General features: G+C 72.5%; 400 protein-coding genes and 10 pseudogenes (1 of these 410 only partly in view). 201 read left to right on the plus strand and 209 right to left on the minus strand.

The window, feature by feature from the left end; all coding sequences use genetic code 11:
* Nucleotides 1-38: 38 nt before the first annotated feature.
* Together OG509_RS03340 and OG509_RS03345 are read right to left on the minus strand one after the other, a co-directional pair.
* Nucleotides 39-983 (minus strand): RNA polymerase sigma-70 factor, encoded by a 945-nt coding sequence (locus OG509_RS03340; RefSeq protein ID WP_406179953.1) that lies wholly within the window; start codon nt 981-983, stop codon nt 39-41.
* A 69-nt stretch (nt 984-1052) separates the two neighbouring features.
* Entirely contained in the window at nt 1053-2162 is a 1110-nt protein-coding gene (locus tag OG509_RS03345) for an FAD-dependent monooxygenase (RefSeq protein ID WP_406179955.1), read from the minus strand.
* Nucleotides 2163-2375: 213 nt separating this feature from the next.
* Here OG509_RS03345 and OG509_RS03350 point away from each other — a divergent pair, with 213 nt between their 5' ends.
* From OG509_RS03350 to OG509_RS03375, 6 genes are all read left to right on the plus strand, one after another.
* On the plus strand, nt 2376-3368 hold the full coding sequence (locus tag OG509_RS03350; protein ID WP_406179957.1) for a TetR/AcrR family transcriptional regulator C-terminal domain-containing protein: 993 nt from the start codon (nt 2376-2378) through the stop codon (nt 3366-3368).
* 205 nt (nt 3369-3573) lie between these two features.
* Nucleotides 3574-4695, plus strand: coding sequence for a nucleotide disphospho-sugar-binding domain-containing protein (locus OG509_RS03355; protein ID WP_406179959.1), 1122 nt, complete (start codon nt 3574-3576; stop codon nt 4693-4695).
* Nucleotides 4696-4775: 80 nt separating this feature from the next.
* Nucleotides 4776-5729, plus strand: a complete 954-nt coding sequence (locus OG509_RS03360) for a MerR family transcriptional regulator (protein ID WP_406179961.1) — start codon at nt 4776-4778, stop codon at nt 5727-5729.
* Nucleotides 5730-6035: 306 nt separating this feature from the next.
* Complete coding sequence (locus OG509_RS03365; protein WP_406179963.1) at nt 6036-6629, plus strand: TetR/AcrR family transcriptional regulator; 594 nt, start codon at nt 6036-6038, stop codon at nt 6627-6629.
* Nucleotides 6626-7471: an alpha/beta fold hydrolase gene (locus OG509_RS03370; RefSeq protein ID WP_406179965.1), complete on the plus strand. Its 846-nt coding sequence runs from the start codon at nt 6626-6628 to the stop codon at nt 7469-7471. The genes OG509_RS03365 and OG509_RS03370 overlap by 4 nt, the downstream gene beginning before the upstream one ends.
* A gap of 253 nt (nt 7472-7724) precedes the next feature.
* The gene (locus OG509_RS03375; protein ID WP_406179967.1) at nt 7725-8387 is read left to right on the plus strand and encodes a DUF4232 domain-containing protein; all 663 of its coding nucleotides are present in this window, start codon (nt 7725-7727) and stop codon (nt 8385-8387) included.
* Nucleotides 8388-8406: 19 nt separating this feature from the next.
* On the opposite strand, the gene OG509_RS03380 is transcribed toward OG509_RS03375, so the two are convergent.
* From OG509_RS03380 to OG509_RS03415, 8 genes are all read right to left on the minus strand, one after another.
* Nucleotides 8407-9435, minus strand: coding sequence for a 2OG-Fe(II) oxygenase family protein (locus OG509_RS03380; protein ID WP_406179968.1), 1029 nt, complete (start codon nt 9433-9435; stop codon nt 8407-8409).
* 235 nt (nt 9436-9670) lie between these two features.
* Nucleotides 9671-10342, minus strand: coding sequence for a HEAT repeat domain-containing protein (locus OG509_RS03385; RefSeq protein WP_406179970.1), 672 nt, complete (start codon nt 10340-10342; stop codon nt 9671-9673).
* A 102-nt stretch (nt 10343-10444) separates the two neighbouring features.
* Nucleotides 10445-13543, minus strand: a complete 3099-nt coding sequence (locus OG509_RS03390; protein WP_406179972.1) for a glycoside hydrolase family 3 protein — start codon at nt 13541-13543, stop codon at nt 10445-10447.
* A gap of 278 nt (nt 13544-13821) precedes the next feature.
* Nucleotides 13822-15057 carry an RNA polymerase sigma factor gene (locus OG509_RS03395; protein WP_406179973.1) on the minus strand — a complete coding sequence of 412 codons (1236 nt, stop codon included), beginning with the start codon at nt 15055-15057 and terminating at the stop codon, nt 13822-13824.
* 2 nt (nt 15058-15059) lie between these two features.
* The gene (locus tag OG509_RS03400; RefSeq protein ID WP_406179974.1) at nt 15060-15485 is read right to left on the minus strand and encodes a YciI family protein; all 426 of its coding nucleotides are present in this window, start codon (nt 15483-15485) and stop codon (nt 15060-15062) included.
* Nucleotides 15486-15676: 191 nt separating this feature from the next.
* Nucleotides 15677-16054 (minus strand): hypothetical protein, encoded by a 378-nt coding sequence (locus OG509_RS03405; RefSeq protein WP_406179976.1) that lies wholly within the window; start codon nt 16052-16054, stop codon nt 15677-15679.
* Nucleotides 16055-16217: 163 nt separating this feature from the next.
* A complete protein-coding gene (locus OG509_RS03410) occupies nt 16218-16661 on the minus strand; it encodes a transglycosylase SLT domain-containing protein (protein ID WP_406179978.1) in 444 nt (147 codons plus the stop codon).
* A 345-nt stretch (nt 16662-17006) separates the two neighbouring features.
* Complete coding sequence (locus OG509_RS03415; RefSeq protein WP_406179980.1) at nt 17007-17279, minus strand: hypothetical protein; 273 nt, start codon at nt 17277-17279, stop codon at nt 17007-17009.
* A gap of 305 nt (nt 17280-17584) precedes the next feature.
* Between OG509_RS03415 and OG509_RS03420 the strand changes: the two genes are divergently transcribed.
* From OG509_RS03420 to OG509_RS03430, 3 genes and pseudogenes are all read left to right on the plus strand, one after another.
* On the plus strand, nt 17585-18169 hold the full coding sequence (locus tag OG509_RS03420) for a hypothetical protein (protein ID WP_406179982.1): 585 nt from the start codon (nt 17585-17587) through the stop codon (nt 18167-18169).
* Between the two features lie 158 nt (nt 18170-18327).
* Nucleotides 18328-19869 (plus strand): FAD-dependent monooxygenase, encoded by a 1542-nt coding sequence (locus OG509_RS03425; RefSeq protein WP_406179984.1) that lies wholly within the window; start codon nt 18328-18330, stop codon nt 19867-19869.
* A 150-nt stretch (nt 19870-20019) separates the two neighbouring features.
* A pseudogene (locus OG509_RS03430) lies at nt 20020-20607 on the plus strand (phosphatase PAP2 family protein); the annotation flags it as partial.
* Nucleotides 20608-20649: 42 nt separating this feature from the next.
* Here the strand turns inward: OG509_RS03430 and OG509_RS03435 are convergent.
* The 4 genes from OG509_RS03435 to OG509_RS03450 form a co-directional block, all read right to left on the minus strand.
* Nucleotides 20650-21363: a response regulator gene (locus OG509_RS03435; protein ID WP_406179986.1), complete on the minus strand. Its 714-nt coding sequence runs from the start codon at nt 21361-21363 to the stop codon at nt 20650-20652.
* Entirely contained in the window at nt 21360-22103 is a 744-nt protein-coding gene (locus OG509_RS03440) for an ATP-binding protein (protein ID WP_406179987.1), read from the minus strand. Before OG509_RS03440 ends, OG509_RS03435 begins: the two co-directional genes overlap by 4 nt.
* Nucleotides 22064-22465: a hypothetical protein gene (locus OG509_RS03445; RefSeq protein ID WP_406179989.1), complete on the minus strand. Its 402-nt coding sequence runs from the start codon at nt 22463-22465 to the stop codon at nt 22064-22066. The genes OG509_RS03440 and OG509_RS03445 overlap by 40 nt, the downstream gene beginning before the upstream one ends.
* A gap of 85 nt (nt 22466-22550) precedes the next feature.
* Nucleotides 22551-24101: a hypothetical protein gene (locus OG509_RS03450; protein ID WP_406179990.1), complete on the minus strand. Its 1551-nt coding sequence runs from the start codon at nt 24099-24101 to the stop codon at nt 22551-22553.
* A 166-nt stretch (nt 24102-24267) separates the two neighbouring features.
* Between OG509_RS03450 and OG509_RS03455 the strand changes: the two genes are divergently transcribed.
* Nucleotides 24268-25752: a hypothetical protein gene (locus OG509_RS03455; RefSeq protein WP_406179991.1), complete on the plus strand. Its 1485-nt coding sequence runs from the start codon at nt 24268-24270 to the stop codon at nt 25750-25752.
* Here the strand turns inward: OG509_RS03455 and OG509_RS03460 are convergent.
* The 3 genes from OG509_RS03460 to OG509_RS03470 all read right to left on the minus strand — a co-directional run bounded on the left by OG509_RS03460 (nt 25749) and on the right by OG509_RS03470 (nt 30447).
* On the minus strand, nt 25749-27866 hold the full coding sequence (locus OG509_RS03460) for a PIG-L family deacetylase (RefSeq protein WP_406179993.1): 2118 nt from the start codon (nt 27864-27866) through the stop codon (nt 25749-25751). The genes OG509_RS03455 and OG509_RS03460 overlap by 4 nt on opposite strands.
* Nucleotides 27867-28085: 219 nt before the next feature.
* On the minus strand, nt 28086-29927 hold the full coding sequence (locus tag OG509_RS03465; protein WP_406179995.1) for a serine/threonine-protein kinase: 1842 nt from the start codon (nt 29925-29927) through the stop codon (nt 28086-28088).
* Between the two features lie 277 nt (nt 29928-30204).
* The gene (locus OG509_RS03470) at nt 30205-30447 is read right to left on the minus strand and encodes a hypothetical protein (protein WP_406179997.1); all 243 of its coding nucleotides are present in this window, start codon (nt 30445-30447) and stop codon (nt 30205-30207) included.
* Nucleotides 30448-30761: 314 nt separating this feature from the next.
* Here OG509_RS03470 and OG509_RS03475 point away from each other — a divergent pair, with 314 nt between their 5' ends.
* The 5 genes from OG509_RS03475 (at nt 30762) to OG509_RS03495 (ending at nt 33854) form a co-directional block, all read left to right on the plus strand.
* On the plus strand, nt 30762-31418 hold the full coding sequence (locus OG509_RS03475; RefSeq protein ID WP_406179999.1) for a GNAT family N-acetyltransferase: 657 nt from the start codon (nt 30762-30764) through the stop codon (nt 31416-31418).
* A gap of 138 nt (nt 31419-31556) precedes the next feature.
* Entirely contained in the window at nt 31557-32210 is a 654-nt protein-coding gene (locus tag OG509_RS03480) for a hypothetical protein (RefSeq protein ID WP_406180000.1), read from the plus strand.
* Between the two features lie 116 nt (nt 32211-32326).
* A complete protein-coding gene (locus tag OG509_RS03485; protein ID WP_406180002.1) occupies nt 32327-32935 on the plus strand; it encodes a hypothetical protein in 609 nt (202 codons plus the stop codon).
* A gap of 98 nt (nt 32936-33033) precedes the next feature.
* The gene (locus OG509_RS03490) at nt 33034-33366 is read left to right on the plus strand and encodes a MazG-like family protein (protein WP_406180004.1); all 333 of its coding nucleotides are present in this window, start codon (nt 33034-33036) and stop codon (nt 33364-33366) included.
* Complete coding sequence (locus OG509_RS03495) at nt 33363-33854, plus strand: NUDIX hydrolase (RefSeq protein ID WP_406180006.1); 492 nt, start codon at nt 33363-33365, stop codon at nt 33852-33854. The genes OG509_RS03490 and OG509_RS03495 overlap by 4 nt, the downstream gene beginning before the upstream one ends.
* A 287-nt stretch (nt 33855-34141) precedes the next feature.
* On the opposite strand, the gene OG509_RS03500 is transcribed toward OG509_RS03495, so the two are convergent.
* Nucleotides 34142-36211 carry a phosphocholine-specific phospholipase C gene (locus OG509_RS03500; RefSeq protein ID WP_406180008.1) on the minus strand — a complete coding sequence of 690 codons (2070 nt, stop codon included), beginning with the start codon at nt 36209-36211 and terminating at the stop codon, nt 34142-34144.
* A gap of 287 nt (nt 36212-36498) precedes the next feature.
* Here OG509_RS03500 and OG509_RS03505 point away from each other — a divergent pair, with 287 nt between their 5' ends.
* The 3 genes from OG509_RS03505 (at nt 36499) to OG509_RS03515 (ending at nt 38337) form a co-directional block, all read left to right on the plus strand.
* Nucleotides 36499-37179, plus strand: coding sequence for a DNA alkylation repair protein (locus OG509_RS03505; RefSeq protein WP_406187449.1), 681 nt, complete (start codon nt 36499-36501; stop codon nt 37177-37179).
* Between the two features lie 214 nt (nt 37180-37393).
* A complete protein-coding gene (locus tag OG509_RS03510; RefSeq protein ID WP_406180010.1) occupies nt 37394-38014 on the plus strand; it encodes a GNAT family N-acetyltransferase in 621 nt (206 codons plus the stop codon).
* Nucleotides 38015-38028: 14 nt separating this feature from the next.
* The gene (locus OG509_RS03515; RefSeq protein ID WP_406180011.1) at nt 38029-38337 is read left to right on the plus strand and encodes a hypothetical protein; all 309 of its coding nucleotides are present in this window, start codon (nt 38029-38031) and stop codon (nt 38335-38337) included.
* A gap of 215 nt (nt 38338-38552) precedes the next feature.
* Here the strand turns inward: OG509_RS03515 and OG509_RS03520 are convergent, their stop codons facing one another.
* Nucleotides 38553-39440, minus strand: a complete 888-nt coding sequence (locus OG509_RS03520) for a helix-turn-helix domain-containing protein (RefSeq protein ID WP_406180013.1) — start codon at nt 39438-39440, stop codon at nt 38553-38555.
* A 95-nt stretch (nt 39441-39535) separates the two neighbouring features.
* On the opposite strand from OG509_RS03520, the gene OG509_RS03525 reads away from it, so the two are divergent.
* Nucleotides 39536-40285: a dienelactone hydrolase family protein gene (locus OG509_RS03525; RefSeq protein ID WP_406180014.1), complete on the plus strand. Its 750-nt coding sequence runs from the start codon at nt 39536-39538 to the stop codon at nt 40283-40285.
* A 40-nt stretch (nt 40286-40325) separates the two neighbouring features.
* Here OG509_RS03525 and OG509_RS03530 read toward each other — a convergent pair whose 3' ends face one another.
* From OG509_RS03530 to OG509_RS03540, 3 genes are all read right to left on the minus strand, one after another.
* Nucleotides 40326-40523, minus strand: coding sequence for an antitoxin (locus OG509_RS03530; protein ID WP_406180015.1), 198 nt, complete (start codon nt 40521-40523; stop codon nt 40326-40328).
* Nucleotides 40524-40852: 329 nt separating this feature from the next.
* On the minus strand, nt 40853-41215 hold the full coding sequence (locus OG509_RS03535; RefSeq protein ID WP_406180016.1) for a peptidoglycan-binding protein: 363 nt from the start codon (nt 41213-41215) through the stop codon (nt 40853-40855).
* A 78-nt stretch (nt 41216-41293) separates the two neighbouring features.
* The gene (locus OG509_RS03540) at nt 41294-42865 is read right to left on the minus strand and encodes an AMP-binding protein (protein WP_406180018.1); all 1572 of its coding nucleotides are present in this window, start codon (nt 42863-42865) and stop codon (nt 41294-41296) included.
* 227 nt (nt 42866-43092) lie between these two features.
* Here OG509_RS03540 and OG509_RS03545 point away from each other — a divergent pair, with 227 nt between their 5' ends.
* Nucleotides 43093-44184 (plus strand): hypothetical protein, encoded by a 1092-nt coding sequence (locus OG509_RS03545; RefSeq protein WP_406187450.1) that lies wholly within the window; start codon nt 43093-43095, stop codon nt 44182-44184.
* 15 nt (nt 44185-44199) lie between these two features.
* Here the strand turns inward: OG509_RS03545 and OG509_RS03550 are convergent, their stop codons facing one another.
* Nucleotides 44200-44436 carry a hypothetical protein gene (locus OG509_RS03550; protein WP_406180019.1) on the minus strand — a complete coding sequence of 79 codons (237 nt, stop codon included), beginning with the start codon at nt 44434-44436 and terminating at the stop codon, nt 44200-44202.
* A gap of 120 nt (nt 44437-44556) precedes the next feature.
* Complete coding sequence (locus tag OG509_RS03555) at nt 44557-45183, minus strand: TetR/AcrR family transcriptional regulator (protein ID WP_406180021.1); 627 nt, start codon at nt 45181-45183, stop codon at nt 44557-44559.
* A gap of 1224 nt (nt 45184-46407) precedes the next feature.
* Here OG509_RS03555 and OG509_RS03560 point away from each other — a divergent pair.
* Nucleotides 46408-48255: a multicopper oxidase family protein gene (locus OG509_RS03560; protein WP_406180023.1), complete on the plus strand. Its 1848-nt coding sequence runs from the start codon at nt 46408-46410 to the stop codon at nt 48253-48255.
* 55 nt (nt 48256-48310) lie between these two features.
* Here the strand turns inward: OG509_RS03560 and OG509_RS03565 are convergent, their stop codons facing one another.
* Nucleotides 48311-48910: a WhiB family transcriptional regulator gene (locus OG509_RS03565; RefSeq protein WP_406180025.1), complete on the minus strand. Its 600-nt coding sequence runs from the start codon at nt 48908-48910 to the stop codon at nt 48311-48313.
* A gap of 43 nt (nt 48911-48953) precedes the next feature.
* Complete coding sequence (locus OG509_RS03570) at nt 48954-50189, minus strand: MFS transporter (protein ID WP_406180027.1); 1236 nt, start codon at nt 50187-50189, stop codon at nt 48954-48956.
* Nucleotides 50190-50392: 203 nt separating this feature from the next.
* Here OG509_RS03570 and OG509_RS03575 point away from each other — a divergent pair, with 203 nt between their 5' ends.
* Both OG509_RS03575 and OG509_RS03580 read left to right on the plus strand, forming a co-directional pair.
* A complete protein-coding gene (locus OG509_RS03575) occupies nt 50393-51160 on the plus strand; it encodes a maleylpyruvate isomerase family mycothiol-dependent enzyme (protein WP_406180029.1) in 768 nt (255 codons plus the stop codon).
* Between the two features lie 74 nt (nt 51161-51234).
* On the plus strand, nt 51235-51813 hold the full coding sequence (locus tag OG509_RS03580; protein WP_406180030.1) for a hypothetical protein: 579 nt from the start codon (nt 51235-51237) through the stop codon (nt 51811-51813).
* Between the two features lie 41 nt (nt 51814-51854).
* Here the strand turns inward: OG509_RS03580 and OG509_RS03585 are convergent.
* Together OG509_RS03585 and OG509_RS03590 are read right to left on the minus strand one after the other, a co-directional pair.
* Nucleotides 51855-52241: pseudogene (locus tag OG509_RS03585) on the minus strand (GNAT family N-acetyltransferase); the annotation flags it as partial.
* Between the two features lie 17 nt (nt 52242-52258).
* On the minus strand, nt 52259-53422 hold the full coding sequence (locus OG509_RS03590; protein ID WP_406180032.1) for an FAD-dependent oxidoreductase: 1164 nt from the start codon (nt 53420-53422) through the stop codon (nt 52259-52261).
* Nucleotides 53423-53702: 280 nt separating this feature from the next.
* Between OG509_RS03590 and OG509_RS03595 the strand changes: the two genes are divergently transcribed.
* From OG509_RS03595 to helR, 4 genes are all read left to right on the plus strand, one after another.
* Nucleotides 53703-54620, plus strand: a complete 918-nt coding sequence (locus OG509_RS03595) for a hypothetical protein (protein WP_406180033.1) — start codon at nt 53703-53705, stop codon at nt 54618-54620.
* A 126-nt stretch (nt 54621-54746) separates the two neighbouring features.
* Complete coding sequence (locus OG509_RS03600) at nt 54747-55985, plus strand: serine hydrolase domain-containing protein (RefSeq protein ID WP_406180035.1); 1239 nt, start codon at nt 54747-54749, stop codon at nt 55983-55985.
* Nucleotides 55986-56325: 340 nt separating this feature from the next.
* A complete protein-coding gene (locus OG509_RS03605; protein WP_406180037.1) occupies nt 56326-56901 on the plus strand; it encodes a zinc-dependent metalloprotease in 576 nt (191 codons plus the stop codon).
* A 239-nt stretch (nt 56902-57140) separates the two neighbouring features.
* Entirely contained in the window at nt 57141-59312 is a 2172-nt protein-coding gene (helR, locus tag OG509_RS03610) for an RNA polymerase recycling motor ATPase HelR (protein ID WP_406180038.1), read from the plus strand.
* A 70-nt stretch (nt 59313-59382) separates the two neighbouring features.
* On the opposite strand, the gene OG509_RS03615 is transcribed toward helR, so the two are convergent.
* The 5 genes and pseudogenes from OG509_RS03615 to OG509_RS03635 all read right to left on the minus strand — a co-directional run bounded on the left by OG509_RS03615 (nt 59383) and on the right by OG509_RS03635 (nt 64161).
* Nucleotides 59383-61047 (minus strand): PKD domain-containing protein, encoded by a 1665-nt coding sequence (locus tag OG509_RS03615; RefSeq protein WP_406180039.1) that lies wholly within the window; start codon nt 61045-61047, stop codon nt 59383-59385.
* A 76-nt stretch (nt 61048-61123) separates the two neighbouring features.
* Nucleotides 61124-61555 (minus strand): GNAT family N-acetyltransferase, encoded by a 432-nt coding sequence (locus tag OG509_RS03620; RefSeq protein ID WP_406187451.1) that lies wholly within the window; start codon nt 61553-61555, stop codon nt 61124-61126.
* A gap of 123 nt (nt 61556-61678) precedes the next feature.
* Nucleotides 61679-62356 (minus strand): annotated as a pseudogene (locus OG509_RS03625) (ATP-grasp domain-containing protein); the annotation flags it as partial.
* Between the two features lie 54 nt (nt 62357-62410).
* Nucleotides 62411-63520, minus strand: a complete 1110-nt coding sequence (locus OG509_RS03630; protein WP_406180041.1) for a CU044_5270 family protein — start codon at nt 63518-63520, stop codon at nt 62411-62413.
* Entirely contained in the window at nt 63517-64161 is a 645-nt protein-coding gene (locus tag OG509_RS03635; protein WP_406180043.1) for an RNA polymerase sigma factor, read from the minus strand. Before OG509_RS03635 ends, OG509_RS03630 begins: the two co-directional genes overlap by 4 nt.
* A 209-nt stretch (nt 64162-64370) precedes the next feature.
* On the opposite strand from OG509_RS03635, the gene OG509_RS03640 reads away from it, so the two are divergent.
* From OG509_RS03640 to OG509_RS03655, 4 genes are all read left to right on the plus strand, one after another.
* Complete coding sequence (locus OG509_RS03640; protein WP_406180045.1) at nt 64371-64766, plus strand: hypothetical protein; 396 nt, start codon at nt 64371-64373, stop codon at nt 64764-64766.
* A 97-nt stretch (nt 64767-64863) separates the two neighbouring features.
* Nucleotides 64864-65217: a VOC family protein gene (locus tag OG509_RS03645; protein WP_406180046.1), complete on the plus strand. Its 354-nt coding sequence runs from the start codon at nt 64864-64866 to the stop codon at nt 65215-65217.
* 67 nt (nt 65218-65284) lie between these two features.
* Nucleotides 65285-66772 carry an MFS transporter gene (locus OG509_RS03650; RefSeq protein ID WP_406180048.1) on the plus strand — a complete coding sequence of 496 codons (1488 nt, stop codon included), beginning with the start codon at nt 65285-65287 and terminating at the stop codon, nt 66770-66772.
* Nucleotides 66773-67110: 338 nt separating this feature from the next.
* The gene (locus tag OG509_RS03655) at nt 67111-67596 is read left to right on the plus strand and encodes a lamin tail domain-containing protein (RefSeq protein WP_406180050.1); all 486 of its coding nucleotides are present in this window, start codon (nt 67111-67113) and stop codon (nt 67594-67596) included.
* 110 nt (nt 67597-67706) lie between these two features.
* Here OG509_RS03655 and OG509_RS03660 read toward each other — a convergent pair whose 3' ends face one another.
* Nucleotides 67707-68291: a hypothetical protein gene (locus OG509_RS03660; RefSeq protein ID WP_406180052.1), complete on the minus strand. Its 585-nt coding sequence runs from the start codon at nt 68289-68291 to the stop codon at nt 67707-67709.
* Nucleotides 68292-68553: 262 nt separating this feature from the next.
* Between OG509_RS03660 and OG509_RS03665 the strand changes: the two genes are divergently transcribed.
* From OG509_RS03665 to OG509_RS03690, 6 genes are read left to right on the plus strand one after another with little or no spacing between them, the layout of a single operon-like run.
* Entirely contained in the window at nt 68554-69894 is a 1341-nt protein-coding gene (locus tag OG509_RS03665) for an efflux RND transporter periplasmic adaptor subunit (RefSeq protein WP_406180054.1), read from the plus strand.
* Nucleotides 69891-70676 (plus strand): ABC transporter ATP-binding protein, encoded by a 786-nt coding sequence (locus OG509_RS03670; RefSeq protein ID WP_406180055.1) that lies wholly within the window; start codon nt 69891-69893, stop codon nt 70674-70676. The genes OG509_RS03665 and OG509_RS03670 overlap by 4 nt, the downstream gene beginning before the upstream one ends.
* Nucleotides 70673-71896, plus strand: coding sequence for an ABC transporter permease (locus OG509_RS03675; protein ID WP_406180057.1), 1224 nt, complete (start codon nt 70673-70675; stop codon nt 71894-71896). The genes OG509_RS03670 and OG509_RS03675 overlap by 4 nt, the downstream gene beginning before the upstream one ends.
* Before the next feature lie 32 nt (nt 71897-71928).
* Nucleotides 71929-72768: a hypothetical protein gene (locus OG509_RS03680; protein ID WP_406180059.1), complete on the plus strand. Its 840-nt coding sequence runs from the start codon at nt 71929-71931 to the stop codon at nt 72766-72768.
* Nucleotides 72769-72792: 24 nt separating this feature from the next.
* Nucleotides 72793-73524, plus strand: a complete 732-nt coding sequence (locus tag OG509_RS03685; protein ID WP_406180061.1) for a response regulator transcription factor — start codon at nt 72793-72795, stop codon at nt 73522-73524.
* Between the two features lies 1 nt (nt 73525).
* Nucleotides 73526-74995: a sensor histidine kinase gene (locus OG509_RS03690; protein WP_406180063.1), complete on the plus strand. Its 1470-nt coding sequence runs from the start codon at nt 73526-73528 to the stop codon at nt 74993-74995.
* A gap of 22 nt (nt 74996-75017) precedes the next feature.
* On the opposite strand, the gene OG509_RS03695 is transcribed toward OG509_RS03690, so the two are convergent.
* From OG509_RS03695 to OG509_RS03710, 4 genes are all read right to left on the minus strand, one after another.
* Nucleotides 75018-76118: a substrate-binding domain-containing protein gene (locus OG509_RS03695; RefSeq protein WP_406180065.1), complete on the minus strand. Its 1101-nt coding sequence runs from the start codon at nt 76116-76118 to the stop codon at nt 75018-75020.
* 272 nt (nt 76119-76390) lie between these two features.
* Nucleotides 76391-77011, minus strand: coding sequence for a GNAT family N-acetyltransferase (locus tag OG509_RS03700; protein ID WP_406180067.1), 621 nt, complete (start codon nt 77009-77011; stop codon nt 76391-76393).
* Between the two features lie 80 nt (nt 77012-77091).
* A complete protein-coding gene (locus tag OG509_RS03705; RefSeq protein ID WP_406180068.1) occupies nt 77092-78660 on the minus strand; it encodes a serine/threonine-protein kinase in 1569 nt (522 codons plus the stop codon).
* 148 nt (nt 78661-78808) lie between these two features.
* On the minus strand, nt 78809-81376 hold the full coding sequence (locus tag OG509_RS03710) for a discoidin domain-containing protein (protein WP_406180070.1): 2568 nt from the start codon (nt 81374-81376) through the stop codon (nt 78809-78811).
* Nucleotides 81377-81573: 197 nt separating this feature from the next.
* Between OG509_RS03710 and OG509_RS03715 the strand changes: the two genes are divergently transcribed.
* The 4 genes from OG509_RS03715 to OG509_RS03730 all read left to right on the plus strand — a co-directional run bounded on the left by OG509_RS03715 (nt 81574) and on the right by OG509_RS03730 (nt 84804).
* Nucleotides 81574-82188, plus strand: a complete 615-nt coding sequence (locus OG509_RS03715; RefSeq protein ID WP_406180072.1) for a hypothetical protein — start codon at nt 81574-81576, stop codon at nt 82186-82188.
* Between the two features lie 157 nt (nt 82189-82345).
* Nucleotides 82346-83179 carry a hypothetical protein gene (locus OG509_RS03720; RefSeq protein ID WP_406180073.1) on the plus strand — a complete coding sequence of 278 codons (834 nt, stop codon included), beginning with the start codon at nt 82346-82348 and terminating at the stop codon, nt 83177-83179.
* Nucleotides 83176-83847: a class F sortase gene (locus OG509_RS03725; RefSeq protein ID WP_406180074.1), complete on the plus strand. Its 672-nt coding sequence runs from the start codon at nt 83176-83178 to the stop codon at nt 83845-83847. Before OG509_RS03720 ends, OG509_RS03725 begins: the two co-directional genes overlap by 4 nt.
* 159 nt (nt 83848-84006) lie before the next feature.
* Complete coding sequence (locus OG509_RS03730) at nt 84007-84804, plus strand: hypothetical protein (RefSeq protein WP_406180076.1); 798 nt, start codon at nt 84007-84009, stop codon at nt 84802-84804.
* Nucleotides 84805-84826: 22 nt separating this feature from the next.
* Here OG509_RS03730 and OG509_RS03735 read toward each other — a convergent pair.
* Nucleotides 84827-84946: pseudogene (locus tag OG509_RS03735) on the minus strand (SAM-dependent methyltransferase); the annotation flags it as partial.
* A 52-nt stretch (nt 84947-84998) separates the two neighbouring features.
* On the opposite strand from OG509_RS03735, the gene thpR reads away from it, so the two are divergent.
* Both thpR and OG509_RS03745 read left to right on the plus strand, forming a co-directional pair.
* Nucleotides 84999-85595, plus strand: coding sequence for an RNA 2',3'-cyclic phosphodiesterase (gene thpR / locus OG509_RS03740; protein ID WP_406180078.1), 597 nt, complete (start codon nt 84999-85001; stop codon nt 85593-85595).
* Between the two features lie 309 nt (nt 85596-85904).
* On the plus strand, nt 85905-86336 hold the full coding sequence (locus tag OG509_RS03745; RefSeq protein WP_406187452.1) for a C40 family peptidase: 432 nt from the start codon (nt 85905-85907) through the stop codon (nt 86334-86336).
* Nucleotides 86337-86346: 10 nt separating this feature from the next.
* Here the strand turns inward: OG509_RS03745 and OG509_RS03750 are convergent.
* Nucleotides 86347-87049 (minus strand): annotated as a pseudogene (locus tag OG509_RS03750) (DUF3626 domain-containing protein).
* A 115-nt stretch (nt 87050-87164) separates the two neighbouring features.
* Here OG509_RS03750 and OG509_RS03755 point away from each other — a divergent pair.
* Nucleotides 87165-87710, plus strand: a complete 546-nt coding sequence (locus tag OG509_RS03755; RefSeq protein ID WP_406180079.1) for a DinB family protein — start codon at nt 87165-87167, stop codon at nt 87708-87710.
* A 77-nt stretch (nt 87711-87787) separates the two neighbouring features.
* Here the strand turns inward: OG509_RS03755 and OG509_RS03760 are convergent, their stop codons facing one another.
* Nucleotides 87788-88648: an NmrA family NAD(P)-binding protein gene (locus tag OG509_RS03760; RefSeq protein ID WP_406180081.1), complete on the minus strand. Its 861-nt coding sequence runs from the start codon at nt 88646-88648 to the stop codon at nt 87788-87790.
* A 114-nt stretch (nt 88649-88762) separates the two neighbouring features.
* On the opposite strand from OG509_RS03760, the gene OG509_RS03765 reads away from it, so the two are divergent.
* Together OG509_RS03765 and OG509_RS03770 are read left to right on the plus strand one after the other, a co-directional pair.
* A complete protein-coding gene (locus OG509_RS03765; RefSeq protein WP_406180083.1) occupies nt 88763-89740 on the plus strand; it encodes an AraC family transcriptional regulator in 978 nt (325 codons plus the stop codon).
* Nucleotides 89697-90020 (plus strand): hypothetical protein, encoded by a 324-nt coding sequence (locus tag OG509_RS03770; protein ID WP_406180084.1) that lies wholly within the window; start codon nt 89697-89699, stop codon nt 90018-90020. The genes OG509_RS03765 and OG509_RS03770 overlap by 44 nt, the downstream gene beginning before the upstream one ends.
* On the opposite strand, the gene OG509_RS03775 is transcribed toward OG509_RS03770, so the two are convergent.
* Nucleotides 89938-91329 carry a M14 family metallocarboxypeptidase gene (locus OG509_RS03775; protein WP_406180086.1) on the minus strand — a complete coding sequence of 464 codons (1392 nt, stop codon included), beginning with the start codon at nt 91327-91329 and terminating at the stop codon, nt 89938-89940. The two genes, OG509_RS03770 and OG509_RS03775, sit on opposite strands and share 83 nt — an antisense overlap.
* 194 nt (nt 91330-91523) lie before the next feature.
* Here OG509_RS03775 and OG509_RS03780 point away from each other — a divergent pair, with 194 nt between their 5' ends.
* The 3 genes from OG509_RS03780 (at nt 91524) to OG509_RS03790 (ending at nt 98719) form a co-directional block, all read left to right on the plus strand.
* A complete protein-coding gene (locus OG509_RS03780) occupies nt 91524-93158 on the plus strand; it encodes an FAD-dependent monooxygenase (RefSeq protein ID WP_406180088.1) in 1635 nt (544 codons plus the stop codon).
* 202 nt (nt 93159-93360) lie between these two features.
* Nucleotides 93361-97269 carry a Pls/PosA family non-ribosomal peptide synthetase gene (locus tag OG509_RS03785; protein WP_406180090.1) on the plus strand — a complete coding sequence of 1303 codons (3909 nt, stop codon included), beginning with the start codon at nt 93361-93363 and terminating at the stop codon, nt 97267-97269.
* A gap of 37 nt (nt 97270-97306) precedes the next feature.
* On the plus strand, nt 97307-98719 hold the full coding sequence (locus tag OG509_RS03790; protein ID WP_406180091.1) for a M1 family metallopeptidase: 1413 nt from the start codon (nt 97307-97309) through the stop codon (nt 98717-98719).
* Nucleotides 98720-98742: 23 nt separating this feature from the next.
* Here the strand turns inward: OG509_RS03790 and OG509_RS03795 are convergent, their stop codons facing one another.
* The gene (locus OG509_RS03795; RefSeq protein ID WP_406180093.1) at nt 98743-99801 is read right to left on the minus strand and encodes a saccharopine dehydrogenase family protein; all 1059 of its coding nucleotides are present in this window, start codon (nt 99799-99801) and stop codon (nt 98743-98745) included.
* A gap of 97 nt (nt 99802-99898) precedes the next feature.
* Between OG509_RS03795 and OG509_RS03800 the strand changes: the two genes are divergently transcribed.
* Nucleotides 99899-100846: a helix-turn-helix domain-containing protein gene (locus tag OG509_RS03800; protein WP_406180094.1), complete on the plus strand. Its 948-nt coding sequence runs from the start codon at nt 99899-99901 to the stop codon at nt 100844-100846.
* Here the strand turns inward: OG509_RS03800 and OG509_RS03805 are convergent.
* From OG509_RS03805 to argG, 3 genes are all read right to left on the minus strand, one after another.
* Nucleotides 100813-102009 (minus strand): epoxide hydrolase family protein, encoded by a 1197-nt coding sequence (locus OG509_RS03805; protein WP_406180096.1) that lies wholly within the window; start codon nt 102007-102009, stop codon nt 100813-100815. The two genes, OG509_RS03800 and OG509_RS03805, sit on opposite strands and share 34 nt — an antisense overlap.
* A 27-nt stretch (nt 102010-102036) precedes the next feature.
* On the minus strand, nt 102037-103719 hold the full coding sequence (locus OG509_RS03810; protein WP_406187453.1) for a serine/threonine-protein kinase: 1683 nt from the start codon (nt 103717-103719) through the stop codon (nt 102037-102039).
* Between the two features lie 157 nt (nt 103720-103876).
* Nucleotides 103877-105325: an argininosuccinate synthase gene (argG, locus tag OG509_RS03815; RefSeq protein WP_406180098.1), complete on the minus strand. Its 1449-nt coding sequence runs from the start codon at nt 105323-105325 to the stop codon at nt 103877-103879.
* A 473-nt stretch (nt 105326-105798) separates the two neighbouring features.
* Between argG and OG509_RS03820 the strand changes: the two genes are divergently transcribed.
* Nucleotides 105799-106266, plus strand: a complete 468-nt coding sequence (locus tag OG509_RS03820) for a helix-turn-helix domain-containing protein (protein ID WP_406180099.1) — start codon at nt 105799-105801, stop codon at nt 106264-106266.
* 35 nt (nt 106267-106301) lie between these two features.
* Here the strand turns inward: OG509_RS03820 and OG509_RS03825 are convergent, their stop codons facing one another.
* Nucleotides 106302-107243 (minus strand): NAD-dependent epimerase/dehydratase family protein, encoded by a 942-nt coding sequence (locus tag OG509_RS03825; protein WP_406180100.1) that lies wholly within the window; start codon nt 107241-107243, stop codon nt 106302-106304.
* A gap of 59 nt (nt 107244-107302) precedes the next feature.
* Here OG509_RS03825 and OG509_RS03830 point away from each other — a divergent pair, with 59 nt between their 5' ends.
* Both OG509_RS03830 and OG509_RS03835 read left to right on the plus strand, forming a co-directional pair.
* Nucleotides 107303-107887 (plus strand): TetR/AcrR family transcriptional regulator, encoded by a 585-nt coding sequence (locus tag OG509_RS03830; protein ID WP_406180101.1) that lies wholly within the window; start codon nt 107303-107305, stop codon nt 107885-107887.
* Between the two features lie 84 nt (nt 107888-107971).
* On the plus strand, nt 107972-108763 hold the full coding sequence (locus OG509_RS03835; protein WP_387286976.1) for an SDR family NAD(P)-dependent oxidoreductase: 792 nt from the start codon (nt 107972-107974) through the stop codon (nt 108761-108763).
* 76 nt (nt 108764-108839) lie between these two features.
* Here the strand turns inward: OG509_RS03835 and OG509_RS03840 are convergent, their stop codons facing one another.
* The gene (locus OG509_RS03840) at nt 108840-109559 is read right to left on the minus strand and encodes a DUF2993 domain-containing protein (protein WP_406180104.1); all 720 of its coding nucleotides are present in this window, start codon (nt 109557-109559) and stop codon (nt 108840-108842) included.
* Nucleotides 109556-111799 (minus strand): MMPL family transporter, encoded by a 2244-nt coding sequence (locus OG509_RS03845; RefSeq protein WP_406180106.1) that lies wholly within the window; start codon nt 111797-111799, stop codon nt 109556-109558. The genes OG509_RS03840 and OG509_RS03845 overlap by 4 nt, the downstream gene beginning before the upstream one ends.
* Nucleotides 111800-111857: 58 nt before the next feature.
* Between OG509_RS03845 and OG509_RS03850 the strand changes: the two genes are divergently transcribed.
* Entirely contained in the window at nt 111858-112517 is a 660-nt protein-coding gene (locus tag OG509_RS03850) for a TetR/AcrR family transcriptional regulator (RefSeq protein ID WP_406180107.1), read from the plus strand.
* 12 nt (nt 112518-112529) lie between these two features.
* On the opposite strand, the gene OG509_RS03855 is transcribed toward OG509_RS03850, so the two are convergent.
* The gene (locus tag OG509_RS03855) at nt 112530-112967 is read right to left on the minus strand and encodes a hypothetical protein (RefSeq protein WP_406180109.1); all 438 of its coding nucleotides are present in this window, start codon (nt 112965-112967) and stop codon (nt 112530-112532) included.
* 172 nt (nt 112968-113139) lie between these two features.
* On the opposite strand from OG509_RS03855, the gene nadE reads away from it, so the two are divergent.
* Both nadE and OG509_RS03865 read left to right on the plus strand, forming a co-directional pair.
* Entirely contained in the window at nt 113140-113970 is an 831-nt protein-coding gene (gene nadE / locus OG509_RS03860) for an ammonia-dependent NAD(+) synthetase (protein WP_387286966.1), read from the plus strand.
* A 50-nt stretch (nt 113971-114020) separates the two neighbouring features.
* Nucleotides 114021-114242 carry a hypothetical protein gene (locus OG509_RS03865; RefSeq protein WP_406180111.1) on the plus strand — a complete coding sequence of 74 codons (222 nt, stop codon included), beginning with the start codon at nt 114021-114023 and terminating at the stop codon, nt 114240-114242.
* Nucleotides 114243-114359: 117 nt separating this feature from the next.
* Here OG509_RS03865 and OG509_RS03870 read toward each other — a convergent pair whose 3' ends face one another.
* On the minus strand, nt 114360-115568 hold the full coding sequence (locus OG509_RS03870; protein WP_406180113.1) for an IS701 family transposase: 1209 nt from the start codon (nt 115566-115568) through the stop codon (nt 114360-114362).
* A gap of 242 nt (nt 115569-115810) precedes the next feature.
* Between OG509_RS03870 and OG509_RS03875 the strand changes: the two genes are divergently transcribed.
* The 3 genes from OG509_RS03875 to OG509_RS03885 all read left to right on the plus strand — a co-directional run bounded on the left by OG509_RS03875 (nt 115811) and on the right by OG509_RS03885 (nt 118350).
* The gene (locus tag OG509_RS03875) at nt 115811-116932 is read left to right on the plus strand and encodes a serine hydrolase domain-containing protein (RefSeq protein ID WP_406180114.1); all 1122 of its coding nucleotides are present in this window, start codon (nt 115811-115813) and stop codon (nt 116930-116932) included.
* Nucleotides 116933-116981: 49 nt separating this feature from the next.
* A complete protein-coding gene (locus OG509_RS03880; RefSeq protein WP_406180116.1) occupies nt 116982-117701 on the plus strand; it encodes a hypothetical protein in 720 nt (239 codons plus the stop codon).
* 157 nt (nt 117702-117858) lie between these two features.
* Complete coding sequence (locus OG509_RS03885) at nt 117859-118350, plus strand: hypothetical protein (protein WP_406180118.1); 492 nt, start codon at nt 117859-117861, stop codon at nt 118348-118350.
* A 64-nt stretch (nt 118351-118414) separates the two neighbouring features.
* On the opposite strand, the gene OG509_RS03890 is transcribed toward OG509_RS03885, so the two are convergent.
* A complete protein-coding gene (locus tag OG509_RS03890) occupies nt 118415-118861 on the minus strand; it encodes a MarR family winged helix-turn-helix transcriptional regulator (protein WP_406180120.1) in 447 nt (148 codons plus the stop codon).
* Between the two features lie 125 nt (nt 118862-118986).
* On the opposite strand from OG509_RS03890, the gene OG509_RS03895 reads away from it, so the two are divergent.
* Nucleotides 118987-120549 carry an MFS transporter gene (locus OG509_RS03895; RefSeq protein WP_406180121.1) on the plus strand — a complete coding sequence of 521 codons (1563 nt, stop codon included), beginning with the start codon at nt 118987-118989 and terminating at the stop codon, nt 120547-120549.
* Between the two features lie 68 nt (nt 120550-120617).
* Here the strand turns inward: OG509_RS03895 and OG509_RS03900 are convergent, their stop codons facing one another.
* The 7 genes from OG509_RS03900 to OG509_RS03930 all read right to left on the minus strand — a co-directional run bounded on the left by OG509_RS03900 (nt 120618) and on the right by OG509_RS03930 (nt 126607).
* Nucleotides 120618-121151: a hypothetical protein gene (locus OG509_RS03900; RefSeq protein WP_406180123.1), complete on the minus strand. Its 534-nt coding sequence runs from the start codon at nt 121149-121151 to the stop codon at nt 120618-120620.
* Between the two features lie 101 nt (nt 121152-121252).
* Entirely contained in the window at nt 121253-121795 is a 543-nt protein-coding gene (locus OG509_RS03905; protein WP_406180124.1) for a DUF4232 domain-containing protein, read from the minus strand.
* A 64-nt stretch (nt 121796-121859) separates the two neighbouring features.
* A complete protein-coding gene (locus tag OG509_RS03910) occupies nt 121860-121994 on the minus strand; it encodes a hypothetical protein (protein ID WP_406180125.1) in 135 nt (44 codons plus the stop codon).
* Nucleotides 121995-122003: 9 nt separating this feature from the next.
* Complete coding sequence (locus tag OG509_RS03915) at nt 122004-122939, minus strand: tetratricopeptide repeat protein (protein ID WP_406180127.1); 936 nt, start codon at nt 122937-122939, stop codon at nt 122004-122006.
* Between the two features lie 253 nt (nt 122940-123192).
* On the minus strand, nt 123193-124209 hold the full coding sequence (locus OG509_RS03920; RefSeq protein ID WP_406180129.1) for a zinc-binding alcohol dehydrogenase family protein: 1017 nt from the start codon (nt 124207-124209) through the stop codon (nt 123193-123195).
* 110 nt (nt 124210-124319) lie between these two features.
* Nucleotides 124320-125300, minus strand: coding sequence for a hypothetical protein (locus tag OG509_RS03925; RefSeq protein ID WP_406180130.1), 981 nt, complete (start codon nt 125298-125300; stop codon nt 124320-124322).
* Nucleotides 125297-126607: a flavin-dependent oxidoreductase gene (locus OG509_RS03930; protein ID WP_406180132.1), complete on the minus strand. Its 1311-nt coding sequence runs from the start codon at nt 126605-126607 to the stop codon at nt 125297-125299. The genes OG509_RS03925 and OG509_RS03930 overlap by 4 nt, the downstream gene beginning before the upstream one ends.
* 381 nt (nt 126608-126988) lie before the next feature.
* Here OG509_RS03930 and OG509_RS03935 point away from each other — a divergent pair, with 381 nt between their 5' ends.
* The 3 genes from OG509_RS03935 (at nt 126989) to OG509_RS03945 (ending at nt 128985) form a co-directional block, all read left to right on the plus strand.
* The gene (locus OG509_RS03935) at nt 126989-127582 is read left to right on the plus strand and encodes a hypothetical protein (protein ID WP_406180133.1); all 594 of its coding nucleotides are present in this window, start codon (nt 126989-126991) and stop codon (nt 127580-127582) included.
* A 150-nt stretch (nt 127583-127732) separates the two neighbouring features.
* Nucleotides 127733-128161, plus strand: a complete 429-nt coding sequence (locus OG509_RS03940; protein WP_406180134.1) for a tyrosinase family oxidase copper chaperone — start codon at nt 127733-127735, stop codon at nt 128159-128161.
* A complete protein-coding gene (locus tag OG509_RS03945; protein ID WP_406180136.1) occupies nt 128158-128985 on the plus strand; it encodes a tyrosinase family protein in 828 nt (275 codons plus the stop codon). The genes OG509_RS03940 and OG509_RS03945 overlap by 4 nt, the downstream gene beginning before the upstream one ends.
* A gap of 91 nt (nt 128986-129076) precedes the next feature.
* On the opposite strand, the gene OG509_RS03950 is transcribed toward OG509_RS03945, so the two are convergent.
* A complete protein-coding gene (locus OG509_RS03950; RefSeq protein WP_406180138.1) occupies nt 129077-130909 on the minus strand; it encodes a protein kinase domain-containing protein in 1833 nt (610 codons plus the stop codon).
* A 111-nt stretch (nt 130910-131020) separates the two neighbouring features.
* Nucleotides 131021-131653 carry a TetR family transcriptional regulator gene (locus OG509_RS03955; RefSeq protein ID WP_406180140.1) on the minus strand — a complete coding sequence of 211 codons (633 nt, stop codon included), beginning with the start codon at nt 131651-131653 and terminating at the stop codon, nt 131021-131023.
* Nucleotides 131654-131747: 94 nt separating this feature from the next.
* On the opposite strand from OG509_RS03955, the gene OG509_RS03960 reads away from it, so the two are divergent.
* Complete coding sequence (locus OG509_RS03960) at nt 131748-131924, plus strand: hypothetical protein (protein WP_385583619.1); 177 nt, start codon at nt 131748-131750, stop codon at nt 131922-131924.
* A 2-nt stretch (nt 131925-131926) separates the two neighbouring features.
* On the plus strand, nt 131927-132232 hold the full coding sequence (locus OG509_RS03965) for a DUF4190 domain-containing protein (protein ID WP_406180142.1): 306 nt from the start codon (nt 131927-131929) through the stop codon (nt 132230-132232).
* Between the two features lie 21 nt (nt 132233-132253).
* Here the strand turns inward: OG509_RS03965 and OG509_RS03970 are convergent, their stop codons facing one another.
* The 3 genes from OG509_RS03970 to OG509_RS03980 form a co-directional block, all read right to left on the minus strand.
* Nucleotides 132254-133213 carry an aldo/keto reductase family oxidoreductase gene (locus tag OG509_RS03970; RefSeq protein WP_406180144.1) on the minus strand — a complete coding sequence of 320 codons (960 nt, stop codon included), beginning with the start codon at nt 133211-133213 and terminating at the stop codon, nt 132254-132256.
* A gap of 290 nt (nt 133214-133503) precedes the next feature.
* On the minus strand, nt 133504-135225 hold the full coding sequence (locus OG509_RS03975; protein WP_406180146.1) for an acyl-CoA dehydrogenase family protein: 1722 nt from the start codon (nt 135223-135225) through the stop codon (nt 133504-133506).
* A gap of 115 nt (nt 135226-135340) precedes the next feature.
* A complete protein-coding gene (locus tag OG509_RS03980) occupies nt 135341-135907 on the minus strand; it encodes a PadR family transcriptional regulator (protein WP_406180148.1) in 567 nt (188 codons plus the stop codon).
* 237 nt (nt 135908-136144) lie between these two features.
* Between OG509_RS03980 and OG509_RS03985 the strand changes: the two genes are divergently transcribed.
* Both OG509_RS03985 and OG509_RS03990 read left to right on the plus strand, forming a co-directional pair.
* Complete coding sequence (locus OG509_RS03985; protein ID WP_406180150.1) at nt 136145-138007, plus strand: M1 family aminopeptidase; 1863 nt, start codon at nt 136145-136147, stop codon at nt 138005-138007.
* A gap of 164 nt (nt 138008-138171) precedes the next feature.
* Nucleotides 138172-140478: an immune inhibitor A domain-containing protein gene (locus OG509_RS03990; protein ID WP_406180152.1), complete on the plus strand. Its 2307-nt coding sequence runs from the start codon at nt 138172-138174 to the stop codon at nt 140476-140478.
* 170 nt (nt 140479-140648) lie between these two features.
* Here the strand turns inward: OG509_RS03990 and OG509_RS03995 are convergent, their stop codons facing one another.
* Genes OG509_RS03995 through OG509_RS04010 form a run of 4 tightly spaced genes read right to left on the minus strand, consistent with a single transcriptional unit; the run spans nt 140649 to nt 145825 of the window.
* Entirely contained in the window at nt 140649-141869 is a 1221-nt protein-coding gene (locus OG509_RS03995; RefSeq protein WP_406180154.1) for a GDSL-type esterase/lipase family protein, read from the minus strand.
* Nucleotides 141870-141923: 54 nt separating this feature from the next.
* A complete protein-coding gene (locus OG509_RS04000) occupies nt 141924-143153 on the minus strand; it encodes a DUF2201 family putative metallopeptidase (RefSeq protein WP_406180155.1) in 1230 nt (409 codons plus the stop codon).
* A complete protein-coding gene (locus tag OG509_RS04005) occupies nt 143150-144412 on the minus strand; it encodes an AAA family ATPase (protein WP_406180157.1) in 1263 nt (420 codons plus the stop codon). Before OG509_RS04005 ends, OG509_RS04000 begins: the two co-directional genes overlap by 4 nt.
* Before the next feature lie 36 nt (nt 144413-144448).
* Complete coding sequence (locus tag OG509_RS04010) at nt 144449-145825, minus strand: hypothetical protein (RefSeq protein WP_406180159.1); 1377 nt, start codon at nt 145823-145825, stop codon at nt 144449-144451.
* Nucleotides 145826-146031: 206 nt separating this feature from the next.
* Here OG509_RS04010 and OG509_RS04015 point away from each other — a divergent pair, with 206 nt between their 5' ends.
* The 10 genes from OG509_RS04015 (at nt 146032) to OG509_RS04060 (ending at nt 157307) form a co-directional block, all read left to right on the plus strand.
* Nucleotides 146032-147459: an alpha/beta hydrolase family protein gene (locus OG509_RS04015; RefSeq protein ID WP_406187454.1), complete on the plus strand. Its 1428-nt coding sequence runs from the start codon at nt 146032-146034 to the stop codon at nt 147457-147459.
* A gap of 117 nt (nt 147460-147576) precedes the next feature.
* Nucleotides 147577-148176 (plus strand): acyltransferase, encoded by a 600-nt coding sequence (locus tag OG509_RS04020; protein ID WP_406180161.1) that lies wholly within the window; start codon nt 147577-147579, stop codon nt 148174-148176.
* 429 nt (nt 148177-148605) lie between these two features.
* Nucleotides 148606-149784 carry a hypothetical protein gene (locus tag OG509_RS04025; RefSeq protein ID WP_406180163.1) on the plus strand — a complete coding sequence of 393 codons (1179 nt, stop codon included), beginning with the start codon at nt 148606-148608 and terminating at the stop codon, nt 149782-149784.
* Complete coding sequence (locus OG509_RS04030; protein WP_406180164.1) at nt 149781-150602, plus strand: WecB/TagA/CpsF family glycosyltransferase; 822 nt, start codon at nt 149781-149783, stop codon at nt 150600-150602. The genes OG509_RS04025 and OG509_RS04030 overlap by 4 nt, the downstream gene beginning before the upstream one ends.
* A complete protein-coding gene (locus OG509_RS04035; RefSeq protein WP_406180166.1) occupies nt 150602-151858 on the plus strand; it encodes a nucleotide sugar dehydrogenase in 1257 nt (418 codons plus the stop codon). The genes OG509_RS04030 and OG509_RS04035 overlap by 1 nt, the downstream gene beginning before the upstream one ends.
* 4 nt (nt 151859-151862) lie before the next feature.
* A complete protein-coding gene (gene wecB, locus OG509_RS04040) occupies nt 151863-152972 on the plus strand; it encodes a non-hydrolyzing UDP-N-acetylglucosamine 2-epimerase (protein WP_406180168.1) in 1110 nt (369 codons plus the stop codon).
* 138 nt (nt 152973-153110) lie between these two features.
* On the plus strand, nt 153111-153845 hold the full coding sequence (locus tag OG509_RS04045; RefSeq protein WP_406180170.1) for a chain length determinant protein: 735 nt from the start codon (nt 153111-153113) through the stop codon (nt 153843-153845).
* Nucleotides 153842-155320, plus strand: a complete 1479-nt coding sequence (locus tag OG509_RS04050) for an oligosaccharide flippase family protein (protein WP_406180172.1) — start codon at nt 153842-153844, stop codon at nt 155318-155320. The genes OG509_RS04045 and OG509_RS04050 overlap by 4 nt, the downstream gene beginning before the upstream one ends.
* A 5-nt stretch (nt 155321-155325) precedes the next feature.
* Nucleotides 155326-156444, plus strand: coding sequence for a hypothetical protein (locus tag OG509_RS04055; protein WP_406180173.1), 1119 nt, complete (start codon nt 155326-155328; stop codon nt 156442-156444).
* Between the two features lie 56 nt (nt 156445-156500).
* Complete coding sequence (locus tag OG509_RS04060; protein WP_406180175.1) at nt 156501-157307, plus strand: glycosyltransferase family 2 protein; 807 nt, start codon at nt 156501-156503, stop codon at nt 157305-157307.
* A gap of 13 nt (nt 157308-157320) precedes the next feature.
* On the opposite strand, the gene OG509_RS04065 is transcribed toward OG509_RS04060, so the two are convergent.
* Both OG509_RS04065 and OG509_RS04070 read right to left on the minus strand, forming a co-directional pair.
* Nucleotides 157321-158283, minus strand: a complete 963-nt coding sequence (locus OG509_RS04065; protein ID WP_406180176.1) for a glycosyltransferase — start codon at nt 158281-158283, stop codon at nt 157321-157323.
* Nucleotides 158235-160253, minus strand: coding sequence for an O-antigen ligase family protein (locus tag OG509_RS04070; protein ID WP_406180177.1), 2019 nt, complete (start codon nt 160251-160253; stop codon nt 158235-158237). The genes OG509_RS04065 and OG509_RS04070 overlap by 49 nt, the downstream gene beginning before the upstream one ends.
* A 95-nt stretch (nt 160254-160348) precedes the next feature.
* Here OG509_RS04070 and OG509_RS04075 point away from each other — a divergent pair, with 95 nt between their 5' ends.
* Entirely contained in the window at nt 160349-161038 is a 690-nt protein-coding gene (locus OG509_RS04075) for a hypothetical protein (RefSeq protein WP_406180178.1), read from the plus strand.
* Nucleotides 161039-161052: 14 nt separating this feature from the next.
* Here the strand turns inward: OG509_RS04075 and OG509_RS04080 are convergent, their stop codons facing one another.
* From OG509_RS04080 to OG509_RS04110, 7 genes are all read right to left on the minus strand, one after another.
* Nucleotides 161053-162099, minus strand: coding sequence for a glycosyltransferase (locus tag OG509_RS04080; RefSeq protein ID WP_406180180.1), 1047 nt, complete (start codon nt 162097-162099; stop codon nt 161053-161055).
* Nucleotides 162096-165395 (minus strand): DUF4082 domain-containing protein, encoded by a 3300-nt coding sequence (locus tag OG509_RS04085; protein WP_406180182.1) that lies wholly within the window; start codon nt 165393-165395, stop codon nt 162096-162098. Before OG509_RS04085 ends, OG509_RS04080 begins: the two co-directional genes overlap by 4 nt.
* 38 nt (nt 165396-165433) lie before the next feature.
* A complete protein-coding gene (locus OG509_RS04090) occupies nt 165434-166549 on the minus strand; it encodes a DegT/DnrJ/EryC1/StrS family aminotransferase (RefSeq protein ID WP_406180184.1) in 1116 nt (371 codons plus the stop codon).
* Nucleotides 166546-167361, minus strand: a complete 816-nt coding sequence (locus tag OG509_RS04095; protein ID WP_406180186.1) for a NeuD/PglB/VioB family sugar acetyltransferase — start codon at nt 167359-167361, stop codon at nt 166546-166548. The genes OG509_RS04090 and OG509_RS04095 overlap by 4 nt, the downstream gene beginning before the upstream one ends.
* On the minus strand, nt 167358-168527 hold the full coding sequence (locus tag OG509_RS04100; protein WP_406180188.1) for a DegT/DnrJ/EryC1/StrS family aminotransferase: 1170 nt from the start codon (nt 168525-168527) through the stop codon (nt 167358-167360). The genes OG509_RS04095 and OG509_RS04100 overlap by 4 nt, the downstream gene beginning before the upstream one ends.
* Nucleotides 168524-169531 carry an SDR family NAD(P)-dependent oxidoreductase gene (locus OG509_RS04105; protein ID WP_406180190.1) on the minus strand — a complete coding sequence of 336 codons (1008 nt, stop codon included), beginning with the start codon at nt 169529-169531 and terminating at the stop codon, nt 168524-168526. Before OG509_RS04105 ends, OG509_RS04100 begins: the two co-directional genes overlap by 4 nt.
* Nucleotides 169532-169632: 101 nt before the next feature.
* On the minus strand, nt 169633-170757 hold the full coding sequence (locus OG509_RS04110; protein ID WP_406180192.1) for a Gfo/Idh/MocA family protein: 1125 nt from the start codon (nt 170755-170757) through the stop codon (nt 169633-169635).
* 410 nt (nt 170758-171167) lie between these two features.
* Here OG509_RS04110 and OG509_RS04115 point away from each other — a divergent pair, with 410 nt between their 5' ends.
* From OG509_RS04115 to OG509_RS04130, 4 genes are all read left to right on the plus strand, one after another.
* Nucleotides 171168-172043: a glycosyltransferase gene (locus OG509_RS04115; RefSeq protein ID WP_406180194.1), complete on the plus strand. Its 876-nt coding sequence runs from the start codon at nt 171168-171170 to the stop codon at nt 172041-172043.
* A 133-nt stretch (nt 172044-172176) separates the two neighbouring features.
* Nucleotides 172177-173499, plus strand: a complete 1323-nt coding sequence (locus OG509_RS04120) for an MFS transporter (protein ID WP_406180196.1) — start codon at nt 172177-172179, stop codon at nt 173497-173499.
* Nucleotides 173496-174509, plus strand: a complete 1014-nt coding sequence (locus tag OG509_RS04125) for a TolB-like translocation protein (RefSeq protein ID WP_406180198.1) — start codon at nt 173496-173498, stop codon at nt 174507-174509. The genes OG509_RS04120 and OG509_RS04125 overlap by 4 nt, the downstream gene beginning before the upstream one ends.
* 74 nt (nt 174510-174583) lie before the next feature.
* Nucleotides 174584-175372, plus strand: a complete 789-nt coding sequence (locus OG509_RS04130; RefSeq protein WP_387290066.1) for an SDR family NAD(P)-dependent oxidoreductase — start codon at nt 174584-174586, stop codon at nt 175370-175372.
* Between the two features lie 79 nt (nt 175373-175451).
* Here OG509_RS04130 and OG509_RS04135 read toward each other — a convergent pair whose 3' ends face one another.
* Nucleotides 175452-175625, minus strand: a complete 174-nt coding sequence (locus OG509_RS04135; RefSeq protein ID WP_406180200.1) for a hypothetical protein — start codon at nt 175623-175625, stop codon at nt 175452-175454.
* Between the two features lie 142 nt (nt 175626-175767).
* Here OG509_RS04135 and OG509_RS04140 point away from each other — a divergent pair, with 142 nt between their 5' ends.
* Nucleotides 175768-176604 (plus strand): hypothetical protein, encoded by an 837-nt coding sequence (locus OG509_RS04140; RefSeq protein ID WP_406180202.1) that lies wholly within the window; start codon nt 175768-175770, stop codon nt 176602-176604.
* A gap of 22 nt (nt 176605-176626) precedes the next feature.
* Here the strand turns inward: OG509_RS04140 and OG509_RS04145 are convergent, their stop codons facing one another.
* From OG509_RS04145 to OG509_RS04155, 3 genes are all read right to left on the minus strand, one after another.
* Entirely contained in the window at nt 176627-177025 is a 399-nt protein-coding gene (locus tag OG509_RS04145) for an SHOCT domain-containing protein (protein ID WP_406180203.1), read from the minus strand.
* Between the two features lie 191 nt (nt 177026-177216).
* Nucleotides 177217-178638 carry a DUF2252 domain-containing protein gene (locus tag OG509_RS04150; protein ID WP_406180204.1) on the minus strand — a complete coding sequence of 474 codons (1422 nt, stop codon included), beginning with the start codon at nt 178636-178638 and terminating at the stop codon, nt 177217-177219.
* 139 nt (nt 178639-178777) lie between these two features.
* Entirely contained in the window at nt 178778-179764 is a 987-nt protein-coding gene (locus tag OG509_RS04155) for a YhjD/YihY/BrkB family envelope integrity protein (protein WP_406180205.1), read from the minus strand.
* 156 nt (nt 179765-179920) lie between these two features.
* On the opposite strand from OG509_RS04155, the gene OG509_RS04160 reads away from it, so the two are divergent.
* Entirely contained in the window at nt 179921-181297 is a 1377-nt protein-coding gene (locus OG509_RS04160; protein ID WP_406180206.1) for a chloride channel protein, read from the plus strand.
* Here the strand turns inward: OG509_RS04160 and OG509_RS04165 are convergent.
* From OG509_RS04165 to OG509_RS04190, 6 genes are all read right to left on the minus strand, one after another.
* Nucleotides 181291-181626 carry a winged helix-turn-helix domain-containing protein gene (locus OG509_RS04165; protein ID WP_406180207.1) on the minus strand — a complete coding sequence of 112 codons (336 nt, stop codon included), beginning with the start codon at nt 181624-181626 and terminating at the stop codon, nt 181291-181293. The two genes, OG509_RS04160 and OG509_RS04165, sit on opposite strands and share 7 nt — an antisense overlap.
* The gene (locus OG509_RS04170) at nt 181623-182042 is read right to left on the minus strand and encodes a hypothetical protein (RefSeq protein WP_406180208.1); all 420 of its coding nucleotides are present in this window, start codon (nt 182040-182042) and stop codon (nt 181623-181625) included. The genes OG509_RS04165 and OG509_RS04170 overlap by 4 nt, the downstream gene beginning before the upstream one ends.
* Nucleotides 182043-182135: 93 nt before the next feature.
* Nucleotides 182136-182924: a GNAT family N-acetyltransferase gene (locus OG509_RS04175; RefSeq protein WP_406180210.1), complete on the minus strand. Its 789-nt coding sequence runs from the start codon at nt 182922-182924 to the stop codon at nt 182136-182138.
* Nucleotides 182925-183137: 213 nt separating this feature from the next.
* Complete coding sequence (kdpB, locus tag OG509_RS04180; RefSeq protein ID WP_406187455.1) at nt 183138-185189, minus strand: potassium-transporting ATPase subunit KdpB; 2052 nt, start codon at nt 185187-185189, stop codon at nt 183138-183140.
* A gap of 41 nt (nt 185190-185230) precedes the next feature.
* The gene (locus OG509_RS04185) at nt 185231-187159 is read right to left on the minus strand and encodes an amino acid permease (protein ID WP_406180212.1); all 1929 of its coding nucleotides are present in this window, start codon (nt 187157-187159) and stop codon (nt 185231-185233) included.
* A 107-nt stretch (nt 187160-187266) separates the two neighbouring features.
* Entirely contained in the window at nt 187267-189795 is a 2529-nt protein-coding gene (locus OG509_RS04190; RefSeq protein WP_406180214.1) for an ATP-binding protein, read from the minus strand.
* Between the two features lie 118 nt (nt 189796-189913).
* On the opposite strand from OG509_RS04190, the gene OG509_RS04195 reads away from it, so the two are divergent.
* Entirely contained in the window at nt 189914-190708 is a 795-nt protein-coding gene (locus OG509_RS04195) for an aminotransferase class IV (protein WP_406180216.1), read from the plus strand.
* 46 nt (nt 190709-190754) lie between these two features.
* Here the strand turns inward: OG509_RS04195 and OG509_RS04200 are convergent, their stop codons facing one another.
* On the minus strand, nt 190755-191270 hold the full coding sequence (locus OG509_RS04200) for a hypothetical protein (protein ID WP_406180218.1): 516 nt from the start codon (nt 191268-191270) through the stop codon (nt 190755-190757).
* A 216-nt stretch (nt 191271-191486) separates the two neighbouring features.
* On the opposite strand from OG509_RS04200, the gene kdpF (OG509_RS04205) reads away from it, so the two are divergent.
* The 9 genes from kdpF (OG509_RS04205) (at nt 191487) to OG509_RS04245 (ending at nt 200601) form a co-directional block, all read left to right on the plus strand.
* Complete coding sequence (gene kdpF / locus OG509_RS04205) at nt 191487-191576, plus strand: K(+)-transporting ATPase subunit F (protein ID WP_063783927.1); 90 nt, start codon at nt 191487-191489, stop codon at nt 191574-191576.
* A gap of 91 nt (nt 191577-191667) precedes the next feature.
* Nucleotides 191668-192429 (plus strand): DUF4118 domain-containing protein, encoded by a 762-nt coding sequence (locus OG509_RS04210; protein ID WP_406180220.1) that lies wholly within the window; start codon nt 191668-191670, stop codon nt 192427-192429.
* 105 nt (nt 192430-192534) lie between these two features.
* The gene (locus OG509_RS04215) at nt 192535-192678 is read left to right on the plus strand and encodes a hypothetical protein (RefSeq protein WP_158708523.1); all 144 of its coding nucleotides are present in this window, start codon (nt 192535-192537) and stop codon (nt 192676-192678) included.
* Nucleotides 192675-192764: a K(+)-transporting ATPase subunit F gene (gene kdpF, locus OG509_RS04220; RefSeq protein WP_063785181.1), complete on the plus strand. Its 90-nt coding sequence runs from the start codon at nt 192675-192677 to the stop codon at nt 192762-192764. The genes OG509_RS04215 and kdpF (OG509_RS04220) overlap by 4 nt, the downstream gene beginning before the upstream one ends.
* Nucleotides 192765-192772: 8 nt before the next feature.
* Complete coding sequence (gene kdpA, locus OG509_RS04225; protein ID WP_406180222.1) at nt 192773-194437, plus strand: potassium-transporting ATPase subunit KdpA; 1665 nt, start codon at nt 192773-192775, stop codon at nt 194435-194437.
* Nucleotides 194434-196533: a potassium-transporting ATPase subunit KdpB gene (kdpB, locus tag OG509_RS04230; RefSeq protein ID WP_406180224.1), complete on the plus strand. Its 2100-nt coding sequence runs from the start codon at nt 194434-194436 to the stop codon at nt 196531-196533. The genes kdpA and kdpB (OG509_RS04230) overlap by 4 nt, the downstream gene beginning before the upstream one ends.
* Before the next feature lie 6 nt (nt 196534-196539).
* Nucleotides 196540-197217 (plus strand): potassium-transporting ATPase subunit C, encoded by a 678-nt coding sequence (locus tag OG509_RS04235; RefSeq protein ID WP_406180226.1) that lies wholly within the window; start codon nt 196540-196542, stop codon nt 197215-197217.
* A gap of 100 nt (nt 197218-197317) precedes the next feature.
* On the plus strand, nt 197318-198001 hold the full coding sequence (locus tag OG509_RS04240) for a response regulator (protein WP_406180228.1): 684 nt from the start codon (nt 197318-197320) through the stop codon (nt 197999-198001).
* A gap of 53 nt (nt 198002-198054) precedes the next feature.
* Nucleotides 198055-200601: an ATP-binding protein gene (locus OG509_RS04245; RefSeq protein WP_406180230.1), complete on the plus strand. Its 2547-nt coding sequence runs from the start codon at nt 198055-198057 to the stop codon at nt 200599-200601.
* On the opposite strand, the gene OG509_RS04250 is transcribed toward OG509_RS04245, so the two are convergent.
* Complete coding sequence (locus tag OG509_RS04250; protein ID WP_406180231.1) at nt 200594-201787, minus strand: cytochrome P450; 1194 nt, start codon at nt 201785-201787, stop codon at nt 200594-200596. The two genes, OG509_RS04245 and OG509_RS04250, sit on opposite strands and share 8 nt — an antisense overlap.
* A gap of 115 nt (nt 201788-201902) precedes the next feature.
* Between OG509_RS04250 and OG509_RS04255 the strand changes: the two genes are divergently transcribed.
* A complete protein-coding gene (locus tag OG509_RS04255) occupies nt 201903-202592 on the plus strand; it encodes a TetR/AcrR family transcriptional regulator C-terminal domain-containing protein (RefSeq protein ID WP_406180233.1) in 690 nt (229 codons plus the stop codon).
* A 326-nt stretch (nt 202593-202918) separates the two neighbouring features.
* Here OG509_RS04255 and OG509_RS04260 read toward each other — a convergent pair whose 3' ends face one another.
* Nucleotides 202919-204130 (minus strand): PP2C family protein-serine/threonine phosphatase, encoded by a 1212-nt coding sequence (locus OG509_RS04260; protein ID WP_406187456.1) that lies wholly within the window; start codon nt 204128-204130, stop codon nt 202919-202921.
* Nucleotides 204131-204295: 165 nt separating this feature from the next.
* Between OG509_RS04260 and OG509_RS04265 the strand changes: the two genes are divergently transcribed.
* Nucleotides 204296-204856, plus strand: a complete 561-nt coding sequence (locus tag OG509_RS04265) for a hypothetical protein (RefSeq protein ID WP_406180234.1) — start codon at nt 204296-204298, stop codon at nt 204854-204856.
* Here OG509_RS04265 and OG509_RS04270 read toward each other — a convergent pair.
* The 10 genes and pseudogenes from OG509_RS04270 to abc-f form a co-directional block, all read right to left on the minus strand.
* Complete coding sequence (locus OG509_RS04270) at nt 204847-207642, minus strand: hypothetical protein (protein WP_406180236.1); 2796 nt, start codon at nt 207640-207642, stop codon at nt 204847-204849. The two genes, OG509_RS04265 and OG509_RS04270, sit on opposite strands and share 10 nt — an antisense overlap.
* Nucleotides 207639-208751, minus strand: coding sequence for an AAA family ATPase (locus tag OG509_RS04275; RefSeq protein WP_406180238.1), 1113 nt, complete (start codon nt 208749-208751; stop codon nt 207639-207641). The genes OG509_RS04270 and OG509_RS04275 overlap by 4 nt, the downstream gene beginning before the upstream one ends.
* Nucleotides 208752-208788: 37 nt before the next feature.
* Nucleotides 208789-210171, minus strand: a complete 1383-nt coding sequence (locus OG509_RS04280) for a VWA domain-containing protein (protein WP_406180240.1) — start codon at nt 210169-210171, stop codon at nt 208789-208791.
* A pseudogene (locus tag OG509_RS04285) lies at nt 210168-211526 on the minus strand (hypothetical protein); the annotation flags it as partial. The gene OG509_RS04280 and the pseudogene OG509_RS04285, both read right to left, overlap by 4 nt.
* A 45-nt stretch (nt 211527-211571) precedes the next feature.
* Nucleotides 211572-212081, minus strand: a pseudogene (locus tag OG509_RS04290) (hypothetical protein); the annotation flags it as partial.
* A gap of 90 nt (nt 212082-212171) precedes the next feature.
* Nucleotides 212172-212456, minus strand: a complete 285-nt coding sequence (locus tag OG509_RS04295; RefSeq protein WP_387292899.1) for a hypothetical protein — start codon at nt 212454-212456, stop codon at nt 212172-212174.
* Nucleotides 212457-212555: 99 nt separating this feature from the next.
* Entirely contained in the window at nt 212556-212945 is a 390-nt protein-coding gene (locus OG509_RS04300) for an ArsR/SmtB family transcription factor (protein ID WP_406180242.1), read from the minus strand.
* Nucleotides 212946-213125: 180 nt separating this feature from the next.
* Nucleotides 213126-213500 carry a hypothetical protein gene (locus OG509_RS04305; RefSeq protein WP_406180244.1) on the minus strand — a complete coding sequence of 125 codons (375 nt, stop codon included), beginning with the start codon at nt 213498-213500 and terminating at the stop codon, nt 213126-213128.
* A 207-nt stretch (nt 213501-213707) separates the two neighbouring features.
* Nucleotides 213708-214646: a virginiamycin B lyase gene (locus OG509_RS04310; protein WP_406180246.1), complete on the minus strand. Its 939-nt coding sequence runs from the start codon at nt 214644-214646 to the stop codon at nt 213708-213710.
* 45 nt (nt 214647-214691) lie between these two features.
* Nucleotides 214692-216368, minus strand: a complete 1677-nt coding sequence (gene abc-f / locus OG509_RS04315; protein WP_406180248.1) for a ribosomal protection-like ABC-F family protein — start codon at nt 216366-216368, stop codon at nt 214692-214694.
* 118 nt (nt 216369-216486) lie between these two features.
* Between abc-f and OG509_RS04320 the strand changes: the two genes are divergently transcribed.
* Nucleotides 216487-217158 (plus strand): TetR/AcrR family transcriptional regulator C-terminal ligand-binding domain-containing protein, encoded by a 672-nt coding sequence (locus OG509_RS04320; RefSeq protein WP_406180249.1) that lies wholly within the window; start codon nt 216487-216489, stop codon nt 217156-217158.
* Between the two features lie 12 nt (nt 217159-217170).
* On the opposite strand, the gene OG509_RS04325 is transcribed toward OG509_RS04320, so the two are convergent.
* Genes OG509_RS04325 through OG509_RS04345 form a run of 5 tightly spaced genes read right to left on the minus strand, consistent with a single transcriptional unit; the run spans nt 217171 to nt 224603 of the window.
* Nucleotides 217171-219699, minus strand: coding sequence for an aldehyde dehydrogenase family protein (locus tag OG509_RS04325; RefSeq protein ID WP_406180251.1), 2529 nt, complete (start codon nt 219697-219699; stop codon nt 217171-217173).
* Nucleotides 219696-220892, minus strand: coding sequence for an acyl-protein synthase (locus OG509_RS04330; protein ID WP_406180252.1), 1197 nt, complete (start codon nt 220890-220892; stop codon nt 219696-219698). The genes OG509_RS04325 and OG509_RS04330 overlap by 4 nt, the downstream gene beginning before the upstream one ends.
* Nucleotides 220889-222025 carry a GNAT family N-acetyltransferase gene (locus OG509_RS04335; RefSeq protein ID WP_406180254.1) on the minus strand — a complete coding sequence of 379 codons (1137 nt, stop codon included), beginning with the start codon at nt 222023-222025 and terminating at the stop codon, nt 220889-220891. The genes OG509_RS04330 and OG509_RS04335 overlap by 4 nt, the downstream gene beginning before the upstream one ends.
* A complete protein-coding gene (locus OG509_RS04340; protein ID WP_406180256.1) occupies nt 222022-223314 on the minus strand; it encodes an MFS transporter in 1293 nt (430 codons plus the stop codon). Before OG509_RS04340 ends, OG509_RS04335 begins: the two co-directional genes overlap by 4 nt.
* Nucleotides 223311-224603, minus strand: coding sequence for a phenylacetate--CoA ligase family protein (locus tag OG509_RS04345; protein ID WP_406180258.1), 1293 nt, complete (start codon nt 224601-224603; stop codon nt 223311-223313). The genes OG509_RS04340 and OG509_RS04345 overlap by 4 nt, the downstream gene beginning before the upstream one ends.
* 312 nt (nt 224604-224915) lie before the next feature.
* Here OG509_RS04345 and OG509_RS04350 point away from each other — a divergent pair, with 312 nt between their 5' ends.
* Complete coding sequence (locus tag OG509_RS04350) at nt 224916-225536, plus strand: molybdopterin-dependent oxidoreductase (RefSeq protein WP_406180260.1); 621 nt, start codon at nt 224916-224918, stop codon at nt 225534-225536.
* Between the two features lie 75 nt (nt 225537-225611).
* Nucleotides 225612-225944: a hypothetical protein gene (locus tag OG509_RS04355; RefSeq protein ID WP_406180262.1), complete on the plus strand. Its 333-nt coding sequence runs from the start codon at nt 225612-225614 to the stop codon at nt 225942-225944.
* 29 nt (nt 225945-225973) lie between these two features.
* Here the strand turns inward: OG509_RS04355 and OG509_RS04360 are convergent, their stop codons facing one another.
* The gene (locus OG509_RS04360) at nt 225974-226960 is read right to left on the minus strand and encodes an alpha/beta fold hydrolase (protein ID WP_406180264.1); all 987 of its coding nucleotides are present in this window, start codon (nt 226958-226960) and stop codon (nt 225974-225976) included.
* Nucleotides 226961-227071: 111 nt separating this feature from the next.
* Nucleotides 227072-228508 (minus strand): MFS transporter, encoded by a 1437-nt coding sequence (locus tag OG509_RS04365; protein WP_406180265.1) that lies wholly within the window; start codon nt 228506-228508, stop codon nt 227072-227074.
* A gap of 139 nt (nt 228509-228647) precedes the next feature.
* Between OG509_RS04365 and OG509_RS04370 the strand changes: the two genes are divergently transcribed.
* Entirely contained in the window at nt 228648-229469 is an 822-nt protein-coding gene (locus OG509_RS04370; protein WP_406187457.1) for a helix-turn-helix transcriptional regulator, read from the plus strand.
* A 62-nt stretch (nt 229470-229531) separates the two neighbouring features.
* Here OG509_RS04370 and OG509_RS04375 read toward each other — a convergent pair whose 3' ends face one another.
* On the minus strand, nt 229532-229918 hold the full coding sequence (locus tag OG509_RS04375) for a hypothetical protein (protein ID WP_406180267.1): 387 nt from the start codon (nt 229916-229918) through the stop codon (nt 229532-229534).
* A gap of 335 nt (nt 229919-230253) precedes the next feature.
* On the opposite strand from OG509_RS04375, the gene OG509_RS04380 reads away from it, so the two are divergent.
* Nucleotides 230254-231699, plus strand: a complete 1446-nt coding sequence (locus tag OG509_RS04380; protein WP_030159005.1) for a glyceraldehyde-3-phosphate dehydrogenase — start codon at nt 230254-230256, stop codon at nt 231697-231699.
* A gap of 142 nt (nt 231700-231841) precedes the next feature.
* A complete protein-coding gene (locus OG509_RS04385; protein WP_406180268.1) occupies nt 231842-232573 on the plus strand; it encodes a hypothetical protein in 732 nt (243 codons plus the stop codon).
* A gap of 407 nt (nt 232574-232980) precedes the next feature.
* Here OG509_RS04385 and OG509_RS04390 read toward each other — a convergent pair whose 3' ends face one another.
* Both OG509_RS04390 and OG509_RS04395 read right to left on the minus strand, forming a co-directional pair.
* Nucleotides 232981-233784 (minus strand): NPP1 family protein, encoded by an 804-nt coding sequence (locus tag OG509_RS04390; RefSeq protein WP_406187458.1) that lies wholly within the window; start codon nt 233782-233784, stop codon nt 232981-232983.
* 167 nt (nt 233785-233951) lie between these two features.
* Entirely contained in the window at nt 233952-234836 is an 885-nt protein-coding gene (locus tag OG509_RS04395) for a methylenetetrahydrofolate reductase (protein WP_406180270.1), read from the minus strand.
* Between the two features lie 113 nt (nt 234837-234949).
* Here OG509_RS04395 and OG509_RS04400 point away from each other — a divergent pair, with 113 nt between their 5' ends.
* From OG509_RS04400 to OG509_RS04420, 5 genes are all read left to right on the plus strand, one after another.
* The gene (locus OG509_RS04400; protein ID WP_406180271.1) at nt 234950-235885 is read left to right on the plus strand and encodes a hypothetical protein; all 936 of its coding nucleotides are present in this window, start codon (nt 234950-234952) and stop codon (nt 235883-235885) included.
* Between the two features lies 1 nt (nt 235886).
* On the plus strand, nt 235887-236660 hold the full coding sequence (locus OG509_RS04405) for a response regulator transcription factor (protein WP_406180273.1): 774 nt from the start codon (nt 235887-235889) through the stop codon (nt 236658-236660).
* A complete protein-coding gene (locus tag OG509_RS04410) occupies nt 236657-238102 on the plus strand; it encodes a sensor histidine kinase (protein ID WP_406180275.1) in 1446 nt (481 codons plus the stop codon). Before OG509_RS04405 ends, OG509_RS04410 begins: the two co-directional genes overlap by 4 nt.
* A gap of 116 nt (nt 238103-238218) precedes the next feature.
* A complete protein-coding gene (locus OG509_RS04415) occupies nt 238219-238635 on the plus strand; it encodes a hypothetical protein (RefSeq protein ID WP_406180277.1) in 417 nt (138 codons plus the stop codon).
* Nucleotides 238632-238859 carry a hypothetical protein gene (locus OG509_RS04420; RefSeq protein WP_406180279.1) on the plus strand — a complete coding sequence of 76 codons (228 nt, stop codon included), beginning with the start codon at nt 238632-238634 and terminating at the stop codon, nt 238857-238859. The genes OG509_RS04415 and OG509_RS04420 overlap by 4 nt, the downstream gene beginning before the upstream one ends.
* A 58-nt stretch (nt 238860-238917) precedes the next feature.
* Here OG509_RS04420 and OG509_RS04425 read toward each other — a convergent pair whose 3' ends face one another.
* Nucleotides 238918-239622: a TetR/AcrR family transcriptional regulator gene (locus OG509_RS04425; RefSeq protein WP_406180281.1), complete on the minus strand. Its 705-nt coding sequence runs from the start codon at nt 239620-239622 to the stop codon at nt 238918-238920.
* 75 nt (nt 239623-239697) lie between these two features.
* Here OG509_RS04425 and OG509_RS04430 point away from each other — a divergent pair, with 75 nt between their 5' ends.
* Nucleotides 239698-241191 carry a monooxygenase gene (locus OG509_RS04430; RefSeq protein WP_406180283.1) on the plus strand — a complete coding sequence of 498 codons (1494 nt, stop codon included), beginning with the start codon at nt 239698-239700 and terminating at the stop codon, nt 241189-241191.
* A gap of 20 nt (nt 241192-241211) precedes the next feature.
* Here OG509_RS04430 and polX read toward each other — a convergent pair whose 3' ends face one another.
* Nucleotides 241212-242936, minus strand: a complete 1725-nt coding sequence (gene polX / locus OG509_RS04435; protein WP_406180285.1) for a DNA polymerase/3'-5' exonuclease PolX — start codon at nt 242934-242936, stop codon at nt 241212-241214.
* 147 nt (nt 242937-243083) lie between these two features.
* Between polX and OG509_RS04440 the strand changes: the two genes are divergently transcribed.
* Together OG509_RS04440 and OG509_RS04445 are read left to right on the plus strand one after the other, a co-directional pair.
* On the plus strand, nt 243084-244457 hold the full coding sequence (locus OG509_RS04440) for a GH1 family beta-glucosidase (RefSeq protein ID WP_406180287.1): 1374 nt from the start codon (nt 243084-243086) through the stop codon (nt 244455-244457).
* Nucleotides 244454-245710 (plus strand): MFS transporter, encoded by a 1257-nt coding sequence (locus OG509_RS04445; RefSeq protein ID WP_406180288.1) that lies wholly within the window; start codon nt 244454-244456, stop codon nt 245708-245710. The genes OG509_RS04440 and OG509_RS04445 overlap by 4 nt, the downstream gene beginning before the upstream one ends.
* Before the next feature lie 59 nt (nt 245711-245769).
* Here OG509_RS04445 and OG509_RS04450 read toward each other — a convergent pair whose 3' ends face one another.
* Nucleotides 245770-246003 carry a chaplin gene (locus tag OG509_RS04450; protein ID WP_406180290.1) on the minus strand — a complete coding sequence of 78 codons (234 nt, stop codon included), beginning with the start codon at nt 246001-246003 and terminating at the stop codon, nt 245770-245772.
* A gap of 410 nt (nt 246004-246413) precedes the next feature.
* Here OG509_RS04450 and OG509_RS04455 point away from each other — a divergent pair, with 410 nt between their 5' ends.
* From OG509_RS04455 to OG509_RS04465, 3 genes are all read left to right on the plus strand, one after another.
* Nucleotides 246414-248309: an ABC transporter ATP-binding protein gene (locus OG509_RS04455; protein ID WP_406180291.1), complete on the plus strand. Its 1896-nt coding sequence runs from the start codon at nt 246414-246416 to the stop codon at nt 248307-248309.
* Nucleotides 248306-249208, plus strand: a complete 903-nt coding sequence (locus tag OG509_RS04460; protein ID WP_406180293.1) for a serine/threonine-protein kinase — start codon at nt 248306-248308, stop codon at nt 249206-249208. The genes OG509_RS04455 and OG509_RS04460 overlap by 4 nt, the downstream gene beginning before the upstream one ends.
* Nucleotides 249209-249277: 69 nt before the next feature.
* A complete protein-coding gene (locus OG509_RS04465; protein ID WP_406180294.1) occupies nt 249278-250549 on the plus strand; it encodes a pyroglutamyl peptidase in 1272 nt (423 codons plus the stop codon).
* Between the two features lie 5 nt (nt 250550-250554).
* Here the strand turns inward: OG509_RS04465 and OG509_RS04470 are convergent, their stop codons facing one another.
* Nucleotides 250555-252288, minus strand: a complete 1734-nt coding sequence (locus tag OG509_RS04470) for a DUF885 domain-containing protein (RefSeq protein ID WP_406180296.1) — start codon at nt 252286-252288, stop codon at nt 250555-250557.
* Nucleotides 252289-252499: 211 nt separating this feature from the next.
* On the opposite strand from OG509_RS04470, the gene OG509_RS04475 reads away from it, so the two are divergent.
* From OG509_RS04475 to OG509_RS04485, 3 genes are all read left to right on the plus strand, one after another.
* Nucleotides 252500-252934 carry a hypothetical protein gene (locus OG509_RS04475; RefSeq protein WP_406180297.1) on the plus strand — a complete coding sequence of 145 codons (435 nt, stop codon included), beginning with the start codon at nt 252500-252502 and terminating at the stop codon, nt 252932-252934.
* A gap of 82 nt (nt 252935-253016) precedes the next feature.
* Nucleotides 253017-253667: a hypothetical protein gene (locus OG509_RS04480; RefSeq protein ID WP_406180299.1), complete on the plus strand. Its 651-nt coding sequence runs from the start codon at nt 253017-253019 to the stop codon at nt 253665-253667.
* Nucleotides 253668-253726: 59 nt separating this feature from the next.
* Nucleotides 253727-253927 (plus strand): hypothetical protein, encoded by a 201-nt coding sequence (locus OG509_RS04485; RefSeq protein WP_406180301.1) that lies wholly within the window; start codon nt 253727-253729, stop codon nt 253925-253927.
* Between the two features lie 37 nt (nt 253928-253964).
* Here OG509_RS04485 and OG509_RS04490 read toward each other — a convergent pair whose 3' ends face one another.
* The 7 genes from OG509_RS04490 to OG509_RS04520 form a co-directional block, all read right to left on the minus strand.
* The gene (locus tag OG509_RS04490; protein ID WP_406180303.1) at nt 253965-254384 is read right to left on the minus strand and encodes a hypothetical protein; all 420 of its coding nucleotides are present in this window, start codon (nt 254382-254384) and stop codon (nt 253965-253967) included.
* A gap of 91 nt (nt 254385-254475) precedes the next feature.
* On the minus strand, nt 254476-255831 hold the full coding sequence (locus tag OG509_RS04495; protein WP_406180304.1) for an MFS transporter: 1356 nt from the start codon (nt 255829-255831) through the stop codon (nt 254476-254478).
* A 74-nt stretch (nt 255832-255905) separates the two neighbouring features.
* Nucleotides 255906-257930 carry a prolyl oligopeptidase family protein gene (locus OG509_RS04500; protein ID WP_406180306.1) on the minus strand — a complete coding sequence of 675 codons (2025 nt, stop codon included), beginning with the start codon at nt 257928-257930 and terminating at the stop codon, nt 255906-255908.
* A gap of 83 nt (nt 257931-258013) precedes the next feature.
* Nucleotides 258014-259654 carry a glutamate synthase subunit beta gene (locus OG509_RS04505; protein ID WP_406180307.1) on the minus strand — a complete coding sequence of 547 codons (1641 nt, stop codon included), beginning with the start codon at nt 259652-259654 and terminating at the stop codon, nt 258014-258016.
* Nucleotides 259655-259698: 44 nt separating this feature from the next.
* Nucleotides 259699-260565, minus strand: coding sequence for an alpha/beta fold hydrolase (locus tag OG509_RS04510; RefSeq protein WP_406180309.1), 867 nt, complete (start codon nt 260563-260565; stop codon nt 259699-259701).
* 51 nt (nt 260566-260616) lie between these two features.
* Nucleotides 260617-261393: a nucleotidyltransferase domain-containing protein gene (locus tag OG509_RS04515; RefSeq protein ID WP_406187459.1), complete on the minus strand. Its 777-nt coding sequence runs from the start codon at nt 261391-261393 to the stop codon at nt 260617-260619.
* 78 nt (nt 261394-261471) lie between these two features.
* Nucleotides 261472-261909, minus strand: a complete 438-nt coding sequence (locus tag OG509_RS04520; RefSeq protein WP_406187460.1) for a MarR family transcriptional regulator — start codon at nt 261907-261909, stop codon at nt 261472-261474.
* An 84-nt stretch (nt 261910-261993) separates the two neighbouring features.
* Here OG509_RS04520 and OG509_RS04525 point away from each other — a divergent pair, with 84 nt between their 5' ends.
* A complete protein-coding gene (locus OG509_RS04525) occupies nt 261994-262884 on the plus strand; it encodes an alpha/beta fold hydrolase (RefSeq protein WP_406180310.1) in 891 nt (296 codons plus the stop codon).
* On the opposite strand, the gene OG509_RS04530 is transcribed toward OG509_RS04525, so the two are convergent.
* Nucleotides 262863-263144 (minus strand): DUF6225 family protein, encoded by a 282-nt coding sequence (locus OG509_RS04530; protein ID WP_387291862.1) that lies wholly within the window; start codon nt 263142-263144, stop codon nt 262863-262865. The two genes, OG509_RS04525 and OG509_RS04530, sit on opposite strands and share 22 nt — an antisense overlap.
* Before the next feature lie 74 nt (nt 263145-263218).
* Nucleotides 263219-263639, minus strand: a pseudogene (locus OG509_RS04535) (TetR family transcriptional regulator C-terminal domain-containing protein); the annotation flags it as partial.
* On the opposite strand from OG509_RS04535, the pseudogene OG509_RS04540 reads away from it, so the two are divergent.
* A pseudogene (locus OG509_RS04540) lies at nt 263583-264509 on the plus strand (amidase family protein); the annotation flags it as partial. The pseudogenes OG509_RS04535 and OG509_RS04540 sit on opposite strands and share 57 nt — an antisense overlap.
* A gap of 64 nt (nt 264510-264573) precedes the next feature.
* On the opposite strand, the gene OG509_RS04545 reads toward OG509_RS04540, so the two are convergent.
* Nucleotides 264574-265557, minus strand: coding sequence for an aldo/keto reductase (locus OG509_RS04545; protein WP_406180311.1), 984 nt, complete (start codon nt 265555-265557; stop codon nt 264574-264576).
* A gap of 102 nt (nt 265558-265659) precedes the next feature.
* Between OG509_RS04545 and OG509_RS04550 the strand changes: the two genes are divergently transcribed.
* Complete coding sequence (locus OG509_RS04550; RefSeq protein WP_406180313.1) at nt 265660-266247, plus strand: TetR family transcriptional regulator; 588 nt, start codon at nt 265660-265662, stop codon at nt 266245-266247.
* A 172-nt stretch (nt 266248-266419) separates the two neighbouring features.
* Here OG509_RS04550 and OG509_RS04555 read toward each other — a convergent pair whose 3' ends face one another.
* From OG509_RS04555 to OG509_RS04570, 4 genes are all read right to left on the minus strand, one after another.
* Nucleotides 266420-268063 (minus strand): isovaleryl-CoA dehydrogenase, encoded by a 1644-nt coding sequence (locus OG509_RS04555; protein WP_406180315.1) that lies wholly within the window; start codon nt 268061-268063, stop codon nt 266420-266422.
* A complete protein-coding gene (locus OG509_RS04560; protein WP_406180317.1) occupies nt 268047-268661 on the minus strand; it encodes a TetR/AcrR family transcriptional regulator in 615 nt (204 codons plus the stop codon). The genes OG509_RS04555 and OG509_RS04560 overlap by 17 nt, the downstream gene beginning before the upstream one ends.
* Before the next feature lie 156 nt (nt 268662-268817).
* Nucleotides 268818-270140 carry a cytochrome P450 gene (locus tag OG509_RS04565; protein WP_406180319.1) on the minus strand — a complete coding sequence of 441 codons (1323 nt, stop codon included), beginning with the start codon at nt 270138-270140 and terminating at the stop codon, nt 268818-268820.
* A 149-nt stretch (nt 270141-270289) separates the two neighbouring features.
* Entirely contained in the window at nt 270290-271666 is a 1377-nt protein-coding gene (locus tag OG509_RS04570; RefSeq protein WP_406187461.1) for an MFS transporter, read from the minus strand.
* A gap of 181 nt (nt 271667-271847) precedes the next feature.
* On the opposite strand from OG509_RS04570, the gene OG509_RS04575 reads away from it, so the two are divergent.
* Nucleotides 271848-272765, plus strand: coding sequence for a helix-turn-helix domain-containing protein (locus OG509_RS04575; protein WP_406180320.1), 918 nt, complete (start codon nt 271848-271850; stop codon nt 272763-272765).
* Between the two features lie 28 nt (nt 272766-272793).
* On the opposite strand, the gene OG509_RS04580 is transcribed toward OG509_RS04575, so the two are convergent.
* Nucleotides 272794-275070: a HelD family protein gene (locus tag OG509_RS04580; protein ID WP_406180322.1), complete on the minus strand. Its 2277-nt coding sequence runs from the start codon at nt 275068-275070 to the stop codon at nt 272794-272796.
* A 780-nt stretch (nt 275071-275850) separates the two neighbouring features.
* Here OG509_RS04580 and OG509_RS04585 point away from each other — a divergent pair.
* The 9 genes from OG509_RS04585 to OG509_RS04625 all read left to right on the plus strand — a co-directional run bounded on the left by OG509_RS04585 (nt 275851) and on the right by OG509_RS04625 (nt 287040).
* Entirely contained in the window at nt 275851-280146 is a 4296-nt protein-coding gene (locus OG509_RS04585; RefSeq protein WP_406180324.1) for an FG-GAP-like repeat-containing protein, read from the plus strand.
* Between the two features lie 135 nt (nt 280147-280281).
* On the plus strand, nt 280282-280989 hold the full coding sequence (locus OG509_RS04590; protein ID WP_406180325.1) for an aspartate/glutamate racemase family protein: 708 nt from the start codon (nt 280282-280284) through the stop codon (nt 280987-280989).
* A 78-nt stretch (nt 280990-281067) separates the two neighbouring features.
* Nucleotides 281068-281430 carry a hypothetical protein gene (locus OG509_RS04595; protein ID WP_406180326.1) on the plus strand — a complete coding sequence of 121 codons (363 nt, stop codon included), beginning with the start codon at nt 281068-281070 and terminating at the stop codon, nt 281428-281430.
* Nucleotides 281431-281472: 42 nt separating this feature from the next.
* Entirely contained in the window at nt 281473-282243 is a 771-nt protein-coding gene (locus OG509_RS04600) for a hypothetical protein (RefSeq protein WP_406180328.1), read from the plus strand.
* Between the two features lie 90 nt (nt 282244-282333).
* On the plus strand, nt 282334-284352 hold the full coding sequence (locus OG509_RS04605) for a hypothetical protein (protein WP_406180330.1): 2019 nt from the start codon (nt 282334-282336) through the stop codon (nt 284350-284352).
* Nucleotides 284353-284416: 64 nt separating this feature from the next.
* Nucleotides 284417-285607 carry a low temperature requirement protein A gene (locus tag OG509_RS04610; protein WP_406180331.1) on the plus strand — a complete coding sequence of 397 codons (1191 nt, stop codon included), beginning with the start codon at nt 284417-284419 and terminating at the stop codon, nt 285605-285607.
* Between the two features lie 38 nt (nt 285608-285645).
* Complete coding sequence (locus tag OG509_RS04615) at nt 285646-286065, plus strand: hypothetical protein (RefSeq protein ID WP_406180333.1); 420 nt, start codon at nt 285646-285648, stop codon at nt 286063-286065.
* 42 nt (nt 286066-286107) lie between these two features.
* On the plus strand, nt 286108-286761 hold the full coding sequence (locus OG509_RS04620) for a toxin glutamine deamidase domain-containing protein (protein ID WP_406180335.1): 654 nt from the start codon (nt 286108-286110) through the stop codon (nt 286759-286761).
* Nucleotides 286762-286800: 39 nt separating this feature from the next.
* Nucleotides 286801-287040, plus strand: coding sequence for a YrhB domain-containing protein (locus tag OG509_RS04625; RefSeq protein ID WP_406180337.1), 240 nt, complete (start codon nt 286801-286803; stop codon nt 287038-287040).
* Here OG509_RS04625 and OG509_RS04630 read toward each other — a convergent pair.
* Nucleotides 287010-287918, minus strand: a complete 909-nt coding sequence (locus tag OG509_RS04630; RefSeq protein WP_406187462.1) for a GlxA family transcriptional regulator — start codon at nt 287916-287918, stop codon at nt 287010-287012. The two genes, OG509_RS04625 and OG509_RS04630, sit on opposite strands and share 31 nt — an antisense overlap.
* Before the next feature lie 141 nt (nt 287919-288059).
* On the opposite strand from OG509_RS04630, the gene OG509_RS04635 reads away from it, so the two are divergent.
* Nucleotides 288060-288653 carry an MBL fold metallo-hydrolase gene (locus OG509_RS04635; RefSeq protein WP_406180338.1) on the plus strand — a complete coding sequence of 198 codons (594 nt, stop codon included), beginning with the start codon at nt 288060-288062 and terminating at the stop codon, nt 288651-288653.
* A 30-nt stretch (nt 288654-288683) separates the two neighbouring features.
* Here the strand turns inward: OG509_RS04635 and OG509_RS04640 are convergent, their stop codons facing one another.
* Entirely contained in the window at nt 288684-289460 is a 777-nt protein-coding gene (locus tag OG509_RS04640; RefSeq protein WP_406180340.1) for an SGNH/GDSL hydrolase family protein, read from the minus strand.
* The gene (locus OG509_RS04645) at nt 289447-290016 is read right to left on the minus strand and encodes a PadR family transcriptional regulator (RefSeq protein ID WP_406180342.1); all 570 of its coding nucleotides are present in this window, start codon (nt 290014-290016) and stop codon (nt 289447-289449) included. Before OG509_RS04645 ends, OG509_RS04640 begins: the two co-directional genes overlap by 14 nt.
* Before the next feature lie 119 nt (nt 290017-290135).
* Between OG509_RS04645 and OG509_RS04650 the strand changes: the two genes are divergently transcribed.
* From OG509_RS04650 to OG509_RS04660, 3 genes are read left to right on the plus strand one after another with little or no spacing between them, the layout of a single operon-like run.
* Entirely contained in the window at nt 290136-290585 is a 450-nt protein-coding gene (locus OG509_RS04650) for a nuclear transport factor 2 family protein (RefSeq protein WP_406180344.1), read from the plus strand.
* A gap of 44 nt (nt 290586-290629) precedes the next feature.
* Nucleotides 290630-290944 (plus strand): MazG-like family protein, encoded by a 315-nt coding sequence (locus tag OG509_RS04655; protein ID WP_406180346.1) that lies wholly within the window; start codon nt 290630-290632, stop codon nt 290942-290944.
* On the plus strand, nt 290944-291813 hold the full coding sequence (locus tag OG509_RS04660; RefSeq protein ID WP_406180348.1) for a RimK family alpha-L-glutamate ligase: 870 nt from the start codon (nt 290944-290946) through the stop codon (nt 291811-291813). Before OG509_RS04655 ends, OG509_RS04660 begins: the two co-directional genes overlap by 1 nt.
* Here OG509_RS04660 and OG509_RS04665 read toward each other — a convergent pair.
* Together OG509_RS04665 and OG509_RS04670 are read right to left on the minus strand one after the other, a co-directional pair.
* Complete coding sequence (locus tag OG509_RS04665) at nt 291782-292792, minus strand: endonuclease/exonuclease/phosphatase family protein (RefSeq protein ID WP_406180350.1); 1011 nt, start codon at nt 292790-292792, stop codon at nt 291782-291784. The genes OG509_RS04660 and OG509_RS04665 overlap by 32 nt on opposite strands.
* A 40-nt stretch (nt 292793-292832) precedes the next feature.
* Complete coding sequence (locus OG509_RS04670; RefSeq protein ID WP_406180352.1) at nt 292833-294884, minus strand: SpoIIE family protein phosphatase; 2052 nt, start codon at nt 294882-294884, stop codon at nt 292833-292835.
* A gap of 383 nt (nt 294885-295267) precedes the next feature.
* On the opposite strand from OG509_RS04670, the gene OG509_RS04675 reads away from it, so the two are divergent.
* The 3 genes from OG509_RS04675 (at nt 295268) to OG509_RS04685 (ending at nt 301169) form a co-directional block, all read left to right on the plus strand.
* Nucleotides 295268-295636 carry a hypothetical protein gene (locus tag OG509_RS04675; protein WP_406180354.1) on the plus strand — a complete coding sequence of 123 codons (369 nt, stop codon included), beginning with the start codon at nt 295268-295270 and terminating at the stop codon, nt 295634-295636.
* 174 nt (nt 295637-295810) lie between these two features.
* Nucleotides 295811-299737 carry a helix-turn-helix domain-containing protein gene (locus tag OG509_RS04680; RefSeq protein ID WP_406180356.1) on the plus strand — a complete coding sequence of 1309 codons (3927 nt, stop codon included), beginning with the start codon at nt 295811-295813 and terminating at the stop codon, nt 299735-299737.
* A gap of 130 nt (nt 299738-299867) precedes the next feature.
* Nucleotides 299868-301169 carry a serine hydrolase domain-containing protein gene (locus OG509_RS04685; RefSeq protein WP_406180358.1) on the plus strand — a complete coding sequence of 434 codons (1302 nt, stop codon included), beginning with the start codon at nt 299868-299870 and terminating at the stop codon, nt 301167-301169.
* A 66-nt stretch (nt 301170-301235) separates the two neighbouring features.
* Here OG509_RS04685 and OG509_RS04690 read toward each other — a convergent pair whose 3' ends face one another.
* The 9 genes from OG509_RS04690 to OG509_RS04730 form a co-directional block, all read right to left on the minus strand.
* Nucleotides 301236-302009: a class I SAM-dependent methyltransferase gene (locus tag OG509_RS04690; protein WP_406180360.1), complete on the minus strand. Its 774-nt coding sequence runs from the start codon at nt 302007-302009 to the stop codon at nt 301236-301238.
* Between the two features lie 54 nt (nt 302010-302063).
* The gene (locus OG509_RS04695) at nt 302064-303011 is read right to left on the minus strand and encodes an ABC transporter permease subunit (RefSeq protein ID WP_406180362.1); all 948 of its coding nucleotides are present in this window, start codon (nt 303009-303011) and stop codon (nt 302064-302066) included.
* Nucleotides 303008-303946 (minus strand): ABC transporter ATP-binding protein, encoded by a 939-nt coding sequence (locus OG509_RS04700; RefSeq protein ID WP_406180364.1) that lies wholly within the window; start codon nt 303944-303946, stop codon nt 303008-303010. The genes OG509_RS04695 and OG509_RS04700 overlap by 4 nt, the downstream gene beginning before the upstream one ends.
* On the minus strand, nt 303943-304389 hold the full coding sequence (locus tag OG509_RS04705; RefSeq protein ID WP_406180366.1) for a GntR family transcriptional regulator: 447 nt from the start codon (nt 304387-304389) through the stop codon (nt 303943-303945). Before OG509_RS04705 ends, OG509_RS04700 begins: the two co-directional genes overlap by 4 nt.
* Nucleotides 304390-304475: 86 nt before the next feature.
* A complete protein-coding gene (locus OG509_RS04710) occupies nt 304476-305300 on the minus strand; it encodes a hypothetical protein (protein ID WP_406180368.1) in 825 nt (274 codons plus the stop codon).
* Nucleotides 305284-306210, minus strand: a complete 927-nt coding sequence (locus tag OG509_RS04715) for a sigma-70 family RNA polymerase sigma factor (protein WP_406180369.1) — start codon at nt 306208-306210, stop codon at nt 305284-305286. The genes OG509_RS04710 and OG509_RS04715 overlap by 17 nt, the downstream gene beginning before the upstream one ends.
* Nucleotides 306207-306434, minus strand: a complete 228-nt coding sequence (locus tag OG509_RS04720; RefSeq protein WP_030161020.1) for a hypothetical protein — start codon at nt 306432-306434, stop codon at nt 306207-306209. The genes OG509_RS04715 and OG509_RS04720 overlap by 4 nt, the downstream gene beginning before the upstream one ends.
* 145 nt (nt 306435-306579) lie before the next feature.
* A complete protein-coding gene (locus OG509_RS04725) occupies nt 306580-307953 on the minus strand; it encodes a sensor histidine kinase (protein WP_406187463.1) in 1374 nt (457 codons plus the stop codon).
* Between the two features lie 121 nt (nt 307954-308074).
* Nucleotides 308075-308752 carry a response regulator transcription factor gene (locus OG509_RS04730; RefSeq protein ID WP_385589853.1) on the minus strand — a complete coding sequence of 226 codons (678 nt, stop codon included), beginning with the start codon at nt 308750-308752 and terminating at the stop codon, nt 308075-308077.
* Nucleotides 308753-308884: 132 nt separating this feature from the next.
* On the opposite strand from OG509_RS04730, the gene OG509_RS04735 reads away from it, so the two are divergent.
* On the plus strand, nt 308885-309526 hold the full coding sequence (locus tag OG509_RS04735) for a hypothetical protein (protein ID WP_406180371.1): 642 nt from the start codon (nt 308885-308887) through the stop codon (nt 309524-309526).
* Nucleotides 309527-309562: 36 nt separating this feature from the next.
* Here the strand turns inward: OG509_RS04735 and OG509_RS04740 are convergent, their stop codons facing one another.
* Nucleotides 309563-310468, minus strand: a complete 906-nt coding sequence (locus OG509_RS04740) for an aldo/keto reductase (RefSeq protein WP_406187464.1) — start codon at nt 310466-310468, stop codon at nt 309563-309565.
* Nucleotides 310469-310597: 129 nt separating this feature from the next.
* On the opposite strand from OG509_RS04740, the gene OG509_RS04745 reads away from it, so the two are divergent.
* Nucleotides 310598-311548 (plus strand): DUF5937 family protein, encoded by a 951-nt coding sequence (locus tag OG509_RS04745; protein ID WP_406187465.1) that lies wholly within the window; start codon nt 310598-310600, stop codon nt 311546-311548.
* An 18-nt stretch (nt 311549-311566) separates the two neighbouring features.
* Here the strand turns inward: OG509_RS04745 and cynS are convergent, their stop codons facing one another.
* Both cynS and OG509_RS04755 read right to left on the minus strand, forming a co-directional pair.
* Complete coding sequence (gene cynS / locus OG509_RS04750) at nt 311567-312037, minus strand: cyanase (protein ID WP_406180372.1); 471 nt, start codon at nt 312035-312037, stop codon at nt 311567-311569.
* A gap of 49 nt (nt 312038-312086) precedes the next feature.
* Nucleotides 312087-312716 carry a carbonic anhydrase gene (locus tag OG509_RS04755; RefSeq protein WP_406180373.1) on the minus strand — a complete coding sequence of 210 codons (630 nt, stop codon included), beginning with the start codon at nt 312714-312716 and terminating at the stop codon, nt 312087-312089.
* A 124-nt stretch (nt 312717-312840) separates the two neighbouring features.
* Here OG509_RS04755 and cynR point away from each other — a divergent pair, with 124 nt between their 5' ends.
* Nucleotides 312841-313728: a transcriptional regulator CynR gene (gene cynR, locus OG509_RS04760; protein WP_406180375.1), complete on the plus strand. Its 888-nt coding sequence runs from the start codon at nt 312841-312843 to the stop codon at nt 313726-313728.
* Between the two features lie 9 nt (nt 313729-313737).
* On the opposite strand, the gene OG509_RS04765 is transcribed toward cynR, so the two are convergent.
* Nucleotides 313738-314217: a hypothetical protein gene (locus OG509_RS04765; protein WP_406180376.1), complete on the minus strand. Its 480-nt coding sequence runs from the start codon at nt 314215-314217 to the stop codon at nt 313738-313740.
* Between the two features lie 117 nt (nt 314218-314334).
* On the opposite strand from OG509_RS04765, the gene OG509_RS04770 reads away from it, so the two are divergent.
* Both OG509_RS04770 and OG509_RS04775 read left to right on the plus strand, forming a co-directional pair.
* Nucleotides 314335-315078 carry an IclR family transcriptional regulator gene (locus OG509_RS04770; RefSeq protein WP_406180377.1) on the plus strand — a complete coding sequence of 248 codons (744 nt, stop codon included), beginning with the start codon at nt 314335-314337 and terminating at the stop codon, nt 315076-315078.
* 88 nt (nt 315079-315166) lie between these two features.
* The gene (locus OG509_RS04775) at nt 315167-315493 is read left to right on the plus strand and encodes a putative quinol monooxygenase (RefSeq protein ID WP_054221754.1); all 327 of its coding nucleotides are present in this window, start codon (nt 315167-315169) and stop codon (nt 315491-315493) included.
* A 40-nt stretch (nt 315494-315533) separates the two neighbouring features.
* On the opposite strand, the gene OG509_RS04780 is transcribed toward OG509_RS04775, so the two are convergent.
* On the minus strand, nt 315534-317207 hold the full coding sequence (locus tag OG509_RS04780; RefSeq protein WP_406180378.1) for an AMP-binding protein: 1674 nt from the start codon (nt 317205-317207) through the stop codon (nt 315534-315536).
* Between the two features lie 73 nt (nt 317208-317280).
* Nucleotides 317281-319122, minus strand: coding sequence for a hypothetical protein (locus OG509_RS04785; protein ID WP_406180380.1), 1842 nt, complete (start codon nt 319120-319122; stop codon nt 317281-317283).
* Nucleotides 319123-319384: 262 nt separating this feature from the next.
* On the opposite strand from OG509_RS04785, the gene OG509_RS04790 reads away from it, so the two are divergent.
* The gene (locus OG509_RS04790; RefSeq protein WP_406180382.1) at nt 319385-320965 is read left to right on the plus strand and encodes an alpha/beta hydrolase; all 1581 of its coding nucleotides are present in this window, start codon (nt 319385-319387) and stop codon (nt 320963-320965) included.
* Nucleotides 320966-321034: 69 nt separating this feature from the next.
* Here the strand turns inward: OG509_RS04790 and OG509_RS04795 are convergent, their stop codons facing one another.
* The 3 genes from OG509_RS04795 to OG509_RS04805 form a co-directional block, all read right to left on the minus strand.
* Nucleotides 321035-321727, minus strand: a complete 693-nt coding sequence (locus tag OG509_RS04795) for an RraA family protein (protein ID WP_406180384.1) — start codon at nt 321725-321727, stop codon at nt 321035-321037.
* Between the two features lie 99 nt (nt 321728-321826).
* Nucleotides 321827-322075 carry a hypothetical protein gene (locus tag OG509_RS04800; RefSeq protein WP_406180386.1) on the minus strand — a complete coding sequence of 83 codons (249 nt, stop codon included), beginning with the start codon at nt 322073-322075 and terminating at the stop codon, nt 321827-321829.
* A gap of 74 nt (nt 322076-322149) precedes the next feature.
* Nucleotides 322150-323262 (minus strand): alpha/beta hydrolase, encoded by a 1113-nt coding sequence (locus OG509_RS04805; protein ID WP_406180388.1) that lies wholly within the window; start codon nt 323260-323262, stop codon nt 322150-322152.
* A 365-nt stretch (nt 323263-323627) separates the two neighbouring features.
* On the opposite strand from OG509_RS04805, the gene OG509_RS04810 reads away from it, so the two are divergent.
* On the plus strand, nt 323628-324128 hold the full coding sequence (locus OG509_RS04810; protein WP_406180389.1) for a hypothetical protein: 501 nt from the start codon (nt 323628-323630) through the stop codon (nt 324126-324128).
* A 74-nt stretch (nt 324129-324202) separates the two neighbouring features.
* Here OG509_RS04810 and ddaH read toward each other — a convergent pair whose 3' ends face one another.
* The 3 genes from ddaH to OG509_RS04825 all read right to left on the minus strand — a co-directional run bounded on the left by ddaH (nt 324203) and on the right by OG509_RS04825 (nt 332661).
* Entirely contained in the window at nt 324203-325039 is an 837-nt protein-coding gene (gene ddaH / locus OG509_RS04815; RefSeq protein ID WP_406180391.1) for a dimethylargininase, read from the minus strand.
* A 210-nt stretch (nt 325040-325249) separates the two neighbouring features.
* Nucleotides 325250-325798, minus strand: coding sequence for a hypothetical protein (locus OG509_RS04820; RefSeq protein WP_406180392.1), 549 nt, complete (start codon nt 325796-325798; stop codon nt 325250-325252).
* Nucleotides 325798-332661: a polymorphic toxin-type HINT domain-containing protein gene (locus OG509_RS04825; protein WP_406180393.1), complete on the minus strand. Its 6864-nt coding sequence runs from the start codon at nt 332659-332661 to the stop codon at nt 325798-325800. Before OG509_RS04825 ends, OG509_RS04820 begins: the two co-directional genes overlap by 1 nt.
* A 327-nt stretch (nt 332662-332988) precedes the next feature.
* Between OG509_RS04825 and OG509_RS04830 the strand changes: the two genes are divergently transcribed.
* Nucleotides 332989-336975 (plus strand): ricin-type beta-trefoil lectin domain protein, encoded by a 3987-nt coding sequence (locus tag OG509_RS04830; RefSeq protein ID WP_406180395.1) that lies wholly within the window; start codon nt 332989-332991, stop codon nt 336973-336975.
* A 97-nt stretch (nt 336976-337072) separates the two neighbouring features.
* Here the strand turns inward: OG509_RS04830 and OG509_RS04835 are convergent, their stop codons facing one another.
* Entirely contained in the window at nt 337073-338740 is a 1668-nt protein-coding gene (locus OG509_RS04835; protein ID WP_406180396.1) for a phospholipase D-like domain-containing protein, read from the minus strand.
* Between the two features lie 308 nt (nt 338741-339048).
* Between OG509_RS04835 and OG509_RS04840 the strand changes: the two genes are divergently transcribed.
* Both OG509_RS04840 and OG509_RS04845 read left to right on the plus strand, forming a co-directional pair.
* Nucleotides 339049-339702: an RDD family protein gene (locus OG509_RS04840; protein ID WP_403732803.1), complete on the plus strand. Its 654-nt coding sequence runs from the start codon at nt 339049-339051 to the stop codon at nt 339700-339702.
* A gap of 207 nt (nt 339703-339909) precedes the next feature.
* Nucleotides 339910-342192, plus strand: coding sequence for an alpha-N-acetylglucosaminidase (locus OG509_RS04845; protein WP_406180398.1), 2283 nt, complete (start codon nt 339910-339912; stop codon nt 342190-342192).
* 50 nt (nt 342193-342242) lie between these two features.
* On the opposite strand, the gene OG509_RS04850 is transcribed toward OG509_RS04845, so the two are convergent.
* Together OG509_RS04850 and OG509_RS04855 are read right to left on the minus strand one after the other, a co-directional pair.
* Nucleotides 342243-343196, minus strand: coding sequence for an MASE1 domain-containing protein (locus tag OG509_RS04850; protein ID WP_406187466.1), 954 nt, complete (start codon nt 343194-343196; stop codon nt 342243-342245).
* 45 nt (nt 343197-343241) lie between these two features.
* Nucleotides 343242-344075, minus strand: coding sequence for a PP2C family protein-serine/threonine phosphatase (locus OG509_RS04855; RefSeq protein WP_406180400.1), 834 nt, complete (start codon nt 344073-344075; stop codon nt 343242-343244).
* Between the two features lie 210 nt (nt 344076-344285).
* On the opposite strand from OG509_RS04855, the gene OG509_RS04860 reads away from it, so the two are divergent.
* From OG509_RS04860 to OG509_RS04885, 6 genes are all read left to right on the plus strand, one after another.
* Nucleotides 344286-345206 (plus strand): MurR/RpiR family transcriptional regulator, encoded by a 921-nt coding sequence (locus tag OG509_RS04860; protein WP_385591514.1) that lies wholly within the window; start codon nt 344286-344288, stop codon nt 345204-345206.
* 316 nt (nt 345207-345522) lie between these two features.
* Nucleotides 345523-345894 (plus strand): hypothetical protein, encoded by a 372-nt coding sequence (locus OG509_RS04865; protein ID WP_030160958.1) that lies wholly within the window; start codon nt 345523-345525, stop codon nt 345892-345894.
* Between the two features lie 59 nt (nt 345895-345953).
* The gene (locus tag OG509_RS04870) at nt 345954-346880 is read left to right on the plus strand and encodes a ketopantoate reductase family protein (RefSeq protein ID WP_406180402.1); all 927 of its coding nucleotides are present in this window, start codon (nt 345954-345956) and stop codon (nt 346878-346880) included.
* A gap of 224 nt (nt 346881-347104) precedes the next feature.
* On the plus strand, nt 347105-347296 hold the full coding sequence (locus OG509_RS04875) for a DUF5302 domain-containing protein (RefSeq protein WP_030160954.1): 192 nt from the start codon (nt 347105-347107) through the stop codon (nt 347294-347296).
* 220 nt (nt 347297-347516) lie between these two features.
* A complete protein-coding gene (locus OG509_RS04880; protein WP_406180405.1) occupies nt 347517-347930 on the plus strand; it encodes a rodlin in 414 nt (137 codons plus the stop codon).
* 211 nt (nt 347931-348141) lie between these two features.
* Nucleotides 348142-349026: a glycoside hydrolase family 19 protein gene (locus OG509_RS04885; RefSeq protein ID WP_385591535.1), complete on the plus strand. Its 885-nt coding sequence runs from the start codon at nt 348142-348144 to the stop codon at nt 349024-349026.
* A gap of 21 nt (nt 349027-349047) precedes the next feature.
* Here OG509_RS04885 and OG509_RS04890 read toward each other — a convergent pair whose 3' ends face one another.
* From OG509_RS04890 to OG509_RS04910, 5 genes are all read right to left on the minus strand, one after another.
* Complete coding sequence (locus OG509_RS04890; RefSeq protein WP_406180407.1) at nt 349048-351849, minus strand: AAA family ATPase; 2802 nt, start codon at nt 351847-351849, stop codon at nt 349048-349050.
* A 209-nt stretch (nt 351850-352058) separates the two neighbouring features.
* Nucleotides 352059-353843: a S8 family peptidase gene (locus tag OG509_RS04895; RefSeq protein ID WP_406187468.1), complete on the minus strand. Its 1785-nt coding sequence runs from the start codon at nt 353841-353843 to the stop codon at nt 352059-352061.
* Nucleotides 353844-354421: 578 nt separating this feature from the next.
* Complete coding sequence (locus OG509_RS04900; protein ID WP_406180409.1) at nt 354422-354967, minus strand: WD40 repeat domain-containing protein; 546 nt, start codon at nt 354965-354967, stop codon at nt 354422-354424.
* A 5-nt stretch (nt 354968-354972) separates the two neighbouring features.
* Nucleotides 354973-355320 carry a CU044_2847 family protein gene (locus OG509_RS04905; RefSeq protein ID WP_406180411.1) on the minus strand — a complete coding sequence of 116 codons (348 nt, stop codon included), beginning with the start codon at nt 355318-355320 and terminating at the stop codon, nt 354973-354975.
* A gap of 275 nt (nt 355321-355595) precedes the next feature.
* Nucleotides 355596-356339 (minus strand): DUF1838 family protein, encoded by a 744-nt coding sequence (locus tag OG509_RS04910; RefSeq protein WP_406180413.1) that lies wholly within the window; start codon nt 356337-356339, stop codon nt 355596-355598.
* A gap of 124 nt (nt 356340-356463) precedes the next feature.
* Here OG509_RS04910 and OG509_RS04915 point away from each other — a divergent pair, with 124 nt between their 5' ends.
* The 7 genes from OG509_RS04915 (at nt 356464) to OG509_RS04945 (ending at nt 365207) form a co-directional block, all read left to right on the plus strand.
* Nucleotides 356464-357459, plus strand: coding sequence for a DUF1996 domain-containing protein (locus tag OG509_RS04915; protein WP_406180415.1), 996 nt, complete (start codon nt 356464-356466; stop codon nt 357457-357459).
* A gap of 99 nt (nt 357460-357558) precedes the next feature.
* The gene (locus OG509_RS04920; RefSeq protein ID WP_030158028.1) at nt 357559-358164 is read left to right on the plus strand and encodes a sigma-70 family RNA polymerase sigma factor; all 606 of its coding nucleotides are present in this window, start codon (nt 357559-357561) and stop codon (nt 358162-358164) included.
* A complete protein-coding gene (locus tag OG509_RS04925; RefSeq protein ID WP_406180417.1) occupies nt 358161-358892 on the plus strand; it encodes a zf-HC2 domain-containing protein in 732 nt (243 codons plus the stop codon). The genes OG509_RS04920 and OG509_RS04925 overlap by 4 nt, the downstream gene beginning before the upstream one ends.
* A gap of 134 nt (nt 358893-359026) precedes the next feature.
* A complete protein-coding gene (locus tag OG509_RS04930) occupies nt 359027-362398 on the plus strand; it encodes a hypothetical protein (protein WP_406180419.1) in 3372 nt (1123 codons plus the stop codon).
* A gap of 129 nt (nt 362399-362527) precedes the next feature.
* Nucleotides 362528-363460: a RimK family alpha-L-glutamate ligase gene (locus tag OG509_RS04935; RefSeq protein ID WP_406180420.1), complete on the plus strand. Its 933-nt coding sequence runs from the start codon at nt 362528-362530 to the stop codon at nt 363458-363460.
* Nucleotides 363457-364260, plus strand: coding sequence for a RimK family alpha-L-glutamate ligase (locus OG509_RS04940; RefSeq protein WP_406180422.1), 804 nt, complete (start codon nt 363457-363459; stop codon nt 364258-364260). The genes OG509_RS04935 and OG509_RS04940 overlap by 4 nt, the downstream gene beginning before the upstream one ends.
* A gap of 92 nt (nt 364261-364352) precedes the next feature.
* Nucleotides 364353-365207: a DMT family transporter gene (locus OG509_RS04945; RefSeq protein WP_406180424.1), complete on the plus strand. Its 855-nt coding sequence runs from the start codon at nt 364353-364355 to the stop codon at nt 365205-365207.
* 17 nt (nt 365208-365224) lie between these two features.
* Here OG509_RS04945 and OG509_RS04950 read toward each other — a convergent pair whose 3' ends face one another.
* From OG509_RS04950 to OG509_RS04990, 9 genes and pseudogenes are all read right to left on the minus strand, one after another.
* The gene (locus OG509_RS04950; protein ID WP_406180426.1) at nt 365225-366058 is read right to left on the minus strand and encodes a PaaX family transcriptional regulator C-terminal domain-containing protein; all 834 of its coding nucleotides are present in this window, start codon (nt 366056-366058) and stop codon (nt 365225-365227) included.
* A gap of 61 nt (nt 366059-366119) precedes the next feature.
* Nucleotides 366120-366845, minus strand: a complete 726-nt coding sequence (locus OG509_RS04955) for an Asp/Glu racemase (RefSeq protein WP_406187469.1) — start codon at nt 366843-366845, stop codon at nt 366120-366122.
* An 88-nt stretch (nt 366846-366933) separates the two neighbouring features.
* Nucleotides 366934-367839, minus strand: a complete 906-nt coding sequence (locus OG509_RS04960; protein WP_406180427.1) for a fumarylacetoacetate hydrolase family protein — start codon at nt 367837-367839, stop codon at nt 366934-366936.
* A 16-nt stretch (nt 367840-367855) separates the two neighbouring features.
* Nucleotides 367856-369010, minus strand: a complete 1155-nt coding sequence (locus OG509_RS04965) for a cupin domain-containing protein (protein WP_406180429.1) — start codon at nt 369008-369010, stop codon at nt 367856-367858.
* Nucleotides 369007-370092, minus strand: coding sequence for a carbon-nitrogen hydrolase family protein (locus OG509_RS04970; protein ID WP_406180431.1), 1086 nt, complete (start codon nt 370090-370092; stop codon nt 369007-369009). Before OG509_RS04970 ends, OG509_RS04965 begins: the two co-directional genes overlap by 4 nt.
* 10 nt (nt 370093-370102) lie before the next feature.
* Entirely contained in the window at nt 370103-372406 is a 2304-nt protein-coding gene (locus OG509_RS04975; RefSeq protein ID WP_406180433.1) for an FAD-dependent monooxygenase, read from the minus strand.
* 52 nt (nt 372407-372458) lie between these two features.
* Complete coding sequence (locus OG509_RS04980; protein ID WP_406187470.1) at nt 372459-372959, minus strand: acyl-CoA thioesterase; 501 nt, start codon at nt 372957-372959, stop codon at nt 372459-372461.
* Nucleotides 372960-373013: 54 nt separating this feature from the next.
* A pseudogene (locus OG509_RS04985) lies at nt 373014-374651 on the minus strand (AMP-binding protein); the annotation flags it as partial.
* 171 nt (nt 374652-374822) lie between these two features.
* The gene (locus tag OG509_RS04990; RefSeq protein ID WP_406180435.1) at nt 374823-375338 is read right to left on the minus strand and encodes an ATP-binding protein; all 516 of its coding nucleotides are present in this window, start codon (nt 375336-375338) and stop codon (nt 374823-374825) included.
* 244 nt (nt 375339-375582) lie between these two features.
* On the opposite strand from OG509_RS04990, the gene OG509_RS04995 reads away from it, so the two are divergent.
* Together OG509_RS04995 and OG509_RS05000 are read left to right on the plus strand one after the other, a co-directional pair.
* The gene (locus OG509_RS04995; RefSeq protein ID WP_406180437.1) at nt 375583-376545 is read left to right on the plus strand and encodes an alpha/beta hydrolase fold domain-containing protein; all 963 of its coding nucleotides are present in this window, start codon (nt 375583-375585) and stop codon (nt 376543-376545) included.
* A gap of 84 nt (nt 376546-376629) precedes the next feature.
* The gene (locus tag OG509_RS05000) at nt 376630-377349 is read left to right on the plus strand and encodes a phosphatase PAP2 family protein (RefSeq protein ID WP_406180439.1); all 720 of its coding nucleotides are present in this window, start codon (nt 376630-376632) and stop codon (nt 377347-377349) included.
* 46 nt (nt 377350-377395) lie between these two features.
* Here OG509_RS05000 and OG509_RS05005 read toward each other — a convergent pair whose 3' ends face one another.
* From OG509_RS05005 to OG509_RS05015, 3 genes are all read right to left on the minus strand, one after another.
* Entirely contained in the window at nt 377396-378445 is a 1050-nt protein-coding gene (locus tag OG509_RS05005) for a LacI family DNA-binding transcriptional regulator (protein WP_406180441.1), read from the minus strand.
* Nucleotides 378446-378507: 62 nt separating this feature from the next.
* The gene (locus tag OG509_RS05010; RefSeq protein ID WP_406180443.1) at nt 378508-380043 is read right to left on the minus strand and encodes a carboxylesterase/lipase family protein; all 1536 of its coding nucleotides are present in this window, start codon (nt 380041-380043) and stop codon (nt 378508-378510) included.
* Nucleotides 380044-380168: 125 nt separating this feature from the next.
* Nucleotides 380169-380900, minus strand: coding sequence for a phosphatase PAP2 family protein (locus tag OG509_RS05015; RefSeq protein ID WP_406180444.1), 732 nt, complete (start codon nt 380898-380900; stop codon nt 380169-380171).
* 603 nt (nt 380901-381503) lie between these two features.
* On the opposite strand from OG509_RS05015, the gene OG509_RS05020 reads away from it, so the two are divergent.
* From OG509_RS05020 to OG509_RS05030, 3 genes are all read left to right on the plus strand, one after another.
* Entirely contained in the window at nt 381504-382751 is a 1248-nt protein-coding gene (locus tag OG509_RS05020) for an MFS transporter (RefSeq protein ID WP_406180446.1), read from the plus strand.
* 149 nt (nt 382752-382900) lie between these two features.
* On the plus strand, nt 382901-383833 hold the full coding sequence (surE, locus tag OG509_RS05025) for a 5'/3'-nucleotidase SurE (protein ID WP_406180448.1): 933 nt from the start codon (nt 382901-382903) through the stop codon (nt 383831-383833).
* Nucleotides 383830-385434 (plus strand): carboxylesterase/lipase family protein, encoded by a 1605-nt coding sequence (locus tag OG509_RS05030; RefSeq protein ID WP_406180450.1) that lies wholly within the window; start codon nt 383830-383832, stop codon nt 385432-385434. The genes surE and OG509_RS05030 overlap by 4 nt, the downstream gene beginning before the upstream one ends.
* A gap of 58 nt (nt 385435-385492) precedes the next feature.
* Here the strand turns inward: OG509_RS05030 and OG509_RS05035 are convergent, their stop codons facing one another.
* Nucleotides 385493-386566, minus strand: coding sequence for a DUF2330 domain-containing protein (locus tag OG509_RS05035; RefSeq protein ID WP_406180452.1), 1074 nt, complete (start codon nt 386564-386566; stop codon nt 385493-385495).
* A 117-nt stretch (nt 386567-386683) separates the two neighbouring features.
* Between OG509_RS05035 and OG509_RS05040 the strand changes: the two genes are divergently transcribed.
* Nucleotides 386684-387166, plus strand: a complete 483-nt coding sequence (locus OG509_RS05040; RefSeq protein WP_406180454.1) for a hypothetical protein — start codon at nt 386684-386686, stop codon at nt 387164-387166.
* Here the strand turns inward: OG509_RS05040 and OG509_RS05045 are convergent.
* From OG509_RS05045 to OG509_RS05065, 5 genes are read right to left on the minus strand one after another with little or no spacing between them, the layout of a single operon-like run.
* A complete protein-coding gene (locus tag OG509_RS05045; protein WP_406180456.1) occupies nt 387124-387834 on the minus strand; it encodes an HAD family hydrolase in 711 nt (236 codons plus the stop codon). The genes OG509_RS05040 and OG509_RS05045 overlap by 43 nt on opposite strands.
* Nucleotides 387831-388931, minus strand: coding sequence for an ABC transporter ATP-binding protein (locus tag OG509_RS05050; RefSeq protein WP_406180458.1), 1101 nt, complete (start codon nt 388929-388931; stop codon nt 387831-387833). Before OG509_RS05050 ends, OG509_RS05045 begins: the two co-directional genes overlap by 4 nt.
* Nucleotides 388932-388936: 5 nt before the next feature.
* Nucleotides 388937-389887: an ABC transporter permease gene (locus OG509_RS05055; RefSeq protein WP_406187471.1), complete on the minus strand. Its 951-nt coding sequence runs from the start codon at nt 389885-389887 to the stop codon at nt 388937-388939.
* Nucleotides 389884-390795, minus strand: a complete 912-nt coding sequence (locus tag OG509_RS05060) for an ABC transporter permease (RefSeq protein ID WP_385587686.1) — start codon at nt 390793-390795, stop codon at nt 389884-389886. Before OG509_RS05060 ends, OG509_RS05055 begins: the two co-directional genes overlap by 4 nt.
* Nucleotides 390795-391958, minus strand: coding sequence for an ABC transporter substrate-binding protein (locus OG509_RS05065; protein ID WP_406180460.1), 1164 nt, complete (start codon nt 391956-391958; stop codon nt 390795-390797). Before OG509_RS05065 ends, OG509_RS05060 begins: the two co-directional genes overlap by 1 nt.
* A 254-nt stretch (nt 391959-392212) precedes the next feature.
* Here OG509_RS05065 and OG509_RS05070 point away from each other — a divergent pair, with 254 nt between their 5' ends.
* Complete coding sequence (locus OG509_RS05070; protein ID WP_406180462.1) at nt 392213-392959, plus strand: GntR family transcriptional regulator; 747 nt, start codon at nt 392213-392215, stop codon at nt 392957-392959.
* Nucleotides 392960-392963: 4 nt separating this feature from the next.
* Here the strand turns inward: OG509_RS05070 and OG509_RS05075 are convergent, their stop codons facing one another.
* Nucleotides 392964-393815 (minus strand): reductase, encoded by an 852-nt coding sequence (locus tag OG509_RS05075; protein WP_406180464.1) that lies wholly within the window; start codon nt 393813-393815, stop codon nt 392964-392966.
* 71 nt (nt 393816-393886) lie between these two features.
* Here OG509_RS05075 and OG509_RS05080 point away from each other — a divergent pair, with 71 nt between their 5' ends.
* On the plus strand, nt 393887-394771 hold the full coding sequence (locus OG509_RS05080; protein WP_406180466.1) for a LysR family transcriptional regulator: 885 nt from the start codon (nt 393887-393889) through the stop codon (nt 394769-394771).
* Entirely contained in the window at nt 394768-396330 is a 1563-nt protein-coding gene (locus OG509_RS05085) for a DsbA family protein (protein WP_406180468.1), read from the plus strand. The genes OG509_RS05080 and OG509_RS05085 overlap by 4 nt, the downstream gene beginning before the upstream one ends.
* On the opposite strand, the gene OG509_RS05090 is transcribed toward OG509_RS05085, so the two are convergent.
* Nucleotides 396319-397032 (minus strand): ABC transporter ATP-binding protein, encoded by a 714-nt coding sequence (locus OG509_RS05090; RefSeq protein WP_406180470.1) that lies wholly within the window; start codon nt 397030-397032, stop codon nt 396319-396321. The two genes, OG509_RS05085 and OG509_RS05090, sit on opposite strands and share 12 nt — an antisense overlap.
* A 197-nt stretch (nt 397033-397229) precedes the next feature.
* On the opposite strand from OG509_RS05090, the gene OG509_RS05095 reads away from it, so the two are divergent.
* The 4 genes from OG509_RS05095 (at nt 397230) to OG509_RS05110 (ending at nt 406020) form a co-directional block, all read left to right on the plus strand.
* Nucleotides 397230-400523 (plus strand): FtsX-like permease family protein, encoded by a 3294-nt coding sequence (locus OG509_RS05095; RefSeq protein WP_406180471.1) that lies wholly within the window; start codon nt 397230-397232, stop codon nt 400521-400523.
* Nucleotides 400520-403330: an FtsX-like permease family protein gene (locus OG509_RS05100; RefSeq protein WP_406180472.1), complete on the plus strand. Its 2811-nt coding sequence runs from the start codon at nt 400520-400522 to the stop codon at nt 403328-403330. The genes OG509_RS05095 and OG509_RS05100 overlap by 4 nt, the downstream gene beginning before the upstream one ends.
* Entirely contained in the window at nt 403327-404304 is a 978-nt protein-coding gene (locus OG509_RS05105) for an ABC transporter ATP-binding protein (protein ID WP_406180473.1), read from the plus strand. Before OG509_RS05100 ends, OG509_RS05105 begins: the two co-directional genes overlap by 4 nt.
* Before the next feature lie 144 nt (nt 404305-404448).
* Complete coding sequence (locus OG509_RS05110; protein WP_406180475.1) at nt 404449-406020, plus strand: condensation domain-containing protein; 1572 nt, start codon at nt 404449-404451, stop codon at nt 406018-406020.
* 19 nt (nt 406021-406039) lie between these two features.
* Here OG509_RS05110 and OG509_RS05115 read toward each other — a convergent pair whose 3' ends face one another.
* Together OG509_RS05115 and OG509_RS05120 are read right to left on the minus strand one after the other, a co-directional pair.
* A complete protein-coding gene (locus OG509_RS05115; RefSeq protein WP_406180477.1) occupies nt 406040-407260 on the minus strand; it encodes an RNA polymerase sigma factor in 1221 nt (406 codons plus the stop codon).
* A 68-nt stretch (nt 407261-407328) separates the two neighbouring features.
* Nucleotides 407329-407688: a YciI family protein gene (locus OG509_RS05120; protein ID WP_385587718.1), complete on the minus strand. Its 360-nt coding sequence runs from the start codon at nt 407686-407688 to the stop codon at nt 407329-407331.
* Nucleotides 407689-407862: 174 nt separating this feature from the next.
* Between OG509_RS05120 and OG509_RS05125 the strand changes: the two genes are divergently transcribed.
* Nucleotides 407863-408249, plus strand: a complete 387-nt coding sequence (locus OG509_RS05125; protein WP_406180479.1) for a hypothetical protein — start codon at nt 407863-407865, stop codon at nt 408247-408249.
* 18 nt (nt 408250-408267) lie between these two features.
* On the opposite strand, the gene OG509_RS05130 is transcribed toward OG509_RS05125, so the two are convergent.
* Genes OG509_RS05130 through OG509_RS05140 form a run of 3 tightly spaced genes read right to left on the minus strand, consistent with a single transcriptional unit; the run spans nt 408268 to nt 410500 of the window.
* Nucleotides 408268-408537: a hypothetical protein gene (locus OG509_RS05130; protein ID WP_385587724.1), complete on the minus strand. Its 270-nt coding sequence runs from the start codon at nt 408535-408537 to the stop codon at nt 408268-408270.
* A 50-nt stretch (nt 408538-408587) separates the two neighbouring features.
* Nucleotides 408588-409844 (minus strand): Dyp-type peroxidase, encoded by a 1257-nt coding sequence (locus OG509_RS05135; protein WP_406180481.1) that lies wholly within the window; start codon nt 409842-409844, stop codon nt 408588-408590.
* Nucleotides 409845-409846: 2 nt separating this feature from the next.
* Nucleotides 409847-410500 carry a molybdopterin-dependent oxidoreductase gene (locus OG509_RS05140; protein WP_406180483.1) on the minus strand — a complete coding sequence of 218 codons (654 nt, stop codon included), beginning with the start codon at nt 410498-410500 and terminating at the stop codon, nt 409847-409849.
* A gap of 286 nt (nt 410501-410786) precedes the next feature.
* Between OG509_RS05140 and OG509_RS05145 the strand changes: the two genes are divergently transcribed.
* From OG509_RS05145 to OG509_RS05155, 3 genes are all read left to right on the plus strand, one after another.
* Nucleotides 410787-411125, plus strand: coding sequence for a thioredoxin family protein (locus tag OG509_RS05145; RefSeq protein ID WP_385587732.1), 339 nt, complete (start codon nt 410787-410789; stop codon nt 411123-411125).
* Nucleotides 411126-411261: 136 nt separating this feature from the next.
* Nucleotides 411262-412449, plus strand: a complete 1188-nt coding sequence (locus OG509_RS05150; RefSeq protein WP_406180484.1) for a cytochrome P450 — start codon at nt 411262-411264, stop codon at nt 412447-412449.
* Between the two features lie 5 nt (nt 412450-412454).
* A complete protein-coding gene (locus tag OG509_RS05155; RefSeq protein ID WP_385587738.1) occupies nt 412455-412658 on the plus strand; it encodes a ferredoxin in 204 nt (67 codons plus the stop codon).
* 61 nt (nt 412659-412719) lie between these two features.
* On the opposite strand, the gene OG509_RS05160 is transcribed toward OG509_RS05155, so the two are convergent.
* Entirely contained in the window at nt 412720-413718 is a 999-nt protein-coding gene (locus tag OG509_RS05160; RefSeq protein ID WP_406180487.1) for a BtrH N-terminal domain-containing protein, read from the minus strand.
* A 148-nt stretch (nt 413719-413866) separates the two neighbouring features.
* Here OG509_RS05160 and OG509_RS05165 point away from each other — a divergent pair, with 148 nt between their 5' ends.
* Together OG509_RS05165 and OG509_RS05170 are read left to right on the plus strand one after the other, a co-directional pair.
* Nucleotides 413867-414220, plus strand: a complete 354-nt coding sequence (locus tag OG509_RS05165; protein WP_406180489.1) for a DUF1304 domain-containing protein — start codon at nt 413867-413869, stop codon at nt 414218-414220.
* On the plus strand, nt 414217-414798 hold the full coding sequence (locus tag OG509_RS05170; RefSeq protein ID WP_406180490.1) for a TetR/AcrR family transcriptional regulator: 582 nt from the start codon (nt 414217-414219) through the stop codon (nt 414796-414798). The genes OG509_RS05165 and OG509_RS05170 overlap by 4 nt, the downstream gene beginning before the upstream one ends.
* A 77-nt stretch (nt 414799-414875) precedes the next feature.
* Here the strand turns inward: OG509_RS05170 and OG509_RS05175 are convergent, their stop codons facing one another.
* Together OG509_RS05175 and OG509_RS05180 are read right to left on the minus strand one after the other, a co-directional pair.
* Complete coding sequence (locus OG509_RS05175) at nt 414876-415082, minus strand: cold-shock protein (RefSeq protein WP_406180492.1); 207 nt, start codon at nt 415080-415082, stop codon at nt 414876-414878.
* 87 nt (nt 415083-415169) lie between these two features.
* Nucleotides 415170-415553, minus strand: coding sequence for an HGxxPAAW family protein (locus OG509_RS05180; protein WP_406180493.1), 384 nt, complete (start codon nt 415551-415553; stop codon nt 415170-415172).
* A gap of 108 nt (nt 415554-415661) precedes the next feature.
* On the opposite strand from OG509_RS05180, the gene OG509_RS05185 reads away from it, so the two are divergent.
* Entirely contained in the window at nt 415662-416156 is a 495-nt protein-coding gene (locus OG509_RS05185; protein WP_406180494.1) for a MarR family winged helix-turn-helix transcriptional regulator, read from the plus strand.
* Between the two features lie 85 nt (nt 416157-416241).
* The gene (locus tag OG509_RS05190) at nt 416242-417741 is read left to right on the plus strand and encodes a DEAD/DEAH box helicase (protein WP_385587751.1); all 1500 of its coding nucleotides are present in this window, start codon (nt 416242-416244) and stop codon (nt 417739-417741) included.
* 100 nt (nt 417742-417841) lie between these two features.
* Here OG509_RS05190 and OG509_RS05195 read toward each other — a convergent pair whose 3' ends face one another.
* The 4 genes from OG509_RS05195 to OG509_RS05210 all read right to left on the minus strand — a co-directional run bounded on the left by OG509_RS05195 (nt 417842) and on the right by OG509_RS05210 (nt 421333).
* A complete protein-coding gene (locus OG509_RS05195; RefSeq protein WP_406180495.1) occupies nt 417842-418786 on the minus strand; it encodes a class I SAM-dependent methyltransferase in 945 nt (314 codons plus the stop codon).
* A gap of 182 nt (nt 418787-418968) precedes the next feature.
* Nucleotides 418969-419463, minus strand: a complete 495-nt coding sequence (locus tag OG509_RS05200) for a hypothetical protein (RefSeq protein ID WP_406180497.1) — start codon at nt 419461-419463, stop codon at nt 418969-418971.
* 90 nt (nt 419464-419553) lie between these two features.
* The gene (locus OG509_RS05205) at nt 419554-420222 is read right to left on the minus strand and encodes a GNAT family N-acetyltransferase (RefSeq protein ID WP_406180499.1); all 669 of its coding nucleotides are present in this window, start codon (nt 420220-420222) and stop codon (nt 419554-419556) included.
* A 97-nt stretch (nt 420223-420319) separates the two neighbouring features.
* Nucleotides 420320-421333: an NUDIX domain-containing protein gene (locus OG509_RS05210; protein ID WP_406180500.1), complete on the minus strand. Its 1014-nt coding sequence runs from the start codon at nt 421331-421333 to the stop codon at nt 420320-420322.
* A 219-nt stretch (nt 421334-421552) separates the two neighbouring features.
* On the opposite strand from OG509_RS05210, the gene OG509_RS05215 reads away from it, so the two are divergent.
* The 4 genes from OG509_RS05215 to OG509_RS05230 all read left to right on the plus strand — a co-directional run bounded on the left by OG509_RS05215 (nt 421553) and on the right by OG509_RS05230 (nt 425862).
* Nucleotides 421553-423319: a VanW family protein gene (locus OG509_RS05215; RefSeq protein WP_406180502.1), complete on the plus strand. Its 1767-nt coding sequence runs from the start codon at nt 421553-421555 to the stop codon at nt 423317-423319.
* The gene (locus OG509_RS05220; RefSeq protein ID WP_406180504.1) at nt 423316-424500 is read left to right on the plus strand and encodes an acyltransferase family protein; all 1185 of its coding nucleotides are present in this window, start codon (nt 423316-423318) and stop codon (nt 424498-424500) included. The genes OG509_RS05215 and OG509_RS05220 overlap by 4 nt, the downstream gene beginning before the upstream one ends.
* Nucleotides 424501-424577: 77 nt before the next feature.
* Entirely contained in the window at nt 424578-425066 is a 489-nt protein-coding gene (locus tag OG509_RS05225) for a hypothetical protein (protein ID WP_406180506.1), read from the plus strand.
* Between the two features lie 145 nt (nt 425067-425211).
* A complete protein-coding gene (locus OG509_RS05230; RefSeq protein ID WP_406180508.1) occupies nt 425212-425862 on the plus strand; it encodes an NAD(P)-dependent oxidoreductase in 651 nt (216 codons plus the stop codon).
* Here OG509_RS05230 and OG509_RS05235 read toward each other — a convergent pair.
* Complete coding sequence (locus OG509_RS05235; protein WP_406180510.1) at nt 425856-426842, minus strand: helix-turn-helix transcriptional regulator; 987 nt, start codon at nt 426840-426842, stop codon at nt 425856-425858. The genes OG509_RS05230 and OG509_RS05235 overlap by 7 nt on opposite strands.
* 117 nt (nt 426843-426959) lie before the next feature.
* Here OG509_RS05235 and OG509_RS05240 point away from each other — a divergent pair, with 117 nt between their 5' ends.
* The 7 genes from OG509_RS05240 to OG509_RS05270 all read left to right on the plus strand — a co-directional run bounded on the left by OG509_RS05240 (nt 426960) and on the right by OG509_RS05270 (nt 435915).
* Complete coding sequence (locus OG509_RS05240; protein ID WP_406180512.1) at nt 426960-427610, plus strand: TIGR03086 family metal-binding protein; 651 nt, start codon at nt 426960-426962, stop codon at nt 427608-427610.
* 96 nt (nt 427611-427706) lie between these two features.
* Nucleotides 427707-429539: an RNA ligase family protein gene (locus OG509_RS05245; RefSeq protein ID WP_406180514.1), complete on the plus strand. Its 1833-nt coding sequence runs from the start codon at nt 427707-427709 to the stop codon at nt 429537-429539.
* Nucleotides 429539-432406, plus strand: coding sequence for a poly(A) polymerase (locus tag OG509_RS05250; RefSeq protein WP_406180516.1), 2868 nt, complete (start codon nt 429539-429541; stop codon nt 432404-432406). Before OG509_RS05245 ends, OG509_RS05250 begins: the two co-directional genes overlap by 1 nt.
* A gap of 337 nt (nt 432407-432743) precedes the next feature.
* Nucleotides 432744-434900 carry a discoidin domain-containing protein gene (locus OG509_RS05255; protein ID WP_406180518.1) on the plus strand — a complete coding sequence of 719 codons (2157 nt, stop codon included), beginning with the start codon at nt 432744-432746 and terminating at the stop codon, nt 434898-434900.
* A 255-nt stretch (nt 434901-435155) separates the two neighbouring features.
* Nucleotides 435156-435476, plus strand: coding sequence for a hypothetical protein (locus tag OG509_RS05260; protein ID WP_406180519.1), 321 nt, complete (start codon nt 435156-435158; stop codon nt 435474-435476).
* A gap of 17 nt (nt 435477-435493) precedes the next feature.
* Nucleotides 435494-435757, plus strand: a complete 264-nt coding sequence (locus OG509_RS05265; RefSeq protein WP_406187472.1) for a hypothetical protein — start codon at nt 435494-435496, stop codon at nt 435755-435757.
* Complete coding sequence (locus OG509_RS05270) at nt 435709-435915, plus strand: hypothetical protein (RefSeq protein WP_406180521.1); 207 nt, start codon at nt 435709-435711, stop codon at nt 435913-435915. The genes OG509_RS05265 and OG509_RS05270 overlap by 49 nt, the downstream gene beginning before the upstream one ends.
* A gap of 7 nt (nt 435916-435922) precedes the next feature.
* On the opposite strand, the gene OG509_RS05275 is transcribed toward OG509_RS05270, so the two are convergent.
* The 5 genes from OG509_RS05275 to OG509_RS05295 all read right to left on the minus strand — a co-directional run bounded on the left by OG509_RS05275 (nt 435923) and on the right by OG509_RS05295 (nt 441537).
* The gene (locus tag OG509_RS05275) at nt 435923-436840 is read right to left on the minus strand and encodes an NADP-dependent oxidoreductase (protein WP_406187473.1); all 918 of its coding nucleotides are present in this window, start codon (nt 436838-436840) and stop codon (nt 435923-435925) included.
* Between the two features lie 146 nt (nt 436841-436986).
* Complete coding sequence (locus OG509_RS05280) at nt 436987-438372, minus strand: GH1 family beta-glucosidase (RefSeq protein ID WP_406180523.1); 1386 nt, start codon at nt 438370-438372, stop codon at nt 436987-436989.
* 22 nt (nt 438373-438394) lie between these two features.
* Complete coding sequence (locus OG509_RS05285) at nt 438395-439285, minus strand: carbohydrate ABC transporter permease (protein ID WP_406180525.1); 891 nt, start codon at nt 439283-439285, stop codon at nt 438395-438397.
* A complete protein-coding gene (locus tag OG509_RS05290) occupies nt 439278-440207 on the minus strand; it encodes a carbohydrate ABC transporter permease (protein WP_406180527.1) in 930 nt (309 codons plus the stop codon). The genes OG509_RS05285 and OG509_RS05290 overlap by 8 nt, the downstream gene beginning before the upstream one ends.
* Before the next feature lie 10 nt (nt 440208-440217).
* Nucleotides 440218-441537: an ABC transporter substrate-binding protein gene (locus OG509_RS05295; protein ID WP_406180529.1), complete on the minus strand. Its 1320-nt coding sequence runs from the start codon at nt 441535-441537 to the stop codon at nt 440218-440220.
* Nucleotides 441538-441823: 286 nt separating this feature from the next.
* Between OG509_RS05295 and OG509_RS05300 the strand changes: the two genes are divergently transcribed.
* Complete coding sequence (locus tag OG509_RS05300; RefSeq protein ID WP_406180531.1) at nt 441824-443134, plus strand: ROK family protein; 1311 nt, start codon at nt 441824-441826, stop codon at nt 443132-443134.
* A gap of 10 nt (nt 443135-443144) precedes the next feature.
* Here the strand turns inward: OG509_RS05300 and OG509_RS05305 are convergent, their stop codons facing one another.
* Together OG509_RS05305 and OG509_RS05310 are read right to left on the minus strand one after the other, a co-directional pair.
* Complete coding sequence (locus OG509_RS05305; protein WP_406180533.1) at nt 443145-444083, minus strand: LysR family transcriptional regulator; 939 nt, start codon at nt 444081-444083, stop codon at nt 443145-443147.
* Between the two features lie 117 nt (nt 444084-444200).
* Nucleotides 444201-445277 (minus strand): RNA ligase (ATP), encoded by a 1077-nt coding sequence (locus OG509_RS05310; protein WP_406180535.1) that lies wholly within the window; start codon nt 445275-445277, stop codon nt 444201-444203.
* Between the two features lie 163 nt (nt 445278-445440).
* Between OG509_RS05310 and OG509_RS05315 the strand changes: the two genes are divergently transcribed.
* Complete coding sequence (locus OG509_RS05315; protein ID WP_406180537.1) at nt 445441-446184, plus strand: SDR family NAD(P)-dependent oxidoreductase; 744 nt, start codon at nt 445441-445443, stop codon at nt 446182-446184.
* Between the two features lie 34 nt (nt 446185-446218).
* On the opposite strand, the gene OG509_RS05320 is transcribed toward OG509_RS05315, so the two are convergent.
* The gene (locus OG509_RS05320; protein ID WP_406180538.1) at nt 446219-446977 is read right to left on the minus strand and encodes a peptidoglycan-binding protein; all 759 of its coding nucleotides are present in this window, start codon (nt 446975-446977) and stop codon (nt 446219-446221) included.
* Nucleotides 446978-447403: 426 nt separating this feature from the next.
* On the opposite strand from OG509_RS05320, the gene OG509_RS05325 reads away from it, so the two are divergent.
* Nucleotides 447404-447832, plus strand: coding sequence for a hypothetical protein (locus tag OG509_RS05325; protein ID WP_406180539.1), 429 nt, complete (start codon nt 447404-447406; stop codon nt 447830-447832).
* 62 nt (nt 447833-447894) lie between these two features.
* Nucleotides 447895-448734 (plus strand): MerR family transcriptional regulator, encoded by an 840-nt coding sequence (locus OG509_RS05330; protein WP_406187474.1) that lies wholly within the window; start codon nt 447895-447897, stop codon nt 448732-448734.
* Here OG509_RS05330 and OG509_RS05335 read toward each other — a convergent pair.
* The gene (locus OG509_RS05335) at nt 448647-449057 is read right to left on the minus strand and encodes a hypothetical protein (RefSeq protein WP_406180541.1); all 411 of its coding nucleotides are present in this window, start codon (nt 449055-449057) and stop codon (nt 448647-448649) included. The genes OG509_RS05330 and OG509_RS05335 overlap by 88 nt on opposite strands.
* A 99-nt stretch (nt 449058-449156) precedes the next feature.
* Here OG509_RS05335 and OG509_RS05340 point away from each other — a divergent pair, with 99 nt between their 5' ends.
* A complete protein-coding gene (locus OG509_RS05340) occupies nt 449157-449606 on the plus strand; it encodes a hypothetical protein (protein ID WP_406180543.1) in 450 nt (149 codons plus the stop codon).
* A gap of 93 nt (nt 449607-449699) precedes the next feature.
* Entirely contained in the window at nt 449700-450578 is an 879-nt protein-coding gene (locus OG509_RS05345; RefSeq protein ID WP_406180544.1) for a GNAT family N-acetyltransferase, read from the plus strand.
* Here the strand turns inward: OG509_RS05345 and OG509_RS05350 are convergent.
* Both OG509_RS05350 and OG509_RS05355 read right to left on the minus strand, forming a co-directional pair.
* Entirely contained in the window at nt 450565-451896 is a 1332-nt protein-coding gene (locus OG509_RS05350) for an erythromycin esterase family protein (protein ID WP_406180546.1), read from the minus strand. The two genes, OG509_RS05345 and OG509_RS05350, sit on opposite strands and share 14 nt — an antisense overlap.
* A gap of 81 nt (nt 451897-451977) precedes the next feature.
* Complete coding sequence (locus OG509_RS05355) at nt 451978-452958, minus strand: helix-turn-helix transcriptional regulator (protein ID WP_406180548.1); 981 nt, start codon at nt 452956-452958, stop codon at nt 451978-451980.
* A 115-nt stretch (nt 452959-453073) separates the two neighbouring features.
* Between OG509_RS05355 and OG509_RS05360 the strand changes: the two genes are divergently transcribed.
* The gene (locus tag OG509_RS05360; RefSeq protein ID WP_406180549.1) at nt 453074-453535 is read left to right on the plus strand and encodes a DUF3224 domain-containing protein; all 462 of its coding nucleotides are present in this window, start codon (nt 453074-453076) and stop codon (nt 453533-453535) included.
* A gap of 66 nt (nt 453536-453601) precedes the next feature.
* Here OG509_RS05360 and OG509_RS05365 read toward each other — a convergent pair whose 3' ends face one another.
* A complete protein-coding gene (locus OG509_RS05365; protein ID WP_406180550.1) occupies nt 453602-456340 on the minus strand; it encodes a DNRLRE domain-containing protein in 2739 nt (912 codons plus the stop codon).
* Nucleotides 456341-456507: 167 nt separating this feature from the next.
* Between OG509_RS05365 and OG509_RS05370 the strand changes: the two genes are divergently transcribed.
* The gene (locus OG509_RS05370) at nt 456508-457203 is read left to right on the plus strand and encodes an HAD family hydrolase (RefSeq protein WP_406180551.1); all 696 of its coding nucleotides are present in this window, start codon (nt 456508-456510) and stop codon (nt 457201-457203) included.
* Between the two features lie 26 nt (nt 457204-457229).
* Here the strand turns inward: OG509_RS05370 and OG509_RS05375 are convergent, their stop codons facing one another.
* Nucleotides 457230-459146 (minus strand): glycoside hydrolase family 5 protein, encoded by a 1917-nt coding sequence (locus OG509_RS05375; protein ID WP_406180552.1) that lies wholly within the window; start codon nt 459144-459146, stop codon nt 457230-457232.
* 265 nt (nt 459147-459411) lie between these two features.
* Here OG509_RS05375 and OG509_RS05380 point away from each other — a divergent pair, with 265 nt between their 5' ends.
* Nucleotides 459412-459714: a hypothetical protein gene (locus OG509_RS05380; protein ID WP_030157868.1), complete on the plus strand. Its 303-nt coding sequence runs from the start codon at nt 459412-459414 to the stop codon at nt 459712-459714.
* Nucleotides 459715-459886: 172 nt separating this feature from the next.
* Nucleotides 459887-460278 carry the 5' portion of a Crp/Fnr family transcriptional regulator gene (locus OG509_RS05385; RefSeq protein WP_406180553.1) on the plus strand. 58 nt of this gene lie beyond the right edge of the window, so 392 of the gene's 450 nt are visible here — the first part of the coding sequence; it begins with the start codon at nt 459887-459889; its stop codon lies beyond the right edge, outside the window.

Consider the following 460278-nt stretch of genomic DNA (forward strand, 5'->3'; position numbering starts at 1 on the left):
GCCGCGCGATCCCTGACAGGAATCGACTGTGACCTGCGTCACCAGATCTCCGTGACGGGGCGATGGGGGCCTGCGGCCGCCCACTGGCGTGCGATGCGTTCCAGTTTGTCGGGGTTGACCTGGATGTGGATCGCCTCGACACCGTCGGGCGTCGCGGCGAGGCACATGACGCCGAGGATGCGTTCGCCGCCCGCGATCAGTACGGCAGGGGCTCCGTTGACCACGGATGCATGGAGGGCGACGCTGCCACCTACGTATGCCCGCTTGGCGGGGCCCGGCCGGAACAGCCCCCGCAGGTAGCGCGCGATGCCGAGCGCACCGATGACCGGGGTCCTGCGGGCCCGGACCCGGGCGCCGCCGTCGGCCACGCTGACCGCGTCGTCGGTGAGCAGCCGGATCAGCGGCTCGGTGTCTCCGCTGAGGGCCGCTGCGAGGAATCCCTCCACGACCTTGCGGGCGGCGGCCGCATCGACCTCGACGCGGGCCCGGTCGGTCGTGAGGTGCTGCTTGGCGCGGCGGTGGATCTGCTGGCAGTTCGACTCGGTGAGGTCGAGGATCTCCGCGATCTCGCGGTGCGCGTACCCGAACGCCTCGCGCAGCACGTACACGGCGCGCTCGTTGGGCGTCAGCTTCTCCATGAGGACGAGCATCGCGAGGGACACCGACTCGCGCTGCTCGGCGGTGTCGGCCGGTCCGAGCATCCGGTCGCCGGCCAGGACCGGCTCGGGAAGCCACTGCCCCACGTACGTTTCCCGCCTGGCGCGGGCCGAGGTGAGCTGGTTGAGGCAGATGTTGGTGAGCACCTTCGTCAGCCACGCCTCGGGCGTCTCGATCAGCTCCCGGTCCGCCGCGTGCCACCGCAGGAAGGTGTCCTGCACCGCGTCCTCGGCATCACCGGCCGACCCCAGCAGCCGGTAGGCGATCGCCTCCAGGCGGCCCCTGGAGCTCTCGAACAGATCGGCCTCGTGCGTACGGAGCGACATCAGGCCATGATCGGCCATGCCTGCGGGCCCCGTCCACCCGCGTCGGCCCGGCTCTCCGGCAGCCCCGGATCAACCGTCCAGCGACATGGCGTTCTTGGCGTGCTCGACGGACGCCTCGGAGGCGGGGGCGCCGGGATTCTCCGTGGCCAGGGCCTGGTTGAGGGAGACGAAGGGGCGCATGCGCCGCTCGTAGTCGGCGTACGCGGCGCTGTGGCCGCTCTGCGTCCGGGCCGCCAGGGCGAGGCAGTCGGCCAGTACGTACGCGCCGACGAGGGCGATGCTGGTGCCCTGTCCCGAGAGCGGGGAGGGGCAGTAGCCGGCGTCTCCGAGCAGGGCCACCCTGCCGCGCGACCAGCTGTCCATACGGATCTGGGCCATGGCATCGCAGTAGAAGTCAGGCGCTTGCATGGCGGCCGCGGCGAGGCGGGTGCCGTTCCAGCGCAGGGACGTGAGCTTGTCCACGACGAGCTGCCGGAGGGTGTCCGGAGCGTGGGTGAGCGGGCCGGACTCGAAGCCGAAGGCAATCCGGAGTTCGGTGTTGTCGCGCACGGGCATCATGCCGAAGCCCGCGTCGCCGTCGCGGAGCCACATCTGCCAGTCGTCCAGGGCGAGGAAGTTGTCCGTACTGAACACCGACAGGTAGCTGCCCAGATGGTGCACGAAGTCCTCCTCCGGCCCGAAGGCCAGGCGCCGTACGGTCGAATGCAGTCCATCGGCTCCGATCACGAGGTCGAAGGAGCGGGGCGCCCCGTGGGCGAAGTCGACGTGCACCCCGCTCTCGTGCTCGGCGAGCGCGGTGATGCTGTTGCCGAAGAGGTACTCGACGTCCGAGCGGGTGTGCTCGTGGACCATCCGCACCAGGTCCTCTCGCAGCAGCTCGATGTCGTCGCTGTCGAGCCTGCCGCTGCTGTAAGTGGCCTCCGTGGAGCGCTCGACCTCCTGTCCGTCGGGGCCGAGGATCGACATGCCGCGCATCCGGGTGCGTACGCTCCTGGCCTGCCCCAGCAGGCCCGTACGCTCGACGACATCGAGCGCGACGCCGCGGATGTCCACGGCCTGGCCGCCGGCGCGCGGGCCGGGGGCGCGTTCGACGACGGTCGGCTCGAAGCCGTGGCGGCGCAGCCAGTGGGCGAGGACGGGGCCGGCGATTCCGCCGCCGGAGATGAGAACGGTCCGCATGGGAAGGCTCCTTGTCGTGCGGTGTACGTGGCGTTCGGGTGTGTGTACGTATGAAGGTGCGTACGCGCCTCGCTCTGAACAGGACTGAACGTACGCTGTACGCACACCCCCTTCAACTGGCCCAATGGACTTACTGACCTAGGACAGTTGGGGCTCGCTCGGCATCTTGGCTGCTAACCTCTGCACTAGTACAGAGGGGGAGGGGCAGAGAACGTGACACATCCCACAGGGGCACAGGGCGTGCCGCCCTATCTGCGCATCGCCGGCGAGATCCGCCGGCGCATCACGGACGGCGAACTCGCGCCCGGGGACCGGGTCCCGTCGACCCGTCAGGTCGCCAGGGAGTGGGACGTCGCGATGGCCACCGCCGCCAAGGCCCTGACCGCCCTGCGGTTGGAGGGGCTGGTCGAGACCCGGCCCCGCACGGGCACGGTCGTGGCCGCGCCCGCTCCGGTGGCGCCGCCGCGCCGGCGGCCGTCATCGAGTTCAAGTGGTTCATCCGCCTCGCCCTCTTCGTCCGCCTCATCGGCCCTGGCCTTCGAGGGGGACCTGGCCCTCGACCGGATCGTCCGCGCCGCCATCGACATCGCCGACGCGGAAGGGCTCTCCGCGCTCTCCATGCGCGGCGTAGCGGCCCGGCTCGGCGTCGCGGCCATGTCGCCGTACCGGCACGTCCCCAGCAAGGACGACCTCGTCCTGCTCATGGCCGACGCCGCCTTCGGAGAGGAGTCCTACCCCGCGGACGCCCCGGAGGGCTGGCGCTCCCGCATCGAGCTGGGCGGCCGAACCCTGTGGGCCCTGTACCGCCGACACCCGTGGCTGGCCCAGCTCAGCTCCCTCACCCGCCCGCTGCTCGTACCCAACCTGATGGTCCACGGCGAATGGGTACTGGCCGCACTCGACGGCCACGGCCTCGATCCCGAGACTCTGTTCGACATCCACGTGCTGCTCTACAGCCACGTCCAGGGGCTGGCCGTGCACCTGGAGTGGGAGGCACAGGCCGAGGCGACCACCGGCCAGTCGGAGGACGAGTGGATGGAAAACCGCGCCCCCACCCTCCGCACCCTGATGGAATCCGGCCGCTTCCCCGCCTTCACCAAGGCGCTCGGAGCCTTCGAAGACGGCTATGACCTACGACTCGACGCCCTCTTCGAACTGGGCCTCAAGGCCCTCCTGGACGGCCTGACCCCTCTCGTCGAAGGCTAGATCGCGTCGTACGTACCGTCCTGCCGGGGCCGCCGGCGTCTCGTGAGCACATCGCACCCCTGCCCGGCAAGGCCCGTAGCAGAACGTCCGGTTATCGACCCCCTCGGGAACACGGCCTGCCTCCCGGTCAGTTCAACGCACGGCACCGGGGGCGGGCCCGCACGGCTCGCCCCCGACCGACAGACCCAATGGGCTAGGAGACACCGTGCGCGTACTCTTCACCGGACCGGCCTCGGCCGGTCACCTGTTCCCGATGATCCCCACCGCGCAGGCCCTGCGCGCCGCCGGCCACGACGTGCTGTTCGCGTGTTCGCAGCCGCTGAACCACCTGCGCCAGGCCGGATTCCCGATCGTCGAGATCGGCGACGGCCGTACGATCCGGGAGGTGTTCGAGCAGTCCACCGGTGAGGAGGCCCGCTACGTCAACCCGGACTTGAGCACGGACCAGATCCTCGACATGGCGGCCCGCGGGTTCGCGCTGGCCTCCCGGCCCACCGTGGACGGGCTGCGGGAGACCGCCGAGAACTGGGGTGCCGACCTGTTGGTCTACGACTCCTTCCAGGCCTCCGCCCCGCTCGTCGCGGCCAAGCTCAAGATCCCGTCGGTGATCCAGAACTTCGGCGTCACCTCCGGCCACGACATGGTCGCCCGGCTCGCCGCGAACTTCACCGAGGCGTACGAGACGTACGGGGTGGAAGGGCCCGCAGTACCGACCGCGCTGGACATCGTTCCCGCCTCTCTCGGCGGCGACGACGGCGGCCTGCGGATGCGCTACCTCCCCTACAACGGCGGCGGCACCATCTCCGCCGGTCTCCTCCGCCGCGGCACCCGCCCGCGCGTCGCCGTCACCCTGGGCACCGTGCTCACCGAGATGGACGGCGTCCGCGCCATCATCCAGCTGACCGAAGCGGCGGCCTCGGTCGACGCCGAGTTCCTCCTCGCCGTCGGCGACGCCGACCTCGCCCCCCTCGGCACCCTCCCCGACAACGTCCGCCCGCTGCCCTGGACCCCGCTCGCCGAGTTGCTGACGGCCTCCGACGCACTGATCCACCACGGCGGCTCCGGCACCATGCTCACCGCCCTCCAGGCAGGCGTGCCCCAACTCGTCCTTCCCCAGGGCGCGGACCACTTCACCAACGCCGACGCCCTCACCGCCACCGGCGCCGCCCTGCGCTCCACCTCCGACGCCGTCGACACCCCGCTCCTGACCCGCCTCATCAGCGACCCCGACCTGCGCGAGGCAGCCACCCGCCTCCAGGCGGAGAACGCCGCCCTGCCGAGCCCGGCCGAAACCGTCCCCGCCCTCGAAGCCCTGACCACGAACTAGCCGGCGCCACGACTCGACCACCGGTGGCGAGACGTACGCGGCTTGACTCTCCACCGGCTGGAGACCGGAGAGTGGGTGGCATGAACGGCACGACGTCCCTGCACTCGATCGGCAGCCTTTCGACCCGTACCGGCGTACCGGTACGGACGATCCGGTTCTATTCGGACATAGGATTGCTGCCCCCGAGCCATCGCACCCCGGCGGGCTACCGCAGCTACGACAATGCGGCCCTGATCCGGCTCCAGACCATCTGTGCCCTGCGAGAGCTCGACGTCGATCTCGGCACGATCCGACGCGTCCTCGGCGGCGAGCTCTCCGTCGCCGAGGTCGCCGCCGCCCGGGCCGACGCCACCGAACTCCAGATCCGCGTGCTGCGCCTGCGGCGGAGCGTACTGCGGCACCTCGCCCGGCGCGGCCACAACCCCGAGGAGGCAGCTCTCGTGCACCAGCTCATCCGTCGCACGTCCGAGGAACGGCGCCGCCTGGTGGCGGACTTCATCGACGGCCTCACCGCCGCCGGGACCCCGTCCGCGCCCACTGCGGCAGCCGCGCTGCGCAGCGCCGTCCCCGACCTGCCCGACGACCCGACGGACGCGCAGGTCGCCGCATGGATGGAAATCACCGAACTCATCACCGACGACGGCTTCCGCGCCCGCATGGCGCACGCCGCGCTCCCACCCGCGGACGAGGACGCCCTGCCGGGGGTCGCCGCCGGGACGGCGGCGGAACTCGTCGCCTTCGCCCGGCAGGCGGTCGCCGCCGCGAGGGAATCGGGCACCGATCCGCAGGACGAGGAGGCCGTAGCCGTTGTCGATGCCGTGGTGGCACGCTTCGCCTCCGCCCTCGGCCGCCCTGTCGGACCCGAGTTGAAGCAATGGATGGCGGAGCGGTTCGAGGAGGGGCACGACCCGCTCGTCGCGCGCTACTGGCGGCTGGTGTGGACCGCCAACGACTGGCAGGTGCTCCCCGGGCACCTGCCCTTCCAGCCCTGGCTGGTCGAGGCCCTGCGCCGGGGGCGGCCGGGCTTGGCGTGATCCCGGTATGCCGCGGCCTGCTCCTGGCGCTCGCCGCCCTGACGGTGGAGTCAGTGGCCGCAGCAGCGCCGCCGACCGCTCCGACCTGGACCGCCCGGAATTACGTGCTGCCGCTGATGGTCGCCCGTCGGCGCGGCCACGGACCCCGACTTCGCCGCCCACTGGGCCAGGAATCCGGACGGGCGGTTCGGCCCGCTCGGAGACCCACTGCAACACCGGAGCCCTCCCCCTCATCACCTCCCCCGCATTTGCCTACCTAGATGCCCTAGGTTAAAACTAGGATTCCTAGGATGAAGTGGAGGGTGCATGGCACGGGCAGGGTTGACGGCTGAGCGGGTGACGGTCGCGGGTGCCGAGCTGGCGGACGAGGCCGGTCTCGACCAGGTGACCATGTCGCAGGTGGCACGGCGACTCGGTGTGAAGGACGCGAGCCTCTACACGCACGTGCGCAACCTGGCCGATCTGCGCGGCCGGATCGCGCTGCTCGCGGCCGACGAGAAGACCATCCGTATCGCGGAGGCCACCGCCGGGCGGGCGGGCAAGGATGCACTGGTCGCCTTCGCCAACGCCTGGCGGGAGTACGCCCACCAGCATCCGGGCCGCTACACGGCGACCCAGACCCCGATCCGGATCGACCCCGAGCTGGCCGCTCAGGCGCCCGGACCGCGGCGCGCGGTCGAGCTGACCTACGGCATGCTGCGCGGCTACGGACTGGCCGAGCCCGACCTCACCGACGCGGTCCGGTTGTTGCGCAGCACGTTCCACGGGTTCGTCGCCCTGGAGGCCGCCGGCGGGTTCGGGCACGAGCGTGCGCCGCAGTTGTCCTGGATCCGCGCCCTCGACGCCCTCCACACCCTCCTGGAGCACTGGCCCGCGTCCCGAGAAGGAGACTCCGCATGACCGACCCGACCCTCGGCAACCTGCAAGTGAACGGCGCGACCCTGCACTACGAAGTACGCGGCCAGGGCCCGCTCCTGCTGCTGATCCCCGGCGGGACGGGCGGAGCGGCGGCCTTCGACGCCATCGCCGACGACCTGGCCGCCGAGTACACCGTCGCGACGTACGACCCGCGCGGCATGTCCCGTAGCGCGCTCGACGACCCCGAGGCCGAGCAGAGCGTGGCCGAGCACGCCGACGACGCGTTGCGGATACTGGACCTGCTGTCGCCCGGCGAGCCCGCCCGGGTGTTCGGTGCCAGTTCGGGTGCGATCGCCGCGGTGCACCTGCTGACCGCCCGCCCCGAACGCGTCGAGCGCCTCGTGGCGCACGAACCGCCGCTGGTGGAGGTCCTGCCGGACGCCCCCGAACACCGTGCGCTCCTCGTACGCGTGCAGGAGACGTTCCGCACCCAGGGGCTCCTGCCGGCGATGGCCGAGTTCGCCGCCGGCCTGGAGAAGGAGGGCGGCGGCGACACCGCCGAGCCGCCGCACGCCGAGCTCGAACTCCCGCCCCAGGCGGCGGCCCGGGCCGAGCGGACGATGGCCGACCTGCCGTACTTCCTTGGGCGCATCGTGCCCGCCTTCATGGCCTACGCCCCGGACGTCCACCGCCTGGAGTCCCTGTCGGACCGGCTCGTGCTCGCCTGCGGCCAGGACTCGCGGGGCGAATTGCCCTACCGTCCAGCCGCGCTGCTGAGCGAGCGGCTGGGCACGGAACTCCTGCACTTCCCCGGCGGTCACACGGGCCTGACCACGCACCCGGTCGAGTTCGGGGAGCTTCTCCGGAAGGCCTTCCGCGCATAGACCCCTTTCGTCGCCCCCCCTTCGTCGCTCGCTCCTGCGGGGCATACGGCGTCCAGTGCGGACGGTGCGGTTGTCCTTCCTGGCCTGACCGCGCCCCTGACCGGCGCGTCGCTGTGGGTGTAACAGCAATGTATTAAGGGGTGGTCGGACGGAACGGTTCGCCCGGGTGGGTGGGTCCTGGTGGTTGGAAACGCTCGCTCGTACCGACCCGTACGAGCGGCCGGCGCCCCCGACCGATACTGAGGAAGAAGCGATGCGCGTCAACAAGCTCACGTTCGCCGCCCTGGCCGTTGCCACCGGTCTCTCGCTCACGGCCTGCCAGAGCGGCGATGGCGGCAAGGGGCCGAGCGGCCCTTCGTCCGCTTCCACCGTCCCTTCCCCGGGGGGTGGTTCGGCCTCGGGCAGTTCGGATCAAGGCGGTGGGAAGGCCTCCAGCGGGAAGAGCCCGGCCGGGCAGGGCACGGCCGCCGGGACCGGTTCCGACGCGAACGGCAAGGTCGCCAAGTGCCGCACCGACGAGCTGGAAATCACGGCGATGGACCACACCATCGACGGCGACCCCGACGGCACCGTCGCCGTGCAGCTGAAGAACCGCGGCAGCCGGGACTGCACGTTGTCCGGGTTCGCGGGCGTCGACCTGAAGACGAACGCGGGGTCGCTGTCCGCGAAGCGCAGCGGTGAGCCGGCCGGGCCGGCCGCGCTCAAGCCCGGGAAGTCGGTGGCCTTCGGCATCAACTACCCGCTCAACACGTCGGACGGCTCCGGCGTCCGCGTCACGGGACTGCTGGTGACCCCGCCGGACGAGACGAAGTCGGTCACCCTCGGCTGGCCGGGCGCCGCCACCCTGCCCGTCACGGAGGGCCCCGGCTCCCCGGTGAAGGTCGGCCCCATCGGAAGCGCCGGTCAGGGCGGCTGACCCGCGCCCCGGTGCCCGTCTAGGAGCGGGCCAGCGCCGCGAGCCGGCCCTCCCGGATGATGCGCAGCGTCGTCGCCCGCTCCGGGTAGCACCTCATGAGCATGTCGGTTATGTGGCGACCGTAGTGCAGCGTCTCCTCCTCGCGCCGCCCGCCCAACGGCCGCATCCGCGCGTCGAAGTGCGGCTCGTGGAAGTACGCGAGCGCGTAGCGCTCCCGCTCCGCCAGCCGGACCCGGTGCGCCGTCGCCTCCACCGCCCCGCGCGTCAGGAACTGCAGGATGTCCCCGGGGAACACCGTCAGCACCCCCGGCTCGGGCGTCACGAACCGCCAGTCCTGTGCGTCCTCGGCCCGCCCGGCCGAACTCTCCCCCGCCACCCAGTTCCGCGACCGCCGCTCACCCTCCACGGGCGGGCGAACGTACAGCCCGCCCACGTCATCCTGCGCCGCGATCACCAGCAGTCCGTAGTCGGTGTGGGAGCCGATGCCCCGCGCCGACGGCGCCGTACGAGCGGGGAAGCGCAGGACCCGCATGTGGTGCCAGCCGCCCCGGGTGAGCCCGGTCAACTGCCGTGCGCCCGAGGTCCCCAGGCCCAGCCCCAGGGCGACGAGCCGCAGGATCCGCTCACCGAGCTCACCGACGCTGCCCAGATACGTCTCGATGGCGTACCGGAACGGATCACCCGGCCATGGCACCGGGCCATGGCAGGGCATCCCCTTGCGCACCCGGCGGTGGTCGTGGTCGAAGTGCGGGGTGACGGTGAAGATCTCCGGCTGGTCCGGCACGCCCGCCGTCAGCTCTTCCCCGGACTCGATGTACCCGCTGTACGACAGGTCGTTGACGCAGCAGTGCTTCAGCCCGAGCGGCAGCCGGAAGAACGCCCGTGCCGCGCACATCGCGGCGTCGGTCAGCTCCCCCAGTTCGGCATCCCGCCGAACTTGAAAGATCCCGTCCTGCTGCCAGGCCCGCACCATCCTCCGCCCCAGCTCCTGGTCCGCCGCGGTCCCCCTGACCCGCTCCGGCACCCGGAACGTCGAGAATCCGGCCATCCTCTGCCTCCTCCGCCCGTGGCTCGTGCCCACCAGCACGTCCAGGGCCCTGCGAGGTTCGGCCGATCCCACACCCATGGCTGGTTCCAGTAGCGCCTGCGCCCCCGCTCCCCGCCGATCCGCCCAGCTCACCGCCTGGGGCCTGCCCCTCCGGCCTCTTCCGTCACCCCGGGCTCCACCACCTGAACGGCCCGAAGCCACCGCATCCGCACGGGGTGGGCCCGATCAACAGCGCCTACTCCCCTCCCGGCCGGTCCTGCAAGGCCGCGATGCGTTTGGCCTCCTCGATGGCGTACTCGAATCCGGCGTCCGGGTCGCGCAGCAGGCGTTCCGTGGCCATCGCGTGGTGACGCACTCGGGGGTCGGGATCGGTCATCGCAGGGCGTAGGGCGGGCAGAGCGGCTCCCTCACCGAGGGCGATCAGCGCCCGGCTCAGGCTCAACTGCGTATCACGCCCGCCCCGCCCCAGCTGCGCCGCCAGTGCTCCGGCCAGTTCCGGCTCCTCGCCTTCGGGCACCAGCGACACCGCCGCCCGCCAGGCACTGCGCGCCACCTCGTCGTCGGCGTCGGCCAGGAGCGCCCCGGTGATCGCCGGCCATGCCCGCCGGTCGCCGATCTTGGACAGCGTGTGCAGTGCCTGGCTTCGTGCCTGCGCCCCTTCGGAACGGAGCTCATCGATCAGCCGTGGGACCGTGATGGATGCCGCGTGCCGGGTGAGCGCCCATGTCAGCATCTCCCGTACGGAGAAGTCGGGTTCGACCTCGCACCGCTCCATGAGTCTCTCCACGGAGCGCGCGTCCGGAGTCGAGCCGATCGCCAGCGCCGCCCGCAGCCGCACCGACGGGCGGCTGTCCTCCAGCCCCGGGAGAGCGCGCTGCGTGTTCGTGTCCTGGTCCGCCGTGGTCATAGGAACCACCTCCTGGACGGCAGTGAAGACCTTGTCACCATGTCAAGGTCAAACACCGGAGACGGCGGGGCCCCCGCGCCGGAGCGCGGGGGCCCCGCCTCACTACCGGGCCGCGGCCCGGAAGGCTGCCGTCAGGCCGGCCACCGCTCCCGTCAGGTCGCCGGTCATCAGGAGGTGGTCCGCTTCGGCGAAGGGTCGGGACGAGGCCTGCGTGAAGCGGCCGCCGATCCGGTCCGCGGCGATCGCCCGGGCCCGGTCCGCCACCGCGCGCCCGGCCTCCGAGTCGGCCCCGGTCGTACGCTCGACCGCCGCCGCGGCCAGGGCGAGGGCGCGCAGCGCCGGCTCGCCGCCCTGCGGGGGTGCGCCGAGCGTGGTCAGGCCCCAGCCGTACGGGAACTGCGGATCGTACGCCGCGTCGCCGACGTTGATCGGGAGTTGGGCCTCCGACTTCGGCCAGGTGACCGGGAGCCGGCCGGTGAACGGCCGCTTGCCGTACAGCACATCGGCGACCCCGTCGCCCTCGGTGCCCGGCAGCCAGGACGCGACCAGCGCCGTCATCCGGTCCAGCCGGTCGCCGATCAGCTGCGGGCGTCCGGAGACCACGAGTACCGCGCACCGCATCGCCGCGCAGACCCGGTCCACGGCCGCCTTGTCGGCCTCCGAGAGTCGGAGGTCGTGGCCGTTGCCCACATCGCCGACGCCCTCCGCGTACGGGGTCTCGCCGACGACGACCACGCCGACGTCGTATCCGGCCGTGGGCGCGGTCGCGTCCTTGGAGTACGTCACCGATTCCGGCGAGACGGCCGCCTTCCGCATGCCCTCCAGGATCGTGGTGCCCACCGTGGTACGCCCCGACGAGCCCTGCCAGCTCACGGTCCAGCCGCCCGCCTGGTTGCCCAGGTCGTCCGCGTTGGAGCCGGCGACGTAGACCTTCTGCGAGGGCTTCAGCGGCAGCAGGCCGCCCTCGTTCTTGAGGAGGACCTGGGACTTCGCCGCCGCCTGGCGGGCCACTGCCCGGTGTTCGGCCGAGCCGACCGTACCCAGGCCGGTGCGGTCGGCGTACGGCTTCTCGAACAGGCCCAGCTTGAACTTCTGCTCCAGGATCCGCGCCACGGCGTCGTCGATCCGCGCCTGCGGGATCCGGCCCGCGGCCGCCTCGCCGACCAGCGTGCGGTGGAAGTCCTGGTACGCGCTCGGGACCATGATCATGTCGAGGCCGGCGTTGATCGAGGTCCGGACGTCGCTCGCGTAGTCGCCGGGGATCTGGTCGATGGCCTGCCAGTCGCTGATGACGAAGCCCTTGAAGCCCATCCGGTCCTTGAGCACACCGTTGATCAGTTCCGCGTTGGCGTGCATCTTCACCGGGCCGGCGTCGTCACCGAGGAAGTCCACCGAGGAGTAGGAGGGCATGACCGTCCCCACCCCGCGCTTGACCGCCTCCCGGAACGGCGCCAGGTGCACCGCCTCCAACTCCTGCCGGGTGACCCGGGTAATTCCCTGGTCGATGGTGTACGAGCCGGTGGTGGAGGAGCCGTACTCGGTGCCGCCGTCGCCCACGTAGTGCTTCGCGGTGGCCAGCACCTTGTCCGGGCGGTCCAGGTCCCGGCCGTCCGGCGCCCCCTGCATACCGCGGATCACCGTCTCCATCGCCGTGACCAGAGCCGGGTCCTCGCCGAAGGCCTCGTACGAGCGGCCCCAGCGCTCGTCGCGGGTGACGCACAGGCAGGGCGCGAAGTCCCATGGGACGCCCGTCGCCCGGACCTCGGCGGCGGTCACCGCGCCGGTCCGCTCGGCCAGCTCCGGGTCGCGGGAGGCGCCCAGGCCGATGTTGTGCGGCATGATCGTGGACCCGACGACGTTGTTGTGGCCGTGTACGGCGTCCACACCGTAGATCAGCGGGATCTGGAGTCGGGCCGCCCGGGTGCGCAGCTGATAGCCGTCCACCATGTTCGCCCACCCCTCGGGGGTGTTGGGGCTGGGGACGGAGCCGCCGCCGGACAGGAGCGAGCCCAGACCGTACGCGGCGATGTCACCGGGGGACTTGAGCGCGTTGCGCTCGGCCTGGGTCATCTGCCCGGCCTTCTCCTCCGGGGTCATCCGGGCGAGCAGGTCCGCGACGCGCTTGCGCACCGGCAGCTTCGGGTCGAGGTACGGCAGCCCGTGCGCGTCGATCACCACGAGCGGATCCTCGGCGGGCGGCCGGGCCCCGGTCACGGTCAGCTTCACCGGTACGGTCTCGGCGGTTTCGCCGTCCCGGTCCTTGGTGGTGGTGACGGTGACGGTACGTGAGCTGCCGGAGGGGGTCCCGGCCGGGAAGGTGAGCGTGCCGGTCACCGGCCGGTAGTCGGCTCCGGGTGTCGCGGTGCCCCCCTCGGTGGAGTAGCCGACGGTCACCGGCTCGGTGAGCGGTCCGGAGCCGGTCGTGGCCACGGATACGCGTACGTCGGCGGAGCCGCCTTCCTTCACAGGGTGAACGGTCGTGTCGGTGACGACCTTGGTCTGCACGACCGGGTCGGCGGCGCCGTACACCTCCAATCCATCGATCAAGAACTCGCCGGAGCGGCCCACCGGGAAGGTGAAGGCGTAGCCCCACATCTCGGTCAGCCCGAGCACGTGGTCGATGCCGCCGACCGGCTGGTAGTCCGTGCGGTACTCGAACCGGGAGAACGGGATCTCGACGAGGTGCCAACCCTGCCAGTCGTCGGTGAAGGAGGTCGTCCACAGCTCGGACGCCTCACCGTTGGCCCCGCCGTCCTTGAGCTCGAAGTTCACCCGGGGGCCCGATCCGGGTGGCAGCGGTGCGGTGTTCTGCCCGTACCACCAGAACCGGATGCCGCCGCGGGCGCTCCAGTCGTGGGCGGGCTTGTCGAAGGCGAAGTCGTGGGTGTAGCCGCCCCAGCCGCTGATGTCGTACGCGCCGTGCAGCACCTTCGCGCCCTCGGGGGCGTCGGCGCGCTCCCGGAGCTCCAGCCGGGGGTTGTCGTCGGCATCGCTGCCCCAGGTGAAGATTCCCTCCGCGGGCGGTCCGGCGAACGGGATCTCGCCCTCGAAACGGTCGACCGCCGTCGGGGGCGGCGGTTCCCCGGCGGCGGCCGTGGCCGTGGCCTGTGCGAGCGGGAGGAGCCCGGCGAGGACGCCGGCCACGCCCAGCAGGGCGGTTCTGAGCCGGCGCCGGGCCGGTGTCACGCGTACGGTGGTCACAAAGCGCCTCCGAGGTCTATACCACGGGACAGGACACCGCGTGAGTCAACTGAACCGCCCTGCTGCCGTCAAGACTTCACGTCACGACTGGCCGAATGCCCGCCGCGTACGGCGGCACGGCGGCCCCCGCGTTCGGCTCCTGAAGCGGCGATGTCACTTGCCGTAGTCCAGCCGGTCGCCGACTCCGAGGATCAGGCAGCCCCCTCACGGAGCGTGCCCGACCAACTGGCCGTATCTGTACCACTCATGGAACCTGTCGTCTTCAGGGCCCGGCGCGCTCAGTGTCCGAGCCGGGAGGCCCTCGTGCGGAGGTAGTGGCGTTCCGGGATGTTCAGGGTGAGGCGGGCCGCTTCCTCGTAGGCCTCGCGGGCGGCTTCGGTCGCGCCGGTATGTTCGAGGAGGTGGGCGCGGACCGCTGCGAGGCGGTGATGGTCCTTCAGGCGGGGTTCCAGGGCGGTGAGTTCGGTGAGGCCGGACTCGGGGCCGTGGACCATCGCGACGGCCACCGCGCGGCCGAGTTCCGCCATCGGGTCGGGGACCTGGGCGATGAGCAGGTCGTAGAGGGCGAGGATCTGCGGCCAGTCCGTGTCCTCGGCGCGTGCGGCCTCGTCGTGGAGGGCCGCGATCGCCGCCTGGAGCTGGTACGGGCCGGGCGGGCCCTCCGCGAGCGCCTCCTCGACCAGGGCGGTGCCCTCGGTGATGGCCTCGGAGTCCCAGAGCCCGCGGTCCTGTTCGTCCAGGGGGATCAGCTCGCCGTGTGTGCCCGTACGGGCTGCGCTGCGGGCCTCGGTCAGGAGCATCAGGGCCAGCAGACCGGCCACCGCGCCCTCCCGGGGCAGCAGGCGGCGCACCGCCCGGGTCAGCCGGATCGCCTCGCGCGCCAGGTCGGCGCGGTGGAGGGTGGGGCCCGAGGTCGCGGTGTAGCCCTCGTTGAAGATCAGGTAGAGCACCTGGAGGACGGTGGCCAGCCGGGCGTCCCGGTCCTCGGGGCCGGGCGGGTGGAAGGGGTGGTCACGGAGCTTCGCCTTCGCCCGGCTGATCCGCTGCGCGATCGTCGCCTCCGGTACGAGATGGGCCCGGGCGATCTCCGCCGTGGTGAGGCCTCCGACGGCGCGCAGCGTCAGCGCGATCCGGGCGGCGGGCGCGAGCTCCGGGTCGCAGGAGAGGAAGAGGAGCGTGAGGGTGTCGTCGTCGGACGGTGCGGCCCGGGTGTCGCGGGGTTCCAGACGGGCGGCGGTCTCCTCGCGCCGCGCCCGTGCCTCGTCCGCCCGCAGCCGGTCGGTCAGCCGCCGCGAGGCCACCCGGATCAGCCAGCCGCGCGGATTGGCGGGCGTCCCCGTCTCCGGCCACTGCCGCGCGGCGGCCAGCAGGGCCTCCTGTACGGCGTCCTCGGCGGCGTCGAAGTGTCCGTACCGGCGCACGAGCGCGCCGAGGACCTGCGGCGCGTGCCTGCGCAGCAGGTCCTCGACCGTCTCAGCGAGCTCGGCGGTCTCGGCGGGGTCCTGTTCGTGCACGTTCAGCTGGTGAAGAGCTCGGACTCGGGGCGCTCGTCGATCTGCCGGATCACCACAGGGTGCTCCGGCGCGCCGGCCGGCTGCGGACAGCGGGCGACCCGCGCCGCGATCTCGGTGACCCGCTCCAGGCTCGCGCAGTCGAGCACCCAGTACCCGGCGAGCAGTTCCTTCGTCTCCCCGTACGGGCCATCCGTGATCACCGGCCGGCCGTCCCCGTCGGCGGTCACGAAGCGGGTCCGCGCGGGCTCGACGAGCCCCTGCGCGTCGAGCAGCTCACCGGACTCGGCGAGGTCGTTGTTGATCGCCTCCATGTGCGCGAACATCGCCTTCAGGTCCTGCTCGCTCCACGCGGGGCTCTGCGCACTGCCCTTGCCGCCGTAGGCGTCGTAGTCGACTTGGGAGCCCTGCACCATGACGAGGTACTTCATGGCGTCCTCCTTCGCTCGTGGTTTCCCGTTGCCTTGCACAGGGGACGTCGGAGCCGGGCACCGATCCTCGACACCTCGCGGGGTCTGTTCCGAATTCTTCTCGGATTCCACTCGCGGGAACCACGGATCGAAACTTTGCGCCAGTGGTCAGGAGCCGGTGCTGCCGGGGCACGGTGGCGACGGCCGCGGCCTCAGCCGCGCGCGGCGACCGCCTCATCGAGGAAGGTCCAGCCGTCGACCTTCACGTCCCGCCTCTCCCCCGGGTCCCATCCGCGGGCCAGTGCGGTGTCGAGCAGGAACCGCACCGTGCCCGGTTCGTGCAGGTTCAGGGCGCCGACGCCGACGGCCCCCACCTCCCCCGACCCGGTGGTGAAACCCGAGACGTACCGGCCGGGGCCCTCGTCGAAGACGAAGCGCAGCAGGCCGCCGGTGCCCGACGGATGAGTGTGCAGGGTGAGGGTTTTGCGGCAGCCGCGGTTCTCCGGCACGTGGTGACCGTGGCAGACCGTCCATATGTAGGCGCGCCCGTCGGCGACGAGCCGGCGGGGCTTCTTCGAAGAGCGGGGCACGCGGCCGAGCGTACGCGGCTCGGCGGGACGACCCCGAGTGGTCTTCTCCTCGTCGACGCGCCACTCCTCGGAGTCGAGGTCTGCAGCCGCACACGCGAAAGCGCCCGGCCGGGATGTCCCGGCCGGGCGTTTTCGTGTGTCTGCCGTGCTGTCCGCTGGTGGCTTAGTACCAGTGGTGGGTCTGCCAGAAGTTCCAGGCGCCGACGGGGCTGCCGTAGCGGGAGTTCATGTAGTCCAGGCCCCACTTGATCTGGGTGGCGGGGTTGGTCTTCCAGTCGGCGCCGGCGGAGGCCATCTTCGAGGCGGGGAGGGCCTGGACCAGGCCGTAGGCGCCGGAGGAGGCGTTGGTGGCGGTGTGGTTCCAGCCGCTCTCGCGGGAAACGATGTTGTTGAACGCCGCGAACTGTGCCGGGTCCTTGATCATCTGCTGGGCGATCGCCTTGGCGCTCGTGGGGGCCGCCTGGGCGGGGACCGTGGCGAGCATGGAGCCGGCGACGCCCAGGGCGACGATGGAGCCGGCGAGGGTCTTCTTGGAGGCGGCGATGCGGCGGATGACGGAGTTCGACACGGATGAACCTTCCACAGGGGACAAGGGCGGTCGCCGCATGCCGAAGGCATGCGTGAGCCACTCACGCGGTGGAGAGGGGTTCGTCGGCGGCGGGTAAGTACCCGTGCCGCCTGGCGACTCATCCAGTTCTACCGACGCCCCGACCCCCTGGCAACGGCCCGTCCTACTAGCGGCCCTCGCAGTGCGGGGCCCCCGACCCCCGGTGGGGTCGGAGGCGATCCGTGCAGGTGGGAGCTCACGCGACAGCAGCGGTAGCGGGGCGGCAGGAGCTACTATCCCGGTTCGTATGTGACGTGGGCCCTATGGGGCGGCTCACCCCAGGGGCACCCGAATCTCACTGAATGTCATCGTTCATACCCGATTGCGGCGGCGTGCGGTGTGGGTCTAACGGGGTTCGTGGGCGGCCAGCCGGCAGGCGCCGTTCGCAGCGCCGCCCGGCACTCCGGCCGCGGTCAGCCCGCTCACACAGCCCTGGAGGTCGCCGCTCACGCCGAGGTGGCACGCCGTCGTGACGGCGTCGGTGGCGCCGGCACCGGCCTGGGTGGCCATGTTCGTGCAGGCCGGAATGTCCGCCTGGGCGGAGGGGGCGGCGAGTGTGCCGCCGAGCGTGAGGGTCAGGCCGGCGAGGACACCGGCGATGCGGGTCGACGTACGCATGGGTCGCACCTGATTTCCGGGTTGGTCACGCGGCCCGGCTCCTGCGGTGCCCGAGCCGTGTGGGAACGGCGCCGAGCGGCGCTCGGCGGGGCTTCCCCTCCAGCGTGCACGGACAGGACCGGCCCGCGCCTCCCGGAGGCGACGCGCTCCCCCTACCGCCTACCGCCCCTTACGTCGAGTAACGATTGCCGGCGTAGCCGTGGCCCGCGGCCATCCGTGCGGGCGCAGGACCCGTACGGCATGGCGGCCCGGGGCCGCGGCGCTCCGCGGGCCATGCTGGTGCCTCCCGCCTGCAGGAGAGGCCTGTGAGTGATCCCAGCCCCCGACTGACCACGAGCCGGGCGCCCGCCGCAGCCGGCGACGGCATTCCCGCTCCCGGGGTCATCGGCATCGGACTCGCCGCGGTGCTGACGTTCGCGCTCGCCCAGGGCTCGTGGCAGTGGTTCGCCACGTTCATCGGGGTGACGCTGCTCGCGGTGATGCTCGCCTTCCAGCGACGGGCGGAGTGGACGCCGGAATTCCGATCGCCGTACATGCGCGGCCTGGTCGCGTACGCGCTGGTCGTCGGCCTGTGCGTGGCGGTCGCGCTCGCCCCCCTCCTGCAGCGCCGGGCCTGGCTGTTCCCGATGCCGGGCACGCGCAGCGAGTGCGTGTTGCGGGGCAGGTACGAGGCCCTCCAGGTGGAGGCCGCGCTGGGGAACCTGGCCGGCAGTGACGGCGCGGCCCTGGCGTTCGTACAGCAGGACGAGGCCCGCAAGGCCGTGGCCGAGTGCCTGGCGGCCACGACGACCTTGTGGCTTCCCCTGTACGGGGTGGGGGTGGCGGTGCTGGTCGGAGCGGGTGCGTGGTTCCGCGACCGGGCCCGGGCCCGGTCGGGCCTGTCCGGCTAGGGGCTGTCCGGCTCCGCGGTACCCGGCCTTGAGGGTGGCGGAGCCGTGGTGTCGGTGGCCTGTCGGGGGCTGTCGGTCCGATGTCGGTGGGGGCTGGCACCTTTCGAAGGGTCCCGCCGGTGCCCAGCCGGCTGTGAATTGAAGGAAGAGGATCTCTCGTGCATGACGTGGTGATCGTGGGAGCCGGCCCGGTCGGTCTGTCCCTCGCCTGCGAGCTCGGCCTCGCGGGCTGTTCCGTACTGGTGCTGGAGCGGGAGCCGGGGCCCCACTCCCCGTTACGGGTGGCCCCGCTCGGGATGCGCGGCCTGTCCGCCGCTTCGGCCGAGGCGTTCTACCGCCGCGGGATGCTGCAACCGCTGCTGACGGCGTCGGGCGCCGACGACGGTTCCGGAGGGAACCCCGACGCGGACGAGCCCTCGCCCCCTCGTCGCGGTGGTCACTTCGCCGGCATGATGCTCGATCCGGCCAAGATCGACGTCGCCGCCCTACCGTTCCGGCTTCCCACCCCGGCGCCGGAGCTCCTGATGACGGACCTCGAAGCGGTCGAGACGGTGTTGTCCGAGCAGGCGTCCAAGCTCGGCGTGGAGGTCAAGCGCGGCGTCACGGTCTCGGCCATCTCCCAGAACGGTGAGGGCGCCGTCGTCGCGCAAGCCGGCGGGGACACGTACGAGGCGCGCTGGCTCGTCGGCTGCGACGGCGGACGCAGTACGGTGCGCCGGCTCGCGGGCTTCGACTTCGTCGGCACCGAACCGCAGTTCACCGGCTACGTCATGCACGCCGCCATCGCCGGCTGGGAGAAGCTGCGCCCCTGGTTCAACCTGACGCCGAAGGGCTTGTACATACGGATGCCCACGGAAGGGCACATCGGCATGATGGACTTCGACGGCGGCGCGTTCGACCGCTCGCAGCAGCCGACTCGCGACCATCTCCAGGCGGTCCTGCGCCGTGTTTCCGGCACCGACGTCACGTTGAACGACGTCCACATCGCATCGACCTTCACCGATCGGGCGATGCAGACGACGACCTACCGGCAAGGACGCGTCCTGCTCGCGGGCGACGCCGCTCACATCCACTCCCCCCTTGGCGGGCAGGGGCTCAACACCGGCATCGGCGACGCCGTGAACCTGGGGTGGAAGCTCGCGGCGACCGTGCACGGGCAGGCGCCGGATGGACTTCTCGACACGTACACCCGCGAGCGCCATCCGATCGCCGCAGGGGTGCTCGACTGGTCGCGCGCCCAGGTGGCGGCCATGAAACCGGAGCCGCATGCCCAGGCGATCCAGACAGTGGTCCGCGATCTGATCGGGACCCGCGACGGAGCGACCTACATGTTCGAGAGGCTGTCGGGATCGTGGATCCACTACGACGTCGGCAGCGAGCATCCGCTGGCCGGCCGCAGCGCCCCGGACTTTCTTCTTGAGGACGGGACTCGCCTCGGCGACCTGATGCAGGACGGGCGAGGCGTCGCACTCGATTTCAGCATCGACCGGTGCCTGCAGGGTTCGGCGACGGGCTGGGAGAGCCGGATACGGTACGCGGCCGGGCCGGCGAGGAACGACCTCGGACTGGGTGCCGTGCTCGTCCGGCCCGACGGCATCGTCGCCTGGGCAAGTGACCGGCGCCCTGATCGTGAAGCGTTCGAGCGGGCCGCGGGCCTTTGGTTCGGTACTCCTCACACGGCCGACACCGTCCTCGCGTAGGACCTCGCTGCCGACCCGGGACGGATAGCACCGGGTTCTGGTACGGGCAACCCTGACGAACGGCGGGGGGCGGACCCGCCGTTCGGCCGGGGCGGTGGGGCGCCCCGGATTCCTAGCGTCGGCGGCATGGACAACGAGATACGACCGGGTATGGCACGCGCGGCGGCCCTGACGCCGACCGCCGCCGGAGTCGCGGGCGCGCTGGGCCTGTTGTGGCTCGCGCCGGACGGGCCGGTGCCCGAGGGCGGGGCTTCGGTCCGCGGATACCGTGCGGTGACCGGGTGGGTGGCGGACGGGCCGCGGTGGACGGGTGCGCTGCTGGAGACCGCCACGGAGGGCACGCTCGTCCTCCTCGGGCTGCTGCTGGCCGCGGTGGGGTGGCGCGCTCTGCGGCGGCGGGACGCCGACGGCATCGCGGGCACCGTGCTGGTCGGGCTGGGGACGGTGGCCGCGTACGTCCTGAGCGAGGCCGTCAAATCGGTCGTCGACGAGGAGCGACCGTGCCGCGCCGTACGCGACGCGGTGGCGGTGTGCCCGGAGCCGGGCGACTGGTCGTTCCCGAGCAACCACGCGACGCTCGCCGTGGCGCTCGCCGTCGGTGTGGCCGTGTTGCGGCCCGCCCTCGCGGCGGCGGCGCTGCCGCTGGGTGTGGTGGCGGCGCTGCTGCGGGTGGCGGTCGGGGTGCACTACCCGCACGACGTACTGGCGGGAGCGGTGCTGGGCACCACCGTGGTGGCGGGCGTCCTGGTCGGCGTACGGCCGTGGGGGACGCTCGCGGTGTCAGGGCTGGTCGCGGCGCGGGGTGGCGGGGGTGGCCGACGTCGCCGGGGTGGCCGGGACTATGCCCGCCTCGTGCGCCACGACGGCGGCCGCGGCCCGGTTCTGCACGCCCAGCCGGGCCAGGATCGAACTGACGTGGGCCTTCACCGTCCCCTCCGCCAGGTGCAGCCGACGGGCGATGCGGGCGTTGGACAACCCGCCCCCGAGAAAGGCCAGTACGTCACGCTCCCGGACGGTCAGCGCCTCGACCCGGGCGCGGGCGGCGCTGCGGCGGTCCGCCCCGGGGCCGGCCGCGCCGGCCGCGAGGTGGGCGACGACGCGGGCCGCGACCCTCGGTGAGAGGTAGGCGGCACCGTCGGCGACCGCGTGCACGCCCGCGATCAGCTCCTCGGGCTCGCCGGACTTGACGAGGAAGCCGGCGGCTCCGCCGCCTAGGGCGCGCAGGATGTAGTCGTCCTCGCCGAAGGTGGTCAGCATGAGCACGCCGGTCTCGGGGGTGGTACGGCGGATCTCCGCCAGGGCCTCGATGCCGCCGAGGCCGGGCATGCGGATGTCGAGTACGGCGACATCGGGGCGGTGCCGCAGGGCGAGTTCGACGGCCTCGCGGCCGCCGCCGGCCTCCGCGACCACGCTGATCGCCGGGTCGGTGGACAGCACGGCGCGTACGCCGGCCCGGACCATCGGCTCGTCGTCGGCGATGAGGATGCGGATCACAGGGCGGCCCTTCCGGTGAAGTGGTCGGCGGAGGCCAGGCGGCCGTCCAGGAAGCAGAGCCGGTAGACGTCACCGGACAGGTCGTCGAACGGGTCGGCGGTGGCCACGTAGTGCTCGCAGGCGGCCCCGGGCGGGAAGGGGGTGGGGCGGGCCGGACGGGCCGTCGTCTGCCGGTCGGGGAGGACGGGGGCGATGTCCTCGCGGAGCTGTCCCACGCGCAGGCGGGCGAAGTCCTCGGCCGACAGCATGGATTGACGGGCCGTCAGTACATCCCCAGCGCGCAGACCGACGAACAGCAGCGCGGCGGTGACCATCGGCACGAGTACGGCGGCCACCGCGGTCCGCCCGAGCCCCTTGCGCGCGCGGCGCCGCTCCGGGTCCTGCGACCCGGCCGGGCGGGCTTCCTCCGCTCGGGTGGCGGTGGGGCCGTCGGCTCGCGGAACGCCGGCGGACGGGCGGTACGGAAGGCGGGCTCGGACGGTGAAGCCTCCGTCCCGCGGGCCCGCGGCGAAGCTGCCGCCGGCCAGCCGCACCCGCTCGTCGAGCCCCACCAGACCGGACCCGGAACCGGAACCGGTCGCGCCGGGGCCGGTGCGGGAGCCAGAGGGCGGGCCGTTGGTCACCTCGACCTCCGCGACGAACATCCCGTACCGGACCGTCACCGTCGCCGCTGCGCCCGGCGCGTGCTTGACGCTGTTGGTCAGCGCCTCCTGCACGACCCGGCACACGGCCCGTTCCACGGCCCGAGGGAGGTCGTCCGGCGGCGATCCGTCGGTCTGCAGTCGTACGTCGAGCCCGGCGGCGGCCGCCCGCCGGACCAGGTCACCGAAATGCTCCGGATCGGCGAGATGGTCGGGCTCGGCGGCAGCGACGCAATCGCCGGGGCCGGCACGACCGCCACCACGGCCACCGCCGCAACGACCACCGCGACCAGAGCGAGCGCGGTGCCCCGCGTCCGGCCGGGCCGCGAGCCCGCCTGGAAGGCACACACCGCGGTCGGCAGCGCCCACCACAGGCTGATCGGGGTCAGCGCGGCCGCTACCGCCGCGCCCGCGAGCAGCACGTGCGCCGGCATCCGGAAGTCCATGATCATTCGCCTCACGGACCCGACATTACGCAACGCCCGCCGAGCCCGGATCTGCCGAAAGTCTCATCCTCCGGGCCGCCGTCGTCGGCGCGGTTCGCCCTCAGAGGCGGTGGATCCGGGTGATGCCGTACCACTTCGAGAGACAGCCGGCGACCCAGTCCCGCTCGTAGTCGGAGGTGAAGAAGGGCTCGGCCAGGCTCCCGATGTACAGGGGCCGGTACCCGAGGTCGGTGGCGCCCCGCGCCGCCCCGCTCCGGATACGTGAGTTCTGGGCGTCCCAGGCCACCGCGCGGGTGACCGTGACAGTGGTGAGCTGCTGGACGTTCGGGACGAGCGCGGCCAGCGCCGCCAGCGTCAGGCCGCCCGCCGCCACGACGGCGGCCGACACCACCACCGGGGCGTTCCGCCGGCGGGCCAGGGTCCGGCCGGCCCACTCCCCCAGCAGGGCTCCGTAGACGCACAGCGCCAGTTCCATCGGTACGAGGTAGTTCGTCCACGTACGGGCGTACGTCCACCCGCTCGGGCCGTAACCGCTGCGCAGGCCCAGCACCACCGCGAACGACCCGAGCACCACCACCGGTACGGGGAGCAGCAGCACGGCGACGAGCATCGGCCGCGATACGGCCCGGCGCCTTCTCCGCGCCGCGGGCGCGGGTGTACGGAGCCCGGTCCCCAGGCCGAGGAGGACGCCGATGGCGGCGGCTCCCAGGTAGGCCCACTGGCCCGTGACGGAGTCCCACATGTGCAGCCAGTCCCGGAAGGTCTCGCCGAGCTCGCCCGGGGAGAGCATCGACTCCCGGTCCGGCTGCTGGGCGCGGCGCCACCGGGCGCCGGGGGACGTGTAGAGCACGATCAGCCCGCAGAGGAGTCCGGCGCACCAGAGCACGCACCAGGTGAACGTGTGCCAGGTCCGCGCCAGCCCCAGCCGGGGCAGGGCCAGCAGGCCGGCGCCGACCGCGAGCAGACCGCTGACGAGGGCGAACGGCTCGCTCAGGGTTCCGAGCACGAACGCGATGAGGAACGCGGCGGCGAAGCCGCCTGCGCGTATGCCGGCCCGGGGCTGGCGCACGGTCCGGATGGCCAGCAGGAGCGCCCACACTCCGATGACGCTGGGAGTGGTGTGGGAAATGGTGGCCGGAGCCCACAGCAGTACCTGATAGCTGCGGGTGCCGGCGTAATAGACCAGCGCCTGGACGGCCAGCGAGCAGGCGGTCAGGGTCATCACCGTCATCACCCGCGGTCTCGCGCCGAGGAGCCGGACGAACTCGCACCCGAGCAGGACGAGGCCGACCGTGAAGGTGACGACGATGACGGTGGGCAGGATCTTGATCCCGGTCAGCCCGTCGCCGTAGATGATGCCGCTCAGGAAGGCGTTGGCGATCCGTCCGTTCTGGGTCGTGTAGAAGTCGGACGTGATGCCGAGGACTCCCAGGTCACGGGACTTCCAGGCGGCGCACCAGTCGTCCGACGTGGGCCGTACGTAGAGCCCGAGAAAGCACCCGACGGCGATCAGGGCTCCGGCCGCCGCCACAAGGGTCGTGCCCGCGCCGAGCAGGAGGCTGCGGATGAACGGGCAGTGGCCGCTCCCCCGGCTCGCGCCCACCCGCTCGCGCTCGCCGTCGCCCTCGCCCTCGCTCGACGCAGTAGTCATTCACCAATCCTTCGCAGGGGCCGGTCACACCAATGTGCACGGTGCGTCGTCCACCGGCATCCGGGGTCACCCGGGCGGCGGGCGTGTCGTGGCGGGCTCCGCACACCTCGTCCACGATGAGAACTCCGGGCGCCGCACGCGCGGAAGCCGGACGGAGGGAGTGGCGATGCCTGCTGCCCGGCTCGTGCGCTGGGCGGCCGTCACGACGGCGGTCGCGTGCATCGCCCTTCCCGTGTGCACCGCAGGATCCGCCGGCGGGCGGCACGCCGACGCACGACGGCCGGTGTTCCTCGTCAGGCCCCTGGGCCACCAGAGTCTCGGCGACGCCGAGGGCAGATACGCGCCCCTGTCGGTGCTCGCCGCCCCCACCGTCGGCCTCCTCTCCAACACGGCCGCCACCGAGGGCATCACACCGGCCACCGCCAAGGGTGCGTGGTACATGGGACGGAGCAACGTACTGCGACTGCCGTCCGGCCGGTGGAAGTACGTCCCCGTCGGCCGGACGGCGTCGGCCTTGGTGGCGGCCGGCGATCCGGCGGCCCGGCAGCAGATCGCGCAGAGCGGCGCCTGGCTGGCTGCCGGCCGGGTCCCCGGCAGCTCGCCCGCACAGCGCGCGGCGGCCGAGCGGGCCCTGCTGACCATGCGCGCCCTGCTCCGGCCGAACGGCGCCATGGCGGCGGGCTGGACTCCCGGCTGGATGTACTCCTGGCCCCGCGACTCCAGCTTCGCCTGCGCCGCGTTCGCGCACACCGGCCACGAGGCCGAGGCGTACCGGATCCTCCGCTACAGCGCCGCGACCCAGCGCAAGGACGGCACCTGGGACGCACGGACGAGACTCGACGGTTTCGGGCCGCCGGACGGCAGGCGGTGGCAGCTCGACGCCAACGGCTGGGTCCCCTGGGCCGCTTGGCAGTGGTACCAGAAGGCCCCGCGGACCACCCGCGACGCTCGGCTGGCCGGCCTCTACCCGATGATCCGGAAGGCGGCCGACCACGCGGCGGCCTCCCTGGGGGCGGACGGGCTGCCTCCGGCCTCCCCGGACTACTGGGAGCTGACGACGACCACGACGAACATCGGTACGGCCGCGCCCCTGCTCGCGGGGCTCAACGCCTCCGCGGACCTCGCCGGGGAGCTGAACCGGCCGGCCGACGCGGCACGCTGGGCCGCTGCCGCCAAGCGGCTCTCCTCCGGGATAGCCAAGAAGTTCGCTCCCCTGGGGTACCAGCGCACCGTCGACGGGCAGCACGGGCAGGACAGCGCGGCGGCCTTCATGGCGCCGCCCTTCAACACGGCTCCGGCCGACCTGCCCCGGGCACTCGACACCACGTACAAGGCCCTGCTCCTGCCGAACGGGGGTCTCACCCCCGGAAACGATCCGACGGCGCCATGGGGTGGGAACGCCTGGACGCCCAGCACCTCGTTCTTCGCGCTCGCGTGGGCCGGTACGGGGAGGACGGCGAAGGCGAGGCAGGTGCTGGACTGGGTCCTCTCCAAGCGGAACTCGCTCGGAGAGCTGCCCGAGAAGGTGAACCGTGCGGGCAAGCCGTCATCGGTGGCACCTCTGGCATGGACGGGCTCGATCGCCGTCCTCACCCTGGTGGCACTCGACGACAAGGGTCTCCCCACGCCGCCCCTGCGGTTCTCGTCCTAGCGGCCGGGGGCGGCCTGCGCGACCAGAGGGGGCTGGACCGCCCTGTGCCACGGGGAGGGGGTCCGGTCGCCGGGCGGCTCGGACCGGGCCGGGGGAACCGTCGTGACGATGTGCAGGTCGGCGTCCAGGCCGAGGGCCGCCGCGACGGCCGTGCCGGCCCGGTCGGCCACGCCCGCCGGTGCGCCCGTGTACAGCATCTGGGACTCCTGCCAGGACTGCGGACCGTACGCGCCGCCCGCCACGCCGACCGTGCCCGAGCCCGTACGGCCCGCGAGCAGCGGACCCGCGATACCCACGCCGCCGTAGCCGCCCGGACCGCCGGCCTCGGCGACCGGGGAGAACTGCGGCGCGGGCCCGCCCGCGGTCGCCAGGCTCGTACCGACGGTGCCCGTGCCGGGCCGGCGGAAGAACAGGCGGACCCCGTCGCCCTCGGGTCGCGCCGAGAGCACGCCCGTGGTCTGCGGCAGTCCGGTCGCGAAGGCGCCGGTCAAGGGGGCGCCCGGCGTCGGCTGGACCCAGGCCAGTACGGAGCCGGTCGTCGCCGCGTACACGTATTGCCGCCCCGCCCCGTCGGTCGCGGTGACCGGATCGCCCAGGAGGCCGGCGCCGCCGAGATCCTGCCAGGGCCCGAAGGCGCCGTCCGGGGCCGTTTGGGTCCGGGCGCGCAGGGTGCGGCGGGAATCGCGTACGTACACCGTCATCCGGCCCGCCGGATCCACGGCGACGGACGGTGCGCTGATCGCCGAGGTGCCGGACCTGTCCGCGGTGTCCGGGGTTCCCAGTGACTGCCAGGGGCCGAATACCCCGTCGCCGTCGCCCCCGCCCTGGACGGCGTACACGATGTCCCGGCCGTAGTCCTGAGGTGTCGTACCGAGGGTGGTGCGGGTGGCGAAGACCGCGATCCGGCCGTCCGGGAGCCGGACCGCGCTCGCCCCGGCGTCGATGCCGGCACCGGGAAGGAAGCGAGGACCCTGCCAGGGGGCCTTCGGGCCGCTGCGCGACCAGTACGCCATCCGGCCGTCCAGCGCGGCGAAGGCCCACAGCCGTCCGGAGGGGCCCTCGGTCATCCAGGAGGTGCCGTCGCCACGGCTGTAGCGGATGGTCTGGTTCCATCCGGCGCCGGTGGGCCTGGTCGCGGTCTTGCGGTCGCCGCAGCCGGCGGGGCTGCCGCACCAGTCCTGGTGGTCCATCCACGCGTAGGTCTTGAGGTAGCCGAGCTTCTCTTCGGCGGTCTGCGGGTCGAGCGTCGGCGGCAGCGAGCTGTTCGGGTAGCTCACGTAGTTCTGGACGGAGAAGTGCGGCCGGTCCGTGGTCTGCGCGTAGCGTTCCGCGGCGGCCTGGACGAAGCGGGCTCCGTACATGTGGTCCTGGTGGTCGAGGAAGACGCCGCTCCCCGACTTGCCGGGGGTCGGGTCCTGCGTCCGTATCGTGGTCGGCTTGTACAGCGCGAACACGTCCGCGATGGCGGCTACGGCCTGGTCTTTCGTGTACGAGAACGGCTGCTCGACCGGCGTCCCGGAGGTCAGCTGGGCGCCGAGGGCGGGTATTCGGCCGTCCCACAGGCCGCGCAGGCTGTCCGGATTGTCCCCCGAGATGCTGCGGGCCTCGCGGAGCTGCATCCACACCAGGTTGACCTCGGGCCTGGCGACGAGGACGTCCACCTCGGCGCTGCCTCCGCCGGTCGTGGGTACGGACTTCCGCTGCCAGGTGCTGGTGCGGTCGCCGGTGGCCATCTGGGCGTAGGCACCCCGGATGCCGTTCTGCCGGGCCTCCGCGTAGGCGGCGCGGTCGGCGGGGCCCGCGGCGTCGTCCAGGTGCGGGCTGTGGGCCTCGTTCCTGCCGTCGGACTCGCCGGAGGTCAGGTAGACGGTCGTGACCTTGATGCCCGTCGATATGGAGCGGCTCAGGTCGGGGTTCATGAAGAAGAGGTCGTCGTCGGGGTGTGCGACGACCTGGAGGGCGGAGCCCTCGGTCACGCTCGGCCTGACGACGGCCGGGGCGGCCGCCTGCGGCGGCTCGCTCCCGTACCCGTAGGCCCAGGTCGTGACGCCGGCCACAGCGACGGAGACCGCCGCGATCAGTGCCGCGAGGCGGGTGCGGCTGGCCAGGGACATGTACGGCGCCTTGAGGATCGGTCCGGTCCGGGAATCCGACGGGGAGGTCGGTCGGTGTCCCGATGGCTCCATTGCTTCCGGAGACGACCGGGGCCGATTATGCCCCGCACGTTTGCGACTGACACACCATCAAAAGGCATATGATAGTAACTGAGTCAAATGACGGAAGTCTGCGATTTGCCCATTTTGGGGACTATCGCACCATTCCTCCCCAGCTCCTCAGCTCCCCTTCTTCGGCTCCTCGGCGTTGCGCCAGACCGTGAGATCGAGCGTGATGTAGCTGCTCGGATCCTTCGCGCCCGACCTGCCCCGGTACGTCGCCACCGCGATGTGGCCCGCGTCACTGAGCACGCAGATCTCCGACCCGTCCGTGAGCTGATCGAGGCCGATCTTCTCGGTGTAGCGGGTTTCGGCGCGGCAGGTCTCCAACGAACCCTTCTGAGAGTTGTTCAGCACGACCAGCTTGCCGTTGTCCGTCCCGACCTTCGTGTCCCCGAAGAGGGTGTCGATGTAGAAGTAGAAGTCTCCGTGGTTGTACAACACGCCGGCGTTGCCGCCGGAGACGGGGCGCGGCGGGTTGTCGGCCAGCATGAGCTGGTAGTTGGCCGTCAGGTTGATGCCCTGGTAGGAGGCGGGGGTGGGGTCGGCGCGCTTGCCGCCCTTGCCCTGGGAGCTGCCGCTGGGGGCCGCGCTGCTCGTACTTCCGCCGGCGGAAGACGTGCCGCCCTTGGCCTTGTCGCCGGAGTTGTCCGGCAGCAGGGAACCGAGGACCGCGAGGCCGATCACCGCCGCCACGACGACCCCGGCGATGATCAGCCCCTTCGGCTTGCGCTGCGGGGCGGGGGGCGGGTACCCGGGGTGGTGGGAGGGCGACGGAGCGGGGTAGCCCGGCACGTATCCGGGCGGCGGCGTCTGGTAGCCGGGCTGGGCCGGGTAGCCGGGCGGCGGTGTCTGATACCCGGGCGGCACGCCCGGAGCGGCGGGACCGGCCGGTGCGTGGGCCGGAGCGGCGGGGGCGCTCTGCGTCGGCGCGGCGGCCACGCCGAGACCGGCCGGCGTGGCCGGGGGCGCACCCTGCGCCGGAGGCTGCGGGGAGACTTCGGTCGGCGTCGGGGCCGGGGCGGCGGCGGGCTGCGGCGGCGGGGTCTTCGCCGGTTCGGGCAGCCGGAGGCGCTCGGTGATGGAACCGGCGACCGCCTGGGGCAGCCAGTCCTCGCCCTGGCGGAGCGGGGCGGGGGAAAGGTCGTGGCACATCTGGATGACCTCGGCCAGGGTGGGCCGGTCCGCCGGGTCACGGCTGAGGCACCGCGTCACCAGGGGCCGCAGCTCCTCCGGCAGCGTGCTGAGGTCGGGGTCCTCGTGCACGATGCGGTACAGCACGGCGTGCGAGGAGCCCTCGCCGTAGGCGGGCGCACCGATCGCCGCGTACGCCACGATCTGGCCGAGCGCGAAGATGTCGGTGCCGGCGGTGACCGTACCGGCGGAGGCCTGCTCGGGCGCCATGAACGCGGGCGTGCCGACGCTGACTCCGCTGCCGGTCAGGGAAGTGGCGTCCGCCGCGCGGGCGATACCGAAGTCGATCACGCGGGGGCCGTCGGCGGCGAGGAGTACGTTCGCGGGCTTCAGGTCACGGTGGACGATGCCCGCGCCGTGGATGACGTGCAGCGCCTCGGCGACTCCGACGGCCAGCAGCAGCACACTGCGCAGCGGCAGCCGCCCGTACTGGGCCACGGCGTGCGCGAGGGAGGGACCCGGTACGTAGGCCGTGGCCAGCCAGGGCTGGGTGCCCTCGGTGTCGAAGTCGATGACGGGCGCGGTGTAGAGGCCCTGCACCCGCTGCGCCGCCCGCACTTCCTGCTGGAAGCGCCGCCGGAACTCGGGGTCTTCGCTGAACTCGGGCCGGATCACCTTGAGGGCGATGGGCCGCCCGCCCGGCGTGTAGGAGAGGTACACCTTGCCCATGCCGCCCGCGCCCAGCACTGCGGTCAGGCGGTATCCGCCGACCGCGGCCGGGTCGTCGGGCCTGAGCGGCTGGAATAGGTCGGTAGAAGGTGCACTCATGAGAATTCCATCCCCTGTCACGGCAGTTCAGCCCGCTGAAGCCCCGAAGCCAACCGAGAGGGTACCCAACTCCGTGGCTCGCCGCGGCTCGCCCCCACCGCCGGCCACCGTACTCGCGCCCGGGTGAGGGGCCTCAACGGATCGCGTGGAAGTTCCGCACCGGTGTGTCCACGGGACCTCAGCCGAGCTGCTCGGCCGGTGTGGCGATGAGGAGTTGCCCATCCGCCCCCGGACGGGCCCGTCAGTCCATCGGGTCCGCGCAGCGAGCGCTGTCGGGTCAGTCCCCGCCGCCGCCACCGCAAGACGAGCCGCCACCGCCGCAGGACCAACCGCCACCGCAGGCGTGACCGCCGCCGTCGCCTCCGCCGCTGGACCGTCCTCGCGTCGACCCGCCACCTCTGTTTCCCCGCAGCGCCGCGATGAGCACCACGATGAGGCCGATCCCCAGGATCACCAGGTATCCCATGTCCTGCTCCCCGTTGCCGTCCGTTCCGATCCGTACGAGGAGGATGCCCGGCATGATCGGCGCGACAAGCGCCTTTTGAGGAACTCCAGAGCTTCGGGCCCGCTGGCGTTTGGGCCGTGCCACAACTGAAAGCCCGGAACGTCGGCCCGGCCGGAATCGAGCTCGCCCCACGCATCGCCGCACTCGTCCACCGCGTCGACGGGCACCAACTGCGGGCGCGATCCCCTTACTCGGCTCCGGTGACATCGGTGAATCACCATCAGGGGCGGCAGTGGCCGACCAACCTGCTCCTATGGTCAAATCCCACCCCCGTTGCGTAAGGTTCACTTCACGCTAGCACCTATTACTACCCAGGAGGACGGGCTGCGATGGCGGACACCAGGATCAGTGAGCTCGTGCGGATGTGGATCAACGGCTGGGTCGTCTCCCGCGGCAGCTCGAACCCGATCGACGAGCCGTGGGGATGGACGATCGACGTCGGGCAGCCCAAGCATGTCGCCCGGCACGTACTTCCGGAGCCCTCCGAAGGCGACGTACGCAAGATCGTCGCCGCGACGAGCGCGCCCGGGACGTGGCTGAAGCTGTTCGCCGAGGACGACGCGGTCCTTCCCTGGGTCGGGCCGGGCTGGCGTCGCGACAGTCCGGGGTTTCTGATGACCTGCCACCTGGCACCGGAGCGCCGCCCTGCGGCGCCGGCCGGTTACACGCTGACCAGTTGGACCCGGGGCGGCGTCAGCCGCGTGCTGGTCCGCACGGGCGCCGGGCACTTCGCCGCCCGCGGACAGATCGCCCAGGCAGGCACCCATGCCGTGGTCGACCAGGTCGAGACCGCCACCGAGCACCGGCGCAAGGGCCTCGGGGGCCTGGTGATGCGCACGTTGCAGGGCACCGCGTACGAGGCCGGTGCAAGGACCGGCCTCCTGGTCGGCACGACCGAGGGCCGGGCGCTCTACTCCTCTCTGGGCTGGACCATGCGCTCCCCGATGACCAGCCTCTGGTACGAGCCGTCGGATGCCGCCCGGTGAACTGAACTCAGAACGGTCCCTAACGGCCTCACTGCGGTCACCCGATCGGCCGTACGGAGCGGTGGGGGCCGCCATGGGGGATGCGAGGCTGGAGGGAGGCCCCCAGCCGAGGCCGGGTCGGATGAGGAGGCATTGCCGGTGCCTGGTCTGGATTCCCTGGTGTCGTTCGCGCCGTTCTTCGTGCCCGTGATCACCGGCTTGGTCGGCGGGATCAGCCTCGTCCTCAGGGACCGCCGCGAGGCGCGGAGCGCCGACCACCACTACCGCCGCAGGCTGGAGAAGGCCCAGATGGAGGTCCAGTTCATCACCGGCTGGATCGAGGCCAAGAAGCTGGCGCCGACCGGGGCCCCCGACCCGGAGCCGGGCCACTGGCTCGACGAGTGCTACGTATCGGTACGCAGCTTCGAGGCCGAGGCGCGCCGCCACCGCGGAGGGCCGGGGAGGCTGCGGCGTCTGCTCCTGCTGCGCACGCTGCACGGCGGCCCGGCGAAGGCCGTGCGGATCCTGTACTGGCTGGCCGTACTCGCGTGCAACGCGGCCCTCGCATGGTGGGTGAGCATGATCGTCGACGGTCCTCCCGCCTTCTTCGGGACGGACCCGGAATCCCAGTCCGACGATGTCGACGCGGTCCTGGGGGTGGCGGGCTGCTTCCTGCTGGTGGCGGTCGTGCTGTGGGCGTGGACGGTACACCTGGACGCGTCGGAGCCGAAGGAGGACTACCGATCGCGGATCGACTCGGCCGCTTGGGCAGCGCGGGAGGACGAGCGGAAGCGTGCAGCGGGCGGGAAGTGAATTGGCGGCCTCCGCCTTCACCGCCGAGGTTGAGAGGATCATCCGGCCCGCCCGGATCCACCACACTCCCCCGCGGTCGGCGACTTCCGCACCACGACCAGCCAGGAGGCCACGACGTGACCACGACGACCACGACCCCGGTCGTACGGCCCGACGAGTCCCGGGCCGCGCGTCTGATCACCGACGGGCTCGACCCGAAGACGTGGATCATCGCCGACACCCTCCTGATCGGCTGGTACACCGGCCGCCTCGCCGGGATCGGATGGGGCCTCCTCGGCTGCCTGTTCGCCGCCGTCATACCCCTGGCCTTCATCAAGTACGGCATACGCCGCGGCCGCTGGACCGACCGGCACGTCGGCCGGCGGCAGCAGCGCATCATCGTGATGACCTTCATCGCCGTCTCGGTCGCCACCGGCATCACATTGCTCTGGGCCTTCGGCGCCCCCCGAACCATGATCGCGCTGATCTCGGCCATGCTGGCCACCCTCGTGGCCCTCCTCGCCGTGACCCCTGCCTGGAAGATCAGCGTGCACGCGGCCGTCTCCTCCGGGAGCGTCGCGCTGCTCGCCATGGCGTACGGACCCCGGGTGCTCCTCGCGTACCCCCTGGTCGCCGCCGTCGGCTGGTCCCGGGTGGAGCTCAAGGACCACACCGTTGCCCAGGTCCTCGCGGGCGCCGCGCTGGGCGGGGCCGTCGCCGCCAGTACGTTCGCGCTGCTCAGATAGGCGGCCGCGGGCGCCCCCGACGGGCGGGAGCATCCCGCACGTCATCCCATTCGTTCATACGGCTGAGAACGGACTACAGCCGGACGAAGGGAACCACCGTGGAGAAGAACGCCTGGGCCGTCACCGGGGAGCTTGCCGCCTTCTTCGACGAGGCCGCCGCCCATGTCCCCGCCGAGCAGCGCCGGGTACTGCAGGTACTCAAGATCGGGGAGGAGTTCGGCGAGGCTGCGCAGGCCGTCATCGGCGCCACCGGCACCAACCCCCGCAAGGGCCTGTCCCACTCCTGGCGGGACGTGGAGGCGGAAGTGTGCGACGTACTGGTGACGGCGATGGTCACCCTGCACCGGCTCGGCGTCACGGACCCGGCCGCGGTGTTCACCGCGCACCTGGAGAAGACCTCCGCCCGGACCCTGACCGCCCGGGAGGCATGAGCATGTGGATTCCCCGAGAAGAGTGGATCAAGACCCTCCCTCTGACGGTCGTGGCTTCCTGCGTCCTGATGCTGGACCGTGACGGCCGCGTCCTCCTGCTCCGCTACGGCCCCGGCCAGCCGGTCGCGGGCCAGTGGTGGCTCCCGGGCGGGATGCTCGACCACGGCGAGGACCCATGGGCGGCAGCACGGCGGGAGATGAACGAGGAGACCGGGGTCGAGCTGGACGACGAACCGCGGCTGATCGGCACGGACCACCGCGTCGACGTCGAGAGCACCGGCCCTGTGATCGACTACTTCTTCCACGGCGGCGTCCACACCGGCGATCAGCCCATCCGGCTGAGCCCCGAGCACGACCGCCACGCCTTCAAGCACCTCGACGAGCTGCGGGACACGCCGCTGTCCGCCCGCCTCCAGACGCTGACTGCCATCTACGCCGCCGCCCGGTCCGGCTCCGCGGTCTACCTGCGCGAGGGGAGCCCGTTGTGACCGTGATCCGGATCAGGACCGGGACCAGAACCGGGCTCACAGGCTGGTAGGAGCGGCGGAACGGAACGGCGGGGCCGTGCGCGCTACCCGCCGAAGTCGGGCAGGACCAGGGCGCGGGCGAGGTCCGCGACGCCCAGGGTGACGAGGCTGATCCGCTGTTCCATCGCGCCACCGTAGCGGGCCCGGCCGGGGCCGCGCCCGGAGGCATGCCGCGAGCGACCCGCTCCGCGGAGGGTTCCGCGGAGCGGGGCTCGGGCCAGGAGGAGCGGTCCGTCAGGAGCGGTCCGTCAGGAGCCCTGCTCCGTCAGGATGCCCGGGTCCGAGAGGCCGGCCGCCCCGGTCTCGACCTTGCCGGCGAAGCGGCGGCCGAAGTCCGGGGCCTCGGACGCGGTGACCGTCACGTCGTACCAGCGTCGCGTGCTCCGCAGGGGAACGCTGTACGTGACCGTGGCGCCCTTGGCGACCGTCAGGCGCTTCGGTCCGCCGCCGTAGGCGTTGGTGACCGTGAGCGTCGCGGTCGACGCTCCGGCGTTGGTGAGGGTGAGGTCCAGGTTCCCCGTGGTGGCGTTGTGGCGGGCGGTGACCTCGGGGCCGGGGGTGGTGCCGGGGTTGCGGAAGCCGCGCAGGAAGCCGTTGGGGCCGTGGACGGTCAGGTCGGTGACGCCCGCCGAGTAGCGGGTGTTCCAGGTGTCCGAGATCGACTTGCCGGCCTCGGTGGTGTACGTCCAGGGGGCGTCGGTCCGGTTCGCGGACGTGATGTAGAACTGCGCACCCAGGTCCGCGCCGCCGCTGAACGTCAGCCGGAACTTGCCCTCGCCGGTGAGCGCAGCGCCGTCCACGTACGGGGCGTACTTCAGCGGACGGGTGTTGCACAGGCCCTTCTCCTGGCGCGGCATGGTCCCGACCGCAGGCGGGGTGGCCAGGAAGTTGGGGTGGCGCTCGCGGTCCTGCGGCTCCCACAGGCCCGTGTCGGGCAGCCGGACCGTGTTGGTGTCCGTGCGCGCGAAGTCGAAGGCGGAGGTCAGGTCACCGCAGACGGCGCGGCGCCAGGGCGAGATGTTGGGCTCCTGCACACCGAAGCGCTTCTCCATGAAGCGGATGACCGAGGTGTGGTCGAAGGTCTCGGAGCAGGAGTAGCCACCGGTGCTCCAGGGCGAGACGACGAGCATCGGCACGCGCGGGCCCAGACCGTACGGGCCGGCGACGTAGCCCGCCTTGCCGGGGAAGACGTCCAGCGTCGTGGAGACGGTCGACAGGCCCTGGTTGGCGTCGGCGGGGGCGTACGGCGGGACGACGTGGTCGAAGAAGCCGTCGTTCTCGTCGTACGTGATGAACAGCGCGGTACGGGCCCACACGTCGGGGTTGGACGTCAGCGCGTCCAGCACCTGCGCGATGTACCAGGCGCCGAAGTTGGCCGGCCAGTTGGAGTGCTCACTGAACGCCTCGGGGGCGGCGATCCAGGAGACCTGGGGCAGGGTGCCGGCGGTGACGTCGGCGCGCAGCTTGTCGAAGTAGCCCTCGCCGGTCCGGGCGTCGGTGCCGGTGCGGGCCTTTTCGTACAGCGGGTTGCCAGGCTGGGCGCCCCGGTAGTTGTTGAAGTAGAGGAGCGAGTTGTCGCCGTAGTTGCCGCGGAAGGCGTCGTTGATCCAGCCCCAGGAACCGGCGGCGTCGAGTCCGTTGCCGATGTCCTGGTAGACCTTCCAGGAGACCCCGGCCGCCTCCAGACGCTCGGGGTAGGTGGTCCAGCCGTAGCCTGCCTCGGCGTTGTTGAGGACCGGGCCGCCGCCCTTGCCGTCGTTGCCGGTGTGGCCCGACCAGAGGTAGTAGCGGTTCGGGTCGGTCGAGCCGATGAACGAGCAGTGGTAGGCGTCGCAGATGGTGAACGCGTCGGCGAGCGCGTAGTGGAACGGGATGTCCTCGCGCGTCAGGTGGGCCATGGTGGCCGGCGTCTTGGCGGGCACCCAGTTGTCGTACTTGCCCTTGTTGAAGGCGCTCTGACCGCCCGCCCAGTCGTGGTTGAGGCCCTGGAGGTACTCCATGCCGAGGTCGTCGGACGGCGGCCGGAAGGGCAGCGTCTCCTTGCCCGCGTTGTCGGTCTGGTGCCAGACGGACTTGCCGCTGGGCAGGGTCACCGGGCGCGGGTCACCGAAACCGCGGATGCCGCGGAGCGCACCGAAGTAGTGGTCGAAGGAACGATTCTCCTGCATCAGGACCACGATGTGCTCGACGTCGGCGATCGTCCCCGTCATCCCCTGCGCGGGGATGGCGGCGGCGCGCGCGATGCTCTCGTTGAGCAGGGTCAGGGCGGCGGCGCCGCCGGTGAGCTGGAGGAAGCGGCGGCGGTTCAGTTCTGCCATGGCGAGAGTGACCTCTGCTTTTGATCGAGGAATGCTTGAGCGCCCCCAGAACAGCGTGTCGGGGCTACTGGAGAGGGAGCCTGACGTGACGGTGGCGGATACGCCAGACGAACGGCAGTCGGATTCCGCAGGAGTTCGGCCATTTCCCGTGGGCGACGCGAGTGTCGTCGCGTGTGGCGTCGCGGCGGTCGGGCGGCGGTCGGGCGGCGCGACGTTCCCGGATCCCGGCCGGCTTCCGTCATAGGCTGAATCCCGCCAGCGACGGACAGGGGGCCGAGATGACCGAGATGGCCCAGACGATGGTGGCCGAGGTGATGGCCGAGCTGGCCGCGCTCGAAGACCCGAAATCACGCGCGGTGAACGAGAGACACGGTGACGATCACGGCGTGAACCTCGGCAAGCTCCGCGCCATCGCAAAACGGCTGAGAACGCAGCAGGAACTCGCGCGCCGGCTCTGGGAGACGGACGACACCGCGGCGAGACTGCTGGCGATCCTGATCTGCCGCCCGAAGGCGTTCGAGCGCGACGAGTTGGACGTCATGCTGCGCGAGGCGCGCACGCCCAAGGTGCACGACTGGCTCGTGAACTACGTGGTGAAGAAGAGCCCGCACTCCGAGGAGCTGCGGCTGGCCTGGTCCGCCGATCCGGATCCGGTGGTCGCGAGTGCCGGCTGGGCGCTGACCACCGAACGTGTGGCGAAGCAGCCGGACGGGCTCGACCTCACAGGGCTGCTCGACGCCATCGAGGCCGAGATGAAGGACGCCCCGGACCGTCTGCAATGGGCGATGAACCACTGCCTGGCACAGATCGGGATCGAACACGCAGAGCACCGCGCCCGCGCGATCGCCATCGGCGAGCGCCTGGAGGTACTCAAGGACTACCCGACTCCCCCGGGTTGCACGTCCCCGTTCGCGCCCGTCTGGATCTCCGAGATGGTGCGCCGGCAGCAGGACACGACGGAGGCGTAGGCGGCAGGAGCCGGCCCCCGCGAGCGTGGGGATGGTAGAGCGGCCGACCCCGGACTCGTTGCACACCCACGGCTGACCGCAGGCAGCGCCGACGCCCGCCCGGCGATCAGATCACGCCAACGAACCCCTACACTTAGGCCAGCCTAACCTAATGAGCTCGCGGGCCGGTGTGCCATCGCCGGCCGGGCCCGCCGTCAAGAAGGAACGAGACCGCATGAGAACCGAGTCCACCGTCCTCGCCACCCCGCGCGCCGACGTCTACAGCGAGACCGTCGAGGACTTCGGCACCGTCCGCTTCACTCCCGTGGACCCCGCGACGGACTCCGCCGTGCTGCACGCCTGGGTCGTCGAGGAGCGCGCCGAATTCTGGGGCATGAACGGCACCAGTCGAGAACTGGTGCAAGAGATCTACGAGGACGTGGACCGCCGAGACACCCATCACGCGTACATGGTCCGGCTGGACGACGAGCCCGTGGCGCTCTTCCAGACCTACCAGCCGGAGGAGGACCGGGTCAGCGAGTGCTACGAGGTACGGGAGGGCGACATCGGCGTCCACCTCATGCTGGCGCCGACAGCCGGCCGACCCCGCCCCGGCTTCAGCCGTACCCTCATCGGCTCGCTCATCCGCTTCGCCTTCCGTGACCCGGCCGTCCTGCGCGCGGTGGGCGAGCCCGACGCGCGCAACGAGAAGGCCATCGCCCTGCTGGGCCGTATCGGCTTCGTCCGACAGGGCGAGATCACCCTGCCCGAGATCGACCTGCCTGAGATCCACCTCCCCGAGAAGCGGGCGGTGCTCGCGTTCCTCGACCGCCCCGAATGGCTCGCCACGGCGTAGGACGGCGCTCTCCAGTGATCCGTACCGAGGCGTTCGAGTTCGAGCGCCACGTACAAGACGTTGCCGACACCCCCGTGGTCGGCGACGTCCGAGCGGTCCGGGACGATGCCGTCTCGGCTCCGGACCGGGAGGAGCCGCCGGTGTGGCTCCACGGGGACCTTCACCCGGCCGACGTCCGCGTCTCGGCCGGCACGATCTCCCGCGCGCTCGACTTCGGTGGCATGACCGCCCGACCTGCGTCAGCGGCGGTCGGATCCACCGCCCTCCCGGCGCCTGCGGCGGTTTCGGCCGAGAGCCCCCGCCAAACCGATCAAACCGCCTGAGAGCGCGCCGGCCACGAGGATGCGCAGCAGGTCTTCCATCGATTACTCCTCCTCCGGGCCAGGTTCACCGTTGCCCGGTCCGCCCTCGGCCGCCGGTCGAAGATCTCTTCTTCTCGCGGCAGAGGCGTCCCCTGGGCTCGGGTGCCTGATCAACTACGAACGGAGACACTATCGACGCGCCCACGGCCTGGCTTGGACAAATTTGACCTCGCCCCTCACAGGGCGAGCGCTCCCTCCGTCACGCGGGCTGCGGCCATCTGGCCGGGAGTGGTCTCGGCCAGGGCGCGGAACTCGCGGTTGAGGTGCGCCTGGTCGTAGAAGCCACAGGCAGCGGTCACTTCGGTCAGATTCGCGCCCGCGCGAGTGAGCAGCCCCGCAGCCCGGTGGAAGCGCAGCACACGGGCGGACGTCTTGGGCGTCAGGCCGACCTGTTCGGTGAACCGGCGGACCAAGTGGCCCTGGCTCCAGCCCACTTCGGCCGCGATACGGCCGACCGGGATCGCCCCGCCGGCGCGGGACAGGAGCCGCCAGGCGTGGCTCACCTCGGGCGCGGGATCCGGGCCGCGCTCGATCCGGGCCGACAACGCGATGTCCAGCAGGTCGAACCGGGCTCCCCAGTCGGTGGTGGCTGCCAGTTGGTCCGCCAGCGCTCCGGCCTCGGGTCCGAGTACGTCGCACAGCCCGACCACCGTGTTGGTCAACTCGCTCATCGGCATGGCGAACAGCCGGTAGGCACCCAGCGGGGTCAACTCAAGCCGGATCGCCTCCTGGCCACCGGGGTGGTCACACACCCGGGGTCCGTCCTCCAGACCCGCAACCAGCGAGCCGGTCACCTGGCCGTGCGGGCTCCGGCCGTCTCCCAGGTCTCCCACGTCTCCCAGCCGCCGTACCTGGGTGAACGGCTCCCCCAGATTGATCACCACGACCGCTCGACCCGTGGGGACCAACCGCACGCGGTAGGGCGCGGCCGCAGCCTCCCAGTAGCCGGCATAGCTGTGCACGAAGGGGCGCAGGTACGAAGGCCACGGGCGGGTCACCCGCCACCGGGCGCCCACCCGAGTCATCTCGACTGCCCGACCGGCCGTGCCTGTGCTTGCGCCCACCCGCGTATCCCTCCCCTTCCCATGGCGACGAGTAGCTGGCCGCGGCGCCGCGCCCAGTGATCTACTGGCATCAATCCGAGGAAGGAAGATCCACAATGCCCACCAAGACGTTACAGATTCCCACCGCGGACGGCCAGGCCGACGCTTTCGCCGCCTTCCCCGACGGCGGCGGGCGGCACCCGGGAGTGCTGCTGTACATGGACGCCTTCGGCGTGCGGCCGGTGCTGGAGGAGATGGCCCGCGAACTGGCCGGGCGCGGCTACTACGTACTCGTCCCCAACGTCTATTACCGGCACGGCCCGACACCGGTGGTCGAACTTCCCGAGCACATCACGGCGGAGGTCCGGCCCGCGGTCCTCGGCCGGCTGATGCCCTTGATCGAGGCGCACACCACCGAACGCGCCCTGGGCGACGCCGACGCCTACATCAGGTTCCTCACCGCCCAGCCCGAGGTCAGCACCGGACCGGTCGCGGCCATCGGCTACTGCATGGGCGCCGTGCTGGCGATGCGCACGGCAGCGGCCCACCCCGACCAGGTGTCCGCCGTCGCCGGATTCCACCCCGCCCCCTTGGTCAGGGACACACCCGACAGCCCGCACCGCCTCGTCGCCAAGCTCACCGCCGAGGTCCACCTCGGGCTCGCCGAGACCGACATGTCGCCCGAGGCGATCAGCCAGCTGAGCCAGGCCCTGGACCACGCGGGCGTCGGCTACACCTGCGAGATCTACCCCGGGACCGTCCACGGCTTCACGATGTCCGACACCGACGCCTTCAACCCCTCGGCACTACAACGCCACTGGGACCGGCTGCTCCCCCTCCTGGACCGCACGCTGACCGGCAGCTGAGGTTCCGGTTCGGGAAGGGGAGAGCTCGGCCGGCCTACGGCTACGGCTGCGGGGGGCCGTCCTTGGGCTTGTTGTCGGTGCCCAACTGCTCGTTGATCTTCTGCTGGGCCATGTCGACCTGGCTCTGGTACTTGTTGTCCGTTTTCGAGTCGACTGCGTCGCCGGCCTTCTCAACCCCTTGTCGGGCTGTGTCCTCATGGCCCTTGATCAGGCCCTTGAGCTTGTCAAGCATCGACATCACGGCCTCCTTGGAGATGCTGGCGCATCCAGCATCCCGACATCCGCCGAGATCCGCATCCCGAGCGCCACGGGCGCACCCAAGGCCCGGCAGGGATACGAGGACCGCTCCCCCATCACGGATCCTCGTGAGCGCGGAGCGACGCCCTCCCCTGGACGTGGTCCAGCCAGGCCCAGCGCTGCCGGGTGTCGAGTAGCGGCCCAAGTGCCCGGCGTCTTCGGCGGTCCGTCGAGCCAACGCTCCCAGAACGGCCGGGCCTGTTCCGGGACGGGCGTATCCGAACAGGCCCCGCCAAGTCGCCTCGGGCGGGGCCTTCCTCGTAGCCGGTCTCAGCTGTGGCGCAGTTCGGCCCAGGTGCGGGCGTCCACCACACCGGTGGGCGGAAGGCCACGCTTGCCCTGGAAGAACGCCGTCGCGGACGTGGCGTCCGCGCCGAAGACGCCCTCGGGCTCCTCCTCTGTCATCTGCAGGCCGGTCCAGAACCCCAGCAGGCACTGGGCCTCCTTCACCGTGTTGCCGGTGCTGCCGACCTGGACGGTGGGCGGAGGGTTCCTGTTGTCGAAGCCGCAGGACAGCCCCTGGACGTCCGGCTCGTCGGCCGCCGAGGCGATGCCCGTCGTGAGCGTCGTGGCACCGGCCACGAGGGAGGCGACGAGCGCGGCCATGGCCGCTTTGCGCATGAGTAACTTCATGCCCCTGACTCTAATGATCACCGCGATACCCGCGAAAGGGATTTCCCGCCGACCCGGCAGACCTCCAGGGACGTGCCGCTACAGCCCGCGGAGGTCGCCTCCTGGTGGTCGGCGGCGAGCAGCCGCAGCCCGCTCCCGCAGCAACCGCTTGTCCGGCTTGCCCCGGTCGGTCAGCGGAAGGGCTTCCTCCCAGAAGAGGGTGGTCGGCCGGTGGGCCGGAGCCAGCGCCCCGGCGACCAGCAGGCACGCCTCGGCGGCCGCCGCACTCGTAGGAGGGTGACCCGGCGCGGGCACGAGGAAGGCGCACACCTCCTCGCCGGTGCGATCACTGGCCCTGCCCACCACCGCGGCCTCGGCCACCGCGGGATGCCGGGTCAGGGCCGCCTCGACCGGACCGCAGTAGATGTTCACACCGTCCACGATCACCACGTCCTTCACGCGGTCGTCGAGATAGAGGTACCCGTCGGCGTCGAAGTGGCCGAGGTCCCCGGTCCTGAGCCATCCGCCCCGCATCACCTCGGCCGTCAGGTCGGGCTGGTTCCAGTAGCCGGCCATCACCATCGCGGACCGCACCCACACCTCCCCGGTACCTCCCCGCTCCGACTCCGCCCCGTCCTGATCGCGCACCTGTACGTCGACACCGGGCGCGGGGCGGCCGACGGAGGCCAGGAGGTACGGCCGGTCGGTCACCCCCGCGTCGTGATCGGCCGCCGAGAACCTGCAGATCACGCCGGCTTCGTTCATCCCGTAGCCCTGCCGCCACCTCGGGCGCGCACCCCAGCGCGTCAGCGCCTGCCGCAGCCGCTCCGGATGGATGGGAGAGTTGCCGTACGACACCTGGTCCAGACCCGGTACGCCGTCGGCGGTCGCCGGGTCGTCCAGCAGCCGGTACACCATCGAGGGCGTCAGGTACGTGGACACGGGCGCAAGGCGCCGGCAGGCGGCGGCGAACTCCCCCGCGCAGAAGGGGTCGAGGATCTCCACCCGGCCTCCCTCACGCAGGTGCTCCAGGCACCGGCCCCCGGAACGCTGCGCGAGCGAGGTGACCGACAGGTAGACCGACTCACGAGGCCCGCCGCCGTTGCGGCCGTTGCCGCCCTCGCCGCCCTCGCGTCCCCTGCCCCGCGTATCGGTCCGGCCCGCCATCGCGGCGAACGTGGAGGCCACCCCCTTGGGCCTGCCCGTCGTACCGCCGGTGTACGTCACGCGCGCCACGTCGTCCTCACGTGCCTGCACGGGCACCGGCCGGCCTTCCCGGGCGCGGGCCAGCCGCATCAACTCCGCCGACCCGATGCGCGGAACCCCTGTCTCCGGCACCGGGGTGTCGTTGACCACCAGAACCGGTGCGCAGTCGCGCAGCATGAAGTCCAGGCCGTGGGTGGCCGGGCCGACGACCACCTGGGTCAGCCGCGCGCCCAGCACGTGCGCGGCCAGCCGCACGAGCAGCGCCTCGGGCCGGTTGCCGTCCGTGACGCAGGCCAGACCCGCCCCGCGCCGCACCCCGAGCTCCCCGAGGACGTCGGCCAGCCGGTACGTATCGGCCAGGACCTCGGCAAACCCCATGACGAGGGGCCCGGCCCCGATCGCGGGCCGCGCCGCGTTCTGCTCGAACGCACCGATCAGGTCCAGGACATACCGCGCGCCGCCCATCGCTCCACCGCCTCCACGCCCCTGCCGCGTCCCGACGTCGGCCAGTCTCCCGCCCGGCCGTAGTCCTTGTCCCCGGCTCGCCATACGGTGGGCGCAGGCGCGTCCGGCTCGAACCGGGTGCGCGCGGCCGTTCGGGGTGCCGGGTGGGCGAGCCGCCTGGTTTCCGCCTGTTCCGTGGGATCCGCTGGGTGCCTGGGCCGTCACGGGCACGAAGGGAGCGGGACTTGGTGCGCGTGCTGATGGGTGTGCTCGGGGCCGCCCTCGTGTTGTCGGGCTTCTCCTCCGTAGTGAGCAACCTCGTCGTCCCGCGGCCCAGCCGGTCCCGGTTCACCCGGTTCGTGCACGACGCCGTCCGCCGGCCCTTCCAGCTCGCCGCCGACACCCGCTCCACTCCCGAGGGCAAGGACCGGACGCTGGCGCCGATGGCGCCGCTGACCCTGGTGGCCGTACTGATCGGCTGGCTCCTGCAGTTCCTGCTCGGCTACGGCCTCCTGGAGGCCGCCCTAAGCGGTCTGCCGCTGCGCAAGGCCCTGGTGGAGGCCGGTTCCTCGCTGCTCACGCTCGGGTTCGCCAGCAGCAACCGCGAGAGCCTGAACGCCATCGACTTCTGCGCGGCGGCCACCGGCCCCGTGACCATCGGCCTTCAGGTCGGGTACCTACCCGCGCTGTACGGGGCGTACCAGAGCCGGGAGATCGAGGTGACCCTGCTGGAGGCGCGGGCCGGTGTCCCGCCCTGGGGGCCGGAGATCCTGGCCCGCTATGCGCAGGCGGAGCTGCTGGACGGGCTCGACGAGCTGTTCCGCAACTGGGAGCGGTGGAGCGCCGCGGTGAGCGAGAGCCACACCACCTACCCGATCCTCATCCAGTTCCGCTCGCCCAAGGCGAACCGGAACTGGCTCGTGGCCCTGGTGGCAGTGATGGACGCCGCGGCGCTGCGGCTGGCGTTCAACCCCTCCCAGCCGCAGTACGCCGTACGGATGGCCCTGCGCGCGGGCTTCGTATGCCTGCGCGACCTCGCCGACATCCGAGGCATCAGCTACAACCACGACCCGCATCCTGACGACGCGCTGCTGCTCACGTACGAGGACTTCCTCCAGGGCGTGGCGCGGATGTCCTTGCAGGGGTACCGCATGGAGCGCACGCCGGAGCAGGCCTGGCCGCACTTCCGTGGCTGGCGGGTCAACTACGAGGCCATCGCCCACCGGCTGGCCCGGGACATCGACGCCGTCCCCGCTCCCTGGTCCGGCGCCCGCCGCACCGGCACGCCGGTCCGCACCCCGGTCACCCCCGCCGACCGCCGGCCGCCCGCGGACAACTGACCCGGCGGACACGCGCTAGTGCGGCGTCCAGGTGAATTTGCCGCCGCCGACCCAGTGGACCTCGTCCAGGTCGTCGAGGTCGTGGACGGGGATCCCTGCCTCCGCGGCGACCAGCAGCACGTCCGTCATCGACATCGCCCTGCCGACGAACTCTCCGTCGACCTCCACGATACGAAAGGGCGGGTTGCCGGGCTGGACGCCGAGTACGGTGATCCGCGCCGGGGAGAGATGTGGTGTCGATCCTTCGGTCATGCGGAAACGGTTCCATGCCGGGACCCGTGGCGGGCGCGGCGACACGTTCCGAGGGGAGATCCGCTTCCCGTACGGCCGCCGTGGCACCGGACGGCACCGGTCGGCACCGCCGCGAAGGCTCTACTCGTGCGTGGCCGTGGCCCCGGCCACGCGGACTGCCGCCCCTGTCAGCGTCCTCGCCGTACGGGTGGCGCTGGCGATGGCCGCGTCGGGGGCGAGTCCGCAGAGGTCGGTGAGGCTGAACAGGGCTTCCGCGCTGACGACCACCGCGAGGTCGCGCTTGAGCTGGGCGAAGGCCTCCGGATCCGCCACCCCCAAGGTGTCCTGGAGGGGAAGGAGCGCCTCGTCGATGAGGCCGAATCGGATGCCGGGCCTCCCGGGCGACGCCTCCGGGCGGGTGATGGTCGCGGCGATCATCGCGCGCACCGCCCCCTGCCGGGCGAGGACACCTCGCAGCAGGAACTCGCAGGCGAAGGCGACGCGTTCGACGGGGTCCCGGGAGCCCTCGACCGGTCGGAGAGCATCGGCGGGTGCGGGCCAGACACCGGCCAGCGCCTCACCGACCAGCGAGGGGAGGTCGGGGAAGTACCGGTACGCAGTGGCGTCGGAGACCAGTGCCGCGCGGGCGATCGCGGGCATGGTGACCTCGCCGCCGGTGGCGATGAGCTCGCGGGCCGCCTCGACGATCGCCGTACGCGTGCGCTTCTTCTGGTTGCTGCGCCCGGACTCCGTCTCTGCCATCGCCATCCGTACGTCCCTCCCGTCCTCGTTCCGCGAGCTCTTGCGCCTCTTGCCCTTGCCGGCTCGCTGTCGCCCCTTCATCTTCACTTTAACATCACCGGCTCTCGTTATAAGAGCCCGCTTGCATAACGAGAGCCGCCCTCCTGGTTTCGTGAGGGCGAACTCTCACGCAGGGGGCGGCAATGCCCGAGGTTTTCCCTGATTTCGAATGTCAGCAGGTCACGGTCAGCGCGAACGAACTGTCCACCGGCGTGCCCTGCAGGTCGTAGGTCTGGATCCCCATGTCGCCGTCCACCCCGTCGCTCGTGGTGAAGTGGCGAGGCGTCCGGAAGAAGGTGGCGTTGCGCGAACAGAAGGCGATGCTGTGGTTGAACGTGAAGCCGTACTACTGGCCGACCCCTTCGCGCCACACCCGGACCACATCGGACGGGGGATCGACGACGGTGCCGCCGTCCGCGTTGACGTAGATGTTCTCCGACGCGGTACCGGTCGGGCCCCGGGGCCCCCGAGGCCCTTCAGGTCCCCGAGGGCCTTCGGGTCCCTGAGCGCCGGCGGGCCCGGTCTGGCCCGCCGGGCCCGCCGGACCCGCCGGACCTGCCGGACCCGCGGGCCCGGTCGGGCCTTGGGGACCCTGCGGCCCCTCTTCGTTCCACTCGAGCGGCGTCTCGAAGAAGTGGCATTCATCATCGAACCCGGTGAGGACTCCCACAGTCCCCGTGTACGCGTTGGCGCAAGCGCGAATGACGACGGGATCCGCCAACGGTGTCGCGGCGCGAGCGGAACAGGTGGGGCCCATCAGGCCGATCACGGCGCCGGCGAAGGAGGCGGTGGCGCGCGTTCGGGAGATTCCCGCGGGACTGCGGCGGTACGACGTATCGGACATATGTTCTGGCCTCGATCTCAGGTTCGACGAATGCGGCAGGCCAGTATCGGCACCCGAGGAAGGAGACCTCGGGAATTGGTCCACTCGTGGGCGCCGATGCGCGACCCGCCCAGTCCACCCCCACCGAAACACCCGAGGCCGGTCGGCGATAATCATCAGGTCCCAATTCCGAATAATTGGATTCCAATTCCGACGCCTGCCGAATTTCCGCAAAATCGCCTCAATGAGTGGCTTTACCAGGCCGGACCGGCGCGCTGAATCCACGCCCGGTACCCGCTCTGTATCCCTGGAACGTCAGGTGAGGCGAGGGAAGGCTGGGGACGATGGTCGGGCGAAGGAAATTCCTCATGGCCGGCGCCATGGGGAGTGCGGTCACACTTTCTCGGGGTTTTCTGGGAACACCGGCGCGCGCTTCGGACGGTCACGGTCACGGGTCCGGAAACACCATGGTGCCGAAAACCCCACCGCTGACGAAATATGTCGACCCGCTGCCCACGCCGCTGACAGCCATCCCGGATCCGTCCGTCTATCCGGGCGCCGACTACTACGAGATCACGATGCGCCAGGGCTCGTGGCGCTTCCACCGGGATCTCGGGCCGGCGACCGTGTGGGGTTACTGGGCCGCGAACCCGCGCGATCCCCGCAAGGCCATCGGTATGGGATATCTCGGGCCGACCATCAGCGTGAACAAGGACCACCCGACGGTCGTCAAGTACCGCAACAAGCTGCCGACCACCCATCTGTTCCAGTTCGTGATCGACGGCATTCGTAACGGGAACCCCCAGCTCACCCCGATCCCACCGCCTCCCTACAAGCCCCACATGCCTTTCCCCTCGAATGTCAACGTGTGGAACGTCGTGCACCAGCACGGCGGTTTCACGGCGCCGCAGTCCGACGGCATGCCGCTGCATTCGTTCAGCCCGGACGGTATCCACGCCGAGGCGTACACCACCCTGGACCCGAAGCGCGCCAAGCCCAACGAAGCGATCTGCGCCTACACCAACCACGAGAATTCGAGCATGCTGTGGTACCACGACCACGGCATGGGGATGACCAGTGTCAACGTCTATGCGGGCCTTGCCGGTCTCTACCTCGTTCGTGACCCGGCGGACGAGCGGCTCGGGCTGCCGCAAGGCGAATTCGAAGTACCCCTCATCCTCCAGGACCGGACCTTCAACCCGGACGGCTCGCTCGCCTACACCATGACCCTGCAGCAGGGCGAGGACACCCCGATCGTCAACGGAAAGGCGTATCCCTTCCTGGCCGTGCAGCCGCGATGCTACCGGCTGCGCATTCTCAACGCCTCGAACGAGCGTTTCTGGCGACTGAACTTCACCGTTCCCACGGACGTGCTGCCTCAGCCCACCCTGCCGTTCTGGCTGATCGGCACCGACGGCGGATTCCGCGCCCTACTGCAGATGCTGAACTTCCTGATCGGGCCGGCCGAGCGGTACGACCTGATCGTCGACTTCAGCAAGGTGCCCATGGGTACGGACGTCACGTTGACGAACTACAACGCGCCGGTCCATTTCCCGGGTGGTGACGGACCGGAAATCTCGGGAATCATGCGATTCAAGGTCACCAAACCCCTGTCCGGAGGCAGGGACAGGACGACCCCGCCCAAGGAGCTCGATCTGCCGGCGGTCGAACCCATCAGGCCGAAACCGCACACCCGCCGGCGCGAATGGGTGCTGTACCAGCACAAGCTCTTCGGCACCATGACGTTCAACGCGGTCCCGTTCATGGAACCGTCACAGGACTTCATCAAGGCGGGCTCGACCGAGATCTGGGAGTACATCAATCCCAACCACGACGCCCACCCCATGCACGTCCACCTCGTCAACTTCCAGGTGCTGAACAGGCAGCCGATCGACGCAACCGCATACCAGGAGCAGTACGAGAAGTGGATCGACGGTGGCCGCAAGCCGGAGGACAGGCCGGTGTTGGCGAACTACCTCACCGGACCGCCGATTCCGCCGGACCCGGACGAGGCACAGTCCAACAAGGACACGGTCAAGTCCTATCCGGAGACGGTGACCAGAATCATCATCCAGGAATTCGATCCGCCGACGGACGAGATCGCGTCGATTCCGGGCAGTGGCGCCGAATTCCCCGCGGAGTACGTCCACCACTGCCACATCCTCGAACACGAGGATGACGACCTGATGCGCCCCTGGACGATCGTCCGGGACTGACCCGATGGATGAGCGGCGCCCGCCCCCGGCGCTGTCCGCGTCGGCCGGGCGCCGATCAGGCCCTGCCCTTGGGGCAGTGGCGCTCCATGAAGGCGAGAAACGCCTGCGCCCGCGCCGCCATCCCCCGCGCCGTTTGGACCTGACTGGATGACATCTTCAGGGCGGCGCCGATACGTTCGGTGTTCCAGCCCATGCGCAACAGGCTGTGCACCACGGCGGGCCGCAGGGCCTGGAGCACGTCCGGCTCCTCCCCCGACACCACGGCCCGGGCCAGCTCCGTACCCTGTTCCATGCGCGCCAGTTGCAGCCTCATCCTGCGTCGCTCCAGCGGCGTGGTGCCGCCCCAGATGCCGTCGCTCTCGTCCGAACGGACGGCTATGGCAAGGCACTCCTCCCGGACCGGGCAGGTGGCGCACAGCTCCTTGGCGGCCGTGATCTGAGGCTCGCTCAACGGCACACCGTACGCCGGGAAGAACAGGGCCGGGTCGGCGTTCCGGCAGGCCGGTGCGGACAGCCCGGGCAAGACCGGCGGGGCGCTCACCTCGATTGCGCTCCGACCGCGCTGGACGACAACCGGACGTATCACAGTGAATCCCCTATCGGTTCGAACGCGCCAGGGAAGCTCCCTACACAGGAAACGTCGGATATCCGGCATGGGTTCAAAGCACTCTTTTTCATGACTGCGGGCACCGGCTTCGCTACTGAGCGTCGACGGCCGGGGGCCGTTCCGAATCGGGCCCGGAACAGGCCCGGGAGGCGAGGGTGACGGCAACGGACACCACTGCCAAGGCGGCGATCGAGGCGCCGGGGGTGAGGTACGTGGCGACGCCGCCACCGATGGCGGCTCCGATGCCCTGCCACGTCATCCGGCCGGCGGACTCGACGCCCTGGACCTGGCCCCGGACCGGGTCGGGGGTCAGCGCGAGGAGTTGCTCCTGAAGTGGCAGGGTCGCGGCGAACCCGGCGCCGGAGACGAACACCGCCGCCATCACCACCGGCACGGGCGGCTGGAAGGCGAACAGCAGGTACGGGGCAGCGAGCAGGAGCCGCAAGGCGAACGCGCAGCGGTGTCGCTGGGCCGCGGTGAGCAGCCGCCCGACCGCCAGGTCTCCGAGGAGCATGCCGGCCGATCCGGCTGCCAGGAAGGCGCCGGCGTGCTGGGGTGCGTAGGAGATGAACAGAGCCTCACAGCCGACGATCAGGCCGTTGGGCACCCACAGGTTCAGCAGGAGTACCCGCTGGCGCTTCCGGGAGAAGAGCGCGGTGTTCGTCGCCCAGGTCCGGCGCAGTCCGGGTCGGCGGGCCGGACGGACGGACCGTTCCCTGATCGTCGCGGCCACGACGCCCAGACCGAGTCCGGTCAGTGCGACGGCGATGACGAAGACCTCCTGCGGGCCGAGGTGGCGCAGTAGTGCGGCGCCGATGGCGTAGCCGAGGATGGCCGTGCCGCCCGAGGTGATGTTCATGAGCGAACGCGCCAGCGCGTAGGTGGAGGTCGGCACCACTTCGGCGAGCAGTCCCATCCGGGCTCCGGTGCCCAAGGATTGGAAGAAGCCCAACACCAGAAGAAGGCCGAACCGGACGGCCAACGGCACCCCTGGAACCGCTTGCGCGGCAACGCCCACCAGTGAGGCGCCCTGGAGGGTGACCAGGGTCCGGCGGGGGCGGTTCCCGTCGGCGACCGACATGAGCGTCAGGGCGCCGAGCACCGTCGCGAAGGTGGCGCCGTACATGCTCACGGCGGTCAGGAAGGGTGACTCGGTCTGGTGATTCACCAGCGAGCCGAGCGCGAAGCCCGAGAGGGTGCTCGCAGCAACGGTCAGCGTGAAGCCGGCGTACAGGCCGGCGAACTCGCGGTTGCGGAGCAGGGAGCGGTAGCCGGTGGCGGGTGAGGCGGTGGGCGGGGTGGTGGGTTCGGCAGTGGAAGAAGGCATGAAAAAAGCCTCCGGACATACCCGTTGGGGTGCCGAAGGCGAACGCGGTCATTGTAGCAGGCGGGGCACGGGCGGACGCTGGGCCGGAAATTGACATGCGCGGGGCTCGCGAATTACCTTCACTATTACTTAAGGGTGTCAATCATCTACACCCTTAAGTACCTCTTCCACCCGGGCAGCACCAGCAGACGAAGGGCCCACACATGAACCCCGCCCAGCACGGAGCGGCCGTCGCCGCCCAGGCCGCCGGATTCGTCGCCACGGTCAAGGCGGCGGACCTCTCCGCCCCGGTGCCGACCTGCCCCGGCTGGACCCTCGCGGACCTCACCCAGCACGTCGGCAGCGTGCACCGCTGGTTCACCGAGCTGCTCCGCCGGCGCATCCAGCAGCCGCCGACCAGTCGCGAGGTGGACCTGCGCCTGCCGCAGGACCGCGACGGGCTCCCGGACTGGCTGGCCGCGAGCGCCGCGGAGGCCGCGGAGGTGTTCGCCGCCACCGACCTGGACGCGCCGATGTGGGCCTGGGGAGTCGACCAGCACGCCCGGTTCTGGGTCCGGCGCATGCTCTTCGAGACCCTCGTCCACCGGGCCGACGCGGAACTCGCCCTCGGGATCACACCGCACATCCACCGCGCACTGGCGGTCGACGGCATCGACGAGTTCCTCACCAACCTGCCGTTCGCGTCCTCCTTCGCGCCGCTGACCGCCCAGCTGCGCGCCCCTGACCGGACCATTCGCTTCAGCTGCACGGACGGCGACGGTGACGGCGAGTGGCTGGTCGGCCTGCGCCCGGACGGGTTCGCACTCGTCGCCGACCACGCCGAGGCCCGTACGGCGGACGCCACCGTACGGGGATCGGCCGCGGACCTGCTCCTGCTCCTCTACGGTCGCATGGACCGCCAGAGTGACGCCTTCCGCCTGCTCGGCGACCAGGACCTGCTCACCCACTGGTTCACCCACTCGGCCTTCTAGCCACGAGGGCGAGCCGTTACATTTGCCGTGCTCGGCCGCAGGCCGCGTACGACGGTCCCGAATCATCTGGAGGCATGGTGGGCACGGCTCTGATCGCGCTGGCCGCCGCCGGCGTCGGCGTGATCGGCACGCTCCTCGCCCCCGTCCTGTCCCAGCGCCTGACGGCCCGTGCCCAAGCCGAGCAGTTCGAGCGCCAGCAGCGGACGGACCACGCCCAGCGGCTCCACCAGCAGCGGCTCACCGAGGAGGACCGGCGGCGCGAGTGCTACGTGGCGGCCAACGCCGCGTACCGCCGCTACCGGATCGAGCTGATGAACTACCTGTGGCTGGTGCACAAGGAAGAGGTCGCACCGGAAGGTCGGCAGGCGATGGAGGCCGCCCGGCACGCGCACCACGCCGCGTTCGCCGAGGCGCAGATGATCGCCTCCACCACGGTGATGGACGAACTGGACGTCATGACCACGGCCCTGTCCGAGCTGTACGGCATGACGATGCGGCTGGAAGAGGGCCGGCCGGTTCCCGGAGGCTCGTTCCAGGAGATACACGACGAGCTTCAGGAACTCTGGAACCGCGGGCAGGAGCTCCGCGCCGTGATGCGCACCGACCTCGGCGTCGACGAGGGCCCGATCGCCCGGCCCGCGACTCATCCCTGAGTGCGGGCCGGGCTGGTGGACCTATCGGGTGGAGCGGGTCGTCAGATCCCGAAGGGGGCCGCGTAGCGGACGGTGCCGCCCGGCAGCGGGTGGGCCTCGTCGAGCGTGAGGGCCATCATGGCCTCGTCCGGGACCTCGATGCTCAGGCGGATGCCGTGAGCGGAAGCGCCGGTGAATCCGAACCGCGGGTAGTACGCCGGGTGTCCGAGGACGGTGACGTAGCGCTCGCCCATGTCCTTGGCGGCCCGCAGAGCTGCGCGGATGGCGGCGGAGCCCGCGCCGGTCTTCTGGTACTCGGGCAGTACGGCGACGGGGGCCGGGCACAGGGCCGGAGTGTCGCCGATGTGGCAGCGGGTGAGCACCGCGTGGCCTACGAGCTTGCCGTCCCCGTCCCCGTCTGCGGAGACGATGGACAGGCCGCCGATCCAGGAGGAGTCGGCGGCCGTTATGCCTCCTCGGACATCCGGGCCATGTGGGCGAGGACCTGGGCGGCGCTGTCGGGTGCGAAGGCGCCGGCGATTCCCTCGGCGGCGCCTTCGGCGGCCGCCGCGGAGCGGGGCAGCAGGAGGCTCTCGTACGCGCGCACGGCGTCGTCGGTCGTGGTGGTGCCGTCGATGAGGGCGCGGGCGAGATCGGCACCGTCGAGCATGGCGAGGTTGGCGCCCATGCCGGAGAACGGTGACATGAGGTGGGCGGCGTCGCCCAGCAGGGTGAGGCCGGGGGTGTGTTGCCAGGTGTGGGGGACGGGCAAGGCGTACAGGGGCCGGTTGGTGTAGCCGGTGTCGGTGTCGGTGATGAAGCCGAGCAGGTCGGGACCCCAGCCGGTGAACTCCTTGAGCAGTGCCTCGCGTACGGCGCCCTCGTCGGCCGGATCGAGGCCGGCGCCCTGGTGCCAGTTCTCCTCGGTGCGCATGCCGACGTACACGCGTATGTGCTGGTGGCTGTTGCGCTGGGCGATGAAGCCCTGGTTGTCGTCGAGAGCCATCATGGTGCCGTCGCCGGTGAGCGCGGCGAGTGCGGGGTGGCGGGTGTCGGCGTCGTCGAGGCCGGTTTCGACGAACGTGACGCCGGTGTAGACGGGCGTCGCGTCGGAGAGCTGCCGGCGGACTTTCGACCAGGCTCCGTCGGCGCCTACGACGAGGTCGGCGTCGGTGGTGGCGCCGTCGGCGAAGTGCAGACGGTGGACGCCTGCGGTGACGGGCTCCACGTGGGTGAGCTTGTGGCTCCAGCGCACGGTGCCGGGTTCGAGTGAGTTCAGCAGGAGGTCGCGCAGCTGTCCTCGGTCGATCTCCGGGTTGCCCTCCTCGGCGTCGGCCTCGGGCGGGACTGCGTCGAGCAGGACGCGTCCGTCGCGGCCGACCAGTCGCATCTGCTGGCCTTCGGGGCGGGCCAACGCCAGGAACTCGTCCAGCAGTCCGGCTTGCCGCAGCGCCTTCTGGCCGGAATCGGCGTGCATGTCGAGGGTGCCGCCCTGGTTGCGAGCGGAGCGGGAGGCGTCCTGGTCGTAGACGGTGGCGGCGATGCCGTGCCGCTGCAGGATGCGGGCACAGGTCAGGCCGCCGGGACCGGCGCCGATGATCGCGATCCGGGGTGGGGTGGAGGAGTTCAAGGTGGTGCTCCGTCGTGGAGATGGTGGTGTTCCGCCGGGCAGGCCGGCCGGCCATTCCAGAAAAGCACACCGGCTCAATAAGTGCAACGACTACACTTTTTAAGCCGCACCACCCACACACGGTTGCGTTCGACCGAGGCGCCAGGCCCTCGCTTCTTCGCGCTCCCCCCATATGGCGCAACGGTCGTTGAGCAGCACTGACCATGATCAATAGCCTGCCTCCCGACGCGTGACATCGCGTCTGTCGGAGGGAAGGCGAACGATCCCAGTGAAGCTCCCGATGTTGAAGCGCGCGGCCTGGCCCGCCGCGGCGACCGCCCTGATGACGATGCTCGGCACCACCTCGGCCGGTGCGGCCGACGCATGGCAGAAGGTGGGCGACGACGCCCGCAGCGGTGTCAGCGGCATCGCGTTCGAAGGCCGAACCGCGGACGGAGCCGGGGTGCACGCACTGGTCGTGCACGACAACAAGCAGACCGGCCAGAAGCGCCTGTCCCGGATCACGCGCGGAGAAGACTCCGACGGCATCTCCCCGATCACCTGGGACGGGCCGGAGCCCTCCGCCCTGGAAGCGATCGAAGCCATCCCGCAGATGCCCACCGAGTACCTGGCGCTGACCAGTCGCGGCATCGTCTACCGCCTGAAGGTCGTCGGCAGCACGGCGACGGTCGTCGACTACGCGCCGCTGCCGGCCATCGGGGAGGGCGACGACTTCGAGGGCTTCGCGCTCGTGGCCCAGAACGGGAACCTCGCCGCCCTGTGGGCGGATCGTGGAGCGGGTGCCGACCGCCCTGCCACGGTGTACGCGGCGCCGCTCTCGTTCGCGTCATGGGGACAGCCGCAGTTCGGCAGCGTGACCCGTCGCGCCTACCGGGCGATGTCTCCGAACGACGCCGCCACGCGGCACATCTCCGACATCTCGGTGACCGACTCCGGGCGGATCATCGTGAGTTCGGCGGCGGACGCGGGCGACGACGGCCCGTTCGATTCGGCGGTGAGCGAGGCCGGCCGCGTGACCGTGTCGGCGACCGGCCGGGTACGGGTCACGCTCGCGCCGTCCTCTGCCGTACTTGAGAGGTTCCCGCGGTACAAGATCGAGGGGGTGGAGTGCCTGCCAGGATCCACCGACGCCCTCCTCGGCACCGACGACGAGAACTTCGGCGGATACGTACGGACCATGCCGTTCTGCGGGGCCTGACCACCCGTCGGGGACCCGAGTGAGGGGACGCGTCCTGGCACGGGCACGACTCGCCGCGCGACCGGCCTGGGGCGGGCCTACGCTGGTGATTGTTGTCTGGGCCCTCGGACGACAGGAGAGCGTGCCGTGAAGCCGACCCACATCCGGCTGCGCCGGGCCTGCGTGGCTGCCGCCGCCGCAGGCGCGCTCATCGGACCGGCCGCCGCGGGCTCCGCGGCGGCCGGGGCGGCAACCGCCCCGGCGGTGTCCGCCCCCTCCCCTTCCCCCACCCCCACCACCGACGTGGGCTTCGTGCAGCTCACGCCTGCCGTCGCCGCGCGACTGGATGCGGCGGTGCGTCAGGTCATGCGTGAGACGCAGGTGCCGGGTGTGACCGTGGGGCTGTGGGCCCCCGGCAAGGGGAGCTACGTGAGGACTTTCGGCGTGGCCGACAAGGCGACGCGCGCACCCATGGCGACCGACCTCCACGTACGCATCGGCAGTGAGACCAAGACGTTCACGGTCACCGCCCTCCTCCAGCTCGTCGACCAGAAGAGGATCGGCCTAGACGACCCCATCGGCAAGTACATCAAGGGCGTTCCGAACGGGGACCGCATCACCCTGCGCCAACTGGCCGGCATGCGCAGCGGGCTCTTCAACTACAGCTTGGACGGGGACTTCATCAAGAAGCTCCAGGCCGATCCGGAACAGAGCTTCACGCACCGGCAGTTGCTCGACTACGCCTTCAAGCACCCCGTGCAGTTCCCTCCGGGCGCACAGTTCGACTACTCCAACACCAACCTGATCCTGCTCGGCCTGGTGGTGGAGAAGGTCACCGGACGGCCGCTCCACGAGGTCATCACGGAAAAGGTCCTGGCACCGGCCGGGCTCCGCCACACGGTCTTCCCCACGAGTGCGGCCATGCCGGATCCGTACGCTCACGGCTACACCAACCAGACGGCCTCGGGCAAGACCGAGGACTCGACCCGCTGGAACCCCTCCTGGGCCTGGGCCGCCGGAGCGATGGTCTCCGACCTGCAGGACCTGCGCAGTTGGGCCCGCACCCTCGCCACCGGCAGGCTGCTGACGCCCGCGACCCAGGCCGAGCGGCTGAAGACCACCCCGATGAACCTTCCGGGTGACGGCTACGGGCTGGGCATCTTCAACGTCCAGGGCTGGATCGGTCACAACGGTTCGATTCCCGGGTACGAGGTCCTCCCGGTCTACCTGCCGCAGGCCCAGGCGACCATGGTCATCCTCCTCAACACCGACGACCGGTACGAGGGCCAGGAGCCCAGCACCCTCTTCGGCCAGGCGGTCACCGCCATCGTGACCCCCGATCACGTCTACCCCGGCCACAAACCCCTCGCTCCCGCAACCGGCTGACCACACCCGACCGGGCCAAGTATCGAATACCTCTGGTGGCGGCGTGTGCCGTGGTGGCCGCCGCGGGCGGTCTGCTGGCCCCCGCCGCCTTCGGCACCGAGGACACCGGCGCCGTGGCCTCCGCCGGCGCCGATCCGTCCGCCACACCCGAGGAAGCAGCGCTGCCTGAGGGGGAGGCACCCGACGCTGCGGACGGCGACGCCGCCGTCTCCGCCGGCGACCACACCCCGTTCAGCAGCGGCGTCATGAGCATCGGCGGGAGCCGTTCGGCCGTGGCCGCCGGGGCAGCCGCGGCCACTCCTCCGCAGGGCGAGGGATGGAAGCTCTCGGGGGCCACCAAGTGGCTGGCCACCGGCTACACGATCAAGTTCTACGACCAGAAGTCCGCCGACTGGCTGGCCCGTACGTCAAGGCGACGGCGGCCGACCTCCAGCGCATCACGAACCTCCCCGTCACCGTCGACACCCACCCCGTGGGCTGGGACTACTCCCGCCCGAGGGGCGAGGTGGTCATCGGCGTGCTGCACCGCCCCTGCGTGCCGCCGGCGGGCGAGGGCAGCATGGGCAGCACCGGGTGGAAGGTGGTCCGCGACGGATCCGGAACCGCGAACCTGAGCTGCGGCTTCACCTCCTCCTCCCTTGCGGACACGGTGACCAGCGGCCACGCCTACATCGACGACGAGTTCTTCACCCCGGCCGGCAAGCCCACCGCCGCCATGGGCGAGGCCATCATGCGCAACCACGTCAGCCACGAGATCGGGCACACACTGGGCCTGACCCACGCGAACCGCAGCCTGACCAAGGGCGACTGCGTCAAGGGCACGGACTCGGGCGAGTTCCCCGTGATGTGCACGCCGACGTACGCCTACAAGGAGGCGAACACCAACGAGCGTCAGGTCTGGGTGACCCCCAAGTAGCCCGACCGCGGGGATGAGCCGGCGGGGGCGCGCGTCGAACGACGTAAGTGTCCCCGCCGTACGCACGCTCTTGGAGCGGCCGCTGCGAGAGGGGGAGGTTGCGGAAGGGGGAGTGCTCACCCCTTGCCACTCTTAACTTATAGCGCACAGGGGGGCTTGCGGCAAGGCCCCCTCGGTACCGCAAAATCGCTCCTCGTAGCCAGAAGCAGCGGAAATAGGAGATGCACGGGGTGCCTGTGTTGACAACGAAGACCACCAGCGCGTTCGACCTCCCCGACCACCTCTCCCCCAAGGCCGACCCGACCCTGATCGCCCGCGACGAGCAGCACTTCGCGGCCCTCGCCCACAGCCTTCAGCAGGCCGTCACCGAGCTGTCCGACCGCCTCGACGAGCTGCGCAAGGCGCCCGGCGGCCTGGGTCGCGAGGCGATGGAACGGGACAGCGAGATCCACCGGCTGACCTCCCGACTGCGCGCCCTGCGCCGCTTCGGACTGGACCTGTGCCTCGGTCGCATCGTCGGCGCGGACGACCCCGAGCCCGTCTACATCGGACGGCTCGGCCTCACCGACGGCGCCGGGCGCCGGCTCCTGATCGACTGGCGCTCCCCCGCCGCCGAGCCGTTCTTCGCCGCGACCCACGCCGACCCGATGGGTCTGGCGAGCCGCCGCAGGTACCGCTGGACCCGCGGCCGGATCGGCGACTACTGGGACGAGGTGTTCACCGCCGACGGGTTCGAAGGACACGCCGCGCTCGACGACCAGTCCGCCTTCATCGCCAGCCTGGGCAGCACCCGCTCGCCCCGGATGCGCGACGTCCTCGGCACCATCCAGGCCGACCAGGACGCCATCATCCGCGCGGGTTCCCGCGGCGCCCTCGTCGTCGACGGCGGTCCGGGCACGGGCAAGACCGTCGTCGCCCTGCACCGCACCGCCCACCTCCTCTACTCCGACCCCCGCCTCGGGCACCGCCGGGGCGGCGTGCTGTTCGTCGGTCCGCACCAGCCGTACCTGAACTACGTCGCCGACGTCCTGCCCAGCCTCGGCGAGGAGGGCGTACAGACCTGCACCGTGCGCGACCTCCTCCCCGAGGGAGCCGCAGCCCCGGCCGAGACCGACCCCGACGTGGCGCTGCTCAAGTCGTCCGCGGACATGGTGAAGGCGATCGAGAAGGCCGTCAGGATCTACGAGGAGCCGCCCACCGAGGGGATGACGGTGTCCACCCCCTGGGCCGACCTGTGGCTGAGCGCCGCCGACTGGACCGAGGCCTTCGAAGAGGCGGCCGGCGTCCCGCACAACGAGGCGCGCGAACGGATCTGGGACGGGCTGCTCACGATCCTGATGGACAAGCTCGACGACGATGAGGACGAGGTGTCGCCCGACCAGCTCCGCAGGGCGCTGCTGCACGAAGAGGAGCTGGTCACGACCCTCAACCGCGCGTGGCCGCTGCTCGAAGCGGCCGACCTCGTCGGAGACCTGTGGTCGGTGCCCGCCTACCTGCGGCTGTGCGCCCCCCGGCTCGGCCGCGAGGACGTACGGAAGCTGCAGCGCGCGGACGCGCAGGCCTGGACCGTGTCGGACCTGCCGCTCCTCGACGCGGCGCGGCAGCGGCTCGGCGACCCGGAGGCGGCCCGGCGCAAGTTCCGGCACGACGCGGCCGTCGCCGCCGAACGCGAACGCATGGCCGGAGTCATCGACGACATCCTCGCGGCCGCCGACTTCAACTCGGCCGGTGACGACAGCGAGGGTGCGGTGAGGATGCTGCGCGGCCGTGACCTCCAGGACAGCCTGATCGACGAGAGCGCCCTGCCGGGCGCCGACCCGGACCGGCTCGCCGGCCCGTTCGCGCACATCGTCGTGGACGAGGCCCAGGAACTGACCGACGCGGAGTGGCAGATGCTGCTGCTGCGCTGCCCGTCCCGGAGCTTCACGATCGTCGGGGACCGGGCGCAGTCCAGGCACGGTTTCACGGAGTCGTGGCGGGAGCGGCTGGAGCGGGTCGGGCTCGACCGGATCGAGGTGGCCTCCCTGAGCATCAACTACCGCACGCCGGAAGAGGTCATGGCGCAGGCGGAGCCGGTCATCCGGGCCGTGCTGCCCGACGCCAACGTGCCGACTTCCGTCCGGGGCAGCGGTATTCCCGTCGTGCACGGATCCGTCGCGGATCTGGACTCCGTCCTCGACACGTGGCTCGCCGCGCACACCGACGGGATCGCCTGCGTCATCGGCGATCCCTCCTTCCGGGCGACGTCCCGCGTCCGGTCGCTGACCCCGGAGCTGTCGAAGGGCCTGGAGTTCGACCTGGTCGTCCTCATCGACCCGGAGGCGTTCGGCGAGGGCGTCGCAGGAGCGGTCGACCGCTATGTCGCGATGACCCGGGCGACCCAGAGGCTCGTCGTCCTCACGAGTTCCTGAGGCCGGCGGGCGGCCCCTGCCGTACTACGCGAGGCAGGGGCCGCCGGCGTGCGGCGGGTGGGCCGCGGGATCAGTAGGCGTCGTACTGGCCGAACCAGTCGACGATGTAGTGGGCTTCGCGGCTGCTCTGGTTCCAGAGGTCGATGACCTCGTGGGGGCCCGGCTTCGCCTGGACCAGGTTCGGAACGTCCTTGCCCGCCGTCCAGTTCAGCGTGGAGGACACGGGCCGCGGCGGCGGGGTCGGGCTCCCGTTCCTGTACGCGTCCATCGCGTACGGGTCGGGGGCCACCGAGAGGAAGCCGGGACCGGAGGTACTGGTGACGGTGACGTTCAGTACGTACGCCTCGACGGGAAGGCGGTCGCGATTCCCGGAATCCATGTCCATGGGCATGTAGCCGCCGGCGAGACACGGCCAGGTACCGGCGCCGCCCCAGCGGCGCGAGTCCAGGAGCCGCCACGGGCCGCCCGTCGGGATGCCGGGCGTCGTGCTCGTGAAGGCCGCCTTGCTGCCGGCGCCGTAGTAGCCGACCACATCGACGATGACGTCGGTACCCGCCCAGGCGCCGTTGCGGACGTTGATCTTCCCGTCGGCGCCGACGGGCACGATGACCGAGTTCGCGATCGTCTGACCTGCCGTGAAGTTCAGATTGGACGTGGTCGGCGCCGTCTGCCCGCTCGGGAAGACCGTCAGGTGGCCGGCCTCCCGCGGATTGGTGACGGTCACGTTCAGCGCAACGGCGCTCACCCCGGCGGGAATTCCGCTCTTGCCGGTGATCTGCACGCCGAACGTGCCCTGCCCGGCGACCTGGCCGCGCGCGGCGCCCAGCCCCTCACGGGTGTCGACGAAACGGACCGGGTTCAGCGAGGTGTAGCCGTCGTTCGCGGACCGGTCGAAGTAGCCGGTCACGTCCGCGAGCAGGTCGACCGAGTTCCAGCCGCCGTTGTACAGCTCGACGTACCCGTCCTTGCCGATCGGCACGATCACCTGGTTCGGAACGGTCTGTCCGGCGACGTAGTTCATGTTCGAGGACTCGGGCCGCTGCTTGCCCGCGGGGTAGACGGACACGTGTCCGCCGGCGGTCGTGTTGGTGACGGTGACGTTGAGGACGACCGCGGCGGCCCCGGCCGGGACGTTCCCCTTGCCCGCGACCTTCATCCAGACCGACGAGTAGGCGCCGACCTTGGCCTTGGCCGCGCCGAGGCCGGACCGGGTGTCGAGGAGCCGGGTGGGGGTGTGCGGGACGAAGTACGAACCGGCCGTCGAGAACGCGAGCCGGTTCACGGCCTGCACCTTGTTGACGCTGTCCGTGGCGGTCACGGTGATCGTGTAGTCGCCGGGCCTCGGATAGGTGTGTTTGTTGTGCCCGCGCGCCTCCCCACCGTTCATGGTGATGGTGTCCGTCGTGCCGTCGCCCCAGGCGATGGTGACCTCGTGCGCCACGGGCACGCCGTTGTAGAGGTTGACGTTCAGGGAAATACCGCGCGCGGTCGTGATGTCGGCCGACATCACGACTTCGAGGTTCGAGGCGGCGGCGGACGCGGAGGCCGCCTTGTTCACCTCGCTGCCCGGCAGGGCCGTTCGCACCGTCCGGTCGCCCGGGCTCTGGAACGTCCCGGCCTCGTCGGCGGCAACCTCGACCGGCGGCACTGAAGCTCCGGCCGCGCCCGGGCCGTCGGCCTGCGCCACGCCCGGTATGAGACCCACGCTCGCCGCGATGGCGGCAGCTGAAACCACGAGTCGGCGACTACGCACCGGCCCCCCCATTTTTCTCTTACGGCTTGAACAAGTTCGAAAGCCCGCTCAGAGTACGTCAGCTGGCGCCCGACAGGCGCAGCATGAAGACGTCGATCGCGTCCTCTGCCACCGCGGTGAAACCGTGGCGCTCGTACAGCCGCCGGGCGGCGCTGCCCTGCAGGACGTTCAGCCGTACGGGCACGCCGTCGCTGTCGGTCCGCCGCAGCAGGGAGCGCAGGACGGCCGATCCGAGGCCTCGGCCGTGCAGGCCCGGAGCGAGATAGAAATGCTCCAGCCACCACCCGTCCTCGGCCGGGCGCAGGGTGACGCTGCCCGCGAAGGCACCCTCGGCCACTATGACCGACGTGTATTGCGTGGAGAAGGAATCGCGCAGCCGCTGCCGGACCCGGTGTTCGTCGAACCGTCCCAGCCGCTCCAGGTCCGGGCGCATCACGATCGCCCGCAGCTCGACGACCGTCTCGACATCCGCCGGCTCGGCGGAACGCAGCGACCATTCCACGGGACGGGCCGCCGGCTCCTTCGGCCGGGTCCCGGTCTCGCGGACGAACGGCAGGTCCCGGGCGGCCACGTGGGTCAGCGGGCCCGCGGCGCGGAGTACGACGTCGAGGACGGCGTCGGGCTCGGCCGCGTAGCAGTGTGCGAACCACGGCATGTTGGCCTCGACGATCGCCCAGCCGCCGTCGGCGAGCCGGCCGACATCCACGCACACGGCGCTGGGCAGCCCGCCGGCCGTGGCTTCGAGCACTTCGCGGGCGAAGGCCCGGGCGGGTGCGTCCAGCGGTGCGGGATCGGGGCGCCCGTACACGGCGTAGCGGCTGCCGGCGGCGACCTCCCCGTCGAGCACGAACAGCCTGTACTCGGCCGCGAACTCCACGACGCCGCTGACGAGGACCGGTGTGGCCGCGTCGAGGGCGGCCGGCAGTGCGCTTCCGTCCTCGTACACCGCGGCGGGGAGCAGGTCGATCTTCGCGGAGGGCGGTTTGACGAAGGCGGGTTCCCGCAGGGACCGGGCCTCGGCGAGCGTCGTGAGTCGCACGGACCGCCGGAGGAGGGGATGCGGCACCGTCGCCAGCCAGTCGTCGGCGGGTTCGAGGAGCCCGAGGCCGAGCCGGCCTGAGAGGACGTCGGCGGCGAGCGGGCCTCCGTACCAGTACGTCTCGCGGCCCTCGGCCTGCTTGGCGTGGGCGACGACGTCATGGCCGCGCCACACCGCTGCCTGCGCGAGGAGTTCCGCCGTGGTGGTGCGGGGCGGGTTAAGGAGCAGGGTGGGCGTGGTGCGGTCATCCATGGCGGCGAGAGTACAAGGGGACCTCGGGGGCCCGCTCGGCTATTCGGGCTGGGGTCAGGCCGTGCGCCGGCCCGTCGGACGCTCCTTCTGTCCGTTCACCACGCCCCGCTCCAGGACGGCCGTCCTCTCGACCACCGTTCCGGGCTCGGTCTCGCCTTCCTGCCTGATCTGTACGCCACGGCTGCCGAGGTAGGCGTACGTCGAGCGGTCGAAGACCAACTCGGTGCGCGCGCCGCGCCGCTCGTCGACGCGGGCCAGCGCGATCCCGTCGCGCCCGGCGGCGTCCTGGGAGTGCTGGACGACGACGACGCCCGGGATCTTGGCCGCCGCCTGGTAGAGCGCCGCGGCGATGCGCGACGGCACGACCTGCTCGCCGATGATCGAGCCGATCTGCTCGAAGGCCTCCTGGTCCCGGTCGCGTCCGCTGCCGCCCGCCGCGCGGATGGCCGTCAACAGGGCGTCCGGGTCCGCAGGCTGTGCCTTGAGCCAGTCGTACGAGAAGTTGACGGCCTCTCCGGGGATGTCCTGGCCGTTGACGGGCTTGGAGCGGGGGGCGTCCTTGTCCAGGGTGATACCGCCCTCGGGCTGCTGTCCGGGCTCGTCGAGCCAGCCCTTCGTCCCGTCGGGCGACTTCCACACCTCGCGGGTGTGCAGCGGCTGCACCCAGGTCTTGGACCGGTCGCTGTCCACGTCCACGGACGTCGACTGGTACGAGACCTGACTCTTGATGTAGACGTACTGGCCGGGACCCGGGTCCGGCAGGCCCGTCCTGGCGGCGGCCGCGGCGATCTGCTCGACGGTGGAGGCGAGTTGTTCGGAGCTGCCCGTCTCTATGGATACGACGGGCGCCTCGACCGCGGTGGTACGGGCGGACGCACCGGCGCCGGTCGGGCCCTGGGCGGCGTTGAGCGCGATCACACCCGCGAGCGCGGCGGCGGTGACCGGGATGCCGATCAGCAGGGGCCGTCGTACGGACCGGCGGGACGGGGCCCGGTCCCCGGCCGGAGCCGGGGCGGCGGCGATCTGCTGGATCTCGTTCATCAGGTGCTCCTCAAGCAGGCTCTGACGGTCGAGCGGCAGGTCCGGGCCTCCCGGGGGCGGCAGCAGCCGTCCCAGTTCCGCGTGGTCCAGCGGTTCGTCTCGCCGCCACTTCTTGCGGATCATCGGGATTCCTCCTCGTAGGACTGCGACTCTTGTGACCGGGCCGCAGGAGTGCGGCCGCCCTGTACTTGTCCGGAGCGGGAAAGCGGTTCCCCGGATCTCGCCAACTCCTTCTCGGAGAGCTTGCGCAGCCGGGTACGGGCGCGGGACAGGCGGGAACGTACGGTGCCGACCGGGACGCCGAGCGCGGCCGCGGCCTCGGCGTAGCCCAGTCCGGACCAGACGCACAGGGTGAAGACCTCCCGCTCGCTGCGCCGCAGTGCGCGCAGCGCGCGCTGGGCGGCGGCGAGCTGATCGGCGTCGGCGAGGCGGGCCACGAGCTCGTCGGCGAAGTCGGGCACCGTGTCCCTGACCGGGAGCCGGCCGAGCGCGCGCTGGTGCCGGCGGGCGGCGCGCGTGGTGTTGCGCAGTACGTTCACGGCGATGCCCATGAGCCAGGGGCGCGGGCTGTCGCCCTCGTCCCGCAGCTTCTCGCGCAGGCGCCAGGCCTCCAGATACGTCAGCGAGACGATGTCCTCGGCGAGCGTCCGGTCCCCGGTCGCGCGTACGGCGTGCCGGTGCACCAGCTGGGCGTGGTCTCGGAAGAGCGCCCGGAAGGCCTCCGGGTCCCCGGCTCGTATCCGGGCGTGCATTGAATAGTCCACGTCGGGTTCTTGTCTGCCGGACGCGGGCGGTTCCCGTGTCCTGGGTCACATCACGGCGGCGCGTTTCTCACAAGGGGCCGGCGGATACCGTATCCGCGGATCCTCAGCCTCCTCACCGCATGTTCACCGTTGCCGCATGCCCCAACGGAACTGAACGTGACACGGTGGATACGTCGTGCAATCGGCCGGCACAGCTCGGAGGGGATCTCATGTACTTCGTACGCCACAAGACGGTCCGGTCGGTGACACCCGCGTGGCGCCGATCGGCGACCGTGGCAGCGGCTCTGACCGCGGCGTCCGCCATGGCGCTGGTGACCGCGGCACCGGCGAGCGCCGAGGTCAAGGCCACGTGCGGGACCTACATCTGCGTGGCCACCGCCTACCAGGGGCGTGACTACGTCCAGGACATCACCGTCACGACCAGGGACGGACTGCCGGGGACGCTGCGGGCCTTCGTCGGCGACTACCGGAACAGCAGGGCGGGCGTATCGCAGGCCCGGTTCGTGGTCAACCGCGAGTTCAGGGCGTATCCGCGGCTGGCGATCTGCGGTGGTCTGGATCGCAGTGGCAGGGTGATCGAGAACCACTGCGTACTGATCCCCTGACGGGTCCCGGCGGCGGTGGCGGCGCAGCGCTGTGTGGTGCCGTGTGGCGCTGTGTGGCGACTGCCCGCCCGACCCGCCGTGCTGGGAGCATGGCGGCATGGAACGTGTGACGGGAATCGGTGGGTACTTCATGCGGGCGGCCGATCCGGCGGCCCTGAGCTCCTGGTATCGCGAGTGCCTGGGCCTGGATGCCGATGAGCACGGCCTGTGGCAGCAGGGAGCCGGGCCGACGGTGTTCGCGACGTTCGAGTCCGGGACCGACTACTTCGGGTCCCCCGCCCAGCAGACCATGCTCAACTTCCGGGTCCGCGATCTGGACGCGATGCTCGCGCAATTGCGTGCCAAGGGCGCGGACGTGGCCGAGGAGACGCAGGACATGGAGGGTGTCGGCCGATTCGGCTGGGTCACCGATCCGGAGGGCAACCGGGTCGAGTTGTGGGAGCCCGCCTAGGAGCCCGCCCAGGGAGCCGTCCCAGCAGGGTTCCCGGCCCCGGGTGCCTGGTGGGGCGGGCGGGCGCATGCTGGTGGGAGGGGGCGCCGGGGGCTGTGGACGGGACGTGTTCATGGGCGTGGGCAACGTGGGAACCGGGTCGCCCCGCCGGCGGCTGTTCTCGGGCCGGGACCGGGCGGTCATCGCCGCCGCCTCACTGTCGATGCTCCTCGTCCAGATGGACTGGTTCGCCCTCAACCTGATGCTGCCCGTGATCGCCCGGGACTTCTCCACTCCGACCACCAATCTGCAGTGGCTGGTCAGCGGCTACATGCTGACGCTGGGCGCGCTGATGATCACGGGTGGCAGGGCGGCCGACGTCCACGGGCGGCGCACCGTCATCGTCTGGGGTCTGGTCGGCTTCGCCGTGGTGTCCGTCGTGTGCGCCGCCGCGCAGAACGAGGTCTGGCTGGTCGTGGGCCGGGTGGTCCAGGGGGCCACGGCCGCGATGGTCTTCCCCGTGGCCGTGGCGGTCGTCACCGCCCATTTCCGTGACGACCGGCAGGGCCGCGCGGTGGGTACGGTGCTGGCCTTCAGCGCGATCGGCACCGCACTCGGCCCGTTCGTGGGCGGTGCGTTCGCCGAGCACGTCAGCTGGCGGGCGGTGTTCCTGCTGAACGTGCCCTTCTGCGCCGTCGCGGCCTTCCTGATGCTGCGGTTCGTCACCGACACCCGCGACGAGGAGGCCGGTCACGGCCTGGACCTCCCCGGAGCCGTCACCGTGGCGGGCGGTCTCACCGCCATCATGATCGCGGTCGACCAGGGCGGCCACTGGGGCTGGGCCTCCGCGGCGACGCTGGCCTGTTTCGCCGCCGGAGCGCTCCTGCTGGCCCTGTTCGTACTGATCGAGCGGCGGACGGCCGAGCCGCTGCTGGACCTGTCCCTGCTGCGCAACGGGCCGTTCGTGACGGTCACGCTGGCCGGCTCCGTGTCCAACATCGTGTACTGCCTGGTGGCGGTCCTCTCCGCGCTCTACCTCCAGCAGGTCCGCGGTCTCTCCCCGCTGGACGCCGGGCTGGTCTTCCTCGCACTGTCCGTCGGCGCCGGGGCCGCCAGCTACTGGTCCGGCCACCTCGCCCAGCACCGGCGGCCGGAAACGCTGATGGCGGGCGGGATGCTGCTGAGCGGCGTGGCCCTCCTGGCGCTGACCTGGACCGACCCGCTCCCGCTGTACACGGCCGTCTTCGCGGTCGTGGGCTTCGGGATCGGCCTCGGCTGGGCGCTGACGAACGTGGCCACCCAGTCGTACGTCCCGTCGAGCCGCCTCGCCGCCGCCTCCGGACTGGTGCTGACGTCGCTGGTCCTGCTGGGCGCGATGGCCGTGGCGGTGGCGGCGACCGTTCTGGAGGTCCTGAGCGGCTCGGAGCAGCGGGCGGCTTCGGACGGACCGGCCATCGAAAGCGTGCTGCGCGTCGCGGCGCTCCTCTCGCTCGCGGGCGCGGCCGTCCTGCTCCCGCTGATCCGCGGACAGCGGGCACCGGGCCCCGCCCCGACCGTCAACCTGCCGTCGCTCTGACGCCCCGCCGAACGCCCGTTACAAACCCTGAACCCATTCGGCGCAGGGAGGGAAGAGCGTCCCGTGCGGCGGGCGCACACGGGGGAAGGCTCCGTCTCCAGGCCTCCCATGGCCTGTGTCGCGCGCTCCCGTTGTGCGTGTCAGCACGGCCTTGACAGATGCCCGATACAAGCAAGAGTCACGGGTATGTCTGCATTGGGCAACACGACCCGCGTTGGTGGCGTTTGGGGGTGGTTGGGGGCCAGAGTGTGCCTCCTCGGCAGGACGCCGGGAACTGATCGGAGCCCACCCGCCTTCACGGCCGGGAAGGGCCGCTGTCTGTTGAAGGGGTCATCTTCATGTCTGCTTCTCTCGCCACCCGCCGGGTCCTCTCCGCGTTTCTGGCCGCAGGCGCCCTGGTCGGCGCCGCCGCCCTGCCGGCGGCCGCCGCCGACAACCACGGGCGCGACCACCGGGGCGCGCAGTCCTCGATCGTCATCGGCGACGTCCAGTACGACAGCCCCGGTCGCAACGACCGCTCCGCCCGTGCCCTGAACGGGGAATGGGTCGAGGTGAAGAACACCGGCCGTCACGCCGTCAACCTGCGCGGCTTCACCCTCACGGACCGGCAGGGCAACCGCTACCAGTTCAAGGACTTCCGGCTGGACGGCCGTTCCAGCGTCAAGGTCCACACCGGCCAGGGCCGCGACACCCGCCACGACGTCTACCAGGACCGCCACCACCAGGTGTGGGACGAGCGCGACAGCGCCACGCTCCGCGACAACCGCGGCAACGTCCTCGACTCCGACTCATGGGACGGCCGCCGGCACCACCGCAACGGCTGATCGATCCCGCCCCTGACGGGGCGACCGGGCCGGCGGCCACACCGAAGAGCGTGTGAACCGCCGGCCCGCCGCGAGCGGCGTGTCACGGCCATCCGGCCGCGGCACGCCGCTCAGGTCTGTGCGGAGGCCGACGGGCTCACGCCCGGCTTGGGGGTGTTCTGGCCGCGCTGCGGCAGCAGGGCCTTGCAGGTCTCGAAGGCCTGCGCCGACTGCGGGTCGGAGGTGGGGAAGCCCCTCATGCCAGGCGCGTTCGGGGTGGCCGACGGCAGCACCACGCCGTGGTCCTTGAGGCAGCTGGTGAACGCCTTCATGGCGCTGCTGTCGCCGCCGGGGCCGCCGCCGCGACCGTTGAACTGCGGGCGCAGATCCGCGCACGCCTGGGTCGCCTCGTTGCGCTGCGGGTCGGCCGACGCCCTGCGGCCGGGGCCTCCCGACGCACCGCCCCAGCCACCGGCACCGGCGCCGGGCCCTCGCGTGCCGGTCGGGCGCGGAGCCATCGTGACACCGTGCTGGGCCAGGCACTGGCGGTACGCGTCCATGGCCTTGGCGTCCGGTGACGGGGCCGCCGAGGCGGAGGCGGAGGCCGCCGTACTCGCGGCGCCCGCGCCGGAGGCGCAGCCCGCGAGCAGCAGTCCGCACACCGCAAGGGCCACGGCGGAGAGCGCGGCAGTCGGCCGGGGCGTGGTCCAGGGCATGTCCGTCGTCTCCTAGGTCGGGCCGCCGACGGCAGGGGCGCGTCGGCGACCGCGACTGAACCGCACGGAGATAGGGGCAACCGGGGCATCCGCTGGGAGTTTCCTGACAGTGCGCGGGCCCGCTCGCCCCGGGGGTGGACGGAGTCCGCACCGTACGCACCGGATCGGACGCTATGCCCGCTTCGGCCGGGCGTGGCGTTCCCAGGGAACTCCCAGGAAGCTCCCAGACGCTCCAAAGTGCGGGCGGACAGGATCCCGCCCCATGAAGGTGCTCCCACGGCGGCGCAGGGCCGTCCTGATCAACTCGGTGCTCTCGGTGGCGGTCCTCGCGGGCGCCGGCGGCGCGTATGCGGCGGTGACCAGTGGCAGCGACGGTCCGGCGCGCGGCGGCGCGCGGACCGTCGCGGTCACCAAGGGCGCCGTCCTCGCGACCGTGTCCGGCTCGGGGTCACTGAGCTCGCCGAGCGACGTCGGGGTGAACTTCACCACCGGCGGGCGGCTCACCGAGGTCGACGTCAAGCCGGGAGACAAGGTCACCAAGGGACAGCTGCTCGGGAAGGTCGACTCGACCGCCGCGACGGAGACGCTCACCCAGGCCCGGGCCGCGCTGACGGCGGCCCAGGCGAACGTAACCAAGGCCGAGGCGGGACAGGTCAGTTCGGCCTCGGGCAGCGGCGCCTCGTCCTCGCGGGGCGGTTCCGCTCCGGCCCCGACACCGACGCCGACCGTGGATCCGGCGCAGGTGGCCCAGGCCCGCGCCCAGCTCACCCAGGCGCAGAACGCCGTGGACGCCGCGCAGCGCGCCGTCGACGGGACCGTACTGAAGGCACCGGCCGCCGGGACGGTCGCGTCCGTCTCGGCGAAGGTGGGCGACACGGTGTCCGGTACGAACGGCAGCGGCGGCACGGGGGGCGGCAATGGCGGCAATGGCGGCTCCGGCGCCAACTCCGCCTCCTCCGCTGCCGCTTCCCCGGCCTCCCTCTCCGGGATCGTGGTCCTCACCAACCCGTCCGGCATGCAGGTGACGGCGAACTTCTCGGAAGCCGACGCCCTCAAGCTGAAGCCGGGCCAGCCGGCCACCGTCACGCTCAACGCGATGGCGGGCAAGGTCCTCAACGCACAGGTCCTGTCGGTCAGTTCCCTGCCCACCGGCAGCGGTTCCTCCTCCGGCGGCGGCAACTCGGGCGGCGGGAGCGCCGTGCAGTACGCGGCCACGCTCACGATCACGAGCCCCACCGACGACCTGCGCAGCGGCCTCAGCGCCAGCATCCAGGTCGTCGTCGGCGAGGCGTCCGGCGCCCTCTCGGTTCCGACCGCCGCCGTGTCCGGGACCGGTGCGAACCGAAGCGTCACCGTCGTCAAGGGGGACGGCACCGCCGTACGGACGCCGGTCACCGTCGGCCTCGAAGGCGACAGCACCGACCAGATCCTCAGCGGGCTGACGGAGGGCGAGCAGGTGCAGTTGGCCGCCGTGTCCTCGACCGGCAGCGGAGGCTTCCCGGGCGGCGCGTTCCCCGGTGGCGCCGGAGCGGGCGCCACCCGTAATCGCGGTACCGGCGCGGGCGGCTTCCGCACCGGCGGGGGCGGGGGTGGGCGCGGATGACGCCGCCGGTGATCGAGGTGCGCGCGCTGCTCAAGACGTACGGGCACGGCGACGCCGCCGTACGCGCGCTCGGCGGTCCGCGCGATCCCGCCACGGGCCGCCAGCCCGGTGTCGAACTCCTCGTGGAGCAGGGTGACTTCGTCGCCGTCATGGGCAGCTCCGGTTCGGGCAAGTCGACGCTGATGAACATCCTCGGCTGCCTGGACGTCCCCACGTCGGGCCGCTACCTCCTCGACGGGATCGATGTGGGCGGCCTGGACGAGCACCAGCTCTCGCTGGTCCGCAACCGCAAGATCGGCTTCGTCTTCCAGTCCTTCAACCTGGTGCCCCGTACGAGCGCCGTCGCCCAGGTGGAACTGCCGCTGGCGTACGCCGGGGTGAAGGCCGCAGAGCGGCGCCGGCGCGCGGTGGCGGCACTGACCCTGGTGGGTCTGGCCGACCGCCTGGACCACCGCCCCAACGAACTCTCGGGCGGTCAGCAGCAGCGCGTGGCCGTGGCCCGCGCGCTCGTCACCGCGCCCGCGATGCTGCTCGCCGACGAACCGACCGGAAATCTGGACAGCCACAGCACCGAGGAGGTCCTGGCCCTCGTGGACCGGCTCAACGCGTCGGGCCGTACCGTCGTCCTGATCACCCACGAGGACGAGGTGGCCCGGCACGCCAAACGGGTGCTGCGCCTGGTGGACGGGCAGATCGTCGAGGACGTCCGGCAGGCGCCCGTCGGCGGTCCCCCTCCCGCGATGTCCGAGCCCGCGCGCGCTGTGGCCGGAGGCCTGCGGTGAACCCGTTCCAGACGCTGCGCTTCGCCTTCGGCGGCCTCGCGGCGAACAAGGTGCGCTCCGCACTGACGATGCTGGGCGTGCTGATCGGCGTCGCGGCGGTCATCCTGCTGCTGGCCGTCGGCAACGGCTCCTCGCAGGCGGTGAAGGACTCCATCGAGAAGCTCGGCACCAACGCCCTGACCGTCTCCTCCGGCAGCGGATTCGGCGGCTCGCGCTCCGGCTCCGCCACCGCAAGCGGCACCAAGCCCCTGACCGTCGAGGACGCGCGGGCGCTCGCCGACCCCTCGGCGGCGCCGCACATCGAGTCGGTGGCGCCCGAGGTCACCACCTCGCAGACCGCCCTCTACGAGGGCACCTCGCACACGGTCGGCCAGGTCGTCGGCACGTACCCGGCGTACTTCAAGGCCTCCAACAGCAAGGTGGCCAAGGGCGACTACTTCAGCGGCGACGACGTACTGGCGTCCCGCAAGGTCGCCGTCATCGGCTCGACGACCGCCGCCGACCTGTTCGGCACGGCCGACCCGGTCGGCCGGAAGATGGTGCTCGGCGGCACGCCGTTCACCGTCGTCGGGGTGCTCGCCGCCAAGGGCGGCACCGGCTTCCAGGACCCGGACGACGTGGTGGTCGCGCCGCTGCCCACCGTGCAGAACGCCTTCACCGGCTTCGGCTCGGTCAGCCAGATCCTCGTCGAGGCCACGTCCGCGGAGGCGACGGCCGGGGCGCAGAGCGAGATCACCACCGTCCTGATGGGGCGGCACGGCATCAAGGACCCGGCCGCCCTCGACTTCCGGGTGTCCAGCCAGGAATCGCTGCTGACCACACAGGCGTCGACGAACAAGACGTTCACCGTGCTGCTGGGCGCGGTCGCCGCGATCTCCCTGCTGGTCGGAGGCATCGGGATCACCAACATCATGCTGGTCACGGTGACGGAGCGGACCCGCGAGATCGGCATCCGCAAGGCGATCGGGGCGCCCCGGGGCGTCATCCTCGGCCAGTTCCTCGCCGAGTCGACCCTGCTCTCGCTGATCGGCGGCGGGCTCGGCGTCGCGGCCGGGCTGATCGGCTCGCACTTCACCATCGTCGGCATCAAGCCGGTCGTCATACCGGAGTCGGTCGTCGGCGCCTTCGCCATTGCCGTGGCGATCGGGCTGTTCTTCGGCGGATACCCGGCCAACCGGGCCGCGAGCCTGCGGCCCATCGAAGCACTGCGGCACGAGTGAGCCGGCACACGCGGGAACAGGGAGAAGCTGACATGGCACGACGCCGCACCGAACTGGAGAAGCAGCCCGAGACCGGCGACGACCGGTACGCGCCGTTCGCCGAGGTGTTCACCACATCGGCGGCCGGGGAGGACCCCTTCCCGGAGGAGCTGATCGTGGAACACCCCGCCGCGCAGGGCCCCGGCGGCGATCCCGAGGGGATCCTTTCCGAACCGCCGGACACCCGGGACATCTCGGCGGAGCTCGCCGCTCCGCCCCGGCCCCGGCTGCCCTGGCTGACGCTGCTGCTCTCGGGCGGGGTGGTGGCCGGGCTCGCGTTCACCGGGGGCGCCCTGGTCGAGAAGAGCCACCTCCAGGGTTCACCCGGGGCCGGATCCGGAGGCCGGAACTTCGCGGCCGGGGCGGGCGGCCAAGGACGTACGGGCTCCGCCCAGGCGGGCAACGGGACCACCGGCCAGGGGCAGGGAGCCACCGGACGGGGCCGCGCCGGAACCGGAACCGGGAGCGGGAGCGGGAGCGGGAGCGGAACCGGGCAGAGCGGCCCGCGGCAGGGCTTCGGCGGAGCGACGGGCGGCCCGGGCGCCGGGGCCGGCGTGACCACCGGTACGGTGAAGCTCGTCGACGGCACCACCCTCTACGTCACCGACGCCCAGGGCAACGTCGTCAAGGTCACCACCGACACCAACACCCAGATCACCCAGGCCAAGAGCGGCAAGGTGTCCGACCTCCAGCCGGGTCAGACCGTCACCGTGCGCGGCAGCCAGACCTCCGCCGGCGATGTCGCCGCGACGACCGTCGCCCAGGGCGGCGCGGGCGGATTCGCAGGCGCGAGCGGATCCGGAGGCGCAGGCGCAGGCGGCGGCCGGGGCTGAGCACGAGAGGAAGGAACCGCCCCCTTGGACAGGGACACGGCCACGCCCGAGGCGAGCCTGCTCGTCGTCGACGACGAGCCGAACATCCGGGAGCTGCTGTCCGCCTCACTGCGGTTCGTCGGCTTCCGGGTCACCTCGGCGGCGAACGGCGCCGACGCCCTGGCGGCGGTCGCCAAGGAGCGGCCCGACCTGGTGGTGCTGGATGTGATGCTGCCCGACATCAGCGGATTCGCCGTCGTACGCCGTCTACGCGAGGCGGTCGGCAGCGGGTCCGGGGCCGAGCACCTGCCGGTGCTCTTCCTCACCGCGAAGGACGGCGTGGACGACAAGATCAGCGGACTCACGGCCGGCGGCGACGACTACGTCACCAAGCCGTTCAGCCTGGAGGAGCTGATCGCCCGGATCCGCGCGATCCTGCGCCGCACCGGCGCCCCGACGGGCGAGGGCCGCCTGGTCGCCGGCGACCTCGAACTGGACCCGGTGGGCCACCAGGTGCTGCGCGGCGGCCGGCCCGTCTCCCTCTCCCCCACCGAGTTCAAACTGCTCGCGTACCTGATGACCCATGCCGATCGCGTCGTGTCCAAGATGCAGATCCTGGAGCACGTGTGGGCGTACGACTTCGGCGGCGACCTCAGCATCGTCGAGTCGTACATCTCGTACGTGCGCCGCAAGGTGGACTCGGGCGCGGACGGCGCCGTCAAACTCATCCACACCGTGCGCGGCATCGGGTACGTCCTGCGCCGCCCGCAGACCTGACATGGCGAGGCGCCTTCCCCTGTCGCTGCGCTCGCGGCTCGTGCTGCTCTCGATCGCGCTGGTCGCGCTCGGGCTGACCGTCAGCGACACCGTCGTCCTCGGTTCGGTGCGCGCGCAGCTGGTGGGGCGGTTGGACCAGCAGCTCGAACGGTACGGGAACTCGGTGGCGTACCGGGTCCGGGCCGAGGGCACCCCGCAGCCGCACCTCGGGCGGGCGGGCGGCGGGCCGGGGCGGGCCTGGCTGCCGAGCCAGTACGTGGTGGCGTTCGCCGACACCGACGGCAGGGTGTCCGACCAGTTCCGGGAGCCCGTCGCGGCCGGGGATCCGGGCCCGCTGTGGCCGGCGATGGACGGGGCGCAGCTGCGGGCCAGGCTCGGGCGGGCGTTCGAGGTCCCGAGCGACCACGGTGACGGCACCTGGTGGGTGCTGATCGTGCCCGTGGGCAGCGACGATCCGGCGCTGCCCGCCGGAGTGGTGGTCGCGGCCCCGCTGGACGACGTGTCCTCCACCCTCGACCACCTGGCCACCGCCTTCGAGCTCATCGGCGTCGCGGTGTCGCTGCTGCTCGCCGCTGCCGGCTGGTTCGCGGTACGGGCCGGGCTGCGCCCGCTGCGGCGGATCGAGGAGACCGCGGCGGAGATCTCGGCCGGGCGCCCGCTCTCGCACCGGATGCCGGACGCCTCCCCGCGTACCGAGACCGGGCGGCTGACCAGCGCGCTCAACGGCATGCTCGCGCAGATCGAGTCGGCGTTCGCGGTCCGGGCCGCGTCGGAGGAGCAGATGCGGCGCTTCGTCGCCGATGCCAGTCACGAACTGCGTACGCCGCTGGCCGGTATCCGGGGCTTCGCGGAGCTGTACCGGATGGGCGCGCTCGCCGACGAGGCGGACGTGAAACGGACGATGGCCCGGATCGAGAGCGAGGCGGTGCGGCTCAGCGGTCTGGTGGAGGACCTGCTGACCCTGGTCCGGATGGACGAGCAGCGTCCGCTGGAGCTGGCCCCGATGGATCTGCGCACCCTCGCGGTGGACGCCCTGCACGACATCCGGGCGCTGGATCCGACGCGCGAGGTGACGCTGACCGGTCCGGGCGGCGTCGGCCTGCCCGGCCCCGCCCCGGTGTGCGGCGACGAGGCGCGGCTGCGCCAGGTCATCGCCAACCTGGTCGGCAACGCCGTCGCGCACACGCCGGCGGGTTCGCCGGTACGCATCGGGGTGGGGAGTGCGGGCGGCGCCGAGGTGATCGAGGTGGCCGACTCCGGTCCGGGTCTGACGCCGGAGCAGGCGGCCCGGGTCTTCGAGAGGTTCTACCGGGTGGACGCCTCCAGGAGCCGGCAGGCGGGCGGCGGGGCGGGGCTCGGCCTGGCGATCGCCTCGGCGCTCGTACGGGCCCATGGCGGCGGACTGGAACTGGAGACTTCGCGGGGCGGCGGAGCACTGTTCCGCGTCCGCCTGGAGTCCGCCGGCGACTGACCGACCGTACGGCCGCTTCGGGCTACTTCAGGCCGATCTCTTCGCAGGCGGCCCGGTACCTGTCGGTGCAGATCTCGGCGATGGTGTAGACGCCGTCCTCGACCACGGTCGACCTGACGTTGTTCTTGGTCAGCGCGACGCCCGGGACGAGCACGGACGGCACGCCCTTGGTGGTCGGGCTGTCGACGATCTGGTTGATGAGTCCGTCGATCTTCTCGCCCTGGGCGAGGGCGACGGCCATCTCCGCGGCGGCTGCGGCCTCGGGGGCGTACCGCTTGTAGACGGTCATGTACTGCTCGCCCGCGACGATCCGCTGCACGCCGGCCAGTTCGGCGTCCTGGCCGGTGACCGGGGGAAGGGCGGAGACTCCGGCGGCCTTGAGGGCGGCGATGATGCCGCCCGCCATGCCGTCGTTGGCGGAGTAGACGCCGATTATCTTGCCCTTGCCGAGTGCGGAGAGCGCGGCGGCCATGTTGGCGTTGGCGTTCTCCGGCTTCCAGTCGACGGTGTCGTACTCCTTGCCGACGGTCACCTTGCCGTCGAGGACGAAGTGCGCACCGGACTTGAAGCCCTTGGCGTTCGGGTCGGTGACCGAGCCGTTCATCATGACGATCTGGCCGTCCTTGGCCTTGTCGCCGAGCGCCTCCAGCAGGGCCTTGCCCTGGACCTTGCCCACGTCTTCGTTGTCGAAGGAGGTGTAGGCGTCGATCGGGCCTTCGGCGAGGCGGTCGTAGGCGATGACCGGAATCTTGGCGTCCTTGGCCTTCTTGACCGCGCCGGCAATGGCCTTCGCGTCCACCGCGTCGATGATGAGGACATTCACCTTGCGGGCGATCATCGACTCGACCTGGGCGTTCTGGGCGGCCGCATCCTGCTTGGCATTGGCGTAGACCACTTCGCCCTTACCGCGCGTGAATTTGGCTATTTCCTTCTCGATCAGCGGCTTGTCGAACTTCTCGTAGCGCGCGGTCTGGTCCTCCGGGAGCAGGAGACCGACCTTGATGGCCTCGCTCTTGGCGGAGCCGCCGGACCCGGCGCTCTCCGTGCTGCCGCAGGCGGTGAGCGAGGCGGAGACCGCGGCAGCGGTGACAGCTACGACGACCCGACCGAGATGCGTGTTCACGACGTAAACCTCCCTGAGCAGGCCGTGTCCTTGCGGCCGAGGTAGACGCAGTCAACTCGGCGCCGACACCCTCGTCAAGAAGTGAATTATTAACGTGATGGCAACGTTGCCATCACGCTCCGCATCGACGCAATTCGGCAATTAGCGTGCCTTATCCGTATGAATGACACTGCGTTGAAAGTTCAAGTTATGAAGAGGTAAGGGCGCGCAAATGCCCAGTCTTTCGAGGAGGCGCCGCGTGCGAGCCGTCGGCGCCTCCCGTCATGAAGGCCTCAGGCGTCGGCCGGCCGGCGAACCGGCTCGCGGCGCATCGCCCAGAGGGTCGGGCCGCCGCCCGGGAGTTGGACCTCGCCGAGCACGGTGAAGCCGAAGTGCTCGTAGAAGGGGAGGTTGGACGGCTTGGAGGATTCCAGGTAGACCGGCAGGCGGGCCGCGTCGGCCTTGGCGAGGCCCGAGCGGAGGAGGGCGGCTCCGTGGCCCTGGCCCTGGGCGGCCGGATCCGCGCCGACCACGGCCAGATACCAGTGCGGCTCCTGGGGCCCCTCCCCGGCGGCCGCCTCCGCGGCCTGCCGGAACAGCGGAGCCCGGTCGCCCAGGATCTCCGAGAGCTCCTGGATGGTCTCGGCGTCGGGTACGGCCTTGTCCTGCGCGCCCGGCGGAACCCAGAAGGCGGCTGCCACGTCGGTGTACTCACAGACGCCGTGGTGCACGTACTGCCGGGTGAAGATCGTGCTGAAGTACCGGGCCAGCCTTGCTTCGCGCGCGGCCTCGTCGGGGAAGAACCAGCGCATCATCGGGTCGTCGTCGAACGCGAGGGCCAAGGTGCGGCCGATCAGTGACGCGTCGTCAATCGTCGCCGTTTTCGGCGTGTTTGTTATCGACATACGGGTCATTCTGCACCCGATGATCTTGAGCGCCGGAGTCGGGGTCGGGGTCGGGTTCGACGTCGGGTTCGTTGCCGGGGCCGGCGGGTTCAGCGGCTGCGGGTCAGGGCCGCCGGGGCTCCGGCCGACTGGGCGCCTTCCGATGCGAGCGTCAGCCGGTCCGCCGACTCCAGCGTCAGCACGTAGAGGTTGCCCTGGGGGCAGTCGAATGTGGCCTCGCGGTCGGTCGGATGGCTGGTCACCGCCGCGAAGACCGCGGTGTTCCCCTTGATCTGCTGGAGCTTGAGGGCCTCCGTGCAGCCCAGATCGCGCCCGGAGGAGACCTCCTTGACGTCGCTGACCTGCTTGCCGACTATGTCGCCCACGGCCCCGGCGTTCAGCGTGACCACGACCGCGAACTCACCCGTCCTCGCCCGGGTGATCCCGTCCGCGTTCGGTGTACCGGGCCCGGTGCCGGACCACGTGCCGACCCACGACTCCGGCAAGGACCCGGCGGTCGACGCCGACGTGGACGGCGACGGCGAGGGCGAGGTGGCGGAAGATCCGCCTCCGCGGCCGTCGTCGCCGTTCGGCAGCACGATCGCGAGCGTGACGGCCGCCGCGACCGCAGCGGCACCGGCGGCCGCGCCGATCACCAGGCGCCGCCGAGAGCCCCGCCCGGACCCGCTCGCCGAGGATGCCGGGGCGAACGGCGGGGGCGGCGGGGGAACCGGCGCGGTGCCGGTCCCCACCGGGGCTCCGGCCGGCGGCTGCGATGCGGTCATCAGCCGCCGGAGTTCGGCCTCCCGGCGGCCGGCCTCCGCGATCAGGGCCGGCGGCGCCGCAGCGCTCCAGTCCCCCTCCTCCGCCGCGCCGAGCCGTGCCCGTACCTCCTCGGCCGTCGGCCGCGCGGCCGGGTCCTTGGACAGGCATTCCCGTACCAACGCGAGGAGCGGTTCCGGTACACCGTCCAGCACGGGCTCGTCGTGCACGATCCGGTAGAGGAGGGCGGGCAGCGACAGCTCCTCGCCGCCCGTCAGGAAGGGACTGCGGCCGGTCGCCGCGTGGACGAGGACCGCGGCCAGCGAGAACACGTCGGCCGGAGACTGCGCCACGGCGCCGATCGCCTGCTCCGGCGCGAGGAAGCCGGGCGTGCCGATGACCGCGCCCGTCTGCGTATGGCGAGGGTCGCGTACGGCTCGGGCGATGCCGAAGTCGATGAGGAAGGGCCGCTCGGGACCGAGCAGCACGTTCGCCGGCTTGATGTCGCGGTGCACGACGCCCGCCGCCCGTACGGTGACCAGCGCGGCCGACAGCTCCCGGGCCAGGCACCGCAGGGCCGGTTCCGGCAGAGGCCCGTACCGGCGTACCCAGTCGCCGAGCGACGGCGCGGCGATGTACTCCGTCGCCAGCCACTGCGGCAGCACCCCCGGCGGGCTGAAGTCGACCACCGAGACCGTCCACGGGCTGCGGACGCGGTCGTTGGTGCGTATCTCCCGCGCGAACCGTTCGGCGAAGTCCGGATCCAGGCTCAGCTCCCGGTGCACGGTCTTGAGGGCCAGCGGCCGGCCGGAGGGCGTCCGGGCCAGGAACACCTCGCCCATTCCGCCCTCGCCGAGCCGCGCCAGCAGGCGGTACCCGCCGATCTCCGGCAGGTCACCAGGCCGCAAAGACTCCACCGACTCCCCCGTCCCCCACGAACGTTGTGCCGGTCCGCGGCGAACGGACCGTCCGGTGGGCCAACTTATCGGACGGGTCCGAAGCGCGAGCGGTGTCCGAACGGCCCGGGGGCCGCCGGACACCGGCCGCCGGACACCGCTCGCGGGATCAGGCGATGGTGATGAACTTCGCGATGCTCGGGACGCCTTGGGCGTCGAGGGCGAAGAGCATGTAGCTGCCCGGCAGGACCACGCCGGTGTCCGCCGGTACGGACACCGTGTACGCGCCGGTTCCCGTGGCCGTGGAGACGAGGGGGACGCGCCGCTGGTCGTTGTCCGTGGAGTGGGTCGCGGCCGCGGCGCGCATCAGGACGAAGGAGGCCACCGGGGCCTGGGTGCTCACCGTCAGCGACGCGCCGGGGGCCGCCCTTGAGGGTACGCCTGCGGTGATGGCGGGACGCGGCTTCGGCGATCCGTCCGCGTTCAGCAGGTACGGCGGTGTGAAGACGGCGCCGTCGGCGTGGTTGGTCGCGCAGTCACCGCACAGGCCACCGCCGCCCGAGAAGATCCGCCCGTCCGGCAGCAGATTGGCCACGCTGTGGTAGTTGCGCGGGATGGCCATGGTGGCGAGCGGGGTGAAGCGGCCGGTCGCCGGGTCCCACAGCTCGGGCGCCAGCACCGACGTCGCGTCGCTGAAGGGCACCGGATAGGCCTGTCCGCCGAAGACCGCCACCTTGCCGTCGGGCAGGACGACGCTGTTGCTGAACGCGCGGGCGTGCTCCATGTCCCCGGTACGGGCCGCCCGCACCTCCTGGCCCCCCGAGACGTTCACGGTGTAGGCGCGCCGGGTGGCCGGGGTCTTCTCGTAGGCCGGCGAGCCGCCGAGGGTGAGCAGTTTGCCGATGTCGTACGCGACGGCATTGCCGGTCATGGCGTCCTGGCTGTCGGCCCGGGTGCCGGCGGCCGTGATGCCGCCCTGGCCGCTGGTGGAGATCCAGTTCATCTGCTTGCTCGGGCCCAGCTGCAGTACCTTGCCGCCCGAAGTGGCGTACAGCCACATGTGGTTGTCGGCCCGGTAGGGTCCGGCCGGGTCGGCGGTCAGCGCCGGGACGGCCGAGACCCCGGGGATCTTTCGCCACGTACGGGTGTCCGGCGACCAGGCCTCACCGGCCTTGTCGGTGTTCGCGGTTCCGCTCCAGGAACCGCCCAGGACGAAGGCCTCGCCGGTGGAGAGCAGGGTCATGGCCTGGTAGCCGCGGGCGATGTTCATGCTGGTGGTGGCGGACCAGTCGTTGGTGGCCGGGTCGTAGATGCTCGCCTTTTCGGCGTTGCTCCCGCCGGTGACGAGCACGCGGCCGTCGGCCAGCATCGCTATGCCGGGACAGAACATGTCGTGACCGGTGTTGTCGATGCGGCGCTGCGTGACCTTGCCGGTCTTCAGGTCCAGGATCGCGGTCTGGGTGTAGCCGTTGCTGCCGCCGAAGCGGTCGACCGCGTACGCGGACCAGGCGAGCAGTTTGTCGCCGGGCAGGGCGGCGGTGGCGACGGGTACGAGGGGGAAGCCGGTGATCCGGTCCCAGGATCCGTGGACGGCCGGGCTGGCCGGTCCGCTGAGGCGTATCTCCCCGGCCGAGGTCCACGGGCCGCGGGCGCCGGCCTCGGTGGTCACGGTCAGCCGTATGTAGCGCGCGGTCTCGGTGCGGATGAAGGTGGCGGTCTTGACGGTGTCGTCGTCGCGCCAGGTGCCCGCGGCGACCGGCGCGCCGAAGGCCGTGCCGTCGGTGCTGGTGGTGATGGTGTAGGCGCCGGCCCGGCCGTTGGCCCAGTCCAGGCGGGGATGGTAGACGAGGGCGGAGACGGCCGTCGTGCGGTGCATGTCGATGGTGATGCTGTGCGGCAGGGGGGCCGGGGTGGCCGACCACTTGCTGTGCCAGATGGTGCCCGCGTTGCCGTCGAGCACGTTGGCCGCGCGGCCGTCCTCGCCGCCGGTCTCCTCGTCACTCGCCGTGGCCGTCCAGCCGGTGCGGGGAAGGTCGACGGTGGCGGCGGGCGTGCCGGGGTCGCCGAGCAGGTTGATCTCGGCGGCGGAGGTCCAGGGACCGCGGCCGCCGGCCTCGGTGAGCGCGGTCAGCCGCACGAACCGGGCGCCTTGCGGGGCGAACCCGAGCGTCTTGGCGCTGCCGTCGTCCGCCAGCGTGCCGGTGGCGACGGGGCTCGCCGCCGCCCAGTTCTGTCCGTCGGTGCTGACGCTGATGCTGTACTCGCCGATGCGGCCGTTGGCTCCGTCGGCGCGGGGGAGGTAGACGAGTGCGGAGACGACGGCGGTGCGGTGCATGTCGATGGTGATGGCGTGGGGCAGGGGGGTGGGGGTGCCGGCCCACTTGCTGTGCCAGATGGTGCCGGTGTTGCCGTCGAGCACGTTGGCCGCGCGGCCGTTCTCGCCGCTGGTCTCCTCGTCACCGGCGGTGGCCGTCCAGCCGGTCCGGTCGAGCACCGGAGCCGTGGGTTCCATGGCGTTCGCGGGCGCGATGCCGTGGTGCGGTGACTGCTGCGCGGTCTGCTGGTCGAACGGTACGGGCGCGGGCCGCGGGCCGGGCCCCCGCCCGGCCGCCGCCGGACCGCCGACCCCGAGCCACGGCATCAGCCCGATCAGCAGCGAGCCGAGGCCGAAGGCGATGAGCAGGTGGGAGCGGCGTAACGCGCGGGGAAAGGCGAGGAAGCGTCGCCTGTGCTGCAATCTGACCTCCTGGGGTGAACTGGCGCATACCCCACAGAACATAGGCCAGCTGGGTAATAACTCGCCTGAAAGCAGCGAGAGTTGGCGCGAAGCCGCATACGTGGTCGCCGGATGCTGACATTCATCACTTTCCCCCGTACCGACACCGCTCGATGCTGGGTGGTGAACGCGATGGTGCGACGGGTCGGAGGGTGTCCGTGACGGCGATGGAGCGGGTGGAGGGGGACGTGACGGTGCGGCCGGGCAGGGTCGGGATCGCTCGCGTGTGGGGCGGGTCGCTGTGGGCGGTGCTGGTGCGGCGTCGGCCGGCGCCGGGGCTGGGGCTGCGGCACTCGGCCGAGCTTCGACAACTGGTGCTGGTCCTGGTGGCGACCGAGGCCGTCATGGCCGTCCTGCTCTCCACGATGCTGCCGCCCGCCGTCCGGCCGGTGCACGCGGTGCTGGAACTGCTGCTGATACTGGCCGGGTTGGGCCTGGTGGCCGCGGTGGTTCGGCATCCGCACACGGTGGACGCGGAACGGGTCGTCCTGCGGACCGGGTTCCTCGGGGACGTGACGCTGCCGCGCTCGGCGGTCCGGTCCGTGGCGCCGGTGGTCCGTACCGTCCCGGGCCGGGGCCCGCGGGCCGTGCCGGGTGAGGCGGGGGCGGTGGCCTGTTCGGTGGCCGGCTCGCTGAACGTGGCCCTGCACCTGGACCCGCCCGTACGCCTCGACCTGGGTGCGGCCGGGGTCGTGAACGCTGCGACGGTCTACGCCTCGGCCGACTCCTGGCCCGCCTTCGCCGCGTCCCTGCGCGCCGCCCCGCAACGCTAGTACGGGGGTCGCTCCGGCTTTTTCCAGGTTTTTCAAACTGGCACCCATCCATGTGCGTCGGCGCTCCGAAGTAGCAGCGAGACCCTCTCCGGGAGCTCGCTTCACCCCCGTACGATCTGCGGTTCCCTCTCCCGGGAGCCGCGGAACAGGAGCGAATGTGATAGCCAAGCGCACTGGTCGCCTCGTGGTGCTCGCCGCCGGGCCCGCCGCCGTGTTCCTGACCCTCGGGCTCTCCGGCCCGGCTCTCGCCGCGGATGGCGGGAAGGCGTACCAGATCGACCTCGCGCAGCTCAACGACTCAGGATCCCGGGGCACCGCCATGCTGAGCATCAAGGGCAACCAGCTGACCGTGCAGATCGAGTCCGAGGGCATGGTGCCCGGACAGCCCTCGGCCCAGCACCTGCACGGCTCGACCAAGGGACACGACTTCCAGTGCCCGGACGCCAGTGACGACACCGACCACGACGGGGTCCTCAGCAACACCGAGGCCACCGTCGACTACGGCGACATCAACATCTCGCTCACCACCTCCGGGGACACCAAGGCGGCCAGCGGTCTCGCCGTGGACCGGATGCCCGTCGCCAACAAGCAGGGCAAGGTCTCGTACAAGCGGACGATCACGGTCGCGCAGGACGTGGTCGACCACATCAAGGACCTGCACATCGTGCAGCACGGTATCGACCGCAACCACAACGGCACGTACGACGTCCAAGGGGCCGGCAAGAGCGAGCTCGACCCGAAGCTGCCCCAGGAGGCGACGGCTCCGACCAACTGCGGAATGGTCATGGGCGCGTCAGTGGGCTCCCTTCCGGTCGGCGGCATCGAGACCGGCGGCGGTATCGACACGGGTGGCGGCGCGCCGGAGAGCGCGACGATGCCGGCCGGGGCGGCCCTCGCCGTATCCGCCGCGGCGGCCGGCGTGGTGTTCCTCGCGCGGCGGCGCGCCGCGGCTGCCCTGATCCGTACGGAAACCAAGGGTGCGGCCGCATGAAGGCCGGCCGGACCTCCGCAGGGACTGCGCGCCGCGCCCTGGCCGCCGCCGCCCTGACCCTCGCCACGCTCGTCCTCGCGGGGTGCGGGGGCCAGAACACGGCGGCGCCCCCCGCCCCGGCACACAACGACGCGGGAGTCGTTCCCGCCCCGGCGGCATCCGCGAGCGGCCACCAAACGCCGCCGAAGGGCGGGGCGCAGGCCCAGCCCGCCCTGGCCCGGTCGGAACCGCAGAAGATCGCCATCCCGTCCCTCGGCCTCTCCAGCACCCTGGAGACGCTGCGCCAGAACCCCGACGGCACGATGCAGACCCCGAAGAACCCCGGACTCGCGGGCTGGTACGAGCCGGGCCCCACACCCGGCTCCCAGGGCCCGGCCGTGATCGCCGGCCATGTCACATGGAACGGAGCGGCGGCCGTGTTCGAGAAGCTGAAGACGATGAAGGCCGGTGACACCATCCAGGTGACCAGGCAGGACGCCAAGACGGCCACGTTCACGGTGGAACGCGTCGCCGAGTACCCGAAGGCCGAGTTCCCCACCCTTGAGGTCTACAAGAACCTCGACTACGCAGGCCTCCGCCTGGTCACCTGCGGCGGGGACTTCGACCCGAAGAAGCACTACTACGACAGCAACGTGGTCGTCTTCGCCCGCATGACGAGCACCGCGTAGGCACCACACGGGCACCTGGCATGCGCATCCGCTTTCAGGTCGTACGCCGCGAAGGACGGCACGCCCCGTGTCGTCCCGATCGGCTCTTCCGGAACGGCTCCGAAATCGTCATGTGGCCCCCGAATGGCCCCGTGGGCCGTGCTCGCGCACCCTGGAGGGGTGAAAGCCGAAGGGTCCGCCACGGCACGCGGTGCTGTCGCGGGATTCCTGGAGAATCCCGTCATCGGCATGGCGCCGTGGATCATCTTCTCGCTCGTGGTCGGGCCGGGCAGGTTCGAGATCGCGGTCGTACTCGCCCTGGCGACGACGATCGTGCTGGTCGCGGCCGGACGGATCATCAACAGGGGAAGCTCGTGGAAGCTCCTGGAAATCGCCGACCTGGTCTTCTTCACGATCCTCGCCGTCGTCGGCATCCTCGCGAGCGACGACACCCGCCGATGGCTGGAGACGTACGCCGGTGAGGTGTCCAACATCGCCCTCTTCGTGATCGCGTTCGGCTCCATGGCGCTCCGCATGCCGTTCACCCTCCAGTACGCGCGGGAGCGGGTCGATCCGGCGTACTGGGACAAGCCCGCGTTCCTTCGGACCAACTACCTCATCACCGGGGCGTGGGGGCTGGCGTTCCTGGTGGCCGCCGTCGCGGGCGCGTACGGGGACCTGGTGCTGCACAATCCGAACAACATCTGGACCGGATGGATCATCCAGATCCTGGCCATCGTGGCGGCCGTGCGCTTCACCGCCTGGTACCCGGACGTGGCACGCGCCCGGGCCCTGCGCGAGGCGGGCCGGCCCGGCCCGGAGCCGCCGCGCCTCGCCGGGATGTTCGTACCCCTGGCCGGGCTGCTGGTGCCGATCGGGATTGCCGTCCTGATCTTCGACGGAAACATGTGGTGGCTCGGCGTGGCGCTGATCGTCGGTGGCGGCATGCTCACGAAGCGCTTGACCGCACCCCACTGATCCCCGCACGGACGCGGACGCGTCAGATGTGTGCGATCAGCGCGTACCTCTCGTCGGCGACCGGCCCGCCCCACAACCCGGGGTAACCACCGAGCGGTTCGACGTACAGGCGGGCAACAAGGGGACGGACTGCGGCAGCGAGGGCCGGGGGTCGGAAGGTGACTGGATCGCCGGGGTGCGGTACGAAGTCCCTCGTGAACGATCAGATCCAGCACCCGTCCGCCGCCGCGACCGTCCGCGTGTTCATCGCCCTCGCCCCGCCCGACGACGCCAAGGAGGAACTGGCACGGGAACTGCGGCCCTCCTACCGCGCCTACCCGGGCATGCGGTGGAACCGCATCGAGGACTGGCACATCACGCTGGCCTTCCTCGGTGAACTCCCCGTCGCCACGGTCCCGCTCCTGCAGCCGCCGCTCACCGCCCTCGCGGCGGCGCACCGGCCCCTTGAACTGGCACTGCGCGGCAGCGGACACTTCGACCAGCGGGTCCTGTGGAGCGGTATCGACGGGGAGATCGAAGGGCTGCACCTGCTCACTTCCCAGGTCCGCACCGTCGTCAGGGAATGCGGCATCGCCTTCGAAGACCGCCCGCTGCGCCCGCACTTGACGCTGGCCCGCTCCCGCCGCAGCGACCCGTCCAGCACCTTGGAAGTCGCGGCCACGCTCACCGAGTTCGCCGGCCGCACTTGGCCGGCCGAACGCCTGCACCTGGTCGGCAGCAACATAGGCCGCGGCCCCGGCCCGATCCACTACCGCGACATCCGGTCCTGGGAATTCACCGGCCGGAACTGAGCCCCGGACCAGGGCTGGACGCCTAACACCCCCGCATGGAGTACTCCCCCGCCCGCCAATCCGGAAAATAACTCATGCGTATAAACACGGACGATTTTACTTAACCGAGATACTTGAAGGCGTGTCCGATGGCGGCAACTTCGCGCCGGTCGGACAAAACTGGTCCGCCATCGAGAGCCAAATCGCAATGTCACCGACGCAGAACCTCACCCGGTACTGTTTCAGCAACACAATGCGGAGGTATCACGATTGAGCCACGTCAGGACGGACAACCGAAAACGCTCCACCGCCCAGTTGACGAACCGCCGTATCGCCACAGTGCTCACGTTCTCCGTCATAATCTCCCTGGCCAGCTTCACCGGCCCCGCCGCCGAGGCCCAGGCGGCCTCACCCTACGGCGCCAAGGCCGTCGCAATCGCTGCGTCCAAGCGGGGTGCGCCCTACGTGTACGGAGCGACGGGGCCGAGGGAATTCGATTGCTCGGGCCTCACGCTGTACGCCTTCCGAAAGGCCGGCCGGGTGCTTCCCCGCACCGCCGACGAACAGTACGAACACACTCGCCACATCGGCCGCGTTCAGCGCGTACCGGGCGATCTCGTATTCTTCCCCGCAGGCGCGACCATAGGGCATGTGGGTATCTACGCCGGTCACGACAAGATCTGGCACGCCCCAAGGCCGGGCAGCCGCGTACGACTCGAACGCATCTGGAGCGGAAACGTCCGCTACACCCGCGCCACCTGAGCGGCAGCGACTAATCCCAGGACGCTCCGAAACGCGCGAGACAGTGCCACACCCTCTTGATCGCCTGCGGATCGTGGTCACCCGCCCGGGCGGCATCTCCGAGGATGCGGGGATCGGGGAAGCCGTCGACCGCGATCCGGGCGCCCAGATCGACGTACTCCCGGCCCCGGTAGTCGGGCTGGAGCCGGAGTTCGTCGACCGTGAGCCGGAAGCCGAGGTGCCACTCCAGGGGGCAGTCGAGGCGCCGGGCGGCATCCTCCACGGCCGTGCCCTGGAAACAGGGGTCCAGGACCAGGGCCTCCACATCGCGGTCCAGCCGGACCGGCCCGTGCACCTGCGCCTCGATGTAGTCGTCGAGTGCGTCCTGCTTGTCGGCCCGGGCGAGCTCGATCAGCCGCATGCGGCCGGCGACGCCGAAGTCCGACGGTTCGAGGAAGCTGTCCGGGTAGCAGAACGTGGTCCGTATCAGCGTTTCGGCGGTGAGCCGGAAGTGAGCGGAACCGAAACGCGGCGCTGCGCCGACCGCCTTGTCGCGGAAGTTCAATGCCCCGTAGGCGGGCCGCTCATGAGCGGGTTCCGCATCGTAGGCCCCGTTGAAGATCGTGGAAGTTGAGGGTCACGCGCAGCGCCGGGTCGACCGGAGGGCCCGACGACAACCCGGCGACATGGCGAAGGGCCCGGTCCTGCGGCGTCTGGATGGCTTCGAAGGTCACTCGGACAGTGTTTCCCGAACCGATCACCTGGTGCGCTTCGTTTTCCCCGCCGGGCGGCCCGGCGGTGGCGCCCCCGCGCCTAGACTCGCGTCCTCCTCGACCAGGAAGGCACACGATGACCGGCTCGCCCGCCCCCAAGCACTACTCACCCTTGTGGAGCGGCGACACCCGCCGCAATCCGCCCTTCGTGGGCAGCGAGCGGGAGACGCTGGAAGCCACCCTGGACTGGTACCGGGAGACCTTCGATCTCAAGTGCGCCGGTCTGTCCCAGGAGCAGCTGTCCGCGAAGGCCGTGCCGCCGTCCGCGCTGTCCCTGCACGGACTGGTACGGCACCTGGCCGGTGCCGAGCGCTGGTGGTTCCGGATCCAGTTCGCCGGCGAGGACGTACCGATGCTCCACTACTCCGACGACGACCCCGACCAGGACTTCGAGAGCCTGGACGGTGACGCCGCCGAAGCCTTCGCCGTCTGGCGGGCGGAGTGCGAGCGGTCCCGGCAGATCACCGCCGCGGCGTCGCTGGACGACACGGGGATCCGCAAGAGCACCGGGGAGCCGATCTCACTGCGCCGGATCATGGTGGACATGATCGCGGAGTACGCCCGCCACAACGGGCACGCGGACCTGCTGCGCGAATGCATCGACGGCGCCACGGGGAGGTGAGAGGTCCGCGACGGCTGCACGGCCCTCGACGATACGGAAGAACGGGGCGAGCGCCTCGTAACCCGCTCGGGCGCCGGTCACGAGGTCACCGCCGGGAGGGCCCAGGCGTGGGCGTTGCGGCGCGCGAAGTCCGCGAAGGCGGTCGGTGGGGCTCCCGTGACCTTGAGGACGTCGTCGTTGGGGCGCGAGCCGTGGCCGGAGGCGATCGTCCCCGTCAGCCAGCGGAGCATCACGGCGTAGTCGGCGGGGACCACGCCGGCCGCCACGGCGCCGCCGATCCACGAGCCGCCGTCGATGTCGACGTGCCTGACCGGTCGGCCGGCGACGCGCGCGACCGCGGCGGCGACCTCGGCCACCGTGAGCGCTTCGGGGCCGGTGGGCTCGTAGGTCGCGCCCGCGTGGGCGTCGGGGTCGATCAGCGTCTCGGCGGCGACCGCGGCGATGTCCACGGCGTCGACGAACGCCTCCGCGCCGCCCGCCGTCGGCACCGTGATCGCGCCGTCCACGACGGGCAGGTGCTCGTCGGCGAAGTTCTGCATGACCCACGCGGGCCGGATCACCGAGGCCGTGAAGGCCCGGCGGCCCAGGACGTCGAGTTCGACGGCCCGGATGTCGACTTCAGGCGGGGCCTCCTCGGCGCCGTACGCGCTGAGGTACGTGACGTGACGTACCCCCGCGGCTTCGGCGCGATCCAGGAAGCCGGACACCAGCCGGGCGTACGCGACCCGCAGGACGGGCGTGACGAGGTAGATGCGGTCGGCGCCGGCGAGGGCGGGGCCGTGCGTGGCGGCGTCGTCCCAATCGAACGGCACGTCGGCGCCGCGGCGCGCAGCCGTTCGCGCGTGGTGGCCCCGTTCGGCGAGCTTCTTCGCGAGGAGCGAGCCGGTCCGGCCCGTACCGCCCAGTACCAGCGTGGTCTGGCGTGAGGTGTTGGTCATGAATCCCACGCTCCAGTCAAGGAGGGAGGGAATCAATGTGCACATCGCGCGTCTTCTTTGTGCCAGACGCTCACTTTCTTGACCGAGGCATCAGTATCGGCCGACACTCGTCCTATGGACCTCCTACAGGATCACCTGACGAGGGCGCGCGCTTCCGGCGGCGTCTTCGCCCGGACGGTGGCCGAGCCCCCGTGGGGGCTGCGGCTGTCGGGCACGATCCAGCTGGCGCTGCACGCCGTCGTCCAGGGGCGCGCGTGGCTCTGGCTCGACGATCCGCAGGATGCTCTCGAACTGGCCCCCGGCGAGATGGCACTCGTACGGGGCGGGCTCGATCACCACATCGCACATGAGCCCGGGGCGGCGTGCCTGGAGCCGGAAGAGTTCAAAGCGCGGCACGCCGACGCGCACACCCCCGGCGAGCACTCCGATCGCCGGCAGGCGCAGCGGAGCACCGTGTTCCTGTGCGGCGCCTATCAGTTCTCCGGTGACGTCGGGGAAGGCCTGCTCGGGGCGTTGCCCCAGGTCCTGCCGCTGTCTGCGGCCGTCGGCGATCCCCTGCACGATGTCATCGGCGTGGTGTCGCGGGAGCTGGCCGCCGCGGAGCCCGGCCAGCAGACCGTACTCGACCGGCTCCTCGACGTCCTGCTGGTCCTCGCGATCCGTACGAGCTTCAGGACGAGCGGCAGCGCGCCCCGCTGGTTCCGGGCTTCGGCCGATCCCCGGCTGGGCGCGGCGCTGCAGGCCATGCACGACGATGCGACCCACCCGTGGACGGTGCCCGAACTGGCCGCGCTCAGCGGGCTGTCGAGGGCGGCGTTCGCGCGGAGCTTCCAGCGCGCACTCGGCCAGGCCCCGATGCAGTACTTGACCGACTGGCGCATGACGCTCGCGCGTGACTACCTGCGCGCCGGGCAGCCGACGCTCGCGGACGTCGCCGAGCGCACCGGCTACGGCTCCCCGTACGCCTTCGCGGCGGCTTTCCGCCGCCACCACGGGCAGCCGCCCGGGGTGTGGCGCCGGCAACAGGAAGAGCAGACGGCCCTGTCGGTTGCCGGTACGGGAACGGGCGGCGACGGCGTCCACTTCGTCTGAGCACCCGGGGTCAGGTGGGCGTTCTTGGACGAGCCGTAGACGACGTGGCCGTCGCCGCGCCGCACGGACGGGCCGACCTGCCGACAGCCTGGAGGTACGGCTGCTGGCGGGCTCCGTGCTCGACGCGTTCACCGCGGCCGTGGACTGGGCCGGCCAGGACGAGCCCGAGGACCTTCTCGTCCTCACGCGCCGGGCGCTCACGTTCCTGCGGCTCGACGAGCTGTGGCGGGGTCCGCTCGGGCCGCCGCCGTGCAGTACCGCACCGGCTCTCCCTCCGTGAGGCGGTACGGGGCCCGGGCGTCGAGCAGCAGGGGGACCAGGGCGCGCAGGGGTTGGCGCAGCGGGACGAACGCGCCCCCGCCGGAGCGTGTGACCCGTACGCCGTGCAGGGTGAGGCGGCCGGCGACCTCGGTGTACCGGGCGGGTGTGAGGCGGTAGCCGCAGGGTGGGTCGGTGAGGGTTTCACCCTCGGCCGGGGGTTGGTTGTCCGCACCGCCCAGAGCGATCGGGCCCTGGTCGCGGTAGCCGGTCAGGCGGGCCGATGCGGTCATCGCCGCCAGCGTGCCCGCCCGCTGGGTGACGTACGCGAACAGCCCACCCAAGCCGGTGAGCTGGGAGTTCACGCGGCGTCGGCGGTTGACGGCGGGGTCGGCCGTTTCCGCTGCGCCGGCCGCCTCGATGCGGCTCTCGATCAGCAGCGTCACGGCGTGTTTGATGCCCGCGGTATTGCGCAGGATGCGCTCCTGACCGTCGCCCGCGGCCTGCTTGACGGGGGCGCCGGTCACGGGGTCGGTCCAGATGCCGTAGGTGCCGGTGGAGTACCCGGCGGCGTGCGCCGCTTTCCGTACGAAGGCTACGGACAGCGCGCGGGCCTGCGCGTACACGCCGGGGTCGGTGTTGAGGTTGCGCGGCCAGAGGTCGAAGAGGTCCTTGTCGTACGTCCTGGGCGTCGCCCGGTACTCGTGCAGGTCGTAGACGAGGTCCGGACGCCGGTCGCGCAGCACGGCCGCGACGGCCCGCGCCTCGGGCGAAGTCAGCGCGAGGTGGTCGCGGTTGATGTCGATGCCGTCCGCGTTGACCCGGGTGTCGGCAGCCCGCCCGTCCGGGTTGGCGGTCGGGATGACCAGGACCGTGGCCCGCTCCAGGAGGCCTCGGGTCCCCGGGTCTCGGGCGTACGCGAGCTCGCGGATGGTGGTCAGACATGCCTCGCGCCCGGCCGGCTCGTCGCCGTGCTGGCTGCACACCAGCAGGATGGTGACGGGTGCAGGTTCAGGTGCGGGGACGGGCGCGGGTGCGGGGACGGGCACGGGTGCGGGGCGGGTGCTGCTCACGCTCACGAGCCACAGCGGGCGGCCGCGGGTGCTGGTGCCGATCCGCTGCCGCCGCGGAGCGGTCCGTTCGCCGCCCTGTTCGACGGCGTCGAGGAAGGCCCGCTCCTCGGACTCCGTGGTCCAGCGTGCCCCGTACGTGGTCTCGAACCCCGTACGGGGCACGCCGTCGGTCGCCCGGGCGGCGCCGGCCGTCCAGGGCGCGGCGAGGAGGACCCCGGCGGCTACGCCCACGGCGCGGACGAGACGGTGGATCGACATGGAAGGCTCCGGCGGGGTCGAAGATGACGACGTGATGACAACCGCCCCGCAGCCCGAAAGGCACGCAGGAGGACACGCCGTGACCGTCGACGGCACGACCCGCCGACGATGCCTGCCGCCGGGGCTGAGGAGCTCCGGCGCCCTACCGTGGACAGTGCGGTCGACCGACCTGCGGTGAGTACGAGGAGCGAGGCTTGTCCGGAGCAGATGCCGAGGTGGCGGTGCTGATCGTCGGGGGCGGGCCGGTCGGGCTCACCGCCCGGGCGCTGCTGGCACGCTGGGGCGTGCCCACGCTGCTCGTCGAGAAGCACGCCGAACTGTCGCCGTTCCCGCGGTCCCGGCTGGTCAACGTGCGCTCGATGGAGATCTTTCGCCAACTCGGGCTGGCCGCCCAGGTCACGGCTGCCGCGTTCGCACCCCAGTACGGACGTGTCCGCTTCCGCGACACCCTCTACGACGAGGACTTCGCCACGGCGGCGATGGTCGGGGTCGACGCGCCGGTACCCGAAAGCCCCGTGACCGGTGTGCTCACCTCGCAGGACCGCCTCGAACCCACCCTCCTCGCCGCCGCCGCCGACGGCGACGGTGGCGGTGGCGGTGGCGGTGGCGACGCCCCCCTGCGGTTCGGGGTCGAGCTGACCGGCCTGGCCGAGGGACCCGACGGCGTCGCGGCCGAACTCCTGGACCGCCGAAACGGTGAGGAGACACGCGTCCGCGCCCGCTACGTGATCGCCGCCGACGGCGCCAACTCCACCGTCCGGGAGCGCCTCGCCATCGGCACCACCGGCCCGGGCGCGATGGGCGACTTCACCACCGTCGTCTTCGACGCCGACCTGGGGCGATGGAGCGCCCACCAGCCCGCCGGGGTCTACTTCACCGCTCACGGATCGTTCGGACCGGTCCACCCCGAAGGGGGCTGGCTCTGGTTCGGTCCCACACCCGAGGACGGCGCACACACCGACTGGTCCGGCCTCGTCTCGCGGGCTCTCGGCAGCGGCGCCGACGTACGGGCCGACGTACGGCGGGTGCAGCACTGGGTGATGAACGCCTTCGTCGCCGAACGCTTCCGCCACGGCCGGATCCTGCTGGCCGGCGACGCCGCGCACGCGATCCCCCCGATCGGCGGCCTGGGCATGAACACCGGCATCGCCGACGTGCACAACCTGTGCTGGAAGCTGGCGGGCGTGCTCCGCGGGTGGGCCGGGCCGGGCCTCCTGGACACGTACGCGACGGAACGGGAGCCCGTCGCCCATCGGACGCTGCGCCAAGCAGTGGCCAACGCCCAGCTCATGGTCCAGGTACTCCAGCGGCGCCGCGACCAGCTCCGAGGCGGCGCACCGGCGCAGGACCGGATCGAACTGCCCTGGTCGGAGCGGTACTTCGCCCAGCTGGGCCTCGTACTCGGCACCACCTACCGCTCCGCCGCCGTCCTCGACGGCAACGGCACCCGCCCCGAGCCTTCCGACCGAGGCAGGGGCACGGACACGGCTACCGACACCGACACCGACTATGTCCCCACCCCGGAGCCCGGCCATCGCCTGCCGCACCTCTGGCTCGCGGACGGCCGCTCCACACTCGACACCTGCGGCGAGTGGTTCACCCTGCTCACCCCGGACCCCGCCCACTGGGAACTCCAGGCCGCCGCGCCGTGGCCGGTACGCGTCGAGACCCTGCCCCCGGAGCACGCCGACCGCTGCGGCCTCGGCCCGCACGGAGCGCTGCTCATCCGCCCCGACGGCCACATCGGCGCCCGCTGGCCCGACCCCTCACCGCACGACTCCACCCTCCGCCACACCGTCACCACCATCACCGGCTCGGCACCCTCCTGACCGCCCCGTAGCCATCCGAGAGCCATGATCAGCGCGCCCGGCCAGACCGCTCCTTCTCCGCCACGGCCCAAGCCTTCAGCAAGAAAATTCTTGATGCCGCAGTAGAATGGCGGGTTGTTCGACGCCGGACCGGAACAACCCGGGCAGACCTGGGCTCCGCCGGCGACCCGGATGTCCCCCCGGGAGCGAGACGCGAGGGCCGATGGCAGCCACACATGAGCGCGGTGACCTGACCTTGCTCGACGACAGCGACGTGCACGAGGGGTCCGGCAAATCCGCCCGGTTCTCCGCCGGGCCCGCCGCCCCCACGCGCACCCTCGTCGACGTCTTCGAGGCCTCCGTACGGGCGTACCCCGACGAGCCGGCCCTCGACGACGGCTCCGCCCAGCTGACCTACCGGGCGCTGGCCGTCGAGGTCGAACGCCGCCGGCGCGCCCTCGCCGCCGCCGGGGTGGGGCTCGGCGACCGGGTCGGCGTCCGCGTACCGTCCGGGACGAACGAACTGTATGTGGCCATTCTCGCCGTGCTCGCCGCAGGTGCCGCCTACGTCCCGGTCGATGCCGAGGACCCCGACGAGCGGGCCGAGCTGGTCTTCGGCGAGGCCGGCGTACGAGCCGTGCTGGGCGGCGGACAGCGCGTCGACGTCACCGACCTGCCCGACGTTCCCGTGTCCGCCGCCCGCCCCGGGCCCGAGCACGACGCGTGGATCATCTTCACCTCCGGCTCCACCGGCAAGCCCAAGGGCGTCGCCGTCAGCCACCGCAGCGCCGCCGCGTTCGTGGACGCCGAGGCCGCGCTGTTCCTCACCGAAGAGCCCATCGGCCCCGGCGACCGGGTCATGGCCGGCCTGTCCGTCGCCTTCGACGCGTCCTGCGAGGAGATGTGGCTGGCCTGGCGCTACGGCGCGTGCCTCGTGCCCGTCCCCCGCTCCCAGGTCCGCAGCGGCGCCGACCTCGGCCCCTGGCTGGTGGAGCAGGAGATCACCGTGGTCTCCACGGTGCCGACCCTGGCCGCGCTCTGGGAGCCGGAGACCCTCGACGAGGTCCGGCTGCTGATCTTCGGCGGCGAGGCCTGCCCGCCCGAGCTGACCCAGCGCCTGGTCACCGAGGGCCGCGAGGTCTGGAACACGTACGGGCCCACCGAGGCCACCGTCGTCGCCTGCGCCTCGCTGCTGACCGGCGAGGAGCCGATCCGGATCGGCCTCCCGCTGAACGGCTGGGAGCTGGCCGTGGTCGACGAGTCCGGCGAGCCGGTGCCGATGGGCGGCAGCGGCCAGCTCGTGATCGGCGGCGTCGGCCTGGCCCGCTACCTCGACCCGGAGAAGGACGCCGAGAAGTACGCCCCGCTGGAATCCCTCGGCTGGGAGCGCGCCTACCGCAGCGGCGACCTCGTCCGCGCGGAACCGGAAGGCCTGGTCTTCCTCGGCCGTGGCGACGAGCAGATCAAGCTCGGCGGCCGCCGGATCGAGCTGGGCGAGGTGGACGCGGCGCTCCAGGCCCTGCCCGGCGTCGCCGGCGCGGCCGCGGCCGTCCGTACGGCGCGCAGCGGCAACCAGCTGCTGGTGGGCTACCTGGTCGCCCAGGAGGGCTGGGACCACGCGGCGGCCGTCGAGCGGCTGCGCGCCGAGCTCCCCGCGGCCCTCGTACCGCTGCTCGCGCCCGTCGACGAACTGCCGACCCGCACCTCCGGCAAGGTGGACCGGAACGCTCTGCCCTGGCCGCTGCCCGAGCTGGAGACCACCGGCCCCACCGAGCAGCTGTACGGCACCGAGGCCTGGCTCGCCGAGCAGTGGACCGAGACCCTCGGGGTGACCGTCACCGGCGCCGCCGACGACTTCTTCGCGATCGGCGGCAACAGCCTGGCCGCTGCCCAGCTCACCACCCGCCTGCGCACCCGCTACCCGCGTGCGGCCGTCCTCGACATCTATCAGCAGCCCGTCCTGCGCAAGCTGGCCCGGCGGCTGGAGAAGTCCGTACGGGACGACGAGGCGGCCCGGGTCGTCGCGCCCGTTCCGCTGCGGGCCAAGGTGGTGCAGTCGCTCCTGCTGCTCCCGCTGTTCACCCTGGTGGGCCTGCGCTGGAGCGTGGCCCTGCTGGCGCTGGGCAACGCGCTGCACTGGTTCGGTGCCTATCCGTGGGCACCGACCGCCTCGTGGTGGTTCGTCCTCCCCGGTGCGGCGCTGCTCTTCAGCCCGCCGGGCCGCCTCGCCATCGCGGCCGGCGGCGCTCGCCTGCTGCTGCGCGGCGTGAAGGCGGGGCGCTACCCGCGCGGCGGAAGCGTGCACCTGAGGCTGTGGACTGCCGAGCGGCTGGCCGAGTACGTGGGCGCGACCTCGCTCACCGGTTCCTGGCTGGAGCGGTACGCGCGGGCCCTCGGCGCCAAGGTCGGCCCCGAGGTGGACCTGCACTCGCTGCCTCCGGTGACGGGCATGCTCAAGCTGGGCCGCGGCTGCGCCGTGGAGTCCGAGGTGGACCTCTGCGGGCACTGGCTGGACGGCGACCGGCTGGTGATCGGCCCGGTCAAGGTCGGCGCGGGCGCGGTGGTCGGCACGCGCAGCATGCTCTTCCCCGGGGCGCGGGTCGCCAAGCGGGCCGAGGTGGCCCCCGGCTCCGCCGTGGTCGGTACGGTGCCCACCGGGCAGCGCTGGGCCGGTGCGCCCGCTGTCAAGCTCGGCAAGGCGAAGCGCAACTGGCCCAAGCAGCGCCCGCCGCGCGGGCTCTTCTGGCGGGCCGCTTACGGGGCGGCCGGCATCGGCCTCACCGCGCTGCCGGTGCTCGCCACCGTGCCCGCCCTGCTCGTGCTGAGCCGGTTCGTGCCCGCAGACGCCGGACTGGCCGAGGCCCTGCGCGGGGCCCTGATCGCCGTGGTGCCCGGGGCGCTCGCATACGGGTTCACGTACGCGGCCCTGCTGCTGGTCTCCGTACGCCTGCTCAGCCTGGGCCTGCGCACCGGAACCCATCCGACGCACAGCCGGGTCGGCTGGCAGGCCTGGACGGTCACCCAGCTGATGGACCTGGCGCGCGAGACGCTCTTCCCGCTGTACGCCGGTCTGATCACCCCGGTGTGGCTGCGGCTGCTCGGCATGAAGATCGGCCGGGGCGCGGAGGTCTCCACCGTGCTCGCGCTGCCGAGCCTCACCACCGTCGGCGAGGGCGCGTTCCTCGCCGACGACACCCTGACCGCCCCGTACGAGCTGGGCGGCGGCTGGATGCACATCGGGCACTCCGAGATCGGCCGCCGGGCGTTCCTCGGCAACTCCGGCATGACCGCGCCCGGCCGCAGCGTGCCGGACGGCGGGCTGGTCGGCGTCCTCTCGGCGACCCCGAAGAAGGCCAAGAAGGGCAGCTCCTACCTGGGCCTGCCGCCGGTCCGGCTGCCCCGGTCCGCCGAGACCTCCGACCAGAGCCGGACGTACGAGCCGCCCGCGCGGCTGCTGTGGGCACGCGGCCTGGTGGAGCTGTGCCGGCTCCTGCCGGTGTTCTGCTCGGCCGCGCTGGCCGTACTGATGGTGGCGGCGCTGTGCGCGCTGGCCACGGTGAGCGGCGGCCCGGGGGTCTGGGGCACCGCGCTGCTGTCCGGCGTGGTCCTGCTCGCCGCGGGTGTGGCCGCAGGCGCGGTCTCGGTGGTCGCGAAGTGGCTGCTGGTGGGCCGGCACCGGGCGGGAGAGCACCCGCTGTGGAGCGGCTTCGTGTGGCGCAACGAGCTGGCCGACACCTTCGTCGAGGTACTGGCCGTGCCGTGGCTGGCCGGATCGGTGCCCGGTACCCCGCTGCTGAACCTGTGGCTGCGCGGACTGGGGGCCCGGATCGGTCGCGGCGTATGGTGCGAGAGCTACTGGCTGCCCGAATCGGACCTGGTGGAGCTGGGCGACGGGGTCACGGTGAACCGCGGGTGCGTGTTGCAGACTCACCTCTTCCACGACCGGATCTTGAGGACGGATACTGTGGTCCTCCGCGAGGGCGCCACGCTGGGCCCGGGCGGCATCGTCCTGCCCGGAAGTTCGGTCGGGGCCCACAGCACCCTGGGTCCCGCCTCTCTCGTGATGGCCGGGGAATCCGTCCCCGCCGACACCCGTTGGCTGGGCAACCCGATCGAGGCATGGCGGACCTGACAAGGGCCCGGGCACAGCGCAGGGAGCGGAAGCGGCAATGAACGGCCAGAGAACAGCGGCATCGGACCCGTACTTCCCCGACAACGGAGACTCCCGTTACCGCGTGCACCGGTACGAACTCGCTCTGGAGTACCGGCCCGGCCCCAACCGGCTGGCCGGTACCGCCCGGATCAGCGCGATCGCCGGGCGGGCGCCGCTCGCCGAGTTCCATCTGAACCTGGCCGAGTTCAAGATAGGCCGTGTCATGGTGAACGGCCGGGCCCCGCACTACACCCACCGGGGCGGCAAGCTCCGCATCCGCCCGGCCAAGCCGCTGCCCGCCGGCGCCGCCTTCACGGTGGAGGTGCACTGGGCGGGCAATCCCAAGCCGGTGCGAAGCCCCTGGGGCGGGCTCGGCTGGGAGGAGCTGACCGACGGCGCGCTGGTGGCCAGCCAGCCGGTCGGCGCACCCTCCTGGTACCCGTGCAACGACCGGCCCGCCGACAAGGCCTCGTACCAGATCTCGATCAACACCCCGTCCTCGTACACGGTGGTCGCGGGCGGGCGGCTGCTCACCCGGACGACCAGGGCGTCCACGACGACCTGGGTGTACGAGCAGCCCGCACCGACCTCCAGCTACCTGGTCGGCCTGTCCATCGGCGTGTACCAGACGGTGCTGCTCGGCGACCCCGGGCTCGGCGGCGTGCCGATGACCGCCCACGTACCGGCGCACCTGCTGCCCCAGTTCTCCCGCGACTTCGCCCGGCAGCCCGCCATGATGCAGCTGTTCGAGGACCTGTTCGGGCCCTATCCCTTCAGCGAGTACGCGGTGGTCGTCGCCGACGAGGAACTGGACGTTCCGGTGGAGGCCCAGGGCCTCTCCCTGTTCGGCGCCAACCACGTCGACGGCGCCCGCGGGTCGGAGCGGCTCGTCGCCCACGAGCTCGCGCACCAGTGGTTCGGCAACAGCGTGACCATCACCGACTGGCGGCACATCTGGCTGAACGAGGGCTTCGCGAAGTACGCCGAATGGCTGTGGTCGGAGCGCTCCGGCGGTCGCACCGCGCACGAGCAGGCGGCCGCCGCGCACCGGCTGCTGGCCTCGCAGCCGCAGGACCTGCGGCTGGTCGACCCGGGCCGCAAGCTGATGTTCGACGACCGGCTGTACCAGCGCGGGGGGCTCGCGGTGCACGCGATCCGCTGCGCCCTGGGCGACGGCGCGTTCTTCCGCATGCTGCGCGACTGGACCACGGTGCACCGGCACGGCGTGGTGAGCACCGCCACCTTCACCACGCACGTCGCCCGGTACGCGGCCGAGCCGGTGGACGAGGTGTTCTCGGCGTGGCTGTACGAGCCCGCCCTGCCGCCGCTGCCGGTGCCCCCGCCCGTACGGCCGTCGGCTTCGACACCCGCGAAGCCCGGGTACCCGCCCACGAACGGCCGGCCGAGCCGGGGCCGCACGTCTGCCTGAGGCCTGCCGGGCCCGGGCCTCGGTCAGCCGCGCGTCTCGGCGGCGCCGAGCTCGTACGAGAGGTGCTGCGGGGCCAGCGCGGTCAGGAAGGCGTGCGCGTCGAAGATCTCGCCCGGCGCGGCGACGAGGCCCCCCGTCTTGACCCGTCCCGTGAGGATCCGGGTGACCGCTTCGACGACCAGCGGAGCGGTGACGGCGTAGATGTCCTGCCCGCGGGCCACCGCACGGCGCCGGGTCGAGCCCGTGCGGACGGTGACGTCGACGAGGAAGGTCTGCGCCGACCGGCCCCGCTCGTCGACCGGCTCCGGCGCCACGGCGTCCGGGGCCAGCACGTCCTTGACCGCCGCGACCGTCATGAAGGTCCGGATGTCCGGGGCGGACAGGTGGTGGGCGATGGTCACGCTGTCCGTGGTGGTGAACTCGCCGATCACGGCCTGGTCTCCGACCGGGGCGGGGAAGGACCACTGCCCGGTGGGCGCCGCGTCGGTACGCAGCTCCAGTCGGCCGTTCGCGTAGACGAGCCGGCGGCCCTCGCGCCGGCGCCGCGAGACCTGGCTCGACCCGCGGGTCCCGGCCGTGGGCTGCCAGCTGCTGAGGGCGAACGCGATGTCGATCTCGTCGGCCGCCGGGGCGTCGCCCAGCGCGGCGGTGGCGAGCAGGTCGCCGAGGCCCCCGTAGAACGCCATCGCGGGCATGACGACGATCCCGGCGTCGCGGGCACGGTCCGCGAAATCGGCGAAGGTGTCGGCGACGGCCTCCACCTCGCCCGCGACGTCGAGGTAGGCGATCCGTGCGCGCAGGGCCGCCTCGATCACCGGCGGGGCGGTCTCGGCGAAGGGCCCGGCGCAGTTGATCACGGCGGCCGCTCCGGCCAGTGCGCGGTCGAGCGCCTCCGGATCGTCGGCCGACGCCGGCCGGACGTCGAGTCCGGGGAGTTCGGCGGCCAGTGCGCGGAGCTTGTCGGCGTCGCGCCCGGACAGGATCGGGGTCAGCCCCCGGTCCAGCAGCTCGGAGACGACGAAGCGTCCGGTGTGCCCGTACGCGCCGAAGACCGTTACCGCCGCCACTCGATTCGATTCCATGAGGCTCCCCCGTTCGATCGATCACTGGATGCCATCGTGCCCGCGAGGGCCGTCGGCCGGGAGTAGCGGTAATGCCACGCCCCGTACACTTTCGGACATGAGCCTTGTCGCGCTGGCCGTCACGCCCGGGGTCCCGCACTTCGAACTCGCCGCGGCCTGCGATGTGTTCGGTGTGGACCGGTCCGATCTGGCGGACCCCTGGTACCAGTTCGCCCTGTGCGGCCCGGACTCCGTGCCCGTCGGCGGCCGCTTCCGGGTCGAACCCGACGCGGGACTGGACCGGTTGGTGCACGCGGACACCGTGATCGTCCCGGCGATCGCCGACCTCGACGCGGATCCGCCCGCGGAACTGGTCGCCGCCGTACGCGCGGCCCACGAGGCGGGCGCCCGGGTGGCCTCGCTCTGCACGGGCGCGTTCGTACTGGCGGCAGCGGGCCTGCTGGACGGGCGCCGGGCCACCACGCACTGGCTGCACGCCGCCGCGCTGGCCGCCAAGTACCCCCGGGTGGAGGTCGATCCGGACGTGCTCTACGTGGACGACGGCAGCGTGCTCACCTCGGCCGGGAAGGCCGCCGCGATGGACCTGTGCCTGCACCTGGTCCGCCTCGACCACGGCTCGGCCGTCGCCAACCAGGTCGCGCGCCGCCTGGTCGTCCCGCCGCACCGGGCCGGCGGCCAGGCCCAGTTCGTCGCCACTCCGGTGCCCGAACCTCGCGATCACCCCCTGGGCGCGCTGCTGGCCTGGACGATGGAACGGCTCGACCAGCCGCTCAGCGTGGAGGACCTGGCCCGCCGGGCGAACATGAGCTCGCGCCACCTGGCCCGGGTGTTCACCGACCTCACCGGCACCACTCCCCTGCGCTGGCTGCTGACCCAGCGCATCCACCGCGCCCAGGAGCTCCTGGAGACCACCGACGACACCATCGGTACGATCGCCACGGCCACCGGCATGGGCACCGACGCCACGCTGCGCCGCCATTTCAACCGTACGGTCGGTGTCCCGCCTGACGCCTACCGGCGTACGTTCCGCGCCGCCGCCCGGTAGGGGCGGAAGAACGCGCGGAGTTCCTCCGCGTACAGCTCGGGCTCCTCGAACGGTGCGAAGTGGCCGCCGCGCGGGGGCTCGGTCGCGTACACGACGTTCGCCGTGCGCTCCAGCCACGCCCGCGGCGGGCGGACCACGTCGCCGTGGAAGATCGAGAAGCCGGACGGCACCTCGACCCGGCGGGCGTGCTGCGCGGGCGGGATCGCGGCGTTCGCCCGGTACATGCGCATGGAGGATCCGATCGTCCCCGTGAGCCAGTAGAGCGTGACGTTCGTGAGGATCTCGTCCTTCGTGAAGCTCCGCTCGATGTCGCCGTCGCAGTCGCTCCACGCCCGGAGCTTCTCGACGATCCACGCGGCGAGTCCGGCCGGCGAATCGGTGAGCCCGAAGGCGGCGGTCTGGGGTTTCGTACGCTGCATGGCGACGTACCCGCCTTCAGTCGCACCCCAGGCCGCGGTGGCCTCCAGCCAGGCGCGCTCCTCGGGGGCGAGTTCCGCCGGGTCGCCGGTGAAGAGCGGAAGGCCCGCGTCCGTACGGTGGACGGCCACGACCCGGTCGGGGTGGTCGAGCGCGAGGTAGCGGCTGACGTGGCTGCCGACGTCCCCGCCCGCCGCGCCGAACCGCTCGTACCCGAGCACCTCCATGAGCTCGGCCCACAGCCCTGCGACGGCGATGGCGTCGAGGGGCGGGCCGGTGGGGCGGTCGGAGTACCCGTAGCCCGGCATGTCGGGGACGACCACGTCGAACGCGTCGGCGGGATCGGCGCCGTGCGCCGCGGGGTCGGTCAGGAGCGGGACGACCTTCGAGTACCGCCAGAACGAGTCCGGCCAGCCGTGGCCGAGGACCAGCGGCAGTACGGGCGCCCCGGCCGGTGCGACGGCGCGGGCGTGCACGAAGTGGACCCCTGGCGCGGATCCGCCGCGCAGCGGCACGCGGAAGTGGGGCAGCCGGGCGAGCGCCGCCTCCTGCGCCGGCCAGTCGAACCCGTCCGCCCAGTAGGCGACGAGCTCGCGCAGATAGGCGAGGTCGGTCCCCAGGGACCAGCCGGCGTCCGCGGGTGCGTCCGGCCATCGCGTGGCCCGCAGCCGCGCGCGCAGGTCGTCGAGCGCCGCGGGGTCGGTGCGCGGGGTGAACGGCTCGGGGCGGGGGGAGGCGTCCGGCATGGGCCGCATCCTAGGACAATCCGTGTATCAGCAGCGGCTCGACGAACCGTTCTGGCGGGTGAGGTTGTCGTTGGACATCCAGCCGGACGCGTTCGTGTCGGTGGCGCGGACGTAGGTCCACTTGTTGCCGTACGCGTTGACGACGTAGCACTGGTACATGAGCTTCGTACCGGACTTGGCCACCGCCACGGCGGGGCATTCCTGGTAGGGCCCCGTGGTGATGTGGTAGGTGCCGGACATGAAGCCGTAGGTTCCCGGGTTCCGGTCCTGATGGCTCCAGCCGGTGCAGCCCGTAGACACGGGAGTGGGCTCGGCCGGCGAGGCCGATGCCTTCGGGGTCGAGCCGCCGCCCTTGCCGCTCGGGGTGGGCGCCGGTGACTTGCCGGGCTTGCCGGAGTCCTTGGACGGCTTCGGGGACCGGGAGTTCTGGCTCTGCGAGGCGGAAGGACCGCGGGTGGTCTGCGGTGGCGCGGCGTGGGCCTGCGCCGCGCCGCCCTTGCCGCCGTGGTTGCCCACCGCGGCGTACGCGATGCCGCCTCCGGCCAGGACGACGGCGACGGCCGCCGCGATGACGACGCGTCCGCGGGCCGCTCCTCCCTTGCCGGAGGCGTGGGGCGCGGTCGGTGCGCCCATCGGAGCGACGGGCCCCGGGTGGCCGGTGTACGGCGGTTGCGGGGACGGCTGGGGGTACGGGACCGGGGCGGGGCCGTAGCCGGGCGGAGGTGTCGGTACGGAGGTGGGCGGGGCGGCGGGTGGCGGGGCGGCGGGTGGCGGGGCGGCGGCGAGCGGCGGGGCGGTCGCGGGCGGCGCCATCGGCGGGCCGGCCGCCGCCGGAGCCGCGCCGTGCGCGCTCCTTCCCTCGGCCACCGCCTGCAGCATCTCGCGCGCCCGGCCGGCGGTGGGCCGGCTATCCGGCTCCTTCGCCATGAGGGCGCGCAGTACGGGCGCGAGCGCCCCCGCCCGGCGGGGCTCCGGCAGCGGCTCGGTGACGATCGCCGACAGCGTGGACCAGGCGGACGTACGGCGGAACGGATACGCGCCCTCGACCGCGGCGTACAGCGTCATGCCGAGCGACCAGATGTCGGAGGCGGGGCCGGGTTCTCGGCCCTGTGCGCGCTCCGGCGGGAGGTAGTCGAGGGAGCCGATGATGTCGCCGCTGCGGGTCAGCTTGGCCATGTCCTCGTCGCCCGAGGCCTGCACGGTGGCTATGCCGAAGTCGGTGAGCACGACGCGGCCGTCGCGCTCCAGTAGCACGTTGGCCGGCTTGACGTCGCGGTGCAGGACCCCGGCCCGGTGCGCGGCGTCGAGCGCGTCCATCAGCTTGGCGCCGATCGCCGCGGCCTCGCGCGGTTCGAGCGGGCCGCGCTTCTCCAGTACGTCGTCGAGCGAGGGCCCGTCGACGAGTTCCATCACGATGACCGGGAGGCCCTCCTCCTCGGTCACATCGTGCACGGTGACCACACCGCCGTGCCGGATGCGGGCGGCGGCCTGGGCCTCGCGCTGCATCCGCGTGCGCAGATCGGCCAGTTCGACCGCGGAGGCATCGGTGTAGGCCCGCATGACCTTGACGGCGACTTCCCTGCCCAGCAGTTCGTCCACGGCGCGGGCGACCACGCCCATGCCGCCGCGTCCGATCATCGCGGTCACCCGGTACCGACCGCCGAGCACCCTACCGACCAGCTCCGCGCCGTTCGCCTCCCCCGCCGTCACCACACGCCCCGTCCATTGCCGTTCGTCAACTCGCGTACCGAGCAGGCCCAGAGTAATGGCACGCACATTCGGATCGGCGCAGGACGCGGACAACACCTCGGGCGGTCCGCACGTCGTCCACGTGTCGAACCGCCCGAGGCCGGAGCCGGCGCACCGGTCAGTCGGTGCCGAACTCCATCGCCGCGCGGTCGAGCAGCTCGTCGTCCTCGGAGACCTCGCCACGGGAGGCGATGGCCTCGGCCCCGCCCTCCGGCATGGCGCCGATCAGGCCGGTCGCCGCCGCCTGCGCGGCGCCGATCAGCTCGGGGTGCGCGGTGCCCACGATGCCGAGGCCCGCGTACTGCTCCAGCCGGGCGCGGGAGTCGGCGATGTCGAGGTTGCGCATGGTGAGCTGGCCGATCCGGTCCACCGGGCCGAACGCCGAGTCCTCGGTGCGCTCCATCGAGAGCTTGTCCGGGTGGTAGCTGAAGGCCGGGCCGGTGGTGTCGAGGATCGAGTAGTCCTCACCGCGCCGCAGCCGCAGGGTGACCTCGCCGGTGACCGCCGAGCCGACCCAGCGCTGCAGCGACTCGCGGACCATCAGGGCCTGCGGGTCCAGCCAGCGGCCCTCGTACATCAGCCGGCCGAGGCGCCGTCCCTCGTTGTGGTAGTGCGCGAGGGTGTCCTCGTTGTGGATCGCGTTGACGAGACGCTCGTACGCGGCGTGCAGGAGCGCCATGCCGGGCGCCTCGTAGATGCCGCGGCTCTTGGCCTCGATGATCCGGTTCTCGATCTGGTCCGACATGCCCATGCCGTGGCGGCCGCCGATGGCGTTGGCCTCCATCACCAGGTCGACCGGGGAGTGGAAGTCCTTGCCGTTGATCGTCACCGGACGGCCCTGGTCGAAGCCGATGGTCACGTCCTCGGCGGCGATCTCGACCGACGGGTCCCAGAACCGTACGCCCATGATCGGCTGCACGGTCTCCACGCCGGTGTCGAGGTGCTCCAGCGTCTTGGCCTCGTGGGTGGCGCCCCAGATGTTGGCGTCGGTGGAGTACGCCTTCTCCGTGCTGTCGCGGTACGGCAGACCGTGGGCGACGAGCCACTCCGACATCTCCTTGCGCCCGCCGAGCTCGTGGACGAAGTCGGCGTCGAGCCACGGCTTGTAGATGCGCAGGTGGGGGTTGGCGAGCAGGCCGTAGCGGTAGAACCGCTCGATGTCGTTGCCCTTGAAGGTCGAGCCGTCGCCCCAGATCTGTACGTCGTCCTCGAGCATCGCCCGGACCAGCAGGGTGCCGGTGACGGCGCGGCCGAGCGGCGTGGTGTTGAAGTACGCGCGGCCGCCCGAGCGGATGTGGAACGCGCCGCAGGCGAGTGCGGCCAGGCCCTCCTCGACCAGCGCCGCCCGGCAGTCGACCAGGCGCGCGATCTCGGCACCGTAGGTCTTGGCACGGCCGGGCACCGACGCGATGTCGGGCTCGTCGTACTGGCCGATGTCGGCGGTGTAGGTGCAGGGGACGGCACCCTTGTCGCGCATCCACGCGACCGCGACGGAGGTGTCGAGGCCGCCCGAGAAGGCGATGCCGACGCGCTCGCCGGTGGGCAGGGAGGTGAGAACCTTTGACATAGGAAGAGTATGCACTTAAACGCATGGCTATGCAAACGCATTCCGACCCGGCAGCAGGGCTGTCCCTGGAAGCCGTCGCCGAGGGCAGCGGGCCTGTCGTCGCCGACGTGGGGAGACCTCCCGCACCGGGACGACCTGTTGACCGCGCTCGCGATCGGCGCCCATGAGGAGTCCGCCGCCGCGATGGAGGAAGTTGACCGGAGCGCCGGCGCCGCCGGTGCGTCGGCCGGGACGCGGCTCCTCGCCGTGGCGGCCAAAAGCATCGGGCCGGCCCCCATCCCCCGAGGGCCGGCCCGAGCCGGGTCGATACGGCCGGCAACTCACTCGGCTACCCCCGTGAAGCAAAGTTAGCTGTCAGCTACCGACGGGTACACGGTGGCGGACTCAAGCCAGATTGTCAACTGACCGCTAATCTGCAAAACTGGAAAATAGCTGAGAGCAATACCGGGGAGGTGACGGGAGGGAAACGCACAGTGTCCGAGACTGACGACCGGCCCGTACTGGCAGTACGTCTGGACGACCTCTTCAAGACGGCTCGCCCCAAGGGCAGGCGCTGGACCAATGCCGAGGTGGCCGAGGAGCTGAAGCGGGTCAACCCCGAGCTCAAGGCCGGCGGCGTGTACCTGTCTCAGCTGCGGACGGGCAAGCGATCCAACCCGTCACCGGACCTGCTGGCCGCCCTCGCCCGTTTCTTCGGCGTATCGGTCTCCTACTTCTTCGATGACGAGGTGGCCGAGTCGGTGCTCGGCGAGATCGCCGCCATCGAGGCCCTGCGGCAGGCAGGAGTGCGCTCCGTCGCGATGCGCGCGGCCGGCATGAAGATGGAGAACCTCCAGGCCATCATGGCGATCATGGACCAGTACCGGCAGCTGCAGGGCCTTCCCCCCGTCACCGACCCCGCAGAGCCCCCGGGATCCGCGGGCTCCTCAGATCCGGACTGAGAGCCCGCCTTCTTCCGATGCTTCCGACGCGGGCGTCACCCCGTGGCGGCCGACCGCTCGCGCCACCAGTCCACCGTCGCCCTGATCTGCTCGTCGACGGGGGTGGCACGTGCGGCGAACTCGGCTTCGTACGCCGTCGAATCGACGATGAACGGGCGGTCGAACTGGTAGCGGATCTCCTTCAGTTCGCGCAGCAGCGGCGAGAAGAGCGAGGCCGCGCCCAGTACCGCGGACGGCAGCCGACGCACCGCGACCGGTCCCGTTCCCGCCTGGGCGGCGAGCCGGTCCACCATCTCCCGGACGGACAGCGCGGGTCCCGTCGGGGCGTGCCAGGCGCGCCCCCAGGCCCGCTCCTCGCCCGCGACCTCGACCAGGGCCCGGGCCACGTCGGGGAGGTAGCTCCAGCTGTGCGGGGCGTCCGGGTCACCGAGGGTGGAGACGGACTTGCCGCGGAGCAGCGCCGGCATGACCCGCCCGGCCAGGTGCCCGCCGTCGGTCACGCCGGGCCCGAAGAAGTCCGAGGCCCGTACCTCGACCGCCTTGATGCGGCCCTCCTCGTGCAGCTTGTGCGCCGCCACCCAACCGGCGGCGCGCACCCGGCCCTTGGTCCCGGTGGCCGCCAGGGGCAGCCCCTCGGTCAGGGGGCCGTCGACGAGTCCGTAGCCGTAGAGGTTGCCCAGCATGACCAGGACGGCTCCGCTCTCCTCGGCCGCGGCGCATACGGACGAGACCAGCGGAGGCCATTCGCTCGCCCAGCGGTGGTAGGGCGGAGCGGCGCAGTGGTGGATCGCGGCCGCGCCCCGGGCCGCTTCGGCCAAGCGCCCGCTGTCCGTGGCGTCCAGTGCGACGTGCTCGATGCCGGGCTCCGCGCTGCGGCCCGACCTGGTGACGACCCGCACCGCATGCCCCTCCCGCACCAGGAGTCGAGCGGTGGCGGCCCCTGCGGGCCCGAATCCGATGACTACATGAAGACTCACAGGCGAACACTAGCGCGACCGGACTCTATGCGGATGAGCCATCCAGTTACCATGTCCGCATGACGACGACGCCACTGCGCAAGGACGCGGCCCGCAACTGGGACCGGATCATCGCCGTCGCCCGCGCCCTGGTCGACCAGGGCACGCCGCTGCAGCTCAACGACGTCGCCCGCCGCGCCGGACTCGGCGTCGGCACCGTCTACCGGCACTTCGCCACGCCCGAGGCGCTGCTGGAGACCGTCGCCACCCCCTGCCTGGAAGCCCTGACCGCCCACGGCGAGCAGGCACTGTCCGACCCCGACCCCTGGCACGCGCTGGAGGGCTTCCTGACCCGCACCATCGAAGCGCAGGTCACCGACGCCTCGCTGGCCCCGGTCACGGCCGCACCCGAAGACGCCCTTGCGCGCACCACGGAACTCAAGACGGCGCTGTGGTCGACCGGCCGGGTACTGCTCGACCGGGCCCGCGAGGCCGGGGCCGTCCGCCCCGACCTGGCCTCGGGCGATCTGGTCCCGCTCATGTGCGGCATCTCCTACGCCGTGGAGGTCCACGGCGGCGATCCCGCCGGCCGGATCGACACCGCCCACCGCTACCTGGCCACCCTGCTCGGAGGCTTGCGCGCCGCCACAACCCCGAGCGCGTGATCCCCTGAGTTCGGTGAAGCATCTGGTCTCCTCGACCACCGAGCTGCCACTGTTCGTTCGGACGAACAACAGGGAGGGTTTGGGATGCGCATCACCGGATCGACCGTTCTCCTCACCGGGGTCACAGGCGGTATAGGCCTCACACTGGCCCGTACCCTCGCCGCGAAGGGCGCGAAGCTCGTGGTCACCGGGCGCCGCGAGGACGCGCTCAAGGCCGTGGCCGACGAGCTCGGCGCCCGGGCCGTCCTCGCCGATCTCGCCGACGCGTCCGATGTCGAGCGGCTGGCCTCGCAGTGCCCCGAGACCGACATCCTCATCGCCAACGCCGCGCTCCCGTCGAGCGGCGACCTGCTCGACTACACCCCCGAACAGATCGATCGGGCCCTCGCCGTGAACCTGCGGGCACCGGTCATGCTGGCCCGGCTGCTCGCGCCCCGGATGGTCGGTGCGGGGCAGGGCCACATCGCGCTGATCGGCTCCATCTCCGGAAAGGCCGCCACGAAGTCGTCCTCGCTGTACGACGCGACGAAGTTCGGGCTGCGCGGCTTCGCGCTGGCGTTCCGTCAGGACCTGCGCGGCACGGGCGTGGGAGTGTCCGTCATCCAGCCGGGATTCGTCCGCGACGCCGGCATGCACGCCGCGACCGGCGCCAAGACCCCCGGCGGCGCGCGGACTTCCTCACCCGATCAGGTGGCGCGGGGCGTCATCCGGGCCGTCGAGCGCAACCTGTGCGAGGTCAACATCGCTCCCGCCGAGTTGAAGGTGCTCATCGCGATCGCCGGGCAGTTCCCCGCCTTCTCGGAGTGGGTGCAGAGCCGCGCCGGGGTGGACGACACGGTACGGAGCATCGTCGAAGCCCAGAAGAAGAGCCGCTGAGCGCTGATCCGTTCCGGGCGAACGGCGGACCGGGAGGCCCGGGAGGCCCGGGCCTCCCGGCGGGGACGCCCCTTTCTCATGCCCCGCCGGGGAGACCGGGGAGACGGACGTCCTCGGCCTCGCCGTGCACCGTGACGGCGCCGGCGTCGACGGAGATTCCGGACGGGACGAGGCCGAGCGGCAGGGCCGGTATTTTGCGTTCCGCCGTCTTGAGCGCGGCCACGATCTGCGGATTGGCCGGGTCGAGGGGACGCCCGGCCAAGGACGCCGCCGTCGGTTCGAGCGTGACGGTGTCACCGGTGAGCGTGAGCGCGGCGGTCACGACCAGCGGTACTCCCATGACGGTCCGGGTGATCTCCAGCCGCCCGTCGTGCCCGGTCAGCCGAACTCCGGGACCGCGCTTCGCCCCGAGCGCGTCGAGGGGGACCTTGAACTCCGCCCTCGCCGCGGCCGCCGCGTACCCTCCCGCCGTCCCGGACACGTCGTACAGGTCGACGGAGGCGGTGACGGGCAGCCCGTCCTCCGTCCGCGCCCGGCCGTCGACCTCCACCTCCGGGTAGGTTCCCGACGCCGCGTTCCACAGGAACGGGAAGCCTCCGATCGAGACGCTCGGCGCCGCCACCAGTACGCTCTGCCGAGCGGCGATCCGGTCGGCCATCCGGCCCTCGGCGACACCGGCGGCGACGCGGTCGGCGAGTACGAGGCCGGCGAGCAGCGCGCACGCGCCGGCCGGCGCCCACCGCCGGGTGCGGCGCGGGCGGCGCGCGTCGGCTCGGGCGGCGGTGCGGTGGTTCATGTGTTCCTCACGGGTTCGGGGACGGAGGAGGAGGTACGGACGATGTCCTCTTCGCCGCCTTCGATGTGCATCTGCGGCAGCAGCCGGTCGAGCCATGACGGGAGCCACCAATTGGCTTTGCCGAACAGGACCATCGTGGTGGGGACGAGGAGCCCGCGGACGACCGTGGCGTCGAGCGCGACCGCGGTGGCGAGGCCGATCCCGAACATCTTCACGACGGGGTCGTCCCACAGGAGGTAGCCGAGGAAGACGCACACCATGATGAGCGCGGCGGAGGTGATGATCCTTCCGGTCCTCGCCAGCCCGGTGATCACCGCACCGCGGTTGTCGCCGGTCGCCAGCCATGCCTCGCGGACGGCGCTCAGGAGGAAGACCTCGTAGTCCATGGAGAGTCCGAACAGGACCGCGAACATGAGCAGCGGTACGTACCCGGGGATCGGCACGGGTCCGTCGAGCCCCAGCGGTGTCGCTCCCCATCCCCACTGGAACAGCGCGGTGAGCACGCCGTAGGCGGCGGCCACCGAGAGGAGGTTGAGTACGGCCGCCTTGACGGCGACCAGCGGGGAGCGGAAGGCCAGCAGGAGGAGCAACCCGGCGATGGCGAGGACGACCCCGATGACGGCGGGCAGGCGCTCGGCGAGGCGGTCGCCCAGGTCCAGCTGGGTCGCGGGGATGCCGCCCACGTGGGCTTGACTGCCGGTGGCCTGCGTGACGGGCGGGAGGGTGCGCTCGCGCAGGCGGTGCACCAGGGCGGCGGTGCGCGGGTCGCCGGGCGCGGTGGTGGGGGTGACCTGCCAGCGCACGGTCCGGCCGTCGCGGCTCAGCTGGGCGGGTCCGACCGCGGCGACGCCGCTGGTGTCCTTCAGCGCTTCGCCGACGGACGTGACGTCCGGGTCCGCCGGTCCGGACGCCGGCTTCGGCAGCGCGGACGTCACCTGGAGCGGTCCGTTGACGCCCGGGCCGAAAGCGGACGCGAGCCTGTCGTAGGCCGTACGGCCGGCCGTGCCCGGGGACTTGTCGCCGCCGTCGAGCTGCCCGAAGGAGAGCTGGGCCGCGGCGAGCGCCGGCAGGACGAAGAAGGCCAGGCCCGAGAGCAGGTACCGCCACGGCCGGTCGGCGACGTGCCGGGCGATGCGCGCCCAGCCGCGGGCGGGCGGCGGGGAGGTCTGCGGCTCGTCCGCGGCGACGGGGGCAGGAGCGAGACGCCGTCCCAGCAGGCCGAACAGCGCGGGGAGGAGGGTGAGGGTGGCCGCCATGGCGACCAGGACGGCGATGCCGGGGGCGAGCGCCAGCGCGCGGAGCAGCGGCAGGCCGCCGAGGGCGAGGCCGGCGAGTGCCGCGATGACCGCGGTGCCCGCGAAGGCCACCGCCTTGCCCGAGGCACCGATCGTGAGGGCGGCGGCGTCCTCGAACTGCTTGCCGGTGGCGAGGAGTTCGCGGAAGCGGGTGAGGCAGAAGAGGCTGTAGTCGATGCCGACGCCGAGGCCGATCATTGCCGCGATGGTGGCGCCGGAGGACGGCATGTCCGTCAAGTGGCCGGTCAGGCCGATGACTTCGAGCGAGATGCCGAGTCCCACGACGGCCGTGGCCAGCGGTACGGCGGCCGCGATCGGCTTCCGGAACCCGAGGCAGAGGACGGCGAAGGCCGCGACGAGTCCGATGATCTCGCTGCGCCGGGTGGACTTCTTGTCGGCGGCTTCTGCGAGGTTGCCGCCGGGAGTGACCTCGATCCCGGCCGCTTCGGCCGGTTCGGCGGCGTCCATGAGGTCGTGGACGACGTCGGCGGTGATGTCCCGGCCCGCCAGGTCCAGTTCGACGGCGAGGTAGGCGGTGTGCCCGTCGGGGGCGAGGGCCGCTCTGCCGGCCGGCTCGTACGGGGTGGTCACGGCGAGGACGTGGTCGCGGGCGGCGAGGGCCCGGGCCGCCTCCTGGACGGCGTCGCGTGCGGGGCCCGAGGTGAGGGGCGGGCCGTCGGGGGGCGTGTACAGGACGAGGGGCTGGCGGCCGGAGGCGGAGTCGGCGAACGCACGGGCGGCGTCGTGGGCGGCCTGGCTGTCGCTGCCGGGTATGGAGACCGTCTCGGTGGTGGCGCTGCCCAGTACGCCCACCGCCGCGGCCAGGCCCACCAGCAGCAGGAGCCAGGCGGCGACGACCCGCTTCGGCCGTCGGGCGCACCAGCGCCCCAGCGTGACGAACATGCGTACGGGATCCCCCTCGTCCGGCGTGGCTTGTTCCTTCATCATTGCACTATCAGTGCAATTAAATCAACGCGCGCCCCATTTGCGACAATGGCGACGAGTGAGACCGGGAGGGGTCAACGTGCAGCAGTCGGCGGGGCAGTCAGAGGAACGGCGCGCGGACGGCCGCGCCGAGCGCAGCCGCCAGTCCCGCGTGAAGATCGCGGACGCGGTGCTGTCCCTGCTCGACGAGGGCGAGTCGCACTTCCCCGCGGACCGCGTCGCCGAACGAGCGGGAGTCTCCCGCCGCCTGGTCTTCCACCACTACGCCGACATGTCCCAGCTGGTGGAGACGGCGATCGCGCGGCGCCTTGAGCAGCTCATGGAGCAGACCAGGCCCCTGCCGACCGACGGCCCGAGAGCCGCGCGGGTCGCGGCGCTCACGGAACAGCGCTCACGGATCCTGGAGTGGATCACACCGGCCCAGCTCGCGCTGATGCGGCTGGAGCAGAACGGGGACCGGATCAGGGAGGTCACCCGGCAGGTCCTGGACTTCGCCCGGGGCCGGCTGGCCGACATCTTCCGCGAGGAGCTCGACCGGCTGCCCGCGGAGCGCAGGACCGAGGTGCTCCACGGGCTGGACGCGGTGACCACCTGGGGCGCCTGGTACCACTGGCGCAGCAGTGGCCTGAGTGTCGAGGCGGCCGCCCGGACGATGGAGACGGCCGTACACGCCCTACTGGCCAGTACGGATCCGGCCGGGCCGACCCACCGGCCGTAGGGCGCCGGCCGCCTACTGCGCGTCGGCCCCGGTCAGAACGCGGCGATCCGAGGACGGCGCGGGCCGCGGGCTCCTCGTACCGCCCCCGTCCCGCGCGAGCCGCCGGTGCAGGGCGGGGCCGCCCGCCGCGATGCCCACGAACAGGACGACGGCGGTGATCAGGCTCGGCTCGGAGACCCACAGGCCGAGCAGCTGGTCGAGGAGCAGGGCCGCCGCGACCAGCAGCACCTTCCCGAGCAGCAGGCCGGAGTGCAGGCGGCGGTGGACCGGCCGGCCGAGGCGGACCCGGCGGCGGTGCGCCAGCGTCATCACGGCTCCGGCGCACGCGACGAGCGCGAGGAGACGCAATGCGTGTTCCCAGGCGGGGGTGTCCGCGCCCCACGCCCAGACCACACCCATGACGGCCCCCGCGACGACGTAGACGAGAACGTGGATCCGGCGCTCCGGCATGACTGCCTCCTGACCCTCCAGGGTCATACGACACACAAACAACTTGCACTTCGAGTGTCATAACTTCGGGCGCATCCGTCAAGCCCGGCCGCTTTCGAGCCGCCGGAGGGGTTCGACTAGGGTCGGCAGGGCAGCGCACCCCATGAATCACCATCGACCACGAGGAGCAGCCGTGAGCCGGCCGGCGTCCACCGTTCTGCAGCAGGAGATCGCCCGGGAACTCCAGGTGTCGGAGACCTTCGACGCACACCGGGAGATCGAACGCCGGGTGGCCTTCCTGGCCGAGCGGCTCACCTCCACCGGCCTGCGCTCCCTGGTCCTCGGCATCAGCGGCGGGGTGGACTCCACCACGGCCGGACGGCTGTGCCAGCTCGCCGTGGAGCGGGCCCGCGAGGCCGGCCACGAGGCGACGTTCTACGCGATGCGGCTGCCGTACGGCGTCCAGGCCGACGAGAAGGATGCCCAGCTGGCCCTCGGCTTCATCAAGGCGGACCGGGTGCTGACGGTGGACGTGAAGCCCGCCAGCGACGCCGCGCTGGAGGCCGCCCTCGCCGGCGGCACCGCGTTCCGCGACGCCCACCACCAGGACTTCGTGCAGGGCAACATCAAGGCCCGCCAGCGCATGATCGCCCAGTATGCGGTGGCCGGCGCCCACGACGGCCTGGTCGTCGGCACCGACCACGCGGCCGAGGCCGTCTCCGGCTTCTTCACGAAGTTCGGCGACGGCGCGGCCGACCTGGTCCCGCTGACCGGCCTGACCAAGCGCCGGGTGCGCGCCGTGGCCGACGTCCTGGGCGCCCCCGCGGAGCTGGTCTGGAAGACCCCCACGGCGGACCTGGAGACCCTGGACCCGGGCAAGGCCGACGAGGACGCGCTGGGTGTCACGTACGACGACATCGACGACTTCCTGGAGGGCAAGCCGGTCGACGAGCGCGCCTTCGACACGATCGTCCGCCGCTACCGCCTGACCGACCACAAGCGCCAACTCCCGATCGCGCCGTAACGACTACCCGTCGGCACGTCGAGCATCCGACTCGGGACAGGGGGACAGCAGTGCCGCGACAGGCCTGGCGCTGGGGCGTGGCGGGCTGGGTAGCCCTCGTACTGGCCGGCGGCGCGTACACGCTGTACCTCGACGACTCGCCGGGCGCCACATCGGAGCCGAGGCGGTGGGAGCGGGCCCCGTCACCGAGTGACGAGCCGGTCCCGTGCCCCACGCAGAGCGGCGGTGTAGCGCCCACGGCGCAGTCCTGCACCTACTGGCAACGCGGCTAGTAGTGCTTTGTTACGTGGTGTCGTAGGGCTGCCAGGGGGTGGGTTGTCGGCAGGTGGGGCAGGTGCCGGTCCATGTGGCGAGTAGGTGTTGGAGGAGGTCCAGGGCCTGGTAGAGGGTCAGGCCCTGGCAGGGGCTTTTGGGGTCCTCCGCTGTTCGGTGAGGAACAGGTGGGCGGCCGTGACGAGGGTGACGTGGCGGTGCCATCCGGTGAACGAACGTCCCTCGAAGTGGTCCAGGCCCAGGCCCGTTTTCAGTTCGCGGTAGTCGTGCTCAATCTGCCATCGGGCCTTTGCGAGGCGGACCAGGTCTTTGGCGGGAATGTCGGCGGGCAGGTTCGATATCCAGTACCTCACCGGCTCTGTTTCCCCCTCGGGCCACTGGGCGATGAGCCAGGTGAGGGGGATCGTCCCGTCAGCGGCGGGTTTGGGCCGGCGGCCCGCGAGGCGGACCCGCAGGAGCACGAAGTGCGAGCTCATCGCCGCTTTCGAGCCCTTGCGCCAGGTCAGGGTCCGTCCCGCGCGGCGGCCGGCGGCCAGTACGTGGTCGTGTAAGGAGAGGGGCCGGGTGCGGTAACGGGGCAGCGGCCGGGGGCCCAGCCCGCCGTATGCGGGCTGGTGTGGTTCGGCCCCCTCGCCGTGGGCGGTCATCTCGGCTCTGGCCTGCAGGACGTAGGCCAGGCCTCGCTCTTCGAGGCCGTGGCGGAAGTCCGCGTTCGCTCCGTAGCCGGTGTCCGCGACCAGCACCGCGGGCCGCAGGCCGATACGGGCGAGTTCGTCGAGCATGTCCAGCGCGAGCTGCCACTTGGGGCGGTGGTGGACGCTGTCAGGGATCCGGCAGGCCTTGCGCCGTGCGGCCGCCTCGGGCCCGTCCCATGCGGCAGGCAGGAACAGCCGCCAGGACAGCGGGCACGAAGCCGTGTCGGAAGCAGCATGGACGCTGACGCCGATCTGGCAGTTGCCGACCTTGCCCAGCGTGCCGGAGTACTGGCGGGCCACCCCGGGCGAGGCGGTGCCGTCCTTGGGGAAACCGGTGTCGTCCACGGCCCAGACCTCGGGCCGCACCGCGGCCACGGCCCGCCAGGCCAGCCGGGCCCGGACGTCCTCGACCGGCCAGGTCGAGGACGTCATGAACTGCTGCAACCGCTGGTGATCGACACCGAGGCGTTCCGCCATCGGCTGCATCGACTTCCGCCGGCCGTCCAGCAACAGCCCCCGCACATAGAGCAAGCCCTTCTCACGCTGGTCCCGCCGCACCAGCGGCGCGAACACCTCGGAGATGAACTCCTCCAACCGGACCCGAACCGCAGCAAGCTCCCCAGCCCTCATACAACCAGCGAACTACCAGAGACCCGACCTGACAAGACCAGCTAACAAAGCACTACTAGGCCGTGTCTTTCGGATCATGCCGGGCCCGCGGCACGGGGAATCGCGGCGGGTGGGGGGCGCTCCTACGATGTAGGGGTGCACCTCGGGGGCTTGGGGGGCCTTGTTTGGTCGAGCCTGGGCAGGGGTGACCGGTCATGGGCAGGTGCCGTCCGTCGCGTGGGCGCCGGGTCCGGCGGGCGGGTGTGCCCGCCGCGGTGGCGCTGCTGCTGGCCGCCCTGTGCGCGGGTACCGCCCCCGCCGCCGTGCGCGAGGACTTCGATCCCGCCACCGTGCGGAAACTGGACGCGGCGATCACGGGGATCATGAAGCAGACCGGCATGCCGGGCCTCGGCATCGGCCTGTGGATGCCCGGCCGCGGCGTGTACGAGAAGTCCTTCGGCATCGCGGACAAGCAGACCGGCACGCCCATGAAGTCCGACCTCTACGCGCGGATCGGCAGCGTCACCAAGACCTTCGCCATCACCGGCGTCCTCCAACTGGTCGACCAGGGCAAGGTCGGCCTCGACGACCCCGTCTCGCGGTACGTCTCCGGCGTCCCCGGCGGGAACTCGGTCACGCTGCGCCAGCTGGCGCAGATGCGCAGCGGCCTCTTCGACTACACGACGGACCGGAAGTGGCTGGCGGGCCTGCGCGCCGACCCGCACCGCACGTACACCCCGCGCCAGCTCGTGGACGTGGCCTTCCGCCATCCCCCGAACTTCAAGCCCGGCGCCAAGTGGCAGTACAGCAACACGAACACCGTCCTGCTCGGGATGCTGGTCGAGAAGGTCAGCGGGCAGCGCCTCGCCGACTACCTCCGGGAGCACGTGTTCGCGCCGCTGAAGCTGAACGACACCTCACTGCCGGGCGACGGCGCCATGCCCGACCCGCACGCCCACGGGTACACCGACTTCACGCCGAAGGGCACCGTCGCCGACGCCACGAACTGGAACCCCTCCTGGGCCTGGGCCGCCGGCGCGGCCATCTCCGACCTCGACGACCTGCACACCTGGGCCCCGGCGCTGGCGGACGGCCGGCTGCTGACCCACAGGACGCAGGCCGAACGGCTCCGGACGCTCCCTATCGAGGGCGTCCCCGGCGCCTCGTACGGCCTCGGCATCCTCGACTTCAACGGCTGGCTCGGCCACAACGGGGAACTGCCCGGCTACGAGACCATCGCCGCCCAACTCCCCGCCGAGAAGGCCACCTTGGTGGTGCTCGTCAACAGCGACATCGACTACCGGGGCAAGAACCTGTCCGGCATGATCGGGAACGCGGTCACCTCCATCGTGACCCCCGGCCACCCCTGGCCCGCGCCCGTGTGACCATGGCCTCCTTCGGCACATCCGCATTTCCGCATTTCATGGGGGGACCATGCGCACCCGTACCACCACCGTCTCCGCCGGCCTCGCCGCCGCGCTCGCGGCGGTGCTCCTGCTGGCCGGCTGCACCACGTCCGGCGCCGCCCCGAAGGGCAAGGGCGGTGGCAGCAGCGCCGCGGCGCCCGCGCCCGTCGCGCCGGGCGGCGGCTCCGCGTTCGAGGGCCCCCGGCCGCAGGACCAGAACCTCCTCGCCTGGACGGGCGACCCCAACGACGCGGGGCACGTGACCGCCCAGTCCGCCGCCGGGGTCGGGGGACGGGTCACTCTCGTACGGATCGTGCTGCGCGAGCAGATCACCTGGTCCAACATCTGGCTCGGGCTCGCCGGCATCGACCCGGGCGCCCAGCTCTCCCAGAACTACCTCGGCGTCTACGACGCGAACGGCACCCTGCGCGCGTCCACCGCGGACATCTCCCCGCTGCTGATGACCGACGCGATCGCCAAGCCGTTCCCCCTCGCCAAGCCCTTCACGGCCGCCCCGGGCACCTACTTCATCGCCCTCCTCCTCAACGGCACCTGGGCCACCAACGCCCTCACCCTCAAGTCCACGGGAGCCGGGATCTCGGTGAACGCGGGTCTGACCCCGCCGAACCTCCGCTACAGCACCCTCCTGACCGGCCAGACCTCCCTGCCGGCCACCGTGAACCTCGGCGAGCAGTCCACCAGCACCATCAACACCGGCTGGGGCAGCCAGTGGTACGCCGTCTCCTGAGCCGGGCCGCCACGCCGGGCCACCACGCCCAGCCACCACGCCGAGCCGCCGCGCCCCCGGCTCAGCGGGTGCGGGGTTCGGCCGGATGAGCGAAACTGGGGAAGGTTGTAGCCACGAGGCGGCGCCGGAGCCGGGCCGCCGATGCGAGGAGGGCTGCGTGGACGCTTCACGAGTCGGTGGGCCCGCTCCCGCGACCCGAGCCCGGGTGCGGATGCGAGTGCGGACGGCCACCCTGCTGTGCGCGGCCGCGGCCCTCGCGGCAAGCGCCGTACCCGCCTCCGCGCAGGCGCCCCGGGCCGTGATGGATCCGAATCCGGTCGTGGTGGTCGACTGCTTCTCCCAGGCCCAGGTGCGCCCCCAGGAGTACCTGCTGGCCTGCGGCGACGGGAACAACCGCCTCGTCCGGCTGCGCTGGGACAGCTGGGGGCAGCGGACCGCGACGGCCACCGGCACCGACATGGTGAACGACTGCACCCCGTACTGCGCGGCGGGCCGCTTCCGGGCGTACCCGGTCAAGGTGACCCTGAGCCACCCGCGGCCCTGGCCCGACCACCCCGACGTGCAGCGCTACACCAGCATCCGGCTCCTCTACACCGACACCGCCCCGTCCCCGGTCCCCAAGGACGTGACGTACAAGCTCGTCTACTGATCGGTGCGCTCGGCCTGTCCGCCGAGGCGGGCGCTGATCAGGCAGTCGGCCTCCCCCGGCCGGCTCAGTGGCCCTCCCCCGGCGCCTGGCAGGCGGTGGAGATCGACGACATCCACGCGATGACCGCATCGCGCTGGTCCGGTGCCAGTCCGGCCTCCAGCTCGGCCTCCCGCCGCCGTACGGCCGGGAGCGCGTCCGCGTAGCGGGCGGCCCCGAGGTCGGTGAGGTGCAGCTGGTGCGTCCTGCGGTCGGTGGGGTGCGGGGAGCGGGTGATCAGGCCGTCGCGTTCGAGCGCAGCGAGCATCTCGTTGGCGGCCTGGCGGGTGCTCCCGACGGAACGGGCCAACTGGGCCACCGACTTGCCCGGGGACTCCTTGACCATCATCAGGGTCGCGAACTGCGGCACGGTGAGCCCGAACTCCTCCAACTCGGCGCCGATCGCCGCCCGCATGCTGAGCCAGGTGTGGCGGACCAGAAAACTCAGCACTCGGTCGTGGCTCTTCTCGCCCACGAGGCGACCTCCGAACTCTTATTGATTGACAGGAACTTGACGACTTTGCCAGGATGACGCCGCGCCAGATCGTCAGGTCCCTGTCGATTCTAGCGCCGACCCCTCCTGACCGAAGGTAGTCACGCATGTCATCCGCCACGCCACCGAAAGCCCGCCAACGGCTCATCCTGGGCGTTCTCGTCTTCGCCCAGGTCCTCATCTGGCTCGACGGCACGATCCTGTCCACCGCCTTCGAGACGCTGACCGACCCCGTCCGCGGCCTGGGTGCCACGCCCGGCCAACTCCAATGGGCCACGGGCGCGTACACACTGGCCTTCGCCGGGCTGATGTTCACCGGTGGCGCGCTCGGCGACCGGTTCGGGCACCGCAACACACTGCTGGCGGGCATGGCCCTGTTCGGCGCCGCCTCGGGCCTCGCCGCTTACGCCTCCACGCCCGGCCAGCTCATCGCGGCGCGAGCGGTGATGGGCGTCGGGGCCGCCTTACTCGTTCCCGCCACCATGTCGGTGGTCAGCTGGACCTTCGAGCCCGCTGGGCGGCCGGCCGCCTTCGGTACGTTGTCCTCGTTCGCCGGGGTCGGGATCGCCGCGGGGCCGATCCTGGCCGGCGGGCTGCTCTCGCGCTTCTGGTGGGGCTCGGTGTTCCTCGTCAACGTGCCGGTGGTCGTGCTCGGCCTCGGCTTCATCGCGCGGTACGTGCCGAACTTCCGCAGCCCGCAGGTCCGTCGCCTCGACCCGGCCGGGCTGCTCCTGTCGACCGGCGGCCTGGGGCTGCTCGCGTACGGCCTGATCCGCGCGGGCCAGGAGGCCTCGTTCACGGAGCCGGGCGTCTGGGGAAGCACCGTCGCGGGCATCGCGCTGCTCGCGGCGTTCGTCGTCACCGAACTACGGATCGCCGAGCCGAGTTTCGACCCCCGGCTGCTGAAGCAGCGCCGCTTCGCCGCCGGGAACGTCGCCCTGATGACGGTGTTCCTGGCGATGACGGCGGGCTCCTTCTACCTTGCCTTCTACCTGCAAGGGGCGCGCCAGTACTCGGCGTTGGACGCTTCGCTGCTCGGGCTGCCGGGCGCGCTCGGCGTGGTCGTCGGCTCGCCGATCGCGGTGCGGCTGACCCGCAGGACGTCGGTCCGGCTCGTCGGTGCGATCGCGCTGACCACCGCGGCCCTGGCGATGGGGGCGGTGGCGCTGTTCGACGCGAGCACGCCTATCGCCTGGTATCCGGTGGTCATGCTGGTGCAGGGGACGTCGATCGGCATGGTGATCGCTCCCGTCACCGGCGCCGTGCTGGGTTCCCTGCCCCTGGAGCGGGCCGGAGCGGGAAGCGCGGTCAACAGCACCCTGCGCCAGACCGGCAGCGTACTGGGGATCGCGACGGGCGGCACGATCACGTCGATCGCCTACCGGCACGCGATCGAGGGCTCGCTGACGGGCCTTCCGGCTCCGGTGCAGGACCAGGCCCGGGTCTCGGCGGAGCTCGCCCGCCATATCGCGGCCGCGACGCACAACCCCCGACTCGCCCGGGCGGCCGACGCCGCCTTCATCCACGCCATGCACGTCGGCGCCCTCTGGACGGCGGGATTCGCCCTGATCGGCGTGGTGGTCCTGCTGGTCGGATTCCGCCCGGCCCGCCGCCCGGACCCGGCCGAGGAGGCCCGCCCGACCCTGGCGACGAGTTCGACCGGGTCATGAGGGCGAGCCCGAGCCGCGGCCCGTCGGTGGACCGCCGCGGCTCGGGGGCGAGGTGGAGCGGGGTGGGGTCAGGGCTTCTTGAGCTCGTCTATACAGAGGACGAACCGCTTGCCCGAGCTGCGCCGGGAGCCGCGCATCTGCTCCTCGTAGCCGATGTCCGACACGCCCTTGCACTGGTTCGTGTCGAGGGAGTCGGAGATCACCTTGACCACCTTGTACTGGGCGGTCGCGCCGCCACACTTCACCACCTGGAGGTCGGGGCTCACGGTGGTGCCCTTGTTCGTCAGGCAGTCTCCGACCTTCGCCTTGTCGGCGTCGTCGCGGCTGGCGTAGTAGCCGACCGCGGCCGCGATGACGACGACCACGGCGACGACGATCTTCAGGACCTTCATGACCCCCATGCGCCTGCGCGGCGGCGCGGGCGGGGCGGCGAACTGCTGCTGCGGGTAGGGGTACTGCTGCGGCGGGGCGCCGTACGGCGGCTGGCCCGGCTGCTGGGGCTGTCCGTACCCCGGCTGGGGCGGGTAGCCCTGCGGCGGCTGCTGGGCATGCGGGGCGGGCTGGCCGTACGGGCCGGGGCCCGGCTGGGGCGGGTAGGTCATGCGGGAATCCCCCGAGAGCGTGTGCACTGTGCGTTGTTTGACGTGCGCACGCTATAACAACGCACTGACACGAGCCTCATTGACCTCCGGCGTCCGCAGCCCTACCCACGGAAGGCGGTCGCGCGAACAGTGGTGCCGCAGAGTGCGAACTCACTGCCGTCGCTGGGCGCCAGCTGGTAGCGCGCGCCCGCCACACCCACCACCATCGACGGCGCGACGAAGGGGTCCGCACCGGAGGCGCAATAGCCCTCCCCCTCACCCAGTACGGGCGTGAAGGTGAGCTGCGCCGAGGCCCGGCCGCCGGCCGCCAGCTGCACCGGCCCCGACTTGCCGACCCGGATCACCTGGAGTGGCTTGTTCTTGTCCGGCGAGCCCTGGCCCGCGAGCGCCACCGTCGGGAAGCCGTTCAGTACGCACGGTTTCTTCCCCTTGTTGGTCACCGTGATCCGCACCTGGGCGGGCCCGGTCGGCTGCGCGCTGTTCGCGACGACCTGGGTGCTCGTGCACGGGGCCGCCGCCGCCCGTCGTGGCTCGTCCGCGCCGACGGCAGCACCGGAACCGACCACCAGCGTTCCGGACGCGAAGCCCGCCAGCAGGAGTACGGACGAGGCCTTGATCGCGACGCATCGCGTTGAGCGTTTCATGGGTTGTCCTCCACGGTTCGCCCTTCCCAGCGTCCCACCAACCGGCGCCATCGGCGCGGGCGGCTCACGCCCCCGCGTGGGGGTGGGGCCGACCGCGTTCGCGGGCGTGGCGCAGCGCGCGTACGGTCGGGGTGTAGGAGGAGACGACCCGGTCCATCACGGTGCGCCGGTACGGGTCCTGCTGTGAGCAGGGCGTCACCGAGGTTGTTCAGGTGGACGGCATGCTCGGGTGGTCGGCGGGAGCCGCCTCGACCGCCTGCCGGCCCGCGTTCATAGCATGGTCCAAGTCCCCTATGGCGCCGGTCCGTTCGAAGCGGAGCCTCAGTACGTTCCCGAGATCTGACAGGATCTGGGCGCGGCCGGGCTGGTCGACGGGGAACATGGACGCCGCTTCCCGGTACCGGGCGATGGCACCGTCCAGATCCGGCAGCGCTCCGGTTCGCTCGTAGCGGGCGCGCAGCGCGCTTGCGAGGCCGGTCAGGACCAGCGCGCGGTAGAGGCCGTCATCGAGGGTCGCCCGCGCCGCCTCTCCGAGCAGGGCGACGGCGCTTTCGAGGTCCTCCATCGCTCCGGCCCGGTCGAACCGGGCGTGCAGCGCGTCTCCGAGGTTGTAGAGGTACATGGCGCGGCCGGGCCGCTCGGAGACCGCCGACAAGGCCTCCCGGAAACGGTCGATCGCGCGGTCGAGGTCGGCCGGCGGGCCGCCCCGCCGCCACTTGATCCGCAGCACGTTGCCGAAGGCGGTCAGGTGGACGGCACGGTGGGGGTGCCCGACGGGCACGGCCTCCACGATGCGCCGCCACAGGTCCGCCATGCGGGAGAGCCGCGCCGGGTCGTCCGAATCCTTCAACTCCGCCAGCAGTTGCACGGCGTACCCGGCTGCGTTCTCCGCGAGGACGGGCAGCAGCGGCTGCGGCAGATTGTCATCGCCGGCGAGGAAACACGCGGTGAGTGCCTGCACGGCGATCCGCAGGTCCGGCCTGTCCTGCCCCTGCACCTGGTCCGTCCGTAAAGCCATCGCCTGGTGGCGGAACCAGTGGAACCAGCCGAGCAGATGATGGACGGCGAGGTCGTCCTCACCGGGCAGCAGCTCCGCGAGCCGCCGCGCCTCGCGCAGGGCTTCGGCTTCCAATACCGGTGTCACGTCTCGTAATTCCGCAACACGCCGCAGCCGCACGGCCATTGCATCCATCGCCGTCTCTGCGGCCAGTCGTACGGTGCGCGCTGGGTCCCCCGGATGACTCACGTCGGGTGATGCTAGTCCTACGATCCCTGCACCGGCGGGTAGTTCCTCGGATACGCTCCGCGACAGCGCGGCGCCGGGCCGGGCCGGCATCTGGCGCCGAGCCCACCGCCGCGATGGTACGGCGGGGGCTCGTGACGCGCAGCGGGTCCGGTCAGACCGTTTCCCGGTCTCCGACGGCCTCCCGTGCCGCGGAGGCCGGTTCGCCACCGCCCGCGGGGACGAAGACGAGCCGGGCGCCGGACGGCATCGGCGAGTTCCAGGCGGTCTCCACGTCGGCCATCGGCACGGCGACCGACTCGATGGTCGGCGCCAACTCCGGCAGCCGGGCGAGCAGTTCGCGCAGGGCGGTATCGCGGCGGGCACCCGAGATCGAGCCGAGTCCGCTCCCGCAGACGCTCACGTCCGCCTTGCGCAGCCACGCGGACGGCACGGTCATGTCGGGCCCGGCCGCGGAGCCGACCTGCACCCACCGCAACGTACGGGTGAGATCGGCACGGTGGCGCAGGATTCCGTCGAGCGCCAGCTCGGCGGGGCGGTCCCACAGGTAGTCCAGGACGACGTCCACGTCGGGGGCCGCCGCACCGAACGCGGCCGCGATCTCCTCGTCCGGGCCCGCGAGCCGCACCGTACGGTGGGCGCCCAGCTCCGTCGCGACCCGCAGCCCTTCCGGATCGCGGCCGGCCGCCACGACCGCGCCCGCCCCCTGGTCGAGGGCGAGCCGGATGGCGGCCCGCCCGGCGTTGCCGGTGGCTCCGAGGACGAGCACCGACTCGCCCTGGCGCAGCCGGCCCCGTTCGCGCAGCGCGATCCACGCGGAAGACGCGGGGTTCATGACGGCGGCGACGGCGACCGGATCGAGCCCCTCCGGTACGGGCATCAGCGCGGCGGCCGGTACGGCGACCCGCTCGGCCATCGTCCCGTGCGGGGGCTCCAGCCCCGGGATGTAGACGAGTTCACCGGCCGCGGTCCGGCCCACCCCGTCGAATCCGGGGACCAGCGGAAGCGCGTCGCCGCCCGTGTAGTGGCCACCCGAGGCGAACGAGCGCACCAGCGGGTACAGCGCGGCCGCCAGGACCTCGACGACCACCTCGCCGACCGCGGGGACGGGCTCGGGCACGGACTCGTACCGGGGCGGCTGCCCCAGGGCGTGGACGACGGCTGCGTACATGAACTAGCCCCCAAATGGGTGATTAGGCGGCATGACGGACAACCCGATTGTGACGGCTGCCCGCCGGGCTCGCCGGCTGCGCCACGCGGCAGGGCTTCGGCGGTCCGGCTTCAGCGGACCGCCGTGGCGAGGCGGTGCGCGCCGCCCGAGTGCACGAAGTCCGTCAGGGAGACCGTGTAGTCGCCCTCGTCCGGGCGGTACGCGGTGCAGTACTGCGTGGGATACCAGCCGGGGATCCGCCAGGCGGCCGGCTGGGGAATGGCCTCGCAGGTCCGGTGGCCGGGCGCCGTACGGTGCCGCTGGAGGAAGTCCCTGGTGAGCATGGGCTCCATGAAGATGAGGTCGCCCGCGTACGCCCCATAGATGAAGGTCTGGCCGCTGAGCGTGCCGGTGGACGGGGGGCGGCTGTCCAGGTGCGCGCCCATGGCGCCTTCCGCGGTCTGCGGGCTGCTCGCGGGGTAGCCCGCCGGCAGGTACGCGGCCGGGACCGGCTTGCCCGCCGCGGCCAGTTGGTCGCAGGCGATCAGCAGGGCGCAGCCGCCGGTCCTGATCGCCGACCGGACCCCCTGGGGGGCGAGGTAGAAGTGCACGTCGAAGTGGGCGACGTCGTAGCGGCCGTGCGGGTTGTGCCCGTGCGGGTTCCAGTTGAACAGCACCCACTGGAAGGGCACCTTGGCCGCGGCGGCGGGGGTGGCCGGGAGCCCGAGTTCCAGGCTGTGGCCGCCGACGCATTCGTGCATGCCGTCGAGGTGCCCGTCGCCGTCCGCGTCGTAGCAGTGCTTGCCGTCGGTGGCGGCGGAGGTGGGCAGCCCGGTGACGGCCGCGGCGGTCAGGGCTATGCCGAGCGTTCTGGGTATCCCGCCCTGGTACTCGCTGTACGTACGGACCGCGCCGCCGCCGAGCCGGGCGGCGCGGCCGTACACGGAGCAGGCCGCGCTTCCGGTGTTCTCGGCGCAGGCGGGCATGCGCGCGGCGGATCCCGAGGGCGGCGGCGGGGCCGCGGGCCGCCCGGTGGCGGACAGGAGCGCCGCCACCAGTGCGGCGGAGCCGAGCGCGGCGAAGGCGGTGGAACGCGTACGCGAGACGTTCATACGGCGACGCTCCAGGAAGTGCGTGCGTTGAGCGCGGTGGCGTCCACGCCGGTGACCTGGCGGGTGCAGGACTTGATGCCGTCCAGGCTGTACTCGGGCAGGACGTGGCGGATGTCGTGGAAGCCGTCCGGGGCCAGAGCTTCCACCTGGCGGAGCACCGGGTCGGGTTCCAGCCGGCGGTGGGCCGCGAGGAGCTTCGTGGTCTGCGGCCTGCGGTCCGCCTCGTAGCGCGCCGTCGCCGCGTCCAGACCGTGGTGGGCCAGTTCGTACGCCAGCACGCGGGCGTCGACGATCGCCTGCGAGGCGCCGTTGGAGCCGGTCGGGTACAAGGGGTGCGCGGCGTCGCCGAGCAGGACGACCCGGCCGTCCGTCCAGGTGGGCAGCGGGTCCCGGTCGATCATCGGGTACCGGCCGATGCGGGGTGCCCGGGTGATGATGCCGTGGAGATCGAGGAAGTCGCTGCGCCAGCCCTCGATGTGGGTGAGGACCTCCTGCGGGGGGACCGCGCGGTCCCAGTCGGCGCCGCCGCGAGCGTCCTCCTCGCCCAGGCCGTCGCCGGTACGGCTCTCGACGACCCAGTTGAGCAGGCACCGCCCGCTCTCGTCGGGTCGGGTGACCGGATAGGCCACGGCCTTCACCCGGGCGTTGCAGCCGAGGATCATCATCGTGCGTCCGTCGAGGAAGGGCGGGCCCTCGGTCACCCCGCGCCACATGCATATCCCGTTGCCGAGGGGTGGTCCTTCGTGCGGATGCATGGTCGCGCGCACGGCCGAGTTGATTCCGTCGGCGCCGATGAGCAGGTCGCAGGTGTACGGGCCGGGCCGGTCCGTCACGTACGCCCGGACGGCGGGCCCGCCCGGGTCGCGGCCGCTCGTCCGGTCCTGCTCGTACCGTATGAGGCGGCCGCCGGTGACCAGGGCTTCGGGGCCGAGCCGGTCCAGGACGGCCGACAGCAGGATGTCCTGGAGGTCGGCCCGGTGCACCGAGTACTGCGGCCAGTTGTAGCCGGCGGCGCGGCCGCGCGGCTCCGACCAGATCAGGCCGCCGTAGCGGTGGTGGTACTCCAGGCGGGCGGTCGCCACGGCGACTTCGTCGAGCGCCGGCGCCAATCCGAGTTCGGTCAGCTCCCGGACGGCGGCGGGCTGGAGATTGATTCCCGCTCCGACGGCGCGCAGGTTGGGGCACGCCTCCACGATGAGGACATCGTCCAGCCCTGCCGCGTGAAGGCTCAGGGCCGTAGTCAATCCGCCAATTCCGGCACCGGCTATGAGGATGCGCGGGGAATTCTTTCGGCCGTACGGAGACATGCCCTCTACCTCCTGGGAAAGACGCCTTCCGTCGAACGTGCGGTGTTGAAAGCGGGGTGCTGAAGGCGGGGTGTTGCAAGTGAAGTGTTGAAAGTGCAGGTCAGGCGCTGCTGTTCACCCGATCAGGCTACGGCCAAGTGCCGCCTGATGGGTGACGTGGCTTTAATCGGGTGTCGGCAACAGAAAGGCTGCGACATGCCTGAAGTGACGTTCGAACCGTGCGACGTCCAGCGCCTCCAGCATGCTGTTGACTACGCCCTCCACGCCTCCAAGAAATCACTGGACGCTCTCCTGCCACCCTGGATGCCGGGCGATCTCAAACGGGAAATCAAGAGCGGATGCGTTGTATCGCATTGCGCAACGCTACTGTTCCCGGAAACAGTGGAAACCGCTCTCGCGTACTTCGACGAAAACGGCTGGCCCGCGTCGACCACGATACCGAGCGTGCTGGTCAAGCGCCGCTTGGTGGAGCGCCACTGGCTTCCGGACGATGCGGACATACGGGTGACGCGGCTGCGCGTCACGAGCGGTCTGGCGCCGGAGGTCGAGGTCTTCCTCTTCCCCCGGTGCAGCCCCGGGTACACGGACGCCGTGGGTGCGCAGGAGCGCGTCCACGGTTTCGAGAACCACGTCGGCCTGTTCATGGACCGGCCCGACGAGAGGGCCCTGACCCGGCTGGCCGACCGGCTGGAGACCAGCGGCCGGATGGTCTACGAGGGCTCGGCGCACAACCCCCACGAGAACACCACGATGCTCTACTTCGCCCCCAGTGCCGCCGTGGCCATGTCGCGCCGCCGCTTCCCGCGATGGGAGCTGCAGTGCGCGGGAGATCTGACGGCGTGCGCGGACCGGCGCACCGTCCGGACGGAGGCGGTGTGCAGCGCGTACGCGGCGCTCAAGGCGAACCACGTGGACGGCGGCGGCACGGCGCAGCCCGCTCGCCGGCCCGTTCCGGTGGCGGCCCGCGAAGGCTGACCCTCGGCGCTCGGGCTCCCCGCCCGCGATTCCGGTTCCGGACGCGGCGGGGAGTCCTTTCGCGTTCCGCGGTGGCCGATGCGGATCCGGTGAATTAGATGGATGGGGCACTGATCAGGCGTTCCGGCCCTTCTGATACCTCTTCAGGCCATGAAGAAGATCACCCGCCGACAGGCTTTGGGTACTGCTGCCGGCGCGCTCACCGCCGTCGGAGTGACCGCGGCCGTCATCAAGGTCTCCGACCCGTCCTCGCCGGGCGCGGACCCCAAGGGGGCGGCCGCGGCCTCGTCGCCCGGCCCCATACCCACCGGCACCATCGACGAGGTCTACGAGGGCCGCCGCATCCAGATCGGTTTCGGCGGCGGCGAGCACCAGGGCGGCCACCACTCCCCCGGGCTGCCCACCGTCCGTATCGACGGCAACGAACTGCACGTGATGCGCAACGCCGACGGCAGCTGGGTCAGCGTCGTCAACCACTACCAGACGTTCCCCGATCCGGTCGCGGTCGTCCGCGCCGCCGTACGGGACCTGCAGGGCGCCGCCCTCGCTCCGTTCGGCCCCGCGGGAGGCGCGTCGTGACCGTCCGCAAGAACCAGGCCAAGCTGACCGCGGACGAGAAGCGGGCCTTCACCAACGCACTCCTCGAACTGAAGCGGAACGGCACGTACGACCGCTTCGCCGCCGTCCACAACACCTTCCTGATGACCGACAGCGACTTCGGCGACCGGGTCGGCCACCGCTCCCCCTCCTTCCTCCCCTGGCACCGCCGCTTCCTGCTGGACTTCGAAGCCGAGCTGCAGAAGGTGGACCCCAAGGTCTCGCTCCCCTACTGGGACTGGACGGCGGACCGCACCGCGGCCTCCTCCCTCTGGGCCGCCGACTTCCTGGGCGGTACCGGCCGGGAGCGAGACGGGCAGGTCGTCGACGGTCCGTTCGCCTACGGAGCAGGCAAGTGGGCCGTCACGGTGGGGGTGGACAGTCGCACGTACCTGCGCCGCACCCTGGGCGCGGGCGGCACCCAGCTGCCGACCAAGGCCGAGGTGAACGCCGTACTCGCCATGCCCGTGTACGACGCGACCCCCTGGAACAGTGCCTCGGACGGCTTCCGCAACCATCTGGAGGGCTGGCGCGGCGCCAACCTGCACAACCGGGTCCACATGTGGATCGGCGGTCAGATGGCCAGCGCGGCCTCGCCCAACGACCCGGTGTTCTGGATGCACCACGCCTTCATCGACCTGTTGTGGTCCGAGTGGCAGCGCCGGAACCCGAAGTCCGGCTACCTGCCCACCGCGGCCACGCCGGACGTCGTCGACCTGCACAAGCCGATGCGGCCGTGGAACAACGTGACTCCCGCCGACCTGCTGGACCACCGGAAGTTCTACACGTTCGACACCGAGCACTGAACCGCGGCGGCGCGCCGACCCGGTCCGGGGCAGGCGCGCCGGGGCGTGGCACGTGACGCAGAGGGTGGTGGTGGGGGTGGTGGGGCTGGTGTCAGCCGAGCCGCCATTGCTGGGCCTTGCTCCCGGTGCAGGCCACCACCGTCAGCTGGTTGCCGGCGCCGTTGTCCGTCAGGCAGCCGCCCTGGAACGAGATGTCCTTGATGTAGTAGGCGCCCGACGTGGGGGCGTGCTCCAGGTTCCACCAGACACCTCCGTCGAACTGGCCGGCGAGCTGGACGCGCACGGTGTCCCCGAACTGCGTCAGCGCCTGCGCCATCGCGAATCCGGACGGGCCGCAGGTCTTGAAGCTGTCGTAGCTGTTCTTCTCGTGGAACCAGCCGAACGCGGTGGCGCCCCCCATGATCACCTTGGTGTTCGCCTGCGGGGCGGAGCCGCTCAGGCCGATCTTGAGCCCGTCGCCGACGTTGGTGATGGCGCTCCAGCCGGCTCCGCCGCAGCCCTGCGGCGGGTTGGTTCCGCCGTTGCCGGAGCCTCCGGGGGTCGAGCTTCCGCCGCCGGGCGCGCTCCCGCCTCCGGCCGCTCCGCCACTCGGTCCCGAGCCGGGCTTGCTCCCGGGGTTGCCGGAACCGCCCCCGGCCGGCGGCGGGTTCGGTACGGGTGCCGCGCCGCCGACGCCGCCCGCGGCGGCTCCCGCACCGCCCTGCGCGCCCGCGCCCGCGATCTCGCCCGCGTTCCCGCCCGCGGGCGGGGCCGAGGCATTGGGCGTACCGGCCGGCGCGCTCTGCGCGGGGTCCGCGCCGGGGCTCTGGCTCCCGCCGCCGGACGCCGGTGCGGACGCGGAGGTGGAGGGGTGCTGTCCCGGGGCGCTCGCGTCGGTCTGCCGGGCACCGGCGTCGATGTAGAAGACGGTGACGGCCACCGAGATCGTGATCGTCACGCTGAACCCGATCGCGAGGGGTGCGGAGACGGACGCGGGAATGCGCAGCCGGTCCCGCCACGACCGCCGCAGCTCGGTGGCGGCACCGGCCGGCTCGCGGCCGGCTCCGGCGGCGACGACCGGTCCGGCCGGGGCGTCGAGCTCGCCGAGCGGTCGGCCGGCCGCCGCGCGCCGCGCCGCGGCGGCCATCACCGAGGCGTCGGCGTACCGCTCCTCGGGCCTCTTGGCCAGCGCCCTGGCGACGAAGGCGCGGACCGGCGCGGGGAATTCGGCGGGGAGGTCGGGCACCGGCTCCCTGATGTGCTTGAGCGCGATCTCGACCACCGACTCACCCGTGAACGGCGGTTCGCCGGTGAGCAGTTCGTAGCAGACGACTCCCATGGAGTAGAGGTCGGACGCCGCGACGGCCCCGAGCCCCTCCGCCTGCTCGGGAGCCATGTAGAGGGCCGTGCCCAGTACGGCGTGCGAGTCGGTGATGCCGGTGCTGGCCGCGCTGGAGCGGGCTATGCCGAAATCGGTGACCGTCACCCGGCCGTCGTCGCCGAGCATGAGGTTCGACGGCTTGATGTCGCGGTGCGTGACCCCTTGGAGGTGCGCGGCGTGCAGTGCGTCCAGGGCCTGGCCGGCGATGTCGAGCGCCTGCTCGACGCCGAGGGGCCCGCCCTGCGCCCGTACCTCGGTCAGCGTCCGTCCCTCGACGAGGTCCATGACGATGTACGCGACCTGCTCACCGGAGTCGATCCGGCTCTCCCCGTAGTCGTGCACGTCGACGATGCCCGGGTGGCTGAGGGAGGCGAGGACCGTGGCCTCCCTGCGGAAGCGCGCGGCGAACGAGGCGTCGTCGAGCAGCGCGGGCAGCAGGACCTTCACCGCGACCTGCCGTCTGAGCACGTCGTCGTCGGCGCGCCATACCTCGCCCATGCCGCCACCGCCGATCCGCTCGGCCAGTGTGTATCGGTCCCCAAGGACCGTCCCCCGCCCCCACATGTGTCCCCCTCGTGGTCCGGTGCCTGCTGGTGGTCAGCCGAAAGCCCGTCCGGCAGAGGATACTTGGGTGCCCGCGAGCGCCCGGGCCCGGCGTGATCCGAAGGACACGGCTCAGGGACGGGCTTCGGGCCAGTGCACCCGTCCCGCGTGGATCAGCCGGAGCTGGCGGCGGGCGGTGCGCGTGACCGCGGCCCGTTCCCCGTCGTCCGGGCCCGCGGCCAGGTAGGCGGACACCGTCATCACCATGTGGTCGACGTAGAGCCGCGCCAGCATGAGCAGGTCGTCCGCGCTCCAGCCCCTGCTCAGCGGGTCGGCGCCGAGCCGTTCGGCCACCTCGTGGGCGAACGCGTCGAGCTGTCCCGCCACCGCCTCGCGCACCCTGCGTACGCCGCCGTGCCGTTCGCGCACGATGAAGCGGATGTGCGCGGGGTACTCCCGTACGAGTTCGGCCATCAGGTCCACCGTCGTGTCGATCCGCTGCGCCGCCTCGCCGGACGCGGCGAGGGTCGAGCGTACGGTGCCGTGCAGGCTCTGCAGCGCCTCGTCCACCAGGGCGATGCCCAGCTCCTCGGTGTCGCGGAAGTGCCGGTAGAACGCCGTCGGGGTCACCCCCGCGACCCGGGTCACCTCGCGCAGGCCGAGGCTGCCCAGACTCTGCTCCTCCAGCAGCGACAGGGCCGCGTCCAGCAAGGCTCTGCGGGTTTTGTGGCGTTGGGCCTGGCGTGCCCCGATGGTCTCACTCATGACGAAAAGTCAACCCCCGATTCTCGAAATCTGCGCGCTTGCATTTAGACTGAGCAGTCAGTGCACAACTGTCTCCTATTTTGGAGGAAGCACGATGCTCTTCCTGATAGCGGCCCTCATGCTGATGGGGATCGCTCTGGGAACCGTCGCCCACGTGCCCGTTCACGTATCCCTCGTCGCCACGGCCGCCATCGCCTGCTGGCTGCTGGTCTTCGCGGTTCGCGAGCGGACAACCCGCCGGCACCGGCCGGCCGGCCGACAGGAGGGATGATCATGAACGTACCCGAAACGGCGCTCCGCTCCCCCGCCGCCACCCGCACCCCGTCCCCTGCCCCCACCCCCGCCGTCCGTCAGGCCGACGGGATGGCGGTGGCCTCCTTCGTGTTCGGCCTCATCGGCCTCCTGGCGATGAACCTGCTCCTCGGGCCGACGTCGATCGTCCTCGCCGCCCTCGCACTGCACCGCGGTACGAGCCGGCCCGGCCGCGCCCGGCTCGGTCTCGCCCTGGGCATCGCGGACCTCGCCGTCCTCGCCTGGCTGGTCAGCGCGGACCAGACCTGGTCGTGGAACATCGGCTGAGCCACCCGTGCGCCGGCACCGCTACGGGAGCGGGGCTCCGCGGGCGGTGAGCCACAGGTCGTACCACTCCTCGTGCGTGAGGTCGGGCTCGCGGAGCGCGGCGTCGCGGCAGGCGCGGATGCGCTCGGGGCGGCCGCTGCCCACGACGGGGGCGATCCGCGCCGGGTGCCGCTGGAGCCACCACAGCAGGACCGTCTCCGGCGTGGTGCCCTTGGCGTCGGCAAGCTCCCGTACGAGACGGGCAGTCGCCCGCTCGGCGGGGCTCTCCTGCCGCCCGGTGAAACGGCCCTGGGCCAGCGCGCCCCAGGCCTGGAGGCGGACCCCGTACTCCAGGCAGTACTCGACCGTCCCGGCCGGGAACCCGCCCGCCGCTGCCGCGGGCGTGTTGACGAGCACGCCGTCCTCCAGCCAGTCCCTGCGGTCCAGGCTCATCTCCAACTGGTTGGCGACCAGCGGGAATGCGAGGTGCCGCTGGAGGCGGGCGATCTGCGCGGCGTCCATGTTCGAGACACCGAAGCGGCGGACGAGTCCCTGCTCGCGCAGCGAGGTGAGCGCCGCCGCGACGTCCTTCGGGTCGGCCAGCGGATCGGGCCGGTGCAGGAGCAGGACGTCGACGGCATCGGTGCGCAAGCGCCCGAGGCTCTCCTCCACCCGCCGCACGATGGTGGAGCCGCGCAGGTCGTAGATGCCGGGGCGGTCCCCGTCCGCCAGTCGGATCCCGCACTTCGTCTGCAGCACGATCCGCTCGCGCAGGCCGGGGGTGCGGGCCAGGACCTCGCCGAAGACCGCTTCCGCCTTGCCGCGACGGTAGATGTCGGCGTGGTCGAAGGTGTCGATGCCGCTGTCCAGCGCCGCCACGATCGCCGCCTCGGCCGCGTCGATGTCGGCCGGTCCGTACGCATCCGTGTCCCAGCTGCCGCCGAGCGCCATGCATCCGTACAGCAGCCGGGTGCCGTTCGTCTCCAATGGTGTGATCGCCATGCCGCTCACCCTACGAGGCCGCCGGCTTCGTGGCGGGCCGGGGGCGGGGGGCCTCCACGGGCTTCCTCTGCGGCGGAGGCGTCCTCGGCGGATAGGAGGGCGGCACCTTCGGTCCGCTCGTACGGGTCGGCATCGTCGTCATGCGACCACGCTACGGGTCGGGGCGCCTTCCGGGCCGGTGAGTTCCCGAGGGAGGGCCGCGGGGGCAAGGGGGCCCACCACCGCGCGGGTTGCGCGGCGGTGGGCCCCCAGCGGCCTCAGCGGCCCCACCGGCCCCTGCGGTGTCCTCGTTACGGGGCCATCTCGTACGCCCCGGACAGCGCCTCGACGCGGTCCCAGACCCGGGCCGAACGGGCTTCGTCGACGACCGGGCGCCGGACCGCGGCGAGCGCCCAGCCCTGCTGCTGCTCGGTGGCGGAGTCCTTGCCGTGCAGTTCGACGGCGTGCGCCGAGAAGTCCCGTACGAGCACGGCGAACAGCTCGTCCAGCACGTCCTCGTCGAGGCCGGTCAGCCGCGCCTGCTCCAGGATCAGCTGGCCGTGGACGACGAGCGCGAAGAGCTGGCCGACGGCGAGCAGGAGGTCGAGGTCGCGGCTCTGCTGCTCGTCCGGGGCGGCGGTGGTGACGAACTCGCAGAGCGCGTCGGCCTGTTCGCGGAACCGGGCCACGTTCGGCACCGCGGCGTACGCGTCGAACGCCGGGCGCCAGTCGTGGAAGCGGACGGAGCCGAGGCCGCGGGCCGGGCCCTGCCGGAAGAGGAAGTCGTCGTCGGCCGCGTCGAGGCGGGTCGGCACGGCGGGGTAGTCCACCGGGTCCAGCAGGTGGTTGCGCATGAACTTGAGGATCAGCGCGAGGTTGACGTGGACCGTGCCCTCCAGCTTGGGCAGTCCGCGGATCTCGACGGCGGCCTGGGCGAAGTAGTTGTCCTTCTCGAAGCCCTTGGCGGCGATGACGTCCCACATCAGGTCGATGACCTTCTCGCCCTCCGTGGTCACCTTCATCTTCGTCATCGGGTTGAAGAGCAGGTAGCGGCGGTCGTCGGGGCCCGCGGTGCGGAAGTAGTCGACGGCGCGGTCGCTGAACAGCTTCATCCCGACGAGGCGTACGTACGCGTCCGCCAGCTCGCGGCGCACGTGCGGGAAGGCGGTGACGGGGCGGCCGTAGAGGATGCGGTTCTGCGCGTGGGTGACGGCCTCGTACATCGCGTGCTCGCAGATGCCGATCGAGGCGGTGCAGAGGTTGAACTTGCCGACGTTGACGGTGTTCAGGGCGGCGTCGAAGGCGGCGCGGCCGGTGTGCAGGACGTCGTCGGCGCCGACCGGGTACTCCTCCAGGCGGAACTCGCTGACGTACTTGGACGAGTCGACGACGTTCTTCACCAGGTGGTAGGCCGGGTGACGGCTGTCGGCGGCGAAGAATACGTACCCGTCCGGGCCCTCGACGTCCGTGCGGCGGCCGAAGACGGAGACGAGGCCGGCGGCGTTGCCGTTGCCGATGTAGTACTTGGAACCGGTGGCGCGGAAGCCGCCGCGGCCGTCGGGCTCCAGCAGCATGTCGGTGGAGTAGATGTCGGCGCCGTGGGTCTTCTCGGAGAGGCCGAACGCGAACACCTCGCCCTGGGAGAGGAGTTCGGCGGCGCGGGCGCGGGCGGCGGCGTTGTCGCTCTGCCAGACGGGGCCGAGGCCGAGGATCGTCACCTGCCACGCGTACCAGTAGTCCAGGCCGTAGAACCCGAAGATCTCGTTGAGGGCGGCGATCCGGGCGGTGTCCCAGCGCTTGTCCGGCAGGCCCTCGGCGTCGGCGGACGGGGTGAGGAAGGTGGCGAACAGGCCTTCCTTGGCGGAGAAGGCGAGGAAGTCGCCGAGCCAGGCACGGGTGCGGTAGTCCTCGATCAGCCTGCGCTTGCCGCGCTCCTCGAACCAGTCGACGGTGGCGCGCAGCAGCCTGCGGGTCTCGGGGTCGAAGTGCTGCGGGTCGTAGGTGCGCGGGTTGAACAGGAGGGAGTCGGCCATGGAGGTTCGCCTTCCGGAGAGGGTTGAGGGGTGAGGGTGCTGCCTCCGGAGGTGCTGCTTCCGAAGGTGCTGGTTCCGAAGGTGCTGGTTCCGAACGGGGGGCGGGGGCAGCGGCTCAGGCGCGCGGGCGGGGCGCGGCGAGCCGGTGGACGGTGGCGAGCACGTCGTCGAGCCAGGCGATCGTCATGCGCTCGTACGCGATGCCGCCGCGCAGGACGACGTGCTGCAGCTCCTGGCCGGCGTCGAGCGGTGCGGGGGCCTCGGGGCCGGTGAAGTCGCGCAGCTCCCCGGCGAGGTAGCGGGCGAGCCGGTCGGCGTGCGCCCGGCGGTGCCGCTCGACCTCGCGGACCAGTGCGGCCGGGTCGTCGAAGGCCGCGCCGCGGATCTTGACGGCGAGGTCGTGGCGGAGGCTCTCGGGTTCGATCGGCTCGTGCAGCCACCGGGAGAGCGCGGCGCGGCCCGGGTCGGCGACGGAGTACTCCTTCTTGTCCGGCCGGCCCTGCTGGGCCACCTCTCGGACGGCGAGCAGACCGTCGGTCTCCATGCGCTTGAGGACGCGGTAGATCTGCTGGTGGGTGGCCGTCCAGAAATAGCCGATGGACCGGTCGAAGCGCCGGGCGAGCTCATAGCCTGACCCCGGCTTCTCCAGCAGCGAGACGAGGATCGCGTGTTCGAGCGCCATGCCCCCGATCCTTCTATGCAACTCGTTGCATAGACAAGTGGCAGAGCCCGGGTGAGACGCGGCTCACCCGGGCGCCTACGGCGTACGAACCTTTTACCCACCCCTGATGGCATGCCCCGGTCAAATCTGCCAGGCTCTTCCGGCACACGCACAGCCCGCGGCTGCCCTCCGGCGCACCCGAGCCGACCGGGCGGCCACCGAGCAGGCCGGAATCCGGCCGCCTCAAAGGAGTTCCGCGTGAGACCTACCCCCCACAAGGCCCTCGCAGCGTGCATATCCGCCTTCGCCGCGCTGGCCACCGCCGCACTGTCCATCACCCCGGCCACGGCCGCGCCGCACCAGGCGTCCCCCGCGGCCGCCGCCTGCACCCCGGGCCAAGTGGTCGCCAACGGCGGCTTCGAGAGCGGCACTTCGCCGTGGACCCAGTCGCAGACCGGCATCATCACCAGCCGCGCCGGTCAGGCCGCGCACGGCGGCACCACCTTCGCCTGGCTGAACGGTGTCGGCCGTACGCACACCGACACGCTCTCCCAGAGCGTCACGATCCCGTCGGGATGCAGCACCGCCACCCTCAGCTTCTGGCTGCACATCGACACCGCCGAGACGACCACGTCGACGAAGTACGACAAGCTGACGGCGAAGATCGGCAGCACGACGCTGGCGACGTACTCGAACCTCGACAAGAACACCGGCTACGCCCAGAAGTCGTTCGACGTGTCGGCCTTCGCGGGGCAGACCGTCAGCGTCGCCTTCACCGGCACCGAGGACTCCAGCCTCCAGACGAGCTTCGTCGTCGACGACGTCGCGCTCGACACCTCCGGTGGCACCACCCCGCCCGGGGACTCCACGCGCACCCCGGCCGCCCCCTCGTACACCGTCAACCTCAGCAGCAACACGAGCGGCACCGTCTGGACCGGCCACGAGAGCGCGAGCTTCACCAACGCCTCCCCCACCCCGCTCAGCGAGGTGTACCTGAGGCTGTGGGACAACTACCACGGCACCTGCTCCGCGATGCCGATCACGGTCAGCAACGTCACAGGCGGCACGGCGGGGGCCCTCTCGGTCGCCTGCACCGCGCTCAAGATCGACCTGCCGACGCCACTGACCCAGGGTCAGACCGCCACGATCGGATTCGACTTGGGCATCACCGTGCCCAGCGGCGCCGACCGCTTCGGCTACGACGGGGCCTTCAGCATGCTCGGCAACGCCCTGCCCGTCCTCGCGGTCAGGGACGGAGCCGGCTGGCACCTGGACCCGTACACCAACAACGGAGAGTCCTTCTACTCACTGGCCTCCGACTTCCGCGTGGCCCTGGACCACCCGAACACCCTGCTCGTCCCGGCCACCGGCGCCTCGGTGGACACCCCCGGCACCAGCGGGCGTACGGTCACCACGGCCACCGCGACCAAGGTCCGTGACTTCGCCTGGGCGGCCGGCCCGTTCGGCAAGATCTCCGGCACCTCCGCCGCCGGCACCCCCATCAACATCTACTCCGTGTCCGGCATCAGCTCGGCCGACTCGCAGTCGATGCTGACCACCGCCAAGTCCGCCGTGGACGCGCACTCGGCGCGGTTCGGCGCCTACCCGTACGGCGAACTGGACGCCGTCATCGACAACAACTACTGGTTCGGCGGGATGGAGTACCCCGGATTCGTCCTCGACCTGGTCAGCACCACGGCGCTCACCCACGAGATCGGCCACCAGTGGTGGTACGGCATCGTCGGCGACGACGAGTACACCAGCCCGTGGCTCGACGAGGCGTTCACGGACTACGCCACCGACCTGGCCCTGAACAAGACGGGCGCCAACTGCTGGAGCAGCGTCTCGTGGGCCTCGTCCGCCGAGAAGATCACCAACTCCATGGGCTACTGGGACGCCCACTCCTCCCGCTACTCCACCGTCGTCTACGGCTACGGCAAGTGCGCCCTGCACGACCTGCGGCGCGTCCTCGGCGACACGGCCATGGCCAACCTGCTGAAGGGCTACGCCACTTCGCACTGGTACGGCGTCTCCACGACCGCCGAGTTCAAGGCCGCCGCGCAGGCCGCCACGACCACGGACCTGACCTCGTTCTGGACCCAGCACCGTATCGACGGCTGACCTGACGAAAGCCGGGGACCGGCCCGGCAACGATTCGCCGCGGTGGGCGCCTTTTCGGCGCCTGCCGCGGCGAACTCATGTGTGCCGACGGCACTCTAGCCGTCACCTGTGACATGTGAAATATTACCTGCGCTTCGACCCAACTCCCCGAAAGGTCCGTCACGTTGCGCAGACTCCCAGCCGTGGTGGCGGCGATATCCCTCGCCCTCCTCGCCACCCCCGCGCTCGCCGCCGCACCCGCCGCCCCGCCCCCCGCGGCGCAGCAGGCCCCTGAACTCTCCCCCGCCCCGCCGTCCGCGCCCCTTGAGGTCCAGCGCCAGAGCCTGCGTCGCCAGGCCCTCGAAGGCGTCGCCGCCGGCACCACCGCGGCCGAGGCTGATGGCACGCTCCCCCGCAAGGCCGCGGTCGGCAAGCGGTACGTCGAACTCGCGCAGGAGCGCAAGGACAAGGTCTTCGTGATCCTGGCCGAGTTCGGCGACCAGGTGGACAACACCACCGAGTTCGAGGGCAAGCCGCGCTTCGGCGGCGCGCCCGGTCCCCGCCACAACACGATCGGCAAGCCGGCGAAGACCGACAACCACACCCTGTGGCGCAAGGATTTCGAGCAGGCCTACTACCAGCAGCAGTTCTTCGGCACCGACCCCGGCGCCGTCACGCTCCGCAATTACTACCGCCTGCAGTCCTCCGGCCGCTACGACATGGACGGCGAGGTCAGCGACTGGGTGCGGCTGCCCTGGAACGAGGCCCGGTACGGCACGGACAACTGCTCCGAGCCCGGCCAGTGCCGCACCAACTGGGACCTCGTACGCGATGCCACCAACGCCTGGTACCACACCGAGCGCGCCAAGGGCCGTACGCCGGAGGAGATCAAGGCCCAGCTGGCCGAGTACGACGTGTGGGACCGCTACGACGCCGACCACGACGGCAACTTCGACGAGCCGGACGGCTACCTCGACCACCTCGTCGTCGTCCACGCGGGCAAGGACCAGACCTGGGGCGGCGGTGACCAGGGCAAGGACGCCGTGTGGGCGCACCGCTGGTTCGCGTGCTGGGACCAGGCCGGCAGTGCGGGGCCCGCGGGCAACAAGGCGGGCGGCGTCCCGGTCGGGGACTCCGGCATCTGGGCCGGGGACTATCTGACAGGTGGCGAGAACAGCGGAGTCGGGCTGTTCGCCCACGAGTTCGGGCACGACCTGGGGCTGCCCGACCTGTACAGCTCCGACGGGGACAACAGCGTCAACTTCTGGTCGCTGATGTCCACGGCCTCCTACCTCGGCAAGGGGCGGAACACCACCGGGGACTACCCCGGCGACCTCGATCCCTGGAGCAAGCTGCAACTGGGCTGGCTGGAGTACACGGAGGCCGACGCGGGCCGCAGAACGCGCGCCGTGCTCGGGGTCTCCGGCTACAACACCGAGGATCCGCAAGCCCTGTTGGTACACCTGCCGCCGTCGGTGACCCGTACCGATCTGACCGACCCGTACGAGGGCGCCAGCCAGTGGTGGAGCGGCACCGGCGACCTCATGGACAACACCCTGACCCGGACAGTCGACCTTTCGGGCGCCGCCGCCGGGCAGAGCGCCCGGCTCGACGCCCGCGTCTGGTACGACGTCGAGCAGGACTTCGACTTCCTGACCGTCGAGGCGTCGACGGACGGCGGCACCGCGTGGTCCCCCTTGCCGGGCACGGTCGGCGGCGCGGCCATCCCGGCGAAGGGGATCTCCGGCACGTCGGGTGGCTGGGCCGAACTCACCGTCCCGCTCGATCAGTTCACGGGCCGGACCGTCCAACTGCGGTTGCGGGTGACCTCGGACGGCAACACCCACGGCAAGGGGGTCGCCTTCGACGACGTACGGATCACGGCGGGTGAGCGGGAGCTGCTGCGCGACGGCGCCGAGGCGGGCGCGAACGGCTGGACCGCTCTGAAGTGGTCGCGTACGCAAGGCCGTACGGGCTCCGCCGAGCACCCGCGCGCGTACCTGGTCGAGAACCGGCGCTACACCGGCTACGGGGCCTACCTCAAGAGCGGACCGTACAACTTCGGTGCCGGGAACGACACGGTGGAGTTCTACCCGTACCAGCAGGGCGTGCTCATCTGGCTCTGGGACACGGCCTACAGCGACAACACCACCAAGGCGCACCCGGGCGCGGGGCTGCTCCTCCCCGTCGACGCACGTCCGGAGCCGCTGCGGAACGCCGACGGCACGCTGCTGGTCGCGCGGGCGCAGACCTTCGACGCGACGTTCTCGACGCGCCCGAGCGACGAGATCGTGCTGCACAAGGGCGGCGTACCGGTGCTGATCCCGTCCCGGCCCGGGGTCCCGGTCTTCGACGACCGGCGGGGCGGCTACTGGAACGCCGACCTGCCACAGGTGGGCGTGAAGGTACCGGATACCGGGACGCGGATCACGGTGGTGAAGGAGGCCTCGTCCGGCGCCCTGACCACGATCCAGGTCAGCCCCTCGCCCTGACGCACGCCCGCTGCGGACAGCCGTCCGAGCCGGACGGCTGCCTGCGGGAGGACCTCACCGAGGAGCGGCGCTCCGCGATCGCCTAGGCCGTACCGGACGGCTGCCACACACCTCCCCGCTGGGTGGTGGAGTGCGGCCACGAACCGGAGGTCGCCCGCCGGGCCGCCGCGCTAGATCGTGCGCTCGGAGGCGAAGGGGCCGCCCGTGCCGAAAGCCCGTTCGGCGAAGCGGGTGCCGATGCGGTGGTGGGAGGCGGCGTCCGGGTGGAGCTGGTCGGGGAGCGGCAGTTCGGCGAAGTCCGCTTCGCCGTACAGTTCGCGGCCGTCCAGGTAGTGGAGGTTCGGGTCCTCGGCGGCTCGCTGCTCGACGATGCGGACCAGCTCCTCCCGGATGACACCGAGGGTCAGCTTTCCGGCGGCGCGCTCCGCCGGATCGCCCGCGGCGCGGAACTGGAGCCTGCCCTCGCCGAGGGTGCTGAAGTCCGGGGCCGTGGGGCCGGGGGTGTCCTCGTGGATGGGGCACAGGATGGACGAGACGACCAGGAGGGGCGCGGTGGGGTGCCCCTCGCGGAGGGTGTCGAGGAAGCCGTGCACGGCCGGGGTGAAGGCCCGCAGCCGCATCAGGTCGTGGTTGACCAGGTTGATGCCGATCTTGACGCTGACCAGGTCCGCCGGGGTGTCCCGCATGGCCCGGGCGACGAACGGGTCGAGCATGGCGCTGCCGCCGAATCCCAGGTTGACCAGGTCCACGCCGCCGAGGGAGGCGGCCAGCGCCGGCCAGGTCGTGGAGGGGCCGGCGGCGTCCGAGCCGTGGCTGACCGAGCTGCCGTGGTGCAGCCATACCCGGCGGCTGCCGTGCGGTAGGGGCTCGACGGGGGCGTCGGTGCGCAGCGCGACGAGCTCGGTGAACTCGTTGTACGGAAGCCAGATCTCGACGTCCTTCGGGCGGTCGGGCAGAGCGCCGAACCGGACGGTGCCGACCGGGCCGGGCCGGGTCTCCACCGACCCGGTGGTCATGTCGACCGTACGGACGTTGCCGCCGGTCACACCGGCCTGCGCGGCGAGGCGGCCGTCCACGAGCAGGTCGTACACGCCGTCGGGACGGGGCGGGGCGCCCACGTAGGCCATCTTGGTGCGGAGCGTGTCGAGCTCGATGACGGTGGCCCGGGTGCGGAACACCAGCCGTACGCCGGAGGGCTGTGCCTCCGCCATCGCCAGTTGCCCGTCGGTGTTCTGCGCGCGGGCCCACGCGGGGAGCCGGTGCGGGAACAGGCCGTGCCCGGTGCGCTCCAGGTCGAGCGCGCCGCGCAGGAGGTCCGCGGTGAGGGGCGTGGTGAGGGGTGCGGTGGTCCCGTCGGAGGGGCCGGGTACGGATGCGTGCTGGTGGTTCATGCCCCCAGCCTGTCAACCGGATGCCGGCTCCGCACATCACTTTCGCGCCCCGCCTCAGCCGATGTCGACCACACGGGCCCAGGCGGGTGGCGTGTCCGGGACGTAGTCGGGGTCGTCCTCGTTCCACGAGCGCTCCCGCGCGAACAGGCCTATCACCGTGCGGCACGGGGGACGGGTGGTGGGCCACGCCGTCTGGCCGTCGGTCAGGACCACGATGACGTCAGGCCGCGCCGCCGACCGGAGGGCCTTCGCGAAACCCGTACGGAGGTCCGTACCGCCACCGCCCACCAGCGGGATGCCCTCGGCGCGGCACAGCGGGTGTGCGATCCGGGCCGCCGCGTCGCACGGCACCACGGTGACCAGGTCCCGGCGGCCGCCCACCGCACGGGAGATCGCGGCGACCTCCAGCAGCGCACTGCCCAGTTCCGCGTCGCTGACCGACGCCGAGGTGTCGATGACCACGCAGACCCGGGGCGGCCTGCGCCGCAGACTCGGCAGCACCGCGCCCGGCACCCCGGCGGAGCGCCGCGCGGGGCGGCCGTACGTGTAGTCCTCGCCCGCGCCGGATCCGGAAGCCGCCGAGCGGACCGCCGCTCCCAGCAACTCCCGCCACGGCTGCGGCGGATGGAAGGCCTCCTCCGCCCACCGCTTCCACCCGCGCGGGGCGCTGCCCGGACGGCCGGTGATGCCCTGCGCCACCCGGAACCGCACCGCGTCCCGCTCCTGCTCGCTGAGCCCGTGCGCACCGTCCTCCCCGAGGTCCCACTCCCGTTCCAGCCCGTCGGCGCCGCTGCCGCAGTCAAGCCACGCCATGTGCTGGGTCGCCGGTCCGAGCCCGAACTGGCGCAGGTAGTCCTCCATGAGCTGCCCCTCGGGCAGCCCCACGGCGGCCGGCTGGACAGCGCCCTCGGGCCGGACCAGCCCGTCGCCGTACACGTCGTCGTTGATCTCGAAGTCCGCCGCGATGTTCATCCGCAGCCGCTCCCCCGGGCCGTGCAGCCCGCGCTCCCTCGCGACCCGGTCGCCGCGCCCGTGGTGGTCGCGCAGCAGGTGCGACACCTCGTGCACCCATACGGCGGCCAGTTCCTCCTCCCGCGTACGGTCCACGAACGACGGCGAGACGTAGCACCGCCAGTGCCGGTCGACGGCCATCGTCGGTACCCGGCGCGACTCCACCGTGTGCAGGGCGAACAGCGCGGTCGCCAGGTAGGGCCGGACCCGGGCGGCGTGCAACCGGGCGGCGAACAGCTTGTCGCGGTCCAGTGTCCCCGCGGCCCCGCTCATCGCGTGCCGTTCGTGGCCGCGACGGCCCGGGCCGTCGCACGGTCCGCCCGCCGGGACAGGGACACCACACCGGCGAGCCGCTCGATCGCCGCCGGTACGTCCCATTCCTCGCGGCGCAGCGCGGCGAGCGCGGTCGCCGGTACGACGACCAGGTCCGGGGCGCCCGTCTCCAGCGCCCGGACCAGGAGCGCCCACGCCGCGTCCCAGCGCGCCTTCTCCGGACGGTTGCGGACCGCCTCCACCACGCCGTCGAGCACCGCTTGCCGCAGATCACCCCGTTCGGGCAGGGCGGCGGCGGCCGGATCGGCGAGCAGTTCCTCGGGGTCCGGGAGCTCCATCCGGTCCAGAGCCGCCAGCAGCTCCAGCCCGGGACCGTCCCCCACCGTGCCCCTGACCAGCAGGGAGAGTACGTCGCGGGAGGAGCCGGCCGCGGTCGCGAAGGCGATCAGGTGCAGGGTCATCTCCCAGCTCCGCGGCGACGGCCAGGGGCCGCCCCGGCGGGTTTCACCGGTGGGCAGCCGGTGTACGAGCCCGGGGCGGGCGGCGAGCAGTCCGCACACGGCGCGGCGGGCGTGGTCCACGGCCTGCGGCAGCGCGGAAGGGTCGAGCCGCGGCAGCGTGGCCCGGGGCCAGGTCCCGCCGAGACCCCGTACGACGACGTCGTGGTCGTGGGTCCAGTGGAGGTGGACGAACCGGTTGGCGAGCGGCGGGCTCAGTTCCCAGCCGTCGGCGGCCGAGGAGCGCGGGTTCGCGGCGGCCACGATCCTTACTCCGGGCGGCAGTTGGAGGGCGCCGATGCGCCGTTCGAGCACGAGTCGGAGCAGGGCGGCTTGTACGGCCGGCGGCGCGGTGGACAGCTCGTCCAGGAACAGCAGCCCCCGGCCGGCCCGTACCAGGCGTACGGCCCAGTCCGGCGGGGCCATCGGAACACCGTGTTGTGCGGGGTCGTCTCCGATGATCGGCAGGCCCGAGAAGTCGGAAGGCTCGTGCACGCTGGCGATCACCGTGGTCAGCGGCAGGTCCAGGGAGGTTGCGAGCTGGGTCAGCGCCGCGGTCTTGCCGATGCCCGGTTCGCCCCACAGGAGAACGGGCAGGTCGGCGGCCACGGCCAGGGTCAGGGCCTCCAGTTGGGTATCGGGACGCGGTTCGGTGGTGGCGTCACGCAGCAGGGACAGCAGTGCGCCGGCGACGTCGAGCTGGGAGGCGGGCGCCGGGTCGGAGGGGGTGTCCGTGACGGCGAACGGGGCGTATGCGGGCATGTTTGATCACCTTTGGGGTTCGTGGTGTGCGCCGGGTCAGCGGCGAGGGTGCGAGCGGCGCTCACGCGCAGGGCGGATGCCCGGGAGCAGATCGCCGGGCTTGGGTCTGGGCCGGGGGCCGGTCAGGTCCGCCCTGAACAGCCCGTACGTGATCCGGCGCCGTGCGGCCGCCTCCAGTTCGTCCCGGAGGGCTCCGTCGCGCAGCAGTGCGTCGGGGCCCAGCAGCCGCTCGACGACGGCCAGCGCGCCGGCGGTGTCGCCGTGGTCGAGGCGTCCGCGTACGCCGGCCAGGCAGTCCGGCCGGCGGTGTGCCTGGTCGATCGCCTGGAGGCAGGGCAGCGGGGTTCCGGTCAGGGCGACCAGCAGTTCCTCCCGCCGGATCTCGGCCGGATCGTGGTCGAGCGGGGCAAGTACCCCGTCGACCAGGCCGATCCGGTGCTGAGAGCCCCTGCACTCGACGAGGTGAGGCTGTCCCGCCCGGTCCGCAGTCCTCGGCGGACCGGGCGGCGCGTGGTCCGGTACGAGCGCCGGGGCGACGAGCGGGTGCAGTCGGCCGGGCTCGATCGAACCGGTGCGGAGCAGGTCGAGGTCGGGCAGGACCCAGGTCGCCGCGTCAGGCAGGACCGGCGGCGCGGGGGCGCCCGAACCCGTGGCGGCTGCCGAGATCCGCATGGCGGCCGGATGGCCGCCGCCCTCCCCCACGAGCTCCAGGTCCAGCCGGCGCCGGGACCCCAGCCGCACGCGTACGGTACTGGTGGCATGCCCCTCGGCATCGAGCAGGATCGCCGCCTCGGCCGCCCAGCGGTCCACGGCACAGCGGTGCACCTGCGGCACAAGTCCCGGTAGATCGGCCTCCGTTGAGGGGAGATCGGCGCCGGATCGGCTGTGGAGCTCAGCGGCCCGTCGCGCGTCCCAGAGGTGGCGGTGCAGGTCGAGGCGGAAGCGCGGGTCGGGGTGGGGATGCGGGTGTCGGCGGGCGCCGGGCCCGGCCCGGGACCCGTCCCACAGCGCCAGGCTGAACCGTTGACCGGCATCGGCCCACGCCGGCGGGGTCCGGGCCACGATGTGCACCGGATCTCCGCCGTCGGCCCGGCCGTACCGGGCCAGGGTGAGGGTCAGGCCCGGCCGCAGCAGTCCGTCGGGAGCGATCCTGGGCATGTGCCAGCGCAGCAGGTCGGGGGCCAAGTGGCGGAGGTCGGCGCGGAGTCGGGCGGCGAGTTCGCGGCCGTGGGTGCGCGCCACGGAACGCAGGTCGAAGTCGAGATCGATGCCTGCGGCGGCGCACGCCCCGGCCCAGTCGCCGGCAAGGCGGCGGGCGGTGGCGGTCGCGATCATGGAGGGCGGCACGGCGAACTCGCGCACGCGCAGCCAGAGGGAGAGACGGGAGGAGCCGTCGGCGGCGGGAGTGAGCATCAGCACTCACCTTGCGCGGACGGGACCCCCATTCCGAGAGTGGTTTGAGTGATCATCGCGCTGACCATAACCCCCCACCGGCCTGGTCTGCCAGGTGTTTTGCGAGCCGCCGTACGCGCCGGGTGCGACTTGGGTCGCAGGGGTTGCCAGACCTGAGAGGGACGCCGGGGGCGGGGCGGGGCTCGGACCATGGCGGGGTGGATGCGATGAACGCGCACGTGCAGATGTCCCTCTGGGAAGCCCTCCTCGTGCTGGGCTCCTTCGCGCTCGTACTGGTGCGGTGGCTTCCTCCCCGCCCCCGGCGGCCGGTCGGCTTCGGGGCGGCGGGGGTGGTCGTGCTGTCCGGGGCCGTGCTCGGCGTACTCGGGCTGCGCTGGCAGATGGTGCCGGTGCTGGCCGGTGCGGCCGCTGCCCTGGCGTTCGCCGTGTCGCCCCTCCTTGGGCGCGCGACGCGCAGGGCTCCGTGGTGGCTGGCGCTGCCGGGGTCGGCGGTGTGCCTCGCGCTGGTCGCCGCGTGCCCGGCGGCGCTCTGGGCCCTGCCCACGCCGGTGTTCCCCGCACCGACGGGCCGGTTCGCGGTCGGCACCAGCGTCATCGAGCTGACCGACCCGGAGCGCCCCGAGAGCGCCACCGCCGCCCCCGACGACCGGCGTACGGTCGTCGCCCAGTTCTGGTATCCCGCTCGGAAGCCCCCCGCGGGCACTCGCCGTGCCCCGTACCTCGGACGCACGGAAGACGAGGCACGCGTGGTCTCCGAGGCGCTCGCCGACTACGCCGGTCTTCCCGGGTTCCTGCTGGACGGCCTCCCGCGCGCCCGCACGCACGCCGCCCACGACGTCCCCGTGGCGGGCGCGGAACGGTTCCCCGTCGTACTGTTCTCCCCCGGCCTGGGCGGGGTGCGCGCCCAGAACACGGCCTGGGCCGAGGAGTTGGCCGGCCACGGCTACGTCGTCGTCGGCCTCGACCACCCCTACGACTCCGCCGCGGTCGTGCTCGCCGACGGCCGCACGATCCGTACGGAGGTCTCGGCGACGGGCGACGACGCCGAGGACGAGAGACGGGCGGCCGCGTGGACGGCGGTCCGCGCCGCCGATCTGAGCTTCGTACGGGCCCAGTTGGGCCGCATCGACAGCGGAGAGGTCCCCGGCCCGCTCACCGGGCACCTCGACACCGCCCGCGTCGCGGCGGCCGGCCACTCCCTCGGCGGCGGCGCCGCCCTCCAAGCCGCCCGCCAGGACCCCGCCTTCGCCGCCGTCATCGACCTGGACGGCTTCCCCCACGACCCGTCCCCGCAGCCCTTCCGCCAGCCGGTGCTCGCGCTCACCCAGGCCATCGGCCCGGACACCGACCCGGACTACCTCCCGCACCTCACCCGCGTCCTCGGCCTCAGCAGCGCGACGACCTACCGGCTCACCGTCCCCGGAGCCGCCCACCTCACCTTCACCGACGCCCCGCTGTACCTGCCGCCCCTCCCCTCGCTCGTCGGCTCCCTGGACCGGACGGAGGGCCCGCGCATCACCGCCGCCGCGAGCCTCGCTTTCCTCGACGCCGCCCTGCGTGACGGCGGGGGCGATCCGGCCGCGGCCCTGTCCGCGTACGGCACCCTCACCGTCCACCGCCCCGGGAGCCGATGAGGTCTCAAGTCCGCTGCGTGAACAGTCGGTTGAACTCCCGGGTGGGTCGGTCGCGCCGTGCATATGCTCCCTCCGTACGTCGTACGCCAGTACTTCGAAACGTAAGGGGACCGCTTCGTGAGTGTCCGCATCCAACCCACCTCCCAGGTCGACGAGAGCGCCGAACTCGGGGACGGGACCACGATCTGGGATCTGGCGCAGGTACGGGAGGACGCGCGGCTCGGGCGCGACTGCATCGTCGGACGGGGGGCGTACGTGGGCCCCGGCGTACGGATCGGCGACAGCGTGAAACTCCAGAACTACGCACTCGTCTACGAGCCCGCCGAGCTCGGCGACGGGGTGTTCATCGGCCCGGCCGCCGTACTCACCAACGATTTCTACCCGCGCGCCGTCGACCCCGACGGCCGGCAGAAGCGCGGCGGCGACTGGGAGGCCGCCGGCGTCGTCGTGGCCGAGGGAGCCTCGCTGGGGGCCCGGTCTGTGTGCGTGGCCGGGGTGCGGATCGGGCGGTGGGCGCTGGTCGCGGCCGGTGCGGTCGTGTCCCGGGACGTACCGGACTTCGCGCTGGTCGCAGGGGTGCCGGCCCGCCGCATCGGCTGGGTCGGCCGGGCCGGGGTCCGGCTGGTGGAGCGCGAGGGCGAGCCGGGCGTGTGGGAGTGCCCGCGCACCGGCGCGCTGCACGAGGAGAAGGCCGGAACCCTGGCCGAGCGGACCTGACGGTACGTCGGCAATTTAGGTCAGTGGCATTTCCGCAAAACCGCAATCAACGAACATCCTTGGGCATACCTTGTCCCTGTACACGGGATCTGAGCAGGCAACAGGCTTTGTTCAGTGGGGGGTTGTACACGACGAGGGCATCGCGGACCAAGTGACGACGGACGGCGCGCAACGCGCCCGCCCGGCGCTGCCGTTCGCGCGTGCTCCGGTCCGGGGCATCGCTGGGGGGATCCAGTGGGCGGCCTCGGACGGTTCGTGCCATCGGGGGGAAACACACCGCCGGCACGTGCGCCGTCATGCGCAAACCCCTCCGAACGACGACCGCCGGGTCTGTCCGAGGAACGAATCAGAGGGGGTAGGTGTGTTGGAGCCGTACAGCTCGGACATACGAAGTGCGCGCAGCACACGGGAAGCCGGGGTGGGGACCCGGTGACCGCAACACGAGCAGCACGATTAGGGGCACTGGCCCACGAGGACCCGTCGCTGCACGCGCTCGCCGAGCGGCTGCTCGCGCTGGCCGAGGCGGGACTGCCCGAGATGTACCTGCCGGGCGCCGACACCTTCGTGTTCACCCGGGCGGGCAAGGTCACATCCGACGGCGTCCGCCGGATGGAGGCACGCGGGACCAGCACCCGGTACGCGGCCATCACCGCGCTGGGGGCGCGGTTCCTGCCCGAGGACCGGCAGCGCGCCCTGTTCGGCGGACACAGCGTCGAGGAGTACGCGGGTCTGCTGGTGGAGCGGCTGCCGGCGGTGACGAACCTCGGCGACGCGGCGCTCATCGCCTGGGCGGCCGCCGAGACCGGCCACCCGAAGCTGGCGGACGCCCTGGCACGGGTGGCCGTACTGGACGTCCCCGGACGTCCGCAGTACACGGTCGAGGCGGCCTGGGTGCTCTCCGCCCTCGCCGCGGCCCGCAGCGCGGCGGACGTGGAGGACCGGATCGCGGTCGCCCGCGACCGGCTGCTGGCGGCCAGGGCCCCCGGCGGCCCGCTGTTCCCGCACGCCACCGGTCCGGGGCTGGTCCCCGGATACCGCTCGCACGTGGCCTGCTTCGCCGACCAGACCTATCCGCTCCAGGCGCTCGCCCGGCTGCACGCGAGCGGCCCGGACCCGGAGGCCCTCGCGGCCGCCGACGCCTGCGCCGCCCGGATCTGTGAGCTCCAGGGGGACGGTGGACAGTGGTGGTGGCACTACGACGCCCGCACGGGCGGCGTGGTGGAGGGCTACCCCGTCTACAGCGTGCACCAGCACGCCATGGCGCCCACCGCGCTGTTCGACCTCGCCGAGGCGGGCGGCACCGACTTCGGCGCCGCCGTCCGCCGGGGGCTGCGCTGGATGACGGACGTGCCCGAGATCAGCCGGCCCGACGGCACTCCGCGCGAGCCCATGATCGTCGAGAAGTACGGGGTCACCTGGCGCAAGGTCTACCGCGGAGACCCCGCCAAGGCCGTCCGCGCCGCCCGCGGGCTCACCACCAAGGTGGCCCCGCAGGCCCGGCTGACCCCGCTCGACCGGGTCTTCCGCCCCGACGTGATCGACCGCGAGTGCAGGCCGTACGAGTTCGGCTGGCTGCTCCACGCCTGGCTCGGGGGGCTGGAGAGATGACCCGAAGGCACGACCCCCAGGGCCGACCACCCCGCCACACCCTCTTCGGCGTCACGCTCGACGCCCTGACCATGGACGAGACCGTGCAGCGCTGCCTCGACGCGGTGCAGCGCGGCGAACAGATCGAGATCGGCATGGTCAACGCCGCCAAACTGGTCAACATGCGGCGCGACCCCCGCCTCGCGGCGGCGGTCTCCGGCTGCGACCTCGTCCTGGCCGACGGCCAGGCCGTGGTGTGGGCCGGCCGTGTCCTCGGCGTCCGGCTGCCCGAACGGGTCGCGGGAATCGACCTGTTCATGCGGCTGCTGGCCGCCGCCGAGACCGCCGGCGTGCCCGTCTACCTGCTCGGCGCCCGGCAGGACGTACTGGAGCTGATGCTCGGCCGGATCGCGGAGCGCTTCCCGGCGCTGCGCGTGGCCGGCAGCCGCAACGGCTACTTCGACGACGCCGACCAGCCGGCGATCGCCGACGCCGTCGCGCAGAGCGGGGCCCGGCTGCTCTTCCTCGGCATGACCTCGCCCAAGAAGGAGATCTTCACCGCCGGCTACGGCAAGCGCACCGGCGCCCACGTCGTGCACGGCGTCGGCGGCTCCTTCGACATCCTGGCCGGCGTCACCAAACGGGCCCCCGTGGTCTGGCAGCGCATGGGCCTCGAATGGTTCTACCGCGCCCTCCAGGAACCGCGCCGCCTCGGCAAGCGCTACCTCACCACCAACACCGCCTTCCTCCTCATGACGGTGCGCGAACTCATCCGCCGTACGCCGTCCGCACTGCCGCCCGCCACATCGTCTGCCGGTTCCGCGAACAGGAGTCACTGATGCGCGTCGTCGTCGTGGGACAGGGATACGTCGGCCTCCCGCTGGCCGTCAGGGCCGCCGAGGTCGGACACCAAGTGATCGGGTACGACGTGGACGCCCGGCGGGTCAAGAGCCTCGCCGCCGGCGAGTCGTACGTGGAGGACGTCTCCTCCGAACGGCTGATCCGGGCGCTGGAGCGCGGCTCGTACCAGCCCAGTGAACTCGCGCGCGACTGCGGCGGCTTCGACGTCGCGGTCGTCACCGTCCCGACCCCGTTACAGGACGGTGCCCCCGACCTGCGCTACATCGAGGAGTCGGCGCACACGCTGGCCCGCTTCCTGCGGCCCGGCGCGACCGTGATCCTCGAATCCACCACCTACCCGGGCACCACCGAGGAGCTGTTCGGCCCGATCCTGGAGGACGGCTCGGGCCTCACCGCCGGCGCCGACTTCCACCTCGGCTACAGCCCCGAGCGCATCGACCCCGGCAACACCGTCTGGGGCTTCCAGCAGACGCCCAAGGTCGTCTCGGGCGTGGACGCCCGCTCGCTCAAGGCCGTCGAGACCTTCTACGCCGACCTCGTCGACAAGACGGTGCCGGTGAGCTCGCCCAAGGAGGCCGAGCTGGCGAAGCTGCTGGAGAACACCTTCCGGCACGTGAACATCGCCCTGGTCAACGAGATAGCCATGTTCGCCCGCCACCTCGACATCGACGTGTGGCAGGCCATCGAGGCGGCGTCCAGCAAGCCGTTCGGCTTCATGAAGTTCACCCCGGGCCCCGGGGTCGGCGGCCACTGCCTGCCGATCGACCCGTCGTACCTGTCCTGGCGGGTCCAGCGCGAGCTCGGCCAGAGCTTCCGCTTCGTCGAGCTGGCCAACGACATCAACAGCCACATGCCCGAGTACGTGGCGCGCCGCGTCATGGACGCGCTCAACACCAAGCGCCGGGCCGTCAACGGCTCGAAGATCCTGCTGCTGGGGCTGGCGTACAAGAAGAACACGGGCGACGCCCGCGAATCGCCCGCGGTGCGCGTCTCCCAGCTGCTCCTGGACATGGGCGCCAAGGTGCGCGCGGCCGACCCCCACGTGGTGGAGGGCCTCAAGGTCGACTCCCGTCTCGTGCGGGTGGAGCCGACCCGCAAGGAGCTGGCCGCGGCCGACGTGGTCGTCCTGCTCACCGACCACGACTCCTTCGACTACGCGATGGTGACCGAGCACGCCTCGTTCGTACTCGACTGCCGCAACCGGCTCTCCGGACCCACCGTGGAGGTGCTCTGACACCATGCCCAGGATCATCTGCGTGGCCGGAGCACGGCCCAACTACATGAAGATCAAACCGGTGATGGACGCACTGGAGCGCCGCGGCGCCGAGGTGGTCCTCGTCCACACCGGACAGCACTACGACGAGTCCATGAACGACGTCTTCTTCCGCGACCTGGGCATCCGCCCGCCCGACCGGTACCTGGGTGCCGGGTCCGGTACGCACGCCCAGCAGACCGGCCGGGTGATGGCGGCCTTCGAGCCGCTGCTGGACGAGCTGGCCCCGGACGCGGTGGTGGTGGTCGGCGACATCAACTCCACGCTGGCCTGCGCCCTGGTCACCGCGAAGGCCGGCCCGCTGCTGGCCCATGTGGAGGCGGGGCTGCGCAGCCGGGACTGGAGCATGCCGGAGGAGGTCAACCGGGTCGCCACCGACCGCGTCAGCGACTACCTGCTGGCGCCCTCCCCCGACGCGGCCGCGAACCTGCGGGCGGAGGGGTACCGGGAGGACCAGATCCACGTCGTCGGCAACGTCATGATCGACACCCTGCTCGCCAACCTGGACCGGGCCAGGGCCTCGGACGTCCTGGACCGCTACGGGCTCACCCGGGGCGGGTACGGTCTGGTCACCCTGCACCGGCCGGCCAACGTGGACGATCCCGCGGCCCTGCGCGGCCTGCTGAAGGCACTGGGCGAGATCTCCGACCGCTGTCCGCTCCTGCTGCCCGTGCACCCGCGGGCGGCCGAGCGGCTGGCCGAGATCGGAGTCCCGGGCGGGATCCGGATGGTCCCGGCCGCCGGATACCTGGACTTCATCGCGCTGCAGGACTCCGCCCGGGTGGTGCTGACCGACTCCGGCGGCGTCCAGGAGGAGACCACCGCCCTCGGCGTGCCCTGCGTGACACTGCGGGAGAACACCGAGCGGCCGATCACCGTCGAGGAGGGCACCAACGTACTGGCGGGAACCGACCCGGAGCGCATCACGGCCACCGTGAACCGGGTGCTCGACGATCCGCCCGCGCCGCGCTGCCCCGAGCTCTGGGACGGGCGCGCGAGCGAGCGCATCGCGCAGGTCCTGCTGGGCGGCGGGACGGCGGGGACGCGGCCGCGGCCCACCGATCTCGCCCCGTAGCCCCGTAGGACCGGCGGCACCGCACCACCGCAAGAACACCGCACCACCGCAAGAACCGAACAAGAGCAAGAACCGTAATCCGCACATGAAGAGAGCGGCGGCGCGTGGACGACACGCCGCCGCCGCGAGGGGGAGACCATGGATCTCGCGGAGATCTGGCGGGTCATGCGCAGGCGCTGGTACGTGCTGCTGCCCGGACTGCTGCTCACGGCCGCGCTCATCGCGGGCGTGTACGTGCTGGTCCCGGTGGAGTACCGGTCGCAGAGCACGGTGACCCTCCTGAACTCGAAGAAGGCCACGGTGGCCTTCGACGGCAACCCCTTCCTGAGCACCCAGGCCTCGCTCACCGGCATGGCCGACGGCCTGGCCCGCAACCTCAACTCCGACGACTCCCGGGCCGACCTCAAGGCCCAGGGCGTGACCGGGGAGTACGAGGCGAAGATCGCCGACAACGCGCAGGGGCCCTTCATGTGGCTGAGCGTCACCGGAACCGATCCGGCCGCCGTCCTCAAATCGGACCAGGTCTTCACCGCCTACGCCGAGAAGCGGCTCCAGGAGTTCCAGTCCCAGCAGTCGGTGACGCCCGAGGCCATGATCCGCATGGCCACGATCGTCCCGCCCCAGAAGCCGGAGGCGCAGACCAAGACCCGGCTCCAGTACCTGATCATGGCGGGGGCACTGGGCTTCGTACTGAGCCTGGTGGCCACCTTCTTCGTGGAGGCGCGGCGCCGCAGGTCGGACGAGCCGGGCCGGCACCGGCCCGCTCCGGCCGAGAGCGCGGAGAGCGCCGAGTCCGACGCTGTGCCCGACGCCGCAGGCTCCGGAGCCGGTGCCTCCCGTACCGCCCGGGCATCCGCCGGAGCCTCACCGTGACCGGGACCGACGCCGGTGTCCAGGCTCCGGCCGAGACCCCGCCCGAGGCACGCTCGCTGGGGCGCAAGGTCGGCTCCGCCGCCCGGTGGAGCCTGGTCAACACCGTGGTCATGCGCCTCGGCAACTTCGTCACCGGCATCATCCTGGCCCGCTTCTTCCTCGGTCCCGAGGCCTGGGGCGTGTACGGGATCGCCCAGACGGTGCTGCTGGTGCTGCTCTCCGCGAACGAGCTGGGCGTCTCCCTCGCCATCGTGCGCTGGGAGGGCGACCCGCGCCGCTTCGCCCCGACCGTGCTCACGCTGAGCGTCGCCTCCAGCTGCCTGCTGTACGCCGTCCTGTTCGCGGCGGCTCCCGCCGTGGCCCGGGTGCTCGGCTCGCCCGAGGCCTCCGGGATCCTGCGGGTGATGTGCGTGTGCGTGGTCCTGGACGGTCTGTCGCAGGTGCCCGCCGGATTCCTCACCCGGGAGTTCGCGCAGGGCAGGCGGATGGCCATCGACGGCGTCAACTTCGTCCTCAGCACCGGAGTGACCCTGCTGCTGGCCGTCCGGGGGTGGGGCGCGATGAGCTTCGCCTGGGGCTCCGTGGCAGGCAACGCGGCCGCCCTCCTCGGATGCTGCCTCGCCGCGCCCGGCACCCTGAAGTTCGGCTGGGACCGGGAGCAGGCGAAGGCGCTGCTCCGCTTCGGGCTCCCGCTCGCCGGGGCCAGCATGCTCGCCCTCGGCGTCGTCAACGTGGACACCATGGTGGTGGGTTCCGCCCTGGACCAGCTGGCCCTCGGCTTCTACGTGCTCGCCTTCAACATCTCCGGCTGGCCCGTGCGGATCATCTCCGAGGCTGCCCGCCGCGTCTCCTTCGCCGGGTTCTCCCGGCTGGCCGATTCGCCCGGGGCGCTGGCCGGCGGCTTCGGCCGCGCCCTCGGTGTGGTGATGACGGGCACCGTCCCGCTGTGCGTGCTGCTGGCCGCCCTCGCCGCGCCGATCGTGGGGCTCGTCTACGGAGACCGCTGGCTGCCCGCGGCCGCCGCGCTGCCCTGGCTGATGGCGCTGGGGCTCGTACGGATCGGCTGCGAGCTGGCGTACGACTGTCTGGTGGCCATCGGCCGGCGCCGCTCCCTCATCGGAGTCCAGGGCCTGTGGCTCGTCGTCCTCGTCCCGGCCCTGGTGATCGGGGCCGGCGCGGGCGGGATCGTGGGGGTGGCCCAAGGGCACGTCCTGGTCGCCTGCGCCGTCGTGGTGCCGGTGTTCCTCTACGCGCTGCACCGCGGCGGCGTGGCCTTGCGGACCGTGGCACGGGCCTGCGCCTGGCCGTTCCTCGGCGGCGCCGTGATGGCCGTCGTGGTCCTCGGCCTGGAGCGGGTCCTGGGCGACGGGGTCCTCGCGCTCCTCGCGACCGGGGCCGCGGGCACCCTCTGCTACGTCGTGTGCATCCTGCCGAGCCGCGGCTTCCTGCGCGGCTCCGCGCCGGCAGGGGGGTAGCCGCCGTGGCACGCGACCGGAGGCGCCTCGTGGCCTGGCTGCTGACAGGGCTCGTACTGGCCGTCGTACTCGCGCTGTACGACGCCGACCGGACCGGGATCAGCGAGCCCACGGCCGGGCCCTCCGCGGGGCCGTGCCCGGACAGCGCCCTCCAGTGCCCCGGCGCCACTCCCCCGCCCGAGCCCGCCCCGTCCGCCTCGCCCTCCGCGGACCCGTCCGCATCGGACGGTCCGGGTCCCTCCGCCAGTACGGCTCCGCCCTCGGCCATGCCCCCGCCGGGCACGAGCCCGGGGCCCGGAGGCCCTTGCTCCTCGCCCGGCGCCTGCGGATTCCCCGACGCCCGCACCACCGGCCCGCGGATCGCGCTGGAGCGGCACGACACGGGCAACATGTCCGTGAAGACCGACGGCATGGTCATCAAGGGCTGGGACATCCGCGGTTCCCTGGACGTCTACGCCAACGACGTCACCGTCATCGACAGCCGGATCACCTCCACGAACTGGTGGGGGATCAACCTCCGCCCCGGCTTCAGCGGCCTGCGCGTCCTGCACACCACCATCACCGCCGTACCGGGCAAGGGTCCCGACAACGGCGGCGTCGACTACGCGGTCTCCAACATGGGCGGCAGCTCGATCGAGGTCGGCTGGTGCGACATCTCCGTGTTCGGCAACGCCCTCTCGATGGGCCAGGGCGAGATCCACGACAACTACGTGCACGACATCGTCCCCTTCCGCAACCAGGGCGGTGAATGGCAGCACACCGACGCCGTCATCAGCGGCGGCGGCAACAAGGGCCACCTCACCATCCGCCACAACACCCTCCTGAACCCCGTCCCCGTGCACCAGGGCGCCAGCGCCGCCGTCGGGCTCTTCGCGGACACCGGCAACGTCTCCTCCGTGGTCGTGGACGGCAACTGGCTGGCCGGCGGGGCGTACGCGCTGTACGGCGGCGGGCCCGGCGCGACCGGCATCCAGGTCACGGACAACGTGTTCTCCGCCGAGTACCACGTGAACGCCGGCGCCTACGGGCTGGTCGCCGCCTGGAACGCGGGCGGCGCAGGCAACGTGTGGCGCGGCAACCGTACGGCCGACGGCCGGCCCGTGGACCCCGAGCCCGCCCCTTGAACGACCTGCCGATCCGACGATCCGACACACCCCGACGATCGCACCGAGAGGACATCATGCGCCGCATCGCCCGAGCCCCCTGGGAGCTGCTCAAGCGGGCCTTCGGCTGGCTGGTGCTCTTCGAGGCCAGGAACAAGGTCCTGCTCGCCCCTTCCGCCGTGCGGTTGCGGTTGTTCGAGGACGCCGAGACCGCCCGGCTCGCCGCCGTCCTGGGCGGGGCGCCGACCGCCCTGGTGGCCACCGTGATCGCCACCCACCGGCGTCCCGAGGAACTGCGCGCGGCGGTCCGCTCGGCTCTCGGGCAGAGCGTCACCGACCAGGTGGTCATCGTGGTCGACGACGGCGCCGGTCTTCCCGAACTACCGCAGGATCCACGGCTGTTCGCGGTGTCGCTGGCACGCAACACGGCCACGGCCGGAGTCGTGCGCAACGTGGGGATACGGCTGACCCGCTCGCGGTACGTGGCCTTCCTGGACGACGACAACCTGTGGGAGCCCGACCACCTGGAGCAGGCCCTCGCGGTGCTGGAGCCGCCCGGCGGGCCCGAGGCCGTGTACACCGCGCTGCGCCGGGTGCTGCCCGACGGCTCCGAACGGGACGTGCTGTCGGTGCCGTTCAACCGCCGCCGGGCCGCGCACGAGGCCTTCCTCGACACCAACGCCTTCGTGGCGCGCCGCACCCGGTCCCTGTACTTCAGCCGGCTGCGGCGTACCCCCGAGGTGCTGCCGCGCGAGGACTGGGAGCTCGTACGCCGCTACGCGCGCCGCAACGAGGTCCGGCACGTGCCCCGGCCCACGGTCCGCTACCTGGTCAACCCGGAGAGCTTCTACACCGCCTGGGACGGGCAGACGCCCACCGGGTGACCCGGCTTCCGGCTCAGGGGCCGGGTGTGGCGCGCAGTGCGGACGGGCTGGCCAGGGCCCGCGCCGCCGCCAGGCTCGCCGGCCGGCCGAGCGCGGCGCGCGAGGTCTCGCGCAGCAGTACGGCCCCGCGGAAGGCGGCGGTAGCCGCCGCTCCGTGCCGGCGGCCGTAGAGCCGCACCCGGTTGAGGGTCAGCAGGGTCCACAGGCGGGGCGAGACCTGCGAGTCCCCGCCGAGGTGCACCGCGGAGGCTGCGGGTTCGAGCCGGGTGGCGAAGCCGCGGTCCCCGGCCCGCAGGCAGTACTCGGTCTCCTCCGAGTAAAGGAAGAAGGATTCGTCCCAGGCGCCGCAGGCGTCCAGGCAGTCCCGGGAGAGGGCCATGAGGGCGCCGGTCGCCCAGTCGGCGACGGTCGCCCGCTCGTACGCGGCCGGGTCGGTGACCAGCTCGCTCCAGCGCGGGAAGCGCCCGGCCCGGCGGTTGCCGATCACCGCCTCGCCCAGGGCCCGCGTCACGCGCGATTCGCGGCGCAGCGAGTGCTGGAGGGTGCCGTCCTCCTCGTGGAGCAGCGGGACGCTGATCCCGACGCGGCGGCCGCCGGACAGGGGTGCGTCGAGCGCGTCGACGAGGAGTTCGGCGCAGCCCCGCCGCATCCGGATGTCCGGATTGCACACGAGGGCGGCGCGGAAGCCGCCCTCCCACGCGGCGGCGGCCTGGAGGGCGGCGTTCACCCCGGCCGCGTACCCGGCGTTGCGGCCGGTCTGGACGAGCGTCGCCCCGGGGGCCAGCGAGCGGACGACGTCGACGGTGTCGTCGGCGGAGTCGTTGTCGGCGACGACCAGGCGCCAGTCGAGCCCCGCCATGCCCTCCGGGAGGGAGGCGAGGAAATCGGGCAGCACCCGGGCGCTGTTCCAGGTGACGACGAGGACGGCTACGGGACCGGCGCTGCGAGATCGGTCCGGGTGGCGGCGGGAGGGCATGCGGTCTCCACGGTCGGGGGCTTCGGCGGCGCGCCGCGCCGGATGAAGCCGAGGTAACTGCCTCCGGCGGCGATCGTCAGGAAGAACATCCCGGCGAACATCGGGAAGCTGAGGGCGTCGAAGGTGGCGCTGCTGACGAGGGCGACGAGGGCGGAGGCGAAGAACGCCTGGCCGAGCTCCCGGTCGGACTCGGCGGCGGCGAGGCGTCGGATGGCCCCGCCCTGGTGGATGCCGGTGAGAAACAGCGCCAGGAGGGCGAGCAGGCCGAGCAGGCCCATCTCCGCCAGGGTGAGCATGTACTGGTTGTCGGTGAAGAAGTAGAGGTCCGGCGTGAAGGTCCCGAGGCCCCGCCCGAACAGCGGGCGCTCCTCCAAGTAAGGGACGATCGCGCTGTACTTGACGGTACGGGCCTGGGTGCTGCTGTCGGAGTTCGACAGGAAGGACCCGAAGAGCGTGGTGATGGTGCCGATCAGCCCGGGTACGGCGACCTTGAAGCAGGCCACGGAGCCGAACAGCAGGCCGATCGCGGTCCAGCGCCGCTGCGGCTTCCACCGCGGCACCATCACCAGGACCACGATGAGCACCCCGATGATGGAGGTCCGCGACACGGTCAGCGGCAGGGCTCCGCCCATGAGGGCCACCGGCCCCCAGCGCCGCCGGCGGCTGAGGTGGCTGCGGACCGGGTCGAAGGCCTGCTGGACGGCGAAGGGCAGCATCAGGGCGAGCATGCCGCCGAACTCCAGCGGCTGGGCGGTGGTGGAGCGCGGCCTGGTGAACGCCCCTCGGTCGAGCGTGGTGATCTGCGCGACGCTGGAGTGGAGCCCGGGGATGCTGATGTGTTCGGCGATGTTCGTCGCGGTGAAGAAGTCGTAGTAGCCGATGGCGGCGACCACCGACCCCATCACCACGGCCCGGCGCAGCAGGACGTCGAGGCGGGCCCGGTCCTGGATGCCGGCCGAGACCAGTACGACGATCGACACCCAGACGAGCAGTCCGATCAGGCCGCGGTCCGCGCCGAGCACCTCCTTGTGGGTGCTGCCCCGCGTGGCGTTCGCGAGGTACGAGGCCAGGACGGAGACGGCCAGCAGCCACGTCACGACCCGGGGCAGCCGGGTGCCCGCGGCCGGCCGGATCCGGCCGGTCAGCCAGGTCGCCAGGTACCAGAACAGGCCGAGGAGGGCGAACACGTTGGCCGGGGTGCCCACCCCGCCCATGCCCGGGAGGGTCAGGTTCGAGGGGATGAAGAAGGCCAGGCCCAGGTAGCCGGTGAGCAGCGCGGTGGCGTCCGGCTGCCGGCCCGGCAGCCTCCTGCGGACGCGCGCCCTGGGTGCGCCGACCGCGGCGGCCGCCTCGCGCCTGCGGCGGCGGGCCACCAACAGGGTCTCCGTCACGAAGGAGAGAGTGAAGCCGGCGGTCACCCCGGCGATGACCACCCCCAGCACCTGCTGGTAGCGGCTCTTGAGCTGGGGCACCGGAGTCTGCGGCAGCACCACCGGGGCCGTCTGGACGAAGTACGCGGGCTGCACCTTGGCCGCCGCCTGGAGCGCGTTGAGCTGCTCGCCGGCGAAGGTGGTGAGCGTACTGGTCTCCTTGAGCACCTTCGCCCGGTCGGTGCCGGTGACGGTCAGCGTGAGCATCGGACCCGAGGTGTTCGCGGCGAAGCCGACCGTGTACGGGTCGCTCACGCCGAGGCCGTGCAGGTCGCGTGCCGCGTCGGCCCCGGACAGGGTCCTGATCAGCACGTCGGCGGTGACGACCAGCGAACCGCCCGCGTTGGAGATGGGGTTGCCGAAGGCGGGGGCCAGTTCGGCCACCGCGGTGGAGTCGAGCAGCGCCACCGAACTCTGCGACTGGTACGCCACGGGCACCGAGCGGTACAGGTGCAGGCCCGCGAGGAGTCCGATCACCGTCAGGGGCACCATCACGTACCAGCGGCGCCGCAGCACCGCGGCTATCTCACCGATGCTCACGAATGCCCCCTTGCGCCTGCCGGAACCGATGGCGGGCGGACCGGCGTCCTGGAAAGATCGAACGCGACGGAAGGAATCCTGTGTCGCCTGGTGAGTTGTTCCGCACGCTTCGCCGCCGCTGGTACGTCCTGGTCCTGGTGGCGGCGCTCGCGGCCGCCGGGGCCGTGCAGGTGCTCCGCCCCACCCGGACCTATGTGAGCTCGGCGATCGTCGTGCTCAAGCCGCCGGTCACCGGCAGCCAGCCCAATCAGCTCGCCAACCTCCAGCCGTCGCTGGCCGCCGTGTCGTACGCGGCGGTGCAGCAGCTCGAATCGCCTGCCGGAGCGGCCGAGTTGCACGCCGCGGGGGTCGACGGCACCTACCGGCTGATGCCGCGCAACAGCGGCACCAGCGTCACCCCCCGCTATCTGATCCCCTCGCTCCAGGTGCAGGCGGAGCACGCTGATCCGGCCGCCGCCAACCTGGCCGTACTGAAGGTCGTCGAGGCCTACACGAAGCGCATCACGGCCATGCAGGCCGAGCAGCAGATCCCGGAAGCGGCGCGGATGAGCGTGACCCTCCTCGTGCCGCCGACCGCTGTGGCGCAGACGGGGAGCAAGAGCCGCGCACTGGCCGGGACGGCGCTGCTGGCCGGGGTCTGCGGGGTGGCCGCCGCGCTGTGGACCGATCAGCTCGTGACGCGCCGGAACCGGCGCCGGCGCGAGAGCGCCGACACCGGTCCGGGGGACGAGGGCGAAACCGAGAGCCGCGTCCTCGTGACCGCGGCGGCCGCGGCGGCCCGCTGAGTACTGCTGGTTCATCAAATCCCTCGGCGTTTCCAGGACTGCCACCAGAGCCACTCGCGCCCCCGGTCGGCGACGGCCGAGAGGACCAGCGGCTGGAGGTACGGCATCGCGCGGGCCCCGATCCGCCGCCGCCAGCGCAGCGCCCGGTACTCGGGGAGCCCGGTGTACTGCGGCAGGCACTCGGCGGCGAACTCCTCCAGCTCCTCGACGGGCACCACCCCGGTGCGCCCGCGGTCGTACGCGCGGTAGGCCCGCCTCAGCGCGTACCGGGCGAGCCGGGTCCGCGCCAGGGCCGACAGCCGGCCGGCCTCCGGGAGCAGGCCGGCGCACTTGTCCAGGACCGAGTCGAAGGCGACGAGGCGCTGGCGCAGGTCGTCGAGCTGCCCGCCGAAGTCGGTGGTGGACATGTTGTTGCCGTGGACCCGGTAGAAGGCCTGGTCGGCCCCGCGGACGTAGCCCACGTCGGCGTGCGCCGCGAGCCGCATCCACATCTCGATGTCGCCGGCGTGCGGGAGCTCCGGGTCGTAGCCGCCGACCTTGCGCTGGAGGCTGGTACGGACGACCACCTCGGGCGAGGTGATGCACCCGGTGCCCTCCCGGAACCGCCGCTCCAGCCACCACCGGCCGGGGTAGACCACCGAGCCGGTGCTCCGGGTGCGGGCCGCGGGCAGCGGTCCCCCGTGCTGGAACCGGAGCGGCCGGCCGTACGCGAAGCCGGCCTCCGGGTGGGCGTCGAGCAGGGCCGCGGCGCGCACCAGGGCTCCGGGGACCAGCCGGTCGTCGGCCGAGAGCAGGGCGACGTAGTCCCCGTCGGCCCACTCCAGGAGGCCCTCGTTGTAGGTGGCGATGTGGCCCTGGTTGCGCTCGTGGACCCGGACCTCGATCCGCGGGTCGGCGGCGGCGAGGGCCCGTGCGACGTCGGCGGAGTCGTCGGGCGAGGCGTCGTCGATGATCAGTACCCGGACGTCGACGCCCGGCTGCTCGTCCAGGACGCTCTTGACGCAGTCGGCCAGGAAGTGGCCGTACTTGTAGCAGGGGATCACCACGCTGACGGTGCTCACTGGCCGCTCACCTCCGTCGAGCCCTCCGCCGCGAGGCCGTTCGGCGCCGTGGTGGTGAAGACCGGGCCGACCCAGTAGTTCACGGAGCCGAAGGTGTTGGTGGGGAAGGCGGTGGAAGCGCCGTACTTGTAGAGGCCGTTGGCGCCGCCGCTGCCGTCGGCCGGGGCGACCAGCGGGTAGGAGCGGTGCGCGGCCGTGAAGTAGCCGCCGTCCACGGAGTACTTGCCGTTCGGCGCGTGGTAGGAGGCCACGTAGCTGGTGCCCGCGGTGATGGGTACCGGGGTGGCGAAGTGGAGCTGCTGCCAGCCGGACAGGGTCTCGCTGCCGAAGGTGCCGGTGGCGAGGAGGGTACCGTCGGCCGACCACAGGCTGCCGGTGTGCGTACCGGTGTTCCCGGGGCCCTTGTAGAAGGTGATGCCGGTGACGTACCCGCCGACCGCGGACTGGAAGCGGGTGCCCAGCTCCACGGAGTTGGTGTCGTCGCCGACGTTGGCGGTGCTCGGCTCGGCGGTGGGTCCCCACAGGGTGCAGGGGCAGTTGACCGTGGGCGGGCTGGCGCTGGTGGTGAAGGTCCAGGTGACCGGCGCGGCCATGGTGTTGCCCCACAGGTCGGCGGCCTGCACCGAGGCCGTGTAGGTGGTGTTCAGCACCAGCTCGGTGGACGGGGTGAAGGTGGCGCTGTTGGAGGCGGTGAGGACCTTGCTGCCCGGGACGGTGGCGCCGCCCGGGTCCTTCAGGGCGAAGGAGAGGGTGTCGGAGTCGATGCCCTCGCTGAAGGTGGCCTTGACCGCGGAGGTGATCGCGGCGCCGGTCGCCGCGGACTGCGGGGTGATCGAGGTGACGGTGGGGGGCGTCGTGCTCGCGGTGGAGGTGTCCAGGACCGCGTCGACCCAGTAGTTGCTGCCGGACGCGGCCGTGGACGGGAATCCGCCCGTGGCGCTGTAGCGGTAGACGCCGTTGCCCCCGTCGGTGCCGCTGCGCAGCGCGGTCAGCGGGGCGAGCCCCGCGTCGGCGGAGGCGAAGGTGTTGTCGAAGGAGTACCCGCCGTGCGGGGCGAAGTAGGAGGCGACGTAGGTGGTGTTGGCCTTGACCGGGACGGGTGAGGAGAAGTTCAGCTGCTGCCAGCCGGACGCCGTCTCGTTGGTGAAGGTGCCGGTGGCCAGGCGCTGGCCCGAGCTGCTCCACAGGCTGCCCGTGTGGGTTCCGGTGTTGGCCGGGGACTTGTAGAAGCGAACTCCCGTGATCGAGCCGGGCGCCGAGGAGCGGATCTTCACGCCGAGTTCGACGGCGCTGCCGTCACCGGCGTTGACGGTGCCCGGTACGGCCGCGGCCGGCCAGACGGTGCAGGGGCACTGCTGGGGTCCCACGGTCAGCGGCACGGTGGTGGTGGCGCCGATGTTGACGCTGTCGTCCACCGCGCGGACCTTGATCTGGACGGGTCCGGGGGCGGTCGGGGTCCACTTGTAGTTCCAGGACCCGACTCCGGTGGCCGCCTTCCAGGTGGTGCCGCCGTCGGTGGAGACCTCCACGCGGGCCACCACGCCGCCGCCGCTGTCGGTGGCGGTGCCGGTGACGGTCACCGGGCGCAGTGCGGGGACGGTGGCGCCTGCCGCCGGGCTGGTCACGGTGATGGCAGGGCCGGTGGTGTCCGTGGAGGCGCTCGCCGCGACGAGGTTGCTCTGCAGGGACTTGGGCTGGACGCCCATGTCGGCGAAGACGTTCACCGTGGCCTGCTGCATCCGCTTGTCCTCGGTGACCACCGTGTCGTCGGGGTTGCCCGTCGGCATGTTGGTCAGGCCCCAGGACCACTGCACGGTGCCCGCGCCGAAGACCAGGGCGTGCGAGGTCGGGTCGCGGAAGGCGACCAGGCTGTGCGTCGCGGTGCCGTTCCCGTACGTGTTGCCGTAGTCGAGCCGGAGCTTGCCGTCGTTGATGTCCACCGTCGTGGAGGACATCGCGATCTGCCCGGGCGGCCGCGCCGCGTCCTCGACGTCGCTGTCCCATTCGTAGCCGAGCGTGCCGGTCGGGAAGGTGGCGGTCTGGGAGGGGGTCAGGTTCGCGACCGTGGTGCCCCGCCACAGCCGCATCTTGGCGAACGCGCCGGGCACGGTGATCGCGTCGCTGCGGTAGCCGTTCACGCTGAACAGCGAGCCGGTCAGCTGGTTCTGCGGCTGGTACGGCCGTCCGTTCGTGGAGCTGGCCGGGTCCATGAAGGTGCCCGTCCAGATCCCGCTCGGGTCCGGGATGCCGTTGGGCTGGGGGAAGGAGAGCTTGGTCTCCTTGTAGCAGACCAGCGTCCGGTTGGCGGTGGCCGCGCCGTCGATGCTGGGTGCCAGCCGGGTCTTCCAGAAGACCTCGTTGCCGCTGAAGTACGTCTGGTGGACCCCGGCGCGCCGCGCGTTCAGCGCGTTGGTGAACTGGTCCTGGGTCCAGTACTCGTCGTGGCCCGAGGACATGAACACCTTGTGGTTGCCCAGCTGCGTCGCGCCGCGTGTCGACATGTCGATGCCGGACATGTAGCTGACGTCGTACCCGTTGCGCTCCAGCCAGGAGATCATCTGGTACTCGGACCCGTAGATCCCGTTCTCCCCGCCGATGTCCATCGGCCGGTTGTAACTCACCTCGTACGCACGGCCGTCGGGCGCCGGTCCCCCGCCGTCGTACAGGTCCTGGCCGCCGTAGTTGTTGTACGCCTGCCAGGTCTGGTCGCTGGTCTGCACGACGATGTCGGAGTGGCTGGAGTCGTTGCGGACGACGAACGGGTACGGCATCACCCCGTTGCCGTCCGCCTGGTCGAGGTTGGCGATGTACAGGCCGGACACGGCGTCGGCCGGCACGGTCCACGTCGCGGTCACGGGCCAGTTGCCGCAGTCGACCAGGCCGGTGGCCGCCTTGGTGGTGCAGCTGCGCGGGTTCCCGCCCGCGGGGAAGTTCGCCGGGTAGGTCTGGGCCGCCTGCGCCGCGGTCGACATCAGGCGGGCCCCGTCACCCCCGTAGTGGCCCAGCCGGTAGACCGACACCCGGTACGGGGTCGGCGACTGCACCTTGAACTGCACGGTCTCGCCCGCCTGGACGCTCATCTGGGCGCTGAAGCCCTTGATGTCCCCGTAGGCGCTGGGCGAGAACCAGTCGGACATCGGCGTGCCCGGCTTGGAGTTCTCGCACACGATCGCGTTCGTGCCGGGACCGCAGGGGTCCGCCGCACCCGCGACCGACGACGGAGGTAAGACCGTGGCCATCAGGGCGGCGACCACGGTGAAGAGGCCGTACCGGAGCAACCTTGTCCGTCTGTTCATCTGTACCTCTTTTTTGTGCGTCGGCGCGGCGCTGGGCGTCAGCGCAGCGCGTCGGTGAGCGCGTCCACGACCCGCTGCTGTTGGGCGGCGGTGATCTGCGGGAAGAGCGGGAGGGAGAGCATCCGGTCCGCGGCCCGCTCGGCGTGCGGGAAGTCCCCGCGGCCGTGGCCGAGGTGGGCGAAGGCCGGGGTGAGGTGGACGGGGGCCGGGTAGTGCACGCCCGCGCCGATGCCCTCCGCGTTGAGCTTGCCGACGACCGCGTCGCGGTCCGCGCCGCCGACCCGGACGACGTACAGGTGCCATACGTGGACGTTGCCCTCCGCCGTGACCGGCAGGGTGACGCGTCCGGCGGCGGCCAGATCGGCCAGCAGCCCGTCGTAGCGGTCGGCGGCGGCGCGGCGGGCCGCGTTGCCGTCCGCGAGCCGGGCCAGTTTGGCCCGCAGCACCACGGCCTGGAGGCCGTCCAGCCGGCTGTTGAACCCGGCCACGTCGTGCCGGTACTTGGCGATGCCGCCGTGGTTGGCCAGGGCCCGTACGAGGTCGGCCCGCTCCTCGTCGTCGGTCACCACCGCGCCGGCGTCGCCGTACGCGCCCAGGTTCTTGCCCGGGTAGAAGCTGGTGGCGGCGATCCCTCCGCTGCCGGGGGTACGGCCTTCGCGGCTCGCCCCCTGGCTCTGCGCGGCGTCCTCGACGACCTTGGCGTACGAGGGCAGCTGCGCGGCGAGCTCCGCCGCGGGGGCGCACTGCCCGTACAGGTGGACCGGGACCACGGCGCGCGTGGCCTTGCCGACCGCGTCCAGGGCGGCCTGCGGATCCATGAGCAGGGTGTCGGGGACGCAGTCGACCAGGACCGGGCGGGCGCCGATCCGGGCGACGGCTCCGGCGGTGGCGATGAACGTGTTGGCGGGCAGCACCACCTCGTCGCCCACGCCCACCCCACTGGCGCGCAGGGCGAGTTCGAGCGCGTCGGTGCCGTTGGCCACGCCGACGCAGTGGCCGACCCCGGCGAAGGCGGCGTACTCGCGCTCGAAGGCGCGGACCTCCTCACCGCCGATGAAGGCGGTGTCGGCCAGCACCCGGTCGAACCCTGCGCGTAATTCCTGCGCGACCTCGGCGTGCGCCGCCTTCAGGTCCACGAGCGGTATCCGGTTCATCCGACTGTGCTCCCCATCCGTGTTTCCGGCCCTCCGCGTGTCTCGGGCCTGATCCGTGTACCCGGCCCCCGGCCGGTCTCCTCGCCGTCGGCCCATAGCTCGTCGAGCGCCGGGCCCCCCGCCTCGCGCAGCCGGCGGGCGGGGCTTCCGGCCCACACCTCGCCGGGCGGCACATCGGCCAGGACCGTGCTTCCCATACCGGTCAGCGACCAGGCGCCGACCGTGGTGTTCTCCCGTACGAGGGCGCCCGCGCCCACGTACGCCCCGCGCCCCAGCCGCACCCCGCCGCCCAGGCGGACCCCCGAGGCGAGCGTCGCGAAGTCCCCGACCGTGTCGTCGTGGGTGAGGACCGCGTGCGGCATGACCGCCACGTGGGCCCCCACCCGTACGGCCGCGGTCAGGACGCAGTGCGCGAGCAGCACCGAGCCCGGGCCCAGCACCGAGGACGCCGAGACCGCGGCCGTGGAGTGGACCACGGTCGCGTACCGGCTCTCGGGCAGGGCCAGGCGCCGCACCACGCGGGCCCGTACCGCGTAGTCGCGCGGGCTGCCCACGCAGACCACGACGCGGGCTGACTGGTACCGGCGCTGGTGCAGCAGCTCGCTGCCCCCCAGCACCGGCACCCCGTCGACGTCCAGGCCGTGCAGGGCCGGGTCGTCGTCCAGGTGCCCGGCGAGCCGCCACCGCGGGGGGCGGTCGCGCTCCAGGTCGGCGGCGGCCGTGTCCCGTACGGCCTGGGCGGTCTCGCGGGCGAACCCGCCCGCGCCGACGATCAGGAGGTCCTCGGTGACCCGGGCCTGCGGGGCGGTCATCCGCCGGCCTGTTCGCGCAGCACCGCGACCACCCGGTCCTGCTGGTCCTGCGTCATGGTGTGGAACAGCGGCAGGATCAGCGAATCGCGGCTGATCCGCTCGGTCACCGGCAGCGGCGCCGCCCCGTGTCCGGCGTAAGCCGGTTCCAGGTGCGAGGCCATGATCCCGCGCCGGGCCGAGATCCCGGCCTCGGCCAGCGCGGCGAGCAGCTCGTCCCGGCCGACCGGGAAGTCCGCGGTCAGCAGCACCCAGTACGACTGGAAGTTCCCCTCGCCGTGACCGGGGTCGCGGACCGGGCGCAGGCCCGGGATGCCGGCGAGCAACTGGCCGTACCGGGCTGCCAGTTCGCGGCGGCGGGCCACGATCTCGTCCAGTTTGCCGAGCTGCACCAGGCCGACCGCGGCCTGGATGTCGGTCATCCGGTAGTTGTAGCCGACCTCCAGATAGGCCTCGGCGATCGGCTTGCTGCTGGCGTGCCGCTGCGCCGCGGACACGTTCATGCCGTGCTCGCGCAGCCGGCGCAGGCGCGCGGCCCACTCGGCGTCGTCCGTGGTCACCATGCCGCCCTCGCCGGTGGTGATCACCTTGCGCGGGTGGAAGGACCAGGCGGCGAGCAGGGCTCCGTGGCCGACCGACTTGCCGCCCACGGTCGCGCCGATCCCGCAGGCCGCGTCCTCCACCAGCGGGACGCCCCAGTCGGCGCAGGCCGCGCGCAGGGCGGTCACGTCCGCCGGCACCCCGCCCTGGTGGACGGCGAGGACGGCCTTGGTGCGGGGGGTGCGTACGGCGTCCACGGTGTCGGGGGTCAGGTTCCCGGTGGCCTCCTCGACGTCCGCGAACACCGGGTGCGCGCCGACGTAGCGCACCGCGTTGGCGGTGGCGATGAAGGAGAGCGAGGGAACGATCACCTCGTCGCCGGGGCCGAGGTCGAGCGCGATCAGCGCCAGGTGCAGGGCGGTGGTGCACGAGCTGACGGCGATGCCGTGCTCGGCGCCCACCCGTTCGGCGAAGGCCCGCTCGAACGCGGCGACCCGGGGACCCTGGGCGACCCAGCCGGAGAGCACCGCCTCGGCGGCGGCCTGCGCCTCCTCCTCGCCGAGCCACGGGATCATGACGGGGATGCGGGCGGGTGCGGCGTTCGCGGCGGGCGCGGTCCGGGCGCTCATCGGCCGGCCTCCCCGGCCGCCGCCTGCGCGGCCGCGTCCGCCGCGCGCTCGGCCCGCCACCACTCCACCAGGTCCCGCAGCCCGCGGCGCATGTCGATCTCGGCGGTGAAGCCGAGCCGCCCCGAGGCCTGCGAGGTGTCCGCGAGGCGCCGGGTGACCCCGTTCACGGCGCGGGCTGGTCCGTGCTCCGGCACCATCCCCTGCGCGCCCATGGCCTCCAGCAGTCCGACGGCCAGGTCGCGCAGGCTGGTCTCGGACCCGCTCGCGACGTTGAACACCTCGTCGGTCAGGTCCGATTCGGCGGCGAGCAGGTTGGCGCGCGCGATGTCCCGTACGTCGGCGAAGTCCATGGTCTGGGTGCCGTCGCCGAGGATCAGCGGCGGTTCGCCCGCGGTGATCCGCTCCATCCAGCGGATCAGCACCTCGGTGTACAGCCCGTGGATGTCCATCCGGGGCCCGTAGACGTTGAAGTAGCGCAGCGCGACGTAGTCCAGCCCGTACATGGCGTGGAAGCTGCGCAGCATCCCCTCGTTGAAGGCTTTCGCCGCCCCGTAGAAGGTGTCGTTGTTGTACGGGTGGTGGCGCTCGGTGGTCGGGAAGGTCTCCGCGAGCCCGTAGACCGAGGCGGAGGACGAGGCGACCACCTTGCCCACGCCGGCGGCCACCGCGGCCTCCAGTACGTTGAACGTACCGTCGACCAGCACCTCGTTCGCCAGCCGCGGCTCCTCCGCGCACTGGGTGATCCTGATGGCGGCGAGGTGGAAGACCAGCTCGGCGCCCTCGGTCGCCTTGCGTACGGTCTCCCGGTCGCGGATGTCGCCCTCGACGACGTCCACCGTGCCGCTCTTGAGGGCGCGGGCCAGGTTGGCGGCCCGACCCCGCACGAAGTTGTCGAGCACGACGACCTCGCGCGCCCCGTTGTCCACCAGCAGGTCGACCACGTGCGAGCCGATCGTGCCCGCCCCGCCGGTGACCAGAATCCTCTTGCCTCGTACGCTGCTCAACGCCCTGCCCCTACTGAGTCGGTCATGGTGTTTCGTGCTGCGCCCGGCGCGGTGCGCGCGGCCGTGGGCGCGGGCGGTCCCGTGGAGGGTCCCGCCAACGATCAGCGCCCGGTGCGCAGTCCGACGACCGCGCCGCGGAACTCCAGGCTCCGGGAGGCCGCTTCCAGGATGTCGAGCACTTGCAGGCCCGACCAGCCGTCGGTCAGCGCCGGCCGCCGCGTCCTGATCGCCGCGGCGAACTCCTCGACCATGCTGCGCAGGGCCTCCTTCTCGCCGATCGCGGGCGCCACCATGTCCCCGGTCCGGTAGGAGACGAGCATGTCGCGGCGCTCGTCCGCGCCGATCTCCTGCGGGGCCGTCATGTCCACGCCGCGGTCGAAGACGGCGACGCGCTGCGTGGGGTTGAGGTCGTCCCACACCAGGGTGCGCTTGGAGCCGCCGACCATCGTCGTGCGGACCTTCACCGGGGACAGCCAGTTGACGTGCACGTGGGCGATGGCACCGGTGTTGAGCGTGAGCGTCAGATAGGCCACGCAGGACTGGCCGGCGCCGATCGGGTCCGCCCCGTGCGCGGCGACGGCGACGGGCCGGATGTTCTCCGGGAGGATGAAGTCGAGGACCGAGAGGTCGTGGGGGGCCAGGTCCCACAGGACGTCGATGTCCTTCTGGACGAGCCCCAGGTTGATCCTGACCGAGTCGACGAACTGGATGTCGCCGAGTTCGCCGGAGCGGACCATGTCGCGGATGCGGGCCACCGCCGGGGTGTAGCAGTAGGTGTGGTCGCACATGAGGGTGAGGCCGCGTTCCTCGGCCTCGGTCACCAGCTTCAGACCGTCCTCGTACGTGGCGGCGAGGGGCTTCTCCACGAGGACGTGCTTGCCGGCGCGCAGGGCGGCCAGAGCGACGTCGAGGTGGGTGCCGGCCGGGGTGGCCACGGCGACCGCGTCGACGGCCGGGTCCGCCAGGACGGCCGCGTAGTCGGAGGTCGCCTGGACCGTGGAGTAGTGGCCGAGCACCTGCCGCGCCCGGTCGACGTTCAGATCGCAGAGCCAGCGGAGCCGGAACCCCGGACTGGACTGGAAGTTGCGGACGAGATTGGGTCCCCAGTAGCCCGCTCCGATGACGGCGACGCCTAACGGCTTGGCCGGCCACGCACCCGCGATCGCGGCCTCGCGCCCCGTACCCTTCGCGGATTCCTTCTCTGATTCCTTCTCGGATTCCTTCACGGCATTCCCTTTCCTTCGGCGCACGCCCGAGGGCGTATCGACAACCCATGGCCGGGACGCGTGCGAAGGAAGGGGGTGCCGCCGACGGCCGGCGCCGGGGCGCCTGCGCGCCCCGTGCGTGACCTGCCCAACGGTGATGGCCCCCCACGACCGATGCCCTACGTGTTGCGACGTACTTTCCGCCCCCCGGCCGCCCGGCACCCCTCGCCGGTCCGGCCACGGGCAGGCAGCCTGTTCCCCCAAGCCGCCGAACCCGTAATTTCCCCAACTACCCTGCTCCGATTGGATTTCAGCGTCACCGAAGCACGCCGAATCCGGTCGGCTGCGTTCAATCTAGACCACCGGACCTACCCCCGGGGAGAGTTGGAGGAAACGGTCGGCGCGGGTGTTCGAGCGTGCATACTTCCGGGGTGACCAGCATCGTGATCCCGGCCCACAACGAGGGCCGGGTCATCGGCCGGCTCCTCGACGCGCTCCTGGCCGACGCCCCGGCGTCGGGGCCCGACATCGTCGTGGTGTGCAACGGCTGTACGGACGACACCGCCGCCGTGGCGGGCGCGCGAGGGCCCCGCGTACGGGTGGTGGAGATACCGACTCCCTCCAAACACACGGCACTTCGGGTCGGCGACGAGCACGCGCAGGGCTTTCCGCGCCTGTACGTGGACGCCGACGTCGAGGTCGGGGCGGCCGACGTACGGGCGCTGACCGGCGCCCTCGCGGACCGTCCGGAACTGCTCGCCGCGGCCCCCGGCCGGGACATCCCGCTCTCCGGGTGCGCCTGGCCGGTCCGTGCGTACTACCGGGTCTGGCAGCGGCTGCCCGCCGTCCGCGAGGGGCTGTTCGGGCGGGGCGTCATCGCGGTGACCGAACCGGGGCACGCCCGGATCGCCGCCCTGCCCCCGCTGATGGCCGACGACCTGGCGGCGTCCCTCGCGTTCACCCCGCAGGAGCGGCGCGTGGTCGAGGGGGCCCGGGTCGTGGTGCATCCGCCGCGCACCTGGCGGGACTTGATCAGGCGGCGCGTCAGGGCGGCCACCTCTTCCGCCGAACTGGAGCGCTTCCAGGCCTCGCAGGCGCCCGGGAGTGCGGAGGGGGCGCACGCGCCGTCCGCGCGCACCGGTATGGGCGATCTGCGCGCCCTGCTGCGGGCCCAGCCGAGCCTGCTCCCCGGGGTCGTGGTGTTCGTGGTGGCGGCCCTCGCCGCCCGGCGAGGGGCCCGCAAGGCCATCCGGTCCGGGGACTTCTCGACGTGGCTGCGCGACGAGAGCAGCAGGCAGCAGAACTGAGCCGAGCCGACCTGAGCCGAGCAGCCGCCTTCCGCCGAATCAGGCCGTACGCCGTCCAGTTGGCCCGTACAACCACTAGGGTTTCACTCACACGTACGAGTGACCAGACCGTCGGCACCGGGAGCTCCAGAGCATGTACCTCGCGGACCGCTCCGCGCCCGCCGGCGCGAAGACCGCACCGGACGGCGGGCCCGGCCGGGCCCCCGCGGTCGCCTCGGCCGTCCTCGCGCTGGGCACGGTCAGCCTGATCACGGACGTCTCCTCGGAGATGGTCACCGCGGTGCTGCCGCTGTACCTGGTCGCCGGGCTCGGGCTGAGTCCGCTCGGCTTCGGCGCGCTCGACGGGGTCTACAACGGGGTCAGCGCGCTGGTGCAGCTGACCGGCGGCCACCTCGCCGACCGGGTCCGCAACCACAAGCTCGTCGCGGGCATCGGCTACGGGCTGTCCGCCCTGTGCAAACCGCTGCTGCTGCTCGCCCACAGCCTGGGTCCGGTGGGCGTGGTCCTCGCACTGGAGCGCACCGGCAAGGGCCTGCGCACCGCTCCGCGCGACGCGCTCATCTCCCTTTCCACACCTGCCGAGTTACAGGGCCGCGCGTTCGGCGTGCACCGCGCCATGGACACCACCGGGGCGCTGCTCGGCCCCCTCGCCGCCTTCTTCATCCTGAACGTGGCGGTGGGCGGCTACGACGCGGTCTTCGGCGTCAGCGCGTGCATCGCCGTGCTCGGTGTGGTGGTGCTGATGCTGTTCGTCCCGTCGGGGGCGGGCCCGGGCCCGGATCCCGTCGAGACCGTGAAACCGGGCGGCGCGAAGCCCGCCGGCGTGAACCTCCGCGAGGCGGCGGCGCTGCTGCGCCTGCCCCGGCTGCGCGCCCTCGCCCTCTGTGCCGCCCTTCTGGGCCTCACCACCGTCAGCGACGCCTTCCTCTACCTCCTGCTCCAGGACCGCACCGGCATCCGCGAGCAGTGGTTCCCGCTGCTCCCCCTGGGCACCGCCGCCGTGTTCCTGCTGCTGGCCGTGCCGGCCGGCGCCCTGGCCGACCGGATCGGCCGCCGTACCGTCTTCCTCACCGGGCACGCCCTGCTGCTGGCGGGGTACGGGCTGCTGCTGTGGGCCCCGCACTGGCCCGCCCTCCCGTACCTGGTCCTCGCCCTGCACGGCCTGTTCTACGCCGCGACCGACGGGGTCCTGCCCGCCGCCGTCGGCGCGACCGTCCCGGCGAAGCTGCGGGCCACCGGCCTCGCCCTCGTCGGTACCGGCCAGGCGCTGGCCCGCTTCGTCTGCTCGCTCGCCTTCGGCGCCGCCTGGACGGTGTGGGGCGCGGGTCCGGCGCTCGCCGCCGCCGCGGCCGGTCTGTGCTGCTGCGTGGCCGTCGCCGGCTTCGTACTCCGCCCGTCGGCCCCGGATCCGGAATCCGCTCCCGACCCCGCCCGACTCCCCCGAGGAACCCGATGACCCGCTCACGCCGGCTGCTCGTACTCGCGGTGGCCGTGCTGCTCCTCGGGGGCCTCGGCACTGCGCTGGTACTGCGCTCCGCCGCCCGCGCCGAGCAGACGCACGAGGGGGACCCGACGGTCGCCCAGGGCCGGGTCACGCTCGGGCAGCAGAACCGGCTGGCCTTCCTCAACGGCGCGCAGGGCCCGCACCGAGGGGCCCTGGTCTCGGTCCCGGGGCAGACACCGCAGTCCGAGCGGACCGCCTCGGGCCTCATCTGCCAACGCTTCCACGCCGCCGCCGGCACCGGTGTGTGCCTGAACTCCTCGCCGGGCGCGCTCGCCCAGGACAACAAGGCCCTGATCGTCGATTCGGCTCTGCGCACGCTGCACACCTTCCCGCTCGCGGGCACCCCGTCGCGGGCCCGGGTCGCGCCGAGCGGCCACTTCGCCGCCTGGACGGTGTTCGTCTCCGGCGAGTCCTACGGCGCCGCGTTCTTCTCCACCCGTACGACGATCGTGGACACCCGGACGTGGGCGGTCGAGCCGGACCTGGAGAAGTTCTCCATCGTGCTGGACGGCCGCCCCTACTCCTCGGGGGACGTGAACTTCTGGGGCGTCACCTTCTCCAGGGACGACGACACCTTCTACGCCACCCTCGCCACCGCCGGCCAGACGTACCTGGTGAAGGGCTCGCTCTCGCGGCGCAGCGTCACCACTCTCGCCCAGAACGTCGAGTGCCCGTCGCTGTCCCCGGACGAGACCCGGGTCGTGTACAAGAAGCGCGTCATGCGCGGTGCTTCGCTGTGGCGCGAGCACGTACTGGACCTGCGCACGCTGCGGGAGCAGCCGCTCGCGGAGAAGCGCAGCGTGGACGACCAGGCGCTGTGGCTCGACGACCGCGCGGTGGCGTACGCCCTGCCCGCCGAGGGCGCGCCGGACACCACCGACCTCTGGACGGTCCCGGCCGACGGCTCGGGCGCCCCCCGTCTCCTCACCCCGGCGGCCTCCTCCCCGACCCGCCTGGGCTGATACAGGGCCACCTGCCTGACGTAGCGGCCCTGTCGGGACGGGATCGGGCCCGTAGACGTACAGACTCGGTACTCGTGGATCTGCATCTCACGGACAAGGTGGCGCTGGTCACCGGAGCGAGCAAGGGCATCGGCCTGGCGATCACGCGGGCGCTGGCCGGAGAAGGCGCCCTGGTCGTCGCCGCCGCCCGTACGGTGGGCGGCCCCCTGACGGAGCTGGCCGCGGGCGGGCGGGTCCGGCCCGTCGCCGTCGACCTGGCCACTGCGGACGGACCGGAACACGCCGTACGGGAGGCGGTCCTGGCCTTCGGCGGGCTGGACGTCCTGGTCAACAACGTCGGCGCCGTCCGGCCCCGGCTGGGCGGGTTCCTGTCGCTGACCGACGAGGACTGGACCTGGGCCCTGAACATCAACTTCCTGACCGCCGTCCGCACCACCCGGGCCGCCCTCCCCCACCTGCTGGAGCGCGGTACGGCATCGATCGTCACCGTCAGCTCGGTCAACGCGTACCTGCCCGACCCGGGGGTGATCGACTACTGCGCGGCGAAGGCGGCGCTCGCCAACTTCTGCAAGGCGCTGTCCAAGGAGGTCGGACCGCGGGGCGTACGGGTCAACACCGTGAGCCCCGGCCCGGTCGAGACGGCCCTGTGGCTCGGGGATCAGGGGGTGGCCGCCACCGTGGCAGGTGGTACCGGGAGCACGCCGGACGACATCGTGGCGGGCGCCGCCGCGCAGTCCGTCACCGGGCGCTTCACCCGCCCCGAGGAGGTCGCCGACCTCGTCCTCCTGCTGGCCTCCGACCGGGCCGGCAACACCACGGGCTCCGACCACACCATCGACGGCGGACTCGTCACCACGCTCTGATTCCGGCCGGGGTCCGGGCGCGGGCAGGGGCCAGGGGTCGGGGGTCGGGGGTCAGAGGTCGGGGGTCAGGGGTCAGAGGTCAGGTCCGCTCGTCGGCGAGGATGCGGTCCGCCGCGTAGTGGGGGCACGAGGCCGTATGCCAAGTGACCGTCAGGATGCCGGCCTCCGCCGACAGGGTGCGCGCGGTGCCGTCCTTCGGGCCCGCCTGGCAGTACGTGCACACCACGGGTCTCGGCTTGGGGAACTCCAGCATGGTCGGCCCTTCCCGCTCAGACGCACCGGATACGCCAACTCCTATCAAACCTGGGCGGAACCCGGCCCGATACCTGCCGGTAGGCCCGGAAATCCTGCAACCCGGGCGGAGATGTGATCCGCGCGTGAAGTAGCGTTTGGGCATGAGCATGCCGCCGCCGTCCCCGTACTCCCCCGGTCCGTACGGACCCCCGCAACAGCCCGGTCCGTACGGCGGCCAGCAGTACCCGTACCCGCCCACACCGCAGCCGCAGCCGCAGCCGCAGCCGCAGCACGGTCAGGGCGGGTGGGGACAGCCGCCGATGGGGCCGCCCATGGGGCCGCCGCCGGGCGGGCGCCGGACCGGGAAGAGCGCCGGCGTCATCGCGGCCACGGTGGTGGGGCTCGTGGTCGCCGGGTTCGTGCTGAACCGGATGAACGAGGTGAACCAGCACACCAGCGGAGTCGGATTCCCCGCGGCCAAGTACCGGCTCACGGTGCCGAAGACCCTGTTGGGCGGCTCGTACACGCTCTCCGAGGACCTGTCGCAGACCCAGGGCAAGGAAGCGATCAAGGGCTACGACCCGAAGATCCGCAACCCGAAGCCCGCCACCGGCCGGTACACGTCCGGATCGCCGACGCAGCCGGACGGGGTCCTCGTCCTCTCCGGGATGTACGGCCAGTTCAAGGACCCGGCGGATTCCCGCAGGAAGATGATGGACGGAGCCGCGAAGGCCGACGGCGCCAAGACGGCGGTCCACCCGCGGGACATCACGCCGGCCGGCACCGGCATCACCGTGACCTGCCAAGTGCTGACATCGGCCCAGGAGGGTGAGACGACCACCCTGCCGATGTGTTCCTGGGCCGACGAGAACACGAGTGCCGCGGTCGCCGTGGTCGCGCCCGAGACCGCCCGGCAGGACCCCGCCTCCGTCGACCTCGACGGCCTGGCCAGGACGACCCTGAGGGTGCGGGCCGAGGCCAGGCAGCCGATCGACTGACCGGGCGGGGCGGATAACGGGGTCAGGCCAGGAGCTTCGCCTTGGCCTGCTGGAATTCGGCCTCGCTGAGCGCGCCCTTGTCCTTCAGGTCGACGAGCTTGGCCAGCTCGTCGGCGTGCGATCCGCCGGCCGGGGCCGTCCCGGCCGTCTTGCGGATGTAGCTCTGGAACGCGGCCTCGTTCTCCTGGGCGCTCTTGACGTCCCGCTGGGTCATGCCCTTGCCCCGGACGATGACGTAGATCAGGACACCGAGGAAGGGCAGGATGATCACGAAGATCAGCCAGCCCGCCTTGCCCCAGCCGCTCATCTCGTGATCGCGGAAGATGTCCGTGATGATCTTGAACAGCAGGAACAGCCACATGATCCACACGAAGAACCAGAGCATGGACCAGAACACACTGAGCGCGGGGTAGTCGTCCATGGACGCCTCCTTCGGGCGGGCCCGATGCCCGCGATCAGCAGTATTGGCGCGCATACCGCCTTCCGCATGTCGAGCGGGCCTCTGACGGACCCCTCGCCCGGCCGCAACGGCGCCACCGCCGAGGTCCTCCGGGCATATCGCACGTTCTGCGGGACTCACCCGGTCGGGTCACTCCGCCGTGGCGGCCGCCGTCACGCCGACTCCGTCACCACCCGGCCGGAGGCCACCGCCTCCGCCAGCGCCTGGTGGTCGCGCTCGTTGAGGTCGGCATAGGACTCCGCGAACCGCACCAGCGCCCGGTCGAAGACGTCTCCGCTGCCCAGGTAGGCGGCGATGGCGATCCGGTCCCCGGACCGGGCATGCGCTCGGGCCAGCGCGGTGCCGCACACTTCGCCGTACGTCCGCATGCCGCGGGGCACCATGAGCGCCGGCTCGACGCTCCCCTTCCAGTCCCGCAACTGCCGTACGTAGAAGTCCCGCTCTCGGCCGTCGATCCCCTTCGCCCGGTGCCAGCCCAGGAAGATGTCGCTGGCCGCCTGCATCAGGCGCTGCCCGGCCACCACCCGCTCGCCCTGCATGGCGTACTCTCCGGGGCCGGTGTACGGGGCGAGGACCGACTCCCCCGCCTCCTTGGCCTGCAGGATCAGCGGGTCACCGCCGTCGCGCCCCAGGAGCAGGACGATCCAGCACCGGGTGCCCACACTGCCGACGCCCACCACCTTGCGCGCCATATCGACGACGGTGTACTGCCGCAGCAGGTGCCGCCGGTCCGACGGCAGGGTCTGCCCGTAGCTCTCGACCATGTCGCGGATCTGCTCCTCCAGCGAGCTGCGCTCCTCGCCCGGCAGCAGCTCCGACAGGGGTGTGACGAGAGGCGGGAGTGACCTGAACCGGCGTTCCCCGGCGACCACTTCGGTGAGCTTCCCGGCGGCCTGGAGACTGTCGCGCCCGCGCGCCTTCGCCAGCTCCTCGGCCAGTTTCCTGCGTCCGCGCGAGCGCAGTTCGGCCGCCCCCAGCGTACGGAGCTGTTCCGCGTCGACCCGCGTGTACCAGACGTCGAGGTGATTCATCGCGGCGTAGCGGCGCATCTGCTCGCGATAGGACCTGGCTGTGGCCAGGACGATCGCGGCTCGCTCGCGATCGTCGAAGCCGTTCTCCCGCCCGGCGATGGCCAGGCTCGCGGCCAGCCGCTTGACGTCCCATTCCCACGGTCCGGGCAGTGTCTCGTCGAAGTCGTTGATGTCGAACAGCAGATTGCGCTCCGGGGAGCCGAGGAGCCCGTAGTTCAGCATGTGGGCATCACCGCACAGTTGGACCCGCAGTCCCGAGTCCGGTGTGTGGGCCAGGTCCGCCGCCATGACGGCGGCGGCACCCCGGTAGAAGCGGAACGGCGACTCCACCATCCGCCCGTACCGGATCGGCACCAGGTCCTCCACCCGGCCGGCCGACTGCCGTACGAGTACGTCCACCGGGTCCTCGCGGTCTGCGGACGGCTCGAACTCCCCGTGATCGGAGCGGGGTGCCTTGCGTCGGGCGGATCGGCCGCGTACGGCCCGCTCCTCGGCGGACAGCCGCCGGATGTCTTCCTCCGCCCTTGCGGCACGCATTGCCATCGCCATGCACCTCCAGGCCACGTCACTCGGGCCCCCGCTGCCCAGCATGGCATTCCCGGCAGTGCGCTGCCGTCCGTACGAAGCGGCCCCTGGAGCCGCTCGGCCCTGCTCGGCTCTGTTCGGCCCTGCTCGGCCCTGTTCAGCCCTGTTCGGCTCCCAGCCGGTTCGGGGTCGGACTGCCCAGCCGGCGGGCGAGGAACGGCTCCTGCGCCAGGACGGCCCCCGTGGTGATGCCGACGGCGACGGCCACGCACACCACGATCAGCCAGGACAACAGGACGAAGACCGAACCGGCCGAGCCGAATTCGTCCAGTGCCCGGTTGAGGGCGATCGGCATGTAGAAGCGCGCGGTGATCGAAAGGGCGGTGAGGCCGACGGCGGTGAACACCGCTCCCGGCAGCAGTGCGAGCCAGCCGACCAGCCCGCCCAGCAGCAGGTGCTGGGTCCACCACCACACCAGCGTCTGGAAGACGAGGGTGAGCGGAATGCCCAGCCAGAGCCCGAGGCCGAACCCGTTGCGTACGGGGCCCTGCAGGGCTAGCAGGCAGATCCAGACGGCGATCCAGACGAGCCAGCGCCAGACCGCGATCCGCACCCCCGTACGCGGAATCTCCCACGCCCGCTTGCACAGCCGCTGCATGGCGCGGCTGACGGCGGTCGCGGACAGCAGCACCATCACGGCGCCCACCAGGCCCACCGCATTCTGGAAATCCCCGTGGGAGCCGGCGAAGATGCTGTTCAGTTGCTCGCTCGCCGCGCCGTTGAGCCCGAACACCGCGCGCACCGAGGCGAGCAGTTGCTCCCGTACGGCCTGCGGGGCGAACGAGGCGAAGACGAAGAGCAGCGGCACGGCCGTCAGGAAGCACTGCGCGGCGAGCCGTGTCGCGGAGTCGAAGATGTCGACCGCCAGCATGCGCTCCGCGGCGTTGGTGACCACCGGGAAGCGGGACTCGGCCTGGTGCTTGAGCCGCCGGGCCTCCGCCGTCGCGGCGCGCGACCGGGTCCGCCACCACGAGGGGTGCGGGGCACTGCGCGCGTTCTTGCCGGAGGGCATCAGCGCACCGACAGCACCGGCGGGGTGGTCGTCGTCATCGGGGGTCTCCTCAGGGACGGGCCTCGCCTTCATTCTGGCCCGGCCGACCTGGCCCGTCGCGGTGATAGGGCGGATGGTCGAACGGGCGAGGTTCGGGGGTGCGCGAAGGTGCGGGCGTACGGGCACGGTGCTGCAATGGCCTTAGGCCGCACGCACGGGTGAGGACGGGGGACGGGAAGGAACGGCTCCATGACGCAGCCGACTCAGCCGACTCCGCCGACTCCGCAACCTCAGCCGAATCCCGCGTCACTGCCGACGGAAGCCGCGAAGCTCGGCGAGCTGCTCCGGGCACCGGGGTACCTGAAAACGCTGCTGTTCTGCGGGCTCGTCGGCATCCCGGTCTCGCTGGCCGCCTTCTGGTTCCTCGCCGGGCTCCAAGAACTGCAACGCCTGGTGTGGGTGGACCTCCCGCAAGCCGCCGGATTCGACTCACCGCCGTGGTGGTGGCCGCTTCCTCTGCTGCTCGTCTCGGGCATCTGCGTCGGGCTGATCGTCACCCACTTCCCCGGGGCCGGCGGCCACATCCCCGCCTCCGGTCTGCACCCGAGCGGTTCCGGGCCCGCAGTCCTGCCCGGGGTGATCCTCGCGGCCGTGTTCAGCCTCCCGCTCGGCGCCACGCTCGGCCCCGAGGCCCCGCTCATCGCGCTGGGCGGCGGACTCGCGGTCGCCCTCCGGCACCTCACGGGAACCCCGGAGACGCCGATGAGCACCGCGTTGCTGGGCGCGGCCGGATCGGCCGCGGCGATCGCCGCCATCTTCGGCAATCCGCTGATCGCCGCCGTGCTGCTGATGGAGATCGCGGGCGTGGGCGGCCCCCGGCTGTTCGCGGTGATGCTGCCGGCGCTGCTGTCCAGCGGCATCGGTTCGCTCGTGTTCACCGGGTTCGGCCGCTGGACCGGTCTGTCGACCGGCAACCTGAAGGTGAATCCGGGCATGGAGTTCCCCCGGCTGGACTTCGGTGACGTGGTCTGGTCGATCCTCATCGCCGTGGTCATCTCCTGCGCCGTGCACCTGATCCAGCACGGGGGCCGGCTGACCGCCGTCCACGTCGCCGGACGGCCGCTGCTCGTCACGACCCTCTGCGCGCTCGCCGCCGGCGCCTGCGCGGCCGCCTACGCGCTGGGCACCGGCCTCAATCCCGCGGACGTGGCCTCCTCGGGTCAGGACACGATGGGCCGGCTGGTCGCCGATCCGCACGCCTGGGGCGTGGGCGCGCTGATCGCCGTCCTGCTCTGCAAGGGCGCCGCGTTCTCCCTGTGCCTGGGCAGCCTGCGCGGCGGCCCCATCTTCCCGTCGCTGTTCCTCGGCGCGGCGGCGGGCATCCTCTGCTCGCCCCTGCCCGGCCTGGGCGTCGGCGCGGGGCTGGCGGCCGGTATGGCCGCCGCCACCGTGAGCGCGCTGCGGCTTCCGGTCAGCACCGTGATCCTGGTCGTCCTGGTGCTGGGCAGTACGGCGATGATGCCGGTGGCGATCCTCTCCACGGTCGTGGCCTTCGTCACGGCCGAACTCCTCCCCCCGGGCCCCCCGGTCCCCCCGATCGGCCACACCCCCCGACCCGCTCACTGACCCCAGTCGCCGGCGATCGCCCGCAGGGCCGCGAGATGCCGCTGGTAGGCGGTGCGGCCGTCCGCCGTCACGGCGATCCAGGTACGCGGACGCCGGCCGACCCTTCCCTTGTGGACCTCGACGTAACCGACTTCCTCCAGAGCGGCCACCTGCTTGGAGAGCAGCGAGTCGGTGACCTCCACGAGGTCGCGCACGAAGCCGAACTCCGCCTTGTCCAGCGGCATCAGGGCCGCCATCACCGAGATCCGGACGGGTGCGTTGAGCAGCGAGTCGAGCCCGTGCCGTGGGTGGGAACCGGCATGGAGTCCGCCTCCGGGGTCCGCCGTCACGACGACCGTCGCTGTTCGAGACCGGCCCCGACGGCAAGCGGCAGCGCACAGGCGAGCGCGCCGACGGCGGTGAACGGCACACTGTCGGCGAAGAGGGTACTGCCCAGCGCCACCGTCCCGACGAAGACCAGGCTCCACGTCCCCACGATGACCCCGTGCCTGAAGCCGAACCCGCGCCGCACCACCGGCTGCCGGGCGGCGTACGCACTCAGCCCCCCGACCAGCAGTACCTGGGCGACCGCCAGGGTGGAGGCTGCTGCGAACCCGTGCCACAGCAGCGCCGCCGGCACCAGGAGCAGCTGGCTCCCGCCGAACACCGTGAGGTAGCGCGCATACCACCCGCTCCGCCGCCGTGCGGCCTTCTCCAGCGCCGCCGCCTGTCCCAAAGCCCCGACGGCGTTTCCCGACGTACTCACAGCAGGTCCCCCTCAACTCCGATGCCAATCAGCTACTTTCCAGAATGATCTCTACTTTCCATTTTGGCAAGTAAAGGATGGCGGGCGGTGCGGCTACGCGTGAGCGGGGGCCGGGTGGGGTGGAGAGGGGGTGCGGAGGCCTCGGGTGGCGTAGTGGACGTACTCGTGCTCCAGGCGGAAGCCCGCCCGCCAGGCCAGGAGACGGCTGGGGCGGTTGTCGCGGGCGCAGGACCAGGTCGGGGTCCGGCCGCGGGCCGCCATGTCCTCGCACAGGCCGCTCACGCAGGCCAGTCCCAGGTGCCGGCGCCGGTGCCCGGGATCGGCGAGCACCGCGACGTCCTCGTACCGGCTGCCCGCGAAGTACGCGCACGCCACCGCCAGCAGTTCGCGCCGGTGGAAGGCGCCCCATGCGGCGCCCGAGCCGGCCAAGCCGTGCGGGCCGCCCCAGGTCCCGTGGATCCACGACGCCTGCGGCCCGAGCGCCGCCAATGCCCGCGCATCGCCCGCGAGGAGGCGTCGTACGGTCACCCCGCGCGGCGGACGGGCCGGCAGGGCGGGGGGCCGGCGGACGTACATCATCCGCTCCCAGGGGGTGACGCCCTCCAACGCCGTGTGCAGCGAAGCCGCGAAGCCGGCCGAGGCATGCACGTAGTGGGTTGCCAGCGGGCGGAGTTCCTCGGCGGCGAGGCCCCGCGGGTCCCCGCGCAGCAGCGCGTGGTCCCCGCAGGAGACCGCCAGGACCCGGGGGTTGCGGGGGCGGTCGCACCACCAGCGGCCGCTCCCCGTTCTCAGCACGTGCTCGGCGAGCGCGCCGATGCCCGGGGATCCGGCGGGGAACCACGGGGCGAGGGACGGGAGAAGGGAAGGGTGCAGCTCGATCACGGGGCCACCCCTGGGGCGGAAGGGAGGAGGCCGGGGCGGCCGGACGGGGGCCGCCCCGGCGGCGGAGCCTGCGGCGCGCGGACGCGCAGGCCGATGTCCGAGGACTCATCCAACCCGAGCCGCGAGCGATGCCTCAAGGCCTCTTACGGGTCCCTGATCCGGCGTTGACGGAACTCCTCCACGCCGCCCGTCAACGGAGCCCGTCCACCGAGCTCATCCGAGCCCGGGGATCGCGGAGACCACCAGGTCGATGAGTTTGATGCCGACGAACGGCAGGACGAGGCCGCCCAGTCCGTACACGGCGAGGTTGCGGCGCAGCAGGTCGTGCGCGGACGCGGGCCGGTAGCGGACGCCGCGCAGCGCGAGCGGGATCAGCGCCACGATGATCAGGGCGTTGAAGATGATCGCGGAGGTGATCGCTGAGGTCGGACTCCGCAGGCCCATGACGTTCAGGGCCCCGAGCCCGGGGTAGGCCGACGCGAACATGGCGGGGATGATCGCGAAGTACTTGGCGACGTCGTTGGTGATCGAGAAGGTGGTCAACGCGCCGCGCGTGATGAGGAGTTGCTTGCCCACCTCGACGATCTCGATGAGCTTGGTGGGGTTGGAGTCCAGGTCCACCATGTTCCCGGCCTCCTTCGCGGCCGAGGTGCCCGTGTTCATGGCCACTCCGACGTCCGCCTGGGCGAGGGCCGGCGCGTCGTTCGTACCGTCACCGGTCATCGCGACCAGCTTGCCGCCCGCCTGCTCCCGCTTGATGAGGGCCATCTTGTCCTCGGGCGTGGCCTCGGCCAGGTACTCGTCGACTCCCGCCTCCGCGGCGATCGCCGCCGCGGTCAGCGGATTGTCGCCGGTCACCATGACCGTACGGATGCCCATGCTGCGCAGTTCCGCGAAGCGGTCCCGGATGCCCTCCTTGACCACGTCCTTGAGGTGGATGATCCCGAGTGCCCGCGGCCCCTCCCAGTCGTGGACGGCGACCAGCAGCGGCGTACCGCCCGACCGGGACACCTGCGCGGCCCGTTCGGCGGTCTCGGCCGGTACGCTCCCGCCCCGCATCGTCACCCAGTCGCAGACCTCCTGCACGGCCCCCTTGCGGATGGCGCAGCCGTTGCCGCCCGCCCAGCTCAGGTTGATGCCGCTCATCCGGGTCTTGGCGCTGAAGTGGACGAATCGCGGCCGGCTCAGCTCGTGCTCCGCGGGGGCCTTCAGGCCGTACCGCTCGGCGAGGGCGACGACGGAGCGGCCCTCGGGGGTGTCGTCGGCCAGCGACGACAGCTGCGCGGCGTCGGCGAGCTTGCCGTGGTCGACGCCGGGCAGCGGGACGAAGCGTTCGGCTTCGCGGTTGCCGGTGGTGATGGTGCCGGTCTTGTCGAGGAGCAGGGTGTTCACATCGCCCGCCGCTTCCACCGCCCGGCCGCTCATGGCCAGGACGTTGCGCTGGACGAGCCGGTCCATGCCGGCGATGCCGATCGCCGACAACAGCGCCCCGATGGTGGTGGGGATCAGGGTGACCAGCAGGGCGACCAGGACGGCCGTGGCCTGGGCGGCGTGCGCGTACCCGGCCATCGGCTGGAGGGTGATCACGACCAGGATGAAGATCACGGTCAGGGCGGCCAGCAGGATGTTGAGGGCGATCTCGTTCGGGGTCTTCTGCCGGGCCGCGCCTTCGACCAGGGCGATCATGCGGTCCAGGAAGCTGTGTCCCGGGCGCGAGGTGACCCGTACGACGATCGAGTCGGACAGCACGGTCGTACCGCCCGTGACCCCGGAGCGGTCGCCGCCCGACTCGCGCAGCACGGGGGCCGATTCGCCGGTGACGGCCGACTCGTCGACCATGGCGGCGCCGTCCACGACGTCCCCGTCGGCCGGGACCGTCTCGCCCGCCTCGACCAGGACGAAGTCGAAGGGCTGGAGTTCGGCCGGGGTGACGGCCTCGGTCGGCGCGTGGCGCAGGTTCGTTCCGTACGTCCAGTGCTGGAGCCGCAGCGCCACCGTGTCCGTACGGGCCTTGCGCAGCGACTCGGCCTGGGCGCGGCCGCGGCCTTCGGCAACGGCTTCGGCGAGGTTCGCGAAGAGCACGGTCAGCCAGAGCCAGACGCTGATGACCCAGGTGAAGACCGACGGGTGCAGCAGCGCCGAAAGCGTGGTCAGCACGGAGCCGACGGCGACGACCAACAGCACGGGTTTGCGGACGAGTTCGCGCGGGTGGAGCTTGCGGACGGCCTCGCGCGCGGAAGCGGCGAGCTGCTCGGGCTCCAGCATGCCGGCGGGGCCGGGGCGTTGGTGCTTGCGGGATCGCTGGGTCACCGGGGCCGACGCCTGTCGTCGGTGATGCCGGTGGCGCCGGTGGTGTCGGTGACACCGGTGATGCGGAACCGCAGTCGGCAGATCACCGCGTCCGTGTCGCGGCGCACCGCGTGGGCCACGACCGAGCCGCGCTGGTTCTGCAGGAGCCGCTGCCACAGGTGCGCCGGCTCGGTCTCCGGGATCAGCACGGTGACCTGCGCGTCCGGGTGGGTCGCGGTGAGTTCGCGTACGTAGCCGGAGACGGGGCGGCCCAGCGCCCGGGTCGGCGAGGTGACCTCGACGAGCTCGACTCCCGGGTTCCACAGCTCCCAGTCGCGGCGCAGGGCTTCGGCGGCCTGCCGGTCTTCGGCCGTGGGGTGGGTGACGGTGACGGCGAGGACCTCGTCGCCCAGCGAGCGGGCGGCGGTCAGCGCCTGGCGGGTCAGCTTCGACAGCCCGGAGACGGGTACGACGACCAGCGAGCGGGACCGCGTCGGGGACTGCGGGATCCGGCCGAGCTCCAGGCGCTCCCCGATCTGCGCGTACGTCCGCTGGATCTTCTCGAAGCCGAGGACCAGCAGCGGCAGGGCGAGGACGATGATCCAGGCGCCCTCGGTGAACTTGGTGGCGGTCACGACGACGGCCGCGACACCGGTGAGGACCGCTCCGAATCCGTTGAGGGCCGCCTTGTTGCGCCAGCCCGCGGGGCGTTCCCCGTACCAGTGCCGGACCATGCCGACCTGGCAGATCGTGAAGCCGACGAACACGCCGATCGCGAAGAGCGGTACGAGGGAGTTGGTGTCGCCGCCGGAGAAGACCAGCAGGGCCGCGGAGACGGCGGCCAGTGCGAGCACGCCGTGGCGGTGGACCTGGCGGTCGGCCTTGAGCGAGAAGAGGTGCGGCAGGTAGTTGTCGCGGGCCAGCAGGCTCATCAGGACGGGCAGTCCGCCGAAGGAGGTGTTCGCGGCGAGGGCCAGCAGCACCATCGTGGCGAACTGGACCACGTAGAAGGCGATGTTGTGCCCGAAGGAGGCGTCGGCGAGCTGGGCGAGGACGGTGACGCCCTCGACCGGCTGGAGGTGGAAGCGGCCGATCAGGATGGACAGGCCGATCAGCATCACGCCGAGCAGGGCGCCGAGCGCGACCTCGGTGCGCTGCGCGCGCCGCGCCGCCGGGGCACGGAAGGACGGCACGGCGTTGGCGACGGCCTCGACACCGGTCAGGGCCGAACAGCCGGCCGCGAAGGCCTTCAGCAGGAGCAGCGCGCCGACGGCCCCCGAACTGTGTTGCAGTGCGCCCTCGCCGAGCGCGGAGGCATGCCCTGCGGCGGACGCCGTGCTGACGGGCCCGTCCCGGAAGAGGCCGACGGCGATCATCGCGAGGATCGAGCCGACGAACACCGCGGTCGGTATCAGGAAGGCCTTCGCCGAGTCGACCACGCCGCGCAGGTTCACGGCCGTGACCAGCACCAGGACGGCCAGGCACAGCCAGACCCGCTCGCCGTACAGCTGCGGGAACGCCGAGGTCAGCGCGGCGACTCCGGCCGTCACCGACACGGCGACGTTCAGCACGTAGTCCAGGATCAGCGAGGCCGCGGCCACCAGGCTCGTACGCCGCCCCAGGTGCCGCTTGGCCACGGCGTACGAGCCGCCGCCGTCCGGGAACGCCGCGATCACCTGCCGGTACGAGGCCACCAGCACCGCAAGCAACACCGCGATCGCCACGGTGATCGGGAGCGTGAACCCCATCCCGTACGCGCCGGCCGCCGCGAGCACCAGAACGATCGACTCCGGCCCGTAGGCGACGGACGCCATGGCGTCCAGCGAGAGCGCGGCGAGCCCCTGGAGCGCGGTGAGCTTGTGCCGGTCGCCGGACCGGGCATCGGGGGGCTCCTCCGGACCGGGGACCCTGGTCGCCGTGTCCGTCTTACCCGTGTGCATGGCCATGTTGTTGCCGGTCCCTCCGATTGAGCGAAGACGAGGGACAGCGTCTGGGCGGGAATGGGTCATCGCCAGCCGTCTTGGCGACATCCATATGTCCGCCACCCCACTCTTCACGCACTCCTGACGACGGCGGTCGCCTCGGCGGCGGGGAGGGCGAGGACCATGGTCAGGCCGCCGCCGGGGGTGTCCTCCGGTGTGAGCGTGCCGGCCATCGACTCGGTGAGACCGCGCGACAGGGCGAGGCCGAGCCCGACGCCGGTGGTGTTGTCGGTGTCCCCAAGCCGCTGGAACGGTACGAAGGCCTTCTCCCGGTCGGCGGCGGGCAGCCCGGGCCCGCGATCGACGATCCGGAACTCGACGCGGCCGGCGAGCGCGCTGGCCGTCAGCAGCACCGAGGTCCCCTCGGGGGCGTGGCGGGCGGCATTGCCGAGGAGGTTCGCGATCACCCGTTCCAGCAGCGGCGGGTCGGCGAGCACGGCGGGAACCGTCTCCAGCCCCCGGGTCTCGACGGCGGGCGCATCGGGCGGCAGGGCTTCCAGGGCGGCCGGCAGCACCTCCTCCAGTACGGTGGGGCGCAGGCTCAGGGTCAGCGCCCCGGCTTGGAGGCGGCTCATGTCGAGCAGGTTCTCGATCAGCCGGTTGAGGCGGGCCATGGACTCGTCGGCGGTGGCGAGGAGTTCCGCCCGGTCTTCCTCGCTGAACTCCACGTCGCTGCTGCGCAGGGAGCTGATGGCGGCCCAGCCCCCGGCGAGCGGTGTGCGCAGGTCGTGGCTGACCGCGGCGAGCAGCGCCGTACGCATCCGGTCCGCGGCCTTGACGGGTTCCACCTCGGCGGCCGCCTCGGCCAGCCGGGCCCGCTCCACCGCGGCGGTCACGTGAGCGGCGAACGCGGTGAGGACGCGGCGCTCGGAGGCCGGCAGCGTACGGCCGCGCAGGACCAGCCTGGCGTCCTGCCCGATCGGCACCTGCGTCAGCGGAACGCCTGCGCGCACAGGGGGCGTTGATGCCTCGGCCACCGATGCGTCCAGCAGCTCGACGGAGTCCATGCCGAAGGTCTCCCTCGCCCGTTCCAGGAGCGCGGGAACCGTCTGGTCGCCGCGGACGATCGAGCCGGCGAGCGAGGACAGCGTCTCCGCCTCGGCCGTCGCCCGCGCCGAGCGGCGCGAGAGCCGCAGCGACCGGTCCACCACGGCCGCCACCGTCCCGGCCACCACCGCGAACACCACCGTGGCCAGCACGCTGTCGAGGGTCGACGTGAACGCACCGACGGGCGGTATGAACCAGTAGTTCAGCAGCAGCGAGGCCGTGACGGACGCGACGACGGCGGAGACCACCCCGCCCACGCAGGCCACGCCGACGACGCTCAGCAGGAAGAGCAGGGCCTCGCTGGTGAGGTTGAGGCTGCCGCGCGTGCGGTCGAGGAGGAAGGTGAGCGCGATCGGCAGGACGAGGCCCAGCACCGGCCCCGCGATGAGGCGCGACGTCGGCAGCGTGCGCCGGCGGGACGGCAACAGGCGCCCGCGGCCCGCCCGTTCGTGGGTGACCATGTGGACGTCGATGTCGTCGGAGTGCCCGACGACCGTCTCCCCGATGCCGCGCCCGGTGAGGAAGCGTTCGAGGCGGCTGCGGCTGCTGGTGCCGAGGACCAGCTGCGTGGCGTTCTCGGCGCGGGCGAACTCCAACAGCGCGGTCGGGACGTCGTCGCCGACGACGCAGTGGTAGCTGCCGCCGAGGCTCTCGGCGAGGGCCCGCTGGCCGGCCAGCGCGGCGGACGAGGCGCCCGCGGCAAGGCCGTCACTGCGGGCGATGTGCACGGCGAGCAGGTCGCCGCCGGCCGACCGGGCGGCGATCCGGGCGGCCCGGCGGATGAGCGTCGCCCCCTCCGGGCCGCCGGTGAGCGCGACCACGACCCGCTCCCGGGTCTCCCACACCCCGCCTATGCCGTGCTCCGAGCGGTACGTCTGCAGGGCCTCGTCGACGCGGCCCGCCACCCACAGCAGCGCGAGCTCCCGCAGGGCGGTCAGGTTCCCGACCCGGAAGTAGTGGGCGAGCGCCGCGTCGACCTGTTCCGGCGGGTACAGATCGCCGTGGGCCATCCGGCGCCGCAGCGCCTCGGCGGGCAGGTCGACGAGTTCGAGCTCATCGGCGCGGCGCACCACGTCGTCGGGCACGGACTCGAACTGCGGCACCCCGGTGATCTTCTCGACCACGTCACCGAGGGACTCCAGGTGCGCGATGTTCACGGTGGTGACCACGTCGATCCCGGCGGCGAGCAGCTCCTCGACGTCCTGCCGGCGGGCGGAATTGCGGCCGCCGGGGGCATTGGTGTGCGGGAGCTCGTCGACCAGCGCCACCTCCGGCCGCCGGGCGAGGACCGCGTCCAGGTCCAGCTCCGCCCGGGCACGTGGCAGGAGTTCGAGACCGGTGAGCTTCTCCTGCGTACGACGGCGCCCGCGGCAGTCGACGTACGCGACCACCACATCGGTGCCGCGCTCGGCCCGGCGCCGGCCCTCGTCGAGCATCCGGCAGGTCTTGCCCACCCCCGGTGCCGCGCCGAGCAGGACCTTCAACCGCCCCCGCCGGACTTCCGCCGCCACCACCGAACCCGCCTCCTCGTTCCCGACGCGCGCGTAGGACACGACACCGCCAGGTCATCATCGGGCGAGTGCGGCGCCCGGCGGGGCCCGGCCCGAGGACCTTGACGCGGTTCTGTCGCGGCCGTCCGGTGCGCGGGGCCACGACGTGCAGACTGCGGGTATGGCAACCCTGAACGGCTCCCCCGCCTCCCCCGCGGCCCTACAGGCCCTCGCATTGACCAATTACGGGCATTTCACCACCATGAAGGTCGAGGACGGCGGGGTGCGGGGGCTGGCCCTGCACCTCGCCCGGCTGGTCGCGGACTGCCGTGCGGTGTTCGGGGCGGAGCTGGATCCCGAGTGGGTGCGGGAGTGCGTACGCAGGGAGGCCGGCGGCGGGCGGGCCGGGGCGGTCATGGTGCGGGTCACGGTCTTCGACCCCGAGCTGGACCTGACGGCCCCCGACCGTGCGCGGCGGCCGGGCGTGCTGGTGACGACGCGCCCCGCCGCGGGCACCGCCGGCCGCCCGCTGCCGGCGCTGCGCGTGCAGCGGCTCCCCTTCCACCGCGACACGCCGTCCGTGAAGCACGTGGCGCTGTTCGGGCAGCTGCGCCTGCGGCGGGCGGCGCGGCTCGCCGGGTTCGACGACGTACTGTTCGCCGGTGCGGACGGGCTGGTCTCCGAGGGCTGCACGTGGAACATCGGCTTCGTGGACGAGGCCGGGGCCGTGGTCTGGCCCGAGGCCGAGGTGCTTGCGGGGACGACGATGCGGCTGCTCCGGGCCGCCGGGGCCGGACATGTCACGGCTGCGGTGACGGATGCCCGGCTGCGCTCGATGCGGGCGGCGTTCGCCACGAGCACCGGCCTCGGCGTACGGGCGCTGGCGGCGGTCGACGACATCGTCTTCCGCGCCGAAGACCCGGTGATCGGCACACTGCGGGAGTCCTACGCGGCCGTACCGCTGGACCGCCTGTAGTGGACCGCCTGTAGTGGACCGCCTGTAGCGGGGTCGTGGAACCCCTTCAGGCGGTGTCCATGTCGGAGATCTTGAAGACCGTCCTCACGGTCTGCCGGTCGATGAGGCGCGCGAGCCGCCGGAGCGCGTCCGCGCCCTCCCCCAGGGTGCCGAGGGACAGGCTCACCTTGACGCCCTGGTCGAACAGGTGCCACAGGGCCGGGTTCGCCGCGAAGACCCGCGGATCGACCTCCAGCCGGTTGCCGTCGAGGTCCCTCAGGACCAGTCGCTGCGCGACGCCGTCATGCCAGGCGACCGAGACGAGCCGGTCGGTGCGGACCCGGCGGTGGTGGAGCGGTCCCCGGGTCATGAGCATGCCCGGGGCGGCGCGGACCCGGTTGGGCCAGAGGACGGCGAGCAGTGTGAGGCCGAGGGCCGTCCAGAGCAGGACGCGCTGCCAGTGGGTGCAGCCTGCCGCGGCGTCGACGGCGAGGAGCAGTCCCGAGAACAGCACGGCGACGCCGGCCGCGGCCCGGGCGTCCGGCGCCCAGTTGTGGTCCTGCACGAGTTTCGGTCCAGGCATGCGGTCCATGGAACGGCAGCCGGCGGGCACCTGCCGGCACCGCTGACGTTCTTCTGACACCGGAACCGTAAACCCTGACGTCCTTCTGATGCGTGCGAGTGGAAACCGTATGAAACGCATCAAAAGGCCGTTCCCGTCCGATACCCCGGCGAGCCGCGCGGGCACTGTGGAGGTGGCGGAGCACCGCCCCCACCAGGAGAATCGGAGACATGATCCATGGACGCTGAGAACGTGGTCGGGCTGATCATCGCCCTCGCTCTGCTCGGCTACCTCATCGCGGCCCTGATCAAGCCCGAGAAGTTCTGAGAAGGGTCCCGACAAGGGTTCCGCCCGACCCGACCCAACCCGAGGCGAACCACCCGAATCGAGACCAGCGCGTCCGGACGGGAGGCAGCACATGTCCGGGTATCGACTCCACGACAGCCTCGCCCTGATCGCGGCCCTCGTGGTCCCCTTCCTCGTGGCGCTCGCGCTCGTGCCCTTCCGTACGGATCTCTCGGCGACGAACACCGCCCTGATCCTCGTCGTCGCCGTGGTCGCGGTCGCCGCGCTCGGCACCCGGCTGGCCGGGGCCCTCGCCGCGCTGTCGGCCGCGGCCTGGTTCGACTTGTTCCTGACGCAGCCGTACGGTCGCTTCACGATCGCCGACGGTGACGATGTCCAGACGGCAGTCCTGCTCCTGATCGTCGGCCTGATCGTCTCCCAGCTGTCCGTGCGCGCACGCCGCCTCCAGGGCGCCGTGACCACCGATGCCGCGCACCTGTCCCAGCTGGAGGGCACGGTCCGGCTCGCCGAGGAGGGGAGCTCCCCCGAGGCCGTCGTCGAGCACGTGCGCCATGAGCTCATCGGCCTGCTGAACCTGCGCGACTGCCGCTTCGAGTACGGGTCGCTCATCGGGCACCTCCCCCGGCTGGAGCACGACGGCGCCCTGTGGCTCGGCCTCGACACCGGGGAGACCGAGGCCACGTACTGGCCCGACCGGTGGCCGGAAGGCGAGACCGAGCTGCGCGCCCTCGGCGGCGGGCACTACTACGGCCGCTTCCTCCTCGACCCGATCCCGGGCCCGCTGCCCTCAGAGCAGGCCCGGCTCGTCGCCGTTGCCCTCGCCGCGCAGGCCGGCGCCGCCCTGGCCTCGGCCGGGCTGGCCCACGGCGGCTGAGCCCCACCGCTGCCGAACCGGTTCTGCGTCAGGGCGGCATCAAGAGATCCGGTCTGCCCGTATGGAGCCCGTCAAGAGGTCTTAACGCCCGCCTGAGCTCGCGGTTTGCTCTACATCGGCCGCCTTGGCCGAAATCCATTTCATCACTTCATCCAGGAGCTCACGATGGCCGATCTGGCCTTCGTCGTCACCACGGTCGCGGTTTTCGCACTGGTGGCTCTCATCGCCCGAGGGGTGGCCAAGCTGTGACCGCCGAGAACATCGTCGGCATGCTCGTGGCCGTCTCCCTGCTGGGTTACCTCGTCCTCGCCCTCGTGTACCCGGAGAGGTTCTGAGCACCGATATGAGCCCCGTAACCGCTGGTGTGCTGCAGCTGCTCGCGCTCGTCGCCGCGCTCGCCCTCGCATACCGTCCGCTCGGCGACTACATGGCCCGCGTCTACTCCTCCGAGAAGCACTACAAGCCGGAGAAGTGGATCTACAAGGCCATCGGCGCCAACCCCTCGGCCGAGATGCGCTGGCCCGCGTACCTGCGCGGCGTCCTGGCCTTCTCCGCAGTGAGCGTCCTCTTCCTCTACGCCCTCCAGCGGGCCCAGGGCATCCTGCCCGGCTCGCTCGGCTTCTCCGCGATCGACCCCGACCAGGCCTTCAACACCGCCGCCTCGTTCGTGTCGAACACGAACTGGCAGTCGTACTACGGCGAGCAGGCCATGGGCCACGTCGTGCAGACCGGCGGCCTCGCGGTGCAGAACTTCGTCTCGGCCGCGGTCGGCATGGCCGTCGCCGTGGCCCTCGTACGGGGCTTCGCCCGCTCCCGCACCGGTGAGCTCGGCAACTTCTGGTCCGACCTCGTCCGCGGTGTCTTCCGCATCCTGCTGCCCATCTCGGTGATCGGCGCGGTCATCCTCGTCGCGTGCGGTGTCATCCAGAACTTCGCCGGGATCCACGAGGTCGGCCAGTTCCTGGGCGGCTCTCAGCAGTGGAACGGCGGGGCGGTGGCCTCGCAGGAGGTCATCAAGGAGCTCGGGACGAACGGCGGCGGTTACTTCAACGCCAACTCCTCGCACCCGTTCGAGAACCCCACCCCGTTCTCGAACCTCTTCGAGATCTTCCTCATCCTGGTCATCCCGTTCGCGCTGACCCGTACCTTCGGCCGCATGGTCGGAAGCCTGCGCCAGGGCTACGCGATCCTTGCGACCATGGCCACCATCTGGCTCGGCTTCGTCGTGCTGATGATGTGGACCGAATTCGCCCACCACGGCCCGGCCTTCGACATCGCCGGCGGGGCGATGGAGGGCAAGGAGACCCGCTTCGGCATCGGCGCCTCCGCCATCTTCTCCGTCTCCACCACGCTGACCTCGACCGGCGCGGTCAACTCCTTCCACTCCTCCTTCACCGGGCTCGGCGGCGGCATCCAGCTGCTGGGCATGCAGCTCGGCGAGATCGCGCCCGGCGGCGTCGGCTCCGGCCTCTACGGCATGCTGATCATGGCGATCATCGCCGTGTTCATCGCCGGCCTGATGGTCGGCCGCACCCCCGAATACCTGGGCAAGAAGATCAGCACCCGCGAGATCAAGCTCGCCGCCTGCTACATCCTCATCACCCCCGCTCTGGTCCTCTGCTTCACCGCCGCCGCCATGGCCCTGCCCACCCCGCCCCACTCCATGCTGAACTCCGGCGCGCACGGCTTCTCCGAGGTCCTCTACGCCTACACCTCCGGCGCCAACAACAACGGCTCCGCGTTCGCGGGCCTGAACGCCGACACGCAGTGGTTCAACAGCACCATCGGCATCGCGATGCTGCTGGGCCGCTTCCTGCCGATGGTGTTCGTCCTCGCACTGGCCGGCTCGCTCGCCGAGCAGCAGCCCGTACCGGAGACGGCGGGCACCCTGCGCACCGACAAGCCGCTCTACACCGGCCTGCTCGTCGGCACGATCCTCATCATCACCGGTCTGACCTACTTCCCCGCCCTCGCGCTGGGTCCGCTCGCCGAAGGGCTCGCATCATGAGCACCATCACCCCCACCCGTGCTCCGCACGAAGACCTGCCCACCGGACACAAGGCCCCGGCGGGGCGCGTCGGCGGCGGTCTGTTCGACCCCAAGGCGCTGCTCAAGTCCTTCCCCGACGCGGTGAAGAAGCTCGACCCGCGCGTCATGGTCAAGTCGCCGGTCATGTTCGTGGTCCTCGTGGGCTCGGTGGTCACCACCGTCCTGGCGTGTCTGGACCCGACGGACTGGTTCGGCTGGGCGATCACCGCCTGGCTGTGGCTGACCACCATCTTCGCCAACCTCGCGGAGGCCGTGGCCGAGGGCCGCGGCAAGGCCCAGGCCGACACCCTGCGCAAGGCGAAGACGGACACCGTCGCCCGCCGTCTGACCGACTCCGGCGAGGAGCAGGTCCCGGGCACGGAGCTCCGTATCGGCGACCTCGTGGTCTGCGAGGCCGGCGACATCATCCCCGGCGACGGTGACGTCGTGGAGGGCGTCGCCTCGGTCGACGAATCGGCCATCACCGGTGAATCGGCCCCCGTCATCCGCGAGTCGGGCGGTGACCGCAGTGCGGTGACCGGCGGTACGAAGGTCCTCTCGGACCGGATCGTCGTCAAGATCACGACGAAGCCCGGCGAGACCTTCATCGACCGCATGATCGCGCTCGTCGAAGGCGCGGCCCGGCAGAAGACGCCCAACGAGATCGCGCTCAACATCCTTCTCGCCTCTCTGACCATCGTCTTCCTGCTGGCCGTCGTCACCCTCCAGCCCTTCGCGATCTACGCGGACGCCAAGCAGTCGATGATCGTGCTCACCGCGCTCCTGGTCTGCCTGATCCCCACCACCATCGGCGCGCTGCTCTCGGCCATCGGCATCGCCGGTATGGACCGGCTGGTCCAGCGCAACGTCCTGGCCATGTCGGGCCGTGCGGTCGAGGCCGCCGGTGACGTGTCGACCCTGCTGCTCGACAAGACGGGCACGATCACCCTCGGCAACCGCCAGGCCGCCGAGTTCGTCCCGGTCAAGGGCACGACGGAGGCCGAACTGGCCGACGCCGCCCAGCTGTCGTCTCTGGCCGACGAGACCCCCGAGGGCCGCTCGATCGTGGTCCTCGCGAAGGAGAAGTACGGGCTGCGCGAGCGCCACCAGGGCGAGCTCGCCCAGGCCGAGTGGATCGCCTTCACCGCCCAGACCCGTATGTCGGGTGTGGACGTCGACGGCAGGAAGACCCGCAAGGGCGCCGCCGGTTCGGTCATCGCATGGGTGACGGAGCAGGGCGGCCGGGTCGCCGACGACGCGGACCTCCTCGCCAACCGGATCTCCGAGGCCGGCGGCACCCCGCTCCTCGTGGCGGTCGAGGACGAGAAGGGTGCCCGGATCCTCGGTGTCATCCACCTCAAGGACGTCGTCAAGGAGGGCATGCGCGAGCGGTTCGACGAACTGCGCCGCATGGGCATCAAGACGGTCATGATCACGGGCGACAACCCGCTGACCGCGAAGGCCATCGCCGAAGAGGCGGGTGTGGACGACTTCCTCGCGGAGGCCACCCCCGAGGACAAGATGGCCCTCATCAAGCGGGAGCAGGCCGGCGGCAAGCTGGTCGCGATGACCGGTGACGGTACGAACGACGCGCCGGCCCTCGCCCAGGCGGACGTCGGCGTGGCGATGAACACGGGCACCTCGGCCGCGAAGGAGGCCGGGAACATGGTGGACCTGGACTCCAACCCCACCAAGCTCATCGAGATCGTCGAGATCGGCAAGCAGCTCCTCATCACCCGGGGCGCCCTCACCACGTTCTCCATCGCCAACGACGTCGCGAAGTACTTCGCGATCATCCCGGCCATGTTCGCCGTGGTCTACCCGGGCCTCGACAAGCTCAACGTCATGGGCCTGCACTCGCCGAACTCGGCGATCCTGTCCGCGGTCATCTTCAACGCGCTGATCATCATCGCGCTGGTGCCGCTCGCCCTGAAGGGCGTGCAGTACAAGCCCACCAGCGCCGACAAGATGCTCCGCCGCAATCTGGGGATCTACGGACTTGGCGGCCTGGTCGCCCCGTTCATCGGCATCAAGATCATCGACATGCTCATCACCCTCATCCCCGGAATCGGTTGATCTGCCATGAACAACTCCGTAGGCAACACCGCCCGCCTGCTCGGCGCCGGACTGCGCGCCCTCCTCGTCCTGACCGTCATCTGCGGCGTGCTCTACCCGCTCGCCGTCACCGGCATCGCCCAGGTCGCCTTCGGCGACAAGGCGAACGGTTCCGAGATCAAGGACAAGAGCGGGCAGATCGTCGGATCGTCCCTCATCGGCCAGACCTACAACCTGCCGAAGCAGAACCCTGATGACCCCGAGGAGGCCGCCAAGCCGGACCTGAAGTGGTTCCAGCCGCGCCCCTCCAACGGCCTCGGCTCCAACAGCGTCAACCAGCAGTACTCCCTGATCCTGTCCGGCGCCACCAACAAGGCGGGCGACAACCCGGATCTGGTCAAGCTGGTCACCGACGCCAAGGACGCCGTGATCGCGGACAACTCCACGGCGACGTACCAGGTCAAGCCCTCGGACGTACCGGCCGACGCCGTCACCTCCTCCGGCTCCGGCCTCGACCCGAACATCTCCCCGGAGTACGCGAAGATCCAGGTCCACCGGGTCGCGGACCGGAACGGCCTCGACGTCAAGCAGGTCGAGAAGCTGGTGAAGGACAACACCACCGGCCGCACCCTCGGCTTCATGGGCGAGCCCCGCGTCAACGTCCTGGAGCTGAACACCGCGCTCAAGGCACTGACCAAGAGCTGATGGCCGTCCTGCTCACTCGGACGGGAATCCGGTGGGGCGCGGAAGCTCCGCGCCCCACCGGTTCCTTATCCGCCCGCAACGAAGAAAGGCTGTACACCCCATGACCCGGGTGCTCGTGGTGGAGGACGATCCGCAGCTCGTACGCGCCTTGAAGATCAATCTCCAGGCGCGCAAGTTCGAGGTGGCGCAGGCCGGTGACGGCCGCGCGGCCATCCGGCTCGCCGCCGACCGCAAACCGGACGTCATCCTCCTGGACCTCGGCCTGCCGGACATGGACGGCGTGGACGTGATCAAGAGCGTCCGCGGCTGGAGCCGGGTGCCGATCCTCGTACTGTCCGCGCGCCACACCTCCGAGGAGAAGATCCGCGCCCTGGACGCCGGCGCGGACGACTACGTGACCAAACCGTTCAGCATGGACGAGTTGCTGGCCCGGCTGCGGGCCGCCACCCGGCGGCAGGAGGACCCCGCCTCCCCCGCCGGCCCCGCCGGGATCACGACCGACGAGTTCACCGTCGACCTCGCGGCCCGGAAGGTGGTGCGCGGCGAACGCACGGTCCGTCTGACGCCCACCGAGTGGCATCTGCTGGAGCTGCTGATCGCCCATCCCGGTCATCTCGTCTCCCAGCGCAGGCTGTTGCTGGAGGTGTGGGGGCCTACGTACGCCGAGCACACCAACTACCTGCGCGTGTACATGGCCCAGTTGCGGCGCAAACTGGAGGCGGACCCCTCGCACCCCCGGTACCTGATCACCGAGCCGGGCATGGGCTACCGCTTCGAACCCTGACAGTCAGACAGACACGGCACAGCACACCGAGTGGAACGAGAAGTCGGCACCAGATGAGACGCGGAAAGCTCCGGATCTACCTCGGCTCGGCACCGGGCGTCGGCAAGACGTACGCCATGCTGTCCGAGGCACACCGCAGGATCGAGCGCGGCACCGACTGCGTCGTCGGCTTCGTCGAGCACCACAGCCGGCCGCGTACGGAGGTGATGCTGCACGGCCTGGACATGACTCCGCGACGGGAGATCGCGTACCGCGACAGCACCTTCACGGAGATGGACGTGGACGCCCTGCTGGCGCGCAGGCCCGCGGTCGCGCTCGTGGACGAGCTCGCGCACACCAACGTCCCCGGCTCGCGCAACGCGAAGCGCTGGCAGGACGTCGAGGAGCTGCTGCAGGCGGGCATCGACGTCGTCACCACGGTCAACATCCAGCACCTGGAGTCGCTCGGCGACGTGGTGGAGGCGATCACCGGCGTCCGGCAGCGCGAGACCGTTCCCGACGAGGTCGTCCGGCGCGCGGACCAGATCGAGCTCGTCGACATGTCCCCGCAGGCCCTGCGCCGGCGGATGGCTCACGGGAACATCTACAAGCCCGACCGCGTCGACGCCGCGCTGTCGAACTACTTCCGGCCCGGAAACCTCACCGCCCTGCGCGAGCTGGCGCTGCTGTGGGTCGCCGACCGGGTGGACGAGTACCTCCAGGAGTACCGGGGCGAGCACAACATCCGCTCCACCTGGCAGGCCCGCGAGCGGATCGTCGTGGGCCTCACCGGCGGGCCGGAGGGGCGCACCCTGATCCGGCGCGCCGCCCGGCTCGCGGAGAAGGGCGCCGGGGGCGAGGTCCTCGCCGTCTACATCGCGGCCAGCGACGGCCTCTCCTCGGCCTCCCCGAAGGAACTGGCCGCCCAGCGCACGCTGGTGGAGGACCTGGGCGGGACCTTCCACCACGTCATAGGCGACGATGTCGCGCACGCCCTGCTGGAGTTCGCGCGGGGCGTCAACGCCACGCAGATCGTGCTGGGCGTCAGCCGCCGCCGGCCCTGGCAGTACGTGTTCGGGCCGGGAGTCAGTGCCACGGTGGCCGTGGAGTCGGGCCCCGACCTCGACGTCCACCTGGTCACTCACGACGCCGCGGCCCGGGGGCGGCGCAGCCTGCCGGTCGCGCGCGGCGCCCGGCTGGGCCGCTCGCGCCTCATCTGGGGCTGGCTGACCGGCGTCGTCGGCCCGGCGCTGCTGACGCTGCTGCTGCACGAGGTCGTACCCGAGCTCGGGCTCGCGAACGACATGCTGCTCTTCCTGACGTTCACCGTGGCCGCCGCGCTGCTCGGCGGGCTGCTCCCGGCCCTCGCGTCGGCCGCGTTCGGCTCCCTGCTGCTGAACTACTTCTTCACGCCACCGCTGTACCAGCTCACGATCTCCGATCCGCGCAACATCGTCGCCATCTCGATCTTCGTCGGCGTGGCCGTGTCGGTGGCCTCCGTCGTCGACCTGGCCGCGCGCCGCACCCATCAGGCGGCCCGGCTGCGCGCCGAGTCCGAGATCCTGTCCTTCCTGGCCGGAAGCATCCTGCGCGGCGAGGACTCTCTGACGGCCCTGCTGGAGCGGCTGCGCGAGACGTTCTCCATGCGGTCCGTGGCCCTGCTGGAACGCGCCGACGAGGTCGAGCCGTGGACGACGGCCGCTTCCGTCGGCACCGATCCGGTCAGCCGTCCCGAGGACGCCGACGTGGACATGCCGATCGGGGAGAACATGTCCCTGGCCCTGTCCGGGCGGGTACTGCCGGCGGAGGACCGCCGCGTCCTCGGTGCCTTCGCGGCGCAGGCGGCCGTCGTACTCGACCGTCAGCGCCTGGTCGACGAAGCGGGCAGGGCCCGCGAACTCGCCGAGGGGAACCGGATCCGTACGGCCCTGCTGGCGGCCGTCAGCCACGATCTGCGCACCCCGCTCGCCGGGATCAAGGCGTCCGTCACCTCGCTCCGTTCCGATGACGTCGAGTGGTCCGAGGAGGACAAGGGCGAGCTGCTGGAGGGCATCGAGGAGGGCGCCGACCGGCTCGCCGCGCTGATCGGCAATCTCCTGGACATGTCCCGCCTGAACACGGGCTCCGTCGTTCCGCTGATCCGGGAGACCGACCTCGACGAGGTCGTCCCGATGGCGCTGGGCGGCGTACCCGACGACAGTGTCGAGCTGGACATCCCGGAGACCCTCCCGATGGTCGCCGTCGACCGCGGACTGCTCGAACGGGTCGTGGCCAACGTCGTGGAGAACGCGGTCAAGTACAGCCCGGACGGCCAGCCCGTCCACGTGTCCGCCAGTTCGCTGCTCGACCGGGTCGAGCTGCGGGTCGTGGACCGCGGGCCGGGTGTTCCCGACGAGGCCAAGGACCGGATCTTCGAACCCTTCCAGCGGCACGGGGACGCCCCGCGCGGCGCGGGGGTCGGTCTCGGGCTCGCGGTCGCCCGCGGTTTCACGGAGGCGATCGGCGGCACGCTGACCGCGGAGGACACCCCGGGCGGCGGGCTCACCATGGTGCTCACGCTGCCGACGGCCGGGGACACCCCGCCGGCCGCGGCGGAGCTGCCGGCGTCGGCGGTCACGTAAGGGTGACCGGGAGGCGGTGCACGCCGTAGATGTTCATGCCGGTCCGCAGGGGCACGTCCTCGGCGGGCACGGCGAGGCGCAGCCGCGGGAAGCGTGCGAGGAGCGCGGGCAGGGCCACGCGCATCTCGACGCGGGCGAGTTGGGCGCCGAGGCACTGGTGGATGCCGTGGCCGAAGCCGAGCTGCCCGATGGCCTTGCGGCGGACGTCGAGGGCGTCGGGGTCGGCGAAGCGGAGCGGGTCGCGGTTGGCGGCCTCGACGGAGAGGGTGACGCTCTCGCCGGCCTTGATCACCTGACCCTCCAGTTCGACGTCCTCCAGGGCCACCCGGACCATGGTGTGGGCGACGCTGAGGTAGCGCATCAGCTCTTCGACGGCGCTGTCGGCGAGGCCGGGATCGGCGCGCAGGGCGGCGAGTTGGTCCGGATGGCCGAGCAGGGCGAAGGTGCCGTGGGCCAGCATGTTGGCGGTGGTGTCGAGGCCGGCGCCGAGCAGGAAGCCACCGAGGCCGGCGAGTTCCTCCTCGGTGAGGTCGCTCTCGGTCAGATCGCCGAGCAGGTCGTCGGTCGGGGCCGTCCGCTTGGTCCGGACGAGCTGCGTCATGTACTCCTGCAGCCCGGCCATGGCGGCGAACCGTTCCTCCATGCTCGCCTCCATGCTCATCAGGGCCACGGTGAAGTCGTGGAAGGTCTTGCGGTCCGCGTAGGGCACGCCGAGCAGCTCGCAGATGACCAGGGCGGGGATGGGCTGCGCGAAGGCCTGGACCAGATCGACTTCGGAGCCCTGCCGCTCCATGGCGTCCAGGTGCTCGGCGGTGATCTGCTCGATCCGCTCGGTCAGCAGGCTCATGCGGCGGGCCGTGAACTTGCCCGCGAGCAGCCGCCGGTAGCGCGTGTGGTCGGGGGCGTCCATCCCGGTCATGTCGCCGACGGGGGCCGGGGGCAGCGCGCCTTCGGGGCCGCCGGGGAAGGGGAAGTGCATCAGCTCGTAGCGGGAGCTGAAGCGGGGGTCCGCCAGCACGGCGCGTACGGGGCCGTAGCCGGTGGCCAGCCAGCCCTGGTGGCCGTCGGGGTAGACCATGCGGCGGACGGGATGCTGTTCGCGCACCTCGGTCAGCTCGGCGGGCGGGGCGAAGGGGCAGCCGGCGGGGCGTTCGGTGGGCAGTGAGGTCAGCGGTTCGTGGTTCACGGTTCGGTTCCTCCGCGCTCGACTTTTACGGTGTGCAACTGCTTGGACTTGCACACCGTAAAAGAAGACTTGCACGGCGTGCAAGAGGTTGCGGGAACTGAGCTACGCTGACGCCATGCCGCGTGAGACGTTGAACCGTGACCAGATCGTCCGGGCCGCGATCGAGCTGCTCGACGCCGAGGGCATCGAGGGCCTGAGCATGCGCCGCCTCGGCGGGCGACTGGGCTCGGCGCCCACCGCCATGTACTGGCACGTGGGCAACAAGGAGAACCTCGTCGTCCTCGCCGCGGACCGGGTGTGGGGCGAGATCGAACCACTGGACCCCGCTACGGCCGGCTGGCGCGCCGCGGCGCGGGCCCTGGCGTTCGACGCGCACGCGCTGGCCGCGCGGCACCCCTGGCTCATCAACGCCATCAGCACGCACTTCGTGTACGGGGACGGGATGGCCCGGTTCCAGGACCACAGCTACGCGGTGTACGAGGCGGCCGGGTTCACGGGGTGGGACCTCGACTGGGCCGTGAACACCGCCTACACGTTCGTGGCGGGCTCGGCCATCGACGAGGCGGTGACGGCGGCGATGGCGAAGGCGCAGATCCGGCCGGGCAGGGGCGCGGAGGGTGACGGTCCGGTGCAGGACGTGGTGACCTGGGCGACCGGGATCGCGTCCCGGTACCCCCGGCTGCGCGCCCGCCTGGAGGAACAGGCGGTGGCCGACCCCGCCGAGACGACGCGCCGGAAGTTCGAGTTCGGCATCGAGGCCATCCTGGACGGCCTGGAAGCCCAGCTCGCCCGCCGGACCACGTAGGCCGCCCGGCCGCAGCACCCCCCTGGGGCTGCGGGCCGAGCGGCCCTTGTGTCGTGCGGCGGCGACGAACGGGAGCGCGTTCCGTCGCTTCCGGCCCCCACGGTCCGGTCCGGAGGGCGTCATCCCGGCAGTGTCAGGTCACTGGCCGCTCAGCCGCCGCCCGGTCGCCCGCGAACCCGTCTCGCGCTACCGCCGCGAGAGCATCCTGCCCGCCGAACCCCCCGCCACCAGCCCACCTTGACGCCCCCCTTCCGCCCAACCCCCCATCCTTGACGCCCCCCTGACGCCACCTCTGCGGGGTGGCTGCGCGGGGCCCAACCGGGGGCCTAAGGCCTGCGGGGGCGGATGCGGGCGGCCAGTACGGCTACGTCGTCCTCGGCGTGGCGGGCGTCCAGGGCCGCCACCACCGCGTCCACCATCTCCTCCACCGTCTCCCCCACCGGCAGCCGCAGCCCGGCCAGGCGGGCCAGCGAGGCGTCGATGTCCTCGCCGCGCCGCTCCACCAGCCCGTCGGTGAACATCACCAGGGTCTCCTCGGTGGTGATCCGTCGGGTCACGCCCTCGTAGCCGCCCACCCCGGTGCCCAGCGGCGGACCCACCGGTACGTCGACCAGGACCGCCGTGCTGTCCGCCCCGAAGATCGCCGGCGGCAGGTGGCCGGCGCTCGCGAAGTCCGCGACCCCGCGCGAGGGGTCGACCCGTACGAGCAGGCAGGTCGCCGGCCGGCGGGCCGGGTCCTCGGCCACCAGCGCGTCCAGCTGCCGCAGCACCCGGTGGGGGGCGAGATCCGTGGAGGCCACGTCGCGCAGCGTGGAGCGGTAGGCGTTCATGTCGACCGCGGCGTCGAGCCCGTGGCCCATCACGTCCCCGACCACCAGCAGGGTGCGGCCGAAGTGCAGCCGGACCGTCTCGAACCAGTCCCCGCCCACCAGGGCCCGGGAGCCGACCGGCAGGTACCGGCTGGCCATCTCCAGATTGGGGTGCGGGCGGCCCGGCTCCGACACCAGCGCCCGCTGCAGGTTCAGTGCCGTGTCCTCGGTGGCGGCCAGCTCCCGGGCGTGGCCCAGGTGCACCGCCGCCAGCCGGGCCGTGAAGTGGACCGTCGCCGCCTCGTGGTCGCTGAAGCCGCCGTGGGCCCGTACGGCCAGCACCGCGCCGTGGACCCGGTTCCGGGCCAGCAGCGGCACCGACACGAGGTGCACCCGGGTGCCGCCGGAGACCACCACCCACTCGGCGAGGGGGTGCCCGCCGTCCATGGCGCGTACGGAGGGCGACTCGTCGGTCTGCGCGGTCAGCAGCCCGACGGCCCCGGCCACCGCGACCCGGCTCAGCGTGCCGTCCTCGGCCCGCAGGTCCACCGCCACGGCGTCGCACAGGTTGCGGAACAGGAAGCCGGCCAGCTCCTCGCACGTGGCGCTCTCGTCGAGTCTCGTCCCGATCTCCTCGGCCGCGGCCTCCATCGCGCGCAGCCGCGCGCGCAGCGCCTCGTACTCCCCCGGTGGCCCGGCGGACCTCCCGTCATGCTCCGACAAGAACACCTCCCCGGCCCCGGCAGCCGAAGAGGCCATTCCACCAGCACCACCCGCCACCCGCACGTGCGCCGCGCGCCTGCCGGGCCGGCGGATCACCGCAGCGTCACCGCGGTCACCGCCCGCCACCCAGTAGAGTCAGCCGACTCAACGATCACGGGGGAAGCCATGTCCATGCCCATGCCCAGATCCATATCGATGTCGACGCTGCGGGGTACCGCGGTCCTCGCCGCAGCCCTGGCGGCGCTCAGCGTCTCCTGCAGCACGAGCCCGAAGGAGAGCGCACCGCCCGCCGCTTCGTCCGCGCCCGCGGCCACCCCGAGCGCAGCGGCAACCCCGAGCGCTGCGGGCTCCACGGCGCCCGACGCCTCCGCGCCCGCATCGCCCCCGGCGCAGTCCCGTACGCCTTCGCCGCAGCACTCCGAGCCGGTGAGCCTGGTCCGGGACGCCTTCGCGGGACTCCAGGCCACCCTGGGCGAATCGTGCACCCCGGGCAACTGTGCCTACTTCCTCGGCCGGGTCTACGACGAACTGCACCGCATGGACGCGGCGATGAAGGCCGACCCCAAGGGCCCCGGCCACTTCCCCGAGCCCATCGCCCTGATCAAGAAGCTCGACGCGGAGCTCGCCGGGGACCGTTCCTTCGAGAACCTGAAGAAGCACCAGACCACGCTGATCGGCACCCGCGACAAGATCAACACCTGGATGCAGGGCCACCCCGACGACTACCGCTGACGGGCGGCCAACAGCGCCTCCAGGGCCTGGGCGGTGTCCGGATGGCGCGTGACCAGGGCCGCGCCCGCCCGCGCCGGAGCCGGTGCGGTCCACGTGCCCCCGCAGCCCAGCAGGTCGGCGACCGCGTCGCAGGTCTGCGGGTGGGCGGTCAGCAGCGCGGCGGCTCTGCCGCGGGCGGGCAGCACGGCTGCCACTGCCGGCTGGTCCAGCCACGGCGGCACCCACGTGTCCAGCGCCGCCAGCCGACCGGGGAAGATCCGCCCGGCCTCGCGGATCAGCAGCGGAGCCAGTTCGGCGCCGTCGGACCGCAGCGTGGTGATCAGGGTCGGCAGCCAGGGCAGCAGCACCGGATCCGGGAGCCGCGCGAAGGCGTTCGACACCGCCTCCACGACGAAGTCGGCCAGCTGCGGCACCGGCTCCAGCGCGTGCAGGAATCCGCTGAGGTAGCGCGGATAGGCGGGCACGACGAGGGGGTTGCCCAGCAGTTCGTCGCACCGCGCGCGCAGCTCCGTACGGGAGAGCTGCCCGAGGTGCACCCGGGCCGCCCACAGCAGCGCCACCTTGGCCGGCTCCTGCGGATGCGACTGCGCGAAGGCCAGTTCCAGCTGGGTCCGGTCGCAGCCGAGCGACAGGGCCAGGCCCTCCATGCTGAACAGGAAGCCCAGCATGGCGGCGACCTGCCGGACGGTCGCGTCCTCGTCGGTGAACGCCGTCGGCAGCAGGGTGCAGTAGTGCGCGTAGCCCGTCTTGGCGAACGACTCGATCCACGCGGGCAGCACCGGTTCGCCGGTCCGGTAGTAGGCCAGCAGCCTCCGCACCCGCCGCAGTACTTCCGGCGCGCCGTCGACGCTGCGCTCGGTCGCCAGGATCTCCAGGGCGCGCGTGCCCAGTTCGTCGGCGAGGCGGCGGCTGCGCAGGTACAGCGTCGCGTCCTCCACGGCCTGGAGCACCGTCGCCGTCGTCGCCTGCGGTCCGTACGCGGTGCGCCGCAGGCGCTGCTCCAGGACCTGCTCGATGCTGACGCCCTCGTAACCGAGCTCGATCAGCGCCCGTTGGTGCGTGCCCAGCGCGAGGTCCCAGGACTCCTGGATGGGCCGCTCCCCGAGCCGCCGCTCGCCCATGATCGGCCGCGCCGTGCCCTGCGGCATCAGGTGGCGCAGCATCCACAGGACGTCGGAGCACTTCTCCAGTTCGGGGCGGGAGGCCATGTCCAGCAAGGCCCGCTGCACACCGCGCTGCTGGAGCCGCAGACCCAGCGGTGCGAGCCGGTCGTGTACGTCGCGCGCCAGCGGCGGCAGCGCGTCGTAGCCGACCTGGCCGATCCGGTCGCCGCCCATCATGATCTCGACGAGGCGGCGCACGTCGCGCCGGCCCGGCACCGTGTCCTTCTCGATGCAGGTGATCGCCGCGTCCTGGAAGTCGTACGGTGTGGGCTTGGCCCGGTCGCGCATGCCGGCCAGCAGGATCGACGTCTCGAAGACGGCGATCGCGTCGGCGGTGGAGGCGAGGTAGCCGGCCCGGCGCGCGGCGCGCACGATCTCCACCGACCAGCCGAGCAGTTCGGCCTCGTCCAGCCGGTCGAGTACGGGCGGACGCCGCAGGAACCCGGAGAGCATGTCGGCGGCCGAATCGGAAGCCGGCTCCGGCGCCGCCGGGGTGGGAGCCGCCTTCCGCGGCTTGGCCGCCTTCTTCGTGCCCGCCTGCCCCGCGAGCCGGAACGGCCGTATCCGCGTCCGCTTGAGGTTCTTCGCCCACTGCGTGGCCGCGATCGACACGGAGCCGGCCGCGAGGCCGAACTGCGCCTCGATCGCCGCGTGACTGGACGGGATGAGGCCGTACTGCCACGTACTCGCGCTCGGCGCGCTGATCTCGAACGTGTCGGCGCCGTGGACACCGAACTCGGCGACGCGGCTGGCCGCGTGGAACGCACCGCAGACGTACAGGCAGTCGGCGGGATCGGTGCCGGACGCGGCGAGGTGCTCGCGCATCCTGGTCCACATGTAGCGCTCGCGGTCCTCGTCCACGCGCACCCGTGCCGGGTCCCCCGGCGCCAGCCGCCGGAACAGGCTGCCGATCAGCAGCATGACCTGCCGGTACGTGTCGTGGTCGCTGTCGCCGAGGGGCAGTTCGACGTACTGGTGCCACCACTCCGACCAGTGCCGCACCCGGCCGTGGTGCAGCAGGTGCTCCTCCAGTTCGGCGAAGCGCGGCTCGGCCGTCGGGGGCGTGTCCGGGTCGGCCGGCTCCCCGGCCGACCGCGCCGCGGCGTCGTCCGCCTGCCACTGGAAGACGTGGTCCGAGGAGCGGTCGACCAGGACGAGCTCGACGCCCGGCGTGTCCAGCGCGTAGGCGATGGCCTGGTACTCGGCCGAGGCCTCCGTGATCGGTGCGACCACCGACAGCGGGGCCCATTCGGCCGGGAAGCCGTCGACCTCGCTCGCGAACGCCTGCACCGCCACCGGGAGCCGGCAGTTGCGCAGCTCGGTCAGGAGCGGGGCCATGTCCTCGCAGAGCTCCAGGTAGACGACCTTGGGCTGCTTCTCCCGCAGTCGGCGCGCCATCGCGACGGCCGAGGCCGGCGAGTGGTGGCAGACGGGGAAGACCTCCAGCGGCTCGCGTACGGCGCGGTCGACGTCGTCGACGATGCCGAGGAGGATCCCCTCCAGCGCGTCGGGTCCGTCGGCGAAGGCGGTGGCGGCTTCCTGGAGCTGCGTGCGCAGCGCGTCGAAGGTCGTGCCGTGCTGTACGGGGCTCTCCTGTACTGAGGTCTCCTGCGCGGTGCTCATGACAGGGTGGCGATCGCGTCGCGGCCGCCCTCCAGGAACTCCGGCCAGGAGCCGCCCTCTTCCTTGCTGCGCGGCTCGACGACTCCGTGCAGGTACTTGTTGAGGATGGCCAGGTCCTCCGGCTCGCGCCGCGCCAGCGATCCGACGAGCGAGGAGGCCAGCGTGTGGGCCGTCAGGGTGCGCTCGCCGAAGAAGTTGCTGTGCAGGATCGCGTCCTCGAGCACGCCGATCTGCTCGGCGGTCGACAGCGCCGACTCCAGCTTCTCGTCGTCACTGCCGGCCGCGGCCGCCGAGGCGCGCAGATCGGTGAAGCTCTGGATCAGTACGTCGAGCAGGGTCGGCGGCACGTCCAGCTCGATGTGGTGCCGGCGCAGCAGTTCCTCGGTGCGGAAGCGGACGATCTCCTCCTCGCTCTTCTTGTTCGTCACCACGGGGATGCGGACGAAGTTGAAGCGGCGCTTGAGCGCGGAGGACAGGTCGTTGACGCCGCGGTCGCGGCTGTTGGCCGTCGCGATGACGGAGAAGCCGGGCTTGGCGAAGACGATGTTCTCGCTGTCCAGTTCGGGGACCGAGATGTACTTTTCCGACAGGATCGAGATCAGGGCGTCCTGGACGTCACTGGTGGAGCGGGTCAGCTCCTCGAAGCGCCCGATCGCGCCGGTCTCCATCGCGGTCATGATCGGCGAAGGGATCATCGACTCCCGCGACTGGCCCTTGGCGATCACCATGGACACGTTCCAGGAGTACTTGATGTGGTCCTCGGTGGTGCCGGCCGTACCCTGCACCACCAGCGTGGAGTTGCGGCAGATCGCCGCGGACAGCAGTTCGGCCAGCCAGCTCTTGCCTGTGCCGGGATCTCCGATCAGCAGCAGGCCGCGGTCGGAGGCCAGGGTGACGATGGAACGCTCGACGAAGCTGCGGTCGCCGTACCACTTCTGGGAGATCTCCCGGTCGAGGCCGTCGGAGCGCTCGGACCCCAGGATGAACAGGCGGACCATCTTCGGGGAGAGGCGCCAGGAGAAGGGCTTGGGGCCGTCGTCGACGGACTCCAGCCAGGCCAGCTCCTCGGCGTACTTGATCTCGGCGGGGGCGCGCAACAGGTCGGACATGTCAGGGCCTTTCTCGGAATTCGCAAGATTGGAGGTGTCAGGCGAGGAACGTCTTGAGCTCGTGGACGAGCTTGCGGATGTGGCCGGAGAGCACCGGCGTGCCGAGGTCCTTGAAGCGCTCCCGGAACCACGGATTGACGCTGCCTCGGCCGGAGCTGGTCACCGAGCCGACCGGGATGAACTTGGCGCCCGAGCGGTGGATGGCGGCCATGCTCTCGAACAGCGGCTCGGTCTGCCATTCGTAGAAGTCCGAGATCCACACCACGACGGTGTTGCGCGGCTCGGCGATCTTCGGCTGGGCCAGCGCCATCGCGACGGTGCCGTCGGTGCCTCCGCCGAGGTTGGTGCGCAGCAGGGTTTCGAAGGGGTCGTGCACCCACGGGGTGAGGTCGAGCGCCTGGGTGTCGTACGCGATGAGGTGGACGTCCACCTTCGGCAGTCCGGCGAAGATCGAGGCCAGGATGGTGCAGTTGACCATCGAGTCGACCATCGATCCCGACTGGTCGACGACCACGATCAGCCGCTGCGGGGTCGTCTTGCGCGCGGTGTGCCGGTAGTAGAGGCGGTCCACGTAGAGCCGCTCCTCCTCCGGGCTCCAGTTGGTGAGGTTCTTCCAGATCGTCCGGTCGAGGTCTAGGTTGCGGAACACCCGCTTGGGCGGGACCGAGCGGTCCAGGGCGCCGACCGTGGCCTTCTCCACCTGGGTGCGCAACACCTCGGAGACCTCGTCGACGAAGCGGCGGATCAGGGCCTTCGCATTGGCCAGGGCCACGCCGGACAGGTTGTTCTTGTCGCGCAGCAGCTGCTCGATCAGCGACATGCTCGGGGTCAGCCGAGCGGCGAGCACCGGGTCGGCCAGTACCTCGCGCAGGTGCATCCGCTTGACCAGGTCGGCCTCGATGGCGCCGAGTTCCGGGCCGATCCCCCCGGCCCGGGCGCCGCGCAGCTCGCCGGGCTTGCAGCCGAGCGAACGCTCCAGCCAGCCCGCGTCGGACTGCCAGCGGGACAGCTGCCCGGCCGTGACCGTACCGGAGCCGGAGGAGAAGACGTTGAGCAGCACCTTCGAGACGAGGGCCGCGCGCCGTACCTCGGTGGCCCGATCACGTCCGCCGTCGCTGTCACCCTCGCCGGCACCGGCTGCCGCGGACTCGGAGTCCGGCCCGGGCTCCGGCGGTGCCATCAGACCGTCGAACTCGGCGGCCAGCTCCGGGTGGCGCTGCACGATCGAATCGACGGACGCCTGCGGGTCCAGCAACGCGGTCGGCAGGCCGAGGTCCTCGACCACGGCCAGGCTCGCGGACTCCAGTGCCGCCTGCTCCTGCGGATCGAAGAGCCGGGCGAGGAGCCGCCAGTACAGCACCTGCCGGCGGTTGTCGTCGGGGGCGGGAAGCGCCTCGGCTCCCTGTTCCTGTCCGGTCATTTCCGCAGCAGCCTTCCGGCTCGTTCGCGCAGCACCGCCGCGGCGTCGGTGGCGGCCTTCTCGGCCTTCACCCCGGCCTTGTCGGCCGTGCCCCCGGCCCATGCCCCGGCGTGCACCGCGACCGCCTTCTTCCGTACGGTGGTTTCGACGGCGAGCGGCTGGACGGTGAAGGTCCCGGCGTCCCAGCGGAGCAGGCCGATGCACGCGTTCGACGTGGCGACGGCTTCCGGGGTGAGGGGTCCGGCGGTCGGGATCCGGTCCGCGTCCACGGCGAAATCGGCCCCTGCGACGGTCAATGTGAGCGCACCTTCATCGTCCGTACGGGTGGCGTAGCCCTCCAGGAAGACGGGTGCCGCGATCCGCGCCGGGTGCCGCTCCAGGGGCGCGGTAGCCGGAGCGCTCGCGGCGGACAGGGCCACGCGGGCGGTGGCGAAGGCGTCGACGGCCTCGCCCGGGCGGGCGTACGCGTCGCTCCAGATCAGGTCGCCCCCGGCGGTGACCGGCATGTCGGCGAGGTCCATCGAGCGGCCTTCGCCGGCCGCTGCCAGGAGCGACATGTGCGGTCGGAGCAGCTGCCACAGGCCGGCCCCGACGATCGTGTCCGGCTTCGGCGCCGAGACGCCGGCCCGCACCAGCCGGGGTGCGGTCCCGTCCGCGGGCTCGAACACCGCGTGGACCTGGGCCTGTACGGCGGTCGCGTGCTCGTGCAGGTCGACGCCGAGCGGCAGGAGCCGGCCGGTCGCCGTCCCGGTCACGGGTACGTCGGCGGCGCCGGGCAGCGTCAGCAGCAGGGCACGCGACCACAGGTCGGCCCAGCGGCGTACGGGGAAACGGTCCAGGGTGGCACCCGGGCAGGAGGCGGCCAGTTCGGCGGCGAACCCGTCGAGGAGCGTCGCCGGGCGGCGCAGCGCCGGGTCGGGAAGCATCGCGGAGACGACCGGCGCCGACGCGGAGACCAGCTCGTGGTCGATGCCCTGCCAGCCGGTGCGGGCGAGGTCGCAGAGCCAGGAGCGGGCGGCGGCGAGCAGGTTCGGCGCCTGCGGTCCGCCGGGGGCCGGGACGCTCTCCTCGACGCGGGGCCGGCCGGTCACCTCCTCGACGCGGGTCGTCAGCGCATCGTGGACGGAGCCGAGCAGTGCGGTACGGGCGGCGGCCAGGGCCACGAAGTGGTCTTCGCCCGCGGCTCCGGCCGCCGTCTTCTCGGCGGCTTCGGCGACCCTGGCGGCCAGCGGGCTTCCCGCGAGGGCGTCGGCGAACCCGGAGAGAGCGGCGGCCTGGGCCGGCCGGGGGCGCAGGAGGCCGGCGACGAGGACCTCGTCGAAGGCGTCGACGGCGGCCAGGGCTTCGCCCTGCCCGGCGACGGTCCAGGCGAGCGGGTCGGTGCGGTCCCCGGCGCTCGTCGCCACCTCCCTGGTCGGCGGGAACCACTGCATCTCGGGCAACGGTGCGGTGGTCGGCGCGAGTTCCAGGTAGGCCAGATGGCGCAGGAACCGGCTGAACACGGGCGCGGCGGCCGCGGTGTCCCCCTGCGGAGGACGGGCGCCGACCATGTCGGCGGTGATGCCCGCCGCGGTCGGCTCACCGTCGGCGGCCGGGGCGTGCAGGTAGCGTGCGACGCGCGGGGCTCCGTACTGGAGCACCGCCTCGTTGATCAGGGCCCGGATGTGGTTGCAGAACGAGCCCCGCGCGCCTCCGCAGGGCCGGTTGTTGTTGGTGCTGCAGGTGAACGCGTAGGTACCGGTCGCGACCGACGAGACGTAGACCCGCTCTATGTCCGATCCGCTGGACACCACGCCCTGCAGGCGTCCGTCGGCGAGTTCGGCGAACGGGACCTTGGCGAGTTTGCGCGGCCGCGCGGGTGGCACCACCCGGGCCGTGCTCGACCTCTCCCAATCTGACAACGCACCCATCTCCTATGCAGCAAGGCGAGTTCCGCGCCATTCGGCGGACACTGCTGAACATAGGTGCGAGCACTGACAACGCCCTGGTCGCGGACGGTTCTAGCCTTCCGCCAGCTGGGCCACCCAGCCGTACGGAAGCTCGGCGCCGTCGAGCGTCACCGCTTCGACGGTACGCGTCAGGGGGTCGATGTCGGCCTGTACGCCTTCGCCCGCGTACCGCGGATAGCCGGAGGCCCCGAAGTCACCGGTGGCCTCGACCACGGCGGTGCGCAGCACGCCGCGCCGGGCGGAATCACCGGGCTCGGCGAGCCCCGGGCGCAGGACGACGGTGTACCGGTCGGGGGCCGATGCGGAGGCCGGGTCGGGCTCGGCTGAGGGGTTCATGCAGCCCAGGCTAGCCACCGCCCGGCCGATCGGCCGGTATCCCGAGCCCGCGCCCCGTTCGCGTCCGCCGACCGGCCCGACCCTGCGGCGTTCGGGCGGTCAGCGTCCGGGCCCCGCACCGGTTCCCGCATGACCGGTGCCGGCACCGGTGCGGGGTTCCACTTGGCGCAGTTCGGCGAGGAGTTCGCTCTGGCCCGCCAGCAGCTCCGTCAGGATTCGGCGGGCCGCGCGCAGGAGCTCGGCGACGTCGCCCCCGGCGAGGGCGTAGTTGACGGTCGCGCCCTCGCGCGTGGATATGACGATGCCGGAGCGGCGCAGGACCGCCAGTTGCTGGGACAGGTTGGACGGCTCGATGTCGATCTCGGCCAGGAGTTCGCGTACGGGCCTCGGACCGTTCTGCAGGAGTTCCAGAACACGGATCCTGACGGGGTGTCCGAGCATGCGGAAGAACTCGGCTTTCGCCTGGTACAGGGGTACCTGCTTGCCCACGAACGCTCCCCGCCGTTGCTTCGACCCGTGTATGCGGTCCGGGGCCGGTGAGTTGCCCGCCCCCTGCACCCATCATTCCGCCCGCCGGGCCCACGCGCGCCCCTGCTTGACCAATTTCGGATGTGCCGGATTGAAGAGTTCTTCAATTCGTGGGCATGCGTGGGCCCGAGGAAGCGGCGCCTAGACCTCCAAAGCGGATTCGATGCGCTTGAGCTGGTGCCGGGCCATGGCCAGATTGGAGTTCGACTTGTTCAGCACGACGTACAGGAACAGCCCGTTGGTTCCCCGGCCCCGCAGCAGCCGGATCAGGTGGTACTGATTCCCGAGGGTGATGAGCAGGTCTTCGATCTCGTCGTCCAGGCCGAGCATTTCCATCGCGCGGACCTTGGCCCGGATCACATCGGTGTTTCCCGCCGCGGCGACCGCCAGGTCGAGGTCCTTGCCGCCACCGAGCGTTCCCAGTGCCATTCCGCTGGTGTAGTCGACCAGGGCAACCCCCAGGGTGCCCTCGATCGAGGTCATCGTCTCCTTCAACGAGACTTCCACATTCGCCATCGGCGCCCGCTCCCTCATCTCCGCGTTCACGGCCGGCGCCCGCTTGCGCTGAACACCGGACCACTTGTGAGGCTGACGCTACTGAGCGTGCGTGGAAGCGTGGGGAGAACGGGAGATTTGACGGAAAACCTCCCACCCTTCGTCTAAGATCCGCCCGGCACGCACGGCCGTGCTCGCGTCCGCGTCCGTGCCCGCTTACGCGTCCGGTCAGCAGTTCCCGGACCGGCCGACGTCGAACCGCGTGATCGCGCCGTGCTCCAGTGCCACGTACAGGGCGCCGTCCGGGCCGAAGGCCAGGCCGTGGGGCTCGCTCCCCGGCGGGTCGAGCGGGTACGAGTCGACCCGGCCCGCCGGGGTGATGCAGCCGATCCGGCCCGAGCCCCACTCGGTGAACCACAGGCGGCCGTCCGGGCCGGCGGTGATGGCGTGGGGGCGGCAGGCCGCGTCGGCGAGCGGAAACTCGGTGACCTCACCGAGGGGCGTGATCCGGCCGATCCGCCCGGCCCCGATCTCGGTGAACCACAGCGCCCCGTCGGCGCCCGCGCAGATCCCCACGGGGGCGGCCTGTGCGGTGGGCAGCGGATGCAGGGTGACGTTCCCGTCCGTGGTGATCCGCCCCACCGCGTGCGCCTGGTTGAGGGTGAACCACAGCGCGCCGTCCTCCCCCGCCGTGATCATGGAGGGGAACGCGCCGGCCACGGGCAGCGGGAACTCCCGGACCTCGCCGTCCGTGGTGATCCGGCCGATCCGGTCGGCGTGCAGCTGTGTGAACCAGAGGGCGCCGTCGGGGCCCGCGGTGATGCCGTACGGGCCGCCGCCGGAGCCGGGGAGGGCGTACGAGCAGGCCTCGCCGCCGGTCGTGATGCGGCCGATCCGGTGGTCCTGGGTGCGGGTGAACCAGAGGGCGCCGTCCGGTCCAGCCGTGATGAGCGACGGGCCGCAGGACGGCGAGTCCAGGGCGTACGTGGCGAGTTGTCCGTCGGGAGCCAGCCGGGCGACGGCGCCCGCATGGACGAGGGTGCACCACAGCGCGCCGTCGGGGCCGACGGTGAGCGCGTACGGGCCCGAGGCCGGATCCGGGACGGGGAACGTGGTGAGCGCACGTCGCCCGGGGGACTCGGGAGACGTCGGAGAAGGTACGGGCACGGTGCCTCTTTCAGGGAAAGGGAGTGGGACGTGGACACGAGGGCGTCATGCGGGCGGCGGGGCCGCCTGAGCGTGTGCGTGTACGTGTGCATGCGGGTGCAGCTCCAGCCGGCGGCCCCGCCACCGGGCACGCAGCATCCGGTCGTGGCTGACGAGGACGACCGCTCCCGGGAAGCCGGCGAGGGCGGCCTCCAACTCCTCGACCAGCGCCGGGGAAAGGTGGTTGGTCGGTTCGTCCAGCAGGAGCACGTCGGCCGGTTCGCAGACCATGCGGGCCAGCGCGAGCCGCTGCCGCTGCCCCGCGGAGAGGTCCGCGATCCGCACGTCCAGGCAGGACCGGTCGAACAGGCCCAGGCCCAGCAGCCGTTCGGCGTGGTCCTCGGCGCTCCCCGCCCGCTGCCGCCCGAACGCGGCGAGCGCGCTGTGGCCGGCCGGACCGGGCTCGGCCAGCTGCGGCAGGTACGCCGTCCGTACCCCGCCGGGACGTACGACGTGCCCCCGGTCCGGGACGACCGCCCCGGCCAGGATGTCCAACAGGGTGGTCTTGCCGGCCCCGTTCGCGCCCGTGACCAGGATGCGGTCACCTGCCGAGAGGCTCAGGCCGACGGGTGCCAGCCGCCCCGCCACCTCGACGCCGGTCGCCTCCAGCAGCAGACCCCGCGCACCGCCGCTGCGCAGCGAGGGCGAGAAGCGCAGCGGCTGCGGCGGCGCGGGAACCGGGTGCGCGAGGAGCCGGTCCAGGCGCTCCCGGGCGTTGCGGACCCGGGAGGCCAGCGAGGACTGCACCCGGCCCGCCGCACGGTCGTACGCCATCTTGTTGCCGTCCTTCATCGCCCGGCCGGGCGCCACCCGGCGGGCCGTGACCGCAGCGGTCTCGCGCAGCCGGGCCACCTCCGTGCGCCAGGCCGCGTGGGCGTCGGCCCGGCGCTGCCGTTCGGCGGTCCTGCCGGCCAGGTAGCCGGCGTAGCCGTTGCCGTAGCGGGTGACGACGTGGCGGTCTCCGTCCACCTCCCACAGCGCGGTGGTCACCCGGTCGAGGAACACGCGGTCGTGCGAGACGGCGACCGTCGTGCCGGCGCGGCCCCGCAGGTGGTCTTCGAGCCAGTTCAGGGCGTTGTCGTCGAGGTGGTTGGTGGGTTCGTCGAGGAGGAGCACCTCGGGAGCGGCCACGAGCAGGGCGGCGAGGCGCAGGCGGACCTGTTCCCCGCCCGAGAGGGCGCCGACCGCGCGGTCCCGGTCCAGTTTCACCAGGCCGAGGCCGTTCAGGGTGCGCTCGACGCGGGCGTCCGCGTCGTAGCCGCCGCGCAGTTCGTACGCGGCGAGCAGGTCGGCGTACTCCGCGAGGACGGGGGGCCGGTCCGCGTCCTGTCCCGGCAGGTGCTCGATCCCGTCGGCCATGGCTGCTTCGAGCAGGCGCATCCGCCGCTCCATGGCGTGCAGTTCGCTCAGGGCGCGGCCGAGGATCCGCTGCACGGTGTGGTGGGCGGGGAGCTGTTCCTCCTGCGCGAGGTGGCCGATCCCGCCGTCGGCGTGAGCGAAGACCTCGCCGCGGTCGGGTACCTCCAGCCCGGCGAAGAGGCGGAGCAGGGTGGACTTGCCGGAGCCGTTCTCCCCGACGATGCCGAGGCGGCCGCCGGCGGGAACGGAGCAGCTGACCGCGTCCAGGACGAGGCGGCCGTCGTAGGACTTGGTGAGGTCAAGGGCGCTGAGCTGTGGGGTCATGGGGGTGTGCCGATCGGTCGCGGTGGGTGGCGGGCGCGGGTGCATGCGTGGTGTGCGCGCTGATGTGGACCATCGGAACCACTCCTTAAAGCGACGTAGGTTGCGTTAAGATCCTGACATGGACTCTCCTTCCTCCGCAAGCGATCTTCCTGAACCGGCCGTCCGCAGGCGCACCGGCGGCCGCGCCGCCCGCGTCCGCGGCCAAGTGCTCGCGGCGGTCGGGGAGCTGCTGGTCGAGGACGGCTGCGACAGCCTCACCGTGGACGCGGTCGCGGGCCGCGCGGGCGTCCACCGCACGACCGTCTACCGCAGGTGGCGGGATGTGGGCGGGCTGCTCGCCGATCTGCTCGACTCCGCGGCGGACGACTCCTGGAGCCCGCCGGACACGGGCTCGCTGGAGGAGGATCTCGTGGCCCTGAACCAGGAAGTGTTCGACGCCCTCGCCGACGGCCCGACCCTGACGACGGTCCTGATCACGGCGTCCTTCCGGTTCGACGACGCCGCCCGGGCCCTGAGCCGCTTCTGGGACGACCGCCACGCACGTTCGGCGCCGGTCGTCCTGCGGGCGGTGGCCCGGGGTGAGGCTCCCGCGGGCACCGACCCGCGCGCCGTGCTCGTCACCGCGACGGCCCCGCTCTACCACGAGCTCCTGTTGCTCCGGAGCGCACCGGACCCCGCGCTCCCGCGCCGCGCCGCCCGCGCCGCGGCCGCGGCGGCGCGGACGGGCGCCTTCACCGCCCACGCCCCCGCCCCAGCCCCTGCCCCTGCCCCTGCCCCCGCCGACGGCTAGGACCGGCCGGGGCTACCGCCTGCGGTCCACCACCGCCAGCAGCTTCCCGCTGGTCACCGCACGGTCCAGATCGGCTCCGTCCACCACCTCGACCGCGAAGTCGAGCAGCTTCTCGCCCACCGCCGACCGCAGTTCCGGGTACGCGGCCAGGAACGCCTCCCGCGCCCGCTCCGGATCCGGGGCATGGGCGCTCTCCAGCCGTACGGTGAGGCCCTCGCGGGCCGCCCCGGCCGTCAGGACGGCCTGGAGCTCACCGCCGTACCCCAGGTGCTCCCCGGCGATGGCCACGAAACGCCGGTAGTTGAGGAAGTACGTCGCCACCCGCATCACCTCGCCCAGCCGGCCCAGCAGCTCGAAACGCGGCGCGTGGCTGCCGCACGGGCAGCGCCCGGGCAGCGCGCGCCCGAGGTCTCCGATCACGTACCGGTCGAGGTGCTGGCCGCGCCGGGCGCGGGTGGTGAAGACGAGCCGGCCGGTCTCCCCCGGGGCCACGGGCCGGTCCTCGTCGGCATCGACGATCTCCAACGTGTGCAGGTCGGCGTGGAGGTGGTGAACGCTGCCGCCGCTCTCGGTGCACTGGTAGCCGAGCGGGCCGAGGTCCGTGCTGCCGTAGGTGATGGAGTGGATGACCTCGATGCCGAACGTCTCGGTCAGCGTCCTGCGCTGCTCCTCGGTGAAGTGCTCCCCGCCGTAGTAGATCTTGCGGAGGCCTCCGTACGAGAGCAGCAGCTCCGCCTCCTCGTGCAGGAGCTGCCAGAGGTACGAGGGCATGCCGAACAGCGTGTCCACCTCGTACGCGACGATCATCTCCGCGGTGGCGCGGTGGTCGGAGCCGGCCGCCATCGGCATCTGGACGCCGCCGAGCCGCTCCAGGATGGAGAAGAAGCTGATGAACCCGCCGTACATGCCGCCGCAGTAGAAGAGGTTGGCCGTACGGTCCCGGGCCGGGTCGTAGCCGGCGGCGAGGAGGCCGCGGGCGGCGGCGTGCATCTGCGTGTCGTAGTCCTCGTACGTGAACAGCGACAGGGCGGGCGTACCGGTACTGCCGCCGCTGCGGAAGTACAGCTCGGCATCGCCGCGGTCGACCCCGCGGTTGAGGTCCTGGACGGCGGCCTTGTCCAGCAGCGGCCCGGTGGGCGGCGCGAAGACGGCCGGCCGGGCGAGGTCGTCGAGGCAGGCGGTGGCGGCGAAGCGCGCGTCGGCCTGGACGGCGACGCGGCGGCTGTAGCGCTGGAGGGCGTAGACGCCGTCGTGCGGTTCACCCGCGTAGCCCGCGGTCATGGCCCCGACGGGGGTGACGCGGGTGGCCCCGGCCGCCAGTACCAGGGCGGAGAGCTCGGCGATGTCGGTGCGGCTGCCCGCGATGCCGGCCGTCTGGAGGTAGCGGCGCATGGGGCGCAGCGCGGCGATGAGGTCCTTGCGGGGCAGCGGCTTGACCCAGACGCTGCGGTGCAGCGGTGAGGCGGTGAGGGCCGGGCGGGTGTCGGCCATGACGCGCCAGGTGCCGTCGGGGGCGGCCAGGACGCGGGTGAGGCCCAGGTGCTCCTCCAGCCGGGCGAGGTGCTCGGTCGTGGTCAGTTCGGCGTACTCGGCCGGGTCGAGGTCGCGGTCCGACGCGGCGGGCGCGGGCTGCGCGGCCAGGGCGGCGGCGAGGCGCTCGGCGAACGCGTGCAGGACCTCGGTGTCCGCGGCATCGGTGTCGAGGTAGACGACCTGGGGGCTGGAGCAGGCCTGCTGCTCGAAGAGGCAGACGTCCTCGGCCAGGGCGGTCACCGTCGCCTCGTCGGCCCAGGCGTCCTGCGTGACGTAGGCGAAGGAGATCTTGTGTCCCCACTCCACCAGTCGGCAGCCGGCCGGGACATGGGCGGCGACGCCCTCGACGGCGCTCTCGCCGCCCCAGACCGCGACGGCGTCGGCGGGTGCGCACATCAGGCGCAGCCAGTCCTGGCGGGAGGAGGGGAAGCGGAGCACGATGATGCGCTCGGCGAGGGCCCCGGTCGGGTCCTGCGCGGCGAGTTCGGCGAGGAGGTGCTGGGCGAGGAAGGTGTCGGCGCTGCTGGTCTTGAGGACGTTGACGTTGCCGGCGAGGAGTCCCTCGATCAGGCTGAGCGGGGCGACGGTGGCCGCGTTGCCGGGGGCTATGTGGGCGACGAGGCCGACGGGCGCCCAGGCCTCGTACACCGTCTCCTTGGCGTCGGGGCGGTTCAGCCGCTGCGGGGCGGCGCTGCCCAGCTCGCGGCGGAGCTTGCGGGTGAGGGAGGAGCGGCCCAGGAACTCGGCGAGTTCGGCCAGGAGTTCCTCCCGGTCCACGTCACCGCCCTCGGGCAGGTGCGGGGCCAGCCGCTCCCGTACCCGGTGGCCGGGGTCGCGCAGGGCGCGGGAGAGGGCGTCGCAGGCGGCCAGGACGGTCTCGGTGTCCAGCGGCGCGGCGAGCGCGGTCTCGACGGCGGCGGCCAGGGTGGCCAGTCGGCGGGCGGCCTCGTCGTCTCCGATGAAGGTGCCCTGCCAGTAGTGGTGGTTGAGGTTGATGGTGTCGGTCACGACATTCCCTTCATCAGTTCGGCGGCGGCCACGGCACAGCTGCGGTTGCGGCTGACCCCGGCCCGGCCGTGGATGGTGAACCACGGGGTGGTCAGCTCGCAGCCGCACTCCTCGCCCGGGTGGAGCGAGGCGAGGTCGCCCATGACGACGCTCTGCGCCGGTACGGAGGTGATGTACGGGGACACCAGGTGCAGGTAGCCGCGCTCGCCGTACGGCAGCGGTTCGAGGGTGCGGGTCGAGCGGATGAAGACGCGGGACCAGACGGGCGCGTGGAGGTTGTGGTGCGCGCACTCGATGTACGGGATGCAGTGCTCGACCGAGCCGAAGGTGTCCCGGATCCGCTCCGAGGGAACGCCCAGCTGCTCGGTGACGCGGGCGTACAGCTCGTGCTTCCCGATCTGCCGGTCGGTGTGGCCCTTCCAGCCGCCGCCGAGGATGATCAGGGAGCCCTCCGGCAGCTCCAGCGGCGGGAGGCCCATGGCCCGCATCCGCTCCAGCGTGAACCAGAGGAACGCCGGGAAGCCGAGGATGCGGACGGGTACGTCGTCCTCGGCGAAGCGGCGCAGCGCGGCGACGCAGCCGAACGGGTCGAACTCGTGCCCGTTTCCGGTGTTGCGCAGGGCGTACTCGACCTGCCGGGCCGGGGCGAAGTCGCACAGGTAGTTGTCGGTGAACGAGGTGCCCAGGTTGAGGTCGCGGGCGGGCTCGTAGCTGTAGAGCAGGTAGTTGACCGGCTGGTCGGGGGTGATCCAGCCGTTGTGGTCGAAGATGCGGGCGACCATGCGCTGGGCGGAGCGGATGGTCCACTCGTCGAAGAACATCTGCGACTTCTGTCCGGTGGTCCCGGAGGAGGTCAGGTGGAGGTGGACCTCTTCCTCGGGTATGGACAGGACCTCGTGGCGCTTGAAGAAGTTCGCGTGCACCAGGGGCGCCCGGTACGGGGTGTCCGGGCGGGCACCGTCGTCGTACAGGCTGCGGAAGAACGGGGAGCGCTCGCGGTGCCAGTCGTTGATCTCCGCCATGGCGGCGGTGAACAGCTCCTCCTCGGCGGGACCCGAGGTGTAGGGCGCGGTCAGGTCGCAGAGCTGCTGCACCCGGCCGAGGGCGGCGGCGTCGGGGACGTCGACGGGGGCGAGGTGGGGTTTCGCGGGGGTCGTGGAAGGAGTCGTGGAAGGGGGCGTGGAAGGGGTCATGAAGCAACCTCACGTACGGGCAGATGCGTCGACGCCCAGGCCGACACGTAGGAATCGAGGAAGGGCCGCAGCGGCGGGTCGACGACCAGCCCGCGGAAATCGATGTGCTCGGCGGTCCGGGACATCACCACGTAGTCGTGGAAGCCGTCCCCGTCCCGGCGCATGGCCGGATACAGGGCACTGGCGATGAAGCCCTGGGCGGCGAAGGCGGAGAGCGCGGCGTGGTGTTCCAGCGGTACGAGCGCCTCCACGTAGCCCGCGCCGGCGCGGGTCAGGGTACGGGTGACCGGCTCCAGCCAGCCGGCGGCGGCCGCCGGGTCGGGGTGGGCGGTGACCAGGGCGCAGTAGCCACCGGTGCGGTTGAGGTAGGCGTACACCTCGAAGCCGCCGTCGTCGGGGGTGAGCAGGATGTTGGGGGTGTGCAGCGGGTAGAACCAGCGGCCGGTGTCGGGGAAGTGCTCGTGGAAGCGGCGGCGGACGAAGGCCGGCGCCTCGATCATCTCCAGCCGGCGGGGGGCGGGCCCGGCGGGCACCGGGACGGGCGGTGCGGGCCGGGCGTCCGCGTAGCTGATGCCGAGGCTGGCCTCGGCGGTACGCAGCAGGGGCAGCAGGGAGGCGGGGACCTCGGTGACGGGTACCCGGCGGTCCAGCACCCCGGGCGAGTGACGCGCGTAGAGTGCGAGGCTTTCGCGGCTGCTGAGATCGACGGCGTTGGGCAGGATCCCGAGCGGGCGGAAGCCGTTGCGGGCCACGACGCGCTGGGGTCCGGCGCTGACGGTACGGACGGTGGCGTACACCGAGTCGAGCTTCCCGGCGTCGAGGGTGCCGGCGCACACGGCCTCGGTCAGCTGCCCGGCGAGCCCGGATCCGCGCTGGTCGGGGTGGACGGCGAGCCCTTCGAGGCGGCCGACGCGGCTGCCGGGTTCGCTGTGGACCGCCGCCGATCCGGCGAGGGCGCCGGTACGGGGGCAGCGTGCGACGAGCCAGAGCGTGTGCGGATCCTGGATCAGCCGGGACATCTCGGCGGGGTCGGTGCCGAGGGCGGTCGGGTAGTGCGGGCCGTAGACGGCGTAGTAGAGCTGGCGGAGATCGGCGATGTCGGCCGGGGTGGCCTGTTCGATCGTGTCGGTCATCGCGTGCCTCCTGCGGGGGTGGGCTCCGGCGCGGGAGCCGGGTCGGGTGCCTCCGCCGGGCGGGAGTGGCCGGGCAGCAGGGCCAGGGCGAGGGCGGCGGGCACGAGTCCGGCCGCCTGGATCAGGCAGAGCGTCTGGGCGGAGAGGTGGTCGCCGAGGAATCCGAAGAGCAGCGAGGCGACCGGGAAGGTCGCGCCGAGGACGGCCTGCATGACGGCGAAGAACGCCGGCTTGTCGGCGGCCGGGACCAGCCGCTGGAACAGGGCCACGAAGCGGACCCCGATCACCCCGACGCACCAGCCGGTCAGCAGCAGGGACCCGGCGATGGCGGGCCGTGCGGCGATCAGACCGGGAATGGCGAGGGCGGCCGCCATCGCGCCGAGGCACGCGGTGCCGACCACGGCGGGCCGGCCGGGCACCCGGGCGCCGGTGAAGGAGCCGACGAGCGTGCCCACGCCGAGCGAGGCCTCCAGGAGGGCGACGGTGGCGCCGTCGCCGTGCAGCACGGAGGCGGTGTACAGCGGCATGACGACGAAGACGGCCGTGGTGAAGAGGTTGGCCGCGGTGAAGCAGAGCAGGATGCCGCGGACGTACGGCATGGAGCCCAGCAGCTGACGCAGTGTCCGCCGCGGCGCCTGGTCCTCGCCGGCGGCGGCATTGGCGGCGGGGTGTTCCGCGGTGCGGAACCGTACGGTCGCGATGAGCAGGGCGGCCGTCACGTAGGCGGCGGCGCAGCCGACGGCGAGGCCGGCCACCCCGGCCGCGTCCACGACGAGGGCGCCGAGCAGGGCTCCGCCGAGGCTCGCCAGCGACTGGGTGGACAGCTCGAAGCCGGTCGCGGCCTCGATGTCCGCGTCGTCGACCAGCTCGGGCACGGAGGTGGTCAGGCAGGGGTCGAAGAAGGCCTGGCAGGTCGCCAGGGCGAGGGCGGCGGCGTACGCGGCGGCGACCGGGAGCTCGCTCGCGCCGGCCCACACGGCCAGCGCAGCGGCGGCGGCTCCCGCTCCCCCGGCCGCGGTGCGCAGCAGCGAGCGGTGGGCGAAGCGGGCGATGGCGCGGGCGACGAGCGGGGCCAGGACCACGGCGGGCAGCGTGCTGACGGCCATGAAAAGGCCGGCCGCGAAACCGCCGTCACCGGAGGCGGCGTCGCTGATGAGCCACCAGGAGATGCCCACCTGGAACATGCGCACGGCGGCCTGGGTGAGGACTTGGCCGAGCCATACGGTGCCGAAGGCGCGATTGCGCAGGACGAGGGGCAGTCGGCGGGCGGACACGGTGGGCGTCGTCATGCCGTCGGCCTCTCGTCGAGGACGCGGACGAGCTTGCCGGAGCGGGAGTTGACCACCAGGTCGCGGTGGCGGACCCACTCGACGCTCAGCGGGTGCACGAATCCGGTGGCGACGCTGTCGGGGTAGAGGGGCCGGGCGGTGTTCAGCCCGGTCACGACCTCCTTGGCCAGGACCTCCAGCCCGGCCACGTCCTGGCCGGGGGCGGTGGCAGGGGCGGTGGCGGTGGCCAGGCGCAGTACGAGGCCGTCGCGCCCCTCCCAGCGGCGTACGACGAGCTGTATGCCGGTGACACGGCAGTCGGTGTCGGCCTCGGCGACGGCGTTCGTGACGTCCTGCCAGTACAGCGAGACGGGGCCGACGCGTACGCCTTCCTCGGCCCGGCCGAGGATGCGGAACGCGCCGCCCTCGGTGTCGGTCCACTCCGCGCGGTCGCCCGCGGGGTAGCGGATGACGGGCATGAGGCGGCGGTAGAGCTGGGTGACGACGACCCGTCCGGGGCGGCCCGGCTCGCGGATCGGTTCGCCGGTCGTCTCGTCCAGGATCTCGACGAGGGTGTGCGGGGCGAACGGGCGGTGCGTACGCGTGTCTTCACCCGCGCCGGGCACCGGCCGGCCGAGGAGGCCGCCGTCGACGCTGGCGTAGCCGAGCGAGCGGGGTGTGGCCTGCGGGAAGGCCGCCGAGAGGAGGCGGCGCTGATCGTCGAAGAGGGCTTCGCCACCGAAGAACAGGAACTCCACGCCGGGCAGTTGACGGCCGGCCGAGGTCAGGTGCTCGGCGAGGCGGCACAGCGTGGTCGGCGTACCGGCGACGACGTCGGCGGCGAAGTCCTCGATCGTGGCGAGCGTCGATTCGAGCGGCGCGCCGCCGCCTATCGGCAGGCGGACGTTGGCGACGGGGGCGTGCGCGAGCGAGTCCAGGATGAACAGGAAACTGGCGTAGAGCTCCCCGGCGTAGAAGAGGTCGGCCACCCGGTGCCCGGGCCGCAGGCCCGCGTCGACCATGCCGGAGCCGAATGCGGTGACGAACTCCTGCCATTCCTCACGGGTGAAGCAGGAGAACCGCGGCGTGCCGGTCGTACCGCCCGTCTTGAACACGACCGCTTCCCCGAGGGGGGCGGTCAGGACCCGGTTGTCGCTCAGGGTGTTGGCGGCCCAGAACGCGTCCTGGTCCACCACGGGCACGTCGGTGATCCGGCTCACGTGCGACGGCAGGTCCGCGTAGAGCTCGGCGTAGAAAGGGGAACGGTCGCGGGCGAAACGCACGAGGTCTGAAAACTGCTGGACGGGCATGCTGCCTTTACCTCGAAAGATGAAAGATGAAAGTTGGAATGGCCGGGAGACAGGCGGCGCACGCGTCGGGGAGTGGTGGAACTCACACCACTCTCATCCGTTGATCAGTCAACAATGCGGGCGTTGCGCACAGTTGGCGAGCGCGGCGCTAACCTGATGTCTGTTCACATGATGAGACAAGAGGAACGCACCGCCAAATCGATCGATGGCGGGACCACGGACTTCCGGCCCCCGGGGCCGAAACCGCACAGTCCGGCGGTTTCCTTTCGAAGTGATTCGGCGCGCCATTGCGAATGCGCCCGACCGGCCATAATGAAGGGAAGGGCAATCTCTGGCGAACAGGACGACGACCTCGTGGGAACCGCACCCCTGCCTCCGGGCCAGCGCCTCGCCAAAGGCTGGCCCGTATCGCACTACGGCCCGGTCCCGAAGTTCCGTCCCGAGCGCTGGTCCCTCCAGGTCTTCGGCGCCACCGCCACGGGCGACAAGTACGCCTGGTCGTTCGACGAGCTCTCGGCGCTGCCCGGCGTCACCATCGAGACCGACCTGCACTGCGCCTCGGGTACGACCTCGACGGACCACGAGTTCTTCGGAGTCGCCGCCCGGACGATCCTGGAGCTCGCTCCCCCGGCCCCGCAGGTCACGCACGTCATGGCCTGGGCGGAGTACGGGTACAGCGCCAACCTGCGCCTCGGCGACTTCACCTCCGACCGGACCGTCCTGGCCACCCACCACGGCGGCGAGCCCCTCACCGTCGAGCACGGGTTCCCGCTGCGCCTGGTCGTCCCGCACCTCTACGGCTACAAGGGGCCGAAGTGGCTGCGCGCGATCGAGTACATGACGGCCGACCGGCGCGGATTCTGGGAGGAGCGCGGGTACCACAACATCGCCGACCCCTGGACGGAGCAGCGCCACTCCTACCAGGAGGAATAGCCGGCCCGACCAGGCACCGCGCCCCGGCACACGGCCATCCGTGTCCCCGGTGCCCAGCGAATCGTTTGCCCAGGCATGACGACGACGCGCTCCACGCTCGCCACCCCGGCGCGACACCGGGCAGCTGAGGATGACGGCGACCGCCCCCCGTACGTCCCCACCCCCCGGCAGCCGGCCCACGCGGCCGTGTCCGCCCCGCTGTTCGAGCAGCTCGCCCGGGAGTGGACGGCGCGGGGGGCCACCGTGCCGGGGCGGCCGGATCCGGCCTGGCGGCAGCTGATCTCCTGGGAGCACTTCGAACGGGAGACCGCGGCCACCGTCCGCGACCTGCACCTGCGCGGCCCGGAGCCGGTGCCCGTGACCGTGCCCGCCTCCACGGGGAACCCTCCCCGGTGGAAGCGGGTTTGAGGCCGTGACGGGCCGAGGCGTCCGGAAGGTCAGCGACCGGCGCGGATCCGGCCCGCGATCAGCCGGACGGCGCTGATCGTCAGGTCCGGGTCGTGCAGCTGTACGTAGTGGTCGCTTCCGGTGGCCAGGAGGTGCGGGGTCTGCTCCCCCAGCTCCACCAGTCCCTGCTGGACCGCGGGCCAGGCGCGCTCCAGCGGTGCGAGGAGGGCCTTCGGACTCCCGGCCGGGGCCGCGAAGGGCTCCGTCTTGCTCAGTACGGCCATCGGTACCTTCGGCAGCGGCTTCGCCGCCCGCACCTCGCCGACCGCGCCGTCGATGTCGGCCTTCTCGAACCCCGGGTCGGCATCGAAGGGCGTACCGGGGTTGTTGAGCAGCCTCACGTACGCGGGCCACTGCGCGCCGAAGTACGGCCTCGTGTTCGTGCCGAACGCGTCGACGAAGACGAGGCCGGCCGTCCTCTCCGGATGCCGCTGGGCGTACAGACGGGTGATCATTCCGCCGAAGGAGTGGCCGACGAGCAGGTACGGTCCGGGCATGTGCGCCGCCGTCAGCACCCGGTCGAGGTCCGCGGCCATGGCGGCGAGGGAGCGCGTGCCGTTCTGCGGCGTGCTGCGGGTGGTGAGCGCCGGCGGGCTCGTGTAGCGGACGGTACCGGGCCGGTCGTACGTGCACACCCTCGCGAAGGCCGCGACGCCCGGGAACACCGCCGGTGACTTGGGGACGGGCGGGCGGGTGTCGGTGAGGTTCCAGGTGTCGGAGGAATCGTGCAGCCCCGATTCCAGGACGACCGTGGGGCTGCCGCTCCCCTTGCAGCTCAGCCAGAGCCTCCGGCCGCCGCCCACGTCGACCTGACGGGAGAAGTCCTGAGGGGCCCGGCTCGGCCCGGAGGAGGATGCGGACGCGGAGGCGGAGGCGGCCGGGGCGCCGCGCAGGGACGGCGGGCCGCCGCACCCGGGCAGGGCGGCCAGTGCCGTCGCCGCCAGGGCGGCGGTCAGGAGCGGGATCCGCTGTCGCATCGGTGCTCTCCGGTTCCTCGTGAGCCGCCCCGCCCCGTACCGTCCCGCCCGATCATCCGGTACGAGCAGCCCGACCCCAGGGATCGCCGCACGGGCAGCCGCCGCTCCCGGTCAGGCCTTGCGCGTACGGCCGCCGCCCAGGCCGAGGCCCACCAGGACCGCCGCCGCGACCACGATCGCCGCGTCGATCACCAGGACCGTACGGACCCCGCCGAACAGCGAGGCCTGCGTGGTGGCGAGGACACCGAGCAGCGGGATCCCGATCGTGAGACCGACCTGCTGCGTGGTGGTGACCAGGCCGGTCGCCAGCCCCTGCTCCGTGTCGGGCACGCCGCTCGTCACGGTGAGGCCGTACGAGATGATCGCGCCGAGGTGGAACATGCTGGCCAGCGAGACGGCGACGGTCGCCACGAGCGCGCCCGACTCGGCGCCCACGGTGAGCAGCGCGGCGGTGAACAGCCCCTGGCCGAGCAGCGAGCCGGTCAGCGTGCGCCGGGCGCCGAAGCGGCCGATGACCTTCGGTGCGTACGAGCCGGCGAAGGCGGAGGCGATGCCCTGGACGCCGAAGACCAGACCGGTGCGGAAGGAGGACAGCCCCAGCGTCTCCTGGAGGTACAGGGTCAGGACGAAGATGACCGTCGACATCATCGAGAAGGTCACCAGACCGCCGATGTTCCCCCAGGCGATCGTGCGCCGCTTCAGCATCGGCAGCGAGACCAGCGGGGCCGGGCTCTTCGACTCGACCACGGCGAAGGCGACGAGCAGGGCCAGGCCGGCGAGGAGCGTGCCCCACACGTCCACGCCGCCGAATCCGCGCTGGGCGGCCGTGGACAGGGAGTAGATGAGGGCGAGCAGACCGCCGGTGACGGTGATGGCGCCGGGTACGTCCAGGCGCGGCCGGTCGGGGGTCCGCGACTCGGGCAGCAGGCCGGGGGCGAGGGTGAGCACGATCACGGCGGTGACCGCGAGCAGACCCATCGTGGAGCGCCAGCCGAGGGTGTCGGTCATGACGCCGCCCAGGACCATGCCGATGGTGAAGCCGAGGGAGAGCAGGGTGCCGGAGATGCCGACGGCCTTGTCGCGCAGCGGGCCCTCGGGAAAGGTCGTGGTCAGCAGGGACATGCCGGTCGGCACGATGACCGCCGCGCCGAGGCCCTGGAGGGCGCGCCCGGCCAGGAAGGACGCCGGGTCCCAGGCCAGGGTGGCCAGCAGCGAGGCGGCGCCGAAGAGGGCGAGGCCGAGCAGGAACAGCTTCTTCCTGCCGTACAGATCGGCGATGCGGCCGAAGAGGAGGAGGAAGCCGCCGGAAGGCAGCGCGAAGGCGGTGACCGCCCACTGGAGGGCCGACCGGCTCAGGCCAAGGTCCTTGCCGAGCACCGGCAGGGCCACGTTCAGTACGGAGAAGTCGAGCGCCACCATGAACTGGGCGGCGCAGAGCACGAAGAGGACCAGCTTGGCCCGGCCGGTGAGCCCTGCGGGGGTCCCGGGGTCTGCCGCCCTTGCTGTGGTCTTCGTCGTTGTGGTCGTTGTCTGAGAATCGATCGCCATGGCCACACCCTCGCGGCCCGGGAATGCCCGTGGAGAGTGGGAACTTATCCTGTTGGTGGCACCACCAGGCAGCCGACAGGGGGATTGAGTGGCTACACCGATCGACAAGCACCGCCGTTCCGAGCTGCGCGAGTTCCTGATGAGCAGACGGGCGCGGGTCACCCCCACGCAGGCGGGCCTGCCCGACGGCGGAGCCCGCCGCCGCACGCCGGGCCTGCGCCGGGAGGAGGTCGCCGTGCTGGCGGGGGTCGGGGTGTCCTGGTACCAGTGGCTGGAACAGGGCCGCGACATCACGGTGTCCCCGCAGGTGCTCGACTCCGTGGGCCGGGTCCTCAAACTGTCCAGCGCCGAGCGGCGGCACCTGTACGTACTGGCGGGGCTCAACCCGCCCGCGCTCGAAGTGGCGCCCGCCGACCGGGACATGTGCCAGGGGCTGAAGCGGCTGATCGACGCCTGGATGCCGTTCCCCGCGCACATCATGGACGCGTACTGGAACACCGTGCTGTACAACGACGCTGCCGCGCTCGTACTCGGCATGCGCCCGGAGATCGTGCAGAACTGCCTCATCGCGTTCTTCACCGACCCCATCTACAAGGCCCGTTCGCCGCGCTGGGAGGAGAACGCCTGCAACGTGGTCGCCCAGTACCGGGCGGCGAGCTCGGAGTGGCCCGAGGACGAGGGGTTCCGGGCCGTCATCGAGGAAGCGCGCGAGCTCAGCCCCGAGTTCGCCGTGCTGTGGGACCAGCGGGACATCCGGCCCGGCGGCCAGATGCGCAAGGAGATCGAGCACCCGGTCGTGGGGACGCTGTTCGTCGAGTCGACGCAGCTGCGCGTACCGGCCCGGCCCGACCTCTCGATCGTGCTGCACACCCCACTGCCGGCCACCGACACGGCGGAGAAGCTGGAGTGGCTGACCTCGGCGGAGGGGCGCCGGGGAACCATGTACCCGATCGCCGGCTGACCCCGTACGCGGGGGCCCGGCGACCGGCCGTGCGGCCGGCCGCCCTGACGGCCGGCTACCGGCTACCGCTCGCCGGACACGGTGCGGGTGATCTCTTCCTCCACCGCGCGCAGCTCTTCCTGCCGGTCCATGAGGATCAACAGCTCCCGGTAGTTGGTCAGTGCGGTGACGAGAAGATCGCCCCAGCCGGGTTCCATCGCGTACATGCGCCGCGCGGCGGCGACGGACTCGGCGCGCAGGGCCAGCGCGATCTCCGGCCGGTGCGCGAACTCGTAACGGCTGTACTTCCACAGTGCGGCGGACAGCAGGGGCAGATAGGCCAGGGGGCTCACCTGGACCAGGACGCGGTAGGCCGCGACCCGCTCGCGGACCGGCGGCTTCGCCGATCCGAGGAGGGCGACCCGGGCTCGGAGGACTGCGTCGTGATTGATGTTCGCCGAGTGATTCATGACGGTGATTCTCAAAGCCGCAGGGGGGCCCAAACAAGGGCAATCGACTGTGCCCTTGATCCTACGAAAACAGCCTCTGACCTGTCATGATGGGTACGTCTTCACCCCTGCGCCCCCCGGACGGCCCGCCGGCCTCCGCGACGGGATGCCGCCCCCTCGCTCCTCCCCCCGTCTCCCTCCCCCGCCCTCTTTCGCGTACGCGTGGGCCACTCGGAGGATCCGCCAGGGACGAATGCGACATGTCACCCCAAAAAATCACCTGGGTGGTACCCCCTGAGTGGCCAAAGTGGCGTGGGGTTAGCATGTGAGCGCCGCCTAGCTCGAAAGATAAGCCTGTGACTGTCAATGACGACTCGTTCACCAACTGGAAAAACCGCGAGGAGATCGCGGAGTCGATGATCCCGATCATCGGGAAGCTGCACCGCGAGCAGGACGTGACGATCCTGCTGCACAGCCGCTCCTTGGTGAACAAGTCGGTGGTCAGCATCCTCAAGACCCACCGATTCGCCCGTCAGATAGCCGGCGAGGAGCTCTCCGTCACGGAGACCCTGCCGTTCCTGCAGGCGCTCACCACGCTGGACCTGGGCCCCTCCCAGATCGACATCGGCATGCTCGCCGCCACCTACAAGGCCGACGACCGGGGCCTGTCGGTGGAGCGCTTCACCGCCGAGGCCGTCGCCGGGGCCACCGGTGCCAACAAGATCGAGCGCGGCGAGGGCCGCGACGTCGTCCTGTACGGCTTCGGCCGGATCGGCCGCCTCGTCGCCCGCCTCCTGATCGAGAAGGCCGGCTCCGGCAACGGGCTGCGCCTGCGCGCCGTCGTCGTCCGCGGTGGCGGCGAGGCGGACCTGGTCAAGCGCGCCTCGCTGCTGCGCCGGGACTCCATCCACGGCCAGTTCCAGGGCACGATCACGGTCGACGAGGCGAGCAGCACGATCATCGCCAACGGCAACGCGATCAAGGTGATCTACGCCAACGACCCGAGCGAGGTCGACTACACGGCGTACGGCATCAAGGACGCCATCCTCATCGACAACACCGGCAAGTGGCGCGACCGCGAGGGCCTCTCCAAGCACCTGCGCCCCGGCATCGACAAGGTCGTCCTGACCGCTCCGGGCAAGGGCGACGTCCCGAACATCGTGCACGGCGTCAACCACGACACGATCAAGCCGGACGAGCAGATCCTGTCCTGCGCCTCCTGCACCACCAACGCGATCGTCCCGCCGCTGAAGGCCATGGACGACGAGTACGGCGTGCTGCGCGGCCACGTGGAGACCGTCCACTCGTTCACCAACGACCAAAACCTGCTGGACAACTACCACAAGGCCGACCGCCGCGGCCGCTCCGCGCCGCTCAACATGGTCATCACCGAGACCGGTGCCGCCTCGGCCGTCGCCAAGGCGCTGCCGGACCTCAAGGCGCCGATCACGGGCAGCTCGATCCGCGTCCCCGTCCCGGACGTCTCGATCGCGATCCTGAGCCTGCGCCTCGGCCGCGAGACCACCCGCGAGGAGGTCCTCGACTACCTCCGCGACGTGTCGCTGAACTCCCCGCTGAAGCGCCAGATCGACTTCACGACCGCGCCCGACGCCGTGTCGATGGACTTCGTGGGCTCGCGCCACTCCTCGATCGTCGACGCCGGCGCCACCAAGGTCGACGGCGACAACGCGATCCTGTACCTCTGGTACGACAACGAGTTCGGCTACTCGTGCCAGGTCATCCGGGTCGTCCAGCACGTCTCCGGCGTCGAGTACCCGACGTACCCGTCCCCGGCGGTCTGACCCGTCGCACCCCCGCTCCACCCACGGCCCGTTCCACCGCCCGCTCCCGGGCGGCGGGGCGGGCCGCGCGCGTTTGGCGGGGTGGTCACGCGGCGCCGAAACTCAGGTGTGCGGTGGACTGTTGTGCTGTTACGTTCCTCGTGTGCCGAAGTTGAATCAGATCATCGCAGTGGAGAAGGGCGTCAAGTCCAAGTCTCTCCAGGAACTCACCCAAGCCCATCAGGACGTCCAGAAGCCCGCGTTGCTCGCCGGCATCTCGCGGACGTACCAGCCCAAGGACGAGGAGGGCGAGCAGCTGCCGCCCGAGTCCACGCGGGTGCAGGTCAAGGCGGAGGACGTGCTGCGCGCGACGGCGGGGACGCTGACGCGGCTGTTCGACGTGACGGCGACGAAGGACTGGGCGAACCGCACGGCGGCCGCGGACGTCGTCGTCGACGGTACCGTCCTGCTGCCCCAAGTGCCGGTCCCGTACCTGCTGTTCCTTGAGAAGCAGCTCACCGACCTGCACACGTTCGTACGCAAGCTCCCGGTGCTGGACGCGTCGGAGGCGTGGAACCTCGACCCCTCCACGGACTCGTGGAAGACCGACCCGGTCCGCACGATCCGCACCAAGAAGGTGCCGCGCAACCACGTGAAGGCCGAGGCCACCGAGAAGCACCCGGCACAGGTCGAGGTGTACTACGAGGACGTCCCGGTCGGTTACTGGACGACGGTGAAGTTCTCCGGAGCTCTGCCGGCCCGCCGGGTCAACGAGCTCCTCGACCGCGTCGAAAGGCTCCAGCAGGCCGTCAAGTTCGCCCGCGAGGAGGCCAACGGCACCGAGGTCACCGACCAGCGCGTCGGGGATGCGGTGTTCGGCTACCTGTTCCGGTAGCCTCAAGATCGCCCCTTGTGCGAGCGAGGGGGTGCGCGCGCAGCGCGCAAAGCTGAAACTGATGTTGAAGCTGACCAAGGGGTGTCAGTTGGGGGTTCGAATCCCTCCCCCGGCACACGTGCCGGGGTGGCCCAAGCCGGCAGAGGCGGCCCCGTGAAACTCAGATTCTCGCTCCAGTCTCAGCATTCGCCGCCGAACGCCGGATCGACCGAGCGCGGACGATCATCGATGGATGGGGGTTCAAGTCCCCTCTGCGCCTCTCTCGTGGCGCGGTAGTTCAAAGGCAGAACACGTCGATCTAAGAATGATCCGCGACTCTTAAACGCCGCCGGTGTGCGCAATTGGGTGGCAAGCAGGGGCCCGGGAGCTGGATATGCTCCCGGGCCCCGTCACGTTCCCGCCGGGCGTTACGCGTAGGGGTCGAAGGGGATCGGGGGCTTCGAGGCGTTCAGGGCGTCGTTGAAGCGGCTGTCGGTGATCTTGATGGTGGCCGAGCCGAAGTCGGCGTTCATGAGCTTGTCGCGCAGGCCCGCCGGGTAGCCGTTCCAGCCGACCAGGCGCGGGTAGAACCAGTTGCCGGTGTGGTTCTCGGCAGGCTCGTCGTTGCCGTTGGCCAGGCGGTAGAAGTGCGTCGAGGCGCCGTCCTTGTGGTAGACGACCTTGGCATGGGTCCCGTCGAAGCGGACCTGCGAGCGCGGGTACCACTTCCAGCCGCTGTGCTGCGAAGTCGACACGTACTGGACCTCATTGTCCTTGATCCAGACCACCACGTGCTCGAAGTCGTGCCGGTGCCCGATGGCCAAGGGGCCGAGCGTGGCCTGGTCCTTCTCGAAGTAGCCCGCGTACATGACGGCGCACCAGCCGTTGTTGCACTTCGCGCGGGAGTACGTGTTGGAGTTCTGCAGCTGTACGAGGTCACGGCAGTGGCCGTTCACCGCTCCACCGGGCTTGAGCCCGGGGTTGAGCACGCCGCTGCTGCTGATCGCGGCGGTGGCGTAGCAGCCGTCCCCGTCGTAGTCGAAGGCGGGCGAGAAGGTCTGTTCGAGGCCGTCCGCGTTCTGCGGCAGGGCCGGTATCACGTCGGCCACGGCGACGGCCGGAACGGCCAGCACGAGCGCCGCGGCCCCGAGCCCGGCGGTGGTCACGGTCCGGCGGAATCCGGCCCACCGCCGCCCCGGGCGGGAGGCCTCGACCCTGGCCTCTTCGTTCATCGTCCTCGTCGGTGACAGCAGGCTGCGCACATCATCTCCTGACCTGTACATGTAGAACCGGGCACCGAGGCGAACGCTAGCCGGGCAGCGTTCAAGTCCGGGTCGAGTCAGGCGAATTCGAGATGTACTCCGATGGCTCCGACGGCTCCGACGGGACGTGCCCCCGCTCAGCCGCCGACGCGGTCCAGCATCGCGCGGCGCCAGCGCTCCGTCTCGGCGATCTGATTGAACGTGAACAGGTGCAGCCCGGCCACCGCCGCCTCGGGCGCTCCGAGCGCCGGGGCACTGCGGCGCAGCAGCCGTTCCGGCGAGTAGCCGCCGGGCGCCGCGAAGCGCAGGAACCACGAGGGGTGCCGGGTCAGGAACTTGGCCGACTCCCCCACGCCGATCTTCGTGGCCATGGCCAGCAGCTTCGCGCGCTCGACGGGGCCTGCGACCCCCACGTGCACGGGCAGCGTGATCTGCCGGCTCCGTACCTGCCCGATCCACTGCCGCAGGGTCGCCGGGTCGAAGCACAGGTTGCTGACGATGTACGTGGCGTGCGGCTGCTTTTCCCACATCGCCCGCACCGTGACCTCGTCGTCGATGAGGGGATGGCTCTCCGGGTAGCCCGTGATGCCGACGTGCGCGAACGGGCTGCCCAGCTCGCCGAGCCGACGCAGTACGGGCAGGGCCGCGTCGTACGCCCCGGCCGGCGGGTCCGCGTCCCCGGCCGGTACGAAGACGTCCTCGATGCCGGCGGCGACCAGCCGGTCCACGATGTCCGCGAGGTGGCCGGCGTCGGTGATCTGCCGGGCCGGGAGGTGCGGGACGACCCGGTAGCCGTGCCCGGCCAGGCGGGTGGCGAGGTCCAGGGTCGGGCCGATGCCCTTGGCCGGGGAGGCGGTGACGGTGACCGGTACGTCGGCCGGGACGTGCGCCAGGACCTTGTCCTCGGTGGCCTTCGCCGGCAGGACCTCGTAGCGGACCCTGCGCAGGAGCTCCGCGAGGCCGCCCCCGGTGACCGGGGCCTGCGCGGGGCGTTCGGGATACGGCGTGGGCCGGGCGGACATGCCGCTCCTCCTCGGGTGGCGGTGGTGCCGCATCGGCGGCTTTCTCGGCCCCCATCATGCCGGGTGCGGAAATGTCCTCGTCCGCCGCGTACGGAAGGCCGCAGGCTTGGACCATGGAACACGTTGCCGCACTGACCGCGGAGCTCCTCGAAACGGACCGGACGGCGGGGGCCCGCCGGGCCGCCCCGGCGGCACTGCGGGCCGTGGCTTCCGTCCGGCCCCCCGCATCCGCCGCATCCGCCACGTCCGCCGCATCCGCCGCATCCGCCACCGAACGGTCGGCGCTGATGGAGCTCTTACAGGTCGCCGCCTGGATCCTCTTCGACGCCGAGCGGCACGGGATCTCGCAGCGGCTCAGCCGCCGGGCGCTCGCCCTGGCCCGCACCCTCCCCGAGGAGGCCCGCTCCGTCGAGTTGCTCGTCCTGTCCGTGCTGTGCCTGCAGGAGGAGCACCTCGGGCGGCCCGCCGCATCGCTGCGCATCTCCTCGTCCGTACTGGCCGGCCGGGACCTCCCGGCGCGGGTGGCCGCCATCTTCCACGTACGGGAAGCGCGCGCCCGTGCCCGGCTCCGGCAGGGCCACCGGGCGCTGCGGTCCCTCGCCGCGGCCCGGGAGCTCCTGGCGGACGGGCCCTGCGAGCGCGATCCGTCCTGGACCTGGTGGTTCGACGGGTCGGAGCTCGACGGTCACCACGGTCTGGCCCTCACCGACCTGGGTGATCTCGACGGCGCCGCGTCCCTCCTCCACGAGGCGGCGGCCGCGGGTGACGCACCCGCCTACCGGTCGCTGTTCTCCACCGAGCTGGCCTCCGTACTCGCCCGGGCCGGGGCCTGGCGCGAGACGGACGCGTGGCTGTCCGGCCTGGTCGAGTCCGTCCCGGACATCGGCTCCGTCCGCGCCCTGAACGCCCTGGCGCGCACGACCCGCACCATCGAACGCGGCCCTCGCGTCCCCCGCGCCCTGCGGGACACCAGCGCGCACCTCGCCGCGAGCCTGCGGAAGGAGACCGGCCCCGCGCACCCCGCCTTCCGGGCGGTCCGGCGGCCGTGAGATGGTCTGCCCCGGCCTCCGCGACGGGGCCGCGCGCGAGGAGGGCAGTGTGACCGGCACCGGCAGTACATCCACCGGACGGGTACTGGTGGCGGACGACGACGCCGCCATCCGCCGCTCCCTGGAGCGCGGGCTGCGGCTGAGCGGCTTCACCGTGCTGCTCGCCGAGGACGGCCCCGCCGCACTCGCCCTGCTCGCCGACCGGACCCCGGACGTCCTCGTACTGGACGTCTCGATGCCCGGCCTGACCGGCACCGAGGTCTGCCGCGACCTGCGCGCCCGCGGCGACGAGACTCCCGTCCTGATGCTGTCGGCCCTCGACGAGGTCGCGGACCGGATCGCCGGACTGCAGGCCGGGGCCGACGACTACCTGGTCAAACCGTTCGCCCTGGAGGAGCTCGTCCTGCGCCTGAACGCCCTGCTGCGCCGCCGCCCGACCCCCGCTCCCGCCTCGGACGTACTGCGCGCCGGCCCGCTCGTGATCGACGAGGCCCGCCGCCAGGTCCACCACGAGCAGACCGAACTCCACCTCACCCGGCGCGAGTTCGAGCTCCTGCTCCAGCTGGTGCGCAACGCCGGGATCGTCCTCACCCGGGACCAGCTCCTGGACCGGGTGTGGGGCTACGACTTCGAGGTCCGCAGCGACGCCGTCGACACCTTCGTCAGCTACCTGCGGCGCAAGCTGGAGGAGGGCGGACGCCCGCGTCTGATCCACACCGTGCGCGGCGTCGGCTTCGTCCTGCGCGTCCCCGGGGCCCGGGAGAGCGGGTCGTGAAGCTCGCCACGCGCATCGCCCTCTCGGTGACGGTGGTGGTGCCCCTCCTGGTGCTCGCCGCCGGCCTGCTGGTGCTCGGGCTGGTCAGCCGCGATCTCCACCAGCAGCAGGACACCCGGCTCCAGGACCGGGCCTCCGCCGTCCTCCCGGACGTCAAGACGCTGCTCACGGCCGACCGCAACGGGAAGCCGAAGGTGGAGCAGAACCAGCACCGCAAGGTGCTCGGTGACGTCCTCGACGCCGGCCTCCGCGTCCGTACGGCGGACGGAGCCGTCGTCCTGGAGGGCGGCCCGCAGCCCGCCGACCCGGTGCGGCTGCCCGAGCAGACCCCGGACGGACCGGTCACCGTCCGGGCCAAGGGCCGCGCCTGGCGGGTGCTGACCGTCCCGGTGGCAGGTCCCGCGCCGGGCACGCTGTGGCTGTTCACCCCGGCCTCGGCCGCCGACCCGCAGGTCGTCGCCGTACGCCGCCGGGTCCTGCTGGTGGCCCTGCTGTCGGCGCCGGTCGCCGGGCTGCTCGCGTACGGGCTGGCCGGCCGCGCCACCGCCTCCGTACGCAGGCTGAGCCGCCGGGCCGCCGAACTCGACCCGGGCGCGGGTGCGGCCGCCTTCGCCAGCGCACCCGTGAACATCGCCGAGGTGGACGAACTGTCCTTGGCCATCGGCCAGTTGCTGGCCCGGTACGAGGAGCAGGCCGCCCGCACGGCGCAGGCGCTGGACACCGCCCGCTCGTTCTCCTCCGCCGCCTCGCACGAGCTGCGCACCCCGCTGATGAGCATGCGGACCGACCTGGACGTCCTGGCCGCCCATCCCGACCTCTCCCCCGCCGAACGGGCCGAGATCGTACGGGACTTGCAGCTCGACCACGCCCGCCTGCTGGACCTGCTCACGGCCCTTCGGATGCTCGCCCGGGGCGATCTGGTGGAGGTGTCCGCCTTCACCTCCCTCGACCTGTCCGAGCTGGTGGACACCGTGGTCGGCGAGAGCGCCCGCCGCCATCCCGAGGCCCGGCTGGATGCGGAACTCCCCGCGGAGCTGTGGGTGTTCGGGTGGGATGCCGGGCTGGCCATCCTGCTCGCCAACCTGCTGGGCAACGCGGCGGTGCACGGCCACCAGCCGGACGAGCCGGCCAGGATCGCGGTACGGCTGCATGCGGAGGGCGGGTACGCGGTGCTCACCGTGGACGACGCGGGGCCCGGCATCCCGCCGGGCGAGCGGGAAGCCGTCTTCCGGCGCTTCCACCACCGCCCCGGCAGCCCCGGCTCCGGGCTCGGGCTGACGCTCGTCGCCCAGCAGGTCGCGCTGCACCAGGGCACGGTCAGGATCGGGACGCCTCCCGGCGCCGCGGGCACCCGCTTCGAGGTGCGCCTGCCGCTGTCGGCGGCGGACGCCCCGACCCTACGGCTGCCGAAGCGACGCGACTGGATCTCCCGGGGCGACTGAGGACGCCGGCCGACGGCCCCTGTGGACTCACAAAGTTTCCACAAAGACACCCCCTACCGTCCCGAACGGGTCGGCCGCCAGTGAGCCGGCCCGTTCGCACCGAAGGGGATACAGCCATGCTCCCGAACCGTAGGACCGCCGCCGCCACGATCGGCGCCCTCGCGCTGGCCGGCGCCCTGATCTCCGCCGCTCCCGCGCAGGCCGAGTCGGCAAGCCCCGCACCCGCCGCGCCGAAGGCGGCCAAGTCCGCGCCGAAGGGCGACGGCGCCGAGGCGATCTGCAAGCGCCTGCCCAAGACGGAGACCCGCGTCAGCGCAGCCATCACCCGGCTCAAGGGCGATGCCACCGTCCCCGGCTCCGTCGCACGCCTGGAGCAGCGCGTCGCGAACGCCCAGACCGCCGGCCACACGGAGGTCCACACCTACCTGAACGACCGCCTGACCTTCCGCAAGAGCCTGCTGCCCACCCTCCAGAAGCGGCAGGACGACCTGAAGGCCGTCAGCACCTGGTGCTCCGCGCAGGAGTCCAAGTGACCCGAGTGACCGTGCCCCGCCGCGCCGCCGCGGCGCTCGCCACCCTGGCCGCGGCGACGGCGCTGCTGCTCACCGGCTGCTCGCCCGGCGCGAGCGCCAAGCCCGCCGGGACCCAGTCCCTGAGCGGCGCCGACGAGGCCACGGTCAAGGACATGCAGCAGAAGCTGGACGACGCCGAGAGCGCCGCCGCCCAGGCGGACTCGGACGCCACCCAGAACAACTGACCCACCCCGCACGCGCCCCGGCCCGCCCCCGATCCTCGGGGGCGGGCCGGCTGCGTTTTCAGGCGGCGGGCTCGGGCTCGGGCCGGTGCAATGTGCGCAACCCCTGGAGCAGCAGGCCCAGGCCGAACTCGAACTGCGCCGCGAAATCGGCGCCGGTCAGCACGGGCAGGGCCGCGGTGAGGTGCGGGTAGCTCCCCGCCGCCACCGCCTCGCGCAGCTGCTCGGGGTCCGCGGGCCCCTGATCGCCGGGCTGGAGGGCGGCCTGCTCCTCCAAGGTGTGTCCGACGGTGAAGTGGACGACCGTCATCGCGGTGCGCGCCGCCTCCTGCGGACCGAAGCCCGCCTCGCTCAGGACCTCGATGAGGGTCTCGGCGAAGCCGAGGGTGTTCGCGCCGGTCGAGTGGGTTCCGGCATAGACCCGTGCCCCGTCGCGACGGGCGAGGAGCGCCGTACGCATCCGACGGGCCAGGGCGGTCAGACGTTCGCTCCAGTCGGGGTCCGGCGGCGGGGTGGAGCAGCCCGCCAGCATCCGTTCGGCCATGGCGGTGAGCAGGTCCTGTTTGGTGGCGAAGTGCCGGTAGAGCGCCCCGGCCTGGACGCCCACCGCGTCGGCCAGCCGCCGCATGGTGAGCGCGTCCAGTCCGGATTCGTCCAGCAGCACCAGGGCGGCCTCGACGGTACGGGCCTGGTCCAGTCTCGGGGGCCTGCCCCGGGCCGGGGGGCGGGCCGCGTCGGCCGAGGACGGGATTGACGGTGAGCTCATGGACCCCACTATAGTGAACACCGTTCACGTGAACGCTGTTCACTAAATAGGGAAGAGCCAGAGAAGAGGTTCCCGATGGACACCGATGTGATCGTCGTGGGCGCCGGGCCGACCGGCCTGATGCTCGCCTGCGAGCTCGCGCTGGCCGGCGTACGGACGCGGATTTTGGAGCGGCGGGACGCTCCGCAGCTCGATTCGCGGGCGCTGACCCTGCACCCGCGCAGTGTCGAGCTTATGGACCAGCGCGGGCTGGCCGACCGGTTCCTCGCGCTCGGCCGGACCGTTCCCGGCTGGCACTTCGCCGGCCTCGGCACCCAGCTGGACTTCGGCGCCCTCGACAGCCGCCACGGGTACACCCTGTTCCTGGCCCAGGCCCGTACGGAGGCCCTGCTGGAGGAGCGGGCGCGCGAGCTCGGCGTGGAGATCCACCGCGGGATCGAGACCACCGGACTGCGCCAGGACCCGGACGGCGTGGAGGTCGACGTGCGCGGCCCGGGCGAAGCCCAGACCCTACGCGCCTCCTACGTGGTCGGCTGCGACGGCGGGCGCAGCATCGTGCGGCAGGAGGCCGGCATCGACTTCCCCGGCACGGACGAGACGCTGACCGGGATCCTCGGCGACTTCGCGGTGGCCGACCTCGAAAGCCCCGGGCGGGCGCGGGCCGAGGGCGTACTGGCCGTCCCGCTGGAGGGCGGCCTGACCCGGTTCGTCCTGATCGACCCGGAGCGGATGCGGACGCCCACCGCCGAGCCGGTCACCGTGGAGGAGTTCCGCGAGTCCCTGATCCGGATCTACGGGAGCGACTGCGGGATCGACCGGCCCCGGTGGCTGTCCCGGTTCGGCAACGCCACCCGGCTCGCCGAGCGCTACCGGTCCGGGCGCGTGCTGCTGGCGGGGGACGCGGCGCACATCCACTTCCCCGCGGCCGGCCAGGGGCTCAACACCGGGCTCCAGGACGCGATGAACCTGGGCTGGAAGCTGGCCGCCGAGATCCACGGGTGGGCGCCGCCGGGGCTGCTCGACACGTACCACGGGGAGCGGCACCCGGTGGGCGTGGCGGTCACCGAGAACACCGAGGTCCAAACCCTGCTGGCGGAGCTGACGCTGGTCCCCCCGTACCAGCGGCCCGCCGCGGCCCTGCGCAAACTGCTCGACGAACTGCTCGGCATCGAGGAGGTCAACCGCCGGCTCGCCGGGCTGGTCTCCGCGCTCGGCGTCGGATACCCGGCCACCGGCCCCGGCGCCGATCCGCTGGTGGGCACACGGATGCCGGACATCCCGCTGAGCATCGCCGGCTCCCCCGCTTCCCGGGTGTACGAGCTGCTCCACGAGGGCCGTTTCGTCCTGCTGAACCTCGCACGGGAGCGGGGCTTCGACGCCGGGGAGGGATGGGCCGACCGGGTCACCTCCGTCACTTCGGACAGCGCCCGCCACTCCCGCCTCGACGGGGTGGTCGAGGTCCTCGTCCGTCCGGACGGGCACATCGCCTGGGCCACCCGGACCGCCGGCTCCGCGGCCCGCCGGACCGAGCGGTACGAGGCCCTCTCCGCCTGGGCCGGCCGACCGTAGGACGGGCTGCCCAGGGTGTGTCAGACCCGCTTGCCCTGCAGGAACCGGTGCAAGCGGGTCCACGGCCAGGTGTTGATGACGTCCTCCTTCGTCAGCCAGCCGCGCCGCGCCGTGCCCACCCCGTAGCGCAGGTACGGCAGATGCGTGATGGCGTGCGCGTCCGAGTTCACCGCGAACTTCACCCCGTGACGCTTCGCCCGCAGGATGTCCTCGTCGCCGAGGTCGAGCCGCTCCGGATGCGCGTTGATCTCCAGGGCGGTGCCCGTCCGCGCGCAGGCCTCGAACACGGCGTCGAAGTCGGCGTCCACGCCCGGCCGCCGGCCGATCCGCCGGGTGGTGGGGTGGCCGATGACGCGGACGTACGGGTTCTCGCAGGCCCGGATGAAGCGCCGGGTCATGGCGGCCCGGCTCTGGCCGAAGTGGGAGTGCACGGAGGCCACGCACAGGTCGAAGCCGGCGAGGAAGGGGTCGGGCCAGTCCAGGCCGCCGTCCGGGCCGATGTTGAGTTCGGTGCCGTGCAGCAGCCGCATCCCGCGCACCGTGCGGTCCAGGGCCCGTACCCCCTCGCGCTGCGCCAGGATCTTCTCCTCGGTCATGCGCTGCATGGCGAGGTCCGGCGCGTGGTCGGTGACCGCGTAGTACGCGTAGCCGCGCGCGGCAGCGGCGGCCACCATGTCCTCCAGGGAGGCGAGGCCGTCGGTGAGGTCGGTGTGGGTGTGCAGGTCGCCCCGGATGTCGCCCTCCACCACGAGGGCTGGCAGTTCGCCCCGCAGCCCCGCCGCGACCTCCCCGCGGTCCTCGCGCAGCGTCGGCGGGATCCAGGGCAGGCCGAGCCGGGCGTAGACCTCCTCCTCCGTCTCCGAGGCGAGGGTCTTGCCGCTCTCCGCGTCGAAGAGCCCGTACTCGGAGAGCTTGAGCCCCTGGCGCACCGCAAGGGCGCGGGTGCGGATGTTGTGCGCCTTGGATCCGGTGAAGTACTGGAGGCCCGCTCCCCAGGAGGCGGGCGGCAGGACGCGCAGGTCGACCTGGAGGCCGGCCCCGGTGCGGACGGAGGTCTTCTTCGCGCCGTGCGCGATGACGTCGGCCACGAGCGGGAGCCCGGTGAGGGCCGTCATGAACGGCGCGGACGTGTCGGCCGCCACCAGGATGTCGATGTCGCCGATGGTCTCGCGCATCCGGCGCAGCGAGCCCGCGTACGTGCACCGCACGCACCCCGGGATCCGCTCCATCTCGGCGACGATCTGCTCGGCGATGTCCATCGCGGCACCGAGCAGGATGCGGCCGTCGGCGTTCCGGAGTACGGAGATTCCGTGCAGGATGTTCTGCTCGGTCTGCTCGCCGAAGCCCTTCAGGTCGCGCAGCCGCTCCTTGCGGATGGCCTCCTCCAGCTGCTCGACGGAGGAGACGCCCAGCTCCTCGTACAGGACGAGGGCTTTGCGGGGGCCGAGCCCGGGGATCGCGGTCAGTGCCCGCACCCCGGCAGGGACGGCGGCCCTGCGCGCCTCGATGTCCGGGACGTGCCCGGTGCTCAGGTACTCGACTACCTTCTCGGCGATCGACTTGCCCACGTTCGGTATCTCCCGCAGGCCCTTGACGTCGAGCCCGGCGACATCGCCCGGGTGGGCGCCGATGGCGCGGGCGGCCTTCTCGTACGCGCGCGCCTTGAAGGCGTCGCCGCCGCTGATCGAGATCAGGTCGGCGTACTCCTGAAGCAGTGCCTCGACCTCCTCGTTGGCCCTGGCCATGTCTCCAGGGTGCCTCTTGAACCGGGACCCGGCTCGGCGTACCGCGAGAGAAGATGAGGATTGTTCACTTTCCATTGACAGGGCGGGCGCGGCGGACCAACAGTGTGCCGTCAGCGCCCGCGCACGCCTCGACCGAAGTGAGCCCGTATGACTGCGTCCGTACCCGCGTTCCCCGCCGATTTCCTCTGGGGCGTCTCCGCCTCGGCGTTCCAGATCGAGGGCTCGCCCACCGCCGACGGCCGGGGCCCCTCCTCCTGGGACGCGTTCACCAAAGAACCCGGGCGCATCAAGGACGGCTCGCACGCGGACGTGGCCACCGACCACTACCGCCGCTACCGCGAGGACGTCGCCCTGATGGCCGGACTCGGCGTGGGCGCCTACCGGTTCTCGGTGTCCTGGTCCCGGGTCCTGCCGGACGGCCACGGGCAGGTCAACGGCAAGGGGCTGGACTTCTACGACCGCCTGGTCGACGCGCTGTGCACGGCCGGCATCGCCCCGGTGCCCACCCTGTTCCACTGGGACACCCCGCTCGCCCTGGAGGAGAAGGGCGGCTGGCTCAGCCGCGACACCGCCGAGCGGTTCGCGGCGTACGCCTCGGTGATCGCGGAGCGGCTCGCCGACCGCGTCCCGATGTGGATCACCATCAACGAGCCCGCCGAGGTCACCCTCCTGGGGTACGGCATCGGGGAGCACGCCCCCGGCAAGGGCCTCGTCTTCGACGCCCTGCCCGCGGCCCACCACCAGTTGCTGGCCCACGGCCTGGGCGTACAGGCCCTGCGTGCCGCGGGCGCCCGGCAGATCGGCATCGCCGCCTCGCACAGCCCGGTGTGGCCGGCGAGCGACAGCGCGGAGGACCGCGGCGCGGCCGAGCTGTACGACCTGCTCACGAACCGGCTCTTCGCCGATCCCGTCCTGACCGGCGCCTATCCCGACGAGGGCCTGGCCTCGCTGCTGCCCGGACCGGTGGTCGAGGACCTGAAGACGATCTCGGCCCCGCTGGACTGGTACGGGATCAACTACTACAACCCGATGCTCGTCGGCGCCCCGCAACCGGCCGCCACCGCCACCGAGTTCGGCGGCATCGAGGTACCCGCCGACCTCCCCTTCGCCATCCGGCCGGTCGAGGGGTACCCGCACACCGACTTCGGCTGGCCGGTGGTCCCGGACGGACTGCGCGAACTGCTCGTCTCCCTGCGCGAGCGCTACGGCGACCGCCTGCCGCCGCTGTACGTCACCGAGAACGGCTGTTCGTACGCGGACGGCCCCGATCCCGTGACGGGGCGGATCGCCGACGCCCGCCGGATCGCGTACCACGAGGGCCATCTGGCCGCCCTCCACCGGGCGATGGAGCAGGGGGTCGACGTCCGCGGCTACTTCATCTGGTCGATCCTCGACAACTTCGAGTGGGCGGAGGGGTTCCGGCAGCGGTTCGGGCTGGTCCACGTGGACTACGAGACGCTGGAGCGGACCCCGAAGGAGTCGTACGCCTGGTACCGCGACGTGATCAAGGGCGGCAGATGACCGTCGGGGGGACGGCGGCGAAGACCGCCGGCCCGGCCGGTCCGGCGGGCCCGGTCGGCGGGCGGTGGGTGAGCGCGCTGTCCCTCGCCAACCTCGGGGTCTGGGTCGGCTGGTTCGGCCCGCTCCAACTGCTCCTGGCCCGCCAGGCGGAGCAGCTCACCCCGGACCACAAGGCGGCCACGCTCGCCCTGGTGACGGGGGTGGGAGCGGCCGTCTCGATGGTCGCCAACCCGGTCTTCGGAGCCCTGTCGGACCGTACGACGGCCCCGGTGGGCCGGCGGATCCCCTGGGTGGTGGCGGGGGCCCTGGGCGGGGCGGCCGGACTGCTCGTCCTCGCGCGGGCTTCGAGCGTGGCCGTGGTGACCGCGGGCTGGTGCCTGGTCCAACTGGCCCTCAACGCGGCCTTCGCCGCCCTCACCGCCGCCGTACCCGACCAGGTCCCGCCGCGTCAGCGCGGGCTGGTCGGCGGCTGGCTCGGGGTATCGCAGGTCGGCGGCATCCTGGCCGGCACCGCGCTGGCCACGGTGGCGGGCGGCATCGCCGCCGGGTACCTCGCGTGCGCGGCCTTCTCGGTGCTCGCGGCCGTCCCGTACGTGGTGATGCGGCGCGACGCGCGGCTGCGGCCCGCCGACCGGCCCGCCTTCCGCCTGCGGACCTTCCTCACCGGCTTCTGGATCGACCCGCGGCGCCATCCCGACTTCGGCTGGGCCTGGTTGACGCGCTTCCTGATGAACCTGTCGTACTCCGTCAGCACGATGTACCTGCTGTACTACCTGACCGACGCGGTGCACTACGAGGGCGACGCCGAGACCGGCGTCCTGATCCTGACGGCGCTCAACGCGCTCACCCTGCTGGCCACGGTGGTGGTCGGCGGTGTCCGCTCGGACCGTACGGGCCGCCGGAAGGTCTACGTCATCGGAGCGGGGCTGGTCATCTCGGCGGCCACCCTGCTGCTCGCCGTCTGGCAGACCTGGACCGGGGCGATCGTCGCCTCGCTGGTCCTCGGGGTCGGCTACGGCGTCTACACGTCGGTGGACTTCGCGCTGCTGACGGACGTGCTGCCGACGGCGGAGGACCGGGGCCGGGACCTCGGCGTCATCAACATCGCCAACGCGCTGCCCCAGGTGCTGGCACCGGTGATCGCCGCGCCGGTGGTCACGCACTTCGGCGGGTACACCGTGCTGTACGCGCTCGCGGGCGCTCTGGCGCTGGCGGGATCGGTGCTGGTCCGCCGCATCCGCGGGGTCCCGTAGGGAACCGGGCGCGCCCGCGGTGTCGCCGGACGGACCGGTGACACCGCGGGCGCGGCGGATCAGGCGTTGATGCAGGTGTTTCCGGCGGTCGGGTTCAGCAGCCCGATGATGTTGACGCTGTTGCCGCAGATGTTGATCGGGATGTGGATCGGCACCTGGACGACGTTGCCCGAGAGGAAGCCGGGCGAGCCGATGGCGTAGCCCTCGGCCCCGGCGTCGGCGGAGGCGCTGCCGATCCCGCCGAGCGTCGCACCGAGCAGACAGGCCGCAACGGCCAGGGTACGGATCTTCATGATGTGGGTCTCCCATCGCATGAGGGTGTTGCGGGGGCCATCCCATACCAGCCCGACCCGAACCGGGCCGATTCACCCGGTCGTGGGCCCCGTCCGCCCAGCGCGGCCGCCGATCGGAAGACGTTCCGGGGACATCCCACGAGATTCCCGAAGGTGAATTTTTCCGGAAAGGGCAATCTCCCGAGCCCTCTGGAGCGTATGCCCCTGTGGAAGCCTCTCCAGGAGACAACTCATGGAGGAAAACTCATGGCGATCTTCACCCACCTCGTTCCCGCAAAGCACCGCCGTCGCGGAAAGAGGGACATGACCTCGGGACGTGACGACAACACCGGCAGGCGCCGTCACCGTCGCCGCCACTGCACCAACGACAACGGCCACAACGGCCACCATGGCAACAACTGGTAAGCACCATGGGACGGGTCGCGCGGCATGTTCTGCGGCGGCTGCTGTCGGTGGCAGAAGACCCCGACGCGGTCGTCGCCGCCGCGCCCCCCGTCACTCCGCGCGAGGCGTTCCGCCGGTTCTGGCCCTACACCCGGGGCGGCCGCCGCTGGCTGGTCCCGATCCTGCTCTTCAGCATGGTCGGCCCGCTCCTCGACGCGGCCGAGATCTGGCTCTTCAAGATCGTGGTGGACGAGGTCCTCGTTCCTCGCGATCTGCGCCCGTTCCTCTGGATCGCCCTCGCCTACCTGGGCCTGGTGCTCGCCTCGGGCGTTCTCGAGTTCGCCGACGACGTGCTGTCCACGTGGGTCGGCGAGCGTTTTCTGCTGGCCCTGCGGTCGGATGTCTACCGGCACGTCCAGGGGCTCTCCCTCGGGTTCTTCGAGCGGCGGCGGCTGGGTGACGTACTGTCACGCATCACCGGGGACGTCGACGCGATCGAGACGTTCCTCCTCTCCGGCGTGGCCAACGCCCTTTACTACGTCGTCCAGTTGGGCGTCTTCCTGGGCCTGCTCTTCTACCTGAGCTGGGACCTGACCCTCCTCGCGCTCGTGATCGTGCCGCTCTTCTGGGGCGCGGCCCGGCGCTTCTCCCGGCTGATCAAGGACGCCTCGCGCGAGCGGCGCCGGCGCAGCGGCTCGATCAGCGCGATAGCCGAGGAGTCGCTCGGCAACATCGCGCTGGTGCAGGCGTACAACCGGCAGGGGACGGAGGAGAGCCGGTTCGCGCGCGAGAGCGTGGGCCGCTTCCGCGCGGCGATGGTCTCGGCCCGTATCCGCTCCGTGTACGGCCCGATCGTCGAGGTGATCGAACTGACCGGCGTACTGGCCGTGATGGGCCTCGGTACGTGGAAGCTGGCGCAGGGGCAGCTCACCCTGGGCGGGCTGCTGGTCTTCGTCGCCCTGCTGGGCCGGCTCTACAGCCCGATCCGTGACCTGTCGCAGCTCACGACCACTTTCTACGCGGCGTCCGCGTCGGCCGAGCGGATCATCGAGCTGCTCGACCAGCACCCCCAGGTCGCCGAGGTCGAAGCCGCCCGTGCCCGGAGGATCGGGCGCGCCCGGGGCGATGTCGAGTTCCGCGGCGTCTCGTTCCGCTATCCGGGCACGGCGCGATGGGCGCTGCGTGAGGTGTCGTTCCGCGTACGGCCCGGTACGACGCTGGCGCTGGTCGGGGCGAGCGGCGCCGGCAAGTCCACGGTCGGGAAGCTGCAACTGCGCTTCTACGACCCGGACGAGGGGGCGGTCCTCCTCGACGGCACCGACCTGCGGGAGCTGCGGCTGGCCGAACTGCGCGAGAACGTCGCGGTGGTGCTCCAGGAGACGCTCGTCTTCCACGGCACGGTACGGGAGAACATCGCGTACGGGCGGCCCGGCGCGAGCGAGGCCGACATCGTCGCGGCGGCACGCGCCGCCGACGCGGACGGGTTCATCCGGCTCCTCCCCGAGGGCTACGACACCGTCGTGGGCCAGCGGGGCCGGACGCTGTCCGGCGGGCAGGCCCAGCGCCTGGCGATCGCCCGCGCGATGGTCAGGGACGCGCCCGTACTGCTCCTGGACGAACCGACCACCGGTCTGGACGCCGAATCGGCCCGCCGGATCATGGAGCCGCTGCGCCGGCTGATGGCCGGGCGGACCACGGTCGTGATCTCCCACAACCTGCTGACCGTCCGCGACGCCACGACCACGGTGGTGCTGGACCGGGGCCGGGTCGCCGAATGCGGTACGCACGAGGAACTGCTCGCACGGGGTGGTGTCTACGCCCGTCTGCACCGTATGAACGGCGGCGAGCACGGCGGCGTGCCCGGCATGGACGGCGCCGAGCCCGGCTCCGGTCCCGCCGCCCCGCTGAAGGTCCTCTCATGAGCCTCGCGACCACCACCTCGGCCCGCAGCCCCGCGGGCCCGCCCCTCGCGCCCGGTACGAGGCCCGCGCCCGGGTACGAGGTCCTGGCGCACCTGGACCGGACCGGCTGGCTCGACCTGTACGACGCCTGGAGCGAGGAGCGGGACTGCCGGTGCGTCGTGAAGGTCCTGCGCCCCGACCAGCGCGACGATGCGCGGCTGGCCGAGCGGCTGGTCCGTGAGGGCCGCTGGCTCCAGAGCTTCACGCATCCGCACCTGGTCCGCGCGTACGAGACCTTCGCCTCGCCCGAGCCGCTCGTCGTACTCGAAACGCTGACCGGCGAGACGCTCGACCACCTCATCGACCGGCTGCCGCGGCGGGCGGCCGCCGAGGACGTGGCCGTCCTGGGCGTCCAGTTGTGCTCCGCGCTGCACTACCTGCACGGCCAGGGCCTGCTGCACCTGGACCTGAAGCCGGCCAACGTCGTGGTGGAAGGCGCTCGCGCGAAGGTGCTCGACCTCAGCGTCGCCCACGCGCCCGGCATCGCCCCCGCCGGCGTGGGCACGTTCGGCTACATGTCCCCCGAACAGGCCCGCGGCGGGGCCCTGTCGGCGGCGGCCGACGTATGGGGCATCGGCGTCACACTGTACGAACTCGCCACCGGGGACGTCCCGTTCGACATCGGCGACACGGTGGACGGGTCGACGACCACGGACGGCGCGGCCGCGGACTGGTATCCGCAGCTCGAAGAACCGGCCCCGCCCGTCCGCGCCCACCGGCGCCTGCCCCCGGCCCTGGCGGCGGCCATCGACGGCTGTCTGCGCCCCGATCCGGCGGACAGGCCGTCGGTCTCCGAGCTGTCCGCCGCCCTCGACACGACACTGCTCAGGCGGCGCCGCGATACGCCCGAGGCGGGGTGACGGGAACCGGCCAGACCTGCAAAAAGGCGTCTGGTGGGGCGCGGTGATGGCTATGTAATGTCACATCGCATGATGCTTTTACGGCGCACCGCCTCGCTCGCGGTCCTTCTCGCCACCGTCCTCCCCCTGGCCGTCACCGCGCCCGCGCACGCGGACGACACCTCCTCCTGCCGTACGACACCCTCTGCTCCCCTCGACGCCGAGCAGGCACGGCTCGCGGATGCGCGCAGCACCGCGCTCGTCGAACGCGCCGGGTTCGGGGACTTCGTACGGCGCTTCCCCGCCGCACTGTGCTCGGCCCGCAACCCCGCCGAGGCCGAGCGGCTGCTCGACGGCTGGGGCGAGGCGCTCTGGCAGTCCGCCGTACGCCGCGCCCAGGGGCAGCGGCCCGGCGGCGACCTCCCGGCCGGGGACGACCGCCCCCTGTACTGGACCCGGCTGGCCATGACCACCGCGCTCGCCCGCTGGGAGCCGGGATTCGCCGTCGACCGCGCCGCACTGCGCGCCCGCTTCGAGGACGCCTCCCGCGGCCTCGCCGACAACGGCTTCCGGACGCCGGCGGGCGTACGCCGCGTCTTCATCAGCGGCTTCGACCCCTTCGGGCTCGACACCGAACTGCGCCGCGCCAACCCCTCCGGTTCCGCCGCCCTCCAGCTCAACGGGCGCCGGATCACCCTCGCCGACGGCAGCCGCGCCGAGATCCGGGCCGTCGTGCTGCCCGTACGGTACGCCGACTTCGACGCCGGCATCGTGGAGCGGGCCTTCGCCCCGCGCCTGGCCGGCGGCCCCGGCGCGGCGGACGTCATCACCACGATCAGCCAGGGCTACCCCGGCATCTTCACCCTGGAGGCCTGGGCGGGCCGGTCCCGGTCGGCGGATCCGTACCCCGACAACACCGGCTCCCTCTCCGGCGGTACCCGCGAGCACCCGGTGACCGCCCCCGGTCTCGGCCCGGGCGCGGAGTTCATCCGGACGACACTCCCGACCGAGGCGGCGACCGGCGCCGTGCAGAGCCCGTACCCGGTACTGCTCAACACCGCCGTCACTGAGATCCCGGCGGGCGCCACCGGGCCGGTGGACCGCGAGGACGGTCCGACCCCGGGTTCGCGGGCGGTGGAGGGCGGCGGGGGCGGCTACCTGTCCAACGAGGTGGCCTACCGCTCCAACCGCCTGCGCGGCGAACTCGCCCCGCGACTTCCCGGCGGCCACCTGCACACCCCGGTCCTCACCGGTCTCCCGGCGGACCCGAGCCTGCTGACGGGCCCCGAGTTCGAGCGCAACGAGACCGCGATCACCGCGGAGGTCCGCGCCGTCCTGGAACACACCGCCGCCCGCCCCTGATCCCCCTACAGGGATCCGAGTTCGTCGCTCAGATCCGTCAGACCGAGTGAGCCGAGCGAGAGCGCGGCCATGTGCCAGCGTTTGAGGTCGAAGTCCGGGCCCTGTTTGGCCCGGGCCCGCTCCCGCCCCTCCAGCCAGGCCCGTTCGCCGAGTTTGTACGAGATCGCCTGGGCGGGCCTGCCCAGATAGCGGACGACCTCGCTGTCCAGGTAGGCCGCGGGCCGGCTGGAGTAGCGGCCGAGGAACTCCCGCGCCAGCGCGGGAGTCCACCGCTCCCCCGGCCGGAACGGCGAGTGCGCGGGGATGCTCAGCCGCAGGTGCATGCCGATGTCGATCACCACGCGGACGGCCCGCATCATCTGGGCGTCGAGGTGGCCCAGCCGGTGGGCGGGGTCGGTGAGGAACCCCAGCTCGTCCATGAGGCGTTCGGCGTAGAGGGCCCAACCTTCGGTGGTGGCACTGACCTTGGCGACGTTCGTCTGGTAGCGGGAGAGGCCCGCCGCGACGAACGTCCAGTGCCCCAGCTGGAGATGGTGCCCGGGGAAGCCCTCGTGGTACCAGGTGGAGACGAGGTTGTGGGTGGGGAAGCGGGTCCGGCCCAGCGTCGGCAGCCAGGTCCGGCCCGGGCGGGCGAAGTCCAGGGACGGCTGCGAGTAGTACGGGGCCGCGGGGCCACCGGGCGGCGCGATGCACGACTCGACGTTCCGGACCGGCTCGGCGATGTCGAAGTGCCGCCCGTCCAGGGCCGCCACGGCCTCGTCCATCAGGGACTGGAGCCAGACCCTGGCCTCCTCCACTCCGTGGACGCTCTTGCCGTGGTCGTCCAGCCAGGCCAGTACCACCCAGGGGTCCTGCCCGCCCGGCAGGATGCGCGTCGCCTCGGCCCGCATCTCGGGCAGCAGCCGGTGGAACTCCTCCCAGCCGTACGCGTACGCCTCGTCGAGGTCGAGGTCCGCGCCGGTGTAGTAGCGGGCGAAGCGGCCGTACCGCTCGCGGCCGACGGCGTCCTCGGCGCCGGTCCCGGTGGCCTGTGCCTCGTACTCGCGCCGGAACCACTCCCCCAGCTCCGCGAAGGCGCCCGTCGCCACCCGCGCGGCGGCCTCGACCTCGGCGCGCAGGTGCGGCGGCGCGCCGGCGGCCAGCGGGCCGAACCCACCGCCCGTTGAGCCTGCGGAACCCGTGGTGCTCATGGTGCTCGTGGTGCTCGTGGAGCCCAGCCACTCCTCCAGTTGGGCCACGTTGGCCCGTACCTGGCGCGGCGCCGCGGCCAGTCCGCGCCCCACGCCCTCGGCGAGCGAGGCCCGGTAGCCGCTCAGGCAGTCGGGCACGGCCCGCAGCCGCTGCGCGATCGCCGCCCAGTCCTCGGACGTACGGGTCGGCATCACCGCGAAGACCTTGCGGACCCGGTGCAGGGGCGAGGAGATGTTGTTCACCCCGCGCACGTGCTCGCCCGCCTCGTACTGGGCGAGTTCCGCGTCGAGCCGCTCCCGCAGCAGCCGTGCGCACCGCCGCTCGACGTCCACGTCAGAGCCGGTGTCGGCGTCGCTCCCGGCGAGCCGTACCAGGGTCTCGCGCGCGAGAGAGGCCTCGGCGGCGGCCCCGTCGGGCGAGAAGTCCGGCAGTCTGCCGACGCCGACGGAGGTGCCGAGGTACGTGCCGGTGATCGGGTCGAGCGCGACCAGGGCGTCGACGTGCGCGTCGGAGATCTGGCGGGGCAGCTCACGCTGAGGCCTCAACATGCCCGAAGCACTGCCCACCGCCTCCCCCCGACAAGCCCCGGGGCCCTGTCTTTGGCCGGTATCCCGCTGCCCGGCCGCCCGGCCGCTCACGCTCTGCGAGCAGCACCGATACGCCCCGACATGCGCCCCGCGCCACCGTTACGCACGATGGATGTCGGGACCGACGGGTCAGGAAGACCCGGGGTCCCGCACCCGAGAGAGAGGCGGCGCGATGAGCAGCACGCCGAGTGGAACGACTGGAAGCAGCAGGCCGACCGGTACGGGCAGCCCCTGGGCCGAGGGCGGCACGGTGTTCGCAGGTGTCCTGATGATCGTCATTGGCGTCTTCGCCATCATCGAGGGCATCGTCGCCCTCGCCAACGACGAGGTGTACACGGACATCGGGAACTACACGTTCAAGTTCGACCTCACGGCCTGGGGCTGGATCCATCTCATCGTCGGCATCCTGGTCCTCCTCGCCGGCGCGGCCATCCTCAAGGGCTGGGAGGCCGGCCGGATCGCCGGTATCGTCCTGACCTCCCTGTACGTGATCGTGCACTTCATGTGGCTGCCGTACCAGCCGCTCTGGTCGATCGTCGCCATCGGCATCGGCGTGTTCGTCATCTGGGCCCTGTGCACCGACACCTCGCGGTACGCGAAGCCCTGACGGTGTGACGGCAGCGGCCGGACACAGCCGGATACCCTCGTGCCGGTACGCCTACGACACCGGCACGAGGAGCAGGGACAGCATGACGATCGACCGGCCGGGCCGGCCCGAAGACCTCCCCGCGGCGGAACTGCTGTGGGCCCGGTGGGCGTTGGTCGCCGTACTGGAGGCGACCACCGCGGCGGAGAGCCGCGGCATCCACCGCACCGGCCACTGGATCGACGGCGCCGCACTCCGTCTCGACGACGCCGGCTGCACGTGGTGGGCCCTGGCCCGGATGGGCCAGGGCCGCTTCGTGCTCTACGGCGAGGACGAGTCGAGCGGCGTCAAGTGGCACGAGCCCGCCGTCGACATGCTGGCGCAGGGCCCGGACTGGCTCCCGTACGAGACGCTGCGCGACCTGCTGGAGGGCTGGGAGCTGGGATGCGTCTACTGGTACGAGAACGGCGCATGGGCCCGCGCGCCCTACCCGGAGGACCTCAAGGACGACGGTCTGGACTGCGGTATGGACCGCTTCGTCGATCGGCGGGAAGTCCTCGGCCTGCTGGCCGACCACGGCCCGGCCGCGGAGGAGCTCCTGGCGGCCGCCGAGGAGTACCGGCTGGCACCTCGGGCACTGGACGCCCTGGTCGCGGCCACCGGCAACGAGGACCGGGACGAGGACTGGGACCTGCCCGCCATGCACCGCGCGCTGCACCTGGCCGGCCTCGCGGGGGAACCCGTCACCACGTAGTGCACGGGTTCCCGAAGTGTTCTAGCGTCGTATGAGGCGTCCGCGTGGAGGTGAGAAGGGTGGCAAGTCCGACTCCGGCCCAGTTCCGGGCCGTCCACGGCGACATGGACCGGTGGCAGGCCGTCGACTTCGAGGTGTACGAGCACCTCGTCGAGAACCAGTACGTCGTCCACCCGTGGCCCCGGCCGGAACCCGGCGACCGCCTGCCGCCCCGCCAGGGCCCGGACCCGGCGACCGGAGTAGGGCCGCCGCCCGATTAGGCCGTGTCTTTTGGATCAGGCCGGATCAGCCCGCGGCCTAGGCCGAGACCCGCCCGGCGCGCGGGGCGGCGAGCCGGCGGGCCGCGCGGACCAGGCCGTACGTGGCCAGCGCCGCCACCGGGACGGCCGTGACGGCGACCGTGGCCCACTCCTGCGCGTAGTGCGCGGCCTGGGTGGGCGTCCGCTCGAAGGTGATCATCGGGCCCCAGGTGTAGTAGCCCCAGATCATGACCAGCTGCGAGAGCACGGCGCGCAGGACGGCGTGCACCGCCGTCGGCGCCGTGGCCGAGACCAGCAGCACGACGGCCGCGTACGGCACGTACCCGGATGCGAAGCGGCTCGCCGCGGTCGCGTTCATCCCGTCGCCGTCGCCCGCGACGGCGATCCAGGCGGACAGGGCTCCGGCGGCCAGGGCCACGGCCGCGGTGACGGCTGCTCGCTGCGCGCCCCTCTTCATCTCGTTCTCCTCACCTGCCACGTGCCGACCTGATCTCCTCCACCCTCCGTCGCCGGCATGCGCGGAGAATGACAGGAATATGACCGTTTCGTCACGAGGTGGGCGTGGGGAGCGGCCCCGTCTCCTCCCCGGTGCGGTCCTCCCCGGTGCGGCCCTCCCCGGTGCGGCCCTCCTCGGCGTGCTCCTTCGCCGCGCGGCGCCGCAGCGCGTCCTCGTCCGTGTCGGAGTCGTACGTCACCAGCCTGGGCAGCGCTACGGCCAGGGCCGCCACCGCCGCCACGCACATCAGGCCTCCGCTCCAGAACGCCGACCGCGTGCCCGTCCAGCCCGCGACCGTGCCCGCGCGGACCTGGCCCAGCTGCGGGCCCACGCTGTACGAGAGCACCTCGATGCCCGCCAGCCGCCCGCGCAGCTCCTCGGGAATGGTCTGGTTCCAGATCGTCGCCCGGCCCAGGCCGCTCAGCATGTCGCCGGCGCCCGCGACCGCCAGGCACGCCAGCACCACCCAGATGTCGGTGAACCAGCCGGCCGCCGCGATCGCCACACCCCAGACCGCGGCTCCGCACACCACGAACAGCCCGTGCCTTCGCACCCGGGAGGTCCAGCCGCTGGTCATCCCGAGGACCAGGGAGCCCACGGCGCCCGCCGAGTACATGAGGCCCAGCGCCCACACCGCGTCGAGCTCGTCCGCGAGGAAGGGGAAGATCGTGTTCGGGAAGGCGAAGAACATGGCCGCCAGGTCCACCGCGTACGTGCCGAGCAGCACCGGCCGGCTCCACGCGTAGCGCGCGCCCTCGGCGATCCCGCGCAGCGAGGGCCGCTGCGCGTCGGGCGAGGGCGGCGCCGGGGCCAGCCGGGTGCACAGCAGGACGGACAGCGCGAAGCCGGCGACGGTCACGCCGTAGGCGGCCGGATAGCCGGCGTAGGCGACGACCAGGCCGGCGAGCGCCGGTCCGGCGATCGCACCGATCTGGTAGCGCAGCGCGTTGAGCGCGGCGGCCGCGGTCATCTGCTCGTGCGGCACGATCCGCGCCATCATCGAGTCCAGGGCCGGGCGCTGCAGCCCGGCCAGCGCCGAGACGCCGGCCGCGACCACGTACAGGGGCCACAGCAGCGGGTTCGGCAGCAGGGAGTTCACGAGCAGGACCAGGGCCAGCACCCCGAGCCCGGCCTCGCTCAGCAGGATCATCCGCCGCCGGTCGATCGCGTCGGCCAGGGCCCCGCCGTAGATGCCGAAGACGACGAGCGGGACGAGTTCCACCGCGCCCATCGCACCGACCGCGAGCGGCGAGTCCGTCAGGTGCTTGATCTGGAGCGGGAGGGCGATCATCGCCATGAACGACGTGAAGAACGTGATGGCGCCCTGGAAGAAGAGCAGCCGGAAGTCGCGACTGGAGCGCCACGGGGAGAGGTCGGGCAGTAAGCGGGACGAACGGGTGGTACTCACAGCGGATCATCGTGCGGGAGCCGCCCGCGCCCGGGCAACGCATTTTCGTGTTGCCGGGCGCGCGGCGGTGCCCGTCACCTCGCGCCGGCGCCCAGGTGCTGCCACAGGAACGTGTACGCGAGCGCGTGGTTGACGGCGGCCTGTTCGTTGTCGCTGGCTCCGCCGTGGCCTCCGCCGGTGTTCTCGTGGAAGAGCACCCGGTGCCCCAGCTCCCGCAGCCGGGCGGCCGCCTTGCGGGCGTGGCCGGGGTGGACGCGGTCGTCGCGGGTGGAGGTCATCAGCAGCAGGGGCGGGTACGGCCGGTCCGCGGCGAGGTTGTGGTACGGGGAGAGGGCTTCGAGGTGGGGCCGGTCGGCCTCGCTGTCGGGGTCCCCGTACTCGGCGACCCAGGAGGCCCCGGCGAGCAGGCGGTGGTAGCGCAGCATGTCCAGGAGGGGCACCTTCGCGACGACCGCGCCGAACAGCTCCGGGTGGCGGACGAGCATGGCGCCCATGAGCAGGCCGCCGTTGCTGGCGCCGGTGATGCCGAGCCGGTCGGGGGTGGTGATGCCCCGGGCGGTGAGGTCGGCGGCGACGGCGGCGAAGTCCTCGAAGGCCCGTACCCGGTTCGCGCCGAGGGCGGCCCGGTGCCAGGCGGGGCCGTATTCGGAGCCGCCGCGGATGTTGGCGACCGCGTACGTACCGCCGCGGGCGAGCCACGCCCGCCCGGTGAGCGGGCTGTAGCCGGGGGTCTGCTGGTCCCGGAAGCCGCCGTACCCGTAGAGGAGCGCGGGCCCGGGCCCGTCCTGGCCGGCGGGGCCGACGACGAAGTACGGGACCCGCGTGCCGTCCGCGGACGTCGCGAAGAACTGGCGGACCGCCAGCCCGCGGGCGTCGAAGCGGGCGGGGGCCTGCTTGAGCGGCTCGGAGTCGGCGCCGATGTGCCCGTACGTGAGGGTGGAGGGCTGCAGGAAGCCGTCGACGTTCAGGAAGTACTCGTCGCTGACGTCCGCGTCGGTGTCGGTGACGGTCGCCGAGGACAGGGCCGGCACGTCCGCGAGCGGCCGGCGGCTCCAGCCGTCCGGGCCCGGGGTGAGGACCTCGATGCGGGTGGCGACGTCGGCGAGCGTCTCCAGGATCAGGTGGTGGCGGGTCCAGCTGTGCCCGGCCAGCGCGGTGCGCTCGTCCGGCGCGAACAGCACGTGCGCTGAGCGGTCACCGGCGAGGAACGCGTCGAAGCCGAAGGCGAGGAGCGAGCCCGCCGGGTGTCCGAGCCAGGGGGTCTTCGGGGTGACGATCAGCCACTGCCGGAACGCGTACTTCCCCGCGTCGTCCGGGACCTCGACGCGGACGAGCCGGTCGCCGCCGGCGAGCAGGTACAGCTCGTCGTGGAAGAAGTCGGTGTGCCGGGAGACGAAGTCGCGCTCGTGACCGGGGGTCGGGTCGTGCCAGCCCGCAGCGGACACGTCTCCCGCCTCGGCCTCGAAGACGAGCTCGGCGTCCGCCAGGGGGGTGCCCCGGCGCCAGCGGCGGACCGTACGGGGATAGCCGGAGGCGGTCAGCGAACCGGGCCCGAAGTCGGTGCCGAGGAAGACGGTGTCCTCGTCGATCCAGCCGATCCGGGTCTTCGCCTCCGCGACGTGGAAGCCGCCGTCCTCACCGGGGACGAAGGCCCGGCCGTCGAGGTCGAACTCGCGGACCACGACGGCGTCGGAGCCGTCCCGGGACAGCTGGACCAGGGCCCGGCCGTAGTCCGGGTACCGCACCCGGGCGCCGGCCCACACCCATTCCTCGCCCTCCCGCGCCGCGAGGGCGTCGATGTCGAGGAGCACCTCCCAGGCGGGGTCGTCCTTGCGGTACTGCTCCAGCGTCGTACGCCGCCACACGCCCTTCGGGCGGTCCGCGTCCCGCCAGAAGTTGTAGAGGTGAGCCCCGCGTCGGGCGGTGTACGGGATGCGGTCGGCGTCGTCGAGGACCTCGCGCAGTTCGTCGCGCAACGCCTCGAAGCCGGGGTCGGCGGCGAGCGCGGCGGCGGTCTCCGCGTTCCGCTCCCCCACCCAGGCCAGCGCGGCCTCGCCCTCGACGTCTTCCAGCCACAGGAAACGATCTTCAGCAGTCACCCCACGATTGTGCAGCCCCGCGGGGCGCGCCGGAGCCGCGTCGGGTGAAGCCCGGTCTTCGGGTCCGGTTCCGGCGGGGCCGGTCAGGCCGACAGCGGCCGGTCGTGGGCGCCGACCGGGGCGGGCAGGGCCGTGGAGCCGGTGAGGTAGCGGTCCACGGCGGCGGCCGCCGCCCGGCCTTCCGCGATGGCCCACACCACCAGGGACTGGCCGCGCCCGGCGTCGCCCGCCACGAAGACCCCGTCGGGCCGGCGGCGGGAGGGCCGCTCCCTCGGCGGGCCCCAGGTCGGCGGCACGCCGGCCGCCGGGGCCTCGGCCCAGGGCGGCGCCTTGGGCCTCGCGGGACGGCCCGGTGGCGCGGAGGCGCCGGGCCCTCCGGACTTGCCGAGCTCGCGGGGATCGCCGGGCCCGCCGAGGGCCGCGTAGTGCGCGTCCCGGGCGAAGTTGCCCCGGTCGTCGCGGGTGAGCCCGAGCTGTTCGCCGAGCCGGCAGGCCCGCTCGGGGCCGGAGAAGCCGAGCGCCAGCAGGACCAGCTCCGCCTCGATGACCCGCTCGGTGCCCGGCATCGGCCTGCGCCCCACGGGCTCGACCGCCGTGAGGTGCAGGGCCCGTACTCGGCCGTCCGCACCGCCCTCGAAGTGCAGGGTGGCGCTGGAGAACAGCCGGGGATCGGTGCCGTGCCGCCCGCGCGCCTCCTCGTGGGCGTGGGAGATCCGGTACACCTGCGGGTGTACCAGCGGCCACGGCTCTCCCTCCGGCCGCTCGGGGCCCGGCTCCGGGCGGATGTCGAGCTGGACCACCGACAGCGCCCCCTGCCGCAGGGCGGTGCCCAGGCAGTCCGAGCCGGTGTCCCCGCCGCCGACGATCACCACGTGCCGGCCCTCGGCGGTGAGCGCGGGCGCCGCGCAGTCCCCCTCGCCGACCCGGTTGGCGCAGGTCAGGTACTCCATGGCCTGGTGGATGCCGTGCAGCTCGCGGCCCGGCGCGGCCAGCTCCCGGCGCTCCTCGGCCCCGACGGCGACGACGACCGCGTCATGGCGTCGGCGCAGTTCCGCCGCGTCCACGCGGCCGCCTATGTCTGCGTCCGTACGGAAGACCGTGCCCTCGGCCCGCATCTGGGCGATCCGCCGGTCCAGGTGGGTCTTCTCCATCTTGAACGCGGGGATGCCGTACCGGAGCAGGCCGCCGATGCGGTCGGCCCGCTCGTAGACGACGACGGTGTGCCCGGCCCGGGTCAGCTGCTGTGCCGTGGCGAGCCCGGCCGGGCCGGAGCCGATGACGGCCACGGTCTGTCCGCTGAGCCGGCCGGGCGGCGCCGGCGGGGCGTATCCGAGCTCCCAGGCCTGGTCGGCGATGGTCTGCTCGACGTTCTTGATGGTCACCGGGTCGGCGTTGATCGCCAGTACGCAGGAGTCCTCGCAGGGGGCCGGGCAGAGCCGGCCGGTGAACTCGGGGAAGTTGTTGGTGGCGTGCAGCCGCTCGGCCGCGGCCCGCCACTCGCCGTGCGCGGCGTAGGCGTTCCACTCGGGGATGAGGTTGCCGAGCGGGCAGCCGCCGTGACAGAAGGGGACGCCGCAGTCCATGCAGCGGTTCGCCTGCGCGGACACCAGGGGCAGCAGCGTCTGCCCGGCGTGCACCTCCCGCCAGTCGCCGAGCCGCTGGTCCGCGGGGCGCGACGGGACGGAGCTACGCGGGGTCCGGAGGAACCCGTACGGGTCGGTCATGCGCCGCCTCCCTGGTCACAGGCGGATACGGCGGTCAGACCAGGTTACGCCGGGTTCGGGACTCCCGCGGTGGCCAGGAACGCGGCGATGACCCCGGTGAACCGCTCGGGGTCGTCGAGCCACGGGGCGTGGCCGGCTCCGGGCTGGACGGCGAGCCGGGCGTGCGGGAAGAGACCGGCGTACTCGGCGGCGGCGGGCTGCGGCAGCGATACGTCGTACTCGCCCGCGAGGAGGAGCACGGGAGCGTCGAACCCTGCGAGTGCCGTACGGGTGGCGCCGGGGTCGAAGGCGCCTTCACCGGCGTAGCCGGACGTGGCCCCGGCGTTCTTCTGGGCCTCGTCGGCGGCGTCGTAGGCCCGGGCGGCGTCGTCCCAACGACCGTGGAGGAAGGGGGCGATCGCCTGCCAGCTGTCGGCGGTGCCCCGGCCGGCGACGACGGCCTCCAGGGCGGCGTACGCGTCCGCGTACCAGGGCTCGCCCCGGCGCAGACGGGCGGTCTCCAGCCTGTCCTCGCCCGTGATCGTGATGCCGACGCCCATCACGCTCGGGGTGAGCAGGACGAGCTTGCCGACGCGCTCGGGGTGGCGGCCGGCGTACAGGGCGGCCAGGTTCGCGCCGGCCGAGTGCGCGAGCAGGTCCATCCGGTCGAGGCCGAGGTGCGTGCGCAGGGCCTCGACGTCCTCGACCTGGCGGTCGCAGCGGTAGGAGCCGGTGTCGGCGGGTACTTCGGACCGGCCGGTGCCGCGCAGGTCCAGCATGATCAGCTGCCGGTGCGCGGAGAGCCCGCCCAGCTCGCCGAGGTAGACGGAGTCCCGCATCGGCCCGCCGGGCAGGCAGACGAGCGGCGGTCCGTCCCCGCCGAGGATCCGGTAGGCGAGCGTGGTCCCGTCGGGCGCGGAGAAGGTAGGCATGGCGCTCACCCTTCCAGCGGCTGCGCCCCCTGACAACCGGGTTTCCCCCGGTCAGAGGCCCGCGCGGGTCCGGGCGACCAGGGCGCGGGCCTCGGCGACGGTGGCCGTCAGCGCCTCGGCCGTGGTGCCGGGCGCGCCCAGCAGGTCGCGGACGCGGCGGCCGAAGCCGGCGGGTGCGCCGGGCAGCGTCTCGGCGACGGCCAGCGCGCCCTTCTCGTTCAGGCACCAGCGGCGGTCCGCGGCGAACAGCGCCTGCACCAGCACGCCCACGGCCCGGGACAGGCACAGCGACACGTACAGGGCGTCCGCCCGGGCCGCGCCCTTCGCCGCTCCCTCGACCAGGAACTCCGCCTCCCAGGCCCCCGCCGTCAGCGCCTCCCGCAGCGGCTCCGGATAGTCGGCGGTCTGCCGTCGAAGGTCCGTGAGCTCGCCCGTCGGATCGGCGAGTACCCGCCCGAGCGCCACCTCGCCCGCGTAGCAGGGCGACCAGAACCCGAGCGGATGCCCCGCCTGTACGCCGACCTCGTACCGTCCCTCGCGGCACTGCTCCCACACCTGCCCGACCCGGTCCAGATCCCGCAGGATCCAGTCCACGGCGGTCCCCTCGACCCGCAGCCACGCGCCGCCGTTCACCCAGGGGCCCCAGTCCCCGGGTGCGGCCACGTCCACCCCGGGTCCGGCCGAGGCGCGCAGCGCGTCGAGATCGAGGTCGCCGCGGTAGTAGACGCCGAGGTCCCAGTCCGATCCGGGCCGGTGCTCTCCGCGGGCCCGGCTGCCGCCGAGCATCACGCCGACCACACCGGGTACCCGAGCGAGGCGCTCCGCCATGTCCTTGATGATCGTTTCCACCGAGCGAGTCTCGCACCGCACGCCCGCGCCGGGCCATCGGATTCCGGCCGGGCGGCCCTACGCACCCTTGCCGGCGAGGTCGGCGGCTTCCAGGGCCGCAGTCAAGTAGCGCCGTACGACGTCCAGTTCACCGGGAGTGAACTCCTCGGCCGCGTCGACCATGCCGCCGATCAGCGGGCCGAAGAAGGACCAGCCCAGCTCGACGGCCTTCGGCTCGACGACGAGCAGGATCCGGCGCCGGTCCCGCTCGTCGCGGCTGCGGCGGACCAGGCCCAGCCGTTCCAGCCGGTCGAGGAGCCCGGTGGTACCCGCCGAGTTGAGCCGCAGCGCCTCACCGAGCCGCCCCGGGGTGACCACCTCCCCCGCCCGTTCGGCATCGAGCAGCCGGATCAGGGCCCGCAGATCGGTCGGATGCAGACCGTTGCGCGCCGCGAACTCGGCGCCACGCAGGTGGAGTTCCACCGTGACCGCGCGCAGGAGGTGTACCAGCCGCATGGCGGGGGTGTCGTCATCGTTCACTCGACTATTCTCTCGCCGAACGAGATAATCGGTCAACGAGACGATATCCGGGGGCCCGCCGTGACCGTGTACGCATCCGCATCCGCATCCGCATCGCAAGAGTTCTTCGCCGCCTACGACGCGCTGCTCGCGCGCTGGCCGGCTGGCACCGCCGAGCTCGACGTCCCGACCCCGTACGGAACGACCCGCGTGCACGCGTACGGGCCCGCCGGGGCCCCCGCGGTCCTGCTCCTGCACGGCGGCGGCTCCACCGGCGCCGTCTGGTTCGCCAACGCCGCGGCGCTCGGCGCACACCACCGGGTCCTCGCCGTCGACATCCTCGGCGACGCCGGCCGCAGCGTGCGCGCGGGCCGCCCGCTGCGCACGACCGCCGACCTGATGGCCTGGCTGGACGCGCTCCTGGACGGGCTCGGTGTCCGGAGCGCCGCGCTGCTGGGGCATTCGTACGGTGCCTGGATCGCCCTGACGTACGCGCTGCACGCGGCGGAGCGGGTCGACCGGCTGGTGCTCCTCGACCCGACCCAGTGCTTCGCGGGATACCGCCCCGGATTCCTGCTGCGCTCACTGCCCGTGCTGGTGCGCCCGCGGGCGGCCCGCGTGCTCGCGTACGTCGACCGCGAGACGTCGGGCACGGACACCGACCCGCAGTGGAAGCGGCTCTTCGCCCTGGCGGCCTCGGACGTCGCCGACCGGAAGCTGGTCGTCGGCCGTCGGCCGGACGCCCGGGCACTGAGGGCCCCGCTGCTGGTCCTGCTCGCGGGCCGCAGCGGGGCCCACGATCCGGAGAAGGTCGCGGCCCGCGCCCGCGAAGCCGTACCGCACGCCCGGGTCGAAACGTTCCCGCAGCTCACCCACTACGCGCTGCCCACGGCGGCGCCCGCGAAGACGAACCGCCTGATCTCCGAGTTCCTCGGGGCCGACCGGGAAGGTCAGTCCAGGTCGAGGTGGTAGGCCCCGGCGGTGGCGTCGGCGAACAGCGTGAACTGGACCCGGTGGCCCGGCTCGCCGTCGTGGTCGCCCGCGCCTTCGCAATCGACGTCCACCTCGACGGGCTCGGCGTCCACGAGGACGTACTCCCCGTAGCCCTCGAAGTCCCCGGGGCCGTCGGCGACGCCGATGTGGATCGGGGTCTCGTCGGGCAGCGCCGCCAGCGCCTCGCGGAGCCGGCCAGCGGTCCACACCTGCGGATTGTGATCGAACATGTCAGCCATGCCGCGACATTAGAGCGCGAAAGGTGCACCACGGCCACGGCGCGCCGGACGGTTTCCCGCATCCGCGACGACCGTCACCCGGAGTGCGTCCAGAGTCTGCCCAGGTGCACGTGGAGGACGTCCTGCGCCTCGTGCGGGGTGAGGTGTCCGATGAGGACGTGCGCGGTGAGGCCGTCCGCGAGGGCGAGGAGGGGTACGGGCCTCGCGCTGCGGATCGAGGGGGGTTGCGCGGCCGGCGTCTTGCGCCGCCTCGGCGACGAGCCGGGCGAACGACTCCTGCAGGGCCGCGTAGTTCGCCTTCAGCGTCACGGCGAGGGCCTCGCTGACCGCCGCCTGCGCGACGAAGGCCAGCCAGACCCTGGCCTCGGCCCGGTGCTCCTCCCGCAGCAGGGAGATCTCGGTGGCCACATGGCCGAGGGCGGTGGCCGCCGACTGGGCCGGGCTCCTGGCGGTCCGGGCCCGTACGCGCTCGCCGATGCGCTCGCCCACGTACCCGACGGCGAAGCCCAGTTCTGCGGTGTGGCGGGGCTGAAGCCGTCCACGGGCCGGTTCCCGGCGGACCACCGCGTCCTCGGCCCGGACGACCCCGGCCCCGCGTCCCAGATGCTCGTCACCGACGGGCCGCCGGCACGGTCGGTGGGCGACCTGCGCCTCGCGTACGAGGTACTGGCCGGGACCGATCCGCGCGACCCACGGGCCGTGCCGGTGCCGGTGCGCGGTGAACCGCTGCCCGGGCCGGTGAAGGTCGCCGTCGTGGCGGACCCCGGCGGGCAGGGCGTCCACCCCGCGGTGCGCGGAGCCGTGGAGAGCGCTGCCGGAGCGCTGCGGGATGCGGGATACGACGTGCGCGAGGTGGCGGACGTACCCCGCACGGCCGAGGCCCTCGACGCATACGGCCGGATCGCCGTGACCGAGTTCGCTCCGAGCCGGCCGGTGGTGCGCACGCTGCTCGGCCCGGGCGGGGACCGGTACATCGCGATGATGATGGAGCGCACCCCGCCCGCGAGCGCGGACGAGCTCGTGGGACTGATGGGCCGTTGGCTGGGCATCCGCCGCTCCGGGGCGGAGTTCCTCGACGAGTACCCGCTGTTGCTCGGCCCCACGTTCACCGAGCCGCCGGTCGAGCCGGGGCTGGAGTCGCGCGACCGGGCGGGCCGCGACCGGGTCGGGTCGGGCATGCGTCTGTGCACGGTGACCAGCTTCGTGGGCGTGCCGGCGGTGGCCGTGCCGACGGGGGTGACCGGCGGACTCCCGTGCGGGGTCCAGATCGTCGGGCGCGCGTTCCGGGAGGACCTGTGCCTGGACGCCGCCCAGGCGGTCGAGGACCGGCTCGGCGTGCTCACGCCCGTGGACCCGCGCGGGTGAGCGCGGGCCCGGGAGCGCCCCGGCCCCGCGGAAGGCGGCGGGGCCGGGGCGGGCGGCCGGACGGTCAGCCGTTCAGGGACGCCATCAGCTCCGGGGCGTAGCGGTCGCCGGAGACCACTCCGTGCGGGGCCACCGCGTCGATGGCGGCCAGGTCCGCGTCCGTGATCGTCACCGCCGTCGCGGCGATGTTCTCCTCCAGGTAGCGGCGGCGCTTGGTGCCCGGGATCGGCACGGCGCCGCGGCGCAGCGTCCAGGCCAGGGCCAGCTGCGAGGGGGTGACGCCCTTGTCCGCGGCGAGGCGCCGGACCTGGTCCACGACGGCCAGGTTGCGGTCGAAGTTCTCGCCCTGGAAGCGGGGGTCCGTCCGGCGGAAGTCGTCCGCCGCGAAGTCGTCCGGCGTGGTGATCGCGCCCGAGAGGAAGCCCCTGCCGAGCGGTGAGTACGCGACGAGCCCGATGCCGAGTTCGCGCAGGGTGTCGAGGACGCCGTCGTACTCGATGCCGCGCTCGAAGAGGCTGTACTCCGTCTGCACGGCGGCGAGCGGATGCACGGCGTGGGCGCGGGCGATGGTGGCGGGCGCGGCCTCGCACAGGCCGATGTGGCGGACCTTGCCGGCGGAGACGAGCTCGGCCATGGCGCCGACGCTCTCCTCGATCGGGACGTTCGGGTCGACGCGGTGCAGGTAGTACAGGTCGATGTGGTCCGTGCCGAGGTGGCGCAGGGAGCGGTCGGCCGAGCGGCGGATGTACTCGGGGGTCCCGTTGTGGCCGCGCAGCTCGCCCTGGTCGGTGAACTCGACACCCGTCTTCGTGGCGATCACGGCCGCGCCGCGGCGGCCGGCGAGCGCCTTGCCGAGGAGCTGCTCGTTCAGGAACGGGCCGTAGCCCTCGGCGGTGTCGAGCAGGGTGACGCCGAGCTCCAGCGCGCGGTCGATGGTGGCGAGGGACTCGGTCTCGTCGGTGGCTCCGTAGTGGGCACTCATCCCCATCAGACCGAGGCCCTCGGCGCCGACCTCAAGGCCCTGACCGCCCAGTGCGCGGATCTCCATGATGCTGCCCTCTCTCCGTAAGTAACTAACTGGATAGTTCGACTATGGACCCACCTCGCGCCGGATGTCAATAACCAGATAGTTACTTGCTAGGCTTCGCCCATGGCACGGGATTCCAGCGCGACCAAGGCACGCCTGCTCGACGCGGCCTTCTCCGAGTTCGCCGCGTATGGCATCGCCGGCGCGCGGGTCGACCGCATCGCCGAGGCCGCACAGGCGAACAAGCGGCTCATCTACGTCTACTACGGCAACAAGGAACAGCTCTTCGACGCCGTCCTGCGGCGGGCGCTGGAGACCGGTTCTGAATCCGTCCCGTTCAGCCCCGACGACCTGCCGGGGTACGCGGGCGCCGTGTTCGACCACCTCGTCGAGCGGCCGTCCCTGATGCGACTCGTGCTGTGGAAGCAGCTGGAGCGGCCCGGGGCCACGGCCGCGGAGGCGGAGTCCTACCGCGGCAAGATCGCGGTGGTGGAGGATGCGCAGAAGGCGGGGCACGTCGACGCCTCGTTGGACCCCGCCGACGTCCTCACACTGGTGATGGGCCTGTCCCAGGCCTGGTTCGGCGCGGTGGGCGGCCCGGCGGCGGGCGATTCGGGCACCGGCTGGGCGGCCGAGCGGCTCGCGCAGCACCGCGCGGCGGTGGTCGAGGCCGTACGCCGCATCACGGCGCCGCGACGCGACCCGGCGTAGAGCCTCCCCTTCCGGATCAGGCCGCGGCGCCGCGCGCGGTGCGGTCCGGCGCGGTTCCGGCCGGTCCAGGTACGCGCCGCACCCGGCCGCCACGCGATGGCGGGACTCCGGGGACACCCCCGAGGCCCGGTCCGCCGAGGATCTCGGCCGGGCCTGGCCGGGGCGCCGCCCGTCAGGCGGTGGCCGCGGGTGCGGTCATGGCCCGGGACAGGATGGTTTCCGTGTCCACGCCCGTCGGGAGCGTCCCGTACGCGCCGCCGTGCTCGCCGCCCAGGCGGGAGGCGCAGAAGGCCTCGGCCACCGCGCCCGGGGCGTGGCGCAGCAGCAGCGATGCCTGGAGGACCAGGGCCATCGTCTCGGTGAGCCGCCGGGCCCGGTACTCGGCCTCGGCCGGATCGGCCAGCTGCTTGTGGAGTCCGGCCACCGCCGCGTCCAGGTGCCGGTCGGCGCCCGCCGCCCGCCCGGCCTCCTCGAAGAAGGCCTCGACGGTCTCCGGCTGCCGGGCCATCGCCCGTAGCGAGTCCAGGGCGGCGACGTTGCCGGAGCCCTCCCAGATCGACGACAGCGGGGCCTCCCGGTAGAGGCGCGGCATGCCCGAGTCCTCGATGTAGCCGTTGCCGCCCAGGCATTCGAGGGCTTCGGCGGCGTGCCCGGGGGCGCGCTTGCAGACCCAGTACTTGGTGACGGCCAGCCCCAGCCGCCGCAGCAGCGCCTCGTCCTGGTTGCCCTGGGAGACCCGGTCCGTGGCGCCAGCGAGGCGCAGGGCGACGGCGGTCGCCGCCTCGGATTCAAGGGCGAGGTCGGCGAGGACGTTGCGCATCAGGGGCTGGTCGATGAGCGCCTTGCCGAATGCCCGCCGGTGCGTGGCGTGGTGGACGGCGCGGATGACACCGAGGCGCATCCCGGATGCCCCGCCGAGCACACAGTCGAGGCGGGTCATGTTGACCATCTCGATGATCGTCGCGACGCCGCGCCCCTCCTCCCCCACCAACCAGCCGAAGGCCTCGTCGTACTCGATCTCGGCGGAGGCGTTGGACCGGTTGCCGAGCTTGTCCTTGAGGCGCTGGAGCAGCAGGCGGTTGCGGCTGCCGTCCGGCAGCACCCGGGGCAGCAGGAAACAGGACAGCCCGCCCGGGGCCTGGGCCAGCGTCAGGAAGACGTCCGACATGGGCGCGGAGGTGAACCACTTGTGCCCGGTCAGCCGGTAGGTGCCGTCCGGGGCCGGGACGGCGGTCGTGGTGTTGGCGCGTACGTCGGAGCCGCCCTGCTTCTCGGTCATCGACATGCCCGCGATCAGGCCCTGCTTGGTGTCGGGCCGGCGCAGTCCGTAATCGTACGTGCGGGAGGCGAGCAGCGGCTCCAGCCAGCCGGCGAGTTCCGGGGTCGCGCGCAGCGCGGGTACGGCGGCGTACGTCATGGACACCGGGCAGGAGTGGCCCGCCTCGACCTGGCCCCAGACGAGGAACTTCGCGGCCCGCGCGACGTGCGCTCCGGCCCGGTCGTCCGCCCAGGGCGCGGCGTGCAGCCCGTGGGAGACGGCGGTGCCCATCAGCTCGTGCCAGTACGGGTGGAACTCCACCTCGTCGATGCGGTGGCCGTAGCGGTCGTGGGTGCGCAGCACAGGCGGGTTCTCGTTGACCACGCGGCCCCACTCCGCGGCCTGTTCGGAGCCGGCGAGGGCGCCGAGCCGGTGGATCTCGGGTATCGCCCACGCGCCGCCCTCGCGGGCGACCGCCTCCAGCAGGGCCGGGTCGGCGGCCGCGTCGTAACCGAGGTGCGGCGGCACCTGGTTGGTGACCTCATGCGTCTGCGGCATCGTGTCCTCCAAGGGCACGCAGGGTGAAGGTGATCAGACCGGGGATGACGTCCCCCGGGGCCGCGTCCCCGTCGGCCAGCGGCCCGACGAGCGCTTCGGCGATCGCGCCGACGAGCGCCGCGGCCGTCAACTCGGGCGACTGGGCCGGGAGTTCTCCGGAGGCCACGCCCGCGGCGATCTGCTGCGCGTACACGTCGCGGAACGCCCGCCGGAAGACGAGGCGTTCGGTGTCGACGGCCGGGTCGGCCGGCTCCGCCAGCAGGGCGAAGGCCCGGCGCGGCGCTTGCAGCGCCCGGTACGCGAAGGTCTCGACGGCGGCCGCCACCCGCTGCGCGGCGCCGCCCGGGCGCTCCGTCGCGGCGGCCACCGCCTCCAGCTCCCGGGCCACGAGCGTACGGAAGAGCGCGGCGGCCAGCTCGGACTTCCCGGAGAACGACTGGTACACGCTGCCGGTGGAGATCCCGGCCTCGGCGGCGATGGCGGCGACCGAGCAGCCGCCGTACCCCTCCCGGGAGAGCAGGTGGACTGCGGCTTCGAGCACCCGCTCGCGCCGGGCGTCGAGGCGGGCCTGCACGGAAGGCGGGCGACGGTAGGGCATGGAAGGATTGAAGCACCGATTCACTGCTTCACACCAGACCCCGGAAGCCCGCAGGAGCGCGGCGGGGCGGGCAGGGTCCGAGAGAGGCGGGGTGCGAGAGAGGCCGGGGTCCGAGAGGGGCGGGGTCCGGGAGGGGCGGGGTCCGGGAGAGGCGCTCTACGAGGCGAGGGTCGCCGGGGTGGGGCCGTCGGGGCGGACGGTGATGCTGTACGCGGCCTTCGTGGGGACGGAGTGGAACTCCGGGACGTGGGCGGGCAGCAGGTGTTCGAGCAGGACGGTCGACTCGCGGAGGGCGAACTGGAGGCCGAGACAGGCGCGCGGGCCGATGCCGAAGGGGAGATAGGCGCCGGGGTGGGTCGGGCGGCCGTCCGGGGCGGTGAAGCGGCGGGGGTCGAACCGCTCGGGGTCCGGCCACAGTTCGGGGTCGCGGTGCGTGAGGTACGGGCAGACCACCACGTCGGAGCCCGCTTCGACGGCGTAGCCGGTCAGCACGTCCGCCTCGGCGGCGTACCGGGGCAGGATCCACGCCGACGGGTAGAGCCGGAGCGTCTCGTGGACCAGGGCCTGGACGGCGCGGTGGCGCTCCGCCGAGCCCGGGGCGCCTGCGGCGAGGGCCTCCTCGCGGGCCGCGGGGTGCCGGTCGAGCAGGAGGTGGAGCCAGGTCAGGGTGGTGGCGGTGGTCTCGTGGCCGGCGACGAGCAGGGTGACCAGCTCGTCGCGGATCAGCCGGTCGGTGTACTCGGGGCGTTCGGCGGCCGCACCGAGCAGCAGATGCAGGAGACCCGGCCCGTCGGGCCCGGCCCCGCCGCCGCGGGCGGCCTCGATGGCGTGGTGCGCGACGGCGTCGATCCTGGCGAGATCGGCGGCGACGGCCTCCCGGGCGCCGGCGGTGTCGGCCGGCAGCTCGGGCATCGCGGCCACCACCACGGCGAGGGCGCCCAGTTCGCGCTCGGTGTCGTCGTCGAGGGGGTGGCCGGTGAGGGAGCGCCAGATGGTGTCCAGGGCGAAGCGGCGCATCTCCAGGCCGACGTCGAACGGCTGCCCGGTACGGGCGTACGCGGCCCAGCGGCCGGCGGTGACCCGGGCGGCCTCCGCGATCCGCTGCTCGTAGCGGCGCATGCCGGTGCCGGTGAACTGGGATTGCAGCAGCCGCCGCTGGCTCTTCCAGGCCTCGCCGGTCGCCGCGAGTACGCCGTCTCCGATCAACAGGCGGGCGCGGTGGGAGCGTTTGACGTACCGGTCGGGGTGCAGGGCCAGCACGTGCCGGACCGCCCGGGGGTCCGTGACCAGCACCGTGGGGCTCGGCCCGAGACCGAACGCCGCGACCCCGCCGAGCCGTTCGCGCACCAGGGCCAGCAGGTCGACCAGTTCGGCCCCGTCGGAGCGCCACCGCTCCACGAGGGCGCGGTCCAGCTCGGGGACCGGCCGTCCCGTACGGGCGGCGGGCGGACGGGGGTCGAAGCCGGCTTCGGTGGCCACGGATCTTCTCCTGTTCGCCGCTGGTCCCGGCCCCTGGCGGAACCCGGGCATCACGGACTGTACGGGAGCGGACGCACCTCGTGACACCCCGCCCCGGTCCGCGGCCCGGGACCAGGGGGTGGCCGGTGAGGCCGAGTGGGAGTGTGCCCCTACCGCACGACCCTCGGCAGGCGCAGGCTCAGCAGCACCGTCAGGGCGATCATGCCCAGCTGGACCAGCAGCGTGACGGCGAGCGCGTCCCGCATGCCTGCCGACGGGACCAGGGCGAGGAACAGGCTGCCCAGGGTCGCGACGCCGAGGGCGAGCGCGGACTGCTGCGTGGTGATCATGACCCCGCCGCCCACGCCCGCCCGGTCGGCCGGTACGTCGGACAGCATCAGCCGCATCAGGACGGGCAGTTGGAGCCCCTGGCCGAGGCCGGCCACGGCCACGCCCGGAGCGAGCGAGAGCAGCCCGAGCTCCGGCCAACCGCGCAGGACCGCGAGGACGAGCAGGATGACGCCGACACCCTGGAGGATTCCGCCCGCGGTGACGACGCGGCTCCCGAACCGGCCGACCAGCCGCGGCCCGGCGAGCGAGGCGGCGAAGAAGGCCAGTGCCATCGGCACCAGCGCCAGTCCGGCCTCCACCGGGCCCATCCGCAGACCCTGCTGCAGGACCACAGCGATGACGAACATGAAACCGCTGAAGCCGATCGAGAACGGCACCACCAGGACCAGGCCCCGCCGCAGCGACTGCAGGCGCAGCAGGCTCGGCGGCACCAGCGGGGTGCGGCCGAGCCGGTCGGCGCGGCGCTCGGTCCGGTAGAAGGCGATGGCGGCGAAGGGGAAGACCGCGAGCGAGACCCACGTCCACAGCGGCCAGCCGGCGGCCCGGCCCTCGGTCAGCGGCAGCAGCAGGGACACCAGCGACAGGGCGAGCAGCAGCGTCCCCGGTACGTCGACCGAGGCCGGCCGGTCCGAGCGGGTCTCCGGTACGGCGCGGGTGGCGAGCACCAGCCCGAGGACCACCACCGGCACGTTGACCAGGAACACCGAGCGCCAGCCGAAGCCCGCGACGTCGGCCGCGACCAGGACGCCGCCCAGGATCTGCCCGGCGACCATGGACAGCCCGGCGGTGGCCCCGTACAGGCTCATCGCCCGGGCCCGGCGCGGCCCCTGGGTGGTGGCCTGGATGGTGGCGAGCACCTGCGGCAGCATCAGCGCGGCCGCGGCGCCCTGCGCCACCCGCGCCCCGACCAGGGTCCAGGCGGTGGGCGCCAGCCCGCACAGGAGCGAGGTGACACCGAAGGCGGTCATGCCGATCAGGAAGAGCCGGCGCCGTCCGGCCATGTCGCCGAGGCGGCCGCCGAGGACGAGGAGCACGGCGTACGCGACGCCGTAGCCGCCGACGATCAGTTCCAGCGTGGCCGGGCCGGCCGCGAGGTCGCTGTCGATGGCGGGCAGCGCCACGTTGACGATGAAGAAGTCGATCAGGGGCAGGGCCGCGCCGAGCAGCACGGTGAACAGCCCGAGCGGGCCGATCACGGCCGGGGCCGGCCCGGAGGCCGGGCGGCCCGCCGGGGCGGACGGGGAGGGACGGGTGGTGCGTACGGTCGTTTCGCTCACACCGGTACGATCGCGCTGCGCTCAGCCTGGTACCAGAGTCTTCCTATCCTGGTACAAGGAATACCTGGCAACGGGATGAGCGGTGCGGCACCCTGGTTGCATGACCACTGTTGCCTCCGACAGCGACGTACGCCGGCACGAGCTGGCCGATTTCCTGCGCAGCCGCCGGGAGCGGATCACGCCCGAGCAGGTGGGGCTTCCGCGCGGCCGCCGCCGGCGCACCCCGGGGCTGCGCCGCGAGGAGGTCGCCCAGCTCTCCGCCGTCGGAGTCACCTGGTACACCTGGCTGGAGCAGGCCCGCGAGATCCAGGTCTCCCCGCAGGTCCTGGACGCCCTGGCGCGCGCCCTGCTGCTCGACGCCAGTGAGCGCACGCACCTGTTCGCGCTGGCCGGCAGCCTCGATCCGACCCCGCATGCCCCGTGCCCGAGCGTGACCCCGGCGCTGCGGGCGATGCTCGACCAGCTGGGGCCGATCCCGGCCTGCATCCAGAACAGCCGGTACGACATCCTCGCGTACAACGCCACGTACGGACGGCTGCTCTGCGACCTGGACGCGCTGGCGCCCGAGGACCGCAACTGCCTGTGGCTTGCGTTCACCAACGCGGACTGGCGGGCGTCGATGGCCGACGTGGCCGAGGTGAACCGCACGATCGTGGCCAAGTTCCGGGCCGCGATGGCGGAACACCTCGCCGAGCCGACCTGGAAGGCCCTGCTGGCGCGACTGGAGGCGCAGTCGCCGGAGTTCCGGGAGCTGTGGGCGCGCCACGAGGTGCTCGGCGTGGGCGCCAAGACGAAGTACATCCGCAACGCGCACGTCGGTCTGCTGCACCTGGAGCACACCAATCTGTGGCTCGGGCCGGCGGCGGGCCCGCGTCTGGTGACGATGGTGCCGGTAGACGAGGAGAGCCGGGCGGGCCTGGAGCGGCTGGCGGGGCTGGAGCTCCCCGACCGCCCGCAGCGGCCGGAGCGCCCGGAGCCGCTCGATTCGCTGCCGCTCCTCGTACCGGCCGCGGTCTGACGCGCCCCCGCCCCGCCCGCGGCCCCGCTTACGGCTGCTCGGCCAGCCCCTCCGGCAGCCGGCCCGTGTGCACCACCCCGAGGGTCTGCGTGGCCCGGGTCAGGGCGACGTACAGGTCGCTCGGCTCGTGGTCCGCCGGCTCCACGACGATCACCGAGTCGAACTCCAGCCCCTTGGCCTGGCGCGGGTCCAGCAGGACGACCGTACGGGTCAGGTCCGGCTCCTCCCCCGCCCGTACGCCGGGCAGCGCGGCCGCCAGCGCCGCGTGCAGCGGGCGCGGCGCGATCACCGCCAGCCGGCCGCCCCGCCCCTCGGCCGGAGAGCCTTCGCGCACCGCGTCCGCGACCGCGGCGGCGAGGTCGTCCGTCGCCCGGACCCAGGGCCGCTGACCCGTGGACCGTACCGAGCTCGGCGGCTCGAATCCGGGGTGGCGGGCCCGGAGCACGGCGGCCGCGAGGTCCATGATCTCGGCGGGCGTACGGTAGTTGACGCCGAGGCGCACCAGCTCGAAGCGGTCACCGACGTACGGGTCCAGGATCCGCTTCCACGATCCGCAGCCGGCCTCGTCGCCGGTCTGGGCCGGGTCGCCCACCAGCGTCATGGACCGGGTGGGACAGCGCCGCATCAGCAACCGCCAGGCCATCTCGGACAGTTCCTGCGCCTCATCCACGATGACGTGCCCGAAGGCCCAGGTCCGGTCGGCGGCGGCCCGCTCGGCCGCACTGCGGTGGTCGGCCTCCTCCTGCCGCTCCGCCATCCGCTCGGCGTCGATGATGTCGTGCGCGGCGAGGAACTCGTTCTCCATGTCCTCGAACTCGTACGACTCGGACCCCTGCGACAGGTCCAGGACGCCCTGGGCGTAGGCGATGCGCTCCTGCCGTTCGCGCTCCTCGGCGGCGCGCTGCGCGCTGTCGTCGAAGCCGAGGAGCTCGGCGGCCTCGTCGAGCAGCGGGATGTCGGCGGGTGTCCAGTCGTCCGTCGTGCGCCGGATCAACCCGGCCTCGTGGGCGGGGAGATGGGTGGGGTCCGCGAGGAAGTCGGCGATGAGCTGCCGGGGGGTGAGGGGCGGCCAGAGGCTGTCGATCGCGGCGTGCACCTCGCCGCTGGTCGCGATCTCCTTGCCGAGCTGCGCGATGTCGTCGGCGCCCAGCAGGTTGGGGCCGCCGTACGGGTCGGCGCCGAGCCGGTCGGCGAGCTGCTCCGTGAGGGAGTCGATGACGCGGAACGCGAAGTACGGGCGGGCCAGGTTGTGCGGCAGCCCGGTGGCGCGGGCCCGGTCCCGGGCCTCGTACGCCATGGTCCGGTCGAGCCGCAGGGTGCCGTAGTCGTCGTGGTCGATCTCCAGGGCCGGCTCCGGGAGCACGGCGCTGTCCTCGCCGCTGCCGGCGGGGACGGTCTCCGGCAGCGCCTGCCGGTCGCGTACGACGCGTGCGAGGACGTCGGCCATCTCGGCGCGGCCCTTCACGGCGGCGGCGCCGGGCCGGTCGGTGCCGGTCGCCCGGATGCCGGGGAACAGCTCGCCGAGGGTGGAGAGCAGGACGCCGGTCTCACCGAGGGAGGGCAGCACCCCGCCGATGTAGCCGAGGAACGCCGGGTTGGGTCCGACGATCAGCACGCCGCGCTTGGCGAGCAGCTCGCGGTGGGCGTAGAGGAGGTAGGCGGCCCGGTGCAGGGCGACGGCCGTCTTCCCGGTTCCGGGACCGCCCTCCACCACCAGTACGCCCTGGTGGGGCGAGCGGATGATGCGGTCCTGCTCGGCCTGGATGGTCTGGACGATGTCGTGCATGCGGCCGGTGCGGGCGGCGTCGAGCGCGGCGAGCAGCACGGCGTCGGCGTCCGCCCCTTCGTGGCCGGTGCGCTCGGTGTCGGCGAGGTCGAGGATCTCGTCGTGCAGGGCCGTGACCTCGCGGCCGCGGGTGGTGATGTGTCGGCGCCGGCGCAGGCCCATGGGGAAATGCCCCGTGGCGAGGTAGAACGGGCGGGCCACCTCGGCCCGCCAGTCGAGGACGAGGGGGGTGCGGTCCGCGTCGTCCTGCCTGATTCCGATACGGCCAATGTGGTGGTCCTGTCCGTCGGAGAACTCCAGGCGACCGAAACACAGACCGTTCTCGCCCGCGTTCAGCGCGGAAAGCAGACCGGACTGCTCGGCGACGACCACGTCCCGCTCCAGCCGCGCCTGAAACCCGGTCCCCGCCCCGGACAGAGCCTGTTGCACGGACCGTTCGGCCTGGTCGCGCAGGTCGTCCAGGCGCGCATAGAGCTCGTCGATGAATTGCTGCTCATTACGGAATTCCACGGTTGACAATGCCACTCCCGACCCGATACGGTGTCCTCGTAAAGCTTTTTCATGCCCTGTCCGTCAATCAAGGCGTGAAACATCAAATATACGCTGACGAATACCCCGGCCGTCAATTGGTCCGGGGTATTTCTGTATCGCGGCGCCCCCGCCCCGCACATCGAACAGGTGAGCGAGCCGAGCGGCCGGATGTCACCCGGACGGCTCACCCATCAGGCTTTCGGCGCCACGCCCTGCTTTGGTGGAGACACGGAGCTGTCCACCACATGGAGCACTCTCATGTATGAAATGCAGGTCGGTGAGGCGGCCACAGGGCCTGGCCTCGTATGGCACGTCGTCGCCCGTGATCGCCGGGCCACCCTGTGCGGCCGCCCCCTCCAGCCGGGAGGCAACGCCGAAACAGACCACCACTGCATGCCGTGCATGACGGCCTTCCAAAACGTCATGCGCGAGGGCTCCGCGGAGTCCTGACAGTTGGGGGTGATCAACCACTGAGCCACGACCTTCCGCCGCCGGCGCCCGGAACACCCGGGCATCGGCGGCGGAAGCATCGGGTCCACCCCACTTCATGTTGGATCTTGCAGAAGATACCGGTCACTTCGGGTAAGCGGGACATAAAAACCGCAGGTCAGAGCAGTGGTGGCGTCGATATCCGAGTAGAGTTCCCTCGAATATCTGCCACCAGGAGTTTGCGTGTCGATAAGAATCACCCCCGCCAGGAGACCTGACGGGCGCAGTATTTCGCGGCTTGTTTCCGTGGCTCTGGTCACCGGAATAGTCGCTTCCGGTTTGAGTGTCCTGTACCCCTCGCAGACCGCTTCCGCGGCCGTGTCCGATCCCGTCGCCGACGGCTCGATGAGCGCGAAGGACTTCGCTCTCGCCAAGGCCAAGGAGACCGGCCAGCCCTACGAGCTGACCTCTGCCCGGACCGAGTCCTCCGACACGTGGGCCCTGCCCACGGGCAAGTGGTCGGTCAACCGGCACGGCACGACCGTGCGCGTCCTGCGCGCAGGCGTGTGGGTCCCGACCGACCCCACCTTGCAGTTCGCTCCCGACGGACGGGTCACCCCCAAGGCATCCGCGGTCTCCGTCACCTTCTCCGGCGGCGGAACCGGCGCACTGCTCAGCGGCGTCCGCGACGGCCGGACCCTCTCCCTGACCTGGCCCAGGGCACTGCCCAAGCCCACCCTCGCCGGGAACGTCGCCACCTACGCCAACGTCCTGCCCGACGTGGACCTCCAGCTGAAGGCCGAAGTCGAGGGCTTCTCCCAGCTCCTGGTCGTCAAGACCCCCGCCGCGGCCCAGCACCCCGACCTCGCGACACTCAAGTTCAAGCTCGACACCGTCGGCCTGAACGTCTCCACCGACGCGACGACCGGCCTCATCAACGCGGTCAACCCCGCCGGACAGAGCGTCTTCACCGCCTCCACCCCCATGATGTGGGACTCCACCACCACCGGCGGCGGCGGCACCTCACTCCTGAAGTCCAAGACCGCCGCCCCCCGCATGCTCGCCGCCGCCGGTTCCGGTGAGAGCGAACCCGCACCCGCCGACGCGTTCGTGCCGCCCTCAGGGGCCAAGGACGCCCAGATGCCCACCACCGTGACCGGCGGAAACCTGGAGATCAAACCCGACCAGGCCCTCCTGACCGGCACGGCAACCAAGTACCCCGTCTACATCGACCCCTCCGTCGCCTGGGGCGAACGCCAGAACTGGGCCTGGGCCTACCGCAGCTGGCCCAACAACTCCTACTGGAACACCAAGCAGGACGTCCGCGTCGGCTACGAGAGCGAGACGAACGGGCTCTCCCGCTCCTTCTTCCAGCTCGACACCTCCAACCTCAAGGGGGTGCAAGTCGGCAAGTCGACGTTCCGTATCCGCGAGACCTGGTCCTGGTCGTGCACGGCGACTCCGGTCGAGTTGTGGAGCACGGGGGCGATCTCGCCGAAGACGACCTGGAACAACCAGCCCGGCAAGGGCCGCAGGCTCGACACCGTCGCGGCGGCCAAGGGCCGCGCCGAATGCGGAGCGGGCAACCTCGAGTTCAAGGCGGATGACCTCGTCAAGGAAGCCGCGACCAAGGGCTGGTCTTCGATCACCCTGGGCCTCTACGCGTCGAACGAGAGCGACGTGTACCAGTGGAAGCGCTTCGACCCGAAGACGATCACCCTGGAGACCGAGTACAACAACCCGCCGGACGCCCCCTCCGCGCTCGGTACGTCCCCCTCCACCTCCTGCACCAACGGCGGTGCGATCGGCAACACCCGCGTCGGGCTCCACGCCACCTTCTCCGACCGTGACGCCGGCAACCTGAGCGCCGAGTACCAGGTCTTCAAGACCGGCCAGAGCACCCCGACAGCCACCCAGACCCTGCCCGCCAACAACGGCAAGGTCACCACCTGGAGCGTCCCCGACGACAAACTCCCGGGCGGCGACTACACCTGGCGCGTGCGCACCACCGACCAGGACAACGCCACCTCCGCGTGGTCGCAGAGCTGCAAGTTCTCCGTCGACCGCAACCGGCCCAGCAAGCCCCCGGTCATCAGCTCCACCCAGTTCCCCGACGGCAGGAACGGCTGGCCCGCCACCACCGGCAAGGCCCGCACCCCCGGCACCTTCACCTTCAACGCCAACGGCGTCACCGACGCGAAGGAGATCGTGTACTGGACCGACTCCGAGCCCAGCGTGCGCACGATCGCGCCCGGCACGAACGCTTCCATCACGCCGCCCGGATACGGTCCCCGGTTCGTCTACGCCTACACCGTGGACTCGGCCGGCAACCGCTCGGACACCGCCAGCTACCTCTACTACGCGTCCCGCTCCTCGCTCCAGGACGGTCCCGGCGACCTCAACGGCGACGGAAACCGCGACATCTGGACCATCGACTCCAACGGCACCCTCCTCACCTACGCGGGGCAGGGCAACGGCAAGTTCTCCGCCGCGACCAACGGCGGGATGAGCTTCACCGGCGCCCAGATCGCCTCCCAGGGCGACTGGGACGGTGACGGGTACAACGACCTCGTCGCCCTCCAGCAGCCCTCCGGTATGACCGCCAAGAAGCTCTGGACCTACGCCAACAACGGGCAGGGCACTGCCGTCAGCAACCCCGTCGAGCTCACCGTCGCCTGCCCGGTCAAGGACCCCGGCATGGGCTGCGACTACGGCGACGACTGGAACGGGGACGACCACTGGTACAACGCCGAACAGATCATCGCCCCCGGCGACCTCAACGGCGACGGCCAGCCCGACCTCCTGGTCAAGCAGGGCAAGCAGCTCTGGGCCTACTACGCGAGCGTCTTCGGGACCCTCGACAGCAACGGCCAGCCCGTACTCGTCGGCAACGGCGACTGGGACAAGTTCACCGTCATCGCTCCGGGCGACCTCAACGGCGACAACATCCCCGACCTCTGGCTGCGTGATGACGCGAACGGAGACGTGTTCCGGTCGTACGGCAAGAAGGGCCCCGACGGCTATGTGGACCCGACCACCTGGGGGGACACCGCCGGCCGTGTGAAGATCGGCAGTGGAGTGACCGCTGCCGCGTTTCCGACCGTGGGCTCGGTGGGCGACGTCACGGGTGACGCCTTCACCGACCTGTGGGCGCGCAAGAGCGACAACACCGTGGTCGGCTGGCCCGGAAAGACGCCCGCGGCGGACAACGTGTCCTTCGCCCCTCCCTTCACCATCGACGGCATCACCGGCGGCTCCCGCATCCCGGCGGGCACGGTACTGGCCTCGGGCCAGTCGCTGTTGTCGAATGCGGCGAAGCTGACGATGCAGAGCGACGGCAACCTCGTCGTCACCTCGCGCGCGGGCCAGGCCCTGTGGTCCTCCAAGACCGCCGGCAACGCGGGGGCCACGGCCACGATGCGCGGCGACGGCAACCTGGTGGTCTACAAGGCCGACGGCGCGAGCGTGCTCTGGGAGTCGAAGACCAACGCGCCCGAGGGCTACGCGCTCCTCGCGGACAGCGGTGACCTGATGGTCTTCAACGCACGGAGCCAGTCCCTGTGGTCCAGTGGCAGCTCGATCCGCCACGACTACACCAAGGACGGCCGCAGCGACATGGCCGACTGGTACGACTTCGGCGACGGCAGCGACGGAATGCACACGTTCGCGCCGACGTCCGACGGCACGTTCCAGACGCCGAAGGGCGCCTGGGCGGTCGCGGCGGGGAACTACTACGCGCCCAACATGAAGCGCGTCACCGGCGACTTCAACGGTGACGGGATCGGCGACGCCGCGGCGGTCTACGGCTATTCCGACGGCGTCGTGACCCTGTACACCTGGACCGGCAAGGGCGACGGCTCCTTCAACGACCCGTTCAAGTCCTGGAGCGTCTCGCCCGGCGAGTGGACGTTCAGCCGGATGACGCCGTACAGCGGCGACTTCAACGGCGACGGCCGCGACGACGTGGCCGTCTGGTACGACGCCTTCGACGGGGACGACACCCTCTGGACCTTCACCAGCACGGTCCACGGCGCGTTCAACCAGCCGGTCGCCTACTGGCACGGGTACAACAGCTGGGACCAGTCCCGCTCCAAGGCCGTCACCGGTGACTTCAACGGCGACGGCCGGGACGATCTCGCCGCCCTCTACGGCTACTCGGACGGCAGCCAGAAGATCTGGACGTTCAGCGCCACCGCGGACGCCAAGTTCACTCCCCTCTCCTCGTGGAGCTCGACCACCGCACCGGCGGACTGGTCCCGTACGTCGCTGCACGCGGGCGACTTCAACGGCGACGGGCGCGACGACCTCGCGGCCTGGTACGACCATGCGGACGGCCACGACAGCGTCAACGTCTTCCCGAGCAGCGCGAACGGCACCTTCGCCTCGACCTACGAGGCGTGGAGCGTGGCGGCCGGTCACATCCACCGGCCCAACATGAAGGTGGTCACCGGCGACTACAACGGTGACGGACGCGACGACTTCGGCGCCTTCTACGGCTACGACGACGGCAGCGTCAAGGCGTACACCTGGACGACCAAGGCGGACGGCAAGCTGAACGACTCGGTGGGTGGCTGGTCGGCGCCCGCCGGGCAGTGGACCCGCGACCGCGTGCAGTTCCTGGAGCAGCAGAACTGACGCGTCCGACGGATCCGCCCCACGGCGGATGACAGCAGTCACTCAGCGGCGGCCCGGGGTCAACACACCCCGGGCCGCCGTACGAGCAAATCAAAGCAATACTTATACAAATTCCGTCTGATACCTTCCACGCTTATGAAGACGATCGGACTGCTCGGAGGAATGAGCTGGGAGTCGACCGCCCAGTACTACCGGCTGCTGAACGAGCTCACCCGCGACCGGCTCGGGGGGCTGCATTCGGCCCGCTGCGTGCTGTACTCCGTGGACTTCGCGGAGATCGAGCAGCTCCAGACCGAGGGGCGGTGGGCCGAGGCCGGCGAGGTGTTGGCGGCGGCCGCCCAGCGGCTGGAAGCGGCCGGTGCGGATCTCGTCCTCATCTGCACCAACACCATGCACAAGGTCGCCGACCGGGTCCAGGCCGGCATCTCGGTGCCGCTGCTGCACCTCGCCGATGCCACCGCCGGCGCCGTGAAGGCGGCGGGGCTGACGCGCGTCGGCCTGTTGGGCACCGCGTTCACGATGGAGCAGGAGTTCTACCGGGGCCGACTCTCCGCGAGCGGGCTGGAGGTGTGCGTCCCGGACGCCGAGGGGCGCGCGCTCGTGCACCGGGTGATCTACGACGAGCTGTGCCTGGGCATCGTCCGCGAGGAGTCGCGCGCCGCCTACCAGCACGTCATCGAGGAGCTCGTGGCCGGCGGCGCCCAGGGGATCATCCTCGGCTGCACCGAGATCGAGCTGCTCATCGGCGCCGGGGACAGCCCCGTACCCGTCTTCCCCACCGCGCGGATCCACGCCGAAGCCGCGGTCGACGCGGCTCTGTCGACGCATCCGCACATGGCTTGAATCCATCGGTGCTCGGAATCGAGCGGTCCGCCCCGTGCCATCATTCGGCGCTATCAAGCCAACCGAGGGGGGGTAGGCGTGGCCATCGAGAACTGGCAGCAGGCCGCCGTGGCCGTGGTCGTCGTGCTGGTGCTGGGCCTCGTCCTGTGGTCCATGCGGCACCGGATCAAGAAGCTGCGGGTGCGGCTGTGGGGCGTCGCCGTCGAGGCCGTCCCGGAGCCGGACCCGGGCCAGCAGGACGTGCACACGAAGCGCTCCAAGATCCTGAAGTCCCTGGTCAGCACGGTCAAGGGCGCGAAGGTCGGGCTCGTGGACACCAAGGTGGAGGACAGCTGGATCGTCGTGCGCAAGGACGGCGACCCCGAGCCCGACACCGGAACGGGGCCGGGAACGGGGACGGGGACGGGACCTGGCAGCGGCGGCGGGCAGCCCAGCAGCTGATCCGGTCGGCAGCGCTCAGGGGACTTCCGGGGGGAAGAAAGCGTGCACGTAGACCGCGCGCGGGAACTGGCGGACGCCGCCCGCGTGATCAGCGACGGCGCCTCGCACCGGGCTCTCTTCTTCGAGGGCGACGAGGGAATCGGCAAGACCGCTCTGCTCATCGAGCTTCACCGGCGGCACGGTGACAGCACGGTCTGCCACGTCGACCTCGCCACCACCTGGGCGGCGTTCGACGTACTGAACCACATATACCGGCAGGCATCCGGGCAGGGCATCCGCATGGACTCCTTCCGCGCGCTCAAGCAGCGCTACGGTGAGGTGCCGACGGTGAACTTCCACGGGATGTCGATGGACCGTTCGCACCTCGACATCGCCCTGAGCGTCAACGCCGACCGCGAGACCCAGAACTCGGCCATGAGCGACGAACTCGTCGCGCGCCTGGCCGAGTCGGCGACCGGCTCCGGCTCCGGCTCCGGCTCCGGCTCCGGCCCGATCGTGGTCCTGGACGGCTTCGACCGCTGCGAGCCCCCGCTGCAGAGCTGGATCAGCACCAGCTTCCTGCCGGACCTGCTGGCCACCCGCCGCATCACCGTCTTCCTCGCCGGGCGGAGCGTCCCCAGCCTCTCGCACCCCTACGCCGGCGCCGTCCGCAACCTGATCCTGCCTCCGTTCGACGCCGCGACCGTCCAGGAGTGGATCGACCTGGTCGGCATCGAAGAGCTCAAGGGGTCCGCCGAGGAGTTGTGCAGCAGACTGGACGGGCTGCCTTCGGCGATCTCGGAGTTCCTGTCCCACTTCACCCGGGAGGGCTGACCTCTGGACACGGACCTCGTCCTGCGCCGCATCCGCGGCACGTTCTCCGCGCTGCCGCCCGCCCGGCGCTCGCTGCTCGAACACCTCTGCGTGTACGACTGGTTCGATCCGGACATCGTCGAGTACACCGCCGATGCGCTCGGGGTCCCGGCCGACAGCGCGCCGCTGGTGCGGCTGCCCGTGATCGAACCCCGCCCGATGGCGGCGACCGAGGAGTTCCGGCTGCGGCCCCTGCTGCGCAAGGACCTCCTCGACCGGCTCGGCGTGGAGGAGGACGCGACGCTCAGACGCGCGCACCGGCTGGCCGCCGCGTACTACTACCAGCCGCTCGACCCGTTCAACACCGACAGGATCGGCTGGTACGTCGAGCAGGTCCGCCACCTGGCCTGTTCCAATCCGGACCGGGCCCTCAACCGGCTGGCGGCCGTCTCCCACACGGCCCTGCTCGCAGGCCATCCGGAGGCGGCGAGCCGCGCGGCGGCCGCGGCGCTCAAGTCGGGGGCGGACACCCGCGAGCTGACCCTGCTGGCGGAGATCGTACGGTCCGTCTCGCTGATCCTGGCCACCCAGACGGAGGTCGACGGCCGGGCGATCGTACGGCTGGACGGGCTGCTGGCCGGTTCCCGGCCCCCGCGGGACCTGGCCGCCGCGCGGATCGGCCGGCTCGCCCGCGACCTGGTCACGTACTACAGCGAACGCCAGGCCCCCGCCCCGACCCTGACGGCGGCGCTGGCGCTGGAGGCCGGGCGGGGCTGGGAGCGGCGGGGCATGCCTGAGGTGTCCGCGAGCCTGTCCGTCGCGGAGGAGTTCGCGCACTTCCCGCACACCGTCATGCGCCGCGACCACATGGTCGAGGTGATCGGCCGGCGCAAGGCGCACCACTCGGTCACCTCGACGCTGCACGCCTCCGGTATCCAGAACACCCGCGCGGTGATCGACATCTTCCCCTGGAACTACGGCGAGACGCTGGACAAGCTCGACATCCGCGACGCGAACGGCGGAGTGGTTTCCTCGCTGAAGCAGGTCGAGGTGCAGTCGTACATCGCGAACGCGGTCTCGTACTGGCTCGCGGACGACAGCGGGGACGACGGCGACACCGGCCCTGACCGTACCGGCGACGGCGACGGCGACGGCGGACGCGGCCGCGATCGCGGTCGCGGCATCGAGGTGCGCGCCTCGCACCGGGAGATCTCCGCCGCCCTCAGCTCCGCCGTGCAGAGCCGCCAGCACGAGGCCGTCGCGACGCTGCTGGAGACGGCGATGGAGGTCACGGGCGGCGAGTTGGGCGCGCGGATCCGCGCGGCCACCCGCTACCTCCCGCTGGTCGCCGAGTTGGACACCGCGTACGGCACCTCCCCGCGGCTGCACTACGGCTACGACGGCAAGTGCGTCCTGCGTCGCCACGGGCTGCTCGGCGTATCGGCGGAGCTGGACCTCTGCCTGCCGACGGAAGCCCGCAACCAGCTGGCCGTCCCCACGCCCGAAGGGGTCGAACTGGCCGGCATCGGGATGTCCGACCCGCGGTGGGCCGTCGAACCGGTCGTCGCCCCGTCCGACTGGGAGGACGAGGGCCCGCAAGGGCTCCCGGAGCAGTTCGTCGTCCGCTTCGGGGACTCCGCGGAGGTCGACGGGCCCTCCGGCGAGCCCGCCCATCGGGTCGGACGCACCACGCTCCGGCTGTACTACGTACCGCGCCGCAAGGACGTCCGCCGCGTCACCTGGGTCAACCTGCTCTGCCTGCTCGTCTGCCTGGCCGCGACGATCCTGGAGCTCTTCGTGGAGTACGCCGAGTGGTCCGGTGTGATCCCCATCGCCGTGGTCATGGCCAGCCTCCTGGAACAGATCCAGACCCGGCGTCAGCATCCCTCCGGCAGCGCCGAGGTTCTGCACACCTACGCGAGCCGCCGGCTCAACCTGATCAACGCCACGGGCATGGTCGCCGCCCTGCTGGCGACCTCCGCCCTCTCGGTGGGCACTCCGGCGGTGTCCCTGTCGCTCACCATCTCCTGCCTCGTCGTATGTCTCGTCTCCACCGCCGTGCTGCTCGCTTCCGCCGCCGGACGCCGGCACCCCCTGGAGGCCCGTGCCGCGTCGCACGCCCTCGACTAGTCATACCGTGATGTCATACGGGGAAGCAGGCCGCGAGGGCGGCGGAACGGACCCGGGCGGACGCATGAGCACACCCCAGTCGGGCGCGGAGGCGGACAACGCCGGTCACCCGGAGGAGGGGCGGCACGCCGACTGGCTCGAACTCTTCCTCGACCTCGTCTTCGTCGCACTCGCCTCCCAGCTCGCCCACCAACTGCACGGCGATCCGAGCCTGCGCGACTTCGCCGTGTTCCTGGGGCTCTACTTCCCGCCGTGGTGGCTGTGGATCAACCTGATGGTCTCGGCGAACCTCTTCGTCGACAACAGCCCCCGCCGCCGGCTGCTCATGCTGTCCGCCATGCTCTGCATCGCCGTCATGGCCTGCGCCGTGCCCGAGGCCGACACCGACCGCGGCTCCGTCTACGCCCTCGGGTACGCCGGCACCCGTCTGGTGCTGCTCGGGCTGTGGTGGCCGGCCACCAAGTACCCCGAACCCCTGCGCGTCCCGCGCTGGCGCCCGCTGAGCTACTGCCTGGCCTCGGGCCTGCTCTGGGCCGGCTCCGCCGCGGTGCCCGCGCCCTGGCAGTACGTCATGTGGGCGGTGCTCATCGCCGCCGAGATGGCGCTGCTGCTCAGCGCGCGCGGCCGCGGGCTGCCCGCCCGGCTGGACACCGGGCACATCGTCGAGCGGGTCGGCCTCTTCGTCATCATCGTGCTCGGCGAGTCCGTCATCGCGCTGGTGACCTCCGCCGACCACACGTGGACCCTGCGGGCCGGGGTCGTCGGCGTCCTCGGCTTCGTGCTCCTCGCCGCGCTCTGGTGGTCGTACTTCGACTTCGGCTCGACCTCTGCCGAGCTGATGCTCGCCAGGGCCGACGACCGCCAGGCCTATCTGCTCGCCCGCGACGTAGGTGGCTTCCTGCACTTCTTCGTGACCGCGGGCGTCCTGTGCATGGCGGCCGGGCTGGCCACCGCCGTCGAAGAGGCCGACCACGCCCGTCTGCCGACCGGCGCGGTGTGGGTCCTGGCCGGCGGCCTGGCCATGTACCACGCGGCCCACGCCGCCATCGCGCTGCGCTACGGCCGCCCGCCGGCAAGCGTCGCCGTCTGGGCCGTTCCGGGCATCGGCATCCCCTTGCTGGTCGTCTGGGGCGCCGGACACCTCGCCCCCTGGCTGGTCGTCCTGCTCCTGGCCGCCGAGGCGATCGCACACCTCTTCTACGCGCGGGGGCTCCAGCGCCACCGCCTCGCGGCAGCGGGCGCACCCCGGCCCTGACCGGCCGCAACCCCTCAGGACCGCACGGAGTGGTCTTCTTGGACGGCCGGACCGGGACGCCGGCCGAACCGGAGACGTACGACATCAGCGAGATCGCCCATGTCCCCTACCGCCAACCCCGTCAGGACACAGCAATGCTCACGTTGAACGAGGCCCTGGAAGCGGCGCGGACGCATCTCGAAGGGGCGTACGCCCACGAACCCCGGACGATCGTCTTGCAGCCGGAGCTGTCCGGAGAGGACCCGCTCGCCTGGATCATCCGTTACGAAGCACGGCCGGGCCCCGGGGCGGCGGGTTCGCCGGCCGCTGCGCTGACGAGCGTGGTGCTCGTGCCCAAGGACGGCTCCGCCGTGCGGTTCCCGCCGTCGCACCTGCCCCTGGACGAGTACTTCGCCTACGTACGGCACGGCGGCTGGGCGAGCGCCGCCCTGGCCAGGACGGTGAAGGCCGAACCGTGACAGACGGCCCTGCAGTGGCTTCTGACCACCTATCGCGGCCTGGTGGAGCTGGTCGCGATCGAGCCCGTGGCCGAGGACGCCGGGACCTGGCTGTTCGCCTGTCGGACCACCAAGCAGCCGGGGTATCCGCGGACGCCGATGCTGACCGCTTCGCTGGTCGTGCCCAAGGACCTCGGAACGCCCTTCCATCCGGCGGCCGACGATCCGTGGCGGGACGCCGCGGCCTACACGCAGGACCCCGTGGAGCGCGACCCCGAGGCTCAGGCGCGGCGCCTGAACGCGCGCGGATGCGTGGTCACCATGGCGGCGGCGATCGGCGGGACGCCCTCCTGCCCGTTGCCGTGGCAGCCGGCGCACGAGGCTCCGGGATGGTGGGAGCTGCTGCTGCGGCGCTACTTCCCCGGCGCCGAACAGCTGCGCTGCGAAAGCTGGGACGAAGTCATCGAGCGCGCGGAGCAGACCGGTCCGGACACCCAGGGCGTGGTCTGGGTGCGGCGGGCCCTGGGCGGGGCGGAGGTCAGCGGCCATCTGCTGTACGCGCACAACAACGGCGGATCCGTGGTGTTCTTCGACGGGATGACCGGCGGACTGGCCCGCCTGGACAGGGCCGGGCTGCTGGAACTGGTCTTCGCGCGGGTGCGCCCCGGTGGCGCGGAGCGGGCCGACGACCTGGAGGCCGCCCGGCACAAGGCCTAGGGGTGGCTGCGCCGCACGTACGGGGAGCCCGTCGAGCTGGTGTCGCCCGACGCGGCGGACGAGCCGGCCCGCGGATGGCTGTTCGCGTGCCGGACCTCGGCCGCGCTGCGGAGCGGGGACTGGAGGCAAGCGATGTTCGACGGCGCGGTGGTGGTGCCCAAGGACCGGCGGGAGCCGTTCCTGTTGCCGAATTCCGGCCCGTGCTGCCGCCCGGGGCCGCACGTCCCGGGTGGGGGCCCGTCCCGTTCCTACGTGGTGCGGGTGAAGGCGCTGCGGTAGGCGCGGGGTGGGATTCCGCGGCGGCGTACGAACTGTTCGCGCAGTACCGCGGCGCTGCCGTAGCCGACCTGGCGGGCGATCTCCTCGACGGGGAGGTCGGTGGCCTCCAGGAGTTCCTCGGCTCTGCTCAGGCGCAGGCTCCGCAGCCAGGCGTGCGGGGTGGTGCCGGTGGCGGCGGTGAAGCGGCGGGCGAAGGACCGTTTGCTCATCATCGCGCGGCGGGCCAGTTCCGTGACGGGCAGCGGCTCGTGGAGGTGTGCGCGGGCCCAGCCGAGGACGGCCGCGAGCCGCTCGTCCTGTCCGTTCTCGGGGACGGGTGCGGCGAGGTACTGGGCTTGGCCGCCGTCGCGGTGCGCGGGCAGCACCATGTCCCGGGCGATGCCGTTGGCCAGTGCCGCACCGTGTTCCCGCCGCAGCAGGTGCAGGCACAGGTCGAAGCCGGCCGCGGCTCCCGCGCCCGTGACGATGTCGCCTTCGTCGATGTAGAGGGCGTCGGGCTCCACCGTGACCCGCGGGTGGCGGCCGGCGAGGAGTTCCGCGAACCGCCAGTGGGTGGTCGCCCGCCGGCCGTCGAGGAGTCCGGCCGCGGCGAGCGCGAACGTGCCCACGCAATGGGCAGCGACGACGGCCCCGCGCCCGTGTCCGGCCCTGAGTGCGTCGAGTACCGCGGGAGCGGGCGGGGTACGGAAGTCCGCGCCGGGCAGGACGAGCAGCAGATCGGCTTCGGCGAGCCGGTCCAGGCCGTGCGCGACGGACAGCGGCACACCGCAGTCCGTGGCCACCGGTCCGGGCCGGTCGGCGCACAGGGCGAAGTCGAAGCCGGGCAGCGCGGCTCCGTGGGGGCCGAACACCTCGCAGACGATGCCGGCGGCGAGCATGCCGACGCCGGGAGGGGCGTACGCGGCGACGGTCTTGAAAGGAGGCACGCGCGCAGTCTGGCACACGGCTGGCACGAATCCTGCGATCAGAGGCATGAGTGCCACTCGTGAACTCCCGCCGCTCCCACAAGGATTGGGGCCATGACAGACGCACCGCTCGGCCGCAGCGCCGCATACAAGGTCCTGACCACCGGCTACGTGGGCTCCACCGGCCCCGGAGTCGCCGCCACCGTCTCCTACGTCCACGACGCGGGACGACACGTGATCTTCGACCCGGGCATGGTCGCGAGCCACGAGGACATCCTCGTCCCGCTCGCGGAACTGGGCCTCGGCCCCGACGACATCACCGACGTGGTGCTCAGCCACCACCACCCGGACAACACGATGAACGTGGGCCTCTTCGGTCGTGCCCGGGTGCACGACCACAAGGTGGAGTACCAGGGCGACCAGTGGACGAACCGTGACGCGGAGGGCTACGAACTCACCCCGTCCCTGCGCCTGATCCGTACCCCCGGCCACAGCGCCGAGGACATCACCCTGCTCGCCGGCACAGACACCGGCGTGGTCGCCTTCGCCGGGGACCTGTGGTGGCACGCGGACGGTCCCGCGGAGGACCCGGTGGCCCCGGACCGCGAGGTGCACCGCGCCTCCCGAGTGCGCGTACTGGCCGCGGCGGACCTGATCGTGCCCGGCCACGGCAGCCCGTTCAAGGCCGACGACGGCACTCCCCGCTAGGAGGCGTCCCGGGTAAGGGAACGGCGGCGCTCACGGACGCACCGGGAGGAGCTCCGGGCGCTTGGCCGTACGGGCGTCCCCGGAGGAGCGGCCGCGCAGGCGCCGGCCCAGCCAGGGGCCCAGGAACGCGGCGGCCCAGCGCAGTTCGGCGGCGAGGGTGGGCCGGGGAGTCCCGTCCGGGGGCAGCGGGTGCGTCCACGAATCGTCGCTGCCCGGCAGGCCGAGGGCGTCCGCGAGCGAGGCGGCGATCCGCTCGTGGCCGAGCGGGCCGGCGTGCAGCCGGTCCGCGCTCCACAGCCGGGGGTCGGTGACCACGGGGTGGTGTCCCGTCTCGACGACGACCACCCCGTGGCGCCCGGCGGCCGTGCGGATCCGGTCGTTCAGGGCGCTCACGCGCGGGGCCAGCGGGCGGGCGAGCGGGGTGATCCGCCCGAGGTCCGGGAAGGTCAGCGTCATGACGTGCGCGCCCTGGGCGGTGAGCGCGGCGAACATCGCCTCCAGGTGGCCGGCGACCTCGTCCGCGTCGAACCGCGGCCGCAGCACGTCGTTCACCCCGGCGACCACGGTGGCCAGGTCGGGGCACAGGGCGAGCGCGGGGGCGAGCTGCTCGGCGCGCACCTGCCCGGCGAGCCGGCCGCGGACGGCCAGGTTGGCGTACCGGACACCGGGGTTGTGGAGCGCGAGGTGCTCGGCGAGCCGGTCGGCCAGACCCCGCAGGCCAATGGTGTCGTCGCCGTCCCCGAGTCCCTCGGTCTGGCTGTCGCCGAGGGCCACGTACCGTACGTACGGCTGCTCAGCGCGCGGCACGGGCCGCCTCCCGCTCCCGCAGGACCGCGATCGTACGCTCGCACCAGTCGCGGTTGCCCTGCTCGAAGGCGAGACCGCGCAGGCAGGTCAGGTACGGGCCGATGCGCTCGCCGTACCGCAGGAAGTCCTCCTCGGAGCGGTCGCGGCGCATCTTGAGCAGCAGACCGCCGAACAGCTCGACCTTGGCCCGGGCGACGGCGGCGCGCTCGGCGAGCTGCGCGATGAGCGTCGCCGGGTCCACGTGGTCGGCGGCCTGGACCTTGACGATGAGGTCGTCGCGCATGGAGGAGGGCTTGGTGGCGGATGCGGTGAACTGCTCCAGCTCGGCGAGCCCGGCGTCGGTGACGGTGAACAGGCGCTTGTTGGGCCGGGTGTCCTGGACCACTTCCCGGCCCGTGATCAGCCCGTCCTGCTCCAGCCGGGCCAGCTCGGCGTAGAGCTGCTGCGGGAGCGCGTGCCAGAAGTTCGCGACGCCGAGGTCGAAGGCCTTCGCCAATTGGTACCCGCTCAGCTCCTCGTCCAGCAGCGCCGCCAGTACGGCGTGGCGCAAAGCCATCGGATCGCCTCCTTCTCGCCTCTGTTTCCGGGGTCGCCCCTGTGCACGGACGCCTCTCGCATGATACTCAAGAAACTGACTAATCACATTGATGAGTAGATGACCCTCAGGGAGAAGCCGTGACCGCAGCAGACCGCTTCCGCGCCGCCGTCGACAGCCGTGACCTCGCCGCACTGGAGGGCCTGTTCACCGAGGACGTGCGCCTCTACAGCCCCGTGAAGTTCACGCCGTTCGAGGGCCGGCCGATGGTGCTGGGGCTCTTCGGGGTGCTGCTGCGCACCTTCGAGGACTTCCGCTACGTCGGCCAATACACCGGCAGCGCCGAGACCAGCGCCGACGGCTCCGTGGCCCCCTCGGAGGTCCTGCTGTTCCGGGCGACGGTGAACGGCAAGGCGATCCACGGCATCGACCTGGTCCACTTCGCCGAGGACGGCCGGATCAAGGAGTTCACCGTGATGGTCCGCCCGCAGTCCGCGGTGCACGCGCTGGGCGAGGCGGTCCTCGCGGGCCTGGTCGCCGACGGCCTGGCCCCTGCCCCTGCCCCTGCCGGGGGGTCCGCGGGTCGTTAGGCTGCCGGGGCAGCAAGCGATCGTACGCACGCCCGGAGGAACCGGTGGACATCCGCTCGGCCCAGCAGCTCGCCTGGGACAACAAGCTCGCGAAGGGCTTCAACACCACAGACGTGCCACTGGAGTTCGGGCTGCTGACGGCCGAGGTCGGGGAGGCCTTCACCGCCTGGCGCAGGAAACTGCCCGACTTCGGCGAGGAGCTCGCGGACGTGTTCCTGTACCTCGCGGCGCTCGCCGAGATGAACGGCATCGACCTGGAGTCCGAGGTGGAGCGGAAGCTGGCCAAGAACCGCGACCGCGTCTACGTACGGGACGAGCGGGGCGTGCTGCTGCGCGTCGAGAAGAAGGGGAGTTGCTGATGGCCGTCACCACACGGGTCGCCCTGGCCACCTCGGAGCCGGGCCTGGCCTGGGACTCCGACCTGCCGCTGATGCTCGATGCGCTGCGCGCCCGCGGGGTCGACGCCGTGGCGGCGGCCTGGGACGCCCCGGACTTCGACTGGTCGCGGTGCGCGGCCGTGGTCGTACGGTCCACCTGGGACTACGCCGCGCGGTGGCCGGAGTACCTGGCCTGGGCCGACGCGGTGCAGGGCGCGACGCGGCTCGACAATCCGGCCGCGCTGGTGCGCTGGAACACCGACAAGCGGTACCTCGGGGAGCTCGCCGGCCGCGGGGTCCCCGTCGTGCCCACCCGGTTCATCGCCCCCGGCGAGGCCGTCGTCCTGCCCGGGGACGGCCAGTTCGTCGTCAAGCCGACCGTTTCGGCAGGCGCCCGCGACACCGGTCGGTACGCGCAGCACCACCACGAGGCGGCCGCCGGGCACGTCGCGGCACTCCACGCGGCCGGATCGACCGCGATGGTGCAGCCGTACCTGACCCGGATCGACGAGGGCGAACGGGCGCTCGTCTTCCTCGGCGGCGCCTTCAGCCATGCGATGCGCAAGGGGCCGGTGCTGACCGACCTCGGGGGCATCGACAACGACCGCGTGCCGCATCCGGATCTGGTGCCGCACCGGCCCTCCGCGGCCGAACTGGCCCTGGCCGAGGCCGCGCTGGCGGCCGCACCGGGGGCGCGAGCGCTGCTGTACGCGCGGGTCGACATCGCGACGGCGGACGACGGGACGCCGGTCCTGATGGAACTGGAACTCGTGGAGCCGAACCTCTTCCTGGGCCACAGCGAGGACGGGCTGCGGCGCTTCACCGACCTCGTCCAGGAGCGCGCCACGTGATGTGAGCGGCGACGGGCAGGTGGTCGCTGCCCGTCGCCGACAGCGACCGGATCCTCGTGACGGTCGCCGAGCGCGTCATGACCTGGTCGATCCGGGCCAGCGGCAGCGAAGCGGGCCAGCTGAACGCGAAGTCCCGGCTCGGCGGGTCCATGCGCGAGGTGACCGGGTCCAGCCCGCGGTCGTCCACGGTGCTGTTGAGGTCCCCGAGCAGGATGAGCGGTTGCGCCGGCTCGGCGGCGATCGCGGCGCCGAGCAGTGCGGCGCTCTCGTCGCGGCGTACGGAGCCGAAGCCGTGCGTCGGGCTCAGGCGTACGGAGGGCAGGTGCGCCACGTACACGGCGACTTCGCCCCGCGGTGTGCGGGCGGTGGCGCGCAGTCCGCGGTTCCAGTCCTCCCCGAGGCCGGCCGGCCTGATGTCCACCGGCCGCACGTCCGCCAGCGGGTGCTTCGACCAGAGTCCGACCGTGCCCGCCACCGCGTGGTACGGGTACTGCGGCGCCAGCACCGCCGCGTACGCCGGCTCGGCGGCGGGCGTCAGTTCCTCCAGCGCGAGGAGATCGGCGCCGGTGCCGGCCAGGGCGCGGGCGGTGCCCGCCGGATCCGGGTTCTCGTCGCTGACGTTGTGCTGGACGGCGAGGAGATCGGGTGCCCGGTCGTCGCCGGGGAGCAGGTGGCCGCCGAAGAGGGCGAGCCAGGCGGCGGCGGGCAGCAGCGCCGCGGGAGCGGCCACGGACGAACGGCGCAGCAGCGCCAGGGCCGCGAGGACCGGGACGGCCAGTCCGAGCCAGGGAAGAAACGTTTCGAGCAGGCTGCCGGGACGGCCCGGCAGCGCATCGGGCACCGCGCCGTGGAAGACCAGCAGGCAGGCGACGAGGGCCGCGGCCCCCGCGAGGACGCGCCCCCGGCCGCGCCACGACCACGGCCCGGGCCGGCGCCCGGGCCGGCGCCCGGGGCCGCGCCCCGCCCCCTGCTCGTCCACGCGCCCTGCTCCCGATCGGCTCTCCGTCCCACGTCGCACGCTACGACGACGCCCGGCGCGGTGATCCGGTTCCCGTACCCGGCGTGCGTCCGGGGACCGCGCTGATGCGGGCGAGGACCAGGACCGTGTCGTCGGTCGCCGTGTCGGGCAGCAGGTTGGCGAGGATCCGGTCGACCCCCTCCTCCAACGAGCCCAGCGGGGCGCGCAGTTGATCGCGCAGCGCGTCGATGCCGGTGTCGATGTCCTGGCCTCGGGCCTCGACGAGGCCGTCGGTGTAGAGGGCCACGGTGGCGCCCTCGGGAATCTCGACCTCGATCGACCGGTACGGTACGCCGCCCACCCCGAGCGGGACCCCGAGCACGTCGCCGATGGCGTGCACGGTCCCGTCCCGGTGCCGTATCAGGGGCGGCGGGTGGCCGGCGTTGGCGATGCGGGCGCGGCCGGTGTGGGGGTCGTACAGGAGGTACAGGAAGGTCGCCCACTCGATGCCGGCCTCCTGCGCGCAGGCGTCGAGTTCCTCGATCAGGGCGGCGGGCTCGGCGGTGTGCCGGGCGATCGTCTTCGCGGTGATCCGCAGCCGGCCCATGGCCGCGGCGGCCGGTACTCCGTGTCCCATCACGTCGCCGACGACGAGGGCCACCCGGTCGTCGGGCAGGGTGATCGCGTCGTACCAGTCGCCGCCGACCTCGGTGCCGCGGCTGCCGGGCAGGTAGCGGTGGCTGATGTCCACGTACGGGCCCGCCGCGGGGGCGCTGGGCAGCAGGGCCCGCTGGAGGGTGAGCGCGATGTCCCGGACCTTGCCGTACAGCCGGGCGTTGTCCAGGCACAGCGCTGCCCGCGAGGCCAGTTCGCCGGCGAGGCCGAGATCCTCCTCCGCGAAGGCCGGGCGGGCGGCGGAGCGGCCGAACATGGCGATGCCCTGCACCGTGCCGCGCGCGATGAGCGGTGCCATGAGGATGCAGGTCAGCCCGCTGTCCAGCAGCAGCTGCGCGCGTTCCCGGTGCACCACGGTCCGGGTGGCGAAGTCCTCGTCGACCGTGAAGCAGAGCGGGCGGCCCGTTCCCAGCATCTGGTGGATGTGGGAGCCCGGCGGGTACGTGACCTCCTCCAGGCCGCCGACGAGTTCGACGGCGGGCTCGGGGAGGGTGGTGCCGGAGGCGATCCGGCGGGTGGTCACGGGCAGCGCCGGGTCGAAGGCCTCGTTCTCGTCCATCCACTCCACGAGTTCGACGACGGAGGCGTCGCAGAACTCCGGGACGACCGCGCCGACCAGCTCGCGCGCGGTGGTGTTCAGGTCCAGGGTGGTGCCGATGCCCGCCGCCGCCCGGTCGAGCAGGGCCAGGCGCCGGCGGGCGGCCGTCGCCTCCAGGATGGCCTGCTCGCGGTCGGTGACGTCCAGCAGCAGTCCGCCCAGTCCGCGCCGGGTGTCGCCCGCGCCGCTGAGCGGGAAGAAGCTGACGGAGCGCACCTGGTCGCGGTCCGGGTGGCCCGGTGTGCGCAGGCCCACGAGGGTGCCGATCACGGTACGGCCCTCCTCCGCCACGGACCGCAGCATGCGCTGGTACTCCCCGCCGTCCGAGGTGATCATGATGTCCGCCATCCGGCGGCCCAGGTGCGCGTCGAGCGGGATCCCGTCCATGTCGGCCAGGGCCTGGTTGAGGTGGACGTAGCGCAGCTCCTCGTCCAGCATGACCAGGCCGATCGGGCAGGTCTCGAAGAGGGCGTCGAGGAAGGACAGGTTCGTCTTGACCCGGTCCAGCTCGTCGCCCCGGCTGGCCAGCCCGATGACCACGGAGTCGCCGGAGGCCGCGGTCATCGGGAAGACCCGGAAGCCGCAGTCGAACACCGAGCCGTCCCGGTGGAGCGCGGGCAGCCGTACGCGCCAGTAGCCGAGGGCACGGGCGCGCTCCGCGAGGTGCGCGGCCGTGCCCGGGCCGTCGCCGGGGGCCGGCTCGGGGAAGAGGACGGCGGCGGGCCGGGTCAGTACCGACCCGGCCTCGTGGCCGAAGAGGTTCTGCGCTCCGGGGCCCCAGTAGCAGACCCGGTCCTCGCCGTCGATGCCGAAGACCGCCACCACCACGTGTTCCAGCAAGGACCCCGGTTCGGACCGGATCGGGCCGGGGCCATCCGCGCCCCCCAGCCGGTCCGATGGCATCGGCAGGCCCCCTTCTGCGCGCGTCTCGCCGCGCTCGTGGCTGACCGGCGCCCGCGCGGCGGGCACGGGCTGCCCCCTCAATTCTGCCCGCCATCGGGGAGGACGACATCACGGCGCCGGACGGGAGCCGGCCGGTGACCGCCGGTGACGGTTGCCCTCGGTCCGGCGGCCGGGCAGGTCAGGGCGGGTTTCCCGGCCGGGCCCGGCGATGGGCGACGGGAAACCCGTCGACCCCCGCGGGCCGCCGGGCAAGGCTGAAGGCGTCAGCACGCCGGGACGTCGACACCGACGTCGACACCGAGGCAACCCAACAGGGGGACATGATGCGCAAGATGATCCGCGGCGCCGCCGCACTCGCCACCGCCGCCGCGGCCGTCGTGGCACTGAGCGGCCCGGCCGACGCCAGGCCCGCCGACGACTGGGCCGGCTGTCCGTACGGGTCGGTCTGCATCTACCCGCAGGACCAGAACCCGGCCGTCAAGCCGAGCCACGTCTTCACCAGCTACGGAGCCCACAACCTGAGCAACCAGTACGGCCGCCACTGGGTCCTCAACAACCAGTACGGCGGGGCCACCGCGAGCCTGTGCACCGGCTACGACGGCAAGAACTGCGGATCCCCCATCGCCCAGGGCACGGGCGTCTACGCCGATCTCGGGCCGATCAACTCCATCACCCTCAATCGCCCGTAGTCGGGCACCTGTTCGCGGCCTTCCGGGTCCGCCGCTCCCCCGGCGGCCCCGGAAGGCTGCTGTACTGCGCGTTTTCCGCCACGCCGACCCGACGCGCGTTCTGCCGTCCGACCCCCGCGGTAGCCTGGGACGTTCCATCTCACAACCTGGGCGCGCTGTGCCATGGGGGATGCCGTGGGGGACCCGGACCGCGGACGCGACACCGATCACCACATCGATCACCAGCCCGATCCACCCGAAGCGGCCGCAGCCGCCGGATCCGCCGCGGCCTTTCCCGCCCAGTTGCGGCGGCTGCGGGTGCAGCGCGGCCTGTCGCTGGCCGATCTGGCCCGTCGTACGCACTACAGCAAGGGCTACCTGAGCAAGATCGAGACAGGTGCCAAGCGCGTCACCCACGACGTCGCGTCGCGCTGCGACCGGGTGTTGGAGGCGGGGGGCACCCTCCTCCAGCTGCTCCCGGAGGCCGAGGTGCCCAAACCCCGTAGCGCCGCCGCGCCGGCCGGCCAGTCGCAGTCGCAGTCGCAGTCGCAGTCGCAGTCGGCGGGCGAATGCCCCTACCGCGGCCTCGCCGCGTTCACCTCGCGCGACGCCGACTGGTACTTCGGCCGCGAGCGGGTGACCGCCGCCCTGGTCGAGCGGGTCTTCGAACGGATCGGCAGCGGCCCGCTGGTGCTCGTCGCCCGGTCGGGCGCCGGCAAGTCGTCCCTGCTCAGCGCGGGTCTCGTACCGGCCCTGCGGCGCACCGGCGGGTTCCCGATGGCGGGCGCCGACGGGTGGCCGGTCGTACGGTTCACCCCGACCGCGCACCCGCTCCAGGAGCTGCTGGACCGCACCGCGAAGGTGCTCGGCGGCGATCTCGGCATCACCGTACGGGAGCTGCGCGACCGGCCGCGGCGGCTGCTCGAAGCCGTCCGCGGACTGGCGCCCGAGACCCCGGACGGGTCCGGGGAGGGCCGGCCGCCCTCCGTACGGCCGGTATTGCTCGTCGACCAGTTCGAGGAACTTTTCACCCTCTGCTCCGACGAGGACGAGCGGCAGGGCTTCGTCCGCGTCCTGTGCGCCCTGGCCACGGCGGGGCCGGAGCCGGCGACGCCCGACCCGGCCGTCGTGGTGCTCGGCGTACGGGCCGACTTCACCGGCAGCTGCCTGGACCTGCCCGGACTGGCCGCGGCCTGCACCGACGGGCTGTTCGTCCTCCCGCCCATGTCCGTGGCCGAGCTGCGCGAGTCGATCACCCGCCCGGCGGAGCTCGCCGGCCTCACCCTCGAACCGGGCCTGGTCCAACTGCTGCTGCGCGACGCGGGCTTGCGGGAGGAGCCCGCGGCGGCCGCAGACGCCGTCGCGGCCGCGCCCGGCGACACGCCGTCGGGTGCGTTGCCGCTGGTCTCCCACGCGCTGATGGCCACCTGGCAGCGGCGCGCCGGGGCCACCCTGACGGTCGCGGGGTACGAGGAGACGGGCGGCATCCGCGGCGCGGTCGCGCACACCGCCGAGAGCGTGTTCGCCCGCCTGTACCCGGAAGAGCAGCGGACCATCCGCCGCATCCTGGTGGCACTGGTCCATGTCGCCGACGGTACGGGGGCGACACGGCGGCGCACGGCCCGTACCGAACTGATGGAACAGCTCGCCGACGCGGACCGGGCCGCAGCGGCCCTCGACGCGTTCGTCCGGGCCCGGCTGATCACGATGGACAGCGACACCGTCGAGATCACCCACGAGGCCCTGCTGCACGCCTGGCCGCGGCTGCGCGGCTGGATCCACGCGGACCGGGACGGTCTCCTGGTCCACCGGCAGCTGGCCCACGCCGCCGAGGAGTGGGAGCGCGAGGGCCGCGATCCGTCCGTGCTGTACCGCGGGAGCAGGCTGGGGGCCGCCCGCGCCTGGGCCGACGAACTCGACGGCAGGAGCCGGCTCGGCCCCCGGGAGGCGGACTTCCTGCGCGCGAGCCGGGCCGCCGAGGACGCGCGGCGGACACAGGCCAGGCGCCAGGTCCGGCTCCGGCAGCGGATGCTGGCCCTGCTCGTCGTCCTGCTGGCCCTGGCCCTGACCGCCGGGGCGGTGGCGTACCAGCAGCGGGCGGGCGCGCTCGGCCAGGAGCGCACCGCCCGTTCGCAGGCCCTCGCCGTCCGGTCCACCTCCCTCGCCGCCGGTAGGCCCGAGGACTCGATGCGGCTCGCGGAGGAGGCGTACCGCACGGAGGCGAACCCCGAGTCGCGGGGCGCGCTGCTGAGCACGCAGTCCCAGCAGTTCCTCACCCGGCTCGGGGGGCACGGCGGACCGGTCAACGCGGTGGCGTTCGCCCCGGGGAGCCGGCTGCTGGCGAGCGCCGGTTCCGACGGGAAGGTGCTGCTGCGGCGGGTCGCGGACCGGCGGACGACGGTCACCCTCACCGTGCCGGGCCGGGTACGCGCGATCGCCTTCGCGCCCGACGGCCGGACCCTCGCGGCGACGTCCACGGAAGGGCCCGTCCGGGTGTGGGACACGGACGGGCACGGCATCGCGGTGCTCCCCGTGCAGACGGCGGACGCCCGGGCCGTGGCCTTCGCGCCCGACGGGCACACGCTCGCCGTCGCGGGCGCCGACGGGACGGTCCGGCTGTGCGATCCCGCGGGTGGCGGGGCTGCCGTGACGGAACTCGCCGGGCACACCGGGAGGGTCAACGCGCTGGCGTACGCGCCGGACGGCCGGACGCTGGTGTCGGCGGGCGCCGACCAGACCGTACGGCTGTGGGACCCGGTGGCTGCCCGTCAGCTCGCCGTCCTCGCGGGGCACACCGCCGAGGTGCTGGGGGTGGCGTTCGCGCCGGACGGCCGGACGGTGGCCTCCGGGGGCGTCGACCGGACGCTGCGGCTGTGGGACGTGGCCGAACGCCGTACGACGATGGCGCTGACGGGGCACAACGACGACATCAACGCGGTCGCGTACACGCCGGACGGCACCACGGTCGTCAGCGCGGGCGGCGACGGCACCACCCGGCTGTGGGACGTGCGCAGCGGCCGGCCGGTCTCGACGCTGGCCGGGCACACCGATTACGTGCTCGGGGTGGCGGTGGACTCCGGCGGCGCGCTGCTGGCCACCGCGTCCTTCGACCAGTCGGTGGTGCTCTGGGACCTGCGGGGTGCGGTGCTGACCCCGCGCCCGTTCACCGAGATCTGGCATGCCGCCTACAGCCCGGACGGGAAGCTGCTGGCCACCGCGGACGCCGATCACACGGTGCTGCTGTGGGAGGTGACCGGGCGGCGGGTGGTCGGGACGCTCGCGGGCCACACCGGGACGGTGTTCTCGGTCGCCTTCTCGCCGGACGGCCGGCTGCTGGCCTCGGCGGGCTCCGACGGTACGGTCCGGCTCTGGGACGTGGCCTCCCGTACGGCGCTGGGCACGCTCACCGGTCACGGCGGGATCGTGTACGCGGTGGCCTTCTCCCCGGACGGGCGGATGCTGGCCTCGGCCGGTTCCGACCGGACGGTCCGGCTCTGGGACGTGGCCTCCCGTACCGCCCTGGACACGCTCACCGGTCATACGGACTTCGCGAACGACGTGGCGTTCAGCCCGGACGGCCGCACGCTCGCGAGCGCCGGCGACGATCTGACCGTACGTCTGTGGGACGTGCCGGGGCGGCGGCCGCTGGCCACGCTGACCGGCCACGCGGGCGCGGTGCGGGCCGTCGCGTTCAGCCCGGACGGGCGGACACTGGCGAGCAGCGGCAACGACGGCACCGTACGGCTGTGGGACGCACGGCGGTTGGGGGCCGGGACCGAAGCCGGGGCCGCAGCCGGGGCCGAAACCGTGCTCTCGGGCCACACCGGCTCCGTCCGCGCGATCGCCTTCTCCCCCGACGGGCAATGGCTGGTCAGCAGCGGCAACGACCGTACGGTGCGGCTGTGGGACGTGGCCGGGCGGCGACTGTGGGCCGCCCTGACGGGCCACACCAGCGCGGTGTGGGGCGTGGTCTTCTCCCCCGACGGGCGGACGGTGGCCAGCAGCAGCAACGACGGAACGGTGCGGCTGTGGAACCCGGATGCCGACGCCCGGCTGGCGGGGATCTGCCGGCTGCGCACGGACACCGCGTGGCTGAAAAGCACCCCTGCCTGCACGTTCTGAGGTGGCTGGTGCACGGGCCGTACCCGGTGGCCACGTACGATCACAGCCCGCGGACTTGACCGCCCCGCGGCGGCGAGTCCGCGACTGCGACAGCTAAACCCATTCCGCCACCTTGTAGTTGAGGAATTACGTGCGCCTGCCTTTCGACCGAAGCCTGACTCTCAGTGCCGCCCTGCTCGCGGTCGTGGCCGCAGCGGTGCCGGCGACCGCCGCCCACGCGGCCGCGAGCCCCTTCTCCGCCCCGGCGGCGGCGCAGACCGCCGCCACGACCGCCCCCACGCCCGATATGGAGGCCGTGACGCAGGCGTTGAAGAACACCACCGCGGCCGGGGCCCCCGGCGCCATGGTCCGCATCACCGGTTCCGGTGCGCCGCTGACCAGTGCGGTGGGCGTCCAGGACCGGACCACGGGCGCGGCCATGGACGTGAACGGCCGCTTCCGGATCGGTAGCGTCACCAAGTCGTTCTCCAGCGTCGTACTGCTCCAGCTGGTGGACGAGGGGAAGATCAGCCTGGACGCCCCGGTCAACCAGTACCTGCCCGGCCTGCTCCCCGACGACCGCATCACGGTGCGTCACCTGCTCACCCACCGCAGCGGGTTGTCGGACTACACCAACGCGATGTTCGACAAGACCGTCCCGGGCTTCGAGGCCGTCCGGAACAAGGTCTTCACCTACCAGGAGCTGGTCGCCCTCTCGCTGCGCGAGCCGCGCACGACCGAACCGGGCGTCTCGTACCAGTACTCCAACACCAACTTCGTGGTCGTCGGCATGCTCATCGAGAAGGCCACCGGGAACGGCGTGGCCAAGGAGTACGAGCGCCGCATCATCAAGCCGCTGAAGCTGAAGAACACCTCGTACGTGCACCCCTCGACGGCGATCAAGGGCGCGCACCTGCACGGCTACCTGCACCCGGACGAGGAGGGGGCGCCGCTGGTCGACTCCACCGAGCAGACGGTGTCCTGGGCGCAGTCCGCCGGCGCGATGATCTCGAACGCGGCCGATCTCAACACCTTCATGTCGGCTCTGCTCGGCGGCAAGCTGCTGAAGCCGGGCACGCTGGACGCCATGCTCACGATGACCCCGACGGACGCCGCGAAGACCCGCTTCTACGGGCTGGGCCTGCGCCGCTACGACCTGTCGTGCGGTACCTCGGTGTACGGGCACACGGGCACGGTGCAGGGCTTCTACACGTACGCCTTCACCACCCGTGACGGGAAGCACAGCCTGGCCGCGGTGGCGAACACCTCGAACAGGGGCGCGGCCAACACGGCCCTGGGCGGCACGCTCGAAGGCGCGTTCTGCGGGAAGAAGACCCCGGCGGCCCCGGCCGCCGCTCCGTCGGCGGCCCCCGCCAAGCGCAGCTTCGCGCTGATCCCGGCCCTGACCGCGGCCCCGGCCGAGCAGGACCTGCCGGAGCACGGCTCGCGCTGACCCGGTCGGCCCGACCGTCCGCCCGTGCCGTTCGGCGGTTCTCCGCCGAACGGCACGGGTCCGGGTTCAGGCGGTGACGCGGATCTTGGACTGGCCGTGGCCGAAGCGCTCCCAGTCCTCCATGAACCGGGCCTTCAGCCCGTGCCGGGCCGCGAGTTCGACGAGGGTCTGGGTGCGGTAGTAGAAGTCCTCCCGCAGGACCTGGTGCTCTGTGCCCTCGGTGCGGTCGAAGGTGAAGTCGAAGAAGCCGCCCGGGGCCAGGATCCGGCCGACGTGGGCGAAGCACTCCTCGATGACCTCGATCGGCGAGTGGGAGAACACGCTGTGGGCGTGCACGACGTCGAAGTACGCGTCGGGCAGGAAGTCCAGCGTGAGGTCCTGGGTGAGCGTCAGGTGCGGCAGCTTGCCCTGCAGTTCCTGCCGGGCCAGCGTCTGCTTCGCGGATATGAGGATGTCGGGCGAGATGTCGATCCCGTAGTAGTGGCCGGGGTCGAGGTGCTCGATGAACCGCCATCCCGCGCGCAGGTTGCCGCAGCCGATGTCCAGCATCGTGTGGTGCGGGGCGAGGCCGTGCTCCGCGAGGTAGTCGAACTGCATCTTGCCGAGGGCCAGCCAGCGGTCGTGCGTCTGGCTGCCGACGGCGGCCTCGGGGCTGCGGGCGGTGTCGGAGGCCATGACCGCACGGTAGTAGCCCACGTGGTCGGGGTGCTTGAGCCGCAGCCAGCTGTCGCGGGCGGCGCGGCGGACGTACGGGCCGATGCGCGCGGGGTTGCGAGCCGCGTAGCGGACCTTGTGGGTGAGGGTGGTGCGGTTGGCGACGAGGTTCTTCTTGGTTGCCATGGGAGGTTCCTCCGGAAGAAGCGGTGGAGAGGGCCGGGCCGGACCGTGGCACGCTCAGCCGAGGCGGCGCCGGCGCAGCAGGCCGGCCGTCAGGATCACCAGGGCCAGGGCCAGCAGCAGGTAGACCGTGGTGTCGATCCCCTGGAAGGTCCAGAAGCCGGAGCTGGGGTACACCTTGTGGACCCGGCCCACGAAGCCGTGCTCGTCCATGCACCGGCGCAGCTCCTCGCCGGAGAACAGGCAGTTCTCCAGCGGGTGTTGGGCCCCGTCGGGGGTGAGGTAGCGGTATCCCGCGGACCAGGCGCTGCCGATGAGCTGTTTGGGCGTCATCCCGGCGGTGACCCGGTCGACGGGGGTGACGAAGTCCCGGCGGAAGAAGGTCAGTACGGCGGCCGTGCCGAGGACCGCGGCGAGGGTCAGGCCCATCGCGGGAAGCGTACGGCGCACCAGCAGGCCGATCGCGGTGCCGGCGGCCAGGGCGAACAGGGCGCCGGCGACGGCCGAGGGGCCGGACGCGTTGAGGATGTACGGGTCGTGCCAGTACACGCCGTCGTACATGTTGGAGATCGGCGCCCACCACCAGGCGATGAGTCCGGCGACGGCGGTGGAGACGGCGACGGCGCAGAGCGCGGCGAGGCCGAACCGGGCGGCGAACCAGCTGCGGGCGCCGGTGTCCTGGGTGAGGACGACCTTGATCGTGCCGCTCTCCAGCTCGCGGCCGATGAGCGGCGCTCCCCAGAACATGCCGATGGCCGCCGGGAGGGCCAGGCCGATGGCGCCCAGGGTGCGGATCCCCCCGTTGCTCTCGGTCATGGCGTCGTAGGTCTCGGGCGGGCAGTCGCCGTTCCAGCCCTTGCACTGCGAGAGGTCGTAGCCGCTGATGGCCTCGATCAGGTCCGCCCGCCGCAGGGCGACCCAGATGGTGAGGACCGTGACGAGCACGGCTCCGGTGAGGATGAGCAGGCGCTGCTGGCGCCAGGCGAGCCACAGGGTGCCCGTCATGCCGCGGCCTCCGTCACGTGTGCGGCGCTCTGGCTCTGCGGCGCGGAGCGCAGGTGGGCCAGCAGGAGCTCTTCGAGGGAGGGAGCCCTGGTGATCCAGCGCTCGTCGACCCCTGAGGGGAGGGACGTGCCGGGTGCGTTGCGCAGGAGCGCGGTCAGCTGGCGGCCGGTCGTGCCGGCGTGGACGACGGCGCCGCGGTCGGCGCCGCGCGGCAGACCGTCCGGGGTGTCGGGGTCGGCGCGGCCGGTGAGCCGGGTGTACGCCTCCCGCAGGTCCTGGGTGTCACCGGCGAGCCGGATCCGTCCGCCCTGCAGGAGCAGGACGTGGTCGCAGACGTCCTCCAGCTCGGGCAGGACGTGCGAGGAGATCACGACGGTGATCCCGCGGTCGGCGACCTCGGCCATGAGCAGGCCCATCACCTCGTGGCGCACCAGCGGGTCGAGGTCGGCGAGCGGCTCGTCCAGCAGGAGCAGGTCGGCCTGTTTGCCGAGGGCCAGGGCCAGCGCGACGCGGGTGCGCTTGCCTCCGGAGAGGGTGGCGATCCGGGTCTTCGGTGAGATCCCGCCCTCGCCGACGATACGCTCGGCCTTCGCCTGGTCCCAGCGGCCGGTGCTGAGCCTGCGGCCCACGGTCAGCATGTCGGCGACGGTGAACTGCGGGTAGAGCGGCTTGTCCTGGCTGACGAAGGCCGTCCGGGTACGGGCGGCGCGGGTGCCGGGGAGTGCGCCGAAGACCCGTATCTCTCCGGTGGTGGGCCTCAGCAGACCGGTCATGAGGTGGAACAGCGTGCTCTTGCCGGCCCCGTTGGGGCCGACGAGCGCGGCGATCCGGCCCGCCGGCAGTTCGAAATCGCAGTCGTGCAGGGCCCGGTTCCCCCGGAAGTGCTGCCCTATCGCGGTTGCCCGGAGCGCCGGTTCGGCGGTCGGGTCGTTCACGTGGTGTCCTCTCGTGACGGTCGTTCCGTGCCGGCCCCCGCGGCCCCCGCCGGTCCCCGCGGCCGTGCCGCCGCCTCGGCCAGCGCCGCCTCGACGAGCGCCAGGACGTCCTCGCGCCCCAGCCCCGCGGCGTGCGCGCGGGTCACCCAGGCGACGAGGTCGGCGCGCAGCGGCGAGTCGGCCGCGGCTTCGGGGCGGGAGAGCGAGCGGGTGACGAACGTGCCCTGTCCCGGGCGGGGTTCGACGAGGCCTTCGCGCTCCAGCTCGCGGTAGGCCTTCAGCACGGTGTTGGGGTTGATCGCGGTGGCTTCCACCACGGCCCTGGCGGTCGGCAGCCGGTCCCCCGGTTCCAGGACGCCCAGTCGGAGTGCCTGTTTCACCTGGTTGACGAGCTGCAGGTACGTGGCGACACCACTGTGCCGGTCCACCTGAAACTCGATCATGCGCCTGCCTCATTCCACTAATGCCTTAGTGGAATGGTGCAGCGCGGGGTCACGGTCCGTCAAATCGTTGACCGGCGCTTACCCGATCACGTGGTCCGGAGGCGGGGCGGGAGCCGGGGCGGGGTGCGGGGACCTGACTTCGGAGGGCGGCCGGGCGCGGCCGTCAGGTCGCGGATGCGGTCGGTGAAGTCAGGGTCGGGCAGGGGGAGTTCGAGGTCGTCGTCGACGTAGCTGACGGCGGCCGAGACGTACTCCATGACGGCTTTGACGGTGCCGGCGCCGCGTCTGGTCCCGGCTCCGCCGGGCCGCAGCGCCCGTAGGACGCGCAGGGTGGTGGGCAGGCTCGCATCGGCGGCGAGGTCACGCTCCGCGCCGTCGAAGACCACCGTGGCCGCGTCCCTCGCGTCCCCTGAGTCCGATGCGTCCGGTGCATCCAGCGCGTCCGGTGCGTCTGCCGCCTGCTGCCCGGTGGCGGTCGGCGCGCTCTGGCGTCGCCACCAGACCGCCTCGTGGTTTTCGCCGAGCGCGAGGTGGTGGAGGTACAGGCAGTACGAGGCGATCGAGTCCCCGGCGCCGGCGGCGTACTGCCACCAGAAGCGGGCGGAGTCCTCCGCGTCGGTGAGCAGCAGGATGCAGCCGAGGACGCGGGCCCCGGAAGGCTGGGGCAGTTTGTGGGTGAGGAAGTCGCCGAGCGCGGTGACGGCGGTGCCCGTGACGGCCGTCTCACACAGGGCCTGGAGGTCGCGGGCGGCTCCCCGCATACCCTTCTGCGGTTCGCCGGCCGCCGCGCCGGGCGACCGGGCGCCCACCCCGTGGTGGGGTGCGCCGCCGGTGTCCGCGATGTCGGCGGGCGCGTGCGAAGTGGAGTGGAGTCGGGCGCGGGCCAGTAGCTGGTCAATGGTCGAGGTCACCGGAGACCTCCTCCTCGGCGGTGGTGTCCGGGTACAGGGCGGCGTGCAGATTGCGCTTGGCGTGCCGTGCGGTGGACCGTACGGAGGCCAGGGAGACACCCAGTTCGTCCGCCGCCCGGGCCTCCTCCAGTCCGCACAGGTACAGCAGGACGATGACGTCCCGCTGCATCGGCGCGAGCCCCCCGACGGCCCGGAACAGGGCCATCGACTCCTCGACCTGCCCGATCGGGTCCGGGGCGAAGTCGAGGGCGACCGTGTCGAAGGCGGCCTCGACGAGGCAGGGGCGGCCGTTCTCCTTCGGGGCGCGTTCGAGCACCGTCTGGCGCAGCATCGGCCATGCGAACCGCTCGGGGTTCTCGCTGGCGAGTGCGTCGTGCCACAGCATCAGCAGGAGCGTGAAGACGTCGTCGACCGCCTTCTCGACCAGGCCGCCCCGGCGCAGGAACGCCGAGGCGTAGCTGGTGTAGTGCGGGCGGTGCATCTGCTGGAAGGCCCGGAAGTCCAGCGGGGCCGAAGCGGTCGCGGTGCGGTGGCGGGCGCCGCCCTCGTGGAGGCAGTCCTTGATCCACGAGGTGCGCTTGCCGATGTCCTGGGCCGCGATCACCCAGCGCAGCCGCATCGTGTCGTACGGCAGGCCGGGGCGCTCCAGCGCGAGGAGCACCGTACGGACGAACACCCAGCGGGGGTAGCGTCCGACGGCCCGCAGCAGTTCGGAGATGTGCCCCTTGTCCCGGCCGGTGCGTGCCTGGAGCTCGTCCAGCGTCACTCCCCTGCCGTGGATGGCATCGCGCAGCGGCTCCAGCCAGGCGCGGTGCGCCGGTCCGGTGCCTTCGGTGATGGGGCCCAGCGGCCGGCCGGGCTTGCCGCGCCGGCCCTGGGGGAGGTCCTGGGGTGCCGAGTGGAGGTTCATCCCCGCGGCTCCTCGTCCCGGTCGGGCACCTGTGCGGCGGCCCGCTCGCGGCGGCTCTCGGCCACCCCGGTGCCCGCCTGCACGATCTGCTGCACGCCCAGTGCGACCGACGGGATCAGGGCGGTGACGGCCGCGACGGGCTGTCCCGCCACGACCATCACCACACTGAAGGCGAAGATCGCTAAGAGCGCCACCACGGTGACGATCATCCGGTTGTTCTTCATCGCGCCGTCCTCTGGCTGCTTTTGCGCCTGGTTGGTGTCTGTCCGGGATGCGGCTCATGGCGTTGCCACGCCCCCCTTCAGGAGCCGAAGCAAGCATGGAGTGAACAGAGTTGGACAGGTGCGAAAAAAGCAGAACGGGGAACAATCAGAACCCGGTGTCCGCCCCGCTTCCGTCAGGTTCCAGGGGGAGCCGCGCCACCAGACGGGCGCCCACCGGCGCGTCCTGGACCGTGAGGGATCCGCCCAGGCGGGTGGCGATGTCACGGGCTATGGCCAGGCCCAGGCCCGTACCTCCCTCGTCCCGGCTGCGGGCGTCGTCGAGGCGGGTGAACCGCTCGAAGACCCGCTCCCGGTCCGCCATCGCGATACCCGGCCCGTCGTCGCGGACCTCCAGTACGGCGGTGCGCCGGGGCCCGTCGACGCGCAGGACGAGCCGGACCCGCCGGTCGGCATGGCGCTGGGCGTTGTCCAGCAGGTTGGTGACGAGCCGGGCGAGCCACAGCGTGCTGCCGCGTACGACGACCTCGGGAGCGATCTCCGCGTCGACGGGGATCCGGTCCCGGCGGCGCGAGCGGGCCGCCTCCCGGGCCACGTCCGCCAGGTCGACCGCGGCGTCCGGCGGCGCCTCCCCGGTGTCCAGACGGGCCAGCAGGAGCAGGTCGGCGGCGAGGTCCTGCAGCCGTACGGTGTCCTCCAGGGCCCCGCTGACCAGCTCGCCCCACAGCGCCGGGTCGGGGTGTGCCTGGGCGACCTCCAGCTGGGTGCGGAGCACGGTGATCGGGCTGCGGAGCTCGTGCGAGGCGTCGGCGATGAACCGGCGCTGACGGATCCCGGCGGCCTCCAGCCGGTCCAGCGTGGTGTTCATGGTGACGGCGAGCCGGGCGATCTCGTCCTGGCTGGGCGGCACCGGGACCCGCCGGTGCAGGTCGCGGTCGCTGATCTCGGCGACCTCGGCGCGGATCGCCTCGACGGGCCGCAGCGCCCAGCCGGTCACCCGCCAGGTGACCAGGGCCACGGTGAGCACGAGCAGCGGAGCCACGACGGCGAGTACACCGGTGATGGCGTCGTCGGCGGTGTCGGCCTCCCGCAGGGAGGTTCCGGCGTACACGGTGACCAGCCCGTCCGCGGTGACGGTGGTGACCTGGACGACGCGGTGGCGGCGGTCGCCGCGCGCCGGGCCCTCCTTCCAGGTGTCGCGGACCGTGCCCGGTCCGCCCGGCCGGGCCGGGGTGAGGGCGGGGCGGCCGGCGAGGTTGGGGCTCGCCGCCAGCACCCGGCCCTGGGCGTCGACGACCTGGACGAAGTCGGCGCCGCGCCCGGGGGTCACCACGGTGTCGAACCGTCCCGCGGCCACCAGCCCTGCGGTGGAGAGGGCCTGGCGTTCGGCCGCGGCCTGGGCATCGCGCATCAGGTTGCCGTCGAGGATCCCGAGCAGGGCGAAGGACGCGGCGCCGAGGGCAAGGGCGACCACCGCGGAGGCGCCGAGCGTGGCCCGGGCGCGGACGGACCGGGGGCGCAGACGCCGTGCGAGGTCGCGTACGGAGTCGGGGCGCGGGCCCCGCGCGAGCTCGCGGACGCGGCCGCGGGCGCGCTGGAGGAGGCGGCCGGGGAGACGGGCGGCGGCGCCGACGGTTCTCCGATCAGCCACCGTCGGCCGCCAGCCGGTAGCCCGCGCCGCGGACGGTTTCCACGGCGGCCCGGCCGAAGGGTGCGTCGATCTTCCGGCGCAGGGCGCTGACGTGGACCTCGACGACGTTGAGGTCGCCCTCGTACGCCGCGTCCCAGACGTGCTCCAGTATCTCCCGCTTGGGGACGACCTCCCCGGCCCGCCGGGCCAGGTACACGAGGACCGCGAACTCGCGCGAGGTCAGCCGGGCCTCGGTGCCGGCCCGCGTGCACCGCTGCCCGGCCGGGTCGATCAGCAGATCGCCGAACTCCATGATCTGCGGGCTGCGGCGGCCGGTGCGCCGGATGAGGGCGCGCAGCCGGGCGACGAGGACCACGTAGGAGAAGGGCTTGGAGAGGAAGTCGTCCGCGCCGGTGTCGAGGGCCTCGGCCTCGTCGTACTCGCCGTCCTTGGCGGTGAGCATCAAGATCCCCGACTCGCAGCCGCTCGCCCGCAGCCGGGCGCAGACCCGGTAGCCGTTGAGTCCGGGCAGCATGATGTCGAGCACGATGGCGTCGTAGTCGTGCTCGCCCGCCAGCCACAGGCCCTGCGGGCCGTCGTGGGCCACGTCCACGGTGAAGCCCTCGGCCCGCAGACCCCGCTGGAGGGCAGCGGCGAGCCGCCGTTCGTCCTCGACCACCAGTACGCGCATGGGGACAGGTTCTCAGGTCGTGTCGGCCGCTTGCTGAAGAGGTCTTCAGCCGGCTTCAGCAGAGCTTCAGCATCCGGCGCGCACGATCTGCCCAGCCGGGCAGCGTGCCCGCAGAACACGAGGAGCATGTCGATGACTCAGTCCAGTCCCCAGCCCGCCGAGCCGCCCGCAGGCCCGGGCGAGGCCAAGACCGCGGCCGACGCGACCGGTGCGGCGGCGGGTCGCCGCGGCCGGCTGGTCCGGCTGGCCCGTGAGGGGCGTACCAGATGGGTGGCCCTCGGGGCGGTCGTCGTGATCGGCGGCGGGTTGGCGGCGGTGGCCGTGGCCGAGCACGGCCACCACGACCGCATGCGGGGCGGTTTCGCCGCCAAGGTCCGCGCGCACGGCCCCGGGGAGCCGATGGAGGGCTGGGCGGGCCCGATGCCGCACAGGGGCGGTGAGCCCGAGGTCGTCGACGGCGACCGCGGTTTCCCGGGCGGAAAGGGAGCGGTGGGCCGGGGGCCGGGCGGCGGCCGGGCGGACGGCTCCGCCAAGGCCGCCCCGGTGCCGCTGCCCGCACTGGCGGCGGCGCAGGCGGTGGAGAAGGCCACGGCCGCCGTCGAGGGCGGCAAGCTCGAATCGCTGCGGGCCGTGGCCCAGCAGGGCGGCGGCAGCGCCTGGCTGGCCGTCGTCCTCGGTCCGGACGGGGTCCGGCATGCCGTGACCCTGGCCGGCGCCGACGGTGCGGTCACCGGCAACACCGTCGCCGGGAAGGGGCCGGTCGGTCCCCGCTGATGGCGACTGACGGCCGGGCTGCGTGCCGCCCGGCCGTCAGTCGCTGCGGCCGACGGAGTCCAGGACGGCGAGGTCCTCGGCGGAGAGGCGCAGGGAGGCCGCGGCCACGTTGGCGGTGAGGTGGTCCGGGTTCCCCGTCCCGGGGATGGCCAGGACGTGCGGTCCTCGGTGCAGGGTCCACGCCAGCCGGATCTCGGCGGCGCCCACCCCGTGGGCGCGGGCCACGCCGAGCACCTCCGGGTGCTCGGCGCCGCCCGCGCCCGCTTCGCGTCCCGTGCCGGCGATCGAGTAGAACGGCACGTACGCGACCCCCTGCTCGCCGCAGGTGCGCAGGAACGCCTCCTGCTCGGGCCGGGCGCCGAGCCCGTACAGGTTCTGCACGCAGACCACCGGTGCGATGGCCCGGGCTTCGGCGAGGTGCCCGGGCTGTACGTTGGACAGGCCGAGGTGGCGGATGAGTCCCGCCTCGCGCAGGTCGGCCAGGGCGCCGAAGCGCTCGGCGATCGAATCGGTCCCTACGATGCGCAGGTTCACCACGTCGAGGTGGTCGCGGCCGAGCTGGCGCAGGTTCTCCTCGACCTGGCCGCGCAGTTGATCGGGAGTGGCGTGCGGCAGGAACTCCCCCGACAGGGCCCGGCCGGGGCCGACCTTGGTGGTGATGACGAGGTCGTCCGGGTAGGGGGCCAGGGCCGCGTTGATCAGCTCGTTCGCGGAGCGCAGCGGGGAGAAGTAGAAGGCGGCGGTGTCGATGTGGTTCACGCCGAGCTCGACGGCGCGGCGCAGGACGGCGATCGCCCGGCCTCGGTCGCTGGGGGTGGCGCCGGGGGCGAACGCCGGGCCGTCCTGGGTCAGGCGCATCGCGCCGAAGCCGAGGCGGTTCACTTCGAGGTCGCCGAGCCGCCAGGTGCCGGATGCCGCCGCGGTGAGGGTCTGCGAGGTCATGGAGGTCATGGAGGTCATGCCGGAATGATCTGCGGGCGGTAGGGTCGGGGCCATTGATTCGGGCATGTGTGAATCCAAGGGGTGGTCCCGCTGGCGGAGTTGGCGTTCTCGGCGGGCGATCTGGCGCAGATGCGGTTCGCCGTCTCGCCGCTCTGGGAGGTGGTGACCAGCTTCCGTCGGCTGCTGAACGACGGGGCCGTGTCGCCCGTGTACCGGCCCTGGGCGGAGCAGGTACGACCCCGGCTGGCCGCCGCCGGGCTGGACCGGGGGTGGCTCGTCGAGCTGATCCCGTCCTCGAAGTACGTGCCCCACTTCCTCAACCCCGCGCCCGCCGGACCGGCCCCCGCCCTGGCGGCGGAGCTGGCCGAGCTGGTGTCGGCCCCCACCGAAACGGTTCGCCGCAATCTCGACCACCTGCACTACCACCAGGGTTCGCCCGGCCCCCGCGCCCGGGCCCTGTACGCGGACCCGCCGGCCCGCCTGCCGCGGCTGGCGCAGGAGGTCGAGGCGTACTGGAAGCTGGCGCTCGCCCCCTACTGGGCACGGATCCGCGCGGTGCTGGAGGCCGATGTCTTCCACCGGGCCCGGCAGGCCGCCGAACAGGGCGCGGGCCATGTCATCAACGAGCTGCACAGCGCCGTCCGTTGGGATGAGAACGCGCTGAGCCTGGTGCGCCGCACCCGGCCGCTGACCCGGGAGATGGCGGGCCGGGGGCTGCTGTTGGTGCCCTCGGCCTTCCTCGGGCCGGGCCTGCTGACCCGGATGACCCCGCCGGATCCGCCGCAGATCGCCTACCCGGCGCGCGGGGTCGGCGCGCTGTGGGCGTCCCGGCCGCCGACCGCGAAGGCGGATGCCGTCGCCGCGGTGCTCGGCCGCTCCCGGACCCTGCTGCTGACGGAGCTGGACGCCCCGGCCTCCACCACCGAACTGGCCCGGCGTACGGGGCTGTCGGCGGCCGGGGTGTCCCAGAGCCTGACGGCGCTGCGCGACGCGGGGCTGGTCAGCGCGCACCGGGCGGGCCGCTCGGTGCTGTACGCCCGCACCGCGGTCGCCGAGGCACTGCTCGGCGCATCCGCTTGACCGGACAGCCCGTGGACCCTAGAACGGCTTGGTCGGGAGGTACTTGCCGTCGAGGGTGATGACGGCGCGCTCTCCGCCGTCCGGGTCGGCGACCTTCTTGACGTCCAGCTTGAAGTTGATCGCGCTGATGATGCCGTCGCCCAGCTGCTCGTGGACCAGGGCCTTGAGCGTGGTGCCGTAGACCTGGAGCATCTCGTAGAAGCGGTAGATCGTCGGGTCGGTCGGGATGCCGCCGGGGATCGAGCCGCGGGTCGGGATGGTCTGGAGGAGCCGCGCGGCGTCGGCGTCGAGGCCGAGGAGCTCGGCGACGGCCTCGGCGGAGGCTGCCGGCAGGGGGTGCTGACCGAGCACCGCGGCGGTGACGAAGGCGACGGACAGGCCGGCCGCGTCGGCGATCTGCTGCCAGGAGAGGTCCTTGCGGGTCTTGGCGTCGACGGCGGCGACGGCCAGGGCCTGGCGGGCGGAGGGGTCGAACTGGGCGTGGATCATGGGAGGTTCCTCTACGTGGTGGGGTGGTTCAGGGAAGTCGGCAGGGGGTTCAGGCGGCGAGGGCGGCGGACCGGCCGGCGGCCGGGTCGATCCGCTCGACCTTGCCGGTGGGGATGTCGTACACCCAGCCGTGCAGGGTGACGGCCCCGGCGGCCAGGGCGCAGGCCACCGCCGGGTGCGTGGCGAGGTTCGCCAGCTGCGCGGCGACGTTGCCGCGGATCAGGGCACCGAGCTCGCGCTGCGGCGCCTCGGCCGAAGCCCCGCCGGGCGCCCCGGCCGCGGCGGCGTGGCGCAGCCAGCGGGCGATGGCGGGCAGCTCCGCGAGGTCCTGTCCGGCGGCGAGCGCGGTCATGGCGCCGCAGGCGGAGTGTCCGCAGACCACGATGGATCGCACGCCGAGGACGGCGACCGCGTACTCGATGCTGGCGGCGACGCCGTCGCTCCCGTCGGCGCCTTCCACGGCGTCCGGGTGGGCCGGTACGAGGTTGCCGGCGGTCCGGATGACGAACAGCTCGCCCGGCTCCTGCTGGGTGATCAGCTCCGGGACGACGCGGGCGTCGGAGCAGCCGATGAAGAGCGTCTGCGGCTGGTGGGTGGTCGCCAGGTGGGCGAAGAGCTCCGCCTTTGCCGGGAAGACGTCCTGTTGAAAGTGCGCCAGGCCCTCGGTGAGGTCGTGCACGGTCACTCCCTTCGGTGGTGTCGGCCCTGGCCGGGCTGACGAGATCCACCATGCATGACCTGTAGCTATAGTGTCCAAGACGTACTGAGCATGATCGCTATTGCTGCGATCTATACTTCTTTCCATGCCTCTGGAACTGCGCCATCTCCGCTATCTGCTGGCCGTGGCCGAACACGGAAGCTTCACCCGCGCCGCCGAGGAGCTGCGCATCTCGCAGCCCACGCTGTCGCAGCAGATCAAGCAGCTGGAGCGGACCGTGGGCGTCCAGCTGCTGGACCGCACGGGGCGCTCCGTACGCCTGACCGACGCCGGCGCGACCTTCGTCCCGTACGCGCGCCGCGCACTCCAGGACCTGGCCGCTGCCGAGCGGGCCGTACTGGACGTCGCGGACCTGTCCAGCGGCAGCCTGCGCCTCGCGATGACCCCGACCTTCACCGCGTACCTCCTGGGCCCGCTCGCCGCGGAACTCCATGCCCGCCACCCCGGAATCACCCTGAACGTCAAGGAGATGACGCAGAGTCAGCTGGAGGCGGCGCTGCTGGCCGACTCCGTCGACCTCGGCATCGCCTTCTCGGGCACGCACCTGCCCGGGATCGGCGCCACCGACCTGTTCACCGAGACCCTCGGCCTCGTCGTCGGCCCCGACCACCCGCACGCCGGCCGCACCGAGCCCCTGCCCGTGTCCGAACTCCCCGCCTGCCCCCTCGCGTTGCTCAGCGGGGACTTCGCCACGCGGACCCACGTCGACGCGTACTTCCGCCGGCACCGCGTCGCACCGCGGATCGCGGTCGAGGCCAACTCCATCAGCGCCCTCACCGAGATCGTCCGGCGCACCGGGCTGGCCACGGTGCTCCCCGACGCGCTCACCCGCGACGGCACCCCGCTGCACCCCGTCCCGCTCGCGCCCGCCCTCCCCGCGCGGACCGTGGCCCTGCTGCGCCGCGAGAGCGCGTACGAGAGCGCCGCCGCCCGCGCCTTCACCTCGCTCGCCCGGCAGTGGGCGCACCCCTGAACCGGCCGCTCAGCCCGCGAACGCCACCGACGCCTTCGCCCCGGCTCCGATGCGCGCGGCCAGCAGGTCCCGCTGGTCGGCGAGGAGCGCGGCCAACCGCCCCGCGTGGCGGCCCGGTTCGGCGGCGGAGCGGGCGGCGACCGCGTCGCGGTCGGCCCGGAGTGCGTCGAGCACCTGGTGGTCGGCGACGAAGCGGACGATGCCGGCCACCGCCCCGGCGGCGTCGGGCAGGGCGTCCAGGACGACCGGCCACAGGATCTCGTCCTCGCGGTGGTGGCCGCCTACGAGCTCGTCGTCGCGGTGCACGTACCCGGCGATGGCCTGCGCCCGCGCGGGCTCGGCCGGCTCGGCGGCCGCGGCGAGAGCGGCGAGCAGCCCGGCGAGGCGCTCGATGTCGGCCAGGATCGCGCGATGGGCGACCCGGACGCCGGTGAGATCGGCAGCCGCCGGGCCGTGCGGCCTCGCGCGTGCGACGTGTTCGCTGTCCATACGGACGACTGTGCGCGCCCCGGCTCAGCATCGGGTCAACGTCCGATGAACGCCACCCGTCCACCGCGTCATAGGCTCGGGGGTCCGTCCAGTCACCACCCCGGGAGGACCCCCGCCATGCCGCCCACCGGTCCGCAGTCCGTCGACCGCTCGCTCGCGATCCTCGACGCCGTCGCCGACGCGCCCGGACCGGTCGGCGCCAAGGCCCTGGCCCGCCGGATGGAGTGTTCGCTGTCCACCGCCTACCACCTGCTGGCCCCGCTCACCGCACGCGGGTACCTCGTCCGCACCGCGCAGGGGTACGTGCTGGGACCGCGGATCCCCGGGCTGCACCGGAGCCTGCTGCGCCATCTGGAGCCCGCGCCGCGCATGGCCGACCTGCTGACCCGGCTGCGCCGGACCACCGGCGCCGAGGCCTACTACACCGCCTACCGGGGCGGCCTGATCACGGTGGTCGACACCACCGCCCCGGTCACGGACGCGGCGAATCCGTTCGCGCCGGGCCGGGAGACCCGGGCGCACGCCACCGCACACGGCAAGGCGCTGCTCGCCGAGCTGCCCCGGCCGCTGCGGCGGCGGTATCTGGCCGAGCACGGAATGGCCCGCCTGACCGGGGCCACCATCACCAGCGCCGAGCTGCTGGAGGCGGAGCTGTCCCGGGTGCGCGGGCAGGGCTTCGCCGTGTCGATCGGCGAGGCCGATCCCGCGTACACCTGCCTGGCCGTCGCCCTGCCGCGCGGCCGGGACCACGACGGCGACGCGGTGCACGCCTTGTCGGTGTCGCTGCCGACCGAGGAGTTCCGGCGGCGCCCGCGGGAGATCCGCACCGCGCTCGGGCAAGCGGCGGCGGACTGCGCCTGAGGGCGCCCGGCGCGCGGTTTTCCGACGCTGCCGGAAATACGGCGTGATGGGGATGCGCGGGGCCCGGCGGGGTGCCAGGCTGGTCGGCATGATCTTCATCGCCGTCAGGTTCGACGTCCGTCCGGAGCACAGCGACAACTGGCTCACGCTCGTCGACGACTTCACCCGGGCCACCCGCAACGAGCCCGGCAACCTCTTCTACGACTGGTCACGCAGCGTCGACGACCCCACCAAGTACACGCTCCTGGAAGCCTTCACCGACGCCGAGGCGGGCGCCGCGCACGTGGCGTCCGACCACTTCAAGGCCGGTATGGAGACCCTCGCCGGCGCCATCGCCGGCACGCCGGAGATCATCCACGTCGAGGTGCCCGGCCAGGGCTGGAGCGCCATGGCCGAGCTGTCCCCCCGTAACTGACCCGCCCGTAACCGAACCGCCCGGGTCGGCGGCACCGCCGCTACGAGGAGAGCCCCAGCAGGCGGGCCGCCGTCGCGCGCATCTCGACCTTGCGGACCTTGCCGGTCACGGTCATCGGGAACGCCTCCACGACGTGCACGTACCGCGGGATCTTGAAGTGGGCCAGCCGTCCGTCGCAGTACGCGCGGACGGCCTCCTCGGTCAGCGGCGGCGCGCCCTCGCGCATCCGCACCCACGCCATCAGCTCCTCGCCGTACTTGGTGTCGGGGACGCCGATGACCTGCACGTCCAGGACGTCCGGATGGCCGTGGAGGAACTCCTCGATCTCCCGCGGGTACACGTTCTCCCCGCCCCGGATGACCATGTCCTTGATGCGGCCGGTGATGCTCAGGTAGCCGTCCTCGTCCATCACCGCCAGGTCCCCGGTGTGCATCCAGCGCGCGGCGTCGACGGCCTCGGCGGTGCGCTCCGGCTCGCCCCAGTAGCCGAGCATCACCGAGTAGCCGCGGGTGCACAGCTCCCCCGGCTCCCCGCGCGGCACGGTCCGCCCCGACTGCGGATCGACCACCTTGACCTCCAGGTGCGGTCCGACGCGGCCCACCGTGGACACCCTGCGCTCGACCGAATCGTCGGCGCGGGTCTGCGTGGACACCGGCGAGGTCTCCGTCATCCCGTAGCAGATGGACACCTCGCGCATGCCCATCCGGTCGATGACCTCCTTCATCACCTCGACCGGGCAGGGCGAGCCCGCCATGATGCCCGTACGCAGGCTGGACAGGTCGTACGTGTCGAAGCCGGGCGCGGCGAGCTCGGCGATGAACATCGTGGGGACCCCGTACAGGGAGGTGCACGACTCGGCCTCGACCGCGGCGAGGGTGGCCGCCGGGTCGAACGCCGGCGCGGGGATGACCATCGCCGCGCCGTGGCTGGTACAGGCGAGGTTGCCCATCACCATGCCGAAGCAGTGGTAGAAGGGCACCGGGATGCAGACCCGGTCCTGCTCGGTGTAGTGGCACAACTCGCCGACGAAGAAACCGTTGTTGAGGATGTTGTGGTGCGAGAGGGTCGCCCCCTTGGGGAAGCCCGTGGTCCCCGAGGTGTACTGGATGTTGACGGGGTCGTCCGGGCTCAGCTCCGCCGCCGCGCGGACGAGGTCGGCCGGATCACCACGGCGGCCCCGCTCCAGGAGGGAGGTCCACTCCGGCCCCTCCAGCAGGACGGTGAACTCCAGGTCCGGGCAGCGCGGCCCCACCTCTTCGATCATCCCGGCGTAGTCGGAGGACTTGAAGCGCTCCGCCGCGACGAGCAGCCGGATCCCGGCCTGGCGCAGTACGTACTCCACCTCGTGCGAGCGGTACGCCGGGTTGACGGTGACGAGGATCGCCCCGATCTTGGCGGTGGCGTACTGCACCAGCGTCCACTCGGCGCGGTTGGGGGCCCAGATGCCGACCCGGTCCCCCTTGGCGATGCCCAGGTCCAGCAGGCCCAGCGCGAGGGCGTCGACGTCGGCGGCGAGCTCCGCGTAGGTCCACCGGCGCCCGGCGGCGAGGTCGACGAGGGCGTCGCGGTCAGGGAACCGGCGGACGGTGCGGTCCAGGTTCTCGCCGATCGTGTCGCCCAGCAGCGGTACTTCGAAGACCCCGGGTGCGTAACTCGACGACGCTGTGTTCGGCGACGCTGCGTTCGACGACGCGGTGCTCGACGCGGCAGACACACGTACCTCCTGGACTCGGTGGCGGGGCGGGCCCGGCGGGCCGGCGCCCCATCATGATCCTCTTCGTCGGTCCTCAGCGCAGGCAGCCGACGATCCTGACGGAGGTCTCCGTACTCCCGCTGAGTCCGGACGCCGGATCGGTGGCCGTGAACACCAGTTTGTACGTCCCGTCGGGCAGCAGGGGGACCAGGAAGCGGCCGGCCGCGCCCGCGCCCAGCGTCACCGGCCCGTTCGGCCCGTTGATCCGCCAGCTCGTGTACTGCGGGTCCGTGAGGGGCTGGTCGCCCGGACGGGTCCGGGCCGTCGCGGCGAACGACTCCTCGCAGCCGCGCCGAAGTTGGCCGCCGCCGGACGGCTGCTGGATGGTGACCGCCGGCGCCTGCGGCTGCTGCCGGGTCGGCGAACCGCTCTGCGACGGAGTGCCCGGCCGGCTCGGGCCGCCCCTGGTCGGGGTCCCGGGACCGTTGGGGCTGCCGGGTGTCGCAGACGTACCGGGCGAGGCGGACGGGCTCGTCGTGGGCGAAGCACCGGACGCCGGGGCGGAGGGCGAGGCGGAGGGCGGCGCGGAGCCCGTGCCGTCCGTCGGACCCGGCGCCGGGTCGAGTGCGTGCGGCAGCTCCGGCTTGGTGACGGCGGGCGGCGAGGGTGCCTTCGCGGGCTCGGTGGCCTTGGCGTCGATCGTGGCGCAGACCGCGCCGGCGACCAGCTCCTGGCTGTCCGGCACCGGCGAGACGTGCAGCTCCTGGTCGTCCGGGCCGCGCCGGTGCGTGTCGAAGTAGCCGCTTCCGGTGAGCGTCTCCCGGTCGCTGTGCTCGACCCAGACCGAGTTGTAGTAGTCGAGACCGGCCTTCTGCTGGTTCCTGCCGGTGACGTGCCAGGCCGTCACCTTGTGGCCCGAGGGCTCACCGGCCGCCGGCGCGTCGGCCGGGGCATACAGCCAGCCGTCGCCGAAGAAGCGCGTCGGTGCCTCCGAGGTGCCCGTCTCGTTGGCCGCGGGGAACTCGAAGCCGCCGCCGACCACCAGCTTCCCCTTGGGACAGGACACGGCGACGTCCGCGCTGCCGCCCGCGCTCACCGCCACCTTGACGGTGGCCACGGACACGCTGTTCAGCCGGACGCAGATCGGGCGGACGGTGACCGCGTAGTTCGCCTCCGGTGGCTGCGGGTCCTCGATCCGGGTCTGGTGCGTGATGAACTCGGACGAGCGGATAGGGAACGTGCCGCTGCTCAGCCGGCTGCCCGGGTTGAGCGTGACGGAGGGCACCGCCTTGGCGGCGCCGGAGAACACCGACTTCGTGGTCAGGCTGTCGAGCGGGACCGGCGCGACCGCGCGGCCCGCCACGCTGCGGCCCGACCGGAATTCGGTGCCCAGCGAGGTGAAGTCGCCGGGGCAGGAGGGCGAGGCGGAGGCGTGCTTGGCCGCATCCACGAACGGCCCGTCGGTCGTGAGGTCGTGGATCGTCCCGCCGCCGCTGGCGCTGGTCATCTTGTTGCCCCGGTCGTGGAAGGCGTGCGCCTGCTCCGACCATGTGACGCCGCCCCGGAACTCGGGTTTCGCGTTGACGCACAGCGCGTACGAGGTGAGGGTGGCGGGCGCCGCGTCGGGGTTGTACGCGGCCACCAGCCAGGCATCACCCGCGAAGAGGCTGCTCGTGGCGAAGCCCGTACCGGTGACGGCGTACCCGCCGCCGAGCGCCTTCTCATGGGGCAGGCAGGCGGCGACCGCGGACTGCTCCCCGCCCGCCGCGACCGGTACGGAGACGCTGCGCTGGACGACCGCCAGGTGCGGGCCGCCGCCCAGCGCCCAGACGCCGGCCCCCACCGCGCCCGACACCACCAGGGCGCCCGCGGCGGCCACGGCGGCCGTTTTGACGGTGATCGCGCTCCCCAGCTTCGCGAAGACTCCAGAGCCCATCGTCGATGCCCCTCCCCCGGCCGCACGGCGCGCACCTCCCCGCAGCCGCGGGGCGTGGGCAATGTAGCGCTGCGTGCGATGCACGTCACAGAGGCCTGAAGTATCGGTTCTGCTACGGACTCCCCGCCCCTTGGCAAAGCCGTCGCACCGCCGCGTGGTGGCACTGGTGCCACCCCGGATGCGGGTGGCAGGGGTATCGAGCGCGCGGGGGCCGGCGCGGGACGATCACGGGGACCAGCCGGATCCCAGGGGGAGTTCAGACATGCACGTGTTCAAGAAGCCCGGACGTTGGCTCGCGGCCGCCGCCTGCACGGTGCTCGCCGCAGCGGCCCTGCCCGCCGGCGTGGCGAGCGCCGCAGGGCCCGCGAGCCTCGCAGGCCCCGCAGGCCTCGCAGGCCCCGCAGCCCCTTCGGCAGCGGCCGGCGCGACACCGCCGGTGCCCGGCCGATACCGGCAGCAGCAGCTCGACTGGCAGCCCTGTGAGGGCGGTTCGCTGGAGTGCGCCTCGATGTCCGTGCCACGGGACTGGTACCACCCGGACTCCGGACCGGACCTCACGATCGCGCTCTCCCGGCACCGCGCGGCGGATCCGGCGAAGCGCCGGGGCGTGCTCATGATGGCGGCCGGCGGCCCCGGAGCCTCGGGGCTCCCCCGGCCGGCCCGGCTCGCCTCGTACAGCCCGAAGCTGGCGGCCGCGTACGACATCGTCAGCTTCGACCAGCGGGGCGTGGGGGCGAGTACCAGGGTCGTCTGCTCGGACCAGGACAAGGTCGACGCCATGTTCGGCGGCGCCGATCTGCGCGACCGCTCGGCGACCGCCGTCCGGCGGACCTTCGACCGCGCGCGGGAGTTCGTACGGGACTGCGAGCGCAACTCGGGCGGGCTGCTGCCGTACATCACCACCGATCAGGCCGTCCACGACATGGACCTGTACCGGGAGTTGCTCGGCGCGGAGCAGATCTCGTACTACGGGCCCTCGTACGCCAGCTTCCTCGGTGCGTACTACGCGACCGAGTTCCCCCGCCGCGTGGAGCGGGTCGTCCTCGACAGCAACATCGACTTCACCGGGGACTGGCAGTCCTTCATGACCGGGCAGCCGATGAGCTTCCAGCGGCGCTTCGAGCAGGACTTCCTGCCGTGGCTGGCGGCCAACGACGCCACGTACCACCAGGGGCGCACCCCCGAGGAGGCCAAGGCCTCGTACGAGCGGCTGCGGGCGGCCCTGCACGACCGGCCGCTGGACGTCGAGGGGACGGTCATCACGCCCAACCACCTCGACGCGGCGGCCACGAACGCCCTCTACAACGCAGGCCAGTTCGCGGATCTCGCCTCGCTCCTGGGATTCCTGGAGCATCCGGAGCAGGCTCCGGCGCAGACGCGGAAGGCGGTCGCCGCGAAGCTCAAGCACCTCATGGGCGCGGAGTTCGTCGCCGACTTCACCTCGGTCACCTGCGGCGACACCCCGTGGACGCGCGACAGCCGGTACTGGGTGAAGGAGAGCGCCGAGGCCACGCGCACCCATCCGCTGGCCGGGGCACGGGAGTTGACGTACGCGGCGATCTGCGCGAACTGGCCGCACTCCAAGGCACCGCGCATCAAGGTCACCGGTGAGGGGCTGCCGCCGGTGCTGATGCTCAACTCGAAGAACGACCCGGCGACGTACTACGAGGCCGCCGTGCGCGCCCACCGGGGGCTGGCCGGGTCGCGGCTGGTCACCGTGGAGGGCGGCGACCACGGCCAGTTCCAGAACGGCGACGCGTGCGTCGACGCCTACGTCGAGGGCTATCTGCTGGACGGCGCCCTCCCGGCGCAGGACACCGCGTGCCCGGCGGCGCGGCGGTGATCCGGCCGCCCGCACGAGGACCCGCCGCCGGGTGACCGGTCCTCGCCCGCCTTCCGTACGGGGGCGCCGTCACTCCTCGATGGCGCCGCCCATCCGGCGCAGGTGCCGGCGGAAGGTGTACGAGGGGTCGGCCTCGCGCAGGACCAGGTAGTCGGCGAAGGCCGTCTGGCTGCGCAGGGTCTCGCCCGAACGGATCCGGCGGGCCTGTTCGCGCTCGGTCTCGCGGATCGCGAGCGCGGTGTCCAGCACCTCCTCGACGCGGTCCGCGGGCACGAACAGCACCCCGTCGGCGTCGCCGAAGACGAAGTCCCAGCCGCCGACGAGATGCGGCCCGAACCGGGCGGTGACCAGCGCCTCGGGCTCGCGTTCGTCCAGCCGCACCGGCCCGGGCGGGTGGCTCCCGTAGCTGAAGACGGGCAGGCCGATCTCGGCCAGCTCGGGCGTGTCGCGGTGCAGCCCCCACACCACGAGGCCCGACAGGCCGGCGGTCTCGGCCTCCAGTGCGGTGAGGTCGCCGATGCAGGCCTCGTCCGTCCGGCCGCCGTTGTCGATGACCAGGACGTCGCCGGGCTCGGCGGATCCGTAGGCCTCCAGGAACACGTCGACGCTGCCGTAGTGGCGCACCGGCAGCGCGCGCCCCGCGACCCGGTGGCCGGGCAGCACCGTGCGGATGCCGGGCGGTGCCACGCGCAGCGGGACGCCGCCGCGGACGCAGGCATCGGCCACGAGCGGCGTGGACAGGTCGGTGAAGGCCTTCAGCATGCCGTCTCCCCTTCTTCTCCCGAACGGACGGCTTGGGTCAGCCACCGCTCCCCATGGTGCCTTCCCGGTCGCCCGGGCGCGGGGGTTCGGGGGACGAAGTCACGGGATGTCGGTGTCCGAGGGCTCCGCCTCGTAGGTGTGCGGTTCCCCGCCCTGCCATTCGACGAGCTCCGAGTCGCCGAGGACCACGTCGTCGGGGTCGGGTACGCCGGCCCGGCGCAGGAACTCGATCACGTCGGCGTCGTTGAAGGCCAGGCCGAGGACGTTGTCCCGGCCCTCGGCGCGCAGGGAGACGCGGCGGCCGCCGGCCGCGGCGATCGGATGGACGAGGATCGGCGCGTGGTGCATGGCCCCAGCCTCCGCCCGGACGCCCGGCGCCGCATCCGCGGGGCCGCGGGCTGGTCCGGTCGGGTGAGAGCGGCTCATTCGGCGGAGATGCGGCCGCCGAGCCATTCCAGTGCGGGCGGGATCTCCCGCCGCCATGTGTTGAAGCCGTGGCCGCCGCTGTCGAGCGTGATCGACGAGACCCGTGCCGGGGCCTTCACCTTCGCGATGAACTTCTGCGTGTCCTTGTGGTTCGGCTCGCCCTGCTCCGAGGTCGCCACCAGGAAGGAGGACTTGCCCTGCGGCAGGTTGTCCAGGCTCCACAGCAGGTCGGATCGTTTCTCTTCGGCGGTGTTCCCGTGGAAGAGGTCACCGGAGTCCTGGTCCAGCTCCGGCTTGTAGTCGGTCGACAGGCCCACTCCGGCCGCGTAGTTCTCCGGGTGCTCCAGCGCGATTTTCAGCGCGCAGTACCCCCCGGTGGAGTCCCCCATCATGGCCCAGTTCGAGGGCGAGGTGCCGACGCGGTAGGCGCCGGAGACCGCCTTGCGCAGGTCCGTACCGAAGAAGGTCTCGCTGAGCGGGCCGCCCGGCACGTCGACGCACTGGCTGTTGCGGGTCGGTATCACCGAGGGCTGCATCATCACCAGGATCATCGGCGGCATCTTCTTCTGCTTGGCGAGCCTCCACGCCGTCTTCGGGTAGTCCAGCCCCTTGAGCAGGTTCTCGGCCATCCCGGGGAATCCGGTGAGCACCACGGTGGTGGGGAACTTCCTGTTCTCGTTCCCCTTCTGGAAGTACTCGGGCGGCAGGTACACGTACGCCTGGACGACGGCCTTGGACCCCTCGCCGCGCACCGTGACCTTCTCGATCTCACCGCCGATGTGGGGTGTTCCGCCGCCGGGTACGTCCGTCGGCTGCCGGCCGAGGACGCGCACCGCCGAGGCTCCGGGCGCGTCCTGGCCCATGGAGGGCATCGACCCCTGCTTCCCTGCGAGGTCCGCCCAGGATCCGTAGAGCAGGAAGGTCCGGTTGGCGGTGAGGCCGACGGAGGCGAGCAGCAGCACCTGGAGCGTCAGGACGACGCCGACCCGCCCGAGCGCCGGCCACCCGCCCCGGCGGCCGAGGCGTGGCCAGAGCCACACCGCGGCGGCGAAGGCCAGCACCGTGGCCAGTACGACGAGGGTCAGGAGCGTGCTGCTGGTGAGACTCACGGATCAGGGAACTCTCTGCGCTGGCCGGGTCGGCACGGACCTGCGGTCCGGCGGCGCCGCCTTTACGGGCGCACAGGACTAGACAGCAACGGGAATCCATCCGTTCCATACCGTCCGCAGGAGAAGAAAAAGCCGCCCACGCGCTCGCGCACCTTTCATCGACCCGCGTCCAGGGCGAACTCCAGCCAATCGCTTGACATGGGCCTGACATTTCAAGGTCCCTGTGGGACGTTCCCTGGCGTGTCTCGAAAGCTCTCTCCCCCGGCCGGTACGGAACCGCCACCGTCGGGCCGGGCGCACGCCGGCGAGGCCCCCCAAGGCCCCGCTTCACACCCCACGAGGACGTGGCGAAGAGGAGCGACAGCATGAAGATCTCGACATGGCCGGGCGCGACCGTACTGGCAGCAGTGGTGATCGTCGGCGCAGCGACGTCGGCGACGGCCCTGGGCCCCACCGCGGATCAGCGGCTCGACGGCGTCATCGTCGTCGCCGGCAGCACCTGTACGTGGACCAACGCACACACCAGCGCCAACCCCCCGAGCGCGCTGACCGTCGACCGCACCACCATCAACACGCCCGGCGGCAACCTCGGCTGCAACGGCGGCATCACCGCCTCCCTCAACAACAACCCCGCGTTCACCTTCGACGACGCCGCCGGCCTCGCCAAGACGGACGCGATCGACATCACGGGCAAGCAGAGCTTCATCTCCTGCCGCTACAAGGCCACGAACATCACGTGGAACCGGGACGGAGCCACCCGCAAGTACGTCAACCAGGCCTTCACCGCGACCAAGACCTCGGGCAGCTTCCTGTGCCCCGGCTCGGTCACGACGGCGGCCGGCGACGCCTCGATGCTGTTCCACTGACCCGTATCCACCCGCGCAGCAGCTCTGCCGCAGCCCTGCCAAAGGGGCTGCGGCAGCAGCGGTTTCGACGTGGGTCAGGGCCGGATCTCAAGGGTGCAGCACTTGACGCTGCCGCCACCCTTGAGCAGTTCGGACAGGTCCATGCCGATGGGGCGGAAGCCGCGCTCGCGCAGCTGCCCGGCAAGACCCTCGGCGGCCTCGGGAAGCACCACGTGCAGCCCGTCACTGACGGCGTTCAGCCCGAATACCGCGGCGTCCTGCGCGGACACGAGCAGCGCGTCGGGGAAGAGCGTCTCCAGGAGGGCGCGGCTGCCGGGGGCGAAGGCCTCCGGGTGGTACATGATCTCGTCCCCGTCGAGCACGGCGAGCGCCGTGTCGAGGTGGTAGTAGCGCGGGTCGACCAGCTCCAGGCTGATGACGGGCCGGCCGAAGAACGCCTCCGCCTCCTGGTGGCCGCGCTCGTCGCTGCGGAAGCCGTATCCGGCCAGGACGTGGCCGGCGGTGACCAGGAAGTCGCCCTCGCCCTCGTTGACGTACTCGGGGTCGTGCAGCTCGGTGAACCCGTTCTCGCGGAACCAGTCCAGGTACGCGGGGCCCTCGGCGATGCGCTCGGCGTTGCGGAACCGGGCGCCGAGGACGCGGCCGTCGACGACGGTGGCCCCGTTGGCCGCGTACACCATGTCGGGCAGGCCGGGCACGGGGTCGATCAGCTCGACGGTGTGCCCGAGTTCGCGGTACAGCTCGCGCAGCCGCTCCCACTGGAGGACGGCGAGGTCGGCGTCGACCGGCTTCTCCGGGTCCATCCAGGGGTTGATCGCGTACACCACCTCGAAGTGGGAGGGGCGGCACATCAGGTACCGGCGCAGGCGCTGTTCGCGCGGCCGGGCGGACGGCGTCGGGGCAGAGGTCATGGTCGCTCCCGGGCGGGGGCCACGGTGGTGGCCGATGTGAGGGGGGTCTTCCCCGGCCGAGCCTGCGCGCCCCGGGCGAACGACAGATGAAGCCGGCACGGCGGCCGGGGGCGTTCTGCATGGAGTCCGGAAACGGCAGAGGTCCCACCGGAAGGACCGGTGGGACCTCTGCGCGACAGCTGTCACGAAAGCGGCGTGTCGGACAACCCCTCAGCCGAGGAGCGAATCACGCAGCCAATTCGGCTCGACTTCGGACAAACGAAGACGCACGTTCTCGGCCATCGGGTGGTTCAGGCGCCGGAGCGACGAGACGAGGCACTCCAGAGTCCGGGTGTCCGAGAGATCGCATGCGAGCAGAGCCCCTTCGATCGGCCCGACCGCCTCGGACACCCCGGCCGAGGAGAGGGAGATCGCGGCCATGCACAGGTCCGGATCACCCACAGCGATCGCCTCCATGAGCGACGGAACCCCGGCATGACTCCCCAGATAGGTCAGAGCCGACGCCGACATCCGCCGCAGGCTCCGATCCTCGGCCTTCCGGTACACGCCTTCCAGCGGTTCGACCATCAGCGACCCGAACCGGCCGAGCCGCTCGAAGATCAGAAAGCGTGCCTCCTCGTCCGCCTCGAACAAGGCTGCCACCTGCTCGGCGATCACCGACGAGCAGACCGCCAGCGTCTCGACCGCGCCGACCCGGGTCGCCAGGTCCGGCGAAGCCAGACCGGCCAGCGCGCCCTCGACATTCTCGGAAAGTTCCATCACCGCAACCTCGTGACCGTGTAGGTGAATTCCCCACTGAACTGGGAGCCACCGGGCATGGTGAAGATCGAGCTGTTGCCCGGGTTCATGACAGGCCTTACGTCGTGAACGAACGCAGCCTCCTGACTGAACTGGACCACATAGTTCTGCCGGTCCCCGAAGACGCCCACTCTACCCAGCTGACCGGGCGTCGCATCTCGTCCGAGGGTGGTCACGAACATATCGCCGGCACCGGTGGACATGAATTCATTCGAACCTTGACCGAACTGAATACTCCGGACGACCACCGTCTGACCGACTTCCATTTCGCCCACACCAGTTATGCCTCGCGCTCCGCGAGCATCAGTGAAGTGAGAGAAGATGTCCCCTCCGCCGCTGGGGCCACAGGTGTTGTGCACCAGGACCCAGGCAGAACCGACCTTTACATGATAGGTATGAAGGTTCGCAACGGTGAAATTGTAGGTCTTGACGTACTTGGTGAAGGGCCTGTTCGCCACGACATGGACCGTCGCACCCGCGTCGGTCAGAAGTGACGCACCGGGCTTCAGGTCGCCCGCATTGACCCACGCCTTCTCGGACGGGGACCAGAACGGGTGCTCGCGCGTCGTGACCAGCTCGTCGACTCCTGCCGACGATTCGATCGACAGGGAATTGAGCTCCTTCACTCCTTCCGTCCGGATGAGATGGGTTACCTTCTGCGATCCCGTCTCGCCGCTCCGAGGGTCCGTGGCGAGGACCTCGTCGCCGACTTCGATGTCCTCGATCTTCTTCTCGGAACCGTCGCCCATGCGGACGAGCGTGCCGGCCAGGAAGCAGTAGCCGCCCGCCTTGCCCCGGCCGCCGAGGCCCGCACCCGGTTCGCGGTGGGAAAACATCGACCCCAGGAATCCGGGAACTTGGTACCAGTCACTGGAGGTGTCGATTCCCTGATCCTGCAGCCACTCCTCGTAGTCGCCCCCGTAGTCACAACCGGGAGCGCCCGCACCGCCGTTCCAGCAGTCGCCGTCGGCTATCCAGCCGAACATGGATGAGGCGTGTGCGGCGTTCGCGAAGATTCCGTAGAACACTTCACTGACCGGATTGGACCAGCTGAAGTCGTGCTTCTTCGGAGGCTTCGGAGACTTCGGAGGGGTGGGCCTGCTGGTGGGGGAACTCCCGGAACTCCCCTTCTTGCAGGTGAAGTCCACGCACCCATAGTGCTTCTGCCGGTAGTAGTCGTCGGAGAGGGTTCCGCCGTTGGATTCTACGATCTCCTCGTAGCGGTTTCCGTAGGCGTACGGGTCATTGCCGTTGTGGCACTTGTACATGCCACTGGCGCACTCTTCGAGTTGCTTGCCGGTGGGGTCCCAGAACGTGACGGGATTCTGGTTGGCGTAGGTGTAGCCGTGGAGCTGCTGCGAGTCCTTCAGGTCCATGATCGGGTCGACTGAGATGAACCGACCGATCAGGGGGTCGTACTCGCGGGCGCCTATGTGCGTGAGTCCGCTGTCCGCGTCCTTCGTACCGCCGACGAAGCCCTTCTCACCCGACCAGCCCGTGGGCTTCGTGCCTCGCTCATCGCCGAAGAGCCCCGTCTTCCGTCGCGTCACGGTCTGCACGGCGTCCGCGCTGACCTGAGTCGTGCCGGTGCCGTGGTGATCGGCAAGGGTGAAGGTGAGCTTGCCGCCGGTGCGCATGGCGACGTCGCCGTAGTACCGGGTTCCCTTGACGGCTCCGGCCTTGTCAAGACGCAGCTCGTTGCCGTTGGGCAGGTAGAGCGTGGTGCCGGTCGAGTCCTTTCTCATCAGGCGCTGGCCCGAGGCGTCGTAGGTGAACGAGCTGCTGGACGTGCCCTGGTCGAGGGACTTGAGGTGGCCCTCGGCGTCCCAGGCCAGGTACTGCGTCTCGTCGGTACCGCTCTTGCGGGTCTTGGTGTTGCCCGACGCGTCGTAGGTGAAGACCTCGTCGTGCGCACCGGTGCCCGTCTGGGTGACCTTGGGAAGGTCGTGCTTGCCCGCCGTGGGAGCCGCGTACGTGCGGACGGTGTCGGCCGTCGGACCGGAGGCCGTCTTGTGCTTGGTCTCGGTCTTGCGGTTGCCGACGGCGTCGTAGGTGTACGTCGTCCAGTACGGGTCCTCGCCGCCGATGACGGAGGCCGACGGGGAGCTCGCGCAGGCCTCGCCCTTGTTGGTCCAGGCCTCGGTGATGCGGCGCAGCGCGTCCAGGTTGACGCACTGGGTGTCGGTGGTACGGGCCGCGTCCTGGCCGTACGCCGTGGCGATGGACGTGAGGTTGCCCGCGGGATCGGTCGTGTAGCGCGTGTCCTCGATCCGCTGGGGTGCCACGTCACGGTCGGTGTAGGAGCGGGTGGTGGCGCCGGTGTGTTCGTCGTACTCGGTCGACCGGTAGATCCGCTGGCCGATCGCGCCCAGTTCCTGGCGGGCGGTGCGGCCGTAGTGGTCGTAGGTCATGGCCGAGACGAGACGGCTGCTGCCTGCGGCCATGTTGTTGAGCAGGCCGGAGACGCTCTTGTACGTGCTGCCGACCGTCTCGGCCGGCAGGTCGCCCATGGCCGGCTGCTTGGTCGTGAGGATCTGGCCGGCGATGTTGTAGGTGTTCGTCCAGCTGTAGGTGCCCGCCAGGGCGCCCGTGTCGGGGGTGGCCGGGATCGTCGTCTTGGAGGCGAGCGGCTGGTTGAGGTCGTTGTAGGCGGTGACCTCCGACTCGAAGGCCTTGCCGTCCACGTAGCGGACCGACTTCGTCAGCTGGCCCTTGGCGACCGTGTCGTAGACGTTGGCGGTGAGGGTGGTCGCGCCCTGCTTCAGGGCGACGGGGCGGCCCAGCTCGTCGTATTCGCTGTGCAGGGTGCCGTTGCGCGCGTCGGTCACATCGGTGATCCGACCTGCCGCGTCGTACGCGGTCTTCGTGATCCCCTTGTCAGGGTCGTTCGACTCGACCTGCTGGCCGCGGACGTCGTAGGTGTACGTCCACTTCGCGTTGGCCGGGTCGGTGACCTGGGCCAGCTGCCCCAGCTTGTTGTAGGTGTACAGCGTGGACTGGGAAGCCGTACGGGCCGCGTCCGTGTACTGCTTGGTTTCGACGGTGCGGCCGAGGCCGTCGACCACCGTGGTCGTCGCGGTGCCGCCCTGCGGCGGGATGACGGTGGTGGTGTCGCCCGTGTAGAGGGTGGTGGCCCGCTTGGTCTCTTCCCCGTACTTCTTCGAGATGACGGCCGTGGTCCGGCCGGCGCCGTCGTAGACCGTGTCCGTGGAGGCCGGGTAGTTGGTCTCCTGACCGGTCACGAGCTGCGGTTCGGGGGCTCCGTCGGCGTAGTACGTGCCCGAGGTCCGCCAGGCCTGGCCCCTCGTGTCGTAGAACGTCTCGGAAATCAGCCGTCCTGACAGGTCGGGCGACTGCGTCTGGGTCTGCCGCTCACGCAGCAGGCCGTCCTGGATGGAGTAGCTGACGGCGTACTTGTAGTCGTGGGTCAACGACTTGCTGGTGATGACACTCGGTCCGTCGTTGCGGATCGTGTAGTCGAAGACACGGCTCGGCGCGTCGGGGAACGTCGCGGCTGGCCGGTTCGGCAGCCACACCTTCGTCACCCGGCCGAGCGCGTCGTACGCCGTCGTCGTCACCTTGCCGTTGGCATCGGTGGTCTTCGTCGGCTGCGAACGCACCGGGTCGAGCTCGGACGAGGCGGTGTGCCCCTTCGGATTGGTCACGAGCGTGGCGGTCGGGACCTCGCCGACGGCCGGGGTGTACGCGGTCGTGGTGACCTTGCCGTACGGGTCGGCCGCGACCAGCTGGCGACCGTAGACGTCGTAGCAGAGCTGGTTGTTCGCCGGACCGCAGGTGCTGGGGACGGAGGACTCCGGGTCGTATCCGTCGCCCTTCGCGTTGATCTTCTCGGTCTTGGTGACGAGACCGGGGCCGGGAACGGTGTTGATCACACCGTTGTCGTAGTAGCTGCGCGAATCCGCGATGACGTCGGCCGGACGGCTGGCTTCCGTGCCACAGGGCACGGCCACGGTCTCGACGCGGCTCACCTTGCCCAGGATCCAGCTCGCGGTGTTGCGCGCGTAGCTGGTGGTGGTGCACTGCTCGTCGCCGGTCTTGGCCGTGTCGCCGAGCTGGGATTCCCAGTCGACCATGCCGTAGTCGTCGTAGTGGCGGACGGTCTCGGTCGTGCGAGTGCCGCCCGTGACGGTGGTGCGAGTGGACTGCTTCTCCGTGCCGGTCTTGTACGAGACCAGGTCGGGCAGGCCGCTGCGGGTCCGCTTGGCCACGACTCCCGAGCGCCAAGGCGTGCTGGAGGTGGCGGAGAGCAGCTTGCCGGTGTCGTCGCCGTTGTAGGTGGCCGTTTCCCTGGGCATGCCGGCGAACTCCGGGCGGTCGGTGACCGCGGCGCCCGTGCCGTCCTTCACCTCCTTGCCGTCGAGGCCTCGGAAGTAGCGCGTCTCGGACAGTGTCTTGGCATCGCTCGCGGCGCCGGAGCGGGTCTGGACCAGCTCGTAGCCGCGGGCGAGCGAGTGGACCCGGTCGTCGGGCTTGGCGAGTTCGTCCGCGCTCTTCTCCCAGGCCGCTCCGCCGACGTAGTTGTACGACGTCACCTTGTCGGGCGTCGACGCCAGGTTGTCGCCTTCGACGACCTGGGTGACCACGTACGAGTTGAACCAGTCGACCTTGGAGGTCTCACCCTCCCAGGCCCACTTAACCGGGTAGCAGCGGGTGGTGTTCGTCGCGTCCGGCTTGGGCAGAGTCGTGGCGGTGCAGTCGGGCTGCGAGTACGTGACGCCGATGGTGCCGCCGGTCTCCGTGGTCACCTGGTACATGCGCAGGCGGACGAAGGGGGCGAGGCCGTCGCCGGTCGAGTCGACGCGGTTGGGCCGCTGCTCGCCGGCGAACGTCACCGGAAGCATGGGCATGTCGGTCGCGTCGCCCGCCTTGGCGGTGCGGGTGATCGACTTCAGCCACAGCGGTGTGGAGATCCCGTCACCGGCGGGCGGGAAGCTGTGGTCGAGGGTCCAGGAGTCGGCGTCCTTGTACACGCCCCCGGTCAGGACCTTCGTATTGATCCCGGTCAGACGCATGCGCGACCAGAAGGTGGGCGAGAACTGGTTCTTGCACTCCGTGGAGCCGTCCTTGCAGAACTGGTCGTACGGGGAGTCGGGCCAGTTCTTGGCGTTGGTCTCGTCGAAGGTGCCGCAGGTGCTCAGGCAGCGCTCGGACACGTCGAAGGTGACCTGGCCCATGGCCTTGGCCGTGTAGACCGAGTCGGAGCGCAGGCCGTAGTCGATGTGGTCGAGCCAGCCGCCGCGGACGTACGGGGTGACCGTGCCCTTGCCCGTCGTCGGCGAGAAATTGCGGGCGTAGTTGTTGGTCTCGGTCTTCCAGTAGTACGCCATCGCGTTGCCGGTCGGCGCGACGACGTAGTCGAGCTGCCAGCGCCAGGCCTGCTGGCACCACGCGCTCGCGAAGGAGGCGTTGTAGCAGGGCTCCCCCGCCTGGTTGCCGTACACCGGGACGGTCCAGGTGGAGTTGGTGGTCGGATCGTCGGCGGCGGTGCCGTTGTCCTTCCAGCCCGGCAGGCGGTTCAGGCCGAAGAAGTACTGCGTGCCGTCGGTGGCGGTGATCTTCCAGTGCTCGCCCACGCCGTCGACGCCGGCGGTGCCCTTGTCGCCGTTGACGGCGCCGGTGAGCTTCTCCACCTTCTCGCCGGTGTCGGCTGCCGGGTGCCAGCCCTTGCCCTGCTCGAAGACGAGCTCGGTGGACTTGCCGTTCAGCGACAGCGTGGCGTTGTCGTTGAACCAGCACTGGTCGCCGACCTTGGTGGTGTTCGTCCCACCCGTCTTGTCGTCCTCGCAGGATTTGTACCGGCGCTCGATGAAGCCCGGCTCCCAGGACCAGCCGTCACCGATCCAGGACGCCTGGTTGTTCGACGCGGCCATGCGGCCGTCGACCGCCTGGGAGCTGTAGCCGAGGGAGATCTTCGGCGCGAAACCGCCGGGCACGGAAGGCGCGGCGATGTCGTAGGACCAGGAGAACGCACCGGTCGAACCGCCCGCGTTCCAGGACCCGGACGGCTGCAGGGAGGTCGCCTTGTAGTCGCCGGTCGGGCCGGAGGCGTCCGCCGTGGCCGCGAGGACCATGGCGGGAGCCCCGGCCGCCGGTGCGGCCGCCGGGGCGGACTTCGCCGTCTGGCCGGCGATGCCGGGAGTGGTGACCTGGGCCGTCAGCGTGCCGCCGCGGGTGTCGTTCTCGGTGGCCAGCGGCTTCTGCGTACGGCACTCCGCGCGGTCGGGAGTGGTCAGGGCGCAGGCCGGGAGCTCCACCAGTCGCAGGCGCGCGGCGTAGTCGCCACCGTAGGCACCGCGGAAGGAGTTGTAGTCCACCTCGACCTTCGCGGAAGCCGCCTTGGTGGCGTTGTCCGCGCGGCCCACCGACAGCAGGACGCCGTCGACGCCGGCCTTGCGTGCGGCGTCGTGCCCGGTGACGGTGACGTTCACCTTGGCAGGGGCCTCGGAGGCCTTGCCGGGGAGGACGTCCACCGCGACCGGGAGCTTGCCGGCCTTCTGCGGGCCGGAGCCGACGGCAGGAGTCCGGGCCGAGCCGGACAGGAACGACTTTGATACGGGGCCGGAGGCCAGGTCGACCTCGGCCGATCCCGCTGTGGGCCAGACGACCTTCGGCGCCTTCCAGGGGCCGGTGTCGGCCTCGTCCTTCTTCTTCTCGCCGCCCGCGCGGACCCGCTCGACCGGCACGGCCTTCGGCTGCTTGAGGCCCGGCAACGGCGGCCGGTCTTTGCTGTCTGCCACCGCGGCGGCGCCGGGCAGCATGCCTGAGAGGACTGCTGCGGCCAACGCCACAGAAAGTCCTCGCATGCGAAATCTTCTCACACCTACCCCATGTTTCTGTGCAATTTTCAGGTGCAGATTAACAGTCCGAATTACCCCATCCAGCACTCCGGACAATCGCCAATCACAGCAAAATGGATCTTGCTGACGATATGGGGCAGTTAGGGTATGCGTGACATAAAAAACAGCAGGTCACAGCGCAGGTGGTGTCGACATTCGAGTAGAGTCGCTCCGAATATTCAGACAGCTGGAGTTTGCGTGAGAATAAAAGGCGCCCCCAACAACAAGCTCTATGGGGGCAGAATTTCGCGGCTTGTTTCCGTGGCTCTGGTCACCGGAATAGTCGCTTCCGGTTTGAGTGTCCTGTACCCCTCGCAGACCGCTTCCGCGGCCGTGTCCGATCCCGTCGCCGACGGCTCGATGAGCGCGAAGGACTTCGCTCTCGCCAAGGCCAAGGAGACCGGCCAGCCCTACGAGCTGACCTCTGCCCGGACCGAGTCCTCCGACACGTGGGCCCTGCCCACGGGCAAGTGGTCGGTCAACCGGCACGGCACGACCGTGCGCGTCCTGCGCGCCGGCGTGTGGGTCCCGACCGACCCCACCTTGCAGTTCGCTCCCGACGGACGGGTCACCCCCAAGGCATCCGCGGTCTCCGTCACCTTCTCCGGCGGCGGAACCGGCGCACTGCTCAGCGGCGTCCGCGACGGCCGGACCCTCTCCCTGACCTGGCCCAGGGCACTGCCCAAGCCCACCCTCGCCGGGAACGTCGCCACCTACGCCAACGTCCTGCCCGACGTGGACCTCCAGCTGAAGGCCGAAGTCGAGGGCTTCTCCCAGCTCCTGGTCGTCAAAACCCCCGCCGCCGCCCAGCACCCCGACCTCGCCACGCTCAAGTTCAAACTCGACACCGTCGGCCTGAACGTCTCCACCGACACGACGACCGGCCTCATCAACGCGGTCAACCCCGCCGGACAGAGCGTCTTCACCGCCTCCACCCCCATGATGTGGGACTCCACCACCACCGGCGGCGCCACGACCACCACCCTCCTGAAGTCCAAGACCACCGCCCCCCGCATGCTCGCCGCCGCCGCCGGCGCGGGAAACGAGCCCGCGCCCGCCGACGCGTTCGTACCGCCCTCCGGCGCCAAGGACGCCCAGATGCCCACCACCGTGACCGGCGGAAACCTGGAGATCAAGCCCGACCAGGCCCTCCTGACCGGCACGGCAACCAAGTACCCCGTCTACATCGACCCCTCCGTCGCCTGGGGCGAACGCCAGAACTGGGCCTGGGCCTACCGCAGCTGGCCCAACAACTCCTACTGGAACACCAAGCAGGACGTCCGCGTCGGCTACGAGAGCGAGACGAACGGCCTGTCGAGGTCCTTCTTCCAGCTCGACACCTCCAACCTCAAGGGCGCCCAGGTCACGAAGTCCACGTTCCGCGTGAAGGAGACGTGGTCCTGGTCGTGCACGGCGACGCCGGTCGAGCTGTGGAGCACCGGGGCGATCTCACCGAAGACGACCTGGAACAACCAGCCCGGCAAGGGCCGCAAGCTCGACACCGTGACGGCGGCCAAGGGCCGCGCTGAATGCGGGGCGGGCAACCTCGAGTTCAACGCCACCGACCTCGCCAAGGAGTCCGCTTCCAAGGGCTGGTCCTCCGTCACGCTCGGCCTCTACGCGCCGAACGAGGGCGACCAGTACCAGTGGAAGCGGTTCGACCCGAAGACGATCACGCTGGAGACCGAGTACAACAACCCGCCGGACACCCCGTCCGCACTCGGCACCTCTCCGTCGACCTCCTGCGCCAACGGAGGCGCGATCGGCAACACCCGCGTCGGGCTCTACGCCACCTTCTCCGACCGTGACGCCGGCAACCTGAACGCCGACTACCAGGTCTTCAAGGCCGGCCAGAGCACCCCGGTGGCCACCCAGACCCTGCCCGCCAACAACGGCAAGGTCACCACCTGGAGCGTCCCCGACGCCAGCCTGCCGAGCGGCGACTACACCTGGCAGGTCCGTGCCAAGGACGGCGACGGCGCCACATCCGCGTGGTCGCCGAGCTGCAAGTTCTCCGTCGACCGCAACCGGCCCAGCAAGCCCCCGGTCATCAGCTCCACCCAGTTCCCCGACGGCAGGAACGGCTGGCCCGCCACCACCGGCAAGGCCCGCACCCCCGGCACCTTCACCTTCAACGCCAACGGCGTCACCGACGTGAAGGAGATCATCTACTCGACGGACTTCGAACCGTGGAACCGCCCGGTGCCCGCGAGCGGCAGCGTGACCATCGCTCCCTCAGGATCCGGCCCGCACTACATCTACGCCTACAGCGTGGACAAGGCCGGCAACCGCTCGGACACCACGTCCTACCTGTACTACGCGACGCGTTCGCAGACCGTGGACGGCCCCAAGGACCTCAACGGCGACGGGAACCGCGACATCTGGACCGTCGACTCCCGGGGCACGCTGCTCATGTACGCCGGCCAGGGCAACGGCAAGTTCGCGCCGGCCGCCGACGGCGGCATGTCCTTCGGCGGCGCCCAGATCGACACCTTCGGCGACTGGGACGGTGACGGGTACAACGACCTGGTCGCCCTCCAGCAGCCCTCCGGCATGAACACCAAGAAGCTCTGGGCCTACGCCAACAACGGCCAGGGCACCGCGGTCAACAACCCCGTCGAACTCACCGTCGCCTGCCCCGTCAAGGACCCCACCACGGGCTGCGACTACGGCGACGACTGGAACGGCGACGACCACTGGTACAACGCCGAACAGATCATCGCCCCCGGCGACCTCAACGGCGACGGCGTACCCGACCTCCTCGTCAAACAGGGCAAACAGCTCTGGGCCTACTACACCAGCGTCTTCGGCACCCTCGACAGCAACGGCCAGCCCGTACTCGTCGGCAACGGCGACTGGGACAAGTTCACCGTCGCCGCCCCCGGTGACCTCAACGGCGACGGCATCCCCGACCTGTGGCTGCGCGACAACGCCACCGGTGACCTGCTGCGCACCTACGGCAGCAAGGGTGCCGACGGCAACGTGGACCCCACCACGTGGGGCAACGCCGCAGGCCGCGTCAAGATCGCCTCCGGCCTGGAGCAGGCGGCCTTCCCGACCATCGGTACCTCGGGCGACGTCACGGGCGACAAGCTCGCCGACCTGTGGGCCGTCAGCGCCAACAGGCAGCTCGCCACCCTCGCCGGAACCGGCACCGCGCAGCCCCTGAACGTCACCGGCATCAGCCAGGCGCCGGCGTTCCTCGGCAACCTCTCCGCTCCCGCCGCGCACTGGAAGCTCACCGGTCAGACCGGTGGCATCACGCCGAGCGCCGTGGGCGACTACCCCGCGACCACGAGCGGGATCACCTGGCCCACCGCGACCATCGGCGGGCGCAGCACCGCGTACGCGGCGTTCGGCGGCGGTCAGGCGACCATGACCACCGGCAAGTCGGTGATCGACACCCGCAAGAGCTTCACCATCAGTACGTGGGCGAAGGTCTCCGGCACCGGCGCCCTGGTCCTCAGCCAGGACAACACCCGCAACAGCGCGTTCACCCTCTACGCCGACCCCGCCACCGGCCAATGGCGTTTCGCCCTGGCCAAGGGTGACGTCGACGGCTGGGCGTACGACTGGTCGGACGCGGGCGTCAACGACTCGGCCAGGTTCGTTCCCGACGCCTGGACGCAGCTGACCGCGGTCTACAACGCCGACACCGCTCTCATGAGCCTCTACGTCAACGGCGCCCTCGCCGCGACGGGCCACCACCCGGCCTCCACCAGCCCCGCCCCCAGCGGTTCGCTCGTGTCGGGCCGCTACAAGGTCAACGGCGCTCCCGACTACTTCGGGGGCTTCACCGGCGGGGTCAGCAACCTCGCCGTCTATCCCTACGCCGCCACCCTCACCGCGCCCGGAGCCACCGGCCCGATGTCCTTGGCGGCCAAGCCGAGCCACTGCCTGGACAACGACAACGGCCGCACCACGGACGGGAACAGGATCCAGGCCTGGGACTGCAACATGATCAACGGGGGTGACGCGCAGAAGTTCGAGATCCGGGCCGACGGCACGATCCGTATCGCGGGCAAGTGCATCGACGCCGCCTACGCGGGCACCGGCAACGGCACGCTCATCTGGCTCTACCCCTGCAACGGCAGCTACGGCCAGCAGTTCCTGCCCCACGCCGACGGCACGGTCTACCACCCCCGGTCGGGCCGCTGCCTGGACACCAGCAACATGAACACCGGCACGCAGCTCTATCTCTGGGACTGCAACGCGACCAACCCCCAGCGCTGGACCATCCCCGCGCTGAGCACGGCCCCGCTGCCCGTCCCCCTCCCGTAGTGCCTGGCGGCGGCTGACGCCGCCGAGGAGCACCGCGAAGAACCCGCCCCCGGCAGTGACTGCCGGGGGCGGGTTCGTGTGGGTGCCGGGAGGGTGGTCAGGCCTGGCAGAGGGCGCGTTCGTGGTCGATCGTGGCCGTCGCGCGGGAGTACTGCCACTGCGGGGCCAGGAGTCCGGTGTTCAGCTGGGCGGCCGCCGCCGGGCTCTCCACCACGTAGCCGAAGTCCTGGAGCCACGCCGGGTAGAGGTTCTTGGAGCCGATGTAGAAGGCCGAGTCGTCGACGGAGACCACCTTGTGGTGCTGCGCGTACGGGTGGCCGTCGGCCCAGGTCGGGCTCTGGGAGCTGCGGAAGGTGGCCAGCTGGAGGTTCGAGCACATGGTGGCCTTGGCCCTGCCCTGGTCGCCGGTCAGCAGGGCGAGGCGGTCGCGCAGGGTGTCGCTGATCTCCGAGAGCGACTTGATCTGCGAGTAGCCGCCGCTGCCCACGGCGCCGCGGTTGGCGGGGTCGCTGACGACGATGCGCACCTTGACGCCGGCCGCCATCCGCGCGGCCAGGGCGTCGTAGACGCGGATGTCGTAGCGGGGCAGCGGCGGGCAGGTCGCGTTGACGTCCTGCTGGGAGATCTCGATGTGTGCCTTCGCGCTGGAGATCAGCGTCCGCAGCGCGCTCTCCTCCGGGTTGACCGTGTCGTAGTCGCGGTCGGCGTTGGTGTTGTCGTGCAGGCCGACGACGCACTTGGTGTCGGGGGCGCTGGGCAGCGTGGGCCGGAACGCCGACGACGGGTCGCTGCGCTTGATTCCGACGCCGAGTCCGCCGACGGCGACGGCCGGTACGTCGCCCGGGCCGGCCGCAGGCGTGGCGGGGGCGGTGTCCTTGGCCATCGCGGGCATGCACGCGGCGCCGTTGGAGGAGGCGAACCAGACGCTGGCGATGTTGTTCTTGTTCTGGCAGGTCCAGGACCACAGCTCGTCGAGGTAGCGTCCCGCGGACGCGGCGGCCGGCCCGCGCAGGGCGAGGTCGACGTCGGCGACCGGGTGGGCGGTCTCCAGGTAGTCGTCCTTCCAGTCGTTGATGCCGCCGGTGATCACGGACTGGCCGTCGACCACGAGGAGCTTGGAGTGGTTCCAGGAGAACGCCGTCTTCGAGGTCGTCATCGAGGCGACGTTGAGGTCGATGTTGCGGGCGTCCGCGCCGAGCTTGGCGACGAGTTCGTCCCGGTACTTCGACGGCAGCACGTTGAGGTGGTAGACCGGCGCGGCACCGACCAGCACGCGCACCTTGACCTTGTTCCCGCGCGCGGCCGAGGACTTGAGGCCCGCGACGATCGCGTCCTGGAACGCGCCGTTGGGGAACGGCGCCAGGGTCGATATGTCGACCGTCCGCGTCGCCTGGGAGATGTTCTGCGTCATCTTCGAGAGCAGCTGCTCGGTCCCCGGGCGCGCGGTGCACTTGTCGTCGCCCCAGCAGCCGGGGGTCTGCAGCAGCCAGTCGGCGCCGCCGGGCGCCCCGGCATCGAGTACGTTGCCGCCGGTGCGCTCCCACACCTGGCCTTCGAGGCCGGGGGAAACCTGGCGGAGCGTCTGCTCCACCGCGTCGAGGTGGGGCGCAGGGGCGGCGGCGGTGCCGGAGCCGGCCGACGGGGCGGCCGCGGCCGGGACGGCGGCGAACAGGGCCAGCAGGGCCGCCGGAACCGCCGTGCGTACGGCGAGGGCTGACGAACGGTGAGCGGACGGGCGGCGGAGCGAGGGGGTATGGCGGTGCACGGTGACTTCCTTGCGAGAGGGATCGCCGTCGCCGCGAGGGGGCGACCGGCAAGATCAACTCGCGGAAGTTACCACTGGGTTAGAACGCCGGGGAATTCGCACATATCGGATCCGGCCACCATGGCACGGCCGCCGCACAAGAGCGACCGAAAAGGAGCCGATCTGGCCGGATTGGACAAGTGGTCGAGGGAACGACCACGATGATGCGCGCTAGATCGCGGCAGCTCAGGGGGGCAAACCGGATACATGGTGATGTTCCTCCGATCCATCCGCTACGTCCCCGTTTCCGACACCGGAGAGTTTTCGCCATGAGCTTCGGCGACCCGAACAACCCGTACGGCCAGCAGCCCCCGCAGGGTCAGCCCGGCCACCCGCAGCAGGCCCCCCAGGGCGTGCCCCCGCAGTACGGCTACCCGCAGCAGCCCCCGCAGGGCGTTCCGCCGCAGTACGGCTACCCCCAGCAGCCCCCGCAGCAGACCCCGCCGCCGTACGGCGCCTACCCGCCGCCCGCCATGCCCGGCATGCCGGGTTCGGGCATGCCGCCGCTCGCCCACTGGGGTCAGCGCTTCGGTGCGTACCTGCTCGACGGGCTGATCATCGCGGGCCCGATGTACGCCCTCGGCTTCATCGACCTGGCCACCAGCAGCGACCCCGCGAACGCCGGCCCCGGCGTGTTCTTCATCATCGGCTGGCTGTACGCCATGGGCATGGCCATCTTCCAGCTCTACAAGGAAGGCACCACGGGCCAGACGATCGGCAAGAAGGTCGTGGGCATCAGCCTGCGCCGCGAGGCCGACGGCGCCTTCCTCGGGTTCGGCATGGCGTTCGTCCGCAAGCTGGCCCACATCCTCGACGGCCTCCCCTGCTACATCGGCTTCCTGTGGCCGCTGTGGGACGACAAGAAGCAGACCTTCGCCGACAAGGTGTGCAACACCGTCGTCATCCAGGTCCCCAAGGGCTGAGACCTCAAGGGCTGAGGCCGCCCCTCTCCCCTCTCTCCCCACCGCCCACCGGGCAGCGGAGCTCCTCCGCTGCCCGGTGGGCGCGTTTGCGTCCCCGTATCGGCTCGGCGAACACGCTCCCTCCATCTGTCGGACCGTCACTTCCGCGCTCCCGGCCCCGTTATCGGGCTGCCGCCCTGCGGGGACGCCGACCCGGGAGGACCCCCGATGCCACGATCCGACCGGCCCCGGCCGTCCCTCCGGGCCGGGCTTTCGGCCCTCCTCGCGCTGCTCGCCCTGGCGGCCGCCCCGGGCGGGGCCGCGGCCCTGCCCGTCCCCCGGCCGGCCGTCGCGCCCGAACCGGCGCCGGCCGCCGCGTCCACCGGGCCGGCACGCACCCGCGTCCCCGCCGCCGAGGCCGCGCTCCGCCGGCTGCTGCCGCCGCGCCACGCCCTCCAGTTCACCCTCCTGCCCGGACCCCGCAGCGCCGAGGGCCAGGACCGCTTCACGGTGTCCGGCCGGGCGGGCGCCGTCGTCGTCCGGGGCAGTACGCCCGCGACCGTGCTGACCGGGGTCGGCTGGTACCTCCGGCACGTGGCCCAGGTGGACGTCGGCTGGCCCGGCGACAGCCTGGACGCGCTCCCCGACGTCCTGCCCGGCGTCCCGCAGCCCGTCACCCGCACCGCCCTCGTACGCCACCGGTACGCCCTCAACGACACCGACGAGGGGTACGCGGGCGCGTACCGCACGTGGGAGGAGCGCCGACGGCAGATCGACCTGCTCGCCCTGCACGGCGTCAACGAGGTACTGGTCCAGGTCGGCGCGGAGTACCCGTACTACGCGGCCCTCCAGCGGCACGGGTACACGGCGGCCGAACTGCGCGCGTGGATCCCGGGCCCCGCGCACCAGAGCTGGTGGCTGCTGCAGAACCTGAGCGGGTTCGGCGGGCCGGTCGGCGAGCAGCTGATCGAGGAGCGGGCGGCGCTCGGCGGGCGGGTCGCCGACGAGCTGCGCGCCCTCGGCATGACCCCGGTCCTGCCCGGCTACTTCGGCACCGTGCCGCCCGGCTTCGCCGACCGCAACCCCGGCGCCCGGGTCCACCCGCAGGGCACCTGGGACGGTTTCGCCCGACCCGACTGGCTGGATCCGGCCGGCCCCGTCTTCGCCGCGCTCGCGGCCGACTACTACGCCGCCCAGCGCGCCCGGTTCGGCGACAGCCCGATGTACCGGATGAGCCCGCTGCACGAGGGCGGTACGGCGGCCTCCGTCGACGTGAAGGCGGCCGCGGGCGCCGTACAGCGGGCCCTCGACACGGCGCACCCGGGTGCGATCTGGGCCGTACTGGGCTGGCAGGACGATCCGACGAGAGAACTGCTCTCCGGGGTGGACACCTCGCGGATGCTGATCGTGGACGGAATGTCCGAGCGCTACGAGAACCTGGACCGCGAGACCTCCTGGGCGCACACCCCGTACGCGCTGGGCACGATCCACAACTTCGGCGGGCACACGACGATCGGCGCCAACACCGGCGTCTGGCTCCGGCGGTTCGACCAGTGGCGGGCCGAGCCGGACAGCGCACTGACCGGCATCGCGTACATGCCGGAGGCGGCCGGGGTCGATCCGGCGGCCTTCGCGCTCTTCACCGATCTGGCCTGGGAGCCGCGCCCCCTCGACCGGAAGGAGTGGTTCGCCGCCTACGCGCGCCGCCGCTACGGCGCCGAGGACGGGTACGCGGCGGCCGCCTGGGAGGCGCTGCGCACGGGCCCCTACAGCACCGGGACGGACTCCGCGCAGCCCCAGGACGGCCTGTTCACGGCCCGCCCGAGCCTGACGGCGAACAGGGCGAGCGCCTGGACGCCCGGCAACATGCGCTACCCGGCGGCATCGGTGCGCACCGCGCTGGACGCGCTGCTGAAGGTCGCGCCCCGGCTGCGCCGTTCGAGCGCGTACCGCTACGACCTCGTGGACACGGCCCGCCAGGCCCTCGCCAACCACTCCCGGGTGCTGCTGCCGCAGATCAAAGCGGCGTACGGGGCCGAGGACCTGGGCCGGTTCCGGCTGCTGGTCGGGGAGTGGCAGCGCGACGAGCGGCTGCTGGCGGCCGTCACCGGATCCGACCGGCACTTCCTGTTCGGGCGGTGGACGGCCGGCGCCCGGTCCTGGGGCGCGGACGAGGCGGAGCGCGACCGCTACGAGTACGACGTCCGCTCGCTGCTGACCACCTGGGGCACCCGTACGGCAAGCGAACGGCCCTTCTCGCTGCACGACTACGCGAACCGCGAGTGGGCCGGGCTGCTGGAGGAGTTCTACGCGCCGCGCTGGGCGCGGTACTTCGCCTCGCTGGACCGGTCCCTGGTCTCGGGAGCCGCGCCGGAGGCCATCGACTGGTACGCCGTCGAGGACGCCTGGGCTCACCGTACGACCGCCCATCCGACCGAGCCGAGCGGGGATCCGTACGCCCTCGCGCGCGCCGTCGCGGACGCGCTGCCGCCCGCGGGCGCCCGTACGTGAGCGGGGCCGGTCCGTCGTGAGCGGCGCCGGGCCGTCGTGAGCGGAGCCGGTCAGTCCTCCGGCCGGTGCGGGGCGAGCCGTTCGACGACCTCGGCCAGGTCCTCGCACACCCGCTCGATCTCCTCGCGGATGTTGTTCTGCTCGGTGACCAGCGCGGACAGCAACAGCGCGGTCAGGGCCGCCGAGCCGTTGAGCGCCTGGAGGTTGACCATGACCTCGAAGAGGGTGTGGTCGGCGAACGGTCCGAGGCTGTTGGTCGCCGCCGAGATCGCCACGACGGACACGAGCAGGACGCAGGGCGCGCTGCCGGCCAGTTGGAAGCGTACGGCCGACCAGATCAGCAGCGGGAAGACGAGGAAGAGCAGCGACAGCGAGCTCCGGGTGGCCACGAAGGCGACGGCCCCGGCGGCGATGGCCAGCCCGACCGCCTCGGCGACCCGGTAGGCGTCCTGCGGCATCCGCACCCGGGGCACGACGAGCAGCAGCGGGGTCAGCACCAGCACCCCCATCGCGTCGCCGGCCCACCACGCCGACCACACCGGCCAGAACCCGGAGGGCGCAAGGTCCCCGGTGGCCACCAGCACCCCGGTGCCGATGGACGCGCTGATCAGCATCGGCACCAGCCCGCCCAGGAAGACCAGGGCCAGGCCGTCCCGGAGCCGGTCGATCTCGACGCGGAAGGCCACGCGGCGCAGCAGCAGGTACGCGCACAGCGGCGCGAGGGTGTTCCCCACGATGATGCCGGCGTCGGCGAGCTGGAAGGTGGCGAGGTGTTCGATGGCGAAGAACGTCCCGAGGGCGATGCCCGGCCAGATCCGCGGCCCGAACCACAGCAGGGCGGCGACCGCGATGCCGGTGGGCAGCCACAGGGGCGTCACCACCGCGCCCTCGACCTCCACGCGGAGCAGGAGGCCGATCCGTCCTGCGGCGTAGTAGGCGGTGGCGACGATGAGGATCCCGAGAAGGGTTCCGCTGAAACGTCGCCATTCCTCGGTGCGCACCACAGCATCAGACAACAACCGCCGCCTCCGCGCGGTCCGTGACACGCGCTAGCCGGGCGAGGGTCCCGCCGCGTCGTGGCTGAGGACGAGCACCGCCGCGTCGTCGGCGTGGCCGGTGGAATCGGCCACCTTCATGATTTCGGCGGCGATCTCGTCGGGGTCGGCGCCCGCCGCCTCCCTGACCACGCGGGCCACTCGGTCCAGTCCGACGTCGATCGGGAACGAGGGCCCCTCGACGACGCCGTCAGTGAGCAGGACGATGGAGCCCGCCCGGTCCAGCCGGCGTCGGGTCACCGTGTACCGGGCCCCGGGCTCGACTCCGAGCGGCAGGCCGCCCTCGTCGTCGGTGATCCCGTAGCGGCCGTCGACCGTGGCCCAGACGGAGGGCACGTGGCCGGCCCGGGCGCTTTCGAGCTGCCAGGTCTCGGGGTCGAAGCGGAGCAGGGTGCAGGTCGCGAAGAGCTCGCAGTCCATCGACAGCAGGACGTCGTTGGCCCGGCTCAACACCTCGCCCGGGTCCACGACGACGGTCGACACCGCACGCACGCCGACACGGACCTGCCCCATGAAGGCGGCGGCCTCCACGTCGTGCCCCTGTACGTCGCCGATGGAGAAGGCGAGCCCGCCTCCGGAGAGCCGGAAGCCGTCGTACCAGTCTCCGCCGATGTCCAGGCCGTGCCGGGCGGGCGCGTAGCGGGCCGCGCTGCGCAGTCCGGGCAGAGCGGGCAGGGAGGCCGGCAGCATCTCGCGCTGCAGGGCCTCGGCGAGTTCCACCCTGGCCAGTTGCAGTTCCGTTCCCGCTCGGGCCCGGGCGGTGAGCCGTCCCAGGGTGCTCAGGAGGTCGGCGGCGCTCACCGATTTCGGGGTGCGGCGCGGGGTCATGGACCGCTCCCGGGTGCATCCATAGGTCCCTGCTCTCGGTACTCGGCTCTCGGCTCTCGCGGTGGGGGCCGCGCCAAAGATCCGCGCCCATCATATTTCCGCCGTCCGGCGGTCGCGAGAGATGCGGGCTGGGCCCCCGGCACCGGCCCGGCCCGACCACAGGGCGTGAGCTATGTTTGAAGACGAGTGACATGAGAGGGAGGCCCATCGGTGTCATCGGGGCAGCAGGCACGCGCACAGGCGGCTGCGATCACGCCGAGTGGGCAGGCGCCGCCGGTCCATGAGCGGGCTCCCGGCGACCGGGTCCGCGCCCTCTTCGACGGCCACCGGCTGTCCCCGGGGCAGCGGCGGATCGCCCAGTACCTGGTCGACCACCTCACGGAGGCCGCGTTCCTCTCGATCACCGAGCTCGCGGAGCGGGTGGGCGTCAGCCAGCCGTCGGTGACACGTTTCGCCACCTCCCTCGGGTTCAGCGGCTATCCGGCCCTGCGCGACGCCCTGCAGCCGATGGCCCTGAGCGCGGTCGCGGGCTCCCCGGAGAGCCGCGAGCAGTTCCGCCGCAACGAGCTCCAGGCGGCCGTGGACGCCGAGATCCTGAACCTGGAGAACGTACGGCGCCTGCTCGCCGACACCGACCAGGTGCTCGACATCGGCCGTGAGCTGGCCCGCTCGGTGCCACTGACGGTCCTGGGCCTGCGGATCTCGGTCTCGCTCGCGGAGTACTTCGCGTACGCGGCACGGCGCATCCACCCCGATGTCCGGCTGGTGACACGTGGAGGCAGCGTCGCCTACGACGCCCTGCTCCAGTCCCGGGAGGCCGGCGGGACCTGGGCGCTGGCCTTCGCGATGCCGAGGCACGCCAAGGAGACCCTGTCGGCGCTCCGGGCGGCCCGCAGCGCAGGGCTGAAGATCGCGCTGATCACCGACACCACCCTGGGCCCGCTGGTGGACGAGGCGGACGTGGCACTGACCGCCGGGACCGGGGCGCGGCTGGTGTTCGACTCGTACGCGGCCCCGGGGATGCTGTCGGCGGCTCTGCTGCAGGCGATGGCCGACGCGGATCCCGAGCGGACGCAGGCGCGGCTCGAAGGGTACGAGCAGGTCGCCGACCAGCACGGATTCTTCCTGTAAGGCCGATTTTCAACCGGTACGGGGCAGTCCACTTTCACGCCCTGTACGCGTATGTAATTTTTCATTCTCTTGTCTACTCGACGGTATATATGTTTACTAAGCAGCGCGCCGGATCCACGGACGCCAAGGAGAGCGACCCCACGCCCTCCCAGAACGGACACCCGCGCGGGACGGCTCCTCCTCACGCCCCGCGCAGGGTGCCCGTTCCCGGCACCGGTATCCACCAGAGCGCTTGTGGCGGCCTCGGTCAACCCCTGGGCCGAGGCCGCCCACCAACGTCTCGATCAGAGTTCGACACCATTCGGAAGCGACGAGAATGCGCCAGACGGTCTCCACCACGCTCAGCCCGGACTGGCCCTGCCAGGTCAAGGCCCCCGGTACCCATGACTGGGAACGCACGGCCATGCGCTGGCTGCGTGATCTGCTCCCGGCCCGCTACGGCAGCTACTCGACGCTGACCCGCAGCCCCGCCCTCCTCACCCGGCACGCCCAGCTCCAGCTGCAGCACGAGATGCGCGCGGTCCGGGTCGCCCTGGAGACCAGCCGGGCCGAACTGCCCTCGATGGGCGTGGCCGAGATCGTCATCGAGAGCTCGATCCGCATGTACGCCGTCGAACTCCAGCAGCTGGGCCGCCTCTCCCGCGCGGTACGCCTGGTCGGCGACGCGCTGCGCGTCACCCAGAGTTGACGCCCTTCCCGTCGACGGGGGCCTGCGGGAGCGCGTAGTCCCATGACAGGCTGTCCCGTATGAGAATCCTGACAGTCGGCGCCGGCGCCGTGGGCGGCTGGTTCGGCGCCCGTCTCGCCCGGGCCGGGCAGGACGTCACCTTCCTGGTCCGCCGCGAGCGGGCCGCCGTCCTGCGCGAGCGCGGGCTGCGGGTGACGGGCCTCGGCGAAGAGCTCACGCTCACTCCCGAATTGGTGACCGCGGACGCGCTGTCGGGCCGGTACGACCTCGTCCTGCTCTCGGTGAAGTCCGCGGCGCTCGACCGCGCGGCGAAGGACCTGGCCCCGGCGGTCGGTCCGGGGACCGCGATCGTGCCGCTGCTCAACGGCATGGCCCACCTCGAACACCTCAGGGACCGCTTCGGCGGGGCGCCGGTCCTCGGCGGCGTCGCCAAGGTGGTCACCACCCTGAACGAGCACGGCGACATCGTGCGCATGGCCCCGCCGTCCACCGTGATCACCGGCGAACTCGACGGCCGGCCCTCCGCCCGCGTGGACGCCGTACGCGCCGTGCTGAGCGGGGCGGGGATCGACAGCCCCGAGACGGCGGACGTCGTCGGCGCGATGTGGCACAAGTGGGTGTTCATCAGCACCCTGGCGGCCGCCACCTGCCTGGGGCGCGGCTCCGTCGGCGAGGTCGCCGCCGTCCCCGGCGGCGCCGGGCTCGGGCAGGCCGTACTCGCCGAGGCGGCGGCCGTCTCGGCCGAGGCGGGCCATCCCGTACCGGACGCCGAGCTCGCCTTCACGGCCCGTACGGTCACCACGCCCGGCTCCCCGCTCACCCCGTCGATGTACCGGGACCTGGTCGCCGGCCGTCCCACGGAGGTCGAGCACGTATTCGGCGACCTGATCGCCCGGGCCCGCGCGCTGGCCGTGCCCACCCCGCTGCTGGACCTCGCCACCCTGCAGCTGCGGGTACACCAACGGCGTGTGTCTCCCGAGGCGTGACCTCGGGGGCGGTCCGTCGTTGAACACGGCGGTCAAGCGAAGTGCACCAGTGAAGTCCCGGGTCTCCCCGCGAGGCCCGGGACTTCGCGTGTGCCCACCGGCAGCCGATCCCGTCGATCGGGGCCCGGGCCCGGTCCGGCACGGGCCCCTGGAACGGAACCCGCTGGTCAGGGGGGACGGTGGGTGACAGACTGAGACGGCTTCAGGTCGACCCAGGAGGACACATGGCACAAGAGTCGGACACCCCGCAGGACGAATCGCCGGCCGAGGAGGCCAAGCGCAAGTTCCGGGAGGCCCTTGACCGCAACGCACGCAGTGCCCATGCACAGCAGGCTCACCAGAGCCGGGCGAAGATCCAGGGCGCCAGTGGTGGCGCGGGCGGCAAGAACAAGAAGACCCGCCGCAAGACGGGCTGACCGCCCGCGGCCGTCTCCACGGCGATGCCCTGAAGATGTCGGACGAAGGGGCCCGTCTCCAGCTGAGCTGGGGGCGGCCCCTTTCGCGCGCCCCGGTCACGGGGGACGCGCTGGGCCACTCGGGTGACAGGCGATAACCAAGCGCGCGGATTGCAGTTGATCAGCTCGTCCCGCCGGGGGCAGCCATCCCACGCAACACCGCTACAGAAGGAATCTCCTCATGCTCAAGAAGCTCATGGCCACCACTGCGGTCACCGCCTCCGTGCTGGGCCTCGGCGCCGCGGTTGCCGCCCCGGCGATGGCGATCGGCAACGACAACGGCGTCAACACGGTCAACGGCAACGACGCCTCGCAGATCTACGGCAACCAGGAGACCAAGGGCGCGATGAGCCCGCAGCTCAGCGCGGTCCAGGGCTCGCTCAACAAGCTCTGCGTCGGCCTGCCGGCGAAGGTCAACGCCCAGTCGCTGGTGGCCGTCCTCGCCAACATCGGCGTCCAGGACATCAACGTCCTGTCCAACCCGATGAACCAGCAGTGCACCGAGAACTCCACCCAGGCCAAGGGCGACGAGTCCCTCTCCCACATCGTCGACAACATCCCGGTCCTCTCCGGCAACGTCTCCGCCGGCAGCTGACCGCTCACTCTTCGGCAACCGGCAGGGCCCGTATGCGCGTCGGCGCGTACGGGCCCTGCCCGTTTGTTGTCCGAGTGGAACGAATACTGGTCTAGACCTTGACAGGTCCAGACCAGCTTCGCTTCAGTGGCGAGGAATGCCCCCCACGCCAATTCCCCCCCACTGAAGGAGCAGTTACGTGATACGTGCGCTTCGCCGCCGAGCACTCGCCCTGGCGGCCGCCACTGCCGCCACCATCGGCCTCGCGGTCGCCCTCCCCGCCTCGCCCGCCTCGGCGGCCGCTGCCTGCGTCACCCCGTGGTCCTCGTCCGCCGTCTACACGAACGGCATGAGCGCCTCGTACAGCGGGCACAACTGGCAGGCCAAGTGGTGGACGCAGGGCGAGACGCCCGGCACCACCGGGCAGTGGGGCGTCTGGTCCGACCAAGGCACCTGCGGCGGTGGCGGCCAGGACCCCGGCGATCCCGGCAACCCGTCCGGATTCGTGGTCTCCGAGGCCCAGTTCAACCAGATGTTCCCGAACCGGAACTCCTTCTACACCTACAACGGCCTGGTCGCGGCCCTGTCGGCGTACCCCGGCTTCGCCAACACCGGTGACGACACCGTCAAGCGGCGCGAGGCGGCGGCGTTCCTGGCGAACGTCTCGCACGAGACGGGCGGGCTCGTGTACATCGTCGAGCAGAACACCGCCAACTACCCCCACTACTGCGACGCGAGCCAACCGTACGGCTGTCCCGCCGGGCAGGCCGCCTACTACGGCCGCGGCCCGATCCAGCTGAGCTGGAACTTCAACTACAAGGCCGCCGGCGACGCCCTCGGCATCAATCTCCTCGCCAACCCGTACCTCGTGGAGCAGGATCCGGCGATCGCCATGAAGACCGCCCTCTGGTACTGGAACACCCAGAACGGCCCGGGCACGATGACCGCCCACGCCGCCATGGTCAACGGCGCCGGCTTCGGCGAGACGATCCGGTCCATCAACGGCTCCCTGGAGTGCAACGGCGGCAACCCCGCCCAGGTCCAGAGCCGGATCAACGCGTACCAGTCGTTCACGCAGATCCTGGGCGTGAGCCCGGGCGGCAACCTCGGCTGCTGAGTCCCGCGCCCTGCGCGCCCGTCAGCGGGTGCGCAGGGTGGTGGCCAGCTGGGCCCGGGAGCGTACGTCGAGCTTCTGGTAGATCCGGGTCAGCCGGGCCTCGACCGTCTTGACGCTGACGAACAGCTTCGCGGCCGCCTCCTGGTTGCTGGCGCCCTCCGCCACGAGCAGGGCGAGGCGGGTCTCGGCCTCGGTCAGCGCCGCCAGGACCACGCCCGCGCCGCCGCCCGGGGCAGGGCCCGGCTCCCGGTTCTCCGCGGCGAGTTCGGCCCAGGGCTTCGCGCCGGCCGCGATGAACACCTCGGCGGCGGCCCGCAGCGCGGCGCGGGCGGGGGCGCGCCGGCGCCGGCGCCGTTCCACCCGGGCCAGGGCGAGCAGCGTACGGCCGCGCTCCACCGGGAGTTCGAGGGCGGCGAACCGCTGCACCGTGGCCTCCAGCAGGTCCACGGCGGCGTCGGCGTCGCCGTGCGCGGACAGGCACAGGCCGCGGGCCCGGTCGAGCGCGGCCACCACAGCGGTGCGGCCGAGGCCGAGGGCCACCGTACGGACGGAGCCGAGCAGTTCGGCGGCCTCGTCGGGCGCGTCGGCCGCCACCAGGGCCTCGGCCAGCTCTCCGTGCCAGCGCAGGATCGAGGGGTCGACGACCTGCTGGGCCTCCTCCAGTTCGGCGACCCGGCGCAGGGTGGCCACGGCTCTGGCGGCCTCCCCGGTCGCCAGCTCGGTCAGGCCGAGTGCGTACAGGCTGCGCGAGAGGAACACCTGGTCGTGTTCCTCCTCGGAGGCCTGGATGCCGCGCCGGGCGTAGCCGGCGGCGCGGGCGAAGCTGCCGCCCATGGCCTCGGCCATCGCGGCGGCGTACCAGGCGGGGCCGGGCGAGAGGCCCGCCTCGATGGTGAGTTCGAGGGCGCGGCGGGCGTGCGCGGACGCGGACGTGCACCGGCCGCGGCGCAGTTCCACCTCGGTGAGGCTGCGCAGGACCTCGAAGACGTCCTCCGCGGATCCGGTGCGCCGGACGACGGGGAGCAGGACGAGGAGCTGGCTGCGGGCGTCGTCGAGGCGGTCGTCGAACAGGGCGTGCCGTACGGCGAGGTACTGCGGCGCGTTGCGCATGCCGAGCGGCACCTCGGGGGCGGGCAGGGCCAGGGCCTCGGCCAGGATGTCCTCGGCGTCGGGGTCCCCGAGGATGCGGCCCATCCGGGCCCGTACGGTCAGGGCCATGGCCTCGGCGACCTGGTCGCCACCGAGGGCGGCGAGCGCGCCTGCCTCGGCCGCGGCGTCGCGGGAGCGTACGGGGTCGCCGTCGCTGAGGTTGTACTTCGTGGCGATGCGCAGTTGTACGGCCGCCTGGAGGGCGGGATCCCCGGCGGCGTCGTCCATGGCGTACGCGAAGGTCTCGTCGAGGGCGGCGAGGGCCTGTCCCGCGGCGTCGATCACGGCGAGCCGGGCTCGTACCCGGTCGGCGGGCGAGGCGTCGCGGGCCAGTACGGCGCGGGTGGCGCGGCGGGCGAGGTCGGCGCGGCCGGCCCAGCCGGCGTCCTCGGCGGCGGCGACGAGGCGGGCCAGTTCGTCCCCGGGGCGGTTGGTCGGCGTACGTTCGGCCGCGAGCATGCCGAGCTCGGCGGCCAGGGCGCGCTGACCGCGTCTGCGGCAGGCCGCGGCAGCTTCGGTGATCTCGGCGGCGAGCCACTCGTCGGGGGTGTCCACGGCCAGGGCGCGGTGGCGTACGGCCTGGACGGGGTCGTCTACGGCGGCGGCGAGCGCGGAGTGTCCGGCGGCGCGTTCCGGCCAGCCGGCGTCGGCGGCCAGGGCCATGGGCAGGGCCCCGGCGGTGAAGGTGACGGAGCCGTCCTCCCGCACGGTGACCAGCGCGGCCCGTTCGGCTTCGGCGAGTTCGGCCTCGGCGTCGGGGCGGCCGGCCCGGCGCAGCAGGGCGGTGGTCGGGTGGGCCGCGAGGGCGGCGAGCAGCAGGGTGCGGCGCGCGGGGGCGGGGGCTTCGGCGAGGAGCCGTCGGGCCACCTCGCGGGCCTGGCCGGACAGGGGCAGGGGGTCGGCATGGTGGGCGCTGGCGTCGCGGGCCTCGGCGGCTTCGGCGAGGGAGTGGCCGAGGGCGAGGGCGAGGCGCGGGTTTCCGCCGCTGGCCTGGTGGATGCGGCCGGCGAGGCGGGCGGGGAGGCCGTGGCGGGCGAGGAGTTCGGCGATCTCGTCGGCGCCGAGCGCGGGAACGCGTATCGCGGGGGTGCCGGGGCCGCAGAGGGGGCCGCCGACGGGGGCGCCGCCCTGGACGCATTCGGCCACGAGGACCCGTACACGGGGCGGGGTCAGCCGCAGGGCGAACCGGAGCAGGTCGGTGCTTTCCGCGTCCAGCCACTGGGCGTTGTCGAGGACGAGCAGGACGGGGGTGCGGGCGGCGAGTGTGCGCAGGACCTCGACGACGGCGAGGCGCAGCGCGACGTGGTCGCGGCCGGCGCGGGGCGCGTCGGTCTCCCGGCGCAGCAGGGCGATGGCGGTGCGCTGGGGTCCGGAGAGCCGTTCCAGCGCGAAACAGGGTACGGAGGCGAGGAGTGCGGCGGCGGAGGCCTCCGGTATCCACTGGTCGGCGGCCTCGGGGGCGAGGCGCAGCACGGTCTCGTGGCGGGTCGCGGCGGCGGCCGCGACGGCGCCGGCCACCTCGGTCTTCCCCGCGCCGGCGGGTCCGGTGAGGAGGGCCCGCCCGTGCGCGGTCAGCGCACGTTCGACCTCCTTGATCAGTTCACCGTGTCCGACGGTCGTGTCAGCGTTCCCCGTCGCCGCCACCACGCACAGCCACCAGCCTCTCGTCCCCACTTCTGTGCATCTCCTGTGAGACGCGACAATACGAGGTCGGATGCCGGGTGGACCCGGATTGTGACGCAGAATTCAGTCAGCTGCCGGGAAACGGCTGCGGACCTGCCGATACGAGGTGTATCGGCAGGCCCGCGGGCTGATTGGTCCGTACTGGCGCGCCCGGCCGGTGCACCTGTCCGGTGCGCCTGACGGCCGCGGCTGTCAGGTCCTCAGAAGCCGAGGCTCCAGGAGTCGATGAAGCCGGTGTCGCCGCCCGCGTTGTCGTTGACGCGGAGCTTCCAGGTGCCGTTGGCGACCTCGGAGGAGGCGTTCACGGAGTACTGCTGGTTGATGTTGGCGGTGCCGCCACCCGCGCGGTTGTGCAGGGTGTAGACGGAGCCGTCCGGGGCGACCAGGTCGACCTTCAGGTCACCGATGTACGTGTGCACGATGTTCACGTTCACCTTGAGCGCGGCCGGGGCGTTGCCCGCGACTCCGCTGACGGTGATCGGGCTCTCGACGGTCGTGTTGTCGAGGATGTTCACGTTCGTGCCGTTCTCGAAGCCCGGGGCGGGCGCCGAGGTGACGGCGGTGATGGTCGCGGCCGCGTCGGCGATGCCGGTGCCGCAGCCGCCGGTGCAGGTGCCGGGCAGCGGGCGGGCGTTGGCCTTGATGGCCGACTCGACCTGCGCCGGGGTCAGCGAGGGCTTGGCGGCGACGACGAGCGCGGCGAGGCCCGCGATGTGCGGGGCGGCCATGCTGGTGCCCTGGTAGGGCTTGTAGATCTCGGAGCCCGGGGTGGTGGCGCCGTTGTTCAGCGTGGAGAGGATGCCGTTCTCCGGGGTGGTGACGGTGCCGGGCGTGTCGGTGGCGCGGCGGGTCTCACCGCCCGGCGCGGAGACGTCGACGCGGCTGCCGAAGTTGGAGTAGAAGGAGCGGTCACCGGTGCGGTTGGTGGCGGCCACGGAGACCACGTTGTTGCAGCTGGCGGGCGAGAAGCCGGCCGCGTCCGCGTTGCTGTTGCCGGCGGCGACCACGACCGTGGTGCCGCGGGCGACGGCCGCGTTGATGGCGTTCTGGTAGCTGGAGGTGCAGGCGCCGGAGCCGCCGAGGCTCATGTTGATGACCTTGGCGGGGGTGGCGTTCGCCGGGATGCCCGCGACGGTGCCGCCGGAGGCCCAGGTGATGGCGTCGACGATGTCGGAGGTGGTGCCGCCGCACTTGCCGAGCACGCGGACGGGCTGGATCTTCGCGTTGTACGCGATGCCAGCGACGCCCTTGGCGTTGTTGGTGGCGGCGGCGATGGTGCCCGCGACGTGGGTGCCGTGCCAGGAGGAGCCGCTGGCCGGGGAGCCGGTGCCGCACTCGCCGGCCGCGCTCCAGTCGCCCGCGTCGGCCGGGTTGTTGTCGCGGCCGTTGCCGTCACGGGCGCCGGTGGCGTCGGAGATGAAGTCGTAGCCGGCGACGATGTTCGAGGCGACGTCCGAGTGGGCCACGTAGCCGGTGTCGATCACGGCGACGGTGACGCCGGAGCCGGTGGTCTTGTCCCAGGCGGCAGGAACGTTCATGCCGCCGGTGGGCTCGAAGAGGTCCCACTGCTTGGCGTACTCGGTGTCGTTCGGGGTGGCCATCGCGTAGGCGCGGGAGTCCGCCTCGACGTAGGCGACGTCCGGGTCGGCACGGAACTGGGCCATCACGTCGGCCGCGGCGGCCGGGGCGACGGAGCCGCCCAGGTTGACGAGGGCGGCACCGGTGCCGAGACGGCGGTCGAACTTCGCCTTCTTGCCGGCCTTCTTGCCCTTGGCGGTCGCGTCGTCCGCGGCGGCCTTGTTGGAGCTGGCCTCGGTGGCGGAGGACTTGTAGCCGACGATCAGGTTCTGCACGGGCGCGGCGTCGGGAGCGGCCGGCGCCCCCGCGGCCGGCAGGGTGGAGGCGGCGGCCGGGGCCGGCGCGGGCTCCGAGCCGGCGAGGGCCACCGAAGCGGTGGCGGAGCCGGCGAGCAGGGTGACGGACATCGCCACCACGGATATGAGCCTGCGTCTCGTTGCGTGCACGGTGTTCCCTTTCGCGGGCCCTTTCCGGGCAGGCCGGAGCGGGCGGTTGGAGCAGTGTGGGAGGTGAACCGGCGGCTACGGGGCCGGGGACGGGTCGGTCAATCCCGTCCCGGCCACCGCTGCTCGCCGCGTTGTCCCGGCCGCTTCGGCGGGGCTGGGGCAACGGCGGTGCGGGCGATCCGCCCGCCCGGACGGCTTCACACCATGTGGGGTTGGCGCGGGGTCCGTTCGGAGCGGGAGAGATCGCCGGTGGGCAGACAGTAGGCAACGCGAGGATGAACCCGATACAGGGAAAACCCTTGTCCGCACCCCCGCCGCCCCCCTTACACCTCCCCCGGACCCTACCCCCCGCCCCCGGGGCCCCGGCCCCCAGGTCCCCCGTATCCGACGGGCCTCACGCGAGGCAGGACGAACCACCCGAACCCGGACAGCCGAAAGCTCCCGGCCGCGGCCGGGAGCTTCGGCGGCGCACGGCCGTCCCGGGTGAGGAGAGCGGCCGTGCGGAAGGGGGTCCGTGCAAGGTCATGCGCATCATGGCATCAGCGGGACGGGCACACGCGACCTCCCGGTCCGCCCTGGAGGTACGCCGCCCGTTCCTTCGCGGTGAGGTCACGGCCGACGGCGCGACAGATCTCTTGGACGGCAGACGCGGGCGAGGGGAGGGAGGCACTCCACAACCGCACCGAGTCATCGGTGCTGCCGGCGGCGAGGGTCCGCCCGTCGGGGCTGAACGCCACCGCCGCCGTCTCTCCGGCAGGGTTGGCATACGTGACCAGGGTCTTGCCGGTGGCCACGTCCCACAACCGCACCTTCGTATCGGCACTGCCGGTGGCGAGCCTCTGCCCGTCCCGACTGAACGCCACTCCGTGCACCGCGTCGGTGTGACCGGTCAGCGTGGCGCGTACCTTGCGCGTCTCCACGTCCCAGAGCAGCACGGTGCTGTCGTCACTGCCGGTGGCGAGGATGTCCCCCGCCACCAGGAAGCCGGCCCCGGCCACCTGTCCGTCGGATCCGAGGATCTGGGCCACGGCGGGCGGCAGCCGCGACGTACCTTCCCGCTCCGGCCCGGGCGCCGCGCTGCCCATCGGGATCAGCCCGCGCCCTCGTGCGGATCCGGAGGGTCGGGATCCTTCCGCGTCCGCGTCATGGTCACGTTGAGGTGGCACTGGGCGCCGGTCTTGGTGATCACGGCTCCCGCCTCGACCGACAGGTCGACGCCGAACCCGACGGCGATCTGGTCGGGCCGGGCCTTGCGCAGCTGTTCGAGCGTGACGCGCGCCGCCTCCGTGACCGGCACCAGAGCCTCTTGCAGGGTCTCGGGGAGCTCGTGGATCGCCTCGCCGATGCGGCCGGCCTTCACCGGCCCCTCCAGCCCGGCCGGGGCCTCGATCAGGAGACTGCCCCCGCCGTCCAGCTGAATCCGTGCCAGAGGTGCCACGACTCCTCCTCCGCCTGACGAACGCGCCGCAGCCGCCGGCCCCTCGGGACGAAGGACGTCAAAGAGCCCTGCGGCCGGCGGGAACACGCTGTGGGGTCGGAGCCGCCCGGCCGCGAGCGGGAGGGCGATGGCCTGCTGCCTGCCCATGCGGTCGACGCTCGCGTACGGGCCCTCTACGGGTCGTAACCATCATCGGCACATCCATCACGTGCCGCATCCCGGGACGTAACCGTCCGAGGTCACAGGCCCTTCGGAGCGGCTGCCGCCCGGGTCCGCTACCTCGGCGGGGAGCCGTGGTGGGTGCGGAAGTAGGTCCAGCTCGTCTCGTTGGGTTCGGTCCACTTCTCCGGGGCGTGGGCGTACTCCGGGTGGTGCGCCTCGATGTACGCGCGGGTGCGCTCCGGGACCTCGGCGTACGAGCCCAGCTTGCGGCCCCGGCAGTGGAAGGTCAGGCCGCCCGGGCGCGCGCCCTGCTCCATCCACGGGAGCCACGGGGACATCCGCGTCCAGGACATGGTGCAGGGGACGCTCGGCTCGTCGGTGGTCAGCACCGTGCCCGGGGCGAAGAACTGGAAGAGCTCCAGGGCCCGGTACGTGTCGTCGGCGGAGTTGAGCGGGTAGTCGGCGACCGGCAGCGGCGACGGATAGGCGAGCGGGATCTCCAGGCTGAAGCAGACCTGGTCCCCGAGCTCGGTCAGGGGGACGGGGAAGGGACGCAGCCTCAGGTTGGCCGGATCGTTCCAGACGTGGATGACCGGCTTGTCCTCCCAGGTCTCCAGGATCTCCCGGGTCTGCGGATCCAGGTAGAAGGCGGCCTCCCTGGTGAGCAGTTGGAAGCCGTCGCTCTCCCCGTCCGGGACGAGCCGGGAGACGTTGAGGCCCTCGAAGCCGAAGAGGCGCCGGTAGGGCTGCTCCGGGGCCCAGGAGTAGATGTCCCCGGACCACCAGAAGGCCACCTCGCCGCCGTCGAGCGAGGCGCGGGTGCGGGCGAACGCGTGCAGGAGCTCAGCGGGTGTCATGCCGGTCACTGTGCTCGGTCCCCCGACGGCTCGGCAAGCTCGCGGGCCGCCCGGCGGCGGGGCCCTGGCCGACTTACGGGACGTCAGGTTGACGCTGCGGCGCGCAGCGGCAACCGTGACCCGCATGGGGAACGAACGCCGACTGCTCACGCTGCTCGTCTGCCTGGTGCTCGGCATCGGGCTGACGGCCGCCGTGCTGGGCGCCACCCGGGCGGCGAGCCCCGACGGGACCGCGCATTCCGGGATGAACTCCCGCGACTACGTGGACATACAGGACATACCGCCCGGCCCGCGCGATCCGTCGGCGATCGGACCCGACGCCTCGACGGGCACCGTGACGGTGGACTGCGGGCGCAACGAGGAGCGCCACTACAACGAGGACAACCTCGTGGTGTCCCCGGGGCTGCGCTCGGGCGCCCACCACACCCACGCGTACGTGGGGAACCTGTCCACGGACGCGATGTCGACCGACGCCTCCCTGGCCGCCGCCGCGACCAGTTGCCGCGGCGGCGACCGGTCCACGTACTACTGGCCGGTCCTGCGCCGGCCGGACCGGGCGAGCAGCCACCCCCAGGAGAGCTCCGCCGGGCACGGCAACACGGGCGAGATCCTGCCCGAGGCGGCGGTCACCGTGGAGTTCCGCGGCAACCCGGTGGGCAAGGTCGTGCCGATGCCGCGCTTCCTGCGCGCGATGACCGGCGACGCGGTGGCGTACACCGCGGCGAGCGACGCGGACGTACGCGCCCGCTGGGGCTGTTCCGGCTCCCCGGACCGGTTCACCACCCGCTACCCGCGCTGCCCCGCCGGCGAACGCCTCACCCGTACGCTCGTCTTCCCCAGTTGCTGGAACGGGCTGGACACCGAGAGCCCGGGGCACCGCGCGCACCTCCGCTTCCCCGCGGCCAACGGCGTCTGCCCGCAGGGCACGTTCGCCGTGCCCCAGCTGCGCATCTCCCTCGCGTACGAGGTGCCGCCTGGGGTGGCGGTCGCCGTCGACTCCTTCCCCGAGCAGCGCCACAGCCCCATGACGGACCACGCCATGTTCGTGGACGCGATGACGGACGCGCAGATGGCCGCCGTCGTCGGCTGCCTCAACGAGGGGCGCGTCTGCCGCACCTGAGCGCCACCCGTCCGAAGTGACGGGGGTCACATGAACCGGGCCCCGCCGGGGCGCGTGTTCTGACCGCACCAGATGGGCGAGGAAGACGGAGAGGGTGAGATGGCCGGACCACTGTGGCCCCGTACACGGCGGGGCTCGACCGATGAGGCACTGATCAGGTCGGTTTACGAGGAGCACGGCCACGCCCTGCTCGCGTACGCCACCCGGCTGACCGGAGACCGGGCAACCGCCGAGGACGTCGTCCAGGAGACGCTCATCCGCGCCTGGCGCCATTCCGAGGTGCTGGTCAACGGGAAGGGTTCGGTGCGCGGCTGGCTGCTGACGGTGGCCCGCAACATCATCACCGACCGCTACCGGGCCAAGGCGGCCCGCCCCGCGGAGGTTTCCGGGGAGGCGGCCGCTCCCCCGGTGGAGCTGGACCACGCGGACTCCATCGTGGACACGATGACCGTGCTGGGGGCCCTCGACCAGTTGTCCCCGGAACACCGGGACGTGCTCAAGGAGCTGTACTACCGCCAGCTGAGCGTGGCCGAGGCGGCCGACAGCCTCGGCATCCCGGCGGGCACGGTCAAATCACGCGCGCACTACGCGCTCAAGGCACTGCGCGAGGTGTTCCGCCAGGGCGGGGCCGCGGAGGGCCGGGCGGGCAATCGAATGGGCAGGCCGCCCCGACAGGGTGCTGGACTGCGGGAGGTGGTGGCATGAACCGGCAGCGGCACGAGGAGGAGGAACTGCTCGGCCCGTACATTCTCGGCGTCCTGGACGAGGAGGAGGTCCGCCGGGTCGAGGAGCACATGAGCGGCTGCGTGCAATGCCGAGAGGAGGTGACCGCGTTGCGCGAGATGGAAGCGGCGTTGGGCGAGGTGCCTGCGGAGGCCTTCCTCGACGGACCGCCACAGGGCGGTGACCTGCTGCTCCAGCGCACGCTGCGGCAGGTGCGGGGCGAGGCGTCGGGCGAGCGGCGCCGACGGTGGGGCATCGCGGGACTGGCCGCCGCGGCTTCGCTGGCCGCCGTGTTCTGGGCCGGGGCGCAGTTGGGCTCGGCGGACGGCACGCCGGTCGCCCAGCCGCTGCCGCCCACGCCGTCGGTCTCGGCGCAGCCCTCACCGCCGCCGGCGGGTACGAAGGTGGCCTCGGCGACCGACGCGCGCACCAATGCGCGGATGACCGTTCAGGTCACGCCCGCGGCCAAGTGGGTCCGCGTGCACGCGGCCGTGGCGGGGATCCCGCCGGGCGAGCGCTGCATGCTGATCGTGGTCGGGAAGGACGGCAAGCGCACCTCCGCCGGCAGTTGGGTCGTCGGCGGCCAGATGGGCGAGGGCAAGGGCGCGTCGCTGGACGGCTCGGCGGCGGTGGACCCGGCCGACGTCAAGGAGGTCGTGGTCGAGAACGAGTCGGGCAAGCGGTTCGTGTCGGTGCCCATGCCGGTGTGACCGGCGGGCCGCGTCGCGGCGAGGGGCCCGGGCAGCCGTGATGACGGCCGCCCGGGCCCCTCGGCGTGCGCGGCCGTCCGCGGCCACGGGGAAATCGATTTCTCCCCGTCGGCCCCGGTCCGCACACTGGCCTCATGCCACAGCCTGTCGAACACCTGCTCGCCGAACTCGATCCGCTCCCGCACGCCGACCGGCTGCGGCTGCTCGCCACCACCGCCCGCGACCTCGCCCGCACTGGCGAACTGAGCGGCGTACTGGACGGTTTGGCCGGCCGGGGACGCTACGAGCGGCGGCTGGCCGCGCTGGCGGCCCTCGCGGGGCGGCAGGCCGGGTACCTGGCGCAGCGGATGGCCGACCCCGACCCGGTGGTGCGCTCCTTCGCCCACCGGGCCGTGCGTACCCTGCCCGTGCCGGACGAGGCGATCGAGGCGGCGTACGAGGACGCCTCCGCCCGGATCCGCCGGGAACTGTCGCTGGCCGTGTTCCGGGGTTCGCGCCGGGCGCTCGCGCAGCGGCTGGCGCCCGTCCTGCGGGCCGAGTGGGGCGACGCCGAGGCCGCCTCCCTGCTCCCGGCCTGCGGGCCGGAGTTCGTCTCGGCCCTCCTGCCGGAGCTGGCCCATGCCGTCACGCACTGGGTCCGGCTGGGGCGCTGCCATCCCGGCCCGGTGCTGGACCAGGCGGCGGCCGAACTGGCGGAGCTGCCGGAGAACCTGCGCGCCGGCTGGTGGCACCGCCGGGCGCCGGGAATCGCCGCGGCCCTGCCCGCCGCACCAGACCGCGTGCTCGGGCTGCTGGAGCGGTACGGGCCCGCCCGGCTGCCCCGGCCCCTGGAGGACCGGGTCGGTGATCTGATCGCCGTGGACGCGGAGCGGGTCGTACGCTGGCTGACCGCCCCCGAACGCGCGGACGGGTACCAGGAGTACCTCCTGCCGCCCTCCCCCCTGCGCCGGCTCGTCCGCGCCGACCCGCCGTCCCTGCCCGCCCTCGGCCGCCGCTGGGCGGGGCGTCCCGCGTACCTGGCAGCGCTGCTGAAGGCGCTGCCCCCGGGCCGTCGCGCGGCGTTCCACGACGCGGCCACCGCGCACACCCCCGCTCCGGACGGGATGATCCCCGACGAGGTCCTGGCCGTGCTCCCGCACGAGCGCCGCCAGGCAGCAGCGCGGCGCCGCGCGGACCGCGCCCGCCGCGACGCGTTGCCGATCGAGCGGCTCCTCGAAGCGGTCTCACACCTTCCGGTCGCCGAGGCCCGGGCGGAACTCCTCGCCGCGACGGGGCGCTCCGAAGCCGACACCCGCCGGGCGGCCTGGCCGCGGCTGGTCGAGAACGCGGTCCACGCGCGCGACGCCGAAGCGCTGGGCGAGGTGCTCGGGCTGATGGTGAAGCGGCTGCGCAACGACCGCGACCCCGTGCGCGCGGCCGCGCTGACGGCGCTGGCCCGGGTGCCGGTGCCGCTGCTCGCCGCCGAGGCCCCGGTCGCCTGCCTGGACCGGATCGCCACCGACGCCGTCGAGGCCCGCGACTGCTCCGGCGACACGCACTGGGCCCTGGAACGCCTGGTGTTCGCGGCGCTGGAGGACCCGGCCGCCTCGCCCGCCCTGCTCGACTGGGCGCTGCGCACCCTCCACGAGCTCACCGCCCGCACCGGCCGCCTCGTGCACCCTCCGTACGGGAGCGTGCTGCCGCCCGGCCGGGCGCAGCGGATCCTCGACGTCCTGAGCCCCTGGCTCGACGTCCGCGCGGCCAAGGGCGAGTACGAACCGCTGCTCACGCTCGCGGGCCTCTGGGGAGAGCGCGGCCACCGCATGCCGGAGCTCCAGCGGATGCTCGACGAGGCCCGGCAGCGGTGCTCCGCCGCCTGGTTCCCGCGGTTCGCCCGGGTCTGGCTGGCGGATCCGACGACGCGGGGCGAACGGGTGGCCGTGCTGCTGGAGCAGGAGCCGTCGGCGGTCGCGCTGGCGCCCGTGCTGGACGTGCTGTCGGCGCACCGTACGGATCTGCTGGACCGCGCGCTCGCCGCGCCCCCCCCGTACGGCCGGTTCCTGCGCGAGGGAGCGGTGCGGCCGCTCCCCCGGTTCGACTGCGCGGACCGGTGGGTGCCCCGCCAGCAGGAGGAGGCGGCCTGGCTGGCCGAGGTCGCCGTCGGCGACGAGTCCAGGGCGGTGTACGAGCGGTCGGAGGTCCTCCGCGGCGCGGCGCGGATTCCCGACCACGGGCTGGAGCTCGTACGGCGGCACGCGCGCTCGGCGGACACGGTGCTCGCGGAGACCGCGCTCGCCGCGTCCGCCCGTACGGTGGAGCCGGCGGCGGTGCTGCCCGAACTGCTCGCGCACGCGGGCGACGATCATGCCCGCGTCGCGGTGTACGCCGCGGGGCGGGCCGCGGCCGCCACCGCGCCGACGCGCCTCGCGGAGCTGCTGGACGGGCTGTTGGGCGCCCCCTCGGGGGTCAAGGTGACCAGCCGCAAGGAGGCGGTCCGGCTGACCGCGCGGTTCCTGCCGCCCCGCCGGGCCGCGGCGCTGCTGGCGCACATCGCCGGCGACGCCGAGAGCCACCCCGACGTGGTGACCGCCGCCGTGAGCCTCGCGATCGGGCTGCTGGGAACCGGGGAGACCTGGCCCGTGCTGGAGACGGCCGCGGCGAGTGGGACCCGGGAAGCCGGGGCGGTGATCGCGCGCACCCCGGCGCTCTGGGTGCCGCGACAGCACCGGCCGCGCTACGCCCGGCTGGTGGCGCTCCTGGCCGCCTCTCCTCACCGGTCCGTGGCCGCTCATGCGGTCGCGGCGCTGCCCGACTGGGTCGCCTATGCGCCCGAGGCGGCGGACCCCGTATGGCGGGCCGTCTGCGATCTGGAGGCTTCGCCCTGGTGGAAGAGCGCGGCGACGGCACTGGAGAAGATCGCCGGTTCGCGGCTGCCGCACCCCGTCGGCGGCGGTGAGCCCGGGAGCCAGTTCCACCGCGCCGTGGAGGAGCTGTTGGCCACCGTACGCTCCGGTGACGACCCGGAGGCCGGGGCCGAGCGGGACCTGCCGGCGCTCCAGCGGGTGCGGTCCCTGTGCCAGAGCATCTCGGAGGAGCACCACGAGCTGCGCGCTGCCCTGGTGCGGCAGCTCGCCGGTGAACCGGCCCTGGCCACGGCCCGCGTGGCGCTGCAGCGGCGTTCGGTGGACCTGCGGGCGGACCTGCCGGAGCTGCGGGCGGCCCTGGACTCCCTCGTCGAGGCCCATGCGGGACGGCCCGGGCTGGCCGCGGCGACGGCGAACTCGCTGCGCGACGGGAACTGGCACGGCGACCGGGTCCGGGACCCCGCCGTGGTGCTGGAGGCCGTACGCGGGCTCGCGCAGGACGGGGCTCCGGTTCCGGGGTTGTTCGCCGTCGCGCTCACCGCGGCCATGGGCCGGCGCTGCGGCTGGCCGCCGCAGTGGCGGGAGGTGCTGCGGAGGCTGAGGCGGCACGCGGAGTCGGAGGTGCGGGACGCGGCGCTGGTGGTGTTCACGCACGGCGAGTGACCGGCCGGCGGAGCCTTGGCGAAGCCTTCTCCAACCGGACTGATCATCACATTGCGCTCCATGACATCCTGTGACGTCACAACTCGCCGGACGGGATCGGCGGACGTCCGGGGAATATGGGGAAGGTCGATGAGGCTCTGCTTCCTGGTGGAGGAGCACTACCGCCACGACGGCATGCCGAACGAGGTGATCCGGCAGCTGACCGCATGGGGACACCAGGTGGACGTGGTGCGGCCGGGCGGCTCGCTGCTGCGCATGGGCGAGGTCGTGGCCTCGGGCGCGCACGACGCCTGGGTGCTCAAGACCGTCTCCGGCGGCCCCGGGCTGACCCTGCTCGAAGCCGCCGCCTCGGCCGGCATGACCACCGTCAACGACGCCCGCTCGATCCGGGGCGTACGGGACAAGGCGCTGGCCGCCGCCATCGGCCGGACCGGGGGGCTCCCGATGCCGCCGACGTACGCCGTGGCGCGGCCGGAACTGCTGCGGGAGATACCGGTCGCGGAGTACCCGCTCGTCGTCAAGCCCGCGGACGGCAGCTCCGGGCGGGCCGTGCACCTGGTGTCCGCGCCCGGGGAGCTCGAAGCGCTGCTCCCGGAGCTGGCGGGCGAGCACATGCTCATCGCCCAGCCCTACGTGGCCAACTCGGGCACCGACATCAAGGTGTACGCGGTCGGCGGGGAGCTCTTCGCCACCGAGCGGTGCTCGCCCCTGCACCCGGATCCGGCGGTGCGGGAGCGGCGCGTACCGCTGTCGGCCGAGGTGGCCGCGATCGCCGCGCAGGTGGGGGCTGTCTACGGGCTCGACCTGTACGGGGTGGACGTGCTGCTGGGTCCGGACGGGCCGGTGGTGGTGGACGTGAACGACTTCCCGAGCTTCCGTCAGGTCCCGGACGCGGCGGCCCGGGTGGGACGGGCCGTGCTGGGGCTGGCGCGGACGGGCAGCCCGGCCGCAGCCGCGTCGGCGGCGGCCTGCCCCGCGCCGGCTCGCGGACTGCCCCTGTCGATCCCGGCGCAGGCGTCCGCGGCGCAGGCCTCCGCCCGGGCCGGCGAGGCCGCCCTGTGAGGATCTGCCTGGTCACGCCGGAGCCCGGCCATCCGCTGCTGGCCGCCGCGACGGCGCTGCTCGAAGCCGCCGGGCACCGGGTGGAGTCGCTGGATCCGGGTGCGGCCGACGCAGCCCCCGCGGACCTGGCCGACGTATACCTGCTGAAGGCGCGGACGCCCCGGGCGCTGGACCTCGCGCGGGAGCTGGAGCGGCGCGGGGCCCCGGTGCTGAACTCGACCGCGGCCACCGCGCTCTGCCAGGACCGCACGCGGATGGCGGAGTCGGCCCTGCGCGCAGGTCTGCCGTTCGCGGGCACCCGTACCTACGGCTCCCTCGCGGCCTGGGCGGCCGGCGCGCCGCTCGGCGGCACGCCCCTGGTGGTCAAGAGCCGGCACAGCCGCCGGCACGACCTGGTCGCCCGGGTCGACGACGGGACCCGGCTGCGCGAGCTCGCCGACGCCTGGCCGCAGGAGCCTGTCGTGGTGCAGGAGTTCGCGCCCAACAGCGGCTGGGACCACAAGCTGTGGGCGATCGGGGACCGGGTCTTCGCCGCCCTGCGCCGCTCCGAGCTCGCACCGGAGGGCCGGGGTCCGACCCGGCCGCTCCCCCTGGCCGAACTGCCGCCCGGCTGGGCGGACCTGGTCCGCCGCACCGGCGAGGTGTTCTCGCTCGACGTCTACGGGGTGGACCTCATCGACACCGGCGACGCCGCCCCGCTCATCGTGGACGTCAACGCCTTCCCCGGCATCCGGGGCCAGGCCGGCGCCCCGGAGGCCCTGGCGGCCCTCGCCCTGGACCGGGCCGCCGCCCCGCGCTGATCCCGCCGGGGCGGGGGACCGGACAGGGGGAATCCGCACCGCGTGGCGTGTCGGCGGGCCGGGGCCGCCGCGGGCGCCGTGAGGATCGGCGGATGGGCGTCGTACTGCCGGTCTGCTTCGCACTGTTCGCGGCGCTCAGCAATGCGCTCGCCACCGTGCTCCAGCGGCGGGCCGCGCTCACCGTGCCGCAGAGCAAGGGATTCCGGTTCGGGCTGGTCCTCGACCTGCTGCGGCGGCCCGTGTGGGTCGTCGGGATCCTGGCCGTGATCGCGGCCGGGGTGGGGCAGGCCGCGGCGCTGGCCACCGGTGCGCTGGTGCTCGTACAGCCACTGTTCGTACTGGAGCTGCCGCTCGCGCTGCTGATCGCCTCACTGGTGGCGCGGCGGCGGCTGCCGGGGGCCCTGTGGCTGGCCGTGGCGGGGGTGGTGGCCGGGCTGGGGGTGGCGCTGGCCGCGGCCTCCCCCGCCGGGAACCGGACGCAGGTGCCGGTCGACCGGTGGATCCCGGCCCTCGTGGTGTGCGCGGCCGTCGTCGCGGGCCTGACGGTGGCCGGGCTGCGCCGCCCGCCGGGGCGCGCCCGGGCCGGCTGCCTCGGTGCGGCCACCGCCGTCTGCTACGCGATCACGGCCGCCCTGATGAAGCACTCCGTGTACGTGCTGACCGAGCACGGCATCGTCGGGTTCCTGACCGCGTGGCAGACGTACGCCTTCGGGGCGACCGGCATCTGCGCCCTGCTGCTGCTCGAACACGCCATGCAGGGCGGGCCGCTGGTCGCCTCGCAGCCCGCGCTGACCCTGGGCGACGCGAGCGTCAGCGTCGCGCTGGGCGTGGTCCTGTACGAGGAGCACCTGCGGTCGGGCTGGTGGGTGCTGCCCCAGCTGCTGGGCGTGGCGCTGATCTGCGTGGGCGTCGTAGCCCTGGCCCGGGCCGGCACGGGCGCCCCCTAGGGGGCCCTGGGAGGCCCCTAGGAGGCCCCTTCCTCCAGGCCCGTGATCGCGCGGACGTGGCGCAGGCTCGGGTCCAGCAGGACCGCGTGGAGCTGCTGGAAGAGCTGGCGGGCCGCCACCGCGTTCCAGTCGGCCGGCAGGAGTTCGGTCGGCAGGCCCGGGTCGAGGTACGGGAGGCGGCGCCACTGCGTGAGCAGCGGCACGTAGTGGCGGAAGGCCTCGGCCGGGTCGGGCTCCCCCTCGGCCGCGAGGCGCGCGGCGACGGGGGCGTACGTGTCGGTGAAGGCCGCGTACTGGGTCTGGATCGCCGGGAAGTCCCACCAGTCGCTCACCGTCTGCGCCAGGTCGCTGAAGGCGGCGTAGTCGGCGGCGAACAGGTGCACGTACTCGCTGAGCCCCAGCCGTACGAGCATCGCCCGGGCGTCGTCGAGCAGCCGCCCGGGGGCCAGCCACACACCCGGCGCGATGTTGCCGAAGCCGAGCCAGGTCAGCCGGGTGCGCAGCTGGTAGCGGTGGGAGCGCTCGGACTCCGGTACGGAGAACACCGCCATGGCCCAGCCGTCGGCCAGGTCGGCGGGTTCGAGGCTGGCGAAGATGCGGCGGTCGCCCTCGTCGAAGACGGGGTGCACCGCCGGACTGAGCCGGTACCCGGTGGCACCCCGGCGCTCCGGTTCCAGTACGCCGCGCTTCTTGAGCCGCGAGATCGCCGACCGCACCGCCGGGCCGTCGACGTCCAACTCGCCCATCAGCGTGATCAGGTCCGCGATGGAGATCCAGCCGCCGAGGCGGCGCAGGAACGCTCCGTAGACCGTGTTGATCAACGAGCTGGGCCTGAGGGGGCTGTCCGACATGATCGCCTTCCGTTGTGCGCGGTCGCGATCATATCCAGCCGCTCCCCCGCGGCCCCTGCCCCTACTGCGGAAGCGGCGTCCGCGCGTACGCGCCGGAGAGCAGATGGCCCGCGCCCGGGGCCACGGCCGGCAGGTCGAGGGCGCGCATCATCTGGTGGGCGGTGCAGACGGCCGCCGACACCACCGGCTTGCCCAGCAGCTGTTCGGCCTCCTCGATCGCGCCCAGGGAGGGCATCTGCACGCAGGCGGAGAGCACGACCGCGTCGGCGTCCGCGTACTCCAGCGCGCGGGCGAGCCCGGGCAGCCTGGCCGGGTCGTGGGCGGCCACGTCGAGGTTGTCCGGGATTTCGAGGGCCTCGTAGTCGAGGACCTCGATGCCCTCGTGCGTGAGGTAGTCCACGACGGTCCGCGTGAGCGGGCGCATGTACGGGGCGAGCAGGGCGATCTTGCGGGCGCCCATGGTGTGCAGTCCGTGGACGAGGGCGCCCGCGCTGGTGACGACGGGTGCGGGGGCGCCGTTCTCGACCGTACGGGTGTGCAGGCGCTGCTCCGAGGTGCGGTGGTAGCCGAGGCCCATGCTCATGATCGCGACCAGGCAGGCGTAGCCGAGCACGTCGACACGGGCGTCGGACAGCTCCACCGCGCAGCGGTCGGAGTCGGCGTCCATGGCCTTGAGCTGTTCCGGGGTCACATGGGTCATGCGCATCCGGCTGGAGTGGAAGGTGAACCTCTCGTCGGGCAGGACCTCCTGGCGGGCGCGCAGGATGGCGGGGACCTCGGTCTCCATGGTCACGTTCGAGCTCGGCACGATCTGGCCGATGCGGTAGGTGCGGGGCGGCACGGGTACTCCTCGGTGCTTGCTGGGCCTGCGGCGGTCAGCGGGCGTCGACGACGGGGTTGGCCAGGGTGCCGATGCGCTCGACGGTCGCCTCCACCCTGTCACCCGGAACCAGGAACTCCGGCGGCACCATGCCCGCGCCGACCCCGGACGGCGATCCCGTCGCGATGACGTCGCCGGGCTCCAGGGTCACGCCGGAGCTGATGTCGGCGATGAGGCGGGCGATCGGGAACAGCATGTGCCGGGTGTTCGACTTCTGCTTGGTGACGCCGTTGACGCGCAGCGAGAGGTCGAGGGCCATCGGGTCGGGGATCTCGTCCGCCGTGACCACCACCGGGCCGAAGGGCGCGTACGAGTCCTGGCCCTTGGAGAAGAACCACTGGCCGGAGCGGCGCTGGTCGCGGGCGCTGATGTCGTTGACGATGCTGTAGCCGAAGACGTGCTCGTACGCGTCCTCCTCGCCCACCCGGAACGCGGTACGGCCGATGACGACGGCCAGTTCGCACTCCCAGTCGAGCTGCTGGGTGAGGTCGCCGTTGTGCAGGATCGGCGCGCCGGGGCCGGTGACGGCGGTGGCGGGCTTGCTGAACAGGACGGGGCGGGGCGGGAGTTCCTTGTCGGTGTCCAGGCTGCGGCTGGACTCCTCGACGTGCTCGACGTAGTTGAGGCCGACACCGATGATCTTGCCGGGGCGCAGCGGGGCGGCCGGCGTGACCTCTTCGAGCCGGTGCACGGCCCCGGCCGGGCGGGCGGCGGGGTCGGCGTCGATCAGGCGCCGGGCGGCCTCCTGGGCGGCGGGGCCCGCCTGGACGAAGGAGAGCAGATCGCGCGGGAGGTCCACGCCGGCGCGGTCGGCCAGGACCCCGAGGTCGAGGACGAGGCCGTCGACCTCGGCGCCGAGGCGCGGGGCGGCATCGCCGGTGGTGAAGGTGAGCAGACGCATGGTGGGGCTCCTGGGGTCAGGCGGTGGCGGTCGGGGCGGCGGCAGCGGTCGGGGCGGCGGCGGGCATCGGCTGGTGGCCGTCGTTGTCCGGGTACGCCTCTTCGCGGTGGAAGCCGAGCGAGCGCATGACCGGGAAGTCGTTGAAGGAGAACAGGCAGGCGTCCTCGGAAGGGTCCAGGTTGTGGTGCTCGTGCCAGGCCCAGGACGGGACGCAGAAGATGTCGCCCTGGCGCCATTCGAAGCGCTGTCCGGCGATGACCGAGACCCCGTGCCCCTTGGCGGCCGTGTAGATCACCGAGCCGGTGTGCCGGTGGGCGCGGGTGGCCTGCCCGGGGCGCAGCAGCTGCATGTGGGCGCCCATGGTGGGCATCACCGGGCCGCCCGTGACCGGGTTGGTGTACTCGGCGATGACCCCGTCGTACGGGGAGCCCTCGCTCGCCCTGGCGAGGCCGAGCAGGGCCTCGTACGTCGGCTCCCAGGGGTAGGCGAGCAGCGGCGAGTAGGGCCGGCTCCAGCGCTCCGAGCCGTACGGGAGCAGGTTCGCGGCGTACTGGAGCACGGAGGAGTTGACCACCTTGCCGGGCGTCTGGTGGAGCTCGGGGTGGACCTCGTAGAACCCGGCGTCCAGGGCGTTGACGAGCGGGATGTCGAGGCCGTCCTGCCAGATGACCGGCCCCTCCTCGCCGTCGTTGCCGTGCTCGTGCCAGGTGCCGTTGGGGGTGATCGCGAAATCGCGCGGGCCGACCTTCAGCTTCTGGCCGTCGACGATCGTCCAGGCGCCGGTGCCCTCGTGGACGAAGCGCAGGGCGGCGGCCTGGTGGCGGTGGGCGGTCATGGCCTCGCCGGGGCCCATGATCTGGAGCCCGGTGTAGAGGAGGCCGGCGGCGGCACTGACGTCCTTGCGGCCGGGGTTGACGAGCATCACGACGCGGCGGCCCGCGTCGTCGGCCTTGACCAGGCCGAGGGCCTTGTGGACGAGGGGCCGCAGCTCCTCGTAGCGCCACAGCACGGGAGCGGACTTGGGCTGCGGGTACCAGGGTTCGATGTCGTTGGCGACGGTCCACAGGGCGCCGGCGTCCAGGGCTTCGAGCTCGCCGTAGTAGGCGGTGAGCTCGGGGGTGTCGAAGACCCGGGCGCGGCCGAGCATGGTGTCGTCCTGCTCGATGGTCATACGTCCTCCTCAGGCGTGGTGATCCGGGGGCCGGCGGGCGGCGCGGTGAAGGTCACCGGCAGGCGCGGGCGGTTGTCGACTTCGAGGCGGAAGATGTCGAAGCGGTTGTAGTGGCCGGTGATGTCGTGCATCTGCTTGGGCTGGATGCACCGGCCGAGGTCGATCTCGCCGTAGACGATGCCCTCGTCGTCGACGAGCGGTTCGGTGACCGGGCGGCCGTCGGGGCCGAAGATCCCGGACAGGGCGCTGCGGGGCCGCTGGAACAGGGCGCGCAGCTCCTCGTCGTCCCCGGCGAGCAGGTCCACGATCTCCGGGGAGATGGTGGAGCAGGCGACGACGGAGAAGACCTTGCCCTCGAAGCTGTGGGCGGCGGTGCGCACGGCGATGGCGTCGGCCATGTCGTAGTCGGCCGGGGCCACGGGCAGGGCGATATAGCAGGAGGCGTGGACGAGTTCGCCCTGCGCGAGGAGGGTGAACCGGGCCAGCGTGTTGGTGTTCTCGCCGCAGGCGAGGGCGCCGAGCGGGCCGACGGGGGTGGAGTGGACGCGCAGGGAGCTGCCGTCGCCGCCGGTCCAGGTGAGCTTCTCGGCCCAGGTGGGCACCAGTTTGCGGTGCACGCCGAGGAGCCCGCCGTCGGATCCGATGGTGAGCAGCGTGTTGTAGAGGACGCCGAGGCTGTGCGCGGCGCGCTCGTTGACGCCGATGACGAGGACGACCCCGTACTGGCGGGCCGCCGCGCGCAGGGCGTCCACGTACGGGCCGGGGACGTCGACCGAGGCGCGCTGGAGGCGCTCGAACCAGGGCGAGCCCTGGACGGGGTTCATCGTCCAGTTCCAGTAGGGGTATCCGGGGACGAACACCTCGGGGAAGACGACGAGTTCGGCGCCGTTCGCGGCCGCCTCCGCGATGAGCGCGACGGCCTTGTCGACGGTGGCGGCGGGGTCGAGGTAGACGGGCGAGGCCTGGACGGCCGCCGCCGTGAAGCGGGGCAGGTGGCTCAGGGGCAGGGGCGGGCGGCTCTGGGTCGCGCCGCTCGGAAACTGGCCGTTCGGGGGCGGCCCGTTCGGGGGCAGGGTCTCCATCGGGGTCTCCTCAATTGGCCGGCGCGGTGGCGGCGAGGCGCGGGAGCCAGCGCTGGTGCACCGGCGCGGCGGGCTGCCGCAGCAGTTCCAGGCGCGGCGGGACCCGGTCGGTCCGGGCGGCGGGCGGTCTGCCGCTGCCCGCCTGCCAGCCGGGCGCCCAGGGCGCGGCCAGCCCGCGGTAGCCCTGCGCGGCCGCGGCGTGCAGGGTCCAGAGCGGGTCGTGGAGCTGGGCGCGGCCCACCCCGCAGAGGTCGGCCCGGCCGGCCAGGATGATCGAGTTCACGTCGTCGTACGTGGAGATCGCGCCGACGGCGATGGTGGGCACCCCGGTGGCGTTGCGGATCAGGTCGGCGTACGGGGTCTGGTAGCTGCGGCCGTAGCGGGGCCGCTCGTGGGCGACGACCTCGCCGGTGGAGACGTCGATCCCGTCGGCCCCCGCCTCGGCGAGGGCCCGGGCGACGGCGACGGCGTCGGCCTCGCTGATGCCCCCCTCGGCCCAGTCGGCGGCGGATATCCGCACGAGCAGCGCCTTGCCGGCGGGCCACACCTCCCGTACCGCGCGCAGCACTTCGAGCGGGAAGCGCAGCCGCCCGGCGAGGGTGCCGCCGTACTCGTCGGTGCGCAGGTTGGTCAGCGGCGAGAGGAATCCGGAGAGCAGCTGCCCGTGCCCGTACTGGAGTTCCAGTACGTCGAAGCCGGCCCGGTCGGCGCGCCGGGCCGCGCGGACGAAGTCCCGTACGACGAGGTCCATATCGGCCGCGGTGGCCTCCCGCGGGACGGGGCTCCGCTCGTCCCAGGCGACGGCCGAGGCGGCGATCGGCGGGGCGTCGCCGGCGGCGGCGCGGCGGCCGGCATGGGTGAGCTGGACGCCGAGGCAGGTGTCGGACTGGCCGTGGACGAAGTCGGTGATCCGCCGCCAGGCCGCCTCCTGTTCGTCGGTGTAGAGGCCGGGGCAGACGGGGGTGGTCCGGCCTTCTGCGCTGACCGCGGTCCTCCCGGCGAGGACCAGCCCGGAGCCGCCGAGGGCTTGAGTGCTCAGGTGGACGAGGTCGAAGTCGCCCGGGATGCCGTCCTTCGCCGTACCGAGGGCGGTGGACGGCACCACGACCCGGTTGCGCAGGAGCAGTCCGCCCAGGGGGAAGGGCGTGAACATCGGCGGCACGGGAGCGGAGGAGTTGACGGCGGTCGTGAACTCCTCGTCGCGCACCCGCAGGTTGTCGTAGGTGACGCGGCGACTGCGGGTCAGCAGGTTGAAGGCGAACTGCGGCGGCTCCTGGTCCACGTAGCGGTCGATGTTCTCGAACCATTCGAGGCTGGCCTGGGCGGCGCGCTGGGTGGATTCCACCACCGGGCGGCGCTCGTCCTCGTACGCGGCGAGCGCGCCCGGCACGTCGGGGTGCTCGTGCAGGCAGGCGGCCAGGGCGAGGGCGTCCTCCATGGCCAGCTTGGTGCCGGAGCCGATGGAGAAGTGGGCGGTGTGGGCGGCGTCCCCGAGCAGGACCACGTTCTCGTGGCGCCAGGTCCGGTTGCGCACGGTGGTGAAGCGCAGCCACTTGGAGTTGTTGGGGAGGAGCCGGTGCCCGTCGAGGTGATCGGCGAGCAGCTCCTCGCAGCGGGCGATGCTGTCGAGGTCGCTGGTGCCGGGCGGGTGGTCGCGGTCCGCGAACTGCGCGAAACCGGCGCGCCGCCAGGCGGCCTCGTCCATCTCCACGATGAAGGTGGAGCGGGTGTCGTCGTAGGGGTAGGCGTGCACCTGGAGGGTGCCGAACTCCCGCTCCTCGACGAGGAAGGTGAAGGCTTCGAAAACCTTGTCCGTGCCGAGCCACATGTAGCGGCCGGAGCGTTCGTCCAGGTCGGGCCCGAAGGTGTCCGCGTAGGCGGCGCGGGTGGCGGACCGTACGCCGTCGCAGGCGACGACGAGGTCGTACGAGGCCGCCAGCTCGGAGGCGGGCGGGGACTGCGTGCGGTAGCGGACGTCCACGGCGAGCGCGGCGCAGCGCTCCTGGAGGATCCGCAGCAGCTGCCGGCGGCCGAGGGCGGCGAAGCCGTGGCCGCCGGAGGTGAGGGTCCGGCTCCGGTAGGTGACGTCGATGTCGCTCCAGCGGGCGAACTCCGCCGACATGGCCGCGTAGATCTCGGGATCGGCCTGCGCGATGCCGTCGAGGGTCTCGTCGGAGAAGACGACCCCGAAGCCGAACGTGTCGTCGGGGGCGCCCCGCTCCCAGACGGTGACGTCCCAGTGGGGGGAGAGCTGCTTGGCCAGGGCTGCGAAGTACAGCCCGCCGGGCCCTCCTCCGATGACTGCTACGCGCACGGCGTACCTCCTCGTGGTTCCGGAACAACATATGTCGTAGATTTAGCGACCGTCAACAATGCTCGACATCTCTCGCGGGGAGGGTGAGGAGCTCGGGCGCCTGCGGGCCCGATTTCGTCAGCACCTCGCGTACGTCGGCGGGCCAGGGGGTGGTCCCGGTCGCGCGGGCGGCGGAGTGGGCGATGACCATCCGCCCGGTGGCGGCTTCGACGCCCTCCTCGCCCTGGACCGTGAACACGTACGTCAGGGAGCTGGAGCCGACCTTGGCGACGCTCAGCTCGATCCGCACGGCCTCGCCGAACCAGAGGCGGGCGCGGTAGTCGGCCTCGAAGTGGACGCGCGGGGTGCTGCCGAAGAGGTGCGCGAGGCCCAGGCGGCGCAGCAGTACGGCCTCGGCCGCTTCGACCCAGCGCACGACGGTGGAGTGGTGGTAGTGGCCGGCGGCGTCCGTGTCGGGCCATTCGACACGGCGCTCGATGACCACGCTGGGGAGGTGTGGGACGAGGGCCTCGGGGCAGCCGGCGGCGCAGCCGGCATCGGCCTCGACCGGCACTTCGACGGGTGCTTCGACGGGTTGCGGCTGCGCCGGGACCGGCTGAACCGGTGCCGGAGCGGAGGTCCGGGCCCACTCGCGCAGTTCGCCGCGCTGGAGCTTCCCGTTGCCGGTACGCGGGAGCCGTGGGACGAACTCCACGGCGCGGGGGTACTTGTAGGGGGCGATGGCCCCCTTGACGTGGGTCTGGAGCTCCCGGGCCGTCGCCTCGTCCGCCGGGACCCCGGCGCCGAGCACGACGTACGCCTTGACCAGCATCCCGCGCCGCTCGTCGGGCGCGCCGACGACCCCGCACTCCTCGACGTACGGGTGGGCGGCGAGGGCCTTCTCGACCTCCGGGCCCGCGATGTTGTAGCCCGAGGAGACGATCATGTCGTCGCTGCGGGCGACGTACCAGTAGTAGCCGTCCGCATCCCGGATGTAGGTGTCGCCGGTGATGTTCCAGCCGTTCCTGACGTACGCCGTCTGGCGCGGATCGGCGAGGTAGCGGCAGCCGGTGGGACCGGTGACCGCCAGCAGGCCGGGCTGGCCGTCGGGGACGGGGTCCCCGTACTGGTCCACCACCGCGGCGCGGAACCCGGGCACGGGACGGCCCGTGGCGCCGGGCCGGATGTCCTCGTCGGCCGCGGAGATGAAGACGTGCAGCATCTCGGTGGCGCCGATGCCGTCGATGATGCGCAGCCCGGTGGCGGCGTGGAACTCCTCCCACACGGCGGCGGGCAGCGCCTCCCCGGCGGACACGCAGCGGCGCAGCCCGGCCAGTCGGCCCACCGCGCCGGCCGCCATGATCGCGCGGTAGGCGGTGGGCGCGGTGAACAGGACGGTCACGCCGTGCTCGGCGACCAGGTCGGCCAGCTGCTCGGGGGTCGCCTGCTCGATCAGCAGGGTCGCAGCCCCGACGTGCAGCGGGAAGACCACGAGCCCGCCGAGCCCGAACGTGAAGGCGAGCGGCGGCGTACCCGTGAAGACGTCGCCGGGGCGGGGCCTCAGCACGTGCCGCGAGAACGTGTCCGCGTTGGCGAGGACGTCGCGGTGGAAGTGCAGTGTCGCCTTGGGCCGCCCGGTCGTACCGGAGGTGAAGGCGATCAGCGCCACGTCGTCCGCAGCGGTGGGGACGGTGGCGAACACTCCGCTCTTGGCCGCGCAGCGCGCGGTCAGGTCCATGACTCCGGGGCCGCCGTACGCGAGAACCGGCAGGCCGGCGGGGTCCTGGACGGCAGCGGCGGCGGTGGCGAGCTCGTCGACGTAGCGGTGGTCGCAGAGGGCGACGGTGGGGCGGCTGATCTCGCAGAGCTCGGCGAGTTCGGCGGCGCGCAGCAGCGGCATCGTCGTGACGGCGACGCCGCCCGCCTTGAGGACGCCGAACCAGGCGGCCACGAGCCAGGGGTTGTTGGGGGCGCGCAGCAGGACGCGGTTGCCGGGTACGAGGCCGAAGTCCTCGGTGAGCACCTGCGCGACCTGGTTGGCGCGCTGCTGGAGCTCGCCGTACGTCCAGCGCTCGGTCGGGGTGAGGAGGCACGGGCGGTCGGGGCCCCAGCGTTCGACGGCTTCGTCGAGCAGGCGTGCGGCGCAGTTGAGGCGGTCCGGGTAGTCCAGTTCGGGTAGGTCGAAGTGGAGTTCGGGCCAGAGGGGGAAGGCCGGCAGCCGGTCTCTGCAGAAGGAGTCGGCGTGGGCGGAAGGGGAGAGCTCCATGGGGCGGCACCTCAATCAGGGAGCAGCGGGGGAGATGCATGGAAGTTATCTCGATAATTTTGCGTCCGTCAACATTGCTCGATATTTTGATGAACGCCGAGCGGCCCCCGGGGCGCATCCGGGACACCTCCGGGCCGACCCCGGACGCCCGCCGGACGCCCGTAGGCGGGTTCAGGCGGCCGGCAGGCACACCCGCACGGACGTACCGAACTCGCCCGCCATGACGGAGAGTTCGCCGCCCGCCTCGGCCACGAGCAGCTGGACGATCAGCAGTCCGCGGCCACTTTCGGCGTACGGGTCCACCTCTTCGGCGGGGTGGGGCAGCCGGGGCGGCCGGACCTCCTGATCGACGACCTCCAACCGCAGCCGCCCCCCGTAGAAGGTCAGCCCGACCCGCATCCGGCCCCCCGCGGCGGCGTGCTGGACGACGTTGCCGGCGAGCTCGCTCACGGCCAGCAGCAGGACGTCCGCCACCTCGGCGGAGACCGGCCAGCCCTCCAGGGCGGCCCGGACCCGGGTTCGCAGCAGCGGGACGGCGGCCGGGGCGGGCACGGCCACCCAGTGGGCGGAGCCCCGGATGCGGAGGCGGGGCGAAACCGGGGCGCCGACGGCCGCGGTGCATGCGGCGGTGCGTGTGGCGGCGCCTGCGGCACCCGCTTCGGCGGGGAGGGTGGCGGTGGTGAGCATGTCGTGCTCCCGGAGGGGGAAGGCGACGCCGTTGTGCGTGTCTCGTGTAACTACCCGGGAACTCAGATGCCCCGTGGGCTTGTGGTCAGCGGAAACGCGTCGCTAGAGTTGTGATTACACGTGTAACACGCTAAGCCTCCCCCGGTGCCCGCGCAAGCATTTCGGACAAAACGTTACGAAGCCCGGGCCGCCCGCACCGGACCCGCCGGCCGCCGAGGCCGCACACCGAATTGGGAAGAGCTCAATGACGCAATCTCCCCCTGCCGAGTTCGACATCGCCGACATGACCTGGCCGCCCCCGCCGTACCAGCGGCCCGTCGCGGCCGTGACCGGCGCGGACGGCGTACGCCGCTTCGACGGGATCACGTACGCGACCACCCCCGGCTACCGCCCCCGCCTCCTCGACGTACAGCTCCCGGCGGGCGAGGGCCCCTTCCCGGCGGTCGTCTGGATACACGGCGGCGGCTGGCTGGACGGCGACCGCCGCTACCCGCCGCCGACCGTGCCCGCCGCCCTGCTGCACGGCGCGGTCCTGGGCGCCGGGCTCGCGCTCGTCTCCGTCGACTACCGGCACAGCCTCGAAGCCCCCTTCCCGGCCCAGCTGCACGACGTCAAGGCCGCGATCCGCTACGTGCGGCAGTTCGCCCCGGCCCTCGGCCTCGACCCGGACCGGATCGGCGTCTGGGGCGAGTCGGCCGGCGGCCACCTGGCCGCGCTCGCCGGCCTCGTCCGCCCCGGCAGCACGGACACCGAGACCCTGGCGGCGCTGGAGGGCTCCCACGGCGTCGGCTCCGGCGAGACCGCCGTCCTGGCCGTCGTCGACTGGTACGGGGTCCACGACCTGGTCGCCCTGGCCGACCACCCGCTGCCGATGCCGACCGGCGCCGAGTTCCCCAACCCGTACGACGCCCTGCTGGGCGTTCCCGCGGCCGAGCAGGCGGAGCCGGCCCGGGCCGCGAGCCCGGTCACGTACGCCGTCCCCGGCTCGAACCCGCCGCCGTTCCTGCTGGTGCACGGGACCGCGGACGGGCTCGTCCCGTACAGCCAGAGCGAGGCCCTCGCCGAGGCGCTGACGGGCGCGAGCGGTGAGGTGACGCTGCAGCCCGTGGCGGACGCCGACCACATCTTCCTCGGCTCCGACGACATCCCGGCGATCGTCGCGCAGAGCGTGGCGTTCCTGGCCCGCCACCTGGGCGCGGGGGCCTGACCCAGACCGCGTCTTTCGTGGAGACCAGTCCCATCGTGGGGGCGCGGCCCGGCCGCGCCCCCACGCGTACGTCGAAAGGCAGTCATGTCCCGGCACACACTCACTCCGCCGCGCGCCGCCGCGGCCGGACCGGAGGCGGCGGACCTGCACCGTCGCCCCGGCATCCTGCTCCTGGCCGTGCTACTGCTCGGCTTTGCCGCAGCGCTGGCCCTCACCGTCCGCACGGACGTCGCGAACCCGCCGTTCCAGGGCGCGGACGAGCGGTGGCTGGAGTGGATGGGCGGCCCGCACGAGGGGCTGCCCGCGGCCGTCGCGGCCGTCCTCGACTGGTTCGGCGGCCCGCTGGGCGTCGTCGTACCGCTCGCACTCCTGGTCTTCCTGCTCGTACGCAGGCGCTGGGTCTCGGCGGGCTTCCTGCTCGGCGTCTACCTCGCGGGCAACATGGCGGTGGTGCAGGTGCTCAAGCACCTGGTGGACCGCCCGCGCCCGGCGAACCCGATGGTCCGCGTCGACCACGGCTCGTTCCCGTCGGGCCATGCGGCGGGGGCTGCCCTGCTCGTCGTCCTGGTCGGCGTCCTGCTGGTCCCGGCCGCCCGGCGGCGGGCCTGGTGGGCCGGCGGCGCGGTGTTCACGGTGGCCATGATGTGGAGCCGCACCTGGCTGCACGCCCACTGGCTCAGCGACACGGTGGCGGGAGCGGCGGCCGGCGCCGGGGCCGCGCTGCTGGCGTGGTGGGCCTTCTCCCCCGCCCTCGCCCGGGAGCAGGGCGGACGGGCCCGATCGGCCCCCGCGCAGACCCGATAGGCCCGGAGAGCGACCGCCGTCGGGGGGCGGCGGTCGAGCGGGTCTTTCAGGAGCTGGCGCGGTGGACGAGGAGGGCCTCTACGGCGGGGACCGGGGGCGTCGTCCCCGTCTCGATCAGCTCGTGCACGGCGTCGGCGACCCGCGCCGGCGAGGGCAGGTCCAGGCGGACCGTGGTCAGGGCCGGCTGCTGGAGGGCGGAGACGACCAGGTCGTCGGAGCCGACGACCGCGACCTCGTCCGGTACCGCGATGCCCTCGGCCTGGAGGGCGTGCAGCAGCAGCGCCGCGTACTCGTCGTTGTACGCGAAGACGGCGTCCAGACCCAGGCTCCGCCAGCGCCGGGCGAGGGCGGTCGCGGACTCCCTGGTGTACGCGAGCTCCACCGGGGTCACCGTCGCCATGTGCCGGGCTGCGACCGACTCGGCTCCGGCGAGCCGCGGGCGGGCGAGGGAACCGAGGCCGCGTTCCAGGGGCAGGACCACGCCGATCCGCTTCCGGCCCCTGGCGATGAGGTGCTCGGCGGCGGCGGCGCCGATGTCGGCGTGGTCGAAGCCGATGGTGTGGACGCCCGCCACCGGGCGGGCGGCGAACGCGAGCAGGCCGCGCACTCCGGCGCGGCTCAGCAGTTCGGCGGCCTGGTCGGTGAAGCGGTCGCCGTCGAGGGCGATGACGGCGGCCGGGCGCAGCTCGGCCCAGGCGCGGGCCGCGTCGAGGGGGTCGGCGAAGCGGCCCGCGTGCAGGACGGCCGTGTAGCCGTGCCGGTCGAGCTCGCTGTGCAGGTCGTCGACCCAGTCGCTGACGAGCCGGCCTATCGCGGAGACCGAGGCGGGCATCAGGACGAGGTTGCTGCGCCCGGCGCGCAGGGACCGGGCCGCGGCGTGCGGTACGTAGCCGAGCTGCCGGGCCGCGTCGAGCACACGGGTACGCGTACTCGCGCTGACGCGGTGGCCGGGGGTGTCGTTCAGCACGAACGACACGGTGGCGCGTGACACCCCGGCGAGCCGGGCCACGTCCGCGCTGGTGATCGACACGGGCGACGTGGGCGACGTGGGCGACGCGGAACCGCTCTCCTCCCTGGCCTTGGACTCCCTGGGCATGGTCCTCAGTGCTCCCTCGGGTCGACCGTGACCGTCTCTTCCCCCAGGTTACACGAGTTAGATCATTGCGCCTTCCGGGCTTCGTGCAGGCGGCGCGAGGCCCCGGCGAGGTCGTCGAGGGCGGTGACGGCCGAGTCGAAGCGCATCGTGGTCCGCGTCAGGGCGTCGTACGGCGGCCACTGCGGCATGCCGGGGTGGTTCGGGTCGCCGGTGCGGACGAACGCGATCCACGCCCGGTGCATGGTGCGGGCGAGCCCGTCGCGTACGGCCGGGGCGAGCCCGGCGAGGAAGGGCGCGTGCGACCACTGCTCGAAGTTGTCGAAGACGAAGGGGAGTTCGAGGCAGTGCGCGGCGCCGAGCCGGCCCTCGTACGCGGCCGCCTGGAGGTCGAACTGGTAGGCCCAGACGGGGTGCTCCGAGTCGGCGCGGGCCTCGGCCAGCCCGACGGAGGGGACGCGGAAGAGCTCGTCCGAGATCAGGTCCATGAGGACGTCGGCCGGGCGGGCGCCGGGGCGGGCCGCCTCGTACGCGGCGTAGATCCCGGGGGCGGCCTCGGCCCCGAAGGTCTCCGCGATCCGGTCGGTCACCCGCTCCCTGGTGGCGGCGGCGTACCCCTCGTCCAGGGCGAAGCCGAAGTTGGCCTCCTCGCGGGTCCAGCCGATCATGACGTCGACGCCGGCCGCGGCCCCGTGCAGCAGGGCCTCGACCGGGTGGCGCGCGAGGGTGACCCCGTCGACGACGGGCAGGAACGGCGTCGGCCAGTAGCCCCAGCGCATCGTGCGGGCGAACAGGCCGCCGGTCGCGCCGATGAGGGCCGGCCAGGGCAGGGCGCGCAGCTCCTGCGCGGTCTTGGCGCCGGCCAGCTCCCGGAAGGCGGCGGTGCGCTCCCGGTAGGTGTCGGGGTCGGGGAGGTCCAGCCCGAAGGGCGGGCTCTGCAGGATCACCCGGCGGATCAGCCCCTCGGCCAGCGGGTGCCCGGCGAGGGCGGCGGTGGAGACGGCGCCGCCGGACTGGCCGGCGACGGTGATGTTGTCGGGGTCGCCGCCGAAGGAGGCGATGTTCTCCCGCACCCAGTGCAGGGCGGCGAGCTGGTCGGAGAGCCAGGGGTTGGCCGCCTCGTCGTCCTCGTCCGGGGAGAAGTAACCGAGCGGCCCGATGCGGTAGTTGATGCCGACGAACACCAGGTCGCCCTCGCGCGCGAAGGTCGCGCCGCCGTAGCCGGGCAGCGAACCCGATCCGGAGACGAAGCCGCCGCCGTGGATCCACACCAGCACCGGGCGGCGGGCGTCGTCGGCCGCAGGCGTCCAGACGTTGAGCGTGAGGCAGTCCTCGTCGAAGGGGGGCGACCCGTGACCGCCGAGGAGCGGGTCGCCGCCTTCCATGTACATCTGCGGGGCGCTGGGACCATCGGCGCTCGCCTCGCGCGTACCGCTCCAGCCGGGGTGCGGCCGGGCGGGCCGCCAGCGCAGATCACCGACCGGGGGTGCGGCGTACGGGACGGCCCGGAAGACGGAGAGCCCGTCTTCGACGGCTCCGCGCAGCCGCCCCGCGGGGAGGTCGACCACGGGCGGCGGAGTGCGGTGCTCGGTGTGTGCCATGGGGCCCTTCCTTCGTCGTTCCGGGGGCCGAGGTGCGCTGGACGCAGGCCGGCCCCGATCACGAGAGTATGGCGAATCTTGGACGACCGTCAATGATTCTCGATATACCTAAGGTCCCGCGCCGCTCACAGCCACAGACTGTCGGCCGCCATCCGCTCGGCCTCGATCCGCAGCAGCGGTTCGAACGCCTTCCACAGCAGCATGCAGCTGCCGGCCCCGGCCAGCGCCCCGGCGACGGTGTCGCTGAGCCACTGGGCGTGCAGCCAGGTCCGGCTGCCCATCATGGCGACGACGTACAGCGCCCCGAAGAGCCACCACCAGCGGCGGGCCCGCGGGGGGAACACGAGGACGGCGGCCACCATCACCAGCGTCACGGCGGTGAACACCTGCCCGGAGGGGAACGAGCCGTCGTTGACCAGGACCCACGGATGCAGCGGTCGGGGACGGTCGACGAGCTGCTTGAGCGGGAGCACCACGAGGACGTTCGCCACGATGCCGGCGGCGAGGGCGAACAGCCCCGACCGCCAGCGCCCGTAGACGCAGAGGCAGCCGATCAGGGCGATCGGCAGGACCGTGCCGATCGGGCCGCCGAGGCGGTCGAGAACGGTGGCGAAACCGGTGAGGGCGTCACCTCGCGAGCCGTTGAAGGAGGCGGCCCAGCGGTCGTCGAGCCCCTGGAAGAAGGGGCGTTCGGCGACCGCGGCCAGGAGGCCGATCAGCAGCGACCCGAGGAGGAGGGCGGCTCCGACGGCGACCGCGTGGCGGGGCGGGGCCGCCGGGAGGTGGTGCCGGGGAGCGGGGATCAGGGGCCGGGACGCGCGGTGCGCGGGCGGGGGTACGGCGGAGGGACGTGGCATGACGGGCCTTTCACGGTGGTCTCCCCGGGCGGTGGGGGCACGCGGGGAGCAGGCAGGCACGGGCGGGCGAGCGGAGGACGTCACGGGGGCGGCGGGTCCGTGAACCGGGGACGGCGGGTCCGTGGACCGGGGACGCCGGGGACGCCGGGGGTCAGGGACGCCGGGGGCCGACAACCAAGGGCGCCGGGGATACCGGGCGGGCAGACCCGCCGCGGACCCTTCCGACGAGCGGCGGCGGGAGTCGTCGCGATGCGGCACGGAGTATTGCGGATTGTTGACCGCCGCCACAAGCGCAAGAGGAATTCCGGACACGATCTCCCTGCTCAGTGGCCTTGAGAGGGTGGTTACACGTCCTCGCACCCTCGACCACGCATCGATCACGATCCGCATACCGCCCGGCCGCAACCTCTAGCGGGGCTCCGGATTGGGTGCTACACAGTGTCCAAGCGCCGAAGGTGACACGTGTAACAACTTCACGTGAATCGTCATCGCCTGCCGGGCCACCCCCGGGCGCCGTCACACCCGTCGAAGCCGCAGGTTGCGCCCCTCCCCCCGCGCCGCACCTCCGCACCCCCTTCTCGCTCCGTCCCCCGAGGAGTCGTCATGGCCCAGAACGAACTCATCGACCCGCCCGCCCAGGCGGATCCGGAACCTCCCCGCCAGCGCGCACTCCTGCCCCTGCTGCTGGTCGCGAACTCCGCCCTCCTGGCGGTCTACATGGGCGTCGGATCGATCCTGCTGCCCACCCAGATCGCGGAGATCGACCCCGCGAACAAGGTCGCCGTACTCGGTGTGATCGGCGGGATCAGCGCGGTCTTCGCGACCGCCTTCAACCCGATCGCGGGCGCCCTCTCCGACCGCAGCGGCCGTCGCAACCCCTGGATCCTCGGCGGCGCCTTCGCCGCGCTCGCCGCCCTGGCCTTCCTCGGTTACGCGACCACCGCGCTGGTCGTCGGCACCGGCTGGTGCCTCGTACAGGCGACCATGAACGTCTACCAGGCCGCCGTCACCGCGATCGTCCCCGACCGCGTGCCCGTGGCCCGGCGCGGCACCGCGTCCGCGCTGGTCGGGCTGGGCCTGCCGATCGGCGGCACGGTCGGGGTGCTGATCGCCTCCGCGACCGCGGAGCACCTGCGCACCGGGTACCTGGTCTTCGGCGCTGTCGTCGCCGCCTCCGCGCTGCTGCTCACCACCCTGTGCCGGGACGTTCCGCGCACCGACCCCGCCCCGGCGGCGGTCTCGAAGAAAGCCCAACTGGCGGCGTTCCTCTCCGCGTTGGCGAACCACGACTTCCGGTGGGCGTTCATCGGCCGGGCCCTGATGGTCCTCGGCTACTTCTCCGTCGTCGGCTACCAGCTGTACATCCTGGACGACCACATCAGCCTGCCCTCCGGGCTGACCCCGCCCGCCGCGATGGCGGTGCTGACCCCCGTGTCGATGATCGCGATGGCCGTCTCGACCGTCGTGGGCGGGATGCTGTCCGACCGGTGGGACCGCCGCAAGGTGTTCGTCGGCGTCTCGGCCGCCCTCGCCGGGCTCGTCATGGTGGTCCCCGTGATCAGCCCCACCTGGACCGGCATGCTCGTCTTCAGCGCGCTCAACGGGCTCGCGTTCGGCTGCTTCATGGCCGTCGACACCGCGCTCGTCACGCTCGTCCTGCCCCGGGCCGAGGACGCCGCCCGCGACATGGGCGTCCTCAACATCGCGAACGCCGGGCCGCAGATCATCGCCCCCTTCGTCGCCTCGGCCGTCGTGACCGCCCTCGGCGGATACACCCCGCTCTTCCTCGTCGGCGGAGCCCTCTCGCTGATCGGCGCACTCGCCATTCTCCCGATCCGCAGCGTGCGCTGATCACTGCCGGGCCGCCGCTTCCCGCACCTGCCGGTGGCCCGGCTCCCGAACTCCGGCGGGCGCATGCCGAGGGTCGTGCGCCCGCCGGTCCCCACCCCACACCCTCACCGCACTTTCGCCTCCTTCCCTCCCTTTTCAAGGAGTCCTCTGTGAGACGCAAGCGAGTCCTGCCGCCGGCCGTGCTCATCCTGTGCACGGCCGCCCTCGCGGGTACGGCCCCCGCGGTCGCCTCGCCGCTGACCGCGCCCGAGCCCGCGCGATCTGCGGCAACTCCCGCGGCCCCGCTGCGCATCCTGCTCACGAACGACGACGGCTACAACGCGCCCGGCATCCGCAAGGCGTTCGAGCGGCTGACCGCCGCCGGGTACGACGTCACGATCGTCGCCCCGCTCACCAACCAGAGCGGTACCGGCACGAAGATGATGAGCGCCCCCACCATCGCGGTGAAACACCCCGAGCCGAAGGTGTGGGCCGTCGACGGCACCCCCGGTGACGCCGTGCTCTTCGGCCTCTCCGAGGTCTTCGAGGGCCACGCCCCCGACCTGGTGGTCTCCGGCACCAACTTCGGCCCGAACGTCGCCGGTCTCGCCACCCACTCCGGTACGGTCGGCGGCGCCGTGGCCGCCCTCGAAAGCGGAGTCCCGGCCATCGCCCTGAGCACCGGCGGCCTGGCGGTCCCCGACCCGACCGCCACGATCAACGCGATGGGCCCCACCATGGACTTCGCGGTCAAGCTGATCGACCGGCTGCGCACCCGGGCGAAGTCCGGACCGCTGCTGCCCAAGGGCGTCGGCCTGAACGTAAACCACCCGGTCGTCGGCGCGGACGGCACGGGCACCGCCGCCGGCGTGGCCGCGACCTTCCAGGACCCGCAGGCCCCGCTCCAGCCGGACTTCACCGACTCCGGGGACGGCACCTGGAAGGTGAACGTGCAGTTCCGCCCGCAGCCGGCCGCCAAGGGCGGTGACGTGGAGGCGGTGAAAGCCGGCAAGATCGCCATCAGCCCGATGAACGCCGACTGGAACACCGGACCGGCCGAGTTCGCCGCCACTTCGGCCCTGCTCGCGGGGATCCGCCCGTGAGCAGGCCGCGTACGAACGCGGCACGGTCGCTGCTCGCCGCCGCCTGCGCGGTGGCGGCCCTGCTCACCTCGGCGCTCCCCGCCGCGGCGACCACGAGGGCTCCGTCCGACGGATCCCCGCGCCCGCAGGCCACCGTCGCGCAGGGCCTGCTGCGCGGGCAGACCCACGACGGCGCCGAGGAGTTCCTCGGTGTCCCCTACGCCGCTCCCCCGGTCGGGGACGCGCGACTGCGCCCGCCGCAGGCTCCGCGCCGCTGGACCGGGGTACGCGAGGCCGTCCAACAGGCCCCGGCATGCCTGCAGTTCTCGCCGTTCGGGCTGCGCGATCCGCAGGCCGACAGCGAGGACTGTCTGTACCTCGACGTGTACCGGCCCCGCACGGCCCGGGCCGGAGCCCGGCTGCCCGTGATCGTGTGGGTGCACGGGGGTGCGTACAGCCAGGGCACGGGGACCCAGTTCGGCGGCCGCACCATGGCCGATCTCACGGGCAGTGTCGTCGTCAGCATCAACTACCGGCTGGGACAGCTCGGTTATCTCGCACTGCCCGAGATAACCGGACAGAACGACCGGCACTCGGGCTCTTTCGGGCTGATGGACCAGATGGCGGCGCTGCGCTGGACCCGGGAGAACATCGCCGCGTTCGGCGGGAACCCCGGGAACGTCACGGTCTCGGGTCAGTCGGCGGGCAGCGGTTCCGTCTGCGCGCTGCTCGCGGCGCCGTCGGCGGCCGGGCTGTTCCACCGGGCCGTGCTGCAGAGCGGGCCGTGCACGCTGCTCGGTACACCGGACGGCGCGCGGGCCGAGTCCGAGGCCCGGGCCTTCGCCGCGGGCGCGGGCTGTACGGATCCGGCCGCGCTGGCCGCGTGTCTGCGCGGCGCGTCCGGAACGGCGCTGGTCGAGGCGGCCCGTACGGTGCCCACCTCGGGACCGGCGTCCGGTGACGGGCTGCTGCCGGTCGATCCGGTGGCGGCCATCGGGAGCGGGAACTGGAACAAGGTGCCGGTGATGATCGGGAGCACCCGCTCCGAGGCGCGCCTGTTCGTGGCGCTGACGCAGCCGTACCTGACGCAGGAGCAGTACACCGGGCAGGTCCTGGCGGGGTACGGGGCGGCGGGGCCGGAGGTGCTCGCCCGGTATCCGGTGTCGGCGTACGGGTCCCCGTACCTGGCGCTGTCGGCGGTCATGACGGACTCGACGTTCGCGTGTCAGACGGCGTGGACGGCGCAGCTGTTCGCCGCCCAAGTGCCCACGTACGTCTACGAGTTCGACGACCCGAACTCGCCGACGCTGTACGGGGCGCAGGTGCCCGGCCTGGACGAGTCGAACGCGCACAGCGCGGAGCTGGCGTACCTGCACGACTTCACCATGGGTGAACGCCCACTGACGGTGGATCAGGTCGAACTCGCGACACGGATGAAGCGCTACTGGGGTGCGTTCGCGCGCTACGGAACCCCCGTGGTGCCGGGTCAGACGGCATGGCCGCCGGCCGGGTCCGGGGCCACGGTCCTCACCCTCAGCCCCACGGCGACGCGGACGGGTACCTCGTTCGGGTCGGACCACCAGTGCGCCTTCTGGAAGACCCAGCCGCCCCGCCCGGTCTGACCGGCCGGCAACGCCCGCCGGCCCGGGATCCCGACGGTCCCGGGCCGGCGGGCGGGCGTCAGGCGCTCGCGGTACGGGACCTGCGGCGGCGGAGGGTGAACGCGGTCGCCGCGGTCACCGCGAGCGCGAAGAGGACGGCCGCGAGGGTCAGCAGCCAGGCCGGGATCCCGCCGACGGTGATCAGTTCCCCTTGGTAGATCACCTTGCGGTACGGGGTGTCAGCGGCCGTGGCGCGCAGTTCGTGGTCCCCGTCGATGCGGCCCGGCTCCGGGAACTCCTGGTCGATCGCCGTCAGGAACGCCGGCTTGCCGCCGGTCAGCGCGGCGAGGCCGCCCTCCGGGGTGACCTCGCCGGCGAAGGTGACCTTCGGCTCGGCGCCGCCGATGGCGGAGGCGGGCTCCATCCGGTGGTCGGCCAGGATGTAGAGGCCGAGCGACTGCGGGGTCTTGGCCAGCCGGGACAGCCGCATCGGGTAGACCAGCCGGTCGCTGTCGAAGCGGATCTTCAGCGGGTCGAGGGTGCCCGTGAGGGGCTTGCCCTGCTGGCGGGGGGCGAGGCGTACGGCGACGTACTCCCACTTCTGGTCGACGTAGGGCTTCAGTTCGGCGGCGAGCCCGTCGGGCAGCTTGAAGCCGTTGGCCTCCAGCCAGTTGCGCAGCGCGTCGGGGTCGGTCGCGGTCAGGCGCGCGACGTCGAAGTCGCCGAGCTGCTCACGGCCGACGACGCCGACCGCGGGAGCACCGGGCAGTGCGGCTCCCACGGAGTCGCCATTGGTGGAGGAGAACGGCCAGTCGTGGTCGCGCGGCCAGAAGTAGCCGCGGGTCTTGTACTCGGGCCGGGTCAACCAGGTCAGCTGGCGGAACATCTCCCCGTCGCCCAGCTCCACCGTCGCCCGTCCCGGCACCGGCATGATCCAGGCCGCCCGCGGGGCGTCCCCGCGGACGACGAACCGCATCACGATCTGTTCCGTACGGCCGTCGAAGCGCACGACGGATGTCTCACGTTCGACGCCGATCCGGGCGTATCCCTCGGGGATCATCGCCCCGCAGCCGCATGCGTACGCCGGGCTGATCAGGGATCCCAACTGCGTCGCGAGAAGGGCCAGCAGCAGGGCCGCAATTCTTCGTTTCATCCACACGGGGTCTCAGACGAAGGCCCCGGTGATCCGGTTCCGGCCGGGCGGTCACAGGACCGTTCCGACTGGCGGAACCCCCTGGTCAGGGCGGTTCCCGATCTCCATACTGCTCGCATGAGAGGGACGGACAGCACGCCGCGCAGCAGCCCCCTGGTGCCCGACGCGGTGGGGGCGGAGATCGGCCGCCACGCCTGGGAGACGGTCACCTGTGGCTGCGGCCGCGGCGCGGGGCATCTCGTGGACACAATGTGGGCGGCGGCCGAGGGACATCCGGCCGCCTTCCGCGCGCTGGAGGGCCACGCCTTCCTGTCCGGCCGCCTGCACCCGCCCGCTCCGGCGGTGTGCGGGGTGCTGATGGCCGTCTGGTCGGCGGGCCCGCCGCGGCTGGCCACCCGCGAGGCGCTGCTGTGGACCCTGCTGTCCCTGCTCGGCACCGAGGACGACGGGTCCTCGCACGAGGCCGGGCTGTACGGGCAGTGCGCGGCGTTCGTCCGCGCCGGTCTGCCCTCGCTGCGCCACGCGGCGGCCACCGCTCCGGGCTCCGTGTCCGCCGCCTACGTGGACGGCGTCGTGGAGCTGCTCGGCCTGGGCTGCTGAGGCGGGACGCTCCCGGCGGCGCCGAGGCAGCTCCGCAGCAGCTGCGGAGTGACGTCCTCCAGGGACCGCGCGAAGGTGCGTACGGGCGAGGCCGGCACGTCCAGCAGCGACGGGACCACCAGTACCCGGCAGCCGGCGGCCTCCGCGGAGGCCGCGCCGTCCGGCGAGTCCTCCACCGCCACGCAGTCCCGTACGTCGGCGCCGAGCCGCTCGGCGGCGCTCCGGTACGGGTCCGGGTGCGGCTTGGTCCGGTCCGTGTCGTCGGCGGACAGCGTGAACGCGAACGGGACGTGGGCCAGCGAACCGCCGACGACCGAGTCGACGACCAGCCGCGGCGAGGCGCTGACGAGGGCGAAGGGCACGCCCTGCGCTTCGAGCGCGGTCAGCAGCCGCTGGGCGCCGGGCCGCATCGGCGCCCCGGCCTCCACCCGGCCGAAGAAGTCCGCGGTCAGGGCCCGCGCCACCTCGGACGGGTCTCCCCCTCCCGAGACCCGTACGAGGTGGGCGGCGGTGTCCTCGACGGCGCGCCCGACGACCTCGGGGGCGTCCGCGTCGGTGAGTTCGTGGCCGAGGCCCTGCGCGACCTGCTCGGTGGAGCGCCACCACAGCACCTCGGTGTCGACCAGGGTGCCGTCCATGTCGAACAGGACGGCCGCGAGGCCGTTCACGCGGACCGGGCCACGACGAGGACCGGGCGCTCGGCCAGGCCGACGGCGGCCCGCGCACCCGGCGCCAGCTCGCCCGCGTCCCGCGAGGGCAGGTCCGCCTTGACGGAGGTGCCGCCGGGCAGGTCGAGGTGGAGCCGGGTCACCGCGCCGAAGAAGGACGCGGAGACGACGGTGGCCGTGCCCTCGGGGTCGGCGGTCGCGGTGACGTTCTCGGGCCGGACCAGCACCTCCACCTCCCGGGTCGCCGTCGGGACCGGGCCGTCGACGGGCAGCCGGGTGCCGGCCACCTCCACCAGGCCGGAGTCGGTGAGCCGCCCGGGCAGCCGGTTCATGGTGCCGACGAACTCGGCGACGAACGGCGTCGCGGGGCGCTCGTACAGCTCGGCGGGGGCCGCGCACTGCTCCAGGCGGCCGGCGTTCAGGACGGCGACCCGGTCGGCCATCGACAGCGCCTCCTCCTGGTCGTGCGTGACGAACACGGTGGTGATGCCGAGGGAGAGCTGGAGCCGGCGGATCTCGTCGCGCAGGTTGGCCCGGACCTTGGCGTCGAGCGCGGAGAGCGGCTCGTCGAGCAGCAGGACGCGGGGGCGCAGCGCCAGGGCGCGGGCGAGGGCCACGCGCTGCTGCTGGCCGCCGGACATCTGGTGCGGGTAGCGGTCGCCGTGCTCCGGCAGGCCGACCAGGTCGAGGAGTTCGGCGGCGCGCTCGCGGCGCTGGGCCGCGCCGACCTTGCGTACGCGAAGGCCGAAGGCCACGTTGTCGCGGGCGCTGAGGTTCGGGAAGAGGCTGTACGACTGGAAGACCATCCCGGCGTCGCGCCGGTTGGCCGGTACGCGGGTGATGTCCTGGCCGTCGACCAGGACTTCACCGGAGTCGGGCTGCTCGAAGCCCGCGACCACGCGCAGCGCGGTGGTCTTTCCGCAGCCCGACGGGCCGAGCAGGGCGACGAGTTCGCCCGGCTCGATGGTCAGGTCGAGCCCGTCGAGGGCGACGGTCGAGCCGAACGCCCGCCGCAGACCGCGGAATTCGACGCGCGCGCCCGGCGCGGAGTCGGTTGACTCCTCGGGCTTCCTGGCCGCGGGAAGGGTGGTGGACATGGAGGTCAGGACTCCTTGCGGGAGGTGGAGGACGTACTGGGGGCGGAGGACACCGTGGCGGGGTTGGTCCCGGCCCGCGAGAGGACGAGCAGCAGCATCCACGTGATGAGGAGGCTGAGGATGGAGACGGCGACCGACATCCGGGCGTGGGCGCCGGAGATCGTGACGATCCACACGGCGAAGGGCCTGAAGCCCAGCAGGGAGGCGATGGTGAACTCGCCGAGGACCAGCGCCAGGGTGAGGAAGGCGGCTCCGGCCAGCGAGGCCCGCAGGTTGGGCAGGAGCACGCGCAGGACCACGTACGGCCAGCTCGCGCCGCAGCTGCGGGCGGCCTCGACCAGCGTCGGCACGTCGATGGCGCGCAGGCCCGCGTCGAGCGAGCGGTAGACGAACGGCAGCGCCAGCACGGTGTAGGCGAGGACCAGGACGACGGGGAACTGCTCGTTCTGCACGGCCAGGAAGGTCTGGTAGAGCGGTGTCCGCGACAGGTGCTCGGGGCCCCAGCGCAGCACGGTGGTGATACCGGTGACCAGCGCGATCGGCGGGACCACCAGCGGCAGCATGCACATCACCTCCACGACCGGGCGCAGCCGCGGCGAGCCGAGGCGTACGGCGACCAGCGCGGGCACGGCGAGCAGCAGTGAGGTCGCGATGGTGGCGGCGGCCAGGCCGAGGGAGAGCAGCATGCTCTCGGTGAACCCGTCTGCGGCGAGGAGCTGGGTGTACGCCTCGAAGCTGATGCCCTGGCCGGGCACGTGCACGGTGAAGACGAACGAGGCCAGGAGCGGGACGAGGAAGTACGCGCCGGCCAGCAGGAGTACGGCTCCGCGCCAGACGCGGGGACGGGGGCGGCGGCGCGGGGCGCGGGCCTGCGCCGTGATGCCGGCCGGCGCCGCCCCGGTGTCCGGGGCGGTGTCCCCGGTGTCCGAGGCGGTCGGTGCGGGCGTCGGGGTCATCGCAGCCATCGGGCGCTCCGTCGCTGGAGGGGCAGGTAGACCGCCATGACGAGGCCGGCGATCAGGATCATGTCGAGGCCGAGGGCGAGCGCCACGTTCTCCTGTCCGGTCAGCACGTTGCCGGACAGCGCGTCGGCGATCTTGAGCGTGACCAGCGGTACGGAGCCGCCGACCAGGGCCGCGGCCGTGGCGTGCGCGGCGAAGGCGGTGCCGAAGAGCAGCACGAACCCGCCCAGCAGGGAGGGCGCCAGGACCGGCAGTCCGACGTGGCGCCAGAACTGCCATCCGGTGGCCCCGTTGTTCTGGGCGGCTTCGCGCCACTGCGGGCGCAGTCCGTCCAGCGCCGGGGCGATCACGAGCACCATGAGCGGGATCAGGAAGTACAGGTAGACCACGGTCAGGCCGGTGAAGGAGTACAGGTTCCAGCCGAATCCGGTGAGATCGGCGAGCTGGGTGACGACCCCGGAGATGCCGACGGTGGCGATGAACGCGAATGCGAGCGGCACGCCGCCGAAGTTGGCGAGTACGCCGGATGCGGTCAGCGCTGCGCTGCGCAGGGCCTGCGACCGGGAGGTGACCACGGCCTGCGCGATCAGGACCCCGAGCACCCCGCCGATGAGGGCGGTGAGGGCGGAGAGCTGGACGCTGCCGATGAGCGAGTCGAGGTACGGGCCCTGGAGCGAGCGCGAGAGGTGCTCGCCGGTCAGCCGGGTGGCGCCGGTCGACGGGTCGGTGCGGGTGACCGCGCCGAACGCGATGGCGCCGAGCGGGATGCCGAAGCAGAGCCCGGTGAAGGCGAGGAGCGGGAGGGCGGCCAGCCAGGTGCGCGGGCCGCGCCGCCGGCGGCGGCTGGTGGTGCTGCCGCCGGCGGTCCCCTCCGGGTGGGAGGTGGGGGTGGAGGGGGACATCAGGAGAGGGCCTTGTCCCACTTCTCGGCGAGGGTGGCCTTGGCCTTGTCCAGCTCCGCGGAGGCGGGGAAGGCCGGGGTGCCCTGGGTCTGCGGGAGCTTGGCGGCGGCGTCCTTGTCGACGGTGCCGTCCTGGGTCATGACCGGGAGCAGGACCGCGCGGGCGTGGCCCTTGAGGTAAAGGTTCTGGCCCTCGGCGCTGTACAGGAACTCCATCCACAGGCGGGCGGCCGCCGGGTTCGGGGCCTCCTTGTTGACGGCCTGCGAGTAGTACTGGGCGTAGACGCCGTCGGTGGGAACGGCGACCTTCCAGTCGACGCCCTTGCCCTTGAACTGCTCGGCGTAGCCGGCGTTCAGGTAGTCCCAGTCGATGGAGATGGGCGTCTCGCCCTTCTCGACGGTGGCCGGGGTGGACTCGACCGGGATGAAGTTGCCGCTCTTGCGCAGCTGGCCGAAGTAGTCGATGCCGGGCTGGATGTCGGCGAAGGAGCCCTTGTTGGCGAGGGCGGCCGCGTAGACGCCGCCGAAGGCGGAGCCGGACTTGGTCGGGTTGCCGTTGAGCGCGACCTTGCCCTTGTACTCGGGCTTCAGCAGGTCCGCGAAGGTGGTCGGGCAGTTCGGGATCTTGGCCGCGTCGCAGCCGATGGAGACGTAGCCGCCGTAGTCGTTGTACCAGCGGGCGTCGGCGTCCTTCTGGCCGGCCGGGATCTTGTCCCAGGCGGTGACCTTGTACGGGGCGAACAGGTTCTCGCCGGCGCCGCTGCGCGCGAAGGCGATGCCGAGGTCCATGACGTCGGGGGCGCGGTCCTGGCCCTTGCGGGACTTCACGGCGGCGATCTCGTCGGCGCTGGAGGCGTCCGGGTTCTCGCTGCTGACCTTGATCTTGTACTTGGCCTCGAAGGCCTTGATGATCTCGCCGTAGTTCGCCCAGTCCGGCGGCAGCGCGATGACGTTGAGCTTGCCTTCCTTCTGGGCGGCCGCGACGAGGGCGTCCATGCCGCCGAGGTCGGCCGCCGAGGTGGCAGCGCCCGGCTGGACCTTGGACTTGCCGTCACCGGTGGTACCGGCGGCCTTGTCCGGAGCGGCGCCACACGCGCTGAGCGTGGTGAGGACGGCGGCGCTGAGCAGTACGGCTGCACCACGGCGAGCGGAGGAACTGAGCACGGTCTCTCCCGGAGACGGGTTCCTGACGGGGGTCGACTTGTCTGAACAAGTTGGCTCCAGTTCGCCCGGCCTCGCTATACGGAAGATGAACGGGGGCTGGACCGCGGGGCACGGCTCGACGAAGAGACGAGAATGACCGAAAGAAGCCGTGACAGGGAGCGCCCAATGATCTTCAACGCCTAGGTTGGGGGGACCGTCGACAGACGCGGGATACGGTCGACGGCGAGGTCGACAGATGGGGGGCGGAGTACCCGATGGGCACGATCCGGTATCTGGAGATCGCCGACGCGCTGCGCACGGCGATCCTCTCCGGCGAGTACGCGGTGGGCGCCCAGCTGCCCTCGGAGAGCGATCTGGCCGCCCGCTGGTCCGCCTCGCGCGGAACCGTCCGGCAGGCGGTGGCCACGCTCGCCGCGGAGGGGCTCATCGGCTCCCGGCAGGGCGCCCGGAGGATCGTTCTGCGCCACGAGCGTCGGCACAGCTTCGGCGAGCTGAACAGCTTCGCCCAGTGGGCCGAGGGGCTCGGCCAGGAGGTCACCAGCCGCTTCCTGTCCCGGGTCCGCCGGCCCGCGACCGCCGAGGAGGCGGAGCGGCTCGCGCTCGCGCCGGACACCGCGATCCTGGCCGTGGTACGGCTGCGGCTGCTCGACGGGGAGCCCACCATGGTGGAGCGGACCGCGTACGCCGACTGGGTCGCGGCCGCGGTCGAGGCGCTGCCGGACGACGTCCGCTCGGTGATGGACAGCCTCGCGAACGGCTCCGGAATCGTCGCCCACTACGGCGAGCACCTCATCGACGCCCTGCCGGCCGGCAGCGAGGACGCACGGCTGCTGGAGATCCGGCGCGGGAGCCCGCTGCTGCGCCAGCGGCATGTCTCGGCCACCGCGACGGGTCGCCCGATCGAGTGGACCGATGACCGCTACCGCGCCGGCAGCGTCACTTTCAGTGTGAGCAACTCGGCGGTAACCACTCCCCTGGAGCGCCGTACGGGCGAGGGCTGACGGCTCAGAGCGCGAGCGCGGCGGCCGCTTCGTCGACCGCCCCGGGCAGCCAGTCGGCGACCCGGCCGAAGCGGTAACCCAGGCCTTCCGCCCGGCTGTTGTCGATTGCGTAGTCGCGGTCGAAGGAGAACGGCGAGGCGGGGGCGCCCGGTTCGACGATCCGCAGGCGGGCGGGGCGGCCGACCCGCTCGGCGACCAGCGCGCACAGCCCGAGGACGTCCAGCGCCCCGTGGGAGGCGGCGTCGACGGCGCCGGTGAAGGGCTGCCCGGCCGTCCACTGCAGGAACCGGGCGATCTCGTGGTGGTGGACGAACGAGGTGGCGTACGGGGCTTCGTGGACGTCCACCGGGGTTCCGGCGGCGATCCGCCCTACGTAGTGCGCGAGGCGCCCGGTGAACTCCTGCGGGCCGCCGCCGAGCACGTGCGCGGTCCTTACGGCCGTGAAGGCGAACGGGCTGCCGCCTTCGCCCGCGCCCGCGCCGCCGAGAACGGCCTCGGCTCCGCGCTTGCCCTCGGCGTAGGCGCGGGCCTCGGGGGTGGGCGGCGCCGGGTCGTGGACCTCCATCGTCGAGGTCATCACGTACCGCGCGGTCCGGCCGGCGAAGACCCGGCGGGCGACGGCGGCCTGGAGGGGCGTGTAGCAGACCTGGTCGACGACGGTGTCGAAGGTGCGCCCGCCCAGGGCGGCGAGCAGCCGCCCTTCGTCGTCGCGGTCGGCGACGAGGCGGCCGATGCCGGGCGGCGGGGCGGCGGAGCCGCGGTTGAGGACGGTGACCTCGTCGCCCGCGTCGCGCAGGAGGCTGACCAGGTGCTTTCCGAAGTACCGGCTTCCGCCGATCACGAGAATCTTCTGCATGGGTTCGACTGTGCCGCTGTATCGTCCCCAGCAGAACCGATCACTTGCTGAACGGGTATGAAGGAAAACTGATGATCGATGTGCAGCGACTGCGGATCCTGCGGGCCGTCTCCGAGCACGGCAGCTTCAACAAGGCGGCCCGGGCCCTGCTGCTGACCCCCTCGGCCGTCTCGCAGCACATCGCCTCGCTGGAGCGGAGCCTGGGCCACCCGGTGGCGGTGCGCAGCACCCGCGGGGTCACCCTGACCGAGCCGGGGCGGCTGCTGGTGGAGGCGGCGGAGACGATCTCCGCCGAGCTGGACCAGGTCCGCCACGAGATCGACCGGCTGACGGCGGACCGGCCCCGGCTGACGGTGGCCACCTTCACCAGCGGCGGCCGGCGGCTGCTGCCCGCGGCGCTGGCCGAGTTCGTGGCCGCGCATCCCGAGGTGGAGCTGACCGTACGGGAGGCCGAACCGGAGGCCGCGGTGCCCATGGTGCGCGGCGGACAGGCCGATCTCGCCCTGGCCTACCACTTCGACGGTCCGCTGCCCCTGCGGGGCGGGCTGGACTGGACACCGCTGATGGACGACCCGCTGTGGCTGGCCCTGCCGCACGAGCACCGGCTCGCCGGCCGGGACTCACTCGCCCTGACCGAACTCGGCGCCGAGCGCTGGGTGTTGGGCTGTCTGAAGACGGAGGCCTATCTGCGCCGGTACGCGGCGCTCGCGGGCTTCGACCTGCGGGTGGCGGCCTCCACCACCGACTACTTCTTCGCGCAGACCCTGGTCGCCGCGGGCGTCGGCGTCGCGCTGATCCCGCACGTGTCGCTGGCCCCGGAGACCTCGGTCACCCTCGTACGGGTCGAACCGCCGCGCCCCGCCCGGCACATCGGCGTGGTCACTCCCCGCCATCGGCGCCCCCACCCGCACACCGAAGCCCTGACCGCGGCCCTGGCCGAGGCGGCGAGCCGATGACGTCCCACCTCCTCCCCGGACTCGCGGCCAACCCCGCGCTGCCAGCGGAGCTGCTCGACCGGCTGATCGGGCGTGCGGCCTCGGACCCGGAACTCGCCGATGCGCTGGGCGAGCGCACGGACCTGGGGCCCGCCCGGGCGGCCGCGGTGGCCGCGCACGACGAACACGCCGCGATCCGCCTCGCCCACGCGGGCCTGCTGACCGCCGCGGATGCGGATGTGGACCCTACCGACCGCCCCTCGGTGGCCCTGGCCCTGCTGGACGAGGGCGCCGGCCCGCCCGCGTGGGCCCGGCTGCTGGCGGCCCATCCGGACCGGAGGACCCGCGAGGCCCTGACCTCCCGACCCGGTCTGCCGCTCGACGTACTGGACACACTGGCCGCCGATCCCGAGATCGGGGTGGTCGCGGAGCTGGCTCTGTGGACGTCCGAGCCGTCGGTCGCCGCCCGGCTCGCCGCGCATCCGCATGCCGAGGTGCGCAGAGGGGCCGCGGCCAACGAGATGACCCCGCCCTCCGCGCTGGCCGCGCTGATCACTGGCGAAGGACTGGCCCCGGCGCGCTCGTGCCTGGTCTGCGACCGCGAGGAGATCCCGTTCACGCACGATCCGTACTGCCCCCGGACGGACTGCGAGCTGCTCGGCGGCGCCGCCTGCGCGGGCGGGCACGAATCGACCGTGCACGACACGTTGCGGCAGGCCGCGCGGAACCCGGCCACGCCGGTGGCGGCCGCGGCCTCCCTCGCCGGTCATCCCTCCATGTTGATCCGCTGGGCGCTGGCCGAACGGACGGATCTCCCCCAGGAGTTGTACGCACGGCTCGCCGTGGACCCGGTCCCGGCGGTGCGCTCGGAGGTGGCCGGGAATCCGGCGATCGGCGAACCGCTGATCCGCTCCCTCGCGGCCGGCGGCGCGGACGGCGTCGCGGCCGACCTGGCCCGCAATCCGCGGGTGCCGCTCGACGTGCTCGCGCACCTGGCCGGCGTGACCCGGATCGGGCCGGTCCTGCTGCCGCGGATCGCCACCGCATCGCCCGCCGAGCTCGCCGGAGCGGCCGCGTCGGCGGATGCGCGCGTACGCAGGCTCGTGGGCGAACGGCGAGACCTGGCACCGGAGTTGCGCGACGCCCTCGCCGCCGACCCGGATGCGTCGGTGGCCAGGGCCGTCGCCCCGCATCCGGGTCTGTCCGAGGAGTCGCTGCGCGCGATGGTCGCGCGGCACGGCGCACGGGTCCTCGCGCGGGTGGCGGCCAACCCGGACGCCCCGCCGGCCCTGCTGGAGGACCTGGCCCGGCACGATCCGCCGGTGCGACGCGCCCTCCGCGAGATCGCCCGGAACCCGCGCGCGACGGCCGCGGCGCTGCTGCCCTGCCTCGCCGACGAGCGGGCCCGTCCGCTCGCCGCCCGGCACCCGGCGCTGGCCCCGGCGGTCCTCGTCGGCCTGCTCGCGGACGCCGATCCCGAGGTGGCGGGGGCGGCGGCCGCCAACCCGGCGCTGCCGTTAGACGTGATGGTGGCGCTGCTCGCGGAGGGTCCGGGGGTGGAGGGCCGGTCAGGCGTCTGAGTCCTCGACGATCCGGCCGTCGCGCAGCTCCACCACGCGGTCCGCGAGTTCGATCAGGGCCGGGTCGTGGGTGGCGACCAGGGCCGTGACTCCCTCGCTGCGGACCACCGCGCGCAGCAGCTGCATGATCGAGCGGCCCGTCTCGGAGTCGAGCTGGCCGGTGGGTTCGTCGGCGATGATCAGGGCCGGCTCGTTGGCCAGGGCGCGGGCCACGGCGACCCGCTGCTGCTGGCCGCCGGAGAGCTCGCCGGGCCGCTGCTCGGCGTGCTCGGCGAGGCCGACCAGCGCGAGGAGGGTGCGGGCGCGCTCCTCGCGCTGCTTCGCCGGGATCTTCCGCATCCGCATCGGGACGCCGACGTTCTCGACCGCGGTCAGGACGGGGAGCAGCCCGAAGGACTGGAACACGAACCCGATCCGGTCGCGGCGCAGCGCGAGCAGCCCCTGTTCGTCCAGCCCTGCGAGATCGGTGCCGTCGAGTACGACGCTGCCGCCGGTCGGGGTGTCGAGGCCGCCGACCAGGTTCAGCAGGGTCGTCTTGCCGGAGCCGGAGCGGCCCTTGAGGGCGGTGAGCCGGCCGCGTTCGACCTCGAAGGACACCCCGCGCAGGGCGTGCACCTCACGCTCGCCGCTGCCGAAACTGCGGTGCAGGCCTTCGGCCACGACCATGGGCGTCGCCGCCGTGTCGACCTGTTTCTGCGTCATGGTGTGGACTCCCCCTGGAATCGGCCGGCGATCGCCGATGCGGTCAACGCAATCGCCTCAATCGCCCTCAATCACTTCGTTTCGAATTTGTTCATCCGCCCCACCCTTCGCGCAAGCCCCTTCCGTCGCGCGTTCGAATCTGACAGCATCGTCCGCTATCCGGTGCCAACGGTCCGGATGGGGGAGGAAAACGGCACATGCTCGGCTTCGTCGTGCGTCGGCTGCGCGGGCGAGTGCCGCTCGCCGCCGCCGTGCTGCTGACCGTACTGATCACCACGACCGTGCTGACCGCACTGTCCGCGTTCACCCGCGGCGTGGGCGAGGCCGGGCTGCGCCAGGCCCTGCAGGGTCCGGACCGGGCCCGGACCACCGTCCTGGTCACCGGCGAGCACGCGGCGGCCGACCGCGGCAAGGACGACGAGGCCGTACGGGCCTTCGCCGACGAGCTGTTCGGCCGGCTGCCCGTCGCCGTCGAGAGCGTGGCGCGCAGCCGTTCGTACGGGCTCCCCGGCGCGCGCACCCCCGGCCGGGACGCCGACCTGACCCTGCTCGCCGCCTTCGGCCACCAGAACGTACGCCTGCTCGCCGGCCAGTGGCCCGAGCCGGTCGGCGCCCCCGGCGGCCGGATACCGGTGGCCGTCCCCCGGGCGGCGCTGACCCGGCTCGGGCTGAGCCCCGAGGCGCTGCCCGCCGAGGTGCGGCTCGACGACCGGTACGGCGGCGCCCCGCTGACCGTGCTGGTCACCGGGGTGTACCGGGCGGCCGACCCCGACGCGCCCTACTGGCGGCTCGACCCGCTCGGCGGCCGGGAACTCCAGGTCGGCAGCTTCACCACGTACGGCCCGCTGCTCGTGGACGACACCGCCTTCACCGCGGGCGGGCTGGTGCAGAACAACCGCGGCTCGCTCCTCACCCCGGACCTCGCCACCACCCACAGCTCCGACGCCGAGGCGATCCGCGACCGTACGGCCGCGGCCGCCGAAGCGCTGAAACGCACCAAGTCCCTCCAGGCCAAGACCGAACTGCCGGAATTCCTCGGCGAATTGGCCTCGGCCCAGCTGGTCGCCCGGTCGACCCTGCTCATCGGCGCACTACAGCTCGCCGTCCTCGCCGGCGCCGCCCTGCTGCTCGTGGCACACCTCCTGACGGAGCGCCAGGAGGGCGAGCGGGTGCTGCTCGCCGCGCGCGGGGCGTCCCGCCGCCGCCTCGGCGCGCTCAGCGCGGCCGAGGCGCTGCTGCTCGCCCTGCCCGCCGCCGTCCTCGCGCCGCTGCTCACCCCGCCGCTGCTGCGCCTGCTCGGCGGGTTCGGCCCGCTCGCGCGGGTGCCGTTCAACACCGCCGGGACCTGGCTGCTGTGGCCGGTCGCGGCCGCCTGCGCCCTGGCCTGCGTACTGCTGGCCGCGCTGCCCGCCGTACTGCGCGGCGTAGCGGCCGCGGCCCTGCGCCGCAGCGGACGCCGCCAGGCCCTGGTGGCCGGGGCCGCCCGCTCGGGCGCCGACCTGGCGCTGCTGGCACTGGCCGCCCTCGCCTACCAGCAGTTGTCCCGGCAGAGCGGGGACGGGCTCACGGCCGGTCCGGCGGCCGACGGCGGACGGATCGGCGTGGACCCGGTGCTGGTGGCCGCGCCGACGCTGGCCCTGTGCGCGGGCACGCTGCTGGTGCTGCGGCTGCTGCCGTTCGCCGCGCGGCTGGGCGGGCGGATCGCCGCCCGGGGCCGCGGGCTCGGTCCGGCGCTCGTGGGCTGGCAGCTCGCCCGCCGGCCGGGGCGGGCCACGGGGCCCGTGCTGCTGCTCGTACTCGCCGTCTCCAGCGGGGTCCTGGCCCTCGGCCAGCACGCGGCCTGGTCCGCTTCCCAGCGCGACCAGGCCGAGTTCGCCACCGCCGGGGGGCTGCGGATCTCCGGCAGCGACCTCGCCGCGATGGGCCAGGCCGGCCGGTACGCGGCGCTGCCCGGCGGCGAAGGAGTGATCCCGGTGATCCGCAAGCCCCAGGAGCTGCCGGGCGGGCGGGCCGCTCAGGTGCTCGCGCTCGACGCGGCCGGAGTGGCCGAACGGGTGCCGCTGCGCGCCGACTTGCGCGACGGGCGCGGTATGCGGGAACTGTTCGCACCCCTGTCGGCGCCGGCCTCCCCCGGCGCGGGCGGCATCGCCCTGCCCGGGAAACCGCAGCGCATCGACCTCGACGTGGAGCTGCGGGGGTCCGGCGGTGACAGCGGTCATCCCGGGATCGGGCTGCTGGTGCGCGACCGGTTCGGGCTGACCTACCGGACGCCGATGGTCCAGCTGCCCGCGACCGGGGCGGCCACCGCCTCGGTGGACCTCGGCGCGCTGACCGGCGCCCCGCTCGGTTCCGCCGCGGCTCCGCTGACCCTGGCCGGGATCGCGGTCTCGTACGGCTCGGGCGAGGAGGGCTTCGGTTCGGACACGGGTGAACCGGCGGCCACCGGTGCGGAGTTGGCCGTACGTCGGCTGGCCGTGGCCGAGACCGCGGCCGGCCGGGCCGAACCGGTGACGGTCGCGACCGGCGCGGGCGCGTGGACGCTTTCCGCACCCGCGCTCACCGACGGCTCCGCCGCCGCGGAGCTGCTGCCGGGAGCACAGGACGGCTCGGAGCCGCTGCGGCTGCGCTACCGGGGCGGCCGCGAGGCCAAGGCCGGGATCCAGCTGGCGCTGGCGCCGCCCGGTGCGCAGAGCGCGGCCGAGGTACCGGGGATCGCCACCCGCGCCTACCTCGCCGGGGTCGGCGCGGCCGTCGGCGACTTGGTCCCCGTACCGCTGGGCGGCGTATCGGTGCCGGTACGGATCACGGCCGCGATCGGCTCGCTGCCCGTGGCCGGGGACACCGCGCTCGCCGTCGATCTGGGCTCCGTGGGGCGCCTGTTGGCGGCGGGCGGGGCACGCGAACTGCCCGCGCCCACCGAGTGGTGGCTGCCCGCGAAGTCCGCCGCAGACACCGCGCCGGCCCGCGCCGCCGCCGAACTGCGGGCCGGCGCCGGGGTGCAGCAAGTACGACTGCGTGAGGAGGTCGCCGCCGGGATGCTGGACGACCCTCTGAGCGCCGGCCCGCAGAGCGCGCTGGCCGCCCTCGCCGCGGCCTGCGCGGTGCTGGCGGCGATCGGCTTCGCGGCCTCCGCGGCGGCCGGCGCCCGGGAACGGGCCCGGGAGTCGGCGGTCCTGCTGGCGCTCGGGTCGCCCGGGCGCACCCTGGCCCGGACGGCGGCCGCCGAGAGCTGCCTGCTGGTAGGGCTCGGCTGCGCCGTCGGGGTCGGGCTGGGCGCCGCGATCGTCCATCTGGTGGTGCCGCTGGTGGTGCTGACGTCCGCCGCGCGCCGTCCGGTGCCGCAGGTGATCGTCGACCTGCCGAACGGCACGACGCTGCTGCTGACCGTCGCGATCGCGGCGGTGCCGCTGCTGTCGGCGGTGCTCGGCGGCCGCCGCGACCGGAACGTCTCGAACGCGGCCGCCCGGCTGCGGCACGTGGAGGAGCTGTGACCAGGCCCGCAGACACCCCGGACAGCGCGCAGGACGGCGCACCGGACGGCCCGCCGGAAGCCCGGTCCGCAGCCCCATCCGGGGCCCCGTCCGAGGTCCGGCCCGCGCCGTGGGTGCGCACCCGGTTGCGGTCGGCGCCGTCGAGCGCCCTGCTCGCCGCGGCGCTCGCCTTCGTCGCCGTACTGCTCGCGGCCGCCCTGCCGCGCGCCCTGGACCGGGGCGCCGATCAGGCCCTGCGCTCGTTCCTGGCCGACCGCGGCCCCGCAGCGACGAGCCTGCTCGCCACCTCCACCGCCCGGTACGGCAAGCAGTCCCCCGAGAACCTGGACTCCGTACGGGACGCACTGCTCGCCCATACCGGCGACGGCTTCGCCATCGCCCCCTCCGGAACGGTCCACGGCACCCAGGCCGCCAAGGGGCGCAGCCTCGCCAACCCCGAACTGCCGCACCCCGACGGCGTCCAGCCCCGCCTGGACCTGCTGTACCTGCGGGACGCGGCCGCGCACGCCCAGCTGGTGGACGGACGCTGGCCGAGCGGCGGCGCCCCCGACGGGCCCGTACCGGTCGCGCTGTCCCAGCAGGCCGCGCAGACCCTGGGCGTCCGGGTCGGCACCGTGCTGGAGACCGTCGCGAACAGCTCCGACCCGATGAGCGCCGAGGTGGTCGGCCTCTACCGGGCCACCGACGAGGCCGATGCCTTCTGGACCGGGCTGCCCTGTCTCACCCGCGCCTGCGAGAGCTACACCCCCACCGTTCCTCCGCAGCGGTTCTGGCAGACCGCCGCCCTCGTCGGGTCCGACGGGCTCGACCGGCTCTCGCCGTGGGGCGAGAGCGCCGAGGACTTCTGGCGGCTCCCGGTGGACACCGGCCGGCTCCGCGCCGACCTGCTGCCCGGCGTCGCCCGGGAGGTCGCCGCGTACGTGGGCGGCCCGACCGCCTCCGCCCTGCGCAGTACGACGCAGCGCAGCGACCTGCGGATCACCTCCCGGCTGCCGGACCTGTTCAAGCAGGCCGAGGCCCGGCAGCAGGCGGTCGAGCCGCTCGCCGCGATCGGCCCGGCGGGGGTCGCCGGGGTGGCGGCCGTGGTGTTCTGCCTGGCCGCCGCCCTGACCGGGGACCGGCGGGAGTCGGAGCTGCGGCTGCTGCTGGCCCGCGGCGGCTCGCCGCGCGGCATCGTCGGCCGGCTGCTCGGCGAGGGGGCCGTGACCGTCCTGCCCGCCTCCGCGGCGGCGACCGTACTCGCGCTGTGGCTGCTGCCGACTCCGCGGTGGACCGCCGCCCTCCTCGCGGCCGCCTCCGTCACGCTGCTGGCGCTGCTGGCGTTTCCGGTACGGTCCGCCGTGCTGCTGTCCGCGCGGCGCCGCGGGCCGGCCCCGCGCCGCAGGCTGGTCGCCGAGCTGCTGGTCGTCGCCACCACCGCGGCGGCCGTGTTCGAAGTCCGCCGGCGCGGCGTCGCGCCGGCCGGTGACGGCCTGGATCCGCTGCTGGTCGCCGCTCCGCTGCTGCTCGCGCTGTGCGGCGGCCTGGTACTGGCCCGGCTCCAGCCCGTCCTGGTGGGGGCACTGGCCCGGGCGGCCGGCCGGCGGCCCGGCCTGGTCGGCTTCCTCGGCCTGGCCCGCGCCGCCCGGGGCACCGGCGGCCGGGCGCGCCCCTCGGTGCTGCCGCTGATCGCCCTGCTGCTGGCCGTCACCACGGGCGGGTTCGGGGCCACGGTGCTGGACTCGGTGGACACCGGCCGGCTGCGGGTGGCCCGCCTGGCCGTCGGCGGCGACGTCCAGATCGCGGCGCCGTACGGGGGCGCCCTGCCCCCGGCGATGGCGGAGGCCGCCGCCGCCCTGCCCGGCGTACGGACCTCGGTCGGGGTGTGGACGGACGACCGGGCGTTCGTGTTCGGCACCGTCCAGGGCTCCACCCAGGTCACGGTGGTCGTCGCCGAGCCGGTGGCGTACGCGGAACTGGCGAGGACCGTGGGACGGGGGCAGTTCGACCCGGCCCTGCTCTCGGGCAAGGGCGGCGGCTCCGCCGACGCCCCGGTGCCGGCGCTGTTCAGCAGCGACCTGGCCAAGCTGGCGGCGTCCGGTACCTACCGGCTGTCGCTCGGCGACGGCGGCGAACTGCAGATCGGCTCCGTCGGCGTGGTCGAGGGGACCCCGGCCAAGCCCGGGGCGGGCGGCGCCGTGGTCGTCCTGCCGGCCGGGCCGACCACCGCGCGGCTGCCCAAGACGGGCCACCCCGACCGCTGGTTGGCGGCCGGGGAGGTCGACGGGGACCGGGTGCGCGAGGCGGTCCGGGCAACCGCCCCGGCGGGGACCGCCGGGCGGTTCACCGTCCGGACCAGCGCCGCCACGGCCGCCGAGCTCGGCAGCGACCCGCTCCAGCGGTCGGCGGTCCGGCTGTTCTGGGCCTCCGTGGCCGGGGCCGCGGGGTTCGCGCTGCTGGCCGTACTGCTCACGCTGGTACGGGCGGCGCCCGAACGCGCCGCGCTGCTGGCGCGGTTGCGCACGATGGGGCTGCGGCCCCGGGACGGCATCCGGCTGATCCTGACGGAGGCCCTGCCGCAGGCGCTGACCGCCACCCTCGGCGGGGCACTCGTCGCGGCGGCGGCCGTCGCCCTGCTGGGGCCGGCCATGGACCTGTCCGCCCTGGTCGGCTCGACCGTGCCCACGGGGCTCCGCCTGACGGCGCCGCCCGTGCTGACCCAGGCACTGGGGCTGGCCTTCCTGGTCACCGTGGCCGTGCTCGCCGAGGCCGCGATATCCGGACGGCGCCAGATCACCACCGAGTTGAGAGCGGGAGACCAGCGTTGAACAGCGACCAGCCGACCTACGAAGAGCTGCGCCGGCAGGCCGTGGCCGCCGCCGGACCGCGCACCCGGCGGGCCGACACCGCCATCGCCTGCGACCGCCTGGTCCGCATCTTCAGCGCCGACGGGGTCGAGGTGCAGGCCCTGCAGGGCCTGGAACTGACCGTGGAGCGGGGTGACCTGGTCGCTCTGGTCGGTGCGTCCGGCAGTGGCAAGTCCACCCTGCTGAACATCCTGGCCGGGCTGGACGTCCCCACGGCCGGTTCGGCCACCGTCGAGGGCTTCGACCTGCTCGGGATGGGGGCGAAGGACCGGCTGCGCTACCGGCGCGAGGCGGTGGGCTTCGTCTGGCAGCAGACCGCCCGCAACCTCCTGCCGTTCCTGACGGCAGCTCAGAACATCGCTCTGCCGATGCAGTTGAGGGGTCGGCGCGGGCGCGGCGCGGCGGGCCGGCAGGCAGAGCGGGTCGCCCGTCTCCTGGAGGCGCTGGAGATCGCCGATCTCGCGCACCGGCGTCCCGCCGAACTCTCCGGCGGCCAGCAGCAGCGGGTGGCCATCGCCGTGGCCATGGCCAACGACCCGGCGGTCCTGCTGGCGGACGAGCCCACCGGCGAGCTCGACTCCGAGACGGGCGCGGCGATCTTCGAGGCGTTCCGCACCGTCAACCGGGAGCTCGGCGCCACCGTGGTCATCGTGACGCACGACCCGCTCGTGGCGGGCGAGGTCCGCCGTACGGTGGCGATCCGCGACGGCCGCACCAGCAGCGAGGTGCTGCGCCGCACGGTCACGGACGAGCACGGCGCGGAGTCGGTGAGCGAGCGCGAGTACGTGATGCTGGACCGGACCGGCCGCGTGCAGCTCCCGCACAAGTTCCTGGAGGCGCTGGGCATGGAACACCGCGTGGCGGTGGACCTGGCCGCGGACCACATCGAGGTCCGCCCCGACACGGCGGAGGATCCGGACGTCCGGAGTGCATGACCCGCCGTTCCGGCGCCCCCGGCCGGGGGACGAGCCGCGGCCCGCGCGATGTCACGACCGGTGAGCGAACTGGTGGGCGTCACTTCCGCGGGGCGGGTGTCGTTAGGGCCTCGGGGTTGACTCTGGGGGCGAAGGGATGACGGAATGCGGCAGTTTCCTCTGGAGATGCACCAGATGGCACCCGGACGGGTCGTCGAGTGGCGGTTGCGGTCCACGGCCGGGGCGCCGGCGGACACCGGCGGTACGGGCGACGCGCCGGGCGACGCGCTGGGTGACACGGCGGGTGACACGGCGGGCAGGAGGGCTTCGTTCAACCAGGACAAGCACTTCACCGTCGCCGAGGAGAGCCGCGGCGCCGACGATCCCGTCGCGTCCTGGATCGCGGTCACCTTCGAGGTCAAGGGCGCGCTGGTGGAGGACGCCCTGACCCGGGCCCTGCTGGCCTTCGTACGCCGGCACGAGGTGCTGCGGTGCGAATTCCGCCGCCTGGCGGGCGAGTTGGCGTGCGAGCCGATCGCCGCCGCCGAACTCGCCCTCGACACCGCGCCCGTGGCCGAGTTCGACTCCTCCGAGGACCTGCGCGGCTTTCTCGCCGACCGGTTCAAGCGCAGCATCGACACGCTGTCCTGGCCGCTGTTCACCATGGGCGCCGTCCTGCGCGAGGACTCCGCGACCGTCTACCTGGCCTTCGATCACATCGTCTGCGACGGCCTGTCGATGCCGATCGTCGTCCACGAGGTGCAGAACGCGTACGAGGCTCTGTGCCGAGGCGAGGAGATCGATCTGCCGCCCGCGCCGAGCTACCTGGACTTCGCCGAGGAGCAGCGGCGCCGCTACCTCTCCATCGCCGCCGATGACGAACGCCTCGGCTACTGGAAGTCGTTCATGGCGCGCGGCGGCGAGTTCTTCCCCCGCTTCCCGCTCGAACTCGGGGTGGAGCCGGGCCGGATGTACCCGATCGTCAACGAGGCCTCGCCGCTGCTGGACGCGGGCGAGGCCGAGGTGTTCGAGAAGGCCTGCCGTGCGGTGGACGGCAAGCCGTTCATGGGGGTCCTGGCGGCCGTCGCGGTCTGTCTGCGCGAGGCCGGCGGGCCGGGCGTGTACCGGGGTTTCATGCCGGTCAGCGAGCGCGGCCGGGCCGGCTGGGCCAACTCGGTGGGCTGGTTCGTCAACACCATGCCCATCGAGTTCGACGCCTCGCCGGGCCGGGACTTCGCCCAGGTCATGGCGGCGGTCAGGGCCGGTTTCGGCGAGATGATGGAGCACATCGACGTGCCGTTCGTACGGGCCTGGCAGCTGCTGGCGCCCGCCGAGTTCGCCGCCCGCTCCTGGCCCTACCCGGTGAACTTCTTCTCGTACATCGACGTCCGCAAGTGTCCCGGCGCCGAGCGGCACGAGGACTGGCGGCCGACCTCGCACGTGTGGTCGGCGCGGGCCAACGGTGCCTGCTCCTGGTTCCAGCGGGACGCCGACGGTCTGCACATGAACTCGATCTACGTGGACACGGCCGCCGCGCGCCGCACCATGGACGACTTCCAGGAGGCGCTGCGCGCGACGGTCCGGGAGATCGCCCGGCACGGCTCGTTCCGCCGCCCGGTCGCGCTGACCGCTCCGCGCCGCCCCGTCGGCACGCCGCTCGGCGCGGCGGCACCGCTCGGCGCGGCAGCGCTCCCGAACGACACGGCCCCGTACGCCCCGTACACCCGCCGCTCCTGACGACGCCGGCCGCCCGTGTTCACGCGCGGGCGGCACGCCCCAGCAGCAGGGCCCGTTCCCGTGCGTTGTGCGTGAGCGAGGCGGCGCGTTCGAACTCCGCCCGGGCCTCCTCCCTGCGGCCGAGCCGCTCCAGCAGGTCGCCCCGTACGCTCGGCAGCAGGTGGTAGGAGCGCAGGGCCGGTTCCCCTGCCAGGGCGTCGACCAGCGGGAGCGCGGCCTCCGGGCCCTCGGCCATCGAGACGGCGACCGCCCGGTTGAGTTCCACGACCGGTGAGGGGACCAGCTCGACGAGCCGCCCGTAGAGGATGGCGATCGTCGCCCAGTCCGTGTCCTCGTAGCGCACGGCCTCCGCGTGGCAGCCGGCGATCGCCGCCTGCACGGAGTACGGACCGCTCCCGGCGTACTGCATGGCCAGGGCGCCCCGGCGGATCAGCAGCCGGTTCCACTTGGACCGGTTCTGGTCGGCGAGCAGCACCGGCTCGCCGTCGGGGCCGGTACGGGCGGAGATCCGGGAGGCCTGGAACTCCAGCAGCGCCGCCAGCCCGTGCACCTCGGGCTCCTTGGGCATCAGGCCGGCCAGTACCCGGGCCAGCCGCAGGGCGTCCTCGCACAGGGCGGGGCGCACGAGGTCGTCACCTGCGGTCGCCGAGTAACCCTCGTTGAAGATCAGGTAGATGACCTCCAGGACCGAGGCGAGCCGCTCCTCGCGGTCGGCTCCGTACGGGACTTCGAAGGGCACCCCCGCCTTGGCCAGGGCCCGCTTCGCCCGGACGATGCGCTGGGCGACGGTGGGCTCCGAGGTGAGGAAGGCGCGGGCGATCTCCTGCGTGGTCAGCCCGCCCATCAGGCGCAGGGTGAGCGCGATCCGGGCCTCGGTGGCCAGGACGGGATGGCAGGCGGTGAAGATCAGCCGCAGCAGGTCGTCGTCGATGTCGTCCGGGGCCGCCGGCTCGGCGGGCGGTGGTACGTCCTCCAGGGTCCGGCCGACCTCGGCGAGCTTGCGGGCGTAGGTCTCCTTGCGGCGCACGAGGTCGATCGCGCGGTGTTTGGCCGTGGCCATGAGCCAGGCGCCCGGCTTGTCCGGGACACCCGACTCCGGCCACTGTTCCAGGGCGGCGACCAGCGCGTCCTGGGCGATCTCCTCGGCGATGCCGACGTCGCGCACGATGCGCGCGACACCGGCGATGATCCGCGCCGACTCGATCCGGAACACCGCTTCGACCGCCTGGGTCGCACTCACTGCCGTCACGGCCACCCATCAGAGCAGCCGTGACGAGGCAGGGCAAACGCGGCGCGGTCGTGGCGCGGTCAGCTCCCGTCGATCTGGCGCAGCTCGGCGCCTACCGTCCACTCCGCGGGGTGGATCTCCAGGAACCGCTTGGTCCACTCCAGCGCCTCGGCCTTGTCCTTGGCCTGGAGGAGGGCGTAGCCGCCGACGACCTCCTTGGTCTCGGTGAAGGGCCCGTCGGTGTAGCTCAGCTTGCCGCCGGACCAGGTCACCCGGGTTCCCTCGGAGGTGGGGAGCAGCCCGGCGGTGTCGAGCATGACCCCGGCCTTGGTGATCTCCTCCATCAGTGCGCCCATGCGCTCGCCGAACTCCGGCGGGAACTCGGTGGTGGCGGGAAGGGCCTGCTCGTCGATGCGGATCAGGGAAAGGAAGCGCGGCATGGTGGCTCCTCGGTCGGGCGGGCGGGGGCTTTCCCCGCCTCTCACTGCTTCGTCGAACGGGAGACGCCCGGATCGACAGCTCCCCGGAGATTTCTTCAAAAAGAATCTTCCAGGCCGAAAAGCCCTACCCGCGAGTAGGATCGCGGGCTCCGGCCCATCCGAGAGGACCCCCCGATGCCGCGCACTCCTTCCTCCCCCCTGCTCCTCGCCGGCCTGCTGGCGACCGCGGGCGTCGCGCACGCGCTCGCGCCCAAGCAGTTCGACGCGATCGTCCCCAGCGCGCTGCCCGGCACCCCCCGGCAGTGGACGTACGCGAGCGGCGCGGCCGAGCTGGCGCTGGCCGCCGGTGTCGCCCATCCGCGGACCCGCCGGGTGGCGGCGCTGGCCGCGGCGGCGTTCTTCGTCGGGGTGTTCCCCGCGAACGTGAAGATGGCCGTCGACGCGGGCCCCCGCTCCCCCGCCGTCCGGGCCGCGACGCTCGCCCGGCTGCCGCTGCAGATCCCACTGGTCCTGTGGGCCCGGAACGTGAGCCGGGGCGCCGGCGCAGGCGCCGCCGGCTGACGTCCGCGCCCGCCCGGATCAGCGGCTGTCGCCCGACCAGTCCCAGTGGTCCGGATCGGCCGCGCGGCGGCGGTAGTGGGCACGGCCGCCGGCTCCGTAGCGGCCTATCTCGGTGGGGAGCCGGGCCTCTTCGGCGAGGTGGCGCGGGCTCCAGTCCGTGATGTCCAGGAGGAGCCCGTCCAGCGGGCCGCCCACGAGTTCGCCGTAGACGTGGCCGGGGCGCGGGCCGGGGTCGGGGTCGTCGTGGTCGGCGCCGTAGACCCGGCGCCTGAGCATCCTGTCGTCCATGCGACCAGCTTCACAGCCACCACTGACAACGGGCCCCGGGGCGCCGGTCCTCAGCCTTCGAGGAGCCGCTGCCCGACGTACTCCCCCGGCGCGGCTCCGCCCGGTAGTGCGAACAGGGCGGAGGCCTCGTGCTCGGTGTACCGGGCGAGGGCATCGCCCCGGGCCAGCCGCTGCTGTACGGGGACGAAGCCCGTACGGGGATCCGCCTGCCAGGCGACGAACAGCAGCCCCGCGTCCGGTGTGCCGTCGGGGCGCAGCCCGTCGTAGTACGACCATCCGCGCCTCAGCATCGTCGCGCCGGCGTTGCTGCGCGGCGCTGCCAGCCGGATGTGGGCGTTGGTAGCGATGACGGGGATCCCGTCCGGCCGCGCGGCGTCCAGATCGACCGGGGTGCGCTCGGTGCCGCCGGTCAGCGGGGCCCCGTCGGCCACGTGCCGCCCCACGGCCTCCTCGCGGTGGTGGACGGGCAGCCACTCCCAGGTGTCGAGGAGCATCCGGATCCGGCGTACGACCGCGTACGAGCCCCCGGCCAGCCAGGCGGGCGCGTCCGGGCCGGTGACCAGGATCAGGGCCCGCTGGGCGGGGTCCTCGGCGGGGGCCGGGTTGGCGGTGCCGTCGAGCTGGCCCATCAGGTTGCGGTGGGTACCGGACCCGGCTGCGCAATCCGAGGCTCCGGGCGGCCGGGTGAAGCCGGACATCACCCAGCGGGTCCGCGCCGTGCCCCGGGCCAGCCGCTGGAGGGTGCGCAGCGCGTGCACGGCGACGAACGGGTCGTCGGCGCCGATCTGCACGAACAGGTCGCCGCCGGAGCGGGCCGGATCGAGCCGGTCGTCGTTGAAGGCGGGCAGTGGGGCGAGGGCCTGCGGCCGGGCCGCGGCGAGTCCGAGCCGGTCGAAGAGGCCCGCACCGAAACCGAAGGTGGCGGTGAGCGAGGCGGGCCCTGCGCCGAGGGCGGCGCCCGTATCGTTCTCGGCGCCGGCCGGCGGCTCGCCGCCGCTCATCCGGGCCGCCGCCTCGGTCCAGGCGCGCAGCAGGGAGGCCGCCCGGGCCCGGTCCGCGTCGGGCTCCAGATCGAGGGCGGCGAGATGCGCGTACGGCTGGCGCCTGGTCAGGATCCCGGCCTGGTGCGGGCCGTGGAAGGGGATGACGGCGGCCGGCCGCCGCTCCCCGGTCCGGGCGCCGGCCCCGGAGGTCGTCAGTACGGCGCCGCCCGCGGCCAGGGCGGCCAGCCCCCCGGCCCCGAGCAGGGCCCGGCGGGCGACCCCGAAGCGGCCGCCACCGGCCTCGCCCGACCCGTTCGCCTCCACCGTCACTTCGTCCCGTCGACCACCGGGTCGACGTCCCCGACCCACAGCTGGTTCAGCTCGGACACGTACCGGCCGCCCTTGGTGTCCTGCGGTACGACCAGCCGCGGTCCCGCCGCGTCGTCGAACGGCACGCCGTCCTCGGAGACCGCGAGCAGGATCTGGCTCTTGGCGAACCCGGGGTCGAGTTCGGCCCAGGCGAAGACGGCACGGTAGTCGCCGCCCCCGGTCGCGGCGACCACCCCGCGCAGCTGGCCGTTCTTCTTGGTCTGGTCGAAGCGCGGCTCCGCCGTCTTCAGCACCTCGTACAGCGGCACGCCCGCGTACGTGTGCTCCTGGTCGCCCTTGGCGCTGGTGAACTTCACCGGCGCCGAGCTCTGGGGCAGCTTGCGCAGGTCGGCGAGGGTGAGGGTGTAGGGCTTGCCGACCGCGCCGCCGACCCGTACCTCGCCGGGCTTCAGCGGGGCGGCGGAGGCGTTCGCCGACGCGCCGGCTGAGGCGTTCACGGAAGCGGAGACCGAGGCCGCCGGATCCGCCTTCGCGTCCTTCCCGCCCTTCCCGTCCTTCCCCTCCGCGGCCGGCGTCCCGCAGCCCGCGAGGAACAGCGCGCCCGCCGCGAGCGCGAGGCCAGCTCTCCGAAGGTTCCTGCGACGTTCCATGGACGACCCCTCCCGACACGCCGATCAACTGCCTCGCAGATGCAAGGTGATCAGCCCCCTTGTGGCGAAAATGCCGTGCGGGGCATACATGAACTCCCGCATCTGCCCTATCCCGTGAAAACCGCCCTGGAGCATCGCCGAAAGGCCCGCCCGCAATCCCCTGCAAACGCCCCGGACCCTTGGCGGAAACACCCATTCCGGACGGGAATTCAGGCCGGACGGACCCGGCGGCGATGATGGGGCCCCATCCATGCACCACCCGGAACACGAAGCAGGAGCACCGCCCATGGCACGTCGGGTACACCAGCCGCTGGAGAACCAGGAGTTCGACTTCATCCTCGGCATGACCGAGGGGCCGGTTCTCGCCTACTTCATCGGGACCTGGCCCAAGGCCCTGGAGGCCTGCCGCGCGATGGACGCGCTCGTGTCCGAGGCGGCCGAGGAGTACGGCACGCGCCTGACGGCCGTCCGGACCGACATGACCCGCTGCCCCGAGCCGACCAGGCGCTTCGCCGTGACCGGGGCCCCCACCGTCGTCCTCGTCGAGGGCGGCGAGGCCGTCGCGAGCCACGCCGGGGCGATGAGCCGCGCCGAGCTCCGGGCCTTCCTGGACGCCCATCTCTGAGCCTCCCGGCGGCCACTCGGCCGGGCGGGCCAAAGAGGGCTATCTGGCCGAAAGTGGCATAGGTCAGATAGGTGCCTAGGGCATGTAATGGATTCCGGCGATACGGACCCACGGAACCATGCTTACGAGGTGCTGCATGTCAGAGACCGTTGCCTTTCCCCAGGACCGAACCTGCCCCTACCACCCGCCGACCGCGTACGACCCGCTCCGCGAGGGCCGGCCGCTCTCCCGGGTCACCCTCTTCGACGGCCGCTCGGTCTGGGTGGTCACCGGGCACGCCGAGGCGCGCGCCCTGCTCTCCGACGGACGGCTCTCCGCCGACCGGCAGAACGAGGCCTTCCCCACCCCCACCAAGCGGTTCAAGGGGCTCCAGAACCGCCGTACGGCACTGCTCGGCGTCGATGACCCCGAGCACAACGTCCAGCGCCGCATGCTCATCCCGAGCTTCACCCTGAAGCGGACCGCGGCCCTGCGGCCCGCCATCCAGGAGACCGTGGACCGGCTGATCGACGAGATGGTCGCCAGGGGCCCGTCGGCCGAGCTGGTGAGCGACTTCGCCCTGCCCGTCCCCTCGATGGTGATCTGCGCCCTGCTCGGAGTCCCGTACGAGGACCACGAGTTCTTCGAGGGTGCTTCGCGAAGGCTCCTGCGCGGGCCCGAACTCGCCGACGTGGAGGCCGCGCGGGACCAGATCAACGGCTACCTGGGCGATCTGATCGAGCGCAAGCGGACCGACCCGGGCGACGGGCTGCTGGACGAGCTCGTCGCCACCCGCCTGGAGACCGGTGAGACCGACGTCGAGGAGCTGGTCTCGCTGGCCGCGATCCTGCTGGTCGCCGGCCACGAGACCACCGCGAACATGATCTCGCTCGGTACGTTCACCCTGCTGCGGCATCCGGAGCAGCTGGCCGAGCTGCGCGCCGACCCGTCGCTGATCTCGGTGGCCGTGGAGGAGCTGATGCGCTTCCTGTCCATCGCGGACGGAATGCTGCGGGTGGCCACCGAGGACATCGAGATCGGCGGGGTAACGATCCGTCCGGACGACGGGGTGGTCTTCTCCACCTCCGTCATCAACCGGGACGCGGCGGTGTTCGAGCAGCCGGACGCGCTGGACTGGCACCGGTCCGCCCGGCACCACGTCGCGTTCGGCTTCGGCGTCCACCAGTGCCTCGGGCAGAACCTGGCCCGCGCCGAGATGGAGATCGCCCTGGGGACGCTGTTCGCGCGACTGCCCGGGCTCCGGCTGGCCGCCGAGCCGGACCGGATCCCGTTCCGGCCCGGCGACACCATTCAGGGCATGGTCGAACTCCCCGTGGCATGGTGAGGGACATGTCGCCACAGCGCATCGACATCAACACGGACATCTGCATCGGCGCAGGGCAGTGCGCCCTGACCGCGCCCGACGTGTTCACCCAGGACGACGACGGCTTCAGCCAGGTGCTCCCGGGCCGGGAGGACGGCCAGGGCAGCCCGCTGCTGCGCGAGGCCGCCCGCGCCTGCCCGGTGGCAGCCATCAGCATCAAGGAGGAGTGAGCGGGTAACCGCGGCGTCCCCGCCGCACGGCCCGGCACGGCCCGGCACGGCCCCGTACGGCTCAGAGCAGGGCGACCGTCCGGCGCTCCAGCTCCAGCGAGCGGTCCACGAGTTCGGCGCATTCGTCGAACAGGGCCCGCCGCGCGGCGGCGTCGGAGTCCGGCTCGGCCGTACGGGCCAAGGCCGCCAGCCGCGACCAGTGCCCGGCGGAATCCCGCAGGAGCGAGGCCGCCTCGGGCCGCCCGGCGAGGTCGAGGAAGTCGGCGTACAGCGGCCGGGTGGCACCGGGGGCGGTCCACTCCTCCTCCAGGCAGGCGTACAGCCGCCCGGTGCCCGCCCGGAAGGCCTCGGGGCCGCCGAACCGGCGCTCCCAGCCCGTCCTGGTGCTGGTGTCGCGCAGCTGCGCGGCGAACTTCGCCATGCCGGAGAAACCGAAGTTGACGTCGAACTGGTTGCCCAGGACCGGCCCGGTGAGCCGGGCGGCGGTGGTGGCGACGGCCTCGTCGAGGTCCGGCCCGGCGGTGGCCGGCCCGGTGGGCACCACCATCTGGTGGTGGCCCTTGCCGTGCCCCGTCCAGGCGGCGCCGAACTCCTCCCGGCCGATCCGGTACGGGACCTCGGCCGCGTCCTCGACGTAGAGGGTCTCGCCCTCGGCGCCCTCGTACCCCGCAACGACCACCGTGTACGGATCCGCGCCGGCCATCTCCGGGACGCCCTGGTGCCAGGGCAGCCGGGACCGGTCGACGGTGCAGAACACCGGACGCCCCTCGTCGAGGGCCGCGCGCATCCTGCCCCAGCGGGGTTTGGCGCTGCGCGTGGCCTCGTACGGGACGTTCAGCCGGCTCAGAGCCGTCTGCACCCAGGGCTGGGGGTGGGCCTGGGCGACGATCGTCGGCATCGGCAGGTGGCCGGCGTACTCGAAGACGAAGTACATGAAGCCGATCCCGCCCGCGAGGCCGGCGACCAGCACCTCGTCGTGCACGCTCCCGAGGGCGTGGCGGATGAGCGAGCTCTCGCGGTGGCGGCCGGTGCCGAAGTCCGAATAGACGAGCGGGGTCATGCGGCCAGCGTAGCCGCGCGCGATCGGGTGAACGGACGACCGCCGACCGGGCGACCGGGCGGCGACCCGGCCTCCCCGATTTCCTGTACAGTTGTCCAGGAAGTTGCCCGCCGACGCTGCTCCAGCAGCCCTCGAAACGGAGGTGGCCGTGCACACGGTCGCTCAGGTCCTCATAGGTGTCGTCGCCGCCCTGCACGTGTACTTCCTGGTCCTGGAGATGTTCCTGTGGCAGCGGCCGCCCGGCCGGGCCCTGTCGGGCTTCGACGAGGACCTCGCCCGCCGCACCGCGCCGCTCGCTGCCAACCAGGGCCTCTACAACGGCTTCCTGGCAGCCGGCCTGGTGTGGTCGCTGGTCATCGACTCGCTCGCCACCCAGATCTTCTTCCTCGTCTGCGTGATCGTCGCCGGGCTGTACGGGGGCGCGACCGCCAACCGCCGCATCCTCGTCGCCCAGGCCCTGCCCGGCGCCCTCGCCCTGGGCGCGGCGCTGCTGGCCTCATGAGCCCGGAGGACCCGCGCACCGCCCGCACCAAGGCCCGGCTGCGCGAGAGCCTCCTCATCGAGTGCGCGGACCGGCCTCTCGGGGAGGTCAGCGTCTCGGCGGTGGTCCGCCGGGCCGGGGTCGGCCGCGCCACGTTCTACCTGCACTACGAGGACCTCCCGGCGCTGGCCGTCGACGCCTGCGCCGATGTCGTGCACGCGGCGGTCGACGCCCTGCACGCCTGGCAGACGGAGCCCGGGGCGCAGGCCCCGGCCCGACCTCCGGCCGCGCTGGCCGGCTTCCTCGCCGACGCCGCCGCGCACGCGGCCCTGTACCGCACCCTGCTCCTGCCGGGCGGCGGCGGCCCGCTCGGCGAGCGGCTCCACCGGGAGCTGCGCGCCAGGGCCCGCGCCGAGCGCGCGGCGGCCGGCGCCCCGCACGCCGACCTGGTGGCCTCGGCGGTGGCCGCCGCGTTCACCGGGATCCTCGCCGACTGGCTGCACGACAGCGTCCCGGGCTCCCCGGCGGAGCTGGCGGACCACCTCTGGCCGCTGCTGCTGGCCCTGCACCGCGCGGGCTCCCGGCCTCCCGCCCCGTAACGGCCTGCGCGAAAGCCATGAGCCCCGCCGGACCGACCGGCGGGGCTCATGTCACGGGCTGGGCTCGTGAAGCGGCGTCACCCGGTAGGAACCACGTTCTCCGCCTGCGGGCCCTTGGGGCCCTGGGTGACGTCGAACACGACCTTCGCGCCTTCCTGCAGCTCCTTGAAGCCGCTGCTCTGGATGGCGGAGAAGTGCACGAACACGTCGGGCCCGCCGTCGTCCTGCTGGATGAAGCCGAACCCCTTCTCCGAGTTGAACCACTTCACGATGCCTGTTGCCATCAGTACTGATCCTTCTCAACGTTCCACGCGGGCCGCACGTGCGGTGCAGCCGTTCCCATCCTGCCCGCACGCCACACCCAACACACCTCAGGCGCGGCCGATCGGGGACGGCTCGAATTGCTGAACGGCCAATTCGGCGGGCCGTGTCCGCGGAGCCGCCGCAGCGGCGCGGCGCGGCCCGCCGGCCCGGCAGCCCAGGCAGTGCGCGTGCCCGGACAGCGCGACGGTGTCCCTTGTACGCCAGTCCCACTCGACCCGGGGACGCGGACCGCCGGGCTTGCCCCAGCCGGCGAGGTGCAGGACCCAGGTGACGACTCCGGCCGCCGCGACGAGGCCGAGGCCGAGCCAGATCCCGGTGGTCCAGGCCGCACACAGGGCGACCCCGGCTCCGGTGCAGCCCAGCAGGGCCAGGGCGGTGCCGGTCCAGCCGGCGACCGTGTGCCCCATGTCCACGTCTCCGTGCGCGCTCATGATTCTCCCCTGACGGACGGGCGGCAGTAGGCTCGAAGGGCGAGATGACTTAGTGAACAAGATAAGCATCTCACGAGCTAAGTTACTTAGAGACTAAGGAGTATCTGCGTGCAGGGCAAGTCCCGCCCCGCGGCCACGGCCCAGGAGGCGCTGTCGCGCATGGACCGGTACGTCGCGCTCGGCCTCATCGGCCAGCAGGAAGTCGCGCAGCTGCTCGGGCTGAACGTCACCGACCTGACCTGCCTGGGCCACATCCTGGGCGCCGGGGACGACCCGCTGGGCGCGGGCGACCTCGCGGAGCTGACGAACCTGACCACCGGCGCCGTGACCGGGGTGCTCAACCGCCTGGAGCGGGCCGGATACGCCCGCCGGCAGCCGGATCCCGCGGACCGGCGACGGGTGCGCGTGGTGGCCGACCCGGAGGCCGCGGCCCGCGTCTTCGCCGTGTACGAGCCCTTCTACGCCCGGCTCGGCACGGTGTTCGCCGAGTACTCCCCCGACGAGATCGCCGTCATCGCCGACTGGTTCGCGCGGGCGACGGTCGAGATGACGACCCATCTCGCCGAGGTGCGGAGCGGGCGGCTCGGCCCCGCGGTGCCGTAGCGGTCCACGGGCCGCCCCAGCGCCCCCGTGGCGCCGCGGCCCCGATGGTAAAATTCGACTTTTCACGTCTCACGGAAGGTTCTGCATGAAGAACCCGTCGGTTCACGGGCGTTTCGGCATCAAGGCCGGAGCCAAGGCAGGCCCCAAGGGCGGTGGGAAGTCGGGCGGCAAGACCCCCCGGACCGCCCCCCTGAAGGGCGAGTTCGCGATGCCGAAGACGGTCGAGCCGGCGCTGCCGCCGGTGGAGGCCTTCTCCGAGCTCGACCTGCCCCGTGAGCTGGTGACGACGATGACCGACCTGGGGGTGACGCAGCCGTTCCCCATCCAGGCGGCCACGCTCCCCAACTCCCTGGCCGGCCGGGACATCCTCGGCCGCGGCCGGACCGGCTCCGGCAAGACCCTGGCCTTCGGCCTGGCCCTGCTGGCGCGCACCGCGGGCCGCAAGGCCGATCCGAAGCGCCCGCTGGCCCTGGTCCTCGTACCGACGCGCGAGCTGGCGCAGCAGGTGACCGAGGCGCTGACTCCGTACGCGCAGGCCCTGGACCTGCGGATGGCCACGGTGGTCGGCGGGCTGTCGATCGGCAAGCAGGTGAGCGCGCTGCGCACCGGCGCCGAGGTCGTCGTGGCCACCCCCGGGCGCCTCAGCGACCTGGTCGGGCGGCGCGACGTCCACCTGGAGCGGGTGAAGATCACCGTCCTCGACGAGGCCGACCAGATGTGCGACATGGGCTTCATGCCGCAGGTCACCGAGATCCTCGACCAGGTGCACCACGCCGGGCAGCGGATGCTGTTCTCGGCCACCCTGGACCGCAATGTGGACCAGCTCGTCCGCAGCTACCTGAGGGACCCGGTCTCCCACACCGTGGACCCGTCGGCGGCCTCGGTCAGCACGATGGACCACCACGTGCTGCACATCCACTCCGCCGACAAGTACTCGGCCGCCACCGAGATCGCGGCGCGCGAGGGCCGGGTGCTGATGTTCCTGGACACCAAGCACGGCGTGGACCAGTTCGTGAAGCACCTGCGGGCCATGGGCGTACGGGCGGAGGGGCTGCACAGCGGCAAGTCCCAGCCGCAGCGCACGCGCACGCTCGCGCAGTTCAAGACCGGGGCCGTCACGGTCCTCGTCGCCACGAACGTCGCCGCGCGCGGCATCCACATCGACGACCTGGACCTCGTCGTGAACGTGGACCCGCCGGCCGACCACAAGGACTACCTGCACCGGGGCGGCCGTACCGCCCGCGCGGGCGAGTCCGGCAAGGTCGTCACCCTGGTCACCCCGAACCAGCGCCGGGACATGGTCCGGCTGATGGCCGAGGCCAAGATCCGGCCGACCACCACCCAGGTCCGCTCCGGCGAGGCCGCGCTGAGCCGGATCACCGGGGCCAAGGCCCCGTCCGGGGTGCCGCTGGCCGGCGCCGAGCCGACCGACGCCAAGGGCCGGCCCTCGGGAACGGACCTCGGCTTCCGCGGGATCGGTACGCGTCCGGGCCGGCCGGGGGTGGGCAAGGAGTCCCGCAAGACCTCCGAGGCCCGCAAGCTCGCCGAGGCGCGCCGCGCGGCCCGGGTCCGCAAGGGCGGCTGACGCGGGCCGGACGTGCCGGTGCCGGCCCCCGGCGAGGGGACCGGCACCGTACGTGCGAGACGCGCATGACCCGTATACGGATGGCGGCGCGGGCGGCAGGTCAGCGGCGGCGGCGCCGCCAGGACACGATCGCGCGGGTGACCACCGGCGGGAGCAGGTCCTTGGCCAGCCTGCGCCAGGCGGTACCGGCCCGCGGGCGGGGTCCGGGCAGGTGCGCCGGCTGCCGCACGGGCTCCGCGACGGGCTCGGGCTCCGGACGCAGCGGCTGCGGGGGCGCCGGCGGGATGGCCCCCTCGTCACCTATGCGGACCAGCGACTGGCCGGCCACGAGGTCCACCCCGTGCCACAGGTCCTTGCGGCCGTCCAGCCACGTGAGCAGCTCCGCCTGATAGGGCGCCGCGTCGTCCCAGGTCGCGTACAGCTTCGACGCCGAGACGCAGATCAGGTGCAGCTCGCCGGTGGCCACCGCGCCCCAGACCGCGGCGGCCACGCCGGGGCAGTGCTCGGAGCGGTAGTCGTCGAAGACGACGACCGCGCCCGGGGCCGCCACGACGCGCGAGGACGCGATGTCCTGGACGACGTGCTCGTAGAGGTGCGAGGCGTCGATGTGGATGAACCGGCAGCTCGCGGCGCGCACCCGGTCGGCGACGACGAAGGTCGGCGCCTGGATGATCGTGGGGAGCGCCTCGCGGAAGGCCAGGTAGTTCGTCTCGAAGCCGCGGCGGGTGAGCGTGGGGTACGAGTCCTGCATCTCGGCGAGATTGGAGTCGTCCGGCGCGGGCGAGTCGAAGAGGTCGCAGACGGTGAACTCCTCGCCCTCCCGCAGGTACCCCCCGAGGAAGATCGCGCTCTTCCCCATGAACGCGCCGAGTTCGAGAAGATCGCCCGGCTTCTCCTCCGCGCCGCTGCGGCGGGTCAGGAACCAGTCGAAGAGCACCTGGTCATAGCCCGAGAACCAACCGTTGACCTGGTCGTACGCGGTGGGTGCGGGCGGGGCCGGCTCGCCGTCGGGGGTGGTGACGGGAGCTTGGGAAACGTGCGACACGGAGAGCAGCCTCCAGTGGAACGGCATCGGAATCAACGCTGATACCCGGCCAGGTAGGCAGACTTTAAACCCCCGAACGGCTGTGTGACGAGACTCTTGTGCGGAGCGGATAGAACCGTTGCCGCCGTTTTCCCGTCTTGCTCCTGATTGGCCCCTTCTTCCCGTGGGGTTTCCGGCCGGGGTCAGCCCGTGGCGTTCCGGCGGCGCAGGCGCGCGGCGGCGGCGCTGCGCACGCGGTGGGAGCGGGCCGTGGCGGCGAGCAGGTCGAGGGCCTCGTACGAGCTCAGCGACTGGGCGGCGGTGCGCTGGCACCAGTCGGAGGCGGCGGTGAGCTCGGCCGCGGACCACGGGTCGCCGTCGGTGATCGACTTGAGCAGGGTCCACTCGCGGAGCCGGCGGGCCGGGAAGGCGCGGGCGCCGATCGCCGTGCCCATGGCGCGGGCCCAGCCGGGGAAACGCGGGTCGGTCAGCAGCTGGGCGGCGCGGCGGTCGAGGTGGGTGACCACCGCGCTCTCGGCCATCACCGGGTCGCGATCGCGCAGCACGGCGGCCACGGCGTCGGCCTCGCCCACTCCGGCGGCCGCGGCGGCCAGGGCGTCGAGGTGGCGCCCGTAACGCCAGTGCTCGGGCGCGGTGGCCGTGACCTCGGCCCGTATGTGGTTCTCACTTCTCCCCATACACCCATTCCACACGACCCCCTTGAACACCCGATGCCCAGGGGTGCCTCGGACCGGGTGCCTCGGACCGGGTGCCTCGGACCGGAAGGCTCAGGACGGGGGCACGAGCAGCAGGGCCTCCGAGCCGACCGGGCGGAACCCGGCGGCCTGGAAGGCCCGGATGCTGCGGGCGTTGCCCGCGGCCTGCTGGGACCAGACCGGGCCGCCGTCGGGGACGAGGTGGCGGGCCGCGCGGGCCAAGTCCCGGCCCAGGCCCCGGTGGCGGGCGGCCTCGTCGACCTCGATCGCCGTCTCCCATCGGCCCGCGACGCCGCGGCCGAGTACGAGCACTCCTCCGTCGGCCGCCCAGACCCGTACGTCGTCGCGACGGCGCAGGGCCCGGCGCACGCGGGGGTGGTCGGGGTCTGCGACCTCGCGCAGCTCCAGCGGCGGGTCGCCGGGCAGCGGGCCGGCGACGGTGAGCAGGTCGACGGTGTCGGTGGTGCGGCGGGTGCGGTCCAGCAGGGCGGCGAGGAAGCGCGGGTGCATGGTCGCCGCCAGGGCGTCGCATTCGAGGGCGGCGAGGGTGGAGCGCACCCACTGCGGGTCCTCGTCGGTGAACACGACGGAGTGTGCGGTGAAGGCGATGACACCCGCGTCACGGGGATTCGGCTGGGGCACCACGGTCGTCCCGCCGTCGGCCGGCGGAAACTCCCCGGCGGCCGCCGCCTCCAGGATCTCCCCAAGCCTGTTGGCGACGCGGTGGTGTTCAAGCTTCATGGCTGCGCTCCGGGTTCTGTGGTCGCCGATCATGATCGCAGCCCCCTCCGAAGGTCCGCTCGGTGGGGGCTGCGGGCGGCACCCGGGGCACGCGTGATCAGCGGTCGAGGCCGTCCCCCGAGGGCTCGGTGAGGGGGGTGCGGGGTGGGGGTGGGAGGGAGAGGCGGGTGCGGGCTTCGTGGACCGCGGCGAGTTCGGCGTGGCCGGCCGGGCCCCAGTCGGAGAGTTCGCGCACCTGCTCGGGGGTGGCCAGCAGGCGCGCGTACGCCGGATCCTCGGCCGGGGGCGGGGAGGGAAGGCGGCCCGCCGTCCGGGGATGGGCCGCCCCGTCGGCGTGGCGGTGGCCGAGCGGCGTGGAGTCCGCCGTCGGGGGCGGGAGGTGGGCGCAGCCGGTGGCGCGGGAGATCAGGAGCAGGACCCGCCCGTCGGGGGCGAACAGCCAGGCCGCGGGTGCCCGTACGGGCACCCCGGCCGGTACCGGGCCGGTGTGCCAGGTGCCGTGGAGCGGGGTGCGGCGGGTACGCAGGACGCCGAGCCGGTCCAGGGCGGTCGGCAGGGTGGGGTGCCCGTCCTCCAGCAGGGCCGGGCCGCCGCCGTTGATGCGGGCGCGCAGCGCCGACAGGGCGCGGCGGGCGTCGCCGGGGTCCATCAGGGCGGGCAGGTCGGCCGGTTCGGCGAAGTGGATGCCGGTGATCTCCTGGGCCGGGAGGCGGATCCCGTCGATCCGGTCCGGCGTCCAGGTGCCGCCGTCGTACACGTGCAGGATCTCCCCCGGGAACCCCATCTCGGGCGGGATGCCGGGGGTGTCGGCCGGGATCCAGTCCACCGCGAGCCCGCGCGGGTAGCGGCCGTCGACGCCGAGTTCCTCCCGCACCTCCCGGGCCGCAGCGGCGGCCGGGGCCTCGCCCGCGTCCACGGCGCCGCCGGGCAGCAGCCGGTCGGGGCGGTAGTCGACGCTCTGGACCAGGACCCGGCCGTCGGTGTCGGTGACCAGGACGACCGCGCCGGTCCAGAGCGCGGCCCGCGAAGCCCCGTACTCCTGCGGGGTCATCCACGTGCTGCGCCCGCCGCCCTCGTCTTCGGTCAAGGCCTCGTCGGTCAGCTGCGGCATCGGCACTCCGTTCACCGTGGATGGACCCTCGTCCTGTGCAACAGCCCGTACGGCCCGGGGGTTACGCCGGTCCCACCACCCCGGCCACTGACCACACCTTTACCACCCCTATACCTCCTTATTACCTTGTTACGTCCTCGTTGGTACGTTCGTCGCGCGGACTGGCGGCATGAAAACCGCCGGTCCGACCACGTCACCGGACCGAGGAGAGACAGCGGTATGCGACGCGCTTCCCGTACGGACACGGGCGCGGGTGCGGCCAACAGGGCCGCCCCCGCCCGGCGGTGGAGCGCGCCTGCCGTCGCGGGCGTGGCCGGCGGGGCCGCGGCCCTCGGCTTCGGCGGGCTGTACGCCGCCGGTCTGCTCCTGGCCGGCCAGGACATCGCGTCCGGCACCAAAGTCCGCGGAGTCGACATAGGCGGGCTCAGCCGGGCCGAGGCCGGCCGGCGCCTGGACCGGGAACTCGGCCCGGCCGCCGCGGCCCCGCTCGGGCTGCGCATCGGCGACCGCACCGAGCAGGCCGAACCGGCCGCGCTCGGACTGTCGTTGGACACCGCCGCCACCGTCGACCGGGCCGCCCGCTCCGGCTCCGACCCGGTCAGCGTGATCGGCCGGCTCTTCTCCTCCGGCGACCCCGAAGTCCGCCCGGTGGTCCGCCTCGACGAGAAGACGGCCCGCGCCGCCGTCGACGGGATCGGCAAGAAGGCCGGGCAGGAGGTCCGCGAAGGCACCGTCACCTTCGAGAAGGGCAAGGCCAAGCCGGTGCCCCCGGTCACCGGCACGGCCCTCGACGTCGACCGCTCCTTGGGCGCCCTGCGCGAGGCCTACCCACGTACCGCCGGCGGCGGCGACCCGCTCGAACTGCCGGTCCTCCGGACGGAACCCCGCATCGGACAGCAGGAGACCGACCGGGCCCTGAGGGAGCTCGCCGAGCCCGCGGTATCGGCCCCCGTCACGCTCACCGCCGAAGGCAAGCGCATACCGATCAGCCCTGCCGTCCTCGCCCGCCACCTCTCCCTGAAGGACGACGGCAGCGGCCCGCTCGCCCCCGCCCTCGACGCCAACGCCCTGCTGGCCGATCCGGCGTTCGCCGATCCGCTGCGGCAGGCCGTCCCCCGCCCGGCCGAGGCGAAGCTCCGGCTCGACGGCTCGGGGCGGGTCGCCGTCGCCGAAGAGGGGCGTGCGGGCCGGCAGATCACCGAGCAGGCCCTGAGCGCGGCCGTGCTGCCGCTGCTGACCGGGAGCGGCGCGGCCGCGCGCACCGGCGAGGTCGCCACCGAGGCCGTCCAGCCCAAGCTCACGCCGGACACGGTCCAACAGCTCGGCATCAAGGAGAAGGTGTCCTCCTTCACCGTCCGCTTCGAGCCCGCCGCGTACCGGACGACCAACATCGGGCGGGCGGCGGAGCTGATCAACGGATCGCTGGTGCTGCCGGACGAGACGTGGAGCTTCAACCGGACCGTCGGAGAACGCACGAAGGAGAACGGCTTCGTCGACGGCCTGATCATCAACAACGGCCAGTACGAGAAGGCCTCCGGCGGCGGGGTCTCGGCCGTCGCGACCACCGTCTTCAACGCGATGTTCTTCGCGGGCGTCAAGCCCGTCGAGTACGGGGCCCACTCCTTCTACATCGAGCGCTACCCCGAGGGCCGCGAGGCCACCGTCGCCTGGGGCAGCCTCGACCTGCGCTTCGCCAACGACTCGGGCAAGGCCCTCTACATCCAGGCGGAGGCGACCGACACGTCCATCGCCATCACCTTCCTCGGCACGAAGAAGTACGAGGAGATACGCGCGACCCAGGGCCCCCGTACGAACGTCAAGCAGCCGGCGACCCGCACCGACAGCGGACCCAAGTGTGAACCGCAGTCCCCGCTGGAGGGCTTCGACGTCTCCGTCGACCGCGTGTTCGTGCAGGGCGGCCAGGAGGTCAAGCGTGAGACGATGAAGACCCGCTACACACCGCGCGACAGCATCACCTGCGGATGACGGGGACGAGCGGCAGGCTTGCCGCCGTCGACGCAGTCCGCGGTGTGGCCGTCCTCGGGATGTTCGCCGTGCATGTCGGCCCCGGCCCGCGGCCCGAGGGCGCCGGGTACCTGATCGTCGCGGCCGACGGCAGGGCGCCGGCGCTGTTCACCCTCCTCGCCGGGTTCTCGCTCGCCCTCGCCCAGCGCGGCCGCACCCCCGCGCAGCAGCCGGCCGGCTGGGCGCGGCGCTACCGCCCGCTGCTGATCCGCTGCGCGGTCCTGGCCGGGCTGGGCCTGCTGCTGGCCTCGCTCCGGCCCGGGATCCTCGTCATCCTGGCCTTCTTCGCCGTCTACTTCCTCGCCGCCGAGCCCTTCACCCGGCTGACCACCCCCGTGCTCACCGCCGTCGCCGGCGCCTCCGTCGTGGCGGGTCCACTGCTCTCGTTCCTGCTCGGCCCGGTGTTCGGGTACGAGTCCTCCGGGCGCGGCGCGGTCCCCGAACTCACCGCCCTGACCGGCTGGGACGGGCTGGGCCGGACGCTGTGCGAGCTGCTGCTCACGGGCGCGTATCCGCTGGCCACCTACTTCCCGTACGTGCTGGTCGGACTGGCCCTCGGCCGGCTGTGCGATCCGCGCGAGCGCCGCGCCGCCCGGCGGATGGCGCTGTGGGGCGCGGCCGCGGCGGCCGCGGGCTACGGCTCCGCCTGGGTGGCCACTCATGGCCTCGACGGCCGGGAGCGGCTGCTCGACGTGATCGCGGCCCGCCATCCGGAGGCCCTGGGTGCGGCCGATCCCGTACGGGAGGTGCTGCGGGGGCAGTTCGGCGCCGTGCCGAGCACCTCGTGGGACTGGCTGCTGGTGGCGGACCCGTACAGCCAGACCCCCCTGGAGACGATCGGCAACGCGGGGGTGGGCTGCGCGCTCATCGGGCTCTTCGTGCTCGCCGCGCGCGGCCGGGCCGGGGCGCGGCTGCTGCGGGCGCCGGCCACGCTCGGGGCGATGGCGCTCAGCGCGTACGTCCTGCATGCGCTGGTGCTGGCCGGACCGGCCCACGGGGCCGCGTCCTGGGGCGCGCTGGCGGGGTTCGCGGGGGTGGCGCTGGCAGCGGCCTGGGCCTGGCAAGGCCTCTGGGCGGACAGCCCGCTGCGCCGGGGGCCCTTGGAACACCTGCTCCGCCTGGCCGCGCAGGGCCGCCCCTGAGACCCGCCCGGTGTGCCGTCACTCGTGTGTGTGACGGTGCGTAGGTTCCGGCGGCCGTCGTACGGCAGGGTGGGCGGATGCAGTTGCGCCGGGTGGCTCTGCCCCTGCCCCTGATCCTCGCCGCGGTGGCGCTGACCGCCGGGTGCGTGAGCGTACGGCCGGAGCGGCCCGCGGAGGCGGCCCGTACGACTCCGGCCTCCGACCGGACGGCGGGCAGAGGCCCGGCGGCGGCGGTCGAAGCCCTGCCGTTGGGGCGGCTGCCGGCCTCGGAAACCCCGTCGGCGCCTGCGCCGGAGCCTCAGCCTCCCGCGCCGGCCCCGGCCGCGGCGCAGGCCGAGGAGAGCCGGCCGGTGCGGCCCCGGACCCGCGATCTCGCGCCGGACCGGCCGGCGCGGCCCGCGAGGCCCGCGCGCCCCGCGCGCCCCGCCCCGGCGTCGGGGCCCCGCAAGCATCAGCCCGTACAGCCGAAACCCCGGCCCGCGCCGCCGCGCACGTACGACATGGCACCCCTGTGCGAGGCGGCCAAGGGCACGGTCTCCCCGTCCATCGTTGCCTTGTGTCAGTAGTGCCACCAGGCGGTGTCGGGCGGATCAGGCCGGATCATCCGTGTGGACTCGGCCCGGCTGCCGGGTGGCGGGAGGCCGGTTCGCTTGGATGGGCGGCGCGGGTCCGACCTGAGGCCCGTACCGCCTCCACCCCCAGGGAGTCGCCATGGCGAAGATCGCCCTGTTCGGCGCGACCGGCACCATCGGAGCCCGCGTGCTGCACGAAGCGCTCGACCGCGGCCACCAGGTCACCGCGGTCGTCCGCGATCCAGCGAAACTCACGGATTCCGGAGCCGAGGTGGTGTCCGGCGACGTCCTCGACCCGCACTCGGTCGCCGAGGCGGCCGCCGGCGCCGACGTGGTCGTCAGCGCAATCGGCCCCGGCTCCGGGGACCCGGGCGTCCTCGTGACCGCCGCCAAGTCCCTGATCGGCGGCGTCTGCACGCTCGGCCCGGACACCCCCCGCCCCCGGGTGATCGTCGTGGGCGGGGCGGGCTCGCTGCGCACCCCCGACGGCCCGCTGGTCTGGGAAGCGGCGGGCGTCCCGGAGCCGCTCCGCGCGCTCATGCACGCCCATGGGGAGGCCCTGGACTTCCTGCGCACCGTGCCCGTCGAGGAGGTGCGCTGGAGCTGTCTGAGCCCCGCCGCGCAGATCGCGCCGGGCACGCGGACGGGCACGTACCGGCTGGCCCTCGACGACCTGGTCGTGGACGAGGGCGGCGGCAGCCACGTCTCGGTCGAGGACTACGCCGTGGCCCTGGTCGACGAGATCGAGCGCGACGCGCACACGGGCAAGCGGTTCACCATCGGCTACTGACCGGGCGGTGGGTCCTGCGCGTCCTCCCCCACGTCCTCCCCCGCGTACATCGCCGTGAGTTCGGCGCCGAGCCGGGCCAGCCGCTGCCGCACCTCGGGCGGCTCAAGGACCTCGACCCCCGCCCCCAGCCCCGCCAGGTGGCCGGCCAGGGCCTTGGCGGCCGGGCCGTCGACCCACACCTCGGTCCAGCCGTCGGGCATCGGGCCGCCGACGCGCACCCGTCCGCCGAGGAACCGTTGCAGCAGGGCCAGGGTGTCGGGGCGGACGCGGGCCCGCGCGGTCACCGCGTACATACCGTCCTGGAAGGCCCCGGACAGGGCACGCCAGGCCGTGGCGAGGTCGAAGTCGGGCGGCCGGACCACGGGTTCGCCGGTCGGCTCGACGGAGGTGACCCGGCTGAGCCGGAAGGTGCGCAGGCCCTTGTCCGTACCGGCGACCAAGTAGTCGAGCCCGGCCTTGGCGACGAGCCCGAGGGGGTCGACCGTACGCTCGCCGGCCGGTTTGCCCACGCCCGCGTACCCGAGGCGGACGCGGATCCCGTCGACCACGGCGCCCTGGAGTGCGGAGCGGTGGGCGGCATCGGCCGTGAGGGCGTTGCGGGACCAGTCCGTGGCGTCGACGACGCCGGCGCGGGTGGCGGCCTCGGCCTCCGCACGCAGGGTGGGCGGCAGGGCCCGGACCAGCTTGCGCAGGGTGGTGCGCAGTTCGGGGGTGGCCGTCAGGGGCCCGGTGACGAGGAAGAGCGCCCGGATCTCGTCGGCGGTCAGGCCGGTGAGGTTGGTACGGGCCCCGCCGACGAGGGACCAGCCGCCGCCGCGGCCGCGCTGCGAGTAGACGGGGATGCCGGACGCGGCCAGGGCCTCCAGATCGCGGCGCGCGGTGCGCTCGGAGATCTCCAGTTCGGCGGCCACTTCGGGGACGGTGACGCGGCCGCGCTCCTGGAGGAACAGCAGGGTCGCCACCAAGCGGTCGGCTCTCATGTGCCTCTTTCCTCGCGCATCAGTGTCTTTACGCGTCTTTCGCGTCTTTCCCGTTCCGTTTCATTCTCTTCGGGAAACTGGCCAGAAGGTGGCCAGTTTGGCTTACAGGATGAACGCATGAACGAGACCAAGCAGCTCATCGAGACCACCTCCACCAACACCGGCGCCACCGACACCGACGCCGTCGCCTCCTCCTCCTCCTTCGATCCGCGGCTCGGCCTCGCCGCGGCCGTGGAGCTGGCGGGCCGTACCCTCGCCGCCGTCCGGCCCGAGCAGTACGACGCCGCGACCCCCTGCGACGAGTTCGACGTCCGGCGGCTGTCCAGCCACCTCGTCGCCGTGGTTCGCCGGATCTCGGTGATCGGGCGGGGCGAAGACCCGTTCAGCGTCCCCTCCTTCGCCGACGAGCTCGCCGACGGCGCATGGGCGGCGGCCTGGGAGCCGGGCGCCCGCGAGGTCGCGGAGGTGTGGGCGGACCCGGACATCCTCGGCCGGCAGCTGCGCCTTCCGATGGGTGTCCTGCCGGGCGCGGCCGCCGCGGCCGTATACACCCACGAACTCCTCGTGCACACCTGGGACCTGGCCACGGCTACCGGCCAGCACCCGGACTGGGACACGGCCCTGATCGAGCGGGTGATCGGCGTCGTACGTCGCGCGCTGCCGGCCGAAACCCGGGGCGGGCGAATCCCGTTCGCCGAGGTCGTGACCGTGGACCCCGAGGCCTCGGCCATCGACCGGCTGGTGGCCTGGGCCGGCCGCCGCCCCTGAGGCCCAAGGCTCCGAGGGGCGGCTTATTGATTGGATACCCCGGCTCCGCATACCTAGAGTGACGACGAATCCCTGTCGTCACTGCTGGAGCCGGCCATGCGCACGCACTACCCCCGTACCCCGCACCTGCCCTGGTCCCCCGGGGCGACGGCGGACGACGTGCGCGCCGGGGGGCTCGGGGGGCTGGCCGGGCGCGAGGTCGTGGTCACCGAGAAGCTCGACGGGGAGAACACCACCCTGTACGCGGACGGCCTGCACGCGCGCTCGCTGGACTCGGGCCACCACCCCTCGCGGGCCTGGGTCAAGGGCCTCCAGAGCCGGATCGGCGCCGGCATACCGGCGGGGTGGCGGGTGTGCGGGGAGAACCTGTACGCCCGCCACTCGCTCCCGTACGAGGACCTCGACAGCTGGTTCCACGGGTTCTCGGTGTGGGACGGCGAGCACTGCCTGGACTGGGACCGGACCGTGAGCTTCCTGCACGGCCTCGGGGTGCCCACCCCGCGCGTGCTCTGGCAGGGCGTCTTCGACGAACGCGCGCTGCGCAAGCTGCGGCTCGACACCACGCGGCAGGAGGGGTACGTCGTACGGACGGTGGCCGGGTTCGCGCGGGCGGACTTCGGGCGGTGCGTCGCCAAGTGGGTGCGGAGCGGCCACGTACAGACGGACACGCACTGGATGTACGCGCAGGTGGTGCCGAACGGGCTCGGTCCGCAGGCCCCGCTGTGGGCGGTGCGCTCGGGCTCCGAGCCCGACGCGGCGCAGCTGGCGGCCGCCCTCGGCCTGGAGTCCGGGCCCGCCGGCGGAGTCGAGCCGGTCCTCGCGGAAGTCGAGCCGGTCGTCGCCGAGGTGGCGGACCGGCTCGACGCGTCGGGCCGCACCGGCGAGGCCCGGTTGGCCGGGGTACTGGCCGCCGTACTGCACCGCGCGCCGCGGGCCCGGATCGCGGCGCGGCTGGCTGCGGGGCCGCTCGGGATGCCGCTCGCCCGGCGGGTCGCCGACCTGGTCGGGCTCTACCCGTGCCTGCAGCGGCCGTTCCCGGACGAGGGGCGGCGGGCCGGGCTGGTCCGGATGGCCGTCGCCGCCGATCTCGGGGTGCTTCACGCACTCGCGGGGGCGGTCGCGGGGGATACGGCGGATGCGGCGGATGCCGGGGCGCGGGAGTGCGTCGAGTGGTCCGCGCTGTACGCCGAGGAGGCGGGGCTGCTCGGCCCCGATCCGCTGGGTCCGCTGCGCGCGGGGCTGCGGGAGGCCCTCGGGGGTCTCGGCGCGGACGCGGCGGACCGCTGCTGGGCGGAGGCCCGGGAGGCCTTCGGGCGGGGCGGGATCTCCACCGCCGAGGAGGCGGTGGCCGCGACCTGGCGGTGGCGGGACGGCGGCTTCCCTCGGCTGGTGCAGCTGTGCGGGCCCTCGGGCAGCGGGAAGAGCACGTACGCCCGGAGTCTGCCGGGCGTGGCCGCGTACATCAGTCTGGACGATCTGCGCGCCGCCCGGGGTTCCCGCGCGGACCAGCGGGCCAACGCGGACGTGCTGCGCGAGGGCCTGGACCGGCTGGACGCGGCGCTGGCCGCGGCGGCGGGCGCCGGATCCACGGTGGTGTGGGACGCCACCTCCCTCACCGAGCAGCAGCGGGGCCTGGCCGGTGCGGTCGCGCGGCGCCGCGACGCGCTGGTAACCCAGGCCGTGGTGCTGGTCGAGGAGGCGGAGCTGGTCCGGCGCAATGGCGTCCGGCCCCATCCCGTGCCGGCGGAGGTACTGAGTACCCAGCTGCACCGGTTCAGCCCGCCGTATCCCGGCCATGGGGCCGCGCACCGCATCCGGTACATCGGGGCGGGCGGGACGGTGGAGGACACGGCGGGGAGCATCGGGACCGTGGCCGGGACGGCGTCGGCGGCCACGGCAGTGGCAGTGACAGTGGGCGAGGACGGCTGATGCGTACCAGTGAGGAGCTCTACCACCAGGTCCGCTGGGACCCGCGCTTCGATCCCGCGCGCTTCGTGTTCGGGCTGCACCAGCGCGGGGCGCCGCCAAAGCGGGTCCCGCTGCCGTCCTTCGTACCGGGCGGCGACATCCCCTGGCACCGGGTGCTGTTCGTGGAGGCGGACGGCGAGCTCGTATGGGACCGGGCGAGCGGTGTGGACCGGATCGACTCCACCGAGGCCGGCCGGAGCCGCGAACCGCGGCTGCTGCGGGCCCCGTTCTTCACAGCCCGGACCCCGTACGCGTGGGATCCGGCGGGCGGCGGTGCCTGGCGGCCGGCCGAGGCTCCGGCCGGGTCCGGGCCCGTGACACCGGACCCCGGGCCGGGGCAGCAGCGCGTACGTCTGCTGACCTGGAACACCCTGTGGGACCGGTACGACGCCCCGCGCATCGACACCGCCCTGCGCAGGCCGATGCTGCTGGCCGACCTGGCGGCCGCCGATGCCGATGTGATCGCCCTCCAGGAGGTCGAACCGGCGCTGCTCGAAATGCTGTTGGCGCAGCCGTGGGTGCGCGCCGCGTACACGGTGGGCACCGATCCGCGCGGCAAGGACGTCGCCGCGAGCGGGCTGCTGGTGCTGAGCCGGCTGCCCGTACGGGAGGCGGGGCTGCACCTGCTGGGGCCGCACAAGGCGGTCGCGGCGGTGACGGCGGACACCGCGGGCGGCCCCCTCGTGGTGGCCTCCGTCCATCTGACGAGCGATCACACGGAGAACGGCGCCGGGCGGCGCAGTACCGAACTGGCGCGGATCGCAGAGGGGTTGAGCGGCGTCGAGGCGGACGTGGCGCTGCTCGGCGATTTCAACGACGGACGCTCCGGAGCGGGGGGGCCGGCGGCGGCACTGGGCATGCGGGACACCTGGACCGAGGTGCACGGGGCGCGGGACACCACGCCGACCTTCGATCCGGTGGCCAATCCGCTGGCCGCGGTGGGCTCGCTGTCGGGGCGGCCCGGCCGGCTGGACCGGGTGCTGCTGCGTTCGGCGGGGGCACGGGTGCGGGAGGCCGTCTTGCGGGGCAACAGCCCTGGTCCGGAAGGGCTGTTCATCTCCGACCACTTCGGGGTGGAGGCGGTCGTGGACTTCGCGGGGCGGGGTGACGGGCACGCGGTGCTCGACGTCCGGGCGACCGCGCGGACGGCGGTGGCCTGGTTGCCGCCGCACGATCCGGCGGTCGAGGAGCTGCGCCGCGAGCACGACCCGGCGGTCCGCCGCTGGCCTGCGCACGTGAACCTGCTGTTCGGCTTCGTACCGGAGTCCTCGTTCGAGGCGGCCCTGCCGCTGCTGGCCGAAGTGGCCGCGCAGGCGGCGCCGTTCACGGCGCGGCTGGCCGGGGTGCACAGTTTCGGGCACCGGGAGGACGCCACGCTGTGGCTGGACCCGGCGGCGGCCGGCGACCAGCCGTGGCAGCAGCTGCGGCGGGGGCTCGCCGAGAGGTTCCCGGGGTGCCGGGGGCGCGACGGCTTCACCCCGCACCTGACGCTGGGGCGCAGCCGGGATCCCCAGCGGGCACTGGCGGAGTTCACCGCGCGACTCGGCGGATCGGGGACCGGGAGCGGGACCGGGACTTCGGCCCGGGTCGGGGAGCTCGCCGTGCTGTCCCGGCGCGGGGACGGCCCGATGCGGGTACGGGCGACAGTGGAACTCGGCACGGGGACGTGGCGATGGGTACCGGAGCCGGAATCCGAACCGGGAGCGCCATCGGCCCATGAGGCCGAGACCGAGGCCCTCACCGCCCGGATCGCGGAGGCGCTGGGCGACGGCGCGGTGCACCTCGCCGGATCCCGCCGCATGGGCTGCGCCCTGCCCGGGGCGGACCTCGACCTGGTCGCGGCCCTGCCGGGCACGGCCGGGATCGCGGGGGCACGGGGGCGGGTCGCGGCGGCGCTTCCGGAGGCCGAGCGGCTGCGGGAGGTCGTCGGGGCGCGGGTCCCGGGGCTGCGGCTGCGCGCGGCCGGACGGGATGTGGACCTGGTGGTCGTCGCCACGGGCGCGGTGGACCCGGCGCGGGCGGTGGAGTTGCGGGCGGATCTCGGCGAGGCGGCCGCGATCGCGCTCAGCGCCGTCAGCGACGCCGACGCGGTACGGGACTTCGTGGGCGCCGAGCGGCATGCGGAGTTCGTCCGGCTGGCCCGGGAGGTCAAGGCCTGGGCCCGCGTACGAGGGCTGGACTCGGCGCCCTTCGGCGGGCTGCCGGGGCTGGCCTGGGCGGTGCTGGCGGCCCGTACGGTCCGGGAGGCCGCCGACCTGTCCCCCGAGGCCCTGCTCCGGGAGTTCTTCGGGACCTGGGCCGCCTGGGACTGGCGCGACCCGATCGCCCTGACACCATCTGCCCCGGACCCCGACCCCGACCCCGTCACGGTCCTCACTCCCTCCGCGCCGGTCCGCAGCTGCACGGCCCAGGTCGGCCCGGGCCTGCGCGATCTGCTGGTTCGGGAGCTGTACCAGACCTGGGAACTCCTGGAGACGGAGATCGACGCCGAAGCCCCCGCCACCCCGCCGATGCACCGCCGGCACGCGGCATGGGCGGTGGTGACCGTACGGGAGGACGAACCGCGGGAGTTCGAGGAGCACCTGGGCCGGGCCCGGGGCCGGATGCGCGCGCTGCTCGGCGCCCTCGCGGAGGCCGGTGTCCGGGAGGCGCACGCCTGGCCGCGTCCCTTCGCGCTCTCCCCCACCTCGGCCCGGTACGCGATCGGGCTCGGCGCGGCCCCGCCCGACGCCGCCGGGCTCGCGGCGCTCGCGGACCGCTGGTCCGCCGACCTCCCCGGCGTCGAAGTCACCTGGGCGGAATGCGGAGCGGTCCCCTCACTCGGGTGAACCACCCCCTCCATCGCGCCAAGTAACGAACGCATGCCACCCCTCACCCTCCGCCCAAGGCCACTCCCCGAAGACAGCCGAGCCCTGTCCCGCCGAGCGGGTCTCAGCGGGTATGGCGGGACAGAGCGGCCAGGAGTCTCAGTAGAGTCATGGCACCTTTTTTCGTCAACACTTTTCACAAGGATTGAAGAAACTCCGAGTTCACAGGCCTCACCGGCAATTGACACCTTCTCGGACGTTCACTTCATGAAGGCTGAAACCCTTGACGGCCCTCATGGCGGGCAGTTCACTCACGCTTCGATCCCCCGGATCCACGACGTCAGGAGAGCCCCCCCCCATGCCCCGCCTCTCGGACCATCCGCCGCGACTGACGGCCGCGGCCCTCGTCACCGCGCTCGTAGCGGCCCTCCTCGTGCTCCTCCCGGGAGCCGCCGCCCAGGCCGCGCCCGTCCTCCTGTCCCAAGGCAGGCCCGCCACCGCCTCCAGCGAGGAGAACGCCGGCACGCCCGCCTCCGCCGCCGTCGACGGCGACAACGCCACCCGGTGGTCGAGCCAGTTCGCCGACCCGCAGTGGATCCAGGTGGACCTCGGCGCCCCCGCCCAGCTCAGCCAGGTCGTACTGCGCTGGGAGACCGCGTACGCGAAGGCGTACCGGATCGAGCTGTCCGACGACGGCGCCCGCTGGAGCACCGCCTACTCCACGACCGCCGCCACCGGCGGGGTCGCCATCCACGACATCACCGGCACCGCCCGCTACGTCCGCGTGTACGGCACCCAGCGCGCCACCCAGTGGGGTTACTCCCTCTACGAGTTCCAGGTCTTCGGCACCTCCGGCGGCGGCCCCACCCTCCCCGGCGGCGGCGACCTCGGCCCCAACGTGATCGTCTTCGACCCGTCGACCCCGAACATCCAGGGCAGGCTGGACGAGGTGTTCCGGCAGCAGGAGTCGGCCCAGTTCGGCGCCGGCCGCTACCAGTTCCTCTTCAAGCCGGGCACGTACAACGGCCTCAACGCCCAGATCGGCTTCTACACCTCCATCTCGGGTCTGGGCCTCAGCCCCGACGACACCACCATCAACGGGGACGTGACCGTCGACGCGGGCTGGTTCGGCGGCAACGCCACCCAGAACTTCTGGCGTTCGGCCGAGAACCTCGCGCTCAACCCCGTGAACGGCACCGACCGCTGGGCCGTGTCCCAGGCCGCGCCCTTCCGCCGGATGCACGTCAAGGGCGGGCTCAACCTCGCCCCCGACGGCTTCGGTTGGGCATCCGGCGGCTACATCGCCGACTCGAAGATCGACGGCCAGGTGGGCAACTACTCGCAGCAGCAGTGGTACACGCGCGACAGCGCGATCGGCGGCTGGGGCAACGGGGTCTGGAACCAGGTCTTCTCCGGGGTCCAGGGCGCACCCGCCCAGTCCTTCCCGAACCCGCCGTACACCACGCTCGACACCACTCCCGTCTCCCGGGAGAAGCCCTTCCTCTACCTCGACGGGACCGAGTACAAAGTCTTCGTCCCGGCCAAGCGCGAGAACGCACGCGGCACCTCCTGGGGCAACGGCGCGCCGCAGGGCACCTCGCTCCCGCTGAGCCGGTTCTACGTGGTCAAGCCGGGCACGACCGCCGCGACGATGAACCAGGCGCTGGCCCAGGGCCTGCACCTGCTCTTCACGCCCGGCGTCTACCACGTCGACCAGACCCTCCAGGTGAACCGCGCGGACACGGTCGTCCTGGGCCTCGGCCTGGCCACGATCGTTCCGGACAACGGGGTGACGGCGATGAAGGTCGCCGACGTGGACGGGGTGCGGCTCGCCGGCTTCCTGATCGACGCCGGGCCGGTCAACTCGCCGAGCCTGCTGGAGGTCGGCCCGGCCGGCACGGCCACGGACCACGGCGCCGACCCGACGACCGTGCAGGACGTGTTCATCCGGGTCGGCGGCGCCGGCCCCGGCAAGGCCACCGTCGGCATGGTGATCAACAACCACGACACGATCGTCGACCACACCTGGATCTGGCGGGCCGACCACGGCGACGGGGTGGGCTGGGACACCAACCGCGCCGACTACGGGTTCCGGGTGAACGGCGACGACGTACTGGCCACCGGGCTGTTCGTCGAGCACTTCAACAAGTACGACGTGCAGTGGAACGGCGAGCGCGGCCGCACGGTCTTCTTCCAGAACGAGAAGGCGTACGACGCCCCGAACCAGGCGGCGATCCAGAACGGCACGACCAAGGGCTACGCCGCGTACAAGGTGGCCGACTCGGTGACCGTCCACGAGGGATGGGGACTGGGCAGCTACTGCTACTACAACGTGGACCCGACGATCCGTCAGGACCACGGCTTCCAGGCGCCGGTGAGGCCGGGCGTGAAGTTCCACGACCTGCTCGTCGTCTCGCTCGGCGGCAAGGGCCAGTACGAGCACGTCATCAACACCACGGGCGCACCCACCTCGGGAACGTCGACGACCCCGTCCACGGTCGTCTCCTTCCCCTGACCCGAGGAAGGCCGTGCGGGCGCGGGGCGGCTCTCCGGCCGCCCCGCGCCTCCCCGCTCGGTGGCAACCTCGCCCAATCGGTGTGCGCGGCCCCGGGGGTCTGCGAGACTCCGCTCAACGGGGCGGCACGGACAGCCGGAAGGGCACGGGGAACCGCATGGAGCCGATTCGTGCCGTTCCCGCCGCAGCCGGTCATCACCCAGGACAACCGCCGAAGGGGAGAAGCAGGCGGCGATCCTGCGGGCCGAGACCGAGGTGGCGGTCGCGGACATCCTCCGCCGCGGCGGCGCACGGGCGGCGGCTCCGGCCGCGGTTCCCGTACGGGCCGTGCGGCCCGATCCGCTGCTGCCGGGCGACCCCCGCCGGGTCGGCCGCTACCGGCTGACGGCCCGGCTCGGCGAGGGCGGCATGGGGACGGTCTACCTGGGGCTGTCGCCGGGTGAGCGGCGGGTGGCGGTGAAGGTCGTACGGGCGGACCTGGCGGCGGATCCGGGGTTCCGCAAGCGGTTCGCGCGGGAGATCGAATCCGTGCACCGGAGGGGATCCACGCCTTCGGGATCGTCCACCGCGATCTGAAGCCCGGCAACATCATCATCGCGGAGACGGGTGCGCGGGACATCGACTTCGGCATCGCGCGGGCGCTGGACGCCACCGCCCTGACCCGGACGGACCACCTGATCGGCACCCTGGGCTTCCTCGCCCCGGAGCAGCTGACGGGGGCTCCGCTCACGCCGGCCGTCGACGCCTACGCGTTCGGGATGTGCTGGCCCACGCGTGCGGGGCCGCGCCGTTCCCGCAGGGAGCGAAAGTGGAGCCGGCCCTGCGGCTGCTGCCCGCCGGCCTGTCGGCGATCGTGAGGGTCTGCCTCTCCCCCGACCCGGCCACCCGGCCGACCCCGGCGCAGATCCTGGAGCGCCTGGGCGGCGGGGACGTGAAGCCGGCCGGGGACTGGCTGCCCCCGGCCGTGCGGGCGATGGTCGGCCTCCACAACATGCCGACCGGCACCGGGAGCTGAGGAGGGGTCAGACCTCCAGGATGATCTTTCCGGCGGTGCGTCCCGTCTGGCTGAGTTCGAAGGCCTCCGCGAGCCGCGACAGCGGGAACGTCTCGGCGATGGTGACGGTGAGCTGCCCGCTGTCGGCGAGCCGGCCCAGTTCGGCCAGGCCTTCGGCGTCGGGCCGGACCCACATCCACTGGCCTCCCGCGCCGAGCACGGTGGGGTCGGCGATGGAGGCGTGCCGGCCGCCGTCGGCGAGGACCGCCTGGGTGACGTCGAGGACGCCGCCGACGAAGTCCGCGGCGACGGTGATCCCGTCGGGGGCGAGCGCGCGCACCCGGTCGACCAGTCCCTCCCCGTACTCCACGGGCTCGCAGCCGAGTTCGCGCAGCCGGTCGTGGTTGCGCGGCGAGGCCGTGCCGATGACCCGGGCGCCCAGCGCACGGGCGATCTGCACGCCGAAGGACCCGACCCCGCCCGCGGCCCCGTGGATGAGGACGGTGTCGTCCTTTCCGGTGGCGAGCCGGGTGAGCAGCTGGTACGCGGTGAGCCCGGCCAGCGGCAGGCCGGCCGCCTCCTGCCAGGACAGCGAGGCGGGCTTGGCGGCCGCGGCCCGTACGGGCACGCTGACGAACTCGGCGAAGGTCCCGCCGTGCACGTAGTCCTTGCGGGCGTACGCCATGACCTCGTCGCCGACCGCGAACTCGGGTGTGTCGATGCCGACCCGCTCGACCGTGCCGGCGACGTCCCAGCCGGGGACGACCGGGTACACGACGTCCATCAGCGGGTCGAGCCCGCCCGCCATGATCTTCCAGTCGACGGGGTTGACCGAGGCGCACCTGACCCGGACGAGGAGCTCGCCGGGGGCCAGCTTGGGCATCGGCAGCTCGGTCTCGGTGAGCACCTCCGTCCCGCCGTACGTCTCGTAGGCCATCGCCCGCATGGTGTCCTGGGACATCTACCCGACCTCTCCGTGTGCCATGAGCCGTGAGCTGGTGGAAGCACCGCCGCCCATCCCATCACGAAAGGCCGTGCCCGCCCCGAGAAGCGGGGCGGGCACGGCGCGGCGCGGCGCGGGGAGCCGCGATGTCACAGGGCCCGGTGCGCGGCGATCACTTCGGCGTAGCGGCGCCCGCTGGTCTTGATCGTGCGACGCTGGGTGGCGTAGTCGACGCGGACCAGGCCGAAGCGCTTGTCGTAGCCGTAGGCCCACTCGAAGTTGTCCAGGAGGGACCAGGCGTAGTAGCCGGCCAGCGGCGCGCCGCGGCGGGCGGCGCGGGCGCAGGCCGCCAGGTGCCCGGTCAGGTACCGGGCCCGTTCGGGGTCGTGGACGCTGCCGTCGGCGGCGACGGTGTCGTGGTACGCGGATCCGTTCTCGGTGACGTGGATGCGCCGGGCCCCGTACTCCTCGGTCAGCCGCATGAGCAGGGCCTCCAGGCCGTTCGCGTCGACCTCCCAGTCCATACCGGTGCGCGCGACGCCGGGCCGGTCGATCTGGCGGGCGTACGGGGCGGGGCCGGCCGGGTCAGCGGTGACCGTCTGCGGGAAGTAGTAGTTCAGGCCGGTCCAGTCGAGCGGGCTCGCGATGGCGGCGAGGTCGCCGGGGCGTTCGGGGAGGTCCACGGCGTAGACCTCGCGCATGTCGGCGGGGAACCCGCGGCCGTGGACCGGGTCGAGCCACCAGCGGTTGACGTGGCCGTCCATGCGCAGGGCCGCCGCCCGGTCGGCTTCGGTGTCGGTGGCGGGCTCGATCGTGGAGAGGTTGTTGACGATGCCGATCCGCGCGCCGGGGGCGGCGGCCCGTACGGCCTGGGTGGCGAGCCCGTGGCCGAGCAGCAGGTGGTACGAGGCGCGGACGGCGGCGGTCAGGTCGGTCCAGCCGGGGGCCATCCTCCCCTCCAGGTGGCCGATCCACGCCGAGCACAGGGGCTCGTTCAGGGTGGCCCACTGGGTGACCCGGTCGCCGAGGCGGGCGGCGACGAACCCGGCGTACGCGGCGAAGTGCTCGGCGGTCGACCGCTCGGGCCAGCCCCCGCGGTCCTGGAGGGCCTGGGGCAGGTCCCAGTGGTAGAGGGTGACGGAGGGGGTGATCCCGGCGGCGAGCAGGCCGTCGACGAGCCGGTCGTAGAAGGCGAGGCCCTCGGGGTTGGCCGGGCCGTCGCCGCCGGGGACCACGCGCGGCCAGGCGATGGACATCCGGTAGGCGTTGGTGCCGAGCTCCCGCATCAGGGCGATGTCCTCGCGCCAGCGGTGGTAGTGGTCGCAGGCGATGTCGCCGGTGTGGCCGCCGTCGACGGCGCCGGGGGTGTGGGAGAAGGTGTCCCAGATGGAGGGGGCGCGGCCGTCCTCGGCGACGGCGCCCTCGATCTGGTAGGCGGAGGTCGCGGTACCCCAGGCGAACTCGCGGGGCAGGGCGGCGAGATCGATGGAGCCGAGTTCAGCGCCGGTCTCGAAACGGGTTCCGGAAAGGGTCATTCGACGGCTCCTGCCGAAAGGGTCATTTGACGGCTCCCGCCGTGAGTCCGGCCACCAAGTACCGCTGGAGCAGCAGGAATCCGGCGACGACGGGGATGCTGACGACGAGCGAGGCGGCCATGATCTGGTTCCAGTAGACGTCGGTCTGCGTGGAGTAGCCCTGCAGCCCGACGGCGAGGGTGCGGGTGGTGTCGTTGGTCATGACGGAGGCGAAGAGCACCTCGCCCCAGGCGGTCATGAACGCGTACACGGCGACGGCGACGATGCCGGGGACGGCCGCCGGGACCACGATGCGCAGCAGCGCGCCGAGCGGGCCGCAGCCGTCGACGGTGGCCGCCTCGTCGAGGTCGCGGGGCACCGAGTCGAAGTACCCGATGAGCATCCAGATGGAGAAGGGGAGGGAGAAGGTCAGGTACGTGAGGATCAGCGCGCCGCGGGAGCCGTAGAAGGCGATTCCGGTGGCGTTGCCGACGTTGACGAAGATCAGGAACAGCGGGAGGAGGAAGAGGATCCCGGGGAACATCTGGGTGGAGAGGACGGTGACGGTGAACAGGCGCCTGCCGCGGAAGCGGTGGCGGCTGACCGCGTAGGCCGCGAAGACGGCGATGACGACGGAGGCGGCGGTGGCCGCGCCCGCCACGATCAGGGAGTTCACGAAGTACCGGGCGAGCGGGACGGTGTGCCAGATGTCGATGTAGGGGCGGAGGGTGAGCCCGCTGGGGATCCAGCGGAAGCGGCCCGCGACGTCCTGGAGCGGCTTGAGGGAGCTGGTGACCATGACGTAGACGGGCAGCAGCACGAAGCCGGAGAGCAGGGTGAGGAAGGCCGCGCGGATCACCCGGAAGGTGAGGGGCGGGGCGAGCGGCGAGGATCGGCGGCGGCTGCCGTCGCCGATCCTGGTGTGGTCAGGCACGCTCGTTCCTCCTTCCGCGGGTCGTGACGAGCAAGTACCCGGCGGTGACGATCAGCAGGAAGAGCAGCAGCAGGACGGACATGGCCGAGCCGGTGCCGAAGTTCCAGGTGACGAAGCTGGATTGGTAGATGTGGAGGGAGATCAGGTCGGCGGCCTCGGGGGCCGATTTGCCGAACAGCACGAACGGCGTGTTGAAGTCGTTGAAGGTCCACAGGAACAGCACCAGGATCAGGACCTGGTTGACCGCGCCGACCGAGGGCAGGGTGATCCGGCGGATCTGCTGCCAGATGCCGGCGCCGTCCAGCGCGGCGGCCTCGTACAGCTCGCCGGGGATGTTCTGGAGGGCGGCGGTCACGATGAGGAAGGCGAACGGCCACCCCTTCCAGACGGAGACGGTCAGCAGGGCCCAGAAGCTGTTGCCGCCCAGCAGCCAGAAGGTGTGCTCGCCGCCGATCAGGCCCAGTTGGTCGTGCAGGACGTGGTTCACCAGGCCGTTGTCCCGCTGGAACATGAACGCCCAGGTGATGACCGCCGCGTACACGGGCAGGGCGTACGGGACCAGGAACAGGGCGCGCAGGAGGCCGCGGCCGCGGAAGCCCTCCTGCATGAACACCGCCGCGGCGGTACCCAGCAGCCAGCACAGTCCGACGGAGAGCAGGGTGAAGAGACAGGTGGTGAGGAAGGAGCGCAAGAGGGCTTCGCCGACGGGCCTGTTGACGTCGAGGACGAGTTCGTAGTTGGCCCAGCCCGTCCAGGGCGCGCGGGACCAGTCGCGGATGAAGAACTGGGTCAGCCGGCGGAAGCTCATCAGGATGCCCATCACCATCGGGACGAGGTGGATGAGCAGTTCGAGGAGCAGCGCGGGCAGAAGCAGGAGGTACGGGAGGGAACTGCGGCGCAGACGCGCGGTCTTGAGGCTCATCGGGCCGCACTCAGCTCGCCATCTGCTGCTGGGCCTTGGTGAGCTTGGCCTTGACCGACTCGGTGGTGACGGGGCGGCCCGCCGCGGCGTCCGCGAAGAGCTCCTTGACTGCGGTGCCGACGGCCGTCTCGAACTGGGACTCCTGCGGGACCTGCGGGAGCGGGGCGGCACTGGTGCCCAGAGTGGTGCGGAGCACGGTGAGGTCGTCGGTGGCGAACGCGGGGTCGCTCTGGGCGGCCTTGACGGGCGGGACGGAGCCGTACGTCTTGTTGAGGATCCTCTGCTCGTCGTCGCTGGTCATGAACTTCACGAACTTGAGGGAGCCGTCGATGTTGTCGGTGTTCTTGAAGACGGCGAGGTTGATGCCGGCGACCATGGAGTTGGTGCCCGGGCCGGAGCCGGGTGTGCCGCCCGCGGGCACCGGGACCGGGGCCACGCCCCAGTCGCCCTCCTTCATGCCGTGGCTCTTGAAGGAGGAGGCGGCGCTCTGCCACAGGACCATGGCGGTCTTGCCGTTGGCGAAGTCCTGGAGGGACTGGTTCTGGGCGTACTCGGCGTTGCCCGGCGCGATGATCTTGTCCTTGGCCATCAGGTCGACGTACTGCTTGACGGCGTCGACGGCGCCCGGGGAGTCGAAGGTGGGCTTGCCGGCCGCGTCGAAGAAGTCCGCGCCGTGCTGCTTGGCGAGGACGAAGGCCTGGTGGATGTTGTTGGCGAGGTTGGCGCCCTCGGCGCCGAGGGCCCACTTGCCGTCCCTGGACAGCCGCTGCCCGGTCGTGACCATCTCGTCCCAGGTGGCCGGGGGCTTCGCTATGCCCGCCTCCTGGAACATCTTCTTGTTGTAGTAGAGCGCGTACGCCATCGAGTACAGCGGGACGGCGGCCGGGTCCTGGCCGGCGGCGCCCGCCGAACCGATGGCCGACTCCACGAAGCGGTCCTTGCCGCCGATCGCCGCGAAGTTCTCGGCGTTCCACGGGAGCAGGGCGCCGGTGGCCTGGAGGGAGGAGGACCAGGTGTTGCCGATGTTGAGGACGTCGGGGCCCTGGCCGGAGGCGGTGGCGGCGAGGATCCGGTTGAGCAGGTCCGACCAGGGGACGACTTCGAGCTTGACCTTGATCCCGGTCTGCTCCTCGAACTTCTTCAGCTCCGGGCCGAGGGCCGCCTGGTCCGCCGCGAGGTCCGGGCCCTGGTTGGAGGCCCAGTACGTGAGCTCCTTGGGGGCGGTGTTGGACCCGCCGCCGGTGTCCGCGGCGCCGCCGCCGCAGGCGGTGGCGGTGGCGGCGAGCAGGGAGGCGGTGACGGCGGCAGCGGCGGCTCGGGTTCTGCGCATGGCGGATCGGCCCCTTTCGGCAGGGTCGGGGAAGGCCGGCGGGTGTTCTCGGCTCGGACGGCGGTGCGTTGACGGCGGTGCGTTGGCGGCGGTGCGTTGGCGGCGGTGCGTTGGCGGCGGTGCGTTGGCGGCGGTGCTTCGGCGGCGCGCCCACCGCTTGGAGCCCAGCGCCTCAAGGCCTTAATTTAGGACGTGAGTTAAGCCTCGTGAAAGGGTCGCGTCAAGGGGTCGCGCAAGGGTATGTTGCGAGCGACGACAGGGCGGACGGCAGGACGGAAGGAGCCAGATGACCACAGGGCGTGGCGGCCGTACGGTACGGGACCTGCGGCGCGGCAACCGCAGCGCCGTGCTCCAGCGGCTGTACTTCGGCGGGCCGATGAGCCGGCAGGAACTCGGGCCCGCCACCGGGCTGAGCTCCGGCTCCGTCAGCAACGTGGTCGGCGAACTCGTCTCGGACGGGCTGCTGGAGGAGGCAGGCATCGTCGACTCGGACGGCGGCCGGCCGCGCACCCTGCTGCGCGTGGCCCCCGGCAGCGCCCACATGATCGGGGTCGACGTCGGCGAAACCCGGGTCCGCGTCGAGCTGTTCGACCTGACACTGACCGAACTCTCGCGCGCCGAGCTGCCGTTGCAGCCGCGCGGCTGCTACGACGTCGGCCCGATCGTGGACCACGTCCGGACCGGGATCGCCGCCGTCCTCGCGGAGGCCGGGGTCGGGACGGACCGGCTGCTGGGGGTGGGCGTGGGCGTCCCCGGCATAGTGGACCGCGAGGCGCCGGGCGGAGCGGTCGTCCACGGCCAGACCATCGGCTGGGACGCGGTCCCGTTGGAGGCGCTGCTGCGGGCGACGGGAGCCGTGCCGCCGGAGGTCCCGTACATCATCGACAACGGGGCACGCACGCTCGGCCAGGCCGAGATGTGGTTCGGGGCGGGGCGCGGTGCCCGCGAGGCCGTCGTCGTCCTGTTCGGCTCGGGCGTGGGCGCCAGCCTGATCACGGACGGCTCGCCGGACGGGGGCACGACGGAGGGCACCCCGCTGGAGTGGGGGCATTTGACCGTCTCGGTACGGGGGCGGCGCTGCCGGTGCGGGGCGCTGGGCTGCCTGGAGGCGTACACGGGGGCGGAGTCCCTGCTGCAGCGGTGGTCGGAGCGAGGCGGCGGCGCCGTGGACGCGGCGGACGAGGAGGAGGCCCTGTCGGCGCTGCTGGCGGCTGCCGTCGCGGCGGATCCGGTGGCCCTGGAGGTACTGGAGGAGACCGCGGAGTACCTCGGCGCGGGCCTGTCGGACGTGGTCAACCTGTTCCGGCCGGAGCGCATCCTGATCGGCGGCTGGGCGGGCCTGCTGCTGGGCCCGCACATCCTGCCCGCCGTACGGGAGCACGCGGCCCGGTACTCCCTGCGCCATCCCGCCGAGCACGTCACCATCGGCCTGGGGTCCCTGGGCCCGGACGCGGTCACGGTCGGCGCGGCGACGCTCCCGCTGTCGGCGTTCTTCGCCACGGGCGGCCGTCCCACGCCCCGGCCCCCGCAGCCGGAGGCCCCGGGCTGGCGCACGTCCCTGGAGGTCCGAGCCGGATCGCCGGCCCGGCGACCGTGAGCTTCCGGGTTCAGCCGCCGCCGGCCTCCGCGCACCGGGCGAGGGTGTCCAGGAAGGCCGTGGTGAGCGGGTCGGGGTGCGGGCGCGTATAGGCGGCGAGCATCCGGCGCACCGGCGGTTCGGGACGCAGCACCCGCCCCGCGAAGCCGGACGGCACGACGCTCTCGGGGACCAGGGCCGGTCCGAGCCCGGTGGCCGCCAACAGCGGAGCCGCGGCGGTCTGTTCGGTCCGTACGGCGGCACGCGGCCGGAAGCCGGCCGCCGCACAGGCCTGGTCCACCACCTCGGCCAGGCCGTTGCCGGGGGCGTAGTGCACCCATGAGCGGTCCGCCAGGTCCGCGAGGCGCACCCGGTCCGGCGCCGGATCGTCGGCGGGGACGGCCAGCACGAACTCCTCCGCCCCCAACTCCCGTACGGGACCGTCCCATTCACCGGGCACCGGGCCGACGGCGAGGTCGGCGCGGCCCGCGGCCATCGCGGCGAGCAGCGCGTCGGCGTGCGGGAACTCCATGAGCCGGACGCGTACGTGGGGATGACGTTCGTGCCAGGTGCGCAGCACCGGGAGCAGGATCCCGAGGGTGATCGAGTAGACGGCGGCGACCTGGATCTCGCCGCCGTCCAGGCCGACGGCGCGGCGGGCGGCGGTACGGGCCCGCTCGGCGTCGGCGAGCGCGGCACGGGCGTGCGGGAGCATCGCGCGGCCCATCGGCGTCAGCCGGACCGCGCGCGGCAGCCGCTCCAGCAGCGGCCCGCCCGTATCCCGCTCCAGCGCGCGGACCTGGTGGGACAGGGCGGGCTGGGAGACGTGCAGGAGCTCGGCGGCCCGGGTGAAGGAGCCGGTGTCGACGACGGTGACCAGGTACTCGAGCTGCCTCAGGGTTTTGAGGACCGGCACCCCGGACGACGTGGTGCGCTCGGTGCTGTACGCGATCGGCAACCCGTTCGTCACCGGCACCGTGCTGCACGTGGACGGCGGTGCGCGCCTTGTCTGAGACGACCGGCTCCGGCTCGGGCCGGGCGGGCGCGTGCCGGCCCACCGGCACGTGCTCGACGTGTGCCGGGTCCGTCACTCGTACTCCGTGCCTCCCTTGCGGGTGAGGTAGGCCGGGCTGACGGCCTTGGCCACGGCGCGGCCGCCGACCACCGGGCTGTGGCGCTCCACCGCCGGGCGGATCACGACGCCCTCGCGCAGGTGCATGGACCGGCCCGACACCGTCTCCCGGCCGGTCGCCAGCTCCAGCACCGTGCCGAGCTCGTACGGGCCCTCGAACAGCCGCGGCACCAATGGCAGTTCACCGTCCGAGAACAGCTCCTGCGGGTCCAGCCACCGCACCTGCCCGTCGATCTCCGCCGATACGTCGAAGACGGCGTATCCCGGCCCGGTGGCGGCCGTGCGGGCGTCCGTACCGTACGCGAGGTCCTGGACGCCCGCGCCGTACACCTCACCGAAGACGCCGATCCGGGTGGCGCCCAGCCGCTCGGCCAGCTTCGCGGCGACCTCCGGTACGCCGTGGCCGCGTACGGCCCGCCAGTACAGGTTGCGCTCGTCCTCGCGCAGGGCAAGCCCCTTCGAGCCGAAGCCCTTGGAGGAGACCAGCACCCGGCCGCCGTCGGCGACGTACGTCAACAGGCAGGCGGTGCCGTGCAGTTTCTCGGTGAGGACGACCGGCTCGCCGGGCGCGAACAGGTCCGGGTAGCGCTGGAGGTTCTCGATGTCCACCCACGGCAGCAGCTCGGGCGCGGCCTCCACCTCGCCGTTCATCGTCGTCGGGACGGGCGGCGCCCATTTGGTGATCCCGAGCAGCTCGGCGAAGTCCGTACCCTCCTCTGCCGCCCGCGCCAGGTCCACATCGGCCAGCGCACGCGGCCGGCACACCAGCCCCTGCGACAGTTCGCCGCGCAGCCGCACCGCCTTGACCCGGTCGGCGGAGCCTCCGGCGAGGCGGCCGGTCAGGCCGAGCTCCTCGATCAAGTCGGCGGGCAGCACGGCCTGTTCGGGTATGTATACGGCGAACTCCCCGGTGCGGTAGGCGCCCTTGGCGACGACGGCCCGGTAGAGGCCCACTTGGGCCAGCTCCAGCGCGTCGGCGTTCGGATGCTCGTGGACGGTCAGCTCTTCGGCGGTGACCCGCAAGGTCGACATGTGCGCAACTCCTCGGCCGGGACGGACGGATGGTGCCGTGTGCACCGGGGTCCACTGTGCGACCCGGCATTTCTGCTGGTCCAGCCGAAATCCCGGTGTTAGCCTGACGCGCCCCCGCCACCCGCCACACCGCCGTCCCGCCGCCCCCGCCCAGGAGGTCCCCGTGCCACGTGGTCCGGTCACCGTCGTCACCGGAGGCAGCAGAGGCATCGGCGCCGCGACCTGCCTGCGCCTGGCCGCGGACGGCCATGACGTGGTGCTCGGCTACCTCCGCGACGACGCGGCCGCCGAGGCCGTCGCGCAGCGCGTACGGGCGGCCGGCGCGCGCTGTCTGACCGTACGCGGCGACACCTCCGACGAGTGCGGGGTGGAGCGGCTCTTCGACATCGCCGGGGCCGAGTTCGGCGCGGTGACCGGGCTGGTGAACAACGCCGGGGTGACCGGCCCGCTCGGCCGGCTCGCCGAAACCGCGACCGAGGACCTTCGGCGCGTGGTCGAGGTGAACCTGCTCGGGTACCTGCTGTGCTGCCGCCGCGCCGCCCGGGACATGGCGGGGGCGGGCGGCGGGGCCATCGTGAACGTGTCCTCGGCGGCCGCCACGCTGGGCAGCCCCGGCGACTACGTCCATTACGCGGCGACCAAGGCGGCCACCGACGCCCTGACGGTGGGGCTGTCGAAGGAGCTCGGCCCGGACGGGATCCGGGTCAACGCGGTGGCGCCTGGCATCATCGAGACCGACATGCACGCCGCGATGGGCGACCCCGGACGACCGGCCCGGGCGGCTGCCGGGATCCCGCTCGGGCGGGCCGGGCAGCCGGAGGAGGTCGCGGGGGCCGTGGCCTGGCTGCTGTCCCCGGACGCCTCGTACACGACGGGCGCCGTCCTGCGGGTCTCGGGCGGTCGCTGACACCGGCCGCCGGCTCCGGAGTCACGCTCCGGCGTCAGCCTCCGAAGGCCGCCCGCGTGGCCGGGCCGTAGACCCCGGGCTGGTCGCCCTTGATGTCCCGGTCGCGCTGGAGCTGTGCGACCCCGCGCTTGGTCTGGCTGTCGTACTCGCCGGTGACCGAGACGTACGTGAACCCCTGCCCGCGGAGCCGCTCCTGGAGGGCGCGCACCTCGGGCCCTCGGTCACCCATCCGCAGGGTTCCGGAGGCCCCCGGGGACGGCGGCCCGGACGGGGTGCCCGGCGGCGCCGACTTGAGGTTCTGCCCCGCGGTCGGTCCCTCCGGTCCGGGTCCCGACGGCGATGCCGACGCGGCCGCCGAGGGCGCGGAGGCCCGTACGGACCCCTTGGGCGAGGGATCGTCGGCCCCGGCTCCGGGGCTGCGCGCAGGGAGCACCGGAACGGACAACTCCGGCGGTTTCACGGCCCGCCGGGGCTCCGGGTCGGGTCCGCTCAGCAGGAACGCCATCCCGCCGGCCGCGGCGAGGACGAGCAGGGCCGCGGCCACCAGCGGCACCCGGCTGCCGCGCTCCCGCCCGGTGCCGGCGCCGGCCGGCTCCGCACCGCAAGCGGGCTCGGGGTCGCCGTCACGCCGGGGTTCGGGCGCGCGGAAGGACACGGGCACGGGCCCGGTGTGCGGCCAGGCGGGGGTCGTCGCCCGGGACGGCCGCCCTGAGGGGGTCACGTACGGGCGCACGAACAGGCGGTCGTCGGGCACGCCTGCGCTCTCATCGGAGTCGTCGGAGTAGTGGGACACGGTTGTCTCCCGGCGGGGGTGGGGACCGGCGCGGCGGTGCGGTGTCGGCCCCCACCCTGCCGGTCAGGCCCTGCGCCGCCGCGCGACCAGGACCATGCCCGTGGCGGCTCCCGGCTGAAGGGCGCCTCCGGTTGTCATGGGGTCAAGCGAATCGCGGACCGGTGCGAACATATGAGATATCTCCGAAGTGCAGGTCATGCGGTGGTTCTTGAGTGCTTGATCGGCGCACTCTTTCCTCCCCGGACGGCCCGGGTCAAGCCAGGTGTCCGAACTACCCCATCCGTCCGTTCCGCTTCTCGACCCCGGTAGCCATCGGCATCCGGACCGTGACGATGAGGATGCCGGGGCCGATCCCGCTGCGGGTCGCTTCACCCGGACGCGTGAGTACGGCCCGGCGAGCGGCCCGCGGTGCGGCATGGTGGTCGGATGCAGTTACGCCGGGCCCTGCCCCTGTCCCTCGTCGCACTGCTCGCGAGCACCGGCTGCGTCTCCGTCGGCCCGGACGCGGCCCCGGCTCCGCCCCGCGGCACCTCGGCTCCCGCGGACGCTCAGGACACGCCCGAGGCGCCGCCCGCCCCCGACCGGCCGCCGAGTCCTCCGGAGTCCCTGCCCCTGCCGCTGGGGCAGCTCCCCGAGCCGCCGGTCCGGGCCGCCCCGGAGCGGCCGCCCGCCGTACGGAGCGCCAAACCGCCCGCGGCGCCCCGCCGGGCGCATCCGCCCAAGCCCGCGCCGCCGCGCACCCCGAGGCAGCCGGCCCCGCCGCGGCTGCCCCGCCCGGACGAGCTGTGCGCGGCCGCCGAGGGCGCCGTACCGCCCTCCATCGTGGATCTCTGCATCCGGCAGTATGGCCACTGACCAGCAGATATCGCTCAGGACTTGACCCTCCCCCCGTGTCAGGGCCTGCACTGGAGGGCGTCATGTTCACCATCGGAGACTTCGCCAAGCACGGCCGGGTATCGATCCGCATGCTGCGTCACTACGACGCCATCGGACTGCTGCGCCCGGCGCGTGTCGACCCCGCCAGCGGCTACCGCTACTACGAGGCCGGGCAACTCGCCCGCCTCAACCGTGTCATCGCGCTCAAGGAACTCGGCTTCAGCCTGGACCAGGTGGGGTCGATCCTCGACGAGCGGCTGGGCGCGGAGGAGTTGCGCGGCATGCTCAGGCTGCGCCGGGCGGAACTGGAGTCGGCCATGACCGCCGCGGCGGCCCGGCTGACCCAGGTCGAGACGAGGCTCCGGACCATCGAGAGCGAGGGTTCCATGTCCACCGTCGACATCGTCGTCAAAAGCCTCCCGCCCGTCCGGCTCGTCGAGCTGACCGGGGTCGCGGGGAGCTACGAACCGCAGGACATCGGGCCGGTCATCGGCCCGCTCTACGAAGAGCTCTGCCGCCGGATCGAGGCCGCCGGGGTGGTCCCGACCGGCCCGGGGATCGCGTACTACGAGGACGCGCCGGGTGCGGAGCCCGGCGCCGTCCTCGTCCACGCCGGGCTGCCGGTGGGGGCCTCGGTGCGCGCCGAGGCCCTCGGGGGCGCGGTACGTGTGGTCGAGCTGCCCGGGGTCGAGCGGGCCGCGACCGTGGTGCACCGGGGTTCGATGGACGCCATCCTGCCCACCGCCCAGGCGCTCGCGCACTGGATCGACGCGAACGGCCACCGCTCGGCGGGCTACGCCCGCGAGCTGACCCTCGCCTGCCCGGAGGACCGGACCCAGTGGGTCACCGAGCTCCAGGAGCCGCTCGCGCCGGTCGGGTAGGAGCTGTCGGGCCGATCCGGACCCTGCCGGACGGTGGCGGGGCGGCGGCCGGGGCGGGCCGTGCTGCGGAGGACCGTGTGCCGACGGACGCTGCGCAGGCGGTGCATCGTGGCGTGGCCGCGGCGGCGCCACTCGGCCCGGGGCAGACCCGCCCGCTGGCCGCCGCCGGTGATGAGGGCGTTGACGGGGGTGTGCGGGTCTGCCGCGATGCCCTTGGCCACCAGGACGCCGACCACGAGCGGGACCAGGGCCACGGCCAGGGCGGAGCCGGCGGTGGTCACGTTCTGCATGCGGCGCGGGCGGGCGGCGGCGTCGAAGGTCATGCCCGTATTCGATCAGCGGCGGAGTCGCGGGGAATCGGGGCGGATACTCAGGTCGTTGGGTGTGAGGTACTCAGACCGCACCGAGGGAGGTGGTGGGTGGTGACGGCATCGTTCGAGCCGGCGACCGGCGACGGACCGCAGCGGCCCGCCACGGCGGCGCGGGAGGCCGAGGTCCGGGCGGCGTACGAGGGCCTGCTGCAGATCCGCCGCCTGGTGAACGGCCGGGCGGGGACGGCGGTTCCCGCCCCCTGGGAGCTGCGGCAGATGCCGCGCGCGGTGGCCCTCGTACTGGAGGCCGCGGGCCTCCCGCCGTCGGCGGTGGACGCGGAGGGACGTCGTACGCGGACGGGGTACCGGGTGGCGCCCGGTCCGCACGGGGGCGCAGCGGTGGAGGTGACCTGGCTCGGCCCGCCCGGCGGCGGCGCGGCCGAGGCGGAGCAGGAGCGGCTGACGGCCTGCGCGGCCGCGCTGGAACCCCTCGGCTGGGGCTGCCTGCTCTACCGGGGGCCGCGCCGCCGCCGCTTCCTGGAGGTGGAACCGCCGCGCTGACGGCCCGTCCCGTCCCGTCCAGTCCGTCCGGTCCCGTCCAGCACCCGCGAAATGCGGTTTCCGGAATCCGGCCGCGCCGGGCAGACTCGCCCGATGGGCATGCTCGACGCAGTGGCGGACCGCATCGGCCGGGGCGAGACCGTGGAGTTCCGGCCGACCGGCGACTCGATGGTGCCGCTGATCCGCAGCAGGCAGCGGGTCCGGGTCGCCCCGGTCGACCCCGCGCTCGTCGAGCCCGGCGACATCGTGCTGGCCCGGGTCTCCGGCACGGTGTACCTGCACCTTGTCTCCGCCGTGGACACCCCGCGCCGCCGCGTGCAGATCAGCAACAACCGGGGCCGGGTCAACGGCTGGACCGGCCACGACCGGGTCCTCGGGATCTGCCTCGCCGTGGACGACGTACCCCGCCCGGGTGCGGCCGCCAAGGTCCGGCGGCCCCGGGCCCGTGCGATCGTTGCCGGTCGGCTCGGCAGTGCCCGCCTGGACCTCCTCCCCCTGGGCGTCGAACACGCCCCGGAGATGGCCCTCGTCCTGGGCGATCCCGTACTGCACGAGTTCATCGGCGGCGCCCCGCTCACGGCCGACGCGCTGCGCGAGCGCTACGCCCGGCTGGCGGCCGGGTCCGCGGACCCCGCGGTCGTGTGGTGCAACTGGGTGCTGAGGCTGCGCGGGGACGGGCCGCTGGTGGGGACCGTACAGGCCACCGTCACGCCCGCGCGGGACACGGCCGAGCTGGCCTGGGTGATCGGAACCCCGTGGCAGGGCCGGGGCTTCGCCACCGAGGCGGCCCGGACGGTCACGGCATGGCTGGCGGACCTCCCCACCGGGCTGCTGATCGCGTACGTCCACCCGGACCACCACGCCTCGGCGGCGGTCGCCGCCGCCTGCGGCTTCGCCCCGACCCCGCACCGCGAGGACGGCGAGATCCGCTGGGAGCACCGCCCGACGGCGCCGCCGGTCACCTACTCCTGATCAGGGATTCGGTCGAGTCCGCCTCGGCGAAGTCCGCAGTGAGCGTGGTGCGTGGCACGCTGATCACCGCGTCGTAGGCATCCAGGGCGGGCACGGGCAGGAAGCCGTTGTCCATGCGGATCCGGGCCGGCTCCGGCAGGCCATGCCGCCGGGCGTGCGTGCGCAGCGCGCGGGTGTCCACCAGCGCCGGCGCTTCGAGCACGCCCGCGAACAGCGACTCCACGCTGTCGGGTGTCGCTGCGGGGGCGTCAGCCGCAGATTGGCGCATCCCGGAAGGGTGCGCCGGATCGGGGACGTTCGCCACGGTCCGGCCGCCACCGCTGGTCAGCGCCACGGACACATAGCCCGTCCCGAGCTGTTGGGCGAGGGGGTATCCCATGGGCGTCCGGACGAGCGGGGCGTCCCCGGGGTTGGCGGTGCGCTGGATGTGGGCGTTGTGCGCGGAGACGATGATCCGGGTACCGGGTGCGGATCGGTCGATCAGGTGCAGCAGGCTGTCTGCCATGTAGCGGTCCCGAGCGGCCAGGTCGGCGGAGTCGGGTGCGCCGCCGAGCAGTTCGGACATCGCGCGCTGCATCTGGTCGGTGCGCCAGGCCGCCCAGACGTCCGAGAGGACGTTCTCGTACGCCTGGCGGCCGCCGTTGTCGACATAGACCTCACGCATGACGGTGACCCGATTGAGCAGCCGGCCGAGGATGGCCGAGAGCCGGTCCTGGACCGCGGGATCGAGGCGGAGGCGGGCGTGGGCGGGGACCAGACCCGAGCCGCCCGCAAGCGGCTCCGACAGCTCCAGAGCGGTACGCGCATAGTGCACCGCGCCGGAGTCGACATCGGCCAGGTACCTGGCGACCGGCTCCAGTACGGGCGCCAGCGAGCCGCCGGCCGCCGGGACGTCGAGCCCGGCGAAGCCGACCGGATGCGGCGCGGTGGCATTGTGGGCGCGCAGCCACCGCAGGGTGTCGCGGCCCTCGGCGGACTGGCCCGGACAGCCGTCGCTGCGAGGCGTGATCAGCGCGTCGAGATCACCGTCACCGCCTCTGACCCAGGCGTCGACGGCCCGGCCGGAGGCAGCCCCGAACTCCGCGGCGTAGACGGTGAATCCGCACTCCTGGACCAAAAAGCGCAGGATCCGATCGCGCAGCAGCCCGAATTCGCGTATCTGGTGGGAGTTCTCGCCCAGCGCGACCACTCGCGCGTCACCGACGAGTCGGCTCAGCGGCTCCAGGTCGTCGAGCGGGGCGGCGAGGCCGGAAGTGGCCAGACGGACGGCGTTGTGCGTAGTCCACTCGGCGAGGGGGAGCGGGCGTAACAGGCTCATGATCGTGACACTAACAACCAGTGCTCAGGCTCAAGTGACCTGATTCGGACGTTCCCTGACGGTTCTCGCTCGGGATGGGGTTCAGCCGTACCGCTCGGCCAGTGCGGCGACGGTGTCCGCGAGGGCCCGGCGGAGTTCGGACGGGGAGAGGACCTCGGCTTCGGTGCCGAGGCGGAGCAGGTCCCCGACCGCGACGGCCTGGGAGTCGACCTCCAGGTCGACGCGGATCCAGCCCTCCGGGTCCCCGGGGGCGGCCGGGGACGCGCCGGCCAGCGCCCGTACGCCGGCGGCGCCGAACTGCATCGGGAGCAGCCTGCGCCCGCGCGGGGACAGCAGCAGCCGGGCGGTCCCCTGCCGGGTCGCCGCCTCCATCCGGCGCGCGGACTCCGCCCAGTACGCGGCGAGTTCGAAGCCGGCCGGGCGCTCGAAGCCCTCCGCGGCGGTGTCCACGGCGAGGAACCGCGAGACCCGGTAGCTGCGTACGCGCTCGTCGGCGGCCCGCGCCACCAGGTACCAGATGCCGCCCTTGAGGACTAGGCCGAGGGGGTGCAGCGAGCGCCCGGCCCGCTCCTCGCCGCTCCAGCGGCGGTAGTGGGTGAGCAGTACGCGCTGGTCCCAGACCGCCTGGGCGATCCGCGCGAGGTGCGGTACGGGGTCGGCGTCGCGGAACCAGGCCGGGGCGTCCAGGTGGAAGCGGTCCTGGAGCCGGCGGGCCCGGTCGGCGAGGGCGGCGGGCAGCGCCGCCTGGAGCTTGAGCTGCGCGGCGGCCAGGTCGGCGCCGAGGCCCAGATCCTGCGCGGGCCCGGGTGCACCGGCGAGGAAGAGGGAGCCGGCCTGGGCGTCGGTGAGGCCGGTGAGCCGGGTGCGGTAGCCGTCCATCAGCCGGTAGCCGCCGGCCGGTCCGCGGTCGGCGTGGACGGGGACGCCGGAGGCGCCGAGGGCCTCGATGTCCCGGTAGACGGTACGGACCGACACCTCCAGCTCGGCGGCCAGTTCGGGTGCGGTCATCCGGCCGCGGTTCTGCAGCAGGAGGAGCAGGGAGAGGAGCCGGTCGGCGCGCATGGGGCCATTGTGGCCGGGATCCGGGATACCTGACAGAAGGTGTCAGGTATCCCGGACAGGCTGTTCTCGTGTCGGGGGGACCGAGCCCGCCCGGCCGTGAACCAGGAGGTCCTCCATGTCCGCCCGTACCGACACCCCTACCGGCAACGCCCCCACCGGCAGCGCCACCACCACCGGCCGCAGCACCACCGGCCGTTTCACCTTCGCCGACTGGCAGGAGCAGCCGGTCGGCCCGGCCGACTCCACCCCGCGCCTCGCCCGCTCGACGGTCGTCAACGCCTTCACGGGCGGCATCGAGGCCGGGGCGACCAATGCCGCCTACACGATCGCGTACACCGGGGAGGGCACCGGCTCCTACACCGGCCTGGAGCTGCTGTCGGGCTCCGTGGACGGCCGGAAGGGGGCGTTCGTCCTGGACCAGCGCGGCACCTTCGACGCCTCCGGCACCAGCTGCACGTTCGAGGTGGTCCCCGGTTCAGGGTCGGGCGAGCTGGCCGGGCTGTCGGGCTCGGGGGCTTTCACCTACCGCCACGGCGACACGTCCGTCGCGTACGAGTTCAGCTACACGGTGGCGTAGACGGCGACAGGGGGCGCGGACCACGACGGCCCGCGTCCCCTGTCACCTTCGTCCCGCCTGCCGCGGCTACGGTGCGCCGAAGGTCAGCGTCAGCTGCGGCGTGCCCTCGTTCGCCGCCGCCTCGGAGGACCACAGCCACAGCGCGTCCGTACCCGGGCTGGTCAGCGCCAGGCCGTAGCTCGTACCGAGCGCGCCCGCGAGGCCGGCCGTGCTCAGCCCGGTGGTGTGCACCGCCGAGCCGTCCGGGACCCCGGCGAAGCTGCCGAGGGCCGCAGTACCCGTGGCGGGGCGGTTGTCGTAGGTGGTGCCCGCCTCCGTCCACGTACCGGTGACCGGGACCACCGAGACCGTGTCCGCCGTACCGGCCCCGCTCATCGTGCTGGTCTTCACGCTCAGGGAGGCCGACTTCAGCACGGTGCCCGCGGGCGCGGTGGGCAGGTTGAAGCGCAGGTAGCTCGTGTACAGCGAGGTGCCCCGTACGGCGAGCGAGGACGAGCTCCCGTAATTGCCGTCCGGCGCGCCCGCGTTGGCGTACGTGTCCTCGGCGGCCTGCACCTGGACGACCGAGTCTGCCGGGGCCGTGGCCAGGGCGTAGTGGTGCTGCACCTGGGCCGCGCTCAGGACGCTCGGGTAGACGGCGGTTTCGTCGAGCTGACCCGCCCAGAACTCGCTGGTCGGGGGGTTCGGCCAGGCGCCGAGGCTGTCGCCGCCGGCGTGCCAGTAGCCGGCGTAGTTCTCGTGCGTGGTGACGGCCAGGGTGCCCTTCTGCGCGCCGTCCACGTAGAGGACCATTCCGCCCGGTCCCTGGGTGGCGACGACGTGGTGCCACGTGTTGTCGTTGTACGCGGCGCCGGTGGTGATGGTGCGGGTGGCGCCGGTGTACACGCCGTAGACGAGACGCCCGCCATTGGTCATGTAGATGTGCTTGTCGTACTGACTGCTGCCGCGCACCTGGTTGTTGCCGAAGCCGAAGAGCTTGCCTCCCCGGGTGGTGTTCGTCTTGAACCAGGTCTCGATGGTGTAGCTGCTGCCGATGGTCTGGCGCTGGTCCCCGTAGACCCGGTTGTCCGCGCCGTTGAAGCCGATCGCCGTGCTCGCGCCCGAGACCGCGCCGGGCGTCTGGCGCAGGGCGGGGGCATTCAGGTGCACGCCGTTCTGGTTGCCGCTCGCGGAGGAGTCGGCGACGTTCGGCAGGGAGGCGTCGTCGTAGCGCCAGAACAGCTGGGCGCCGTCCGCGCGGACCTGGTCGGGGTACGCGTCGACCGAGGTCGGGACGGTCACGCCGGCGGTCGCCGACAGGGCGCTGGTGTTGCCGGCCGCGTCGGTGGCCGTCACCCGGTATGTGTACGACTGGCCCGCGGCCACGGTCGTGTCGGTCCAGGAGGCCTGCGGGCGCTTGAAGAACAGCGAGTCGGCCGTGACCGTGGCGATCGGCGTGCCCGAGCCGCCCCGGTAGACCCGGTACGTCAGCGCGCTGTCGTCCAGGTCGAGGCTGGTGCGCCAGCGCACCTGTACCTCGCCGGGTCTGAAGCTCGCCGCGGTCGCGACGGGAACGGTGGGCGCGCCCGTGTCCCCGGTGGACGCGAAGCGGGTCAGGCTCTGCTGCGCGGAGCCGTTGACGGTGGTGAACTCGCCGCCGACCCACAGGTACCGGACGCCGCCCTTGGAACCGACCGCCATCACGCGCGGGCCGATGCCCTCGCCGATGCCGTCGTTGGTGTCGGGGGCCCAGCCCAGCTTGCCGACGCTGGTCGTCGGCTGCGCGAGCAGGTGGTGGCGCTGCCCGTCGGGGTACTCGCCCACGCTGGAGCAGTCGTGCGCGTGCGAGGCGCTGTAGAGCACGTTCTGGTACGGGAGCACGGCCTGCGTCGCGCCGAGGCAGGTGTCGCGCCAGCGCTGGTTGAAGTCGCTCAGGTTGAGCGCGATCCGGCCGTCGAAGACCCCGCCGCCGGTGCCTTCGTTGCCGGTGTAGAACCCGGTCGCGTCGGTCGCGATGTCCTTGACGACGGAGTTGGTCTCGATGAAGCCGGGGTAGCTCCTGGTGAGCGCGCCGCTGGTGGAGTCGACGACGGCGAGCGCGTGCGTGTTCGTGCCGTTGACGGTGAAGAAGTCGCCGCCGAGGACAACGTTGTTGCCGTCGGGGGTGACCTCGACGGCGCGGCCGGGCTCGTCGGCGTCGGCCCGGAAGGGCCGCAGCGCGCCGTCGGCCGCGTCCACGGCGGCGAAGCGCTCGCGCGGCTGTCCGGCGACGGTGAGGAAGTCGCCGCCCGCGTAGACGGTGTCGTTCGTGACGGCCAGCGCGCGCACCGTGGCTGCGAACGCCGGGCGGAAGGAGGTCTTGACGGTGCAGGTCGCCACGTCGATGGCGGCGAGGCTGGAGACCGGGGTGCCGTTGACGGCGCCGAAGTAGCCGCCCGCGTACAGGGTCTGCTTGTCCGGGGAGAGGGTGAGCGCGCGGACGGTGGCGGTGCCGCCGCCGACGGTGAAGGAGAGGTGGCAGGAGGTCGGGGCGCCGGTGGCGGCGTCGAGTGCGGCGAAGTTCACCGCGGGCTGCTCGGCGGCGCCGGAGCCGTCGCCGTCGGGAGGACGGACGGCGGAGAAGGTACCGCCGACGAACACCGTGCCGCCCGCCTCGGCGAGGGCCCAGACGACGCCGTTGGGCTGCCAGGTGGACAGCGCGTCTGCGGTGAAGGCGACGGGCGGGGTGATCGCCGCCGCCTGCGGGACGAGGCCGAGGCCTATGCTCGCGCCGGTCCCGGCCAGGGACAGGGCGAGAGCGGCCGCGAGCCCTCTGGATCTACGCATGAACCCCCCAGTTCGGTGTCACTGTGCGGTGATGGCCGAAAACAGGCGTACAGCCGTTCACGACCGTGCGTACGGGCGCACCTTAAGCCCCTTTGCGGAACCGTTCACCCCACTTGACGCATCGGATGCCAAATCCGCGGAGTCTGCGGCCACATATCCTTCCCGCCATGATCACTTCCACTGAACCGATCGAACTCGTCATATTCGACTGTGACGGGGTACTCGTCGACACCGAGCGGATCGCGGCCCGGGTGAACGTCGCCCTCGGTGCGGAGCTCGGCTGGCCGCTCACCGAGGAAGAGGTGATCCACCTGTTCATCGGCCGCTCCAGCGCCTCGAACCGGGAGACGGTGGCCGGCCGGCTCGGCGCGGAGGCGGCCCGGGAGTGGGAGGAGCGCTTCGCGCGGATGCACGCGCAGGCGGTGGACGAGGGGCTCACCCCGGTCGAGGGCCTGCCCGAGGCGCTCGCCGCGATCACCCTGCCGACCTGCGTCGCCTCCAGCGGAACCCACGAGAAGATGCGGCACACCCTCGGCCGCACCGGACTGTACGAGCGGTTCGCGGGCCGCATCCACAGCGCCACCGAGGTCGACCGCGGCAAGCCCGCCCCGGACCTCTTCCTGTACGCCGCCCGGCGCATGGGCGTCGCCCCGTCGGCCTGCGCCGTGGTCGAGGACAGCCGCCCGGGCGTCGAGGCGGCCCGCGCGGCGGGCATGCGCTCCTTCGGCTACGCGGGCGGCCTGACCCCGGCCGACCACCTCTCCGGCCCGGGCACCGTGCTCTTCACCGACATGCGCGACCTCCCGGATCTGCTGGCCCGGGCCGGTGCCGGTGCCGTCCACGAGGCCGACGGCGGTCGCTGACGCCGCCGGCCTCGTGGACGGACGGGTCAGGCGGCCGGCAGGGGCCGGCACAGGAGGGCGGCCGGGCCCGGGCGGGAGCCCGCGCGGGTGGTGAAGGCGATGCCCGCCGCGTACTCGGAGGGCAGGCACTGGCCCTTGTAGTCGCCGTACGCGAACTCGCCGCCGGGGGCGCCGGGCGGACGGTTGTCGCCGCGGTCGAACCAGAGCGTGCGGCCGCCCGCCGGAAGGGCGGTCCGGCTCGGCGCGCACAGCGCCGCCGAGACCCGCTCCCCGCGCAGGCTGTAGCCGATCAGGAACTGGCCCGCCGGGCACTGGAACTTCGTATAGCCGGTGGCCCAGTCGCCGCCCTGCGGGACGTACGCCTCGTCGCGCACCACGGTGTGCCCGCCCGTGGCGGCCCGCAGGTCGGAGGTGCTGCACAGGCCTCGGCCGCCCGTGTGCCCCAGTCCGGCCAGCCGGGAGCCGTCGGGGCAGACCGCCTTGCGGGCCCCGCCGTCCCAGTCGCCGGTGGCCCGCGTGCGCAGCGAGGCGTTGTGGTCGCGGTGGTCGGTGGTCAGCTGGTACCAGGCGGGGGTGGCGGGGATCTGACCGGTGCGCCCGGCGGCTCCGGCGAGGGCCGTCCAGGGCTGCGTACGCCAGTCGGCCGCGTCGAGCACTCCGGACCGGCGGCCGGCGGAGTCGTAGCGGAGCATCGCCCAGGAGTCGCCGCCCGGGGCGCCCTGGGCGGTGGTGCTCCAGCCGACGAGCGGCCAGTACGCGAAGTCGGCGTCGACGGCGTTCAGATAGCCGGTCATGTTCTGGAACCAGGCGCGCGGCAGGGCGCCCGTCTCGTCGGCGCCGATGCCGAACTCGCTGACCCAGACGGGTGCGGTGAAGTGGGTGCCGGTTTCGGCGGAGACGTAGAACGCCTGGTCGTAGAGGGTCTGTTCGAGCTGGTCCCGGCTCATGTCCTGGTAGCGGAGGTCATGGGTCTCGCCGATGCCGGTCGCGCCGCTGTGCCGGGGGCCGGTGTACCCGTAGAAGTGCGCCGAGTACACGAGTTTGTCGGAGACGACGAGGGTGTGGGACAGGGTGCGTACGGGGGTCAGGGCGGGGCGGCCGTGCGGGAGGCCGTCCACGGGGATGCCGGTCCAGTTGATGCCCTCGACCACGATGAGCAGGTTCGGGTTGGCCTCGGCGAGGATCCGGTCGCCCGCCTCCTGGGCGGCGGCCTGCCAGTCGTGGCCGTCGCCGAGCCCCCAGTTGGGGTCGTCGAAGGTGTCTCGGCGGACCTCGTTGTACAGGTCGGCGCCGACGACGCGCGGGTTGTCGCGGTAGCGGCGGGCCAGGAAGACCCAGTCGTCGGCCCACTGGGCGGTTGTGCGGCCGCTGTTCCAGCGCTCGTTGCCGTCGAGTCCGCAGCACCAGCGGGTGGTGACGGTGTGGTTGTTGAGGATGACCGCGAAGCCGGCGTCGGTGAGCCCGGCGACGACGGCGTCATAGACCTGGAGCGGGGTACGGCCGCGCAGCGCGGGGTTGGCGGCGACGGCCGCGTCCGGGACGGGGGCGGTGGTGCGGAGCATCTCGTTGGAGAAGGGCAGCCGGATGCTGTTGAGGCCGAGGGCCCGGAAGTCGGCCAGCAGCGTGGGCAGCGCCACCCGGTCCAGCCCGATCGGGATGCCGCCCGAGTTCTGGCCGGCGTGGTGGGTGGCGGGGTCGTTGCGGTCGCCGCTGCCGTTCCAGGAGCCCTGGGCGCCGTCCCAGTTGCCGGAGCGGAGCCGGAAGCGGTTGCCCTGCGCGTCGACGATGTAGCGGCCGCGGGTGGACAGCGGCGGGGTCCACGCCTCGGCCGGGGACGCGGGCGCGACCGGCGCGGCTGCGGCGGGCGTCGGTCCGGCCACCGCCGGCAGGACCCCCGCCAGCAGCAGGAGGGCGCAGCACAGCGCACGGATGAGGCTCTTCATGTCGCTCCTGGCGGAATCGGGCAACGGACGGATGCCGCGGCCAAGTTACCGGCCGGTCGCCGACCATGGAACCCACGCGGGCACCGACTTTCCCGCCGCCATCCGTACCGGTCGGCCCGGGCCGGCCGCCCGGCCGGGCCGGCGCACGGGCCGGCGCCCGGGACCGGTTCCTCACGTGTGGTCACCCTGGCGAAACGGCCCCGCGCAGAGCCGTCAGCGCCTACCGTGCCCTGGGGGGACGGGATCGTACGGGAGGGTGGGGCGGATGGACGAAGAAGAGGACATGCGGCTGGCGAGGATGACGCCGGAGATCTCCCGCCGCACCCTCACGATGCTGCGCGGGCTCGCCGGGCTGGAGCCGCCGGAGCAGGTGCCCGAGGACGCGATGATCGTCGCCGACGCGATCCTGGCCGAGCACGGTACCGACGGGCTGCGCGTCCTGGTGATGACCCTGGCCGCCTGGGCCACGGCGCAGATCGAGAACGTCGCCGAGCTGAGCCGCCGCAGCCACGAGGCGGTCCTCGACGCGATGGAGCTGGCCTGCCTTGAGGCCAACGCCGAGGAATGACCGCTCGCGGGGCGCCACCGGCCGACTTCGGGGAGTCGGCCGCCGTGGCCGTGGAACGCGTGTGCGGAGCCGCCCGTGGGGTACTCGGACAACCGGGTGACGCGCCACGCCCGGATTCGTCCGGGTGTCGGTCACACTGGGGGGTAACGGGGGGCCCTGATCGGAGGCCGTCGTGAGCACACCTTCCCCCATCCGAATCGCCGCCGTCCTCTCCGCCGAATACCGTGGGCGGCTGATGTCCCAGGCCCGCGAGGTCAATTTCCCCGAGGGTGCGAGGATCTTCGAGGAGGGCGCGCGCGCCGAGTCCTTCTGGATCGTGCGATCCGGCACGGTGACGCTCCAGATCCCGCTGCCCGCCCGCCGGCCCGCCCCCATCGAGAACCTCGGCCCCGGGGAACTCGTCGGCTGGTCCTGGCTCTTCCCGCCGTACTCATGGCAGCTGAGCGCAGAGGCGATGACCCCGGTGCGCTCGTACGAGTTCGACGCGACCTCCGTGCGCATGCTGATGGACGCCGATCCCGCCTTCGGCCACTGGGTCGGCCGCGTGCTCGCGCTGCGGCTCCA

The organism is Streptomyces sp. NBC_01006 (assembly GCF_045162725.1).
Lineage (GTDB): Bacteria > Actinomycetota > Actinomycetes > Streptomycetales > Streptomycetaceae > Streptomyces.

Coding starts and splice junctions, on each gene's coding strand:
- OG509_RS03360 (WP_406179961.1), top strand. CDS start 4,776: ATGAACGGCACGACGTCCCTGCACTCGATCGGCAGCCTTTCGACCCGT.
- OG509_RS04550 (WP_406180313.1), top strand. CDS start 265,660: ATGGCACGGGATTCCAGCGCGACCAAGGCACGCCTGCTCGACGCGGCC.
- OG509_RS04035 (WP_406180166.1), top strand. CDS start 150,602: ATGCGCGTCGTCGTCGTGGGACAGGGATACGTCGGCCTCCCGCTGGCC.
- OG509_RS03630 (WP_406180041.1), bottom strand. CDS start 63,520: ATGATCCGCAAGAAGTGGCGGCGAGACGAACCGCTGGACCACGCGGAA.
- OG509_RS04735 (WP_406180371.1), top strand. CDS start 308,885: ATGACTCAGTCCAGTCCCCAGCCCGCCGAGCCGCCCGCAGGCCCGGGC.
- OG509_RS03995 (WP_406180154.1), bottom strand. CDS start 141,869: ATGAACCACCAGCACGCATCCGTACCCGGCCCCTCCGACGGGACCACC.
- OG509_RS05360 (WP_406180549.1), top strand. CDS start 453,074: ATGTCCGCCCGTACCGACACCCCTACCGGCAACGCCCCCACCGGCAGC.
- OG509_RS04425 (WP_406180281.1), bottom strand. CDS start 239,622: ATGAGCTCACCGTCAATCCCGTCCTCGGCCGACGCGGCCCGCCCCCCG.
- OG509_RS04510 (WP_406180309.1), bottom strand. CDS start 260,565: ATGCCTACCTTCTCCGCGCCCGACGGGACCACGCTCGCCTACCGGATC.
- polX (WP_406180285.1), bottom strand. CDS start 242,936: ATGGCCAGGGCCAACGAGGAGGTCGAGGCACTGCTTCAGGAGTACGCC.
- OG509_RS05220 (WP_406180504.1), top strand. CDS start 423,316: ATGACGGGGACGAGCGGCAGGCTTGCCGCCGTCGACGCAGTCCGCGGT.
- OG509_RS04475 (WP_406180297.1), top strand. CDS start 252,500: ATGAGCAGCACGCCGAGTGGAACGACTGGAAGCAGCAGGCCGACCGGT.
- OG509_RS03510 (WP_406180010.1), top strand. CDS start 37,394: ATGAGAACCGAGTCCACCGTCCTCGCCACCCCGCGCGCCGACGTCTAC.
- OG509_RS03925 (WP_406180130.1), bottom strand. CDS start 125,300: ATGAACGTCTCGCGTACGCGTTCCACCGCCTTCGCCGCGCTCGGCTCC.
- OG509_RS03855 (WP_406180109.1), bottom strand. CDS start 112,967: ATGCCGGAGCGCCGGATCCACGTTCTCGTCTACGTCGTCGCGGGGGCC.
- OG509_RS04060 (WP_406180175.1), top strand. CDS start 156,501: ATGCGCCGCATCGCCCGAGCCCCCTGGGAGCTGCTCAAGCGGGCCTTC.
- OG509_RS04045 (WP_406180170.1), top strand. CDS start 153,111: ATGGATCTCGCGGAGATCTGGCGGGTCATGCGCAGGCGCTGGTACGTG.
- OG509_RS03460 (WP_406179993.1), bottom strand. CDS start 27,866: ATGTCCCTGGCCAGCCGCACCCGCCTCGCGGCACTGATCGCGGCGGTC.
- OG509_RS04895 (WP_406187468.1), bottom strand. CDS start 353,843: ATGTCCGTCACCCTGCTCGCCGGCTCCGCCACCGCTTCGGTGGCCCTC.
- OG509_RS03880 (WP_406180116.1), top strand. CDS start 116,982: ATGCGCACCCGTACCACCACCGTCTCCGCCGGCCTCGCCGCCGCGCTC.
- OG509_RS04155 (WP_406180205.1), bottom strand. CDS start 179,764: ATGAAGGCGAGGCCCGTCCCTGAGGAGACCCCCGATGACGACGACCAC.
- OG509_RS04955 (WP_406187469.1), bottom strand. CDS start 366,845: ATGGAGACCGAGGTCCCCGCCATCCTGCGCGCCCGCCAGGAGGTCCTG.
- ddaH (WP_406180391.1), bottom strand. CDS start 325,039: ATGACCTCTGCCCCGACGCCGTCCGCCCGGCCGCGCGAACAGCGCCTG.
- OG509_RS03575 (WP_406180029.1), top strand. CDS start 50,393: ATGAACCCCGCCCAGCACGGAGCGGCCGTCGCCGCCCAGGCCGCCGGA.
- OG509_RS05130 (WP_385587724.1), bottom strand. CDS start 408,537: ATGGACGACAGGATGCTCAGGCGCCGGGTCTACGGCGCCGACCACGAC.
- OG509_RS04785 (WP_406180380.1), bottom strand. CDS start 319,122: ATGGGCTCTGGAGTCTTCGCGAAGCTGGGGAGCGCGATCACCGTCAAA.
- OG509_RS03530 (WP_406180015.1), bottom strand. CDS start 40,523: ATGTCGATGCTTGACAAGCTCAAGGGCCTGATCAAGGGCCATGAGGAC.
- OG509_RS04465 (WP_406180294.1), top strand. CDS start 249,278: ATGATGCTTTTACGGCGCACCGCCTCGCTCGCGGTCCTTCTCGCCACC.
- OG509_RS03760 (WP_406180081.1), bottom strand. CDS start 88,648: ATGACCAACACCTCACGCCAGACCACGCTGGTACTGGGCGGTACGGGC.
- OG509_RS04350 (WP_406180260.1), top strand. CDS start 224,916: ATGAAGGGAAGGGCAATCTCTGGCGAACAGGACGACGACCTCGTGGGA.
- OG509_RS04915 (WP_406180415.1), top strand. CDS start 356,464: ATGGGGAACGAACGCCGACTGCTCACGCTGCTCGTCTGCCTGGTGCTC.
- OG509_RS04085 (WP_406180182.1), bottom strand. CDS start 165,395: ATGAACAGACGGACAAGGTTGCTCCGGTACGGCCTCTTCACCGTGGTC.
- argG (WP_406180098.1), bottom strand. CDS start 105,325: ATGTCAAAGGTTCTCACCTCCCTGCCCACCGGCGAGCGCGTCGGCATC.
- OG509_RS04090 (WP_406180184.1), bottom strand. CDS start 166,549: ATGAACCGGATACCGCTCGTGGACCTGAAGGCGGCGCACGCCGAGGTC.
- OG509_RS04995 (WP_406180437.1), top strand. CDS start 375,583: ATGACGCAATCTCCCCCTGCCGAGTTCGACATCGCCGACATGACCTGG.
- OG509_RS04770 (WP_406180377.1), top strand. CDS start 314,335: ATGCCGCCCACCGGTCCGCAGTCCGTCGACCGCTCGCTCGCGATCCTC.
- OG509_RS05215 (WP_406180502.1), top strand. CDS start 421,553: ATGCGACGCGCTTCCCGTACGGACACGGGCGCGGGTGCGGCCAACAGG.
- OG509_RS04320 (WP_406180249.1), top strand. CDS start 216,487: ATGGACTCTCCTTCCTCCGCAAGCGATCTTCCTGAACCGGCCGTCCGC.
- OG509_RS04000 (WP_406180155.1), bottom strand. CDS start 143,153: ATGAGCGGGGCCGCGGGGACACTGGACCGCGACAAGCTGTTCGCCGCC.
- OG509_RS05310 (WP_406180535.1), bottom strand. CDS start 445,277: ATGTCGACCTTGCGGGTCACCGCCGAAGAGCTGACCGTCCACGAGCAT.
- OG509_RS05160 (WP_406180487.1), bottom strand. CDS start 413,718: ATGACCCCGCTCGTCTATTCGGACTTCGGCACCGGCCGCCACCGCGAG.
- OG509_RS04135 (WP_406180200.1), bottom strand. CDS start 175,625: ATGCTGGAGTTCCCCAAGCCGAGACCCGTGGTGTGCACGTACTGCCAG.
- OG509_RS04240 (WP_406180228.1), top strand. CDS start 197,318: ATGACCCGGGTGCTCGTGGTGGAGGACGATCCGCAGCTCGTACGCGCC.
- OG509_RS03370 (WP_406179965.1), top strand. CDS start 6,626: ATGACCGACCCGACCCTCGGCAACCTGCAAGTGAACGGCGCGACCCTG.
- OG509_RS04390 (WP_406187458.1), bottom strand. CDS start 233,784: ATGAACGAAGAGGCCAGGGTCGAGGCCTCCCGCCCGGGGCGGCGGTGG.
- OG509_RS03950 (WP_406180138.1), bottom strand. CDS start 130,909: ATGTGGGGGCGGGGGACGGTCCTTGGGGACCGATACACACTGGCCGAG.
- OG509_RS04635 (WP_406180338.1), top strand. CDS start 288,060: ATGACAGACGCACCGCTCGGCCGCAGCGCCGCATACAAGGTCCTGACC.
- OG509_RS04720 (WP_030161020.1), bottom strand. CDS start 306,434: ATGAAGAACAACCGGATGATCGTCACCGTGGTGGCGCTCTTAGCGATC.
- OG509_RS03565 (WP_406180025.1), bottom strand. CDS start 48,910: ATGCCGGATATCCGACGTTTCCTGTGTAGGGAGCTTCCCTGGCGCGTT.
- OG509_RS03970 (WP_406180144.1), bottom strand. CDS start 133,213: ATGGCGATCACACCATTGGAGACGAACGGCACCCGGCTGCTGTACGGA.
- OG509_RS05180 (WP_406180493.1), bottom strand. CDS start 415,553: ATGAGCGCGCACGGAGACGTGGACATGGGGCACACGGTCGCCGGCTGG.
- OG509_RS05085 (WP_406180468.1), top strand. CDS start 394,768: ATGACGTCCCACCTCCTCCCCGGACTCGCGGCCAACCCCGCGCTGCCA.
- OG509_RS05205 (WP_406180499.1), bottom strand. CDS start 420,222: ATGAAGCTTGAACACCACCGCGTCGCCAACAGGCTTGGGGAGATCCTG.
- OG509_RS04900 (WP_406180409.1), bottom strand. CDS start 354,967: ATGGGCAGCGCGGCGCCCGGGCCGGAGCGGGAAGGTACGTCGCGGCTG.
- OG509_RS04555 (WP_406180315.1), bottom strand. CDS start 268,063: ATGCCGCAGACGCATGAGGTCACCAACCAGGTGCCGCCGCACCTCGGT.
- OG509_RS04245 (WP_406180230.1), top strand. CDS start 198,055: ATGAGACGCGGAAAGCTCCGGATCTACCTCGGCTCGGCACCGGGCGTC.
- OG509_RS05055 (WP_406187471.1), bottom strand. CDS start 389,887: ATGACCCCGACGCCCGCACCGACCGCCTCGGACACCGGGGACACCGCC.
- OG509_RS05155 (WP_385587738.1), top strand. CDS start 412,455: ATGTCGCCACAGCGCATCGACATCAACACGGACATCTGCATCGGCGCA.
- OG509_RS03525 (WP_406180014.1), top strand. CDS start 39,536: ATGCCCACCAAGACGTTACAGATTCCCACCGCGGACGGCCAGGCCGAC.
- OG509_RS03385 (WP_406179970.1), bottom strand. CDS start 10,342: ATGACCACGGCGGACCAGGACACGAACACGCAGCGCGCTCTCCCGGGG.
- OG509_RS04280 (WP_406180240.1), bottom strand. CDS start 210,171: ATGACCGGACAGGAACAGGGAGCCGAGGCGCTTCCCGCCCCCGACGAC.
- OG509_RS03955 (WP_406180140.1), bottom strand. CDS start 131,653: ATGAGTGAGACCATCGGGGCACGCCAGGCCCAACGCCACAAAACCCGC.
- OG509_RS03475 (WP_406179999.1), top strand. CDS start 30,762: ATGGCGGACACCAGGATCAGTGAGCTCGTGCGGATGTGGATCAACGGC.
- OG509_RS03415 (WP_406179980.1), bottom strand. CDS start 17,279: ATGCGTACGTCGACCCGCATCGCCGGTGTCCTCGCCGGCCTGACCCTC.
- OG509_RS05140 (WP_406180483.1), bottom strand. CDS start 410,500: ATGGAACGTCGCAGGAACCTTCGGAGAGCTGGCCTCGCGCTCGCGGCG.
- OG509_RS04200 (WP_406180218.1), bottom strand. CDS start 191,270: ATGCCTGGACCGAAACTCGTGCAGGACCACAACTGGGCGCCGGACGCC.
- OG509_RS04210 (WP_406180220.1), top strand. CDS start 191,668: ATGTCCGGGTATCGACTCCACGACAGCCTCGCCCTGATCGCGGCCCTC.
- OG509_RS03345 (WP_406179955.1), bottom strand. CDS start 2,162: ATGCGGACCGTTCTCATCTCCGGCGGCGGAATCGCCGGCCCCGTCCTC.
- OG509_RS03340 (WP_406179953.1), bottom strand. CDS start 983: ATGTCGCTCCGTACGCACGAGGCCGATCTGTTCGAGAGCTCCAGGGGC.
- OG509_RS04880 (WP_406180405.1), top strand. CDS start 347,517: ATGCTCAAGAAGCTCATGGCCACCACTGCGGTCACCGCCTCCGTGCTG.
- OG509_RS04355 (WP_406180262.1), top strand. CDS start 225,612: ATGACGACGACGCGCTCCACGCTCGCCACCCCGGCGCGACACCGGGCA.
- OG509_RS04870 (WP_406180402.1), top strand. CDS start 345,954: ATGAGAATCCTGACAGTCGGCGCCGGCGCCGTGGGCGGCTGGTTCGGC.
- OG509_RS03980 (WP_406180148.1), bottom strand. CDS start 135,907: ATGGCGCTCGAACACGCGATCCTCGTCTCGCTGCTGGAGAAGCCGGGG.
- OG509_RS03580 (WP_406180030.1), top strand. CDS start 51,235: ATGGTGGGCACGGCTCTGATCGCGCTGGCCGCCGCCGGCGTCGGCGTG.
- OG509_RS04395 (WP_406180270.1), bottom strand. CDS start 234,836: ATGTCCGCCCGGCCCACGCCGTATCCCGAACGCCCCGCGCAGGCCCCG.
- OG509_RS04960 (WP_406180427.1), bottom strand. CDS start 367,839: ATGCGTCTGCTCACCTTCACCACCGGCGATGCCGCCCCGCGCCTCGGC.
- OG509_RS05380 (WP_030157868.1), top strand. CDS start 459,412: ATGGACGAAGAAGAGGACATGCGGCTGGCGAGGATGACGCCGGAGATC.
- OG509_RS04875 (WP_030160954.1), top strand. CDS start 347,105: ATGGCACAAGAGTCGGACACCCCGCAGGACGAATCGCCGGCCGAGGAG.
- OG509_RS04480 (WP_406180299.1), top strand. CDS start 253,017: ATGACGATCGACCGGCCGGGCCGGCCCGAAGACCTCCCCGCGGCGGAA.
- OG509_RS04360 (WP_406180264.1), bottom strand. CDS start 226,960: ATGCGACAGCGGATCCCGCTCCTGACCGCCGCCCTGGCGGCGACGGCA.
- OG509_RS05210 (WP_406180500.1), bottom strand. CDS start 421,333: ATGCCGCAGCTGACCGACGAGGCCTTGACCGAAGACGAGGGCGGCGGG.
- OG509_RS04120 (WP_406180196.1), top strand. CDS start 172,177: ATGTACCTCGCGGACCGCTCCGCGCCCGCCGGCGCGAAGACCGCACCG.
- OG509_RS03765 (WP_406180083.1), top strand. CDS start 88,763: ATGGACCTCCTACAGGATCACCTGACGAGGGCGCGCGCTTCCGGCGGC.
- OG509_RS04235 (WP_406180226.1), top strand. CDS start 196,540: ATGAACAACTCCGTAGGCAACACCGCCCGCCTGCTCGGCGCCGGACTG.
- OG509_RS04265 (WP_406180234.1), top strand. CDS start 204,296: ATGCCCATGCCCAGATCCATATCGATGTCGACGCTGCGGGGTACCGCG.
- OG509_RS05225 (WP_406180506.1), top strand. CDS start 424,578: ATGCAGTTGCGCCGGGTGGCTCTGCCCCTGCCCCTGATCCTCGCCGCG.
- OG509_RS04790 (WP_406180382.1), top strand. CDS start 319,385: ATGCACGTGTTCAAGAAGCCCGGACGTTGGCTCGCGGCCGCCGCCTGC.
- OG509_RS03830 (WP_406180101.1), top strand. CDS start 107,303: ATGACGACGACGCCACTGCGCAAGGACGCGGCCCGCAACTGGGACCGG.
- OG509_RS04715 (WP_406180369.1), bottom strand. CDS start 306,210: ATGAACCTCCACTCGGCACCCCAGGACCTCCCCCAGGGCCGGCGCGGC.
- OG509_RS04675 (WP_406180354.1), top strand. CDS start 295,268: ATGATGCGCAAGATGATCCGCGGCGCCGCCGCACTCGCCACCGCCGCC.
- OG509_RS04335 (WP_406180254.1), bottom strand. CDS start 222,025: ATGACCGACACGATCGAACAGGCCACCCCGGCCGACATCGCCGATCTC.
- OG509_RS04740 (WP_406187464.1), bottom strand. CDS start 310,468: ATGACCTCGCAGACCCTCACCGCGGCGGCATCCGGCACCTGGCGGCTC.
- OG509_RS03380 (WP_406179968.1), bottom strand. CDS start 9,435: ATGGCCGGATTCTCGACGTTCCGGGTGCCGGAGCGGGTCAGGGGGACC.
- OG509_RS04560 (WP_406180317.1), bottom strand. CDS start 268,661: ATGCCCTACCGTCGCCCGCCTTCCGTGCAGGCCCGCCTCGACGCCCGG.
- OG509_RS04030 (WP_406180164.1), top strand. CDS start 149,781: ATGACCCGAAGGCACGACCCCCAGGGCCGACCACCCCGCCACACCCTC.
- OG509_RS03465 (WP_406179995.1), bottom strand. CDS start 29,927: ATGAGTGCACCTTCTACCGACCTATTCCAGCCGCTCAGGCCCGACGAC.
- OG509_RS04530 (WP_387291862.1), bottom strand. CDS start 263,144: ATGGCTGACATGTTCGATCACAATCCGCAGGTGTGGACCGCTGGCCGG.
- OG509_RS04005 (WP_406180157.1), bottom strand. CDS start 144,412: ATGCCCGCATACGCCCCGTTCGCCGTCACGGACACCCCCTCCGACCCG.
- OG509_RS03975 (WP_406180146.1), bottom strand. CDS start 135,225: ATGGCCGACTCCCTCCTGTTCAACCCGCGCACCTACGACCCGCAGCAC.
- OG509_RS03960 (WP_385583619.1), top strand. CDS start 131,748: ATGCTCTTCCTGATAGCGGCCCTCATGCTGATGGGGATCGCTCTGGGA.
- OG509_RS04520 (WP_406187460.1), bottom strand. CDS start 261,909: ATGCGGCTGGTACACCTCCTGCGCGCGGTCACGGTGGAACTCCACCTG.
- OG509_RS05295 (WP_406180529.1), bottom strand. CDS start 441,537: ATGCGCAGAACCCGAGCCGCCGCTGCCGCCGTCACCGCCTCCCTGCTC.
- OG509_RS04400 (WP_406180271.1), top strand. CDS start 234,950: ATGGAACACGTTGCCGCACTGACCGCGGAGCTCCTCGAAACGGACCGG.
- OG509_RS04775 (WP_054221754.1), top strand. CDS start 315,167: ATGATCTTCATCGCCGTCAGGTTCGACGTCCGTCCGGAGCACAGCGAC.
- OG509_RS04100 (WP_406180188.1), bottom strand. CDS start 168,527: ATGAGCGCCCGGACCGCGCCCGCCGCGAACGCCGCACCCGCCCGCATC.
- OG509_RS05010 (WP_406180443.1), bottom strand. CDS start 380,043: ATGGCACACACCGAGCACCGCACTCCGCCGCCCGTGGTCGACCTCCCC.
- OG509_RS03940 (WP_406180134.1), top strand. CDS start 127,733: ATGAAGAAGATCACCCGCCGACAGGCTTTGGGTACTGCTGCCGGCGCG.
- OG509_RS04375 (WP_406180267.1), bottom strand. CDS start 229,918: ATGAATCACTCGGCGAACATCAATCACGACGCAGTCCTCCGAGCCCGG.
- OG509_RS05275 (WP_406187473.1), bottom strand. CDS start 436,840: ATGCGGGCGATGGCCTACGAGACGTACGGCGGGACGGAGGTGCTCACC.
- OG509_RS03550 (WP_406180019.1), bottom strand. CDS start 44,436: ATGACCGAAGGATCGACACCACATCTCTCCCCGGCGCGGATCACCGTA.
- OG509_RS05000 (WP_406180439.1), top strand. CDS start 376,630: ATGTCCCGGCACACACTCACTCCGCCGCGCGCCGCCGCGGCCGGACCG.
- OG509_RS04820 (WP_406180392.1), bottom strand. CDS start 325,798: ATGGAACTTTCCGAGAATGTCGAGGGCGCGCTGGCCGGTCTGGCTTCG.
- kdpA (WP_406180222.1), top strand. CDS start 192,773: ATGAGCCCCGTAACCGCTGGTGTGCTGCAGCTGCTCGCGCTCGTCGCC.
- OG509_RS03795 (WP_406180093.1), bottom strand. CDS start 99,801: ATGGAATCGAATCGAGTGGCGGCGGTAACGGTCTTCGGCGCGTACGGG.
- OG509_RS03775 (WP_406180086.1), bottom strand. CDS start 91,329: ATGTCGATCCACCGTCTCGTCCGCGCCGTGGGCGTAGCCGCCGGGGTC.
- OG509_RS04630 (WP_406187462.1), bottom strand. CDS start 287,918: ATGCTCGCCGCCGGCATCGTCTGCGAGGTGTTCGGCCCCCACGGAGCC.
- OG509_RS03450 (WP_406179990.1), bottom strand. CDS start 24,101: ATGACTACTGCGTCGAGCGAGGGCGAGGGCGACGGCGAGCGCGAGCGG.
- OG509_RS03790 (WP_406180091.1), top strand. CDS start 97,307: ATGAACGGCCAGAGAACAGCGGCATCGGACCCGTACTTCCCCGACAAC.
- OG509_RS04185 (WP_406180212.1), bottom strand. CDS start 187,159: ATGGCCATGCACACGGGTAAGACGGACACGGCGACCAGGGTCCCCGGT.
- OG509_RS04340 (WP_406180256.1), bottom strand. CDS start 223,314: ATGACGACGCCCACCGTGTCCGCCCGCCGACTGCCCCTCGTCCTGCGC.
- OG509_RS03455 (WP_406179991.1), top strand. CDS start 24,268: ATGCCTGCTGCCCGGCTCGTGCGCTGGGCGGCCGTCACGACGGCGGTC.
- OG509_RS03690 (WP_406180063.1), top strand. CDS start 73,526: ATGGCGAGGCGCCTTCCCCTGTCGCTGCGCTCGCGGCTCGTGCTGCTC.
- OG509_RS04095 (WP_406180186.1), bottom strand. CDS start 167,361: ATGACCGCCCCGCAGGCCCGGGTCACCGAGGACCTCCTGATCGTCGGC.
- OG509_RS03495 (WP_406180006.1), top strand. CDS start 33,363: ATGAGCATGTGGATTCCCCGAGAAGAGTGGATCAAGACCCTCCCTCTG.
- OG509_RS04795 (WP_406180384.1), bottom strand. CDS start 321,727: ATGCTGAAGGCCTTCACCGACCTGTCCACGCCGCTCGTGGCCGATGCC.
- OG509_RS03655 (WP_406180050.1), top strand. CDS start 67,111: ATGTCTGCTTCTCTCGCCACCCGCCGGGTCCTCTCCGCGTTTCTGGCC.
- OG509_RS03535 (WP_406180016.1), bottom strand. CDS start 41,215: ATGAAGTTACTCATGCGCAAAGCGGCCATGGCCGCGCTCGTCGCCTCC.
- OG509_RS04405 (WP_406180273.1), top strand. CDS start 235,887: ATGGTCTGCCCCGGCCTCCGCGACGGGGCCGCGCGCGAGGAGGGCAGT.
- OG509_RS04645 (WP_406180342.1), bottom strand. CDS start 290,016: ATGGCTTTGCGCCACGCCGTACTGGCGGCGCTGCTGGACGAGGAGCTG.
- OG509_RS04865 (WP_030160958.1), top strand. CDS start 345,523: ATGCGCCAGACGGTCTCCACCACGCTCAGCCCGGACTGGCCCTGCCAG.
- OG509_RS04365 (WP_406180265.1), bottom strand. CDS start 228,508: ATGGCGATCGATTCTCAGACAACGACCACAACGACGAAGACCACAGCA.
- OG509_RS04990 (WP_406180435.1), bottom strand. CDS start 375,338: ATGCTCACCACCGCCACCCTCCCCGCCGAAGCGGGTGCCGCAGGCGCC.
- OG509_RS05005 (WP_406180441.1), bottom strand. CDS start 378,445: ATGCCCAGGGAGTCCAAGGCCAGGGAGGAGAGCGGTTCCGCGTCGCCC.
- OG509_RS05325 (WP_406180539.1), top strand. CDS start 447,404: ATGCAGTTACGCCGGGCCCTGCCCCTGTCCCTCGTCGCACTGCTCGCG.
- OG509_RS05080 (WP_406180466.1), top strand. CDS start 393,887: ATGATCGATGTGCAGCGACTGCGGATCCTGCGGGCCGTCTCCGAGCAC.
- OG509_RS05150 (WP_406180484.1), top strand. CDS start 411,262: ATGTCAGAGACCGTTGCCTTTCCCCAGGACCGAACCTGCCCCTACCAC.
- OG509_RS05240 (WP_406180512.1), top strand. CDS start 426,960: ATGAACGAGACCAAGCAGCTCATCGAGACCACCTCCACCAACACCGGC.
- OG509_RS05280 (WP_406180523.1), bottom strand. CDS start 438,372: ATGACCCTTTCCGGAACCCGTTTCGAGACCGGCGCTGAACTCGGCTCC.
- OG509_RS03645 (WP_406180046.1), top strand. CDS start 64,864: ATGGAACGTGTGACGGGAATCGGTGGGTACTTCATGCGGGCGGCCGAT.
- OG509_RS05375 (WP_406180552.1), bottom strand. CDS start 459,146: ATGAAGAGCCTCATCCGTGCGCTGTGCTGCGCCCTCCTGCTGCTGGCG.
- OG509_RS03840 (WP_406180104.1), bottom strand. CDS start 109,559: ATGAACCACCGCACCGCCGCCCGAGCCGACGCGCGCCGCCCGCGCCGC.
- kdpB (WP_406187455.1), bottom strand. CDS start 185,189: ATGCTGGAGCCCGAGCAGCTCGCCGCTTCCGCGCGCGAGGCCGTCCGC.
- OG509_RS04140 (WP_406180202.1), top strand. CDS start 175,768: ATGAGCATGCCGCCGCCGTCCCCGTACTCCCCCGGTCCGTACGGACCC.
- OG509_RS04910 (WP_406180413.1), bottom strand. CDS start 356,339: ATGACACCCGCTGAGCTCCTGCACGCGTTCGCCCGCACCCGCGCCTCG.
- OG509_RS04345 (WP_406180258.1), bottom strand. CDS start 224,603: ATGCCCGTCCAGCAGTTTTCAGACCTCGTGCGTTTCGCCCGCGACCGT.
- OG509_RS05255 (WP_406180518.1), top strand. CDS start 432,744: ATGCCCCGCCTCTCGGACCATCCGCCGCGACTGACGGCCGCGGCCCTC.
- OG509_RS03505 (WP_406187449.1), top strand. CDS start 36,499: ATGGCCCAGACGATGGTGGCCGAGGTGATGGCCGAGCTGGCCGCGCTC.
- OG509_RS04695 (WP_406180362.1), bottom strand. CDS start 303,011: ATGACGGGCACCCTGTGGCTCGCCTGGCGCCAGCAGCGCCTGCTCATC.
- abc-f (WP_406180248.1), bottom strand. CDS start 216,368: ATGACCCCACAGCTCAGCGCCCTTGACCTCACCAAGTCCTACGACGGC.
- OG509_RS05245 (WP_406180514.1), top strand. CDS start 427,707: ATGCGCACGCACTACCCCCGTACCCCGCACCTGCCCTGGTCCCCCGGG.
- OG509_RS04515 (WP_406187459.1), bottom strand. CDS start 261,393: ATGGCGGAGCGCCTCGCTCGGGTACCCGGTGTGGTCGGCGTGATGCTC.
- OG509_RS04660 (WP_406180348.1), top strand. CDS start 290,944: ATGGCCGTCACCACACGGGTCGCCCTGGCCACCTCGGAGCCGGGCCTG.
- OG509_RS05200 (WP_406180497.1), bottom strand. CDS start 419,463: ATGGGGAGAAGTGAGAACCACATACGGGCCGAGGTCACGGCCACCGCG.
- OG509_RS03650 (WP_406180048.1), top strand. CDS start 65,285: ATGCTGGTGGGAGGGGGCGCCGGGGGCTGTGGACGGGACGTGTTCATG.
- OG509_RS04470 (WP_406180296.1), bottom strand. CDS start 252,288: ATGTTGAGGCCTCAGCGTGAGCTGCCCCGCCAGATCTCCGACGCGCAC.
- OG509_RS03410 (WP_406179978.1), bottom strand. CDS start 16,661: ATGCGGCGACCGCCCTTGTCCCCTGTGGAAGGTTCATCCGTGTCGAAC.
- OG509_RS04705 (WP_406180366.1), bottom strand. CDS start 304,389: ATGATCGAGTTTCAGGTGGACCGGCACAGTGGTGTCGCCACGTACCTG.
- OG509_RS04810 (WP_406180389.1), top strand. CDS start 323,628: ATGAAGATCTCGACATGGCCGGGCGCGACCGTACTGGCAGCAGTGGTG.
- OG509_RS05350 (WP_406180546.1), bottom strand. CDS start 451,896: ATGAGCCTGTTACGCCCGCTCCCCCTCGCCGAGTGGACTACGCACAAC.
- OG509_RS04460 (WP_406180293.1), top strand. CDS start 248,306: ATGAGCCTCGCGACCACCACCTCGGCCCGCAGCCCCGCGGGCCCGCCC.
- OG509_RS04965 (WP_406180429.1), bottom strand. CDS start 369,010: ATGACCATCGAGCAGGACGACACCATGCTCGGCCGCGCCCGGGTCTTC.
- OG509_RS04765 (WP_406180376.1), bottom strand. CDS start 314,217: ATGGACAGCGAACACGTCGCACGCGCGAGGCCGCACGGCCCGGCGGCT.
- OG509_RS04295 (WP_387292899.1), bottom strand. CDS start 212,456: ATGAACCCCTCAGCCGAGCCCGACCCGGCCTCCGCATCGGCCCCCGAC.
- OG509_RS03725 (WP_406180074.1), top strand. CDS start 83,176: ATGAAGGCCGGCCGGACCTCCGCAGGGACTGCGCGCCGCGCCCTGGCC.
- OG509_RS04825 (WP_406180393.1), bottom strand. CDS start 332,661: ATGCGAGGACTTTCTGTGGCGTTGGCCGCAGCAGTCCTCTCAGGCATG.
- OG509_RS04145 (WP_406180203.1), bottom strand. CDS start 177,025: ATGGACGACTACCCCGCGCTCAGTGTGTTCTGGTCCATGCTCTGGTTC.
- OG509_RS04745 (WP_406187465.1), top strand. CDS start 310,598: ATGCGGTTCGCCGTCTCGCCGCTCTGGGAGGTGGTGACCAGCTTCCGT.
- OG509_RS05020 (WP_406180446.1), top strand. CDS start 381,504: ATGGCCCAGAACGAACTCATCGACCCGCCCGCCCAGGCGGATCCGGAA.
- OG509_RS04490 (WP_406180303.1), bottom strand. CDS start 254,384: ATGAAGAGGGGCGCGCAGCGAGCAGCCGTCACCGCGGCCGTGGCCCTG.
- OG509_RS04455 (WP_406180291.1), top strand. CDS start 246,414: ATGGGACGGGTCGCGCGGCATGTTCTGCGGCGGCTGCTGTCGGTGGCA.
- OG509_RS03845 (WP_406180106.1), bottom strand. CDS start 111,799: ATGAAGGAACAAGCCACGCCGGACGAGGGGGATCCCGTACGCATGTTC.
- OG509_RS04015 (WP_406187454.1), top strand. CDS start 146,032: ATGAACGCGCACGTGCAGATGTCCCTCTGGGAAGCCCTCCTCGTGCTG.
- OG509_RS03755 (WP_406180079.1), top strand. CDS start 87,165: ATGACCGGCTCGCCCGCCCCCAAGCACTACTCACCCTTGTGGAGCGGC.
- OG509_RS03920 (WP_406180129.1), bottom strand. CDS start 124,209: ATGTACGCAGCCGTCGTCCACGCCCTGGGGCAGCCGCCCCGGTACGAG.
- OG509_RS05250 (WP_406180516.1), top strand. CDS start 429,539: ATGCGTACCAGTGAGGAGCTCTACCACCAGGTCCGCTGGGACCCGCGC.
- OG509_RS04845 (WP_406180398.1), top strand. CDS start 339,910: ATGCCACGATCCGACCGGCCCCGGCCGTCCCTCCGGGCCGGGCTTTCG.
- OG509_RS03930 (WP_406180132.1), bottom strand. CDS start 126,607: ATGTCTCCGTACGGCCGAAAGAATTCCCCGCGCATCCTCATAGCCGGT.
- OG509_RS03560 (WP_406180023.1), top strand. CDS start 46,408: ATGGCCGGCGCCATGGGGAGTGCGGTCACACTTTCTCGGGGTTTTCTG.
- OG509_RS04730 (WP_385589853.1), bottom strand. CDS start 308,752: ATGCGCGTACTGGTGGTCGAGGACGAACGGCGGCTCGCCGCTGCCCTC.
- OG509_RS03400 (WP_406179974.1), bottom strand. CDS start 15,485: ATGAAGTACCTCGTCATGGTGCAGGGCTCCCAAGTCGACTACGACGCC.
- OG509_RS04160 (WP_406180206.1), top strand. CDS start 179,921: ATGACGCAGCCGACTCAGCCGACTCCGCCGACTCCGCAACCTCAGCCG.
- OG509_RS04305 (WP_406180244.1), bottom strand. CDS start 213,500: ATGGCGAATGTGGAAGTCTCGTTGAAGGAGACGATGACCTCGATCGAG.
- OG509_RS05090 (WP_406180470.1), bottom strand. CDS start 397,032: ATGACGCAGAAACAGGTCGACACGGCGGCGACGCCCATGGTCGTGGCC.
- OG509_RS05235 (WP_406180510.1), bottom strand. CDS start 426,842: ATGAGAGCCGACCGCTTGGTGGCGACCCTGCTGTTCCTCCAGGAGCGC.
- OG509_RS05300 (WP_406180531.1), top strand. CDS start 441,824: ATGACCACAGGGCGTGGCGGCCGTACGGTACGGGACCTGCGGCGCGGC.
- OG509_RS03595 (WP_406180033.1), top strand. CDS start 53,703: ATGTTGAAGCGCGCGGCCTGGCCCGCCGCGGCGACCGCCCTGATGACG.
- cynR (WP_406180375.1), top strand. CDS start 312,841: ATGCCTCTGGAACTGCGCCATCTCCGCTATCTGCTGGCCGTGGCCGAA.
- OG509_RS04970 (WP_406180431.1), bottom strand. CDS start 370,092: ATGGAGACCCTGCCCCCGAACGGGCCGCCCCCGAACGGCCAGTTTCCG.
- OG509_RS04945 (WP_406180424.1), top strand. CDS start 364,353: ATGGGCGTCGTACTGCCGGTCTGCTTCGCACTGTTCGCGGCGCTCAGC.
- OG509_RS05035 (WP_406180452.1), bottom strand. CDS start 386,566: ATGAAACGAAGAATTGCGGCCCTGCTGCTGGCCCTTCTCGCGACGCAG.
- OG509_RS03555 (WP_406180021.1), bottom strand. CDS start 45,183: ATGGCGATGGCAGAGACGGAGTCCGGGCGCAGCAACCAGAAGAAGCGC.
- OG509_RS05170 (WP_406180490.1), top strand. CDS start 414,217: ATGAGCCCGGAGGACCCGCGCACCGCCCGCACCAAGGCCCGGCTGCGC.
- OG509_RS03540 (WP_406180018.1), bottom strand. CDS start 42,865: ATGGGCGGCGCGCGGTATGTCCTGGACCTGATCGGTGCGTTCGAGCAG.
- OG509_RS03895 (WP_406180121.1), top strand. CDS start 118,987: ATGTCATCCGCCACGCCACCGAAAGCCCGCCAACGGCTCATCCTGGGC.
- OG509_RS04575 (WP_406180320.1), top strand. CDS start 271,848: ATGACCACTGTTGCCTCCGACAGCGACGTACGCCGGCACGAGCTGGCC.
- OG509_RS05110 (WP_406180475.1), top strand. CDS start 404,449: ATGCGGCAGTTTCCTCTGGAGATGCACCAGATGGCACCCGGACGGGTC.
- OG509_RS04590 (WP_406180325.1), top strand. CDS start 280,282: ATGAAGACGATCGGACTGCTCGGAGGAATGAGCTGGGAGTCGACCGCC.
- OG509_RS05060 (WP_385587686.1), bottom strand. CDS start 390,795: ATGTCCCCCTCCACCCCCACCTCCCACCCGGAGGGGACCGCCGGCGGC.
- OG509_RS05070 (WP_406180462.1), top strand. CDS start 392,213: ATGGGCACGATCCGGTATCTGGAGATCGCCGACGCGCTGCGCACGGCG.
- OG509_RS03365 (WP_406179963.1), top strand. CDS start 6,036: ATGGCACGGGCAGGGTTGACGGCTGAGCGGGTGACGGTCGCGGGTGCC.
- OG509_RS05145 (WP_385587732.1), top strand. CDS start 410,787: ATGGCACGTCGGGTACACCAGCCGCTGGAGAACCAGGAGTTCGACTTC.
- OG509_RS05095 (WP_406180471.1), top strand. CDS start 397,230: ATGCTCGGCTTCGTCGTGCGTCGGCTGCGCGGGCGAGTGCCGCTCGCC.
- OG509_RS03835 (WP_387286976.1), top strand. CDS start 107,972: ATGCGCATCACCGGATCGACCGTTCTCCTCACCGGGGTCACAGGCGGT.
- OG509_RS05125 (WP_406180479.1), top strand. CDS start 407,863: ATGCCGCGCACTCCTTCCTCCCCCCTGCTCCTCGCCGGCCTGCTGGCG.
- OG509_RS04950 (WP_406180426.1), bottom strand. CDS start 366,058: ATGTCGGACAGCCCCCTCAGGCCCAGCTCGTTGATCAACACGGTCTAC.
- kdpF (WP_063783927.1), top strand. CDS start 191,487: ATGGACGCTGAGAACGTGGTCGGGCTGATCATCGCCCTCGCTCTGCTC.
- OG509_RS04610 (WP_406180331.1), top strand. CDS start 284,417: ATGAGCACACCCCAGTCGGGCGCGGAGGCGGACAACGCCGGTCACCCG.
- OG509_RS05355 (WP_406180548.1), bottom strand. CDS start 452,958: ATGCGCGCCGACCGGCTCCTCTCCCTGCTCCTCCTGCTGCAGAACCGC.
- OG509_RS03965 (WP_406180142.1), top strand. CDS start 131,927: ATGAACGTACCCGAAACGGCGCTCCGCTCCCCCGCCGCCACCCGCACC.
- OG509_RS04545 (WP_406180311.1), bottom strand. CDS start 265,557: ATGGAGATCCGCGCACTGGGCGGTCAGGGCCTTGAGGTCGGCGCCGAG.
- OG509_RS03680 (WP_406180059.1), top strand. CDS start 71,929: ATGGCACGACGCCGCACCGAACTGGAGAAGCAGCCCGAGACCGGCGAC.
- OG509_RS05335 (WP_406180541.1), bottom strand. CDS start 449,057: ATGACCTTCGACGCCGCCGCCCGCCCGCGCCGCATGCAGAACGTGACC.
- OG509_RS05075 (WP_406180464.1), bottom strand. CDS start 393,815: ATGCAGAAGATTCTCGTGATCGGCGGAAGCCGGTACTTCGGAAAGCAC.
- OG509_RS05120 (WP_385587718.1), bottom strand. CDS start 407,688: ATGCCGCGCTTCCTTTCCCTGATCCGCATCGACGAGCAGGCCCTTCCC.
- OG509_RS04925 (WP_406180417.1), top strand. CDS start 358,161: ATGAACCGGCAGCGGCACGAGGAGGAGGAACTGCTCGGCCCGTACATT.
- wecB (WP_406180168.1), top strand. CDS start 151,863: ATGCCCAGGATCATCTGCGTGGCCGGAGCACGGCCCAACTACATGAAG.
- OG509_RS04415 (WP_406180277.1), top strand. CDS start 238,219: ATGCTCCCGAACCGTAGGACCGCCGCCGCCACGATCGGCGCCCTCGCG.
- OG509_RS04370 (WP_406187457.1), top strand. CDS start 228,648: ATGAGCAGACGGGCGCGGGTCACCCCCACGCAGGCGGGCCTGCCCGAC.
- OG509_RS04920 (WP_030158028.1), top strand. CDS start 357,559: ATGGCCGGACCACTGTGGCCCCGTACACGGCGGGGCTCGACCGATGAG.
- OG509_RS03640 (WP_406180045.1), top strand. CDS start 64,371: ATGTACTTCGTACGCCACAAGACGGTCCGGTCGGTGACACCCGCGTGG.
- OG509_RS04275 (WP_406180238.1), bottom strand. CDS start 208,751: ATGTCCGACCTGTTGCGCGCCCCCGCCGAGATCAAGTACGCCGAGGAG.
- OG509_RS05230 (WP_406180508.1), top strand. CDS start 425,212: ATGGCGAAGATCGCCCTGTTCGGCGCGACCGGCACCATCGGAGCCCGC.
- OG509_RS04150 (WP_406180204.1), bottom strand. CDS start 178,638: ATGGCAATGCGTGCCGCAAGGGCGGAGGAAGACATCCGGCGGCTGTCC.
- OG509_RS04440 (WP_406180287.1), top strand. CDS start 243,084: ATGACTGCGTCCGTACCCGCGTTCCCCGCCGATTTCCTCTGGGGCGTC.
- OG509_RS04255 (WP_406180233.1), top strand. CDS start 201,903: ATGCCGCGTGAGACGTTGAACCGTGACCAGATCGTCCGGGCCGCGATC.
- OG509_RS04930 (WP_406180419.1), top strand. CDS start 359,027: ATGCCACAGCCTGTCGAACACCTGCTCGCCGAACTCGATCCGCTCCCG.
- OG509_RS05290 (WP_406180527.1), bottom strand. CDS start 440,207: ATGAGCCTCAAGACCGCGCGTCTGCGCCGCAGTTCCCTCCCGTACCTC.
- OG509_RS04125 (WP_406180198.1), top strand. CDS start 173,496: ATGACCCGCTCACGCCGGCTGCTCGTACTCGCGGTGGCCGTGCTGCTC.
- OG509_RS04065 (WP_406180176.1), bottom strand. CDS start 158,283: ATGCCCTCCCGCCGCCACCCGGACCGATCTCGCAGCGCCGGTCCCGTA.
- OG509_RS03470 (WP_406179997.1), bottom strand. CDS start 30,447: ATGCCGGGCATCCTCCTCGTACGGATCGGAACGGACGGCAACGGGGAG.
- OG509_RS05370 (WP_406180551.1), top strand. CDS start 456,508: ATGATCACTTCCACTGAACCGATCGAACTCGTCATATTCGACTGTGAC.
- OG509_RS03375 (WP_406179967.1), top strand. CDS start 7,725: ATGCGCGTCAACAAGCTCACGTTCGCCGCCCTGGCCGTTGCCACCGGT.
- OG509_RS05050 (WP_406180458.1), bottom strand. CDS start 388,931: ATGTCCACCACCCTTCCCGCGGCCAGGAAGCCCGAGGAGTCAACCGAC.
- OG509_RS04855 (WP_406180400.1), bottom strand. CDS start 344,075: ATGACCCCGCGCCGCACCCCGAAATCGGTGAGCGCCGCCGACCTCCTG.
- OG509_RS04840 (WP_403732803.1), top strand. CDS start 339,049: ATGAGCTTCGGCGACCCGAACAACCCGTACGGCCAGCAGCCCCCGCAG.
- OG509_RS04330 (WP_406180252.1), bottom strand. CDS start 220,892: ATGACCCCTTCCACGCCCCCTTCCACGACTCCTTCCACGACCCCCGCG.
- OG509_RS05365 (WP_406180550.1), bottom strand. CDS start 456,340: ATGCGTAGATCCAGAGGGCTCGCGGCCGCTCTCGCCCTGTCCCTGGCC.
- OG509_RS04010 (WP_406180159.1), bottom strand. CDS start 145,825: ATGCTCACTCCCGCCGCCGACGGCTCCTCCCGTCTCTCCCTCTGGCTG.
- OG509_RS03670 (WP_406180055.1), top strand. CDS start 69,891: ATGACGCCGCCGGTGATCGAGGTGCGCGCGCTGCTCAAGACGTACGGG.
- OG509_RS05015 (WP_406180444.1), bottom strand. CDS start 380,900: ATGCCACGTCCCTCCGCCGTACCCCCGCCCGCGCACCGCGCGTCCCGG.
- OG509_RS05040 (WP_406180454.1), top strand. CDS start 386,684: ATGAGAGGGACGGACAGCACGCCGCGCAGCAGCCCCCTGGTGCCCGAC.
- OG509_RS03500 (WP_406180008.1), bottom strand. CDS start 36,211: ATGGCAGAACTGAACCGCCGCCGCTTCCTCCAGCTCACCGGCGGCGCC.
- OG509_RS03700 (WP_406180067.1), bottom strand. CDS start 77,011: ATGACCCGTATGTCGATAACAAACACGCCGAAAACGGCGACGATTGAC.
- OG509_RS03665 (WP_406180054.1), top strand. CDS start 68,554: ATGAAGGTGCTCCCACGGCGGCGCAGGGCCGTCCTGATCAACTCGGTG.
- OG509_RS04445 (WP_406180288.1), top strand. CDS start 244,454: ATGACCGTCGGGGGGACGGCGGCGAAGACCGCCGGCCCGGCCGGTCCG.
- OG509_RS04935 (WP_406180420.1), top strand. CDS start 362,528: ATGAGGCTCTGCTTCCTGGTGGAGGAGCACTACCGCCACGACGGCATG.
- OG509_RS03570 (WP_406180027.1), bottom strand. CDS start 50,189: ATGCCTTCTTCCACTGCCGAACCCACCACCCCGCCCACCGCCTCACCC.
- OG509_RS04505 (WP_406180307.1), bottom strand. CDS start 259,654: ATGACCGACCCGTACGGGTTCCTCCGGACCCCGCGTAGCTCCGTCCCG.
- OG509_RS04430 (WP_406180283.1), top strand. CDS start 239,698: ATGGACACCGATGTGATCGTCGTGGGCGCCGGGCCGACCGGCCTGATG.
- OG509_RS04270 (WP_406180236.1), bottom strand. CDS start 207,642: ATGAGCACCGCGCAGGAGACCTCAGTACAGGAGAGCCCCGTACAGCAC.
- OG509_RS03800 (WP_406180094.1), top strand. CDS start 99,899: ATGAGCCTTGTCGCGCTGGCCGTCACGCCCGGGGTCCCGCACTTCGAA.
- OG509_RS04800 (WP_406180386.1), bottom strand. CDS start 322,075: ATGCACCACGCGCCGATCCTCGTCCATCCGATCGCCGCGGCCGGCGGC.
- OG509_RS03785 (WP_406180090.1), top strand. CDS start 93,361: ATGGCAGCCACACATGAGCGCGGTGACCTGACCTTGCTCGACGACAGC.
- OG509_RS03900 (WP_406180123.1), bottom strand. CDS start 121,151: ATGACCTACCCGCCCCAGCCGGGCCCCGGCCCGTACGGCCAGCCCGCC.
- OG509_RS03870 (WP_406180113.1), bottom strand. CDS start 115,568: ATGAGGGCTGGGGAGCTTGCTGCGGTTCGGGTCCGGTTGGAGGAGTTC.
- OG509_RS05345 (WP_406180544.1), top strand. CDS start 449,700: ATGGGCATGCTCGACGCAGTGGCGGACCGCATCGGCCGGGGCGAGACC.
- OG509_RS04195 (WP_406180216.1), top strand. CDS start 189,914: ATGGCAACCCTGAACGGCTCCCCCGCCTCCCCCGCGGCCCTACAGGCC.
- OG509_RS05330 (WP_406187474.1), top strand. CDS start 447,895: ATGTTCACCATCGGAGACTTCGCCAAGCACGGCCGGGTATCGATCCGC.
- OG509_RS03660 (WP_406180052.1), bottom strand. CDS start 68,291: ATGCCCTGGACCACGCCCCGGCCGACTGCCGCGCTCTCCGCCGTGGCC.
- OG509_RS04450 (WP_406180290.1), bottom strand. CDS start 246,003: ATGAAGATCCGTACCCTGGCCGTTGCGGCCTGTCTGCTCGGTGCGACG.
- cynS (WP_406180372.1), bottom strand. CDS start 312,037: ATGATCCACGCCCAGTTCGACCCCTCCGCCCGCCAGGCCCTGGCCGTC.
- OG509_RS05190 (WP_385587751.1), top strand. CDS start 416,242: ATGAAGAACCCGTCGGTTCACGGGCGTTTCGGCATCAAGGCCGGAGCC.
- kdpB (WP_406180224.1), top strand. CDS start 194,434: ATGAGCACCATCACCCCCACCCGTGCTCCGCACGAAGACCTGCCCACC.
- OG509_RS05175 (WP_406180492.1), bottom strand. CDS start 415,082: ATGGCAACAGGCATCGTGAAGTGGTTCAACTCGGAGAAGGGGTTCGGC.
- OG509_RS04690 (WP_406180360.1), bottom strand. CDS start 302,009: ATGGCAACCAAGAAGAACCTCGTCGCCAACCGCACCACCCTCACCCAC.
- OG509_RS03805 (WP_406180096.1), bottom strand. CDS start 102,009: ATGCCGGACGCCTCCCCCCGCCCCGAGCCGTTCACCCCGCGCACCGAC.
- OG509_RS03905 (WP_406180124.1), bottom strand. CDS start 121,795: ATGAAACGCTCAACGCGATGCGTCGCGATCAAGGCCTCGTCCGTACTC.